The following is a 461,373-nucleotide window of genomic DNA, read 5'->3' on the forward strand; positions in this document are numbered from 1 at the left end:
CGTATTTTCCTGGAGGAGCAGTTTCCCCGGGAAAAGCAGATGGCGGAAGTGGGTGCGCCCGGCCGCATCTTTTTACTTGCGTATGTGGAGGGTGAGCCGGCGGGTTATGCATCGCTGCGGGTGTCGGAGCCGCCGCATGGATTGGAGGGCTTACATGCCATCGAGATCGTGCAGCTGTATTCTGAGCAGCGGATGATCGGCAAGGGTGTGGGGCCGGCGCTGATGCGGGCCTGTCTCGATGTGGCAAAGGAGCGCGGGTTCGATTGGGTATGGCTGGGTGTATGGGAGCATAATCACCGGGCGCAGGCCTTTTACTGTAAGTGGGGCTTCGAACGATTTGGTGAACATATCTTCTTTGTCGGGCTGGATGCCCAGACGGATTGGTGGATGCGAAGGAAACTGATGTGAAACGAATCAATGAGCGGGCGCCAGGGATTCTACCATCTGTTGCAATTTTATCTTCTTCTCAGGCCATTCATCGCCCAAAATGGAAAAAAAATGCGTGTCCGTGGGAGTGCCGTCGTTGCGGAGGGTGTACCGACGTAGGATACCTTCCGGCACGGCCCCTATTTTCATCACTGCTCGTTGGCTGCGGATATTCTGGCTGGCCACCTTGAAATCGACGCGCATCAATCCCAGGGTGTCGAAGAGATAGTGCAGGAGCAGCCATTTACATGCTTTATTGTGCACCTTTCCCCAAACAGCGGGTGTATACCAGGTGTGACCAATGGTCGCTTTTTTCACTTTATGATCGATGTCGTATACGCGTGTCATGCCGATGATCTCTCCGGTGATGGCGTCGTAAATGACATAGGCCTGACCGCCTGCCGCCGCGGTGGCCAGGGCTTCCCCGAAGTATTTGTCGAATTGCTGATCGTAGGTGGCCGTCAGCAGCAGGGTCTTGGTGAATTCCCAGATGCGCTCATCTTTTGGCCAACGGGGTGTTAACGCTTTAACAATTTGCTGTTGACGATCTTCTCCATGAACTCTTCTTTCTGGTACTTGCTGATGGGAACCTGGAATTGTGTGATGTGGAGAATGTTCCCCTCGATGGAGTTGATCTTGTCGATGGCGACGATATAGGATTTATGTGGCTGGACGAAGGCGGCGGCGGGCAGCTTTTCCTGCAGCATTTTGAGGGTGAGATGGGTGATGATCTTTTTCTCGCGGGTATAGATGGCCACATAGTTCTCCAATGCCTCCGCGAAGAGGATGTCGGCAAAGGCGATCTTTTCCAGGCGGCTGTCTGCTTTTACAAAGATATAGTCTTCGGCTGCCGTAGGATGGTGTTGCTGGCGGAAGTAGTCGAAGGCCTTGTTTGTCGCTTTCAGGAAGCGGTCGAAGGAAACGGGTTTTAGCAGGTAGTCCAGTACTTCCAGCTCGAAGCCCTGGAGGGCATATTTCTCATAGGCCGTTGTGAAGATGACGCGGGGCGGGGTAGCCAGCTGTTTCAGAAAATCGATGCCGGTGATGTAAGGCATTTCGATGTCCAGGAAGAGCAGGTCGACCGGTTCTTTCTTCAGCAGCGAATTCAATTCCAGGGCGTTCTCGCACATCCCTCTGAGATCGAGAAAATCGATCTGTGTGATGTAGCCTTGAAGGCCTTTACGGGCAAAGGGTTCGTCGTCGGTGATGATGCATTTTATCGGAGTGGACATAGCTTACGAATATTGAAGGGTGAGTGCGGCGGAAAAGCCGTTTTGCGTTTTCCCGGCGGTGAAGGTATGTTTGTTGGGGTAGAGGAGCTCCAGCCGGCGCCGGAGGTTCTCCAGGCCGATGCCTTTGTCAGAGCGGCTGTTTTCGGGTATAGGAGTCGGGATACTGTTGGTGACGCGGAATTCGATATTGCCGTTGTTGAGTTCGGCGGATATTCCTATGTGGTATTCGCCGCCCACATATTTGAAGGCGTTCTCCACCAGGGGCAGGAAGAGCAGCGGGTATACCTGTTGGGTGTCGAGGCGTGGGTCGAACTCGGTTTCAAGCAGGAGCTTTTCGGAGCTTCTGGTCTGTTGCAGGCGGATGAAATTGTCGAGATAGTGTATTTCCTGGCTGACGGGTACGGTCTGTTGCTGATCGTAGAGTTGGTAGCGGAGCAGTTCGGAGAATTTTTCTACACTTCGTTTCGCGGCGGCCACGTCTTCGTCCATCTGGAAATAGATGGTGTTGAGGGCGTTGAACAGGAAGTGCGGGTGGTATTGCGCTTTGAGGAATTTCAGTTCGGTCTGCAGCTTGTCGGTGGTGATCTGCTGCAGCTGGATCTTGCCTGCGATGTAGGCTTTTAGGAAAGTATTGCTGCGGACGATGCCATAGTATATGAGGGAATAGAGCAGCGGGATGGTGTTGACATCCACAAGGTCGTACCATTGCATGCCATCGTCGGTGAAGGCGGCGTAAGGGGTGAGGAAGGCATTCTGGAAGACCAGGTTGAGCAGCAGTACATAGAATAATTCCCGGAGGACGCGTTGGTAACTGAGGTCGTCGGCCGGCCATTTCCTGTCGAACCAGCGGAGCAGCCAGCGGAAGGCGGCGACGAACAGGTAGCTGAAGACAAAGCAGGCGGTGAGGTCTTCGATCGTCAGATGCAGGGGGCGACGCCAGAAGCGCATCCCCGTGACGGTGTCGAGCAGCAGCCGGATGGTGGCATAGACGACCAGCCCGTAGAGGGGCGGGAAGAGCCATTTCCAAAAGAGGCTGTTCTTTTTTTCCGGTGTAGTGGTGGTGAGTGGCATGGCGTGATGGTTTACAGGATGTTTTTCAGCAACGGGATGCGCCGGAAGATGGCAGCGGAAAGAGCATTGGTGACGGCGAAGGTGAGCAGGGTAGCGACGGCGAACTTTAGCAGCGCTTCTCCGTGCCAGCCGGCCATGGTGCGGCAGATGGCGATGAGGATGGGTGCGTGAAAGACATAGACGGCAAAGGCGTTGGCGGAGAAGAAGGCGGCGCGGCGGCCGTTAACACGGGGCCCCTGGGAGTTGAAGCTTTCACGGAAGAGGGTTAGGAGGCTCAGCGAGATGCCGACGCCGGCGAAGGCCTCCAGCGTTGACAGGGCGAGGCTTTGCCAGTGCCAGCCGCCGGGATAGGCGGCTGTCTGTCCGTTGAATGCGCCGCCGAGGATAAGCAGGGCGACCCAGAAAGCGAGGCCGCCAACGAGGGCGATGAGGCCCCAGCGTTTGCCGGTGGACGTTGTGATCGTGATCAGCCAGTTGAAGCGGTAGGCAAGTATTCCAGCTATGAAGAAGGCGACATATTGGGGAAAATAACAGAACTGCATATTATAGAAGTTTGTGCCAACCGGCCAGGAGAGGCGGATGAAGAAGGTGGCCAGGGCGATGATGCCGATGAAGCCAAGAATGGCGACGTTACGCGGGAAGGGTCGGGGTGTGGCGGGGCCTTGAGCCGACGGAGGAGGCTCGGAGGGAATGAGGATGCGCCAGGCGGCGTAGATGCAACAAAAGATGAGCAGGACCACGCAGAACCAGAGCGGACCGGTGCCGAGGATGAATTTGCCTCGGAGGATATATTGCGAGTATTCGTGCAGGAAGGTGCGGATGGGGTCACCTGCCGCCCGACGGTAGGCTCCAAGATAGCCCGTGATGGGTGCGAGAAAGAACATGTATAGCAATGTAGGCAGGCCCAGGCGATAGGCGCGGTCTTTCACGAAGCGCCGGGGGCCTTTCCGGTTGTAGGCGCCGGGGACGAAATACCCGGCGACAAAGAACAGAATGCCCATGAAGAAGGTCTGAAGGAAGACCTCGTAGGTGTAGAAGATGAACTCTTCGAGCCGGTTGAGGTGAGTGGGTTCGTTGTAGTACCATTTTCCCTGGTTGCTGTAGGTGACGGCGGCATGTTGGCTGATGACCAGGAGGATCATCACCCAGCGGAGGTTATCGATGAAGAGCAGGCGGGTGGTGGCAGCCTGGGCGCCTGCGCGGGCCCGGGTGGTGGGTGTCGTCGTTATGGAGGGGGCGAGCAGATCCATGGCTTCTCTTTACTTAATTACGAGGGTAAGGTACGATTTTACAAAATGTTTTTCAGCAGCGGGATGCGGCGGAAGACCCATGCGGAAAGGGCAAAGGTGACGATGATGCTGAGCACGGTGGCGACCAGAAATTTCAGCAGCGCTTCCCCGTGCCAGCCGGTGATGAGGCGGGTGATGACGATGAGGATGGGTGGGTGGAAGACGTAGACGGCAAAGGCGTTGGCGGAGAAGAAAGCGGCGCGTCCGCCGTTAACACGGGGCACCTGGCTGTTGAAGCTGGAGCGAAAGAGGGTCAGGAGGCTCAGCGAGATGCCGACACCGGCCAGGGATTCCAGGGTGGACATGCCGAGGCTTTGCCAATGCCAGCCGCCGTCATAGGGAGCCGTATTGCCCTTCAGGGCTCCCCCCAGCAAGATCAGTGCGAACCAGAGCACCAGCCCGCCCAGGCGCCCGATGCGGCCCCAGCGACGGCCTGTTGATGCCGGTAGCGTCGTCAGCCAGCTGTTGCGATAGGCGAGGGTTCCGGCGATGAAAAAGGCGACGTATTGGGAGAAATAGCAAAACTGCATGTTGTAAAAATTCGTGCCGTTTGGCCAGGTGATGCGTACCAGGAAAGTAGCAATGGCGATGAGCGCGATGAAACCGGCGATGACGGCGGTGCGTGGGAAAGGTCGGGGAGCAGCGGATGTTTTACGGGTGGTGGATGCGAGCGTGCGCCAGCCGGCATAGACGCAACAAAAGAAGAGCAGGGCAATGCAGAACCATAAGGGACCGTTGCCGGAGAGGAACCGGCCACGGGTGATGTAATGCGCGTATTCCCGCAGGAAGCTGCGGTGGGGGTCGTCTGCTGCCCAGTTGCCTGCCGCATAATAGCCTGTGATGGGTTGAAGGACAAATATCCAGAGGAGGGAAGGCAGACCCAGACGGTAGGCGCGGTCGCGCAGGAACCGGAGGCCACCCTTGCGGTCGTAGGCGCCGGGCACGAAATAGCCGGCAACAAAAAAGAGCAGGCCCATAAAGAAGGACTGGAGAAAGACCTGGTAGGTGACGAAGGTGAACTCTTCGCCAAGGCTGAGGTGGGTCTTTTCATTATAATACCAGCTTCCGTGGCCGCTATAGGTAACGGCGGCATGCATGCTTAGAACGAGCATGATCATGACCCAGCGGAGATTGTCTATGAAGGGGAGGCGGGCGGTGGCGGTTGCCGCAGGCGCCTTGATAGATGGAGCCGAAATGGCGGGGGTGAGCAGTTCCATACGTTTTATTATTATGTTGTAAAACTACTCCCCCCGCCTTCAAAGATGAATTTTCTTTGACGTATGGCCTTTAAATGATGAGGATCAGCAAAAGAATGATGATGATCAGGGCGCCGACAGAGATGTATACCCCACTGACCTGCCGGGACTCTTTACGCATGCCTTTCAATTCCGTGCGTAATTCCTTACGCTCGTCCTTTGTCAGCGCTGACTTGTCCATGCTCTTGATGTATTCTACCCTTTCGTTCATTTGCTCAACGAGGGCTTGTTTCTGCTCTTCTGTCATATTGGCAAGCGCCTCCCTGGAGGGCAGGGTAACCGGCGTACTGCGGTCGGATGGTCCCCTGCTATATCCGCGGAAGCTGAACAGGAAAAGCAGGACGGACAGAAAATAGATGATTTTACGTGTTTTCATGTTATATGCTTTTACCATATGTTTTCAAAAGCCATTCCTCTGCTATCTACTGGATTATCATTAAACAAACTGTAGAATAAATTCCACACTTTTTTAATCCCCGGCCATGTTCTTTTTACCACCCGGAGGGGATGGCTGGGGTTGATATTCATGCAACCAGAGTTTTACGATGGCATCGGTGATCTCCACCAATTCGGTGAAGGAGGCCGGTTTTCGAATGTAGCAGCTTGCACCCAATTCGTAAGAGGTCTTCCTGTCCTGGTGGAGGGTGGACGTAGTGAGTACGATGACGGGGATCTGGCTGAATAACCGGTTGCTTCTGATCTCCTTCAGGGCGTGGAGGCCCATCATTCCGGGCATGTTGAGGTCGAGCAGGATAAGTGCCGGGAGCTCAACCTCTGCCGCGTAGAGCGTTTCCAGAAGGGTTTCCGCATTTTCGATAAAAACATAATCGATCTGTGGACTTTTTTCCAAAAATGCGTCCAGGATAATCTGCCTGTCATCCGGGTCGTCGTCTACAATGTAGATAAGACGTAAATTACTTTTCATAATCAACAAATGTGGTTCTAGTCGATGGTAAGGCCAGGCTGTCGATCTTTCAAGGGTGTTCTTTACCTTACGCTATAATCTTGCCAAATATATGGCGCGGGTATTGTGGGGATATATTATCTAAAGTAAAATTCCAATATGGGACTATCCACTAAGGTGATCAAAAAGAAAGCCAAGCCCCTTGCTACAAATGGAACCGCCAGGACCGTTTCCCGTGCGAAGACATACGAATCTGATGCGCTTTTGGATGACAAGGAACTGCTTCGCATCCTTTTACAGGTGCGAAATGGGAATTTCACCGTTCGTATGCCCATTGGTGAGGTGGGGGTGAAGGGGCGCATTTGTGATACGTTGAACGAAATAATTTCCCTGAATGAGGAGATGATGCGGGAGTTTACCAAGGCCGGGAATACCATCGGTAAGCAGGGGAAGCTGACCCAGCGGATCGAGGTTCCCAATGCCAAGGGCAGCTGGGCGACCGGTGTCGATTCGCTGAATTCCCTTATTTCCGACCTGGTGCATCCGACCATCGAGATCGCGCATGTGATCAGCAGCGTGGCGAAGGGGAATCTGTCGCAGAATATGCCTTTGGAGATCGGCGGGCATACGTTGCAGGGAGAATTCTCCCGCATCGCCCGGGAGGTGAACGATATGGTGAAGCAGCTGAACCTTTTCTCCATGGAAGTAACGCGGGTGGCGCGGGAAGTGGGGTCGGAAGGAAAATTAGGCGGTCAGGCCAAGGTGAAGGGGGTTGGCGGGGTCTGGAAAGACCTTACCGACTCGGTGAACCTTATGGCGGGTAATCTGACGGCGCAGGTGCGCAATATTGCGGAGGTGACGACCGCGGTAGCCAAGGGTGACCTGTCAAAAAAGATCACGGTGGACGTTAAAGGGGAGATATTGGAATTAAAGAATACGATCAACACCCTGGTGGACCAGCTGAACTCCTTCTCTTCGGAAGTGACGCGGGTGGCGCTGGAAGTGGGCACGGAGGGCAAGCTCGGTGGCCAGGCCCATGTGCGGGGTGTCGGTGGAACGTGGAAAGACCTTACGGACTCGGTGAATGCGATGGCCTCGAACCTCACCGGACAGGTCCGTAATATTGCAGAGGTGACCACGGCGGTAGCCAAGGGTGATCTCTCGCGTAAGATCACGGTGGACGTGAAAGGAGAGATATCGGAATTGAAGAATACGATCAATACCATGGTCGACCAGTTGAACTCTTTCTCTTCGGAAGTGACGCGGGTGGCGCGGGAAGTGGGATCGGAGGGAAAACTGGGTGGTCAGGCCGATGTGCCCGGTGTTGGCGGGACCTGGAAGGATCTTACCGACTCGGTGAATATCATGGCGGGCAATCTGACGGCGCAGGTGCGTAACATTGCCGAGGTGACCACAGCGGTGGCGAAGGGCGACCTGTCGCGGAAGATCGATGTGGATGTGAAAGGGGAGATATTGGAGCTTAAAAATACGATCAATACGATGGTGGACCAGCTGCGCGGGTTTGCCTCGGAAGTGACGCGGGTGGCGCGGGAAGTAGGGTCGGAAGGGAAACTGGGTGGCCAGGCCGCGGTGGAAGGGGTTGGCGGGGTTTGGAAGGACCTTACCGACTCGGTGAACCTGATGGCGGGTAACCTGACGGCGCAGGTGCGTAACATTGCCGAGGTGACCACGGCGGTGGCGAAAGGTGACCTTTCCCGCAAGATCACTGTGGACGTGCGTGGTGAGATATTGCAGCTGAAGGAGACGATCAATACCATGGTGGACCAGCTCAACTCCTTCGGGTCGGAAGTGACGCGGGTGGCGCGGGAAGTGGGGTCGGAAGGGAAGTTGGGTGGTCAGGCCGATGTGCCGGGTGTTGGGGGAACGTGGAAAGACCTTACCGACTCCGTGAACAAGATGGCGGGCAACCTGACGGCGCAGGTGCGCAATATCGCGGAGGTGACCACGGCGGTGGCCAATGGCGACCTTTCGCGTAAGATCACGGTGGACGTACAGGGGGAAATATTGGAGCTGAAGAATACGATCAATACGATGGTGGACCAGCTGCGCGGGTTTGCCTCGGAAGTAACGCGCGTGGCGCGGGAAGTGGGTACGGAGGGTAAACTGGGCGGCCAGGCGGATGTGCCGGGGGTTGCCGGAACCTGGAAGGACCTTACCGACTCGGTGAACGGGATGGCTTCTAACCTCACCGGTCAGGTGCGGAATATCGCCGAAGTGGCTATCGCGGTGGCCAACGGGGATATGTCCAAGAAAATCACCGTGGACGTGCGGGGTGAGATATTACAATTGAAAGAGACGTTGAATACGATGGTGGACCAGTTGCGCGCCTTTGCCTCCGAAGTAACGCGTGTGGCGCGGGAAGTGGGTACCGATGGAAAACTGGGGGGGCAGGCCTTTGTGCCGGGGGTTGCCGGGACGTGGAAAGACCTTACCGACTCGGTGAACCATATGACGGGTAACCTGACGGCGCAGGTGCGCAATATCGCCGAGGTGACCAAGGCGGTGGCTTCGGGCGACCTGTCGAAGACGGTGGCCATCGACGTCAAGGGCGAGATCCTCGACCTGAAGAATACGATCAATGTGATGGTGGAGCAACTGAACTCTTTTGCCTTCGAGGTGACGCGTGTGGCGCGGGAAGTGGGTACGGAAGGTAAGTTGGGCGGTCAGGCGGAGGTGCGTGGGGTGGCCGGGACGTGGAAAGACCTTACCGACTCGGTGAACATGATGGCGTCCAACCTTACCAACCAGGTGCGGGGTATCGCCAAGGTCGTAACGGCGGTGGCTACGGGGAATCTGAAGCAGAAGCTATCCATCGTCTCCAGGGGCGAGGTGGCCCAGTTGACCGATACCATCAATGAAATGATCGATACGCTGGCGACGTTCGCCGACCAGGTGACGACGGTGGCCAGGGAAGTAGGGGTAGAAGGACGGCTGGGTGGCCAGGCCAGTGTGCCCGGTGCTTCGGGTATCTGGAAAAACCTGACGGAGAACGTAAACCAATTGGCGCAGAATCTTACGACGCAGGTGCGGTCGATATCTGAGGTTGCGTCCGCGGTAACGAAGGGTGACCTGACACGAACTATCCGCGTAGAGGCGAAGGGGGAGGTGGAAGCATTGAAGGATACGATCAACCAAATGATTGCAAACCTCAAAGAGACGACACTGCGCAACCAGGAGCAGGATTGGCTGAAGTCGAATCTTGCCAAATTTACGCAGATGTTGCAGGGTCAGAAAGACCTGAAAACGGTGACCCAGCGTATCCTCTCCGAACTGGCGCAAGTGGTGACCGCGCACTATGGCGCCTTCTTTATCCTCCAACAGGATGAGGATACCCGGGAGGACAAGCTGCGGCTGTTTGCGGCGTATGGCTATAAATCGGATAAGAATATCCCGACGGAATTTGCCATCGGCGAAGGGCTGGTGGGGCAGGTAGCTTTTGAGAAAGAGCGGATCATCCTGTCGAATGTCCCGGGCAACTATATCAAGATCAGCAGTGGTCTCGGTCGTGCGAAGCCGGCCAACCTCATCATCCTGCCGGTGTTGTTCGAGAACAAGGTGAAGGCGGTGATCGAACTCGCCTCGCTGGATATCTTTAGCGAGACCCACCTGGACTTCCTGAGTCAGTTGACCGAGAGTATCGGTATCGTGCTCAATACCATCGAAGCCAGTTCGCGGACGGAGGAACTGCTGGAGCAGTCCCAGTCGCTGGCCGGCGAATTGAAGATACAGCAGGAAGAGCTGCGGCGTACCAATGACGAGCTGCAGGACAAGGCCCTGCTGCTGGTGAAACAAAAGAACGAGGTGGAAAACAAGAACAAGGAAGTGGAGGAAGCGCGCCGGTCGCTGGAAGAAAAGGCCGAGCAGCTGACCCTGACGTCGAAATACAAGTCGGAATTCCTTGCCAATATGTCGCATGAGCTGCGGACGCCGTTGAACAGTCTGCTCATCCTTGCGCAACAGCTGTATGAGAATGTGGAGGGGAATCTGACGGACAAGCAGATACGGTATGCCAAGACCATCCACTCGTGCGGGGACGACCTGATTCAGCTTATTAACGATATTCTGGACCTGTCTAAGATAGAATCCGGATTTATCACAGCCAATATTTGCCCGGTGCGGTTTACGGAGATTGCGTCCTTTGTGGAAACGACCTTCAAACCTATCTCCGAGGCGCGGCATCTACGATTTACCATTGAAACAGATCCGCGTTTGCCGCAAGGTATGGAGACCGATCTGCAGCGGTTGAACCAGATATTAAAGAACCTGCTGTCCAACTCCTTCAAGTTTACGGAGAAGGGCGAGGTGAAGCTTAGGATCTACGAGGCCAACCGCAGCTGGAAGCAGGGCGCGCCTTTGCTGGATGAGGCGCGGCAGGTGGTGGCCTTTGCCATCAGTGATAGCGGCATCGGCATCCCGCACGAGAAACAGAACATCATCTTTGAGGCTTTCCAGCAGGCGGAGGGGTCTACCAGCCGTAAATATGGCGGTACGGGTCTTGGCCTTTCCATCAGCCGCGGGTTGGCCGAACTGCTGGGCGGGACGATAGAGCTGGAATCAGTGCCGGGCAGGGGCAGCACCTTTACGCTCTTTCTGCCGGTAGAAAATGTCTCCGCCGGGGTCATTTCCAAGGAAGCCTCGGAAAGCCTCAACGCGTATCAGCAGTTGCAATTGGATAATGATACCACTGAAATAGACACCCTGCTGAATTCCTTGCGGGTGACCAGTGAACCGATGGATTCCCCGAAGTTGACTATTGTCAGTGAGATGATCAATGACACGGGAGATGACAGGAGCAGCGTCCAGCAGGGAGACAAGATCGTGCTTATCGTGGAAGATGACCTGCGATTTGGCCGGATCATCATCGAAAAGGCGCATCAGTATGATATGAAAGCGGTGGTGGCGACCAATTACCTGGAGGTATTCGATTTTATCAACCGGTTTACTCCCGTTGCCGTCACGCTGGATGTTAAACTTCCGGATACCAGCGGGTGGAAGGTGCTCGACCTGCTACGCAACGACCTCAACTACCGGCATATCCCCATCCATCTCATCTCCGGGGAGGAGAACAAGGCGCTTGCGTTGAAGCGTGGCGCCCGCAGCTTCCTGCTGAAGCCGCTGGAGAACGAGGCGCTGAACGAGCTTTTCGAGGATATCCGGTCGTTTAGCAGGAAAGAGCACAAGCGGGTGCTTGTCGTCGAGGACAATGAGCTCGACTCCTCACAGATCAGCAAGATGCTGCAGAGCGACAATGTAGAGGTTACGATCGTGTGCAACGGCCGAAAGGCGCTGGAGGACACCGATATCAAGGCCTTCGATTGTATCATCCTCGACTATACGCTGCCGGATATTTCCGGGGTCGATCTTGTCACCAGGGTGAGCGAGTCGAAGAACAAGCTGACGCCTGTTATCGTCTATTCCGCCAAGGATTTCAATAAGAAAGAGCTTTACCACCTCAACCGGAGCAGTAATGCGGTGTTGCTGAAGGGGGTCAACAGCCTGGAACACCTGCTGGAAGAGACCGTGCTCCATCTGCACATCAACCACCGGGACCTGGCGCCGGAGAAAAGAAGGGTGATCGAGCAACTGCGGATGAAGGACGATATTCTCACCGGGAAGTCGGTGCTGGTGGTGGATGACGACGTGCGCAACCTGTTTGCGCTGACGACAGTGTTCGAGCGGTATAATATCAATGTCGTCACGGCGGAAAGCGGCCGGGAAGCCATCCAGATCATCAATGACGACAAACAGAAAGTAGATATGGTGCTGATGGATATCATGATGCCGGAGATGGACGGCTACGAGACCACCCAGAAGATCAGGCGGGAGCATAAGAACAATACCCTGCCCATCATTGCCGTGACGGCCAAGGCCATGAAGGGCGACCGGCAGAAGTGTATCGAGGCCGGGGCATCCGATTATATCACCAAACCCTTGAAGATCGATCAGTTGCTGTCGCTGATGCGTGTATGGTTTTACAAATAAGATTCATGCAACCAAAGATCATGTTAGTGGATGACCGGGAGGACAACCTGCTCTCCATGGAGAGCGTGCTGGAACCCGACGGCTATCGATTCGTAAAAGCAACCTCGGGGCGTCAGGTGCTGAAGACGCTGCTGACCGATTTTGACTTTGCGCTGATCCTGATGGATGTGCAGATGCCCAACCTCAATGGCTTTGAGACGGCGTCGCTTATCTATGAAAGAGAGCGGCTGCGGCATATCCCTATTATTTTTATAACGGCCAACAATTACGGCGAGGAAAACCTCTTCAAGGGGTATCGTGCGGGGGCGGTGGATTATATTTACAAGCCCGTCAATCCTGAGCTGCTGCGGATAAAGGTCTCGGTGTTTGTCGACCTGTACCGGAAGAATCAGCGGCTAATGGCGCAGGAGCAGAAATTGGTTGCTATCAACCGCAGCCTGGAGATGGAGATCAACGAGCGGAAGGCATCGGAGGAAAAGGTGACGGAGCTGAACAGGCAGCTGCTGGAAAATATTACCCGGCTGGAGGCGGCGAACAAGGACCTTGATCTCTTTGCCTTTATGGCCTCTCATGACCTGCAGGCGCCTTTGCGGAAGATCAGGATGTTCAGCGACCGGCTGCTTGCCGGCAGTGAGAACAACTTCAGCAAGGAAGAGCGGCTCTATCTAACGCGTATCCAGGAGGTGTCGAAGCGGATGCAGGAACTTATCAATGATATCCTGCGATTCTCCAAGATCTCTGTGGAGAAGGAATCCTTTGAGGAAGTGGACCTCAACGATGTCGTCGGGGAGGTGCTGTCGGAGATGGATGGGGTCATCCGGGAGAAGAATGCCAGTGTCAGCGTGGACCGGCTGCCGGTGTTACCGGCCAATACGGTGCTGATGGGGCCGCTTTTCTCCAACCTGATCAGCAATTCCTTAAAATACAGTAAGAAGAAGGAGCCGCCGCAGATCCGCATCCGGTATGAAGAAGGTCCTGCGATAGCGGCCGGGAACAGCCGGGAGCCGGAGATGCGCTATGGGCGCATTTATGTGGAGGACAATGGTATTGGGTTCGATCAGAAATATGCAGAGCAGATCTTCGATATGTTCCGCAGGCTGCATTCCAGTGCGGAATATGAGGGGACGGGTATCGGGCTTGCGCTGTGCAAAAAGATCGTGGAGATGCACAAGGGGTTTATTTCGGCCCTTGGAAAGCCGGGCGAAGGCGCCGTTTTTATCGTTTCCCTTCCACTGGGCGGGATGCAAAATGAATTGGTCGTAAAAAATGACGAAATTCGTGATCTAAATTAACCTCTAGTTACCATGGTGCCTTCCAACCTGCCTACCAGGATATTGATCGTAGAGGATGATGAGGACGACTTTTTGATCATAGACGCCTGCATAAAGGATATTCCCGAGAAGGAATTCATCATCGACTGGTGCTATGAATATAATGAGGTGCTGCGGCGGATGGGAGAGGGTCGTTATGATCTCTATTTCGTAGACTATCTTTTGGGGGAGAAGACGGGACTGGAGTTGCTGCAGGAGGCCATAGACATGGGGTGTGAGGAGCCGATCGTCCTGCTAACGGGGATAGGAAACCGCGATTTGGATATCCGCGCCATGACCTTCGGGGCGGCGGACTACCTGGTGAAGTCGGAGATCACCACTGAAAAACTGGAGCGCAGCATCCGGTATGCGCTGGAGAGAAGCGCCTATATCAAGGCCTTGAGGGTGAATGAGCGGAAATACAGGGCGGTGTTCGAGCGAAGCAAGGATGCCGTTTTTCTTACGAGTGACGACCTTGTCTTCCGGGATGTGAATGCCGCCACCTGCGACCTGTTCAAATATGGGAAGGACGAGCTGCTGCGGATGAGCCTCTACGATCTATTCGCCCGCAAAGAGGCGGCCGATGATTTGAGGGACCGCCTGTCCCTCACCGGGGAGGTGGAGGACCTCGAGGTAGAGCTGCTGACCCGCAATAAGGAGCGGAGAAACTGTATCCTGTCCATCTCCTGGCAGGTATATTCCAGTGGCGAGACCTATATCCAGGGCATTATCCATGACTTTACCAACCTCAAGCGGATCGAGCGGGCTACCTTTCAGATAGAGAAGCTGCGATCTACCGCGATGCTGTTGCGCACGCTGGCGCATGAGGTGAGGAACCCGCTGACCAATATCAACCTGTCTGTAGAGCAATTGAAGCCGGAGATGAACAGCGAGGATGCGAATATCTATCTCGACATCATTACCCGGAATTGCGGGCGTATCGACGGGCTGATCTCCGAGCTGCTGGACCTTTCCCGGCCGGCCGAGATCTCACTGCAGAAGACGAGATTACAGGAGATAATCGACAATACCTTAACAGCAGCGTCCGATCGCATTTCCCTGAAGAATATCCGGCTGGAGACGATGTACCCGGAAAAGCCGGCCTTTGTCATGGCCGACAAGGAAAAGCTCAGGATCGCCTTTCTCAATATCCTCATCAATGCCGTGGAGGCCGTCCCTGCGCAGTCGGGAGTGATCACCATAGCTATCCGCGAGGAGACTCCGCAATACTATAAGGTGAGCATCAACGATAATGGGGGTGGTATCCCGGAAGAGAACATCTCCCGCATTTTCGAACCGTATTTTACTTCCAAAACCAACGGGTTTGGGCTTGGGCTTGCTGCCACCTGGAATATCCTGCAATCCCATCGGGCGGGCATCGATGTGAGTTCGCAGGTGGGGGAGGGGACCAGCTTTATGCTGACTTTCGAGCAGGCGTGAATGCTGCCGGCGCGGCTGCGATTAGGGGTAAGCGATTGGTTCGAGGTCGAGAATCTGGTGGAGGTGGTGCAGCAGGTGGTTGCAATAATCCGCCGCTACCCATTCCAGGGGTTGGGGATGTCCGCCCATCGCGCATTTTCGTTGTGCGGCCTCGGGGGTCATATTGGCCAGGATCTTCACGATATGGTTATTTAGCAAAGTCCAGAGCATGACAAGGCTGCGCACCGGGTAATGCCGGTAGCCGCTGCGGGCCACCCACTCATCCTGGGCATAGAGGATGGTGGGGGTGTCCTCGTACTGTGCGACGATGAACCGCCGGATATTGTTCTGGGCCGAGTCGACGAGGTGTCCCAGGATCTCCTTTTTGCTCCATTTTTCGGGGGCTGATCTCCAGTCATAGATCTCGTCGGTGAGCGCTTCGAGGCGGCGGCTGTAGATACGGATGATCTTTTCGAGGTGTTCGATAGTAGGTTGCATGAAAGTAAATATATATAGATTTCTTATAAAGTAAATGGGTATAATGATTTGATAATCTCCATGACAACCAATAAATTTGCGGCTCCGCTGCAGCGGCGGCGGGTAATAAATACATACGAATGAGACAAATTGCTTTTCGGGAAGCTCTGCGTGAAGCTATGAGCGAGGAAATGCGGCGCGACGACCGGGTGTTTTTAATGGGTGAGGAAGTTGCGGAATACAATGGCGCTTATAAGGTGAGCCAGGGTATGCTGGATGAGTTCGGCCCCAAGCGGGTGATCGACACACCGATCTCTGAATTGGGATTTACTGCCGTCGGGGTAGGTGCCGCGCAGAACGGGCTTCGGCCGGTAGTCGAGTTCATGACCTGGAACTTTGCCGTCCTGGCGCTCGACCAGATATTGAATACCGCTTCCAAGATGCTGGCGATGAGCGGCGGTCAGGTGGGATGTCCTATCGTCTTTCGCGGACCCAACGGATCGGCGGGTCAGCTGGGCGCTCAGCACTCTACGGCCTTTGAAAGCTATTATGCCAATATACCCGGCATCAAGGTGGTAAGCCCCAGCAATGGGTATGATGCCAAGGGTCTGCTGAAACAGTCCATCCGCTATGAGGAAGACCCGGTGATCTTTATGGAGAGTGAAGTGATGTATGGCGACAAGGCGGATGTCCCGGCGGAGGAATATTATATCGAACTGGGGAAAGCAGATATCAAGAAGGCGGGCAAGGATGTGACGATCGTTTCCTATAATAAGATGATGAAGGTGGCCTTGGGTGCTGCTGCCGAACTGGAGAAGGAAGGGGTCAGTGCCGAGGTGATCGATCTGCGGACCATTCGTCCCCTGGACTGGATGACCATCCTGGACAGCGTCAAAAAGACCAACCGCCTGGTAATTGTGGAAGAACAATGGCCGTTTGCGTCTGTATCTTCCGAGATCACTTACCATATCCAGAAGGAAGGGTTTGATTATCTTGATGCGCCTATCCGCCGGATCACTTCTGCCGATGCGCCCCTGCACTATGCGCCCAATCTTGTGGCTTTGGCGTTGCCGGATGTGGCAAGGACGGTGAAGCTGGTGAAAGAGGTGATGTACTTACAGAAATAAAAAAAACCCGCCGGCCGGCGGGCCCCCGGTAAGCTTTGCTTACCGGACATAATGAAAAAAGAGGCCGTCTACTTTTGAGTTGAGAGACGGCCTCTTTTTTAGTTTCTTCTTCTTATTTGAGGGCGGCGAGGGCGGTGTTGAACAGCATGATGAAGCCGTAAACACAGCCAAGCAATACACAACCCAGAATAGTCAGTTTGAAAAGGATCTTACCAGTAGCGGGAGCCTGGAGCTCAAGATTCTGCTTCATAGGGAAATATTTTTTGGATTATAAAATGGTTTCGGTTTTTAAATAGTCATTGGATGGTTCTAAAATACTGCAAAAAGTGTTGAGATGCAAGGGGTTTTTCAGGTTTTTTAGATATGCACCGGCCACATACGTAACTGACTGATTGTGAATGTCCATTCGGGAGTTTCGATGAGGCCACGGGTTGGGTCAGCATCGTACCACGGGCTGAGAGTGGGGTTCAACGGGTTGATTACGATGTGGATAGTCTGGGCCGGCATGTAGCTTTGGGCTAACAGGTAGATGCGGTGGCGCAGAGCAGGAGGATGAGGGCGGTGTTTAGCAGGATTTCCATGCCGGGGAGAAGCCGGGGCGGGGGGATTCCATAAAAAAAGGAAATGTTAAACCGTGGCGAGGATGTCGGCGGGGCTCAGGTGGTGGAAATTGATGGCGGGTTCGGCCGATTCTTCGAAAGCAAGGTGTGCGGCATAGCCCGGGAAGAAGGCAAGGGGGCGGAGCTGCCAGGTGGCGCCGTCGAGGTTGATGGGGCCGGCTTCACTCACGTCCAGCTTCAACAGTGGGATCTGGAGGCCGCGGCCATCGGCTTTGATGAGACTTTCCTTTGCAGTCCAGAACCGGTAGAAGGCGGTGACGGGTTCGGGTGCGTTATGGATAGCTGCCCATTCTTTGGGCGTGAATTGTGTCTGGAAGTCACCAAAGGAGATGGGGTGGATGGATTCGATGTCGATGCCGACGCGGCCCTTTGTGCTGAGCAGACAAACTACCCGGTTACCCGAGTGGGAAATGTTAAAATGCGGCGACCCGGGGATATAGGGCTTGTCCTGTGGCGTATATTGTAGCTTGTCAAGACCTGCAGCAGCGGCTGCATTTTCAAGGGCCAGGCGGAGCAGGTGTTTGCCGAGAAGATTGGCATGGGCATCTTCCCAGCGCCGGTAGCGGAGGATCTTTGGCTGCAGCACGGCGGGCAGCAAACCGAGCAGGCGGTGAAAACCCTCGTCCGGCAAGGGCTGGAGAAATTCGGTGGAATAGAGTAAGAGCCCCATTTTGCTATTTGTAAAACCTAAGCTATTACTTTATTTTCGAATGCAGTTCGTATTTTTGAGCCTCAAAAAAGATAGAGGAACCTATGTCGAATATTCTGATCATTGACGACGAAAAGGCGATACGGAAGACACTCAGCGAAATTCTCTCTTATGAAGGGTATAAGATCGATGAAGCCGGTGACGGCGAAGAAGGTCTGAAGAAGGTGAAGGAAAAAGAGTATGATGTCATTCTATGCGATATTAAGATGCCGAAGCTTGATGGCATTGAGTTCCTGGAGAAAACCAAGGAGACCCATCCCGATATTCCCATCATTATGATCTCTGGGCATGGCACCATTGAAACGGCGGTGGAAGCCGTGAAGAAGGGAGCGTATGACTATATCTCCAAGCCTCCCGATCTCAACCGGTTGCTGATCACCATCCGTAATGCCATGGACAAGACCACGCTGGTGGCCGAGACCAAGGTTTTGAAGCGGAAAGTAAGCAAGGTGCAGGAGATGGTGGGCGCGTCGACGCCTATTCATAAGATAAAAGAGACGATAGAGAAAGTGGCGCCTACGGAGGCCCGTATCCTTGTAACGGGCGAGAACGGGGTAGGGAAAGAGTTGGTCGCCCGATGGGTGCATGAGAAGAGCAACCGCGCCAGCGGTGCGCTGGTGGAGGTAAACTGTGCGGCTATTCCCAGTGAGCTGATCGAGAGTGAACTCTTTGGCCATGAGAAAGGGTCGTTTACGTCGGCCGTCAAGCAGCGGATCGGCAAGTTCGAGCAGGCCAATGGTGGGACGCTGTTTCTCGATGAGATAGGGGATATGAGTCTGACGGCGCAGGCCAAGGTGCTGCGGGCCCTGCAGGAAGGAAAGATCACGCGGGTTGGCGGAGATAAGGATATCAATGTCGATGTGCGGGTGATCGCGGCAACGAATAAGGACCTGTTGAAGGAGGTGGAAGAGAAAAATTTCCGGCTTGACCTTTATCACCGGTTGAGCGTCATCATCATCCATGTGCCTTCGCTGAACGAGAGAAAAGATGATATTCCGTTGTTGGTAGAGAAATTCCTGGTCGATATCTGTGGCGACTATGGGATTGCGAGGAAGGCCATCGACGAAGATGCGATAAAGGCCTTGCAGCAGCACAACTGGACGGGGAATATCCGGGAGTTGCGTAACGTGGTCGAGCGCCTGATCATTTTGTCGGGGAAGACGATCACGCAGAGTGATGTGGAAAATTACGTGTTACCGAAAAAATAAGTTTTGTTGGACTGTTATTGTATCAGCGGCCTGGGAGCGGACCACCACATCTTTTCGCGGCTGGACGTACCTGGTGTCGAATTGAAGCCCCTGCCGTGGCTGATGCCGGCGCCTTATGAGCCGATTGGGGAATATGCCGGAATGTTCAGCCGACGCATGTTATCCCCGAGGCGGTCATTTGATGGTGCATAACCGGGCAGGCGAGGTGAGCCGGGTGCTGCGGGATATCTTGGGGTGAGAACTACCGGTTTTTCGCCTAAATTTGCCGGAATCTAAAAATAAATCCACCTAATGAGCTCTCATCAGCTGCTGGTTCTTGTGCTTATCCAGGTAATCCTACTCTTACTCCCCTCCATTGGCGCCGCGAAACTCTTTGAAAAAGCCGGTGTTCCGGGTTGGAAAGCCTATATCCCCTTTTACAATACCTGGGTGATGTTGGGGTTGGCCGAGCGGCCCAGGCATTGGGTCTTCTGGCAGGTGATCCCCATCCTGGGATGGTTTATCACGCTGGGCATCTATGTGGAGTTTGTAAAGGTTTTTGGGAAGTTCAAATTTTGGGAGCATGCGCTGGCGGCACTTTTGCCGCTGATCTATTTTCCCCTCATCGGTTATGACGCGAAAGTTGTCTATACAGGGGCTGCGCCGGTGAGAAAGCACCGGAAGGGGGTGGCGCGGGAATGGGTCGATGCGGGGGTCTTTGCCGTGGTGGCGGCAACGCTGATCAGAACCTTTGTGTTCGAGGCCTATACTATTCCCACGGGGTCGATGGAGAAGACGCTGCTGGTGAGTGATTTCCTTTTTGTAAGTAAATTCAGCTACGGTCCGCGGATCCCCAATACGCCGCTGTCCATTCCTTTTGTGCATAGCACCCTGCCGGTGACCAAGACCAATTCTTATGTGGAGTGGATCACCCTTCCCTATATCCGCTGGTTTGCCAGCCCGGTGAAAAGGAGGGATGTCGTCGTCTTCAATTTCCCGGCGGGGGATACGGTGATCAACCTGGATGACTATCAATCCCGCGTCCCTTACTATACCGCCTGCCGGACGCTTGGCGGGGGAAATATCGACAGCGGCAGGAAGATCGTGCTGGGTAACCCCGACCAGTATCCGCTTGTCCTCCGGCCCGTGGACAAGGAGGAGAACTATATCAAACGCTGTGTAGCCATTGCCGGCGATACGCTGCAGATAAAGAACCAGGTGGTGTATATCGACGGTAAGGCCCAGCCTTTCCCGCCCGAGTCCCAGACCTATTATACCGTCACGACGCAGGGGCAGCCGCTGGATGAGGCGGTGATGGTCGAAGAATACAATCTCGATATCAACTCCAATGAAGTAAGCTCCGTCCCCGGGACCAGCAACCAATATCACATGCTACTGACCTGGGTCGCCCATGAGAAGATGCTGAAGAGTGGATTGGCCAAAAGCATCGTCCCCGAACTGGCCGATGATGATCCGCAACAGCCCCTCTTCCCCTTTGTTCCCAATTCGACCTGGGCGCTGGACAACTACGGCCCGATCTGGATCCCAGCCAAGGGAGCAACGCTGACCCTGACACCGGAGAACTACCCCGTCTATGAACGTGCTATCCGGGTGTATGAGGGCAACACCTTTGAGATGAAGGATGGGAAGTTTTGGTTGAATGGCCAGCCGGTGACACAGTATACCTTCCGGATGAATTATTACTGGATGATGGGGGACAACCGGCATGAATCGCAGGACTCGCGGTACTGGGGTTTTGTACCGGAGGACCATATTGTGGGCGAGGCCTGGATTATCTGGATGAGCTGGAACCATGGGGTGCGGTGGAAGCGGCTGTTTAATAAGATAAAATAACGACCCTAAATTCCCTGACTATGAAAGGACTGATCTTTTTATCAACGGTACTGCTACCTTTCGGGGTATGGGCGCAAAAAACGGTGAGCCAGCCCGGACCCTACGCGCGGGTGGATGCGCTGGCGGCGCAGCTCCCGGATTCCGTCACAGGCAGCACCGGGAAGATGGCCGCCTGGCTGGGGGAGCATTTTCCCGACCCGATGGAGCGAACCAGGGCCATCTTTGTCTGGATGGCCGGCCATATCCAGTACGATATCGACAATATGTTTGCGACTAACTTCTTCGCGGATTCGACGGAGAAGATCAACAAGCCGCTGCTGACACGAAAAGGTATCTGCGAGAACTATGCCGCGCTGTTCAATTCCCTTTGCAACCGGACCGGCATCCGTTGTGTCGTTGTCACCGGCTATACCCGGCAGCAAGGGGCTGTCGACTATATACCGCATGCCTGGTGTGTGGCGAAGCCGGACGGCAGCTGGCTGATATTCGACCCCACCTGGGGGGCTGGTTTTGTAAAGGACGGGAAATACTTCCGGAAACTGAGTAACCAGTTTTTCAAGGCTGACCCGGAGCTCTATGTCAAAACGCATATGCCTTTCGACTATCTCTGGCAGTTGTTGTACTACCCGGTGACCAACCAGGAATTCTATGAGGGGAAGACGGCGCAGGATAAGACAAAGTCTTATTTTAATTACCCGGATTCCATCGAGGCATACGTGTCGTTGACGGGGATTGAACAGGAGAGGGCCCAGGTGGTGCGGGTGGAGAAGAACGGCGTGCGCAATTCGATGATCTTCGACTGGCTGGGGCATCTGAAGGTGGATCTGGAGAACTACCGGCGGCAGCAGGAGGTAGACCGTCAGAACAAAGCTATCGACCTGCAGAACAAAGCTATCGAGGAATACAATCTGGCGGGGGTGGAATATAACCAGGGGGCGAAGCAGTTCAATGTCTTTATCGACTATCGCAACAAGCAGTTTAAGCCATCGAAGCCGGACTCCGAGATCAGGGAGATGCTGGACAGCGCCGACCGGCTGGTGCAACGCTCGAAGTCGAGGCTGGGAGCAATCGTCACCACGGAAGAACGGGTATTGGCCTCGATGAAGACGGTGAAGGGCGGTTTGGACGACCTGGCGGCGCGTATCGCGGAGCAGCAGGCTTGGCTAAATAAGTATCTTTCCAAGGGGGCTTTGGGCAGAAAAATGATGTTCTTAAAATAATGAAAAAGGAATTCACGCTTTCTTATGAAGAGTATGCTTCGGCGCAGGAGTTGTCCGAAGCCGATGCGGCTTTGCTGGCAAAGGCCAGGGAGGTGACGAAGGATGCGTATGCGCCGTACAGTCATTTCCGGGTGGGCGCGGCTGCGCGACTGGTCAATGGGGAAGTGATCACCGGCACCAACCAGGAGAATGCGGCTTTTCCGGCGGGCATCTGTGCGGAGCGGACGTTGCTATCGGTGGCGGCGACCTTGTATCCCGGTGTATCGATCGATACGCTGGCGATCAGTTATCATAATGAGAACGGCATCAGTGACCGGCCCATTTCGCCCTGTGGCATCTGCCGGCAGTCGCTGCAGGAATTCGAGCAGCGGACGGGACGGCCTATGAGAGTTGTGCTTGGTGGAGAGACGGGGAAGGTGATCGTGCTGGCCGGGTCCGGGTTGTTGCTGCCCTTTGCGTTTACGAGCGATGAGTTGAAATAGTACCCGTTTACCGATCATACCTGCATATGGATGTTCATCCAATAAATGAGGCGGTTCGTCCGGGAAACAATCCTTCTTTTTATCTTTGCCACCTTTCAGGGGAAGCCATTCCCGCCTGAACATATAAAAAATTCACCGTTAATGGCTCGTTCCGCTTTGCTGACCTATCAGCCAGGTATCTCCTGTGTGCTGTTGCTATTTTCCTTTAGCCTGTTTTCCCTTTCATCGTGTAAGGAGCGTGCGGATGCCGCAAGTCCCGATAATAAGCCTAGGGGGGTGGAGCCGACCTTGGTGGATGTGCTTATCGCGGCACAACGTCCGATCAACAATGAGATCGAGGCGAATGGCAGCGTCGTGGCCAACGAGTATGTAGAACTGCATCCAGAGATCAGCGGACGGATCGTCTACCTGAATGTCCCGGAAGGAGTGCAGGTGGCCAAGGGGGCGGTGATCGCCCGGATAAACGATGCCGACCTGCAGGCTACCCTGGCGAAGTCGAAGGCGCAATTAGAGCTTTATCAAAAAACGGAGGAAAGGGAACGAAAGCTGCTGGAGATCAATGGGATCAACCAGGCTGACTACGATTTGGCCGTAAGTAATGTCAACACCACCAAGGCCGATATCGACTATACCCAGGCGCAGTTGGACAAGACCGTCATCCGGGCGCCTTTCGATGGGGTTGTGGGGTTGCGGCAGGTGAGTCCGGGTGCTTATGTAACTCCTGCAAATATTATTGCCACAGTGCAACAGATGGATAAAACGAAGGTGGATTTTACCATCCCTGAGCAATACAGCGCCGTTGTCCGAAAGGGCTCCCTGGTGGATGTTCAATTGGATGCGCAGGCAGGCGCTATACGTCGCCGTAAAGGTCTGATCGTGGCAACGGAACCGCAGATCAATCTCTCCAGCCGCAACCTAAAAGTACGGGCCCTGCTACAGGACGGCGTCGCACATCCGGGCTCCTTTGTGAAGGTGTTTGTCAGTGCCGGGGTGGACAAGCGGGCGATAATGGTCCCTACCAACTGTATCATCCCCGAGGACAGGAATAATCAGGTGATCCTGGTGAAGCAGGGCAAGGCGAAAGTGGTGAATGTCCAGACGGGTGTGCGCGAAGCCAGCAATATCGAGATCACCAGGGGCGTCGATGCCGGCGACACGGTTATTGTGACCGGTGTCCTTTTTGCCCGGCCTGATGCACCCGTCACCATCCGTAGCGTCAAAACAGGCGAAGAAACAATCCCAACGGCCGCCAACGCCAAATAAATTCCGCTATGAACATTTCCGAGTTATCCCTTAAGCGACCGGTGCTGGCGACGGTGATGAATTTACTGCTGATCCTGTTTGGGGTGGTAGGCTATCATTTTCTTGCCGTGCGGGATTACCCCGCCATCGATCCGCCGATCATCACTGTCCAGACCAATTATACGGGGGCTAACCCCGATCTGATAGAGAGTCAGATCACTGAACCATTGGAGAAGAATATCAACGGTATCCCCGGCATTCGCACCATCTCTTCGACGAGTACGCTGGGCACCAGCTATATCACTGTCGAGTTCAACCTGGGCGTCGACCTGGAAGCCGCGGCCAGCGACGTGCGGGATAAGGTGGGCCAGGCACAGCGATCGCTGCCGCTGGACATCGATGCGCCACCAGTGGTGACCAAGTCGGATGCCAACGCCGATTTTATCCTGATACTGGCCGTGCAGAGTCGCACCAAGAGCCTGATGGAGCTGAGCGATTATGCGGAGAACGTGTTGCAGCAGCAGTTGCAGACCATTGACCAGGTGAGTGCGGTGCAGGTGTTTGGTGACAAGACCTATTCCATGCGCATCTGGCTCGACCAGGATAAAATGAATGCTTATGGGATCGCCTATAATGATATCGCCACTGCAATGAACAATGAGAACGTGGAGCTGCCGCCGGGGAAGATCTATGGGAACAATACGGAGCTCACCATTAAAACATTGGGGCGGCTGACGACGGAGAAGGATTTCCGGGATGTGATCCTGCGGGAAGATAGTGCCGGCATCGTGCGGCTGAACGATGTTGCGCGGGTGGAGCTGGGGCCTCAAAATCCCGAGCAGAGCTGGAAATACAATGGGGTGAATGCCGTGGGGCTGGCCATCATCCCACAGCCAGGCGCCAATAACATCGCCATTGCCGATGAGTTCAACCGGCGGCTGGCCGAGATAGAGAAGGCCAATAAGTCTGACCTGGTGTTCAATGTGCTTATCGACAATACCCAGACCATTCGCCAGTCGCTTGCCGAAGTGAAGGAGACGCTGATCATTGCCTTTTCGCTGGTGGTACTGGTGATCTTCTTCTTCTTCCGCAACTGGATGATCGCGCTGCGGCCGCTGATCGATATCCCGATATCGCTTATTGCGACATTCTTTATCATGTACGTCGCCGGGTTCACTATCAATATCCTCACTTTATTGGGCATCGTCCTGGCAACAGGCCTGGTGGTGGACGATGGGATCGTTGTCACGGAAAATATTTTTAGAAAATTGGAGCAGGGGCTGCCGATCCGAAAGGCGGCGCTTGAGGGTAGCAGGGAGATATTCTTTGCGGTGATCTCGACGTCTTTAACGTTGGCGGTGGTGTTTATGCCCGTGGTGTTTTTGCAGGGGTTTGTGGGGCGGCTCTTCCGGGAGTTTGGGGTGGTGCTGGCTGCGGCCGTGCTGATCTCCGCCTTTGTCTCGCTGACCATTACCCCGGTGCTGAATGTTTACCTCACCAGCAAGCGGAGTGGCCATGGCCGGTTCTATGAGAAGACAGAACCCTTCTTTACGGGGATGGAAAATGGCTATCGGCGGATGCTCGAAGGTTTTATGAAGATACGTTGGGCGGCTTGGGTGCTGGTACTCCTGTGTGGCGTGATGATCTTGCTGATCCTGAGGAATATGCAGAGCGAGATCGCGCCGATGGAAGACCGCAGCAGCGTGCGTTTCCTGGTGACGCTGCCCGAGGGCGCCAGCTTTACCTATACGCAGGACGTCACCGACCAGATAGCCAATTACCTCTATGACTCCGTCCCTGAGCGGGATTTTGTCTTTGCGCGGATCCCTGCCGGTTCGAATCTCAATTCTTCGGCGCCGCGTCTTGGGCTGACCGAGCCGCTGCAGCGTCATCGGAGTCAGAGCCAGATCGCTGCAGATCTGCAGCGCAAGGTATCCCGCTTCAACGATGCCCGCATCTTTGCCATCCAGGAGCAGACCATCGCCGTAGGGTCTGGTTCGAAGACCAGTCTGCCGGTGCAATTCGTGCTGGAGAACCAGGACCTGGATAAGATGAAGCGGTTATTGCCGGCTTTCCTGGAAGCCTGCAGAAAGGACAAGACCTTCTCCAATGTCGACGTCAACCTGAAATTTAATAAGCCGGAGCTGCAGATCACCATCGACCGGATGAAGATCAAAGACCTGGGGTTGTCGACACATGATGTCATTTCCGCGATGCAGGCGGCCTTCAGCGGCGGGCGGCTGGCCTATTTTATCATGAACGGCTACCAGTACTATGTCATCGCGCAGGTGGAAAGAAGAGACCGTAATGATCCTACCGATATCAGCAAGATATATGTGCGCAACAAGACCGGTGATCCCATTCCGCTGGATGCCGTTGTCCATGTCGAGCAGAACAGCAGCCCTTCGACGCTTTACCACTTCAACCGGTATAAGGCGGCCACCATTTCCGCTTCGCTGGCTGAGGGTAAGACCATCGGGGACGGCATTGCGGCGATGCAGTCGATCGCCAACCGCCTGCTTGATCCCAGTTTCCAGACGGCTTTGTCCGGCGCTTCGCGGGATTATGCGGAAAGCTCTTCCAATATTGTATTTGCCTTTGTGCTGGCGCTGTTGCTGATCTACCTGGTATTGGCGGCGCAATTCGAAAGCTTTGTCGACCCATTTGTGATCATGCTTACCGTGCCGCTGGCGTTGGCTGGTGCGTTGCTCAGTCTCTGGGTCTTCCATCAGACGCTGAACATCTTCTCGGAGATTGGGATGATCATGCTCATCGGGCTGGTGACAAAGAACGGGATATTGATAGTCGAGTTCACGAATCAGAAACGCGAGCAGGGGATGGGCAAGCGGGAGGCAGTGATAGAAGCCGCGTCCCAGCGTCTTCGACCTATCCTGATGACCTCGCTGGCTACGTCGCTGGGGGCTTTGCCGATCGCGCTCAGCCTTGGGGCGGCGGCCACCAGCCGGATCCCGCTGGGGATCGTGGTGGTAGGCGGGATCATGTTCTCGCTTATTCTCACCTTGTTTGTGATACCGGCGGTGTATACTTATATATCCAGTAAGCGGCGTGTACATATAACGGAAGTAACGGATTAATCGACTATGAGAAAACTACATTTCATGTGGCTGGCGGTGGTGCTGCCGGCCGGTTTGCTGAGGGCCCAGCCTCTGACCCGTGATGAGGCGGTGCGGATAGCCCTTAAGAATAACCTGGGGATCGAGCTGGCGAAGAACAATGCGGAAGCTGCTGCTATTTACAACAGTTATGGTATAGCGGGTGGGCTGCCGGTGGTGACGGGCAGCATCTCCGACCAGGAGCAATCCACGAGCATCAAGCAGGAGTATGCCAACCCTGCCAACAATAAATCCAGCAACAATGCTTTTTCCAATAACCTGTCCGGACAGGTTAACGGGTATGTATTGTTATACAATGGCGAGAGGGTGGTGACGGCCAAGAAGCGGCTGGGAACCCAGGAGTCGCAGGCCCGGCAGCTGCTTAATTCGCGAGCGCTGATGCTGGTGAACAATGTCCTTTTGAAATACTATGATGTGGTGCGGCAGCAGAGCTATGCCCGCACGCTGCAGGCATCCATCGACGCCCAGAAGCAACAGCTGGCAATTGTCCAGGCGCAGCAAAGTGTCGGTCTTGCCAATAATGCCGATCTTTTCCAATCGCAGGTTGATCTCAATACGCAGATACAGAACCTGCAGGCGCAGCAGCTGGTCATCGACCAGGGTAAGACTGACCTGCTGACGCTGCTCACGCTGAATCCCGACAGCGTCATTGCGGTAGAAGACACGATCCTCATAGACAAGAGCATCCGGTTGCCGGATATTCTCGGCGCTGTACAGACGACCAACCCCGACATCATCGCGGCGAATGAACAGATATCCATCAATCAATACGTCGAGAAAGAGACGGGGGCGCAGCGCTATCCTTCCCTGGGCGCCAATGCCGGGTACAATTACAGCCGCACCCGGAATTCGGCGGGTTTTTCGCTGTTGAACCTCAACTATGGTCCCTATGCGGCAGTGACGCTGAATATCCCGATCTTCAACGGCAATATCTACCGCAAGCAGCAGCAGGTGGCTGGTCTCAATATCCGGAATGCGGCGCTGGTGCGGGATACGCTGTTGCTTAACTATACCGCCAATGCCGTGAAGAATTTCCAGGCCTATACGAACAACCTTCAGCAGGTGGAGACGGCAAAGGCCAACTATGAGCTGTCGCAGAAGCTGCTCGACCTGGTGATGAAACGTTTTCAGCTGCGGCAGGCCACGATCGTGGATGTGAAGAATGCGCAGCAGAGCTTTGAGAATGCGGGTTTCCTGCTGGTGAATGTGAGTTATGCGGCGAAGGCGGCGGAGATTGCGCTCAGGCGGTATGCGAATCAGCTGACGAATTAGGGCATGCTAGAACAGCGTCTGCACCCCGTACATGACCTTTGTCTCGTGGTCGAGTAACCATTTCTTACGCCAGAGGCCACCCGCATAGCCGACGAGATCGCGTTTGGAGCCGATGACGCGGTGGCAGGGGACGACGATGGCGATGTTGTTGCGGCCGTTGGCAGCAGCGGCGGCGCGGATGGCTTTTGTGTCACCGAGGCGGCGGGAGAGTTCGAGGTAGCTGAGGGTTTTGCCAAAGGGGATGGCCGTGAGCTCGTTCCACACCCGCTGCTGAAAGGGTGTCCCTTCCTGGTAGATGGGGAAGTCGAAGACGCGGCGCTGCCCCTGGAAATACTGGATCAGCTGTTCGATGCATTGGATGACGATGGGCGGGACGGGACCTTCCAGACCGGGGTTGTGGTAGTCCGATTCCTCGAGGTGGTCGACAAAGCTGATCTCACTGATATAGGTATCCGTGCCACCGATGCGGAGCAGGCCGAGCGGGGATTGGTAATAAGTAGAGCTGATGGCCAGCGTTGTTGACATTGTTGCTGATTTGGGGGCGGGTTCCCGGATCGGGGCTAGCCAATCTTCCAGCCATTGGTTACCTTTTTATCCGGTGTCAATAAAACTACTTCTTTTTTGTCAGTATACACACCCAGAACGAGGCATTCGCTGAAAAAATTAGCGATCTGTTTGGGGGGGAAGTTGACCACGGCGATGACCTGTTTACCCACAAGTTCTTGCTTTTCATAGCCGTCGGTTATTTGTGCGGAGGATTTCCGAATGCCCAGATCACCGAAATCAATGGTCAATTGCCAAGCAGGCTTTTTTGCTTTGGGGAAATCATTAACTTCGATTATCGTTCCGGCACGGAGGTCTATCTTCTCGAAATCCTGCCATTCTATGGTCGGCATAGTCCTAGTTCTTTTATCTTAATTAAATATACAATTTTATGAAACGTACAGCAACAGCTGCATGGAGCGGCTCCGGAAAAGAAGGTAATGGCCATTTGACGACTCAAAGCACGACCCTGAACAACACCCAGTATTCGTACAAGACACGTTTCGAGGATGGGGTAGGCACCAACCCTGAAGAACTGATCGCTGCGGCGCACGCTGGGTGCTATACGATGGCGCTGGCTTTCGCCCTGCAAGGCGCCGGGTTTACGCCAGAGAGCCTGGAAACGACGGCTACGGTGAACTTCGATGTGTCCGGGACGCCGACCATCACCCAATCTGCGCTAGTGCTGAAGGCGAAGATCCCCGGCATCACCAACGAGAAATTCCAGGAGCTGGCCAAGGGGGCCGAGAGTGGCTGCCCGGTGAGCCGGGTGCTCAAGGCGGAGATCACGCTACAGGCGACCTTGCTGTAGGAGCGCGGGCGCCGGGTGGCCGGTGATTGACCGACGATGGAATTTTGCAATTTTTAGCACCTTAGGGTGCTTTTTTTGTGTGTATATTACTCACTCATTTTTTCGACCTTAATAATTCACCAACATCATTATGTCACAGAAAAAAAATTTGATACCCGGCAAGCTGCAAGCCTCCCGCCGCGAGTTCCTGCGTGGTACCGCGATGGCAGCAACCGGTTTTTTCATCGTACCCCGGCATGTTCTCGGGAGGGGTTTCCTCGCACCCAGTGACCGGCTGACGGTTGCTGCTATTGGCGCCGGTGGCAAGGGCCACGACGACCTTAGAAATTTTTATGGCAGCGGGAAAGTAGATGTCGCCTATCTCTGCGATGTCGATGACCGCCAGGCCGCGAATTCCATCAAGGAATACCCAAAGGCGAAATACTACAAGGATTTCCGGGAGATGCTGGACAAGGAGCATAAGCACTTCGATGCGGTATCCGTGTCCACGCCCGATAATATCCATGCGGTGGCGGCGATTGCCGCCATGCAGCTGAACAAGCATGTGTATGTACAGAAGCCGATGACGCATGATATCTACGAGGCCCGGATGCTCACCGAGGCCGCCAAGCGGTACAAGGTGGTGGCCCAGATGGGAAACCAGGGATCGTCGGGCGACGGGGTGCGGCTGATGCAGGAGTGGTATAATGCGGGGCTCATCGGGGATGCCACGGCCATCCACGTGTGGACGAACCGGCCGGTGTGGCCGCAGGGGCTGGCGAAGCCAACGGGAACGGAAACGATACCTACTGAGCTGAATTGGGATCTGTGGCAGGGGCCGGCCCAGGCAGACGATTATCATAAGGCTTACCTGCCGTTCAACTGGCGGGGCTGGTGGGCGTACGGAACGGGCGCCCTTGGCGATATGGGTTGTCACCTGATCGATCCGCCCTTCAAAACGGTGGGGCTCGGCTATCCCAACGCGGTGGAGTGCAGTGTCGCTTCCACCTATGAGGTCATGTGGAACCCTGTGTTCCATCCCGAGAGCTGCCCGGTGTCCTCCTATGTGAAGATGAACTTCCCGGGTAAGCCAGGTAAGCCGGATGTGGCGTTGCACTGGATGGACGGTGGGATCCGGCCTGTACGGCCCGATGAGCTGGGCGCCGACGAGCCGATGGGCAATTCCGATGGAGGAGCGATCATCACCGGCACGAAGGGCAAGATCATGTGCAGTTGTTACGGCGCCGATCCTAAGTTATTGCCTACTTCGCGGATGTCAGAGGCAGCCAATGTACCGCAGACCCTTGCCCGGGTGCCGGAGGGGCACTATGTACAGTGGGTGAATGCCTGTATCGCGGGGTATGGCCAAAAGCAGCTGAGCTCACCTTTCGAATATGCAGGACCGTTGACGGAGACGATCCTGATGGGCAACCTGGCGCTGAGAAGTTATATGATCAAGGATGCGAACGGGCATTTCCCCGGCAGGAAGAAGCTGCTCTGGGATGCGGAGAATATGAAGATCACGAATTTCGACGAGGCCAACCAGTTTGTGAAGCGAGAGTACCGGCAGGGCTGGAAACTGGGAATGTAATTTCTCTAAGGCCTCACCTGACGGTGGGGCCTTTTAGTCTTAGTCTGAAAGAAGTTTTGCGAGATCGAGGAGCTCTTTTTGTTTGTATGCGTTGCGTTCGTTGTCGAAGCATTTGCTGAATTCCTCCAGAACATTTTGGATAATGCGGTTGTGTGAAAGGGGCTTGAAATAAGAAGCCACGGGCGGGACGGAGATGCGTTTGAAATAGCTTTCCACGTCCTTGTGAGAGAAGACCTGACCGCTGGTGGGGTCGATGAAAAATTCGATGCGCTGCAGAGGACTCAGCTTCTCCGGATTCTCATCGTAATAGGGTTTTATATAGGCCAGCACGAATTGGCGGGGAATATTGATCGCCTTTACCGGGATATCCAGCAATTCGCTGAGCAGGAGGTAGAGGACGCCGTTGGTGATGGAATTGCCGCGTTTGGTTTCGATGAGTTTGTTGATCAGGAATTCTTCGGGGTGCTGATAGGCTACTTCGGTCCCCTTCAATCCATAATAATTGTATAGGATGCTGGTGACGACGTGCACCTGTTCGAGCGGGGTGAGATAGCTATTGAGTTCGAGCCAGATGTTGCGGCGGAGCTTTTCTACTTCCTGCAGCACCGGGGTAGTCACCAGTTCGGGGTATTGGAATTTGGCCACCAGGAGGGAAGCAGTGAGCAGATCCTGGTAGCTGCTGCTTTTCCAGTGGGTGAAGTCTTCGGTAAGATCGTTGAAATGCAGTTTGTGGATCAGCAGTTCGATGCGTTCCTGCACGTCATTGCTGATGGTGTTCTCCCACAGATTCTCCAGGTTGGGGATGATGCCTCTTCCATAGCTGACGATGCGGCTACTGACGGAATCGAACACTTCCTGGTCGGGGTCGTCGATCAGATGGAATAGGGCTATTATTTCGTTGTTTTCCTGCATGGTTTTTCGCCTTCTCAAATCTACGATGGAATCCGGTTCCAAGATCGGAGAAGTTGATAAGAGTTTAGAGGACTTATTATCCACACTAACGCCCTAAATGTTCATTAAATTGTGTGCCAAGGCCCTGCAGGAAGCGATAGGGGCTGCGGATTAGCTGCTCTTTTTCTTGCGGGGCACCCTTTTGGGCGGGTTGGCCTTCACCTCTTCGATGATGGCCTTCACCTCTTCCAGGGTGAGGTCGGCTGCGGTTTCTTGTTTTTCTTTGGGAAGTTTGTAATTGCGCAACCCCTGCTTGATATACGGACCGTAGGGACCGCGCAGTAATTGTATCTTTTCTTTTTCAAAGACCTTGATGGTGCGCTGCTCTTTTGCCGCCCGCTTTTCGACGACGATGGGGGCAGCCTGGTCGTAAGTTATCGTATATGGGTCGAATTCCTTGCCCAGCGAGTAGAATTTGCCGTCGTGGGCGATGTAGGGGCCAAAGCGGCCGATGTTCACCGTCACATCTTTTTCTTCGAAGGCGCCAAGATTCCGGGGCAGGCGGAACAGCTCCATTGCCTCGTCGTAGCTGATGGTCTCGATACTTTGGGTATTCTTCAGTTTGGCAAAGCGCGGTTTCTCTTCGTCGTTGACATCGCCGATCTGCACCATGGGACCATAGCGACCCATGCGGGCGACGACCTTTTTGCCGCTGGCCGGGTCGATGCCCAATTCTCTTTCGCCTTTTATGCGTTCGGCATTCTCGATGGTATTCTCTACGTCTTTTTTGAAAGGGTTGTAGAAATCATCGATCATCTTGCTCCATTGCATCTTGCCCTGTGCGACCTCATCGAATTCCTCTTCGATGCGGGCCGTGAAATGGTAGTCCATGATGTCATCGAAGTACTGCTTGAGGAAGTCGGTGACCACCAGGCCTAAATCGGTGGGAAATAATTTTGCTTTTTCGGCGCCGGTGTTTTCCTGTTCGACGAGTTTTTCGATGTGGTCGTTCTTTAGCAGCAGGATGCGGAAATCTCTTTTTACGCCTTCCTTATCTCTTTTTTCGACATAGCCTCTTTTCAGGATGGTGGAAATAGTGGGGGCATAGGTGGAGGGACGGCCGATGCCGAGCTCTTCCAGTTTCTTTACGAGGGAGGCTTCGGTGTAGCGAGGCTGGGGGCGCGAAAAGCGTTCGACGGCCCGCATTTCCTTCAGCGGGAGCTTTTGTCCGACGGTGAGGGGCGGGAGCATGCCTTCCTGGCCTTCTTCGCCGTCTTCGACAATATCGTCGTCGTCGCGATCTTCCCGGTATACTTTCAGGAAGCCATCGAACTTCAGCACTTCCCCGCTGGCAGTGAGCTCTTCCTTATTGGTGCTGATCCGAACCTTTGCGGTGGTCTTTTCCAGTTCGGCGTCTGCCATCTGGCTGGCCATGGTCCTTTTCCAGATGAGTTCGTAGAGCCGGCGGACGTCAGCATCATCGACAGTGAGGGCATCCATATAGGTGGGTCGGATGGCTTCGTGGGCTTCTTGGGCGGATTCGTTTTTGTTCTTGAATTTCCGGGCCTGGTGATATTTATCCCCGTATTGGCTTTTGATCTGGTTGGCGGCGGCATCCATGGCGAGATCGCTCAGGTTGACGCTGTCGGTACGCATATAGGTGATCTTACCGCTTTCATAGAGCTTCTGGGCCAATAACATGGTGCGGCTGACCGAGTACCCCAGTTTGCGGCTGGCTTCCTGTTGGAGGGTGGAGGTCGTGAAGGGTGCTGCCGGGGTCTTTTTGCCGGGTTTTACCTGGATATCAGAGACCGTATAATCGGCCTTGAAACAGCTTTGAAGGAATTTTTCGGCGTTTTCGGCTGAGTTTTGCTTCTTACCTTCGGCGGAGAAGGTGACGGCCTTGCCGGTGACATCCTTTGCCGTGAAAAGCCCTTCTATTTTGAAGGAGCTGACGGCGGTGAAGGCGTTGATCTCTCTTTCGCGTTCGGCGATGATGCGGACGGCCACGCTTTGTACCCTGCCAGCGCTGAGGTTGTTCTTCATGCTCATCTTGCGCCAGAGGACGGGGCTGAGCTCGAAGCCTACGATGCGGTCGAGCACCCGGCGGGCTTGCTGGGCGTTGACCAGATTCATGTCTACCGTCCTGGGCCGGTTGACGGCCGACTGGATGGCGGGTTTTGTTATCTCATGGAAGACGATGCGTTTGGTAGTACCGGGGTCGAGGCCCAGGACCTCGCATAGATGCCAGGAAATGGCTTCTCCTTCGCGGTCCTCATCAGTCGCGAGCCAGACCTCGCCAGACTTCTTGGCGATGGATTTTAACTCCTTGACAACCTTTTCTTTATCTTGAGGGACGATATAGCGAGGGCGATAATTATTCTTTATGTCGATACCCATGTCATCTTTCTCGAGGTCGCGGATATGTCCATAACAGCTCTTTACTTCGAAATCCTCTCCCAGTATCTTCTCTATGGTCTTGGCTTTCGCCGGAGACTCCACAATTAATAGATTTTTGGCCATGTATTATAAATAGATCGGTGCAATTTTACAGTATAACCTTCATATTAAAAAATCAGCCGGAACGGGTGGAGGGTGTCCGGGTCACCGCGCCTTTTTCATTTGTGCTGATAATCAATTATTTATAGACGGGTAAGAATGGGAAGTTATAAGTTTATGAACACAATTGGGGGTGTGGTTGTTCAAAATGGCGTATTTTGTTCATCAAATCTGATGCCGTGACTCACCCACCACCTCTTTATTCCATATTTCCCCTGGGTGATTCGGCTATTACCATCGATCTTGGTAATTGCATTGATGAACAGCGTAATATAAAAGCATTAGCCCTTCATGACTGGTTGCAGGCCCATCGTTTTCCGGGAATCCAGGATATAATAATGGCGTATAGTTCGGTGTCGGTCTTTTATGATCCGGCATTGGTTGCGGCCAGTGGCGTAAATGGCCATCATAGGGTGTACAATTGGCTGGAAGGGTTGTTGCAACGCGCCTGGCAGGAGGTGGATGATGCGTACAAGGGGCCGGACGGGCAATTCTTTCGCATCCCTGTTTGCTATGAGGGGGAGTATGCGCCCGACCTGCAATGGGTGGCGGCGCAGCAAGGGCTAACGCCAAAGGAGGTTATCGATATTCATGTGGCGAGTACCTACCGGGTCTATATGGTCGGGTTTCTGCCGGGTTTTCCGTACCTGGGGACGGTTGACCGGCGGTTGCAGCTTCCGCGGAAGCCGCAACCGGTGACTGTCGTTGCCGGGGGTGTAGGAATTGCAGGCATGCAGACGGGGATCTACCCGCTAACCAGCCCGGGGGGATGGCAGATCATTGGCCGGACACCGGTGAAGCTCTTTGACGTGGAGGCAGACCCGCCGATTCGGTTGCAGGCAGGAGATAATGTTCAGTTTTACCCGGTTTCGGCCAAAGCTTTCAGAGATATGTCCGGGCGTCCCGGATAGTAAGCCTTTTAAATAATCGGTTATGGTTGGGGTTTCTTAATTTAGTAGCTTCGACGACTTGCTTCCTATGCGCCGCTTAATCCTTGCCTGCTGAAGCCTTTGTTGCGACCCCACCTCAAATTATAATGCGCTATGGCTTTTTCCATTATTAAGCCCGGTTTGCTCGATACGATTCAGGATCTGGGCAGACACGGTTTCGGTAATTGGGGCGTCAGCCCAGGCGGTGCGATGGATCCCTACGCAGCCCAGGTAGCCAACCTGCTGGTGGGCAATGACAAGCAGGAAGCAGTGATGGAGATTCATTTTCCTGGTCCGCAGATACTTTTCGAGCAGAATACGCTTATTGCGATAACCGGCGCCGATTTCTCCCCTACGATCAATGATGAAGCGATTCCCCGATGGCAGCCCGTTGTGGTGAGGAAGAATACAGTACTTCATTTTCCTTCCCTGATACAGGGGGGGAGATGCTATCTCAGCGTGCACGGGGGCTATTGCCTGAAAAAGTGGCTCAACAGCTATAGTACGAATCTAAAAGCGGGGAATGGCGGCTGGCATGGGCTGGCGTTGAAGAAGGGGGATGAGCTGCCCTTCAACGAGAACACCATCTATTTTGCGGGACTGTTGAAAGATGAGAGCAATTTCGAGACCCTGCCCTGGCGGGTCAACACCGATAAGGCCTATCAATACCCGCATGAGATCGGGTTTATTCCCGGGCATGAATGGGATTTGTTGTCTGCGGGTACCCGGTGTAATTTCCTGGAGAATAATTTCATGATCCATCCTTCGTCCGACCGGATGGGTTATCAGCTGAAGGGGGCGCCATTGGCGCTTGAACGGCCTGTCGAGCTGGTGACTTCCGCCGTGAGTTTTGGGACAGTGCAGCTGCTGCCCAACGGGCAGCTTATCGTGCTGATGGCCGATCATCAAACGACGGGAGGATATCCGCGCATCGCGCATGTCATCACGGCCCATCTGCCCAAATTAGCGCAGTTGCGGCCTTCCGATACGATACAATTCACATTGATGGACCTGGAGGCGGCCGAGCAGCTTCTCATCGCCCGCCAGAAAGAACTGCACATCCTGCAGCGTAGTTGCCTCGATCATTTAAATGAAATGGTGTGCGAGTAGATCTCAATTGCGACATGGGAGAGGGGATCGAGACGGATGCGGCTATTTTTCCTTTTATCAGTAGTGCCAATATTGCCTGTGGCGCCCATGCGGGTGATGCCGATATCATGCGCAGGACGGTGGAGCTTGCGTTGCGCCATGGGGTAGCCATTGGGGCGCATCCTTCCTATCCGGACAGGGCGCGGTTTGGCCGGGTGGATATCCTTGGAGAGGGATTGTCGATATCGCAGCTGGAAGACTCGCTGTATGAGCAGCTGCGGGTGCTCGATGAGGTGTGCAGGGGCCTGGGTGTGCATATGCACCATGTGAAGCCGCATGGCGCCTTGTATAACCGGGCGGCGAAGGATGCTGCGGTGAGTGAGCTGATCGCGCGGGCCGTGGCTGATTTCGACGGCTCGCTACTGTTATATGGGCTCAGTGGCAGCCTGATGGAGCCGGCGGCGGTTGCAGGGGGACTTGGTTTTGTGAGTGAGGTGTTTGCAGACCGGACCTACCGGTTCGATGGGAGCCTGACGCCGCGGACGGAGCCCGGTGCGCTCATTACAGATGGTGCCGCGGCGGTGGCGCAGGTGCTTCGGCTAGTGGGGGAAGGCCGCGTAGTTACCGCGGGTGGTGAGATCGCAATCAAGGCCGAAACTGTTTGCCTGCATGGTGATGGGGCGCATGCGGTGGAGTTTGCAGAGTTGATCCATGGGGCGTTGCTGCGAGAAGGTGTCAATATAGCTGCGCCGATTTAGCGTTTCCTTTGCAATTTCCGCGGATTTTTCCCGTTATTTGCCTGTCCCCACTCCAACACAACGTAGGACGTCCGGCCGATATCGCCGGGCGTAAATCAATCATTTAATTTATGGCAACGACAACGACCGATGAAGGCCGGATGGAAGGCGGCTATACCTATGATTCCTTTACCGGGGTAGGCAGCCAGGCGAGGAAGCCGACCGAAAGGCATTTTTTGTGGTGGTGCAGCGGCGCCTACCAGGGGTTGCTGAAGGATTGTCCTTCCGAGCAGACCAAGTATGCCGGGCTGGGCGGCGTGTTGCTGGCGACCTTTGTGTTGGCGGCCCTTTCGGCGGGCTATGCGATCTATAGTGTGTTTGCCGACCCGGTATGGGCGGTATTATTTGCGCTCATCTGGGGGCTGATCATCTTCAACTTCGACCGCTTCCTGGTCTCGACGATGCGGAAATACGGGGTCTCACAGCGAAAGCAGCTGTGGATGGCGGCGCCGCGGCTGGCCCTGGCGCTGCTCATCGGATTTACTATCGCCCGGCCGCTGGAATTGAAAATCTTCGAGAAAGAGATCGACGTACAGCTGGCAGCCAACCGGCACCAGAAGTTGCTCATGAATGACAGCCTGCTGCAGGCCGAGAACCGCACCACCCTGGCGGCAGCACAACAGGAGCGGGACAGGCTTAGCGCGCGCAAGGCGGCGTTGGAGGATACCCTTCATCAATTGCAACAGGATTATATCCGGGAAGCGGATGGGACGGGCGGATCGCAACGCCGGGGGATCGACAAGCTCACCCGGCTGAAGCAGCAGGCCTTTGAGTCGGCACTGCGACAATTTACGCCCGAGCTGCGTCAGCTGGAAGGGCAAATGCGTTACCAGGACAGCCTGATCGCGGGAGCGAATGCGGGGCGTGATCTCCGCAACCGCCAATATGAGGCGCAGGTGACGGCTGATGTAGGGTTCTTAGAACGGAACAAGGCTTTGTCCGACCTCTCAGCCCATGAGCCCAGCGTATTCTGGGCCAACCTGCTGCTGTCGCTGCTGATCATCCTGATCGAGACAGGGCCCATCCTGTCGAAGATGATCATGAATACCGGTCCGTACGATCTCGCTCTGGCTTCGATGGAACTGAAGCAGATGGCGGCGGCGGAGGATGGGATGCGCCGGGACAAGGAGTTGCGGCACGAAAAGCAGCAGGAAGTAAACGGCCGGCAGAAAGAAATGACGGCCGAGCTGCTGCAGCAGCTCTCGGCATTGCAGAAGAAGCACGTCAAAGAGGAGCTGGATCAGTGGGAGCGGGGAGAGGATACTGTTCCGAAGCGGATGCCGCTGGAGGAGGTGACGCGGCGCATCAAAGAGCGGTATAGCTACCGGGGAGGAGATATTTTGTAGAAAGGGTAAAAAAAAATTTGCACGCCGGTTGCCGATTCCTACACACTTATATTGTTTTATACACGCCTGTGAAATGGCCTGCCCCTGCATTGGATAACCGATAGCAATTCTCGGTGTAAAGCGCTATTTTTGATAGTAACACATCCTACCCTATAGATGGCCGTTCAAATTATGCGGCCCGTCGATGACGCCATAAACCATAAAACCTAATACCATGCTCCTGCTCGCCACACTTCCCGAGGACAGTTAAGTCTTTCTTTTCAGCAATTTTTTTTCGTGGATCACTGTTTTGCAGAGGGTATTACCGGTAGCCATCGGTGTGATGGGTATTGCCATTATCCTGAAATAAAATACAATGAAAAGAGTTTTACTTCTCATCCCTTTCTTGCTTTCTCTTTATCTCCACCTGGCGGCACAATCAGCACCCTCAACCGATTCCATCGGCAGAATATTGGCGCAATTCCAGGGCGGGAAATACCTGGACAGGGTGGATGCCCAGGTCTCGGCGCTCAACGGCCGGCTGACGGGCGAATCACAAAAATATCTCCGCAATATCGCTGCCGAAGAAGGCAGGCTGAAGACGCAGTTGGGAAAAACGGATCAGGCGGCTGCGAGCTCCTTGTTTGGCGATGTGGAAGCCAGGTATGGTCAGCTGCAGTCAGCTCTTGCAAAGGGCACGTCTATTGGCATCCCGGGGGCTGGGCCAGGAAGTCATCTGCCTTCGCTGGACTCGTTGAAGAATACGTTGCTTTTTCTGCAGGCGAACAAAGATCGATTGTCCGGGACTCAGGCTCAGCGGCTTACCGGTACTATCGCCAATGTGCAAGCGCTGGAGGGTAAGATACAGGTCGTCGACAACCTTAAGAACTGGCTGGGGCAGCGAAAGGCCTTCTTAAGCCAGCAGCTGGGCAAATATGGGATGGCCGGTCAGCTGGGCAATATGAATAAAAGCGTCTATTATTATAAGCAGCAGGTCAATGACTGGAAAGAGTCACTGAACGACCCGTCGAAGATGCAGCAGAAGGCTGTGGCGGTGTTGTCCCGGCTGCCTGCATACAAAAGTTTCCTCAGCCAGCATTCTTATCTGAGCCAACTTTTCGGCCAGCCGGAAAGCTATAATCTCACCGACAGCAGTATGAAGGGATTACAGACCAGGGCTGTCGTACAGAAGATGATCCAGGAGAAGGTGTCGGTTGGCGGGCCTGGTGCACAGCAGCAGGTGGAACAGCAGATGCAGCAGGCGGTGGGTGTGGTGAGCCAGCTGAAGACAAAGCTATCCCAGGGTGGGGGGGATGGTACCGACCCTGCGAATCCGGGTTTTACTCCCAATAGTCAAAAGACGAAATCTTTGTGGAAACGGCTGGAATATGGCGCCAACCTGCAATTCGAGCCGGCGACCACCTTATTGCCGACGCTTTGCGACGTGGCGCTTTCGCTTGGTTATAGGCTGAACGACCGGGCCACCGTCGGGGTGGGTGCAGCGTTTAAAGCGGGATTGGGCAATGGCCTTCAACATATTCAATTCTCCGGGCAGGGCCTGGGGCTTCGCAGCTATATCGACTGGAAGATAAAGAAGAACCTTTATCTCAGCGGCGGGTATGAAGAGAACTACCTGTCGGCTTTCCGGTCGCTGGCCCAACTGCGAAGTGTGTCCGGCTGGCAGAAGAGCGGACTGGTGGGGCTGAGCCGTCAGTACCAGATCTCGAAAAAGGTGAAGGGCAAGGCACAGCTGCTTTGTGATATTCTCAGTTTCAACCAGACCCCGAAGGCGCAGCCGATCGTTTTCCGGGTGGGGTATTCGTTCTAATCAACCAATGCTAACATGTCCGATATGAAAAAGGCTATTTGCTTAGGTTTATGTTTTCCCCTTGTTTTTTTTAGTGTAGAGGCGCAAGTGAATCCGCAGAATGGGGCGGCGGAGATCAATATACCATTGTATAGCTATAAGGATGCAGCCAACCGTTTGGAGTTAGACGCCAGTCTGGTGTATGTAGATGGCAATGGGTTGAAGGTATCTGAAATGGCATCCGCAGTGGGCACGGGCTGGGCCCTGAATTGTGGCGGGCTCATCCAGCGGATACAGCATGGGGAGCCGGATGACCAGAAGATGAATAACCCTCCCCCCTTTGTGCTGCCGCCCCCGGCCGATCAAAACATAGAAAATCCTCAATATGCATCCTCTTACTACCCGGATGGATATCTGTATACCACCTATTCCCCTTCAGATATGATCAACAACCAGGGGGCCTATAGTCCATACGAGGTGAATTTTTCGTCCGGTGTACATGGGTATAAAGAGCCGCCTGAAATCCTGGCCGATAGGGATCAGGATGTTTTTCAATTCTCCTTTAATGGCCGGACAGGTCAATTTGTTATTGGTAAGAATATGCAGGTAGTGACGTTGAACGACTCAAAGTTGCAGATCAGTTTTCAGACAACCGACATGAGCGCCAGTAACATTCGCACAAGGATCTCCCAGTTTACGATAACGGACGAGTCGGGTATCCAATATGTGTTTAAGGACATGGAACTCGGTTATGTCTCTTCTTATACCGATTTTCGGCAAACGCCAACAGATAATGCAGATATTGGAAGTTTACTACAATTAGGTTTTTCGATGACTGGAGCCCAGGGATCAAACAACGGTGGTTGGGTTAATTTTCTATTAGGTACCGCCAACGGGCAACTTGTCGGCAATAAATGGTATCTGTCCCAGATCATCAATCCGTTGACGGGGAAACAGATCACCCTGAATTATGATACGTATGAAGAAGACAAGAATACGGATAAGATGATAAGTTCGGGTACGGTGTCGGGTGGGGGTCTGGGCAATGCCATGGTGGTATGGAACCGCTATAAAGTTCGAGGCAAACGGCTTTCCAGTGTGATCCTGTCCAATAACGAAAGGCTGGACTTTTCCTATCCCACGCCCAGGATCGATCTCCCGAATCAGAGTGCGCTGAGTCAATTGACAGTGAGCTATAAAGGTAATACTGTTTACAGCTGGAATTTCGGCTATGGCTATATGGTTGGTATCGATGGAGCGATACAAAGCCCAACCTATCCGTATACCACTCAGGAAAAGCAATGGAGCCGCCTTTGCCTGCTGACCTTGCAAAAAACGGGGCAGAATAATATCAGTGAATCTCCGTACAAGTTTGCCTATAATATGGGTGGGGACAACAATACCTATATCGATGTTATTCCACCGATGTTCAGTATCTATCAGGATCATTATGGGTATTACAATGCGGGCCAGTTTATAACCAATGCTTCGCAGGATACGTATGGGTCTATCTATTCCATTTCCAGCCTGAATACCTGGATCAGGAATGGGTTGGGGGTATATAAGAATGTACAATCAACAATAGCCAAGAATGGCGTTATTAAATCAGTAACCTACCCTATGGGGGGTGTTTTGACATATAGCTATGAGAACAATGTTGGGGCGAGCGGAATTCTTGGAGGCGTCAGGGTTAATTCCACTACGAATTATGATGGTATCTCGCACAATAACGATATCATCAAGCAATATAAATATTTGAATGCTGACGAGAAAACCTCGTCGGGGTGGGGTAATGAATCTTTCACCTATAGTACCCCTGGAAGTGTAACAGCTTTTGGGTGTGCTCCAAAGCAAACCCCCGCCGGAATTATTAAAGAAGTGGCGGCCAGTTACGTTGAAAAAAGCATCGGCGGGATTGGATTATCGCAGAATCCTGTATCAATGGGTGCAGCAGTCGGTCTGGAGATGCTGGCGGAATATTTACCTGGTGTGGCCGAGGCGGTTGAGATAGCTTATGCCATATATGAGCTTTTGGGCGGCACATCGAATCCGCCAACGACTACCACCTCCTTTACCAATTATCAGAGTCTCAGCACGAATATCAACAACCGGCTTCCCTGGGGGTATGCCCGGACGGAAGAGATAAGCATCCTGGGAAGCGGGAACATAGGGGAAATTGTGTACGAATACACGAGTCCCGCCGACCATGCATTTGAAGTTGGCTCGGTGTCGGTGGCGTATTCCAACATACCGCGATATGCCTACTGGGTATATGGGTTGCCAAAAACAGTGACGGTATACGATCAGTCGATGACCCATCTGGTGAAACAGACCGTCAATCATTATCAACCTCCTGTTGTCAATCAGCTTACTGACCCCAATTTTATGTCCACTTCCTGGTCGACTACCGGCAGTGAATATGGTTGTACCATACGTGTGCCAGAAACGTCATCATCCTTTATCCAACAAGAGCCAAGGCCTTATTATCCCTATTACGGACATATGGTGCTTCTAAGCACGGATGAAACGGTCTATAACAGTGCCCAACCTCAACAATCGACGACGACGACTACGAATTTCGAGTACGATGCCAATTACCAGCTGAAGCACAAATACACCAACAACTCCAAGGGAGAGAAGGTGGAGACCTTTTATTACCATCCTTATGATTATCCACAGGCAACCGGGGGTATCGCGACTATGAATCTCAGCGCTTCGAACATCCTTTCGCCGGTGATCTCTACCGAGACTTATATCAATAAAAGCGATGGCAACCAGTATATGATCGGGGCCTCTGCGACGGATTATAGGCCTACTTTCAATGGAGATATAAAACCAGCCTTTACGTATACGTTTCAAAACCCCTTGCCTGTGGTAAGTACTGCGTTACAGCCTTTCAATACGGCAAGTGTCCTGCGGGACCCGAATTATTACCAGCAGGTGTCCATGTTCGGCTATGACAATTTTGGGAATGTTGCACAGACGATCACCGGAAGCAACAGAATACAGAGCAGCATATTTGACTATCTCGGACAGCTACAAGTTGCCGAAGTTGACAATGCGTCCTATAATGATATCTGGTATACTTCCTTTGAAGCAGATGGGGGAAAGCCTGGATCAAGCATGAATACGGCGGCTATCGTCTCATCAGACGCCCGCACGGGAAATCAATGCTTCAATCTCAGCCATCCTTCGAATGCAGGTGCTAATGGCTATTTCAGTTTTGCCGGACTCAACAATACTCTGAATTATATTGTGTCTTTCTGGTCGAAGAACGGCTCGGCCTGCGTCACCGGCAGCCAGAATGGAACAGCGATCTTCAACAGCTGCCAGGGAAGCAGCGGCTGGAAACAGGGAGAAACGGCGAATGGTTGGACCTATTATGAAGTTCAGGTGAACAATGTGGATAAGATCAGCGCGTCCGGGACGGGGTTGATCGATGAGTTCAGGATCTATCCGGTGGGTGCGAAAATGAGAACCACTACCTATGCCCCGCTTATCGGGAAGACCTCGGAATGCGGTGTCGATGGGAAAGTCACCTATTATCAATATGATAATATGAACCGATTGAGGTATGTGAAAGACGACCAGGGGAATATTATCAGGATGTACGATTATAATTATAAACAATAAGTCAAGACCCATCAGATCAATTAATTTATGGTCATGAAATACTTATCCAATATAAGCCTGTTGGCAAAAGTGATGGTGATGGTGTCAATAATATCGGCCACCAGGATCAGCGAGGTTAAAGGGCAATTCAGTGCGACAATATCCGGGCCGTTAGGGTCTACCTGCTCAAATCAGCCCCTTACGTTTACATGTTCTGTCAGTGGTGCCACCGATGTTACCTACCAATGGCTGAAACAAGATCAGGTTCCCATAAATGGAGGCACTCAGAGCACTTTAACTACAACTGCTTTAAGCGCAGGCGACGTAGTGCAGTGTTATGTCACCAGTAGTTCCCTGGGATCGGTCTATTCCAATCAGATCACCGTGCCAGCCTTAACTCAGCCGCAGGTATTCAATGTCTATATCTCAACCAATTTAACAGTGTGTTCGGGGGCGTCGCTAACTTTGACGGCCAGTACGAATTTTCCGACCGGCGCCCCCTTTGTGTGGCAGCAAACTACTACCGGCACTCAGGTGCAAGGCAATTCGTTTACAGTTCCGGCGACAAGTCTTTCCGACCTGCAGTCCATCACGGTGCAGGCAACCGCGGCATCGAGCGCCTGTGTGCAGAGCCCTACTGCAACGGCTAATACAAGTAACATTCCATTTAATATTGAGCCGCTGACGTACCCTTCTGTTTCCCTGAGTCAAAGCGTGACGCCGGTAGTCATAGGCAGTACCGTCACTTTTACTGCCACACCCGGCGGGTATGGTAGCGGCACACCTGTCTATACCTGGCAGTTAAATGGGACTACGGTGCCGAATGTGTCCGGGAATTCTTTTAGCCCCACCATCTCAACAGGCGCCGAAATACAGTCGATATCCGTATCCATGAACCCGACCTATACCTGTCCGCAGAATGCGGCAGTGGCCACGACTTCGTTCCAGGTAGTGTCATCGGACTGGGAAAACCAGAACTATATCCGGGTACAGGACATCCTGGTTGCCGGCATCTCAGATTTTATCACGATAGATCACCTGCCGATTGGACAAAAACGGGAAAGGACCACCTATCTTGATGGGCTCGGCCGGCCGATCCAGAAGCTGGACAAATCCGGGAGCCTGGTTGGAGGGACATCCACTGACCTGGTAGTGCCCGTCGCATATGATGCTGCAGGACGGAACGTGCAGCATTACCTGCCCTACACGACAACGGATAATCCGGGGATGTTCAAATCTTCTAACGTGCTAACGGAGCAAGCTACATTCGTAACCACGAAATTTGGCGAGCCCTCCGGCGCCCCCACTTATTCCCAGACGATCTATGAAAATAATCCTCTTGAAAGAATTACGAGATCATTAGCGCCTGGTTCAAGCTGGGGCGGCAATAATATTGGAACCAGCTATAGCTATGATTTCAATTCAGCACCGGAGATGGTCCATATCTGGACCCTGGCTTATTCGGCGACGGCCATTCCAGTGAGCTCGCCGACGGCTGTCTATGGCGCCGGCACCTTGTTTAAAAACACCACAACGGATGAAAAAGGTAACCAGGTGATCACTTATATAGACTATTCAGGGGATACGATCCTGAAAAAGGTGCAGCTGGCTGATGCCAGCAGTCTCTCCACCCAGCACGCCGGCTGGGCCTGCACCTATTACGTATATGACGACTTCAACCAGTTGAGGTATGTCATTACACCCAAATTGGTCGATTACCTGGACAACAATAGCTGGGCGCTTACCCAGCAGTTGGTGAATGATCTTTGTTTTGTATATGCTTATGATGGAAAGGGTAGATTGATATCGCGCAAACAGCCCGGTATCGGCGAGACGGATGTGGTATACGACCAGCGGGACCGGCCTATTTTTACACAAGATGCTCTTGGTCAGACCAATAATCAATGGAAAGTCCTCTTATACGATGCATTGGACCGGGTAACGACCAGCGGGGTATTGCAGGCCAGCTTTACACCTGCTGCTTTGCAGAGCAGCGTGAATGCCAGCACGGGTAACATAATCATTAATGAAGATGCTGGCACGAGCGCCAACCTCCTCGTCACCGGACAACAGAATGGTGCATCACAGTACGTTGCCGCCAACAGTATCATTTTTCAAAATTTTAAAAGCGATGCCAATGGTACATTCATTGCCTATATCAATCCTAACCTGGGACCGATCGTTCCTGAAGCAGTCGCCATTGCCGATAATCCTGTTCCTGCCAATACTTCGATAATATTGCTTGCCCAGACCTTTTACGATGACTATAGCCAGGGCACGAAGAGCTATACGACGGCTGATAATTCCCTTTTCGACCCTTCCACCAACCAACAGGCGCTTCCCTTGCCTTCCCAGTATGATCCGCATACCAGGGGAAGGATCACCGTGTCAAAGGTAAAGGTCATTACGAACCCTGCCGACCTGACCCAGGGCAACTGGCTGGAAACGGATAACTTTTATGATAATCAGGGACGTGTTGTGCAGACACAGAACGATAATTCCTTGGGAGGAACGGATATTGTTACCAACCGGTTTGATTTTGCTGGCAAATCATGGGGCAGCTGCGTCAAACACATGGCCGGCAGTTCGACACAATTCACGATTGTCAGCCGGAATGCTTACGATAATCTGGGAAGATTGACAGACCTGGCCAAAAATTTCAACAGCACCTTCTTCAAAGACCTGGCTTCGTACACGTATGATGAATATGGGAAGATGACCTCAAAAACATTGGCGCCAGGTTATACCGGATCGGGGAAAAATGCCATGGAAACCCTGAATTATAGCTATAACATCCAGGGCTGGCTCACCGGAATTAATAACGCCTACGCGCTGGACCAGAATACTTATGATCAATGGAATGATTTCTTTGGCTTATATGTCGGCTATGACAACAGAGATAACCAGTTCACTGCCGCCAAATATGACGGGAGCATTACGGGAGTTATCTGGAAATCGCAAGGCGATAATTCCATGCGTAGATATGACTATACGTATGACAATATGGGCAGGCTGACGGGGGCGACGTTCCTGCAACGGCAAGCGCCCGCCAACAGCTGGGACAACAGCGTGGTTGATCTGTCTGAGTCGATCTCGTATATAGATAAGAATGGGAATAATGACAAGAACGGGAATATTCAATCCATGGTGCGCAAGGGCCTAGTGCCAGGTGTTAACATTCCCGTAACGGTCGATAATCTGGCATACACCTATGGGACACCGAGTGACCAGAACAGCAACCAGCTTGCCCGGGTGGATGAAACCGCCAACTTTGCGGGGAACGGGAAATTATATGATTTCGCGGACGGCTCTAATGGACAGGGACCGACACCCGACTATAGCTATGATGCCAATGGCAACCTGACACAGGATCAGAATAAAGGCATCACGGATGTAGCGGGTATCAAGTATAATTATTTGAACAAACCGTATTCCGTGACGATTGCGGGAAAGACCCTCATTAGCTATACTTATGATGCCAACGGTGAGAAACTCAGCAAAACGGTGACTGACCTGACCGTTACACCAAATGTGGTTACTACGACTACCTATGATGATGAATTCGTTTACCAGAATAATGTGTTGCAGTTCGTGCTGCATGATGAAGGAAGGCTGAAGATCATTACCCCTGTCAATTCTGCGCAGCAACAGCTCAACGCGGGTACAACCGGCGCGAACAATGTACTTTCGGGCAAGCAGGGGGTCTTCGAATATTTTATCAAAGATCAACTGAGCAATGTCCGGCTGGTGCTGACGGAACAAAGCCAAACGGAGTTCTATATCGCCACAATGGAAACCTCCAGTTCGGCGGACCCCAATCTGGGTACGGATGAAGCCAAGCTCTTTGGTAAAGTAGACCCTACTACGGGTAATCCAACCCCCGACAACGAGGTGAACCTGACGAGGACGCTGACGACCCAGACCCCATGGACAGGAAATAGTACGGCCAATGTATGTCATCTTAGTGCGGCGCCAGGCTACCAGACCATTGGCCCCAATATGCTTCTGAAGGTATCAGCGGGGGATGTGATCAATACCAGCGTCAGCTATTTCTACTTCACCAACAGCCCGGCGGGGCCGACCTATACGGGCAGCGATGCCGTAACGGCATTAATAGGAGCCTTGTTGGGCGGGAATATGGCAGCTGTAGCGGAGGCAAACAGCGGGGCGATCAGTACCAATCTGGGTGCGGCATCCAGTAATTTCAGTTCCTTTATCAATAAGTATTATACGAATAATAGTGGTTCGGCGCCGAAAGCATTCCTGACCGTGTTATTCTTTGACGAGCAGTTCAACTTTATTCCCCAGGACAACAATGCGCCGAATGTAGGGACCAACCTGGCACAGGTGAACAGTGCCAACAACCAGAGTGCCTCTCCATTGATATTGGGGCAAAAGGCCCCGAAGAATGGCTATGTCTACATTTATCTCAGCAATGAGAGCAACCAGGACGTATATTTCGACAACCTGTCCGTATCACAGGTGCATGGCAATATCGAAGAAGAGAACCATTACTATGCCTATGGCGAGAAGATAGGCGGGCTCTCGACCACCGCTTTCGGGGGAATGGCCACCAAATACCGCTTCGAGGGGGACTACAGCGAAGAGGAGGAGAATACGCTATGGGATGAGTTCGAACTCCGCAATTACGATCCGCAGATCGGGCGGTGGACGGGAGTGGACCCTTACGATCAGTTTGCAAACCCATATGTGGGGATGGGGAGTGATCCTGTGAACAACATCGATCCGGACGGCGGGGATTTGCCCCAGCTTGGTGTTACATGGGGTGGAATTATCGGCGGCTCGCTTGGGACGTTGGCAGGAGCAAGCCTGTATCTTGTGGCTAAGAACAATAAATGGAACGGATTTTGGTCGGTCGTGGCCGGAGCCGGGGGGGCATTGGTGGGGTCGGGCTTAGGGTATGCGACTGGAGAATACCTCTTCCCCGGGGTAAGTTATGAAGGTAGCTGGGGAAACAACTTTGTAGCCTTCTACAAGGGTCTATTTGGTGATGTTTCAGGGAACACGTATTCGGGACCATCCAGAGGTCAGATGGGTGATCCTCATGACAATGCTGCAGTAATACCTAGTATCTGGGGTGGACTTTCAAAGATCACACTGCCTAACCTTTTTTCATTCCTTAAGATCAACGATGACGTATTTAGAGTAGGGGAGGAGGTCCTTCTCGATGTTACATTTGTAGCCGACCAATCACAAATCGACTTTAAACAAACAGACAAAAATCAATTGGATAAAACTATAAATAAAGTAATAAGGTCACTTAGGAAGGACAAACATGCAGAGCTGTCATTGAGCGGGGGGACAGATTTTAAGGATAATATCGATACAGACCTGAAGGACAGATCTACACCACATTCTTTTAGAGATTTGGTCCGTGAGAGGGTACAGGCCATACAGGATTACATCAAGAACTTTACAAAAAACAAAAAGATTTTAAGGCGGATTTATGACAATGGGAAAATTATTCGAACAGCCCCTAAAGTAATGGGAAAAATTGTAAATTGATGAATGAAGTTGGCTTTTGTCCTGGCTTTATTACTAAGTACACATGTTGATGCGCAGATAGGTTCATTCGATTTCTATGGCGATAAGTTTGAGTTGCCGGTATTGTCAACAGGAGAGAAGGATTCCTTGCTGGAATTTAAAGGTGTGCCGGCCCGAATAAAAACCTACATCACTGAAAGCAGAGCAATTGCCGAATTGGATGATTGGGGACTGGTATATTTTATTGATGCATTTGTTGATGCACAGTTCATAAACGCCAAGGACTCGGATAAGGTGAAGATCGTTAATATGCTCCTTACTGAACTTAGTATAAATAATGCTATAGGAAAAATATCGAAGGGGCTGTTGCTGTCCTTAGTTAGTATTGATAACAAATCAAGGCCAATTAATGATGCGCGCTATTTCGAAAAAGATGGATATAAGTATATGCCTGTAAAGCGACAGAGTAAGGTCACTAAGCTAAGGGACATAGAAATGTATTGCCGGGCAGAATATAAAGATATTCAGCTTGATTATGTGAAAACGCCCAATATCCGGAATGTAAACGCATCACGTAAGGAGCTTTCATTTTTTAATTATTGCTCTGGAAAGAAAGACTCCGTTGAATTCGACTTTTCGAAATCATATAATAGGTACTATAATGACCTGCCCAGGATAATCCCGGATCATCATTATTATATGGCGCCAGTAAGCCCCATTTTCCAAAATTCCTTTTTTTCAATGCTAGATGGTAAATTAGGACAGTGTCGGTATAGGCTCGATTCCATTAACTTTCTGATAAAATTTGTGCAGAGTGGTATTCAATTTGAGGAAGATAAGGTAGTCTATGGAAAAGAGGACTGGTGCTCTTTTCCCGAAAATACGTTTGCTCTTGGTAAAGGGGATTGTGAGGATAAGTGTGAAGCCTTTGCATTTTTGGTAAATCACTATTTCAAAAACACCGGAATTGTTTTTCTATTTTATACAAATCATGTTCGGATTGGATTACGTGACCCCAATTTATCGCTGACCGGAAAACCGTACCAGAAGTTAGAGGGGCAAACATATTTCGAAGTTGAATTGCAGGGCAACGATACCGTACTAGCAGACGATTCTTTTGCTCTTTTCCCTAGTACCCCCCTTTTCATAACGAATTAGGTATCTCAATTCCGCCAGACCTAGAGGGTGCATCCCAAATCGTATCCTTATCGGGAGGTGGCAGGAGGTGTGCCGAGGAATTGGCCCGGGTTTGGCGGGATATCCCTAAAAGGCATTTATGGAATGTCTGAAAATCGAACCGATGAGGATAGAGGGAGTCGAAGGGCCGGTGGAGTTTGTGTGCAAGGAAGAGGATCACGGGGATCTGGTCGTCTATGATATCTATCGTCAGGATCACTACCTGATGACACTTGCCAGGGACGGCAGCATCCTGTTCATGAACTTCGAAGCGGACGCCAACGATAAGCAACTCTTCAAGCTATCCCATCTGAACGACTTCATAGAGAAGATACAAAGGGTATTTTAAGGAGGAATCGCTCCCCAATGTAGAATTTCCCTCCCGGGAAGGGGGGATTTATTTCCCCAGTCTCATCAAAGTAACCCGAATTTTTAGGTCGTTAAGCCGCCGGATGGTCTCCTCATCGGGCTGGGTAGGGGGCGGAATACCACCGGGCAACCCCAGCCGAAGCAAGACCCCGGCGGGGTATTTTTTTTATAACAATATGCTAACCAAAAAACAGGCAGCGATATTGGAAAATTATTATTCTTATATTGGGGCGTTGATAATCAATAATGTCTCTATTCTGCTTGAGGAAGGAATTTCTGATACGATCTTTAGTAGCCATCGGATTTTGCTGGTGTTGCCTCACGACCCGTGGGCAGGACACGACGCTGCCGCGCCCGCAGCCGAAAGATACGGCGGCGCCCCGGGTGCAGCAGGATACCAGTAATCGCCGGTTCGAGAAGTGGAAGAACAACAATATCTTTCAATTTTTCCGCAACGCGCTCACTAAGGGCAGGCCGGATTCGGTGGTTTATGTCAATACCCTGACCCATTTGAATACCAAGAGTGAAAGCCCCTTCAAGCCCTATGAAGGCAAGATCATCCGGAACATCTTTATCCGGGGATATGGTTTCGAGCAGACTTTTACGGACACGTCCAAGCGGCTGGAATATTTCGGGACGAAGGTGCTGAACCAGCTGCACCGAAAGACGCGGGACTGGGTGATCAGGGACGCCCTTTTTATCAAGGAGAATACGGCGGTAGATGCCTATAAATTGGCGGACAACGAACGGTTGATCCGCAGTCTCAACTTTATCCAGGACGCACGGATCGTGGTGAGCTATCAGCCGGATAATCCCGACACGGTCGACCTGGTGGTGGTGGTAAAAGACCTGTTTAGTATTGGCGGGGCCATCGGGAGCCTGGGTTATCCGCCCCTCAGCATAAGGGGAAATATCAGCGAATCCAATTTCCTCGGGACAGGGCAGCGTATCCTTGGCGGTATGAACCTCGAACAGAACCGGAGCCCGGCTTTTGGTCCGCAGATATTGTATAGCAAGACCTTTATCGGTCATTCCTTTACCAATGTCACCGCTTCCTATACCCAGATAAATGGTAATATCTACGACAACACGCCGGATGAGACGGCCTGGTTCGTTCAGCTTGACCGGCCGCTGTATGCCCCCCAGGCCCATCTGGCGGGCGGACTGCGATTCGGGGATTTCCAGAATTTCAATGTCTACAACAAGCCGGACAGCATTTTTTACAAATATCATTACAATACCCGCGACGGCTGGATCGGATGGAACCTGGGTTCAAACCGGTTTCTCAGCAATACCGCGGTGCGGGACCGGAAGTTCATCGCTTTTCGCTACTTTAAGAACGATTTTGACAGCGTGCCCGGAAAAATAGGCAATACCTTCAATTTCCGGTTTAACAACCGGGAGGCCGCCCTTACTTCCTTTACCTTCTTCCGCCAGGATTTTTACAAGACGAACTATGTCTATGGCTTTGGTACCACGGAAGACCTGCCCATCGGGTATAATATTGCGCTTACCAGCGGATGGTACCGACAATTATACCTGGACCGGCTGTATGCGGGTATCGATGCCAACGGGTTTGTCATTACGAAGCGGGGTGGCTTTGCCCAGCTTTTTCTGCGCAGCGGGGTTTTTATGTACCGGGGGAATGGCCAGGACGGCAGTGTCCTTGTCGGAGCAAGCTATTATAGTCCCTTGTTTGTTTTTCCCAACGTGAAGATCAGGCAATACATCAATTTCAGCTTTACGCGGCAGATCAAGCGGATGGGCATCGATCCGCTGACGATAAACAATGTATTCGGGCTTCGCTATTTCACCGGGGATTCGACCTTTGGCGTGCAACGGATCACCCTGCATTCGGAGACGACTTTCTGGCTCAACTATAAATTCCTGGGTTTCAAGTTCGCGCCGTTCGCCTTTGGTGACCTTTCCTTTCTGACGCCGGAGAATGATAAGCTGCAGAAGTCCGCCTTGTACCATGGCATCGGCGCGGGGATCAGGACGCGTAACGAGAACCTGGTGTTTAATACGATCGAGCTTCGAATGGTGTATTTCCCGCGGAAGACGATGCAGAATACTTCGTTCAAGATATTCATCAATACCGGGATCCAGTTTCGGTACAACAGTACTTACGTGCGACAGCCGGATGTCATTTTTCTCAACACCGATGGTTTGAACAGTATTTATTGAGGGCCGCGCGTCCGGGCTATTCGTCCGGGAATAGCGGAGCGGGGATGGTGGCGGCGATGGCGCCGGCCACGAGTTGGGCCCAGTGGAGGTAGGTGGGGGCGGAGGGGTGCAGGCCGTCGGCGGTGAAGCTGTCGGGGGATGCCCCTTCGGTGCGGCTATGGGTGGTGATGTCGATGAAGGGCGTCTTTTGCCGGAGAGTGATCTCTTTTGCTACTTCGTTGAAAGCGTCGATCTCGCCCGAGATGAGCGTCTTGTTCCTGGAGGCGCCAAAGGGGGAGTAGCCCCAATCGGGGATGGAAAGGACAAAGACTTTTGAAGGGGCGCCGGCAAGGCCGGTTGCCCGTTGCAGGATGGGTTTGAATTCCCGGGCGTACTCACTGGTGTCGCGGCCGCGGTATTGATCGTTGACACCGATGAGCAGCGTGACGAAGTCGTAGTGCGGGAGCAGCCGGAGGGTGGAGAGGGTATGGGATAATTCATCGGTGGTCCAGCCCGTCCGGGCGATGATCTCGGGAGCGCAAAATTCATGGCCGGCGGTGCGGAGCAGCTGCACGGTCTGGTAGGGGTAGCCCAGGTATAAGGGGACTCCTTCACCGATGGTGTAGGAGTCCCCGAGACAGAGTAGTGTGTGCATGCCTGTAAAATACGGCTAATTTTGCTGGCGGTCGTCCTTTTTGTTATTGCTGGCTGCCGCCGCCCTGTATCCCTTCAATAGCATTTTGCTCGCCCTTTATATTCTTGCGTTTGAAGAGCGCCACATCGAATTTCCCGAAGCGGTAATTGAACTGTAGCCGGAAGAATTGCGGGTCCCGCCGGCGAACCGCATCCTGTTCGTAGTAGGATGCATAGGTGTAGACGCTGTTGACGCGAGTGCGGAAGATGTCGCTTACGCTGAGGGTGAGCGAGGCTACACGGTTTTTCAGGAATTCGTACCGCAGGGCCGCGTCGGCGCCACCGCTGGGCCGGGAATAGCCGTTGGCATTACCGCTGACCTGGCCACCAAAACCCCTGCCACCACCACCACCACCGTTGCTGGCGCTGCCACCGGGGGGCAGCACCGTTTTGGAAGTGTAGTCGCCGGACAACTGGAGCGTGAGGGCCTTTGTCAGTTTGAAGCTGTTGTTGATCTTTCCATACCAGCTCCAGGTCTCGCCCACCGGTTGAACGGCGAAGAGTCCGGTGTCGATGGTGTTGATCTTGGAGGTGAAGATGTTGATATTGCTGGTGATATCCCACCATTTGGTGATGGCGTTGCGCCCGATGAGCTCGAAGCCGCCGACGAAGCTGGACCTGGCATTGATAAAGCTGCTGATGAGCACGGGTTTATTGGAGACGGGGTTCGTTCCGAAGACAGGGTTGCGGGTGATGAGATCGGTAGTATACTTGTAATAGGTTGATGCCAGGAAAGTGTTGTTGCCCGGAAAGGTCTTCTGGTAGGCCAGTTCGAAGGAATTGGTGAACTGGGGTTTCAGGTCGGGATTACCCCTGCTGACGTTTAGGGAGTCGGAATAATCGGTGAAGGGAAACAGCTGGAAGAAATTAGGCCGGTCGATGCGGCGGGTATAGTTGAGCGAAAGGTCCTGGTTGCCGCCCAGCTTTTGGGTAAGGAAGACGCTGGGGAAGAGGCTTAGCGGGAACTGATTGGAAAAATTCCCGATTGCCCCCGTCTGATGACCGATGGAATCCAGGGCGGTGTAGTGTTCCGTTCCGCTGTAATTGGAGCTTTCCCCGCGTAGCCCTAACTGGTAGGTGAAGTCCTTGATCGCATTGCCATAGGTTACATAGCCGGCGAAGACGCGATCGGTGAAGGTATATTGCGAGGAGAGCAGGCCTTCCACATGGAATTGGTTATCGTTGCCCAGCGTATCGATGTCGTTGATGCTGCTGTTATGGCGGATCTGGGCACGCGCCCCGGCCTCGAGCTTGGATTTTTCACCCATCGGCAGGGTGTAGTCGGTCTGTGCGGTGAAAAATTTATTATTGCCATTGCCTACCTGCTGCTGTTCAAAGACACCGGACAAGGGGCCGCCTTTTACATTATAGATATTGGAGGTGATGAGGTTGAGGTTGTCATTGCTGCCCTGGCTGTAGTTGACGTCGGCGGTCCATTCCTCGCCACTCCTGGGGAAGGTGTGCTTGAAGCTCAGCATCGCCCCATGGTTGTTGAACTGGGCATTAGTCGTGGAGAGACGCTGGGTATAGGAATAGATGGTCGGCTGGCCTGGCGGGAAAACATCCGTATACAAATCGCTGTTGTTGTAAGGCTCGAATGTCCCGTGCACGATGTTTCCCGCAATAGTGAGGGTATTGCGGTTGTCGAGGAGAAGATCGAACCCGCCGCGGCCGAAGGCGAAATAGCCCTTATTGGGGTTGTAATCGTGCTCGATCAGACTATCGGGCGCATTGTTGGCGCCAGCGATATGGGTATAGCGATTATAGTCGGCAGTGGCGATGGATTTTCGCTGGTTGTAGTTGCCGCTGAGGAAGAAGTTGATCTTTCCCTGTTTGACATTGATGTCGCCGCCCGCGTTGAACTTGCCGCGCTGGTCGATACCGGCGCGAAGGTTGCCGTTGTAACCGGCCTTGCGGTTCTTCTTCAGGACGATGTTGAGTATCCCCGATGTACCACCGGAGGCGTCGTATTTGGCGCCGGGGTTGGTGATGATCTCCACGCTCTGGATGGCGTCGGCGGGTATCTGGTCGAGGGTGAGCGTGGTGGGCCGGCCGTCGACGAAGATAGTGGGCGGACTGTTGCGGAGGGTGACGTTGCCGTCGATGTCTACCTGTACGGAGGGAACATTCCGCATGACATCAGTGGCCGAGCCGCCCGCGGCAGAGATATCTTTTTCAACGTTGTAGATCTTACGATCGACTCCCATCTGGATGAGAGGTTTGGAAGCCGTCACCGTCACTTGTTCGAGGTTTTGGGCGTCTTCAGTGAGTTTGATATTGCCCAGGTCTTTATCGACTGCATTTAGCGCTTGCAGGCCGGCCATGTTGGGTTGGCCGTCGCCATTGCCTCCACCCGGGGCCCCGCCGCCTGCTGCGCCTCTTAATCCCTTGAGGTCGAAAGCTACTTTCTGCTCGTAGGCTGTATAGCCGATAGCCGTGATCCTGAGCCGGAAGTTGCCCAGGATGGGAAGATTCTCGAGGCTGAAGTCACCATGGCGGCCGGTGATCATGCCGCTGATGACGGTATCCTTCTGGCCATGCGTGGCCGGGTTGTATTTGGACTGGATCAGCTGCACGGAAGCGCCATCCATACCTTTTCCCGTCTTCGAGTCTACTACTTTGCCATAGAAGTGGCCGATAGACGGAATCTGTCCGCCCATACCTCTTCTACCGCCTCCCCCGGCGCCCATGGGTGGGCCCTGGGAAAAGCCAATCGCCGCCGACATTGCCATAGCAAGGAACAAAAGCCAAGTTTTTCTCATGAGTAATCGGTTATACATTATTGCCTGCAAAATTCAGGTCAAAAAATTTAGCTGGAAGCCGGTTTCTATACAAACGGTAGGAATCAGCGACGGAAGGGCTAATGAGGTTGCTTCAAAAAAAGCTTAGTTTATTTCATCAGTAAAGTGAGCAGGATCTGTAGCGCACCGATGAGAAAACCAAGGGCGGCGCCGATGATCTCCACGAAGCGGAATTCCTTCGTCAGGAACTCGTTAAGCATGTTTTCCAGTCTGTCTGCGGAGAAACTGGCGATCTTGTCTACGACGATGCGTTCGAGGTCGAGGTCATGGCGGAGGTTGGCAACATAATTCTTCATGATGACGGGGAAGAGCTCTTCCAGTTCGGTCATAAAGGCGGATTTCACCTGGTTGATCGTTTTGTCGCCGATGAACATCGAGATCATCGGCATCTGTTCTTTTAGTTTTGTCCGCAGGAAGTGGTCGATATGTTGATCTGCCAGGGGGAGGATGCGCCGGACATTATCGGGATGGGTGATAGTCTGTTCGATGTCACCGAAGGAAAGGAGCTCCTGGCCGACGATCCGGCCGAGGCTTTCGGCTATCTGTTGCTGGCGTTTGGGGAAGACGCCCTGGAGGGTGAAGCCCAGGATCTTTTTCGGGTGCCGGGGATGAAAGAGGAGTTTGAGGGCCATCCAGATCGTGAGCCAGTGGATAAAGGCGGAGATAAAGGGGATGGTATAGAACCAAGGCGATAATTTGGACATGCGAAATATGATTTATAAAAAGAGAGGTCGCGTTTGCGCGACCTCTCTGTCTTTGGAAGGGTGGATGATGGGGTTCGAACCCACGACCCTCAGAACCACAATCTGATGCTCTAACCAACTGAGCTACAACCACCATCTGAAGCGCGAAATTAAGACAAATCCGATTTCCCTCAAAACAATTCTTAAAATTGTGTTGAAAGGCATATGGGCCGACAACATACCATTTAATTTATCGTTATTTTTGAACAGCTATGTTAAAAGTGTTAAAGTATATGATCAACAAGAGAAATTTACCCATCGTTCTGCTGGTTTTGGCTGGGGGCGTCTTTGTGGCTTTCAGATCGCTGGGATTGGGTGGGCAGCCGCCTACCAAGTATGAAAGGATCCTGCACACAGTGGGAGAGTATCTCGAGAATGTACACTACAGCCCCAAGCCGATAGATGACAAATTCTCCGCAGAAGTATTTGACAAATACATCAAGGAAGTGGATGTGGAAAAGGACGTGTTCCTGCAGTCGGATATAGACGGACTGCGGAGCCGGTATGGGAACAAGATCGACGATGAGATACTGGGCACTTCGACCATCCAGTTTGTGCCGGCCGTGACGGATATCTACAAGAAGCGGATACTCGAGACGGAAGTCATCTACAAGGACATCCTTTCCAAGCCTTTCGACTTTACCAAGGACGAGTCGTTCAATCAGAACTATGACGAGCTGAAGTTTCCCGCGGGCGACGCCGACCGGAAGGAAGCCTGGCGCAAGCGGTTGAAATACCTCACACTTGAGCGTTATGCCGAACTGCTCGATCAGCAGGAGACCAATAAGAACAAGCCCGGGTTCGTGGCGCGCACCAATGAAGATATGGAAAAGGAGGCGCGCGACCGGAGTCTGAAGGTGATGAACCGCATCTACGAACGGTTGAAGGTGAAAGAGACCGATGACGACCGTTTCAACACTTTTGTACAGGCAATCGTCCAGTCGATGGACCCGCATACAGACTATTTCCCGCCGGTGGAGAAGCGGTATTTTGACGAGCAGATGAGTGGCCATTTCTTTGGCATCGGCGCCTCGCTTATCTATGAGGAGGGCAACATCAAGATCGGGTCGCTGATCACCGGCAGCCCGGCCTGGAAATCCGGGCAGGTAGGGGTTGGCGATATTATCCAGAAGGTGGCCCAGGGCAGCCAGGAGCCGGTGGATATGGCGGGTTATTTCACCGAAGACGCCATCAAGATCATCCGCGGCAACAAGGGCACGGAAGTCCGGCTTTGGCTGAAAAAGCCGGATGGAACGGTGAAGATCGTTTCCCTTATCCGGGATGAGATCGTCCAGGATGAACTGACCTTTGCCCGGAGCGCTATCGTCAATTCGCCCAAAGGAAAGATCGGCTATATCTATCTGCCGGAGTTCTATGCGGATTTTGATAATCCCAAGGGCAGCCGTTGCAGCATCGATGTAGCAAAAGAGATCCTCAAATTAAAGGAGCAGCATGTCGAGGGAATTGTGCTCGACCTGCGGGATAATGGCGGGGGCTCCTTATATGACGTGGTGCAGATGGCGGGTTATTTTGTCGAGCAGGGGCCCATTGTGCAAGTAAGAGACCGGGACGGCAAGCCTTCCATCATCCCCGACCACGATAAGACTGTTCTCTATGACGGACCTTTTGCCGTCATGGTCAACGAACTGAGTGCATCTGCCTCCGAGATCTTCGCGGCCGCCATCCAGGACTATCACCGCGGCATTATCATCGGCAGCACGTCGACCTATGGCAAGGGCACGGTGCAGCGGCCTTATGGTCTGGACAAGAGTCTGGGCTTTATGGATGCCAACGGCGAACTGGGCACTCTGAAGCTGACCCTGCAGAAGTTTTACCGCATCAACGGCGGGAGCACCCAATTGCGTGGGGTAGCTTCCGATATCGTATTGCCGGATATCTATCCCGACATCTATGAATACAGCAAGATCAGGGAGAAGGATAATCCGGATGCCCTGCCCTGGGATGAGATCCCCAAGGCCGATTATACGCCGTGGAAATATGCCTATGACGTCAATACCATCAAAGGGATGAGCGCCGAGCGGCTGAAGAGCAACAACTCCTTTGGGTTGATCCGCCAGGATGAGGAATGGCTTAGCAGCATCCAGGACAAGGTGTATCCCCTGAGCCTGAAGAAATACCAGGAAGAGCAGAAGCAGGTGAAGGCTACGGTGAAACAGCTGCAGACGCTTAGCAAGCTGCCGGCCGGAAATGAATTGAGTGTCCAGTCGCTGCCGCAGGACGCGCATAAATATGATGAGGATAAGAATAAGGCAGAGCGGTTTCAAAATTGGCTGAAGGATAAGAGATCAGATGTGTGGCTGGCGGAGACGGTTAATGTTGTAGATGATATGATCGCACAGAAGAATCTGGTATACAATAAATAATCGAACTTATCTCGAATAAAATGAGGGGCTCCAACGGAGCCCCTCTTATATTTTGGAGGCGAAGAGGGCGATGACGGAGCCGAGGATGGCGATGAGGCCGAGGGAGACGCGGAGGCTGGAGATGTGGGCGATGAAGCCGATGAAGGGTGGGCCGAAGAGGAATCCCAGGTAGCCCAAGGTGGAGACGGCGGCGAGGGCGACTCCCGGGGAAAGGATCTTTGAGCGGCCGGCGGCGCTGTAGACCAGGGGGACGACGGAGGAGACCCCTGCGCCGACCATGAGAAAGCCCAGCAAGGCGGGGAGCAGCCAGGGGAACAGGATGGAAAGAAGGAGACCGGTTGCCGTCAGGGAACCGCTGATCTGGAGGATGCGTTTGACGCCCAGGCGGGTGGTGACCCAGTCACCGAAGAAGCGGCCCGAGGCCATGGTTGACATGAAGGCGGTGAGGCCGGCGCCGGCGAGCAATGCCGGGGGGTGGATCACCTCATGAAAATAGACATTGCTCCAGTCGAACATCGTTCCTTCGCAGATCATGGAGCAGAAGGCGATGATGCCGAGGTTGATAAGCGAGCGATCGGGCCGGGCGAAGATGGGGCGGTTCTCATCGGCGGCGAGGTCGCGGGTGATGAGGTGGCCGGCCATGATGGCGACGATGATAAAGGCGAGAGCGGTGATGACAAGGAAATGCTGCCAGGGGCGCCAGCCCAGGCTGAGAAAGAGTCCGCCAATGGAGGCTCCGGAGAAGCCAGCGAGGCTCCACAGACCATGATAGGAAGCCATGACGCTGCGGCCATAGAGGGCTTCCGTTCCGATGGCCTGGGTGTTGATGGAAATGTTGAGCATGTTGCCGGCCATACCAAAGAAGAAGAGCCCGGTGACGAGTTGCCAGACAGCGCCGGCAAAGCCCAGCAGCGGCAGGATGGAGGCGTAGAGCAGGGCCGCGCCGATGGCGACCGGTCTGCTGCCGAAGCGGTGTACCAGCCAGCCGGCGAGGGGAAGAGAGACCATGAGTCCGCAGGGGAGGGCCAGGAGCACGCCGCCAAGCGCGATATTATTGAGGTGAAGCTTCTGCTGGATGCTCGGGATGCGGGAAGCCCAGGAGGAGAAGCAAAGCCCGGCCAGGAAGAAGAAGCAGCTGACGGCAATGCGGTTCACCCGCCGGGGCGGGAGAGAGAGAAGTAGGTTCATGGATGCTGATTCAGATGAGGGCTCAGAGATAACGGGCTTCCAGGATGTGCATATGATGGGTGACGTGGCCGGGTATGATGAAGCCGATGGTAAAAGCGTTTAGCGGTCGTTCGTTGACCGTACCGACGAAACGCAGCTGCTCGTCCGTAAGGGCATCATAGAGATATTCGGTGGCTTCGCGAACAACGCCGAATTCTTCGAGCAGGTCTTTCCACTTGCGGGTGGCACCGCCGTCGTTAGCGGCCCACTGATTCTCGTCGAATCCGGGCAGCGGCGTAGCGTCTTTTCGCGACAGGCGAAGGGCGCGATAGGAGAAAACCCTTTCGGCGTCGATGATATGCTGAAGCATCTGGCGGATAGTCCATTTGCCCTCGGCGTAGGCGTAGTCGAATTTCTTGCGCGGGATATTCTCGACTAATTTGCGAAACTGCTTTGAGTTCTTTTTTATGGCTTCGCGGAAATCACTTTCCTTAATGAGATCGATATACGACTGGTAGAATTCGGCGGGGATAATCTCCGATTTTGGGATCATTCGGTGGCGTTTGATTTAAATATAAGAAGAAAGCCGGGATAAACCCGGCTTCCCCCCGGCAATTTTGCCGGCCTCTTTTTTTTAATTCATTGCGTTGTGGAGGGTCGACCGCTCCGGTTTTTTCTGCTGAGGGGTGCTCAGCGTCGAGGCGAGTTTCAGCGCTTCGTAGGCGTTGATGATGCCACCGGACTTGCAGATAGCCGATAGGTTTACCATCACCGGATTGTCTTCCGTACCCGGGACCTTTACTTTTACGGGTGGGTCTATGGCTGACTTTTCGATGCAATATTTTACCTGTTGCGGGGTAAGGTTGGGATAATATTCCAGGAGGAGGGCGGCTACGCCGGTGACGACGGGGGCCGCCATGCTGGTGCCCTGGAGGTTACCATAGTTCTTGCCGCCGGGCAGGGTAGAGTAGATGCGGGTGCCGGGTGCGAAGACATCGACTTCCTTTTTGCCATAGTTGGAGAAGGAGGCCGTATAGCTTTGGAAACCGGGTTCGGCCAGGGGGTCGCTGCTGGCGCCTACGGTGATCCAGTTGGACGCGGTGTAGGTAGAATGCCGGAAGTTGGGGTTGGGGAAATTATCCGTCGTATCTACGTCGGCGTTGTCGTTGCCTGCGGCGTGAATGAGCAGGACGCCCTTGCTTTCGGCATATTTCACCGCAGAGTCGACCCAGGGTTTTTCCGGGGAGAGATTCTTGCCAAAGCTCATGTTGATGACGCGGGCGCCGTTATCGACGGCATAGCGGATGGCGAGGGCGATGTCCTTATCATGTTCGTCGCCGTTGGGGACGGCGCGGATCATCATGATGCGGACGTTGTCACAGATGCCTATCTGGTTCCTGCCATCGATCTTCTCCCCTGCAATAATGCCGGAGACGTGTGTCCCGTGCATAGGATCTCCGGCCATGACGTCGTTATTGCCGTAGTAGCGGTCGTTGATATTTGTTTCATCGTCCTTGACGATATCGTGCCGGTAATCATGGGGAGGGTTCTCTTTTGCAGCTGCCTTCTTTTCTTCCGCGTCCACTTGTTCGGAGAAGTCGGACAAGAAAGCTTTGTTCGTCATATCCATGATCTTGTTGGCCTTAAAGAGATAGAGGAAGACGGCCTTGGCGCTCTTGCTCTCCGAAGTACGGGTCTGGAAGGTGTCCAGGTCGTTGCCGGTGTATTCCATCTTACCCATGGCCTGCTGGAGGATGCTGTCGCTCTTGATGCAGGCGGTGAGCGCCTTGTGGAGGATAACGAGGTCGACGCCGCTTTCCGTGCCATCACCCATCACCGTGCGGCGGGCTTTTAACCACATGCGGTAGTTGCCCTTGTCATCGGGGCTGAGCGCGGCGGTGTCGAGACCGGGCGCTTCGAATTTTTCTTTGAAGGTGTAATAGACCCGGGCTTCTTCCTGCGAGTCATCCTTTACGTTTGTTCCATCCTTGCCACCGATGAAGTTCCAGCCATGGATATCGTCGACATAACCGTTGTGATCATCGTCGATGCCGTTGCCGGGTATTTCTTTGGGGTTGGTCCAGAGGATGCCTTTGAGGTCTTCGTGAAGCGTATCCACTCCTGAGTCGATGACCGCTACGAGGACGGTCTTACTTTTCAATTTCTTTAATCTGGCAAACTCGTAGGCTTTGCTGACGCTGATACCGTAATACCCGTCTTTTTCTTTATCCAATAAATGCCATCCTTTTGGGAGTTCGGCCTTTACACTGGTTCCCTGGGCAAACATCGAAAATGGTAAGCAAACTAATAGGAAGAGGCATAACCATCCATTCCGGCTACAATTCATTTTTTTCTTGTTTTTAGTTTTGAGTGTGTTCTCGTTGAAACCTGTAAAATAAAGAAAACTCTTGTGCTGCTCCTGAAAAAATTACAGGAACGGCCTTATTAACATGTTAAAATTCCAACTTTTCTATTTCTCTATACTCAGCTTTAGTTCTACCCGCCGGTTGGCAGCCTTGCCTTCGGCGGTGTGATTATCTGCAATGGGTTTTTCCTGGCCGAATCCGACAGAAGTGAGTCGGGTTTCGGCGATGCCTTTGCGGACGAGATAGACCTTTACCGCTGCAGCCCGTCTGCGGGAAAGCAGCAGGTTATGTGCCGGTGTGCCGGAGTTGTCGGTATATCCTTCGATGGTGAGATGCCATGCGGGGTGACCAAGCAGGAGACCTGCCAATTGATCGAGCGCCACCAACGAACTATCCAGGAGTCTGTCACTGGATGGCGTGAAGTTGACGTTGTGTGCGATGAAGTTGATCTGGTCGGTCTCTTCCTTCTTTATCACAGGCACTGTATCAACGGGACAACCATGGTTCTCTATGGTGCCGGGTGTGTCGGGGCATTTATCTTCCTCGTCATTTACGCCGTCGTGGTCGCGGTCGGGGATGGGGCAGCCATTATACCGGGCCAGGCCTGGGACGGTGGGGCATGAGTCGTGTTCGTCATCGATGCCGTCATGATCGGTATCAGGGACGGGGCAGCCGTTGTAGCGGGCTACGCCGGGAATGGTGCGGCAGGAGTCGTGGTCGTCGTCTATGCCGTCGTGGTCGGTGTCGGGAACAGGACAGCCGTGCCAGGCCGGCGGGCCGGGTTGCAGCGGACAAAGGTCAACCTCGTCAGGAACGCCATCCCGATCGGTATCCTTCTTGCGCTGGCTTTTGGCGGGACTTTGACTCGTGAGCCAGAAGCTCAGTGTAGCTCCTATCACCTCATGATGGAATGTTCCCGAATAAGTAGCCTGATAAAAATTGCCGAGGCCCCGGCTATAGTAGGCGCTCAGCATCACGTCGCCGATCTCGAAGCCGGCCCGGCCGTTGACGCCGTAGTCAAGTGTCTTGTAGGTATCCGGACCTTTCCCAACAGTGACGTTGTTGGTCTGGCTGTTGTAACGGTGAGTCGAGGACGTAAGGTTTTCCGTAACGGTATTACCACTGTAGATAAAGCTGACATAGGGACCGGCGCTGATGAAGAAGAAGTTGCGGCGGTTGGCGGTGAGCGGGAACTTATACGTGAGATTCAGCGGGATCTCCATATAAGAGAGGTTTAGCGTCTGCTTGTTATAGATGGTGTCGGTGATGCTGGCGGTGATTGAGTCGTTGTTCTTGTTATAGACGCGGCCCTTGGTGATGTAGCTGAAGGCCGGTTGGAAGAAGAGGCCCGAACGACCGATGGGTACCTCGACGATGATGCCGAGCTGAAAGCCCGAGCGGGAGCCGTTGAAGGGCTTCGTCGTGGTATCCCATCCAGGCAGGTGATTGGTTTCCAGCACTTTAGAAGAATGTAGGCCGCCGAATATACCCAGTTTTACCTGCGCTTGCAGGGAGCAGCGGGAGATGACAGCCAATAATAACAAAAGGAGTACCCATTTTTTCATAACAGCGGATAGCTGAATAAACGCGTAATCCGGCGGATTATTTTACAGCTATGGGTTGGGCAACTCCTTAGAGGTTGAATTTTATTCCTTGAGCCAGAGGTAATTGAGTTGAGTAGTTGATAGTATTGGTTTGGCGGCGCATATAGGCCTTCCAGGCATCGCTGCCGCTTTCACGGCCGCCGCCGGTCTCTTTTTCCCCGCCAAAGGCGCCACCGATCTCGGCGCCGCTGGTGCCGATGTTGACGTTGGCGATGCCGCAGTCGCTACCCGCGACGGAGAGGAATTGCTCTGCTTCGCGGAGGTTGAGGGTCATGATGGAGGAAGAGAGGCCTTGGGGGACTCCGTTCTGGATGGCGATGGCTTCATCGAGGGTTTTGTATCGCAGCAGATAGAGGATGGGGGCGAAGGTCTCCTGGGCGACGATGGGGTAGGCGGGGTCTGCTTCGGCGATGCAGGGCCGGACATAGCAACCGCTTTCGAAACCGTCGCCGGCGAGCACCTCTCCTTCGACGAGGAAGCGGCATCCCTGTTGTTTACCCGCGGCGATGGCCATCTGGTAGGCTTTTACGGCGTCGGTGTCGATGAGGGGGCCGACGTGGTTTTGCTCATTGAGGGGATCGCCGATGCTCAATTGTCCATAAGCCGCTGTGAGTTTGTCTTTTACGCTATCGTAGACGGCATCGTGGATGATGAGGCGGCGGGTGGTGGTGCAGCGTTGGCCGGCTGTCCCGACGGCGCCGAAAACGGCCCCGGGAATGGCGATGTTGAGGTCGGCGTCGGCTGATATGATGATAGCGTTGTTACCGCCTAATTCCAGAAGGGACTTGCCAAGACGGGATGCTACGGCCGTGCCTACGGCTTTGCCCATTCGGGTTGAGCCGGTGGCGGAAATGAGTGGGATACGGGTGTCCGCGGCCAGCCATTCGCCAATCTCACGGTCTCCCGTGACCAGGCCGCAAACGCCTTCGGGAACGTTATTAGCCTTGAAAACGGCGGCTACGATATGCTGGCAGGCCAGGGCGCAGAGCGGGGTCTTTTCGGAGGGTTTCCAGACGCAGGTGTTGCCGCAGACCCAGGCTATCATGCTGTTCCAGCTCCAGACGGCGACGGGGAAGTTGAAGGCGGAGATGATGCCTACAACCCCCAGGGGGTGCCATTGCTCGTACATGCGGTGGGCAGGGCGTTCGCTATGCATAGTGAGGCCGTTCAATTGCCGGGACAGGCCGACGGCCAGATCGCAGATATCGATCATTTCCTGTACTTCTCCAAGGCCTTCCTGGAGGCTTTTGCCCATTTCGTAGGAGACGAGGCGGCCCAGGGCCTGCTTGTTCTGGCGGAGGGCTTCGCCGATCTGCCGGACGACCTCTCCCCGGCGGGGAGAGGGCCAGGTGCGCCATTCGATGAAGGCCTGGCGGGCGGCAGTGATGACGGCCTCATATCCTGCTTTGTCGGTTGCTGTGACGGTGGCGATACGTTTGCCATCCACGGGAGAAAAGGAGGCGATGGCGGGGGCGCCGGATGGGAGCCATTTCCCGCCGGTGGAAGTGCCGGCATTTTCCGGACCGATATTCAGTTGTTGGAGGAATTCCATAGTCTTGATATAAAAAAAGATGCTTGCGACCTTGAGGATCGCAAGCAAACTTAGGAAAAACTAACCACTAACCAGTGGCCTCAACCTTAACTTAAAATCTACTATGAAAAAACTGGTCCTATGCCGGTATCTACCTTACCGGCACTATAGAATACGTAAAAGGCCTATCGAAGGTTGCGTGGCGCGGGATGGACGGGGCAACTATCGGTAAAATGGTGAAAATAAGGGGTAAACGGGCGTCTTGCCGCGCTCAGTTCAATTTGTTCTCCATGGCGGCAAAAAAGCTCTCGCTGTAACTAACGCCAATGGGTATCTCTTTATCGGCGATCTTGATCTTGCTTTTGCTGATGTGTTCGATCTTGCTGATGGGGACGATGTAAGAACGATGCGCGCGGATGAATTCCCTTGCCGGGAGTTTCTGCGCGATAGTTTTAAGGGTCATCAGCGTGAGGATGGATTTGCCGGGAAGGTAGATCTTAATATAATCGTCGAGGCCCTCGATGTACAGTATCTCCTTCAAGTTGATCTTTACCATCTGGTAATCCGACTTCACGAAGATATATCCTTCGTGCAGCTCCTGGCTGGTGAGGTAGTCGACGTACTCTTTTGATTTATAAACTGCCTTTAGGAAGCGATCGTATTCGATAGGTTTCAGGAGATAGTCGATGGCGTCGACATTGAATCCTTCCACGGCGTATTCGCTAAAGGCGGTGGTGAAGACGACGGCCGTATTTTTTTTGTTGATGATGCGGGAGAATTCGATGCCGTTGATATCGGGCATCTGGATGTCGAGGAAGAGGATGTCGACGGGCGATGCATCCATCAGCTTCTGTGCTTCGAAGGGGTCGGTGAAGACGCCTTTGAGGTCGAGGAAATATATCTTGGCGATGTATTTTTTCAGGACCTCGAGCGCCAGGGGCTCATCGTCGACGGCTATGCAGGTTAACATTATACCGGAATTTTTAGTTTGACGGAAAAGTCGTGGGTCTTGTCATCGATGTCGAGTGCGTAGCGGTCTTCATAGAAAAGATCGAGGCGGCGTTTGGTATTACTGATGCCGATGCCCGTATTGTCCGATACGCGCAGCATGGTGTTCGGATGCTTCTGGTTGCAGACGCTAAAATACAACGAATCCCGCTTTATTTCCAACAGGATGGTGATGGGAGAGCGTTCGCGTGTGCTGATGCCGTATTTGAAAGCGTTCTCCACGAAGGGTAGCAACAGCAGGGGCGCGATCTGTCTGCCCATTGGATCGCCGAGTACCGTGAAGTCGATGATAGTTTTGTCGGTGAGCCGCATTTTTTGCAACTCGATATAATGTGACGTAAACTGGATCTCTTTTTCCAGCGGGACAAGGTCGTTGCGAGCCTCCGTCAGCACGTAGCGCATGATGCTGGAGAGTTTCATTATTGCTGGCGCGGTTTGCTCAGACTGAGCGCTTGCCAATGCGTAAATGTTATTCAGGGTATTAAACAGAAAATGGGGATTTATCTGGGCCTTAAGGAAGGAAAGTTCGGCCTTTAGTTTTTCGTTGGCGATCTCCTTGGTGCGTTGCTCGGACCGGAGCCACTGATTGATGACCTTGACGCCCGTGCTGAAGACAAAGACCAGCAGGAAGAAGAGGATATTGCCGGCGCTGAGGATCGGTCTGTTGCGTGGGGGGCCGGGGGGCCGGTTGGGGGGTGGGGCAGCATTGGGCTGGATGCTGCCGAAGAGGGTGTGGTAGATGCGGGGCATGAGGCCATAGAAGATCATCAGCCCCAGGATGATGATGGTGTATACAATGAACTTCTTATTGTCGAACAACCGTGGGATGAAGAGGTACGTGTTGCAATAATAAAAGGCGATGATGAACAGGTTGTTGACGATGAAGAAATTTGTAAAGTAGCGTTCGGTGAAAAAGGAGACATCCATCTGGGCGGGACGCGGATAGAATATGAACGGCAGCATCAGGAAGCAGAGCCAGGCTGCGAGATGGATGACAATTTGAACGGTTAACTTCTTCACGCGGGTCCCTATTACCATTCAAATCTAGCAGGGAATCGTCTAAGCAGTGGAATTATTAGATGAATGGGGTAATTAGGTCGGTGAATGGACGATTAAATCAAGAGGCCGGGCTGATGCCCGGCCCCTCGAGGTTAGAAGCGGAATAAGAGCTTGCTGAACATCCGCATCCCGTTGAATCCCATTTGAACGGCATCGAAGGCGCCGCCCGATTCGCTGTCGCCCCAGGAAGACTGGCGGGCTCCGGCGGTAACGGCCAGATCGGGATGGACGTTGAAGAGATTATCGACACCGGTGGTCCAGGTGCAATGCGGTGTCAGCTTCAGGGACACATAGACATCCGTGGTTATTTTCCCGTGGAAGACGAAGTTTTCCGGGATGACAGATTTTCCGTCGTCTGTGACTACATAGGGGTCCCAGCCATTACCCTGGTCGGAGATGCCGGCTCCGCCGGGTCCGCCCGAAGCGGCGCCGGGCAGGGATGCATAGCCGAAGCCTTGCGTGACGACCTTACCGAAGTAGGTGAGGTGGGAGCCTGCGGTAAACTTGCCTACGCCGTATTCGAGGGCTAGGGAGAATTTAGCCCTTGGAGCGGAAGCTTTGAGGAAGGCCTGCTCGCGGCTGCTGAAGAAAGCCTGTCTGTCGGCATAATTGCTGTCAAGCGCCGACGGGATATTGATCTTATCGATATTGACATTCTGGATATTTCCCGCCAGCAGTGCACGCAGGCTTTGTTTGCCCCATCTTTTGGTATAATCGATGACGATGTCGAGGCCGGTATTGGTCGTGTTGACGGCGTTGACAAAAAAGTTGGCCGCATACAGCGGGGGATTGTTCGCCGCCAGTACGCTGGCCAGCGGACCGATGGCACTGCCGAAGTTGCCGGTGATGACGATGCGGTTCTTCATTTTGATCCAATACCCATCAGTGGTGATGGTGAGGTTATGTACCGGCGTCCAGGCGAAGCCGAGGCTTCCGTTGACAGACTCTTCCTGTTTCAGGGCCGGGATGCCTACCGCCCTTGCGATGGAACTGTAGTTGGGCACGAGCTTGATATATTCCAGCGTGGGAACTCCGTTCACCTTGATGATATTCGTGTTGGTATTGCTGAAATTGATCTGTTGCAGCGACGGCGCACGGAAGCCGGTGCTGATCGAACCACGTATGTTGAAGTTTTGCGTCAACTTGTATCGGGTGGCGAATTTGTAAGTGGTGACCGAACCGAAATCCGAATAATGTTCGAAACGGACGGCACCATCTACCAGCCAGGCTTTTGTAAGATCGATGGCGATGTCGCCGTAGACGCCGGTATTGGTGCGATGGGCAACGGTAGCATCACCCGGTGTAAAGCCCGGAAAACCTTCCGAGCCGGAGGCGGGTTTGCGGAGGGAGTCGGCGTTGCCGTCGCCGTATAAGTTGGGGTACAGCTTGTTGGCCACGTCGTAGCCATAGGAATCGGGTTCGCCGGCGTACAGTTTATAGTGCTCGTAGCGGAATTCAGCGCCAAAGGCGAGGGTCATGCCTTCGGCCACACCGGCGAACCGCTTGTTTATGTCGAGGTTGGCCGTGTTCTGCAGGAAGCTGAATCCGCCGTCGTTGAAGCGGGTCTTTACGGAAGAGGGAGGCAGACCGTTATCGAGGGCTGCGTTGAAGGTCTTGTTGCCGTAGTAGTGGAAGTCGTTGTAGCCGGTGACGTTGCTGATGTCCCAGTTCCAGCTGCTTTTTGTCGTCCCGCTGAATCCGGCTGCGATAGATTGGTCTGTGATATATACATCTTCCTGGGGGTTGTAGAAGACGTTGTTTGAATTTATGCTGCCGTCCGGGGCGCCGGCTACGTGCATGATGCCCGGTTCGTAGATGAGGCTGCCGTCGGGGTTGGTCGGGAATTTCTGGGGATTGGCGGAGAAGTTGCGGGTCCAGGCGTAGACGTTGGAATGTTTGTAATTCATGCCGCCGAAGGCATAGAATTTTGTTTGCGTCCCGGCGAATGGAATTTCCAGGTTGAACATGCCGCCGCCGGAGGTGACGGCGCCGTCGCCGCCAGCCCTTCTCCAGGTGTTGGTGCTAAGGGCGTTGGGATTGGTGGTCCAGTTGGTGTCCGGGTCCTGGCGGAAGGTCTTGCCCTGCGCCAGGAAATTACCGGCAATGTTGAGGAATCCGCCGCTTTTGCCGATGGGCAGGCCGTAATCGACGGCGGTGGTGAAGGTGTTGCCATCCACCCAGCTGCCGGTATAATACTGGCTGGGATCGACGCTGTTCAGGGAGTTGTATTTATGGTCATAATAGCCGCTCCACCCCGTATTGACGGTGAGGTGGTGGACGTCTTTTTTCAGGACGATGTTGATGACACCGGCGATGGCGTCCGAACCATATTGGGCGGAGGCGCCATCCCGCAGGATCTCGATGTGGTCGATAGCGGCCTCGGGGATGGAATTGAGGTCGGTGCCGGAATTACCTCTTCCGCGGGTGCCTACCTCGTTGACGAAGGCGGAGAGGTGGCGGCGTTTGCCGTTGATGAGCACCAGGGTCTGGTCGAAGCCCAGGCCGCGGATGCTGGCGAAGTCGATGGCGTCGGAGCCGTCGCCACCACTCTGTTTATTATAATTGAAGGAGGGCACGGTCATATTCAGCTGGGACATCAGGTCGGGTTTGGCCGTGGAAGAAGCGACATTGTTAACGTTAATGACATCGACAGGCACAGGCGACTCTGCTTTGCTGCGGGCGCTGCCGCGGGCGCCGACGAAGACCAGTTCGGTCATTTCGATGGAGGCCGGTTCGAGGGCGATCTGGAGGACGGACTGGTTGCCGGCGGCTATGACGATGGGTTTGTAGCCGACGCTGGTGATCTCGAGGGTCTGACCGGAGGCGGCCTGAATTTTAAAGACTCCTTCATTATCAGTGGAAGTACCTTTGCCACCTTTAATTTTAATCGAGACACCTGCCAATGGGGAGCCCGATCGTTGATCTGTTACTTTACCGGTGATGGTTTGTTGAGCGTAGAGCACATAGGAGGTAAGTACGAGGCAAAAGAGGGTCATGCATGACTTCATCATATATATTAGCTTTGGTATATAATGAATTTAGCTAAAAAATGCCATTTAATTTACACTTTGTATTACAAAGTGTAAATTATTTTCTTTTTTAATATAACTGCGCGCAGACAGCAGGGACCTGTCCAGGCAGGCGGGCATAGCTGGAAGCGCCATGGAACCGGGAGGCGCTGCGGGGTCGCTAAGGATGGGAGATCGATGGGTGGAGAGGTCTCAATATTGCTCCTGCTCGTTGGGGAAATCGCTTGATTTTACATCGTGGATATATTGGCGGATCGCTTCGGAGATCTCCTCGTGGAGGCGCAGATAGCGACGGAGGAAGCGGGGTTGGAATTCGGTGTTGATGCCCAGCAGATCGTGCATCACCAGCACCTGGCCATCGCAATACCGGCCGGCGCCGATACCGATGATGGGGATCTGGAGGGTTTGGGCGACGATTTTGGCCAGATTGGCGGGGATCTTTTCCAGGACGATGGCGGAGCAACCGGCTTCTTCGAGCAGGACGGCGTCGCGTTTTAGCTTCTCGGCTTCTGCTTCTTCGCGGGCGCGGACGGTATATGTTCCGAATTTATAAATAGATTGCGGGGTAAGGCCAAGGTGACCGATGACCGGGATGCCGGCGGCCAGGATGCGTTTGACGGATTCGAGTATCTCTTCGCCGCCCTCGCATTTGATAGCGTGAGCGCCTGTTTCTTTCATGATGCGGATGGCGGAGGCGAGGGCTTCCTTTGAGTTGGACTGGTAGGAGCCAAAGGGCAGGTCGACGACGACCAGGGCCCGGTTGACGCCCCGGACGACAGAGGAAGCGTGATAGATCATCTGGTCGAGAGTGATAGGGAGGGTCGTTTCATGACCGGCCATGACATTGGAGGCAGAGTCGCCGACGAGGATGACGTCGATGCCTGCCGCGTCGAAGATGCGGGCGAAGGAATAATCGTAGGCGGTGATCATGGAAATCTTTTCTCCCGCTGCCTTCATCCGTTGTAAAGTATGGGTCGTTACTTTTTTTATCTCAGTATGCACTGACATGGCTGAATTTTGCCGTCCAAGTTAGGCGCATTTTTTCACACTTCGACGCCTTTTCTTTTGAGGTCGGCATAGAGGTGTTGGACGAGCCCGTCGGCGAGTCCTATTTTGGGGACATAGATCTCTTCGGCGCCGGCCCAGCGCATCGCGTTGATATAGATGAGCAGGGCGGGGACGATGACATCGGCGCGGTCTTCCCGCAGCTTGTAGAGCCGCATCCGGTCTTCCAGGTTAAAACTGCTGAATTCCTTGTGATAATCCTTGAGCAGTTCGATATGGAGGGATTTGCCCTCTTTTCGTTTGGAGATGGAGAAGATCTTGTTGATATTACCGCCCGAGCCGATGGCGACGACCCTATCAGTATAGTTACGGGTCTCGCGGCGGATATAGTCCTTCATGCCGTCCCATTGGGCGACCGTTACCTGGTTTTTAAGCAGGCGGATGGTGCCAATATTAAAAGAGGAGGAAAAGAGCAGGGTATTGCCGGCAAAGAAGGTGAGTTCGGTGCTGCCGCCGCCTACGTCGATGTACAGATAGGCGTGTTCTTTGTCCAGGTTTTCGGCGATGTGGTTCTCGTAGATGAGGGTAGCTTCGTAGCCGCCGCTGATGACTTCGATCTCGATGCCGGTTTCTTCCTTTACCCGCCGGATGATCTCTTTGGCGTTGGTAGCGTCGCGCATGGCGGAGGTGGCGGCGGCCTTCGTGTAGTCTACTTCGTAAGCCTCGAGCAGGTGTTTGTATGCTTTCAGGGTGTGAAGCAACATGTCTACCTTTTCGGAGGAGATTTCTTTTTGCTCGTGATCGAACACATCGAACCCCAGCCGGAGAGGTACGCGTACGAGGTTGATCTTGTTGAACTCAGGTTTCCCGAAATTGTCGGTCACATCGGAGATAAGCAGCCGTGCCGCATTACTTCCTATATCAATGGCTGCGAGACGAAGTTTCATTTAGTGGTTTCTATTCCGTTGCTGCCGCGGGTTCGGGGGTGACTACGGCCCCTTCCTCCGCAAACGTAGCTTTTTGGTACAAATAATTATAGATCTCGATCTGGCTTCTGACCCTTGTTTCGGTGTGGTCGCGTTTGTATTTATTCAACAGCTCGTTATCCAGCCAGCGTGCTTTTACGTTGTCCGACAACTGGATGTTGAGGATATCTTTCAGCTCTTGCGCAATCCCTTCATCGAGGACGGGGCAGGTTGCTTCCACCCGGTGATCGAGGTTGCGGACCATCCAGTCGGCCGAAGATATGTAAGTTTTTTCGTTTCCGCCGTTGTGGAAGATAAAGACGCGGGCGTGTTCGAGGTATTCGTCGATGATGCTGATGGCTTTCACCGGGATGAGGAATTTGCTGTTCTCGGAGAACATGCAGAAGATGCCGCGGATGATGAGCTGGATCTTTACACCGGCTTTTGCCGCCTCGGATAATTTTTCGATGAGGTCTTCGTCGGACAGCGAGTTCATCTTGAGGGTGATGGCCGCGGGCTTCTTTTCCCGGGCCAGTTTCGTTTCCCGGGCGATCATGCGCACGAGCTCACGTCGCAGGTTGGTGGGACATGGGATCAGGGTCTTGCAGGCTTTCAGCGGGGCGGTGCCTTCTTTATAGTTCTCAAGATAGTTGAAGATGCGGTTGACGTCGGCCATGACATGCCGGTCGGAGGTGAGCAGGCAGTGGTCACCGTATACCCTGGCCGTCTTTTCATTCAGATTGCCGGTGCTGACGAAGCCGTAGTGGATGGTGAAGTTGTTGATCCTTTTCTTGATGAGGCAGATCTTCGCGTGCACTTTCACGTTGGGGATGCCGATGAGAACCTTTACCCCTTCGTCCTCAAGCCGCTCTTTCCATTCCAGGTTGGCTTCCTCGTCGAACCGGGCGCGCAGCTCGAGCATCACCGTGACGTGCTTGCCGTTGCGGACGGCATTGACGAGGGCGTTGATGATCTTGGAGTTGGAAGCCAGGCGGTAGCCGGTGATCTTTATCGTAGTGACATTGGGATCGATGGCGGCTTCCCGCAGCATGTCGATCAGGGGGTTGAAGGAATGATAGGGGAAATGCAACATCACATCCTGTTCGAGCACTACGTCGGTAACCCGGGGCGTCGTTTGCAGAAGGGGATGGGTGAAGGATTTCTTGCGTTGCCCCTGTTTGGGAAAAACATCGGGAAAATCCATAAAATGCCGGAAATTGTGGATGCGTCCGCCGGGGATGAGATTGCCGCTCTTTTTGGAGAGGTTGAGGCGTTTGAGCAGATAGTCCAGCAGGCCTTTATCCATTTGCTCGTCGTAAACGAAGCGCACCGGTTTGCCCTTGCGCCGGTTTTTCAGCCCTTTCTCAATCTTCTGGATCAGCGTGGTAGATACGTCGTTGTCGAGGTCGATCTCCGCGTCGCGGGTGACCTTGAAGACCCAGGAGTCGTAGGTGTCATAGCCGAAGTAGGCGAAGATGTTGCGCAGATTGAAGCGGATGATGTCCTCCAGCAAAATGATATGGTGTTCGTCGGAACTCGGTGTCGGCAGGATGACGAAGCGACCCAGTACGCGGCTGGGAATCTCGATAATTGCATATTTTCGCTTCATGCTGCTGTCCCGGCGGGAGAGCACGACACCGAGATAGAGGGATTTATCCCGCAGGAAGGGGAAGGTCGGGATGCTTTCGATCATCAGCGGGATCGTATTGGTGCGGACCTCCTCTTCAAAATAATTGTGTATGAATTGCGCCTGAGCGGGGTCGGCTTCCTTTTCCGTCACCAGGTAGATCTTCTCGCTCTCCATTTCCGTACGGATGCCGTCCCAGATGGCGTCGAATTCGTCGCCCTGCTTCAGGACGGCGGCCTGGATCTCATTGAGGATCTTTTCGGGTGAGGCTTCGAGGTGCATGTTGAGCCGCGATTTTCTGCCACTGTATTCGATCATGCGGCGCAGCGTGGCAACGCGGACCCGGAAGAACTCGTCCATGTTGTTGGAAAATATGCCGAGGAAACGTATGCGTTCGCGCAGGGGTACGGTGGGATCGGCGGCTTCCTGCAGAACCCGCCCGTTAAACGAAAGCCAACTGATGTCGCGTGGGATGGTTTTTCTTCTCATTGAATCATTTGTTACATTCATATCTCCCATTTTGCGCAATGTAACCAGGCAAACGGGAACAGAAAATTAAGGAATTATTAATTAAGATAGGGTATCGAGGTCCAGGAGAAACATTATTTGTGACCGCAGGTCACCAAAGACGGGATTTTGGTCAAAGGAATTCGGAGCGTCGGGGTAAACTAAATAGGTTTGAAAAAAAATATTTTATGCGATGTAGTTTGTTCTTCTTATCGCTTTTGGCGATGCTAAGCGCGGGGGCACAGGATGGTTCCTGGGCTTATTACGGGCAGGATGCGGGCGGACGCCGTTATTCTGCTCTGAAGCAGATAAACGATCACAACGTAGCGGGGTTGAAAGTCGCCTGGACGTACCGGACGGGAGAACTGGCGACCTATGAAGGGACGCATGCGCTGGCGAAGGCGGCTTTTGAGTCCACACCGATCCTCATCGGGCGAACGCTTTACCTGAGTACCCCCAGCGACAGGGTGATTGCCGTGGATGCTGCCACGGGGCAGCAGCGGTGGGTATATGATCCGAAGGTCAACCTGCATGATGATCATTCCGAGATCACCAGCCGGGGTGTGGCGTATTGGCCGGCAAAGGGCGGCGGACCGCTGTTTGGCAACGGTAGCGTCACGAATGGAGAGCCTGGGCGCATCTTTATCGGTACGCTTGACGGCAGGCTGATCGCATTGGATGCGACAACGGGCAAGCCGGCTGCGGATTTTGGCAAGGATGGGGCGGTTGACCTTCGCGCCGGAGTGGGGGATGACATCGCCGAGACCTCGCCACCGGTGGTAACAGGCGATCTTGTCATCGTTGGCAGCAGCCTTGGCGACAACTACCGGTTTGACTATCCACAGGGGGTAGTACGGGCCTATAATGTGCGGACGGGGAAGCTCGTCTGGAGCTGGAACCCCATCCCGACAGACCCGGCGGACAGTGCCTATGCCAGCTGGCAGGGGCCGAAGGCTCACCAGTCGGGGGCGGCCAATGCCTGGTCGATCCTTTCGGTGGATGCGGCGCGCGACCTGCTTTTTGTGCCGACCACCTCTCCCAGTCCTGATTATTATGGTGGAGAGCGAAAGGGCTCTAACCTATATGCCAATTCTATCGTTGCCCTGCGAGCTTCCACGGGCAAGCGGATCTGGTCGTTCCAGGTGGTGCACCATGATCTTTGGGATTTCGATATTGCCGCGCAGCCGATGCTGGTGGATATCGATCGTGGGGGAAAGAAGATAGGGGCGGTTGTCGTCGGCACCAAGATGGGGCACATTTTCGTCCTTGACCGGGAGACGGGGCAATCCTTGTTCCCGGTGGAAGAACGGCCGGTGCCTGCTTCTACGGTGAAAGGGGAGGAAGCCTGGCCCACTCAGCCCTTCCCGGTGCTACCTGCGCCGCTGGGTATCCAGGGGCTCAGCGTGGCGGATGCCTGGGGACCCACGGAGGAAGATGCCGCGGAGGCGCGCCGGCGGATTACCAGTTACCGTAGTCAGGGGCCTTTTACGCCACCCAGTCCCGAAGGTTCGATCATGGCCCCGGGGAATGTAGGGGGCATCAATTGGAGCGGGATGTGTTATGACCCGGTGAATGACTGGCTGATCACCAATATCAATCTTATCCCGGCCGTCATCCGGATGCTGCCGCGGGACAGTGTCGACATCGTTGAGCGGGCAGATGCATCGGTGATGCGGGCGGAGACCGGCCGGCAGCTGGGGACGCCCTATGTGATGAAACGGGACTATCTGATCAAGGTCGATATGCGGGGTATCGTCATGCAGGTGAAGCCGCCCTGGGGGACGCTGGTGGCCATCGACCTGCACGATGGATCAAAGAAATGGGAGGTGCCGCTGGGTCATATGATGGACCCGGCCCGGTATCCTGACGCAGACAAGTGGGGGTCGATCAATTTTGGCGGGGCCATTGTTACGGCGGGTGATCTTATCTTTGTGGCGGCCAGCATGGATGGACATTTCCGGGCCTTCGACCGGCGGACGGGGAAGGTGCTTTGGGACTATGCGCTGCCGGCCGCGGGCCAGGCGACGCCGATGACCTATTCCCTTGATGGTAAGCAATATGTGGTGATTGCGGCCGGGGGGCATGGGAAGCTCAGGACCAGGCAAGGGGATTATGTGATAGCGTTTGCAATAAAGTAATCCACTGATGTGAACAAGTCGTTGAAAAAAAAGGGATTTCTTTTTGATAATTACCTGAATTTACCGACCTTTGCACTCCTAATAAATTTTCAGTCATGGCTAGAGTTTGTCAGATAACGGGTAAGGTTCCGGTTTCCGGGCACAGCGTATCGCATTCTAACATAAAGACAAAGCGCAGGTTCTTACCCAATTTGCAGACCAAACGTTTTTTCCTGGCTGAGGAAGACAAGTGGATCACGCTGAAGGTCTCCTCGGAAGGATTGCGGACGATCAACAAAAATGGTCTGTACAGCGTTGTTAAGCAGTTAAGAGCGAACGGCGAAAAGATTTAAAGACTTTTTAAACCTCACCGAATTATGGCAAAGAAAGGCAGCAGGGTTCAAGTGATACTGGAATGCACAGAGCATAAGACCAGCGGACAGCCGGGCACCAGCCGGTATATCACTACCAAGAATAAGAAAAACACTCCTGAGCGTCTGGAGCTGAAGAAGTACAACCCCATTTTAAAGAAAGTAACTGTTCATAAAGAAATTAAATAATCATGGCAAAAGCAGCAAAAACCGCTATTAAAACCAAGGATGCCAAGGCTGCCGCGGAAGCCAAGAACTGGACAAAGGTGATCAAGGCTGTTCGCAGCCCCAAGACCGGTGCCTATACCTTTAAGGAGGCCATCGTCCACAAGGAGAAGATCAAGGAGTATCTGGCTCAAAAATAATTTCGGGTTTAGTAAGCTAATCAGAAAAGCTGTCTCGGTGAGGCAGCTTTTTGCATATGATATACTATGGGACTGTTTGATAAGCTTTTTGGAAAAAAGGAAAAGGAAAGCCTCAACCAGGGGTTGCAGAAGACCAAGGAGGGATTCCTTACCCGGCTGACGAAGGCCGTTGCGGGTAAGAGCACGGTGGATGAAGAAGTGCTGGACAACCTGGAGGATGCCCTTGTCAGTGCGGATGTCGGCATCGATACGACGGTGCAGATCATCAAGCAGATAGAGAAGCGGGTGGCGAAAGATAAATATATCAACACCAGCGAATTAAACAACTTACTTCAACAGGAAATAGAGAATATCCTGGTAGATGCGCCGGAGCAGTCTTACCGGGATTTCAGCACGCCGTCGGGGAATAAGCCTTACGTGATCCTTGTCGTTGGAGTGAATGGTGTGGGGAAGACCACCACTATCGGCAAATTAGCATACAATTTTAAGAAGGCGGGGAAATCGGTGCTGCTTGGGGCGGCGGATACGTTTCGGGCAGCGGCGGTTGATCAGCTCACCATTTGGAGCGAACGGGTGGGGGTGCCGATCGTCAAGCAGGGGATGGGCGCCGATCCGGGTGCGGTGGCGTTTGATACCGTTCAGAGCGGCGTAGCCAGAGGGGCCGATGTGGTGATCATCGACACGGCGGGGCGGCTACATAACAAGGCCTACCTGATGGAGGAGTTGAGCAAGATCAGCCGGGTGATCAAGAAGGTTATGCCCGATGCGCCGCATGAAGTGTTGCTGGTGCTGGATGGGTCGACGGGGCAGAACGCGGTGGAGCAGGCCCGGCAATTCACGGCGGCCACCGACGTGACGGCGCTGGCCATCACTAAACTTGATGGAACGGCCAAAGGTGGAGTGGTGCTGGCGATCGCCAACCAGTTTAAGATACCGGTGAAGTTTATCGGGGTGGGAGAGAAGATGGAGGACTTGCTTGTGTTCGACAAGCATGAATTTGTGGATAGCTTATTTAATTTAGAAGGGCCGGAGACCAAATAGACTCGCGGCCCTTCTTGTTTTTACCAGGTGTATTTGACTCCGAGTCCGCCAAAGACGTCGAAATAAGGGTGGTTGAATTCGATGTACGGATTGATATCCGCGCTGATCGCGATGGGTGCGCCATCAAATTTGTATTCGAGGCCCAGGATGCCATCAACCCCGATGGACAGAGCGCCGCTGTTGTAATAATATCCATGATAATAGTCACCGTTATACCAGCCGAGGTGCGCGCCGGGGCCGACATACCACTTGAGGCCGGGGGCTCCGTTGATATCGCCATGAAACTCATACAGGCCGGTGAGCCTGAAGCCGCCATCCCAAAAGCTGAGTATTCCTTCCAGGGCCCTGTCGTCTTGGATGAAGTGCTTGACAGTCAGGGCGCCAGGCCAAAATTTAAGACCCACGGCAGTCTCATAGCTGCTACCTTCGGCCTGTGCGAACGAACGGTTAGTAAAGAGGAAAGATACGATTCCGAGTACAAAAAGGGTTTTTCTCATAGTTTGTTGTACATTTTTTATGCAGGCAAATATATAAAAAACCATGCCACATTAGGGCTTTGAAAAAAGTCAGTACCTTTGCGACCTTTGTGCAGACATTATTATGAAGACAAGAACGTTACAGCGGGATAAAGTCAATATCATCACTTTGGGATGTAGCAAGAACATGGTCGACAGCGAAGTCCTGAGCGGTCAGTTACGAGCCAATAATATCGATGTAGTACATGAAAGTACGAAAAAAGATCATAATATCGTCGTCGTTAACACTTGTGGGTTTATCGACAAGGCGAAAGAAGAATCTGTCAACACTATCCTTGATCAGGTGGCGCTGAAGAAGAAAGGCCGGATCGACAAAGTTTATGTCACCGGTTGTCTGAGCCATCGTTACCGGGAAGACCTGGAAAAAGAGATACCCGAGGTGGATGCCTGGTTTGGGACGATGGAGCTGCCGCTGATGCTAAAGCGATTCGAGGCCGACTATAAGGCCGAGTTGCTGGGTGAACGCCTTCTTTCCACACCTCAACATTATGCCTACCTGAAAATATCGGAAGGGTGCAACCGCACCTGCGCTTTTTGCGCCATCCCCCTGATGCGAGGCGGTCATGTCAGCCGATCGATAGAAGACCTGGTGAAAGAGGCGGAGGGGCTTGTACGACGCGGGGTAAAGGAGATCTTGCTCATCGCCCAGGAGCTGACCTATTACGGTCTCGATCTTTATAAGAAGCGGATGTTGCCCGACCTCTTACACCGGCTGGCGGATATAAAGGGTCTTGAGTGGATCAGGTTGCATTATGCCTATCCGTCGAAATTCCCCTTGGAGATATTGGATGTCATGCGGGAAAGAAAGAATATTTGCAACTATCTCGATATGCCCCTGCAGCATGCCAGTGATAATATGTTAAAGGCCATGCGCCGGCAGATCACGAAGGCAGAGATGACCGATCTTATTCATACGATCAGGCATCGGGTACCGGGGATATGTCTGCGTACGACCCTCATCGCAGGATTCCCGGGGGAGACGGCGGAAGACGTGGAAGAGCTGAAAGGTTTCCTGCAAGAGCACCGGTTCGACAGGGTTGGGATATTCGCCTATTCGCATGAGGAAGGCACATCGGCGTATGGCCTGGAAGATTCCATCCCGGCCGATGAAAAGCAGCAGCGGGCCCAGGAGGTGATGGAAGTGCAGCAGGAGATCTCCTATGAGAAGAACCAGGAGAAGGTGGGGCAGGTATTCAGGACGCTTATCGACAAGAAAGAAGCGGGGCGTTATCTTGGCCGGACGGAGTTCGATTCGGTGGAGGTAGACAACGAGGTGATCATCCACAGCCAGGATAAGCTGCCTATCGGTGATTTTGTCGATGTGCGGATCACCAAGGCCTATGATTACGATATTGAAGGCGAAGTAGTGAGGGCAAGTTAAAATCTGCAAAGAACAAATCAATCGACGCTGCCTGGCGATGCCGTCAAACCGGTAGTTTTGCAATAAATAATAAAGATTACATGCGAATAGACTTCACTGGAGTTTTTCCTGCCCTGACGACCAAGTTCACCCCCCAGGATACCTTAGACCTCGCTATGTTTGGACTGAATCTGGAAGCGCAGATCGACGCCGGTGTCAATGGCGTCATCATCGGCGGCAGCCTTGGCGAGGCGAGCACGCTGACCCTGGCGGAAAAGGAGACGTTGATCAAGTATAGCGTGGAAAAGAGCGGTGGCCGTATTCCTGTGTTGTTGAATATTGCCGAAGGGTCGACGCGGGAGGCGGTGAAGCAGGCGCGGCTGGCGGAAGAGTGGGGTGCCGATGGGTTGATGTTGTTGCCGCCGATGCGGTATAAGAGCGATCACCGCGAGACGGTGACCTTCTTCAAGACGATTGCGGGCGCCACTCCGTTGCAGGTGATGATCTATAACAACCCTGTCGATTACAAGATAGAAGTGACGCTGGAGATGTTCGAAGAGCTGGTAGAATTGGCCAATATCGAGGCGGTGAAAGAGTCTACGCGTGATGTCTCCAATGTCACGCGGCTGATCAACCGCTTTGGGAGCCGGCTCAAGATCCTGTGTGGTGTCGATACCATCGCGCTGGAGGAATTGCTGATGGGAGCCAGTGGTTGGGTCGGCGGTCTTGTAGGCGCCTTCCCGGCGGAAACGGTAGCCATCTACAAATTGGCGAAAGCGGGCCGGATAGAAGAGGCGCTGGAGATACATCGCTGGTTCCTTCCCTTGCTGGAATTGGATATCCATCCCAAGCTGGTGCAGTATATCAAATTAGCGGAAGTGGTGGTTGGTCTGGGTACCGAGCATGTGCGGGCTCCGCGGCTGCCGCTGACGGGTAAGGAACGGGAAGATATCCTGGAGGTGATCAGGCAGGGGGTGGCCAGCCGGCCGGTGCTGACGGAATATGCGTATTAGCTAACGCTTAAAATTTTTATCCGATGACATTTCCCGACACTTCGCCTGCCGAAATAAACCGGCTTATGCAGGAAGCCTGGCAGGCTTTTCCCCTTTTTCGGAATACAACACTGAAGCAACGGGCCGATCTTATGCGGGCCATCGCCCATGCGCTGGAGGCGGCCGGTGACGAGCTTATTCATATCGCGATGCAGGAGACGAATCTGCCGGAGGCCCGGTTGCGGAACGAACGGGCGCGGACAATGTTCCAGCTGACGAGCTATGCAGAAGCCTGTGAGGCCGGGCACTGGCTGGAGGCGCGTATCGATACGGCCAACGCGGAAAAAGGAGATGTGGATGTGCGCAAGCTGCAGGTGGCTATCGGACCGGTGGTTGTTTTTGGCGCCAGTAATTTCCCCTTTGCCTATTCCACTGCCGGTGGCGATACGGCATCGGCGCTGGCCGCGGGGTGTCCCGTCATCGTAAAGGCTCATCCGGCCCATGCGGAGACATCGGAGCGCGTGGCGCAGGCGATTGTTTCCGCCGTCGCGGCGGCAGGGCTGCCTGCCGGGGTATTTGCCCATGTACACGGAGCGGGCTTCGAGACCGGCAAGGCGCTGGTAACGCATCCGTATACCCGCGCTGTCGGGTTTACGGGTTCTTATGGCGGCGGCAAGGCGCTTTTCGACTGGGCCAACCAGCGGAAGGTTCCGATTCCGGTGTTTGCCGAGATGGGAAGCATCAATCCTGTATTCCTGTTGCCGGATAAATTGGAGATCTCAGCCAAAGAGCTGGCTGCACAACTGGCAGGGTCGATTACCCTGGGTACGGGGCAGTTCTGCACCAACCCCGGGCTAATCCTTGGGATCGAAGGTGAGGGCCTCGATCTCTTCATAAAGGAGCTGGGGGCTGCCATTGAAAAAGCGGCTCCCGGAACAATGTTGCATCCGGGGATTGCCAAGGCGTATGGCGAGAAGCGCAGCGCGGCCCTTGGCCAATCCGATGTTGCGACCATAGCGGTCTCTGCCGCACGGCCGGGTGAGAACCAGGGTGTGCCGACGATCGCTTCGGCAACCGCGGAGGCCTTCTTCAACAATCCCCTGTTGCACCAGGAAGTATTCGGGCCTTATTCCCTCGTCATCCGGTGCCGTAATGCGGAAGAATTGGTCAAGGCGGCCATGCTTCTCGAGGGGCAGCTGACGACCTCGCTGATGGCTACCGAAGAGGATATCGCACAATTTCCTGCTCTTGTAGACGCGGTACAGGATATTTGCGGCCGGCTGATCCTGAACGGCGTCCCTACGGGTGTCCGGGTCAGTCTGGCGATGCAGCATGGCGGGCCTTTTCCGGCCACGACCGACAGCCGCTTTACCTCGGTAGGAGCGGATGGCATCAAGCGCTGGGTGCGTCCCCTGGCTTACCAGAGCTGGTTGGATGCGGCGCTGCCCGATGCGTTGAAGAACAGCAACCCGCTGGGCATCTGGCGGATGGTAAATAATCTATTAACCCGAGACGGTATCTAGGATGAAGAAGACCTTTTTTTGTATCGATGCGCATACCTGCGGCAATCCTGTGCGCCTGGTAGCCGGTGGCGGTCCCGTGCTGAATGGGGCGAACATGAGCGAGAAGCGCCAGCATTTTCTAAAAGAATACGATTGGATCCGTAAGGGGTTGATGTTCGAGCCCCGGGGACACGATATGATGAGCGGCAGCATCCTTTATCCGCCGCATGATCCGCAGAATGATGTGGCGGTGCTCTTCATCGAGACCAGCGGTTGTCTGCCGATGTGCGGGCATGGGACGATCGGGACGATCACCATCGCGCTGGAAGAAGGGCTTATCCAGCCAAAGACGCCCGGTCGTATCCGGATGGAAGCGCCCGCGGGTCTTGTGCTGATCGAATACAAGCAGGAAGGCAAAAAGGTGAAGTCGGTGAAGCTGACCAATGTGCCGGCCTATCTTGCCGCGGAAAATATTACGGTAGAGTGTCCCGATCTGGGGCCGTTGAAAGTGGATGTTTCCTATGGCGGGAATTTTTATGCCATTGTCGATGCGCAGGAGAATTTCCGGGGACTGGAAGATCATTCTGCCGACCAGCTGATCGCGTGGAGCCGGGTGATGCGGCAGCGGATCAACGCGGAGCATACTTTTGTCCATCCCGAGAACCCGACCATCCACACCTGCACGCATATTCTTTGGACGGGAAAGCCGCTCGACGCGGGGGCTACGGCGCGCAACGCCGTTTTTTATGGCGACAAGGCCATCGACCGGAGTCCCTGTGGCACCGGTACCTCGGCCCGGATGGCGCAATGGTTTGCCAAGGGGAAATTAAAGGAAGGGGATGTGTTTATTCATGAAAGCATTATAGGGTCGAGTTTTACCGGTCGCGTTGAGAAGGCAGTGACGGTCGCCGGCAAGCCGGCCATTGTCCCGAGCATCGAGGGCTGGGCGAAGATCTACGGATATAATACCATCACCATCGACCCGGAAGACGATCCGTATGCATACGGGTTCCAGGTGTTGTAGGTTCATCCCGAACAATCCCGCCTTTTTGCTGTTGTAAGCACCGTTCGGATAAATTACCACGCCGGGATTTTTTTTGTCGGCCGGAGGTGATAAATTCGCTGTCTTATGGACTGGAGATCGACGCATTTACCATACCGCCAGACTGGTTATTTTTCCCGCATTATATCAGACTACCTGGATGAGGCTGATGAGCTATCGCTTTTTTATGCGCATCCGGTGAGCCCGGAGGGTTTCCGTAGTGCCCTGGAAGCGCGCATGGCGGCGAAGCCTGTTGACCGGGCAACGCTGGTAGCGGCCCTTGAGGAGCAATATGCGGGGATGCTCACCAATGACTTATCCGGGGCGCCGCGGGTGAAGGAGAACATCGCCCGGCTGGCGCAACCTGCAACCTTTACTGTCTGTACAGCCCATCAGCCGGCCATCTTTACCGGTCACCTTTACTTTATCTATAAGATACTGCACACCATCCGGCTGGCCGAATGGCTGGCGGGGCAATACCCGGAGAAGTCTTTTGTTCCGGTGTTTTACATGGGCAGCGAGGATGCCGACCTTGAGGAGCTGGGGCAGATCTGGCTGGGGGGTGAGAAACTGGTCTGGGATACCAAACAAACGGGTGCAGTAGGCCGGATGACAACCAAGGGCCTGGATAAATTATACTATCGGATAGAAGGAGAACTGGCTGTTCAGCCTCATGGCAAGGAACTCATGTCGCTGTTGAAAACCGCCTATCTCGACAGTCCCGATATTCAAACGGCGACATTTCGTATCCTGCACAGCCTTTTCGCGGAATACGGACTGGTCGTGCTCATCGCCGACAAAGCCGCATTCAAGCGCCAGATGATCGCCGTCTTTGAAGATGACCTTTTCCGGCAGGAGCCTTCGCGGATTGTCAATTACAGCATCGAACGATTGAGCGAACACTTTGATATACAGGCTAATCCACGGGACATCAACCTTTTTTATTTAAAAGGCGACCTGCGTGGCCGCATCGAGCAGGTGGGGGATAGCTATAAGATACACGGCTCTTCTTTGACCTTTACGGCTGAGGCTTTGCGGGATGAGCTGCATAGTTATCCTGAGCGTTTTAGTCCCAATGTCATTTTGCGGGGTTTGTTCCAGGAGACGATCTTACCCAACCTGGCTTTTATCGGCGGGGGTGGAGAAACGGCTTACTGGCTGGAGTTGAAAGGGCTATTCGATCATTACCAAACCCCCTTTCCCGTCCTGATGCTACGCAACTCTTTCCTGCTGGTGCAACGGTCGTGGATGGAGAAGATGGAGAAGGCCGGTTTTGGCATCACCGATCTTTTCCGCGACGAACAGGATCTCCTGAACCAGCTTGTGAGACGGGATTCGCACAACTCGCTGAGCCTGGAAGAAGAGATCGCCGCGGCCAACCAGTATTATGAGACGTTGAAAGCGCTGGCGAGGCCGGTGGATCCGACGCTTGAACAGCATGTGACCGCGCTGCAGGTGAGGGCCGTGACACCGATCCGCTCTCTGGAGAAGAAGCTGTTGAAGGCCGAAAAGCGGAAATTCGCCGATCAGCAGCGGCAGATCCATGCAGTAAAGGACGCCTTATTCCCCCATAATGGCTTACAAGAGCGGGTGGAGAATATCCTGCCCTGGTATGCGGCGTATGGTCCTTCGCTTATCCGGGAGCTATATCATCATTCCCCAGTCTTTGACCAGGAGTTTATTGTCCTCACCCAACGTTAGGTTATACCGGCGGGGCCGGCCGGTGGGCAGGTCGACTTCCGGGATATCTGCTTCGCTGATATTTTCCAGGTACATCATCAAGGCGCGCAGGCTGTTGCCGTGTGCCACCACCAGGACGTTGCCGGCTTTTTGCAACACCGGTTCGATATTTTTTTGATAATAGGGGATGACGCGGCCCGCGGTGTCGGCGAGGCTTTCGCCGCCAGGCGGCCGGACCGAGAAGCTGCGTCGCCAGATGACCACCTGCTGGTTGCCATATTCCTTTGCCACATCCGATTTATTGAGGCCTTGGAGGCGGCCGTAGTTGCGTTCGTTGAGTGCGCGGTCGCGGGTTATTGGAAGTTGCTGCTGGTGCGCCGCTTCGAGGACGATGGTCATCGTATCGATGGCGCGTTGAAGGATGGACGTGAAGCCATGGGTAAAGGGGATGTCCGTGAGTTTTGCCCCGGCAGCTCTGGCTTCTTCGCGTCCGCGGGGTGTCAGGGGGACATCGGTCTCACCGGTGAAGAGATTTTCGAGGTTGTAAGTGGATTGGCCGTGACGGATAAGGACCAACAGGGGCATAGCGATGATTTATGGTAAAGATAAGAGGATAAAAAAATGCGGGCTTCCTAAATCTATTTTTAGTCGCTTGTCGTATATAAACTACAACCGTATCGTACAACAGAGAATATCGGGCACCCGGTGCCTTTCAATAGTGTTATAGTCTTCATAGGCAGTTAGGTTTGGTAATTCAGGGAGAGTCCTCTCCCTGATTCTTTTTTTAGGCCTTTATAGTCCAAAAACGACAAACAAATTCCCGTTTTGGGACAAAAAAGGGGAATTGGCACGGTTTACCGAATTGAGAAACAATCGATTGACTTCTGGTATGGCGGTTGGACCTTATATATCAAATCCGTGATTATGAAACAGTGCATCCCTAACCCCGCCAAACCAATCCTCGTGTTGGTTTTCTTCCTTCTCTCTTCCTCTCTGTTACACGCCGGTCCTCCGGTCTATGAAGCCATCAATGCTTCCAAGACCGCTAAGAATTATAAGACTTCTGCTACTTTGTTCCGCGAGAAGCGTGTGGCTTATGCAGCCGCGGCAAAAAGAGCCGAGATGCGGATGATCATCGCGACGGCCGCCAACATTTATGAAGAGATGGACCTTGAAGATTCCGGGTTGAGCCGGAAGGCCTTTCAGGCGGCGTGGACAGGTTATTACAAGCTGAAGAAAAGGGGCCTGTTGCGTAAGACGAATATTCTTTCGATCTGTGATTTCAGCCAGTCTTCGAGCAATCAGCGGATGTATGTGATCGATGTGCATAACCGCCGGCTCCTGTACAGAACGTATGTGGCGCATGGGATCAATTCCGGGGAGGAGTTTGCTACTTCCTTTTCGAACCGGATGGAATCCTGCAAGAGCAGCATGGGCTTCTATATTACGCGGGCCGTCTACACCGGTATCAATGGGCTTTCCCTGCGGATAGACGGGGTTGACAGAGGCTATAACGACAATGCCATGAGGCGCGCCATCGTCATCCATGGGGCGGGTTATGTCAGCCAGCGTATCCTGCGCAAATATGGAGTGATGGGAACTACGTTTGGCTGTCCGGCGATCCCGACGGAGATGACCACGCAGATAATCCCGGTGGTGAAGAATGGAAGTTGTTTCTTTATCTATTTCCCTTCGCAGAGATATCTGACCCAGTCCAGCGTATTGAACAGTTAACCTTTTTACCCCCTGAATAAACCGTCGCCGCCTCCGGCGGCTTTGGTAGACCGTAGTCGCCCTTTAGCAGGAGGGCGGCTTTTTTTTATTTATATTTACTTAAAGAAACCACCTCCTTATTATGTCTACGACCTTTCCCTCGCCACTGCCTGCTTCGCCTGTGGCGGTGAGACCCCGGGCGGATTCGGGCCGGGTTACGGTCCCCCTTTCGATCTATGCCGTCTCGCTTGCGTCGCTGCTGACGATGGTGGGGATCCTATGGGATATATCGTGGCATCGAAGCATCGGCCGGGATAAATTCCTTTCTCCGCCGCATATCCTGGTGTATCTCGGGGCCATTTTTGCCGGTTTGTTCTCGGGTATCCGGGTGCTGTATAATTCCTTTTTCCGCAAGGAAGCGGCGAAGGCGACGGATGTCCGGGTGTGGGGTGTTTTTTACAGTCCGCTGGGCGCCCTGTTCTGCATCTGGGGCTCCATCGCCATGCTTACCTCGGCGCCTTTTGACGACTGGTGGCACAATGCCTATGGATTGGATGTGACCATCCTTTCACCGCCGCATACCTTGCTGGCGATGGGGATGATCTGTTTGCAGTTGGGCGCGTGTGTGAGTATCTGTAAATACCTGAATGCCGATGACTCCGGCCGGGCGGGTGGAAGGCGGGGGGTATTACAGACCTTATTCGTGATCAGCGCACTGAGCTTATTGACCATGGTCTACACGCTGTTTACCGATTATCTGCATCTCCACGGGATGCGCAGCGGGTCTTTTTATATCATTGCGGCCATGGCGAGCCTGTTGCTGCTGCCTGCTTTTGGCCTCGCCTCACGGATGCGCTGGGGGATGACGGCGGTGACCGGCGGTTATTTCCTGCTGGTGCTCTTTTCCAACTGGATACTGGAGCTTTTTCCTGCCGAACCCAAATTGGGACCGATACTCTCTCATATCACCCATTTTCAGCCGGCCAATTTTCCCGCCCTGGTGATTGTCCCCGCGATGGCCATGGATCTGATACTGCAGCGGAGCAAGGCAGGGGACTGGCTCAAGGCGTTGTGGCTGAGTCTTGCTTTTGTCGGGTTGCTGGTGGCCGTGCAATATCCGCTGAGCGGCTTTTTGCTGGAGTCACCGAATGCCCGCAACTGGTTCTTCACCAGCAATTCTACCTATTTTGGGGTTTCCCCCAATTGGCCGTGGCGCTATAGATTCCGGCCGCAGGACGTTGCGCCGCTGCCCGAACTGTTACGGGCGTTGGTCATTGCCGTTGTAGTGGGGTGGCTTTGTGCCCGGCTTAGCCTTCGTTGGGGGAAATGGATGCAACATATTCAACGATAAATTGCTATGAAGAGATTATATTGGCTGTTGGCTTTGCTGGCGGGTGCTGTTGGCCCTTTATCTGCGCATGTAGGTAGTCCCGACGTATCCATGGAAGGAGTGGCGGGGCCCTACCGGCTGTTGGTCAGCGTAAAGCCACCGGATGTTATCCCCGGTACGGCGCAGGTGACGGTCTTTTTGCAAAATGGCGGAGGGGCGACCGTATCGACACAGCCTATCTTCTTTTATTCGGGCCGATCGGGTGCGCCCTCGCCCGACGTATTGCCGGCCGTGGCCGGCCAGCCGGGTCAGTACAAGGGCATCGTCTGGCTGATGAATGACGGGTCGAGCAGTATCCTGCTGCATGTCAGCGGCAGCCTGGGCAGCGGGGATCTTGTCGTGCCGATAGTGGCGGTGTCGACGGCGCAGAAGAAGCTGCCCGCGGCGACGGGTTATACGCTTGCAGGTCTTGGCATCCTGCTCTTTGTGCTCCTGCTGACCATCATCGGGTCGAGTGTGGCTGATGGCCTTACCCCGAAAGGCGAGGCTGTAGCGGTGGGGCGTCGCCGGTCGAAACGGATAGCGATCGTTGTGGCGGCTGTCTTTTCTTCACTTATCGTCTATGGCGGCAATGCCTGGTGGCAGAGCTGGGCCAACCGGTATCGCCATTTTATGTACCGGCCTATGCATGCGGAGTATACGCTGCAGTCGGACAGCGGAATCAATCAGCTGACCATCCGTATCGATACCGCCAACGCCCAGCGGAGGACTTCGCTGCGGTATATCATCCCCGACCATGGGAAGCTGATGCATCTTTTTGTCGTCCGGTTCCCGGCGATGGATGCCTTTGCACATCTGCATCCGGTGAGGCTGGACCCCACTACCTTCCGGACGGTGTTGCCGCCGTTGCCGAAGGGCCGTTATCTTGCCTTTGCGGACATCGTCAATCTCTCGGGTTTTGCCGAGACGTTGAAGGATACTTTTGATATCGGTCAGCCCCTCGTGGATAGTGTGCATCGTACCGATGCCGATGATGCTTATGCGTTTGCTTTGCCGAATGCGGCCGCCGGCCCGAACGCGGCCACTGACCAGGGTACGGTCGCGGGCTTGCCCGCGAATGAAGGGAAGGAGGCGATCGTGTGCGGGAAGCCGGGTAAGGGAGTCCGGATGAAAGACGGATCGATGATGGTGGCGGAGGGGCCTGGTGCCGAAGACCTGGAGGCCGGGCAGTTGTATGACCTGCATTTTGCGGTGGTGGATGCGAATGGGAAGCCGGCGGTGCTCGAACCCTATCTGGGGATGATGGCGCACGCGGCGATCATCAAAGACGATGGCAGCACCTATGTGCATTTGCATCCGGTGGGGACGTATTCGGTGGCCGCTCAGGAAGGGCTTGTACAGCGCATTGGCGAGCCCGAGAATGAGTACCGGATGCCCAACCCAAAGGCCTTTAGCGACAGCATCGACGGGCTTGTTGCGCGACTTCGCAGGATGAGCACGAATGACCGGGATGCGTGGCTGATGCGCCAGATGAAAATGCCGGTGGATAGCACGGCCGGTGTGATGGGTGGGATGAAGATGGGGAATGTGGTGAGTTTCCCTTATACTTTTCCGCAGCCCGGGATATATCGGATATGGGTACAGGTGAGAAGGAACGGCCAGGTGCTGACGGCGGCTTTTGACAGGGTGGTGAGGTGAGCTGTCGGGCGAGGGCGGGAGGGGCGGGGTCTCAGGAGAATTTTATTTTATCCCAAAGTTTACCCTCGACGACGCGTTGGATCACCTGCTCGCGGTAGTTACGGCTGATGGGGATGCGATGGGATTGGATAAAGATCTCGTTGCCTTCGATGCCTTCGATCTTGTCGATGGAGACGATATAGGATTTGTGGACGCGGATAAAGGCCTGGCTGTCGAGGTTTTCTTCCAGGTTCTTCAGGTATAAGAGCGTGACATATTTTCCTTTCTCTGTATATAGCGTGATATAGTTCTGCATCCCTTCGATGTAAAGGATGTGGCTGAAGTATATCTTTTCATATTTGCTGCCGCAGCGGATGAAGAAATAGTCGGCGGCTGCACCGGTTTTTGTGTCGGTACTTCGGGTGATGAGGTGATAATAGTCCCTGGCTTTGTTGACGGATTTGAAGAAGCGGTCGAAGGTGATCGGCTTGAGGAGGTAGTCGAGCACGTTGAGCTGAAAACCTTCCAGGGCATAGGTGGGGTAGGCGGTGGTGATGATGACGATGGGCGGGTTTTGCATCGTCTTTAGGAAATCCAGGCCATTCATCTTCGGCATCTGGATGTCGAGGAAGATGAGGTCGACGGGATGCTGATCGAGGAGTTTTGTCAGTTGCAGCGGGTTCTCGCAGGTTGCAGTGAGGTGTAGGAAATCGACCTCTCGGACATAGCTTGCCATTCCTTCCCGGGCAAGTGGTTCATCATCGATGATTATGCAATGGATCATTTTTGTTGGTTTTGTGCCAGCTGCAGCCGGAGCCTGACCTCGAAGCTGCCACCGTGGTTGGTTATCGACAGTTGATGCCGATCGGGATAGAGCAGGTCGAGTCTACGCTGGACATTTTTGAGACCGATGCCGCGATAATGCAGCACGTCGTTGGACTCAAAGGGAGAGCTGCTGTTGGCGATGAAAAAATCCAGTTGCCGGTGGTGTAATTGTCCTTTGACGGTTATCCAGTTGGGTTCGTCCGTGTGCCGGGAGACATGTTTAAACGCATTCTCGACAAAAGTCATCAGTAGGAAGGGAGCGATGGTTACCTGCCCGGTATCCTGCTGCTGGACATCAATGGTCAGTCCCAAGGTGTTGCTCTGGCGGAGCTGTTCGAGCCCGATAAAATTTTCCAGGTAGGTGATCTCGCTTGCCAGAGGGATCTGTTCGTCGTTGCATTCGTACAGCTGGTAGCGCAGCAGTTCGGAGAATTTGGCCAGGGAGGCAGAGGCCATGTCGGGGTTCTTGTGGATGAGGAAGAAGATGGAATTGATGGTGTTGAAAAGGAAATGCGGGTTGAACTGGTAGCGGAGGTAATTCAATTCCGTTTCCAGCTTCTCTTTTTCGAGCAGTTGCTGGCGGCGCCGGGACTCGAGCCAGTTTTTGGCGAGTTTGATGCTCATGGCCAGGGTCATGGCGGCCAGGGTCGAGAGGAAAGCGTTGCTGAAAAAGGTGAAGATGCATGCATCTTTGCCAAATAGCTTCTGAGGGGTGGAATGGGCGAGCCAGGCGCTGACGTAGTAGCCCGGGACGATGAGGCATGCGGCGCATACACAGGTGAGCAGGGTTAGCAGGGTGTATACCGCGAAGCGGCTTTTTTCCAGGTAGCGCGGGAACAGGAAATACAGGTTGAAAGACGCCGCCAGAGCATGTCCCATCACATAGAAGAGATATTTTACGGTATAGGGCAAGTACAGCAGGGCGTTAATGGCCTTCACCGGGTTACCGACAGTTATTACCCAGCAAAAATAATTATAGACACCCCAAAAGGGAATGTGATAGAGCTTATAATGGATAAGCCAGTTGCGGGTGTCATGACCGACCGTCATCCTGCTAAGATAGCCCGATCGCCCGGAACTTTTCCCGCTACTATATGAATGACCGCAAATAAATGACGAGTTGCATTCCGGCCTCCATAACCGGATGATGAGCGGATGTTTTTGCTGTCAGGAGGGCATTTTCGGGTGGTTTTTGCACTTTGTCAATTTGCCATCGCCGGTGGTCACACGCATTTTTTCCCGCCTTGTACTGCGCTTTATTTTGTTCTCCATGAAGCATTTCCTTTTAATCTTATCCCTACTGTCCGCCCTGTCCCGGAATGGCACCGGGCAGGTGCGCGGGCAGGCGGATACTGCTGGTCCATCCCGGGCGCGGCAACAGGATACTACAAGCCCGATGCGGGCGCGGCAGTTGCGGGAAGTGATCGTCCGCAGCGCGAAGCCATCTGTACAGCAAAGTATCGCCGGTATGGTAGTCAATGTACAGAGCAGCATCCTCAACAAGGGCAGCTCGGTGCTGGAAGTGTTGGAGCGGAGTCCCGGCGTTCAGCTTGACCATCGGAATAACACCATTAGCCTTAACGGCAAGGCCGGGATAACGGTGATGATCGATGGGAAGGTGATGCATATGCCGGAGGAGGAGGTGATGCAACTGTTGAACGGCATGTCTGCGGATAATATCGACAAGATCGAACTTCTCTCAGCGCCGCCTTCGCGGTATGACGCTTCGGGCAGTGCGGGAGTGATCAATATCGTGATGAAGAAGATCAAACGGCAGGGGACGACCGGCGCTTTTTCGCTGTACGGCGGCTATGGCTGGGGAGAGAAGGGGGGAGGGAGCTTCAGCCTGGATCATAATAACGGAAGGACGGATTGGTATGGTTCATATTCTTTTATGCATGACCATTCTCTTACAAGTTTTGTTGCTGGGGGAACGAATCTCAACCCCGCGTTGGGCGAGTCAAGTTTTGATTTTGGGAATGCCACCTCCTACATGAGCAATGTTCACAATGCATTGGCGGGTTTTGAGACCCGGTTGCGGCCGCGGCTTAGCCTTGGCGCCAGTCTCAGCTATAACAACAGTACGACCAGCACCATCACCAACAACCTGGGTAAGTATACCCTGCTGCCCGACAGCGTGCTCGTCTATAACGGGGATATCCACGGTAGGAGTCACTGGGACAACCTCATTGCATCGCTGACGGCCGAAAAGGAAATACGTAAGGGAGAAAAGCTGAGTATTGGCTTTGACTGGCTGGATTACACCAACAACCGGCCCAGCACGGTACTGGGAAGTTTTGTCGACAGCCATGGAGAGACCGTCGGGATCACCGGGGACAGTCTTTTTGCTTCCGCCAATAAGGGTTATTCGAGCACGGCGATCGGCGTTGGGGTAGCAAAGGTAGATTATAGCGTGTCATTTAGTGATAAGGTGAGATTCGAGGCCGGGGTGAAGGGGGATTATACCAGCAGCACGAGCCGGAGTGGGATAGAAAGCTGGATCAACGGGGCCTGGGTGACCAATGCGGCCAGTGCGAATGCCATCCGGATGCGGGAAGGTATTGCGGCGGGTTATGGGAGTTGGCATATTGCTGGCGGGGAGAAGACGACCCTGGACATCGGGGCGCGCTATGAGTATTCCCGGACGCGGTTGAACGATGCAGGCACCGGTGAAAGTATCGCCGATCGCCGGTTGGGGGAGTGGTTTCCCAATCTGCTGCTGACGCGAAAGGTGGGGGAGCATAGTGAATGGCAATTGTCTTTTACCCGGCGCATCACCCGGCCTTCGTACAGGGCGCTTTCTTCGTTTATCAGCTATAATGATCCGTTGTCGGTGATCACGGGAAACCCCTTGCTAAAGCCGACGCTTACCAATAACGGGAAGATCGGGTATCTCAGCCATGGTTATTCGTTCTCCTTACTGTTCAGCAGGGATGACGACCCTATTTTTGGCTGGGCGCTGACGCCCCAGGCCGGCAGCCAACTGGTATATATCCGGCCGGAGAACCTTGCCTTTCAGCATAACCTGACGCTGGAGGTGAACCTGCCTTTTACTGTTACTTCCTGGTGGGACATGAGCTATACGCTTTCCGGTGGCTGGCGGCAATATCGCGTTACCTATACGCAGGCTCCGGCGGAGAAGACCTGGTTTGGCTATTCGGTGAATTTTCATGAGAACCTGAAGCTGTCCACGCGGCTCAGCGCCGAGGTCTCGGGGTGGTATAACAGCACCAGCTATGAGGCGACTGTGAGGACAAAGGGCAATGGCGAATTGAATGTTGGCATCAAAAAAGAACTCAATAAGAACAGGGGGAGTCTGCAGTTTTCCGCCACCGATGTGTTACGGGGGATGAACTACAAAAGCTATATCGGGGTGGTGGGGAAGGATGCTTTTGATACCCGGTCGTATGTCAATTGGAATGAGGAATCGCGGCAGTTTCCTATCCTGAAGCTGACCTATACGCGGTCGTTTGGTTCGGATGGTAAGCCCAAGGCGGAAAGGGCGGGGGAGGAGAAGTCGCGGATTAAGTAGGGGGTTGGATGCATGGTTTATCTTACTCGCGGCATATCTGCATCCACAAGTGGTGCCATGGGGCAGGAGGGTGCGGGTAGTCTGGCGCCGGCCGTATGTGGTATTGACATGAAGCAGTATCTTTACCGCCTTTACACTGGACCTATGCCACAAAGACAAGTAATTGCCATGGGCGGCGGAGGCTTTTCGATGGAGCCGGATAATCCCTTATTGGACGCCTATGTAGTTGCCCAAGCCCGTAAGAAAAATCCTGCTGTTTGTTTCTTTCCGCATGCTACCGACGATGCGACCCGCTATGCGCTCAATTTTTTCAAAGCCTTTTCCCGGCTGGATGCGCGGCCGGCGTTTCTCTCTCTTTTTACGCCGCCGACAGCCGATCTCGAATCCTATCTGCTGGAACAGGATGTCATCTATGTAGGGGGCGGTAATACGCGGAACATGCTGGCTCTGTGGCGGGAATGGGGATTGGATAAGATACTGCAAAAAGCCTATGCGGAGGGCGTCGTGCTGGCTGGTATCAGCGCCGGCGCCAATTGCTGGTTTGAAGAATGCAGCACCGATTCAGTGCCGGGGAAGCTTAGCGTGCTTGCCTGTCTTGGTATTCTCAAGGGGAGTTTTTGTCCGCACTACGACGGTGAGGCGGAGCGACGGCCTACCTTGCACCAGTTTCATCTTACGGGCCAGATGAAGGCTGGCTATGCTGCGGATGATGGCGCTGCGGGCCATTTTATCGATGACGTGTTTAGCGGTGGAGTAAGTTCGCGGCCCTGGGCAAAGGTGTATGGCCTTCGGCTGGAAGACGGAAGTGTTGTGGAAGAGGTGCTCCCGACGCGTTTTCTGGGCGTCTGATAGCGGCTGCGGCTTTGGCGCTGATGTATGAAACCATGGTCATGAAAGATAATTTCTCTACAGGTTCGGATCAATACGCCCGGTTTCGGCCTGCCTATCCGCCGGAGCTTTTCGACTATTTGCTGTCGCTTGTTCCGCGCCGGGAGAATGCCTGGGATTGTGGTACGGGAAATGGGCAGGTGGCTTTTCAACTCGCTTTGGCGTTTGGGCGGGTGTACGCCACCGACATCAGTGCTGCGCAGCTGGACAATGCCATTGCGCACGAGCGCATCGTCTATTCGGTGCAGCCGGCGGAAAAGACCGATTTTCCTGCTGCTCATTTCGACCTGATCACGGTGGCTCAGGCCATCCATTGGTTTGACTTTGACGCTTTTTACCGGGAGGTAGACCGTACGATGAGGCCCGGGGGAGTGCTGGCCGTCATCGGTTATGATCTGATCCGGCTCTCGCCGGCCGTCGACGCCGTGTTAGATGGCTTTTACCGGGATGTCGTCGGGCCTTTGTGGGACAAGGAAAGGAAGTATGTCGACGAGCAGTACCGGACTATCCCCTTCCCGTATGCGGATGTCCCCGCGCCGGTGTTTACCAACGAAGTGGAATGGAGTTTCGAACATTTCATCGGGTATATCGGCACCTGGAGTGCGGTGAAGCATTATCAAAAGCAGCGGGGGCATGATCCGGTGGAGCTTGTTTATGACGCATTGAAAATGAATTGGGGCGCAGCGGTGACGAAGATGGGACATTTCCCTATTTTGTTGCGGGTGGCGCGGCCCGGGGGTGAGGCAAAATTATAAAAAAGAGAACGGAGCTATTTGTTTCCTGCCCGGAGTTTTGCATTTTTGTTTATGCATTACTCCCTGACCAGACCTATGCTTTGCCTGCTTTGGCTATCCCTTGTCCATTTCCCTTCCTTTGGACAAAACCGTGAACCCAAGATTGTATACATCATCGATTCCATACCTATTGTGGATGACCCCGAGGAGGGAGATGATCTTCTTCCGAACGATATTTCGGATATGACGGTGATTAAAAACAAGGATTCCCTGAAGTCGGTCGGTTATGAACGGTTCGATGGGGTGTTCTATATCTTTACCAAAGCCTACCGGGCCAGGCCGGATAGTATAAAAAGCATCCCTTCCACCAATCGGATGCCGAACAAGGATGGGGTCTTGTATTGGCAGGATCAGCCTTATAGCGGCGTCTTTATCAATTACTATCTCAACGGTAACAGGAAGGCAGAAGGCCGGCTTTTGAAGGGAGTGATCGGCGGGATGGTGGTCGACTACTATCCCAATGGTCAGATGAAGACGGCAAAAGAATATAAAGCGGGGAAGCCCGATGGACCATGCAAGGAGTTTTATCCGGATGGCTCCTTAAGAGGCGAGGGACGATATGTGGAGGGGCAAGAAGATGGAGTATGGCATACCTATTTCCCCAATGGAAAAATAAAATTGTATGACATTTACCAGCATGGGGTGCTGGTCGATTCGGCGATTCGATATTATTCCAACGGAACGCTGGAGGAAAAGGTAATGATCAAGGGCGGGAAGGCGATTCCAGACGAGGCGCATGCCCGCATCGATGCATTGTTGACCAAAAGCGCACAAAGCTATAAGGAAGACGATATAAAATCCGCGATCCGCCATGTGACAAAGGCGATAGAACTGGACAGCGGCTGCGCTAAATGTTATTTTTCAAGGGCGACGCTGAAATTAAACGATATGCAATTTGACGAAGCGATCTCCGACTTCGACAAGACATTGGCCATCGAACCGTATATGGAAACGGCACTCGCCAACAGGGCGTTTGCCCGGATACGGAAATATCAATTCGGCAACGACAGGACCATCTTGAAAAACAAGGATGTCACGGTGCTTGGCTCAGGGAAGAAAAGCGACATTTCCCAGGAAGACAAGGAGAAGATCTGCGGTGATCTGCAGCAGGCGGTATTTCTCGGTGACCGGGCAAAAATGGTGCTGGATGCACTGCAGGAGTATTGTCAAAAGAAATAAGAGCATAATTCTACGACCCTGGGTGTAGCGGCAGTTAGCGTGTTGCGCGCATAGCCCACTATGTGGATTGATAATTTGTTACTATCTTGCGCGCACACCTAACGACAACACCATGAAATCCCTTGTTCTATCCGCCCTTATTAGCGCGAGCTGCATCATTGCCCTGTTCTCCTGCAGCAAAAAAGATAACACCCCGACGCCACCGCCGCCCCCTGCAGACAGCACTATCCACGTAAATTATATTTATCTTGCCACGGCCGTCCAGATGCAGCTGGACAGTGTAAAACAGGTGGAGGTGATCCTTAATGAAGATAATGGAAAGGTATTACTGGATACCATAGCCGCCGTCAATACCAATATCATTGCCGATCTCAAGACGAAAGCGAAATCCTTCGACCTGACCGTCGTTCGGTACCGGCCCATTTCAAAGGCTTTCTATCTGATCACCGAAAAGGCGATCAGCCCTGCGGACTGGACGCTATTGCCGGGCAGCGATTCCCTGGTCAACCTTCCGCCGAATGTCATTCCGGCTTTTACTCCCAGTTCGGTGAACTATACCAATGTCCCCGTGGCTCAAGGTGAGCCGTATATGTTTTCTACCTACACTGCCAATACCAACAGCGGGCATTATTCCAATCCGGGTAATGGCAGTCTCTGGATCCCTTTCCAAAAACAGTCAGATGATGATGTTTACCTGGTGTTCCCCGGCCGGGCCTTGTATAATTTTCACCATATGACCAGCACTAGTGATGTCGTGGACCTAACGACCATGGACGCAGCAGTGAGGATCAGGCTCCCCCGGCCGGCTGAATATCCCAACCTGGACGCGTTTCTCAACGGGTTTGTGGATTCTTCCAACCTGACAAAGAATATGCATCTGTCCCATTATATTTCCGGTATTGACACGATCGCAGGAGCCGACCTTGTCTACCCTGCCAAACGCATATTCCAGAAATATTCCAATAACTTCTCCGTCAGGGATGCAACCAACACTTTCTGGAGCAATTATACGAATCCGTGGTCCGATACCGTCGACGTCAACCCGATCTTCATCGACGATAGCTACTATGTACTTTCCGCTGCTGCAAACAATAATTTTTCCGTCAGTTTTCCAAAGACCCGGCCGGGCTATTATAGTGTAGACTGGAACTCGCCCAAATTCTATTGGGCGCTGAATGCGCCTGCTGATTCGACCCCCCTTCATCCGCTGGATCTGCTGACCTCGCTGAAAAGCAAGATGCTTGCCGGCCAGGACCTGACCACGATGAAAATCATTCAGTTCTCTTTTTACTACCAGGTGGATCAGCATAAGCAGCTCGTGCCTGTGAAGCTCGCCCCGCTGAACGGCAAGTTCGTGCCACTGCCCGATGAGACGCCATCCGTGAGCTTTGATCGCATATGGCCTTAAGGATGCCGAGGGACCTTATTTTATCCGATACCTCACCTATCTGCGCAAGCCTATCGACACGCAGGGATCACTTCTGTCTGCTGCTGGGCGAAGAATTAGGGAAAAAAGTGGCTTTTCATGTTCCGGAGGGCGGGATGTAGGATTGGGGTTTGCTTCTTTGGATCTCGGCGAGCAGGAAAGGGCGGTGGCCATACTGAAAGGCGTGTTATAATTTTTCCCAAAATGAGCTAATTTAGTAGGGAACATTAGACCTTAACGACATGCTTGTAACAGTGCCCAAAACTATACTGCCTTTTATCCTATGTCTTCCTATCCTGACTGCCAACGCACAAGGTCTGCAATTCAAATCCGAGGACAGTCTGTTGACACAACGAACGTCGTATCGCGTTTTCCCCTCGGCCGCTCCGGTATTCCAAGACCATTTTTTTATCCGTTTCGATCTTTCGCTTTGGGACAACGCCAATCTGGGCTATGTATTCAACCTGGCCGACAAAGACCTTTCTTATAGTCTCAGCTATCTCTATAACAATGGCCAGGGAAATCTGAATTTCAATATCGACCGCAAAAGCAATAAGCTGTCCATTCCCCTGCCGGCATCCCTGCTCAAAAAAAGAAACTGGTTCACCGTAACGCTCGATCTCGATCTGAAGGGTGACAAGGCCGTTATCCGGATCGATAACCTCCTCTACCGGGTGGATAGCCTGGGATTCAAGCCCGGGATGGCTGCCAACCTGGTCTTTGGGAAGAACCAATATTACACGGAGGTTCCCAACATGGCCATTCGAAACCTGGAAGTGGGTGATGGCCACCAACATTATTTCTTCCCTTTGAATGAGTGGAGCGGTAATAGCGTTCACGACAGCAATGGAGAGGTTACCGGCTTTGTGGAAAATCCGCTTTGGCTGATCAATGAATCGTATTTCTGGAAACCTGTATATGTGCAATCCGATACAGCAGTAGCGGGATTGAATTTCAATCCGCTCGGTGAGAAACTCTTCATTTTCACCAGGGATTCCCTGATCACCTATGATCCCGCGGGGAAGCGGGCGAAGGCTGCGGCCTATGTCAATAAATTGCCCGTAGCTATGGTATTGGGAAAGAGTATTTTCAACACCCGTGAGAACAAATGTTATATCTATGAATTATTTGATATACCGAAGGGGGCGCCTACCATTGCGGCGCTTCACATGGACAGCGCGCATTTGAAATGGGATGTCGTCGGTAGAGATGCTTTGCCGTATCAGCTGCATCATCATAATATCTTTTACGATTGGCGGCACGATCGGTTCTACCTGTTTGGCGGGTATGGGCACTATAGTTATCACAACGGTTTCCTAAGCTATAATGATTCCATCGACAAATGGGAAAGGGTGACCTTCACCGGCGATACCATAACCCCGAGGTTTTTTGCCGCTACCGGTCCTTCGGATAAAGCGGATGAGCTTTTGCTATTTGGGGGCTATGGTAACGAATCCGGCAACCAGGTGGTAGGGGGAAAGCAGTATTACGATCTTTACCGCATCAACCTGCGGGATCATTCCGTCAAAAAGTGCTGGCAGATCGTTCCTGCGGGTGAGGTCTTTGTTCCGGCCAATAACCTCATCCTTTCCAAGGATAAGCGTTATTTCTATGCATTGTGTTATCCCCACGAACTGGCGAAGACGGAACTGAAATTGTATAAATTCTCCCTCAGGGACGGGTCCTATGAGGTAGTGAGCGCACCAATATCCATGGCTTCCATGCGGATAGAAACGGATGTGAACCTGTTCTACAGCCAGAAGACCGATGAATTCTTTTGTACGGTGCAGGAGTTTACGGACAGACACCATTCCGTTATAAAAGTGTATTCCCTGACGTCACCGCCGGTGAGCGCCGCTGTTTATTTTGCTTCCCTGCAGCCACGGAAAAAACCGGGGGTGGCGCTGCTGTTTTGGTTGCTGCCTGTGCTTATCGGCGTGGCCGGGGCGATATGGTTTTTCTTTGTGAGAAAAAGGAAGCAGCCGGAAAGCGCGCCGGAAGAGGAGCAGGAAGCGGCGCCGGTCAGCTTCGCCGGGGAAAACCGGAATGCGGTTTATCTGCTGGGGGAATTCCTCGTTTTTGACCGGAAGGGTAGCGATATCACGCATCTTTTCAGTCCGAAGATCAAGCAATTGTTCGTTTTGATACTGCTCAACAGCGTCGATGGGAAAGGCATTGGATCGCGAAAGATCTCCGCCAGGCTGTGGCCGGAAAAAGACCCTGCTAAAACAAAAAATATCAAAGGGGTTACCTTCAATCACCTGAGAAATATCATCAGTGATATAGACGGGATCGAGCTGATCTTTTTGAATGATAGTTATTCTTTTGCTTTCGGGGAGTCTTTTTTCTGCGATTACCGCCTCCTGTCAACGCTGATCCTCGGGGAGGGAACTATCCTCAACCATTTACCCCTTATGGCCAGGGGGCCTTTGCTGGAAGACATGCCGGATTCCCTGCTGGATGATTTCAAGTCCGCCTATGAGGACCGGCTTACCACCATTCTTCTCCCCGAACTCAAACGAGCGTACGAATCGCAGCATCTTAAAGAGGCATTGGAGATCGCGAAACTGATACTGGGGATGGACCCTTTTAATGAGGAAGTGCTAAAATACCAGTTAAAATGTTTTCGCAGGCTCAAAGGCATCGAATATTCGCGGCGGGCCTACGATCGGTTCTCCCAGGACTACGAACGATCGCTGGGTGTGGCCTATCACGTCAGCTTCGACAAGATCGTCCACTAACTCGCTATTTATCATAGGGTTAATTATTTTTTTCTTGCATTAACCGCGCTTTTAACCCCTTTTTTAAGACGGCCGGCTGTACCGTTGATGCGTTTTAAAACCACCAACGCTTATGATTAAATTTAAAGCAAGCCAAGGTCGGCTTGTCGCGATTGTTGTCAGTATGCTGCTGTTTTCCATGGTTGTCTTTGGCCAGGGGGGAAACCCGGTAACGGGTGCCGTCCTGGATGAAAAAGGCGTCCCGCTGCAAGGGGTATCCGTTACGGTGAAAGGGACCACTTACGGTACTGTCACCGACAGCAGCGGCCGGTTCACCATCCGGGTAGCTAAAGGGGGGACACTGGTCTTTAGCTATATCAGATACAGCACCCAGGAAGTCCTTATCACCAATGAAAGAACCCTCAGCCTCACCATGAGCCCAACCACTACCAGTATGAACGATGTGGTGGTAGTAGGTTACGGTACCCAGCGCAAGGCCACGTTGACGGGGTCTGTTGCCCAGATCAGCGGAGCGGAGATCGTCACCACCAAGAATGAGAATATTGAGAATATGCTCACCGGTAAGGTTCCCGGGCTGCAAATCCTGCAGAACACGGCCGAGCCGGGTGATTTTGCCAATAATATTTCCATCAGGGGTATGGGAAATCCGCTGATCGTCATCGACGGCGTGCAGATTCCGGATTTTTCCGTTACCGGCAACAATGGCGACAACAATGTGGGTAGCAGCAATATCCTGACGCGGCTGGATCCCAACGATATCGAAAGCATTTCGGTGCTGAAGGACGCCAGCGCTTCGGTGTATGGGGTGAAGGCTGCTAACGGCGTCATCCTGATCACCACCAAAAGGGGTAAATCGGGGGCCCTGCAACTAGCCTACACCGGAACGTATGGCTGGCAGGTGCCATCGGGTCTGCCCAAACCGGTGAACGCCGTCCAGTACATGACGCTGGTGAACCAGCAGGCGTTGCACAATGCCAATGGCGGAATTCTTACATATAACTCTGCCGATTTTGCGGCTTATGCCAACGGCACGAAGAAAAGCACCGACTGGTATGATGCCGTTTTCAGGAAACACGCGATGCAACAGCAGCACAACCTCACGGCGACGGGCGGGTCGGAGAATACCACCTACCTGCTGAGCGCGGGTTATACCGACCAGGATGGTCTGCTCACCACGAACGACCTGAATTATAAGCGTTATAATGTACGCAGCAACGTCACCAGCAGAATCGGCAAGCGGATAACGGTGAACCTGAACATCAGCGGCATCGTCGATCAGAAGAATGCGCCCGCGCAATCCTTCTGGTGGACCACCCGGGAAGCCTGGCGGGAGCTTCCAACTCAAACCATCTATGCCAACAGCACCTCGCCCTACTATACCAATGGCATTGTCGATGGCGGCAACCCTGTGGTCTTCGAGAACTCCGATATCGTTGGCTATAGCGTCCAGAACAACATCTTCCTCAACGGCGCGATCGGCATCGATTACAAGTTTCCCTTTATCGACGGTCTTACCCTCCGGGGATTCTTCAGTTACAACGACCAGCTGCAGGACAACAAGCTTTATCAGAAGACGTACAACCTCTATACTTATGACGCCGCGAGCAGCACCTATCGTTCGACCCTGAACGGATCGCCCAGTTATGTCCAGCGGCAGTATTACCATTATCCGCACAATACCGATCAATTCTCGATTAACTATGCCCATAACTTCGGTGGCATCCACAATGTAACCGCATTGCTGCTGATGGAAGGCAACGAGCAGAGCGGCGACAACTTTGCCGCCTACCGGCAATTAGCCATACCTGTCGACCAGATCATTGCCGGCAATACGGCCTTGCAGAACGCCACGCAGGACGGGGGCAATACGGCCTTGTATCAATATGCCACCAACAGCTTTGTGGGCAGAGTGACCTATGATTTTAACAGCCGCTATCTGGCGGAGTTCAGCTTCCGGGATGATAAATCATCCAAATTCGCGCCGGGACAGGGTTGGGGATTCTTTCCTTCGGCATCGGTGGGCTGGCGACTAAGCGAGGAAAATTTCTGGAAGAACAGCCGGACGTTATCGTTTGTAGACAACCTGAAGCTGCGCGGGAGCTACGGGGTATTGGGGGATGACGGTCAGTTGTATTACCAATTCCTTTCAGGATATAATTATCCGGCTAACGGTTCGTATAATCAGCTGCCGAGCGGTGCGGTCTTCGGCAGCAGCTTCGTGAATGCCGTACAGAGTACGGGGATACCCAATCCGAAGGTGACCTGGGCGACCTCGCATACCTTTGATCTGGGGATCGATGTCGATGCGTGGAAGGGATTGCTGGGTTTCACCGCCGACTATTTTGTCCGCAACCGTAAGGGCTTGCTGGCGACTTCTATCTTACAGGTCCCGGAAGTTTTGGGCGCTCCGCTGCCGGAAGAAAATCTCAATGGCGACAGGACCCGGGGCTTCGATCTTGAAGTGACACACCGCAACCGCATCGGAAAGCTTACCTACAACATAAAGGGCACCTTCTCCTACACCAATACCATGAATACGGTTTTTGCCGAGGCAAGGCAGGGTAATTCCTATCTCGACTGGCTGTATAACCAGGCCAACCGGAATCAAGGTATCCAGATGGGGTATGGTGCGGCCGGTCAATACCAAAACTATAGCCAGATAGTCAACAGCCCCATCTATGTCAGCCGCAATACGGTTGTAGGGGATTATATCTACGAGGACTGGAATGGCCAGGGGTTCATCGATGGTAATTCCATCCATCCCATCGCCTATGGCGGGAATCCCAATGGTACGCCTGTCTTCCCGAAGATAGTATACGGTCTTACCCTCGGGGCAGCTTATGATGGATTCGATGTCAGTATTCTTTTCCAGGGGACGAGCATCTACAATGTTTCCTATATCGAACAACTGAATATCCCGCTTTGGGGTGGCGGGAGCGCGCTAACGCAATTTTTGAATGACTGGCATCCGGCCAATCCAACGGCCAACCCATATAATCCGAATACCGTTTGGGTGCCGGGGCAATATGCCTATACCGGGACTACGGCTGGTGTGAACAGTTCGTTCAATTTTCAAAATGGCGCCTATCTGCGCTTGAAAAGCGCCGAGATCGGGTATTCCCTTTCCGACAAGCTGCTTCGGACGACCGGCATCAAGGGAGTGCGTTTCTTTACCAGCGGCTACAACCTGCTCACCTTCACCAAAGTGAAATACGTCGACCCTGAGCATCCGTCGGGAACATACGGTTATCTATATCCGCTGGACAAGTTGTTCAATCTCGGTCTCAACGTCAAATTCTAATTGTCAGCATCATGAAAAAATATTTTGTCTTCTTCCTTTTAACGGCAGGTCTCTTTGCCTGCCGAAAACTAAGCATACCGCCCAAGAACATCATCCAGGACGCCGATATCTTCACGTCGCCCCAGGGGGTGCAGGCCTATATGGCGCGCATCTATAGCGAGCTGCCTATTGAAGATTTCCGGTATTCGCCCGCCAGAGGATTGAATTTCTTCTGGATCATCAGTCCTACCCCGGCTACTACCGGTGAGGCCCTGAGCCGGGACCAGAACGGTTCGATGCAGGAGAATTTTGGTGGTTGGAACTGGGATATCTGGTCGGGTAGTTATACGACCATCCGCGATTGCGATTATTTTATCCAGACGCTGCCCTCGTATGCGAAGAACTTCACCCCGGCGCAGGTGAAAGCCTGGCTGGGGGAAGCCTATTTCGTACGGGGGATGACCTATTTTGCGCTGGTAAAGCGTTTTGGCGGGGTGCCCATCGTCAACCAGGTGTTGAATTACACACCCGGCACCTCTACCGACAGCCTGCAAATACCCCGTGCCGCCGAGAAGGCCGTCTGGGACCAGGTGGACAGTGACTTTACTTTGGCTATGAATAACCTGCCCGCGGTGAATGCCGATTACGCCGATGGCAGCCGCGCCAACAAATACGTTGCGGCGGCCTTTGAATCGAGGGCTATGTTGTATGCGGGAACCATCGCCAAATACAATACGATCACACTCTTCGACGGCGGTCAGCACCAGCTCTGCGGGATCCCGGCCTCCGCTGCGACAGGCTATTTCCAAAAGGCGTACAATGCGGCAAAAACGCTGGACGGCGTCTATAGCCTTTATCTGTCTGGCTGGTCGGCTACCGACCCGAATGCACAGTATCAGAATTTCGTCAACCTGTTCTCGGATGCGGCGAGCAAGGAGAATATTTTTGTAAGGGAATACCAATATCCCAACTCCGTTCATGGTTATGATGCATATAATGTTCCGCGACAATTGATCGGGCCTAATGGTTATTCCGCGGAAGTCAATCCTACCCTCGACTTTGTCGAGCTGTTCGATGGATTGCCCAGGAATCCCGACGGGACGCTGCAGACGCTGGATGCCACCGGGCACTATCTCTTATATGCCCATACGATGGACCTGTTCGCCAATGCCGAGCCGAGGCTGCGGGCGTCGGTGATCCTGCCGGGCGACGTTTTCAAGGGGCAAAGCATCGAGGTCCGCCGTGGCATCTATACCGGAGCTGCTTCCGGGGGCATTTCGCCCTTGCTGCCCGCGGGGTCGAAGGCGCAATATCCCACTACCAGCCTGGTGACCTCGTCTACGGCTTCGCAGACACCATATTCGCTGCCGGACGGCACGCTCATGAACCCGGCCGGGCTCAGCGGGGTATTCACGGGCGATCAAACCTGTGCGATCTCCGGCTTTTCTGTCCGCAAATGGCTGAACCCGAACCTGCCTACGGCGCAGGTGCTGGAGAACAACGAGACGCAAACCTGGATAGAGATGCGGTATGCCGAAGTGTTGTTGAATCGTGCCGAGGCCGCGTATGAGCTTTTTATTTCCGGCGCGGCGGGCGCCGGTTATCAGCAGGATGCCATGACCGTGATCAATCAGATCCGTTCGCGGGCGGGCGCTGCGTTGTGGACAACCACCGGGGCTGCTCCTATCGACACCATCCGACGCGAACGACGCAAAGAACTTGCCTTTGAGAACAAGACCTATTGGGATCTGAAAAGGTGGCGGATATTCGACAAAGAGCAGAACGGGACCATTTACCGGGTGCTTATGCCGTTTTATTCCGCACAGGCCGGCAAATATTTCTTCGACGCCCGTACCGACGTGCGGAATGCGGTTTACACCTACGACCCGAGATGGTATTACGAGCAGCTTCCATCGGGCGCCATTTCCAAGAGTACAAATGTCATTCAGAACCCAGGGTATTAATTTTTCCCAATTATGAAAAAGATATTATACAGTGCATTAATTTTCCTGCTGATGGCGGGTGTCGCCTGCAGCAAGACCGATAACTATCCGGCCCCATCCGACACCATCACCGGCAGCACCATCGATGAAGGGACTGGCAATACCGTCCAAACGGAGATCGGCGGGCGGGGAACCCGGGTGAAGCTGCTCGAAACGAGCTATGACAGCGCGCCTGTACCGATCTATTTCCAATCCATGCAGGATGGGACCTTCAACAATACCAAAGTCTTCGGGGCGACGTATAAGGTTTCGGTGGAGGGGCCGTTCGTGCCGCTGGTGACGACGGACAACCTGGGCCGGGTTGTCACGGATTCGAGCCAGACTATCGTATTGAAGAATACGGCGACGCTACATTTCAACGTTCAGCCTTTTTTGCGTATCCAGTGGGTGGGCAATCCGGTGATCAACCCGGACACGACAGTGAGCGTACAGGTGATCATCACCCGGGGGACGGCCAATCCGGCGTATCAGCAGGATATCACCGATATCAACCTGTATGTCAGTAATACAAAGTATGACGGCAACAACAACTACGATCCACGTTATTCGAAGCTGACGGCTTATTCCGGTGCGGCCGGCACCGGTTTGCTGGGCAAGACGATCACGCTTACCACCATCGGTGGCGCCTTGCCACAGCAGGATGTCTATTTCCGGGTAGGGGCTAGGATCAACGCCGGCCTGGATGAATATAATTACAGCACGCCTGTGTCCATAACTTATCCGTAACTTTTCCCCGATGAGAATATATCCTTTCTTCTGGTGCTTGTTATTGCTTTCGTTGGCTGTTGCCGGTCAGCCGGTCGGGCCCGGGGCGAGCCAGCCACGGCAAAAGACCGCTTTTCAGACCAGCAGCCCCTGGATCCCCGAGATCGATGTCCGCAGTGATGTGGCGATCGTTTATGGCGTGAGTGACCGCAGAGGGCTGACCTTCGAACAACGGGTACAGTCCTGGCGCGACCATGGGTATCAGGCTGCTTTTATGACGGGGATCGCGTGGGGCGGGTATTTCGATTATTTTCTTGGTTCATGGGATGGCAAGAACCATCTGGGTGTAGGACAGGTGACACAGCATGGCGATACCATCTGGCATGGAAAGAACATGCCCTATATTGTCCCGGTGCCGTCGTTCATAGAGTATATGAAGTCTGCGGTGGTAAAGCGGGTGATCGACGCCGGTATCACCACGATATTCCTGGAGGAGCCTGAGTTCTGGGCAAGGGCAGGCTATAGTGCGCCCTTTAAAGAGGAATGGCAGAAATTCTATGGTTTCCCGTGGCGGCCGCAGGACGCATCGCCGGAGAACACCTACCTGTCCAACAAGCTGAAGTACCATTTGTATTATAACGCCATCCGACAGGTTTCCGATTATGCCAAGGAGTATGCCAGGAGCAGGGGTTTGACGGTGAAGGCGTACATAGCCACCCATTCGCTGGTGAACTATTCGTCCTGGAAGATCATCAGTCCCGAGGCCAGCCTTGCTTCCCTGCCGGGGATCGATGGCTACATCGCACAGGTGTGGACGGGGACTGCCCGTGAGCCTACCTATTTTGACGGCAGGGAAAAAGAACGGGTTTTCGAGAATGCCTTTCTGGAATATGGGTCCATGTTGTCGATGACCGCGCCTACAGGCAGGAGGATGTACTTTCTCACCGATCCGATCGAGGACTGGCCGCGGGACTGGGCCGACTACAAAAAGAACTACCAGGCAACTTTTACGGCGGAGATACTTTATCCCACCGTCGATCACTACGAAGTGATGCCCTGGCCCGAGCGGATCTATACGCGGCCGTATAAACTGGCGAACAGCGATTCGGCGGTGCTGATCCCTTCTTATTACTCGACGCAGATGCAGGTGATGATCAATGTGCTCAATGCGATGCCGGTATCGGCCAACCGGGCGAGCGGGGTGGGCACCATCGGTGTGCTGATGAGCAATTCGCTGATGTTCCAGCGTTTCCCGACGCATAACGGCTATGATGACCCGCAGTTCTCCAATTTTTACGGGCAAACCCTGCCGCTTGTGAAGCGTGGTATACCGGTGCAAACCGTACATATGGAAAATCTTGCCTACCCGGCGACGCTGAGCCGCATGAGCGTGCTGGTGATGAGTTATGCCAACATGAAACCCCAGTCGCCATCGGTTCACCGGTACCTGGCTGACTGGGTGCGCCGGGGTGGGGTACTGATCTATTGCGGCCGGGACGACGATCCATATCAGTCGGTGATGGAATGGTGGAATACGGGAGGGAATGATTATAAGACCCCTTCGCAGCATCTGTTCAAGCTGTTAAGGATAGACCCTTCGAAGGGCGGGCAGCGATTTAGTGTCGGAAAGGGTTTTGTTTATGTTGTACGGCAGGATCCCAAGGAATTTGTATTACAGGCCGGCGGTGACAGCAGCTATTTCCGGTTGGTGCGACAGGGATATGAACAGGATGCCCGGGCGGGGACGTTGACGATAAAAAATAACTTTTATCTCCAGCGGGGCCCCTATGACATCATATCGGTGTTGGATGAGAATGCGGACAGCAGGCCCTATGTGGTTCACGGTGATGTTATAGACCTCTTCGATCCGCGACTCCCGGTGCTGGCCGAAAAGACGGTGGCACCGGGCGAACAGGCGCTGTTATATGACCTGGGCAGGGTGGGGGATAAGGGGCAACCCCGGGTGCTGGCTTCAGCGTCGAGAAACTATGCGGAGAGGGTGGGGATCCGAAGCTATTCCTTTGTCGCTAAGAGCCCGGTGAATACGGTGAACAGTGTCCGGGTGTTGTTGCCATCGCAGCCTGTTGCGATACTGCTGACGGATAGCAGGGGACAGGCGGTGGCGGATGTGGAGTCATCCTGGGATGAGGGGTCGCACACCGAATGGCTCGGATTTGCCAACAGCCCGGACGGGATCAGTGTGGAGCTGAAATGGTAATATTTTCGTATCTTCTCCTGACTATTTCATTCATCTTAAATTGCAGTTAACATGAATCAGAAACAGCCAACGCGAAATCAAAGCAGGAGAGATTTCGTAAAAAATTCCGCTGTCATCGCAGGCGGCATGCTTGCCAGCCCTCTTCTCTCCAGGGCCAATTTTTTCTCAGCATCGGATAATGTCATTACAGTCGCCTTGATCGGCTGCGGAGGGAGGGGAACCGCCGCTGCTGTTCAGGCATTGAGCACCAAACAGAATGTCCGGCTTGTAGCCATGGCCGATGCGTTCAGGGATCGTCTCGACAAGAGTCATGAGAATATCCTGAATGAGCTGAAAGACAAGAAGGACAGGGTCCAGGTGAAAGAAGAAAATAAGTTCGTCGGATTCGATGCCTACAAGAAGGCCATCGCGCTTGCGGAAGTGGTGATCCTGGCGACGCCGCCCGGATTCCGGCCCATTCATTTCGAAGAGGCCGTCGAAGGGGGCAAACATATCTTTATGGAAAAGCCCGTAGCCACCGACCCCGCCGGGGTACAACGTGTGCTGGCTGCGGCTGAAAAGGCAAAGGCAAAAAAATTAAATGTAGTTGTGGGCCTCCAGCGCCGCTATCAGAGCTCTTACAGAGAACTCATGAAACGAGTGCACGACGGAGCCATCGGAGACATCGTTTCCGCGCAGGCCTGGTGGAACAATGACGGGGTCTGGGTACATCCCCGCCAGCCGGGTTGGACGGAAATGGAGTACCAGATGCGTAACTGGTATTATTTCGTCTGGCTTTGCGGCGATCATATCACCGAACAGCATATCCACAACCTGGATGTCATTAATTGGGCCGTTGGCGGCTACCCGGTGAAGGCGCAGGGCATGGGCGGCAGGGAAGTGAGGATCGGCAAAGACTATGGTCAGATATTCGACCATCACTATGTGGAGTTCCAGTATGGCGACGGCTCCATCCTGAACAGCCAGTGCCGCCACCAGAAAGGGACCATGAAAAAAGTAGATGAGCTGTTGGTAGGCACCAAGGGAAAGGTCTATTGTGGCCAGGCCAGTATTACCGATCTCAAAGGTAATGTCGTTTACCAGTTCGACAAATCGCAGGATAATAAGCCTTACCAAAACGAGCATGACGAATTGTTCGACGCAATAGCCAGGGGCGAATATAAATTCCAGGATGCGGAGAACGGCGCCAAGAGCACGATGACCTCCATATTGGGACGGATGGCCACTTATTCGGGACAGCCCATTGAGTGGGACAAGGCCATCAATTCTGGTATCAACATCATGCCGGCCAATTATGATTTCAATGCTGCGCCGCCGGTGATGCCGGATGTTGCCGGTAATTATCCCGTCGCGATACCGGGGACGACCCGGTTTTTTTGATGTAACGATCAAAGCCTGTAATAGTACAGGCTTTGATCTAATTGCTAGGTTATAAATAAATATTGCATATATTTATTATGCCTATGTGGCCTTGCCTACCTTATACTCCCCTTACAGCTACCTGCTGAATCCAGCACTTTTTATTGTTTCAAACCCCCAAATCAAGAACATGAAAAAGATGGCTTTTTTTTCAGGTAGCTTAATGCTGACGATGACGTGCCTGACACTTGCCCAGTATGGGTGCAATCAGCCGACCCAGGAGAAAACACCGGACGACCCGGCTCCAAAAAAAATGTCGCATGCCGAACTGATCGACAAGGGAAAGTACCTTGTTTCCGCCTTCTGCCATGATTGCCATTCTCCTAAAAAATTCACGCCGGCAGGTCCCGTACTGGATTCTTCCAAATTGTTGTCCGGTCATCCTTCGGGAGGCCCCTTACCACCCATCGACAAAAAGACGCTGCAACCGGGGAATTGGATGCTCATCGGACCAGACCTGACCAGCTTTGCGGGACCCTGGGGTATTTCCTATACCGCCAATATCACTTCGGACTCCGCTACCGGCATCGGCGCCTGGAGCGTGGCTGAATTTATCGCCGCAATGAGGACAGGCAAGCACCTCGGACAAGCCGGCGGCCGCCCCATTCTGCCCCCGATGCCATGGCAAGGCATTGGTCAATACACCGATGATGACCTTAGGGCGATATATACTTACCTGCAGTCTACGTTGCCTGTCAGTAACAAAGTTCAGGCTCCAACTACACCCGATGAAGTAGCTAAAATGCCGTGATGAGTAGGGCGCCTGTCTTTTTTGGTAGGCTTGTATATAGATGCTTGTATAAAAAACTCCCTTTCAACATCCAAGTATTTCGATAGCTCCATTGTATCAATAAAAATAACTTGCGGCTCTAAATTTCCTTACCTAAGAAAAACACTAACAATGTACCGTACCCTAAGCCGCGTTATACTTTGCGTGCTGCTGATACTTGCATGTGCGTATACCTCAAAAGCCCAATGTCCGGCCGCCACACCGCCGGTTATTAATTCAGTTACTGCCACAGAAAGCCGCTGCCAGGCTTCCGGCACTGCTACCGTGTCGGTATCAGGCGGCTCAACGCCGTATACATACAGCATTATTGCAGGCCCCACTTTAGCGCCACCCCAAACGTCGAATATCTTGAAAGCGCTGGCTCCTGGCGCCTATACCGTACAGGTAACCGATAATTGCAATACGACTGTTACCCGTAATTTTACGGTTACCGGTACATATGCTGTTCCCTCATTGGCTATCACCACACAATCGCCTGGCTGTCCCAACAGCAGCGATGGCTCCATCACCATTAATGTAACCAATGGCCGGGCGCCGCTGACCTATTCGTTGATCAGCCCTTCGCCTGTTATCGCGGGTCCACAGGCAAACAATGTATTTACCGGCCTGCCCGCCGGAACCTATACCTGCCAGGTAACCGATTCCTGTGGTAATTTCCAGACCCGGACGGTCGGCCTCAGTGCCACCCCCAGTTCTGTGTCTTTTATCAACGCCAGCGTGCAATACGTGGCCTGCGACTCTTTTGCGGTTATCCTGACCTTCAATATATCCAACTACAAGCCTCCTTATACCATTACGGCGACGCTGCCAAATGGCTCGGTTGTAACGCATGTGCTCACCGCTCCTTCTCTTAGCTCCGGCTATCTTAAAGATACGTTCAACATTCGGTATCATCACACCACGGGCGCTAACGATCAGCTGCCAATAACCATCACCAACCAGTGCGGCGTTTCTGCAACAGGTAACCCTACCTTGTCGAGTGGCATGGACATGTCGCCCAATGGCAATCTCCCGTCGGGTTGCGCGAATCAATACACGTATACGTTTGATAATTACCCGCAATTGCACTGCGGCACTGTTACCTATACCCTGGTAAGCCCCACCGGCACCGTGTTGGCCACGCAAACTAATAATTCCACGTTTTCCGGTTACCCAACCGGTACCGGTTACAAAGTGATACGGCAGGATTGCTGCAAAAAGGATACACTGGTATTTGACTGGGCCGCAGGACCGCCATTTCAGATATCCTATACTCAAAATCTGGGGTATGCCCCCTGCAGGGAGGGAATGACAAGCCTCTATATAACGTACAACTACGGCGGCCGGCTGGCTGATATCGTGCTGGTGTCCGGCCCTCCTTCCGTGACATTCGCCGACGGCACGGTGCACACCTATACCTACCCGGATACCACCACAAATGTGTGGTCCGGATCGGGAATAGGCTATTTTGGACCTGGCACCTATAAGATCTACGCCGTCGACCATTGCGGGAATAAGGATAGTGTTACGAAGACGTTTGCGCTTACGGATGTGCGCCACACCGCTTTCTCGGCCTCGTTGGAAAAAGGATGTACGAACAACAATAAGATCCTGCTCAATGCCACGTCGAGCGGGTGGTATGACGCTGGCAATGTAACCGTCAATTCGATATATAGCCAACACTTCGGAACTTCGGCTCTTAGCATTAGCGATTCGATCGTGAGTCTTTCGGCCGGGACCTATTATGCGACCTATACGTATCAAGATAGCTATGGCCCGGCATGGGTGGGAATGGCCAATCCGGGCTGCGACGTTATTAAAGACACGATCGTCATCCCTGCCTATACACAACCGGCATTCAATCCCTCTGCTGCCGTCGCTCTTTGCGGGGCGACCAGGCAGGTGGCGCTGCTGCCCGATACCACCACCGGTGTTTCACCTTATCAATACCAGATCATCGCAGGACCTACGACTACTTCCGTCCAGTCGAGCCCCGAATTCCCCAATCTGTCAGCTGGTACCTACACCTTTCAAATGACAGATGCCTGTGCCAACAGCTACTCGCACAGCATTTCCATCAACAATCTGGCTGTACCCAATGTGGCCACCACCGGCAGTACCTGTATCGGCGGCGCTGCCACATTCACCCTCCCGGCCAGCCCTTTCTTCAATTATTCCTGGCAGCTCCCCAACGGCAGTACCAGGACAGGGAACATGCTTGCCATCAACCCTGTTACCTCTTCATCCATTGGAACATATACAGTATCACTCACCAGCACCATCGGCGGCTGCACCAACACTATCAGTAAAAGCTATGTACTAAACGCCTGCCAGGTACTGGCAGAAACCTTATTGCATTTCAGCGGTGATTGGAAGAATGGCAACATACAGCTGAGCTGGCAAATGGCAGATGAAACAGATATGAGTTATTATATCGTAGAGCGGAGCACCGACGGTTCTGTGTTTACGCCGGTGCAGCAGGCAGAGGCCACGGGAGGAACGCTGAAAACGTATACAGCGACCGACACGAATGTTCCTGCAGGAGTTGTTTACTACCGGTTACAGATGGTAGAAAACAGCGGCGCCATCCACTATAGCAGCATTATTTCTTTCAACAACGCCAATACGCAGTCCTTCAATGTATATCCCAGCCTGATCACCGGCAATACACCGGTTACAGTTATCTGTCCGGTGACCAGCCATACTTCCTTTATCCGGGTGATAAGCGTCGATGGAAAGGTATGGCAGACCGTTCCTATTGCGGCGGGCACAACCAAAACCCGCATCGATGTTACTAACCTGGCGAGAGGCAATTATTTTGTTGTTTTCACCGGTAATGACAATGTGATGGCTACGCAGGTTTGGAAGGAATAGCATCGCCGGCTTCCTGCGATTCAGGCTTGCTGCCGGTGCCACGAGCATTTACGGTGGCTGCATTTCTGTGACGACCACCCCAAAGATGCAGTTGAGCACAAATAGGCAACAGTTCCCGGCCGATGTCCGCCAGGGTGTATTCTACACGGGGTGGCACTTCGGGGTAAACGGTCCTGTGGACAATTCCATCCATCTCCATTTCTCTTAATTGGAGGGTAAGCATCCGTTCGGTGATGCCCGGCAGCACTTTTTTCAATTGACTGTAGCGTTTGGCCTCTTTGCCTAAGGCAGACAATATCAATATTTTCCACCGGCCTCCAATGATCTGGACGGCATAGGTCATGTCGCAGGAGGTGAAAAATCTGCGGTTCTGACTATTGGTTGAGTTCTCCTTTAATTTGGCCATACATACATTTTTGTGCGTACCATACAATTAGCATGCTGCCTGCAAAATTAAAGGCTTCCTTCTAATATTGTGGGAAATATTAAAGCAGCATTATATGGACAATCAAGAAACAGCAGCCCGCATCGTACGGTTCAGCAAGACAGGTGGGCCAGAAGTACTTCAGATCGAATTAGTGGAGATACAGGCTCCCGGGCCTCAGGAAGTCAGCATCCGGGTAAAGGCTATCGGCCTCAATCGTGCCGACACCATGTATCGCATGGGAGTGTATATGGAACAGCCAGTATTTCCGGCTAAATTAGGGTATGAGGCAGCCGGTGTAGTGGAGGCCGTCGGAACGGAAGTCAAGGGTATACAGGTGGGGGATAAAGTAAGCGTACTGCCTGCTTTCTCCTTGTTACAGTATGCCACGTACGGCGAACTGATCGTCGTACCGGCCTATACCATCCAAAAGCACCCGGCAGTATTGTCTTTTGAGGAGGCGGCGGCTGTATGGACTAGCTTTCTATCCGTATACGGGATGTTGATCGAAGCCGCTAAACTCCGGGCAGGTGAGTATGTAGTGATCACCGCCGCATCCAGCAGCGCGGGATTGGCGGCTATCCAGCTGACCAATTATGCAGGTGGCATTCCCATCGCGGTTACCAGCTCCGCCGGGAAACGGGAAGCCCTTCTAAAGGCCGGGGCTGCACATGTCATCCTTGCCGGGGAATTGTCGTTGACGCAGGAAATACTAAAGATCACGGCGGGTAAGGGTGCCGATGTGGCGCTTGATCCCGTGGGTGGCCCTCAGTTTGCACCGTTGGTACGGGCTATCAGGGAAAAAGGGCGCATATTCGTTTACGGTGCATTGAATATGACAGCCGCTGAATTCCCCACACTGGATGTATTATTGAAGACGCCGACTATTTCGGGTTACAATGCCATGGATGTATTAGGTAACCCACCGGTGCTGAGCGCCGCTATACAATATATCATAGGTGGCATAGCCGAGGGAAAATTGAAACCCATTGTGGGCAGGACATTTCCGTTTGAGCAGATCGTCGAAGCAACAAAATATCTGGAGTCTAATCAGCAGATGGGTAAGATCGTTGTGACTGTGTAACTAAAGCTCCACGCTACCGAAAAAACGAAACCCGCAGCGATGGCTGCGGGCTTCTTGTTCGTCGGGACGACTGGATTCGAACCAGCGACCCCTTGCACCCCATGCAAGTGCGCTACCGGGCTGCGCTACGTCCCGAAACCGGCGCCGGAGATGGAGGACCGTGCATAAGGCCGGGGGCCAAAACGCACTGGCTTTCAATTTCCGGTGGGGTGCAAAGGTAAGGAAAAAAGCGGCTCATCCGCCGGAAATTCCTTTAACTTTTTTTTGGCATTTCATTAGAAAATTTTTGGCTTAAAAATTGCGTTAAGGAAGGCAACTTCAAATCTCATCCGATCGTAAAAAACTTTACAGCCAGCAACCACTCCCAACCTTACCTTCTTCCTTCTCCCCCCGTAGTTTGAATCCGATGCACCCTGCGTTAAACCACAGCATTTACCTTTTTTGAACAAATTCTAAACTCGAATGAAGAAGATCCTTCTGGTGGGGGTGTTATTCCCGCTATTTTCCTATGCCCAATGGAATGTGAATCTATTTGGTGGCTTTTCCAATTACATCGGTGATCTGCAATCAAAAACCTACACAACTCAACAATCGAATGGCTCTTTCGGCGCCGGCCTCCAGTATGATTTGAACGGGCACATCTCCCTCCTTTCCAACCTGACTTACGGCCGCATCTCCGCGGCAGACGGTTATTCGCCAAAAGCCGATCTGCGGGCCCGCAACCTCAACTTCGAGAGCGTGATCGACGAATGGAACCTGCTGGCCGAATACAATTTTTTCGACCTGCAGGAGCACCGGCTTACACCTTATGTGTTTGCCGGGTTAGCGGTCTTTCATTTCAATCCTTATGCATACGATACGACGGGCAAGAAAGTGTACCTCCGGCAGCTGAGCACGGAAGGGGAGGGGCTCGCCCAATATCCCGGCAGAAAGCCCTATGCCCTGACACAGCTGTCTATCCCCTTTGGCGGAGGCATCAAATTCCGCATATCCGACAGGGTAGTGCTGGCGTATGAGATCGGGTTCCGCAAGACGTTCACCGACTACCTGGATGATGTCAGCTCTACGTATGTCGACAGGGCTATACTGCTGGCGGCAAGGGGACCGGAGGCCGTCGAGATGGCCTATCGCGGTAATGAATTAAAAGGCGGCGCAGGCTACCCGCCCGCGGGCACCGTACGGGGCAACCCCAAAGCCAAAGACTGGTATTATATGTCCGGGCTGCGGGTGACGATCGCCCTGAATTCCTCCAACGGGATGTCCGGGATGTCGATGCATCGCCACCACAAAGGGGTGATCGATTGCCCGAAGAAAGTATACTAATTTAATATCCAAGGCAGTGCAGGCGGCTGGCGGCGAAGAACCGTTTTGGCGGAGCTTGGTTTGTGTTTTACTTTTGCTGCATGGCATACAAAAACCAGGAGACCTTCATCCAGGCATTGGAAAAGGCGGGTGAGTTGGTGCGTATCCGCAGCTTCGTGGACCCAAGACTCGAGATCGCCGAGATCACAGACCGGATCAGCAAAAGCGGTAATGGCGGAAAGGCGCTTTTATTCGAGAATACCGGCACGGATTTCCCGGTATTGATGAATGCTTATGGCAGCGAACGACGGATGTGCATGGCCCTTGGTGTCGAACATCTCGACGACGTCACCCGGGAGATAGAACAATTGTTCAGGATGCTCTCCGGCCCCAAGGAAGGTCTGCTGGATAAGTTGAAGCTGCTTCCCAAACTGGGGCAATTTGCGAGCTGGATGCCGGGCATAAAGAGCGGCAGGGGAGAGTGCCAGGAAGTGGTAATGCCGAACCCCGATATCGGCAAGCTACCCGTAATTACCTGTTGGCCTAAGGATGGCGGCCCCTTTGTCACCCTACCCATTATCCATACCAAGGACCCCAATAGCGGCACGCGCAACGTGGGGATGTACAGGATGCAGGTGTTTGGCCCGACCCTGACGGGGATGCATTGGCATAAGCATAAGGTAAGCGCCCGGCATTTTGCCGAATATAAGAAGACGGGCCGGAAGATGCCCGTAGCGGTGGCCCTGGGCGGAGACCCGGTGTATGCTTACAGCGCCACGGCACCCCTGCCGGAGAATGTCGACGAATACATGTTGGCCGGGTTTCTCCGCAAGAAGAAGGTCGAACTGGTAAAATGTCTTACCCAGCCGGAGATCGAGGTTCCGGCCGACGCCGACTTTGTCATCGAAGGATATGTCGATCCCACCGAGGACCCCATCTGGGAGGGGCCTTTTGGCGATCATACCGGCTATTACTCGCTCCCCGACTGGTATCCCCGTTTTCATATCACGGCCATCACGCATCGGAAGAACCCGGTGTATCCCGCTACCATTGTGGGCATCCCGCCGCAGGAAGATGCCTGGCTGGGCAAGGCGACGGAAAGGATATTCCTGGCGCCGATAAAAATGACCCTTGTCCCCGAGATCGTAGATATGGATATGCCCGTCGAAGGGGTCTTCCATAACCTGGTGATCGCCCAGATAAAGAAAGAATATGCCGGGCAGGGCCAAAAGGTGATGAATGCGATGTGGGGTGCGGGGCAGATGATGTTCAACAAGATACTGGTGATCGCCGACGAACATACAGCCATCCAGGATTATGAGCGGCTGGCCCGTGATGTCTTCCGCAACCTGAACCCGGCGACGGATATCTATTTCTCCCAGGGCCCCATGGATGTGCTCGATCATAGCTGTAGCAAGCTCGGATTCGGAGGTAAGATGTGTATCGATGGCACGACAAAGTCGGAAGAGGAAACGGATAGCGAAAATTACCAGCTGCAGGCCGTGGCCTATGAAGGACTGACGGAAGAAGGACTGCGCAGTCACCGGCCGGAGATCACCAGGGTCAATACCGTGCTGCTGCGGCAACAGATGCCCTGTCTCATAGTGGCGGTGAAAAAAGAACGACCCGGCCAGGTCCGCGAACTGCATGAAGCCTTGTGCGCCCTTCCTGAGATGGAAGGCATTAAACTCATTCTTTATGTTGAACATACCGTCGACGCCACCGATCTGCCGGTAGCCCTCTGGCGATTCTGTAACAACCTCGACCCCCGGCGGGATCATATCCTCACCGAACGGACATCAGGCATCGATGCGCGTAAAAAATTTGCCTGTCTGGGGCTTGACGGTACGCGCAAGACAAAAGAATTGGATAATTTTCAGCGGGATTGGCCCAATATCATCGTTGCAGACGATGCGACGATCCAATCCGTGGACGCCAAATGGAAGGACCTGGGGCTCGGGGCTTTCCTGCCGTCCCCTTCACTAAAATTCAAAGACCAGTTATACGGCGAGGAGGCCGTGGTTTCATGAGAAAGACACTTTTACTCGCGGCAGGGATACTGACAGCGTCCCTGGCCTTTTCGCAGACACCCCACACCCTGCTTTGGCGCATCTCGGGGAAGAACATGTCCCGTCCTTCCTACCTGTTCGGCACGATGCATGTCCTCTGCTCCAAGGATGCCGCGTTGAGCGATAGCCTGAAGGCGGCGATCGCGGGTTGTGACGAGCTTTATTTTGAGATCAACCTGAGCGATATGGCGGGGATGCTCAATTCCATGAAGTATATGCGGATGAATGACAATCAGAAGCTGTCCGACCTGCTGAAGCCCGATGAATATGCCCGGGTAAAAGATTATTTTGCCCGGCATGCCTCCATGCTTCCCTTTAGCCTGCTCGAACGGTTCAAACCCATGCTCATCAGCGGGCTTGTCGAAGAACAGGCCCTGGATTGCGAGACGACAGATGGGATGGAACTGATGATCATGAAGGAGGCCAGACACAGCAAACCGATAAACGGCCTGGAGACGGCGGAATTCCAGGCGGGGCTTTTCGACAGCATCCCGTATGAAACACAGGCGAAAGAGCTGGTCAACTACATCGACAGCAGCGAAGAAAATAAACAGATGACGCGGCAACTGGTAGACCTCTATAATCACCAGGACCTGGATGGCATCGACGAGCTGAGCCGTAAAGAAGAGGGTGGGATGACGGGTTATATGGACCTCCTGCTCTATGGCCGCAACCGTAAATGGGCAAAAAACCTGGACGGGCTATTGGGGAAAAAATCGCTGTTAGTAGCGGTGGGGGCCGCACACCTACCGGGCTCCACCGGAGTCATCGAGCTGCTGCGCAAGGAAGGATATACGGTAGAGCCGGTGAAAAATTAGAGATGAATGGGCTTACCATCCATTCATCTCCGTGATTATGTTTTTATATCTGCTCGAATGCGTTGAAGAAGAAGCTTCCTTCGATGGCTGCATTCTCGTCGCTGTCGCTTCCATGAATGGCGTTTTCCCCTACTGAAGCAGCATACAGCTTACGGATGGTTCCTTCGTCGGCCTTGGCAGGATCGGTAGCGCCGATGAGCTTACGAAAATCGGCTACGGCATTGTCCTTTTCCAGGATGGCGGCGACGATGGGGCCGCTGCTCATGAAGTCGACCAATTCCCCGTAGAAAGGTCTTGCTTTGTGAACGGCATAGAATTCGCCGGCCTTTTCTTTGGACAGGCGAGTCAGTTTCATAGCTGCGATGCGAAAGCCACTTTTAAGGATCTTGTCGATGATGGCGCCGGAATGCCCTTTTTCAAAAGCGTCCGGTTTGATCATGGTAAAGGTTCTGTTGCTCATATGTTCCTCTCAATTATTTGCGGCGCAAGATAGATAATGTTTCGGGTTTTTAGGGCCAAAAGTTGCCTCCATAAGCAAAAGTTGGTATTTGGCATAGAAATGTGCACCTTTGCAACCATTTTGGAAGGACGGATGAAACCAATTGCAGAAATATACCCCTTATTGTCACGACCCCGCCGGGTAGTGATCATCATGCACCAGAAACCCGATGCGGATGCAATGGGTTCCTCCCTGGGTCTTTCCCTTTTCCTCCGGAAGCTGGGCCACCAGACGACCGTCATTTCCCCGACCAATTGGGCTGAATGGCTGAAATGGATGCCCGACTGCGCCGGGGTCATCGACTACGAATTCTCCACGGAGAAAGCCAATGCCGTACTCGACCAGGCGGAATGGATCTTTTGCCTGGATTTCAACACGCTTACCCGGACGCGTCACATGGCGCCACGGCTACGGAAGCTGCCGGTGGAGAAGGTGCTGATCGACCATCACCAGCAGCCGGATTCCATCTTTGCCTATGGCATCAGCGATACGGAAAAGAGTTCGACCAGTGAAATGGTATATGACCTCATCGTCGAGTCGGGGCATGCCGGCAAGATAGATATCGACATCGCCACCTGTCTTTATGCAGGGGTGATGACGGATACCGGTTCGTTCCGCTTTCCGGCGGCCTCGCCGGCCGTTCACCGGATGGTAGCCGCCCTGGAGGATACCGGGATGAACCACACGAAGGTGTTCGAAAATCTGTATGACAATTTCCTGGAGAACCGGCTTCGTTTTATGGGCTTTGTCCTGCAAAACCGGATGGAGATATTCTATGAGTACAATGCGGCATTGATCGCTGTCCCCTGGAAGGACCTTGTCCGGTATGAGATAAAGACCGGTGATACGGAAGGGCTGGTAAACTATCCCCTGTCCATTCAGGGAATCAAACTGGCGGCGCTGATCATTGACCGGGACGAGGAAATAAAATGTTCTTTCCGGAGCAAAGGAGATTTCGACGTCAACACCTTTGCGCGCACTTATTTCGAAGGCGGCGGGCATTTCAACGCCGCCGGGGGCCGAAGCGCCGATACCCTGGAGGTGACGGTGGAACGATTCTTGAAAGCTTTAATTGAGAATTCTTCACAATTACAATAATTTTTATACGAATGAAAATCATCCTCCCTAAGTTTTGGATTGTCAGCCTGGTGCTGCTGGGGGCAGTTTCCTGCACAAACTCAGAATTCAAGAAGACCAAGAGCGGCCTTCTTTATAAAATCTATTCCGATGGGAAAGGCGAAGTAGCCAAGAAAGGAGAGTTTTTGAAACTCCAGATCGTACAGAAGCTTCGGGACTCTGTCCTCTTTACTACTGTTGGCACTATGCCGATATACCTGCCGGTGGACAGCCCCCGCCCGGTATATAGCCCTGTCGAGATCTTCTCGTATCTGCGTAAAGGGGATAGCGCAGTGGCCGTGATGGCGGTAGACACCCTGATGCGCAAGTCGGGTGGTCAATTGCCCCCCTTCCTTAAAAAGAAGGATAAGATTACGTTTACTTTCAAGGTACTGGACCTCTTTGCCAGCGAAGACCTGACCAACAAGGACAAGGGGGCGGAAGCCGACAAACAAAAAGACCGTGAGATAAAGGCTGTAGAAGGCTATCTGAGCGCCAACCATATCCAGGCACAGAAGACGGATAAGGGAACCTATTATGTCATCCAGACTCCCGGCGATGGCCCCCAGGTTGATTCGGGCAAACAGGTATCCGTCCGTTATACCGGGAAGCTGATGCCTTCGGGCAAGGTCTTTGACGGGAACATGACGGGTCCCGGTAACAAACCCTACGACCTGGTCATCGGCCAGGGTGGCGTTATCCCCGGCTGGGACGATGGGCTGCGGAAGTTCAAGAAGGGTGGAAAGGGAACCCTGTATATCCCTGCTTTTCTCGCCTATGACCAGCAGATGGGTCCGGGCCGGACGACCTTTGAAAACCTGATGTTCGATGTAGAGATCGTCGATGTGAAGGATGCTCCGAAGCAGCCCGCAGGGATGCCCGGGATGCCGCCTCAGATGGACATGCCACAGCAGCAACCAAGGCAAGCGCAGCCACAACAACACAAATAAAATTCTACTGAGAGAGAGGCCCGACGGCCTCTTTCTTATTTTAGGGCCTCTAGCAGCAAGATCGCTTCCCTTGCTTCTTTTACATCATGAACGCGCAGGATGTCCGCGCCGTTGAGCAGGCCGATGGTGTGTAGTACTGTCGTCCCATTGAGCGCTTCCTCGGGGGTGATACCCAGGGTGCGGTAGATGGTGGATTTGCGGGAGACGCCCAGCAGGATGGGTTTCCCGGTGATGCGAAAAACGGAAAGGTGGCGTAGCAGCCGGAAATTATGAGTGGCGGTTTTGGCGAACCCGAATCCCGGGTCGAGGATGACATCATGGATGCCTGCCCGGCGGCAGTCCTCCATCCGGCGGATAAAGAAATCCAGCACTTCCCTTACCACGTCCTCGTATACGGCTTCGTTGTTCATTGTAGCAGGTGTCCCCTTCATGTGCATGCAGATGTAGGGAACCCGAAGGCTTCCTACGGTAGCCAGCATTTCGGGATCGAGCGTCCCGCCGCTGATGTCGTTGACCATCGAGGCGCCTGCGGCCACGGCTTCGCGCGCGACGCGGGAAAACCAGGTATCTACCGAGAGGGGGACATCCGGCCACTCACGGTGCAGCAACTGGATGGCGCCGACCACGCGACGCAGCTCTTCTTCTTCACCCAGCTGTTCGGCATGGGGACGGGTGCTCTGGCCGCCGATGTCGAGGATGTCGGCGCCTTCGCATATCATCTTATCCGCCTGTTGTATCAAATGGGTATCGTCTGCTACCCGGCTGCCCGAATAGAAGGAATCGGGCGTTCGGTTGAGGATACCCATTACAAGGGGGCGGTTGGCCGTCAATAACCGGCCTTTTCCATTCAAAGTGAACATATTTTGGCTATAATTGCATGAAATTATGGAGAAATCAGCCGTCATGAGCCGAACGAATGAACAATATGATGCAGCAGCACAGGCATGCCGAAGTATTTTTATACAGAAGACCCGCGATTATGGCACATCCTGGAGGGTATTACGGACGATATCCATTGCCGACCAGCTGTATATCAAAGCCCGGCGGATCAGAACCCTCCAGGAGACAACTATACAGAAGGTGGGGGAGGACAAGGCCGGGGAATTCCGGGCGATGGTGAACTATGGCATCATCGGCCTTATCCAGCTATCACTGGGTGCGGAAGCGGCGGAAGAACTTTCCGTGACCGAAGCCGGAGAACGTTATGACGGGAAGATGGCCCTGGCGCGAGCGACGATGATCGCCAAGAACCACGACTATGGCGAAGCATGGCGGGATATGAGCCAGGAAAGTTTTACCGACCTGATCCTGATGAAGCTGCTGCGTATCCGGCAGATCATTGCCAATGATGGCAAGACGCTGGTAAGTGAAGGCATCGATTCCAACTTTATCGATATCATCAACTATTCCCTGTTCGCCCTGATTCTGATCGCAGAGGGCAGGCATAGTGCCTGAACCGCATTCGCGCATAAAATTGTTATTCTAATGAAACTACTTATCTCCTTCACCCGTACCCTGGTAGGTGTCCTGTTCATCTTTTCCGGCCTGGTAAAAGCCAATGACCCGCTGGGTCTGAGCTATAAGATGCAGGAATTTTTCGAGGTGTGGAATTTTCACTGGCTCGATCATTTCACCCTGGCATTCTCCATCATTATGATCGTATTCGAGATCGTGGCCGGGGTGGCCATCCTGCTGGGCTGGCAGATGAGGCTGTTTAGCTGGTTGCTGCTGCTGCTGATCATCTTCTTTAGTTTCCTCACCGGTTATGCCTTCCTGTCGGGGAAGGTGCGGGAGTGCGGCTGCTTTGGAGATTGTATCCCGCTTACGGCCGGAGAATCTTTTACAAAAGACCTCGCGCTGCTGGTGCTGATCGTTTTTTTATTCGCCGTGAGGGACAGGATCAAACCCGTGGTGGCGCCGGCGGTGAGTGCGGCGGTGTTGCTGCTGGCCACGGTGATGACCATCGCTTTTCAATGGTATGTATTGATACATCTGCCCGTCAGGGATTGTCTGCCCTACCGGGTGCATAATAATATTTTAGAGAAGATGAAACCGCCGCCCGGCGCCGTTCCGGACAGCACGGTGATCACGATGGTATATGAGAAGAACGGGAAGAAGATAGAGTTTGGAGCAAGTCAGTTCCCTGCGGATTTCGATGACTCGTATCATTTCGTGAACCGTTATGATAAATTGATCCGGAAAGGCAATGCCGAGCCGGCTATCAAAGATTTCAATCTCATTACGGGTTCGGGAACGGATACGACCCAGGCCGTACTGGAGACGAAGGGGTATAAACTTTTTGTCTTTGTAAAGGATATGGATGGAGCGCATTTCGACGATGTCAATTTCCCGGTGGTTTTTACCTTTGCCGCCTCGAAAAAAATGCCCGTATTCTTTATCACCGGGGATTATGACAATCTTGTCTCATGGCTACGGCAACGCACCGTTGATAATGACAATTTTACGGTGTTGAAATGCGATGCCACGGCGATCAAAACCGCGGCAAGGGCCAATCCGACCCTGTATCTGCTGAAGGGGGCGACGATCCTGAACAAATGGAGCTATGCCGATCTCGAGAAGGTGATCCCCGCGGTGAATGAATTGCCAGGCCAATGATACGCTACTTCATACGGAGATCGATTTACGGCCTGCTGGTGCTGCTGGGGGTGGTGGTGACCGTCTTCTTCCTCTTCCAGGGATTCGGGGACCCTTCCCGGCTGGTAATGGGGCAGCGCGCGGACGCCGCTACGCAGGAGAATATCCGTAAGGAGCTGTATCTCGACCAGCCGCGGTGGAAGCAATTCCTCTTCTATCTCGACGATATTTCCCCGGTGGGTATTCATTCGCGGTCGGAGATCAAACAGAAAGGATTAAAAGGCCTGTTCATCGGCGGCAACACGGTGGTGGGATTGAAATGGCCCTATTTGCGCCGGAGCTATCAGTCCAAGCGGGAGGTGGGAACCATCCTGATGGAAGCCCTGCCGGGGACGCTGTTGCTGGCGCTGGCGGCAATGATCCTGGCGACAGTGCTGGGCATCGGCCTTGGGGTGCTCGCGGCGATAAAAAAGGACACGTGGCTGGACACTTCTTCCATTTTTGTAAGCGTCCTGGGGATCTCGGCGCCTTCTTTTTTTATGGGCATCGTCATCGCTTACCTGTTTGGTTTTGTCTTTAGCGATTGGACCGGACTGCATATGACCGGCAGCTTATTCGATACCGACCCCTTTGCGGGCCGGCAACTGCAATTACGCAACCTGGTGTTACCCGCGCTGACGCTGGGTATCCGGCCGATGGCCATCATCGCCCAGCTGACGAGGGGTTCGTTGCTGGATGTGCTGGACCAGGACTATATCCGCACCGCCTATGCGAAAGGGTTGACGGCCCGGGTAGTGGTGTGGAAGCATGGGCTGCGAAATGCGCTCAACCCGGTGATCACGGCGATAACGGGCTGGTTTGCCGAACTGCTGGCCGGCGCTTTTTTTGTCGAGACGATCTTTGGGTGGAAGGGCATCGGGAAGGTGACGGTCGACGCCCTGGAAAAGCTCGACTTCCCGGTGGTGATGGGGTCGGTGCTGGTGACTTCCTGCTTTTTTATCCTCATCGGTATTCTGTCCGATCTGCTATACGGACTGATCGACCCCAGAGTTCGGTTGTGACGTGCGGTTGACTACTTGATGATCACTTCCTTTATGACATTCTCCCCGAGCGCTTCGTTGACGCGCTGGATGATCTTGTCTTTCTGATAGAGTAATTCCTGCCGGAGGGGGGCAACGGAGGTATTGACATAGAGGGTATGACCATGGATCTGGATCTTGTCGGTGTAGCGCGCAACGGTCTTGCCCATGATCTGCTCCCAGACCTCTTCTATCTGGAGGGCCTGGATGGAACCTTTCAACTGACTTTTATTGAGAAAATTCCGTAATGCGTCCCCTAACGAATATTCACCCATAGGCGCAAATTAGGAAAAGCTTTTAGAGTAGCCAGCATAATCAATGCGCCGGTTATGCACATGAGGATAAGCAACAGCACGGGTTGTCGCCGGCGAGCGCTCGTTGTGTGGTGGGGCTTTACCGGCTGCAGTCCCGCGAGTATTTCTTTACAGGATTGATATTGAGGGAGGACGCCGGCGATGAGGTCGTAGCCGGTTTCGCTGAACATCCATTTCCGGGGGGCGAAGAACAAGGGTTGATCTGCCTCCTGTCCTTCTTCGAGCAATTGGGATTTTTTCAGGATCTCTGCTGCATACAGCCGCAGCCCTTCCTTATTGGCCTTTATAAGCCCAAATTCGCCAGTACTGTCTACCGTATAGGAAAAAAAGGCGGCGTCGGGGTCATTTGTCTCCTCCAGATAACGGATCGAAGATTCCAGCTCGGATGGCATAGCAATCAATTTTCAAGCAATTTTCAAGAATGTGCAAATCAGATCAGGCGTTAAATATACAAATTTTTAATCGTTTATCTGCAAGCTGCGGTAAAAAAAATTAAGTGAAATCCCTTGTGGATGCGTCTGTGGTTGCAGTGTCCGCGGGAAGGCTGATAAGCTGGTAGCCGACGCCCAATTCTTCCATCTCCTGGCGGATGCGTTCGGGGTGGGTATCGGTGATAAATAGTTGACCATCATCCTGGCGGCAGACCCTCTCGAGCAGGTTGCGCATCCTTTGGCGGTCGAGTTTTTCGAAGACATCGTCCAGCAGCAGGAGAGGAGCCCAGCCCTTTGCCTTTTTGAGCGTCTCATATTCAGCCAGTTTGAGCGCGAAGAGCAGGCTTTTGCGTTGGCCCTGGGAGGCTCTTGCGCGGAAGGGTTCGTCCGCATAGCGGATATCGATGTCATCCTTATGGATGCCGCTGCCGGTGCGCTGCAGATAGAGGTCTTTCTCCAATCCCTGCCGGAGCAGCTGCCGCAGCGGGGTATGCAGTAGCTGGCTTTCGTAGCCGAGGGAGAGGGGTTCTTCCGCGCCGGCGATGCCGGTATAATAACTACCGGCAAGGGGAAGCAGCTGTTGGAGGAAATCGCGGCGAAGCTGGAAAACCGTTGTTCCGGCGGCAACGAGCTGCTCGTCATAGACTTCCAGCAGGTGTTTGTCCGTCAACCGTGTTTCGGCGACAGATTTCAGGAAACTGTTGCGTTGTTGAAGGACTCTATTGTAATCGATGAGGTTTTGCAGGTAATCGGGATTCAGCTGGGAGAGCAGGGCATCGAGAAAACGACGCCGTTCTTCGCTTCCGCCGGTGATGATCTGGATGTCATCCGGAGCGATGATGACGCAGGGGAAGCGGCCGATGTGGCGGGATAACTTCTCATAGGGCTGACCGTCGGTGAGGAATTCCTTTTTACCGTTCTCCCGCAGGATGCAAACGACGGTTGTGTTCTGACCGGCATTATCGATGTGTCCTTCGATGCGAAAACCGGGTGCTCCGCGAAGAACGTTGGCCTGGTCGCCGCGAGCGAAATAACTCTTGGTGAAACATAGATAATACAGTGCGTCCAGCAGGTTGGTCTTACCAACGCCGTTGTTGCCGCAGATGCCAATGATCCTTTTGTCGAAGCGGAATGTGGCCTGCTCATAATTCTTGAAGCCGACGAGTGATATTTGTTTTATCCTCAGCAATACAAATGAAATTCGGGTGTAAAATATTACCTTTCCAGCAAAACTAAACAAGCCTGCTATGAATAAACTTTTCGCACTGCTTTTGACGACCGGGCTTTCGGCGCCGGTGATGCTCTACGCACAACAGGAAGCGATCGACACGGCAATGGTTAACCGCATCCGTGAGGAAGGCCTCAACCACAGCCAGATCCCGGTGATCGCCCATCACCTTACCGATGAGGCCGGCCCCCGGCTTACCAACAGTCCCGGTTTTCACCGTGCGGCTACCTATGTCGTACAGGCCCTGCAGGGGTGGGGACTCAGTGGCGCGCAGGCAGAACCCTGGGGAGAATTCGGTTACGGCTGGTCGGCGGAGAAGACCTCGCTTTCGATGCGGACGCCTTATTATAGCCCACTGATCGCCTATGCCACACCCTGGAGCGGCAGCACCCATGGACCGGTGTCCGCTTCCGTATACCTGGTAGAGAAGATGGATTCCGCCTGGATCACAAGCCATCTTGCTGAGATGAAAGGAAAGATACTCGTGATACAGCCACAGGATACCACGCTGCCGGCCAATTTCAAGCCGGACGCCACACGGTATACCGACAGCGCATTGGCGGCCATCGGGGACACCTATATGTTCACCAAGGAGATGCTGAAAATGTATTTGCCCTACATCCTCAAAAATATGATGCTCGGGAAGATGCTGTCTGCCAGCGGTGCGGTGGCTATCCTGCATGCGTCCGCGCACCGGGATGGAACGGTGCTTGCGCAGACCATGAGTGGCTGGCGGGTAAAGGATCAACCTGCGGCACCCGATCTGCAGGTCGCCAGGGAAGACCTGCTGCGGCTGATGCGGCTGGTGCATGGCGGCGTCCCTGTCACGCTCGAACTGCAGAGCGATACGAAGCTGTATGGCCAGCATCTGCAGGGAAGTAATGTCGTGGGCGAGATCCCCGGCACTGATCCAACATTAAAGTCGGAAGTGGTGATGCTGGGCGGCCATCTGGATTCCTGGACGGCCGGCACGGGCGCAACGGATAATGGCGCGGGGTGTATCGTCGCACTTGAGGCGATGCGCATCCTGAAGACCCTTGGGATACAGCCAAAGCGGACGATCAGGATCGCCCTGTGGGATGGGGAAGAGGAAGGGCTGTATGGCTCGTTCCATTATATCAGGAATCATTTTGGCGATCCGGCAGATATGAAGCTGAAACCCGAACAATCCAGGATATCCGCCTATTACAATCTCGACAATGGTTCGGGTAAGATACGGGGGATCTTCGCGCAGGGCAATGAACAGGCAGCGGCTATCTTCAAGCAATGGTTCGTGCCCTTTCACGACCTTGGCGCCGCCACGGTGACCCTGCGCAATACGGGATCGACCGATCACCTGAGTTTTGACGCCATTGGCATCCCGGGTTTCCAATTCATCCAGGACCAACTGGATTATGAGACGAGGACCCACCATACCAACGAGGATAATTATGACCACCTGCAAATGGACGACCTCCGGCAGGCCGCCACTATCCTGGCCAGTTTTGTGTATTTCACGGCCATGCGGCCGCAAATGATGCCCCGGAAGCCCCTGCCCAAGCCCGAAAAGTTCATTTTTGACGACATTTTCCCATAAAGGATTGAGGGGAAGGCGTATATTTGCGCCTCGGAATCCAAAATATATCAAAAAAGTGGCTACCAAATTCTCAAAAGAGACCTACCTGTACTGGTATGAATTAATGCAGCTGATCCGTCAATTCGAGCTGATGGCGGAAGAAAAATACAAAATGGAGGGTAAGATCCGCGGTTTTTTCCATGCCTATATAGGGCAGGAGGCTATCGCGGCCGGATGTATGACAGCAACCAAGCCGGATGATCCCTTTATCACCGCCTACCGGGACCATGGCCTGGCCCTGTCCAAAGGCGTGAGCGCCAATGCCTGTATGGCCGAGCTGTATGGCAAGGCGACGGGTGCGGCGAAAGGCAAGGGGGGAAGCATGCACTTCTTTGGGGTGGATGTCAAATTCTTTGGCGGTCATGGCATTGTAGGCGCGCAGATCGGTACTGGCGCCGGATTGGCCTTTGCAGAAAAGTACAAGGGTACGGATAATGCGGTGCTGACTTTCTTTGGAGATGGCGCTGCCCGGCAGGGGATGCTTCATGAGACCTTCAACCTGGCGATGTTGTGGAAACTGCCCGTGGTATTTATTTGCGAGAACAACAACTACGCCATGGGTACCAGCGTCGAACGTACCTCGAATGTCGTCGACATTTATAAATTGGCGGATGCTTATGAGATGCCGGCGGACTCCATCGATGGGATGAGCCCCGAGGCCGTTCATGAAGCGGTAGCCCGGGCCGTAAAGCGCGCCCGTCAGGGGGATGGCCCCACCTTGCTGGAGATAAAGACCTACCGGTATAAGGGCCACTCCATCTCCGACCCCCAGAAATACCGCACCAAGGAAGAAGTGGATGAATACAAGCAACGCGACCCGATCCAAACGGTATTGCAGACCATCCTCACCAAGAAATACGCGACCCAGGAAGAGATAGATGTGATCAACAAAAGGGTGAACGATACCGTGGCCGAATCGGTTAAGTTCGCCGAATCTTCTCCCTGGCCCGATGATTCGGAGGTGTTGAAGGACGTCTATATCGATGCCAACTATCCCTTCATCGTCGACTAATTATTTTTTTAATAGTAAAATCGCATCAAGTAAAGTAAGATATGTCAGAGATCAAACACCCTGCTCATTTAGAGGAAGAGAAGAATCCGGTTGCCGAACTTCAGCATGCCTGGGATAAATATGGCAAAATAGCTTCCTATGTCCTGTTGGCGGTCGTCGTCATCGTAGGAGGATATTTCGCCTATCGCAACCTGATCCTCGAGCCCAAGGAAAAGCAGGCAACCGAGGCTATGTTCAGGGCGGAAGAATATTACCGGGAAGATTCGACCCGGCTGGCCCTCAATGGAGATGCCATCAACGCCGGATTCCTGAAGGTTATTTCCCGGTATGGCGGGACAAAGGCGGCCAACCTGGCGGCCTTCTATGCCGGCAGCTGTTATATGAAACTGGGCGACTTCAACAACGCCGTAAAATACCTGAAGGATTTCTCCACACCGGTGAAGCAGGTGCAGGAAAGGGCTTATGGCCTTCTCGGGGATGCTTATTCGGAACAAGGTAAGAAGGAAGAAGCGGCCGACCAGTATAAGAAGGCGGGTACTTATTTTGAAAAGGATGAACTTTTATCGCCGGAATACCTCTTCCGCAGCGGATACCTGTACGAGAGCATGGGAAAAACCCAGGATGCGATCGCGATGTACAAGCTCATCAAAGACAAATATCCCAATACTCCGCGGGGGGCCGAGATCGACAAGTACCTGGCAAGGCTGGGCGTGATTCAATAAAATTTTATATGGCTGAAGTCAGTAACAGCAATTTATTATCCACCGACACAGGCATCCCAGGCATCGAGGGTGCCTGTGTTGTTATTGTGCGCACGGAATGGAATGCGACTACCGTGGGCGCGCTGGAAGCAGGATGCAAAGCGGTCTTGGAAAAGGCCGGCGTCAATTACCGGGTGATCACTGTCCCCGGCGCCTTTGAGATCCCTTATGGCATCCGGGCTTACTGGGACATCCACAAATACCGGGACGACCGGCCCCAGGCCTTTATCGCCCTTGGTTGTGTATTACGGGGAGATACGCCCCATTTTGAATATGTATGCCGGGCGGTGACCGACGGGGTGCTGCAGCTGAACCTCACCTTACCTATACCTACTATCTTTGGGGTGCTGACGGTCGATAATCAACAACAGGCCGATGAACGCATCGGTGGCAAACACGGCCATAAGGGAGAGGAAGCCGCTATAACGGCGTTGAAGATGATCGCCGTCAAAAAGACGTTTCAGTGACGGTACAATTGTTCATACCATGTTTTGTAGACCAGCTTTATCCGCAGACCGCCTTTAATATGGTGAAAGTGCTGGAAAAGGCCGGGGTGGAAGTGGCCTACAATACCGAACAAACCTGTTGCGGCCAGCCCGCTTTCAATGCCGGTTTCCGCGACGAGGCGAGGGAGGTGTGTACGAAATTCCTGCGGGATTTCGATGGCAGCGACTATGTCGTGGCGCCAAGCGCGAGCTGTGTCGGTTTTGTACGGAACTATTACTCCACCTTGTTCAACAATTCTTCGCTGCACAATGAGGTGCGCGGCCTTCAAAAACGGATCTACGAATTCTCTTCCTTTCTTGTAAATGTGCTTGGAGTAGAAGATGTCGGCGCCACCCTGCATGGGAAGGCCACCTATCACGACAGTTGTGCAGCATTGCGGGAATGCCGGATAAAAGAAGAGCCCAGGAAGCTTTTGTCGAGGGTGAAGGGGCTGGAATTGCTGGAGATGAATGATGTGGAGACCTGTTGCGGCTTTGGCGGCAGCTTTGCCGTGAAGTTCGAATCCATTTCCATCGCCATGGCCGATCAGAAAGTAAACAATGCGCTGCAGACGGGCGCCGACTATATCATCTCCACCGATATGTCCTGTCTGATGCACCTGGAAGGGTATATCCGGCATAAGGGACACCCTATCCGCACGATGCATATTGCAGATGTATTAGCCAATTGTTAGGCAGATCAACAACCATCCGGGTGATGTTGGGGTAGGGGCAAAAAAATAAGACCACCCATATTACCTCAGTAATCGGATGGTCTTGACCCTTAAAACAACCTGTCGCAAGCGTTAAATAGGGTTAAAACCAGGCCTCAGTACTACATACGAAGCCCAATAATTTTTAGATTTTAAAAACTGGATTTTTTTTAAAAAAAGCCATTGATTATTGACAATCAATTGATTATTTTTGGGCATGGCATATTGGCTCGTGAAATCAGAACCCTCGGTATATCCCTGGGAGCAACTGGAAAAAGATAAGGAAACCGTCTGGAGCGGGATCCGGAATTATGCGGCGCGACTTCATCTGCGGGGGATGAAGAAAGGGGAGGAGGTGTTGTATTACCATAGCAATGAAGGCATGGAGATCGTCGGGATTGCGAAGGTGGCCAGGGAGGCTTACCAGGATCCGACCACCGATGATGAGCGCTGGGTGGCGGTAGACCTGGAGCCTTTTAAGCGGTTGAAGAATTCCGTTAGTCTTGATCAGATAAAGCAGGACAAGAAGCTGAAGGATATGGCCCTGGTGCGTATTGGTCGGTTGTCGGTGCAGCCGGTGACGGATAAGGAGTGGGCGGAGGTGATGGGGCTGGCGGGCGAGAAGTAGAGTACGGGCCGCCTGGCGATGGAGGCGACGCTGTTTTAACAATTTATTGGGAACCTTTTTAATGGTCCCGGGAATCAATAGGTGATCCCGGGACCTTTTTCGTTTTTATACCAACACACCCAAAAATCAGTTAAAATGAATCGTATTGTATACGCAGTGCCTGCGGCATTGCTGCTATCCCTATGCCTTGGCTGTAATAATGGAAGTATGAGGCCCGCTGAGGAAAAAGCGGCAAGTGCAGATTCCACTAAGGCATCTGTGGCCGTTATAAACGGTGATGAACAACCGAACATTGATAATGACGCGCCCAAGCAAACCGGCAATAAGGCAGTGGCCCTACCGGCCGCCAACCCGGATTGGGACAAGAAGATCGTCAAGACGGCCGATCTCAACCTGGAAGTAAAGGATTTCGGGCTGTTTACCCACCGGCTGCACGAGGCGGTGAGGCTGTCGGGTGGATATATTGCGCAGGAAGAGCAGACGCAATCGGTGACGGAGATCAGCAATAGCGTGACGATCAAAGTCCCGGTGGCAAATTTCGACGATCTGCTGATGAAATTGCCGTCCGACAGCGAAAAGCTGGTAGATAAGAAGATCTCGTCGCAGGATGTGACGATGGAAGTGGTGGACACAAAATCCCGCCTGGAGACCAAGAAGGAGGTGAGAGAACGATACCTCGAACTGTTGCGGCAGGCGCATACCATGAAAGATATTCTGGCGGTGCAAAACGAGATCAACGATATCCAGGGGGAGATGGACCAGGCTTCGGGACGGATCGCCTGGCTGGGTCATTCGGCCGCCTACAGCACTATCAATCTCAAATTCTATCAAGTATTGGCGCCGGGCTTTCCCCAGGAGACTTCGCCTTCTTTTTTCCGTCAGCTGACTGATTCTTTTAGTGAAGGGTGGAAGGATCTTAGTTCGCTGTTGCTGGGCCTTATGCGGTTGTGGCCGTTGTGGATCGGCGTTGGGTTTGGAGCGTACTGGCTGAGAAAGACCATGCGCGCTGCGAAGGTGAAGTAGGAAGTTTTGAGTACCTTGCCATCTATGTCAAAGCAAAAGATCGTGGTGCTGACAGGGGCCGGTGTCAGCGCTGAAAGTGGGCTGAAGACCTTCCGTGATTCCGACGGTCTATGGGAGGGGTATGATGTCACGGAGGTGGCCACGCCGCGGGCCTGGCGGAAAGACCCTAAACTGGTGCTGGAGTTCTATAATATGCGGCGAAGGGATGTGCTGAAGGCGGAGCCGAATGCGGCGCATCTTGGGCTGGCGGCGCTGGAAAAGGATTTCGACGTGCATATCATCACCCAGAATATCGACGATCTGCACGAGCGGGCGGGCAGCACAAAGGTGATGCACCTGCATGGCGAGATATTTAAGATGCGCAGCGAGCGGAACGAGAGCCTGGTGTATGATATCCGCGAGGATATCCTGCTGGGCCATACCGCCGAAGACGGCGCCCAGTTGCGGCCGCATATCGTCTGGTTCGAAGAGCCGGTGCCGATGATCCAACAGGCGGTGCCCCTGGTGCACAGCGCGGATATCTTTGTGGTCGTGGGTACTTCCCTGGTGGTGTACCCGGCGGCGGGGCTGGTCGATTTTGCGCGGCGGGGGATACCGAAATTCATCGTGGATAAGAAGATACCTTATACGTCGGGGTTGAACGATATCGTGGCGATCGAGCAGCCGGCGTCTACCGGCGTCAGTGAATTGCAGAAAAAGCTGGCCGAGCTGGTGGGATGAGATAGAAATCCCTATTTTTGGTCAAACTACTGACCGTGGAAACATATTCCGTTGGAGGCGCCGGCGCGCTTCAGATCGTTCTTTTATTTCCATTCCTGATCCTTGGCGTGCTATTCCTCCTTACGCAGCAAAATACCCTGAAAAGTGTAAAGGCAGAGAACCGGCTGATGCATCCCGGCCTGGTATGGCTGCAGCTGATCCCGCTGTTCGGGCAGTTGTGGCAATTCTTTGTCGTCAGCAAGATCGCCGGTTCTATCGACAAGGAGATGAGGTCCTGGCATAGTGAATCCATTTTTGGGGCAGATGCGGTTGTGGCCGAAGGAGGGGGCAAGCGGCCTACCCGCCGGATGGGGTTAGCTTATTGTATCCTGTATCTTTCTATGCCACTACTGATAATTTTGACTAATCTTTTTGGTGATTTTGCGCCAAATGGAATAGTTTTCCTTCTCTTCATGTTTACGCTGGGGGTACTGATGTTGGGGACGGGGGTTTGCTGGATCATCTACTGGGTACAGCTGGCGCGTTATAAAAATAAGCTAAAGCGTGGCGGCGCTGCGATGGCGGGATAAAAAAGCACTACTTTGCGCCGAAATGACCGTATATAAGCGAATGCTGCTGATGGTTGGGCTGGCCCTGGCCGTCTCTGTCCTTAGAGTACATGCCCAGGAGGAGACCTCCGCCCCTGTCCTGCAGTTGCAAGATTACTGTAAACGAGATATCCCGACAGGGTACAGTCCCCGGCTCGGCGTGCTGACCCTGACACCCAAGGGCAATATCCATTACCTGTTTCCCCTCTATCACGGGTTGAAGGACGAGGAGAAGTTTCGCAAGCTTTATTCCGACAAGGGCTATTATGATGAGATGAGCCAGTATTTTGCGTTTGCCGGGGATTACCGGACAGCTTTGCAATACCTGGTGAAAGGCTATGACAGCATCGATGACGGCACCCGCCGGAAGATCTACCGGACGGCGGACAACCTCACTGGTATCGAACATGCCGATGCCCGACTCTATATCCATCTTGCGGCAAAGAACCGCCGGGTGGTGATGATCAACGAAGCATTTGCCAAGCCCCTGCACCGTGCCTTTACGCTTTCCCTGCTGGAGGATCTTTACCGGATGGGATTTCGTTATCTCGCGTTGGAAATGCTGAACAATTTCGCCAATCAGCGGCTGTCCAGCGTGGGGATGCATTCGGGATATTATGTCTGTGAGCCGGTGGCGGGTGAGCTGATGCGAAAGGCTATTGAACTGGGGTATACGTTGGTATCCTATGAGGACACGGCCGCTTCGGTACACTCGGCCAATCAGCGGGATTCGGTGCAGGCGGCGAATCTAAATGAAATTTTGAAAAAAGATTCCACGGCAAAGATCCTTGTCCATGCATCATTTGCGCATATCAGCAAGAAGAAGGACCCGGATGGCCATGTCCCGATGGCGCTGGCCTTTTGGCGGCTCTCGGGTATCGAGCCACTGACCATCGACCAGACCGATATGACCGAGGAGAGTAATTTCGGGTATGGCCGGGTCATCTACCAGGCGTATACGACAAAATTCAAGATCAGCGGGCCTTCCATCGCACTGCTGAATAATGCCCCCGTGAATGTCACCGATAAGGACCTCTACGATCTTTGTGTCATCCATCCTCCGACCCAGTACCTGGACGGGCGGCCTACCTGGCTCAATCTTAACGGGACGCGGCAGCCCACCTATATCAAATCCCCTTCCAGCGCCGTCTTTTTGGTACAGGCGTATTACCAGCAGGAGATCGAAAACAACGACAATACGCCCTGGCAGCTGGTTCCGGCCGATCAGACCTATACGCCGGGTGGGCGGGATGGCATGGGGCGGGTGCGCTATCTGCTTTATCTGCGCAAGGGGAAGTACAAGATCTTTTTCCGGGATATCAACTACCATATCCTGAGCACGCTGCCTATCGAGGTGAATTGAGGGGCGGGGACGGGAGCACGCTGCCTATCGAGGTCAGTTGAGGGGCGGGGATGGGAGCACGCTGCCTATCGAGGTGAATTGACGCGGTGGCGGGTCAGTTCTCCGTGTGTTCGAAGCGAATGCCCTGTTGTTCGAGCTGCTGCATCACCGGGTCGTAGATGGCGGGCAGGATGGGGATATGTAATCCCCGCAGCCCGATGCGTCCTTCCAGCACGAGGGTGGCTGCGATGCCCAGGGGCAGGCCTACGGTGCGGGCCATGGCGGTGTGCAAATGATCTTCTCCTTTTACAACGAGGGTGCTTTTCGCGGTGTGCGACCTGCCATCGCGGATGAATCCGATCTCATGGATCATGACGATCATATCCTTGTCGGCCGGCTGCATGACGAGCCGCGTTTCCAGTAAGTGTTGAAGAATATCGGCGGATGTATGGGCGGCCGGTGGGACGGGTTCCTGGTCGAAGCAGCCCAGGTATTCCAGCTGCGCCCGGTTGCTTGCATTGACAAAGGGTTGCAGGGACGCAGACCATTGATCGAAGGTGAGGCCGGTGGTATCCAGTGTGGTCTGACTATCCGTGAGACCGGCACGAACGATAGGCGCCCAGCCCCGGCAGAAAGCGGGATAGCGCAGGGTGGTGCGGATGAAGGTTTGCGTCGCTTCCAGCCCGTAGAGGGGAATATAAGACAGGCTATCGCGGTTGGGATACCAGGCCAGGATGCCGACGCCCGGCAGGATCACTTCTCCTGGCTGTTCGAAGAGATCGGGATAGGCTTTTGAGACGATATTCCCGTTGTCACGGTAGCGGGCTCCGGCGGCTCCGGCAAGCACGACATTGCGGGGGTTCCAGGAAATTTTATACCGCCAGGGGTTGTCATCGCTTTCGGGTGCGACGAGGCCGCCGGTATGGGAGTGAAAGCTGCGGATGGCGCCGCCCCGGGCTTCTATCTGGCGGATCAACTGCAGGGCACTCATATGGTCGATGCCGGGGTCGAGGCCCATTTCGCAGAGGAAGAGCAAGCCCCGGGCCTTTATCTCCGGCTCCAGCGCTTTAATGGCGTCGTCCAGGTAAGAAGCCGTGAGAAGGTGCTTATCATTTTTCAGACAGGATACTGCTACCGTATAGTGCAGGGCAGGAGGCAGCAGGGAGATGACAATATCGGCCGCAGCTACGAGGGTATCGACGGCTTCTGTACGGGTGACATCCAGGCAGACGGCCCGGGCGTGCGGGCTGCCGGCGATCTTGGATTCGGCAAGGGCAAGGTTGCTTTCGGCCACTACCAGCTGCCAGTCGCGTCCCGCGGAGACATCGATGAGATAACGGATGAGGCTGGTAGCCGACTTGCCGGCGCCGAACAGAAGTATTTGCTTCATATTGTAAGCTATTAAACTTTTCCGATATAATTAAGTCAGAGGGGATGACGTTAATCATTCCTATGGCCAATCCAGCTTCGGTGACCTCCGGCATCCGCCGTTATAAAGGCGATTGGACACCTGTCCAGGCAGCGCATCTTCTACGGCGAACGATGTTCGGCGCTCCCAGGGAAGATGTCGATCACTTCCTCAAAAAATCCCCGAAAAAGGCTGTACGCGAACTCCTGCAAAACGATCACCCGCTGCCGGCGCCGCCTGTCAACAATTACAATGATGATAAGTATACCGATGCGGAAATAGCGCCCGGCGCGGACTGGACGGTCTCGCTGAAATACGACGGCATGAACAATGGCCGCCGAAAAAATTCCTTTAAATCATGGTGGTTTGGGCTGATGGTAGGGCAGGACCGCAGCATCCGCGAGAAGATGGTGCTCTTCTGGCACAATCATTTTGTGACGGAGACCAATACGGTGGACAATGCCCTGTTCTGCTACCGCTACAATGTCCTGTTGCGGCAACATGCCCTTGGCAATTTCAAGACCCTGGTGCGCGCCATGACCGCGGAGCCGGCGATGCTGCGGTATCTCAACGGTTATGTCAGTACGAAAGCGCATCCCGATGAGAACTACGGCCGCGAATTACAGGAGCTGTTCACAGTAGGGAAGGGGCCCGGTTCGCATTATACGGAATCCGATGTAAAGGCGGCGGCGCGGGTGCTGACGGGTTATACTATCAATTATAAGACCTTTACCACTTCCTACGACCCCAACCGGCACGATGAGGGGGACAAGCAGTTCTCCGCGTTTTACGACAACCACATCATCCACGGGATGAAGGGGAAGGAAGCCGAAGGAGAGGTGGATCAATTGATCGATATGATCTTTTCGCGGGACGAAGTATCGAAATTCTTCTGCCGCAAACTATACCGCTTTTTTGTATATCATACGATAGACGAACCGACCGAGCAGAACGTCATCGAACCCCTGGCGAAGATGTTGCGCAAAAAGGACTACGAAGTGGTTCCCGTACTGGAAGCCTTGCTGACCAGCCAACATTTCTTCGATGCCGCCAACTACGGCGGGATGATCAAGCCGCCGGTGGACTTTACGGTGGGGCTTTGCCGCGAATTCAATGTTCCCTTTCCCGCGGCTTCGGAGTATGTGGATCAATATGGTTTCCTGGAGCAGGTGCGTAACCAGGCTGCCGGCTTGCAGCAGAACATCGGAGACCCGCCGAATGTGGCCGGCTGGCAGGCGTATTATCAGACCCCCGAATATGATAAGCTGTGGATCAGCAGTGATACGCTGCCCAAACGTAATCAGTTTAGCGACCGCATGGTCAACAACGGGTTTGCCCGCAATGGGAAGAAGATCGGCATCGACGTAGTGGCGTTTGCGGCCAGTCTTCCCAACCCTGAAGATCCGGACAAACTCATCGCCGGGTCGGTGCAGGCGTTATATGCGGTTGCGCTGTCCCCGGAGGAATTGCAATTTATCAAATCCAGTATCCTTTTATCGGGATTGGTTGGCATGAGTAGTGACCATTACTGGACGAATGCCTGGGTTGCCTATCAGGCAAAGCCGGATGACAAGGCGAACCGGAATACCGTGACCAATAAATTAAAAAACCTTTACCGGCATTTGTTGGACCTGCCGGAATACCAATTACTATGAGGCGCAGAGATTTTTTCAGGGCCACCCTTCCGGTGGTCATCCCATCGCTGATAAACGGAGTGTCGCTAAAGGCGCTTGCGGATTCCCCATTTCTGCGGACGGTAGCCAGGGGGGCCGGCGGCGACCGGGTGCTGGTGCTGATCCAGCTTAGCGGTGGTAATGATGGGTTGAATACGGTGATCCCGTTGGAATACTATAGCGCCTATCATAGCGCCAGGGCCAATATCGCGCTTCCTGAGGACAAGGTGTTGCGGCTGCAAGGATTTGACGGAACAGGACTGCATCCGGCCATGCCGGAGCTGCAACAGCTGTTCAACGCCGGAAAGCTAACGATCGTCCAGGGGGTTAGCTATCCCCAGCCCAATTTTTCGCATTTCAGGGCGACGGACATCTGGCTGACGGGCGCCGATGCGAGCCAGATCCTGCCGACGGGATGGGCGGGCCGTTATCTTGACCAGCAGTACCCGCATTTTCCCCAGGACTACCCCAACACCGTCATGCCCGACCCGTTGGCCATCCAGGTAGGCTCGCTGGTGTCGCCGGCTTTGCAGGGGCCTGCACTTCCGATGGGGATGGCCATCAGCAATCCCAACAGCTTTTATGACCTCATCGACGACAAGGTGGAGACGACGGCCGATACCCGGGCGGGAGACCAGCTAGCCTATATCCGGCAGATGGCAGTGAAGACAGACCAATATGCGGGGGTGATCAAAAAAGCAGCACAGAAGGTTACCAAACAATCCGATAAGTATCCCGCCGCAGGGAAGAACCCGCTGGCCGATCAGCTGAAGATCGTCGCCCGGCTGGTGGCAGGCGGATTGAAGACACGCATCTATCTCGTCAGCATGGGGGGATTCGATACCCATGCGCGGCAAACGGACGGCACCGATACGACGACGGGCGCCCATGCCCGATTACTCGCCAGGCTGTCCGAGGCGATCAATGCCTTCCAGGATGATCTTACCTATCTGCAGGTGGGAAACCGGGTGATGGGGATGACGTTCTCGGAATTCGGCAGAAGGATACAGTCCAATGCCAGCGGAGGAACCGACCATGGGGTAGCTGCGCCGGTGTTTGTATTCGGGGAAGGCGTACAGCCGGGGATCATCGGTGTTAATCCTGTCATTCCCGACCATTTGACTGTCAATGACAATCTGACAATGCAAACGGATTTCCGGGCCATTTACAGTTCGCTGCTGGAAAAATGGTTTGCCGCGGACCCTGCGGAAACGGCTGCCGTGTTATTGAAGAATTATCCCACAATACCACTGGTGGGAGAGAAAGTGTAATTACTTCTGAAGGCGAATCTCACCCAGATCGATATCCGTGCCGGGCTTGATGTCGTTGATGTCGAAACGTGCATTCCGGAAGGGTTCATTTGCTTCTACGGAAACCTGCCAGTGGCCGGGGTTTATCGAGCGAATGAAGTATTCTCCATTCACATTTATCATTTCCGTCGAATCTTTTCCCTGGATGGCCCAGACTCTGTCTGCTCCATCCGCGGGGTACATCCGAACGTGGAAGGAGGAAGTTTGTAGGAGCTTGACTGCATGAATACTAGAGATACCTATAATAACTAAACATAATTGCACCATTGCGTTTCTCATACCGGTCGAAGATTTTGTTATGACAGGCTTCTAATCAGGAGCATTAACAGGTGGCAGAGGGTTAATTGCACACAGTGTTTTCAACTACTGTGCCAAACGAGGGAAAATAGGAGAAATCCAGGTTTACCTTTTTGTTAATGAGAATATTAGAGCCCGGAGTAGGTGAGTCCTCCTTCTTTCGAGCTGATGGTAAGGATCCTGTATTGTACTTTGATGCCGCGTGAGCTTTTGGGCGCCTCCTGCATAAGAGCAGCGCCTGCGCCGATGCCGCGGAAATACAGGTTCTCTGTCTTGTAAACCTTTTTGTTTGCCTGGATATATTGGATTTCGACTACGACCAGGTCGAGAGGGTAGATAGACCGATTGGTAACCGTTAGTTGAAGATTGTTGATGCCGCCGAGAGTTCCTACGGTGTAGCCATTGGCGCCGACGGAGACCTGGTTGGCAAATGCCGCCCTGACAGCGTCTTTATCTGCAGCATTGTCAGATTTTGTTTCCTTGATGTCATTAGCGATGTCAGCCCGATGAATGGCTTCCCGATGTTGGGCGGGTTGTGTGACAATAGGAGAATCCTTTGTGACAGGCGGGATGAACAGTTTTTTCTTTGGAGCAGCCGGCTTTTCTTTTTGTGTCGTCACGGAGGGCGGCGTATTGGCAGGTGGTACTCTCGTGGAGGCCTGACCGACAGCCGTGGAGGCTCGACTGGCAATACCGGGAGTGGGATTGGTCACGGGTGGCAGTTGCTGTTGCGCAGGCTGAACGATGGGTTTGGATGGTTCGTTCACCTTTGCAGGGGCGTTCGTCACGAGCTTCTTTTGTTGTTGGAAACCCAGGTTTTCCTTGTTGAGGGAGAGACCGATGAAAATACCAGCGACCAGCAGGGCCAGGATGCAGGCGCCGATGGCCAGTAACCGGACGATGCGCGCGTTTCTGCGCCGGGTCGAGCGAGGCGAAAACTCTACAAGTTGTTCTTCCAACGAAGGCAGCTGAGAAGAATAATCCTCAACCACAGGACTGGCATACGTTGTTACGGGTCGAACGGTTTCTTTGGGGATCTCACGCAGCGGTTCACGGGGAGTCTCGCGAACGGGAGCCGGGGTCCGCCCCGCAGGCATGGTCACGTAGATGATGCGTTTCCCGGGAACCGTGGAGGGTTCGCCAGTATATTGCGGAGTGGTGGTAACAGGTGTTGCTACCGGGGTGACGGGGGAAATGGTCGTGGCCGGTGACGTTGAAGTTGGCGCGGCTTGTATGCTGGTGGTGACCGGCCGCTTATAGAAGCGATCGAAGGGTTGTTCTTCTACCGCCGGAGCAAATGCGCTGAGTTCTTCGATCTCACAAGGGTATCTCCAAGCCGCACTCCTGCCTTCCAACCAAACGAGGTCGTAGGCTTTTAGTCCCATGCTCTTCAATTCTTCTAAAGAGTATGGGCCACTTTGCTTGTTATTCCTTAGGAGCAAGTACATATCCATGCTTCAGTTAAAGAGGCAATTCGAATCGGGCTTTCAATGGATTTGAGGAAGAGGAGTGAGGCCGAAGTTGATGGCTGGTGACAAATGTACAATTTTCGTCAATAATAAAATAGTGTCCCGGAATCTTTCTGGCGAGATTTGTTATTTTTAACAAGATGCACGATCTTCGGAACCCTAAGCGAATCAACTAAATATTAAAGAAATATGGATGCTGCTATACAGGAAAAAGTGAATGCGTGGCTAACCGGGAACTACGACCAGGCGACGAAAGAAGAGATCACACGGTTGCAGAAAGAGAACCCGGGTGAACTGACGGAAAGTTTTTACCGTAACCTGGAATTTGGAACAGGGGGATTACGGGGCATCATGGGAGTGGGCACCAACCGGATGAATAAATATACCGTAGGGATGGCCACTCAGGGATACTCCAACTATCTGAAGGCCTCTTTTCCGGGCAAGGAAGTACGGGTAGCGATAGCCCACGATAGTCGGAACAACAGTCGTTTTTTTGCGGAAACAGCAGCTAATGTATTCGCAGCCAATGGGATAAAGGTATTTCTCTTCCAGTCTCTCCGGCCCACGCCGGAATTAAGCTTTGCCATCCGGCATCTTCACTGCCAGGGTGGACTGGTTTGTACGGCTTCGCATAACCCAAAAGAATACAACGGATATAAGGCTTACTGGGATGACGGGGGGCAGCTGGTGCCGCCGCACGACAAAAACGTGATAACCGAAGTGGAAAAGATAGCCAGCGCCGGACTTGATGCCGTGAAATGGGGCGGCGGAGAATCGAATATCACGATGATCGGCAGGGAAGTGGACGAGGCGTATATCGCCATGGTGCACAATTTGTCCGTCTATCCCGAAGTCATTGAACGTCAGCACAATCTAAGGATCGTTTACACTCCTATTCACGGTACGGGCATCAAACTGGTGCCGGAAGTTCTCCAGCGGTTTGGATTTACCAATGTGCATGTCGTGAACGAGCAGGCCACGCCGGATGGGAATTTCCCCACGGTGGTCTATCCCAACCCCGAGGAAAGCGAGGCGATGAGCATCGGGTTGCGGAAGGCACAGCAAATAGACGCCGATATTCTGCTGGGCACCGATCCGGACGCCGACCGGGTCGGCATCGGGGTGAAGGACAGGAAGGGGCAATGGGTGTTGTTGAACGGGAATCAAACGGCGGTGCTGGCTTTCAATTATATGATAGAAGCCCGGAAGGCCAAGGGTATCGCCACACCTGTCGACATGGTGGTGAAGACGATAGTGACGACCAACCTCATCGACGAGATCGCCGCGCGCAGCGGGGTCGAGTGTTACAATGTGCTCACCGGGTTCAAATACATTGCCGAGCTGATCAAGGAAAAAGAAGGAAAGAAGAACTACGTCATCGGCGGGGAGGAAAGTTATGGCCTGATGATCGGCAGCCAGATCAGGGATAAGGATGCGGTGAGCGCCGTGGCCCTGCTTTGCGAGATGGCGGCTTATGAAAAAGACAAGGGTCGCAGCCTGTATGAGAAGCTGATCGATCTGTATGTCGAATACGGGTTCTACAAGGAAAATCTCATCTCCATTACCAAGAAGGGGATGAACGGGCAGAAAGAGATAGCGGAGATGATGAGCGCATATCGCAATCATCCCCCGGCCACGATCAACGGATCGCCCGTGGTGCAGCTGCTCGACTATGAATTGCAGAAAGGCAGGAACCTGCAGACAGGTGAGTCCTGGACCATTCAACTACCCAATTCGAATGTGTTGCAGTTCATCCTTGCGGATGGCAGTAAGATCTCTGCCCGGCCTTCCGGCACGGAACCCAAGATCAAATTCTATTTCAGCGTACATACTACCCTTGCCACCGCGCGGGAATTCGACCAGGTGAATGGGGAGCTATCCGCACGGATAGACGGAATAATCAAGGATATGAAACTGGAATAGTTAGAAAGCCATTTGGATGATGGCAACGAGGATGAAAAAACTGGCGCTGATGAGGTTGGTGCGTGTAAACATAACGGTTTTTTTAGGGTTACAGATTATAGTAACCGCTAAAGTAGATAGAAAGAAGTTGAATTGCAATAGTAAAAACACTTAGGGGCCACAGAAAATATTCTATGGCCCCTTTTATTTTGTAATATGTTAAGCGCTGCAGGTGACGCAACCGTCCTGCATGCTGCAGGTGGCTCCGACCACGTCTTCGCCGGCATTGGCTTCGGCTACCTGTATGGCGGCGGGGTTGGCAAGGGGTTCGATCATCTTGCCGCCCTGGCGTTCGACGGTGAACTGAACGGCTTGTGAAGCGGCCTGGGTACGGAGATAGTACATGCCGGTTTTCAGGCCTTTTTTCCAGCCGTAGAAGTGCATGGAGGTGAGCTTGTTCGCCGAAGGCGAGTCGACGAATAGATTCAGTGATTGCGATTGGCAGATATAGGCGCCACGGTCGACTGCCATATCGATGATATTACGTTGCTTGATCTCCCACACCGTCTTATAAATGTCCTTTAGCTCTTGCGGGATCTCGTCGATGGCCTGTATGGAGCCGTTGTGGAAGATGATCTTATTTTTCATTTCGTCATTCCACAGGTTGAGATCGACGAGGTCTTTGAGCAGGTGTTTGTTGACGACCACGAATTCCCCGCTGAGTACTCTCCTGACATAAATGTTGGAAGTATAGGGTTCGAAGCACTCGTTGTTACCTAGTATTTGAGAGGTAGAGGCTGTAGGCATGGGAGCAACCAGGAGGGAGTTGCGGATGCCGTGTTTCATTACCTCGTCCTTCAGGCGGTACCAGTCCCAGCGGAGGGTGGGTTCGACGCCCCAGAGGTCGAACTGGAACTGGCCTTTTGAAGCCGGGGAACCAGCGAAAGATGCATAGGGTCCTTCCACTTTTGCCAGGTCTTTTGATGCCGTCATGGCGGCAAAGTAGATGGTCTCGAAGATCTCCTTGTTCAGCTGTTTGGCCTTATCGCTTTCGAAAGGCATGCGCAGCAGGATAAAGGTGTCCGCGAGGCCCTGGATGCCGAGACCAATGGGCCGGTGGCGCAGGTTGGAGTTGCGGGCTTCATCTACGGGATAGAAGTTGTGGTCGATTATCTTGTTGAGATTCTTTGTCACTTCATAGGTGACCTCGTATAACTTCTGATGGTCGAACACGCCGCCTGTGACAAAACGGGGCAGGGCCAGGGAGGCCAGGTTGCAGACTGCGATCTCGTCGGCCGAGGTGTATTCGATGATCTCGGTGCAGAGGTTCGAGCTCTTGATGGTGCCCAGGTTTTGCTGGTTGCTCTTACGATTGGCGGAGTCTTTATACAGTAAATAGGGTGTCCCCGTTTCTATCTGGGCATCCAGAATAGCGAACCAGAGGTCCTGGGCTTTCACGGTGCGGCGGGCACGGCCTTCTGCTTCATATTGTGTATACAACTGTTCGAATTCGGCGCCCCAGGTCTCATGGAGGCCTGGCGCTTCATGGGGGCAGAACAGGCTCCAGTCACCGCCGGATTCGACGCGTTGCATAAACAGATCGGGGATCCAAAGTGCGTAGAAGAGGTCGCGGGCGCGCATTTCGTCCTTACCGTGGTTTTTGCGGAGATCGAGGAATTCGAAGACATCCGCGTGCCAGGGTTCGAGATAGATGGCGAAGGCGCCTTTGCGTTTGCCGCCGCCCTGGTCTACATAGCGGGCCGTGTCGTTGAAGACGCGCAGCATGGGGATGATACCATTGCTGGTGCCGTTGGTGCCGCCGATGTAGGAGCCGGTGGCGCGGATGTTATGGATGGAAAGCCCGATGCCGCCGGCGCTTTGCGAGATCTTCGCCGTCTGTTTGAGGGTGTCGTAGATGCCGTCGATGCTGTCGTCCTTCATGGTCAGCAGGAAGCAGGAAGACATCTGCGGCTTCGGGGTGCCGGCGTTGAACAGGGTGGGGGTGGCATGGGTGAACCAGCGCTCGCTCATCAGGTGATAGGTTTTGATGGCGCTGTCGATATCGTTGTGATGAATGCCGATGGCCACGCGCATGTACATGTGCTGCGGGCGTTCGACCACTTTGCCATCCACTTTCAGGAGATAGGATTTTTCCAGGGTCTTGAAGCCGAAGTAATCGAAACCGTAGTCGCGGTCGTAGATGATGGTGGAGTCGAGCAGTTCGGCGTTGTCGCAAATGATCTGCCAGACCTCGTCGGAGAGCAGGGGCACCCATTTGCCGGTTTTGCTGTCCTTGCATTCGTAAAGGAGCTTCATCGTATCAGAGAAGCTCTTGGTCGTGTTCTTATGGAGGTTGCTAACAGCAATACGGCTTGCCAGCAAGGCGTAGTCGGGGTGCTTTACCGTAAGGGAGGCGGCTGTCTCGGCAGCGAGATTATCCAGTTCGGTGGTGGAGACACCGTCATAGAGCCCTTCGATGACTTTTTTGGCGACGTCGATGGAGTTGACGAAGCGACGGTCGAGGCCGTAGCACAATTTTTCGATGCGGGCCGTGATCTTGTCGAACTTCACGGATTCGGACTTGCCGTTTCTTTTAGCAACAAACATATATGTAGAATTTAATGGAGTTACGAATTTGACGCCGCGCCGGAGGCGCGGGGGTACCTTAAAAATCTTCTTCGAGACTGAAGGTCTGGGCTTCTTTTCCCGACATGACACCGGACTTCTGGTAGTCGCCGACACGTTTTTCGAAGAAATTGGTCTTGCCTTGCAGCGAGATCATTTCCATGAAGTCGAAGGGGTTGGTGGCGTTGAAGAGGCGGGGGTAGCCCAGCTCAGTTAGCCAGCGATCGGCCACGAACTCGATATATTGTTGCATCAACCGGGCGTTCATGCCGATGAGGTCGACGGGAAGAGCCTCGGTGATAAACTCTTTTTCGATGGTGACTGCGTCGCCGATGATGGCGAACACCTGCTCCTGTGACAGCTTGTTCTCCAGCATGCTGTAGAGCAGGCAGGCGAATTCGCAGTGCAGGCCTTCGTCGCGGCTGATGAGCTCGTTGCTGAAGGTGAGGCCGGGCATCAGCCCTCTTTTCTTCATCCAGAAAATGGAACAGAAGCTGCCGCTGAAGAAGATGCCTTCCACGGCGGCAAAAGCTACCAGCCGTTCGGCGAAGCTGCCGCCCGTGATCCAGCGAAGGGCCCACTGGGCTTTTTTCTGAACGGCGGGAACGGTATCGATGGCATGAAAGAGCCGGTGTTTTTCCTGCGGGTCTTTTATATACGTATCGATGAGCAGGGCATAGGTTTCGGAGTGGATGTTCTCCATCATGATCTGGAAGCCATAGAAGCAACGGGCTTCCGGCAACTGCACCTCGCTCATGAAGTTGACGGCCAGGTTCTCGTTGACGATGCCGTCGCTGGCGGCGAAAAATGCCAGCACATGCGAAATAAAATGGCGCTCGCCTTCGTTTAATTTTGCCCAGTCCTGCAAATCACCGCCCAGGTCGATCTCCTCAGCCGTCCAGAAGCTTGCTTCGTGCTTTTTGTACATCTCCCACACTTTGGGATAGTTGATCGGCAGGATGACAAACCGATCTTTATTTTCTTTCAATAAGATCTCGTTTCCGTTCTCCATTTTATTAACAGATTGCAGATTAATAAAGTAGTGACCACAATGGTTCTGGGGATGATTTCCGTAAACCTTGGCGGCAAGGCTCTATGCAATCGGCGATCGCAAAAGAGCTAACTCAAAAATAACATAGCCCCGGAACTTTCGGGGCTATGTTTTCGCACATGCAGTGGATAACCTTTTCGGCCTGTTTGGAAGGGCCCGTCAATTCAGGATCTTCTCCACGATCTTACCGGAAGTTTTCTCTTTTAATATCAGTTTTTTTGCGCCGTAGTGGGTCATTTCTTCTTTTACGAGGTAGTGATCAGCATCGTATTCGGTGAGAGGGCTGACCTTGCTGACGCCGATGCGACCACGCCAGATGTCGAGCTGCACGGGCTCCCACAATTTCGTTCTTGCCGAACGGTAAGCCGCATCCAATATGGCATTGACCACATAGCCATCATAGAAAGTTTCTTTTGGCGCCTTGCCTTTTTCGAAGGCATTGAAGACGTCGGTGAACATATGGTTATAGCCGAGATCGTTTACTTCGTCGCCCATGGGGAAGAGCCAGCCAGTGTTGCTTTCCGCTTTTTCGGCGACATAGTCGGCGCCTTTGCCGGTGGTGAACATCTCGAGACCGGTGCGGAGAAAGTTGTTGATCCAGATGGTTCCTTCTGTTCCCATCACCTCGTCACGGAGGTCCATACCACCACGGAATGTCCAGCTTACTTCGAACTGCCCGATGGCGCCGTTCTCATATTTGACGAGCCCGATTGCATGGTCTTCGGCTTCGATGGGTTTCACCTGCGTATCGGCCCAGCACATGACCTCGACGGGCCGGATATCCTTGCCGATGAAGCTGCGGGCAATCTCCACACAGTGACAACCCAGGTCGAGGATACAGCCGCCACCAGCCTGCTCCAGGTCCCAAAACCATTCACTATGCGGACCCGGATGCGTCTCGCGGGATTTGGCCCATAGGATGCGTCCAAGGGCACCGTTCTGTACGCTTGCGTGGGCCTTCAGGAATTTGGGGGTATATACGAGATCTTCCAGGTAAGCATTCAGGATGCCTGCGTCTTCCACGGCCTCGAGCATGCGGCGGGCCTCCGTGGCGTTGCGGCCAAGAGGCTTCGTGGTCATTACTGCTTTTTTATGTTTACAGCAGAGCAGGACGGCTATCTCGTGGAGGTTGTTTGGCAGGGAGATGCAGACCAGATCGACTTCGGGATGGGCAATAGCTTCCTCCATTTCGGTGGTCCAGTGCTTGCAGTGGTAGTCTTTGGCGAATTTTTCGGCACTTTCTTTCCGGCGGGAGTAGACACTGACGATGGAATCGCGGCTCCGCTGACCGAGGATGGAGTCTGCATAGAACCGGCCGATGAAGCCGGAGCCCAGCATGGCAATTTTTGGCATAAAAGAATTATTTATTGGTTAACAGTCAGTTGTTTCTTTTCACGAAAGAAGAGGACGAAATAGATGAGCACGGCGGCGGCGATATAGGCGGGTACGAGCCAGATGCCTTTCCAGTTGTGCGCGGGTTCTCCGCCGGAATAGGCGTCCACGATGTAACCAGAGAACCATGTGCCGATGAACATGCCCAGGCCGTAAGTGGCGAAGGTGAATAGCTGTTGGGCGGCGTTCTTGATCTTTTCACCGGCTTTTTTCTCGGTGTACATATAACCGGTGACGAAGAAGAAGTCATAGCAGACGCCGTGGAGGATGATGCCGGCATACAGCATCCAGGTGTTGGAGCCGAGGTTGCCGTAGGCAAAGCAGATATACCGCAGTATCCAGGCCGTCATGCCCATCAGGAGCATGTTCTTTACGCCGATGCGGTTAAAGAGGAAGGGGATGGCGAGGATGAAGAGGCCCTCGGAGACCTGTCCCATGATCATTTTGCCGGCGGCGTTGGTCATGCCCAGCTCGTTGAGGAAGGGGTTGGCGAATCCGTAGTAGAACGACAAGGGAATGCACACGAGGATAGCGGCAACGAAGAAGATGAGATAGGTTTTGTTCTTAAACAGCACAAACGATTCTGTACCCGGCGCCTTTGATTCGGCGCCTTTTGGCGGCGTATTGGGCAGGACAAAGCTGACGAGTCCGAGTAATCCGGAAGCTGCTGCCGCCAGTTGGAAAGTGGCCGTTGATCTTTCCCAGCCCAAATTGCCGATGAGCAGGCCTGCGACGATCCAGCCGAGGGTGCCAAAGACCCGGATCCAGGGGAATTGTCTGCCGGGATCGGTCATCTGGCCAAAGGCTACGCTGTTGGACAAGGCGATAGTCGGCATATAGAGCAGGGAATACAACAGGATGACCCAGTAGAAGGCTGTGTTGTCCTTTATCGTCGTGGCCAGGAAGAGCAAGGCTCCGCCCACGAGGTGCAGGACCCCCATGATGCGCTGGGCGGCAAAATAGCGGTCTGCGACCAAACCGACGAAAAAGGGCGAGATCATGGTGGCAATTGCCAACGCACTATAAGCTGCACCTACCTGCAACCCGGAAGAGTGTAGTTGGGTACCCATATACGTACCCATTGTAACATACCAGGCGCCCCAGATGAAGTATTCGACGAACATCATGAAAGCCAGCTGACTACCTGTTTTAAATTTCATTTTACTTATACATTAGGAGGTTCGAATATAGGCATTAAATTGCAGCCGTTTATGAGAACATTCGAAGACAGTTACCGCCATAAGGGCCTGCGAAGGCAGCTGGTGGATATTATCCGGAAGAAAGGTATAACGGACGAGCGGGTGCTGGAGGCCATCCTTCACACGCCCAGGCACTTCTTTATGGATTCGGCATTCGATAAAATTGCCTATGAAGACCGGGCTTTTCCTATTGGGGAAGGACAGACCATCTCCCAGCCTTACACGGTGGCCTATCAGTCGCAGCTGCTGGAGGTGAAGCCCTTTGACAAGGTGTTGGAGATAGGTACGGGCAGCGTCTACCAGGCTTGTGTACTCGCGGAAATGAAGGCGCAGGTCTATACGATCGAGCGGCAAAAGAAGCTATTCGACAGTAACAAGCAATTTCCCTACCCGAAGAAATATCCCGCATTGAAATTCTTCTATGGCGATGGCTATGAGGGGCTGCCCACCTTTGCGCCTTTTGACAAGGTGATCGTCACCGCAGCGGCGCCCTTTATCCCGCCGAAGCTGGTCGAGCAGTTGAAACCGGGCGGTTTGATGGTTATCCCGGTAGGGGAGGGGCAGGTTCAGCGGATGTTGCGACTGACGCGACAGGCCGATGGAAGCGCGACAACAGAGTTGTTCGACAATTTTTCTTTTGTTCCCATGGTGGAAGGGAAGAATAACTAGAGAAAGCCGACAATGCGGTGCATCACCGTCTCATCCTTATAGACCTTGCGGTGTCCCAGCCCTTTTGTAAAGATGAAGCGGATGTTGGAATGGCCATCCTTCTGTACCAGCAGGGCATCCTTAAAGGGAGTGACCCTGTCGGCTTCATCCTGGACATAAAGCGTGTCGGCGGAAATGTGGTGAAACGCCCGGCGAAGGGAATACCAGGCAAAATGATGGCCGCTTGTCTCCTGGACGTAGTCGTCCATTTCCCGCACCACTTCCGGTGAAAGCCGGAGCAGTCGTGCAAAGTTGTCCACGGCCAGTGTCGTTTCCACTGCGGGGGCGACGAGGACCAGCCTGGTGACTTTGTTATGCGGACTGTTCTCCAGGAAAAGCGCCAGTGCGAGTCCGCCAAGAGAATGCCCCAGGTAGGAATGAAAGGGGCCGTGGTTCTGTTCGATCGTACGCAGGACATTGACATAGTCGGGGAGCAGGATGCGGCTTCCACCGGAAGCGCCGTGTGCCGGGGCGTCAAAGGCGACTACCTCATATCCTTTTTGGACAAGGGCGGCGACGTATCCTTCGAAGTTGGGCGATGCCGATTCGAAGCCATGGGCGATAAGCACCTTTTTCTTTGACGGTTCGACGGAAGGCCAATGACGGCCGCGGACGGTGTGGTTGTTATAACGAAAAGACAGCGGTTGTCCCTGCTGAAAGAAGGCGGAGCCTTTTTTGGTAACCCGCTGCTGCGGTGTACAGAAAAGCCGGAAAGCTTTTATAGCCGCTTTGCGGGGAGAAGCCAGTGAAAGTATGTTTATCCGGGCGCGTGTATAAGGGAGTGCTAATTTTTGCGGTATCTTCATGATCATGCAAAGTTACAAAATGACTGTAGTAATCATCGGATCGGGAAATGTGGCCACGGTGATGGGTAACAGGATTGTCGCCGCGGGGCATACTATCCTTCAGGTGGCGGCGCGGCGGGAGGAAGCAGCGGCGCGGCTGGCAGGGGAATGGGGATGCGGGTATACGACCCGGTTGTCAGCCATCGCTGCCGGGGCGGACATCTATATTGTCGCACTCAGCGACCAGGCGACGTTGGAGTTGGAACAGGTGTTGTCATTGCCTGACAGGCTTGTCGTGCACACGGCGGGGGCGGTGCCCCGTGCAGCCCTGTTGGCAGTGAGTGAGCGTAGCGGGGTGTTGTATCCGCTGCAAAGCCTGCGGAAGGAGATCAGGCCTTTCCCGGAGTTTCCCCTGCTGATCGATGCGAACCGGGAGGCAGACCTGCCGGTGATCGAAGCTTTTGCCAGGACGATCTCGCGCCAGGTGCAGCGGGCGGACGATGGTATGCGGTTAAAACTGCATGTAGCGGCCGTCTTCGCCAATAACTTCACCAACTATCTTTATACGCTTGCCGCCGACTTTTGCCGTCAGGAGCAGATAGATTTCGCATTGCTGCTGCCGATCATCCGGGAGACGGCCGAACGGATCGGGCATTATCCGCCGCGGGAGGTGCAGACGGGGCCGGCCGTCAGGGGTGACCATGCCACCATGGAGCGCCATCTTCAACTGCTTAACAATTACAATAATATGAGCGAATTATACCGGTTGTTCTCCGCCCGGATAGAAGAGTATTACAAGGGAGTGGTCCGATGAAAGAATTGGGGTATTTTTGCTCGCGGTAAACAATTTCTCATGAGCGTATTGGAAAAGTTCAAATCGATAAGGACATTCGTATTCGACGTAGATGGGGTTATGACCGACGGAAGCGTACAGGTATTTGAAACCGGGGAGCAGGTGCGCCGGATGAGTACCCGGGACGGGTATTGCCTGCAACTGGCTGTTAAAAAAGGATACCGGGTGGTAGTCATCTCGGGTGGCAGTTCGGAAGGCGTACGGCAGCGGCTGCAATACCTTGGCATCCGGGATATTTTTTTGAACGTCCATGATAAAGTGGAGCTGCTTAACCGTTATGCGCAGGAGCATGGCCTGGACGAAAAGGATATGCTGTATATGGGCGATGACATCCCCGATTATGCGGCGATGAAACACGTCGGTCTGGCCTGTGCGCCTTCGGATGCGGCCCCGGAGATCAGGCATATTGCCGCCTATATCTCGTCGTTTGGGGGAGGGCAGGGTTGTGTGCGGGATGTCGTCGAGAAGGTGTTGAAATTAAATGGTCAATGGGAACTGGATCAATCCGTCGCCTCAAAATAAATTTGGTATGCCGCAATTGCTCCGAGCTTTTTTCCGCCTTATCCGCTGGCCCAATCTGGTGTTTATTTTTCTTACCCAGCTGCTGTTCTATTATTGTATCCTGTTGCCCTGCTTTGCGTATGGCAACCCCGGCGGGGAGTATCCGCATAAGCTGAGTCCCCTGCTTTTCTATCTGCTTGCGCTTTCTTCCATCCTGATCGCCGCCGCGGGTTATACCATCAACGATTATTTCGATCTGAATATCGACCGCGTCAACAAACCGAAAAGGATGGTGGTGGAAAAGGTGATCAAACGCCGTTGGACCATTCTCTGGCATTGGATCTTTTCGGGAATCGGGGTACTGCTGGGTTTTTACGTCAGTTGGGTGCTGCGGAATCCGCTTGTCGGCCTGGCCAACGTGGGCTGTGTCGGATTGCTTTGGTTTTACAGTACTACCTTTAAACGAAAGCTGCTCATCGGAAATGTCATCATTTCGCTGCTGACTGCCTGGGTCATTTTAGTGTTGTGGGTATGCGAGGTCAGGATCACCGGTGATGCCGTTTATCGGGAGATCATCTCCCGGCTGTTTAAGTTTGCGATCGTCTATGGGTCGTTTGCCTTTATCATTTCGCTGGTACGGGAAGTGGTGAAGGATATCGAGGATATGGAGGGGGATGCGAAATATGGCTGCCGCACCATGCCCATCGTATGGGGGGTGAATGTCGCGAAGGTCTTTGCCGGCACCTGGATGGCGGTGCTCATCGGCGCCCTGATCATCTTTCAATTCTATGTACTACAAAAGGCATGGTGGCCGCTTACACTATATAGTGCGGTGCTACTTGACATCCCCTCGGCCTGGGTGCTGCGCAAGCTGTATGAGGCGCAGACGAAGGCGCAATATCACCGTCTCAGCAATATGATCAAGGGGATCATGCTGGCGGGTATCCTGTCTATGTTGATGCTTAAACTGGTATAAGTAAAAATGGAAAGAATCGTATTGGCGTCGGGTTCCCCCCGGCGCAAACAGTTGTTGGAATGGGCGGAGGTGGATTTCGAAGTGATGGTAAAGGACACACCCGAGACCTGGCCGCCGGAGCTTGCGATAGCCGATGTCCCGGTGTACATCGCCCGCAACAAAGCGTTGGCCGTGAAGGCGGCAGTCGGACCCGGACGGGTAGTGATCGCCGCGGACACGGTTGTCGTGCTGGAGGATGAGATCATCGGCAAACCGCGCGATCGGGCCGATGCGGTGAATATACTTTCCAGGCTTGCCGGCCATCGTCATGAAGTGATCACTGGCGTGGTGCTGTTGCGGGATGGCGAGGAACAGGCCTTTGCCGACACGACGGCGGTGTGGTTTCACCCGTTGTCGACGGCGGAGATCGAAGGATATGTCGACCGGTATAAGCCTTATGACAAAGCCGGTGCTTATGCCATCCAGGAGTGGATTGGGGTGGTGGGAATAAAAGGGATAGAAGGAGATTTCTATAATGTGATGGGCCTGCCCGTGAGCAGGGTGGTGCAGGCGTTGCGGAAATGGAGGTAGTTTATGCGGGAAGAATTATTGCATTTCATCTGGCGTTGGCGCCATTTTAATCACCAGGGATTGGTGACCGAAGCAGGGGAGCCCCTGCAGGTGCTTTTTCCGGGTGAGCAGAATCCCCACCAGGGGCCCGATTTCCGGGATGCGCGTATCCGCATCGGCGGTGTGACATACACGGGTCCGGTGGAGTTGCATGTGCTGGCCTCGGACTGGATCCGGCATGCACATGATGACGATGTTCACTATGGGGCGGTGGTGCTGCATGTGGTGTGGGTGAACGACCGGCCGGAAAAGGTGACGGCGGGGGCTATTCCCATGTTGGTGTTATTGCCGCGGGTGTCGAAGCTGCTGCTCAACCGGTATGAGTATTGGATGCGGCGCCGTTCGTTTGTGCCTTGCGAGGGGCAGCTGTCATCCGTGGATGCGGTCCTATGGACGTCGTGGCTGCGGGAGCTGGGGTTGCAGCGGTTGACACGACGGGCGGCTGTCGTATGGCGTTGGCTGGAGCAGAACCGGCAGGATTGGGAGGAAACGACCTGGTGGCTGTTGGCGCGGAGTATGGGCCTGGCCGTTAATGGGGCTGTTTTTGAAGCGGTGGCCAGGAGCCTGCCGTTGCGGCTGCTGATGCGGCACCGTAGTCAGCCGGTGTTGCTGGAGGCCTTGCTCCTGGGGCAGGCAGGGTTGCTTCCGGCATCCGATGGGCGGGCGCGGGAGTACCGTTTTCTGCGAATTAAATATGGACTGCGGCCGGTGGATGCGCCGGTCGCTTTCTTACGGATGCGGCCGGGCAATTTCCCTGACGGGAGGCTGGTGCAGCTGGCGGCGTTGATGGCTACCGGCAGGGGTTGGTTTGCTTTTGTCCGGGATGCGGAGTCGCCGGGCACGGTTATGCGGGAGATGGCAGCAGTCAAAGGATTGGGGGTTGAGCGGCAGAAGGGGATGGTGATCAATGCCTTTATCCCGGTGCTGTTCGCGTATGGCCAGCGGGAGAAGGCGCTGGGCTGGCTACGGGAGGTGAAGGCTGAAAGCAACGCCATCCTGCGGGGTTGGGGTGGACTAGGGGTGGCGGCGAAAGATGCGGCCGGGTCGCAGGGATTGCTGGAATTGAAAAAGGAATATTGCAACGCCCGGCGATGCCTCGATTGTGCGATCGGCCGGGCGTTGCTGGCTGCCTAGACGCGTAGACCTAAGCGGGGACAACACTATTCCAGTTGAACTCGATCTTTACTTCGAGGTCCGGATGGATGCTGTACATAACGGGGCAGGTGTGGGCCGTCCGTTCGAGGATGGTCTTTTGTTTTTCATCGACGACCAGCTGTCCGGGGAAGTCGAAAACCACGTTGACGCCGGCGATGCGGCGCGGATCGGGCTTCATGATCTTCTGGATAGACAGTTTCATGCCGCGGAGGTCTACCTGAAGGTCGCGGGCCTTTATCCCCATGGTGGTGGCCATACAGGCGCCGAGGGCCGTGGCTACCAGGTCGGTGGGGGAAAAACGCTCGCCTTTTCCCTGGTTATCGGTGGGCGCATCGGTCTCTATTTCTGTCCCGGATTGCAGGTGTTGGGCAACCGTTCGTAAATCTCCTTCGTAAATAACTGTTGAAGTCATTGTGCAATAAATTTTGCCTAAATTTACGCCAGTTAGATCAAAATTTGGCCCGTCAAATCAAATCATTAGCAGTGAGTAAACCAAAGCCGCAAAAAGCGGCGCGTCCGAAGGACATCTATAAGATAATCCTGACCGTTCTCGCTTCGACCCTGGTGCTGCAGCTTTTTGCCCAATACAATACCGACAGTGTCAATATGGTGTCGAAACGTAACAAGCAGAACTCCAAGCGCGACCGGATGAACAATCTGCTGAGAATGGAAGAGGAAGGGGATCTGATCTTCAACAAGCACAATATATTCGGGATCAGGCTTGCTACCGATGGATATGGCATCAATTTCGAAAAGGGGAAGTTCAAGAGCCCGTCGCGGACCCTGCTTTTTCAGTTTGAGCTCAACGAGAAAAAAGATCCCAAAGAACATCATATCTCCGCCACTTCGGACGGGATCAACTACTCTTCGGTGGTGCCGTATAAGCTGAACAACCTCTATGAATTTAAAATGGCCATCGGTCAGGAGCATATGATCGGCCAGAAGGGTAACCGAAACGGGGTTTCGGTGGCGGCGCTTTACTCCGCCGGGGTTACCGTGGGGTTGCTCAAGCCTTACTACCTGGATGTCCAGAACTCGATAACGGGGGCAAGTTACCGGAAGACCTATAGCCAGATGGTAGCCGATACAACGGAAGGCGACCAGATCACCGGCGCCTCGGGTTTTACGGTAGGCTGGGACAACCTGACGATAAAGCCGGGTGTCAATGCCAAGCAGGCTATGCGGTTTGACTATGGCCGGCTGAACCAGACCGTTGCGGCCATCGAAGTAGGATTAACAGAGGAATATTACTTCGGCAAGATACCCCTTGTCTACCTGGTGAAGCAGCACCAGTTCTTCTTCAACGCGTATGTGGCCATCCTTTTCGGGAGTCGAAAATGATGTACATTTGTTAGATGGAAACGACAGAAAAGGATTATAAGATAAACAAACCCAATTGGTTACGCGTCAAGTTACCCATAGGCGAAAATTATAAGCATGTCCGTGGGCTGGTAGACACACATAAATTACACACCATTTGCGAAAGCGGCAATTGCCCCAATATGGGGGAATGCTGGGGAGAAGGAACGGCCACCTTTATGATCCTCGGAAATATCTGTACGCGCAGCTGTGGTTTTTGCGCCGTTGCCACGGGCCGGCCCGAGGCGGTAGACTGGGATGAGCCGCAGCGGGTAGCCGAGGCCATCCACCTGATGAAGGTGAAGCATGCGGTGATCACTTCGGTGGACAGGGACGAGCTGAAGGATGGCGGTAGCATCATCTGGCAGAATACGATCAGGGCGGTGAAGGCGCTTAATCCCGGCACTACCCTGGAGACGCTTATTCCCGATTTCAAGGCCGAAAAGGACAATATCGCCCGGGTGATCGAAGCGGCGCCCGAGGTAGTTTCCCATAATATCGAAACGGTTGAACGGCTGACGCGGCAGGTGCGCATCCAGGCTAAGTACTGGCGCAGCATGGAGACCCTGAATATCTTGAAGGAAGGGGGGATGCGGACCAAGAGCGGTATCATGCTTGGACTTGGGGAAACGAAAGAAGAGGTGGTACAGACGATGACCGACCTGTATAACAGCGGGGTCGATGTGATCACGCTTGGGCAATATCTGCAGCCGACGAAGAAGCACCTGCCGGTGATGCGATTCGTCCATCCCGATGAGTTTGCCGAGCTGCAGGAGATCGGCTACAATCTCGGATTCGATTATGTAGAAAGCGGCCCGCTCGTAAGGAGTTCTTACCATTCCGAACGTCATGTCATCCCCGGCTATGGTCGGGGAGAATGGCTGCGGAAGAAGGAAGCCGCATCCTAACTCAGCCATCCTCATGCCCAAACCGATTGCTCTCTGCCTGTTGTATCTGCTGACTGCCCGGTTTTGCCCGGCGCAGCTGCATTGGCAGCGGGTAGACACCGCGTATGGGCCGTTGCCTTCTTCGATGCACGTCTATCGCAGCACCGACAGCATGGATGGATTCCCTTCCGTCGCCTACTTTGTTTCTGCCCGGCTAAAGGACAAGGGCATCCTGTTTACGGCAACAACGGGACAGGGTAAGCGCTTTACTCCGGCACAATACTACCAGATAGAACAGTTTCCCTTACTGGTGGTGAATTGCACTTTCTTTTCCTTTACTACCAACCAGCCATTGAATCTTGTCGTTAAAGACGGGAAGCTGCAGGCATACAACATCACTTCCCTGCGGGGAATGGGCAATGATTCCCTTTTGTATTATTATCCCACCCGGGGCGCGATCGGCATCGACCGGAAGCGGCGTGCGGATGTCGCCTGGACCTTTACGGACAGTGCGAGACGCTGGCCTTATGCCTTCGAACAGATGCCGGTGATCGCCAAGGGCACGGATACGGTGCCTTCGATATATGATCTCAACGACATCGAGTGGAAATGGTGGAAGATGCGAACGGCCGTTGGCGGTGGTCCGGTACTGATCCATGACGGGAGGATCCATATCACCGACAGGGAAGAGCAGCTCTTTCCCGGCAGCAACCGGAATGGCGAGCACCACCCGCGGACGGCGATGGGGTATACGCGGGATGGCAGGCTGATCATCCTGGTGGTGCAGGGGCGGACGCCCGGGGTAGCCGCAGGCGCCACGTTGCAGCAGGAAGCGGATATCCTCTTACACCTTGGGTGTTACGAGGCGCTGAACCTCGATGGGGGCGGTAGCAGCTGTATGCTGGTGAATGGCAAGGAAACGATACACCCATCCGACAAGGAGGGGGAGCGGCCGGTGCCGGCGGTGTTTTTGATAAAGCGAACGAAACAGGAGTAATTACCCTTTCATATCCCATACAAGAGCGCTGGCGCCCAGGATGGCGGCGTCGGACTCCTTCAGGTGGCTGACGAGGATCTTGACCTTGTTCTGGAAGACCTGGATGAGGTTTTCTTCCATATTCTCCCGGGTCGGTTTGAGGATAAGATCGCCGGCCTTTGTCAGCCCGCCAAAGAGGATGACGGCTTCCGGACTGGAGAACATGACAAAGTTTGCCAGTGCCAGCCCCAGGACGGAACCCGTGAAATCGAAGACCTCTTTTGCTAATTTGTCGCCCTCGATGGCGGCGTCATAGACCGCACGGGAGTCGAGCCGCTCTTTTGGTACACTGCGCAGGAGGCTGAATTCATCGCTTTTTTCCAGCATCTCGATAGCGGTGAGCTTGACGCCGGTGGCGGAGGCATAGCTTTCCAGGGAGCCTTTCTTGCCTGTCCCTTCATGATACCGGCCGTTGGGGATGATGATGGTATGTCCCAGTTCGCCGGCAAAGCCGTCATGACCATAGATGAGTTTCCCGTTGGCGACGATGCCGCTGCCGACACCCGTGCCGAGGGTGATCATGATAAAATCCTTCATGCCTTTGGCGGCGCCGTACATCATTTCACCGATGGCCGCGGCGTTGGCGTCGTTGGTGAGGGTAGCGGGCAGCTGGAATTTATTCTGGATGAGTTTGGCCAGGGGGATGATGCCCCGCCAGGGGAGGTTGGGGGCGTATTCTACGGTACCACTATAATAGTTGCCGTTGGGTGCGCCTACGCCGATGCCCCGCATCCGGCCGATGCCCCCGGCTTTCTCGATGAGAACATGGAGGTGGTTGTACAATTCATCGATAAAGCCTTCTACTGCCGAATGTCCGCGGGTGGATATCTCGCTGGAGAAAAGAACATTGCCGTTGCGGTCTACGATGCCAAACTTTGTCCCGGTGCCCCCGATGTCGATGCCAATTGCCAGCGGATCATAAGGTGTAGTGGAGGTGGCTTTTGCCATGAAATAGTCGTTTTTTAGTATAGGGTTGCAAAGATAAAGGATAAAACCCAACAGACCGCCGGTCCGTTGGGTTTTATGACGCAGTGAGAGGGCTTCCTTAGTGTCCGCCACCAATCTGTTCGTCGAAGTTCAAACCCTGCGCTTTGAGGGTGCTTCTGAGCCGTAACGCAAGCCAGGCCAGAACGACATAGCAACCTACTGCTACGAAATAGCTATAGTGCATACCGGTGGTCGATCCCAGCACATCGCCGATAGCGCCCTGGAAAGGCGGAACAACCGCCCCGCCCAGGATCATCATGATCAGGAAGGCGGAACCCTGACTGGTAAATTTTCCGAGTCCCGCTACGCCGAGCGAGAATATACAGGGCCACATGATCGAATTACAAAGGCCAGCGGCCATAATGCAATAGACCGAGAAGATTCCGCTTGTCAGTACACCCGTAAGGATGAAAAAACCTGCCAGTATTGCCAGCGTCAACAGGGTCTTGACAGGCTTTTGCTGGCCGAAAAAGAAGGCGGCTATCGCTATTGCCACGAAACCGGCATAGGGATAAAGATCGCTGACATCGCCGCTGTAAAGATGGTTGACAAACAAAGCAACGCCAAATGCTATGAATGGAACGACGATGGTCGCGATGCGTTTCCCGGTCTCCGAAAGATTAAAGACCCCGATCGCCCCCGTCCACCGGCCGATCATCAGGCTGGCCCAATAGAGACTCACATATTTGGATATCTTGCTTTCGTCCAATCCGGAGAGAGTGAGATACCCCGGTTCCCGCAACAACGCGCCGAAATTATTGTCGATGGTGACCTCCACCCCTACATAGAGAAAAATACCCAACATGCCATAGATCAATTGCGGGTAGCGCATCGCACCCCACTTGTCATGGTTTTTGATAGCAGAGGAATTGGAGTAAGCAAGGATACCAACGACCACCAGGAGTGTCACGATCAGCAGAGGCAGCTTCTCGATCTTAGTGACCTGACCGACCAGGATCACCACCCCTATGAGGAGGGTCATCAGCACCAGCGATCTCGACGCCTTATAAGACCCTTCGAAGCGGTCGTCATCCTTGCCTGCGGGAAGGCGGGAGAAGGTGAAGAACAGGGCCACGGCGGCAAATACGCATGCCACGATGAGGAAGAGGTTGTTGATGTTCGTAACCGTTGCCTTACTGGCGTCGCCGCCTACCTGTCCGAAAAGGAAAACGCTGAAAATGATGGGCCCCAGGGTCGTCCCGAGTGAATTGACCCCACCGGCCAGGTTCAGCCGATGACTGCCCGTCGACGGATCACCAAGGATGATCGCAAAAGGTTGGGCAGCCGTCTGCTGGAGCGAGAAGCCGAGCGCCACGACAAAATACGCCCCCAACAATCCCGCAAATGAATGAGCATTGGCGGAAGGGATGATCAATAGCGCTCCCGCTACCGAGATCCAGATGCCGTAGATGATCCCCTTTTTATACCCGATACGGTTCAAAATATCGTATTTAAGGAGACTCGATATGAGATACAATGCCAACGACCCGATAAAATACGCCCCGTAGAATGCCGAACCCAGCAGTTGCGATTCAAATTGGGTCAGGCTGAAATTGTGTCTGCAGAACGGAATGAAGATGCTTTGTGAAGCTGCAATGAATCCCCAGAAAAAAAAGACGAGGACCAAGGTGGCGAGGGCTCCGGTGTTAGTGGCTTGCTTCGGAGCGGTTGCTTTTAATGCAGCCGTGGTGGCTTGGTTTGAATTGTTCATTAGCGACGCGGTTTGCGAATAAGGAACCAAAATACCACCTTTTTCCGAAGCGAAAAATTTTTTCATCATCTGTATGCAGTTTAATCGAAATCCTTACTAAATTGAACATGAATGGAAATTATTCATGTTTCAGCGGAATGTTATCCCGTGGCCAAGGCCGGGGGACTTGGTGACGTAGTTGGGGCATTGCCGAAATACCAGCACGATCTGGGGCACGTGGCAAAGGTGGTGATGCCGATGTACCGGACCAAATTTCTGGCTGCAAATGAATTCGATGTAGTGCACAAGGGGTATACGCATCTGCACAATTACTGGTTCAATTATACGATCATCAAGGAGCGGACGAATAAGCTGGGTTTCGACCTGTACCTGGTGGATATATTTGGATTGCTTGACAGGGAAAAGATCTATGGGTATGACGATGACGTAGAGCGGTTCACGGCTTTCCAGATAGCGGTGGTCGACTGGATGGTGTCCTGGGCGCATCAGCCCGATATCATCCATGTACACGATCATCATACGGCGCTGATCCCTTTCATGGTAAAATACTGTTTTGCCTACCAGAAGCTGCAGAACATCGCAACGGTGCTGACCATTCACAATGGGCAATATCAGGGGCAGACGGGGATGGATAAGACGGTGCTTATTCCCGCCTGGGACCCCTGGAAAAGGGGGCTGCTGGAATGGGCGGGTGCGTTGAACCCCCTGGCCTGCGGCATCCGCTGCGCCTGGAAGGTGACAACTGTGAGCCCAACCTACCTGGAAGAGATGCGGTACAGTTCTGCCGGGCTGGAACCGCTGCTGGAATATGAAAAGGGCAAGTGCAGCGGCATCCTGAACGGTATCGACACGGTGGTGTGGAACCCGGCGACAGACCGTTACCTGGTGGAGGACCATACTGATGTTCATTATGATATTACGACGGCGGAGGAAGGCAAGCAGAAGAACAAAGCCCGGCTCTGCCAGAAATACAATCTTGACCCGAAGAAACCGCTGATCACCTTTATCGGCCGGCTGGTCGGGGACAAAGGCGCCGATCTTTTGCCGCAGGTGATTGAAGAGTCCTTTTATTATATCGGCCGGAAGATGAATTTCTTTATCCTGGGCAGTGGTTTACCGGAGATCGAGGGAAGGCTGCAGGGGATCAGGGGGCTATCAAGGGGTGATTATAATACGTATATTGGCTACGACGAGGCGCTGAGTCATTTGATCTATGCCGGGGCTGATTTTATCCTGATGCCTTCGCGTGTAGAGCCCTGCGGGCTTAATCAAATGTATGCGCTGCGGTATGGCACGGTGCCGGTGGTGAGGAATACGGGCGGCCTGCATGATACGGTGATCGATTACGGGGATAAGGATGGCTACGGTATCCGGTTCAATCATGCAACGGTGGGGGATATGACCCATGGCATCTGGCGGTCGGTGGAACTCTTCCAGCAGCAGGAGATGCTGCGGGAGATAAGGCAACGGATGATGCAGCTCGACTTCAGCTGGGAGACCAGCGTCCGGGCTTATCTTGATCTTTACGACCGGGCCAGGCATGGAGGATAAGTAACAACAGACTAGCATTATAAATCAGATTGTTCATTAATTAAACGCTTGTATATGTCAAAAGAAATTCTGTCCGTCATATTGGGAGGTGGTGCAGGAACCCGGTTGTATCCTCTCACTGCCAGCCGTAGCAAACCAGCAGTGCCCATCGCAGGGAAATACCGGCTGGTGGACATCCCGATCTCCAATTGCCTGAACTCGGGCATATCCCGGATGTTCGTCCTGACGCAGTTCAATTCAGCATCGCTGAACCGGCATATCAAGAACACGTATCATTTCAGCGCTTTCAGTTCGGCCTTTGTGGACATCCTGGCGGCCGAGCAGACACCGGATAACCCCACCTGGTACCAGGGGACGGCCGATGCGGTGCGGCAATGTCTCCGCCACCTGGGACCTTTTGACAGCGAATATGTGCTCATCCTTTCCGGCGACCAGCTATACCAGATGGATTTCATGGAAATGCTGAACCATCATAAGAAAATGGGGGCGGATATCTCCATCGCCACCATCCCCGTGAACGCCAAGGATGCGTCGGATTTCGGGATCATGAAAATGGACGAGAGCGGTTTTATCAACTCTTTTACGGAAAAGCCGAAACAGGACATGCTGGGGCCATGGGTGAGTGATACCGGCCACGCGATGCAGGCCCAGGGCCGCAATTACCTGGCGTCGATGGGGATCTATATCTTCAACCGCCAGCTGCTTTCCGACCTGCTGCAGAACGAGTTTGCGGAGTCTACCGATTTCGGGAAAGAGATCATTCCGCAATCCCTCGAAAAATACAAGGTCGTAAGCTACCAGTATGAAGGGTATTGGACCGACATTGGAAATATTCCTTCCTTCTTCGAGGCGAATCTGGGTCTGACCAAGGATATCCCCGACTTCAACCTCTTCGACAACGAGAAAGCCATCTATACCCGCGCGCGGATGCTGCCGCCGGCCAAGATCAGCGGCACAACACTGGAGAAGACCATCATCGCGGAAGGCTGTATCATCAATGCGTCGCGTATCGAGAACAGCATCATCGGTATCCGTACCCGGATCGGCACGGGAACCACCATCGTCAGCAGCTACCTGATGGGGGTAGATTACTATGAGACTATCGAGGAGATCGAGCTGGCACGGCAACACGGGCTGCCGACGGTGGGCATCGGGCACCGCTGCTATATCCGGAATGCCATCGTGGACAAGAACTGCCGCATCGGTGACGATGTGCGGATCAATGGCGGGCATCACCTGGAAAATGCCGATCATTCGCTGTATACCGTAAAAGAAGGGGTGGTCGTGATCAAGAAGGGTGCGGTGCTGCCCAACGGATTTGTAATTTGATCTAACAATTGCTTGCTATATGGCCACCAAACCCCTGTTAAGAACCGGGCAGATCATTTCCATGAGCTTTGGCTTTTTGGGGATACAGTGTGGCTTTGCGCTTCAGAATACCAATACCAGCCGCATCCTGCGGTCTTTTGGCGCCGATGTAGACCAGCTTCCCGCTTTCTGGCTTGTAGCCCCCATCATGGGGATGATCATCCAGCCGCTGATCGGTCATTACAGCGATCGCACCTGGAACCGGCTTGGGCGAAGAAAGCCTTATTTCCTCACAGGTGCGCTGCTATCCTCCCTTGCGCTGATATTGCTGCCCAATTCCGGGGCGATGGCAGGGGTGATCCCGGCCTTGTGGATCGGCGCCGGTTTTGTCATGATAATGGACGCTTCCTTTAATGTTGCTATGGAGCCCTTCCGGGCGCTGGTGGCGGATAATCTGCCGGACAGCCAGCGGGCCAAGGGTTTTGCCATCCAGGCCTGTCTCATCGGCATCGGGGCGGTGGGGGGCTCCTATATGACCAGCATCCTGGCCTGGCTGGGTTTTAGCCAGGTTTCGGGCGCCAACGGTGTCGCGGACAATATCAAATATTCGTTTTACATCGGCGCTACTCTCTTTATTCTCGCCATCCTGGTGACGGTGTTCTTTTCGAAGGAATACCCGCCGAAGGAATATGAACAGTATCATGGTCATGTCGAGGAAAAACATGGGAAGGGCGGGCTGGCGGAAATTTTTCAGGATTTTGCCAGGATGCCGAAGACGATGCGGCAGCTGGGGCTGGTGCAGTTCTTCAGCTGGTTTGCGATGTTCAGCATGTGGGTATTCACCACCGACGCCGTGGCCACGCATGTCTATGGACTCACCGGGGACTACGTGCACACCAAGGCGGGGAACAATGCGGGCAATGTTGTGGGTAATGCCTTTGGGATATATAATGCTGTTGGGGCTTTGTATGCACTTTGCCTGACTCCAATGGCAAGAAGGATGGGCCGCAAGATGACCCACGCGATCTCGCTTCTTGCCGGCGGCATCGGGCTGATCTCTATTTTCTTTGTTCATGGCGCATGGGGGCTTTATTTTTCCATGATCGGGGTAGGACTGGCCTGGGCCAGTATTCTCGCCATGCCTTATGTGATCCTGAGCGGCTGTATCCCGGCGGGGAAGATGGGTATCTATATGGGCATCTTCAATTTCTTTATCACCTTACCACAGATCGTCAACGGTCTTTTTGGCGGGATGATCGTCAAGCATATCTATAACAACCAACCTATCTATTCTATCGTCCTGGCCGGGTTTTGCCTTATCGCCGCGGCCGTTTCGGTGCTTTTCGTCTACGATGGCGGTGCGATCCGCATGCAGCAGGAGAAAGCCGGTTTTTTTGCCGAACGCACCACTTCTTAAATTCATGGTTATGCAAAAGCTTTTTGTCCTTATCGCCGGGTGCTGCCTGGTGGGCGTTGCGGCCTTCGGCCAAGCCAACGATGGGATCAGGACCTATCCTTCCAATTGGTGGGTAGGGATGAAACATTCTACGATACAGGTGATCGTCCGGGGTGAAGGGGTGGGGAAGGCGAAAGGGGTACGAGTGAATTACCCCGGAGTGACCGTAGCCGACTGGCGACCGGCCCACAATTCCCATTATCTTTTTTTGCATCTGCGGATTGGCGCGGCGGCCCGGCCTGGGACGGTGCATATCATCATGGATGGCGCCGGGACTGTCGATTTCCCGCTGGCAGCGCGGCGAAGTGGTAACGGAACGGCCTATGCGCAGGGTATCACTTCTGCCGACTTTATTTATCTGCTGATGCCCGATCGCTGGAGCAATGGCGATCCGTCCAATGACCGGGTTCCCGGGCTGCGCGACCAGTCGCTGAACAGGGACTCCATTTTCCTGCGCCACGGCGGCGACTTCCAGGGTATCCTCAACCACCTGGATTATCTGCAACAGCTGGGGGTGACGGCCCTGTGGATGACGCCGGTGCTGGAGAACGATATGCCCGACCGGACTGAGCACGGATATGCTTTTACCGATCACTATACCATCGAGCCGCGCCTTGGTGGCGCGGAAGGGTACCGGCGGCTTTCGGACGCGCTGCACGCCCGAGGAATGAAACTGATACAGGACGCAGTATACAACCACGTAGGACTCTATCACTGGCTGGTACAAGACCCACCGGACACAAACTGGCTGCATAATTGGCCGACCTATACGCAAACGAACTATCGCAGCGAAACGGTGATGGACCCGTATGCCAGCGCCGCGGACCATAAGCTGTTAGTCGATGGCTGGTTCACCCAACAGATGCCCGATCTGAACCAGGACAACCCCGATCTCGCGGCGTTTTTGATACAGCACGCCATCTGGTGCGTAGAATCCTTTGGCGTTGACGGCTGGAGGATCGACACGTACCCGTATAACAGTTTACCCTTTATGAACCGGTGCAATGCCGCGCTGTTGGAAGAATACCCGAAGCTGACGATGTTCGGCGAATGCTGGAGCCCTGATGTGGCGCAGCAGGCGTATTTTGCACGCAACAGTTTCGATGCGGCCTTCAAGAGCAATCTGCCCGGGGTTCTGGATTTTCAGTGTCTCTTCAACGGGATCGCGGCGGCGGTGGGGGACAGTTCGGCCCAGGGTGGCGGGGTCAACCGGCTTACCCAGACCCTTGGCAGTGATTTCCTTTATCAAAACCCCGCGGCCAATGTGATCTTCCTCGACAACCATGATATGACAAGGTGGTTCTCGAGAATGCACGAGGAAGTGGCGGCGCAGAAGATGGGCATCGAATGGCTGCTGACAGCAAGGGGTATCCCGCAACTCTACTATGGGACGGAGGTGCTGATGGCCGGTGTGGATAACCCGGATGGCTGGGTGCGGCTTGATTTTCCGGGCGGATGGCCGGGCGACAAAAAGAATGCTTTCACCGGCGAGGCGTTGACGGAAGACGAGAAGAGCATCCAGGATGTGGTGAAAAAGCTTGGGCAATACCGGCTCCATTCCAGCGCATTGCATAGCGGGAGGATGATGCAATATGTGCCGAAGGGATCGCTCTATGTCTACTTCCGGTATGACGCCAGACAAACCGTGCTTTGCGCGATGAATACGGGCAACCTGCCAGTGAAGGTGGATTTTTCGCGATTCAGCGAACGGACGAAGGGATTTTCCCAGGGTGTCGATGTGCTGACGGATCAGCGCTATCCGCTGGCGCAAACGGCAGCCTTGCCCGGCCGCACCATGTGGGTACTGGAATTACAATGAGGCGCCGGCCGTTGGCCGTTACAGTAGCGCGGCTTCCATGAACTGCCGCCCCGTCTTTCCCCAATCTTTCAGGCTGCCCTGAATACTCTGCAGCAGGCCGGCATTGTCGACCTTTTTGCCTTTCACCGGCGGAGCGACCTGCACGTCGGTGACCTTTATGGCATCCACCTTTGTGGCAAACCAGGAGACGTGCTGATGGGGCAGGGAGACGCCCAGGATCATCCCGGGCAGACCGGTGAAGGATTCGGGTCCGCCGGTGGTGAGGATCTCGTCGGTATAAAAGGCGACGACATAGATGGAGTCCATGATGATGGCGTTGGCGCGACGGCAGTTAAAGCCCAGGATGTTGCGGGTTTCGTCGGTGATCTTCCATTTTATCTGACGGAGGCTGTCCTGGATGAGGAAGCCCTGTTCGAAGATATTCTTGTGGCTGATGCCCCGGTAATTTTCCAGGTCGGACCAGACGACATTATCCTGGGCCGGCGGCTGCCAGAAGAAGAGCGACGCCTTGTCATCGCTTTCCCGGCCGGGTTTGTAGAGGCACTTGCTGCGGGTGAAATAAAGATCGAAATAGGACGTCCGGAAATGGCTGGACGCTTTCTTGCGCAGTTCGGCCCACTGGTCATTGTCCTCTTCCTTGCTGATCTGGGCATAGACGTTGACGCTGCGCATGAATTCGATGCGGCCCTGGGAAAGGAATATCGTGTTGCTCTGTGCGCGGGTGGCGTACCCGGCGGCGAGCAGGAGGAATAAAAGGAGCAGGTGTGAGCGATGGCGTAACATAATGTAAATATATTATAGGTTAGGTCAATCCCGTTGCTGTGGCGCGGGGGTGCCTGGTTTTGTAAAATTCCATACTACGGTCAACATCCCATAGCGTTTGATCGTGCCATAGGTGTTCTGGCTGATAAAGTTGCTGTTGACGGTTCGGCTGAAACCTATATTCTGATTCAGGATGTCGTTGACGGACACTTTTATTAACAGGGCGTCGTTTTTCAGGAATTTCTTGCCAAACCAGCCGTTGAGCAGGACGACGTTGTTGTTGGTGGTGAAGACCGGGGTCTTCTGCCGGAGGTTGATGTCGGCGTCGGCATGGAGCTGGAATTTGAGGGGCAGGAAGAGGTTGCCCTCGGGCTGGATCTGATAGGTCCAGTAATCCGTGCTTACGCCGCTGTTGATAGAACTCCTGCTGGTGGTGTAGGTAGCAGAGAAACCGGTGCCGATGTCAAATTTCTTTTCCTTCGATTTGTTGATCCAGGCGCCCAGGGTGCCGATCTTGCTCAGGGTCTTGTTCGAGAGCCCGTTGACGATGCTGACGTTGCTGCTTTGGTTGCCGTTGCCGTAGAACCAGAAACGGATGTCCGGCTTACTCCATTTTAGCGAATAACCCAGGTTGACGGCAGCGGTGTAATTGCCGTTGACATTGACGTATTCCGTGACTTTCTTGCCCCCGGAGCTGACGTTGACGCTGTTGCTGATATCATTGAGGGTAAAAACATAGTTGAGGTTGATCCAGATGCCCCGGTCGGTCAACACCTTGTAATCATTGAACCGGAGGTTGAAGCGGTTGCCGAATTTCGGCTTTAGCGCCGGGTTACCGATGAAGATGTTGAGCGGATCTTCATTGGTGAGGATGGGTTGGATCTGGGTGACCGTGGGCTGGATGGTATAACCGTTGTAATTGAAGTTGATGCGCCGCTGGTTGGTGAAGTTATAGCCCAAACCGGCGGTGGGATACCAATTGATAAAATCCCGGTGGGCGGAGGTGTCGGCTATCCGGTCGTGCTGGTTGAACCGGGTATAGCCCAGGTCGGAACCCGCGGAAAAGCGCCACTTCTTTTTAATATACGTGTAGGCCAGTCCTCCCCGTTGCGTGAACACGTTGTATTGATAGTCGTTGCTGTACAGCGAGTCAAGCAGGTTGTATTTACCGCCTGAGGCTTTGTCATAAGAGTCCCGGTTCGAACGGCTGTCGTTGACCACCACCCCGTAGTTGCCGACGAGGAAAGAGTATTTGGACAGGGGTTGGGTGTAGGTGGCTTTGGAGTCGATGAGGGTGCTGGTGGTATGGTAATCTTTCAGCTGGTCGATGAGCGAGTCCGAGCTGATGACGCCGCCCTGGTAGTATTTTGTCGCTGAGTTGAGATAACCGGTAGACTTGTCATCGGTGTAATTCTCGCGAACGGCGATGGAGACCGTACGACCCATGCGGCCCAGTTTTTTACGCCAGATGAGATAGCTGTTCACCTGCCGTTTGTCACCCGATGTGGTCGTGGTCCGGTCGTTTTGGTTGACAAGGCTGCTGTCGATGGCCAGGTATTCGGAGTGATACTGGTTAAAGGTCGTCTTATGATCGGTGCCGCCATTGGCCAGGATCTTCAGCGAGGACGTGGAGTCGAATTTTATTTCGTAGGTGCCGTCGAGGGTATTGCGGATGATCTGGTTGTTAAAGGTCTGGCGCTGGTTGTTGTAAAAGAGGGTGTCGGGCAGGATGGTCTCGGTATTGGTGGTGCTGTTGCCGGTGACGTTCAACTGCATATACTTATAGTTGCCATTCAACGAGAATTTGTCATCGTCCCATTTGTTGTTGAAATGCAGGCCGCCGGTCTTTACGCTGGGGTAGCCCTGGCCTTCATAGCGGCCCGACCAGGTGTCCAGTTCATCCTGGTTGTTGCCTGTCCCGTCGAAGGAGATGGTCCCGGTGTTGTTATCGACCTCTATATTCCCGGCGAAGCTCTGGCCGTAGTTGTCGCGTTCGTTCCAGTTGAGGCCGGTCTTACCCGTGTTGGAGATGATGCCGAAGGCGGAGATCTTTGTCTTTTTCTTGAAGTAATTGGCCATCAGCTGTTCGTCATAGTAGCCATCGGTGCCGATGTCGGCGGTGGCCCGGCCGAAATACCCCAATTTCTTATCGTTCTTTAATTTCAGATTGATCGTTTTCTCCCGCTGGCCGTCGTCGATGCCGGTGAACGTAGCCTGGTCGCTTTTTTTGTCATACAACTGTACCTTGTCGACCATGTCTGCGCGCAGGTTTTGGGTGACAAGGGTGGGGTCGTCGCCAAAGAATTCCTCCCCGTCTACGAGCACCTTTTTCACCGTCTCGCCCTGGGCGGTGATCTTGCCGTTCTTGTCCACCTGGATACCGGGTAGTTTTTTCAGCAGGTCTTCCACCGAGGCGCCGGGCTGGGTGCGAAAGCTGTCGGCGTTGAATTCGGTGGTGTCGCCCTTGATGCGGACCGCCCCTTTACTGCCACTGACGACGACGGTCTCCAGCAATTTACTTTTCAGCACCATGCCGATGGGTGGCAGGACATAGGCGCCGGTGTCCTTTATGTCCAGTGTATCCACGTAGTCGGCGTAAGAAGGATAGGTCACCAGGAGAAGATAGTGACCGGGCGGAACGGTCAATTGGAAACCACCGGTGGCGTTGGTGCGGGTATAGCGGACGAGGATGCTATCGGCGGGGCGGAGCAGGAGGACGGAGCCATTACCAAGGGTCTTTTTTTCGAGGGTGTCGGCGATGCTGCCGGAGACGTGGGATGACTGGGCCGTTGCCGTCCCGAATAGGAACAGCAATACACATAGGAGAAGCGTTAGTCTAGGCATAAGGATCATTGTCAATTAGGAACCCGAAATTAAATTCAAAGTGAAGGATATACAAGGACGATAACCTAAATTTACGTTAAAGACAAAAAAATGAAATACGAAGAGGTCCATTTTGTTGATTCTACTAAGCCAGTGTGGAACTATTCGCTTTTTACGGATGAGGATATCCGTAATTTTCAGCAGGGTACGCATTATCGCTTGTATGAATTGTTTGGCAGCCATCGCGTGACCGTGCTGGGCAGGACGGGGTATTACTTCGCTGTCTGGGCCCCCAATGCAACGGCGGTGTCCGTCATCGGCAACTTCAACGACTGGTCCCCTGACAAGCATCCCTTGTACGTCCGGCTGGAGCGTTCGGGTATCTGGGAAGGGTTCATACCCGACATTGCCGTTGGGGAATCTTATAAATATCATATCCGGGGGTTCAACGGGGGGACGCTGGACAAAGGCGATCCCTATTGTAATTTCTGGGAGATGCGGCCAAAGACCGCTTCCATAACCTGGGAGCTGGATTTTTTTTGGCAGGATGGGGAATGGATGCAAAGCAGGAAGGTGCACAACGCCCTTGATGCTCCCTGGAGCATCTACGAAATACACCTGGCCTCCTGGATGCGGCCGGACCCCAATAATGAAGAGCGGTACAATTCTTATGATCAGCTGCGGGAATTACTAGTCCCCTATGTCAAGAAGATGGGTTTTACCCATGTGGAGCTGATGCCGGTGATGGAGCATCCTTTTGACGGAAGCTGGGGTTACCAGGGGACGGGGTATTACGCGCCTACCTCCCGATTTGGCGATCCGCAGGGATTTATGGCGCTGGTGGATGCTTTTCACCGGGAAGGCATTGGGGTTATCCTGGACTGGGTACCCTCGCATTTTCCATACGACTATCATGGGCTTTACCTCTTTGACGGCGCCAATACCTATGAATATGCGGATATGCGCAAGGGCTTTCACCCTGACTGGAACAGCTATATCTTCAATTACAGCAGGGGGGAGGTGAAGTCCTTCCTGATAAGCAATGCGCGCTTCTGGCTGGACAAATTCCACGCCGATGGGCTCAGGGTCGACGCGGTAAGCTCGATGCTGAAATTGAACTATTCAAGGCAAGCGGGCGGCTGGGAGCCCAACGAATATGGGGGAGATGGCAACCTGGAAGCGATAGCCTTTATCAAAGACCTGAACGCCACGGTCTTCCGGGATTTCCCCGATGTGCAGACCATTGCGGAGGAGGCGACGGACTGGCCGGGGGTGAGCCGGCCCACCTTTGCGGGCGGCCTTGGCTTCGGGATGAAATGGATGATGGGCTGGATGCACGATACCCTGGACTATTTCAAGCTGGACCCCGTACACCGGCGCCATCACCAGGACAAGTTCTCCTTTAGCATGATGTATTATTATGACGAGAACTTCGTGCTGCCGCTGAGTCATGATGAAGTGGTGCACGGCAAGTCGCCGATGATCTTTAAGATGCCGGGAGATGAATGGCAGAAACACGCTAACCTCCGGCTTTTGTATACCTATATGTTTACGCATCCGGGTGCGAAACTGTTATTCATGGGCGATGAATTCGGGGCGACGACGGAATGGAATTACAAGACCGAGCTGCCCTGGTTCCTGCTGCAGTATGATGCCCATCGCCTGTTAAAAGATTGCGTGCGCGATCTCAATGAGCTGTTACGTGGGGAGCCGGCCCTGTACGAAAACCAATTTAATATATATGGTTTCGAGTGGGTGGATCTGCGTCACCGGGATGAATGTGTTATCGTCTATCGCCGGAAGGGCAGGGATGCGGCCGGGGATGTGCTGGTGATCCTCAATATGACGCCCATAGTGCGCCGGGACTGGAAGGTCTATGCGCGGGGGAAGGACGCCTGGACGGAGGTCTTCAATAGCGACGACCGCAAGTACTGGGGGACGGGGGATACGAATAATCCTGCCATCCCGGTGAGGCTCGTAGATGAGACCGATGGGGTCTATGAGGTGACGGTTCATCTGCCGCCACTGGGGGCCATCGTATTAAAGTGAGCTACATCCTTTCGGGGACGCGGATGCCGAGAACGTTCATGGCGTTGCGCAAGGTGGTGGCCGTCATCTGGCAAAGCTGAAGGCGCAGGGTCTTCTTTTCGGGAGTTTCGGCGTTAGCGACGCTGTGTTCTGCATAAAAGGAATTATAGGTCTGGGCTAACTGGTAGGCATAGCCTGCGATGACCGAAGGGCTCATCTCCACGCAAGCCTGTTCGATGATGGCGGGGAATTTCTCCAGGGTGATCGCCAGCGATTTTTCGAGTGCCAGGAGAGGAGCATGGAAGGGGTGTTCTATCAGCGGCTCTTTGCGGAGAATGCTGCGGATCCGCGCATAGGCGTACTGGACGAACGTGGCGGTGTAGCCATGCAGGTCGATGGATTCCTCGGGGTTGAAGAGCATCTTTTTCTTTGGGTCGACGCGCAGGAGAAAGAATTTGAGCCCGCCCAGGCCGATGACGTCATAGAGGTCTTCTAATTCCTCAAGGGAGAAATCTTCGGTCTTTCCCAATTCCTTTGTTTTCCGTTCGGCTTCGCTGATCATCTCATCGAGGATCTCGTCGGCATCGACCACTGTTCCTTCCCGGGTCTTCATCCGGCCGGTGGGCAATTCGACCATCCCATAGCTGAGATGGAAGATGCCGTCGGCGGAGGGCAGCTTCAATTTCTGGCAGATGAGCTTTAGCACCTTAAAATGATAGTTCTGTTCGTCACCGACTACATAGATGCTCTGGTCGCAATGGAACTCCTCGTATTTTTTAACGGCAAGACCGATGTCCTGTGTGATATACACTGCGGTACCGTCCCTGCGCCGGACGATCTTGCGATCGAGACCATCGGCTGTCAGGTCGATCCAGACGCTGCCGTCGTCTTCCTGCTCGAAGACACCTTGTTGCAGTCCCTGTTCTACCAGTTCTTTACCAAGGAGGTAGGTATTGCTTTCGTAATAGGTTTTGTCGAAGTCGCTGCCGATGCGGCGATAGGTTTCGTCGAAGCCGGCGTAGACCCAACTGTTCATTTGTTTCCATAAGGCGATGACCTCCGGTTTCCCGGCTTCCCAGTCGACGAGCATCTGCTGAGCCGCCTTCATGATGGGCGCTTCTTTCTCGGCCTTTTCTTTATCCATGCCTTCGGCGATGAGCTCTGCCATTTGTTTTTTATGTTCTTCGCCGAAGAGAACATAATAGTCGCCAACGAGATGGTCGCCCTTGATGCCGGTGGATCCCGGTGTAGCCCCATTGGCAAAGAGCTGCCAGGCGATCATGCTTTTGCAGATATGGATACCGCGGTCGTTGGCGATGCAGGTCTTAACGGTATCGTAGCCGTTGGCCTTGTATATCTCGGCAATGCTCCAACCCAGGAAGTTATTGCGGAGGTGGCCGAGATGGAGGGGCTTATTGGTGTTCGGGGATGAATATTCGACCATCACCTTTTTGCCGATGCGCGCTTTGCGGCCGAAATCGGGGTTGTCGTGCTGCGCCTGTATGAAGGCAAGCCAGTAGCTATCGGCGATGGTGAGATTGAGGAAGCCCTTGATGACATTATAGGCGGAAAAGAGCGTGGGATGGGAGGTAAGAAGCGCCCGGCCCAATTCATTGCCGAGCTCTTCCGGTTTTTTTTTCAATTGTTTAACAAATGAGAACAACACCACCGTATAGTCGCCTTCGAATTCCGGTTTTGTCTCGTTGACCGCCACTTCCCCCGCGGGTAGATCATACTGATATTCCCGTTGCAGTGCCTGACTGGCGGCCATCCTGATCTGACTGATAAGTTCCATTTTCCGCTGATTGGCTGCAAAAGTAAGGCATGTTGGCCGTTTTTTTGGTGTTTTGTATCTATCTTTGCCCGAATGGCACAGCTTCTGAAAAAAAGAATTATTGACTTTATCGACTTCTTCTATCCGCCATTCAGCAAGCTGATGCCATTGCAGACCTTTCGCTATGCTGCCTGTGGCGGCGGCAATACCTTACTGGATATTGTGATGTATGCGATAAGCTATAATTTCATCCTGCACAAACATAATGTCGATATGGGGCTCGTGGTGATCAAGCCCCATATCATGTCCATCATTCTGGCCTGGTGTGTCAGTTTCCCGACGGGATTCTTCCTGATGCGCAATATCGTGTTTACGGAAAGTACGCTGCATGGAAGGGTGCAGCTGTTCCGATATTTTGTACTGGTGATCATTTGTCTTTTGCTCAACTATATCTTCATCAAACTTTTCGTGGAGCAATTCCATATCTATCCCACGGCGGCAAAGATCCTGACCACCATCATTGTCGTGACCTTCAGTTACCTTACGCAAAAGAATTTCACGTTTAAGGCGGAGCAGCCTAAGTAATCATGTTTTCGATCAGGGTTGTTTTGGCTGGGTCATGCTGAACCAGTTGCCGAGCCCATCGTAGAGGATGGCTTCCGTGCCGTAGAATTGTTCTTTCGGTTCGCCTTTGAAGCCGACGCCCTTGGCCTTTAATTCTTCATAGGTGGCGCGGCAGTCGGGGGTGTGAAGGACGCCGGCGCCCAGCGCTCCTTTTTCAAGCAGCACGCGGAAGGCATTCTTTGTCTCTTCGTCATAGCCCATTCCGCCGGTATGCGGGGTAATCAGGGCTATTTCCAGATCGGGTTGGTCGGGTGGGGTGATGGTGAGCCAGCGGAAGCCATTTTCCATTTTGGCGTCGGTATTGACCGCGAAACCTAGTTTGTTGACATAGAAGTCATAAGCTTTGTCCTGGTCGAGTACAAAGAAGGTGATGTGGGAAACTTTGGTGATCATAATATGTTATTTATATAGAGGGGTAAAATTAAGCCTGGGCGGCAGGGACGGCTTCTTGAATCTTGCCTTTTTAAGCCGACGAAGGCAGGCGCAAGCCTGCGAACGAGCTTTTGCCGGTGGCAAAGGCGAAGTTCTAGTCCGAGGGACAGACATTAGCGTTTGTGCAGGCTGTATCGACCATGCAGTTTTCGATGAAGCAATAGGGGATAAACCGGAGGGGCTGTTGCCGGGTTTGCTGGTGTTTTTGCCAGGCCCGGAGGCGGTAGTCGGTGGGTGCGTGGCCGCTCTCTTTCTTAAACAGGGTGCTGAAAGAGCCAATGCTTTCGAAGCCGACCTCGTTGCAAATCTCGGTTATAGTTAGATCGTTGCCCGCCAGACATTTCCGTGCCTGTTCGATCCTTTTTCGGGTGAGATACTGGTGCGGGGTGAGCTGGTAGATGCGGGTGAAGAGGCGGTGGAAATGATAGCGTGAAAGGCAGGCCTCCCGGGACAGGCGATCGAGATCGATGGCTTCGGGGAAGTTGCCGTCGATGTACAATTTAGCTGTAACGATCTTTTTATATACGTCGGGGGCAATGGGCATGGATCGGGTTACTGGCACAATTTTAGGAGTGCTCAGAAGCAAAAATAGTAACTTTGTGAGTTACACCCTAACCCGTAGGATGACTCACTCAAAATTAAAAGCCTATGGTTACAGTCATCATTCCTGCTCTTAATGAGGAAAAGACGATCCGCCAGGTGATCCGGCAGGCCAAGCGGAATGGGCTGGTGAATGAGATCATAGTGGTGGACGATATGTCATCGGACAATACAATTGCCGAGGCAAAGAAGGAGGAAGTAAAGGTCATTACAAGTACGCATGTGGGCAAGGGCGATTCGATGCGGGAGGGGATGCTGATGGCGAAGAACGAGATCATCGTCTTCCTTGAAGCGGACACCCCCAGCTATGCAACAGATATTGTGGGTAAGCTCACCGCCCCGTTGATAGCCGACCAGGCGGATTTCGTCAAATCTTATTTCGAACGGCAGAGCGGCCGGATGTTCGAGCTGCTGGCCAAGCCCTTGCTGGAGCTGTTCTTCCCGCAACTATTGAAGTTCAAGCAGCCCCTGAGCGGGGTGATCGCCGGGAAGAAAGCCATCTTTCAAAAGGTGGATTTCGATAATGATTATGGAGTCGACATCGGGTTGTTGATCGATATGCACCAGACAAGGGCGCGGATCGCGGAGGTCTGTGTCGGTGAAGTGGAGAACGACCGGCAACCACTGCACGTGCTGGGCCGCATGGCCAAGCAGATAGCCAATGCCATTTTCAAGCGGGTGAACATCTTTGACGGCGGACGCCGGGAAGAGGAGCAGCAGACCCCGCACCTGATGCGGGAACAAGTCGAATTTGCCCTGAAGGAGCTGGTTCGCCAGCCAAGGAAGATGATCGTCTTCGACATGGACAATACCCTGCTGCAGGGTAGTTTTATCCAGGCGGCGGCCGAGCGGTTTGGGTTTACGAAGGAGTTGAAGGACATCCTTGCCCAGCCCAAGAGCAATTACATCAAGACGCAGAAGATAGCCCGGCTGCTGGAGGGCAAGACCTTTGCCGAATTGATCAACGTGGTGGAATCCATTCCGATCATCGGGGATGCGGTGCAGGTGATAAGGGAATTGCAGGTGAGAGGGTATGTCTGCGGCATCATCTGCGACAGCTATTATGCTATTGCCAACCATATCAAGAACGTGCTCGGGCTTGACTTCACCCTGGGCAATGAGCTGGAATTCCAGAAAAGTGTGGTTACGGGAGAGGTTAAGATACCCTCGCAGTTGTTAAAGGACCGGTTTAGCCTGTGCGAACACGATCATTGCAAGTCGAATATGTTCCAATATATCCTCCACCGGTTTGGTATCAGTCTGGCAGATTCGGTGGCAGTCGGGGATGGGGAGAACGATATCTGTATGGTCAAAATGGCGGGTACGGGTATTTCCTTTAATTCTACGACCCCCATCCTGGACGAGGTGGCCGACTATGTGTTCAAGGGGGATTCACTGAAGCCTGTTTTAGAGGTTGTTAGGTAAATCCGGTCTGTCACTGTGGCAGCAGCGCATGCCATGGCATAATGATTGTCAATACATTCCGGATTTAAACTTGTAAAACCTTTAAAATCATACAAACAATATGGGAAAAATCATAGGAATTGACCTTGGCACGACCAATAGTTGCGTGGCCGTGATGGAAGGAAATGAGCCCGTAGTGATCGCCAACGATGAAGGTCGTCGTACGACCCCGTCGATTGTGGGTTTCCTGAAGAACGGAGAAAGAAAGGTCGGGGATCCCGCCAAGCGCCAGGCCATTACCAATCCGGTGAACACCATTATGTCGGTAAAACGGTTCATGGGCCGGCGTTATGACGAAGTGACTAATGAGATCACCCATTGGAGCTATAAAGTTGTCAAGGGTGACAATAATACCGTCCGCATCGACATCGACGGCCGGTTATATACGCCCCAGGAAATATCCGCTATGATCCTTCAGAAAATGAAGAAGACGGCGGAAGACTATCTGGGCCAGGAAGTAACGGAAGCAGTCATTACCGTGCCTGCCTATTTCAACGACGCGCAGCGCCAGGCTACGAAAGAAGCCGGGGAGATTGCGGGGTTGAATGTCCGGCGTATCGTCAACGAGCCTACGGCTGCCGCCCTGGCTTATGGCCTGGACAAGGCCGGTAAGGACGAGAAGATCGCCGTATTCGACCTTGGTGGCGGTACCTTCGATATCTCCATCCTCGAACTGGGGGACGGTGTTTTTGAAGTAAAGTCCACCAATGGCGACACCCATTTGGGTGGTGACGATTTCGACAAGGTGGTTATGGATTGGCTGGCCGATGAGTTCAAGAAAGAGGAGAATGTAGACCTCCGCAAGGACCCGATGGCCCTGCAACGGTTGAAGGAAGCCGCCGAAAAGGCCAAGATAGAGCTTTCTTCTTCCAGCGAGACGGAGATCAACCTGCCTTATATTACGGCTGTGGACGGTGTGCCCAAGCACCTGGTGAAGAAGTTGAACCGCTCGAAATTCGAGCAGTTGGCCGATGCCCTGTTCGAAAGGTGTCTGCGGCCCTGTGAACAGGCGCTGAAGGATGCCGGGCTTACGGCTTCGCAGATCGACGAAGTGATCCTGGTCGGTGGCAGCACCCGTATCCCCAAGGTCCAGGAGCTGGTAGAGAAGTTCTTTGGCAAGAAGCCGAACAAGGGTGTCAACCCGGATGAAGTAGTCGCCATCGGCGCCGCTATCCAGGGTGCAGTGCTCACCGGTGAAGTAAAGGATGTGTTGCTGCTCGACGTTACCCCGCTTTCCCTCGGCATCGAGACCATGGGCGGTGTGATGACGAGGCTCATCGATGCGAACACCACTATACCGTCCAAGAAATCGGAAACTTTTTCTACCGCGAGTGATAATCAGCCCGGCGTTCAGATCCATGTCCTGCAGGGTGAGCGTCCCATGGCTTCGCAGAACAAGAGCCTGGGTACCTTCAACCTCGATGGTATTCCTCCGGCCCCGCGCGGCGTACCGCAGATCGAAGTCATCTTCGACATTGACGCCAATGGTATCCTGCATGTAACGGCCAAGGATAAGGGCACCGGTAAGGAGCAGAAGATCCGCATCGAAGCCGGTAGCGGTCTCAGCAAAGACGAAGTGGAAAGAATGAAGGCGGAAGCCAGGGCCAACGAGTCGTCCGACAAGGTGGCAAGGGAAAAGGTAGATAAGATCAACCAGGCCGACAGCCTGATCTTCCAGACAGAAAAGCAATTGAAGGAATTCGGTGATAAGCTGCCCGGTGACAAGAAGGCGCCGATCGAAGAAGCCCTCAAAAAATTGAAAGATGCACACAAGTCACAGGATATTGCGGCCATCGATGCGGCATCAGCGGAGATGAACAATGCCTGGACGGCGGCTTCTGAAGAATTGTACAAGGCAACGCAGCAGGCGGGAGCACAGCAAGGCCCCGGAGCCAATAACGGCGGACAGCAGTCGAATGCCGGTGGCGAGAATGTAACGGATGCCGAATTCGAAGAAGTGAAATAATTGATAATCAATCAATAGCAAAAAGCCCTCAAAAATTGAGGGCTTTTTTATTTGTAGATGTGACGATTATTCGTAACTTTGCACCGCATTGAACAACCAAACGCGTATTACTAGCGAGTTTGCCTACTTCAAAAAGAGTACTCCAGTCTATCGACACTTCTTTCAACGATTCTCAAGTGTTACCAAACGGACCAAAGGTCCGTCGGCCGATGGCCAGACATTAAATTCTCCTTCGCGGTTGTTCTGAACTAAACTTAAAAATGAACATTTATGAAAAGTGATCTAGTGCACTCTATTGTGCAAATGGAGGCTAACATCCTTAAACAGTTAGTAACTGAGGTAAAGGAAACCGTTGCGACGGAAGTCGAATTGCCCAGGGCCCGTAAGAGCTCGTTCGGGGTGACAAATTTGTGGGCCATCAGGCGCAAGAGCCGTTATGCGGCTACAGCTCGCCGTAAGCCCCGCATCATCACAGGTTTCGGTTATTAATAAGGATAGATTAGCTAGCAGAACCCCGCTGACGCGGGGTTTTTTTATGCCTATATGATATCCATCTTTTTCATGAGGAAGGAGGCGTTGCGGTTACGGGCGATGCCGCGTTGAAGGAGATAGTTGAAATGCAGTTCGCCGTTGTCGATGACGCTTTCGAAACAATAGTTGGTAATGAGTCCCGGTTGTTCGAGCGTACCAAGGGAGAGATCGTGGGTTGCGAAGAGCGAGAGACAGCGGTATTGGAGCAGCTGCCGGATGAATTGCTCGGAGCCGCTGGTCTTATCTTCGGAGTTGGTGCCGCGCAGTATTTCGTCGATGAGGACGAGGGCGGGGGCGCCGGTGCGGAGATGGAGGATGATCTGCTGTAATTTTTTGAGTTCGGCCATGAAATAGGAGGTCTGTTCCTGCAGGGAGTCGCTGATGCGCAGGGAAGTGAGGATATCCATGGGCGTGAACGTGAACGTGGCGGCGCAGACGGGGAGGCCGCATTGGGCCATCAGCAGATTGATGCCGATGGTGCGCAGGAAGGTAGTCTTTCCCGACATGTTGGACCCGGTGACGAGGATGAGGCTTTCGTCGCGGCCGATGGTAAAGTCGTTGGCGACGCGTCGCACCGCGGGGATAAGAGGATGAGCTATGCTGGTGGATTCGATGAAAAGGGCAGGGGCTGGCGTCCCGTTGGTCGGGGCTGCGCCGGAAGCCATCGGTGAAGGGTAGACGTAATCCGGGTTATTAAAGGCAAAGGTGGCCAGGGAATTCAACTGTTCGATGGCGCCGACCGCCTCGATCCATCCGGGGAAGGACGACCGGTTGCGGTCTTTCCAGCTTTCGAGCGCGATGATACAGTGCAGGTCGTAGAGGAAAAAAGTGTTCAGCAGGACATTGACCACCAGGTTGAGCCGTTGATCGAAGAAGGACGTAAGCCGGGACAGGCGATGGATGGCCGTGTGCGCCATTTTGGTGACCGACTGCCAGTGCTGCAGCACGGGAGAACCGGTTGTATCGGCTTTGTTGAATTCGGCGAGGATACCGGCGTACTGATCGAACAGGTCTTGTTTATGGCTGATCAACCGGTGCTGTCCGCTGACATAACCGTGGTAGGCCCTGAGCAGCAACCGGGAGACGATGATCCCCGCGACGACAAGGGCAAAATTATTGCTGGTAAAATACAGGAGCAACCCGGCTATGTTGACAACCGGGAGTACGATGATGGCGGCGCGCAGCCAGCCATTCCGGTAGAAATGGGGTGAAGTATCGAGCCACTCTGCGAGACTGGCTTTGTCGAGATCGGCCTGTCTTTTATCGATGAGTAACCCATGGGCGGTAAGCAGCGGCCGGAGATGGGTCTGGGCGGCAAGGATGCGGACGGCCTGTTGTTCCTGTACGATCACGGCCGGGTCGAGCAGGGGTCTGCGCAACCGTGCAGCCAGGACATTCATTCCCCTTGCGGTGGTGGTCCGGTTGAGGACGTGAAAAAGGGAGTTTTTGCCAAAGATGTCCAGGTCGTCCAGGTAGGTGTCGGAAGTGAGAAAGGCCGCGCCATCAGGGAACCGGTTGGAGGCGCCCGTCAGCAGCCCCACTTCGTTCGTCAGGACAAAACGCAGCTTCTCCTGGAGGCTGCGCTGGTCTTTCCAGCGATAGTAGAGGTTGACACAGCCGATGAAAGCCGCAGTGAGCAGCATGGCCAGGATCAGTAAGGCGAGGGTGTATTGCTGGATGAGGGAATAGACGGTAAACGCTACACCGGCAAACAGGGCGACGCGTACGAGCGCCATGCCGTTCAATCTTGTCTGGATGCTCCGGATCTTCCCGTTGCAGGCGGCAATGTTTTCTTGATAATAGGCCTCGGTTGACAAGTTATTGGGCAGATGGCGATCACATGATATCCATCGCCTTGACAAAAGAAGTGGCGAAGAAAGGCAGGATCAGCGTCAGGTAGGAGAAATGGGAGGCGATAGCGGCGATAAGGGCGACGGTAGAAACGAGGAACAATAACCAATAGCCCAGGGTATTCTTCTTTTGTGCCATGAGAACAAAAATTTGTGCGAAGGTAAGCCAAAACCAGCATTGGACCAACTTCAAAAAAATCAATATCTTCGGGCTATTCTCACATATGAAACTCGATTTCTACTTACGCTTTCATACTAACCCCGGCCAGTCGATCCTCCTGGTTGGGAACATCGCTGAACTGGGCAACGGCCAGTTGGCTGCCGCCATGCCGCTCGACTATGTCAACGGAGAGTTCTGGCATGGAAGCGTCCTCCTGACAGAAGCACCAGCGGATACGATCTATTACCACTATGTCCTCCATAATCCGGATGGAACCCTGACGGAAGAATGGGGCGATGACAAGTATATCGATGCCCACGCCGTTACGGAGGCGGAGATACACGTGATCGACACCTGGAATTTTACCGGAGAATATGAGAATGTCTTTTTTACTTCGCCTTTCCGGGATGTGCTGCTGCCGCGGCACAAGGCAGGCAAGAAGAAAAAAGCAATAGAGCAGGTGACCCATCTTTTCCGGGTGAAGGCCCCGCTGCTGGCGGCTGAAGAAGTTGTCTGCCTGTTGGGGAGTGCGACCGCCCTGCAGGACTGGAAGGAAGACGATCCGCTGTTGCTGACGCCCGACGGGGACTGGTGGACCGTGGCACTGTCGCTGCCGCCGGAATCCTTTCCGCTGGAATACAAGTATGGGGTCTATCATAAGAAAGAGAAACGGTTCACCCACTGGGAATCGGGGCCCAACCGGTATGTTCCGGGTGATGCCCGGCCGAATAAGCTCAGCATCCTCCACGATGGGTTTGTCCACCTGCCCAATACTACCTTTCATGGCGCCGGGGTCGCTATCCCGGTGTTTAGCCTGCGGAGCAAGGAGTCTATGGGGGTGGGGGAGTTTACCGACCTGGAAGGGCTTGTCGACTGGGCCGTCAAATGTGGTCTGCGACTGATCCAACTGTTGCCGGTGCAGGACACGACGGCCAATCACAATTGGGCGGACTCTTATCCTTATGCCGCCATCTCCGCCTTTGCCCTGCACCCCATTTATCTCAACCTGGAGAAATGCGCGGGCCGCAAGAATGAAGAGCTCATCAAGCCGTTGAATAAAAAGAAAAAGGAGCTAAATGCCTTGCCAGAGCTGGATTACGAACAAGTAATGAAGCTCAAGTTGCTAGTTGTTAAAGAATTATACGAATTACAAAAAGAAGGATTCAAGGAAGACCCGGGTTTCCTGGAGTTTTTTGAGCGCAACAGGGACTGGCTGGTGCCCTATGCGGCTTTTTGTTATCTGCGGGACAAGCATGGAACCCCGGATTTCACCCGGTGGACGCTGCACAGCGAGTATGATAAAGAAGCCATCCGGGAGTATACCACGCCGGAAAAAAAACATTATGATTCCATTGCTCTTCAATATTTTATACAGTATCATCTCCATATTCAATTGAAGGACGCCCTGGATTATGCCCACGAGCATGGGATCGTGGTAAAGGGGGATATCCCCATTGGCATCTATCGCTATAGCTGTGATGCCTGGGTAGCGCCGCGGTTGTACCATATGGACATGCAGGCGGGAGCGCCCCCGGACAACTTTGCCGTCAAGGGCCAGAACTGGGGTTTTCCGACCTACAACTGGGAGGAGATGGAAAAGGATGGCTACGGCTGGTGGCGCCAGCGTTTTAGCCACATGCAAAACTATTTTGATGGGTTTCGCATCGACCATATCCTGGGTTTCTTCCGCATCTGGAGCATTCCTATGAACGTGGTGGAGGGTATTCTGGGGCATTTTGTGCCGGCCATCCCGGTTCACCGCGTGGAATTCCAGCAGCGCAATATCTGGTTCGACCGGGACCGGTACACGCGGCCTTTCATCAATGACGCGGTGCTGTGGGATATCTTTGGGGAGGATGCGGGGTTTGTAAAGGAGCATTACCTGCAGCCGGCCGACAATGCCCTTTTCGAACTGCGGGAATCCTATAACACGCAGCGGAAGATTGCCTCCGCCTTCAGGAAAGAAGCAGCCAATACTTTTAACGAGAAGATGCGCATCGGTCTGTACGACCTGGTTTCGAATGTCATTCTATTGGAAGTGGAGGGGTCAGAGGGATTGCAATTTCATTTCCGCATCTCGATGGAGCAGACGAGTTCTTTCCGCTTCCTGGAGTGGCATACCCAACAACAATTGAAGGACCTTTATGTCAATTATTTTTATAACCGGCAGGACGATTTCTGGCGGCGCGAGGCCATGCACAAATTGCCGGAGCTGAAGCGGGCCACCAATATGCTTGTTTTCGGTGAAGATCTCGGAATGGTGCCGCGCAGCGTACCCGAGGTCATGCGGCAGCTGGGCATTCTCAGCCTGGAAGTGCAGCGGATGCCAAAGGATTCTACCCGGGAGTTCTCCTATCCGGCGGAGGCGCCCTATCTGTCGGTGGTGACGCCTTCTACTCATGATATGAGCACTATCCGGGGCTGGTGGGAAGAGGACCGGGCCCAGACCCAGCGTTTCTTTAACCGGGATTTGGGCCAGTGGGGTGAGGCGCCGCGTTTCTGTGAGCCCTGGATCAACAAGGCGATAGTGTTGCAACACCTGCATTCCCCGGCCCAGTGGGCCATCTTCCAATTGCAGGATCTTATGGGGATGAGCGAGCAATTTCGCCGGGAGAACCCGAATGACGAACGGATCAATGTGCCGGCCAATCCTCATCACTACTGGCGCTACCGGATGCATCTAACCCTGGAAGAGCTGCTCCATGAGAAGGCCTTTAATAGCGAGCTGCGGCGGGAGGTAGAGGCCAGCGGGCGGTGAGCAGCCTCCGGCGGCAAAGGCAGGCGCTTATGGCCGTTTACTGCTTCAGCACTTCGCGAACGAAATGGTTTCCATCCGAGCTCTGTACTTCCACAAAATAGATGCCCCGGCCAAGGTTGCTGACGGGCATGTCCACGGTAGCAGGAGAAGTGGCGGTGACCACCCGCATCACCTGTCCCTGGCTGTTCAGCAACCGGATGGCGTTTTTTCCCGAAACATGGGTCAGTGACAGGTGCAAGTTGTCGACTACCGGGTTGGGATAAACGGTGAGGGTGATGCCTGCATCGCCGCCAGCGTCAAAAGAGAGGGCGCGAATAGTAGAATAGGCGACCTTCCCGTCCACATCTACCATGGCAAGCCGGTAGTAATTCTTTCCTGCCAGGGGATTCGCGTCCGTATAAGTATACCTAACCTCAGTATTGGTATTGGCCGCGGCGGCGACGGTGCCGATGGTGGAGAACTGACCGTCGTCACCTGCGCGTTGGATGTCGAACCGGCTGAATCCCGTCTGTTGCTCCGTGGTCCAATCCAGTTGAGCCGTGGCGCCTTGCGCAGTGGCGGTGAAGGAGCTGAGGGTCACCGGCAGGGTAATGGGAGATGCGCTGTAAAGAAGCGTATAGTACCCGGCGGCAAGATTGGATGCCACGGTCTTGAAAGAAACGGTACTGCCCGACACGGTGGAAGTCGACGTTATGATCTGGTTAGTGCCGGTGGCGAAAGTTCCGTCCGTGGCATTGTACAGCAGCGCATAGGTATTTGCCGGGGATGGGGCGGTGAGGCCGCTGTTATAATCCGAAAAATTAAAGCTGATAGTGACGTTGCCGGTGCTCTTGCCCCCCGTTGTCTGCAGGTACCAGCTGCGGTTCCATTTGGACATCGCGCTGCCGCTGGTGTAGCCGTGGACGGTTGCATGGGCGATGACCGTATTGGCCTGGCCGTTGTGGGCGGCGGCTATGTAACCGGTATTTTTCAGGAAATCGCTGCCCGAAGTGCCGCTGCTAAAGCCTAGTCCGTCGGTAGAGCCGGCGACGTCGGCCGTGAAGTAATCGACGCCGCTGTAACCGATGCCGACCAGGTTGGTAGTATAGGTCGTGGCCGTGGGCGGCGTGTAGATGCTTGTGGCGACCGTCTGGTTCCATTCCGCGGCCAGGTAATTCTCCAGGATCACCTGCTGGGTGGTGTTGACGGCGGTGTTATACAACAGTATCTCGGACATCGTACCATTGAAGTATTCGTCAGCGGCCCAATTGCTGCGGCCGATGTAATTGGACGTCCTGGCGACGGAGCCAGGCAACCAGGTCTGGCTGGAGCCAGCTGCCCCCGATGCCGCCTGGGCGGTGCCGGCAAGATATTGATTCACCGTCGTAAGCGTGCCGGCAGTACCACCCTGCTGGATGGCCTCGTAAAGGTTTTCGCTATTGTTGACAATGGGGCTTGTGGTAGTATAGGTCTGATCGCCGGAGCCACTCTTCCAACCCTCGTAGTAATTCTTAGCCGAATTTCCGTACCGGCCCATCATAAAATTATTGTTGGCCGTACCGTTGCCGAAGTCGAAGATCCGCTGCCAACCCCATCCCGCATGTGTCGGGCCGTAGCTCACCTGAGCGAAGGCGCTGATACCCGAAGTGAAAGACAGGGTGGCAGGAAGGCTGGCAATGCTGAGGTATTGCGAACTGGTGGCGGTGAAGCTGACACCGGGCCTCCCGGAGGGGTTTGCCGAAGCTCCGTAGACGGGCTCATTTGCGGTTGTGGCCTGGGTAAAATTGAACCCGTTGCCACTGAGGTCGGCCCACGTACTTACCTGGTTGGACCCGTTCATCGTAATCGAACTGGCTTTGTTGGCATTCAGCCAAAGGATGAGATTGCTGTTGCCGAGGCCGCCAGGATAATAGCTTTGAGCGGTAGCCTGCAGCACGCAGAACAAGGCGGATAAAAGTACTAATCTGGAGTAAAGAGCCTTCATAGAGATTGCATTGATGCCAAACAGTTTACAAATCGGATGCTAGTTTGCAACCGATTGAACGCTCAATACTTAGAAAACAATAAGTGGAAAACTCTATCCCTTTTCTGGAAAAATGGCTCTTTTTGGGAGGAGACTACTAAATGAAGAAACCGGCTCAAATTGGTGCAGCCGGCTCACCATTGTGAAAACCGGCTGCTGGGAAAGGGGTCTATTTTTTCAGGCTACAGTCTGCTATTACATCATTTTTACAAAGGGCTGCACCATCTGCAGGGAACCTTCCCGGTTGATCACCTTCAGGAAGTAGTTTCCGTTCTTCAGCCCGGAGAGCGCGATGGTCTGCTGGTTGATACCGATGCTCAGCTGTTGCTGGGTGGTGAAGAGGACCACACCGGCAAGGTTATAGACCTGCACGATCACCTCCTGGGGAGTAGTGCTTTCGACGCTGAAGTTGAGGGTAGTGGCGGCGGGGTTGGGGTAAAGGGACATCTTAGGGGCCACTGCCTCTGTGGTATTCTTATAGAGTGTAATTACTTTGGAATAGCGAACCACGCCTTCGAGGTCTACCTCCCGCAGGCGGTAGTAGTTGTTGCCGCTGAGCATATGTTCATCGGTGAAGGTGTAGCTGGTTGTGTTGGCGTTGTTGATGCCGTAGATGACGCTGATGGAATCATATCCACCCATTTCGCCGGCGCGTTCGATCACAAACCATTTACTGTTGGTCTCATTCTCCATCACCCAGTTGAGGCTGGCCGAGCCGTTGTTCACTTGGCCGTCAAAGCTGAGAAGGAGGGCCGGAGTGGCGCCAGTGCTTGCTTGAGCGGTCTGGGCGTTGACGTTGGCGCAGGCGCCCAACAGGAGGAGAGCAGCAAATGCCAGTCGAAATTTCAGGGAGGATGCGGTGTTACGATTCATTGGGATACGATTGCGTGTGTATCCTATGGCATGCAAAAAGGTGCCAAATTACAAGCGGTTGCTGATGAGGTCTTTACGAGCGTGCCAGATTCCACATCCTTCCCATGGCGGGAAAAACTTTCTCAATTCTGCAAAAAAAAGCGTAGAAACCCGGAAACGGCCGTATTTTCCGAAGGGCGGGCGGTATCGGCCTATTGCTTAATTTTGGCCCCCATGATCTGCAACTATTATTCTTACAGCCTTCCCTTCAGGCATCCCTTTACTATTTCAAGAGGTACCAAGACCCATCAGCCGACCCTGCTGGTAGAACTCGAACACAAGGGCCTGAAAGGCTACGGAGAGGCGCCTGCCATTGCTTATTATCATATCCCGGTGGAAAAGATGATCGCCGATCTGGAGGCCAACAAGGCGATGATCGAGCGATTTGCCCTCACCGATCCCAAACGTTACTGGCACTACCTGCATCACCTGTTGCCGCAGAATCCCTTTCTTGTCTGTGCGTTGGATATTGCCGCATGGGATCTTTTCGGTAAGCAGGTGGGCAAACCTCTTTTTAGCTTGTGGGGGCTCGATCCGGCGAAGGGGCCACAGACAGATTTTACTATCGGGATCGATAGTGTCGATAAAATGGTGGCGAAGATGAAGGAAAAGCCCTGGCCGATCTATAAGATAAAACTCGGCGTGGAAGAAGACATCGCTATTGTGGAGGCGTTGCGTCAGCATACCGATGCGCGGCTGCGTGTCGACGCCAATGCGGGCTGGACCGTGGATGAGGCGTTGCGGAAAATACCGCGGCTCGCGGAGCTTGGGGTCGAATTTGTCGAGCAGCCGCTTGCAAAAGACGATTGGGAGGGGATGAAGGTGCTCTACCGGCAGTCTGCCCTGCCGTTGTTCGCCGATGAGTCCTGCGTAAAAGAAGAGGATGTGGAAGCCTGTCACGAACATTTTCACGGCATCAATATAAAGCTCACTAAATGCAGCGGGCTGACGCCGGCGCGACGGATGATCGAAAAGGCAAGGAGTCTGGGTATGAAGGTGATGGTGGGCAGCATGAACGAAAGCACGGTGGGCAGTGCAGCCATAGCTCATCTGTTGCCGGAGCTCGACTTCGTGGATATGGATGGGCCGCTGTTATTGAGTGAGGACCTGGCGACGGGCCTGGTCTTTGATTTCGGAAAAGTGACGATTCCCAGGGGGCCGGGATTAGGTGTCAGTTTTACAGGTAAAAAAAATTCTCTGCCGATGTAAGGAAAATTCAGAAAAGGTCTTTAACTTACTCATAACACTACACTGCTTGAGGCAGGCTTGACCTTTTGGACCAAATTGCTGCTATATCTGAAATACAACTGCGCATCGCCTTATATGAGGACATGAAGGCGTACAAGCGATTGTATGAGCTGTTGTCCGAAGGTCTTTATCGTTTTACCTACTCCATGGTGCGGTCGGCTGAAGTGGCCGAAGAGATCGTTTCCGATGTATTTATAAAAGTATGGCAGATCAGGAGTAAGTTGTCGGAGATCGACAATCTGCGGGTTTATCTCTATACGATAGCCAGAAACTTCTCGCTGAATTATCTCGCCCGGAATGCGGATAGCCGGGTCATCGGACTGGACAGTCTTAGCAGCGGATTCCTCGTGGAAGGGAACAGTCCCGCTGAGATCGTCATCTCGGCCGATCTGGTCAACCAGATGAGGCGGATCATCCAGCAGTTGCCGCCACAATGCCGGCTTATCTTCCAGCTGGTGAGGGAGGAAGGCTTGAAATACAAAGAAGTGGCCGCCATCCTCGATATCTCTCCCTTTACCGTGCGTAACCAGATGGCCATCGCTATCCAGAAGATAGGCGCGGCTCCCCTTTTAAAAGATATTTTCTCTTCGCTTGGTACATATGATTGAGATTCCTTGTCTATAGCGTAATAGCTATGAGAGAAGAACAGTTTTGGCTACTGGTGAGTCTCAAATTATCCGGGGAGGCGACGGCCGAGGACCTGGCTGCCCTGGACCGTTTACTGGAGCAACATCCCGAGATGGGCGCCCGGCTGGAAACCCTACATGATTGGTGGGGCCACCGGAGTCCTTCCACGCCCCGGCTGAAGAAAGGCGCCTTCCAACGTCATCTCCGGAGACTGAACGAGAGCGAGCATCTCCCTTCGCGTGGCCCTTGGCGCCGGCGTCTATATCTTTTAACGGCCGGTGTCGCCGCTTGCATAACTGCTGTTCTTCTTTTTATTCATCCCAGGGCGCCTGGAACAAAGATCCCTCAGCCGGTGGCCCAGAGTACCGTGAGCACAAAGAAAGGGTCCAAGTCAAAGATCCAATTGCCCGATGGCTCGCAGGTATGGTTGAATGCCGACAGCCGGATCACCTACAACGAAAGTTTCCGCGGCGCCGCCAGAGAAGTACAGCTCTGTGGCGAAGCGTATTTTGACGTAGTAAAGGACCGCAACCATCCCTTTATCATCCATACTTCCACTATCGATGTGCTGGTGCTCGGCACCGTCCTGAATGTCAGGAGCTATTCCAATGAAACGAACACAGAGGCTGTTCTTATCCATGGGTCGGTGCAGGTGACGCTGCGGGGTCACCCGGAAAAGAAGATCATCCTGCAACCCAATGACAAACTGGTGGTGCAGAACGGCAAGGGGGTCGTGGTCTCCGGTGCTGGCAAGGCGGTGTCAAGGGAGGCGGATACCAGCAGGGTGATGCGGCTTGGCAAGGTGCATTTCCAGGAGAGGGACAGCGTGGCAACCGAGGTGCTTTGGGTAAAGAACAAATTGGCCTTCGACCAGGAAAGCCTGGAGAACGTTGCCTTGAAGATCGAACGCTGGTTCAATGTGAAGGTGGTGATCACCAATGCATCATTACAACATACCGAATACAGCGGGGTCTTCGAAGACGAGAGCCTGCCACAGGTGATGGAGGCGTTGCGGCTGACGGGAAATTTCCATTATACCATTCACCGGCGGGAAGTCACGATACGGCCTTGATTTACTAACCAAACGAATACTTGCATATGAAAAAAGTAACCTAAACACCAATGAGATTAAAAAAGAGAAGCGGAGAATGATTGCAGCATCCTCCGCTTTGAAAAGACAACTCCTGCCGTTAACCGGACAGGCATTATCATTATTTCAAACCTAAGTTATGAAAAAAACCGGAAGAGGACTATCTCCGGATCGGGTCCGTGTGTTCACCAAATACCTGCTGATGACGAAACTTGCCATTCTATGCATCTTTGCTTTATCCATCCAATCCTTTGCGAGGGGGTATGGGCAAGGCAATATCAATCTCCGGCTGGAAAAGACACAATTGAAAAAGGTGTTCAAAGCCATCGAGGATCAGGGGTTCTTCCGTTTTGTATACAAGGACGAGATCCTTCCTAAAGACCAGCGGATCAGCATCGTAGCAAAGGGAGCCTCCGTCGAGCAGGTGCTCGACAAGGTGCTCGAGCGGACAGGACTTTCTTATCACCGGCTCACTGACAATCTCATCGTTATCATCCGCACTGGGAATGGGGCCCCCGAAAAACCGCTCGCTGCCGTAAAGGTCAGCGGAAGGGTCACCAATGAGAAAGACGAGCCCCTGAAAGATGTCAGTGTCGTCGAAAAGGGCACCAATAACGGGACAATGACAAAGGAGGATGGGACCTACACGCTGGAAGTGACCAGTCCCAATGCCACCCTCCTGTTCAGTTTTGTGGGCTATGCCCCGCAGGAATATGCCATCAAAGGCAAACTCAGCGTCGATGTGCGATTGCTGGCGGGGGACAATCCGCTGAAGGATGTCGTTGTCGTGGGCTACGCCAGCCAGAAGAAGGTGACGGTGACGGGCGCCGTTGCCACCGTCAAGGGGACAGAACTGGAAAAGACCCCCACGGTGAACCTCTCCAATTCACTGGTAGGGAGGCTGCCCGGTGTCTATGCCGTTCAGGCCAGCGGAGAGCCGGGCTATGACGGGTCGACGATCCGTATCCGGGGCACCAATACATTAGGCAACACTTCTGCACTCATCGTTGTGGATGGCGTGCCGGATATTGCCGGTGGCCTCGAACGTTTGAATCCTGCCGACATCGAGAGTATGTCGGTGCTGAAAGATGCTTCCGCTGCCATCTATGGGGCGAGGGCGGCCAATGGAGTTATTCTGGTCACGACCAAGCATGGGAAGAGCGGGAAGCCGCAGCTGTCTTATACGTTCAACCATGGCTGGGCCCAGCCGGACAGGATACCCAAGATGGCGAATGCCGTAGAATATGCCGCCATCAACAACGAGACTACCATCTATGACCATGTGCCTGCAGCTGAATGGAGCGCGGCAGAGGCCGCTTTCAACCAGGCCGGTAAATATACCACCCTGGGCGGAAGCACGGTGACGGCGCCCTTCCAGCCGGGGGATGTCCAGAAATACGGCAATGGGTCGGACCCCTGGGGTCATCCGAATACCGATTGGTTCAAGACCACCTTAAAGACCTGGTCTCCCCAGGTGCAACATACCTTGCAGCTGAACGGCGGCAACGATGCCATCCGGTATCTTGCATCGGTGGGTTATGAGGACCAGGACGGTTATTACAAAAATTCGGCTACGGGGTATAAGCAATATGACATGCGGATCAATGTGGATGCCCGGGTGAACAAATGGATCATGACGGGAATCAACCTGACGGGGAGGGAAGAGTTTCGGTTCTATCCGACCCAATCGGCCGGTTCCATCTTCCGGATGCTGATGCGGGGCCGGCCAACGGACCCCGAAGTGTGGCCAAACGGCCTGCCCGGCCCCGACATCGAGAATGGCCAGAATCCTATTGTGATCACTACCAATCAGACCGGCTATGACAAGGATAAAAGGGATTATTTCCAGGCTAACGGCAAAGTAGAGGTGTCCATTCCCTGGGTGCCGGGCTTGAAGATCACCGGAACCGGAACTATCGACAAGGAGAATCGGGTCGAGAAGGGTTGGCAAACACCGTGGTACCTCTATTTCTGGGATCATGTCACCTATCAGGCAGATGGCAAGACGCCGGTGCTTACCAAGAGTCTGCGTTCGACCTTTACGACACCGCAACTGGCGGAGACCTACTACAATTACCTGAATGTTCTCCTGTCCGGTTTTATCAACTATGACAAGACCATCGGCGACCATACTATCAATCTCATGGCCGCCGTCACCCGCGAGACCGACAATGAGGATGACTTCAATGCTTATCGTACCAACTTCATCTCTTCGGCCGTGGACCAGTTGTTTGCGGGTGGAGCGAATGGGCAGGTGGTGGGAGGGTCGGCTTATGAACGGGCCCGGCTAAGCTATTTCGGTCGCGCTGCCTATAACTACAAGGAAAAATACCTGGCCGAATTCCTTTGGCGTTATGACGGTTCATACCTCTTTCCAGCGGCGCACCGATTTGGGTTCTTCCCTGGAGTGCTGGCAGGCTGGCGCATCTCGGAGGAGAATTTCTGGAAGGGCATGGCCCATACGGTGCCCTACCTGAAGCTGCGCGGGTCATGGGGACAATTGGGAAACGACCAGGTGTATTACGGCGGCGTCCTGAAGGAATACCAGTACCTGGGAACATACGGGTTTGGCTCCTACACGATCAATGGCCAGGCTGCCACCACCTTACATGAGACCGTGGTACCGAATCCAAACTTCACCTGGGAGGTGGCCAACAACTCCGATGTGGGCCTGGAAGGGCAGTTGCTGGACGGGATGTTCAACTTCGAGTTTGATTATTTCTACAACAAACGCAACCATATCCTTTGGCAACCACAAGGTTCAACGCCGGCATCCAGCGGTATTGCGTCGATACTTCCGCCGGAAAATATCGGCAGGACAGAGAACAAGGGATATGAGTTCACCGTGGGCTACAATGGTCATGCCGGTGGTTTTACCTATTCGGTGAGCGTCAATGGCGGCTATGCCAAGAACAAGATACTTTTCTATGATGAAGCCCCTGGCGCCCCTGCCTGGCAACGGGCGACGGGCCATCCTTTCAGCGCAAACGGCGGCGCCGCTTTCCTGGTATATCAATACGACGGAGTATTCAAGGATGCGAAAGATATTGCCGCTAATACGATCGACTACAGCGGCGTCACTCCTTCGCTCAGGCCCGGGGACATGAAATTCAAGGACATCAATCATCAGGGGAAAATAGACGGTAATAGCCAGGTACGGCTGAACAGCACGCCGGACCCTACCTTCACAGGGGGATTGAATATTCGCGTGGGGTATAAGAATTTCGACCTGTCTGTTTTGTTCCAGGGAGCCACGGGTGGTTTCCTGTTCTTCGGCACCGAATCGGGTGATATCGGCAACTACCTGCAATATTCCTACGACCATCAATGGACGATAGATCATCCAAGCAGCACCGATCCGCGTCTGGCCAACCGGGGTAACACGTATTATACCGGCGGCGGCGCCTGGAACAATACTTATTTCCTGAGAAGCAGCGATTATTTGCGTTTGAAAAATGTCGAGGTGGGCTATAATTTTTCTCCTGCACTCCTGAAACGGGCAAGCATCAGCAATTTACGGATATATGCCAACGGGCTTAACCTCATCACCTGGGACAAGATGAAGATATATGATCCGGAATCCACATCCGGCAGCGGTCAGTATTATCCCCAGTCCAGGATCATCAATGCAGGAGTAAGAGCAACCTTCTAAAAATGAAAAAGTATGACACCGAAAATAAAACTCTTTACCAGGATGCTGCCGTTCGTTGCGGCAGTGGTCCTGTTCACAGCCTGTAGCAAAGGCTTTCTGAACACGCAGCCCCTGAACCAGATATCCTCGACGGCTACCTGGGCGGATGGGGGGCTATCGGAAGCATTTGTAACGGACATCTACAATGGATTGCAGAATGGAGGATTTCCCGAGCAGCAGCTGTCTTCGCTGTCGGATGAAGCGGTCTTTGTGCATCCGGGCAGGGGAATCAATACCATTAACGAAGGAACGCTAAGCCCTTCCAACCTGGGGTGGGTGGACGGAACCTATGAATGGGGTAGCATGTACAGCAGGATAAGGGCAGCGAATGTCGCCCTGGAGAACCTCAAAACGGCCACCTTCAGCGACACTGTCCTGAACCACCGGTTGCAGGGGGAAGCCCATTTCCTGCGGGCCTATTTTTATCACCAGCTGCTTCGCTATTATGGCGGAGTCCCGCTGGTGGCCCATTCTTACGGGCTGAACCAGGACTATAGCATTGCCAGAAGCCCGTTTGCCGACTGTGTCAATTTTATAACGGCTGATTGTGACACGGCGGCTTCCCTGTTGACGGGGAAGACCCTGGCCAGGGGGCGCGCCACCGCCCTGGCTGCAAAGGCGCTGAAATCCCGCATCCTGCTGTATGCAGCCAGCGACCTGCACGATATCCCTACCGCCAAAGGCAATTCAAGCACCATTTCCTCCTTTTCCAATCCAGAGCTGCTGGGTTATACGAGCGGCGACAGGACTGCCCGCTGGCAGGCTGCCAAAGATGCCGCCTGGGCCGTTTTACAGGCAGGCAGCGGGTACCAGTTAGGGCTGACCGCACCGGCTGCACCGGCCGATGCCCAAAACTACTATACGTCAATCGCCATGGGCGGCGGAAGCAATGCGCCCGGCATGGACAAGGCCGCGGCTGTAGAATTGATCTTCGAAAGGGATTTCACGCCTCAGCTGTATACCGGTGGGCCCGGGACGGATGGAACCTCAGTGGGACTCGACAATGGTCCCAATGGCTACCACAACTGGGCGGGTAATGCCCCTATTCAGGAACTGGTAGATGATTATGAGATGATGGACGGGTCAAAATTCAGCTGGTCGAAGCCTGCCGAAGCGGCTGCGCCGTATACGAACCGGGACCCCCGTCTTTATGCTACCATCCTCTATGACGGTGCCGGCTGGAAGCCACGCAGCAAGATCACGTCGAACCCGGACCCGGCCAACCAGATACAAAGCGGGCAATACGAGATGGTACACGGAGGCGTGCTACAACCCGGGCTGGACACGCGGCAGAGCCCGGTCGAGAACTGGAATGGCAGCTGGACGGCGTATTATATGCACAAATTCATCGATCCCGATCCGAACGTGGTAGACAATAATACGAGACAATACATTCCGTGGCCTTTCCTGCGCTATACAGAGGCCGTGCTCAACTATGTGGAGGCGTGCATAGAATTGGGGGACAATAGTGATGCGCTGCTTTGGCTGAATAAGATCCGTTACCGGGCTGGGATGCCAGCCATTACGGTAACCGGGAATGCCCTGCTGCAGGAATACCGCAATGAACGAAGGGTGGAACTTGCCTATGAAGAACACCGCTATCACGATGCCCGGCGGTGGATGATCGCACCCACAACCCTTGGAAGATCGTGTGTATTCATCAATGTGGTCGGGACGCTTAAGCCGGGTGCGCTGGCGCCGTCCCCCTACCGCCATGATACGACGGATTACAATTACACGTATACGCCCGTTGTGGATAATTCTTTGGAGAACCGAACGTGGATCGACAAGATGTATTTCCGGCCGATAAGCCGCGACGAGGTGAATAAGAACGCCAAGCTAATTCAAAACCCTGGATATTAACCATGACGCTTATCCTCAAATGCCTGCTCTTCGGAGCAGGCTTTTTTCTTCTCGGCTGTGGCGGCAGGCCCGGCGGACAAGCTGGCGTGCAACCGCAGGCCGACTCCAATGAGCTGTTTGCGCTTGTCCCGGCGGAGAAGACGCATATTACGTTTAACAACCAGCTTACCGAGGGTCTCAACACCAATGTCCTGCTCTACGAATATTTTTATAACGGGGGTGGGGTAGCCATTGCCGATGTCAACGGGGACGGATGGGAGGACATCTATTTCTCCGGCAATATGACCGGCAATAAACTGTATCTCAACAAGGGCAACTGGCAGTTCGAGGATGTCACGGATGCCGCCGGGGTGGGGGGCAGGGAGGGGCCCTGGAAAACGGGCGTCTGCATCGCCGATGTCAATGGGGATGGCCGGCCCGACATCTATCTCTGTTATTCGGGCAAGGTTCCGGGCTACAAGCGGGTGAAGCAGCTTTTTATCAATGAGGGCAATGATGCCGCAGGGGTCCCACACTTCAGCGAGCAGGCGGCGAAGTATGGACTGGCTGATTCCAGCTATACTACACAGGCCTATTTCTTCGACTACGACCGGGATGGTGATCTCGATCTGTTGTTGCTGAATCACAACCCCAAATCCCTGCCGGTGCTGAACGAAGCAAGTACAGCAGCCATCCTAAAGCAGCCGAATCCAATGTGCGGGGTGCGACTCTTGCGCAATGACGGCGGCCATTTCCACGATGTAACGGAAGCCGCGGGCATCAGCAGCAGCGATCTTACGTATGGATTGGGGGCGGGTATTGCCGACATCGACGGGGATGGGTGGCCGGATATCTATATTTCGGATGACTATACCGTTCCGGATTACTTGTATATCAACCAGCACAACGGAACCTTTGTCAACCGGCTGTCTGAGTCTATCGGGCACACCTCGCAATTCTCGATGGGCAATGCGGTAGCGGATGTGAATAATGACGGCCGGCCGGATATCTTCACCCTCGACATGCTGCCGGAAGACAATCACCGGCAAAAATTATTGTTTGCGCCGGACAACTATGAGAAGTTCGAGCTGACGCTGAGAAGCGGGGGCTACTATCAATATATGCGGAACATGCTGCAGCTAAATAATGGGGATGGTAGTTTCTCGGAGATCGGTCAGTTGGCGGGGTTATCCAATACCGACTGGAGCTGGGCGCCGCTGTGGGCCGATCTCGACAACGACGGCTGGAAAGACCTTTTTGTCACCAACGGGTATGTCCGGGATTATACCAATATGGATTTTATCAAATTCATGGAGAACTATACCAGTGTCAAGGGCAGGTTAAAACGGGAAGACGTGCTCGACATCGTGGATCATATGCCCGCTTCCAATGTTACGAGCTATGTCTTCCGGAATGATGGGGGCGAGCCCGGCCTTGACGGGGGACTTCATTTTTCGAGTATGGGTCCGCGGTGGGGTATCCATTTGCCCGCCAACAGCAATGGTGCAGCCTGGGCCGACCTGGATAATGACGGCGACCTCGACCTCGTGGTCAACAACCTCAACAAGGAAGCCTTTATCTATGAGAACCGCGCCGGAAAGTTGAGCAGGAATCACTATCTGCAGGTGAAGCTGAAAGGCGCGGGGATGAATACCGCGGGCATCGGGGCGAAGCTGATCCTCTATAATAGGGGGAAGCTGCAATACCTCGAACAGCAGCCGGCGCAGGGGTATCAGTCCTGTGTCAGTCCCGTTTTGCATTTCGGGCTCGGCCAGGAGGCGACGGTGGATTCGCTGCGGGTAGTATGGCCGGACGGGCGGCAGCAGGTGTTGACGAATGTGGCGGGTGACAGGGTATTGACCCTGGAAGAGGCAGCCGCCTCGGGCCGGTGGCGGGCGCCGGCGGCTCCGCAACCGTTGTTCAGGGAGGTTCGTTCGCCGGTGGATGTTCGCTATTCGCCGGAGACGATCAATGATTTCAAGCGGCAGCCGCAGCTGGTGAATCCGTTGTCCTATGGGGCGCCGTGTATGGCGGTGGCCGATGTCAACGGGGATGGGGTGGACGACCTTTATACGGGAGCCGGCGGGGGCAAGCCGGGGGCATTGTTCCTGGGCCGTAAGGATGGTTCTTTTACCCCGGTGGCGGAACCCGCTTTTGCCGCGAGCAGCGGGTGCGAAGATGCGGATGCGCTGTTCTTTGACGCCAACGGGGATGGGCATGCGGACCTGTATGTCGTCAGTGGTGGCTATCATCATTACCAGCAGAGGGACAGTCTTTTACGCGACCGGCTTTACCTGGGAGATGGCAAGGGGCATTTTGTCCGGAGTGTCGATGCGCTGCCGGACATGCGCGTGGCCAAGAGTTGTGTACGGGTAGCCGATGTCAACGGGGATGGATATCCTGATCTCTTCGTAGGCGGGAGGGTCATTCCCGGGGAGTATCCGACCCCACCTTCCAGCTACCTATTGATCAATGATGGAAAAGGCCATTTCACCGATGAGACGGCGGTGTTGGCGCCCGGGCTGCAAAAGGCCGGCATGGTCACCGATGCGGCCTGGGCCGACCTCGATGGCGATGGCAAAAAAGAATTGATCGTGGTGGGGGAATGGATGCCGGTGATGGTGTTCAAGGACCAACAGGGAAAGCTGGTCGACCGCAGCCGGGATTTTTTCGACGCGGCATATAGCGGCTGGTGGAACCGGTTGCTGGTTGCCGATCTGGATAAGGATGGCAGACCCGATGTCATCATCGGCAACCTCGGAGAGAATGCGCAATGCAAGGCCGATGAGCAACATCCCGCCGAACTCTATTATAAGGATTTTGACGGCAATGGCACCATCGACCCCATGCTTTGTTTCTACTTCGGCGACACCAGCTATCCTTTTATGACGCGGGATGAACTCCTGCAGCAGGTGAGCAATATGAGCCAGCGATTCCCGGACTACAAGAGTTATGCGGAGGCGCGGCTGACGGATATTTTTCCGGCGGAGGCGCTCAAGGATGCGGGGCATTTGCGAGCTACCTGTCTGCGGACGGTATATTTCAAAGGCGGGACGGACAATCGGTTGCATGAACAGCCACTGCCGGTACAGGTGCAGTATTCACCTGTCTTTACGATCACCCCGCTGGATTATGACCAGGATGGGAAGGAAGACCTGCTGCTGTGTGGGAATATTACGCATTCCCGCCTGCGGTTTGGGAAATACGACGCCAATTATGGGGTGTTGCTGAAGGGCGATGGAAAGGGGCATTTCGAGTATATCGACCAGCCGCATTCCGGTTTTCATCTGCGGGGGGATGTCCGGTCGGTCGCCGGGTGGCAGGGAATGCTGCTTTTTGGGCTCAATGGGGAGGGGATCAAGGCGTACAGGACGGTTGCTACCAGGAAATAAATTTATTTTATTTTCCGTCAAAATAGATGTTATTTTGACATTTACAGCATCGCCATATTCCACTTATGATCGCAACTACACCAGTCTATTCGCTTGCCTCCCAGGTAGCCAAGAAATTCAAAGAAATATTTTCCGTCGATGACGCCCTGGTGGTCAGGTCGCCCGGCCGGGTCAACCTCATCGGGGAGCATACCGACTACAACAACGGGTTTGTCCTGCCCGCTGCCATCGACAAGGCCATCTTCATGGCGATAGATCGCCGGAGTGACGAGGAAGTGCATCTCTTTGCCATGGATTATGACCAGTCCTACCGGGGACCAGTCAAGCCGCTGACGCCATCCGCGCTGCACTGGCCCAATTACATCCTTGGGGTCGTAGAGCAGCTGCAACAGATGGGTCATTCCGTTGGGGGCTTTAACTGTGTATTTGCGGGTGATCTCCCGCTGGGGGCGGGATTGTCCTCCTCGGCGGCGTTGGAATCTGCGACGGCTTTTGCCCTGAACCAACTATTCGGGCTGGGGCTTGACACTATGACGATGGTCAGGATTGCCCAAAAAGCGGAGAACGAATTTGTAGGGTTGCAGTGCGGGATCATGGATATGTTTGCCAGCATGTTCGGCCGGAAGGACCAGGTGATCCGGCTGGACTGCCAGTCGCTTGACTATACCTATTTTCCTTTCCAAACCAATGGCCTGCGTATCCTGCTGCTGGACACAAAGGTGGAGCATTCCCTTGCCTCCAGCGAATATAATATCCGGCGGCAGCAGTGTGAGGCGGGGGTGAAGCTGGTACAAAAGCATCACCCGCATGTAAAAAGTCTGCGGGATGTCACTGCCGGGATGTTGGCGGATATCGTGGGTCCGGCGGATGAGCTGATCTACAAGCGTTGTAGTTTTGTCGTGGAAGAGAATGCACGTGTGCTTGCCGGCACGGAGGACCTGCAGCGTGGCGATGTAGCCGCCTTTGGTCAGAAGATGTATGCCTCGCACGAGGGGCTGAGCCGCAAATACGAGGTCAGCTGTCCCGAGTCGGACTGGCTGGTTGAACAGGTGAGCAGGGAGGAAGGTGTTCTCGGGGCTCGCCAGATGGGTGGCGGATTTGGCGGATGTACGATCAACCTGGTGAAAGCGGATGTTATCGATGGGCTGACGGCGAAGATCGCTCCCTTGTACCGGAAGGCGATGAACCGCGAGCTGAAATGGTATATCGGGCAGATAGAGAATGGCACCTCCGTCGTGTAAAAAATATCTTGCTATATGAATAAACTTCTTTTCACTTCCCTGGCCCTTGCGGCAGGCCTGATGGCTGGTTGTGGCGGTGGTAACACCCCGGCAGCCAGCGCCGACAGTACGACTATGATGAAAGCAACTCCCGCATCCCTTCCTGCCGTTGCCGCCTTCAACGATACAGTTGACGGTAAGCCTACGACACTATATTTGTTAAAGAACCATAGTAAGACACAGGTGGCCATTACCAATTATGGCGCAAGAGTGGTGAGCCTGCTGGTGCCGGATAAGAACGGCGTGCTGACGGATGTTGCGGTCGGCTATGACAGCATCGGACTGTACCTGCATCAGCCGGAGAGTTATTTCGGCGCGATAGTGGGCCGCTATGGGAACCGGATAGCGAAGGGTAAGTTCAAGCTCGACGGAAAGGAATATACTCTTGCTACCAATAACGGGGTCAACTCCCTCCATGGCGGGAAAAAGGGTTTTGGCGCGGTGGTTTGGACAGGGAAGCAGTTAAGTGATTCCTCCGTGGAGCTTTCCTACCTCAGTAAAGACGGGGAGGAAGGGTATCCGGGGAATCTTCAGGTGACGGTGACCTATACGCTCACCGGGGATAATGGGTTGAATATCCACTATGAGGCTTTCACAGACAAGGCTACGGTGACGAATATCACCAACCATACTTATTTCAACCTGAATGGACAGGGCAGTGGCACTATCAACAACCACCTGTTGTCTATCAACGCCAACCAATATACACCGGTCGACTCTACACTAATCCCTACAGGGAAGCTCGATCCCGTTGCCGGAACACCTTTTGATTTTCGCCAGCCGACGACTATCGGCTCGCGGATCGATGCGGACAACCAGCAGTTGAAGTACGGAAAGGGATACGATCACAATTTTGTGCTCGATATTCGGGACTCGGTAGCGGTTACTGTTACGGGTGATAAGAGCGGCATCGTGATGAAGGTATATACCGATCAGCCCGGTGTGCAGTTCTATAGCGGCAACTTCATGAAAGGCGCCAATCCCATCAAGGGAGGCAAGCGGGATGACTACCGCAGCGCTTTCTGCCTGGAGACCCAACATTTTCCCAACAGTCCGAATGAACCGTCCTTTCCTTCGACGGAGCTGAAGCCGGGGCAAGTCTGGCGCAGCACGACGGTGTATGCTTTCAGTGATCATTGAGGGGCAGACCGCGGCGCTGGAACTCCTTCCAATTGAGGTAGTCGGGTCCTACCCGCTTTTCGACCATCGTGATACAGCTATCGACGGGGCAAACCAGCTTGCAAAGATTGCAGCCTACGCATTCTTCTTCCTTTATCGTGTATTCATTGTACGGGTGGCCGGGCGTCAGCGAAATCGACTGATGTGAAGCATCCTCGCAAGCGATGTAGCAAAGTCCGCAGTGGATGCATTTATCCGGATTGATGCGGGCGACGATGTGGTAGTTGAGATCGAGGTCTTCCCAGGAAGTGAGGGTTTGAACCGACCGGCCGATGAAGTCGGTGGTTTTGGTAAAGCCCTTTTCATCCATCCAGTTGCTGAGTCCATCGCAGAGATCGTCGATGATACGAAAGCCGTGTTTCATGACGGCGGTGCACACCTGTACGGTGGTGGAGCCGAGGAGCATGAATTCCGCCGCGTCCTTCCAGGTGCTGATGCCGCCGATGCCGGAGACGGGGACACGGGAGGTGACGGGGTCCTGGGCGATGGTGGTCAGCATCTTCAGGGCGATGGGTTTTACGGCGGGGCCGCAATAGCCGCCAAAGGTGCTTTTGCCGCCGACGTTGGGGTTGGGGATGAAGGTGTCGAGATCGACGCCGGTGACGGATTGGATGGTGTTGATCAGCGAGAGGGCCTGGGAGCCTGCTTCGACGCTGGCGCGGCCGGTGGGTACTACGGAGTGGACGTTGGGCGTGAGTTTGGTGATGACGGGTATCGTAGCCACTTCCATTACCCATTCGACGACGAGCCGGGCGATCTCCGGATCCTGGCCAACTGCCGCTCCCATACCGCGTTCGGTCATGCCGTGGGGGCAGCCGAAGTTTAGTTCAAGGCCGTGTGCGCCGGTGTCTTCCACTTTTTTTATCAGTTCGTGCCAGCTTTGCCGGTCGTTGTCGGCCATCAGCGAGACGATCATGGCGCGATCGGGAAACAGGCGGACGCATTCTTTGATCTCGCTGAGGTTGAGGTCGAGGGGGCGGTCGCTGATCAGTTCGATATTATTCAGCCCCATGACGCGGCTGCCGTGATAGTCGACAGCGGAGTAACGCGAGGATACATTCTTTATCTGGCTGCCCAGGGTCTTCCAGACCACGCCGCCCCAGCCGGCTTCGAAGGCGCGGAGGACGTTGAACTGTTTGTCCGTGGGAGGCGCGCTGGCCAGCCAGAAGGGGTTTGGCGAGCGGATGCCGAGGAAATCGGTTTGGAGACTAGCCATAGTTAGTTATTTATGTATGATAGGATGGCCGCGGCGGCATCTTTGCCGGCCTGTACGGCGTCGACCACTTCCTTGCCGCCATTGACGTTATCCCCACCGGCAAAGACGCCTGGAATATTGGTTGCGCCGTTGCTGTCGATGCTGACGCGGCCTTTGTCATGTGCGATGGTTTCGTCGGCGACCAGCGTTTCATAAGGCATCTGTCCTGCTGCTTTGATGACCATATCCACGTCGAGAGTGATCGTCCTGCCCGTATCTACCGGCCTGCGGCGGCCGCTGGCGTCGGGCGGTCCCGGCTCCATGACGCTGCACAGCAGTTGGGTCACGCGGCCACCGGCGCCGAGGACGGATTTTGGCGCCGCCAGCCAGATGATGTTGCAACCGTCTAGTTTGGCAATATCCAGTTCTGTTTCGGTGCAAGGCATTTCGGCTTGCGTGCGGCGATAGACGAGGGTCACCTCTTTTGCTCCGAGGCGGCGGGCCTGGGTAGCGGCGTCGATGGCGGTCATTCCCATGCCGATGACGGCAACCCTATCGCCTACGGGTGTGGCGGGGTAGCCTTCGGCACGGATCGACCAGATGAAACGGATGGCGTCGACGACGCCTTCGAGGTCTTCGCCGGGGATATCCAGGCGGCGGGCGAGGCCCACGCCAAAGGCGAGGTAGACAGCGTCGTACTGTTGCCGGAGGTGGCTTAGCTGCAGGTTGCGGCCCAGCTGCTGTTCATAGCGGATGGCGATACCGCCGATGGAGAGGATATAGTCCAGCTCTTCCGCGCAGAACTCCGGGGTTATTTTATACGCGGCGACACCATAGGTCATGAGGCCGCCGCCTTTCTGTTCTTTCTCGTAGATGGTGACGTCGACACCCGCGCGGGCGAGGACATGCGCGGCGCTGAGACCCGATGGACCGGCGCCCACGATGGCCACCTTTTTGCCGGTGGGTTTGCTTCGTTGGAAGAGCGGCCATTTTTCGCGGATAGCCTTTTCCGTGGCATAGCGCTGGAGCCGGGCGATGGGGATGGGGGTTTCTTCCATGAGGTTGTAGACGCAGGCGCCTTCGCAGAGCTTCTCCACGGGACATACACGCGCGCAGCCGCCACCCATGATATTCGACTGAAAGATGGTGTGGGCGGAGCCTTTCACGTTGTCAGTGACTATCTGTTTGATGAACCTGGGCACATCGATGCCCGTAGGACAGCTTTTGGTACAGGGCGCGTCGTAGCAATACAAGCAGCGGTTGGCATCGACCAGTGCTGCATCCCGCGTTTCGAAGGGCGGGTGGATGTCGCTGAAGTTCTGCGCGTATTCGGCGTCGGAAAGGCGGTTGTCGCGGATCATAGTTCTGTCAATTTACCATAGGTTTCCGGCCGGCGGTCGCGGAAGAACTGCCAGACGCTGCGAACTTCGTCTATCTTGTCGAGATCGAATTCGGCGATGAGCAGCTCGTCCTTGTCTTCGGAGGCCTGGGCAAAGATCTGGCCGCGGGGGTCTACAAAATAGCTGCTGCCGTAGAAGCGGCCCAGATCCCAGGGGCGCTCTTCCCCGACACGGTTGATACAGCCCATAAAATAGCCGTTGGCGGCGGCGTGTGCGGGTTGCTCCAGCTTCCATAGATATTGAGACAGGCCGGCTACTGTAGCGGAGGGGTTATATACGATCTCGGCGCCGTTGAGGCCGAGGACGCGCGCCCCGTCGGGAAAGTGGCGGTCGTAGCAGATGTAGACGCCGACTTTGGCGTACCGGGTCTGGAAGACGGGATAGCCCAGGTTGCCGGGTTTGAAAAAGAATTTCTCCCAAAAACCAGAGGTGTGCGGGATGTGGTTCTTGCGGTATTTCCCGAGAAAGGTGCCATCGGCATCGATCACCGCAGCCGTGTTGTACAGTACACCCGCCTGCTCTTTTTCATAGACCGGGACGATCATGACCATGCTGTATTTTTTGGCATATTCCGTCATTCGCTGGATGGTGGGTCCCGGCACGGATTCGGCGGAGGCATACCAATCGCTGTTCTGACCGGGGCAGAAATACGGGGTATTGAATATCTCCTGCAGACAAAGGATCTGCACGCCTTTCTCGCCCGCCTCTTCGATGTAGGGGAGGTGTTTTTGCAGCATGGCTTCCTTGATCTCTTCGATGGTGCCTTCGCCTTCCGTCTTTGGAAGGCTCATTTGGATCAGACCTGATTTGATGATTCTTGCCATAATTAAACCTTGTTTCTTTTGATGAATTGGCCGTAGCCTTTTTCCACGAGACATGTATTGTTGTTGATGGCCACGCGGCCCCGAAGTAATACCGTCTTTACTTTTCCGGTGACTTCCCAGCCTTCATACGCCGAGTAATCGACATTCATGTGGTGGGTAGCCGCAGAGAGCGTGTGTTTTTCATTGGGATCGAAAAGAACGATATCCGCGTCGCTGCCGGGAGCGAGGGTTCCTTTTCGAGGCCACATGCCGAAAATTTTGGCGGCGTTGGTGGAGGCCACTTCGACGTATTTGTTGAGGCTGATGCGGCCTTTATGCACGCCTTCGCTGTAGAGCAGTTCCATGCGGTGCTCGATGGCGGGATGGCCGTTGGGGGTCTTCGAAAAATCCTTTTCGCCCATCAGCTTTTGCTTCCAGAGGAAGGGGCAGTGGTCGGTGGCAACCACGCGGACGAGTCCCTGGTTGATGCCGGCCCAGAGCGTTTCGCGATCTTTCGCCTTGCGCAGCGGCGGGCTCATGACCCATTTGGCGCCATCGAAATCCTTTTCATAGAGGCTGGCGTCGAGCAGGAGGTATTGGATGCAGGTTTCGACAAGAACGGTCTGGTTGCGCCGCGTTGCGTTGCGCACGGCATTTAAAGCCCCCTCACAGGTGAGATGAACAATATAACCCGGACAACCTGTATAATTGGCTATATCCGCGAAGCGGCCGCTGGCCTCGGCTTCCGTGACTTCCGGTTGTGAAAGATAATGATACAGCGGGGATAATTTTCCTTCGGCGCGGTGTTGGGCAATGAGGTAGTCGATCATGTCGCCGTTGGTGGCGTGGACGGTGACGAGGCCACCCTGGCGTTTTACTTCCTGCATGAGGGCGGTCATCTGGCGATCGTCGATCATCAGCGCGCCTTTATAGGCCATGAAGGTTTTGAAGGAGGTGATCCCTTCTTCTTCCACCATTTGCCTGATCTCCTTTTTTGTGTTGTCGTTGTAGTCGGTGACGGCCATATGGAAGCTATAGTCGCCGACGGCGGTGCCGCTTGCGCGTCCATTCCATTCCGCGAGGGCTTCATGCAGCGAATGCCCCTGTTTTTGCAGGACGAAGTCGATCACCGTCGTCGTCCCGCCAAATAGTGCGGCCCTTGTTCCTGTCTCGTGCGTATCGCTCGAGAACGTCCCCATGAAAGGCATATCCAGGTGCACGTGCGGGTCTATTCCGCCCGGCATGACCAGCAGCCCTTTTGCATCGATGGTGGTGTCGGCCTTTGCCGGCAGGTTGCGGCCGACGGCGGTGATGGTTTCGTCTTCGATGAGCAGGTCGCCGGTGAAGTCATCGGCGGCCGTTATGATCCTTCCGTTCTTAATCAGCAGTGACATAGATCTCCTCCTTGTTAAAATGGGTGGCGGTGATGGGTGTACGATAGGGGCGCATCAGCAGGGCATAGCTGCCGCCGGCAAGGGCAAACCCCACGAACCAGGCATAGCTGTATAACTGTATGATCCAGGCGGGAAAGGCATCGGGAGCCGCGGCGCCGATGGTGACCAGGAAGCCGGGGATATTGGGCAGGATGCCCAGCAGCAGGCTAACGATCGCATTGCGGTTGAAGCCATTGGTGTACCGATAGATGCCGTTGGGATCGTAGAGCGCTTTTACCGAGAGCTGTTGCCGCCGGATGAAATAATAATCGACGATGAGGATGCCGCCAACGGGTCCCAGCAGGCTGGAATAACCCACCAGCCAGGTGAAGATATAACCGCTGGGATCTGCCACCAGCCGCCAGGGGAAGATCAATATTCCGACGATGCCGGTGATGAACCCTCCGGTGCGGAAGCTGATCTTTGCCGGCGAGAGATGGGCAAAGTCGTTGGCCGGGCTGACGATATTGGCAGCGATGTTGGTAGCGAGGGTAGAGATGGCTACGGCGATCATGGCGATGCTCACAAGAAGCTTGTTATCGAATCGGCCGGCGAGCGCTACCGGGTCCCAAATAGTCGTGCCATAAATGATCGTCGTGGCGGAAGTAACGACAACGCCGATGAAGGCGAACAGCGTCATGGAGGGCGGCAGGCCCAGGGCCTGGCCTCTTATCTGCGCCTTTTGACTGACGGCATAACGCGTGAAGTCGGGGATGTTCAACGACAGGGTCGCCCAGAATCCGACCATACCCGTCAGCCCGGGGACGAAGAAGGCCCAGAAAGCCGCGCCGCTGTGAAATTTCGCGGGCTGGGTAAGGATGGGGCCAAGTCCGCCGTGTACGCTGGTGATCGCCCAGAAGAGCAGGGCCAGGGCCGCCAGCGGAAGGAAGAAGGCTTTAAAGACAAGGAGCTTGCGGATGCTGTCGACACCAAGCCAGACGATGTACATATTTAACGTCCAGAAGAGAAGGAAGCAGAGTGCGGGGCCGGAGGCGAGGCCGAGGGTTTTTGGGAGAGCAGGCAGGTGATCGAGGGCGGGGATCCACAGATGCAGCATTTGATAGAGGGCGAATCCGCCGATCCAGGTCTGGATGCCGAACCAGCCGCAGGCGACGATGGCGCGGAGCATGGCGGGGATATTGGCGCCTTTGGTCCCAAAAGAGGCCCGTGCGAAGACGGGGAAGGGTATCCCGTATTTTGCTCCGGCGCGCCCGTTGAGAATCATGGGGATCAGTACGATGGTATTGCCGAGGAAGATAGTAAAGATGGCCTGCCACCAGTTCATCCCGCCGCCGATGAGGCTGCTGGCCAGCATATAGGTGGGGATGCAGAGACTCATGCTGATCCAGAGAGCGGCATAGTTCCAGGTATTCCAGGTTCGTTGCTGCCGGCTCACGGGAGCGAGGTCTTCGCTGTAGAGCGAAGCGGAAGTATGGTCTGGTGCAAGGTTTTCGGCGGCCATAGGCGATCGATCTATTTTGTTGGGATGCGGTTGTATTGTCGGAGAATGCGGATGACGGCTGCTGTAGGCAGCCCATAGACGGTATTTCCGTTGATACCGGTTAGCGTCCTGCCCGCGAACAGGGCGTTGACGATGGCTTCTTCGGTGGCCTCGACGGTAGCAGTGAAGAGGGCATTGATATGATCGTTCGGCAGGGTGGTCACCGTCCGGTTTTCTGTATTGCTAAAGGCATGGGGGTTGGCCGTGGAGAAGACGATGAAGATATCACCCGAGCCGTTGCCGCCGATGCCGCCTGTCCGGGTGACGCCCAGGGGGATACGCTGGGCCAGGCGTTTGAGCTGACCCGGCAGGAGGGGAGCGTCCGTGGCGAGGACGACGATGATGGACCCCGTCTCTTCACGTGGTGGAGTAGAGGCAAGCCCGAGAGGTTGTTTGTCGATGGAATAGGGCAGGGTATCGCGCAGGGCTTTGCCTACGGGCACACCCGCAATGGTAAGTTGCTCCCGACTACCATGATTGCATTGCACGAGGACGCCGACAGTGTAGCCACCGGCACTTTTGTCCAACACCCGGGAGGCAGTGCCGATGCCCCCTTTGAACCCATAGCACATCATGCCTGTGCCGCCGCCGACACCGCCTTCTTCGACTGATCCGCCGTGGGCGCTGTCGAGCGCGTGGAAGACGTCTTCCTTGCGAACGTGCTGGCCGTTGATGTCGTTGAAGATGCCGTCATAGGTCTCGGCGACTACCGGGTAGGCATACCAGTAGTCATGATAGAAGGGAGTATAATAATGATGCTGATCCATCCATTGCCAGGCGGCGTCGCGGACGGTGCCGACGCTGCCGGTGTTGGTGATGAGGATGGGGGTTTCGAGGAAGCCGGATTCGGTGATCCAGTGCGTGCCCGTCATATCGCCGTTGCCGTTGAGGGTGTACCAGTTGGCATAGACGGGGTCGAAGGTGGTCCCGCGTGGCAGGATGGCGGTGACGCCGGTGCGGACGGGGCCTTTTCCTTTTACCAGCGGTCCGTTACCGCTGATAAGCGTGGTGTGGCCGACGGTGACACCCGGGACATCGGTGATGGCGTTGAAGGGGCCCGGGGCGCCGTCGAAGGGGATGCCGTAGTCGCGGGCGCGGTAGCCTGCGCTTTGGGCGGACGCCGTTGTGAAAAAAAACAGGAGCCACCCGCAGGAGAGCGGTAAGATGGTTTTTGTTATGTGCATGTTAGTTTTCAGTTACGTGTGCATCCGCAATCGTTAGAGCGTCACTGATCATAGCCAGCCCCTCATCCACCTGTTCGCGGGTGATGCACAAGGGCGGCGCGATGAAAACGTAGTTCCACCGGACAAAGGTGTACATGCCGAGCTGTTTCAGCCGGGCGGCCACCTGGTTCATAACGGTCATTTCCTCCGGCTTGGCATTGAAGGGAGCCATAGGTTCCTTTGTCTTACGGTTCTTCACGATCTCGAGGCAGCCAAGCAGGCCGGTATTGCGCCAATCGCCGATGCAGGGATGTTTCGCCTGAAGGAGAGCCACCTGTTCGTCGACATAGCGTCCCATGATGGCGGCATTTTCGATGAGGTTCTCGTCTTCATAGATCTTCAGCACTTCGAGGCCCGCGGCACAGGACACAGGATGAGCGGAATAGGTGAGGCCCAGCCAGAGGACGCGGTCGTTGAAATGCTCCGCAATTTTGTCCGTAACGATAAGGGCGCCCAGAGGTAAGTACCCCGCTGTTATCCCCTTTGCCGTCGCGATCATATCGGGGACGACGCCGTGCAGCTCGGAAGCAAACCATTTGCCTGTTCTGCCAAAGCCGCTCATTACCTCGTCGGCGATGAGCAGGATGCCGTATTTATCGCAGAGGGCTCGTACCTTCTTCAGATAGTCGGGTGGGTATTTGATACAGCCGGAGGAGCCGCTTTCGCCTTCCATGAGGATGGCGGCGATGTTTTCCGGTCCCTCGAATTCAATGACCCTTTCGATATGGGATACGCATTCCCGGTGGCAGGTCGTGATCTCCTGGTTCCAGGGGCAGCGATAGCAATAAGGGTCTTCGACGTGGATGATATTGGGCGCCTGCTGGGCGTCGGCGGGTAGTTTGCGGGGGTCGCCGCCTGCGGTCATCGCTCCATAGGAACTGCCATGAAAGGCGCGGTAGCGGGCGATGATCTTGTGACGGCCGGTGTAGAGCCGGGCCAGCTTAATGGCGTTTTCAATGGCGGTGGCGCCGCAGACAGTGAAGAGGGTCTTTTGCAGGTTGCCGGGGGTGATCTCAGCCAGTTTTTTGCCTAGTTCGCCGCGTGCTTTTGTCACGCAGGAGGGAGTAACATAGCTTACTTCCTGCATCTGCCGGACGACGGCTTCTGTAACGCGCTGGTTGCCGTGACCGATGTTGACATTCATCAGGCCAGAGGAGAAGTCGAGATATCGCTTCCCATCGTAATCGTAAAGATATACGCCTTCGGCGCGTTGAACGGCGATGGGATTGATACCTTTCTGTTTACTCCAGGAGAAGAGGGTATAGTCGAGATTTTCTTGTACGATCTCCTGGGTTTCGGATAGCGTGGTGGGTTGCGGCATATGGGAAATTTTTTTTAGCTCATCCAGTTGATGCCCGCTTCGGGATTCCATTTCACGGTGCTCTTTTTGAGGCGGGTCCAGAATTCGATGGAAGACTTGCCGGTGATGTCGCCGACACCGAATTTGCTTTCGTTCCAGCCGCCAAAAGAGAAAGGCTCGCGGGGCACCGGTACGCCGACATTCACTCCGACCATCCCGGCGCTGGCGCGGTCGATAACGTATCTTGCGTAGCCACCATTCTGGGTGAAGACAGAGGCGGCATTGCCATATGGGCTGGCGTTCTCGATGGCCAGGGCCTCGTCGAGCGTTTTTACACGCGTGATACTGATTACGGGGCCGAAGATCTCTTCGGTGGCGACGGCCATATCGGGCCGGACATAATCAATGACGGTGGGACCAACATAAGTGCCCCCTTCCTTCCCTGCGACGACATAGTTGCGGCCGTCGACGAGGATCTTTGCTCCCTGTTGTTCGGCTTCGGTGATATAGCTTTCGATCCTTTCTTTTGCGGCGCGGTCGATAACGGCGCCGAGGTTTTCGCCGGGGATGATGCGACGGGCTTCGGCGCAGATGCGGTTGATGATGTCGTCAACCGGTCCGACAGCCACCATCGCCGATGCAGCCATACAGCGCTGGCCGGCGCAGCCGCTCATAGAAGCCGCGACGTTCTGGGCCGTCATCTCGGGTTGGGCGTCGGGCAACACCAGCAGGTGGTTCTTGGCGCCGCCAAGGGCGAGGCAGCGTTTCAGGTTTTGGGTGGCGCGCCTGTAGACCAGTTTAGCCACTTTCGTGGAGCCAACGAAGGAGACGGCATCGATGCCGGGGTGATCGCAGATGGCTTCCACGGTAGCGCTATCACCGTTGATGATATTGAAGACCCCATCCGGCAGACCGGCTTCCTTCAATAAGAGGGCGAGGCGGGCTACGCTGAGGGGAACTTTTTCGGATGGTTTGATGATCATGCAATTACCCAGGGCAAGGGCATTGGGGATGGTCCAGTTGGGCACCATCGCCGGGAAATTGAACGGGACGATGGAGGCTACGACGCCCAGGGGGACATGTTCCGCGCGGCATTCCACACCCTTGCTCACCTCCAACACTTCACCGCCCATTAGATTCGGAAGCGCCGTGGCGAACTCGGTGAGCTCTATACACTTCTCTATCTCGGCGACAGCCTCCCCACGGGTCTTACCATTTTCTTCACTGACAAGGGCCGCTAATTCCCCGAGGTGTTGTTCCAACAGGTATTTATAGCGGAAGAAGACCTGGACCCGCTCTTTTATGGGCGTTCTGCTCCAGCGGGGGAAGGCAGCTTTTGCGGCGGCAACGGCAGCGTCCAGCTCACCGGTGGTGGCGCAGGGCATTTCTGCCAGGAGGCTGCCGTCGATGGGGGAAAAAACAAGGAGGCTTCGGCCAGAAGAGCTGGCGGCGAAACCTCCGTTTATGTAGTTGTTCAGGCGACCGTATTTGCTTTCGGTGGAGACGGCGGGTTCCATTGTATTTCGGTTTATGCACGGATCAGCCACCGGCCGTCCGAAATACAATTTAACTTATTTCCGGGTGACCACCAACACCCCGAATGTCCCGGGGATCATCTTCGGCCTTCCGCCGCCGGGTTCAGCGCCTTCCAAGTCTGCCGCCGGCAGATAGACTGCATGCATTTTGCTGTCAACCGCCACTGTCCGGGCGCTGCGTTTGGTAGGTACATTGTCGATGACGCTAAAGGAGGAAGCAGATGTTTCTTTGATGACGGTGAGCTTTCCTTCCCCGCAGGAGGCAAAGACCAGGTCGAGGCCTTCGTCAAAGCCAACTCCGTCGCAGCCGTCGCCGATGGGCAGTTTGGTGACGACGTTGCCGTTGGTGGCGTCCATGACGACCAGCTGCTTGTCACAGCCCGCAAAGAGCCGTTTGGTCTTTCTGTCTATTTCCAGGCCGGTGGGGCCTTCGGCGCCGAGGGGCCAGTTGGCTACAACCGTCTTACTACCGAGATCGACCACCGAGATCTTGTTCTTGTCTTCGATGTTGACATAGATCTTGCCGGCATTGTCGGATACGGCTGTTTCCGGTTTACCGTCCAGCGGGATGGTGGCCGTTACCTGTCCGGTGGCGGCGTCTATGACGGTGAGGTCGTGGCTTCTGCCATTGCAGGTGATGATCGATTTGGAGAAGGGGTCATACATGATGGCATCGGGATTTTGTCCCGTAGCGATCTGGCCTTGAACGGCAAAAGTCTTCAGATCGAATACGGTGACATTGTTGATCCGGCCGTTGCTGGTATATCCTTTTCCATGCGCCTCGTCGAAGGCAATGCCGTGAACACCGGTGGTGTTGGGGATGACCCCGATGGAGTCACCGGTTTTCGGATCGAGGATATTCACCTGGGTGCCGTGAGAGACGTAGATCTTGCCACCGGGGCCAACGGCAATATAGTCCCAGCCGCCGGGGCTTCCGATCTTAAAAGTTTTGGTCAGGGAGTAACCGCTCGTCTGCGCGCTGGCGGCGGCAGTGGCCAGGCAGAGTACGAAGGCAGGCAAAAGGAATTTCATGTGCGTTGGTTTTGCCGTCAATGTAGCCCCGAATTCTGGTTGAAATCTGGATGTCGGGCCTTCGGCCAGCGGGCCCCTGCTGGATAATCAACTTACCCTTTTCCCTTCCAGCAGCATGTTGACGGCCTGGTCGAGGCTCCCAGCGCGGGTGATATCCCCGGAATTGACAAAAAAGATCTCGTCGGCGTTCTCGATGGTATTCAGGCGGTGGGCAATGATGACCCGGGTGGTAGTGGCCGGTAGCCGCCGCAGGATGTCTTCCAGCATTTTCTCCGTAACGGTGTCGATGTTGGCGGTAGCCTCGTCGAGGATGAGCAGTTCGGGGTTGCGGAGGACGGCGCGGATGAAGGCAATCAGCTGTTTCTGGCCGAGGCTGATGCTATCGCCTGCCGCGAGCACCTTTGTATCGAGGCCTTCGTCGAAGCGGGCGAGCAGGGTCTCCAGGCCGGCGCGGTGCAGGGCTTCTTCGAGCTGTTCGTTGGTATAGTCCTTATACTCTTCGTTGCCGTATAAGATGTTGTCGCGGACAGTGCCGGTGAAGAGGAAGGGTTCCTGGAGGATGAAGCCGATCTTTTGCGCGCGTTCGCGCGGCGTATAGGTGCGGATATCCCTGCCATTTAGCAGTACGACACCTTCCGTCGGATCGTAGAGCCGGGCGATGAGCGAGGCTGTTGTCGTTTTGCCGCCGCCTGTGGGTCCTACGAGGGCATAGGTCTTGCCTTTCTCCATGTGGAAGCTGTTGTGGCGCAGGACGTCCTTGCTACCGTCATAACGGAAAGAGACATCCTTGAACTCGAGCACGACAGTGCTGCCATTGCCGGAGATGCCGTTGCCCGATGCGGCGGCGGTGACAGGGAGGGTCACCAGGTCGGATTCGAGGGAGAGTATCTGCGAGATGCGGTCCCAACCGGCGATGGCTACCTGGAAACTGGCCCACAACGCCGCCAGCTGCCGCAAGGGGTCATAGAAGTAGGACACGTACAGGATAAAGCTGACCAGGAAACCAACCTCCAGGTGACCGGTGCTTACCAGGTAGACGCCGTACAGCAGGACGATCATCTGGCCCATGCTGGCCAGCAGGCCATAGACGGGGGTAAAGATATTGTTCGCGATGCCGGCCTTGATAGCGGAGGAATAGTTGTGTTTGTTGGCGGCATCGAAACGCTGGCGGAAGTAATCGCGGCGATTGAAAGCCACTACGACCTTAAAATTCCCCAGGCTTTCCTGGATCTCCGCGCTCATGGCGCCGGTGGCTTTGAGGGCGACGGCGTTCTTTTTCTTTACCCAGGGCGACAGCAATTTTGTATAGATCCACATCAGCGCTGCCGGGGCGAGGGTTGCCAGGCCGAGACGCCAATTGAGCCATACCAGGGCAATACCGGCGCCGGTGAGGATAAAGATGCTGGAGACGAATTGCATCAGCGACTGGGAGAAGAACTGGTTGAGCTTGTCGGTATCGTTGTTGATGCGGGAGATGAGGTCACCGGCCTTGTTACGGGCGAAGAAAGCGACCGGCAACTCCTGCAATTTGTTGAAGATGGCATTGCGCAGGGTGAAGAGCAGGTGCTGGCCAAAACCGCCCATGAAGATGGTACGCAGGTACACCGCGGCGAGGTTGACCAGGTAGATCACCAGCAGGCAGGCACAGACGGTAAGGACAAGTCCATACCCACTGCCCTGCAGGACATGCCAGCCGAAAATGTCAAGGGAAGTCGCAGCTGCCTTGTGCAACAGCACCTTGTTGATGGTAAAGCCGATGAGCACAGGCGGCACCATGCTCAGGATCGCATAGATGACCATCGTCACGAAAGCGAGGATCAGCTTTCCACGCTGCTCGGGCAGCAGGCCCACGAGTTTGCGCAGGGCCGGCAAGGTCTTGCTCTTGGGTTGTCCTCCGGTGAGGCTGTTAAGATTGTAATTCTGGCTGCTCATAGTGGCTGGTGCTTCTTTGTGATTGATAGATCTGTACATATTCCGGGCAAGTCGCCATTAATTGGGAATGAGTGCCGGTGGCGATCATTTCTCCTTCCATCAGTAAAACGATTTGGTCATAGTCTTCGATGGAAGCGATCTTCTGCGTGACCGACAGCAGGGTGATACCGGGATAGTTCTGCCGGACATTGGCCAGGATCTTCTGTTCGGTCTGGGTATCCACGCGGGCCGTGAAATCGTCCAGCAGGAGGATGCGGGGTTCGATGGCCAGGGCGCGCGCCAGCATGATCCGCTGCTTCTGGCCGCCGGAGAGGGTAGTACCCCGTTCGGAGACGACGGTATCCAGTTTTTCCGGCAAAGAGTCGATAAAGTCTTTCAGCTCTGCGGTGGCGATGGCTTTCTCCAGCGATTCGTCGGTGACGGCATCGCTGAAGGCGATATTCTCGCGGATGCTCATATTGAAGATGATGCTGTCCTGGAAGACGAAACCGACCTGCTGGTGGAAATCTTCTTTTTTATACTGCTCCAGTGGTTGTCCGTCGTACGTTACTGTCCCCTTGTTGGGTTGGTTGAGTCCGATGAGCAGGTAGAGCAACTGCGTTTTACCGGCTGCGGTAGGGCCGATGACAGCCGTCTTCGATGAACCCGCGACGCTGAAGGAGATGTCTTTCAGGGCATATTTTTCGCCAAAGGCGACCGACACGTCATTGAGCTCAATATTTCCTTCCAGGCCGCTGACCAGGGTGCCGGTCTCTACCGGGTCGGGGATATTGAGGACGCCGCTGATGCGCCCGTAGGAAGCCTGGGCCTGGGCGATGACATTGCTCATAAACCCGATGACCAGGATGGGGAAGATGAGCATCGTGAGGTAACTGTTGAAGGCCGAGAAATTACCCAGTGTCATCTGTCCCCCGATGACATAGTGACCGCCGAGGGCGAGGATGGTCAGGGTGGCGAGGTTAGCCGTGAAGATGATCACGGGGATAAGGGAGGCGAACAATTTCAGGATGCGCAAACCGAGATTTAGCGCTTTTGCATTTGCTTCGAGAAATTTCGCGTATTCCAGTTGCTGGGAATGGATCACCCGGATGAGGGCTGCGCCGAGAATACTTTCATTGATCACTTTATTAAGCCAGTCGATGACCTCCCGGCTGGCCTTGAACAGCACCCGTACTTTTTTTAGAATGATGTAGAAAGTAAAGCCGATGATGGGGATGATGGCGATGACACAGAGTGCCAGCTGCCATTGGATCCTCAACATGAGGATGCTGGCGCCGAGGATGATAAAGACGGAGGAGCAGATGGAGACGACGGCCTGCGAAACAAACATTTTGATGGAATCGACATCCGCCGTCAGGTTGGTCAGCAGCTTGGCGGGGTTGGTCTTTTGCAGAAAGCTGTAGTTCTGTCTCGAGATGCGGTTAGCCAGCTGCGTGCGAAGATCGCGCGCTACTTTTTCGGAAGCAAAGGTCTGGATAAAGCTCATCCCATAAGCGAAGAGAAACACGCCGATGGAGGCGGCGAGAAATTCCCATACGATGCCGTGTACGTCCCATTTATGACCGACGAAGGCATCGATGCCCTGGGCGATGATCTTTGGGATGGTCAGGCTGATGCTGTTCATGACGAGGGACAGCACCACCAGCAGCAGGATAAGCCGGCGATAGGGTTTTAGCAATGCAAAAAGACTGGGGCCCTTTGGTTTGCCGGTATGTTGGGATGGCTTTTCTTTACTCATAACGTCGGTAAAATTAGGAAAATAAGCAACGGGGTGAAGACGATTCCCGGAAGCCGCAGGAAAAGGACGGTGGATGGGGGGTAAATGTCGGTGGAAGGATTATATTTGCCCCTTCCCAGGCAAAATCAACATATGAGAAAAATACTATTGGGTCTTTTTCTGCTGCAGCAATCAGCCATTGGTCAATTACGGCAGATGCCCGCCTACCCGTTGATAACCCATTCCACTTATTTTAGTGTATGGTCTTTCACTGACACGCTAAGCAGCCAGGAGACCCGGCATTGGACGGGTAAGCCTCAGCCGCTGTTGGGTGTGCTTACCGTTGACGGCAGGCGCTATCGTTTTCTGGGCAAGCCGACACTGGAAGACAGCAGCCTTTCATCGACCATCCCCGCCGAGCAGCAATGGGTAAGCGTGAATGCCACACAGACCAAATACCAGTTCGCCTGCGGCGGCGTCGATCTGTCGCTGACGTTTACCTCTCCTTTATTTTTGAACGATCTGACGCTTTTATCCCGACCCATCACGTATATTTCTTTCCGCTTGCGAAGCAATGACGGCCAGACCCATAGCGCTCAACTATATTTCGGGGTCGCCGGTGTGCTGGCGGCGAATACTCCCGACCAGGAATTGAAAATAGATAAAGGAATGACGGGAGGGCTTGCCTATCTAAGGGCGGGGACAAAGGAGCAACCGGTGTTGAAGAAGAAAGGAGACGATCTGCGCATCGACTGGGGCTATGTCTATGTCGCCACACCTGCCGAGCAGGGTCTTGTGCAAACCATCGGATCGGGGTTTCTGCATACGGGTTTTCCCTCGGTGAAAGTGGGCGAAGACCCCGTAGAGAAATTGATCCTTATAGGTTATGACGAACGGTATTCGGTGGAGTTCTTCCATAGGAAGCTGGTACCGTGGTGGCGCAGCCATCCCGAGGCAGGCGTAAAAAAACCGACCATGGACGGGCTGCTGCAGACGGCTTATGCCGGTTATGACAAGATATTGTCGCGTTGTGATACCTTCAACAAAACGATGTATTCCACAGCGCTCACCGTGGGAGGAGAACACTATGCCGATGTTTGCGTGGCAGCTTACCGTCAAAGTATTGCCGCACATGCGCTGGTGAAGAGCCCGAAGGGAGAGTTGCTCTTCCTGTCCAAGGAGAATTTCAGCAATGGCAGCATCAATACGGTGGATGTCACCTATCCTTCCGCCCCGTTGTACCTGTTGTATAATCCGCACCTGCTGGAAGGGATGCTCAACGGCATCTTTTATTACAGCGAGAGTCACAAGTGGAAGAAACCATTTGCGGCGCACGACCTGGGGACCTATCCCATTGCCAATGGACAGACCTATGGTGAGGACATGCCGGTGGAAGAATGCGGCAATATGATCCTGCTCACCGCGGCCATCACCAGGGCCGAGAACAAGGCCGACTATGCCCGACGGCATTGGGCGACCCTTACTACCTGGGCGCATTATTTGGAAGTGAACGGCTTTGATCCGGTGAACCAATTGTGTACTGATGATTTTGCGGGACATCTGGCGCGCAATGCAAATCTCTCCATAAAGGCCATCGTCGCCCTGGGCGCCTATGGCTGGATGGCAGGACAGCTGGGAATGGAAGCGGAAGCCCAAAAGTACAAGGGGCTGGCGGCGGGGCTGGCGAAGAAATGGATGACCCTCGCCGATGCCGGCGATCACTATGCGCTGACCTTTGACCGCAAAGACAGCTGGAGCCAGAAATACAATTTGGTATGGGATAAGCTGCTGGGCCTGCAGCTGTTTCCTACGGAGGTGTATGAGAAAGAAGTAGCCTGGTATTTAACCCATCAGGAGCCCTTCGGTTTGCCGCTGGATAGCCGAAAGACGTATACCAAATCGGATTGGATTTGCTGGACGGCGAGTCTAACGTCCCGGCCGGAAGACTTTACCGCCGTGATCGACCCGATCTATCGCTATCTTACGGAGACCCCCAGCCGGGTACCGCTTAGCGACTGGCATGAGACGACCAATGGCCGGCAGGTGGGATTCCAGGCCCGGAGTGTAGTGGGAGGGTATTTTATCCGGTTACTCGACTATCAATGGAATAATAAATAATATGCGGCAATTCTTTTCAGTATGTATCCTGGCCCTGCCCGTGCTGGCCACGGCGCAGGACAACCTCCTGCAATATGTCCATCCGATGATCGGCACACAACGCATGGGGCATGTCTACCCCGGAGCCACTTCCCCTTTTGGCGCCGTTCAGCTGAGTCCCGACACCGACACCATCCCTTATGAGGTGAATGGTAAGTATAACCCTGATGTATATAAATACTGTGCCGGCTATCAATATGACGACAAAACGATCGTGGGGTTCAGCCATACACATTTCAGCGGTACGGGCCATTCCGATCTGGGGGATTTTTTGGTTATGCCAACGGTGGGTGAGCTGAAACTGAACCCTGGTGTTGCCAGCCAGCCGCGGAGCGGCTTTCGTTCGGCTTTTAGCCATGCGACAGAGACGGCAGAGGCCGACTATTATAAAGTAAGACTGGACGATTATAATATTCTCGCGGAGCTGACGACGACGACAAGAGTGGGTTTTCACCAGTATACATTCCCTGCTTCCGACCAGGCGCATATCATCCTCGACCTTGTGCATGGGATCTACAATTACGAGGATAAGAATGTATGGACCTACGTCCGTGTGGTAAATGATACCCTTGTAACAGGGTATCGACAAACAAGCGGCTGGGCCCGGACGCGGACAGTCTATTTTGCCATGACATTCTCCAAGCCTTTCTATCAGTACGGGGCCCGCAAGTACGACCGGAGACAGGCTTATCACGGTTTCTGGGGGCACTTCGATCAGAACCATAATTTCCCCGAACAGGCAGGGCGGCAGATGCGGCTTTATTTTGATTTCCGGACGCAGGAGGGAGAAAAGGTCAAGCTGAAATTCGCCCTGTCGCCGGTGAGTATGGAAGGAGCATTGCTGAATCTCCGGACGGAGATCCCGGGGTGGGACTTCGAGGCGGTAAAGCGCGAGGGGCAGGCGGCCTGGAATAAGGAGCTGAGCAAGGTGCAGATCGATGCGGACCAGGACGATAAGGAGAATTTCTATACATCGATGTACCATGCTTTTATCAATCCCACGGTATACATGGATGTGGATGGAAGCTATCGCGGGCTTGATCAGCAGGACCATAAAGCCGATGGATTTGTCAACTATACCACCTTTTCGCTATGGGATACTCATCGTGCCCTGCATCCTCTTTTCAACATTTTGGAGCCGGCGCGCAACGCCGATATGATCCGCAGCATGCTGGCGCACTACCAGCAGAGCGCTGAGCACATGCTGCCTGTCTGGGCACACTATGCCAATGAGAACTGGTGTATGTCGGGATATCACGCCGTATCTGTGATCGCAGACGCGATCGCTAAGGGAAATACGCCATCCAATGATTTTGCCAACCAGGCCCTGGATGCCTGTATCGCCACTTCCACGCGGCGCAGCTTTGAAGGATTGGGGGCGTATATTGATAAGGGGTATATTCCCTCGGAGCAGGACGGCGTATCCGTATCTTCCACGCTGGAATATGCCTATGACGACTGGTGTATCGCCCAGGCAGCGAAGAAGCTGGGCCGGATGGATGTCTATGCCGTCTACAGCAAAAGGGCGGAGAACTACAAAAATGTATGGGACCCTTCCGTGGGGTATATGCGACCGCGGCTCGGCGACGGGAGCTTCCGAAAAGACTTCGATGTGCTTACCACCAATGGCCAGGGTTTTATCGAGGGCAATGCCTGGAATTACAGCCTCTATGTACCTCATGATCCCAAGGCGTTGATAAGCCTCTACGGCGGCAATAAGCGCTTTGTACAGCATCTCGACTCTCTTTTCACCATGGAACTGCCAGATAAGTTCTTTGCGGAGACAGAGGATATCACCCGGGACGGCATCATTGGCAACTATGTACATGGGAACGAACCTTCTCACCATGTGGCCTATCTGTACGACTGGACGGATCAGCCCTGGAAGACGCAGGAGCGGGTGCGGATGATCCTGAAAAAACAATATGGTCCGAGGCCCGATGGGTTGGGTGGGAATGACGATTGCGGTCAGATGAGCGCCTGGTATATTTTTACGGCCCTCGGCTTTTATCCCGTGGCGCCGGGTTCAGACCAATACGCCCTTGGCAGTCCGGCGGTAACGCGGGCGTCGCTGCTGCTGGAAAATGGCAAGACATTTACAATAGAGACTGACAATCAGGGGGATAAAAACGTATATGTGCGGAAAGTGACGTTAAATGGCCAGCCGCTGACCCGGCATTATATCACCCATGCAGAGATTATGAATGGGGGAAAACTGGTGTTTTATATGAGTGCAAAACATTAGAGATGTCTTCCCGGGCTTGGAAATATCCGGTTTTTTTCATATATTAGATAGGTGTAATTGATTATTGTCAAATTAAATTTCCGTCATATGAAAAAAGCAACACATTCCATGCACGGCAGCGCAGCCGCTACAACGATACTGCTGGCCGTTGCGTTTATTGGTCTGGTTATGTTCTTATCATATTTGTTTATTTCCGGCAACAGCTAAGGGCCGATCTGACCCATACAAAAGGCCGACTTCCCCAAGTCGGCCTTTTTTTATTGAAATCATTTGCCACTCAGGGATTCACCGTATAGGTGATATTGAATTTACCATTGGTGATAACTACGCTGTCATTGACATTGGTGGTGTCGTGTGCAATGGCATTAAAGGTGCCGGTCATCTTATGGGCGAAGCTATCCAGGGAAGTGATGGTCGCCTGCACCTGCCTCTTTGAACCGAAGGCATCATACTCGATGCCTTTGTCGGAGTAGGTGAGGACCAGCGAATCCGACGTAAAGGTTTTGTTGACGGGCAGCGGGTAGGGCAGCGTCAATTGGAAAACGGAGGTGTCTTTGTTTTGCCGGGAATAGCTGTAGATGGCGTACAGGTTGAGGGAGCTGGAGAAGGCTGCAAGTGTGCTCGTGCTCTGATAGGTGCTGCTGCCAACCGTAGCGGACAAGGTGCCGGAACCGGAGGACGGATTGTTGTTCTTGCCGCATGCGGCGATGAGGAGGAGGGAGAGAAGAGTGAAGACCGTATATCGCATCAGTTTTTGGGGTAAAAGTATACAAAAAAGGCCGGCGTCAGCCGGCCCATATGAGAGATTTATAGAAGATTTAGGGCTGAACGATGTACGAAGTATTGAAATTACCGTTGGTAACCACGACGCTGTCATTGTTAGCTAACGTATTGTAAAGGGTGCCGGTGAAGTTTCCCGCGATCTTGTGGTTCGTGGAATCCAGTGAAGTGACGGTCAGGGATGCGTGGCCGGTACCGTAGCCGGCATAGTAATCCTTGCCGTTGAGGTGATAATAGTCGATGGCAACAGGGAAACCGGTGGCATTGCTGGAAATCGCCGTGTTGAGGGTGAACGGAGGTTGTATGATAATACTCATTACCACCGTATCATGGTTATTGATGGAATAGCCGCCAAGTTCAAAAATGGTACTGTCCGTGGAATACCAGGCGGTGGTAACGCTGGAACTGAAACCAACCCCGCCGACGTTGGCGGAAATGGCAGCGGAATTGGTGTTGCTTTTTTTACAGCTGGTGGTGAGAAGGAAAAGGGCGGTCACGGCAGAGATGGCGACAAGGGTAAATTTTTTAAACTGCATAGTCAGGAATTTTTTATAGGAAATTGTGTTACGCGCTAAAAACGCGGTTGCTACCGGTTTATTGCTATTCATGGATAGCCGATTTCCATTAATTTTGCCCAATGGTCTCGATCGGAAATATTGTCCTCACGGAGTCGCCGCTGTTGCTGGCGCCCATGGAAGACGTCAGCGATCCGCCCTTTAGGGCTGTTTGCAAAGCTTTTGGGGCTGATCTCACCTATACGGAATTTATTTCGAGCGAGAGCCTGGTCAAAGGGGCGATCCGCAGCCGCAGGAAACTGGACATCTTTGCGAACGAGCGGCCGGTGGGCATCCAACTGTATGGCGGCGACGAAGACAGCCTGGCGCTCGCATCTGCCATCGTAGAAGCTACGAACCCTTCCTTGTTGGACATCAATTTCGGCTGCCCGGTGAAAGGCGTTGTCGGCCGCGGCGCCGGGGCAGGGGTATTGCGCGACCCGGACAGGATGGTACGGTTGACGGAGGCCTGTGTGCGATCGACCCGGCTGCCAGTGACGGTGAAGACCCGGCTGGGGTGGGATGAGGGTTCCAAAAACATCCTGGATGTAGCCGAAAGATTGCAGGATGCCGGGATCCAGGCCTTGACCATCCACGGCAGGACACGGTGTCAATTATACAAGGGCGAAGCCGACTGGGACCTCATCGGGAAAGTAAAGAACAATCCCCGGATGCGAATCCCCATCTTTGGCAATGGGGATATCGACAGTCCGCAGAAAGCGCTGGAATATACCAACCGTTATGGAGTGGATGGCATCATGATCGGCAGGGCCGCGATTGGGTATCCCTTCATCTTCCGGGAAATAAAACACTACCGGTTGACGGGGGAAATGCCGCCGGCGCCTACCGTCGAAGAGCGAGTGGCTGTGTGTCGGATGCACCTTGAAGGAGCCTTATCCTGGAACGGTCCGGCACAGGGTTTGAACGAAATGCGCGGTCGCTACGCCCACTATCTCAAAGGGCTGCCGGGCATCCAGGAGTATGTCCGCCGGCTGGTGCGGTTGCCGGATGCGGACAGCGTTGCAGCGCTACTAAGTAAAATAGAAGCAAGCTATTGCGGCTATGTGACGGAGGCTCACCCGATAAAACTGGTGGATTATCATGCAAATTGCGCCTTGTAGGTTCATAAAAGGCCCTACCTTTAAGGCCCTTAAATTTCATACATGTTCAAAACTAAAAGCCTGCTGGTAATGGCAGCGACCCTGGCAGGGTCGCTGGCCATGGGACAGCAAAAAACGATCACTGTCTACACGACTGCCGCCAACACCTCTTTACGCTTAACCGAGAACGGGAAATTAGATTTCTCCCCTGGCCGGCAACCGCTGGAGACCGAACCCTTTGTTCTTGTCGACCCTTCTTCTCCCTTTCAGGCCATCATCGGCATCGGAGGCGCGCTGACAGACGCCTCGGCCGAGACCTTTGCCAAATTGCCAAAGGACAAGCAACAGCAGCTGATGACCGCTTATTACAGCACCAGTACCGGCATCGGGTATACGATGGCCAGGACCAACATGCAAAGCTGTGACTTCTCCAGCGGCAGCTATAGCTATGTTGCCGACAACGATGCCGTTTTAAAGACCTTTAGCGTAGCCCACGACGAACAATTCAAGATACCGCTGATCAAACAGGCGCTGGCCGCTTCCGGCGGGAAATTAAAATTATTTGTTTCCCCCTGGAGTCCGCCCGCCTGGATGAAGGACAACAATAGTGTTACCGGCGGGGGTAAGTTGAAACCCGATATGGACCAGGCCTGGGCCAATTTCTTTGTGAAATTCATCAAGACCTATGAGGCCATGGGTATCCCGGTGTGGGGGCTTACGGTGCAGAACGAGCCGATGGCAAAACAGAAATGGGAGTCCTGTATCTTCACCGCGGAAGACGAACGCGATTTTATCAAGAACTTCCTCGGACCCACGTTGCAAAAAGCGGGGCTTGGGGAGAAGAAGCTCATCGCCTGGGACCACAACCGGGACCTCATCTACCAGCGCGCCAGCACGATACTGGAAGACCCTGCAGCGGCAAAATATGTCTGGGGCATCGGCTTTCACTGGTACGAGACCTGGACGGGCGGCCCCATGCTGTTCAACAATGTCCAGCTTACCCATCAGGCTTTCCCGTCGAAGAACCTCATTTTTACCGAAGGCTGCAAAGAGAGTTTTGTGTTTGACAGCCTCCAGGCCTGGTGGCTGGGCGAAAAGTATGGCTATTCCATGATCAACGATTTCAATGACGGCGCAACGGCCTGGACGGACTGGAATATCCTGCTGGACGAACATGGCGGCCCCAACCATGTCGGCAATTTCTGCTTTGCCCCGGTGCATGCCGACACGCGGAACGGACAACTCATCTATACCAATGCCTTCTATTATATCGGGCATTTTTCAAAATTTGTCCGGCCGGGCGCCAGGCGCATCGCGGTATCCACCAACCGGGCCACGTTACAAACCACGGCGTTTGTGAACAATGATGGCAGCATCGTTGTCATTGTCATGAATACGACGGATGCGCCGATGTCTTATCATTTGATGTTGAAAGGACAGTCTGCCGCCGCCGAAAGTTTGCCACATTCTATCGTCACGTTAATTATCAAATAATGATATCTGTTCTTAGGACGGCCCTGACAGGGGCTGTGCTCAGCTGTACCTTGGGAACTGTTTACGCGCAAAAGGACAAACAGGTGACCATCTGGCTCACCGACGCTTCGCAGTCGGTGTTCTTTCAGCAACAAGCGGACGGGCAGCTGGAGAAAGGCAGCTCTTTCCCATCCGATCCGGTGATCGCCATCGATGAAAAAAAGACCTTTCAGCATGTCGATGGTTTTGGCTGGGCCCTGACGGGTGGTAGTGCACAGCATATCATGCAGATGAGCCCTGCGGCCCGGACGGCCCTGTTGAAGGAGCTTTTTACGACAGACAGCAATCACATCGGGGGAAGCTATCTGCGGGTGAGCATTGGCGCATCCGACCTCAGCGATCATGTTTTTTCCTATGACGACCTGCCGGCAGGGCAGACCGACACGGCGCTGACACATTTCGATCTGGGGCCGGACAAGAAGGATGTGATCCCCGTTCTGCAGCAGATTATCCAGGTGAATCCCGAGATCAAGATACTGGGCTCCCCCTGGTCGGCGCCTGCCTGGATGAAGAACAACCATGACACCCGCGGCGGCAGCCTGTTGCCGCAGTATTATTCCGTATATGCCAACTACCTGGTGAAATACATCCTTCAGATGCAGCAGCAGGGCATCGGCATCGATGCTTTGACGGTGCAGAACGAACCCTTGCATCCCGGAAACAATCCCAGCATGTATATGCCGGCGGCAGCGGAAGCGGCGTTTGTCAAACTCCTGGGACCCGCCATCGACAGAGAGCGGCTGGATACCAAGATCATCGTCTACGACCATAATGCAGACCGGCCGGATTACCCGGATTCCATATACCATGACCCCGGTGCGGCGAAATGGGTGGATGGAGCGGCTTTTCACTTATACGGCGGGAAGATCGAAGCCCTGACGCCGCTGCATGATTCTTTTCCTGACAAGAATCTCTATTTCACCGAGCAGTGGGTTGGCGCGCCCGGTGATTTTGCAAAGGACATTCCCGAGCATGTCGACAAGCTCATCGTCGGGGCGATGCGTAATTGGTGTAAGACGGTGATCGAATGGAATCTCGCAGCCAATTCCAAATGGGAGCCGCATACCGATCGCGGTGGTTGTGACCGGTGCCTGGGGGCCGTCACCATCGATGGGGATGTGGTAAAGCGTAACCCGGCCTATTATATCATCGCGCATGCCGCCAAATATGTCCGGCCGGGATCGTCGCGCATCGTTTCCAATTCAGATGAGACGCTGCCCAATGTGGCTTTCCGTACGCCGACGGGGCAGGCGGTGCTTGTCGTGCTGAACAACACGGCCGCGCAAAAAGGATTTACGATAGAGCTGCGAGGCAAGCGACTCCATACAACGCTGAACGGCGGCGCAGTCGCGACCTACGTCTTCCAACTCTAGCCTATTTTTTTATCCATACGATGGAGACTGGCGGCTTGTTGCCATTCTCAGGTGTCGGTGTCGGCGCTACCCGGTTCATGCGGGCGTAGTTAGGCACGGCCACCAGCGGCGATCCATCTGCCCATTTTCCTTTTATGACCATGACCCCATGCAACAGCTGCTGATCCCACTCGACCGTCAGCGGAAGAGGTCCGATGGACTGGTTGATGTCCTTGTTGTCGGCGGCCTCGACGTTATAGAGCAGGGGGCCATAGCGCAGGGCGACACGACCACGATCGGCTGCGATCTTATCATCAGCGGTCACCTGCTGGATGGCCATCGGTAATTCCAACATTATCTTATCGCCTTTCTTCCATGTGCGGCGAATGATGGCATACCCGTGTTCGATGGCGGGTTTCAGCGACTGGCCATTGACGGAAAGCGAGACCAGGCCGCTCACCTGTGGCTGTGGAGTGTAGAGCTCGCTTGTAGTGCGGTTGGGTACCCGGACATAGACCGTGAAGTTGGCCGCCTTTGCCGGGTTGACGGTGATGGCCACCTTGCCACTCCAGGGATAGTCGGTCTGCTGTACCATCTCGACATCCGTGCCGGCTACTTTTTCCACTTTGATCCTGCTGCCTATGAAGAGGTTGACGTAGAGTCCATCGTCTCCACGGACATAGGCCCACGTGGGCATCATCAGCAGGGTGCGGGGAATATTACCGACGCAGCAGGGACAGTCATGCCATCCATAGCGGGGCTGGGATGTCGACAAAGGATTGGTATAGGTGAAGTCCTTACCGTCCAGGGAAAGGGAGCCCAGCAGGGCATTGTAAAGCGTTTCTTCATAGAGGTCGGCATACTTCGCATCATGATAGGCCAGGTTCATTTTGTATTCGAAAAAGATGAGCCCGCAACTGGAGCAGGACTCGCAATAAGCGGAGTTGCGGAGGGAATAGTCGGGACCAAAGCCTTCGGAGGTCTCGCCACTGCCGATGCCGCCGGTGATATAATACTTCCGGTTGACCATATCATCCCATAGGGAAAGCACCGCGCTTTGATAATCCACGTCCTTCATTTCTGCGGCGACATCGGCCATCCCGGAATAGTTGTAGGTCGCACGTACAGCATGTCCTACGGCTTCGTACTGCTCCTGGACGGGGACGTGGCTCTGGTCGTATTCACTGCCGTTCTTCCGGTTGTCGAGCAGGAATTTGGCCAGGCGGATATAGTTGTCGCCATGGCCCTGGCCTTCCATATCGTTGACGAAACGGCCAAAGCGGACGAGGGCCTGTTCCATCTCCTGGTGACCGTCGTACCAGGCGATCTTCCCCGGGCCGATGTTGGCTACCCAGCAGTCGGCAAGGCGTTTGGCTGCGTTGTACAGCCGCTTGTCTTTCCCTTCCGTCAGGGTATAGTGGTTGATGGCCGATTCGATGAAATAGCCTGAGACATAGCCTTCATGGTTCCACCGGCCTTCGGGCGACCAGCGATGATGCCAGGTGCTGGTGTCGCGGAGGGTCCAGGCCGTCTGGAGGTAGCCGTCGGGTTCCTGTGCAGCGAGGATGATCGGGATCCATCTTTCCAGCGTAGCCTTCATCTTTTCCTGTGCGGCGATGATGGCGGTGTCGCCTTTTGGATCGACCATCAGGGCTTCGCACATCGCTTCCACTGTCTGATGCACCCAGGCATTGGCGAAAACATAGCCTTTATGCTTCCCATGAGGCTCGCCACGGAGGGCTTTTGCCGCTTCGATAAAGTTATCCAGACCACCTTCGCCGGTGGTGAGGTCGGTACGTTCGCACTGGGCGATGCACCAGGGGATCCAATGGGTGATAATGACCTTGGCCCGATCGTTCCAAAGCCGGCTGTCGATGCTGTAATGTTTTGTATAGACTACATCCAGTCTTTTGGCAGGTGGTGGGAGGGCGACCCTGACGTGGACATTCTCGCTGGCGGGAAGATCTCCCTGCCAGGCCGTGTAGGTGAGGGTATAGTCTCCGGGCGTGGAAAAGGTGGCGGTGACATCGGCGGCAGTGGTGCTGCTGAAGCTGACCGTGCCGGGGCCCGAAGCTTTTGTCCATTCCACCCGGGTGACGGGATGTACCGAGCGCGTATGGCCGGAAAGATATGTTTTGCCGTCGAGCATCACGTCGCGATCGGGGCCAGGCAACACCAGCGGGGCGATGGGGTGGGAGTGTTCCGACTCGGCGACTGTCCATTCGGCGAGGGTGGAGTTATAGCGATCGATGGAATCCATGACGAGGCGCAGCCGGGTGGTCGTCACTTCATCAAAGGTGGTGGAGTTGAATTTGCCGGGTTCGAGGCCGAGTCCGGCGGGGTTGTGGACGGGCTGAAAGACGGCGCCATCCCAGTATTCCACGTGATACACGCCGGGTAGTTTTGCCAGATGGGTATAGTCCCACCAGAAGACGGCTATCTGCCGGGTAGTGACGGGTTGTTTCCATTCGTACTGTACCCACTGGTTAGCCTGGCGGTGAGGCTGGGGATAGCGGGGGTCTCCCGGTGGAGTGGGGGTTTCTCCGTCATTGAGCGTGGTGAGAATAGTGGCCGGCCGGGCCGAGCCGGTAGCGGTGGCCACGACGGCAAGATTGGCTTCACTGGTTGTCCCCGTTGTCTGGGCTGAGGCGGGCAGGAGGGCGGCGGAGAGCAAGCATGTGCCGATGCAGAGGGACAGGAGGAGGTGGTTCATTTCCTTCTTAGGTATTAGGTATTAAATGTACGAAAGACATTTGATACCGGCTGACCAATAATTCACTGAAACCAACCTGATTTTAACTGCCGTGAGCAATGATGGCCCGATCTGTCGCCCAGCCGTCCTTGCGATGGTGGGCAGATGGAGCTATCTTTGAGGAATAATGCTGTTTCTATGGCCACTACCAGTAAAGTCGTCTTCTTTGTCCCGCCCGGTGTACATCTGCTGGATATGTCGGGTCCAAGCCAGGCTTTTCTTGCGGCCGGGCAGATGCTGGCCGGTTATCCCATCGAACATTGTTCTTTCCGGGAATCTATCATCGACTCCACCGGACTTCGCGTTTGCGGGCTTGCGCACTATAGTGCCGTCAAGCTGCAGGCAGGTGACTTTCTTTTTCTTCCGGGTTATAGCAGCCGGCTGCTGACGGCGGGCGAAGACCAAAAAGAATGGCAGGGAGTGTATGCCTGGCTGCAGCGGGAGGCGGAGAAGGGCGTGCGGCTTTGTTCTGTTTGTACGGGCGCCTTTATCCTGGCGCGGGCAGGGTTGCTCACCGGCAGGCCCTGCACCACCCACTGGAGTCTGATCCCCTTGCTGCGAAAGGAATTCCCGGCTATCGACGTTCGGGAGGATGTCCTGTTTACCGAGGATGAGAATATCTATACGAGCGCGGGTATCAGCTCAGGCATCGACCTGGCCTTGTATCTGCTGGAGGAAGACCAGGGACCATTGCTGGCGCATAAGGTAGCCCGTGAGCTGGTGGTCTATTTCCGGCGGAGCGACCGGCATTCCCAGGAAAGTGTCTATCTCAACTATCGCAACCACCTGCACCGGGGCATCCACGAGCTACAGGACTGGCTTATAGCGAATCTTGACACGCGGGCCACGATCGACCAGATGGCGGCGATGGTCAACATGAGCAGCCGTAATCTTACCCGCACGTTCAAAGTACAGACGGGGATCTCCATCAACCGGTATATTACCTTGTTACGGCTGGAGCTCGCGACCAGCCTCCGTTATTCGCCCGGCATCACGATGCGGGAAATCGCCAGCCGCTGTGGTTTTGCCAACGAACGGCAATTGCAACGGATAATGAAGAGTACGGTTGTGCGGCATTAGGCTGCGGCCGGACGGCGGGTTGTCCACCATTAGTGGGTATATTTGTGTAAAATACAACCCCATGCGAATCGGATTTATCGGAGTAGGCAGGATTTCCGCGGCCATCGTACAGGGCCTCTGCACTTCGGGAGTGGCAGGGTTGGAGATCTTTCTTTCTCCACGGAATACCGAGACCTCAAAGACTTTAGCAGCCAAGTTCGCCCCCGTCACCCGGCTGGAAAGTAACCAGGCGGTGCTCGACAGCAGCTGCATCGTGATCATTGCCGTAAGGCCGCCGCTGGCGGCCGAAGTGCTTTCTGCCTTGCATTTTCGGGAAGACCATACCGTCGTCTCGCTGGTGGCCTTGTTAAAATATGCCCGGCTGCAGCGAATGGTGAGGCCGGCTTCGGTCGTTTGCAGGGCAATACCCCTACCTACCGTGGTGCATCACAATTGTCCTCTCCCGATGTATGGCGCCAGCGAAGAGGTCAAGCGGCTTTTCAGGCATCTGGGTGAGCCCCTGGAAGTGGATGACGAAGACCAGTTGCATGCGCTATGGACGCTGACGGGGCTGATCACGCCCTACTATGAACTGTTGTCCCGGCTCAGCGAGTGGACGGCGGCGCATGGGGTAATGCCGGAGATGGCGGGTGCTTATGTTGCGCGGCTCTTTCAATCCATTTCCTTTCTGGCTGAACAGTCGAAGCCGGTTGATTTTAGCGCGCTGGCGCATCATGCGGCTACGCCGGGCGGCATCAATGAGCAGGCGGGAAAGGAGATCGCGGCAGCCGGAGCGCACGACGTGTGGTCGACTGCGGCGGACAGGGTGCTGCAACGTTTTCATTAAAACGAACGACTTTCCTGTAAAAACAGCAATATGCTCGCCAACTACTTCAAGACGGCCTGGCGCAACCTTTGGAAAAACAGGGTCTATTCGATCATCAACGTCGCGGGTCTGGCCATCGGCATGGCGGCCTGTATGGTGATCATGCTCTTTGTCTTTTATGAGAAGAGTTTTGACAACCAGCATACGAAGAATATCTACCGCCTCAACGAGGTGCAGAAATTCCCGGGCATGGTGGCTTCCCAGAAGGTGGCCCTGAGCATGTTCCCCATGGGGCAGACCATGAAGGCGGAGTTTCCCGGGATCGTCAACTATACCCACATTCGCTGGGAAGACAAATACCAGCTTACTTATGCCGAGCGGCGGCTCTTTTTACCGGAAGTGTTCGAGGTGGACACCGCCTTCTTCCGGATGTTCGACTTCCGGTTGCTGCAAGGCGACCGCGCAACGGCCTTGCAAAAGCCCAACAGCATGGTCCTTACGGCTTCGGCGGCGCGAAAGCTGTTTGGCAGTGAAGACGCCATAGGAAAAACGATCGTGCATTATGGCGGCGATACGGTACTTTTCCGGGTAACGGGTGTCCTCGAAGATGTCCCGGAGAATTCGCAATTCCGGTTCGATGCGCTCAGCTCTTTCAATACGTTTATCAGGGCTGACTGGTCGGACAACTGGGGCGGCAACTGGCTGAACACCTATTTCGAATTAGCTCCCAACACCGATGTAGCCGCCATGGAGAAAAGGTTCCCGGCCTACCTTCAACGGCACATGCAAGGCGATAACTGGAAGAATTATGAGCTCTTCCTACTGCCGCTGAAGGCCGTACATGCCCATGCCGCGGATATCGGGCTCGATTATGTCAACTACCAGAAATTCGACAACAACTATACGAACATCTTTACCGTCATCGCCTTCATCGTACTGGTTATAGCCTGTATCAACTTTATGAACCTGTCGACGGCCAGGTCGGCCGAGCGGGCAAAGGAAGTAGGCATCCGTAAATCCATCGGGGCGCTGCGAACACAGCTTAGCGTCCAGTTTCTCAGCGAGACGGTATTACTCGCGCTGCTGGCGATGGTACTGGCCCTGCTGCTGCTGTGGCCGGCCGTGTTGTATGTCGACACCCTGAGCGATCGGCATCTCGTACTGGTGTTTGATCAGCACCGGTGGATCCCGCTGGTGGTCGTCCTGGCGACGGTGATCGTCGGGCTGCTATCGGGACTTTATCCCGCGGCCTATCTGTCATCCTTCCAGCCGGTGAAGGTGCTGAAGGGGCTGCCGCAGATCGGAAAGAACAAAAGTCTGCTGCGGAATGTGCTTGTCGTCGCGCAATTCGCCAGCGCCGTCTTCCTTATCATCAGTACGGTGTTTGTCTACCGGCAACTAAGCTTTATGCAGGGAAAGGACCCGGGATTCGACCGCGACCAGGTGGTGAATATTACCCTCGATGATATTTCTTCGCAAAAATTCGATCTGCTGAAACAGCAGCTGAGCACCAATGCGGCCATCGCGGGGGTGACGGGCGCCATGGACATCCTGGGAAGCCATCTCGATCAATCCGGTGTGGAATTCAAAGGAGACGGGCCGATGCGGAATCTCACCGCCACGCGGCTCATCACAGACCCTGACTACCTGCGGCTTTACAAGATACCGCTGATAGCCGGTCGGGATTTCTCCCATGAGAAACAGGCCGACGGCCGGGAATACATCCTCAACGAAGCCCTTGCACAGGAATTGCTGAAGGATATGCCTGGCAAGCCGGTCTCCTACCTGATAGGAAGGCATTTCGGGTTCGACTCGGCAGGCGTCATCGTCGGCGTTGCGCGGAATTTCAATTTCAACTCCCTGCATCATACGATAGAGACCTTGTTCCTTTTCAACATGAAAAAATATGGCTTCTACAATTTGTCCGTGAAACTGAAAGGGGGAAAGACCGACCAGGCCATCGCCTATATCCAATCCACCTGGCGGAGTATCTTCCCCGACCGGCCGCTGGAATATCAATTCCTCGATGAACATTTTGCGGAGGTGTACCGGGCGGACAGGCAGGTGAGCAATATCGTGGGTATCCTTGCAGGGCTGGCGATCTTTATCTCCTGTCTCGGACTGTTCGGGCTGGCGTCCTATGCTGCCGAGAAACGGGTCAAGGAGATCGGCATCCGCAAAGTAATGGGCGCGGGCGTCAATACGATCGTGCTACTGTTATCCCGGCATTTTGTCCGGCTGGTGCTATTGGCCAACCTGTTGGCGTGGCCGCTGGCCTGGCTGGCGATGAACCGGTGGTTGCAGAACTATGCTTATCGCGTTCAGCTTAGCTGGTGGGTCTTTGCGGCCGCGGGTGTCGCGGCCTTGGGGATCGCGCTGGCGACGGTGAGCATCCTGGCTATCAAGGCGGCAATGGCCAGTCCTCTGAAGGCGCTGCGTAGCGAGTGAGCCGGGCTATGCGGGGCTCACGCTGCCATTCTCTTCGCGACTCGCTTTATTTTCCGCATGTGCCCGGGCGATATCATACTCCAATTCCGGATCGATCTTCTGTTCTTCGACGCGCCGCGCCTTTTCCATCAGCTCTTCGTGGTGTTCCTGCAGCCATTGCAATTGTTTTTTGCCATAGGACAACCGGGTGAACAGCACATAGAGCACCGGCACGATGAAGATGGCAAGGGTGGAGGAAGCGATCATCCCGCCCAGTACCACGAAACCGATGGTCTTACGCGCGACGGCGCCTGCTCCTGAGGCCAGCACCAGCGGCATGACCCCGAGGATAAAGGCCATGGACGTCATAATGATGGGCCGGAGGCGCAGTTTGACGGCTTCCAGGGTCGACCGGATCAGCGGTTCGCCGCGATCAACTCGTAATTTGGCGAATTCCACTATCAGGATAGCATTTTTGGCTGACAGGCCGATGAGCGTGATGAGCCCGATCTGCGCGTAGACATTGTTCGTCAGGGGTGGGATCATACTAAGGGTGGCGATGGCTCCGAAGGCGCTGATCGGCACGGCCAGCATCACCGCCAGGGGGACGGACCAGCTTTCGTATAAGGCTGCCAGGAAAAGAAAGACAAATACGATGGAGAAGATGAAGATATAGGTAGTGGTAGAACCCGCCCTGATCTCCTCGTAGCTGAGGCCGGAGAACTCATAAGTATACCCTTGCGGGAGGTATTTGGCGGCCGTCGCTTTGAGGGCCTCGATGCCCTGGCCCGAGCTGTAGCCCTGGGGTGTGGAACCGTCCACTTCCGCGGAGCGGAAGATGTTGAAGTGATTGATCAGCGGGGCTGTCTCGATAGGCCTATAGTGAATGAGTGTACTCAGCGGCAGCATCTGCCCGGCCTGGTTGCGGACGTAATATTTGTCCATATTGCCGATGAAAGCCCGGTAGGCGGTATCCGCCTGGACCACGACGTGGTAAGTGCGGTTGTACAGGGTGAAATTGTTGACGAAGAGGCTTCCCATATACGCCTGCATGGTGTTGAAGACATCCGAGATGCTGACGCCGAGCTTCTCGCATTTGTCGCGGTCGACGGTGAGATCAAAGCTTGGTGTATGTGCACCGTAGTAGCTGAAGGCGGTGGAGGTAGCCGGGTTCTTCCGCAATTCGGCGACGAATCGCTTGACCACCGTCTCGAACTGGTGGATATCATCATTGGTATTTCCCTGCTGTATCTGCATGGAGAAGCCCGCGGCCTGGCCGATTCCCCGGATGGGCGGGGGCGGGATGACGACGATGTTGGCGTTCTTCAGACCGGCGGCGGCGATCTTCTTTTGCAATACGCTGATGAGGCCTGGAACGCGCTGCTCCGGCGTTTTCCTTTCTTCCCAGGGTTTGAGCATGACGAACATGCTGCCGTTGTTGGAATTGGCGCCGCCATTGAGGATGTTGAAACCCGAGATGGCGGAAAAATGGCCGACGGCCGGATCTTTTTCGATGATGGCCATCAGTTTTTGCATTAATTCCACCGATTGGGCAACGGACGAGGCCTCGGGCAATTGATAGGCTACATAGAGGCGGCCTTCATCTTCGAACGGGATGAAGCTCGATGGTTTTTTCTTGAACAGGACGAAGGCCCCCACGCAGATGCAGGCCAGCAGGATAACGGTGTAGCGTGCCCCCTTTATCCAGCGATGAACGCCATGGGTATACCTTACGGTGAGCTTGTCGAAACCGCTGTTGAACGAGAGGAAGAACCGGTCGAAGATGTTCTTTTTCTGGAGGTGGGAAGGCCGCAGCAGCAGGGTACAAAGGGCTGGCGTCAGGGAGAGGGCGACAAAGGCCGAGATGATCACAGAGATGGCGATGGTGATGGCAAACTGCTGATAGAGCCGGCCCACGATGCCAGGAATGAAGCCCACGGGAACGAAGACGGCCGCCAGGATAAGAGCGATGGCTACCACGGGCGCCGAGATCTCCTTCATGGCGTGGTAGGTTGCTTCTTTTGGCGACATGTGCTTGTCGTCGATGTAGTGCTGCACCGCCTCCACCACGATGATAGCGTCATCCACCACAATACCGATGGCCAGCACGAAGCCGAACATCGTGAGGGTATTGATCGTAAATCCCAGGGGGATGAAGAAACAGAAGGTTCCCAGGATGGATACCGGGATGGCCAGTACGGGGATGAGGGTTGACCGCAGGTTCTGCAGGAAGAGGAAGACGACGACTGCCACGAGACCCAGCGCCTGCAGGAGCGTCATCAACACCTCGTGGATGGAGACCTTGATGATCGTTATCGATTCGAAGGGAACCCGGTAATCCACGTCCGGTGGGAAGTACTTCTTTAGCCGATCGAGCTCGGCATAGACATTGTTGGCCGTTTCGAGCGCATTGCTTCCCGGGGCCTGGTAGACCATGAGAATGGACGCGCGTTTACCGTCGACCCAGGCATGGCTGGAAAACGTGAATTTCCCCAATTCTACGCGACCAACGTCTTTGAGGTAGACCAGCTGTCCGGTGTTGCCGGCGGAATCCGGGACGTTCTTTACGACCACCTTTTCATAATCCTCCGGCTTGGAGAGCAAGCCGTTGGGCAGGACGGTCAGTTCATAGGCCTGGCTGTTTTGCTGGGGCGGGGCGCCGACAGAGCCGGCGGCCACGTATGCGCTCTGGGCGTTGAGCGCTGTGATGACGTCCTTTGGCATCAGACCATAAGCGGCCATCTTGTCGGGGTTGAGCCAGATGCGCATGGCGAAGGGGTCCGTGCGGGCCTGGACATCGCCGACCCCCGGCACCCGCAACAGGGCGTCCTCGATAAAGACATTGGTGTAGTTGTCCAGGAAAGTAATATTGTGCGAGCCCTTTGGGGCGAAGACCGCCACCATCATGAGCATGCTCGGGTTACGGGCGCGCACGGTGAGCCCCAGCTTACTGACAACAGAGGGCAGGAGGGGTGTTGCGATACCCACCCGATTCTGGACATTCAGTGCGGCGATATGCACATTGGTGCCGACGCCAAAGGTGACGTTGATGCTCATGCCGCCCGTATTCGTATTGGTGCTCTGCATGTATTCCATGCCGGGCGAACCGTTCACCTGCTCTTCGATGGGGATGGCCACGGTCTGTTCAACCGTCTGGGCGTCGGCGCCGGTGTAATTGCCGTTGATGCCCACTGAAGGCGGGGAGATATTCGGGTACTGGTCGACGGCCAGGTTGAAGATGCAGATGACCCCTGAGATGACCAGCACCGTCGATACGACGATGGCCGTTACCGGTCGTTTTATGAAGGTATTGGCAATCATAAGTTGTGCAGGTCGCGTGATTTTTGAATTTCAAATTCGAGCTCGGGGTCGATGCTCTGAGCCTCTACTTTTTTGGCTTTTTCCATCAGGTCGGCATGGTGTGCGCGAAGGTATTCGAGCTTTTTCTTTCCGTAAGTGGCGCGGGTGATGAGCACGAAAAGAACAGGCACCACAAAGATAGCGATTGTCGACGCAGCAAGCATGCCTCCTAAAACGGTATAACCGATGGTCCTACGGGCTACAGCCCCTGCGCCGCTGGCGAATACCAGGGGCAGCACCCCGAGGATGAAGGCCAGCGAGGTCATCACGATGGGGCGTAGCCGAAGGCTCACGGCGTCGAGCGTCGACTGGATCAGGTCTTCCCCTCGGTCGACGCGGACCTTGGCAAACTCCACGATGAGGATGGCGTTCTTGGCGGCCAGCCCGATGAGGGTAATAAGCCCGATCTGCGCATAGACGTTGTTCGTCAGGCTCGGGACGAGCACCAGGGTCAGAATAGCACCGAAAGCACCGATCGGTACGGCCAGCAGGACGGAGAAGGGCACGGACCAGCTCTCGTAAAGGGCCGCCAGGAAGAGGAAGACAAAGGTGATGGAGAACAGGAAGATATAGATCGTCGTCGACCCCGCCTTTTTTTCTTCGTAGCTGATGCCGGAGAACTCGAAAGTATAGCCATCCGGCAGCACGCGGGTGGCGATATCCTGGAGGGCCTGGAGGGCTTCCGAGCTGCTATGGCCGGGCGCCGGCGCGCCATCCACTTCGGCGCTGCGGAAGATGTTGAAGTGCGAGATCAGCGGCGCAGTCTCGGTGGGGCGATAGCTTATCAGCGTGCCGAGGGGCAGCATATTGCCCGCCTGGTTGCGTACATAATATTTGTCCATGTCGGAGATCATCGAGCGGAAAACGGTATCCGCCTGGACGACGACGTGGAAGGTTCGGTTATAAGCGGTGAAATCGTTGATGTACAGGCTGCCCATAAAGGCCTGGATGGTGGTGAACACGTCGGCGACGTTGACGCCAAGCTTTTCACACTTCTCGCGGTCGACGGTGAGGGAATACCCGGGTGTCTTGGCGGAGTAGAAGCTATAGACATTGGCGATGGCCGGGTTCTTGTTGGCCTCGGTGATGAATTTCTGAACGACATTTTCGAAACCATGCAGGTCGTCGTTGGTGCTGCGTTGTTCGATCTGGAGGCTAAAGCCCACACCGGCGCCGATGCCCGGGATGGGGGAGGGCTGGATCACCTCCACGTTGGCGTTGCGGATGCCCGCGTCGCCGATGCGCTGGCGAATCTCAGCGAGAATGCCGGGTACGCGTTCAGCATCCGCGTATCGCTCGTCCCAGGGTTTGAGCTGGCAATAGATGGTTCCGCAGTTGGAATTGCTGGCGTTGGTCATTACGTTAAGTCCGGAAAGCGCGGCATAATGCGCTACACCGGGGGTCTCCGACACTACCTTCATCAGGCGTTGCATCAGCGCTACGGACTGGCTGGTGGAGGATGCCGGCGGCAGCTGGAAGGTGACATAAATATTACCATCATCTTCGGAAGGAATAAAGCCCGAAGGTTTGTCCCGGAAAAGGAAAGTGGCGCCCACGCAGACGCATACCAGAAGGATGAGGATAAGAGGCGCCCCCTTTATCGATCTGTCGACACCCATCCGGTATCTCCCGGTGACGCGGTCGAACCATTCGTTGAATCGGATGAAGACCTTCCTCATGCCCCTTGCCTCTTCTTTTGGCTTGGAAGGTTTTAAAAGCAGCGTACAGAGCGCCGGGGTCAGCGAGAGTGCGATAAAGGCTGAGATGAGCACGGAGATAGCAATAGTGATCGCAAACTGCTGGTAGAGGCGGCCCACGATACCCGGGATGAAGCCCACAGGGACGAAAACGGCGGCCAGGATAAGGGCGATGGCTACCACGGGCGCCGAGATATCCTTCATGGCGTGATAGGTCGCTTCTTTGGGTGACATGTGCTTCTCGTCGATGTAGTGCTGCACGGCCTCGACCACGATGATGGCGTCATCCACCACGATGCCGATGGCCAGCACGAAGCCGAACATCGTAAGCGTATTGATCGTGAATCCGAGAGGTATAAAGAAGCAGAATGTTCCGAAGATGGATACGGGGATGGCCAGCACTGGAATAAGGGTCGAGCGGAAGTTTTGCAGAAAGAGATACACAACAAGCGCTACCAGTGCCAGGGTCCCCAGCAGGGTATACACGACGTCCGTCATGGAGACCTTCACGACGGTGACCGATTCGAACGGAACGGAGTATTCGACGTCGGCGGGGAAGAATTGCTTCAGCTGTGCCAGTTCTTTATAGACACCTTCGGCCGTCCGCAGCGCGTTGCTGCCCGGGGCCTGGTAGATCTGCAGATAAGAAGCGCGCTGGCCGTCGACGAAGGAGTTGCTGGCGAAGGTGAACTTACCCAATTCCACGCGGGCGACGTCCCTGAGGTAAACGAGCTCCCCGGTGGCGGGGATGGTCTTGACGATGATGTTCTCGAATTCCTTTGCTTTACTGAGGCGGCCGTTGACGAGGATGCCGATCTCGAAGGTCTGGGCCTTGTCCTGTGGAGGTACGCCGGCGGAGCCTGCCGCCACCTGGACGTTCTGCGCGTTGAGCGCATTGATCACATCCTGCGGGGTAAGGCTATAGGCCGCCATCTTCTGCGGGTTCATCCAGACCCGCATGGAGAAATCGTCGGTAAACCGCTGGATGGTGCCTACGCCGGGGACCCGAAGCAACGCGTCCTGGACGAAGATGTTGGCATAGTTGTCCAAAAAGGTGATGTTGTGCGTACCCTTGGGCGCATAGATGGCCACCATCATCAACATGCTGGGATTTACCGCACGTACGGTTATCCCCAGCCGGCTGGCGACGGCGGGCAGCAGGGGTGTCGCGATGCTGACCCGGTTCTGCACGTCGAGGGCAGCGACATCGATATTGGTGCCGATGTTAAAAGTGACGTTTATCGACATCAGGCCGTTGTTGGTGCTGTTGCTCTGCATGTATTCCATGCCGGGAGTACCGTTCACCTGTTGTTCGATGGGTGTGGCGACGGTTTGTTCTACTGTCTGGGCGTCGGCGCCGGTGAACTGGCCGTTCACCTGCACGATGGGTGGGGTGATGTCCGGGTATTGGTCGACGGGCAGGACGGCGATACAGATAGCGCCCGTGAGCACTAACACGATGGAAATAACGATGGCGGTGACGGGCCTTTTTATAAACGTATTCGCGATCATAAGAGCATTAATTTGTTAACGGCCACGACCTTGTGTCGCGGGTCCCATACGGTTGGCAGTAGTTATGGGCGAGCCGTCGTGAAGCGCTTGAACACCGTCCACAACGATGCGGTCTCCGTCCTTGAGTCCCGACTTGATGAGCACATTGGAGCCGATGGTCTGGCCTTCTTCTACCTTCACCTGGATGGCTCGCAGCTTGGATTGAACGGCTGCGGAATCGGAAGCCGGGTCGGCGGCGCCGGTCTGCTTGGTCGTATCTTTTGCGATGTAGACGAAGTATTCCCCCATCTGTTCGACGACGGCCCTGGCCGGGATCACTATCTGGGGTGTCCGCTCGAGGTTATGTACCCGCACGACACAGGACATCCCTGCACGCAGCTCGAGCTTTGGGTTGGGGAATTCGAGGCGGATACGGATGGTACCCGTCTGCGGATCGACGGCCCGGTCGATGACCGATATCTTCCCCGTAAAGGGATATACGGAGTGGTCGGGGAGGATGATGGTAAAGAGGGAGTCGAGTCCATGCTCTTTTTGCCGTTGCAGCTGTTCGTAATAGTTGAGCTGCGCCTCGTTGACGAGAAAATCGACGGCCATGGGGTTGTCGGTGGACACCGTATTCAGCAGGGTAGTGCTGGCCGTAACGAGGTTGCCTAGTTTCACCTGGCTGAATCCGATGGTACCGTCAAAGGGAGCGGAGATCATCGAATAGGCAAGATTGGTCGCAGCGGTCTTCAACGCCTCATCGGCCGCGGCCGTCTGGTTCTTTGCATTCTGGAGGGCGATGATTGCGTGGTCGAGAGTCTGTTTGGCCACGGCGTTGTGCTGGATGAGATACTGGTAGCGATCGGCATCCTGCTGTGCCTGCTCCTGGTTGCCCTGCGCCACTTTGAGGTTGGCGGCCGCCTGGTCATAGGCTGCCTTGAACAGTCTTTCGTCTATTGTGTATAGCTTCTGTCCTTTATGCACATGGGTACCTTCCGTAAATAAGATGGCCGTCACGTAACCGGTGACCTGGGCATGCAGGTCTACCTGGCTCAGCGCCTGGGTGGTAGCCGGGTAGTCGTCATAATACAGGACGGACTGCGACCGCACCGTGGCCAGGTTGACGGGTGTGGGAGGATTGGGGGCCGGCGGCTTCTGCTGGCAGGAGAAGAAAGCCAGGCTATTAATAAAAACCAGGATCGATGCCAGTCTGCTCATACAAGTGATTTATAGATTTACTGCTAATGATGATTTAGGGATTTAGTGAACGACGATGACGCCCATCGCCTTTTCGAGATCGATCTTGCTCGATAACAGCTGGAACAGGGCGCCATGATAGCTGATCTCAGATGTGATAAGGTTCGATTCGGCGGTGATGACATTCAGATAGGGCACGACCCCCTGGAGATATTGCAAAGACACGATGTCATAGGTTCTTTTCGCCAGGTTGACGTTGTCCTTCGAGATCGTGAGATTGTACAGATTGCTCTTATAGTTGGCCAGGGCGGTAGTATACTCCGAATAGATCTGCGACTTCAGGTTGGCCTCGCTCCAGTTGAGCAGATCGAGCTGCAGCCGGTTTTTTTTGACGTTCTGCACGCGGGCCAATCCGGTGAAGATGGGCATGGAGAGCGAGAGGCCCATATAGGAATAGGGATAGGCCTGGGAGAAGAGCTTGCCAAAGGAATTATTCTCAAACTCGTAATCATAGTTGAAGAAGGCGCCCAGTGTTGGCAGCCAGGCCTTTCGGTAATAGTCGATCTGCTGTCCCTGCAGCTGTTTCTCCGTCTGGAGCACCTGGAACTCGATGCGTTTTTCGAACTGCAGGGATTGGGTGGTGTCAAAGGCGATGTCGTTCATCATCCGTGCCGTATCGTATAGGACATTGAACTGGGACTGGGGCGGATAACCCATTATCTGTTTGAGCACTGCGTATTCGGGAGTCACGTTCTCGGTAGCCTGCTTCAGCTGGAATTTCGAATTATTGAGGGAGATGACCGCCTGGTCATAGTCGGTCTCATCGACGATGCCGCTGACATATTGATGGTAGGCATCGCTTACGTTCTTGCCGAGCCGGGCGGTATCTTCTTTCAGGACGTTGATCTGTTCGAGCGTCAGCAGCAGGCCGTAGAAGGTCTTGCTGACCCCTGCAACGATCTCGATCTTAGTGCTGTCCGTCACCTGTTGTGCCTCTCTGATGGTGAGCGGGGCGCTTCGGGCGGCATAGAGCAAGGCGGGGTTGAAGATGGTCTGCGTGACGGAGACGACCGGAATGGCCGTATTGACCACGCCGGTTTTCTGTTCGACAGTGGTACCGCTGCTGGCATTTTTTATAAAGGCCGTAGGCAGGGTATTATAATGGGTGAGGTTGGCCGAAACATTAACCTGGGGTAACCAGCCGGCCAGAGTGATCGAATTTGTCGCCCGGGCGATGGCCACATTGACGATGGCCTGGTTGACAAAAGGCTGGTGCTTCAGCGCATAGTCGACGCACTGATCAAGGGTAAGGGCGGTATCGGCTCCATTAACGGCCTGGGAAAAGCCGGGGATCGATATACAAAAAACGAGAGTACTACTGACAATCAGACGCTTTACAATGTCGACGAAAAATTTAAACATATCGATCGTGGAAAATTTATAATATGGGTGTTTTTCCCAGGGTAGCAATTGGGAGGTCCCGGCTCAGGATGGAGCATTACGCCGCAAAGATTCATTTTTTTTGGGCGTTTTTTAGTGTAGATAGAATTAAAATGATATTAAACCCCGGAGGTCAAAAAGCGGGCAACCAGTGTAGCAAATGCGGACAATCCTACTACCATGCGATTTTTCAACCCTTTAACAATCAAGTCCATATAATATGGCATTACTTATGACCGCAAAAGCCATAATCTTCCTCTCATGCTACCTAACTACTTTCTTGTCGCCTTACGCAACCTTTTTCGCAACAAGCTCTTCACCCTGGTAAATATTTCCGGGCTTTCACTAGGCATCAGTGCTGCACTGGTGATCTTCCTGGTGGTGCATTATGAAACTAGTTTCGACCAATTTCACCCGGAAGGAGACCATATCTTCAGGGTTGTGATAGACGAGTCTATAGCCGGAGATGAGCATCGTGGTCCGGGGACGCCCCTCCCGATGATCGGGGCGATGGAAAAAGAGGTGACAGGAATCCGGCGAATCGTGCCCATGATCCTTTACGATGGGCAAACACAGGCAAAGGATGATGGACAGGCCATCTTTACCAATTCTGCCTATTTTGAACTGACGCCTTATACCTGGCTGGCGGGATCGCCCGGGACAGCTCTCGCGGCTACCAACCAGGTGGTGCTGACGGCCAGCAGGGCCAGGCGCTATTTTCCCAACCTATCGCCGGAGGCGGTTATCGGCCGGACGGTGACCTACTATGATTCCATCCCGCTCACCGTCGCCGGGGTGGTGGCCGACCTGGACGAAAACACCGACTTCGTCTTCCAGGAATTCCTTTCCCTCCCAACCCTTAACGATGCCCGGCTGGCTGGTCATTTTCCTTTGCAGCAGTGGGGAACCCACAGCAACGATTACGAGCTGTTGCTGCGACTGGAACCGGGCTATCCCGCCGATGCCGTCACCCGGCAGATGCAGCAGCTGCTGGCGAAGTATGCACCCGATATGAACAAGGGTCACCGGAAGATGCAGTTTGCACTCGAGCCCCTGCCTGACATTCACCTCAATGACCAATTCGGTTCCTTCTATTCCGTACGGCACCCTCACAGAGAAGCCCTGGTCGGTCTGCAACTGCTGGGGGCCGTGTTGCTGGTGCTGGCCTGTATCAATTTCATCAACCTCACCACAGCCCAGGCATCGCAGCGTGCCAGGGAGATCGGCATCCGGAAGACCATGGGAGGCAGCCGTCCGCAACTGATAGGCCAATTCCTTTGTGAAACGCTGGTGATAACGGCTGTTTCGGCCGGGGTAGCCTTGCTGCTGGTGCCCTTGGTCCTGCAATTGTTCGCGCCATTCCTTCCGCCGGGCCTACATCTGGGTTTGAAGGACCAGCCCGTGTTGATCGTTTTCCTCATTGTGCTGGTGATCGCGGTAGGCCTGCTTGCCGGCTTTTACCCAGCCATTATCCTGTCGGCATTCGATCCTGTCAGGGTGTTGAAGGGCCAGTCGGCGGTAGCTTCCGGGCAAACACGAAAAGCGATCTTACGACGGATTCTTTCGATCACGCAATTTGTCGTCGCCCAATTGTTCCTGCTCATCACGCTTAGTGTCGCCTGGCAGATCAACCGGCTGCTGCATGAAAACCCCGGATTTCGCAAGGAGGCCATCCTGTCGATCACCCTTCCCGCGAAGAACGATTCGGTGAGACAGCAGCGTTATCTTTTTTCCGGCCGCATAAGCCGAATTCCTGGCGTGGAAGGGGTGAGCCTGTCGGCGGAGCCGCCCTGTTCCCATAATTTCTCCGCGGCTGCCGTCACATATACGGATGGCCGGAAGGAAGTGCAAGCCAGTGTGCAGCTGAAGTTCGCAGACACGAGCTACCTGCGGCTGTACAAGATACCCCTGCTGGCCGGCAGGAACGTCACCGAAAGCGATACCATGCGTGAATTCGTCATCAACGCCAGCTATGCCCAACTGTTGGGATTTGCCCGGCCCCAGGATGCTTTGAACAAAATGCTGTACCTGGGAACACCGGGTGCGCAGACGAGCCATGTGACCATCGTCGGTGTCATGCAGGATTTCCATACCAATTTCCTGATGCAAAAAGTGGGTCCGGTGGCCCTCACCGCGGCGGCAAAGCAATGTTATACGGAGCATGTGGCGCTCGAACCCCTGTCTGCGGATGGAAGTTCGTGGCGCACCAGCATCCGGCAGATAGAAAAGGCCTATCAGCAGCTATATCCTGGGGTCGATTTCCAATACGCCTTCCTCGACGAGTCCATCGCCGCTGCCTATAAGGGCCTGGAAGATCTTGCGCAACTTTTGAAATGGGTAACAGGCATCTGCATCTTCATCAGTTGCCTTGGCATGCTGGGACTGGTGATCTATACGACGGCGCAACGGACCAAGGAGATCGGAGTCCGGAAGGTGCTGGGGGCTTCGGTCGCACAAGTGGTGCTGTTGTTGTCGGGTGGGTTTGTCCGGATGGTGGTATTGGCCACGGTGATCGCCACCTCGGTAGCTGGGATCGTCATCCATGTCTGGTTGCAGCGTTTTTCCGACCGCGGTCTGCCGCCTATCTGGCTTTTCCTGGTTGCCGCGCTGGGGATGTTCGGGTTGACTTTCTTGATATTGAGTTTGCAGACCGTTCGCGCGGCGCGTGCTAATCCGGCCGATAGTTTGCGCACGGAATAGATCAGGATATGGACTGCGAAGTGCGATAGGCCGTGCCCTTGAACAATGCGACCAGTTCGCCCGCTTCGTTGGTGGTGCGGATCTCATAGAGCCCGGTCTTCTGACCCAGGTGGACCTCACGGGCTTCGACGTGCAACAGGTCGCCGCTGCGGGCGGGGCGGGTGAAGCTGATGGAGACATCGAGGGCGACCGTCAATCTACCATGCGAGTTGCAGGCGAAGGCAAAGGCGGAGTCGGCAGCCGAGAAAAGCACACCACCGTGGATGATTCCGAAACCATTCAGCATCTGGTCATTTACCCGGTAGTGTAGCCGGCAGTATCCCTCACCGGACGCTTCGACCTGCAATCCCATCCATTGGGAGAAATAGTCCTTTTCGAGCATCCGGGCGGTGATCTGTTCGGGTGTCATCGGTATACTTGTTGTTTGCGGCTGGACAGCAGGGAGAGGACATCGTCCTGTGTACCGGTGAAGGGTCCCGAGCCTTCGATCTTCAGGGTCGCCATGGCAGCGGCAAATTCTCCTGCGTGTTGGATGGATGCGCCTTTCACCCGTTGATAAAGATAACCGGCCATATAAGTATCGCCGCAGCCGGTGGCGTCTATCACCGCAATGTTCGGGATATAGGCGGGTATCGTGTAGAAGGTCTTTTGGCAATAGATGACGGAACCCATGCTGCCCAGGGTGATGATCACTTCCTTTACTCCCCAGGCGGCGAGCATCTTTGCGCCTTTCCGGACATCGCTTTGCCCCGTCAGAACGGCCATTTCGGACTCGTTGACCTTGAGCGTGTGGACATAGCAGAGGGCTTTGATCTTGTCGGTCCAGTCGATGGCCAGTACGTCCTGACCCTTTACTTTCCGCAGGTAGCCCTGGGCGTCGAGTGATACTTTTCCCTTGGCAGCGAGCGAGCGGATGACTTCGACCGGGATATCGCCGGCCAGCAGGGGGCCGAGGTGAAAGACGGCGGCGTCTATGTCCTGCACTTGTTGGGCGGTGAAGGGGTCGGCCTGCCCGATGACACGTTGCGTCCGGTGATCCTGGTTCTCAGAGTAGATATTTTCAAAGAATACCGTGTCGGCGCTGGGCAGTACGGTGACGTCGATGCCCCGGGCCCTGAGTTCCTCTACGGAAGCCATGTCTGCCGGCGCAAGCGCCGTGACCAGCTTATAATGCAGGGGGAGCCGGGATACGGCGTTGGAAAAATAAAAGGCGGTGCCGCCGGCCATGTGAACAACCGAGCGGGGAGTGACGACCTTGTCGTGGGTGATATGTCCGATGCAGATGATTTCTGTCCTGTCCATTTTATAAACCTTTCTAATGAGCAATTGGCAAAAATACGCCTTCCCTTGACAATATGGATTTTTATCATTTACTTTGTAATTCAAAGTACTTTTCAACTATGTTTCGATTCAACCCCGGTTATTTCCTCCTAAGCCTGCTCATCCTGGGAATAGAGTTCTGTATCGCGGAATATGCGCACGACGCGATCATCCGGCCTTATGGCGGAGACTACCTTTGTGTCATCTTTTTGTATTGCCTCATCCGGGCCTTTTGGAAACTGCCGGTATTGCCCCTTGCGCTTGCCGTCCTGCTGTTCGCCGATCTTGTGGAGGTGACGCAATACTTCCACCTGGCTGACCGGCTGGGATTTACAAAGCCATCCCTGATGCGGACGCTGATGGGCTATACTTTCACATGGGTGGATATCGGTTGTTATACGCTGGGTATCGGCACCGTATTGGGGATCGAAAAAATAAAGAAAAACTATGGCCGGTTTCACACATCCTGATTCCATTGTCCGCACCATCTGGGGTCGCGGCGATACTGTCCTGCTGATCTTTGCGGGGTCGGCGGCGGAGTTTGCGTTGAACAGATCGGTCGACTGGTTGTACTTCACCGGCCGGCTCCCCGCAGACCCGCTGGGGCGACTTTTTTCCACGGTAGCCTATGCACAGCGCATCGTCTTTGCAGAAGAGGACCGGGCGCTGGCCGCCATCGACAGTATCACCGCTATCCATAAAGGGGTAGAGGCGCAGCGGGGCGCCTCCATCCCTGCCACGGCCTACCTTGATGTATTGTTTATGTTGATCGGCTATTCGATAAGCAGCTTCGAGCTGTTGGAGCGGAAACTGCGGCCGGAAGAGAAGGCCGAGGTCTTTGCTGTTTTCGCGCGTGTGGGCCGGCGTATGGGTCTTGCCGGTATGCCGGGGGATTATGAGCAGTGGGAGCGCATGCGACACCAGTACCTGCAGGAAAATCTCGTAAGGAGCTCTTTTACACAGGATTTATATAAACGCTACCGGAAAAGCCTGGGGCCGGTGCGGTATTTTCTCCTGATACAGGCCCAGGTTTTGCTGACGCCCGGCCGGGTACGCCGGCTACTCGACCTGCCTTCGTTACATTTGTTCTATCCTGTCGTACAGGTGTACAAGCTCTTCCATTTTCTTCATCTGGACAAGGGCATAAAGACAATCTTACTTCCGCCCCGTTACCGGGAAGCCGTGTTTGGGCTGGATCAAAAAATGGGATAACTTAGGGGACTATTCAAAGATGCCACTGCCATGCAAACACGTCGCGATTTTCTCCAGAAGCTCACAAGTGGGGCCATTGCCCTTTCCCTGGTTGCACGATCTGCTTCCGCCCATGAGTCCGAAATAAAAGAAGAAAGATATGATGGCCCCGTGCTACGCGTAGCCATTATGGGTCTGGGCAGCTATGGGACCCGGGTGGCAGAAGCCATGAAAACCTGTACCAAGGCCAAACTCGTTGGAGTCATCAGCGGTCATCCGGCCAAGATAACGGCTTGGCAGGCAAAGTATGGTATCCCGGAGAAGAACTGTTATAATTACGAGAACTACGACCGGATAAAGGATAACCCGGATATCGACGCCGTCTATGTTATTACCCCCAACGCGCTGCATCACAATGCGGTGATCAGGGTGGCGATGGCTAAGAAACATGTCATCTGCGAGAAGCCAATGGCCGTCAATGCAAAGGAAGGGCAGGAGATGGTCGATGCCTGTCAAAATGCAGGAGTGCGGCTGCTGGTTGGCTATCGCATGCATTTCGAAACACACACGCTGGAGATCATCCGGATGCGGAAGGCGGGGGAATTTGGAAAGGTCCTTTTCTTCCAGGGCTTGTCGGGGTTTACGATCGGTGACCCGACGCAGTGGCGGCTTAACAAGGCCCTTTCGGGCGGTGGCTCGCTGATGGACATCGGTATCTATTCGATAAATGGTTCACGGTATATGATCGGGGAAGACCCCATCTGGGTCACGGCGCAGGAGACCAAGACCAATCCCGTAAAGTTTAAGGAAGGCGTGGATGAGACCATTCAATTCCAGCTGGGCTTCCCCGGCGGTGCTGTGGCGTCCTGTCTGTCCACCTATAGCATGAACAACCTCGACCGTTTCTTCCTCAACGGCACCCAGGGTTTTGCCGAACTGCAGCCTGCTACCGGGTATGGACCGATACAGGGTCGTACCAATAAGGGCGAACTCAATCAACCCATCGTAACCCATCAGACCGTCCAGATGGATGAGATGGCGGGTATCCTTTTGGAAGGGCATCAACCCATTGTTGCGGTGGATGGATTAGAGGCGGTGAAGGATCTGAAGATCATCGATGCCATCTACCAGGCCACGAAGTCGGGAGAGAGGGTGGAGCTTCATCTTTGAACCGGCGGCCAGCGGCCAGCGGCCGGTCAGCATTTGACCATTTTCTTCTTCTTGCCCAGCGAGCCGCGGGCTTCTATCTTACCGATATATTCCTTTGCATCGGGAACCTTGCAGCAGGTTCCGTTCATGTCCACTGTTACTTCGCCGATCTTACCCGCGGTGGCGATGGCCTCCTTTGTCAGCGGGGTCACGTAAGCGCCAACACTGATGATAAAGTTATTCATGACATAGCGCACACGGTTGGGGGCGGTGTGGATGGTTTTGGCCACCCGGGAAACAAGGTTTTTCAATGCAGGCAGATCAAGGTCTTTGTCCGCCTTCAACGAAACCCAGCATCCCAGTGTCCCCCAGCCCGCGGCGGCGATGTGTTCTTCCTTTGCATCGATCCATTCCAGTGCCAATGCATAACCATGCGGACTGCCGGCGGCCACCCAGGGAACGGTGTAGTCGCAGATATTATGCGAGAGCGCTTGTTCGACCCAGGTCTGCAGGTCTTTTTTGGTCATCTTCTCATCATCGGCGATGAGCCCTGCAAGGTACATGGCGTCGGCATTGCCCGTTGCATAAAGGTCTTTGGCTAACTGGTAATCCTTTTTTATCTTCTTCTGGATGGGCTTCATATCCGCGATCCGGACGCCGAAAAGCGGTTCCCGGACACCATGCTTTTGCAGGATGCTTTTTATTTTCGGGTCGCCGAGCGACTTCAACTCGGTCATGATAGCAGCAACTGTCATGTTATAAATATACTAAATTATCATGGCCAGACCTTGATGATCTTGCCGTTCACCGCTCCTTCAACGCTTAGCACGTAGCCGTTGACCACCCGCTGCATGGGTACTGCATTATAACCGGGGAACAGATGTCCATATCGTTCGAGGGAGTCTTCCACCAGGCCGGGGCTCACCGCGTTGATGCGTTTGTCCTTTTTCAATTCCTGCGCCGCCCCTAGCACAAAACTGTCGATCGCGCCGTTGATCATGGCCACACAGGTTCCGTTGCGGGCCGGTTGTTCGGATGCGATGCCGGAAGTAAGCGTAAAGGAGCCGCCTTCGGTGAGGTAGTCCTTTCCGATGAGCACGATGTTCACCTGTCCTAGCAGCTTCCCCCGGACACCATTGTTCATATGTTCTTCCGTCATCGTGTCGAAGTCGCCATAATAGCCAGTTCCAGCCGTGCAGATGCAGGCATCGACGGTCTGCAGCTTTTTGAACAGGCTTTCGATAGCCGTGGCGGAGGTGATATCTACCCGGGCTTCCCCGCTGTAGCGGCCGGCAATAATGATGTCATGCCGGGGGGACAGCGCCGCGGCTACTTTCTTTCCGATGGTGCCCTGACCACCGATGATCAAAATTCTCATTGCTTTTCTTTTCGACAAAGCTAGTTCTGCCGGCGGGAGTGGTGATAATGCAAAAAGCTCAATGCATTGCTTTTTCGGCTCGAAGCGATTGCGGGGTGGCGCCAAATGCTGCACGGAAGATGCGGATAAAATGGGAGACGCTTTCGAAACCGCAGGCGATGGCGATGTCCGATACCTTTTGATCGGTTTGTTCTAATAACAGTTGCGCATGCGCCAGCCGTTGCCGGTTGATCCATTGCCTGGGCGAGGCGCCATAATGACGCTGAAAATCCCGTTTGAAGGTAGCCAGGCTCCGGTTGGACAGGCTGGCCAGTTCGGCGAGGGTGATCGGTTGGAACAGGTAGTTGCGGACGATGAGTTCAAGATCAGCGGGCTCTTCGTCTATGGCCGACAGCAGAAAGCTACGGACAGCCTCCCGCTGGCTGGTGGCCAGCAATAACAGGAGTAGTTCGTGAAGCTTTCCGGTGAGCAACTGGTCCAGCCCCGGAAAAGATTTCCCGAAATAATGGAGATACTGTGTTTTAAAACTGTCCAGCAGCTCATTGGAAGGGATGACCACACAGGGGCAATTGGCTGCGGTGTCGGGCCGATGCCAGCGCTGCCCGAGAACGAATTGCCTGATCACTCCTGCCGGCAGGAAGACCATCATCGATTCAAACAACAATCCTTCTTCGATAAACTCCGCCATGGCATAGATGCCTCGCTTCAGCAGCACGACGCTACTGGGGGCTACGGTGACGGCCTGCCCGGGCAGGTGTAGGAATTTGGTGCCCTGCACGACAAACACCAGCAGATGTTCCGTCAGGAAAATGTTCTTTTTGGCCGGCTTGTTCTCCACTTTATGGCGGGCGAATATAGTGTTGCCCAGAACAAGCAGACCCGGGGCCGATGGATCAGCGGGTAGGGAAGAAAAACGGAGCAAAGTGTTCAATGCATTTGAATTTTATGTATATTCACCTTATGGTATATTCAACAGAGCTGCTCAAAGGTACGCTTAAAACCATCGTTCTAAAACTGCTTGCCGACAACAGAAGAATGTATGGTTATGAGATCACGCAGAAAGTGAAGGAGATAACCCAGGACAGGATCCAGATCACCGAAGGAGCGCTGTATCCGACGCTACATGCCCTGGAAGCGGATAAACTGGTGAAGACGGAAGTAGAATACATCGGCAAGCGGGTGCGGAAATATTATAGCCTGAGCCCGGCCGGTAAGGCCAAAACAAAGGAGAAGGTGAATGAGCTTGCTTCCTTTATCCAGACGATGACCCTTTTGCTGGACCTACAACCAAAACCGATGTAAATGGCAACCTTAACCGACGAACAGGTAAACTATATCGCGAACGATATTCGCGCGCACGGCATCCGGCTGGAGGGTTTGCAGGACAACCTCCTTGACCATATTTGTATCCTCGTCGAACAGGGGATGGGGGAGGGTGGGGAGTTCGCGCAATTGTATGCTGCCCTCATTCCCACCTTTTATAAAAAGGAGCTATACGAGCTGGAAGAAGAAGCCTTGTTCCTGGCTTCACTGAAGGGTCCGCGGTTGCTGCTTGGCCGGGGCAGGTTCTTTGCGGTGTTGATCGGGCTGTTTCTGTCGCCCTATCTTTTTTATGTGGTATTAGACCTGTTGCATGCGTTGCCCGTGGCTTATTATGCCCCGCCGAGGGTGCTGCTTCGGTGGACGTGCGTGGGTTGTGTCTGGCCCTTGCTAAGCCTGCTGGTGATCTGCTTTACGCCCGACCGTTTCGATCCGCTGGTGCCCCGTCATGCGAAGGTGCTGCTGGGTGGCGGGGCGCTGATCAGGGTTTGTCCCGGATGATCTCATCAGCGAAGAATGAAGGGCTTCATCGCCTCCCACACCGTCGAGGAATTCTCTCCAGCGTGCAGGTTCTGGCATGAGTTTGAGCCTGCGTGCAAAAAAGGCCGAGTCCGATCTCATCAGGTTTTCCGGAGTATAGTGGGAGTCTTTGGGGTGGTCTTCGCCATAATCACCTACCCCCATGGCGACCAGTCTTTTTACCAGTTCGGGATGAAGCGCAGCCAGTTCCAAACCTGCAAACCCGCCTTCGCTGAATCCCACGACCGTGACACTGTCTTTTGTGATGCTCCGAATCACTTTATAGGCATCTAAGGCCCGCCCGCGGTAGGAAAACGGCTCCGTGCCAATCTCGGATTTGCCATGACCCCGGGTGGCGATGCAGATCACCATGTAGTGTTCGGCCAGGCGGGGGATGAGGTATTCAAACTCATCGATATACCCATAGACGCCGCCATGGAGCATGACCAGCGGCTGTCCCTTGCCGTAGATCTGTTTTGTCACCAATTCGATACCAGTTATCTAATTATTTGATAACCATATTGTAAACAAATATCCCCACACAACGACCGTCCGCTTTTGTTACAGCTTTCGTCCGAAATTCTGCTTTTGCTGTGATTTTTTTCTTCTTCCGGCGTATCATTATCATGCACATGCACGAGGAAACCTATTTTTTAAACCAGATCGCCGCCAACAAGGGCATTATCCTGAAGATCAGCCATTCTTTTTGCCGGAACAAGGCCGACCGGGAAGACCTGGCCCAGGAGATCATATTCCGGCTGTGGAAAGGGCTGCCCCGGTATGATCCGGCCTGCTCTTTTTCCACCTGGATGTATAAGGTAGCCTTGAATGTGGCCATTTCCTACTACCGGAATGCGAAGAAGACCGTCACTACTATTCCTTTTACGCAGACGCTTGAGGACATGCAGGACCAGCTGGTTGCGGAAGCAGATTCCCCGATGTGGCTGCTGCAAAAACATGTCGCCGCCCTCAAAGAGCTGGACAAGGCGCTGATGCTGCTCTATTTCGAGGAAAAAAGCTACCGGGAGATAGCGGAGATCATGGGTATAACGGAAACGAACGTGGCCACCAAGGTGAGCCGGATAAAGGAAAAACTAAAACAAGCCATTTTAACCGATAAAAAAACAGCATATGGAAGATCTTGATATCAAACAATTGTGGAAGGAGTACGACCGGAAGCTGGAAGAAAGCCGGGTGCTCAATATGCAATCCTGGGCCTTGAACCTGCAAACTTTTGAATATTTTCAGCACCACCGGGTCAAGTCGAGACTGAGGCCGATGGCAGGTTTCAAAGGCAGGGCAGTATTCGCGGGCATCGTATGGGCGCTTTTCCTGGGCGCGCTGGCAGCCAGCAACCAGGGGAAAAATCTCTACTTCACCGTGTCCATAGTCATGATCCTGTCCTTTACGGTGCTCGCCATTGTGGTCTACCTGAAGCAGATGGCGCTGATCAGGCAGATCGACTATAGCGAAAATATCGTCGACACCCAGCAGAAGCTCACCGGGCTGCAGGCTTCGACCATCCGCGTCACCCGCATCTTATTCTTACAGACACCCTTTTATTCCACCTGGTTCTGGAGCAACCAGATGATCGCCGGTAACAGCCTGGACTTTTGGCTGATTGCCGTCCCCATTACGCTATTGCTGACCCTGCTGTCGGTATGGCTATACCGGAATATTTCCTTGCGGAATGCAGACAAAAAATGGTTACGGCTTTTATTTAACAGCGTGGAATGGACACCCATCATCAAGGCGATGGATTATCTCAAGGAAATTGAAGCATTCAGAGACCAGTAGACGATGCAGCCGGAACGGGGCCTAACCCCTCGCTCTTTTTAGCCTTGCCCAGAGCAACCTTGTAATTGTCCGGCGTGCCGGTGATCTTGAGGTTGATGAAATGCACCCGTTTGTCCTTATCCCGGTATTCGATGGCATCCACCTGGTCGGGGTTTACTTCTTCCCGCTTCTTGCCAAAAAGTTTGTGAAAACCTATCGATGTCACCAGTTTGAGGGGAACACGGATATAATACTCCATTTGCATGTTCAGGGACTGCCGGCCCGAGATCTCCATAAAGCCCAGGGAAGAGTTGATGTTCATATCGGGGATAAGGAGCGCGCCGTTTTTGAACGTGAGGGTATTACGAAGCGTGTCAAACCGTACTTTATTTAGATTCTTATCAATAAAATACGCGGACATGGCCTGCATGGGAGCAAAGTTCGCCAGGACGCCATTGAGAACCTCGATGTCCATCTGAGCCTGAGATTGATCGATCATCGGGGTGAAATCCGGGTGGACCAGGAAGGTGCTCTTGATCTGACCGCTGATGATACCTTTCACATTCTTGTTGATATACACGTCCTGTCCAAAATTATCCAGCTTCAACATCATCTTTTCGATGTCCATATCCTCTACACCAAGCGTGCTGTACAGGTAGATCTTTTTGGGGTCGGTGCCATCGATATGCGCCTGGGCAGTGAGTTTTCCGCCGGCCATCTCCGCGCTGAAGGCGTCCAGATAGACATCATTAGTGGCCGTGATACGCATCGTCGTGGAGATATTCTTTATTCCAAGGTTGTGGTAATTCAACGTGCCGATATTGACGCGGGCATTGAAGTCGACGAAGGGGATATTGAAGATATTAAAGGCATTCGCGTGGGCTGAGGTGGTGGTTGCTTTGGCTACGGCAGAGCCGGCTGAGGTGTCCGGTTGCATCATGGCTGCCGTTTCCTCTTCTTCCTGCTCGGCGGCAAGTGCATAATTGGTCAACTCGTCGACATCGAGCAGATCGGAGGAGAATCGCAGATAATTCTCTTTTGCCCGGCGGGCAGAGTCTTTCCCGGTGTACAGCCGCATGCTGATATTGAAATCGCTGTTTCCGATATTCCCATTCAGCGTATCGAGTTTTATATAATGATCCGCCCCGAATTTTATGTTGCCGTTGATGCTGTCCAGCCGGATGTTGTGGCTTTGCAGCGTACCGGAGATGTTGGCGATGCCGACGTTGGCAAACTGGAACACGGAATCATACCGCAGCTCCATCCTGCTCCGCAGCTTGATCCCGCGGCCGACTTCCTGCCGGAGGTCCTTTGGAAGATATCCAAGACCAGTCTTGCCCACCAGGTCACGCAAAGCCAGCCGCTGCGACCTCAGGTCGAAGGCTATAAGGGTCTTCCCTTTTTTCACTTTATTAAACCACAGCGGGTAATTGTTTATCTGCCCGTTGAAACGGATGTCGCTGCTGTCGATGTTGCCCGCAAAATTCCGCAGCGCCACGGTTGTGTCGTTGATGGTGAGATCGGCGCCGAAGTTCTTAAAGTCATGCGGATATTTGACAAACGATGCATAGAGATTGGCTATCGTGAGCTTTCCTTTGGGGATAGGTTTTGGGTGAAGGAGCTCCTGTACCGAAGTCTGCAACGCCAGGTCGATATTAAATCCATCGATCTGCTCTTCTTCCTCTGCTTTCCTGCTTTTGACCGTATCGAAAGACAACAGTTCTTTAAAGACGATCTTGTTGCTGTGGGCATTGAATGTCAGTTTCACCGGTTTTTCCTGGTGGTGGAAAAGCGCCGGCAGGTCGTCCAGCGATGCGCTGCAATGGAAATCCGAGCTACCTATCTTGCAGGCCAGGGAGTCCAGCTTTACAAAACCGTCCTTCATGTTGGCGTGGCAGTTGAGGTTTTCGACCGTATAGGCATAGGAAGGCGCCCGGAATGAAAGATTGCGAATCGTCAGTTCACTTTGAATGCCCTCTGTCAGCTCACTCATCTCCTTTTCAGGAAGGCTGAGATCGACCAGCTCTTTAAAATTCATTTTGAGGGTGATATGGCCGGAGAGGCGTTCGAGGTCCTTGATGCCGAGGAAGGCGCCGAAAAAGCCCAGCTCCAATTCGGAATTCACCTGCATGAGAATTTTTGGATCGGTAAAATCCCGCAGGACAAAATTGCCAGTGAATTTGCCCTTGTCCGGCTTTGCCGTCATATCGGTGAGCCGCAATTCGGACGTGCGCAGGGAGTGCTCGGCGCCGTTGGTATAAAAGCCTTTGAAGGATAAGGAGTCGAGTTTCTTATTCGCCTTGGTATTGTGCAGCCAGGCGTCCTTACAAGTGAAGGCAAGCGTGATCAGCGGTTGCTCACGGCCTTTTAGTTTCCCTTTTACCGCTCCGTCAAAGCTGAGAAGCCCGTCATAGCGAAAATGTTTCAATTCCTGCGCTACCGATGGAGGAGCAAAGGAGAACAATTGGTGGAAGTCCGGCTTGTCCCCGGTGATATGCAGATCGATGGTATTATCGTGGAGCATATCGACGGTACCCGTGAGGTTAAAGGCCGCATCCTCGAGTTTTATTTTGCCGACAGGCAGGCGCAGGAATTTTGCGTCCTGGTCATAGGACAGCTTGATATCAGCCTGCAGGTGTTTGTGCCGGAAGAGGGTGTCGCCGCCACGGTGCGTGTAGTCCGCCAGGAGCGCGCCTTTCAGGTCGGCATTGATCTTTCCGTCCTCATCCCTGAGGGCGGCCTGTATCCGATCGATATTCGCGGTCAGGTGCTTATCGCCGGATGAGTCGGACCAGGAGATGCGCATGTTCTTCAGCACGAACTTTTTTATATCGAGATCGAGCGCTTTTCCGGCAGTCGTTGTTTTTGTGGCGGTGTCGGGGGCGATCTTGACCGCTTCCACGATGTTGAGCTCACCGTTTTTTTCCTCTACGAGGTCGAGATGGCCGTTCTTCAGCAGGAGTGCCTTTACATGATATTGCTGTTTGAGGATATCGGGCAGGCTAAAACCGACATACATGCTTTCGGCTTCATAAATGGGTTTATCCGTCAGCACCTTGTCGGGCAGAAGTTTTACGTCCTGCAGACCGATGGAGATATAGGGAAAATTTTGAAAAACGGAGATATCGCTGCCGCCGACGACCAGTTCGCCCGGCAGCTTCTTGTTCAATTCGGTTACGGCCAGGTGTACGAGGCGTTGTTGCTGGGAAAGGAGGATGCCTACAGCAATACCGACCAGGACAATAAGGATGAGGATCGGCAACAGTAAAAACCGGAAAAGCCTTTTGCGTATTTTCGGAGTCATAGGAAAAATCTTGACGATCGAAGGGTATTCAATTTAACGATCGATCGCAAGATAAAGTATCCGTAACAAAGAGGGATTTTCCCTTAGCGGTATGGTCTATAATGTTATGGTAATTTTAATTTATCCGAGGAAGGGACGAGGCGGGCGGAAAGGTCCGGTTCCCTGTCGATGCGGTCGAGGGGGATCATGGGCCGCTGGATGCGCTTATAGGGTAGACGGGACAGGTCCTGGTCGACACCGCCCGGGGTCAGCGCCATCAGCCAGGCGGCGCGCATGGCACACAGTTCGGGCTCGAGGTAGCCGATCTTGACCACGACGATGGCGGCTTTCCGGGGTTCGAGGCCGAGGCGGGTAAAGTCGATCTCTTTGTGATAGGGTTTTCGTTTTTGCGTGACAATGACATGGACGCTGCCTATGCGAATGACGGTCTCTACCTCGGCGTCCTTATCGCCATAGACGATGGACTCTACTGTCCCGATGAGGTGTACCGGCGGAGCATAGCGATGATCTACGGCAGCACCGGCATAGCCGTCGACTTGTCCACCCACTCCAGCCTTTATGGCTGCTTTTACCAGTTCTGCACCGGGGATGGAAGCATAGATAAGCGTGGGCCCATTGGCGGAGGTGAATTCAGGCCGGGCGAGGATCTGTCCGATCGTCCAGGTGACATCACCGGCTCCGCCGGCGGTTGGATTGTCGCCGCAGTCGCTGATAAAGAAAGGATGTTTATCACTTTTCACGGCGCTGTCCAGGCACTCTTTTAATGTGCCTGTCGGAGCGACAAAGACAAATTGCGATCGAACCCGCCAAAAACCCTGGGCTAAAGATTCGGCGGTGTGGGCCACCTTTTCCCTATCGTCGCCGGTGACCATGACCACTGCGTGATTGCGGGGTTCGTCAGCCCAGGCATAGCCGACCCAGATGGCTGCGTCGATGATGCCGCTTTGGGCTGCTGCGGGTGCAACAGCCTTATAGACCGATTTGCCCGGTTCGATGCGGGTGCTTGTTTTTTCCCCGGGTAACAGGATGGGAATGGGTATCCAGGCTTTGTAGGCCGGTTTGCCTTTGCCGCTTTCGATCCTTGCCAGGAGATTCTCTACGGCCCGGCGTTTGGTATCCATGGCATCTTCATGTGGCGCCATGCGGTAGCAGGTGATGAGATCTGTGTTTTCAGCCAGACGCCACGAGACGTTGCCATGCAGGTCCATCGAAGTAGAGATGATGGTTCCCTTTCCCACTACTTTCCGGATGCGGATGATAAAATCCCCTTCCGGATCATCCAGCCCGACAACGCTCATGGCGCCATGAATGTCGAAGAAGAGTCCGTCATAGGGGAGGTGTTTGCGTAACGAATCGAGGGTTTTGTTCACCAGCGACTCATAGGCGGCGCGGGTCACAGCGCCACCCGGCAGGGCGTGACCGGTGATGGTGGGTATCCAGGTGGCACGGTGCCGCAGGGATGAGTCGGGTGCGAGGAAGGGGTAGGTGTCGAATACGGTTGTCCCATATTGCGCATGAAAAGCCGCCTCTTCGGTAAGCGCTGGGGAAAAGGTACTTGATTCGATGGCCAGGCCGGCGATGGCGATGCGGGGTAAAGACCGTTGGGTGAAAGCCGCAAGGGGCTGCAAGGCAATGAAAAGGAAGAGGATGTGCGATATGTTCATAATTTTATTTGACCCGATCAATATAGGAAGATTTTTTCATAAGCCGGGGACCTGGCAACTCGTGGTTTTATTATTGCGTTGGATGTTATAGGAAAACAATGATAACCATGAGATCAACCATGACTCTCACGGCATTGACCGTAACGATTGTTTGCCTGTTGTCCATCCGGACCGCAGCACAATATGATATGGGCATCGTGGGAAGCAATTATTCCGGGATCAGGGGAACCCTGATCAATCCCGCTGCCGGAGCGAACCTGAAATTCAAATGGGATGTGAATGTATTGTCGGGTGACGTTCTTTTTAACAATACGTTTCTCTATGTTCCGAAGGGCGCCGTGCCGGCCTTTGGTTTCAAATCGATCATCAAGGGGATCATCAACAACGACAAATTCGCGACCTATTATGATCCCACCCAACCGGGAAAATTGTATCACGTTACGCTTTCGGCGGAGATCCTGGGCCCTTCCTTTCAGCTGGCGCTGCCCCACCGGCAATCTATCGGGTTTACTTTTGCCGACCGGCTGTCCGCCAATGTCCGCAACATCCCCGGAGCCACGGCGCAGAACGCTTTTGTCTACCTGAAGAGTCCCCCCCTGTGGGATACAACTTTCACCGACGGCAGCACAAAGGTGAATGGGGTCAACTGGCTGGAGTATGGGGTCCATTATGCCAAGGTGCTTTTTGACAATGGTACCGACCAGTGGAATGCGGGGATAACGGTCAAATACCTACAAGGCATCGCCGGCGCCTATATAAGAAACACCCATCTCGGCTATCGTATCGTAGACAGCACGCATCTCCTCTTTTCGGGTGGAGTCGACTATGGACGCACCGACTATGACTCTTACCGGCATGTCGGGGGTTTTGGTGGTGTCCATGGACATGGTTTCGGGCTGGATATCGGGGTACAATACATCCACGCCGATGATACGCGAAAGGAAGACGATTACCACTACAAGATCGGGCTCTCTCTACTGGATATAGGTTCAATAAATTTTGACCGGGAGGCAGCGGCCTTTCATCTGCAGACCGCCGGGGCCGATTTTTCCCAATGGGGACAGGCGCATTTTCATAGCAATATCGCGGTGGATAGGGCGCTGAGCGCGGTGTTCTACCATGGTGATTCCAGCCGGTCGCAGGTGGACAACGGATTCCGGATGGCATTGCCGGCTGCACTTAGTCTGCAGGCCGATTGGAAGTACATGGATCATTATTTTGTCAATCTTTCCATCGTCAAGGGCTTTGGGCAGGGCCAAGGAGCGGTGCAGCCCGATATCTATTCGATCGCCCCGCGGTATGAGAGCAAATGGTGGGATGTGAGTGTTCCCTTATCCTTGTTGTACTATGGCGTCTGGCGGCCCAGGATCGGACTGGCCGTCAGGGCGGGTTATGTCTTTTTTGGCGGAGATGCGCCCTGGACTCTCCTGGCATTAAGCCAGATGAAGGCCGTGGACTTTTATGTGGGCGTGCGGTATTTTGTTTTTAATAAGAAAGAAAAATGATCGTATGAAGCAGGTATTGGTCGCGCTGTTGCCGGTGATTGTTGCGGTCACCTTTCTTGCAACCGAGTGGAAGGCCGATGCGGCAAAAGCAAAGGTGGAATTCAGCGTAAAGGGGCTGTTCGGCAGGGCCCATGGACATTTTTCGGGGTTAAAGAGCACCATCCGGTTTGACGAACACGATCTGGCGGGCAGCTCGATCACAGCCAGCATCGATGCCAGCACGGTTGGCACGGGCATCGGGTTGCGCGATCATCACCTCCGCGAGGAGGAACAATTCCTGAATGTGAAGAAATATCCGGAGATCAGTTTCCACAGCAGAAAGATCGAGAAGACAGCCCAAGGTTTCAGCGCGGATGGCGAACTGACGATAAAAGGCATTTCGAAGCCTGTACAGATACCCTTCACGTTCACGCCTAATGGAAGCAACGCCGGTGTTTTCAAGGGCGAATTCAGCATCCGGCGAGAGGATTTTTCCATAGGCCAGTCTGGCGGCTCGATTGGGGATATGGTTACGATTACCCTGGAAATACCTGTTACCAAATAGGCCCCTGCAAATATTTTGCAAAGCGTGTTGACTATTGAGGGAATTAAGTATATTTATTGCAAATTAATTGCAATTATGGAAAAGCAAAGAAGAAGCGCCCTTAAAAAATTATTGATGGCGGTCGGCGGAACGCTGGGTCTTGGATTTGTTGCCAAGGCAGAAAGTGCTGCAGCAGCAACCACACCTGCTCCTGCCGCTACACCCGCTGTTGGTGAAAAGGAAGTGTTCAATGTCATCAATGACCAGGAGGTACCGCTGTTCTCAGGTTCGACCAAACACAGGGGGCTGGTGTTCATTGCCGGCAAAGGGGCGCATGTGGAACCCTTCGAGATAAAGGCGCACACGGAGATAGTGCTGAAAGAACTGGAGAAGGAGCTGATCGCCGCCGGCTCTTCGATGGAAAAGGTATTAAAGGTTTCGGTATTTCTCAATGATATCGCCGATTACCAGGGGATGAACGAGGTCTACAAGGGCCGGTTTGGCAACAAACCCCCTGTTCGTACGACCGTCGCCGTTGCTAAGGGTGGCGTGCCGGGGAATTCGCTTGTTGAAATGGATTGCATTGCCTATGTATAAGTTTGGGACCCTGCTTCTTCTTTGCTGCGCCTTTTTTTCCCTGCGGGCGCAGGAATATGCTATTGTCATCAAGGGTGGGACAGTGATCGATGTAAAGAACAATATCCAGGAAGTGATGGATATTGGCATTAATGATGGCCATATCGTCAAGGTAGAAAAGAACATCGACACGCGGCAGGCGGTGCAGGTGGTGGATGCCCGCGGTTTCCTTGTCACGCCGGGGCTTATCGACCTGCATGTCCATGTATTTTTCGGTACGGATCCCGCCCGGGGGTACTGTGGCGGCAGTTCGGCCATTCCCCCGGATGTATTCAGTTTCCGGACGGGTGTGACGACAGTAGTGGACGCGGGCTGTTCGGGCTGGCGGGACTTCGCCATCTTCAAGCGGGAGGTGATAGACAATGCCCGTACGCGGGTGCTGGCCTTTCTGAACATCGTCGGGTCGGGGATGCGGGGAAGTCCCTACGAACAAGATACGAAAGACATGGATGGAAAGTTGGCTGCCATGACGGCCAGGCAATACAAGGACATTATCGTGGGTTTCAAGGTAGCCCATTACTCGGGCCCGGAATGGACCCCGGTGGATGAAGCGGTGAAAGCAGGGAAGCTGGCGAATCTGCCCGTGATGATCGACTTCGGGGGTACAACACCGCCGCTATCGATACAGGAATTGTTCTTCCAGCATTTGCGGCCGGGGGACATCTTTACACACTGCTTTGCGCAGCTGGGCAGCCGGGAATTCATCGTCGACACGCTCACTCACCAGGTGAAGCCATTTGTCCGGGAGGCGCAGCAGAAAGGCATCATCTTCGATGTCGGGTATGGGGAGATCAGCTTTACTTTTTCACAGGCCATACCGGCCCTTCGGAACGGTTTCTTCCCCAACTCCATCAGCACGGATATCCACGCGCATAGTATGAACACGTCGATGAAGGATATCCTCAATTGCATGTCGAAATTCCTGGCGATGGGAATGAATCTGCATGATGTGATACAGGCCGTCACCTGGAACCCTGCGCGGGAGATACATCACGAAGACCTGGGGCATCTTTCCGTCGGCGACGTAGCGGACATCGCCATACTTAACCTGCGTAAAGGCAAATTTGGATTTTACGATTACACCGGTCAGCGCATCGAAGGCGATCAGAAATTCGAGTGCGAGATGACGATCAGGGCCGGCAAGATCGTATACGATCTGAATGGTATCACCCGGCCGCTGGTGCTGCCCCGGGCGATACCGGCCAATGGTGCTACGCATTGACCAACACTTTCGCGGATTCCCTTATTGGGCGTCTTTGGGCGTGATGTGATTGACCGCCCATTGGGTGGAAGGCGTGGCGCTCAACCTGACGATCTGGTCAGGATTCTCGATGGTGATGTGATAAGCAACCTTACCATTGAGCTCAGATCTGTAGAGCCCGGTGATCCAATAGTTGCTATACTCCTTTTTGATCGATTTCTGCAGGCGGGCGGGCAATTTATCAGAGAGAATATTGTGAATAGCAGGAGAGCTTTTTTTCTCGGGCATCCCTCCTTTGGTTTTGCCGCCTTCACTGGCGTGGACATTTACAGTTGCAATGGCAAAGCAAAAAATAAGCGGAAGAATGGACTTTTTCATAAGGGTATGATTTACGTTTTTGCGCGCTTAAAACGGCTGCCGGGCGTTAAAAGTATGCAGCCGGGATCGTCATTTGCCGAAAACCCCATTTACCACTAGTTGCCTTTCCTGTTATTTTGCTGAACGCCAGTTCCTTAGTATTTTTATTATATGAAACACGTTTCGATACTTGTTCCCGAAGGGGAATGCAGTTTAACCACTATTGAAGGAACCTATCAAATCCTCACGCGGGTGAATGACTGGCTTATCGAAGCGGGCTGCGATGACCTGTTTGTCGTACAGCTCGTCGGCTTGGGGCGGGAAGTACAGATGAAGGAGGGCCGTTTTCGCGTATTTCCCGATGTGTTGATCGGGGAGGTGAGCCAAACCGATCTTATCATTATTCCTTCGGTGCATGGCGACAAGCAAAAAATTCTTTCCGACAATCAGCCAATGCTGGACTGGATCGTAGAGCGGCATCGACAGGGGGCGGCGGTAGCAGCGCTTTGCATCGGCGCCTTTTTGCTGGCGGGGACGGGTTTGCTCAACGGCCGATGCTGTACCACCCATTGGGACTTTGCCCATGCCTTCCGGGAGATGTATCCTGACGTCAATCTCGTGGAAGACAAGATCATCACCGACGAGAACAACATCTATACCAGCGGGGGCGCTTATTCCTGGCTCAACCTGATTGTCTACCTGGTAGAGAAATATTGCGGCCGGGAGATAGCGGTCACCTGCGCGAAGGGCTTCCAGGTGGATTACCAACGGGTGAGCCAGTCGCCGTTTATCATCTTCACCGGGCAAAAGAACCATGAGGACGCGGCGGTGCAGGCTGCGCAGGACTTTATCGAGAAGAACACGCATTGTAAGATCACCGTCGACGAGCTGGCGGAGAAGCTCATCGTGGGCCGCAGGAACCTGGAACGCCGCTTCAAGAAAGCCACAGGCAATACAGTAATGGAATATATCCAGCGGGTGAAGATGGAGGCGGTGAAGAAGAGCCTGGAGACCTCGCGCCTCGGGGTCAATGAAGTCATGGACAGGGTGGGCTATACCGATGCAAAGGCCTTCCGGACGATCTTCAAGAAGGTGACCGGTCTTTCTCCCCTGCAATACCGCAACCGGTATAACCGGGAATATGTATAATCGCGCATCTGAATAAAGGCCTCTTTCGTAGATGAGGAAAACCCTCGTCTTGAAAAAGCTACTCCTGGCCTTGCTCCTGCCTGTCGGGCTCGGCTCCTGCGGGCACAAAGAAAAGGCCCTTGTCGGCCGGTCGTTGGTCGACAGCCTGATCACTCACTATACACCTTCTGTCCTTGCTACGCAAAACCAGGCAGAATTGCGGTTCTGGCGTAGCAGGATCGATCCTGCTGTCGCCGGCTATCTCAATGAATCGCGGTATGCCGGTTGTCTCGCTTTATCTTTCCGGCTTTTTGGCGAGATCGACAGCCTGAGAAAGGCCGACAGCATTCTTCGTGCGGTAGACCGGAATTTCAACCACCGGGAAACATCCGCGGATATGGGACTGGTATCGCTTTGCATCACCGGTCATCGTTTCCGGGAGGCCGACAGTTTTTTGCAAAAAGCAAAGCAATTGGGGCTGCGCCCCTATGAGTCCCATGCTACCTCCTTTGATGTAGCTTTCGAGCTGGGCAATTATTTCCAGGCAAAGACCGAACTCAACGCCATCCAGTCGCCCAATGATTATGGCTATTACTTTCGCAAATCGCGGATAGATCACCTGGATGGCGAGCTGGACAGCGCGATCGGTGATATGAATAGGGCTGTCGCGTTGGCGGAGTCAAGCGATTACCTGAAGGATGTCGCGCAGGCGAATGTGGGCGATCTTTACCTGCATGCGGGGGCTCCGGCGGATGCCCGGGATGCTTATCTGGCTTGTATCGGTCGCAACAGTGCCGACTTCCACAGCTGGATGGGACTGGGATGGATCGCGTTGGTGCATGACGGGGACGACTCCCTTGCTTCAACCATCTTTCATTTTGTACAGGAGAAGAATGCATTACCGGATGCCTTGTTCAAATTACAGCAGATGGCCGAAGCAAGGGGTGACAGCGCACTTTGGTTGCATTATGCCCGGGAATTTGTTGCAAAGGCCACCTTGCCGGTATATGGAAGGATGTATAACAAATACCTCATCGGGTTGTACACCGGTATTCTGAAAAACCCTGCCGCCGCGGAAGCCCTTGCTGCCGATGAGCTGCATAACCGGGCAACACCACAGACGTATGCCTGGTATGCGTGGGCGCTTTTTGCCGATGGTAAGAAAGACCAGGCGTATGCCGTCTTTCAGCAACAGGTGTCGGGCAAGCCGCTGGAAGCGCTGGAACTTTACTGGATGGGCCACATTATGGAGGGGTTGGGGAAGATGTACAACGCAAGAGAATTCTATAAGGCGGCCGACAAGACGCGGTATGATCTCGATCCGGCCGACGCTGCCTATATCCGGAAAGCATTAGAAGAATAAGCGTTGGATCGTCCAGAAGGCGGCAATCCCGGCGATGAGGACCGAAAGCGGGATGACGACACGCTGCCGGTACCAGGGCTTCCCGCCAAACCATTTTCCCACCAGCAGGAAAGCCGCAACGATAACCGTCATCTGCCCCAATTCCACCCCGACATTGAACATCACAAGGGACAACAAATACGCGTTGGGCGGAAGCCCCAATTGGCCAAGCGCACCGGCGAATCCCATGCCGTGAACCAAGCCAAATAAGAAGACAATGCCTATGCGGGTTTTCTTTAACCGCGGTGAGAAGATGTTCTCCAGGGCAACATAAAGAATGGAGATGGCGATGAGGCTTTCCACGATGCGGGCAGGCGGCGTGATGACATGATACATGGCAAGGGCAAGCGTGACAGAATGCGCGATGGTGAAGGCGGTGGCCTGGCCTATCACGGGCTTTATGCGAGGGCTAAGGAGAAAAAGGCTGAGCACAAACAGGATGTGATCGAGGCCCAGGGGGAGAATGTGCTGATAACCTAATTTGAGATAGAGCAGGGCCGCGCTGCCGGCCGATAGCTTTTCGAGTTCGCCCACGATGACATGCGCCGACAGGGGTTGGCAGAAGAGGGAACCTGCCAGCGAAAGCAGGGCGAGCTTGCGATAGTTAAAAGAACCGCGCATATTTCAGTTTTAAAAAGAAGGGCGTGCCGGGTGTATAGCTTACTTCATTGACGGGCGCAGCTTCCGATCTCAGTCGGGAGGTGTACGCGAACTGGGATTCGTTCCAGGTGGTGTTGAGGAGGTTTTCGACGGCCAGGCCCAGTTCGTATCGCTTCCTGGTGTAATTCACCGTGAGGTCGCTGACCCAATATCCCAGGGCCGTCAGGGTATTGGTTTCATTAGCCGGCCGGTTGTGCATATAGCGATAGCTGATGCCGCCGTTGAGCCCGTTGGGCAGGTGGAAGTCCAGGCCGCCGGTGCTGGTAAAGGTGGGCGCCAGCGGCAGGTAGTCCTGCCCTTTGGGTGCGTCTTGTTGTCGAGGTTTGGCGAGATCGATATTCAGGGCGCCATACAGCCAGGGAGTGAGCTGATAGCGAAGGGCCAGGTCGAGGCCTTTACGCGTCGTCTTTCCGCCGGGTGACACGGCCTGGTCGCCCAGGTCGGCGCCATAGGTAAATTCCTGCTGGAGATAAAGATACCAAAGTGCGGCGTTGACAAACAGTCCCGGCAGCGGTTTCCAATTGATGCCAAGGTCGGCGCCGTAGGCGGCAGGAAGTATCTGATAGCCACGGTTGGCGATGACGATGCGGGCGTCATTGGAATGGAAGCCCTTGCCCGTCCGGGCGTAGAACTGTAATTGCGCGTTGGGAGTATATTGGACACTGATCTTTGGACAGAAGATGGTCTTTGCCGACCGGGGTGATCTGTCATGGTATATCGCTGCTGCCGTGTCGGCTGTCGGGGCTTCATTGCCATAGAAGAATTGCAGATGGTCGAGGCGCAGGCCGGCATTGAAAAGCCATTTACCCGACTCGAAACTTTCGTCGAGGTAAGCGTTGCCGTTTGTTTCCCGGATGTGCCCTGATTGGATGTAGCCGAGCAGCTGTTTACCATCGAGGGTATGGGCCAGCATGCTGGGGTTGATGGCGTCATAGCGGGTGCCGATGCCAATGACCGAGGTGAGGGTTCCGGCTGCGATCGTCGCCTGGTGCGAAAGGCGAGTGTTTGTCCCCGTTATGTTTCGCTCTTCGTGCTGCCGGAATTCGTCGCCGGCGGACGGGTAGAAATAATAGAACGTAAAATTGGAGATAAGGTTGAAGAAATAGTGCGAATAATACACCTGGTTCTCCAGGGTAAAATGATGGGAAAGATTGGAGAGAAGCCTGATGCTGGCATTGGTGCGGCTTGTATAGCCGCCCTGGGCGCTATCGATGACGCCAAAGCGGTCGTGGATCACTCCTTCGGCCACCGCCCGGTTGGGGATCTCCCCGGAAGCCCGCCAGCCCGAAGCGAAGGTGGACAGGGTGAGGGTCAGTTGGTTGCTGCTGTTGAGGGGGGTGATGAATTTGCCGAACAGGTTGACACGGTTGAATTGCTCCGGGTAATCGAAGGGCCCATCCGAATACAATCCTTCACCGGCGATGTAGGCGCTGCGTCCCTGGTCACGGGCCTTTTTCGGAAGCAAGTCGAGCAGTGCCACGATGCGGCCCGTATTGAACTGCCCGCCTTCTGCTTTGACCATGCTGTGTTCAGGCACGTTGATGGTTTGATATGCGATATAGCCGGCCGTTGTAAAATCGCCGCGGCCGGCATAGTAGGGGCCTTTGCCGAAGTCGTAAGATGCCACCGTCTCCGGGATAAGGAAATGCAGGTCAGCATATCCCTGGCCGTGAGCATGGGAGACCAGGTTGACGGGTATGCCGTCCACGGAGATATTGACATCGGTGCCGTGATCGGCGTCAAAGCCGCGGAGGAATATCTGTTCGGCCTTGCCACCGCCCTGGTGTTGGGCGATGAAGAGCCCGGGAACGAGTCGCAGGAGATCTTGTGCAGACCGGGCCGGTTGCAGGTTGAGATCGATGCGGCCGAGGGTATGGAAGGAATTGATCCCGGCTTTACCGGTGATAGTCACGGTCTTCAGGTCGAGAGGGCTCATTTCCAGTTCGATGAGGGCATGCCTGTTATGGGCGCTAAGCCCGAGCTGCCGCGACTGATAGCCGATGAAAGAAACGCTCACCCGGAGGGTATCCCCAGATGAGCGTGTGAGCGAAAAATGTCCCTGACCATCCGTGAATACGCTTTCACCGGTGGCCATATCCTGCACGACGGCCAGCTCCAGCGGTGCATGCGTGAACTTGTCCACCACCGAACCACTTGCGCCGGATTGCGCGTGACAGCCAATAGCGCCCAAAAGGATCAGGATGGTCAGGGGCCATTTCATCAATGAGGCTGGGCAAGGTATGGGAATTCAGGAAGAAAGGGAACGTCATTAGCGTCGACATGATCGCTGGTGAGCCCCGGGTTGGCTGATCCGTCGGGGCCGCCGAAGACCAGATGCAGTTCGACATCGATGACATCGTCGGCCAGGGCCCTTCCCGTCAGCACATGGGTGCCGTCGTAAAAGGTGGTGGGTCCGGTTGTGGCGGCATTGAGCACATCCGTGGACAAGACGCCGATGAATTGATCGGCATTCAATCCCAGCAGGTTAGTCGTATAGCCCGGGTTGAGACCAAGGAGGCTGGACTTCATTTCCGAACCAAAGGTTGCGGCCATTACGCTTGGGATGGTTACATTGAACTTGTCTTTATCGGGGGCTTTGATAAAGACCGTATTGATGGCCGGCCTTCCCATCTGATCGGCCTCATCATAGAAGACCTCTGGTGTGACAGGGTTATGCTTATGACAGGAGGCAAAACAGGCAAGCGCCGTCAGCCCAAACAGAGCGTTTTTTAGTACATTTTTCATCTTGATCTGTGTTAATTGTTACGATTGCTTTGGGGTGGTTTCTGCGGTGCTGGTGGTCAGCCAGACATTGATCTTTCCATTTTGCGGGTGCAACAGCGACTTGGGAACCTCAACGACGATGCTGAGGACATTGGTGCCCGCGAAGGTGTCATGTCCGGGATTGTTGAAGCTGGTGGCCATACCGCCGACGATCTTATGAAACTGGTCGAGATCGAAGAAGAAGGGATCGTCGCGGGGACCCGCAAAGAATTTGATCCCATCCTTTCCGGTGGCTACGATCGGCGTGCCGGCGCCATAGGGCGTTACGTCGACAGAACCCAGAAAATGACCCTCTTCGATCTTGGTACGCAAGCCGGTAAAAGAAGGATGCGTGAGCCCGAAGAAGTCGACCTTTCCATCCTTGTAGATGGCCTGGATCACGAGGTCTTCCGCGTTGTCGCCGTCGTTGTCGATCTTAAACTGGATAAGCGTGTTGGGGTTGAAGGACGCCGCGCCCGTAGCGGACGGCGCCAGCAATCCTTGTGAATTGCCTACAAAGACAAGGTTGTCGGTGTTCTTTCCCTGGAAAACATAGAGGTCAGTGATGTCTGTCGGCTGACCTTTTACAGCCGGTGCGTCCATATGGTCTGCGGCATAGAGGATACCACTTACAGTCAGGACAGCACAAGCTACCATGAGCACGATTTTTTTTCGTTTCATTGTAATGTTTGTTAATAATAAATAAATAGAGAGACTCCGCCGCAGCGTAGAGATAGAGAGGGTAGGAGAGAAACGTTTTCGAGAAATATATACGGCGCGCGGATTGGTGCGGATTTCGCGTCCGCATTATTTATTGAAATTTATTCTATGCCGCCTATTGATATTGGCGATACAGCGAGTAGAGAATCTTTTGATCGGGCGCGCCCCATGTCCGGGTAGTATCCTGTTCAAAATGCCGTTTGAAGGCCAAGGCTGCGGCGCTGCTGTCCTTTATATCATAACCGATGATGCGGAGGGCCATCAGGCTGCTGAATCCCGGGGGAACGATGACCCCGGTGGTGTCATTATACCATAACCCGAATCCTTTATCCGCCAGATTTTTCCAGGGGAAGAGATAGCTGGGGTCGTCCTTGCGGGTGGGGGCGATGTCGCCATGGCCGATGAAATTGGCGGTGGGAATATTGTATGCAGTTTTCAGTTTTGTCAGCAGATGAAGGAGGCTGCTGATCTGTTGATCGGAGAAAGGTTCGGCCCCATTGTTGTCCAGTTCGATGCCGATGGAGATGGAATTGACATCGGTGAGGTTGCCCCATTTGCTGACGCCGGCCTGCCAGGCCCGTAAATAATCGTTCAGCATGTGATAGACGGCGCCATCGCGGCAGATGACATAGTGTGCGCTCACCTGCGTGCGGGTTACGGTGAAAGTTTTCAGTGTCTGGGGACAGCTGTTTTGCGCTGTATGGTGAATGATCACAAAATTCGGTTTACGCAGGTTGAAATTGGTGGTGCCCACCCAGTAGGGCGCTTGTGGAATGGAGTCGGCGCCTGCGGAAAGTGGGTATGCACGAAGCGTATCTGCATATCGCCGGGCCTGCTGCTTGTACGATCGGTTCGTTTGTCGGTAAGGATTGACTGTACATGCATCGAGAACAAACAGCCACAGGGCTGCAAACAGGAGGGCGCGGAAGGAATAGTTATAAAGCATACGGGAAAATTAGCTAAGGGTACAAGTTAGCCAAAAATAGGGTATATTACTTCAAAACCTCGATGATGAAACACCTTACCATCCTGCTTATGCTATGGGTAACGACCGCGATGTTATCGCGGGTGCAGGCCCAGTCCCTTATCAATACGAATTGGAAGGCATACATTGCCGAGCCGGTGTACGACACGATTGTCTGGCATATCCGCACCGACTCTTCATTTGTCACCGGCAGTAATGGTACAGTCCTTGTCCGTTCGGTTTGTAAGATCTCGGGCGATACGGTTTTGCTCAACGATTATGATGGGCAATTTACCTGTCCCGATACCCCCGGGAGATACAAATTTGCCCGGGTGGAAGATATGCTCAATTTTACGCTGATCGATGATCTCTGTCAGGGACGGGCGACGTCGATCACTACCGCGAAATGGAAGAAGGTTCCTACACCCTGAATATCTTGTTCAGGATGTGGGCCGTCTGGCGGATGGAGGCCGTCAGCTCTTCGACCTGTTCTTTGCGTACCGGTGTACCGGGGTGGGCCGGGGGTGCCGGTACTTCTTCCCGGGCGCGGGGCTTCTTTCGCCATTCAAGCAAACCATAGATGCAGAAAATCGTCGTCTCTGTGAGCAGGCCCGCCGTCAGGGCTGTGTCACCAAATTCTTTTGTTTCGATCTTGGCCCAGGCGCCGAATATGACGATGGCCGCCCCCAGGGAAAAGGCTGTGTTGATGATCTTGTCAAAAAGCATATCGCTACCATTTTATGTAGAAAGAGGCCATGCTTGATTTTAGTGAAGAGGGTGTTTTTCCAAATATACATAAGATTTGGATGCATCCAAAATAAATATATTCGGGTCACCATTAATGCGATCGCACCGCCCGGAACCCCTGGTTGCTGAACGAAGCGTGGATATTTACCTGTCCGATGCTGTAGGAATTAAAAGACTCGCAGGTGCTCTTGCTGCACCACCAGGAGCCGCCACGCGCATGAGCGATGGTGGACTTTTCCGTGGGCAATACTTTGCCCGTGCAGAATTCAAAGACATTGCCATACATGTCATACAGTCCCCATGCGTTGGGTTTGAAACTGCCCACCGGGGCGGTATACATATAGCCATCCGAATGATCGGCCTTCAGGTGATCGTGACCATGCCAGATGTTGGCATATTCCCCGATGCGGCTGTCGTCGCTGCCAAAAAAATAATCCGTGGTCGATCCGGCGCGGCAGGCCACCTCCCATTCTTCCAGTGTGGGCAGCCGCACCCCGGCCCAGGCGCAGTAGGCCAGCACGTCGCGGTAGCTGATACAGGTGACGGGGTGGTCCATGCGGTTGTCAATGCCGCCCCTGGTGCGGCCGTTGGGCCAGCGCCAGAAGGCCGTGCTATCCTTTATCCATCGGAACTCCGCCAACCCCGGCTGGAATACCATGGCGTCATGCCGCTTCTCCGCGTCGGTAACATAGCCCGTGGCCTTGACAAAGGCGGCGAATTGCCGGTTGGTCGTTTCGTAGATGGCTATGCGAAAACTGTCCAGCTGTACGGTGCGCAGCGGGTTCTGCCGGCTGTCCTTCTTACCGACAGTATACCGGCCCTTGGGCACCAGGACAAAGCTATGTTCAGCCTGGGCCACCGCCGCAAATGAGGCGATCAGCAGCACCAGGGTGGCGAAAATGCTATTTCGCAGACAGGCCATTGTAAAAATTGGTGGCACGTTGGAAGATCAGGTCTTCGTTGGCCTGGTTGTAGACAAGATATTTGGAATATCCGCCGGTCTCATCTCCATACAGCTTCTTATAGGAGGTGGAGTTCATAAACTCGGGATATTTGTTCGATTCCATCAGGAGCATCAGTACGGTGAGGAGATAGTGATCTTTATACCCTCTTTTGTAGACGTCAATAATGGTAGGGATCATCTCTTTTCCATTCATCATGACGATGGCCGCCCGGAGATTGGCCCCGACATACCCATCCTTTGCGATCATCTCCTTCATCATAGTCTCCACCGAATCCCGGTTATCCTTGAAAAAGGCCGCCTGGCGGTCGCTCCAGTCATATTCCCCAAATACATTGGGCAGAAAACCGTAGATGCGCTTCCCTTCCTCTTTCCTTTCTGGCAGAATGTCGCACATCTGGCTGAATTCTTCCTGGTTCAACATATGATAGGTAAATTTTTCCCTTAGCGTAAGGGAAGCATAGGCTGTATCATTCAGCGCAGTTATCGAGGCATCCCCGCCGGCGGCGGTATCATCCACCGTCTTCATTTTAGTCATCAGCTCTGCTACTTTATCCACGCCATAGGGCGGTGTGGTCATTATGGTATCCATTGTCGCTGTTGAGAATACCTTCACGACATCGGCTGTTGCCGTTTTTTTACCTGGAGCCGCACAAGCGCAAAATCCAAGGACAAGCAGGAGGGCGGGAGTCAAGCGTTTCATGGCCGAAAAATATGGCTTTTGCCCGGAATCCAAAATGAAAATAATAGCCGGAAATTTTGGCAAACCGAATGGTTATATATATCTTTAGTAAACCATTTGGTTATATTTTATAAGATCGAGACATGAAAGCACGCAGGGATGTTTTCCAGGCCATCGCCGACCCCACCAGAAGAGCGATCATCGGGCTCCTGGCAGGGCAGACGCTAACGTTGAACACGGTGGCGGGGAATTTCAACATTAGCCAGCCAGCTATCTCCAAACACCTCCGCATCCTGACGGAATGCGGGCTCGTAACTGTCGTAAAGCAGGGGCGCGAACGGCATTGTACTGCCAGTCTTCAGGCGCTGCAGGAAGTGATACAATGGGCGGAGCAATACCGGGCATTCTGGAACAGCCGGCTGGATACCCTGGAGGATCTGCTGAACGAAGCGGAATAAACAACCACTTAAATAAACTATATGGACACAATGGGAAAGATGATAGCACCGGACACCCTTCGGTTCGAACGGTTGCTGCCCGGGCCCATCGAAAGAGTATGGGCCTATCTCACGGAATCGGACAAACGGGGAAAATGGTTCGCCAGCGGAGAAATGCAGCTCTTCGAAGGCGGGAAGGCGACCCTGTTCTTTCTGCACAAGGAATTGAGTCCGGTGCCCGGTCCCCCGCCTGAAAAGTTCAAGGATATGGAAGCAGGGACCAGCTCTACCGGTACGATATTAAAGGTAAATGCCCCCTATCTGCTGTCTTTTACCTTTGAGGGAGATTCGGAAGTCACCATCACGCTGGAGGAGAAACAGGACAAGGTATTGCTGGTGCTGACGCATACCAAACTCCCCAAGGATACCTATGCGCGGATCAGTATGTCCGGCGGATGGCATACCCATCTGGATGTTCTGCAAGACCATCTCGAAGGAAAGGTCCCCCCTAATTTCTGGCAGCGGTATATGGAGATGGAAGAGGAATACGCGCGCCGGTTTTAGCACGCTTAGCCTCGATGCTCCGTTGGCTTATTCGCGTACATATCTTTTTTTGAACGGGGGAGGACCGGGCGGGAATCCATAGTCGATCTCTATCTCGTTATTGCTGATCATCTTGAGATACCAGTGATAAGTGGTGGAATGTGCATATAATGCAGAAGTCAAGGATACGCTATCCTGGCCGGGAAGCTCCCCAAAATAATACTTCCCAATCGCAAGTTGCGACATCTGCAACTCAGCAACGGCGGTCCAGTCATAAAGGATCTGCCGGTTGTTTTCCATGTAGACCTGGATGGATTCCTTCACATTACTCGAATCGGTACTTTCTTTTTCGATCCAATTGCCCTGCAGGCAGGCAAAAGTGGGGAAATTGCAGTTATTACCGGGTTTGCTGCAGGCTGCTACAAACAGGGCAAATAGGATCATCCATAATCCGAATATTTTCATGTCAGGAGTCTTTTGTCACGATGACAGAAAAACTTGCCTCAGCGTTGTATGGGATGCTGGGGAAATAATAAATAAATTTCCCTTTCCAATAATTTGCGACCTTAGCTCCCAAAAGAAACAAGATGCGCGTTTTCCACATACTGGTGGGGGTGATGCTGGTCCTGGTATCGGCAAGGGGATTTGGGCAGAACCAGTCGATCCCCTCGTCCCTGGAAGTCCCCAAGGGTAATAAGCTGATCCTTCATACGTACGCCAAAGGAGTGCAGATCTATGTTTGTGCGCCTATGCCTACCGATACGAGCCGGTATGTCTGGACCTTGGCGGAGCCCCAGGCTACTTTATATTCCGGGGCAGATTACCAGCAGCAGATAGGAAAGCATTATTTCGATGATGCGAAACACCCGACCTGGGAAAGCACGGATGGGTCGAAAGTCGTAGGCGCCAAATTCCAACAGGCAGATGCACCCGACCCCGATGCCATCCCCTGGCTGCTGTTGCAGGCGACTTCCACCTCACAGGACGGCCAACTCGGAAAGATCACGTTTATTCAAAGGATCAATACCAAGGGAGGGAAAGCGCCTTCAACCGGCGCCAGCCGATCGCACAAAGGCCAATATCGCCGGGTAGAATATACCGCGGAATACCTCTTCTACGGCCGGGATTGATTGGTCTCATAGATGCATCATATATTTGTGCATGAGCACGCCAAATTCCTCCAACGGCCATTATGCACCAATCAACGGTTTGCAACTCTATTACGAGCTCCACGGCAACGGCAGACCGCTGGTATTGCTCCATGGCGGGGGGTCTACTATCGAGAGCACTTTTGGCCGCATCCTGCCGGTTCTTGCCCGAACACACCGGGTGATCGCCGTGGAGTTGCAAGCCCACGGTCATACGCTTGATATCGATCGTCCGCTTAGCTTCGAACAGGATGCCGATGACGTGGCCGCCCTGCTCGATCATCTTCAGATCGGGCAAGCGGATATTATGGGTTTCAGCAACGGAGGTACTACCTGCCTGCAGATCGCTATCCGCCACCCGCAACTGGTGCATAAGCTGGTTCCGGCCTCCGCCACGTTCAGACGGGATGGGATGCCCCCCGGTTTCTTTGAGGGTTTTTCCCATGTAAGCCTGGACGATATGCCCCCACTGCTAAAAGAAGCCTATCTGAAAGCCAATCCGGACCCTAAGGGATTACAGCGAATGTTTGACCGGGATGTCGCAAGAATGAAGGCTTTTAAAGACATCGGCGATGCGGCTATAAAAACCATCCAGGCGCCGGTGCTGGTTTTAAACGGTGATGCCGAAGTGGTGCTCGCGGAACATGCGCTGGCCCTATCGCGGACACTGCCACATGCCCGGCTGGCCATCCTGCCAGGCGGACACGGGGACTATATCGGCGAGATCTGTACGCCCTACGAGAACAATCCAACTCCGTCGCTGGTGACGGCTATGATAGATTCGTTCTTAAATACATAATACAGATGAAGGTTCTTTTTTGCTTTGCTCTCTTGTTGATTCCTTTTGCCGGGATACAAGCGCAGCCCGGCGATTCGGTGAGCCTGCCTTCGCTGCCCAGGAAGCTGTTTTGGGAAAACAGGCCCATCCGCTTTGAGACCGGTGGCGGCCATCTCCTGATAGTGGCGGGAGAAAAAACGGATATGTTCCGTGACCCGAATGTGGCCTATAACACGGACAATGCACCCAAGCTGCTGTTTGTTGCAGATAGTAATTTTATCCTTACGGCCGCTATCCATCATGACTTCGTGAACAAATGGGATGGGGGCGCCATCGTGCTAAAGGCAGACAGCCTCAACTGGATAAAATTTTGTTTTGAAAAAGACTATACTGGTCAGAAGAGGGTAGTAAGCGTGGTTACAAAAGGCATCTCGGATGATTGCAATTCGGCCGCAGCCGCCGCGTACACCATCTATTATAAAATAGCAAAGGCCGGCAACGTCATTACGCTTTATTATTCGATGGAAGGCCGAAGCTGGTTTTTAGTGCGACACCTTCAATTCGACAGCACCGCCCCGCTGAAGATCGGGTTCCTGGCGCAATCGCCGACAGGGCAGCACTGTACGGTTCTGTTCTCTCATATTCATTATTCTACGAAGAAGATTGGTGACCCCTATCTGGGGGAATAAAAGACAAAAAAGTGGAAACGCATAACACCCATCGACAATTCAGGTAGGCAGCCTAAACCGCTTTCGCCAGGGCAACGATATCCTTTACCTCCAGTATCCGTTTGGGATAGCCTTTGATAACGGTGTTGATCATGGCCTGGCCAACTTCCTGTAAGGTGCAGAAGCCTGCCGGGTAAAGCGCATGACCGATGGGATAAAGCCAGGCGAAGTATTTGTACCAGCCCTTCAGATTTTTTTGCCCGGGGCTGGCTTTCATAAAGGCAGGACGGAACATGTATGCCCGTTTGAATATTCCCATCAACGCATTTTCGGTAGCGCCTTTTACGCGGGCCCATGCCAACCTGCCTTTTTCACTGCTGTCTGTGCCCGCGCCCGACACGTAGCAAAAGGTCATCTCGGGGTTGGTCCTTGCCAGCACCTGGCCTACATGGAGAGTGAGGTCGAAGGTGATGTGCTTATATTCCTCCTTGCTTATCCCAACAGATGACACGCCAAGACAAAAAAAGCAGGCATTATAGCCGGTGAGTTGCTGTTCGATCGGCGCCAGGTTAAAAAAATCGGTATGAATGATCTCGCGCAGGCGAGGATGCGACACGCCTCCCGGCCGGCGGTTGATGACCAGCACCTGTTCGACATCAGGATGATTCAGGCACTCGAGCAGGACACCTTCCCCGACCATGCCCGTAGTTCCGGTGATGATGGCTTTGACTTTCATGGTATCGCCGAATTTGAATATATTGTTCTAATTCAAAATTACACCAAATATGAACCTTCAAAACAAAAATGCCATTATATACGGCGCTGGGGGCTCCCTGGGCAGCACAGTCGCAAAAGCATTTGCCAGCGCGGGCGCAAAGGTATTTCTTACCGGCCACCGGCTTCCCTCTATCCAAAAGGTAGCCAATGAAATTCTCGGCGCCGGGGAAGACGCGGAAGCGGAGGCAGTAGATGCGATGGATGAAAAGGCCGTCGTCGGTCACCTCGAAAGGGTGGTGCAAAAAGCCGGAACAGTAGATATATCCTTTAATGCCGTCGACATCCCGGTGATACAAAACATGCCGTTGACCGATATCGGAGTGGAGGATTTTGTACGATCGATATCTTTGACCATGCATACCCGGTTCCTCACCGCCGTTGCAGCCGCCAGGGTAATGATGAAGCAGCGGTCGGGGGTCATTTTGTCATTGACGGCCACGCCCGGCGGGATAGGGTATCCCTTTACCGGCAACTTTGCCCCGGCATGCTGCGCCGTAGAGAGCTTGTCGAGAAACCTTGCATCGGAGCTGGGTATTTATGGCATACGCGTGGTGAATATCCGGTCGGGCGGCTCCCCCGATTCAAGGGTATTTAAAGAGGCGATCGACCACGACCCAGCCGGCATGGAGCCCATTCTCCGGACAATGAAAGAAGATACGATGCTGAAAAAACTCCCGTTGATGGCCGATATCGCCAACGTTGCGGTATTCCTGGCATCCGACAGGGCCGGCCAGATAACCGGAGTAACCATCGATGTGACGGGCGGCACGACAGCGGGATTGAACTACCGGGTGCAATCATCAGAGGCGAGCTATCCAACGTTTGAGGGCAACAACGCTAACGGAGAGAAAAGTAGCATACCCAGGCAATGAAAAAGACCTGTAACGGAACGCGGAACCATAAATAATTCAGTCCTTTCCCGTCGGTTGTCCCCGTTTCATAATTGATGTGATGCATCGCGGCATAGATGTTGGCCGGCAGCAGTAAGATCAAAAAAGCGATAAGAATGATGCCAGAAAGATGGCGCTGGGAAGGGAAAAGCAGGGCTATACCGATGAGTATCTCAACGACGCCAGTCAAATAGACAAGCCCTTCCCTGAAAGGGATACGCTCCGGCAGCATCATGGTCATCCCTCTTGTAAATTTGAAATGTGCGAATGCCGTGAGAAAGAGCATTATGCACATGGCTACATTGCCGGCTGTCGCCAACTGCCAGTTGCCGGTCGTTATTTTAGAGATGCCTGCAGTCAAGGCGAATACTATAAGCAGGATGATTAGCGGTTTCATTTAATTATTTTTCACAAATATCCCCTGCGGCGCCTTCCTGTAAAATGATGTATGTTAGTTTCGGCTTTGCGCCTTTCGTATCCGGCTCAGGCTTTCCGGCTGAATGCCGAGATAGGAGGACAAGTGCTTGACAGACAGCGTGCTGATCAGTTGAGGGCTTTTGGCCAGGAGCTCCCCATACCGGGCTTCTGCGGTGAGCGAAAGGAAGTCCATTTCCCGCTTCAGTCTTTTCATATATTGATGTTCGGCCATCAACCTGCCGATCCTTTCTCCATTATGGTTATTACGGTAAAACTCCTGCAAGGAGGTATGGTCAATGGAGAGGGTTTCCGCGTCCGCCAATAATTCTATATATATCTGGCTGGGCTCCCGGGAGATGAAGGAATAGTAGGCTGTCACGAAATCCCCCTTGAAATGAAAGTCCACGGTGAACTCCTTGCCATCTTTGATAAAATAGTTGCGGGTAGCTCCCTCGTTGAGGAAATAGATATGGCTCTCCACCTGCCCCTCACGAATGAGAAAGTCGCCCTTGTCAAAATGCTTCAGCGTAAGCCGCCCGGCAAAATCCTGCCATTCGTCGTCCGGAAGGGGCATGATGCGGCTGTAGGTCTCCCGTATGGCTGAGAATTCATCCATCCTGCCTTAAAGATACAGGATTGACAATTAACAATTCCATAATGCCTGCAAACGAATAAGTTGTGCAGATGCCTCATTTTTGCCGGTAATCAGCTATCATATGAGACTTCGTATTCTTCTCTTCTCATCCCTTTATACTCTGCTCGTTTTTGGATGGCTGCCGGCAGCCGCGCAAAGAAAAGCCGCTCCCCGCCAAAAGGTCATCATTATCATGATGGATGGGTTTGGCGAAGAGTACTATCGCAACAGCGAAATGCCCACGTTGAATGCGATGGAGAAAAAGGGGCTCTATAAGGTAGTGCCCTCGTTGATGCCATCGGTCACCAATGTCAACAATGCCGCCATCATCACCGGAGAGACGGCGGAAAAGAACGGGATAACCGGAAATGTCTTCCTCGACCCGGCAACAGGGAAAGAAGAGTATACGGAAGACCCGAAGCAGCTGCTGGCTCCAACCATTTTTGAGCGAGCCCGGAAAGTGGGTATAAAGTCGATCCTTTTCTCGTGCAAGACAAAGACCGTTCAACTGCTTAGCGAGGGGGCAGGGGAGACGATGTGCTGGGAAACCGCTTCCCCGGAATGGATCAGGCGTATCGGCGAACGACCGGATATTTACAGCAGAGAGGTGAATTACTGGATCATGGAAGCTGCCCTCTACAGCATCAGACATGACCCTGATCTGGGTCTTATCTATATCCATACAACGGACTACCCCATGCATGCCTGGGCGCCTGAGAGCCAGGAGTCGAAAGAGCATCTCCATAAAATGGACGGCTACCTGGCGCAGCTGATACAGGCGGCCCCGGATGCGGCCATCCTGATAACCGCAGACCATACGGTGAAACATAAGACCCTGTGCTGGGACTTTGAAAAAGTATGCGCCGCCCGCGGCGCCGCCATCAAAGCAGCCGTCAGCCCCGAAAAGGACCGTTATTATAAACATCATCTCGGGATGGGTGGGTCGGCCTATATCTATCTGAATGAGCCGAAAGATTCTTCCAAAGTCAGGAACATCCTTCTGGGCTTAAAGGGGGTGGAAGCCGTCATTTCAAAGGCTGAGGCCGTAAAGCGGTACCACCTGATGCCAGACCGCATCGGCGACCTCATGGTGCTTGGGGACAGTACGACCGTATTCGGGCATCTGGAGAATAGCGAGTCCGAAATACTGCCGGACACCTATCGCAGCCATGGTTCAACTTACGAGGCCCATGTTCCATTATTCATCTACAACGCGCGCCATACGCCGTCGCCTGACTATTTTACGGACAATTATAAATTGGCAAGCTGGCTCTTTTGATGCGAGTAAACGCGAAAATATGGATATCAGCTAGTATTTTTGCATAAGAGCTTTATTCGCCTCAACAAGGCCGTAGAATAGGTGTTATTACTTATCCCCGGATAGAAGTACAACTATCCTGCTGCCCAAGGTGCTTACCCGTCTTAAATTCAGCACCCTTATGGTTAAATGGTCTCTGGGCTTTATTCTGCTTGCTGTACTATTTCAACAAACGCATGCACAGGATGCAAGAGGTTTTGTTCTCTCGACTGACAGGTCGGCGTATCATATTGTACAATACAATAGCGAGAATGGGCTGCCCCAAAACAGCGTAAACGATCTGCTATTGGATAAGAACCACTACTTGTGGATCGCCACACAATACGGCCTCGTCCGATTCGATGGTCAACGGTTCCGTATTTACAATACTGCCAATACACCGGTGTTGAAGAGCAATCGATTTTACATCGTCACCGAGACCAGGGACCACCGCATCCTTGTCCCCTCTAGTTTCGAGGGGTCGGTCATCTACCGGGTGACGGCGGACTATCACATCCAGGAAGATACTGTCTGCACAAAGCTGCGGAAAAAGCTGATCAACTTTTATTCCAACGGCCTCTTCGATTGCGACCGGCTGATAGCGGCCCTTAGCAAAAGGGGGGCGACCCCAGGTGAAATGGACCTGCTTGGCCAGCTCTTCCGGAGCAAGTGGCAATGGATATTCAATGGACACGAGGCGGTGATCGGCTTGCAACAAGGATATTATTATGTCAATAACCAAACCGGGGAGATCAGGCAACTGCCCGGAGTGGGGGCTGTTCGAACCGGGGGTAATCAGAACACGCGGATCTTGCCTGGAGGAATTTTGATCGGAGGTATTACACCGCAGCGGCGGGAATTCGTCATCGGTGATATCTTTTGTATTGCCTGTCATGACGGAAGCTTCCTGTTTTACAAAGGCGGCCGGCCAGTGAGCATACAAACGGATGCTGCCGACAGGGCCCTGTTTCAGGATATGGAGGACCCGGATCCTACGAAATTCTTTATCACCGTGAAAGGCGGGAGATCCATCTTACGACGCAACAACGATTTCTACGACCTGCGGTTCGAAGACAGGAGGCTGGTAGCAAAGCTTCTTTTCAAAGACCTCACGTTCTTGAAGAACGAGCCGGTATACACGTTGCAATATGATAGCGCGCACAACAGGCTTTTTGCCGGCACCCTGAATGCAGGACTCTGGGTGGTAACCCCGCAGCTTTTCCACCCTTATACCTTTACCACTACTGACTTCAACAATAATATTTTCATCGCTTTTCAATTCCTGCCCGGGGGAAGGCTATTGACCAGCAATGGCGTCCTTAGCCTGGGAGCGGAGGGGGAAAGCCGGCTGTTTGCAAGGGACAAAAAACTGGATGGACATTGCATCTACCGCACCCGATCGGGTGACATCTGGTATAGCAGGGCCGGGCAGCTATACCGCTGTGACAGCATGGGCACCCATGAGCAGGCAGTGGATGGCGGAAAACTGGATACCCCTATCACGGGGATGACAGAGGACGCCGCCAACATTTGTTGGATCAGCACCCCCAACAGCCTGTTGAAAATGAAGAATGGGAAACTGGATTATGTGCTCCGCGGGTATCCTGCTTTCATCGATCATCGTGTCGAATCCCTCACGGACATTTCGGCGCAGACATTATGGATAGCCACCCGCAATGGTTTGTTCCAATATGATAAGATCGCGGGCAGACTGGATCCCCGGCCTCTCCTGGCCGGTGTCTACATCCGAAACATCTATAAGGCCCGGGATGGAAGCCTTTGGATCGGAACATACGGCAACGGCTATTACAAATACCTCAACGGGGAGTTCAGAACCCTTCCCCTGGACCCCGATAAATACCTGGAAGCGGCGCATACCTTCCTGGAAGATGGGAAGGGCTTTTTCTGGATCAGCACCAACCATGGGCTCTTCCGAATAAAAAAAGCCGAATTGGACAATGCAGCCAGTGGGGGAGGAGGGCGGCCTTCGATGTATTATTTTGATAAGTCGTATGGGTTCCGGACTAATGAATTCAATGGCGGTTGTAGTCCCGCTGTAGTGAATGATGGGGCCGGCCATGCTTACTTTCCATCGATGGACGGGATCGTCGGCTTTGCACCGGACAGTTGCCAGGGCGAATTGCCGGATGGCCCGCTGATCCTGGATGGGCTTGCAGTCGATTCCGTTGACCTCGATTACCGCAGCAGCCAACACATCAGGGCGGACTTTACCCGCATCGTGGTACAGGTGTCCACTCCTTTTTATGGCGCGGCAGAGAACCTGCATATCGAATACAGCCTGGGAGGGGATACCTGGTTTCCGGTGAACCGGGACGGCCAGATCGTGATCAACCGGCTTCCGTACGGCAACTATACCCTGGAGATCAGGAAATGGAACGGGTCGGAAGGCAGGAAGTACGACGCCATCCAGGTGGCCATAAAAGTGCTGCCTCACTGGTACAACCTGCCACTGGTGTGGGTAGCGGGACTCTTGGTCCTCTTTGTGATCTTCATCTATATGCGGACAAGGTTCTGGCGATCGCAGAACCTCAAGCTCCAGATGAAGGTGGATGAACGAACCTTCGAGCTGGAAAAGAGCACGATGTTCAAGGAAAACCTGTTATCCATCATCATACACGATCTGCGTTCGCCCTTGCATGCCCAGGACCTGCTTGTCGAAACGCTATACCGGCGCCACCAGGACCTGGATAAAGATCAGTTGGGCTACTTCCTTGGGGAATTGCAGACCTCAAGCCGCAACATCGTCCAGTTTACATCGGATTTTCTCATCTGGTATGACAGCCAGCAGGATGGATTTGCACCCAAGATGGAACCACTGGCCCTGGCGCCTTTTATAGATTCCATCTTAAGTTTTTATGAACCTGCTGCCAGGCAAAAAAATATCCGGCTTACCCGGGAGGTCGACGATTCCCTTGTACTCAATACCGATGAGCATTTGCTGGCGATAGTGCTGCGAAACCTGGTGGATAACGGCATCAAATATACCAGCACAGGAAGTGTCAGGGTGGTGGCGCTTTCATCGAATGGCAGGATCCATCTCTGTGTACGGGATACGGGGAAAGGTATGTCACCACAGAAGTTGGACGAGCTGATGACTAGTGAACCCGACATCCGGGTCGGGGGTGGGCATTTCTTCGGCTACCGGTTCGTACGCGATTTTATCCGCCGCCTGGGTGGCGAGTTCCACATCGAAAGCGAAAAAGAAGTTGGCACCACCGTGACGATCATCTTTGGCTCAGCTTAGTTTTTGTGCGAAAAAATCAATGGTCCGTTTCCACGCAAGCTCTGCCGCGGCTTTGTCATAGCGGGGAGTGGTATCGTTGTGGAAACCATGGTTTACGCCGGGGTAGATATACGCGGTGTATTCCTTATGATTCTCTTTCAAGGCGCTTTCGTAGGCCGGCCACCCTTCGGTGATACGCGTATCGAGTCCGGCATAATGCAACAAAAGCGGCGCTTTTATCTGGGGTACGAGTTCTATCGGCGGCTGCGCGCCATAGAACGGGACAGCTGCGGCCAGATCGGGAAGCCTCACTGCCATCATATTGGCGATGCCACCGCCAAAACAAAAACCCACGACTCCAACCTTTCCGTTGCAATCGGGATGTTTCTTCAGGTATTCAAAGGCTGCGATAAAATCTTCCAGCATTTCATTTTTATCCCTTTTGCTCTGCATCTCGCGGCCTTTGTCATCATCACCCGGATAGCCGCCCAAAGGGGTCAAGGCATCGGGAGCGATGGATATGAATCCGGCCACGGCTACTCGCCTGCCGACATCCTCAATATAAGGATTTAGTCCGCGGTTCTCATGCACAACGACGACGCCACCCAGTTTCCCTTTCGCGTCAGCGGGTTTGGATAGAAGCGCCTTTATCGTTCCGCCACCCTTCCCGGATTTGTAATTGACATATTCAGAGATGATGCGGGGATCATCCTGCTTCACCTGGAGGGTATTTTTATAATTGGGCATCAGAAAGCTCATCAACGCAGTCACGGTAAGGCCGCCTATCGCGTAGACAGAGAGTCTTTCCATGAAATCCCGTCTGTTTAGCCGGTTGTGCGCATAATCATCATACAGGTCGAATACTTCCTGCTTTATATCTTCTTTTTTTATTTTGTCATCGCTCATATGGATGGAGGGTTTGGATTAAAATTAAATAATTTCTGCCATACCTGTTTCTGGTAGATGGCGCCGATGGGTATCTCCAGGTCGTCCATTTCTATCTTCGCTGCGGTAACCGCCGTTATTTTTTCGAGTGCTACGATATACGAACGGTGCACCCGGAGAAAATGTACGTCCGGGAGGGTCTCTTCAAAATGATTCATGGTTTGGTAGGTGATGATATCCTTGTCCGCAGTCCTGATCCGGACATAATCCTTTCTGCTTTCGATGAAAAAGATATTCTTTAAAAAAACCTTGACCATCTTTTTGTCTGCTTTTACATAAATGAAAGCCTCGGCATGTCCGGTGAAGGAATGCACCTGGGGAACGTTTGCTGCCGACATCCCATTGGATTCGTATTTGTCTATCGCCTTTAAGAATCGCTCAAAAGAAATGGGCTTTAACAAATAATCCAGCACATTCAATTCAAAACCTTCCATGGCAAAGTCCCGATAAGCCGTGGTAAGCACCACTTTTGGCGGATGTTGCAGCGATCGCAGGAGCTCGATGCCCGTCAGCTGCGGCATCTGGACGTCCAGGAAAAGCAGATCGACCGGCTGCTGTTTCAGGATGCTGAAGACTTCCAGCCCATTCTTACATTGTGTTATTAGCTGCAGCTTGTCCAACTGAGCGATGTAGGACTCCAATACCTCCCGGGATAGCGCTTCGTCATCCGCTATGACGCACCTGATCTTGTTCATGCAACTGCAATTTTAGATCTATAGAAAACACCTGGTCTTGTTGAACGATGTTCAGTTCGTGGCGACCGGGATAAACGAGCTCCAGCCGCCGCCGGACATTGGTTAGTCCAACACCCGTCGAGGAGACCGGCTTGCTGACCGCCGAATAGCTATTGGCTGTCTTGAAGTAGAGTTGCCCGCCGGCCACTTTCAGGTCGATGGTGATCCAGGCCTTATCCAGTTCGTTCACCAGGCCGTGCTTGAATGCATTTTCCACAAAGGGCAGGAGCAACAGCGGGGTGATGGTCTTGTTCTCGATATCCCCGGAATATTGAAAGGACAGGTCGAGCCGGTCGGCAAACCGGGTCTGTTCTATCCCGATATAATTGGTCAGGTGAAGGAGATCATCGGTAAGGAGTACGGAGGATGCATTGGCTTCATACAGGATATAGTGCATCAACTCTGACAACCGCAGGACAACACCGGGTGATCGCTCGGACTTCTTTAAGGACAGCGAATAGATGCTGTTCAAGGTATTGAAGAAAAAATGCGGATGAAGCTGGGCCTTGAGGGAGTGCAGCTCTGCATTGAACTTCTCATGCTCCACTTCGCGCAGTCTTTTCTCATTTTGAAAAGCATTGTTCCGCAGCTTGAAGAGCATGGTCAGCGCGACCACCGGGTAAAAATGCGTGGCTGCCTGAAGGATACAGATCGGCTGAAGAAAGACCAGGTCGTCCGTCGATACGCCGGGCACGTGGTGCGAAAGTTCCCAGGGAACCCAGATATGCACGTTGGTGAATGCGCAGATGAGCTCAGCCCCTATCATGAGGAGGATCAGCATACTGGCATAGACTATATAACGCTTGGTATAGAAAAACCGGGGCATCAACCCGTACAGGTTGATATAGACCATTGCAACGATGACGGGGAGCTCTGTGAAGAGCGGCAGGGCATTGCGCAGATCGAAACTGTTTCTCATGTCCCAGCTATAGTCCAGGATGGCATAACAGCAATACACCAGCCAGAACAGGAGGTGAATGCCCACTCGTTTCCTATCGATGCGTACGGTCATGGAATGGTATGATAAAAGTAGGGGATTATCCAGCAGGACGTCCGATTTTCGACGAAATTCCGGGCCCGCCCCCCGGAAAGGCAGTTGGCCACCGTGGGCAGGTACAGGAGCATACGGGGACTATCTACGGCGGAAGGTTTTGGTTTGGTCTAAAAGACAAATATGATAAGACTTTCCATCCGTCTTTTGCCGGGAAAGCCGGAGTCATGAAGAATCTATCCCTCTTCCTCATTGCCCTTTGTTTTGTTGGATCTGCCTTGGCGCAGCCTACTTTCCTTCCTCCCGCGGAAGACCGCCGGCTAAAGCTGCCGGCCATATACACGACTGAAAAAATAGTTCTCGACGGGCACCTGGACGAAAAAGCCTGGAAAGCCTCCTCGGTGACGAGCCCTTTTATTACGTGTTTCCCCGATCAGGGCAAGGCCCCAACGGCCGCCACCGAGGTACGGGTGCTCTATGACAGCGTCAATCTGTATATAGGGGCCATATGTCATTTTACCGGGGGGAAACGCCGGTTGCTTGTCCAGGATATGCGCCGGGATTTTAGCAATTTCGAGAACGAGGGATTCAATGTGATGCTGGAGCCTTTTGGGCAATTGAGCATGCCCGTGGCCGCTTTCTGCGTAACACCTTTTGGCACGCAGGCCGATATGATGTTCTACCAGGGAGGTATCATCGACTACGACTGGGATGGCTTATGGCGTGCACATTGCGTCATCGGGGACAGCACATGGACCGCAGAGATCGCTATTCCGTTCGCCACACTGCGTTATCCTGCGGGTTCGAGCGCCTGGCGCATTAATTTTTCCAGGAATATCCGTACGGTAGGAGAACTGAGCGGCTGGTCGCCCTGGCCGATAGCCTATGACGCCTCCCATATGGAATATGCCGGGCTGCTCACGGGGATCAAGCCACCCCAGCCCCAAACCAACATTCGTTTCGAACCCTATGCACTGTTGAAGACTACGGGCAGCGGGGGTTCGCAAACCGTCGGGCAGGCTGCAGGGGGAGAGCTCAAGTGGGCGGTGCGTACCAATACTTCGCTTGAAGCCACAATAAACACCGATTTTGCCCAGGTGGATGTTGACCAACAGGTGATCAACCTTACACGGAGTACCGTTTTCTTCCCGGAAAAGCGACAATTCTTCAAGGAGAACGCAAACCTGTTCGCGCTTGGTCAGGATGCCATGATCCAACCATTCTTCTCCCGGCAGATCGGGCTAAGCGATAGCGGGGCAGTCTTGCCGATAACCGGAGGGTTGCGGCTGGTGCACCAGGACGCTGCGACCTCTGCCGGTTTCCTGCTGATGCGCCAGGGTGGTGATACGACAAATGTTCCGGCCTGGTTTGGCATCGCTCGTTGGCGCCGGGATCTCGGTCATGGCGTTCAGCTTGGCGCCATGAGCGTCAACCGCTACAATGAAGCTGCGCCCGGACAGGCCTCTTCCTGGAACCCTGTTGGCGTACTGGATGGTTTCTGGCGGATGAAACAGACTATGTTCCTGCGCGGTATGGTCTCCGGTTCGGCTGACAATCATACGCGAGACAAAGGCAGCGCCGGGCTGATGGAATACAACTATGCGGACAACCGCTTCTACGCCGACCTGCTGGGCGCATATGCATCCAAGGGGTACAGCACACAGACAGGGTATCTGGAACGCACGGATTTCATCCATCTGCAACCCAATGTGGAAATGTTCCTGACGCCACATTGGCTCCCACACAACGCCACTTTTTTCTATCAGCAAGTCATCGGGAATTTGTTTAAAACCGCCTCTACCGGGCAATTCCAGGAGGCCTCGCTCGCTATCTCGCCGGTAGGTTTCCTGTTCAGGGACCTGTCCTCGATAAACGCCACGATCACCACCTCCTGGGAAAACCTGGACAGCATCTTTTCTCCCGTAACCGATCTGACAATAGGGCCTGGCCGATACCGATATACCCGGTACGAGCTCGATGGTTCTACCAACCAGGGCGCACACTATAGTCTACAGGCCAGGATAAGTACCGGCGGCTACTACAATGGCCGGCTGAACAGCTGGTTCGTGTCGTTGCGTGCAGCCCCCATTCCTCATATAGCCCTGGTGATGAATTATACCCGTAATGATTTCAAAGGGGTAGGGGAAACGAAGGGGCGCGTCACTGATTATCTATTGGCGCCAGAACTGCGGGTAGCGTGGAATCCCAGACTGCAGCTGAGTTCGTATTACCAGTATAACACCGCGGGCAATACGGGCAGCCTCCATCTCCGGTTCTCCTGGGAATACCGGCCGCTCTCCTTTGTGTATTTTGTGTGGAACGATGTCAGGGACATCCAGCCGGTGAAGCCTCCTTCCGCCCCGACCAATCAACAGGCAGGAATAATAAAGCTGTCGTATATACGACAGCTTTAAGATGTAATGAAAGTTATATTTATTTATCGATGGATGGAATAAGCAACGGACAACTCTTCCGTATTCGCCTCGACATAGAAGGATTCGTCCTGGACTACATCCACGTAGCAATGCTCCTTTATCTCTTCAAATCCCTTGTCATCCCGGAAAGCGATGAGCGCCTCTTTATTTATCTCATAGGAGGTGCGGACAAAGGCCGGGAAAGCTTTCTTTAAGAGCTCGGTTACGGCATCCCAGGTAAACTTCCTGTCTTTTGTCAATTTGGGGTTACCCGTCCGGAACCCGATCTTGCCATGAACGAGCGCCAGGCTTTTCCCCTTCCAGTTATCCTTGTATTGCTGGCCATATACCTGGAGCATTTTGACCTGTTCGTCCATGGAGTCCTTCAGCCGGGAGATATCGCCCAGGAATTTGTTGTCAACCTGTTGTTTTTCCTCTTCCATCCTGGACTCGATCAGCTTCAGCTGGGTGTTACACTGTGCAAAGACCGCCATCGCGTGTTCGGCTTCCTCATGGGAAACGCTCGTGATGAGTATCTTTTTTGCTCTCGTAGCCATAGTCTTATTTTTTTTAGGCAGTAGAGTAAAATTAAGACACAGGGGTGCGATATGCTTTCATTTTCCACAATTATTGCACAGCCTGCCGCAATTCTTTTGCAGCCTGCACCATTTCGATGAGCGCTGCCTTTGTCTCCGGCCAGGCACGGGTTTTCAGGCCACAGTCCGGGTTTACCCAAAGCTGGTCTGCTGGAATGACGTCCATGGCTTTTTGCATCAGCTCGGTCATTTCCGTTCTCGATGGAATGCGGGGCGAATGGATGTCATAGACACCCGGACCGATCTCATTGGGGTATTGAAAACCGGCAAAGGCATCGAGCAGTTCCATTTGCGACCGCGAACATTCTATCGTGATGACATCCGCATCCATATCTGCGATGGATTGGATGATATCATTGAATTCGGAGTAGCACATGTGCGTATGTATCTGCGTGGCGTCGTGCACACCGGCGGCGGAAATGCGAAAGGCGCGGACTGCCCACTCCAGGTACGATTGCCAGTTCTCCTTGCGTAAAGGCAGGCCCTCGCGGATGGCAGGCTCGTCGATCTGGATGATGCGGATACAGGCCTTTTCGAGATCGAGCACTTCATCACGGATGGCCAGGGCGATCTGGGTACAGGTCTCGCTTCGGGGCTGGTCATTGCGGACAAACGACCATTGCAGGATCGTCACCGGCCCGGTGAGCATGCCTTTTACCCATTTGTCCGTCAGGGATTGGGCATAAGATGACCAGCGGACCGTCATGGGTGCTGGCCTTGACACATCGCCGTAGATGATCGGGGGCTTGACGCAACGGCTGCCATAGCTTTGTACCCAGCCGTTGCTGGTAAAGACAAATCCTTCCAGCTGTTCGCCGAAATATTCGACCATGTCGTTGCGTTCGAATTCGCCATGTACCAGCACATCGATGCCGATGGACTCCTGCCACTGGATGGCGGTCGCAGTTTCCTTTCCGATGAGCGTGTCGTATTCAGCCGGAGTGATCTCGCCCTTTTTCAGCCGCAACCGGATATTCCGCACTTCGGCAGTCTGGGGAAAAGAGCCAATGGTCGTCGTGGGAAAAGCAGGCAGCCGGAGGGTTTCCCGCTGTGTGATCTTCCGCTGCCGGAAATCGTGCTGGCGCCGGGTATCGCCATCCGTAACAGCCGCCACTCTTTGTTTGACAGCGGGTTTATGAATAAGCGGGGAAGTCCGTCTGCTATTGATGGCTGCTATATTCGCTTTCCACTGCCGATCGGTGTCGGCCGAATATTCGCCTGTGGCAAGCTGCCTGAGCGTGACGACTTCCTGGATCTTTTGTTTGGCGAAAGACAGCCATTGTTTTATTTCCGGCGTCAGTACGGCGTTGTTCGTCTCCCCGTCGAGGTCGCAGGGACTGTGCAGCAGGGAACAGGAAGGGGCGATCAGGAGCCTGTCCCCGCCAATTTTTTCCGCCGCTTTTTTGATGAGATACAAGGACTGCTGGAAATCGTTCTTCCAGATATTACGGCCGTCTACGACTCCCAGGGAAAGCCGGGTCTTGCTATTGACGAAAGAAGTAGCCAGGATATCGTCGAGCTGCGATGGGCAGCGAACCAGATCGAGGTGGATGGTCTGCACGGGAAGGCTGAGGACGGTGGACAGGTTTTGCCCGTAGCATTCGAAATAGCTGGCCAGGATAATGTGCAGCCCGGGAAACCGGCTTTTTATCTCCTGGTAGGTCTTGACAAAGACCTGTTGTTCGGCGGCCGTAAGGTCAAGGGACAGGCAGGGTTCATCGAATTGGATGTAAAAGGCTTTGGCGTCATCCAATTTCTGGAGCAGCTGCAGGTAGACGGGCAACAGCCTGTTGATGAGTTCCAGCCTGTGGAAACCCGGCTGTTTTTCCTTGCCCAGCAGCAGATAGGAGACGGGGCCCAGCACTACGGGTTTGGCCTGGATGCCAGCTTCCCGTGCTTCCAGGTATTCGTTCAGCAATTTGTTGGTGAACAAAGAAAACCTTTGATCGGCGGTGAATTCCGGAACGATATAGTGGTAATTGGTATCAAACCATTTGGTCATTTCCATGGCCTTGACATCGTAGCCGTCTTGCTGATAGCCCCTGGCCATGGCAAATAGCAGATCGATGTCCGGTAGCTGTTGCCGTTGCATCAGGTCGTGATAACGTTCCGGGATGGCTCCTACCATGAGGCTGGTATCCAGCACCTGGTCGTAAAAGGAAAAATCGCCCACCGGGATCAGGTCGATGCCCGCTTCTTTTTGAAGCAGCCAATTTTGGAGGCGGATGCTTTTGCCGGTGGACATCAGCTGATCGGCCGTCAATTTGCCTGCCCAGTACTGTTCGGAAGCTTTTTTGAGTTCACGCCGGCTACCTATCCTCGGGTAGCCCAGGTTGTGTGTTTGCATGTTGTCGCTTTTTAAGTGATGTAATCAATTAAAAGCCCTAGCTATATCGCAGGATGCAAACGCGGGAAGGAACATATGGAAGATGCGGTGGCGAAGATGCAACGGCCCTCACCGGCACGGGTTAATACTCCGGCCCATGGGGTCGCCATCAACTGACCATCTGCTCCAGTCCACGGAAGCATAGTCAATACGGTGCAGGCAGGTCTCCTGGCTTGTAACATTTTTGCCGTCCTTCCCATCCCGGGGGACAGTGGACATCGATGGGCAAAAACCAAGGCGTTACTTACAGTTGCGGGACAGCTTGTGATTTACACACAATTCCCTATTAACCCCGACTTATTCGTGGACCTCCACCGCTTGATGAAGAAATATAGAAAGAACTACGGCGCGAAGATAGGGAACTAATGATTAATTTAAACCTAAATTACTTCCATTCAATGAATATTACACTCCTGGTTGTTGGCCTGCTCATTTTAGCAATCATCATCTTTGCGGTTTACCGGATACAAATTTTCAAATACCAGAACAAAAAAATGAATTCGCTGCGGTTTGAGCGGGTAAAAACGTTATATGGCAAACTGGAAAGGAGAGAGGCAATAACTGCCGAAGAGGTTTTGCCTTATGCGGAGAATCTGCTGACCAGGGAGTCCACCTTTCATCTCTTACGAAATGGCGACCAGCTTCACCTGTTTCCCCACGAATATCTTACGATCATAAAAGGCGCCGAAAGCAAACTTGCGAACTGGCTGGAGTTCCCGACGGAGCTTAATGCCTGTCCGGATGAGATCGAGCACCTAAAGCGCGTAACGATCGATTTTGACGGGCAAAATAATCTTGTTCATTATGAAGTATTCAAATACAGAGTGAACGAGCCTCACTGGGCGGCCAAGGGCGGCTGGATCCTGGGCGTAGTCGGTCCATACTTCGATGACAGCAACCCCTATGATGCTGCCCAGGCGACGTTCAGCAGGGTAGGTAGTACGCTGGATAAGGTTTCGCCAGAGGAAGAAGCGAAATGGGTTCATGAAAATATTTCGATGAGAAGATAAGGATATGCGGCAGCTGCGCTCAGGAATAAAAAAGCCCCTGGCAATGGCTAGGGGCTTGATTTGTTTTGCCGGCAAAACAGTTATCACTCAGGAAAACTGCTTTCTACAAATTCCCAGGTAGTCGCTTCAGTAGCTTTGACCATTATGGCCCCGTTGGAAGTTACTTCGACATTCTTAAGATCATAGAACCCTGACTTAAGATGACGAGGGACCCGTAATCCTTCAATTTTGGCATCCACCGGAATGCTACCACCATCTCCATCTCTTTGGATGTGTAGTACCTGGATCGTCTTCATGGGGCAAAAATACATTACTACCTCACCATGATCCATATCCAGCCTCACCGGCGACAGATTTGCCGTAACGGTGCCGCCATGGGTCATCTTTTCCTCTTCCATTCTTTTCTTAAGAACATTGGGCTGTGAAAATGAGGTAATGGTTACAGGTGAGGATTGCGATTGGCTTGTGGGCTCGTAGACCTTTCCCCCACCGAAAAGGTTTTCGAATGCCGCATACATTTTTTTCATACATTAAACATTTACGAGTTAACCTGAATCACCATGCATGAACAATAGAAATATTTCTATCTCTCCTTACAAAGGACATACAATTCCCGGGCCCGGCTGCATAGAGAAAGGGAATATTTAATTTTTTCTTTGGCTAAAATTTCGTAAATTCTTTCAAGGATGAGCGCAAGCGACGGGATAGTTACTTTTTGATCACCTTCCCTATGGCTACGGTTCCCCCTTGCACAACCCGCACGATGTAAATACCTTGCGCCAGGCCATTAAGATTTGTCAGCCTCAGCACGTTGTCGCCCTTGTTCGCGGTATATTTCCGGCGTATCAGTGTAGCACCCGCCACGTCCTGCAGCAGTACCTCCACGGAGCCGCTGTTGGGAACGGTACAGGTGATCTCCAGGTTATCCCCAAACGGGTTGGGAATGATCCTGCTTAGTTGTGGAGTGATCGCCCCGTTGTCATACGACTTTACCACCACTATGCCGGAGTAGGTATCCCGCCCGTCTTTATCCACCAGTCTCAATCGGTAATACAGGGTGTTTCCTGCAGGCAGGGATACAGGGTCGATATACTGATAAGACAAGGGTGTAGAGCTGTTACCGGCAGCCGCTACCTGGCCGACCTTCATCCAGGCGGAGCCATCGGCGCTTCGCTCGAGCTCAAATCTGTCAAGGTTGGATTCCGTCTCCGTTGTCCAGGAAAGCACCGTCGTTTCGTTCACCCGCCTGCCGGTGAAGGAGCCGAGATTGACGGGCAGCACTACCAACGAACTGGATACCATGTATATCCCTGTCCCACCGGAAAAGCTGGTGACCCCATCGAATTCTACATAGTTGATCCCGTCTGCTGTTGTTCCGTACACCGGAGTAAGGGTAAGATGCGAACCTGTTACATTCGCTGTTGGCGTTGCTGTCAGGTTGCTTGGGCTAAATGGACTGCCTACCGTTTTAAACCACTGGAGATTGCTCATCTTCGTTGCCCCGCTGCTGGTTTTGAAAGCCTGCGCCGCATTTCTTGCCGCTACCGTGTCGGCCGGGTTGTAAAAGAAACGGACGTTGACAGGGCTGGTCAGCGGGGTATGGGTGTATACATTCCAGTAGCGGCCCAGCGCAAAGATGCCCTCTGTTCCCGAGGTGGCGGAATAATATACCGTGCTGGGATTGGAGGTAACGGTCAGGTTGATGGAATCTGCCACAAATGTGGAGTTGGCGCCCGTGCCACCGGGGTCTTGCGCAATACCGAACAGCAGCTTTAATGGATGGGCCGGATCATAATAGTACGTCCAGGGGCTGCCTGGTATACAGGCATACAATGCTTTGGTGGTCGTGTTATTGGTAGAAAGACTGGTCACTGTACTGCTGCAGGCATCGAAACCCAGCGAATAGTACCAATTCTCGTTATAGTTCATCGCCTGCCGGTCGGCATCCGACAACACCGAATTAAATAAGATCGTTTCGGAAAAAGCGCCTGGACCAGCATTATTAAGGGCGTAATCAAACCGGACACCGATATACCCTGTCACCGATGAACTGAAGTTCATTATGCTCGTGGCCGTGGAGCCCACCAAAGTCGTGTTGACATAAGTCAGGCAATTCCCGTTGTTGCGAACCGAATTGATCGACATCAGGGAATTGTTATTGGTCACCGCTCCGCCGGCCGTGATATTGGTGGTTTCGAACTGGACCTGTACCTGGTTCGAAGTCAGCAGTTGCAGGTCCAGTTGGTAGGTGCCTAATCCTTCCGTAATACCAAAGCTAGTGGTTGTGCGGCTCCGGGCTACTTCTATCCGCGTGACTTGCGTGGTCCCGTTCAATGGAGTGAGGGGTCCATAGGACAGAAACGTTACGCTGGATGGGCCGTTGGGGGACGTGTAAATGGAAGGCTGCCCATTGTCCCTGTTGATCACTCCGAGGCTATCGATAGCCGGCTGATTGGCGGCCGTCGTTTGGGTTGCATTGTAGCCGTTACCGCTTTGGTCATACCAAATGGTCACATAGCCGGTACCGCCGCCCACAAAGGTCTTCAGCGTTGCCGTATCGAGGTCCCCCGCTGCCGTGAACCCAATGTCCTTGGTCGTATTGTCGCTGCTGCGCCGCACGTTGATGCACTTCCCTGCATAGGCCGAGCTCAATTGCCGCACGCTGAAGGCGACAAGGGCGGTGGCAGTGGGGTTGCCCGTCTTATCCAGGACATTTCCAGCCAGCAGGAAGTCAGGCGTCAGGAAAAGGCAGAGAACGATGATGGCAATGGCAATGATCCTATCCCGGTAATAGGCACGGTTTCTCAGGGGTTGATCGGTTTTCATCGGATGGGGGTTAAATTGATCACAAGGTAGGTGGATAAAGCAACCTGTGAAATAGTAATACTTTGATGTTACCTAGGCGCCTTTCTATAGATAGGAAATAAAAATACTTCTAATACCTTCCAAGTAGAGGGATTGCCGCTGGAATAAAAATAGTTGGCGCCGGTAGTTATCAAATGCTAACTTAAGGTCGCTAACTGATTGCGTCACATCTAAAACCAGGTAAAATGCCAAGACTACTCATTGCCAGGTATCCAGCAATCCTGCTACTGGCCCTCTCCGCCTTTTCATCCCGCAGCCAGAATATCACGACTCCCAGGATCCCCAGCCCCGGGGCTACGGTGTCACAAAAGATCGGGATCTCTACCGTCACCGTCAATTATTCGAGACCTTCTGTTAAGGGAAGGAAGATATGGGGAGAGTTGGTGCCATATGGCTGGAATAAACAGGGGTTTGGGGCAGGCAATGAAGCTCCCTGGCGGGCAGGCGCCAATGAGAATACGGTGATCCATTTGTCTCATCAGGCCACCATAGAAGGCCATTCGGTTCCCTCAGGTGACTACGGTCTCTTTTTTGTCATCAACCAGGATAATACCGGGGAGGTTATCCTGTCGAAAGACAGCAGATCGTGGGGTAGCTTCTGGTATGACCCGCAGCAAGATGAGATGAGGGCAAAAATAACGTTACGATCCGTCCCCATGACTGAGCTGCTGACGTATGATTTCCAGAATATTACTAAGAATTCCGCCGAGCTGGCGCTCAGCTGGGAAAAGATGCAGTTTCCTGTAAAGATCGAATTTGACGTTGATAATATCGTAATGGCCAATGCCGCCGAAGAGTTGAAAGGCCCCACCGGCTTTGGCTGGCAGGGATATGCCAGCGCGGCTGATTATGCCGTTCAGAACAAACTCAATTACGATAAGGCGCTCGTATGGATCGATCAGGCTATCGCCATAAATTCCAATTTTACTACTTTAAAGATCAAATCAGATCTGCTGAAAGCAACGGGTAAAACGACAGAGTCGGAGAGTCTGATGAAAGATGCTATCGCCGTCTCCACGGAAAACGAGCTCAACCTTTACGGGTATCAGCTGCTTGGCAACAACCAGCAAGATAAGGCGATAGAGATGTTTATCCTCAATACGCAGCGCCATCCGAAAAGCGCCAACGTGTTCGACAGTCTTGGCGAAGGCTATGCCATCAAGGGCGATAAGAAGAATGCGATCATCAATTTTAAGAAATCGCTAAGCATGAACCCTCCCGCCGCTACAAGGGCGAATTCTGAAAAATATCTAAAGCAGTTGGGAGAGATGTAGGGCCCGGTTTATTGGCTCACCAGCCGGTAATGATCCATCACGACCCAATGCTTTAGTGTGGTGATCTTGAATTGATCGCCTTTGGGAGTCACGTGCACCAGCTTCAGCTCCCGGAACTTCTTGTCATTATCCATGAACCCGATGACACAGGAATACTTTGTTTCTCCTTTCTGCAGCACAGGCTGCGGCTCCGTGCCAAGATCGGGAAGCTTGATGGTATCCGTGCCCGGCAACCCTTCGTATTCCACATCGGCGCGGTAGTACATCGTTTTGGATGTCTGATAAAGCCGGACCACAAAATCTCCGAGGATATGCCCGGTCTTTTCGCGATATTCTCCTACCGGATCTTTTTTCACCTGGGCCCGGAACTCCGGATTACTCTTTGGTGGCGGCAGCTTGGGGTTGGATGGATCGACGAGAAACGTGTCATTACCGGGAGTCCTTTGATCACCGGCGGAAGAATGGCAGGAAGCGAAGAATAGAACGGGGGACAGAACAAAGAGGAAGATAGGTCTTTTCATATCAGCTCGAAAGATAGGGCTTTTTTCCATATTTTTCCTGATATGTACGAGGTGTCATTGCTACATACCGCTTGAAGATCTTTCTGAAATAATCGACGTCCTCATATCCGCAGCGCGAGGCAACCTGTACGATCCCCTCCTTCCTGCTTTCCAGCATTTTTTTTGCCGCCTCTATCCGGACACGCTGCAGGTATTCCAATGGCGTATTGGTCGTAGCCTGCTCGAACCGCCGGATAAAATTGCGCACACTCATATTGCTGCGGCTTGCAAGGGTTTCCAGCGTGAGGGGCTGCCGGTAATTTTTTTCTATATACTGCTGCGCAATTGAAATGATCTCATCCGCATGGTTGTGCTGGAACTGGAATATGGAAAAACTGCTTTGCGGCTTGTCGTGTACGTTTATCATCAGCACCTTCGATGCAATTATGGCTTCCTGGTGTCCGCATAATTTCTCGATGAGGTATATCATAAAGCTGGTGAAGCTAAAGGCCCCGCCGCAGGAATACAATCTGCCCTGATCGACGATCACTTTCTCATCCTCCAGATCGACATAAGGGAAATGTTTACGGAATTCATTGGCGAAGAGCCAATTGGTAGTTGCTTTCTTCCCTGTCAGCAGCCCGGTGGAAGCCAGAAAGAATGTACCTATGCAAATGCTGGCCAGTTCGGCGCCTTGTGCATATTGACGCTGTAGCCATTTTATCAGTGTCTGTTCACGCTCCAGCACTACCTGCATCTTTTCAAAACGCATGGCCGGAATAATGATAAGATCATATACCTCTTTCGGGGCCAATTTCTTTTGTTTTCCCGCATCGATGGGTGTAGCATATAACGCTTTATCGGAAGAAGAAATAAAATCGACCTGGATAGGCATCTTCATTGGAGTTCCGGTGAGCAACGGGTACAGCCGATTCATTCCGTGCCAGATATCTGCCGGGCCATTTACGCAGGTTGGATTGGCATATTCATAATTCAAAACAGCTATACGCATAGGCAGGCTACAATTATACGTACAATTTACACCCAAACTTCGAGATGGCAAGATCGTCCTGCTTTATTGTCATTTTTGCCCAAATCAACCGGGAGGTATTCGATCTACCTTTGGTGTAGAAAAAAATAACACCATGAAGAAACTAGATTTTACCACAACCATCGTGGTAGACCAGACCCCGAAGGAAGCCTTCGAGGCTATAAACAATGTCCGTGGATGGTGGTCGGGAGAAATTGAAGGACTTACGGGCAAAGTGGGTGACGAATTTACCTACCGTTACAAAGATCTCCATTACAGCAAGCAGCGTTTGGCGGAGCTAATTCCGGGCAAAAGGGTCGTATGGCAGGTGATAGAAAGCTCCATCAATTTCGTGCAGGATAAAAATGAATGGATGGATACAAAGATCATCTTTGATATCGCTGTAAAGGATGACAAGACCCAGATCCGCTTCACCCATGAAGGGTTGATCCCGCAACAGGAGTGTTTTGAGGCCTGTTCCAATGCATGGACCGGTTATATAACCGATAGCCTGCGGAACTTCATTTCCGCCAGCCGTACGAAGGATCAGGATTTCAAAGCCGTCTTTCTGGTAGACCAAACGCCACAGGAAGCTTTTGATGCCATCAATAATGTCCGTGGCTGGTGGTCCGAGAATATAGAAGGAAGCACGGACAAGCCTGGCAGCGAATTCAAATACCATTATGAAGACGTCCATCGCTGCGAGATAAGGATCATTGTGCTTATTCCTGCACGAAAGGTGGTTTGGCTGGTTATGGACAATTATTTCAAGTTCGTTGAAGACCAAAGCGAGTGGAAAAACACGATGATCATTTTCGACATCGCTAAAAAGGATGGTCAGACTGAAGTTCGCTTCACTCATCAGGGGCTGGTTCCCCAATTCGAATGCTACAACGTCTGCAATGACGCATGGACCTATTTTGTTCGCACCAGCCTGCGCAGCCTCATCGCAACCGGCAAAGGAGGCCCTACGCGCAAGGACGAGAAGGAAACTCGCTCCTTATCGGTCTAAAAAAAGCACACTAAAAATTAAGTATATGAAAATCGAGAACAAGATTCTCCTTGTCACCGGGGCCAACCGTGGAATAGGGCGCGCCCTGGTCGAAGAGGCGCTGAAGAGAGGCGCGCAGCGGGTGTATGCCGGTACTCGCACACCTATGACACACCCTGATCCCCGGGTTGTACCCCTGATGCTGGATGTGACAAACGCGGAACAGATCGGGCAGGCCGTCGCGCAGGTCGGATCGCTTGACATCCTGATCAACAACGCCGGCGTGGCGCATTACGACGACCTGAGTGACCGCTCTATGCTCGACCGTCATTTCGCCGTCAACCTTTTCGGCCCTTACGACCTGACCCAGGCTTTTCTGCCTGCCCTCACCCGGTCTCAAGGTGCGATCGTCAACAACTTGTCGATAGTGGCCCTTGCTGCTTTGCCGATTATTTCTTCCTACTCGGTCTCGAAAGCGGCAGCCTTCTCGCTGACCCAATCGCTGCGTGCCTATCTGGCCGGCCGGGGTGTGAAGGTGCATGCGGTTCTTACCGGTCCCGTCGATACCGACATGAACCGGGGGCTCGAAATACCTAAAATCTCCCCGGAATCAGCCGCATCCGCCATTTATGATGGCGTAGAGAAGGAAGAGGAAGATATCTTCCCCGATCCCATCTCAGCGTCCATGGCCGAGAGCTGGCGTGGTAGTGCAATGAAGGCGATGGAGCGGCAGAATGCGGCGATCGTAGCCGGGCAGCCTGCCTAGGGAGGTTCAGACCTCAGTTATTGCGTTTGTTTTCGATGCCTTCCAATTTTTGCAGGAATAGCGTCCGGGCCGCATCGTCCAGGTAAATCTCTTTTGACAGGATATAGTTCGAACGGCTGAAGACATTTCCGCCGGAGCCGGATGCCGAGACGTCCACAGCCAGGAGTTTCCAGCCCTGTTGTTCCAACCAAAGAAGGATAACGTTGCCGTCCCGCATATGGAATTTTTTACGCGGATTGACCAGTAGGTTTGCCGTGATGCTGTCGGGCAGCAATTCCGCAAGATGACCATAATTGACACCGCCGTTGTCGATCCAGCAGTTGATAACGGTATTGGGGGTCTGAGAGTGGGAGGTTAAAGTTGCGCCAACCAGGACAAGGATAAGAAGGGTGTTTCTCATTTTTTGATTTTAAAGCTAATCAAGAAATGCGATTGGCCTAAATTAAAAGTCGATTAATTAACAGGTAGTTTACTGCGGCGTGCTCTTCAGCTGGATCGTAAGAACGCAGTATTTGATCATCTGGGTCGCCTGAGCATTGGTGTTTATGTCGGTGGCATGAATCACCTGGTTGATCAGGGTAGTTTGATTGTTGGTCACTGTCACCGGGAGTACAAGGCGCGACAATTGGCTTATCTGGGAGTTCATCGCCGTATTGGCCATATCCTGTATCTTTTTGATGCTGGTGGCCGTACCGGCGTCCATTCCACCGCCTCCGCCGGCAAATTGCTGCTTAATTGCCGCGGCCTGCTGCTTTAATTTGGCGATCATGTCCTGCATTTGCGCCGAATTGGCAGAGGCATTCGATTTAATGTTCTGCGCCTGTTTCATCACCGTATTGGGATCGATGAAATAGCCGTCGACGCCATTGATGCCGCTGGCAGGGGGTGGACCGCCGCAAGGGTCTACCCACGTACCGGCCTTCGCGGGCCTGGCACTGAACCGGGCCAGGGTTAGGGTATCTGCCGCGCCTTTGCATAAGTCAATATTCAGTACGGGCTGCGGGCTTATATAGGTATATGTGCCGGTATATTGTGGGCTGCACTTTTGGAGGCTCATCCGGTTTTCCTCGAGGTGCATGGAGATCACGTTCTCCCCTTCATCCAGGACGAACCGGATGCAGCTGATTGAGTCCATCTCTGCCACTATTCTGGCTTTCCCTATCAGGTGCGTGGTATACGTCCCATGCCCCTGGAAGTCCAGCCCAGCGTTAAGGTCGAGGCTTAGCGTGAAATGCGTAGCAGCATTTACCTGTTGCAACACATTGTCATTTGCGTCGCCGCCCAGCAACTGTATTTCTTTAGCAATCTCGTACAGCACGGGTATACTGGCGAGATAAGACCAATAATGTTTCGACAGCAGGTTGTCTGCCATTTTGCTAAATAGCTTCTGATCCAGGGCGCGGCACCGCTCAAAATTATTTTGCCCGGATACGCTCCCAAAACCCCCGATTTGCTCGCACTTGCGATAGGCCTCCAGGTTCACCAGGATGGCAGGGTAGATGGCATTATAATCGTTGCTTTTATCGACATCATCCAGCAACTGGTCTGCTTTATTGAGCATCCGTTGAACAAGAAAGACCACGTCTTCTACCATTACACTAAAGCTCAGGTATTCGCAGGGACCATTCTTACTGGGATCATTCCTATGATGTTGCCAGAGGCTGTCGATGGTTGGCTGAATATCGGGACCCTGGTCCGCCCAAGGGTTGTCCCTGCCGATCCGCTGTAGGTTTTTCATAATGGCCAGCGCCTTGGTAACCAGGTCCTGTTCGGGTACAAAGAAGGTGGGAACATAGGCCTGGCTGGCCGCCACGAATGTCTTTTGTGCGTCATGCTGGCAGCCCCAGCAATTGAAATAGTCGGCCTTGGGCGGGTCGGGATAATCAAAATGTTCATGTTTCATTCCCCGGTGGGCCTTGCAAAATTGGTCCACCGCATCATAATCCGACTTCACCGTCTCGCAATAATTCGCCAGGCTTCCGACAAACCGGGAAAGTGGGGTGGGGGAAGCGGAGTTGGATGAAGAGCCATCAGGCAGCTTCAGGCGTTGAAACCAGGCCTTGGCCGAATCGATTTGCTCCTTGGTAAACGTATATAGCCGATACTGGCCTAACCCTTCGCTGCTGATCTGCTGCTTGAGGTTGTTCAATGCGTCGTCCCCCGCGTTAAGCCCCTGGTCGATCTGCTGGTTAAACTTTTGTCCATCGGGTGACTGAATGGACGTGCTTCCATCCGGCTGGACGGTTACGGTGGCGCCTGCCGCTCCGCCGGTGATATAATTGCTGTCGGCTTTAAAGACGGTTTTGGATTGCCAGGTGCCGACGAACCACATCAGGGTATCTTTTTTTGCCAGTTGGTTTGGCTGTGAGAAGACACCCGTGCTCCAAAGCAGGAGGCAGACGAAAGGCGCATAGCGGTTGACACCGGTGGGTTTCATGCTCGATATTTTATTCAATTGGAAAGTGCTTGCGTGATCAGGCTCCAGTCTGCAGTATCCACCCAGTTGCGGATGAAGTCATTATCGCCGATGATCTCGATGTCGATATTCTCGATATAGGGCGTACCGACAGGATGCCTGAATTGGTAACGAGCGGTCTGCTCCTTTGCACATTGCGCCGGGTCCCAGGCGCCGAACAACAGGTGATAACTACCGACGACGACCCTATCCACATTGCCGTGATTGGACAGGCAGCTATACGTACATCCTTTCACGGATAAGGGAACATTCGGCTGCCGCCGATTCGTGGGTTGCAGGTTCACCGTTGCCATATTGAGGTTGGCATACAGTTCGAAGTGTGACAGGGCCTTGATCTTTGCGTCTAAGATTCTGGCACTGTCGTATTGCTGTGTTTTATAAAACTCCTGATCCTTGTCTACCAGCGGCCGGATGAGTTTTTCATAAGATGGCGTCCCCGCTTTGATCTCATAAACCCTTTCGAAATTATTGTTCAGGTTCATCGGGGCGCCGGCTTGCCAGTAGTTGACGATCGCTTTCGGGTCATAATAATCGCGCCGGAGTATCCAGTCCGAACTGTTGAGCTTGTTGAATATGGTCTTTACAGCGAACATGACCTTATCCAATGCCTGCTGCTGCGCGGCATTCGGCGGACCGGGAGCGGGAGTCTGTTGAGCGGGGGCCTCTGGCGCGCAGCTGAACAGGAGCACCGGCAACAGCAGGATGCGAATGATAGCATTACCCATGGCTATTCTATTTTAAAATGATCCGCTGCCGCTGACAGTGACATCGGTGGTCGTACTGCCCGGGGTATGGGTGGTGCAGGTAAAAGTAAAGCTGTTAGCTCCTGTCTTGGTCAGCGTGCCGCCTGCGTTGGTCACGCTCCAGTCTACGAGGTTGCTTCCGGTGATATGGATATATTCGCCGAGGATATAGCCCGTATAGGTCACCGTATTATTGTTGCCTATCCTGACGGCGGTGCTGTCACCATTGACGAAGCTAACGCTCCCGGAGGATTGAGTCGGCATGTTGAGAAAGTAGAAAGCCACCGAATCCGTCCCATTGATCGCGATGAGGGAGACGCCGGGCACGACCGCCAGGGGATTCCTGGAGACCGTGTCTGGAATTTGGGTGCAGGTGACATTGCTATATGCCGTTGAGTTGACGGTGAGGGTGCCTTTCCCGGTAGCCGGCGTGTTATTGCCGTTGTTTGATTTTTGACAGGCCAGCAAGAGGATGGTTACGCCCAGGGTCACAAAGGACATACAGTACATTTTAGTACGCATAGTGGTATAAATTATGGTGAGGGTTTAGTTGCAGGGCTTCGACGGGATCACATCCGAACGAACTCAACGCGCCGGTTGTTGGCTTTCCCTTCCAGCGTGCTGTTGTCGGACATGGGCTTGGTGTCCCCAAAGCCTTTGGAGGTTAGCCGGGAAGCGTCGATACCCATACTGATGAGCTGGGTCTTCACCGCATCCGCGCGTTGCTGGGATAGCGTCAGGTTATGGGCTGCCGTCCCGGAATTATCGGTGTGGCCGTCCACTTCGAATTTGAGGTCGGGGTTGTCCTGTAGAACATGCACGACCATATTAAGGGTGCCCATGCTCTCCGGTTTGATAGTTGCTTTGTCGACGTCGAAATTGATGCCGTGCGTAACGATCTTGGCATCGGTAAATTTCTGTCCCAGCATATACATCTGCACGCCGTCGGCTATTTTGAGATCCTTGAAGATGATGGGTTTGTTCTGATCGCCGATGCCGTCTATTTCAATAGTGGCCGGCTTTAACCCGCCGCAATGGGGTACTGTCAGCGCCCGGTATTTATCTACATATACCTTCATCTGGTCATTTTTATAGGCAATGGCCACATGATGCCACTTGCCGCCGAAATTCCGGCCGGCAATATCCGCCGGGAGGCTGGCGCTCAGCTTTTGGGTATTACCTCTTTGCCAAATCGCCTCGTCAGCAGTCACCTGCGCCGACAAATAATTTTGGCCGTCCGCAGCGACCATCTCTATAATGAGCCCAAAGGCATAGTTGCCATAGAGATCGTACTCTATAGAGAAATTATCCGTGAGATAGGATTTTGTCTTCATCAAGGGGAGCACCACACAATAGTTTCCGTCCGTCATGAAAAAAGCCTTATCGCTCCCCTGCATGTTGAGCGTGGCCTGGCCCTTCCTGAGATCCCAATGCGAGGGGAATTCGCCGGACTGGTCGTCTGCAAACTGGTCTTCGAAGAGGATAGTATTGCCCGGCACAAAATCATAGTTCTGGTAAGAGGTCAATGAGGCCTGGGCGCCGGCAGATGCGTCGGCCGCTGACGTTGTTGAAGACCCCGTGCCTGTGGCCCCGGTGGGTGTCGCGACAGTTTTTTGGGTGGTATCGGCCGCATTTTTCTTTTTCTTTTTGAATAGCCCTTTTAGTGAATTGTCGACCTTGTTCAGTCCATTGTTGATGGAATTATTCACGTCGTTGTTGGCATGGTTGGAGGCGTCCTGTTTGGCGACGTTGCCGGGGTTGTTCACCTGGCTCAGGGCTCTTTCGGTATGAATGATGAATAGGGGAGTGATAGCTATGACCAGCAAATGCTTAAGCATAACAATTAATTTTAACAAAGGAACAACGAAAGGCCTGACGGGTCAATGGGACAAATGTCCCATATTCAAGCTCCCTGTTTTCCTTTCTGGTCATGCAATATCTTGGCTACTGCCTGGGATTTGGAGTGAACGTGCAGCTTCTCATAAATGCTGGAGATATGTTTGCGAACAGTGTGGACGCTCAGGAAATATTTGTCGGCAATTTTTTTATAGCTGAGGCCGTCGACCAGGGAGAAAAGGATCTCTTTTTCGCGGGAGGTGAGTTGGAAATTGTCTTTTTTGGGCGCCTCTGACTGGAAGTACTGTATGACTTTACGAGCCACCGAGGGGCTCATGGGCGAGCCGCCGTTGTACAGTTCAAGTATGGCCTCGATGATCTCATTGGGGGGTGTTTTCTTCAGCAGGTAACCGTCCGCGCCTTCCCTGATCGCCTCGAATATCTTGTCGTCGTTCTCGAACACCGTCAGCATCATGATCTGTATGCTTTCGAAATTATTTTTTACGGTGCGTACACCTTCGATACCCGAAATATCCGGCAGCCCGATATCCATAATAATGATATCAGGCCTGGCCTTCCGCATCTCGTGCACCACGTTCTGGAGGCTGCCCAGGGAAGCCACGCAACGCATGGATTCCGTGTGCGCGAAGAGCTTTTCCAGGCTTTCCCGGAGGGTTTGATTGTCGTCGATGATGGCAATCCTGATCATTCCGCGAATTTAACTGTTGTCACCGGTGTTTCTTATGGTACATTTATTCTATTTCTACAGCCAGGGTGACCCGGGTGCCCTTTCCGGGAACGGAGGCGATAGAAAGCTCTCCATCAATGGCCCCGGCACGTTTTTCCATATTCAGCAGGCCGTTGCCCCGCCTGATACTTTCCCGGTGGAAGCCTTTACCGTCGTCGGCCACGGAGATCGTCAGCGTCCTGCCTGTACAGGCCGTGGAAATACATACAGACCTGCAACAGGAGTACTTTACCAGGTTGTTGATAGCCTCCTTGAGGATCAGGTAGATATGCTGCCTGCGCAGCATATCCAGCCGGACTGTCCTCACCTGTTCGGGTATCTTAACTTCATACTCTATCTCCTTTGCTTCCAGCAGGGTAGAGGCGAACTGCTGTATCCGTGACATCAGGTTTCCAACGGTATCGTTCTTTTGACTGATGCTCCAGACGATATCATCCATTTTTTCCATTAGCAGCAGGCTGCGTTCATTGATCTCCCGGATGATGTGCCTGGACTTTTGTTCGTCTTCTCTGCTGGCCACCTCGCTGAGGATCGAGATCGAGCTAAGGCTGGAGCCCATATCGTCGTGGAGGTCGGCAGATATTTTATTCCTGAGCTGTTCGAGCCGCAGGGCACTCTTCAACTGGTATCTGTAAATCGTATAAACGACCCAGGCGAGCGCTAAAGCCAGCAGCACGAAGAACCACCAGGTGAGCCAGAAAGGGGAATGGATATAAAAGGATACAGCAGCAGGGTGGGGGCTCCAGCCACCGGCCTCATTTAATGCCCGTACCCTGAACGTATAACGGCCTGGCTTGAGGTTATAATTTACATTATTGCGGGAAGTGGGTAGGCCCCATCCGGTATCCAGCCCCTCCAGCATATACTGGTATCGCAGTTGATCCGCATTCAGCAGGTTGATCCCCGTGAACTGGAAAGAGACCGTATGGTGCGCATAGTCGAGGTCGGCGTGTTTTTCAGCAACCGTATACGGCAGCCAGGTGCTGTCTTCCATGCCACCCAGCAGCAATTGGGTGAAGTAGACAGGCGGACAAAGGGTATCGGGAACGACCGCTTTCGGGTAGTATTTCATTATGCCTTTATTGGCAATATAGAAATAGGGGCCGCAGGCCAGCACACTACCCGATTCATTGCCGACAACAGCTTTGTCGAAATGCAATTGTTTTATCGAGGGGCTGGTACAATTCCCGGTGAGGCTGTATATCCCATTGTTGGTAGCAATGTATATGGTGTCGCCGGATTTAGACAGTTCTTTGATCCAACTGGCTTTTAACCCCTGCCGGTTATCGAGATGGCAGGGAATGGAATCGTTCTTTAAAGAAAAGATGTATATCCCGCTGGTGCGGGTACCCGCAAGCAGGTGCCCCCGGCCATCACCCAGGAAGCAGCGGATGCGCAAATTGGTAAAGCCGTCCGCAGGACCATAGGTTTTAATAGTGGTCAGGCTGTCGTGATCCCAATGAAACACTTTTATTCCGGAGTTTCTAAAACCTGCCCAAAGGTATTTTGCCGTATCAAAATAGAGGCTATAAATATCATCCTGGTGTGCGGCAGCATGGGAAACCTGTCTCATCGTGGCACCCTTCCACCACCAGATATTCCCGTCGATATCCGCAAGCCAGCTGCCCCCGTCTGCGCCTTTACATTGCGAGACGCTATGCAAGGAGGATACCCGGCTCACCGATCGGCCTGTGATCTTTAAAATTCCTGAACTGCTGCCGGTCCATAAGTCGCCGTTGGGGTCCTGGCAAAACCAGGAAATAAAGCCGATAGCCACATGAGCCACCTCGTAGATGCTATTAAATCCCCGGTTGTTCTTTTCCCTATACAGCAGTCCATTTTGCGTCCCAACCCATAGCGTGCTGTCCCGGCCGATTGCCAGCCGGGTCATGGAGTTATTGCCCGGCAGGTATTTTTCCATATCGTCAAACTGGTAATACACCTGGCCCAGCCTGCTGAGGCCATTGTTGGTGCAAAACCAGGAAATGCCCCGGCTATCGCAGTATATAAAGTTGACATAAGAAGCGGGCAGCCCATTCTCCTGGCCAAATCCGATGATGGTCTCTTTGTTGATCAGGTATAGCCTTTTCCCGAATACCCATATACTATCGTCACCGATGTGGGCCATACTGGTGATATACTCTTTGTCAAAAAGATAGAGGTCGGGCGTTTGCCTGTCCAGGCTGGCCAGGGAATTGAATTTGAAAAGACCGGTTTGGGTGCCCAGCCAGATAGCTTGTCGTGTAGTCGTTATCCTTGTTATTGAAAGTTGCCGGAATAGGCTTTTGGACAAACGCCATTTTCCTTTTTCAAGGGTATAATGGAACAATCCACTATTGGTGCCCAGCAGGAGGCTTCCGTCCCCGAGCGCTGCTATGGAATAGCAAGCCGTTTGAAGGGCAGTGTTGTCCGGGTCGAAAAGGGAAAAATGCTTCCCATCAAAGGCAAAGACATTCATGTCTGTCAGGCAGATATAGGAGCTGTCCTTTAATTGCAGGAAGTCGAACACATTATTGCAAATGGATTCAGGGTGTACACTGTCCGGTAAGAACCGGGTAAAGCGGTTGCCGGAAAACCGGTAGATGCCATCGTAAAAGGTCATCATCCAAATGTTGTTCCGCAGGTCCTTGTAGAGGTTGGTGATGTTTAAATATCCCGATGAGGCTGCAATGGGCGGCTCGTAGAAATTCTTCCCGTCGAACCAGTTGATGCCGTTGGGGGTGCCTACCCATAATAGTCCCCTTCCGTCTTCCATGGCAGCCGTGATATTTTGATAAGACAGGCCGTCCTTCTCCGAGAAATTCTTAAACGGGTATAGTTGCGCCCTGGCAGGTGCGGTGAAGAAGACCAGGAGGACAGCATACCAATAACGGGAAAGGGGCATGATTATGGATCTAAGATAAAATTCCGGGAGTAACCGCAAAAAGCTGCCTTTCCTGAATGGATGCAGGAGCTAAAGGCGACAGGAGTTTGTCAAAGACAACAGGTCAAAATCCTGCTTGAAGAAATGCCAGGACCCAAATAATTACAACAAGCATTCCTGCCTGATAATAAGCCCAGCCAGGACCCATGCCATTCTCCTTATCATATTGCACCAGACTGACAAACACCCCAACGATGGGTATCCAGTATATTAGTTTATTAGTCATAAACCAATCGTTAGTCAAAGTCAAAGTTACATCAATTGCCTGTTTTGGCAGTAATTTTGTGTATTTTGCAAGTGCGCTCAGGGGAAGTGAAACAAGCCTATTACTATGGAATCAATCAGGATCAGGTGTCCTAAATGTAATTGGGAACCGGATGGAAAGCCTTACTGGAGATGTACTTGTGGACATAGATGGAATACCTTTTCTACCGGCGGAAGGTGTCCTGCCTGTCAAAAAGTATGGGAAGATACGCAGTGTATTGACCACGCTGGTGGCTGTAATCAGTGGTCCCCGCATCTGGATTGGTACGAAAACCTTGATAATGTCGTCAAAGAGATCAACCAGCAAATCGCGGAACCTTTTGTATAGAGTGCTTTATCCGTTTTCGATGCGGGTGTCTTGTTGCACTTCGGGTCTTTTCCGCACTTTTGTACCGATGTTACTTTTGCCAAAGTGGTAAGTAAAGGTCAGGCTGGCCCTCGCGCTGTAAGTGATCCGTTGCCAATTCAGCAGGAGGGCATCGCTTTCCCGTAAAAAACTTGGTCGGCGGATATTGAAGATATCCCGGCCATTCAGTGCCAGGCTGGCTTTGTTATGCCAAAAATCATACCTGGCTCCTGCATCGATGCCATAAACCGGACGGTACCTGTCCTGTATAATGACATCGGCGGCCTTATAATCGGCCCGCAACTGAAGCGTTAGGTTTTGGGCGAGGGAAAAGTTATTGGTTATGTTTGCATTCCAGCTTAACCCATGCGTGGCGCCGATACCATACGCAGAATCAGCATCGTTGATCCGTTGGTACAGGTTTACGTTGACGGTGAAATCCCATGCCTTCACCGGGTGAAGATTGCCGATGAACTCAAGACCGGTAGTAATGGCCCGGGGTAGATTTTGGGCTATCGTAAAGGTCACATCATTCACCGGGGCAGTCTGAATGTGCTTGATGACATTATTTACCCGGGTGAAATATGCTCCCGACGTCAGCGAGACCTTAGGCCTGGTGTAGGTATATGTAAACTCTACCGAATGAATGTCTTCGGGTAATAGCCGGGGATTTCCAGCGTCATAGTTCACGGGATCGGAGACATCCAGGAAAGGGTTTAATTCTCGCGGCGTAGGTCTGTTCACCCGCCGGGAATAGCTCAACTGTACCTGGTGGCCGTCACCAAGCCGTTTTATCAATAACAAACTGGGATATAGCCCTTTGGTATTTACCGAAATAGGCAGCGCAACCAATTTGCCGGACGAATCAAAACTTTGCACATCGGCATTAAACCTGCCGAGCTCTGCTCTGACGCCCAATTGGATGCTAACCGAATGTATTTGTCGTCGGAAAGTGATATAAGCGGCATGCACCTGGCTCGTGCTCTTAAAGAAATTGATCAGGCTATAATCCGGTTCATAGTCACCGTTTGCCTTGGAGAGGTTGAAATCCCATTGTTAGTTGCCGGCTGTGCCGATCTGGCTCCGATAGCCCGTTTCCAGCCTACCGGCCTTACCAATGGGCGCCGTATAATCCAGCTGAACATTATAGTTGCTGCTGTGCCCTAGTTTGCTGTCCTTCAAGGTCGCGGTGGAGTCTGTTGTATAGCCGTTGATATTGGTAATGTAGGTAGTGTAAAGCTGAAGGTTATTGGTGACACCCCGCGAATAATCAAAATCGAAGGTCAGCTCTTTTTGCGGCTTACTGAATTTGTGCGTGTAATCGGCTGTCAGCTCATAGCTATTACCATCGCCCGTAGTACCGTTGTGCCGGGTGCTGAGCTCCACGGGCAAATGGGCGGCCGTCAGGTTATCTACTGTTAATGATTCATCGCGGTTGGTAGTAGAGGTATTATAGCCGCCGGAGAGGCTTAGCCCATCTTTGGCGCTGAATGCATAATCGATTCCGGCCTTGGCGGAATGCAGACTGGTGATGGTAACAGATGGGAATGTTTCGTTGGAATAATAGGCAGGGTCGGGAGACTGCAGGTAGATCATGTCCTGGAATCCATTGCTGTAGGTATTCCGGCGCTGGTAGCTGTAATTGCCGTACAGATTGATCTTGTTATGCTGATAGGTTATAGCCGCAGCGGCGTTATAGTTGTCCCTGGTACCCGCGGTTATTGCAACGGAGCCATTAAATCCTGAAACATTATTCTTCTTCAACACGATGTTGATAAGGGCCTGCCCCTCGGCGTCATAACGTGCCGAAGGGTTGGTGATGATCTCCACCCGGTCGATAGCACTCGCGGGAATGGATTGCAGAATTTGGGCGACCGTCCCTCCACCGATGAGGGAGCGCTTGCCATCAACGAGAACCTTCAGGTTGTCCGCTCCCCGCAAGCTCACATTGCCGTTTGCATCTACCTGCAGAGTAGGGATATTTTGCAGGAGATCGGCAGCCGATCCACCGAGACTAACGAGGCTTTGGTTAACGGAAAAGACCTTTTTATCCGGGCCGTTGCGGATCGTCGGAGCCCTGGCGGAGACCGTGACCTCGGTCAGCAGCCTGTCTGACGGGATCATGGTAAGATCGCCGAGACTTATTGTCGGGTTTTCCGGGGAGAAAACGAGGCTGTCTCTGATCAAGGGTTGGTATCCGGAAAAACTTATCTTACAGGTAAATATACCGTAAGGTATCTCATCGACATCAAACCTGCCTGATGAATCCGTTTGCGCAACCCGTACAGCAGAGAGCGTGTAAGGGTTAAGTATTGACACTGTCGCATGAGCAATGGGCTGGTCTTGTCTGTCTTTTAGCCTTCCCTCCAATCTGCCCATAACCTGTGCGGGCAGGTCGGCAGTTGCACTCATAAGGGAGGTGATCAAAAGCCATCTTTTCAAGAGAGGTGTTAAAGCAGAAATCATGATTTTTTGCTGCGAAAAAATGCCAGATATTTTTGGCTGAAAAATTTGTTCAACCCGCAGGTCAAAAGGCTAATCAATCTCCTGAATAGACCTTCATTGAGGAAAACAGGTGGTTTGTTGAAAGGAAGAGGCTGTCAATGGGAAATCGGGTATTTTGCAGCGGGAATGGATAAAATAAATTTATTTAAAGAAAAGGCAACGCTGATCAGGCTGCAATACCTGGTATGGGCTGCCATACTGCTGATCAGTTTTTTCGATATGGTATCCGACGATGGGGTCAAGCGATCGGCGGCTTATGCCATCAAGAATTCCTGCGTGTATGCCCTGATCATATATGGTAATATCCACTTCCTGTACCCGAGATTCTATCAAAAGAGACGCTATGTCCTGTATGCAGCAGGGTCCGTTCTGCTGCTACTGGTGGCCGGCGCCGGAAAGGTCTATCTTTCTTTGGCCATCAGTAATAAGTATTTTGCTGCGGCGCCCAGGCTGTTGGATGTCGGAACATATATCACTTTCGTTTTATCAGGCATCACGGTCTTTGTGCTGAGCTTTATCTTCCGGCTAGCCCTTGCTTATTTCATGATAAAACAAGCATCGGAGGAGGCCTTATTGCAACGGAGCCAGTTCGAGCTCAAACTATTAAGGGCGCAAGTGCAGCCGCATTTCCTCTTCAATACCTTGAACAATATGTATTATGAGGCATACCTGGACTCGCCCCGGACAGCGCTGCTGATCGAAAGGCTCTCGGACATCATGCGGTATTTTGTCGACCAAAGCATCCAGGAGACTGTTCCCCTGGGTACGGAAGTACAATTCCTGGACAACTATATCGCGCTGGAGAAGATCAGGATAAGGCCGGAGCCCGAGATCGAATTTGAAAAGCGGTTTTCTGCCGGAACACCTATTCCGCCCATGCTGTTGATGACCTTTGTGGAGAATATCTTCAAGCATGGCATTGATAAAATAAGCGGCTGCAATAAGATCACGATATCTCTGGTTCATCAAAATGGTTACCTTTATTTCAAAACAAAAAATACCATTAACAGGCATGCGGACCAGAATATGCCGGCCGGACTGGGTTTAAAAAATCTTCATAAGCGATTATCTATTTTGTATGACGCCGGTTTTGAGCTGGAGACTGTCAATGACGGCCAATATTTTACGGCTGCCTTAAAAATACCTCTGCATGAATCTACGGTGCATGATAGTTGATGATGAACCTAATGCGGTGAATTTGCTGGAAGTGCTTATAGGACAAAGCACGTCGTGGCAGCTTGTGACTAAATGCTACCATGCGCTGGAAGCCATTGCTTTTTTAAAGGAAAATGCGGTTGATCTTATTTTCCTGGATATCAATATGCCCCTGCTCACCGGCATGGAACTGGCTGGCCTGCTATCCAGCGAAACGGCTATTGTCTTTACGACCGCCTATTCGGAGCATGCTGCGGAAAGCTATTCTTTCAATACCATCGATTATCTCTTAAAGCCGATTACGCTAAAGCGATTTCTGACAGCCGTAAAAAAGGCCGAGACACACTTTCAGTCTCGTATGCCCGTAACAGGCAAAGAAGAAAAGGCTAATGAATACTTTTTTGTCAAATCGGGAACCGAACTGCGAAAGATCTTTTTACCCGAGATACTTTTCTTCGAAAGCCGGAAGGAATATGTGCGCGTCGTAACCCGGACTTTCGAAGTTTTGACCTACCGGCGTTTAAAAGATATTGAAGCCCAGCTTAGCATGCCATTTGCGCGGGTGCATAACTCCTATATCATCAATATCAGCCAAATGAATAAGATACAGGATAACCACATTCATATTGGGGATATACAGGTACCGATTGGCGAAAAGTTCAGGGACGGACTGATGGAGGTGATCCGTAAAAAGACATTTTAATATATACCGGGCCTTACGCCAAAAAACCCGCTGCGGGAGCGGGTTTCGTAAGACGAAGTGAATTATGGCCGGGAGGATGGCGGCGCCGCAGGCAAAGGAGCATCAAAATTGAGCATTTGCCGGAATATCCTCCAGCCCTGGTCCGTCTTTTTCCAGATGTTGATGACCTTTCCCTTAGCCAGAGAATGCCGATCGGCATCGAAAACCTCGAAAGCGCCCTGCTCGGTCACATACTCGCCGGTTTGTCCGTATAATCCCAGCGAAGTGAATACGGTGTTCCTTATCCCATTCTTGCGGGTATTCTTATAAAACTGGGTGAGCCCCCCCTGCCCGCAGAAAGCAGGCTGATTTGGCACCAGCATGCATCCATCCGGAGTAAAGGTCTTCAGGAAGAGGGCGGAGTCGCCATTGATAAAGGCTTCCTTGACTTGCATGGCAACCATTTGAAGCTCATCGACAAGGGTATCGGTACCGTTATGCGTGCGGCCGTCGGGCCTGTCGGGCAAGGAGCCAATGGAACGGCCGGTAAAGGAAAAGACTACAATGAGCGCTGGTAACAGGATCAGCGTTGACGGGTGAAATTTTACTTTTTTCATGGTTTTTAATATTGATAGTAAAGTACGGTCAGAATTTTTCTGAAGTACTTGCCATTTGACAAGAAATACATCTCGCTGCTCCGAATTCATTTCCACCGGATCACTACTTGCCAAATGGCAAGCTCAGTTAGAAATATTAGCACTTCCTTTGAGAAGAATTTCAAACATTCATTATTCAATTTCTAACAAAGTTTATTATGGAAAGCAATTCAATTACATTTAATGGATCTATCGCTAAAAATTATGATCACTATCTCGGTCCTTTTTTATTCGAGCCATATGCCGAAGATCTGGTCGGCCGGATAGAAACTGCCGCCGGCTCCAACATATTGGAACTGGCTTGCGGCACGGGAATAGTAACGCAGCGCCTTGCAAGCCATTTATCCGGCTCCGCTGAATTAACTGCTACCGACATCAACGCTGACATGCTTACTGTCGCGCAGGAGAAAATAGCAGCGCCCAATGTTTGTTGGGACACGGTCGATATGGCTGCAATTCCCTATGAACACGATCTGTTCGATACCGTTGTTTGTCAATTCGGGCTGATGTTTGTACCGGACAAACCCAAGGCGGTCGCTGAAATCCACCGGGTGCTCAAAAAGGGTGGAAAGTTGCTTTTCAATGTTTGGGCAAATATTGCAGATAACCCGGTATGGAGGATTTACAATACCCTCATATCCAAGTTTCTCCCAAGCACACCGCTAAACGCTGGGGTCGGCCCTTTTTCCATGGCTGATGAAAACTACGGATCATCCCTTCTGCAACAGGCCGGTTTTGCCCGTTATAAGGTTGAATCTGTAGCTAAAACAGGAATTTGCGATACAGCTCTTGATGCTGCCAATGGTTTTGTCCTCGGCTCTCCGCTGTACAATTTCATCAAAAACGACCCGTCCCTGGTCGAGCGGTTCCGCGATGCCCTGGAAGAAGCCATAGGTCTGGAATTAGGCGACAAGCCTGTTCGTTCTCCACTCCGGTCGCTGGTGTTCAGTGCGGAGAAATAATTTCACTATTTTTATCACTACTATGAATAAGGAGCCTGTTATTAATTTTATCCGGGATACGCTTTTGTCGTCGAATGTGTCGATCTCGAGAAAGTTGCTTGAAGAAATAGCGGGTCATTTTGAACCCACAAGCTTTGCAAGGAACGACTATTTTGTGACCGCGGGAAAAGTGAATACCCATCATTTCTTCATGACGGAAGGTTTCATGCGGGCATTTACGTACAACCCTGAAGGCGTAGAGGTGACCACAGACTTCTTCAAAAGTAATAGACCCGTTTTTGAGGCGACTTCCTTTATCACAAAGACAAGATCCATAGAGAACATTCAGGCCATTACCAATTGCGAAGGCTTTCTGCTTTCCTCCGAAAAGTCAAACGAGCTATTTCATGCCCTTCCTGAATTTCGGGAATTCGGTCGCCGGATGCTTCTAAATGAATTTGCGGCTTATAAAAAGAGAACCCTCTTACTGATCACTCAAACCGCTGAAGAAAGATATGCCGAGCTGATCAATACCAATAAGGAGATCTTTCAATATGCACACCTAAAGCATATAGCGTCTTACCTTGGGATCACGGACTCCTCGCTTAGCCGTATTCGAAAAGATTTTTCAAAAAAACAATGATCAACCATGACAACAATAAATAATTACCGTTCTGCTTCGAACATCGTTTCAGCAAAAGAATGGTTCGACACCGGTGTGCGGTTACCTTACGACCCGGTAGCAAAAACCATATTGGATACAAATCTGCCAGCTGCGGCAAAAAGTTTGTATGTTTTCAATAGATATATGACCCATCCAATGCACAACCGCAACAATATAATTTCTTTTCTACCCGGCTATCCATTCGGATCGTATGACTGGTCTAAAATTGATGCTTTGCTGGAAGCACAGGAGCCGCTTAACCGGCTGTTTGTTGAATATATCGGTCAGGGCGAATCGGATAAACCCGAAGACTATCCATACTCCACTTTTGAAAGGGCGAACCAAGTGGAAGCGATATGGAAGTATCATAATGTTACCTCTACATTTGCAGTGACTTTTGATTATTCCTCTTTAGTAGTCATGGAGCTGTTGCGAAGGCAGCAGGAAAAAATAGAAAAGGGAATACAACCATCCACTTTGATCACAAAAGTATTACTCATCAATGGGGGATATTTTACAGATGGGCACTCTCACCCCATCCTTACCACCCCGCTGCTCAAGACCAGATTTGGCAAAAGAAGCACCATGAAAGCCCAAACGTCAGACTATACTTTCAATAGAATGATAAAAGGTATGTGGTCCAGGAAGTATAAGGTGAGCGAAGCTGAATTAGCCGAAGCGCGGGATGCCATCAGAAGAAGGAATGGAGCGCTGTTTCTTCACTACGCCGCCGGTTTTGTGGATGAGCATAAGGCGAATGGAGAAAGACTGAATCTGCTTCCCATTGTTGAAAAGATGCACAAAGATGTTTCGTTTTATATTATTGGAAGTGATAAAGACCAGTTTGAGCCCAGACAGGTGAAATTGGCGAAAGAAAGACTGAATAAATACGGAGTGGGTATAGAGGTACTGTCCGGAGGTCATATGATACCGATGGAGCAGCCGAAATTATTGGCGGACAGGATATTAGAAATAACACGACAGCCATAAGATCAAATTTTGTACTATTCAGTACAATATTATACCTTTGTCTGGAAAACGATACCCATGGCAGGCCGCCCCCAAATATTCTCCGAAGATGAAGTGTTAGAAAAAGCCACCCAGCTTTTCTGGTGTAAAGGTTACGAAGCCACCTCTACCGACGAGCTGCTTTCCGCCATGAATATTGGTAAAAGCAGCTTCTATAACACCTTTAAAGGCAAAAGAGAACTATTTGAAAGGGTAATAGAAAACTTTGTCAATCAATCCGTAGCTGCATTACAAAAGGACATCGAAGCCGGGGTGGACCCTATCCGATCGATCAGAAATTTCTTCGGGAAGCTGGCCACCTCGCCACAGAGCACCCATCAGAAAGGGTGCTTTATGGGTAATACTATTGTAGAGCTATCGAATATCGATAAGCCACTCGAGAATATGGCCATCAGGCGATTGAAAAAAATGGAACAGCTCTTTCACGATCAAATAAAAAAAGGACAACAGACCGGACAACTAAAAACCAGGGAAGATCCTGCTGTCATTGCGCGTTACCTGATCACGATGTGGAATGGCCTCAATATCACCCGGCGCATGTATCCGGACCCTGATTGCCTGCTGCCGCTGATCGAAATGCAGCTATCTATTTTGAAGTAATTTTTTTTGCCCAATAATGTACCATTAAGTACAAAATACAAATACACGTATATGAAAGTCTCCTTCACACAAGTCGACACAGCCTGCATGGTTATCAACATCAACGGATTTGTCATCGTCACTGATCCTGCTTTCGACAAAGAGGGCAGCGAATACGAAGGCGCCAGAATTTTATATAAAACAGGCTCGCCAAAACTACAACCTGCGGCTATCGGACCAGTAGACCTGGTGCTGCTTAGCCATGACCAGCATAAAGACAACCTGGATAACGCCGGCCGCGAATTCATCAAAACGGTGAAGCAGGTTATCTCTACCCCGGGAGCAGTGGAACGACTGGCACAGGACAACATAACAGGACTCAGCGAATGGGAAAGTCTCGCCATCGCAACCGATAAAATACCCGGCCTCCGCATCACCGCCACCCCCTGCCAGCATGCACCTACACAGGAGCTGACAAAAGTATCCGGACACGTTATTGGATTCATGATCGAGTGGGAGGGCCAGCAAAAAGGCGCACTCTATGTATCCGGAGATACTATATACTTTGAAGGTATCGAAGAGATCGCAAAACGGTTCAATGTGCACACCGCAGTACTGCATGTGGGTAAGGCAGGCTTCCCGCAAATCAATTATATGCCCTTGACTTTTTCCACCGAAATGGCTATTCGGACAGCCCGGCTACTGAATGTGGAGAAATTTATCCCCACGCATTTCGAAGGTTGGAAGCATTTCAATGAACAACCTGAATATCTATATGATCAAATAACCCATTCAGATATTAAAGAAAGATTGCTTTGGTTGCAGCCAGGCTCACCAGCTTTAATTGAAATTTAAAGGGCCGGCACTACTGCCCTCTCGTTATTTGAAAATCAAAGAATCTTCCTTGCTTTCAAAAGAATATTCTTCGCAATACTATCTTTCTTTGTTTTGATCAAATAACCAAAAAAACAAAACAATGACTTATCTACAATCTGCCAGAGCGCACTGGGATGAAATCAAAGCCGCACTGAAGCAAAAATATCACCATCTTAAAGATGAGGATCTAAAGTATGAAGAAGGTAAGGAAGAGCAGTTTTATACCACGCTGGAAAAAAAGCTGGGTGTAGAGCGTGCTGAAATCGATAAGTTCATTAAAGAGCAGCATGAGTCGATTCAAAAGAAGGCAAAGGGGCATTAATTACGATATTATTTCTGCAAAAGACCGGGCTTCGATCAGGCCCGGTTTTTTTTTGCAAATGGAGGACCGCTTTGTGCTAACCGGCATCGGCCATTTCACGAACATTCTTTTGCGCATCAAATGACCGTTTGGTGGCAGTCAAGCTCTTTTTACCATGAGTGAGATAAAGCGCAAGAGCCGTGAAGATCACCCCGCCAACAAGGTTTCCAAGTGTGGCAGGTATCTGGTTTATCACCCACCAATCCTTGAAAGTCACTTTAGCACCAAGCAACATGCCAGCGGGTATAACGAACATATTCACTACAGCGTGTTCGAATCCCTGAGCGAAAAAAATAAAGACCGGGATCCAAGCCGCGACGATCTTACCCAATGTTGATGACGATGTCAGCGACATAACAACTCCCATTGTCACCATCCAGTTGCAGAGGATCCCTTTTGTAAAAGCCGTTGCAATGCCTGCCCCACCATATTGTGCGTAGCCAATTGTCTTTGTTTCGGCGATCTTGATGATTGCTGCCGCAATGGGAGAATTACCGGTATGCCCAAAGTTGGTAACGGATACCCAGAATAAAACGGCATATAGCAGCGCTCCCAACAGATTTCCTGTATAAACGATCAGAAGATTTTTGATCATCTGCTGCATTCTGATCTGCTTGTCAAAATAAGCAGCAGGCAAAACTGCGAAACTTCCGGTCACCAACTCAAATCCCATAACCACTACTATGACAAAACATGCAGGAAAAACCAAGGCTCCTACTATTCCCAGGCCGGTCTGCACAGTGGCGGTAATTGCCAGTGTTGTGCCGAAACCAAGAATAGCACCCGAAAGCGCGGCTAGTATCAGCAAGTTTATGGATGACAATTTTATTTTATCCTTTCCCGATTGGATCATGAGTTCGACTACTTCTCCAGGTTTCTTGTAATCCATAAGTGCTTTTTGGATGATTTATTTAGAACAAATTGTTTAAAATTATATGTAATAAAGGTATCTAAATTATTTGCATTTCACCGATATATTATATGATTCATATTATATATTTATTAATGTAATATATTTTTTGGCTAACGGATAAAATGACAACACACTTGGTTGACACCTAACCATTTGTAAGCTATATCTTCTACAATATCCAAGTATTTCTATAGTCCCATACTATCAGACAAAATACCTTGCACCCCCATAAAGAATACGCTAACTATGAAAATGAGAAATGTAACTTTTATCCTCGTGCTGGGTATCCTTATCCTTTTTTCTATGTGTAATAAGGTTAACCCACCCGCCGCCCCCGGAAACCCGCCCCCGCCTATAGGAGGAGGTGGCCGTGTTGATACTGGGGCCAATGGAAAAACCAACCCTCCCCAGTTGGTCAGTTTTTCTCCGGAGACAGGCGCTATTGGCGATACTATTAGTATTACAGGTACCGGTTATTTCAACGATATAACGGTGAGCTTTGGCAATACACTAGCACAGGTGATCAGTGTAATTAATACCACCAACAACAATGTAAAGACCGCAGTGATCACGGTATTGGTACCATCGATGCCTGATATAACCACAAAGATCAATGTGAAGGTAGATACCTTGTTATTGACATCTGACAAAAACTTTACCAGGACATCTATTACGCAATTTTCCGGATTTTCACCAGCTAGTGGATTTATCGGGGATACCATTACCATCACAGGAGTATTTTATAAAACTACGCCTGATGTCAAATTTGGAGATGTCCGTGCATGGGTATATGGGAAAGATAGTAAGACGCTGAAGGTAGTAGTTCCGAATGAAATAGATAATGCAAATCCTACGATCAGCGTGATTGACGGACAAACCATGACAAGTGCAACTCCCTTTCAGTTAAAAGCGCCGGTGATCGACTCTATATCCCCTAAGACAGCCTATTTAGGGCAGGTGATAAGAATAAAAGGAAAAGGATTCCGTAATTCCTACCTATTCAACCAGGTGTACATGGATAATTCAGCTGTAAGCACTTATCCTGAAAGCACTACGTCCATACCGGTTGATACTAAAAATGCGGGGCTCGGAACACACGGTTTTGCTGTAGAAGTTGCCGGTTTGAAAACCCTGGCAAAGGACTCCGTGAAGCTGATTGCGCTGACTGCGCCGGTGATCGATTCCATTACACCGGATACACTTATTGATCAGGATATCCTTACTATTTATGGGCATCACTTTCTTTCTCCTGATCCTAATGATCAGCCTACAACAGTCTCAACCCTTCTCAATGGCATTGTCACCAATTTTAACATATTGGACATTTCAGATGATAGGATCCAGGCGATGAATCCTTACTTATCTGATGGGAAATATAAGATAACGGTAACGGTATTGGCCTCCTCTGTTACGTATGGCACGCCGTTTACGTATATTGGCACGCCCTGATAATTTAATGCCTACTCAGATCTAAGCCCCTTCACCGGATTCATTATCGCCGTCTTCACCGCCTGGAAGCTGATCGTCGCCAGGGCGATCGCTTGAACGAGCAGCCCGGCCAGTGCGAAGACCGGCCAGTGCAGCTCGATACGGAAGACAAAGTTTTGCAACCAGTGCTGCATCCCCCACCAGGCGACGGGCGTGGCAATCAAAAACGCGATCAATACCAACATCACGAAATCCCTGGACATCATCGCCACCAACTGGGTAGCGGTGGCACCGAGCACTTTTCGTATGCTGACTTCCTTGGTGCGTTGTTCGGCCATAAAAGCAGAGAGAGCGAAAAGGCCGAGGCAGGCGATGATGATGGCCAGCACGGCAAAGCTGGTAAAGATGGAGCCTTGTCTTTGTACGTCGGCGTACATTGATTTGAAGCGTTCATCCAGGAAGGTATAGCGGATGGGCTGGTCGGGCGCGAACCTTTTCCAGAGAGTGGTTACCTCGGGTATGAGCGTCCCGACGTCGGCCGTATTCATTTTCACCGATATCACCGATGGGCTTACGCCCAGGGAAAGACAGACGCCTTCGATCTGCCACCGCATGGACTCGTAATTGAAGTCCTCGACCATCCCGATGATGTGCATCGGGGTGCCGAAGTGTTTGATGGTGTGTCCGACCGGGTGGGGGCCCAGGCCCATCTTTTTGGCAAAAGTCTGGCTGATGATGACTGCGGCGCTGTCGCTGGTCATGTCTTTGGAAAAATTCCGGCCTTCGATGAGGTGCATACCCATTGTGGGGATATAGTCGTAGTCGGTTGTCCAGTACTGGGCATAGTAGGGCGCATCCGAAGCATTGTCGGTAGTCGCGTTGCCGTCCTTGAAGTGATAAAAGGCGTTCCCGTTGCGCTTGCCGCCGGATATGGGAAGGAAATCGCTGATGGAGACACTTTTGACCTGGGCCAGTTTGGACAGTTCGTCCTTAAAGGTTTTGGAGTCGGACAGGGTATTCGTGCCCTGGATGAGGAGAACCTGGTCTTTGTCGAAGCCCACCTTCCGGTGCAGTATGTACTGCATCTGCCGGTAAATCACGAAGGTGCCGATGATCAGGATGATGGAGGTGGTGAACTGGAAGACCACGAGTACGCTCCGGAGCATATTGTTCCGGGAGCCCCTTGACACCTCTCCCTTAAGCACTTTGATGGGCTTGAAATTGGACAGGTAAAACGCGGGATATAACCCGGCGGCTATCCCTATGACAAAGGCGGATATAAGCATCACCGGAAACAGCCACCACTGGCCCCAGGGCATGGTCAGGCTTTTATCAGCCAGCCGGTTGAACCAGGGCAGTATGGCCCAGGCCAGGACCACGGCGAGAATGAAAGAGAACAGGCTGTACACGAGCGATTCCGCCAGGAATTGCTGTATGAGACTGCTCCGGTTGGAGCCGACGACCTTGCGCAGGCCTACCTCCTTTGCCCGGTTGGCCGATCGCGCCGTGGATAGGTTGATGAAGTTGATACAGGCTATGACCAGGATAAAGGCCGCTATGCCCCCGAACATCCAGACAAACCGGATGTCCCCATGCGAGGGGAGGTCGTCGCCGATATCGTATGACTTGAGGTAAATATCGCTTATGGGTTGGAGTTCCAGGTCGAGTTTTTTGGAATCCTCCACTGCGTTTTTGTTCCCGGCATCCAGCATATTCGGGATCATGTACTTGGTAACGATGTGGTCCCGCATGCGGTGTACAAAGGTTTGGGGATCGGCCCCCGGTTTGAGCAGAACGTAGGTCTCGTGGTTGTTGGCTCCCCAGTAGTCGCTTTCTCCGGGGAACAATACGACGTTCTTAAGCGTGAGGTAAAAGTCGAATTGGAGGGCCGATGACCTGGTGTCCGCTATAACGCCAGATATTTTATAGGGATGGGTCCTGTCGTTGTTCAGATAGAGCACTTTGCCAACCGGGTTTTGGCGCGGAAAATACTTATCCGCCTTGCGCCGGGTGATGACGATCGTATTGGGCTCGTCCAGAAGGTGGGTCGGGTTCCCATAAACGACGGGCGCCCCGATGGCGTCCATGAAACCCTGGTCGGCATATGTAAAGCCCTCTTCATAGGTATTCTCCACCTGGTTTTCGGCTTTGACCTCGTTACTGCCCGCTCCGTAAAACAAAGGGTTGGCCATAAGGTTTCCCGCCTTTTCCACCTGGGGGAAATCCGTCATCAGGACCTTGGAAAAAGGGGCGGGAAAATCTGTTCCCCTGCCTACGTCGTCGCCCTTGTAAACGTTGATAACCCTGTACAGCCGGTCGCTGTGGGGATATTGCCTGTCGTAGGACAGCTCGTCCTTTATATACAATGCGATCAGCAGACAGGCGGCGATGCTCAAGGCAAACCCGCCGATCTTGATCAACGAATACATTTGTTGTTTTTTCAGCTGTCGAAGGGCGATCGTGATGTAGCTTTTGAGCATATAACAGGTTTTATTCAGATGCTAGATTGTCGACGGGGTTGGCCACGGGGCTGCCCGGCCCATGGGTGTACAAAGCGGATGCCTTTTTGTTAAGACGCTGATTATGAGTAGTAAATGGTTTGGGGATCCGCAGGGTATTGTTCGAATTTGATGCACTTGAGTGTACGGTATCGGCCTTAGATTGCCAGTCATTTAAAGCCCGGATTGCTAAGTTGCTTCTGAAAACGACAAAGCCTCCGCTTATGACTGTAATATTTGTTACATTTTGACATGAAACAACAATAATAGCAAATGCACGAGGCTTTAATAAAAAACCTACGACGGCACATTGATCCAACCAGGGAAGAAACAGAAGTTTTTTTATCCCTTTCCGTTTCTAAAACTATTAAAAGGAAAGAACTTTTGTTGAAAGAAGGCGATATGGCAAGGCATCAGTTCTTTGTGATCAACGGTTGCCTGCGGACCTATACTATTGACTCAGGCGGCAAGGAACATGTTTTGATGTTCGCCCCCGAAGATTGGTGGTGCAGCGGTGATTTGAATAGCTTTTTGTCGGGACAAAAGAGTGTCAATCTGCTGGAGTCGTTGGAGCCCACAACCTTATTACAGATCAGCAAAGACAATTTGGACATTTTGTACCAGCGAGCGCCAAAATTCGAACGATTTTTCAGAGTATTATTTCAAAATGCCTTTGTCTTTCATCAAAACAGAATAAATGCCAACCTTTCGCAACCTGCAGAAGGGAGATATGATCTATTTACAAAAGCTTACCCTGATCTTGAAAACCGGATCCCGCAAAAATATATTGCCTCGTACATCGGTGTTACCCCAGAATTTTTTAGCCAGATGAAAGCAAATTTGTATCATAAAAAATCATAAGGTACATTATTTTTTGGCGCATGATAGGATTGTTGCTTTGTTGTATTAAATCACTAAAAACATGGAAAGCAAAGCAAACCTACCGGGTATTTTCAGCGAAAAGCCCTTTGCCGAAAAAAAGTTTATTGAGATAAAGAACCGTCGCATGGCTTATATTGATGAAGGTGAAGGCGACCCTATTGTATTTCAGCATGGCAATCCTACTTCTTCTTATCTCTGGCGGAATATAATGCCTTATTGCCGTGGTCTTGGGCGCCTTATTGCCTGTGATCTGATTGGCATGGGTGACTCGGAAAAGCTCCCTGATTCTGGACCCGAACGATATTCTTATTTAGAGCAGCGTAGTTTTCTTTTTGCACTTTGGGAAGAGTTGAAATTGGAAAAGAACGCGATACTTGTGCTTCATGACTGGGGCTCTGTATTGGGCTTCGATTGGGCAAATCAAAACCGTACCCGCGTACAGGGTATCGTCCACATGGAGGCATTAGCGATTCCTTTTAAATGGGATGAATTTGAACCTAATGTACGTGATCTATTTAAGGCTTTACGCTCTCCCGCCGGAGAAGAGTTGATTTTAAAGAACAATGTGTTTATTGAGAAAGTATTGCCAGGAGGAATTTTCCGGGAGCTCAGCGATACGGAAATGGCAGAGTACCGGCGGCCCTATCTTAACGAAGGTGAGGATCGCCGCCCAACATTATCATTTCCACGTCAAATTTCTTTGGATGGAGAACCAAAAGAAGTGGCTAAAGTAGTGGCTGAATATGGAGATTGGCTTAAACAAAGTCCAGTTCCTAAGCTTTGGATCCATGGTAACCCCGGCGCAGTGGAAAATGACAGCATGCGAAAATTTTGCCGTACATGGCCCAATCAAACAGAGCGATCAGTAAAGGGAAAACATTTTTTACAAGAAGACAGCCCGATGGAAATTGGGGAAGCAATTGCTGAATTTGTAAAAAGATTGCGCTAGTGAGAAATAAGAAAAGCCTCCGCTACTGCGGAGGCTTTTTAGCTTTAGACCATTGTCGCCCTGGCAGGACAATTCTCGAACCAATTCGTCGCTGACCTGAGACGATTAGCGAACCTAGCGATTTGAAAACCAGTGTTTTCAGTCGCTTTTTTTATTTTCACCCGCCAAGCCCCCAAAAGTTAAAGAAATGTTAGACGCTACCGGAAAAGGCTACGTCAAACGGCCAAAAAAGGGAGGTCGCCCGTTGGGGTTGCGCGTTGGGGGCTCCCTCCCCGGTTCTCCGGCTTTCCTCCCCCGCAAAAGGTCGAAGGCTACGCGGGTGAAAGGCATGTCCCAAATGAAATTTTTGAAAACCATAAATATTACAATCATGGCAGACCTGAAAAGAAGAACCCTGCAATTGAGCAGCGGTAAGCAAGTGAAGCTGTTTGGCAACAGCGTTGCCATTGGCAAGTCTTTGGAAATCGGAGAAGGTGGTCCCCCGAATATTTTGTCGCTCGTCGAAGAACAGCCGGACGATAAAATACCCGCTGGGCTATCGAATCCGCATCGATTGACGGTAGACGAACTGATGGATCTGGCGGATTTCAATATCCAATTATGGATGGATTTAAAAGCCGGACTACGGAAATACGGCCTGGTTGATCCGAAGATTTTCGGCCAGGACGCGGCAAAAGCGCCGTCCGCCAGCCAGGAGAAACCGGATGCCGGTCGCAGACGTAAAACTGCGGAGAAAGAAAGCCAATAAGGAGTAAGGGCTTTTAGAGTTTTTAGGGCGAGCGGTGTTGTTGTCGGACAGAAAGTCCTCCAACCACGCTCGCTTTTTGCTCCCGTTGGTCGCAAAAAGAGGCCGGCCTATCGGCCGGCAGAAAAACAGCCTAAAAAAGTGAGATATGGAATCAGTGCGGTTGAAAAAAAAGAAAGGTGGAAGACCCACCAAAAAACTCAAAAGAGAGCTTCGAATTACTGCCCGGTTTAGCAAACTGGAACATTATATCCTTCAACAAAAATCCGGGAGGGCCGGAATTAATATTTCGGAATTTCTCCGGCAGGCGGCCATTACTGCTAAGGTCACAGCCCGTGTAACAGAAGAAGAACTACATATTATCCGGCAATTAATCGGAATGGCGAATAACCTTAACCAGATGGCAAAGGTCGCCAATAGGGAAGGTATGGCCAGCATCCGCCTTCTTTTGGAAGCTTGCCTCCAGCTAATTCATGACCTTCTAAATAAGCTACAGCATGGTGAGTAATGTATTCCCCGGACATTCCTTTTACCATGCGGGTCGTTACGTTTCAAAGAAACCGGGGGCGGAACTGCTGGACTATGTGGGTGTAAGAGGATATGATTACAAGCTGATGGCAGAGGATTTTATCACCCAAAGTGAACTACGGCCCTCCAAACAAAAGGCTTGTTTTCATGCTGCCCTGAGTTTTTACCCCGGTGAGAAACCCACGGATGAAACCATGACGCAGATTGCCCGGGAATACCTGGAAGGGTTGGGCATCGTAAATACCCAATATGTCATCGTCAAACATACCGACAAGGCGCACTTACATTTGCATATCCTGGCTAACATGGTGGACAACGACGGCAAGGCTATCAAAGACGGCTGGATCGGGTTACGCGGAAAAAAGGTCGCTCAACAATTAACCCGGAAGTACAAACTCATCCCGGCGAAAGGCAAAAACCTCGATTTGACCCACCTGGAAGCAATGAGTCAATCGGAAGTAAACCGGTACAAGATCTACCAGGCCATCGTAGACAGCCTACCCAATTGCCGTTCCCTTCAAGACCTGGAATTACGCCTAATGGCCCAGGGTATCCACACCCTTTATAAGTATAAAGGGCAAACTCAGGAACTACAAGGGATCAGCTTCAGGATCGGGCAGGATCGTTTCAAAGGCAGTCAGATAGACCGCAAATTCTCACTGGGAAACCTGCAAAAAGCCTTGGCAGCTATGCGCCAAAACCGGGATATTACAGCGTGGCTTTCTCCGAAGGAGCGAAAAAAAGCGTTACTTATTAAATCCGCCACCCGGCAGTCAACGGCCCCCGAACCGACGCACCAAGTGCAACTATCGCCCTTAATACAGGCGTTATTAAAGCCCGTTGAATCAGAAGGCGGTGGGGTACCCTATGAGTTGACCGATGCTTACCGCCGCAAAAAGAAGAAAAAGAAAGGTCCAAGCCTGTAGCTATTTACAAGAGAAACAGGGCAGGCTCAGGCATGACCAGCCACATTGACGGAGCCAATGGTAGGGTTCTTCCGATTCGGGGCGCAGTGCGGCCTGAATCTCTCCACTTGCTTGGACGACCGTTTTTTTGTAAGTTTGCTATATGTACACTAAGGAGCAAATATTAGACTTACTCAGCCGGAAAAAGCCTGAATTGCAAGGGCGTTATCCTATTTCTGAATTGGGGTTATTTGGCTCGTACGCTCGCGGAGACTACAATGAAAAAAGCGATATTGATATACTGGTTGATTTTAATGATCGCATCGGTATTGGGTTTATCAAATTGGCGCATGAATTAGAGGACCTATTCAAACAAAAGATTGATCTTGTTTCCCGCCGGGCTATCAAGCCCCGTTATCTTCCTTTCGTGGAAAAAAGCCTGATTCATGTCTGAAAGAGATATCCCGTCATTGCTTCAGGATATTCTCGAAGCCATCGGCAACATAAAGGACTTTACAAGAGGTATAACTTTTGATATGTACTTGGGTGATCTTAAAACCAAGCACGCCGTAGAACGGAATTTTTCAATTATTGGAGAAGCAGTTGCAAGAATCGACAAGCCTTTCAGGGACAAATATCCTTCTGTTGACTGGCGCGAAGTGAAAGATTTCAGGAACATCATTGTCCACGATTATTTTGGTATTGATGATACGATAGTGTGGGATATAATACACTTAAATCTGGATCAGTTAGAAAAAGACATCGTTGTTATCCTGGCATCTGTTTCATAACGGATGCACTAACAAGCGGAAAAAGCAAGCCAGCGCACTTACATAAATGCCCTGGCTTGCCTAATTTTAATTCCGTGATGGCGGAAGCTATTTCAACGCCTTCAGTATGGCTTTCCCTACGCTCGCCGCCGATTGTGGATTTTGACCCGTGATCAACCGTCCGTCTACGGCCACATTGTCACTCCAATTAGGTGCATACTGGTACAAACCACCATGCGCCTTCAGGGCATCAGCCAATAGGAAGGGAACGATCTTGGTAGATTGCACCTCTTCCTCCTCGTCATTGGTAAATCCAGCCACTTTCTTCCCATCCACCAAAGGCGTTCCATCGCTTAAATGAACATTGACCAGCGCAGCAGGCCCGTGACAAACCGCGGAAACGATCTTGCCACTCTCGTAAAGTTCACGGATGACCTTTGCTACGATCGGCGCCACCGGAAAATCCCACATGACACCATGGCCGCCGGCGAAAAAAATCGCATCATACCGATCTACATCCACCTCCTCCAATTTGAGCGTGTTGGCGATCTGGTGCCGAAAACCTTCGTCTGCCCAAAACCGTGCATTCACCGCATCATTGAAGTCCTCCAACCCATCCAGCGGAGCAGCTCCCCCTAATATCGAGGCAATATCCACTTGAACGCCGGCATCCCTCAAAACAGCGAAGGGGTGCGTAACTTCGCTCAAATTATATCCCGTGGGGATCCCTGTGTCACCCTTTTGGCTACAGCTTGTAACAACGAATAAAACTTTTTTCATAAACTAAAATTGTTTGTCTAAAACAGTATAGTCAACTTTTTGAAAGTGTTTGAAAAGTGGTAAGCCCGACATCAATTGCTTAACCTTTTCCTGATCTATGCCCTGGAATATCAGCACGGCGCCGCTGGCAGCCTCTTTAATGAGGATGTGCTCAAGAACACCTTCCTCCTTCCATTTTGCAACAACTGCAAATTCATTGGGCAATAACTCCTGGATGTTTTCTACCGGCCCTAGCACGGTATTTACCATTACTCTGTTCATAGTTTGTATTTTATCTTTTGAATTCCGCAGCAATCTTTGCGACCCGCTGGCCTAAGTATGCTGCCGTTTTGAGATCACTTTCACCCGGCGTAACTTCCGGACTGGCATTATCCGATTGCGCCATGGCACCCAGCCAGCTACCTAATGAGTTAAGATCTTTAGTGGGCTCCTTGCTGGTTGGATTCGCGGGATGCAGATCGAGCCCAACCCATATCATACCATTCTGCGCTGCAAATAATGCGATAGACATAAGTGTATTCAGCTTATCGCCACTCTGGGCCCCTGAATTGGTGAACCCGGCGGCAATCTTGTTACGCCACTTCAAATCCCACCACACTGCCTTAGTAGAGTCCTCAAAAAACTGCTTAAATCTGGCACTAATGAGGCCATTGTAGGTGGGCGATCCGAATATAATGGCATCACTTTTCTCCAGGGTTTCCCAGGGTATGCCATTTTCCGCCACCGGAATAAGATTCACTTCCACTCCTTGAACTTGTCCTGCCCCTTTGGCTACAGCTTCCGCTTGCTTTGCTGTGTGACCGTAGCCACTGTCGTAAATAATTGAGACGATCATATATATATTCTTATTTTAATCAATACTCCTGCCTCGTCGGCCTGAATAATATTTCATTTATATCGACCTCCTCCGGCTGGCTGATAGCGAAGGCAACGACACGCGCAAACGAGTCGGAGGGGATGGCATTCATTTCGTAAAATTGCTGGTAGCCAGCCGCCATATCCGGCTCCGTAGTTCCCCCCGTAAGCTCCGTATCCACCGCACCTGGGGAAATAATGGTCGTACGAAGATTATAGGGCTTTACCTCAAGCCGCAATCCTTCGGATATCGCTCTTACCGCGTGCTTGGTTGCTGCATATACCACACCATTGGCCCCAACCTTATGACCAACAACCGATGACACGTTGATGATCTGACCAGATCTTTGTTCCTTCATATGTTGCAGTGCAGCGCCAATGCCATACAGAACCCCTTTTATGTTGATGTCGATCATCTTATCCCAATCGTCTATCTTTTGACGCTCCAACGGAGACTGTGCCATTAGACCGGCATTGTTAATCATGACGTCTATACGCCCATACGTTTTCACAGCCGTATCCACCAGATTTTTCACTTGCTCATACTTAGTGACGTCGGCAGCTATAGCAAGCGCCTGGCGTCCATTTTTGACGAACTCACCCACCAAAGCCCTAATGCGTTCAATACGCCGTGCGCCTAATACAACGATTGCACCCTGGCTGGAAAGTTCTCTCGCCGCCGCCTCCCCCAGACCACTACTGGCCCCGGTAATTGCAATTACTTTTCCTTCGATATTATTCTTCATATTGATTAATTTATTTGCTCAACCTCATTAACGATACAAAGGTATTTCGAGGGCTTCGCCTGCATGTAACCCCGATTACAGAATCTATTACCACTTTTACCGTTATCGGATCGGTATGCTGTCATTCCTGTAAGAATTGATACCTTTGTCACATGAAAAAAGTGGTAAACCTGAATGCCGTCGGCGACTACAACGCGATGGTCGGACACGAAACATTTCACCCATTGGTGAGCGTAATCGACTTCTCAAAAACAGATGCACTTTTGCGAGGAGGCCAACCATGGAACTATGGTTTTTACTGCGTTTACTTAAAAGCGGAAACGGAATGCGTTTTACGATATGGGAGAAGTAATTACGACTACCAGGCCGGCACCCTGGTATTCATTGCACCAGGTCAGGTATTGAGTATTATAGAAGAAGATATGGATTATCAGCCAAGCGGTTATGCCTTATTATTCCATCCCGACCTATTGCGAGGAACCGCTCTTGGCCAGCATATGAAGGACTACAGCTTCTTTTCTTACGACGTACACGAAGCCCTTCACCTTTCCGAGCAAGAAAAGCCTATCGTTCTGGAGAGCCTTCAAAAGATCGATTACGAAGTACGGCATGCCGTTGACAAGCACAGCAAAAAGCTGATCGTCTCCAACATTGAATTATTCCTAAATTACTGCGTTCGTTTTTACGACCGCCAGTTCATCACACGAGACCATGTGAGTAATGGGGTAGTTGAAAATTTTGAACGACTGTTAAATGACTATTTCACGTCCAACAAACTGGAATCAGACGGCATTCCCTCCGTTGCCCATTTTGCTGATGAGCTCCACCTGTCCGCAAATTATTTTGGGGATCTGATCAAAAAAGAAACCGGCAAAACGGCACTCGAAAACATACAAGCAAAACTGATTGATCTGGCCAAAGAAAAGATATTTGACCGCAACAAAAGAATAAGCGATGTTTCCTATGAACTGGGTTTTAAATACCCCCAGCATTTTATTCGCTTCTTTAAACAACGAGTAGGCCGCACACCAAATGAATACCGGATTTCATTGAACTAGGTTGCTGCGGCCCCAATACAACATCATTTAATTTTCATCTCCGGAACCAACGGGGTAACCGGAACCAATTCGAGATGCTTCACCATAGCAGAAGTCCCCGTCTTGTACTTTAAAAAATGCGGAGTTAGCAGATGCGCCTTATATGCCACTGAATCCGCGTATATCTCCAAAATGGTGATATGCGTCGGGTCAGATTTATCTGCAACAGCATACAACGTCAATACGCCCGGCTCCACACGAACAGACGTTTCGATCTCTTCCTTTAAAAAACGATTATAGCTATCCAATTGAGCGGAATCGACCACCAGGTTCGCCAACCGGGTCATCCGGCCACCTTGCTGAGCGGTGGCTCCCGTAGCCAAGCCCATCAGGACCAGAGACATGATAATACCCGCTGCCGTGGTTTTGCAACTCGTATGCATCGCTTTAGAATTGTTTGCGCTCTATTTAACCCTGACCGTTGCTGCCGTTGCCCGCTTGCTGATCATGGCATCCAGATATGGGCTTCCCTTGTATTTTTTCCGGTAGGCCTCATCAATCCGCTCGTTGATCTCCCCTGCAACCGGCTCGAAACTAACCTGGCGTGTCATGCCGGCAGCCACGATCTTTCCTGCTTTCTGTTCCATCGCCGCCCGGTGCCACCTTGATTTACTTCCATTATAAGCACGGACGTAAAGCTGATCGGCTACCTCCACCGACCAAATCCAGGTAGGTGTTCCGTAGGTAACGCCATCCTCCCGGTAGGGCGCAATATGGAAATCGTCCGCTGCCGCAATCTTGTGAATGTCTTCCTTCGACAAATGTTTTAATGTAGGTTCCATGATCTAAGCGTTTTTTATGGTATCCGGGCCATAGCCCGGTTTTTTATATAACGTATCCCAGTGAGGCAGGATGTCCGTCTTATAAACCGTATCCATCCAGTCCGCCTGCTGAATCTCTTCAATAGCCACCGACACCGCATCCTGGCCCAAATGGAAGACCTTCATGACATCCCTGGTTATATCTTCTGTGAGCCGGGTCTTCTCTTCCTCCGTCTTCCCGGCCGCTACTTTTACGATAATATGCGGCATAACTACCTATTTTTTGTACTGCTCCTCCGTCACCTTTTCCATCCAATCCACCACTTTGCCATTCAGGTTCTCCTGAATGGCGATATGGGTCATCGCAGTGGTGGGCGAAGCTCCATGCCAGTGCTTTTCGCCCGCCGCAAACCAAACCACATCGCCTGGGCGGATCTCTTCAATCGGCCCACCGTCCCGTTGTACCCAACCAAACCCCGCCGTCACGATCAACGTCTGCCCTAACGGGTGTGTATGCCAGGCCGTCCGTGCCCCAGGTTCAAAAGTTACCGCTGCTCCGGCTCCCCTGGCCGACTCATTGGCCTGAAATAAGGGATCTATACGTACGGTGCCCGTAAACCAATCTTCCGGACCCTTCGCCGAAGGCTGCGTACCCACTCTCTTTATATCCATGTTACTTCAATTTTATGGTTTATGATATTGCTCGTCACTTACCCTTGTTCCCCAGTTGGTCACCCCCTTTGATATATCCGGGTTGACCACGATCTGCACCAACCCACTATCCGGTTTCGCACCGTGCCAGTGCTCTACCCCCGCCGGTATCGTCACCACATCTCCCTTATGCAGCACACGAACCGGCTTGCCCTTTTCCTTCAAATAACCTACACCGTCCGTAATCACCAGCACCTGCGCTCCCGGGTGTTTATGCCAGTTACTGTGCGCCCCAGGAGCGAAAGTCACCTTAGCCGTCAGCCAGTGAGCCGCGGAATCTATGCCCAGCGGATAAACCCAAACATCCCCCGTGAAATAAGCCGCAGGCGCCTTATCCCCTTTCGGAATAGAACCCGGGGCACTTACTTCCTGAGCCTGGAGACGCCCTGCGCCTGCCAAGAGGAATACGACCACTAACGACATGCCATATCGAATCAGACACTTTTTCATATCCGTTTATAATTTCATTATAGTTACTGGTAGAGGATCTCTCCCCCTTAAAGCCTGTGCACCCCCGTCCATCTTACCTATGATTACCAGGCCCCTGGAATACCCAAATCCCTTGTAGAATATGGCCAGGTTACCCCATGGCGCATAATAGGTCAGATCACCCTCCGATGCAGCGCTACCTTCCGGGGCTCCATCCACCACCAAACGCTTCGGTAGGTCAGCGATCTTTTCCGTGCCGTTGTAATCGTTCAATACCAACTTCAATGGCAGCAGACTGGCAAAATCCTTAGCCGCTGCGCTGCTATTCAAGGTAGCCGTCCACTCACCATTCGCGGATGTTATCTTTATCCTCATATTTCAGCTTAAACAGGTTAGTTTAACTGTCTGTATTCATGTGGTGTATAACCAGTATATTTCTTAAACGACCGGGTAAAATGCTGAGGATACTTAAACCCTAACTCAAAGGCAACATCCCCGACCGACTTGGTCGTATCCAAGATCTTTTCCTTTGCTATATTCATCAGCTTAAGCTGTATGTATTCCTGGGCGGATTTACCCGTCTCCTTTTTTACCAAATCCCCGAAATAATTCGGAGATAAATTCAACTCCACTGCACAATAACTAACCGCAGGCAGTCCCACTAATTGAAGTTTGTCCGAATGAAAGTAGTCGTTCAGCAATGCCTCGAATCGCCCCAACGTTCCCTTATTCACATCATGTCGGGTAATGAATTGCCTGTCGTAAAACCGTACGCAATAATTCAGAAACAATTCAATATTAGCGCAGATCAACATCTTACTATGCTTATCCATACCCTGTTCCAATTCATATTTGATCTTGGAAAAACAATCCAGCACCATTTTCCTTTCCTTCTCCGACAAATGAAGCGCCTCCCGTATCTGATAGGAAAAAAATCCGTAGTTGTCCATATGCTTACCAAGCGACGTACCCCGGATCAGGTCAGGATGAAATAGTAATGCATAACCTTGCGGTTTATAGCTACTGTCGATGGCTACGTGAATAACCTGACCCGGCGCTACAAACAGCAGGGTTTTATCCTGATAGTCATAATCGGCGCGCCCATACTTAATATCCCCGCATCTCACGTCCTTCAGATATACTGCATAAAATCCAAAATTCATCCGGGATGCATATTCCTTTGGCGTGGTACCGGCAAAATCAATCACACTCACCAGGGGATGCAAATTCTCCTGACCGTAAAGGGCATCATACTGGCTCACTGTATCGACCTGTAAAATCTCATCCATACTGCCTGGGTAATTGGTTATGCAAATTTACCGTTTATCCGATCCCCTGTCACACCTGACGCAAGAATCAGTAAAAATGGTAGGTGAACCTGTAATGGTTATAAGAGCAGCGGATAAAATAGCTGGAATTTTGTCCACTTAAAATAAGCTGCATGAAACACCATCTATCCCGAAGAAAATTTATAACAAATACCGCTCTGGCGGGAACCAGCCTCCTGGTCCCCGGTCCGGCAAATCTATTGTCTAATTCAAATACTACATTTATGACTCCCAACATTAAAGCCAAAGGATACGCAGGCAAAGACACTTCAGGCAATTTAAGCCTATGGTCCTTCGACCGCCGACCCGTCGGTGACGACGACATCTTAATCGACATCAAATTCTGCGGCATTTGCCACTCGGACATCCACCAGATCAAAGGACATTGGGGAGATCAACCCTATCCGCAGATCCCAGGGCATGAGATCGCGGGAATCGTGTCCGCCGTGGGAAAAAATGTCACCGCTTTCAAAGTGGGCGACAAAGCAGGCATTGGCTGCATGGTCGACAGTTGTATGACCTGTGACAGTTGTAAAAGAGGGGAAGAGCATCATTGTGACAACCACGCCACGCTTTGGACCTATGGTTCCCCTGAGAAAAGCTCGCCCACCGGCATCACCCAGGGAGGCTATTCCGACAAAATCGTCGTCAAATCCCATTTTGCCATCAAAATACCCGACAGCATCGACCTTCAACATGCGGCCCCCCTCCTTTGCGCCGGCATCACCACCTACTCCCCCCTAATGAGATCACAATTCAAAGCCGGAGACAAAGTAGGCATAGCCGGTATCGGCGGGTTAGGCCATATCGCCATAAAACTAGCCGCTTCCAAGGGTGCCGAAGTTTACGCCTTCACCACCTCAGAGAGCAAGCGCCAGGATATTCTAGGGTTTGGCGCCAGAGAAGTCATTGTAGTAGACAGCGTCGACAAACTGCAGCCTTATGCCGGCAAACTGGATTATATGCTGTCCACCATCCCCTACGACTTCGATATTTCGGCCTACGCCAACGTCGTTAAGCCTTATGGCCATTTTACACAAGTCGGCGTGCCCATCGGCGGAAAGCTCACCATCAATAATTTTCAATTCATCTACAACCGCGTCAACTTTAACGGCTCCCTCATTGGCGGTATCCCCGAGACCCAGGAAGTAGTCAACTACTGTGCGCAAAACAACATCGCCCCCCAGATCAAGGTCATCAACGCTTCAGAAATCCATGACGCCTGGGAAAAAGTAGTCAACAAAGAAGCCCGCTACCGGTATGTGATAGATGCCGCCACCATTTAGACAATCAAAATTAGGCCATCTCTTTCTGAGGTGGCCTAATCAATGCCTCCCAACTTGACTATTCGGGAAAAACCAATGCTCGATAGCTTTTCCGTTGACATATCGCGTCACTTCCATTCCCTCGATCGCCGTTGCTGATCCAGGCGCAGTGTACCGAATCCAATCCGTCACATACTCTTCATCGGCCCATCGCCTTTTTACTTCCATTATCACGTTGGGCAAACGTGCGTGGAAACCACTCACCATTTCTTTCAGACTGTCGATCCCCTTACGATCACCCATCCCCGTGTGATTGACAAAGCCAGGGTCTACTATAGCATCCAACATACCGAGATCGCCAGTCTCGAACACATGCAGAAGTTCACTGTCCACGTATTTATTTTTTTGCACTGCTGGATTTAACGCAGCGCTTTTCTCTTGTCCGACGTGTTTCAGTGTAAAAGGCTCACCCGGCGCCAGCACCTGAATGCGTTCAGGATTTAGCGCCAGTCTTTTTAACCGCGCCGGGTCGCCGTTGAACGGGGCAAAATCAGGCGCGTCGACAAAGCCCCAATGACCAAGCAAGACCTGGGCATTTGGATAGGCATTTATCAGCTTTGCTGAACCGTCCAATCCGAAATGCCAGGCGCTGTCCTCTGAATAATCCAGTAAAATGAGGTCTGGCGCCGGCAAGTGTAACTGCTCTGGCATCAGCCGGGAATCCCCCGGCGCCCATATGGTCCCGTCCGGCGTTTCAAACCAGAATCCACAAGCATCGCCGGGTTCAAAGTGACGCTTGCTTACACCGGGATAGGCGTTTTGCCAGGCATGATCAGCAGGTGTTAATCTGACATATATGGGTCCAAAATGAAAAGTATCCCCAATGCGGTGACCGGATGACGGAAGGCCTTCATTTTTCATCAATGAATCAACGTAGATAGTAGAATGATATTCATTCGTTGCGGATGACAGATCCTTGAACGTTTCAACACTGTAGTGATCATTATCACTATGCGTGGCGAAGATAGCGTCCACATGAGGGACTTGTTTTGGTGTAATGGGAAAATTCATCAACAAGGGCATATCATACCCCTCCAGCAAAGGATCGATCATAAACGTCGTTCCCCGGCTGTTTATGAGGAATCCAGCCATTCCCAGCCATCTGATAGTTGTTCCATTAGAGGCTGCAAACGCATCCGCCCCAAAAGGCTGCGTCATAGGTGCCTTTGCCTGGTATTTTTTTGCAGGCCTCTTTATAGCGCCAGTTTGACTACTGTCAGCAGCCGACTGCCCCCGTACATCGACCGTGATAGCCGTTATCAAGAACAATACTATTATCCAACTTTTTGCCATATTCAAATGTCCTATTAATTATTCCGTCCATTGTATACCAACTACGGAATCACTTACCAGTTTTACTGATTATGGATGCAAGACCCACGACCTACGGATGCTATCCTTAACTTTGTCTTAGAAAATCTAAACATCGTGAACAAGGTCACCAAACTGGAAAGCGTTGCGCAGTTCAACACCCAAAGAGGCCAGGAAACCCTCCACCCATTGGTCAGTGTGCTGGATCAGTCAAAATCGAAGCCCATACGCCCCACGCGTTTTATTTCCGACCTCTACCTCGTTTTTTTAAAAGATACCAAGTGTGCAGAACTAAACTATGGCCGCAGCCACTACGACTACCAGGAAGAAACGATGATCTTCATTGCGCCGGGCCAGGTAGCAGGATTCGACGAAAATGGGGAACTGCTGCAACCCAACGGCTGGGCACTGGCCTTTCATCCTGATCTGATCCGCGGCACCGCTATCGGGCGGCATGTCAAGGACTATAGCTTTTTCGCTTACGAAGCAAATGAGGCACTTCATCTATCCGGACGGGAACGACAGATCATCATCGAATGTTTCAATAAAATACAGTATGAACTGGAACATGCTATCGACAAACATAGTAAGACCTTAATCGCCAGCAACATTGAGTTACTGTTGAATTATTGTGTCCGGTTCTATGACCGGCAATTTATCACCCGCACTAATATCAACAAGGATCTTTTAGCCAAATTTGAAACGCTAATGGATGATTATTTTCAGTCGGACAAGCCCCAAACCCTCGGTATACCCTCAGTCGGTTATTGTGCCGACCGGCTAAATCTATCCGCAAACTATTTTGGCGACCTGATAAAAAAGGAAACCGGGAGATCAGCGCATGAATACATACAGGATAAGCTGATCGCCGTTGCCAAAGACAGGATATTTGATGCCAGCAAGTCGATCACCGAGATCGCCTACGAAATGGGCTTCAAATACCCGCAGCACTTTACCCGGCTCTTCAAGCAACGGGTCGGGCAATCCCCCCAGGAATACAGGTTACTGAATTAAACCAATAGAAAGTTCAAAATCGTAATATATGCAAAAAAGAAAATTGGGAAGCAGCGGTCTCGAAGTGTCGGCCCTTGGGCTGGGTTGTATGGGCATGAGCTGGTCCTACGGGCCGCCCAAAGACAAGCAGGAGATGATCGCTCTGATCCGGTCCGCGGTGGAAAGAGGCGTAACCTTTTTTGATACGGCTGAAGTGTACGGTCCATATATCAATGAGGAACTTCTCGGAGAAGCACTCGCACCCTTTCGAAAAGACGTCGTCATTGCCACAAAATTTGGGCTCAAACCCGCTTCATCCGCCGAAGAAAATTCCCGTTGGTCTGCTATAGATAGCCACCCGGAACATATTAAAAAGGTTGTGGAGGGTTCGCTCAAAAGGCTTAGAACGGATGTTATTGACCTGTATTATCAGCACCGAGTCGACCCCAATGTGCCCATCGAAGAGGTGGCCGGCGCCGTAAAGGAACTTATCCGGGAAGGCAAGGTGAAGCATTTCGGCCTCTCCGAAGCCGGGGTACAAACGATCAGGCGCGCCCATGCCGTCCAACCAGTTAGTGCCCTTCAAAGCGAATACTCCCTGTGGTATAGGGAGCCCGAGAAGGAAGTCATACCCACCCTGGAGGAACTAGGTATCGGCTTCGTCCCCTTCAGCCCTCTTGGTAAAGGCTTCCTTACCGGCAAGATCGACGAAAAAACGACGTTTGACAAGACCGACTTCCGCAGCACGGTCCCCCGCTTCAACCCAGAAAACCTGAAAGCCAACCAGGCGCTGGTTGATCTCCTCAGTAACATGGGAGCCAAGAAGAACGCCACACCTGCTCAAATGGCCCTTGCCTGGCTGCTGGCACAGAAACCCTGGATCGCGCCGATACCCGGCACCACCAAACTCCCAAGACTGGAGGAAAACCTGGGCGCCGTCCATGTCGAGCTTACAGCCGAAGATCTCCGCCAAATTGGCGAGGCTGCCGCCCAAATAACCATACAGGGTGCCCGGTATCCGGAAGAACAGGCTAAACTGGTGGGCAGGTAGCGCTCCCGCCTCGTCAGTTGCTTTGCAGGTTTATCAATGAACTAGTAGGAATCTTTCATGTCTATCTCTGCCTTCAGGCCCCATTCGTTCATCGGTCCTTTTTTAATCTCCTGGCAACTTGAATTTCCTACAACTGAATTCGGGGCGTAGTGCGTCCCGAATTGAATTGTGGGCTTCGGTATAAGCAGCCGCAGCCGATCAGCGGGAGAATAAAACCGGGCACCCGTACCGGCTTTGGCCCCCCGGCGCCGATATACGATTGCCAATAGTTGGTCTAAAAGCTAGTTGAAAAGGGCAATCGTATATCACCACCGAGGATTCTTTTTCTTGTTTCATCCTCCTTTTTTCGGGCAGAGGGATAGAATAGATTTCCCTCCAAAACGAATAAGTAGGCCCAATTGTAAACATCCCTCTTGATATAACTAGTGGCCAAAAGCTAATAGGGGCCATTGTATATATCCGTCAGGATACTTAGTGAGTGCCTTGCATAGCCTCACCATGCGGCTGTACAAGCAGCCTCAGAAAAGCAAGATTTATTCCGTAATCAGCATAATACCCGCTTTATTTGCTTTATACTGAATCTTCTCTTTCAAAGCATAGTAGCTCCAATTACGGAAAACAAATTCCTCACCGGCCGCAGCAGCTTCCTTTTCTGTCTGGCCCACCAAAATAAGAGAGGCTGCCCGGTGCTTAACACACAGATCGATCAATTGGCGGCTATATACATGCAGCCTTTGCTGCACATAATCCCTTTCCCTATCTCGAAAATGCTCCAAGGCTTTCAGCTTCCGCCGTCGTCCGTGCTGTCCTCTGTTGTAAGAGGCGTCTTTTTGTGCCCGACTTCGGGCGGCCTGTATCGCCAGCCTCCTATACAGAAACTCTTCTTTGCTGCCAATTGTAGCCTGAAATTTCCCAATCCGCACGACAATTGGGTAATCAATAGAAAGATGTGCTTCGGCGACAATACTGGCATCCAATTCGTGTTTTTCCTTTCGAGTTTCAAAAGCCGCCAGTAAATATATTTTCCCATTGCACAGTTGCAGGGAGCTATTTTTCAGTTGGACCTCACCTTTTAATAGCCGATCAAAAAGAAGGCGTTTATCAAACTTATCCCGGCCTAAATAGGTATGGAAGGGAATTTTAAAAAGATTAAACTTATACTCTTTTGCGTTTTCCGCGAGCTGTAGCCGGGTAATATTTCTGCGCTGAAAAGGGATAGGTATATCCCTCTTGTAGTTTCGAACGGATTTCTCACCCTTCAAGTAGCCCTCCTTTTCATTGTTAAAATGCTTAGCCAGGGTCATGTTCAGGCTGCTTATAATATTCATAGGAATATCCCCCTTGAAATGCTTATTCAATACCCGGTAGGTCGTACCTAATTGTGAACAAGTCAGAATGCCATCAGGATTTTTGCAACAATCGGCTAACTTAACCTTCACCTCATCTTTCAGGTAAAACAATTCTTTTAATTGCTCCTGGATGAAAAGGTGGGTAAAAATGTAGTTCGCCGCCCTGAAACAAATATACTGCCACCGATATAGCGTTCTATACACTTCGCCGATAAAGGCTTTATCGTTGCTGTCAATAATCAACTGAACCTTCCGGGTTAATATCATTGTTTCGGCATTCACGGACGGCGGGAGATTTTAAGTTGTTGTAATTTGGCATGCGCTGCGGCATACTGTTGCTGTATATACGGCTGCGGTAGGTTCAGTTTGGCTGCGATCACATCAAAAGGGAGCTTGCTTTCATAACGCAGCTTGAAAAGCTGAAGCATTTCTCCGGTTAAATATTCCTCTGCCTGATATTTATCGTTTGTGACAGGGAAGGAAATCGGTTTGGTTAATTGTTTTTTTGAATGAATCACCTTTTTCAGATAAGCCAATGCTTCATGGAGATTCTTGCTAATAGTCTGGATATTTGCACCGTATCGTTTGGCAATCTGCTTATAGCTGAATCCGTACTTAAAATAAAGTTGCAAAATGGTCTGCTTGTTCATTGGCAGATAAGGCATGACATCGTATATAGATTTGAGTAGCGCTTCTTCGTTACATACCGGTCCCGCCTCTTCCGATCCCGGTAAAAAACTTACATCGGGGTACGTGTCGTGGTCCAGGTAAACTACCTGCCGGATTTCTGGTTGCCTATAATAGTCGTAGCAGGCCCATTTTACATTCATGCACATAAACCGGAAAGTATGCTGTAAGCAAGTCATCCTTTCCCTGAAATCCCACGCTTTTAGAAGGGCGTCCTGGACAATGGTCGTTACGGCAAATTCATTCGGCAAAATCCGCATTCCGTATCGGAGTAGTGAATTAAACATCATCCGGTATAGTTGCGTAAAGCCTTCTTCTTCCCCATTCTTATATCGGAGGAAATATGCCTGTTCGGTTGGTGTAGGTAGTTCGTAGCTCATATAAACCCTCAAATACTTACCTATGGGTGATTGTCAAGGACACAAGAATACCGCACCTTTATACTTGCCAATAGGTGATTAATGAAAACGAAAATCGACCTCTATGTTATTACCAGGGTAAAGGAGAAACGACTTGAGAAAAATATCTCTCAAGCTGAACTTGCTAACGAATTAGGCATGTCAGTGGGCTTTATCGGCAAAGTAGAAAGCCCAAAGTATCCTTCCCATTATAACATAAAGCATCTAAACCAACTGGCTAAGATTCTGGACTGTAGCCCGCAGGAGTTCCTGCCGAAAAAGCCGTTACCCTAAGACTTTGCCCTTCGTCCCAGCCATCGCAATCTAAAGTTAAGGAATTCTTGAGAATACTCACCTATGGGTGATTGTATTTTTTTATGCTTCTCCAAACCTTTGGACTTGCCAATAGGTGATTAATGAAATCGAAGATAGATATATACGTGATTGACAAGGTTCGGGAAATGCGAATAGCCCATAATATGAGCCAGGAAGAGCTTTCCATTAAGGCAGGGTTTCGGTCAAATGGGTTTGTAGGACAGGCGGAGAGCTTTAAGTACAATAAACGCTATAATGTTCACCACATAAATCGGTTTGCGCAAATCTTTAATTGTTCACCGCAGGATTTTTTGCCAGAAACTTATTTATACTGAATCTTATCATCATGTAAAACTAAAATAAACCCTAACAGGCTATGCCGTCATTGTCTACAACCAGCAATAAAATTCTTATTGCCGGAGAGAATCTAATAAACGAATGGATCGTTTCAAGCAATTTACATAAGCTCAGAACTCTTATTAAAAACTACCTTGAACTTGATAATGTAAGCTTTTTATTTGGAGCTGGTTCTTCGATAATGCTAGGCTCTATCTCTATCGCAACGATTCCCATGGCTTTCGAAGAGGCCATCAAAAATATTCCAAATCATTCGCCAGGATCAGTCGGGAATGAGGCGTATTCAGAATTCCTTGAAATCGTAAGTACCCTACAAAAAACAAGTGAAGTCAAAAGGCAGGAGTGGATGGAGAATGGAAATAAAGTAACTGGTAATATTGATTTCCCTTTAGAATCGCTATTGAATAATTTAACAGCAATAGATTTTATCCAAGACAATTCAACGGGTTTAATTTCCAAACACTATGTTAGCGAATTAATAGCCACATTAAAAGAAGAGCTATTCAAAACCTGCGATTTAGAGACTCTTTCCAACAACCCAAGAGGAATGCAAGAAGAGGACATTAAAAACCTAACTGCGAATAAATTCTTCTTTCATGAAAAGTTTGCGAAAAAGATTCTCCAACGACCGCTAAATCTAAAACGAGCAAATATTTTCACAACCAACTATGACTTGGCTTTTGATATGGCATTCGATCGCCTTGGCATTCACTATATTAATGGATTTTCCGGATTTCACAAGAGGACGTTTAAGCCAGAAACCTACGATTATGATCTCTTCTTTCCTGGATCTACCACTCAGGGGAAAGTAACAAGGATCGAAAAAGTGCTGAAATATTATAAAATCCACGGTTCCTTAACCTGGGTTCAAACAGAGCCAACAGGAAATAATGTTTATGGAATTGAGGAATGGCCCATTGAATTAGTGAAGGCAAAAAGGGAGTATAAAAGATTAATGATCTATCCTTCCGCTGTAAAAAAATCCTATACCCTCGACTTTCCATATTCAGAGCTATTTCGTCACTTGGCTAGCGCCATTACACAACCTCAGTCCGTGCTAATTACTTTCGGATATTCTTTTAGCGATGAACATATCAACGATATTATTTACCAAGCCCTTACAATTCCTTCATTCACCTTAATTATTGTTGACTTCAAAGGAACCGGTAATCCAGAAATTGCTCGATTAAGTTCATTTAAGGATCCGCGAATAATAATTCTTGAGGGAGATCAATTAGGAACTTTTCCTTTTTTTGTTGACCAAGTTCTACCTGATTTTATCGAAGAAAATATCCAAGGAAAAGTAGCCGAAACCCTGAAAAACGTCTATGACAACAAGGATAGAGATAACGGCAAATCAAACCCTCCTGCCGGCCCGCCAGGTGACCAAAACGCATCAGATAAGCCTAGGGAAGGTGGCACAGATTCTACAGAAAGCAATATCGATTTGCCATTTTAAAAAGTATAAATATGAGTGAGCGCCGTATTGGGAGAATAATTTCGGTTGATAGCTTCCGGGTGATAGTTCAATTAGATGACGATTTAAAAGGTCTCTTTAAGAGTGGATTTCATGACATATATGAAATCGCTAGGATAAACTCATATTTGATTATACCTGTTGGAGCAGATCGGATCGTGTCAATCGTTACCAGAGTCAAAATTCAAGATGAAACAGATATTGAAAAAAGTTCTGGATTTATAACATTACCTAAGGCTCAAAGATATTTGGTTGCAACAATGATAGGGACTATCGAAAATGGCGAATCTTACAATCAAGGAGTATATAACTACCCTATTTTGGATAACCCAGTGTGGTATGTAACTACTGAAGATTTAGACAAAATTTTCGACACAACAAATAGCAACAAGTTTAACCTGGATGACGATTATTATTTACCAATTGGCGCTTCTCCTGCATTTTCCGATTATCAAATTAAAATCAATCCTGACAAATTTTTCGCAAAACATGCTGCAATATTAGGAAATACCGGTTCTGGCAAGTCGTGTACCGTCGCCTCAATCATTCAAAGTTTGTTCAATTTCGAATTTGAAGATAAGCTAAAATTGCAGAGTGCGCACTTCATTATTTTTGACACAAATGGCGAATACAAAAAAGCCTTTATAGGTGATGAAGGTCAAAATAAGTACCAGCAAAAAGGCCTCGTAAATGCAATTCATATAAACAAGGATGGCCTTAAGATGCCATATTGGTTTATGAATTTTGACGATTTCGATTATCTCTTCGACCCGAGTGCCAATACCCAGACCCCTATTCTCAAACGAGCTATTGGAATATCAAAAAATACTCAGGTAATTGATGGACTTGACGTGCTTGACCGATTCAGCGAAAAAGGAATTATAGACCTGCAAGATTATAGTCCCGAAGAATTGAAAAAAAAGAAAAGCACCCAAGCCTACGGAAATTGGACGTATAATGCCAACAACGACATCCTGGGGTTAGGGAACGCGATCTCACCTGGAGAGTCTGCTATTATTTCCGAAATCAAGACTATTGTAACTCAAATTGGCGGCCAGATAGGCGTTCAACAAGAAGCAAATTTGATTAGTCAGTTAAAGGAAAAATATCAACAATATATATCTGAAAATACGAATACCCGTATTTCAGTTGAAAAAAATATTGACCTTCCAATATGGTTTAGCTATACTGACTTGATTACAACACATTTCGATGCAGCCATAAAGGAAACAGAAGGCTCAGGTTCCAAAATAAAGGAATTCGTATCTACTTTGAAGCTTCGACTACAATCATTTTATGATGATGAAAGGATCGCCGGTCCGCTTATTTTGAAGAATCCTAGTAATTTCAGTGATTCCCTTGCAAAATTTCTGGCATTTTGTCTTGGAGATTACAGTAAAATATATAATTCTGAGGACCTCGATATATTCACAACTTATTACAAATCCCAGGTCGTTGGCCAAAATAATGGGTACCTACCAGAGAATAAGAATAGCCAAATTACCATCATTGATATGTCTTTGCTGCCGTATGAGGTCCTTGAAACCATTACAGGACTAATTGGACGTTTGATTTTAGACTTTTTTGCACGATTTAAGCCTGAAGACCGCGGTACCATGCCTACAGCAATAATTCTGGAGGAAGCACAAAACTACATCCCTGAAAAAGACAAAACAGACAAACCCTCAATTACCAAAAAGGTATTTGAAAGAATCGCTAGGGAAGGGAGGAAGTATGGTTTATCACTAGTGGTCTCCAGTCAAAGACCTTCGGAGTTATCTAAGACAGTTTTATCTCAATGTAATTCGTTCATAATACACAGGCTTCAAAACCCAGAGGACCAAAAGTATATTAAACAGTTGGTGTCCGCGGCCAACGAAGATATTCTCCAACAATTACCGATTCTTCCCCAGCAACATGCTATTGTGATGGGTGATGGCGTGAGAACGCCAGTACAAGTCAAGATAAATAAAGCAGATCCGAAACCTAATAGCGACAATCCGAAGTTTGTCAAAAAATGGCTTACGGCTAATGACAACAATTTCCCTCCCTATAAAGTAATCGCTAAACTCTGGGAGGAAGGGGGAACTCCAACTTAAATTCGTTTATTTGCTATGCCAACTGAAAAAAAGCTAAATATTTTATACCTCAAACGAATTGGCAAACTTGCGTCAAAAAACCCAAATCGTTCTGTTCAACCATATGCTGCTGGTAAATCCTTGCAGCTAGAGGATTCAACAAGTACCAGTATCGAGGGAATTCTTAAGGAGAGGGGGTGGATAGAAGAATCAGCAACATTGGCTGGGACTATCAAAATTACCAATGAGGGAACCAAGGCCCTCAAAGACGAAATCTGGTGGATTAAGTATCCGCAAAAAGTGAAGAACACATTTCGAAAACTTCCTGCACTAGCTGATTTCAAAAAAAACTTATTTCATGCTCTCATCCTCTTTCTGATCTATGAAGTCTTTGAATCGTTCATAGATTCGCAACTCAACGAACTATGGGTGAACAAAATACTAGCAAGATTTCATCCTAATGCCTATTTCGATTTTGCCTTTCTTGTGTCTTCCATCATATTAATTTATAAAAATTGCAGGCGAAAAATTGGCACTTGGGATATGTTCCTTATCGCCATTTATGTAAGATATAGATCATTCACATCCTTTTGGCATTTCTGGCCACTACTCATGCGTCAAAAGTGGAATGATGGATATTTTCTTTATATCGATTTCATAGGTGTTTACTATATTTTTACAATATTCTTTTCTGTCAAATCATTTGTAGCAAGCAAGATCAGCCCCCAACAGGTCTATAAGGAAGGGTTTCTATACCCTGATCTTTCCTTAAGTAGAATTGCAATCCAGACTGATAAGAGCATTTTTGAATTAGATAGCACTGGGCTTAAGCGAAACAAGTTCGCAAGGCAAATTTCCGAAATAATAACTCAAACACAACCATTTCACGCGTTTGCCATCGGAATAAATGCACCATGGGGATCGGGGAAAACCTCATTAATTGAATTAATAGTTGCTAACCTGAAAACCCACGCTGAATCCAAAAAGTATCTCTATATAGATTTTTCTCCATGGTATTTTAGTAATCCCGAAATGCTCATAACAAGTTTCTTCTCCCTTTTGGAAGACAAATTTCGACACAATAAGCATCTCGTATCAGAATTGAAAGCTTATGGAAAGGAAATTACAATGGCAGAAAAATCGCTATTAAAAACAGAATTTACAAAGTTGCTGTTTGAATCATCACTAACTCTTAAAGAAAGGCGCGAAACAATAATTAAGCAAATACAGCAGGAAGGGAAAGTGTTAATCGTATCTATCGATGACTTAGATAGGCTTGACAAAAAGGAGATCGTTGACATATTTAGATTAATACGTCTGGTAGCTGATTTCCCGAATACTTTTTATATTGTTGGCTATGACAGGAACTATATCAATTCAGCTATTGAACAAGAACTTACAAAGTGTAGTCCTGAAAAGTATGCCGATAAAATTTTCAACGTCGAATTTAAAATACCGGAGCTATCTACCGACATCATTAAGGAGCGGACAAAAATGTACCTAGAAAAGCAAATCGAAATTCTTGGGGAGAAAGTCGGAAAAATCGACAAAGTGGAATTGTCAAAATGTTTTGATTATTCAGGGCTTGATAGATTTATAAAAAACGAAAGAAATATCAAGCAATTTACCAACAATCTCATCATGCGTTACCTCTCGATCAAAGATGAGGTTAATTTCTACTTTTTCTTTCTGCTTGAATTGATAAACTATAAAGATGCAAACCTGCTGAGCACCCTCTATTATAGTCGAGAATCAATTCTGAAGAAGTATAGGGATTTAGAAACAGGCAAATCCGAATCTGATCCGATTGATTTCCCCACCATTATAGGAAGGCCAATTCCATCGGAAATTAAAGATGTTCTTGATGAACTATTTCAAAAAAGCAGCTATTTGAAAAGATACTCAATTTCGAATGATCTCTATTTCGTCAGATACTTCAGTTTGAGCCTTCTTGAGAGCGATTTTTCAACTGCTGAATTTGAGGATGCTCTGAATCAACCACCCGATATTCTGAAGAGACGTCTAGTCGAGTATAACACTATAAACTCCCCTTTGCTTACTGAAAAATTACACTCAAAGTTCAACAGAGTGACCATTAGTGATAAACATGAGCTGTCCAAACTGATTGACTCCCTACTATTTCTTTACAATGAGGTATATCACTCAAAGAACTCAAAAGCATTACAGGAAGGGTTAAATGCTAATAATCTAGGGAAATTCATTTTCGATCTCATACTTTGGGCGAATCAAAGCTTATCTTTTTTGGAAGAGCGGATATTAGCATCAACTGTTACCGACTTCGCCGCCTTTAGCTATCTCTTTGGTATTGAGAATATTCGAGTATTTGAATCTTCAGGAGATATCGCTAGAAGAGGTGAGTTTTTTTACTTCTTCAGAGAAATGCAACTAAAATTTTTAAGATTGGAGATTGAACGATCGAACAACCAATCGAACGACAGAATTATAAATCAACTGCAAAGGTTAAGGAGTTTTGCATCCTTTGACAAAAATGATCCACGAGGTAATGAATATATAAAGTGGTTTTGGGATCATGTCCTAGTTGGCTATTCTAAATTTCTTGCGGCTAATGCAGATGCCATAATAGCTTATATCAAAGGGCTTGCCATCGAAAACGGCGCCTTTGATTTAAATCGATCCAAAGAGCTTGTCAACAGCATTTTTGTCGAAATAGAATCTTATCAAGACGTTTACATTCAAAATGGGTTGGAGAAGATGGTCGATTTTTATCTAGGATTTGATGTTATTAAAATCATTCCCTTTGATTTCACAGATCAGACACCTCCAGATGCCAATCACCCTGATTGTAACGACGCAACACTTCCCGACATTTTTGAGCTAAAGAAGGGCCTTTTTTTTCAGATTACTTTAGAACCAATTAACACGCCTTACTGGCGATTTGGCTTTCGATTGTCAAGAAATAGCGAATTCCCTCCTGTCATTCAATCCAGGCATATAGATGACTACCCTTATATTCACCTTACAAAGGGACAAATTGATATAGAAGGAAATGGGACAGATGATTCACCTCCAACACTAGATTTAGGTGTTTATTCCGGAACCACACAAGAATACGTTGATAGATTATTACACAATTATCAAAACAACAAGATAATTATATATTTCTACTATAACAACGAAACGATTTCAATAAAAGTCTCTGATGGATCTTCCCCTATGGCTTCAGCCAAGCCAATCACCTTATTTAATGACTACAAATACTTGAGAATCTCCGCGTGGTCTGACAGGCGGAAATTCATTATCTCAACACGAATAAAAGTTCTACAGCAAATTAATCCAGCCTTATCCTTTTAACCATTTTTCGACTTGCCCTAATATGCTAGATACGTCTTGATGAGGATAAAATCTCTTCATAAAATCTTGGAATCTATGCCTAGTTGAAGAATCCTCCCAATTCATAATAGTGAAGATTTTTAGGTTCGGCTTTAGTGGCGCTTCGAGGAATTGGTGCAATGGGTAATAGGGTGGCGCAAAGAGAAAAGAATGTTCTATCAGCCGTTGATATAGGTCTGGCTTCAACGCCCTTTTAAGGTCCAGTACCACATCGTACAAGGTAACTTCCTGGTAGCTGATGGCAAAGACATCACCCAGGTACGGCATTCCTTCATCATCAAAGAAGAGGCGTAAATAGTTCAAAAAACCTTCCTCCATCTCATCCAGCAGATCCCGGCCATAATAGTCATATTCCTTTTTGAACAACTCTAAAGAAAAGTCGTTCGGATGCCGGTCGATAACAAATTCAATCAGTTTTTCTTCCCGCTCGATAATCTTATCGATATGGGGCGGAAATATTTCCCCCGAAACCCGGATACCATATTTCGGTTTCATAAAGAGATCAAAGAGGTTGGAACGATACTCCGTTGTCCGCCGGTCAAAGGTTAATCTTAGATATAATGGAAAGACCAACTTGCCATGAAATGAGACTTTTTTCAGCCTTTCGTTATGGTAGACCTTGTATGTAACCTGGTATGTCCTTTTCTCATCCATTTTGATCTATTTTAGTCGATTTTGATATGGTTGCGCTCACAATTTCTTGCCAGTTTATAACTAAACAGCACAAATAAGTACAAAATCGTTCAATGGAGTAAAGTTACGCAGAAAACGCATAAGTTTGGTAAATATATTTGTTCTACCTAACAATATTTCCTATATTTGTATGGAATGCCCTTTCACCAGGGCGCAATTGTGTAAAAGATAAACTGTGAGAAATGGAAAAATTGCCACCGGAAAAGGCAGCGGAAATGCTCAGAAAAGGAGGGATGAATGTATCAGTGGCACAGGCAGCAATTGTCCTGGAATTCCTCCGGAAGTTAGCTGACATCGTAGTCGCTAATTACCTGGATCGTCACTGGTAACTGTGTGCAACGAGCATCATTCCGATCAAAACGGCCTGGGAATTCCCTACATTTTCAGGCCGTTTTCTTCAACTTTTAGTAAATTGAATATAAACCTTTGACATGAAAATAGCAGACTTATACATCCGGGTATCAACCGATGAACAGGCTGACAAGGGCTATTCTCAGCGTAGCCAAGAAGAATTACTTCGCCGTTATTGCAACATTAATAATGTATCCGTTCGTCAGGTGATCTTTGAAGATCATTCCGCCAAGACTTTTAACCGGCCTCAGTGGAAAAGATACTTATTAGACCTTAAAAGGCACAAGGGCAAAGCTGACCTTGTTCTGTTTATTAAGTGGGATCGTTTTAGCCGGAATGCCGGGGATGCCTACCAAATGATCAATACCCTCCGTAAGTTGGGGGTAGAACCCCAGGCCATCGAGCAGCCATTGGACTTATCGGTTCCGGAAAACAAAATGATGCTGGCCTTCTACCTTGCCGCCCCGGAGGTAGAGAACGACCGGCGGGCATTGAATGTAATAGCCGGGATGCGGCGGGCCAAAAAGGAAGGGCGGTATATGGGTCTGGCACCTGTCGGCTATGTCAACAAAACGGATGAATTAGGCAGGAAATATATTATCCCCGAGGAACCCCTAGCCGGTATTGTCCGGTGGTCTTTTGAACAGGTAGCCGAAGGCACTTATAATACAGAACAGGTCTATAAGATGGCAAGGGAAAAGGGATTTAAAGGAGCCAAAAGCCTCTTTTGGACTTGCATTACCAACCCCGTCTATTGCGGAAAGATTTTCCTTGAAAAGTACAAAGACGACGAGGCCCAATTTATAAAGGCCAAGCACGAACCCATTATTTCCGAGGAATTGTATTACAAGGTTCAGGACGTTCTTTATGGTAGAAAAAGAAATACCTATCGGTTGAAAGTGGTATCGAATGCCAGCTTGCCTTTACGTGGATTCCTCCTTTGCCCCGAATGCGGCAAGATTTTGACCGGCAGCGCCTCCAAAGGCCGGAACAAGTATTATTCCTATTATCACTGCTTCGATGGGTGTACCTGTCGGTTCAGCGCCGATGCCGTGAACGACTGTTTGATCTATGAGTTGAAGAAATATATTCCCCGCCCGGAGGCAATAGACGTTTATAAAGTCGTCCTCACCGAATCCTGGTACAGCCAAACCGCGCCCCTTCTGAATGATCGGAAGGAACTGTTAGCCCAGGTCGCTCAGGTGGAAGATAAGATTGCCTATATCGAGGAATTGGTATCCTCTAAACAGCTTGCACCTGCCGATTTTCGGGACATGAAATCGAAGTATGCAGAACAGTTAGAAAGGCTTAAAGCCCGGCTTGCGGCGCGGGAAGAGGACCAGGACATGCCCGGTCTGCTGGATGCGGGAATAGAAAATCTCCTGAAGCTGGACTATATCTACCAGGATGGAGGGATAGAAAAGAAACGAGAAGTGATTGGTTCGATGTATCCGGAAAAATTGACTTTTGACGGGGAGCGACTTCGAACCACCCGGATCAATGAGGCAGCTCAGATAATATACACGCTGGACAAGGCTTTTGGCGAAAATGAAAAAGGACAAAGCGAGATAATTCCTGCTTTGTCCTCTCAAGTCGGGAAGACAGGATTCGAACCTGCGACCCCTACGTCCCGAACGTAGTGCGCTACCGGGCTGCGCTACTTCCCGAGGGAAAGCTTGCGGTGGGCCGGACCACCGTCAAATGGGTTGCAAAAATACGGTGCTTCGGCAACCTGGCAAAATCCAATATTACCTCTTCTGAATGATTTGGAAGGCTTTACCGAGGTGGTCGGTGAGGTCGGACGGCAGCATACTCTCCTGGGAATGAGTGTCGGCGGCGAGGTCGCCTGCCAGGCCATGAAGGTAGACACCCAGGAGGGCGGCTTCGCCCGGCGAGTAGGATTGACCCAGCAGCGCCGTCAGGATGCCGGTGAGCACGTCGCCGCTACCCCCCTTGGCCATGCCAGGGTTGCCGGTGGAATTGAAGTAGCTCTTGCCGCCGGGCATCGCGATGAGCGAATAGTGCCCCTTCAAAACGATGATACACCCCAGCTTCCGGGCCTGTTCGCGGGCCTTTTCCACCCGCACATAATCGTCGGGCGAGGGGCCGAAAAGCCGCTCGAACTCCTTTGGATGGGGTGTAAGGATAGAGTAGGGGGGCAGCAGGGAGAGAAGGTGGGGATGCGAAGCCAGGATATTCAACGCGTCAGCATCCACAACAACGGGTTTCCGGGATTGCTGCAACAACGATCGGAGAAAGGCTACCGTCCGCTGATCCTGGCCGAGGCCGGGTCCCACGCCGATGACCGAATACTTGTCCAGCCCATCGGGCACGGCTGTGTGGATCTTTTCGTCGGGGTCCATTACCAGCATGGCTTCGGGCAAGGCCGTCTGCAGGATGGCATAGCCACAGCCAGGTATGGCACAGGTGAGCAAACCGCTTCCCGTCCTCAGGCAGGCCCGCGCAGCAAGTACGGCCGCACCCATCTTGCCATAGCTGCCCGCCACCAGTAAAGCATGACCGAAATTGCCTTTATGCGCAAAAGCCTGGCGCGGCCTGAAGATGGCCCCTATGATGTCCGGGTCGAGGATTTCGGCTTCACCGGCGATCTGCGAAAGAAATCCCGGATGCAGCCCGATATCCAGGATGTGCACCTCACCGACCCACACCTCGTTCTCCGGCATCAGGAAGGCGGGCTTATAGACCTGGAAACTCAGCGTATGGCTGGCGCGAATGACTGTATTTCCCTTTGCGCTTCGACTGACGAAAAGACCACTGGGGATATCAATGGCGATGATCTCATTGCCCGAAGCATTGAGATGCTCTACGAGTTGGGCGGTAACTCCCTCTAATGGCCGGTTGAGACCCGAACCCAGCAAGGCGTCGATGAGGATATCGTCCTGCGGCACCGGGTGAAAATGCTCCGGCCCCTGGACAAACCGCACTTCCACCGGCGTCTGATGAAGCCGGGCCAGGTTGCCCTGGAAATCCTCTGTCCCGATATTGCCGAACTCGAGGATATGTACGGTCACCGGACAGTCCAGCAAAGACAACATCCGGGCGAGGGCCAGGCCATCACCACCATTGTTGCCTTTACCGCAATAAATAGAGAAAGACCGATCGAGATACCCTTGTTTTTCCAGCCAGGCAAGACAACTCGCCGCGGCCCGCTCCATCAGGTCGATGGAAGCGATCGGTTCATGCTGTATGGTATATTCGTCCCAGGCCCGGATCTGTTCGGCTGAAAGGATTTCCATGCGGAAATTTAGGCATTTTCAACGAAGAAAGGCAAATTGAGGGCAAGCAGGCGGGGGGAGGAGGCGGGCACAGGCAAATTGAGGGCAAGCAGGCGGGGCGGCAGCAAGGTCTAAGCCGTCGCAGCCGGCTTTTTCTTATGCACCAGCCTCCGGCCTGAATGGCTGGCACCTCTCCTGGCTACATGATGGTGGAGATGGGTATGCGCCACGGTGGGGGCCACCGGCTTCTTTTCTTCGTGCGGCGGCTCACCTGCAACCCCACCCGTACTGTCGGCGGGATCGGGTTCACCTTCGTCGAAATTAGTATGACCCTGGCCCTGACGGTAGTCGCCAAAGAGATCGCAAAGCCGTTTGGCCGTATAGACGTTCTTATAATCGTTGTTGCTAAGGGCGATGATCGTGGCATCCTCATCCATCATCCGTACAAAGACGGTACGGTTGCCATGCCACCAGCCATTGTGGTAGATGAGCTTTTTCCCATTGGGGATCATCAGCATTCGCCAGCCGAGACCATAGTTGCGCTGACCGGGCTTTTCGAAGCTATACCCGGCATAAGCACTGTCCAACACACCCTTGGAAAACATTTGTCCAGACCTCAAAGCCTGATCCCATTTATACATATCCCGCACCGTACTGTAGACATTCTTGTCGCCATATACCTGGTCGAGAAACTCCAGCCGGAAGGGCCGGCCGGTCTGGTAGTAGGAGTCCATGCTCCGACCGGAGTCGGGCGCCGTATAGACATAAGTATCCTGCATCCCAAGCGGCTGGAAGAAAGTTTTAGCGAGATATTCCGGATAAGGCATCCCCGACACCTTCTCGATGATGAGGGCCAGCAGGGCATAGTTGGTGTTGGAATATTCAAAATGACGATCGGCCCTGCCGCTAAAGATCTCGCGGGCGCCGGGATGATCGATAATGTATTGCAACACATCGGCATTGTGGAGGAATATATGCTTGTTGACACCCGGCTTGTCCATGTAATGAACATAGTTGTGCAGACCGCTGCGATGATTGAGCAGAGTTTCGACGGTGACGTCATGGTAGGGGAAGCCGGCGAGGTATTTCGATACCGGATCGTGGATGTCCAATTTGCCTTCCTGCCAAAGCTTGAGCGTGGCCATGGCGGTAAAAGTCTTGGAAACGGAAGCCAGATGGAAGGCCGTATGCGCGGTGATGGAGTCCTGGTGACGCACCGGGTTGCGGAAGCCCTTGTATTTTTCAAAGAGGATGATCCCATCCTTTGCTACCAGGATGCTTCCGTTGAAGCGACCAGCCAGCATAGGATCAAAAAAATGTGTCGCCATCGCTGTGTAGCGTTCCTGTTCGGGCCCTGTCAGCGCTGGAGCTGTCACCGGCGCCGGCGCCATTGTATCTACCTTGGGAACATTCTTTGCCGTTTGAGCCTGACCACAGGATATTACCACCAAAGTCACGGACAGCACCAAATAACCAATACCTTTCATTGTCATCCGCTAAATATTGTCTTTAATTTTTTGACCAGGAAAAATGGCAAAATTAAAATAATCCGATGTTAATTTGCATTTCCATTTCGCAACTAACGCAAAAAGACGGGCAAAATTATGACGGAGAAGAAAACTACAAGTTATCCCAAAGAAAAGATTAACATTCTCTTTTTAGAAAATATCAGCGACGCCGCCGTCAAGCATTTTATAGAGTCAGGATATGCATCTGTACGAAAGCTAACAGGGGCCTTACCGGAAGAGCAACTCATCAAAGAGGTGAAGGATGTGCATCTGCTGGGCATCCGCTCGAAGACCCAGATTACCCCCAAAGTCCTGGAAGCTGCAAAAAAATTACAGGCTATCGGCTGTTTTTGCATAGGAGTCAACCAGGTAGACCTGAAAGCCGCCACCAATTCCGGGGTCGTGGTCTTCAATGCCCCCTATTCCAATACCCGGTCGGTGGCAGAGCTGGTCATCGGCCTGGCGATCATGCTGATCCGGCGGATTCCCGATAAAAGCAAGGCCGCCCATGACGGTATCTGGCTGAAAGAGGCAAAAGGGAGCTATGAATTAAGAGGTAAAACATTGGGAATCATTGGATATGGGAATATTGGCACCCAAGTGAGCATCCTGGCTGAAGCCCTGGGGATGAAGGTCATCTTTTACGATACGGTGACCAAACTGCCGCTTGGCAATGCCGAAGCCAAAAAGACGATCAAAGAGGTGGTGAGCCAGGCGGATATCATAACTCTCCATGTCCCGGACACGCTGCAGACGAAGAATATGATCAATAAGACCGTCCTCAAGCAGTTTAAGAAGGGGTCGATCCTGTTGAACTATGCCCGTGGGGAAGTGGTCGACCTGGAGGGGCTGGCCAAAGCCCTGCAGGAGGGGCAGCTTTCCGGTGCGGCCATTGACGTTTATCCCTGGGAGCCCGAGAAGAATGGCGACCGGTTCACGACACCGCTGCAAGGTCTGCCCAATGTGATCCTGACTCCCCACATCGGCGGGTCTACGGAAGAAGCCCAGGAGAATATCGGCGAGGATGTCAGCAACAAGCTGTTCCAATACCTGGAGACGGGGATGACCATCGGCAGCCATACTGTTCCACCGTTATCGCTGCCTCTCCAGGAAGGGACGCATCGCATCCTGCATATCCATCGGAATGTGCCGGGTGTGCTTTCGGAGATCAACAGTACGCTTTCCAGTCATAATATCAATATCCTGGGGCAGTATCTGAAGACCAATGACGAGATCGGATACGTCGTCCTGGATATCGACAAACGACTGTCCAACCAGGCGCTGCAATTATTGAAGGAGGTGAAGCAGACCATCAAAACAAGGCTGCTGTATTAATCCTGAGATGACTGTGGCAAGCTTTCCATCGCTTTTAGCACCTTCTTTGCCCGGCTGCGGAAGGCCGGTGTCGAATGTTCCCATTGTTCTTCGATGATGAGCTTTAGTTCGCCCCGGATGTCGGGATAGTCTGCGGCCAGATGGGACAAGATCGTCAGTGAAAAAGCCTTAACGGCGATGGGGGTCTCCGGTGACTGGATAAGATCAAAACAGATGCTCATCACCCGTCCCTGGTGTTTTTTGGGGATGGCCACATCCTGGAGCAGCCGAACGGTATTGCGGACCACGGCGATGTGAATATCCTTCCGCCCGAGATTGTCCAGCAGGGGTTTGAAATAGGGTTGTATCAATTCGGGATGCGCCCGGACGCAGTAACTCAGTGGCCAGGCGGCCCGTTGGGTGATGCGGTACTCGCCTTTAAAGAACAATTCGATGAGCATGGCGAAGCGTTTCTTGTCGGCGCCGATGTAGCGGACGATGCGGTCTGTTTGTTTTTTGCTGTGTTCTTTTTTTAGCCCTTCCAGGATATCCATAGTTGCCTAAATTTAACGCATATTCCTTCTAATATGAGCTATCGCCCCAGTCAATCCCGCTATGAATCCATGGAATACCGGCGTTGCGGCCGCAGCGGCCTTTTGTTGCCGGTGGTATCACTTGGGCTCTGGCATAATTTCGGTGATGTAGACGACCTGGAGAATGGGCGCCGTATCCTGCACCTGGCTTTTGATTCGGGGATCACGCATTTCGATCTGGCCAACAACTATGGTCCGCCACCGGGCTCTGCGGAACAGAATTTTGGCCGCATCCTGCAACAGGATTTTCACGGTTACCGCGATCAGCTGATCATTTCGTCCAAGGCGGGCTATACAATGTGGCCCGGTCCTTACGGCGATTGGGGTTCGAGGAAATACCTGGTGGCCAGCCTGGACCAAAGCCTGCAACGCATGGGGCTTGACTACGTCGATATCTTCTATCATCACCGGCCTGATCCTAACACCCCATTGGAGGAAACCATGATGGCATTGGATCACATCGTCCGGCAGGGGAAGGCATTGTATGTTGGTATCTCCAACTATCCGGCTGAGGAAGCCGCAAAGGCGATACAGATCTTACGGCAGCTCGGCACTCCCTGCCTGATCCACCAGCCGAAATATTCTATGTTCGAGCGGTGGGTGGAAGGCGGACTGCTCCATCTGCTCGAAAGGGAAGGAGTGGGTTGTATTCCTTTTTCCCCGCTGGCCCAGGGGCTGCTCACCGACAAATACCTGAAAGGCATCCCGGAAGATTCGCGGGCTGCTAGGCCTACAGGCTTCCTGAAAGCGGAACAGGTGACCCCGGAAAAGATAGCCAAGTTGCAACAACTGAATGAAATGGCGACAAAGAGAGGGCAGACCCTGGCGCAAATGGCCCTGGCGTGGGTTCTCCGCGACAAACGTATTACCTCCGTCCTCATCGGGGCAAGCCGGCCCGAGCAGTTGACCGACTCCCTTCAATGTTTCAGAAATACCTGGTTCTCAGAAGAAGAGCTGGCCCAAATTGAAGTTATCCTGCGGTAAGGTAAGGGCAATTCTGTATTCTGGAAAGGAGCTTCCCTTTATGGGAAAAACAGTAAACCACATACGCTTACAAATGGCTTACTATCAATTACATACAGATTGGCATCTGGGTTGATCTCTCTTATTCAAATTCGTACCTCTTTATGAAACAGATCACCCTCTACCTCGTCAGCCTGCTATTCTGGACAGCGGCGTACGCCAATCGGGGACCTGTGCCTACACCCGCTCCGGCCGGCAGCGCCGCCACCGCGAGCAAAGCTGTCGCCAAAGTTGGCGCCGTTCGTTTTCAATTCAAGAACGTCGTTTCCGACCAACAAGATTCCATCCTGGTTATTTTCGATCGCTATGACCACACGGGCGCGGGTGTCGTTTACCAGCTATTCGCCACCGATGCAGAACATGGCATTACCATCCCTGCCATCCCCGCCGGCAAATACTACGTCACTATCGAATGCCGGGGTGTGCACCGCGATCACATGGAGACGCTTGTCACCATCAAATCGAAGAAAAGTGAAAAGGTGCAGCTCAAACTGCGGGAGTCTGAAGTTTTTTCCAAGGACAACGTAGTGATCCCCGCTTATCATCCTTCTTTTGCCGACATGACCATCCTGAAGTCAGGCAAATAGTTCTTCCTCTCCCGATATCCTCCCTCCACTATCCAATTTTTACTACTTTACTTTCCCCGATTTTATCCTTATTTTAGGGGACTTTTAGTTCTTTTCCGGTGATCCTGCATCCTATGCACTCCTTTAAAACCCTACTGATATTCATCGTGGCAGCCGTCTGTGCTGTTGTCGGTCTGTTACCGGTGCTGGGTGCGGGCGGCGGGACAAAGCCCCGGGCCACCAAAAAGCCGGAAGGGCAGATGTTACTTTCTTTTCGCCACCACACCGGGCGAACCATCCATCACGATTCTGTATTGGTAATTTTTGACCGGAAAGATCGCTCCGGAGCGGGCATCATTCATGGCGCCTATGCGATGGACAGCAACCATTGCATTTTGATCAGCCGGGTGCCGGCTGGCCATTATTTCGTCATGGTGCAATGCCTGGGGTTCCATCACGATTATTGGGAAACGACGGTCTGGGTTCGGCCTCAAAGATGCGGGGTTTTGAGAATCGTGCTCGAGCACTGCGATGAATATATTCCCGGCCAGGCGTATATTCCGCCGTTTAAGCCGGCGAGTTTGACCATTACCAGTATACGGGCAACCGGTGGCGCAAGACACCGAAAGAGCTATCCACTGAATTGAGAATTTTTGTCCTATAATTAACATTATGTTAAATAGATTCTTTAGAGGTAATGCAGAAACAACTGACCTACGCTTCTATTAGAGCCGCTTCGCTCCCCTTTTATTTGGAGAGGTTGAGTATATTCGAGGATGGATGAAAATTGGAACCTTAACGCCTTAGACAGAATTCGTCAGAAGGGTCAAGCTGTATTAGCACTGGCAGCTCGGCTCCAATCCCACTAGGGGATTGCACCAACTTATTGAATTCTTTTCTTCTTATTACCAGGAGGTAGAAAATTTTCCGCTGATATGACTTTCTTACCTGTTTTTGCTTCAAGCGCCAGTCTCGCGTCCTTTGCTATTTTTCCGCCTTTTTTACCCGCAACCACGTTTTGAGGCAGGCCTTCTGCTCTATCGCTTTCAGCGATCTGTTTAGTAGACAACTCTGCAAGGGCAGTAAAAATCAATTCGGCATCCGTCATATGATCACGTAGGTTCTGAGTTTTTAGCCCTTTGACCTGTTTATGTTTTTGAACGGTGAAGCCTGTCCATTCCTGATGTATGACGTTGGTGAGAAGAGCAAATTCGTCTCCTTGTTGCACACCATGCTCTTTCCAGTAGTCGGTCAGTTTGTTGCGGATCTCTTGGCCAGTCATCCGCTGTTGTATCCATTTTTCGCTTCTTCCTAACTTTTGCCAGTTCTCCCTGGCACGTTCTAGGCCTTGGGCAGGGTCTGCTATTTCCTGCATTCGTTCATACCCAACTTTGGCAAGCCATAGTTTAAAAGGCTCGGCTTTAGGGGATGGAATGGATTGGATGATACGTAATAAAGCGCTTGTATCTGCGGCATCTGTTTCCCGCATTTTACCATCTGGCGCTTCCATTTTCAACTGTACGATTTTCTCGTACACTTCACTTCCTTCTGCCTGCAATTTCTTTTTAAGATCACTCCAATAACGCCTGGGAATGGTACTATCTGTTAATATTTCAATAACATCTATAATGGAAAAATACCACTTCTCCTCTTGTCCATTCCAAGCGGAACGTACTTTTTTGCTTTCAAATAATTTTATACTGCTCATAGCACGGGTTTATTTTTGGAAGTGCAATATAAAGTTTTTCTCAAAACGCTAAAAATATTAGTAATTCAAGGCCTAACAACAGGTCAATTTACCTTGCAATAATGACACTGTTATACAAGAGCCTTCAAATCCAACGACTTGAAGGCTCTTTTTGGTTCGAAATATTCATTACCTGAATCGGACGCAATCAGCTCTTACTGACAATAAATAGGTTGGTCCCATCTGAATAGACTTTAATACATTGATTATTGGTGAGAGAATAGCTCGCAGCACCATTTATTGTCCCCGAGGACGGAGTGATCGTAATAGTATTGGCCCCGGGTATTATTCCGAATAGTGACTGGTTTAAATTCTTAAATGCCGCAGGGTTAATAGTATACACAATGGAATTAGCAGTGGCATTCAGAAAAACGATCTTATTGGCATCCGCAGTTGCGGCAGTTACCGAACTTGCCGTATACGTCGTCGACTCAGTCCCATCATAGGACACGAACTCGGGAAGGGTTGCCATATTGGTAATACCACTCTTGGTACATTCCCAGTACACTATGTTCGGGTACAAGTCGGTGCGACTATTATATATCTTATCCCCTTTTTTATACCCTACGTTATAAGGATTGCCCAAATTGGGGAATCCCCCTGTTTCTTCCCCGATCCAGTTGGAAGAAAGGATGGCCACATTGTTCTCTGTTATTGTCGCGTTATTGGACAGGGTCAGCTGAGCGGTGCCTGAGCTATAGCTTACGATATACGTACCAAGGGGAAAATGGGGTATGTAAACAGGCACGTTGGCTGGAACGTTAGAAGTGCCGGTTTCGATCAATACATTGGATACGACATTGCTTCCGGAAGTAACATTACCCAGTATCAGTTGGGGAATTAAATATTGATTCCGGTAAATAAACAGTTGGTAAGCCGTAGTGGTGTTTAAATTCTTCGCGATACCTCCCAATGTAATGGTGCCGCTGCTGATGGCCGTCACCTGTCCGAAATAGGTCAGGGCGGTCGTATTGCCGAACTCATCCGTTGTATAGAACAGCAGGTTATCCCCTACCATCAGGTTCTTGTAATCCACCGAGGAAGTGGAAAGGCTGAACTGGGCGGTATTGCCTGACAATGTGGAATAGGTTACACTGGTCAAGGTCACGGTCGTGGAGAATACTGCTCCTATTACATCCCTTGGGGCTTTGCTACCATAGCCGGTTAATATTCCATCATAAATGGATGATATCTTTCTTCTTTCTTTATTAAAAGACGGTGCCCCAGGGGACCCATTGGAAAGCACGGCCTTCATGCCAGTGGTAAACAGCGGCTGGGATGTGGTGAGGTCGGCCGTGAAATTCCACCCGATGAAGTCGCTGTCGCCGAAGGATGAACTGCAAAAGCAATTCTTGAACGAAGTAATGCCAAATCCGTAATTATTAATGGGTATGAAGTCAAAAAATACATCTTCAAAGATGGCCTGCAGGCAATTCACGGAAAGGGGGGCTGCCACATCCGCACCATAATTGGTCAGGTAGGAGTTCGTTATTTTTAATGTACCACCATTGAAAATGCTGTAGGGCGGCGTAACACCTATTCTATGATTCGATCCGACGAGGTTGATCCAACTGTCTTCGACCCTCAGATTGCCATTCACATTGGTGAAATTTCCGCCCAGGCTCCACATCGACTCGATGTGTGCGTCCTTTACCACCAATCCGTTGCTGATCCAGCCGCTGAGTATACTGAGATACCGGACGGCGCCTGCTGCATTAAGACCTATTGAGGTCACCGGGCATCCTTCATTATTGCCATAAGTTCGTCCATCATATATTACCATGGTGGCAGCCCATACATGGTCGTTATTGCAAACGACGGACCTCGACTGGGCCTGACCGGTGGCCAATGAGACTTTATTGTAATCGGCCCAGCAATTGCCGAATTTCACGATCTCCCCATTCTGCAAGGTCCCATTTATGGACACGACCCGGCCCACCGTAAAATACCTGAAAACACAATCCTCGAAAGTTACCTCTGTCGATCCGGCGGAAGATGTCTCTACATAATATCCGGTAAAATCAGGGTACATGTTCGACGAGGGGGTGCTCGAAGATCCAAAAGGATCTATATTCATCCCGCAGTGAGGGGAATTAATATTATCCCTCGAACTATTGGTCAAAAAAGTGGATGAGGGATCCTCCATTACCTGGTAAGAAGTGTAATTGTTAAGGCCTGTATTCACCCCTGTACAATAAATACCCTTACAGGCAAACCCTTTCACTTTTTGCAGCCCGATGGCAAACGAATTGGCATTTGCGCAATTGATACTGGTCTGTCCCGATGCGCCATCGTAGGCGATGCCATCCCCGGTGAGGTTTATCCCGGATAAAAAGCCAGCGGTAGATATGGAGGAAGGCGTCAGTCCCTGGTATTGTCCTCCATTGTCCTTTCTGAACAAAAGCCCTTTAGTGATCCTGTAGGTTCCCGTGGGAAGATATAATTCTCTCAACCCATTATAGGTGCAGATGTTGATGTCGTTCTGCATCGCAGCCCAGTCGTCGGTGGCCCCATCCCCTATCGCCCCGCTCCATCTCAGGGAGTAATATTTGCCTGTCGTGCCCTGCGGCTTCACCAGCAGAGTGGTGTCCCATATTTTGGCATCGTACGGCGCATTGATGAAGCCGCCGTTGAGGGTACCGCTGCCCGTCAGGTAGCTGCCGTTTAAAAATTGCAGGACCTTCCCCGTTGCGGTTACCGAACCGTTGATGGTGACGGCGGCAGGAGGAGAGTAATCGAAAATGATACCTGCATAACTGGAATTGGAAAGTGCTGTGTTTAAAGCCGATGTCTGATCTGTCCCATTGGCCAGAATGCCCAGGGACGACGCCGTAGGAAAGGAGGTTGCCATATAAATGCATTTAAAAAGATAAGGAAAACAGTTAGAAACTAAATTTAGCGTATTTGGGCTTCCCCCTCTGTTAATTTTAGTTAAATCGTATATTGGTACTCTTATACCATCAGGTGCAATGGAATGGGCACTGCGACGAGACCGCAGTTGATCAATGTATCCTTAGTCATGTTTTGGGTATTTGACTACCCCAAACCAGAACTTTTCAATGCTTCTGGCTATCTCACTAAAGGATTCAAATCCAAACGGCTTGTTGACAAAAGAATTTGCATGCAATTTATAAGACATCAGGATGTCTTGTTCCGCATCTGAAGTGGTCAGTATAATGACGGGGATAACTTTTAACTGATCGTCGGCCTTGATCTCAATTAGTACCTCTATTCCGCTTTTTTTGGGGAGGTTCAGGTCGAGCAGTATCAGGTCTGGCGTAATGGCATCGGAAAATCTACCTTTTTTGGATAAAAAATCAATGGCCTCCATTCCATCGACAGCAAAATGCATATTGATAGGTGATCTGCTATTTTCAAATGCGACTTTTGCAAGAAGGGCGTCGCCAGGGTTGTCTTCTACGAGCAGGATCTCAATGGGTCTCATATATTCTCAGACTTGATAGTGAAGTAAAAGGTGGTCCCTTTCCCCGGCGCGGATTCAAACCATATTTTTCCGCCATGCCTTACCACTATTTTTTTCGCAATGGCGAGGCCTATTCCCGTCCCCTTGTTCTCTGCCTTTCCATGCAATTGCTGAAAAATTACAAATATCTTTTCGGAGTACTGGCTTTCAATACCTATTCCATTGTCTTTGATGGCAAAAAGCCAATGAGTCTCTTCTTTCCAGGCTTGTATATTTATTTCCGGCCTGGTCCCCTCCTTTCTATATCGGATGGCATTGCCGATAAGATTCTGGAACAACTGCAACATCTGCACCGGGTCGGCATTCAACACAGGCGCATTCGAAATAGTTATCAACGCGCCCGTTTCATTAATACTAGCGGAAAGATTCGACAATACTTCGTTTATAATGACAGACAGATCGACGGGCTTTATGGTCTGGTCTCTGTTTATACGGGAATAATTGAGCAGGTCGTCGATGAGGCACTTCATCCGAGCGGCGCCGTCTACAGCAAAGTATATATATTCGTTTGCTTCCTTGTCCAATTTCGCTTCATACTTCTGCTGAAGCAATTGAAGAAAGCTGCCTATCATCCGAAGCGGTTCCTGGAGATCGTGCGACGCTATATAGGCGAACTCTTCCAGTTCCTGGTTGGAACGTTCCAGCTCCCGCGCATAGTTTTCCAGCATTTTTGCCTGCTCCTTTTTTTCCCGGTACTCCGTGGCCTCTTTTAGCGCCCGTTTGATCTTTGTAACCACTGTAAACAGGTTCTCTTTTAATACATAGTCGGTAACACCCGCCTTTATCAGTTCTACCGCATTTTCTTCACCGATGGTACCGGAGACAATGATAAACGGCGTATCGGGGCAACTTTCCTTCTTGATATTAAATGCAGCCACCCCATCAAAACCAGGGATCGTATAATCGGCGAGTATAATATCAGGGTTGTAATCCTTGAGCTCCTTCTCAAATGTCCTGCTTTCATGCACAAGGGTCGAAACATACTCTAATCCTCCTTTTCTAAGCTCTCGTTGCAATAATTCGATATCATCCGGGTCATGCTCCAGGATCAATATCCTGACAGGCTTATTTGTCATCGGGGTCATGGTTATATGTTCGGTTTAGGTAATGAAAAGTAAAAGGTAGCTCCCCTATCGGGCTGCCCCTCCGCCCATACCCTGCCGCCATGCTTAGTTATGATCCGGTGCACGATGGCAAGGCCAACCCCGGTTCCTTCGAAATCGTGGTCATTGTGAAGCCGTTGAAATACGCCGAATAGCTTATGCGCATAGGCCATATCAAATCCTGTTCCGTTGTCCTTTACAAAGTAGATGTATTCTTCCTCATTCTCAGAAGAACCGATCTCGATCTCGGGCATCGCTCTTTTCCCGGAATATTTCACTGCATTGGAGATCAGGTTTACCATCACCTGGTGCAACAATGACGGATCTCCTTTTGTCGATGGCAAAGCGCCGATAGAGATGCGGGCCCTGGTCCTCTCCCCCTCATCCAGGTCATTCAGGGCCATACATGCCAATTCCGTGAGATCGACCGGGATCTTCGTTACCCTGCGGCGGCCTAATCTTGAAAATGCAAGCAGATCATCGATCAACATGCCCATTTTTTTTGCATTATTCTGAATATTCCCGAACAAGCGCTGCAATTCCTCATCTAATTGCGCCGGATGATCTTCGAGAATTATCCGGGCGTAGCCATTAATGCTTCTCAGGGGCGCCCGGAGGTCATGGGATACGGAATAGGAAAACGCTTCCAGGTCTTTATTCGTCCTTTCCAGTTCGGCAAGATTCGTCCTTAGATCGGCATTCAGCTGCCTGATATCCTGGTCAGCCTTCTTCTGTTGAGTGATCTCCCTTTCGGTGATGGCCACCGATCGCAGGTCACCCTTCAGATCGCTGATGACGGAAGCGGAAAATATAACATCGATCATCTGCCCGTATTTCGTGATCCGCCTCATTTCCTTTGACTCGATCTTTTTTCCCTCAACTATCTCATTTATCACCGCCTGCATTTCCGACAGCAGGTGTTCGGGGACGATATTCCATATCTTCATGTTAAGTGCTTCAGTCTCCGAAAAACCATATATTTTTTCGGCCCCTTCATTCCAGGAGATAATCTTTCCTTCACGGTCGTGAAGATAGATGGCATCATTCGACTGTTTCACCACGATCGCCAGGTAGTTCTTTATCTCTTCGACTTCCTTCATGCTGGTGATATCCCTTGCATTGGCAAACCATAGCCCATTTCTGTTGACTATATTCCAGTTAAGCCATTTTATCCCCCTGTCCTTGCCATATACCCTTGCCTCGAACGAGAATTTCTCCCTGTTTTCTTTGGATAATTCCTGCAAGGCAAGGCGATCTTCACCGGCAAGGTAGAACAATATGGAGCTCTCCTTCATCTCTTCGACGGTATATCCGAGCATAGCATTCACAGCATCATTCATCTCCTCGAATTTCAATGTCCTGGCATTGATGATGCAAATAATATCCGCAGAGTTATTGATCAACAGGGCGTGTTTTTCCAACGTGGCATTCTTCCTGATGAGTTCCCTTTTTTGAAGGTGCAACTGTAGCAACACCGACACTTTCGCCTCAGTTATGGAGGCATCAAGCGGCTTATACAGGTAATCGACCGCACCTTCCTCGAATCCTTTCATCATGAATTTATGCTCCTTCTTTTCAGCCGATGCAAATATGATGGGAATGTCCTTCGTCCTTTTATGTGATTTCATTATCTGGGCCACTTCGAATCCATCCATATCAGGCATTTGAACATCCAGGATGACAAGGTCTATGTCCTTGTTCAGGACGTTCTTCAACGCTTCCTTTCCGTTGATAGCCCTGATAAAATTCCGGTCGGGCCGGCTCAACACCTGTTCAAGGGCAAAGATGTTACTTACTTTGTCATCGACGATCAGAATGTTAGCCTTTTCGTTCTTTTGCATAACTGGTTCATTTTCCCCCAATATTCAGTAAAAGGTTTTTCAACTCCGTGGGTTTTAAAATATATTGCACGCATCCGGTTTCTATTGCGGCTCTTGGCATGTCCGGGAAGAAAGCATCTTCCGGGTCCTGCGCGACGGTAAGCCCTCCCCGTTGCCTCACCGCCCGTACCCCTTCGGCGCCATCCTTGCCGGCCCCCGTAAGAATCATCGCTATCAACCTGTCCCCATATACTTCCGAAGCAGCCATGAACAATACATCGACGGATGGCCTGCTGAAATTGACGGGCATGTCCCGGGATAGTGAAAAAGACCTGTCCTTTTCGATGAGCAGATGATAGTCCGCCGGTGCGAAGTAAACCACGCTCCTTTCTATCCTTTCCTTCTCATCAGCCTGTTTGATCCTGATACGGCACTTTGCCTGCATCACTTCTTCCAATAAGGTCCGCTCTTCCCTGGACCTGTGCTGAATGATGATGACAGGCAAGGCGAAATCAACCGGCAATTCCTTCAATATCCCGGATAAGGCAGCCAGTCCTCCTGCTGAAACTCCGATCACAACTGCTTCATATTGCATCTCCTGCCCCTTTAATCGGTCTTAATGAATATCTTTTCCTTTCGATCGAGCATTTCGAATTTCCCCTTTCGATCGGAAAAAAGAAGTGATTCCTTGTTGCCTAGTGCGAGGATCCCCAGGGGACATAGACTTTCATAAAAAAGATCGATGACCTTATTTTGCAGGTCCTGGTTAAAATAGATCAGCACGTTGCGGCATGATATCAGCTGAAATTCGTTGAACGATCTGTCGGCTGCCAGGTTGTGCGCCGCGAAAACGATGTTCTGCCTCAGCGACCTGTCGAGCAACACGGAATCATATTTGGCCACATAATAGTCGGATAAGGAATGCTGCCCTCCTGCCTTTATATAATTTTCCGTATAGGCCTTCATATTCCTTATGGGATAAATACCTTCTCTTGCCGTCTGCAATGCTTTCTGGTTTATATCGGTAGCGTAGATGACCGATCTTTCCAACAACCCTTTTTCCCTGAGGAAGATCGCCAGGGAATATACTTCTTCTCCCGTGGAGGCCCCCGCGATCCATATCTTGATAAAAGGGTAAGTGGCCAATCTCCCCATGATATTCTCCCGCAGGCTTTTGTAGAAAGGAGGATCACGGAACATTTCCGTCACATTTACCGTTATTTCCTGGATGAACTGCTCGAAAAAGCCGTCTTCTTTCAGCAACGTCTTACCCAGCGTCTTGAGGGAATTGAACTTATTGGTGATCATAAAATGATCAATGCGTCTCTTCACGGATGCCGCTGCATATTCCGTGAAATCATATCCATATACAAATCGGATAGATTCCAGCAATTCCTTTAATTCCAGTTCGTCTCCCATATCTTTAGGAAGGTTTAAGCATGGCCGCCATTTTTTCCAAAAGCTCCCGGAGATCAAGCGGCTTGGAGACATATTCCGATGCGCCTGCCTCCAGGCATTTTTCCCTGTCGCCTTTCATGGCCTTGGCGGTGACGGCGATGATGGGAATGCCGCCGGTCGACTTATCGCTCCTGATCCTGCCGATGGTCTCGTATCCATCCATCTCCGGCATCATCATATCCATCAGGATGATCTCGATGTCTCCGCCTTCCATTAACCTTATTGCCTGGTAACCATCCGCCGCCGTATAGATCTTCATCCCCACCTCTTCCAGGTAGCTTACCAACGCGAATGTATTGCGGGTGTCGTCATCCACAATAAGAACACGTCGCCCCTTCAATTTATCGTCAACAGTATTCATATGATCTCCTATTACCGGTATAACCATACCCGCATCAGCGATAATAATTGTTCGATATTAACAGGCTTTGCAACATAATCCGACATCCCTGCCTCCAGGCATTTTTCCCTGTCCCCTTTCATGGCTTTTGCCGTGAGGGCAATGATTGGTAGTTTCCCGAACTTCTTCATTTTCCTGATCTCGGAGGTGGCTTCATATCCATCCATTTCGGGCATCATCACGTCCATCAATACGATATCCGTATCCGGATGTTCCTTTAGCAGGCCGATCGCCGTCTTTCCATTCTCTGCCGTGATACATCGCAACCCTTCCTCTTCCAGTGCATTGGTCAAAGAATAAATATTTCTCATGTCGTCATCTACGATCAGCACTTTCCTGTTCTTCAACACTTCATCCGTCCTGTGGAGCTTCCTGATGATCTGCTGTTTCTCTTTGGGAAGGTTCGATTCCACCCGATGAAGAAAAAGGATCACCTCATCCAGCAGCCGTTCTTTCGAATTGGCCGTCTTCAGCACCACGGTATTAGCTAATTTGTTGAGGCGGGCGGCTTCATCTTTATTCAGGTCCTTACCGGTATACACGATCACAGGTATTTTATTGAGATCGTCACTGCCCTTGATCTTTTCCAGCAGATCGATGCCGCTCATATCGGGAAGCCCCAGGTCTATGATGATACAATCGAATTTCTCCTTTTTCATTATCTCAAAGGCATCGCCTCCTGCATAAGCGGAGAAGGCTTTGACGTCCCCATTCCCTATCAGTTCGCGGATGGCCTCGTTCTGTTGCCTGTTGTCTTCTACGATTAGCAGCTTTTTCAACTTTTTCCGGATGAAATCTTCCATCCTGTCGACAGCATCGTGCATATCCGTCTGTGTCACCGGCTTTTTGATAAAATCGAAAGCCCCCAGTTCAAGGCTTTCTTTTCTCCTGTCGTACCCGGAGAATATCTGCACGGGAATATGCCTGAGGTCAGGATCATTTTTAAGTTGCCTGAGTACTTCAGAGCCGTCCATAACAGGTAATTGCATATCGAGAACAATGGCGTCCGGCCGGTAATACCTTGCCAGGCTCAGGCCCGTATTGCCCTGGTGGGCCATTATCCCCTTGTAATTCCTCTCCCGAAAGAAATCCAGGAGGATCCTTGCAAAGCTCTCGTCATCTTCGATGATCAGGATGATCCTGTCGTTCTCCTGTATCAAATACCTGTCATCGACGGCAGCCTCGGTAAGATCACCGCTATTGGCCTGTTTCTTCAACCGTTTTGCATGCCCCTCAGCCGGCTTTTTTATCTCGATCACCTTTGCAGGCTTTGCAGGCTGGCCTGCCCCGGATGGATCGAATTTCACCGGGAAACTGAAGGTAAACCGGCTTCCTTTTCCCGCTTCACTTTGAAGGCTTATTTCGCCGCCCAATGCATGAGCCAGTTCCCGGCTGATGGAAAGCCCAAGACCGGTGCCGCCATATTTCCGTTTCGTTGAGCCGTCAGCCTGTTGGAAAGCCTGGAAAATGATCCCTTGCTTGCTTTCCGGTATCCCAATTCCGGTATCGATCACCGAAAACGCAACCACCTCTGCAGTAATATCGATATCCAACGTCACGCTGCCTCCCTTGCCGGTAAACTTAAAAGCATTCGAAAGAAGGTTCCTGAGTATCTGTTCCAGTCGTTGATGATCCGTATGGATGGGATGGGTGATCTTCTCTATTGGATAAACGATGGTAAAATCGATGGATTTGGCGTTAGCAATTTCATTGAACATAGATCGAAGGCTTTCCGCAATGTCGCTTAGATTCACTTCGGTGATCTCCAATTCGATCTTCCCCGACTCTACCTTTGAAAGGTCCAATATCTCATTGATAAGGTTAAGCAGGTCAGTTCCTGAACTGTGAATGTTCTTCGCATATCCTACTTCTTTATCCCCAAGCGACCGGCTCTTATTTTCCGTCAGCAACTGGGCCAGGATCAGGATACTATTGAGCGGCGTTCGTAATTCGTGCGACATATTGGCCAGGAATTCCGACTTGAATTTACTCGTCGTTTCCAGCTCCCTTGCCTTGGTCTCTACTTCCATCTTTGCCAGTTCGAGCCTTTCCTTCTGGTCTTCCAGGAGGTTGGCTTTTTCTTCCAGCTCTTCATTGGTCTGTTGCAGCTCTTCCTGCTGGGTCTTGAGCTCAGCTTCCGATTTCTCCAGCAACTCTGTTTTTTCGTGCAGCTCTTCGTTGGTTTGCTTCAATTCTTCCTGTTGGGCCTCCAGCTCTTCGGCCTGGCGCTGGGTTTCTTCCAGCAGCTCCCTCGTCCTTTCCCTGGCCAGCGAAGAGGTGATCGCAATGGCGATATTGTCCATTACGACCTGCAGGTACTGTTGTTGCAGCGCGGTGAAACCATGAATGCTGCCTAATTCAATTACGGCTACAAGCGCACCTTCAAAAATGACAGGAACCGCCAGGATGTGTTCCGGAAGCATTTCCCCAAAGCTGGTACTGATGATAAAATGGCCGGCAGGGATATCGGTTACCAGGATGGTCCTCCTTTCCGCCGCGGCTTGCCCGGCCAATCCTTCTCCTATCCGGATCATGGCGCGCTCCTTTTTCAATTTATCCAGGGCAAAAGCGCCGGCCAGCTTCAAATGCCCGTTATCTTCCTCCGCAATGTACAGCGCACCTGCCTGGGCGTCCAGCCAGCCTGCCAGGTAATTGATGATGGCCTGGGCCAATTCTCCCGGCGCTCTATTACCTTGCATCTCTTTGATCAGCTCGCCGCTTCCCGTTAAGGTCCAGTTCTTTTGGGCAGTTTCCATTTCTGCCTTTTTGAGCGCTCTCAGGTTGCCGGAAATAATAAAATAAACGACGACGAGCACCAGGACGATGATGGCCAATAAAATAATGAAGATCAGATTAAAGTTACGCGCGTCCTCTTCGCTTACCTGTTTTCTTTCGGCCAGCAGGGTTTGTTCCACCGCTTTGGCGTTATCGATCTTTCTCCGGATGTCGTCCAACAGGCTTTTCCCCCTTCCCGTTGCAACCATTTCCCGGGCTTTTTCAAAACCGGCTGTTTTTCTCGCCTGGATACATTCATCCAGGTGTCCGGTGAGAAGATCGACCTGCTGATGGATGTTGGCGATGTTTACCTGCTGGGTGGGATTGTCTGCCGTAAGCTCCTTTACTTTAGCCAGGAGATCGGCTATCCGGGATTTGCCACTATTATAAGGCTCGAGGTAATTTTCTTCTCCTGTAATAATATACCCTCTCTCTCCTGTTTCGGCGTCGACGCAGGCGACCAGAATCTGGTCCAGTTGATACAACACTTCATGGGTATGACTTACCCATTGATTGGAGATGATGACTTTTTCGCTGTTCTTAAAAGAAATAACGGCCACTGTGGCCAGGATGACGGAGCAGATGATGAACCCTGCCAATATCTTCTTTTCTAAGGTAAGCTTCATAATAATTACATTATGTGAGGAATACCGAAAAGCTTGGCAACAGGTAATAAGGGAAAGTGTTCCGGGGATGACCGGACACCTATATGCCTTCTAAATTACACTTTTTTACAATAAGAACAACAGATTATAACACACATTGTTGTGCATGTGTTAATTCGCAGGACTATTTCCCGGGACTCACAGGTGCATCGCAGGCATATTGAAAATTCAACGTGTTGTAGATATAGGGCGAGTAAAGGAGGAATACGCCCACATTGTTATAGTCGGGAGGTGTCGGTGTGTATGCGATTTCCCTGGGCAGGCCGAATGCATTGTAACCCGTTATATGATATAAGCCGGCGGGGTCCAGTCTATTGTTCCAACTATAATTCTTGTCGATTAGCTGCCAGGCCCTGTTTGTCTGTCTATAGTTCACCTTATCATCATATAGTGGATATGTAGTGTTGAGCGTGGGGAAAATTTCATCTATCACACTGGCCAGATTGCCGTTTGCGTTATAGTTATAATCCACGAGATCATCGAGGATGGCTGGGTTTCGACTGTAGAAACCCGAGTCCCTGATGACCCTTTCTTTTTCGTCCAGGACAAGCTTGTCGAAGGGAGGGATAATTGGGAAACCGGGCGATGGCAGGTTATAAACTGTGTCGACGATAAGCCGACCGTCCGGCGCATTATAATAGTGATGAATAAAAATGATGGTAGAGTCCGTGAGACTGCGGAAGTTATCAAGGCGGTAGACGGTCATTTTGCCTTTTTTGTCAAATGTGAACCGGGAGAGATAGCCGGTGGAAGTGCCCGCCTGTTTTATCTCGACCGGGTTGCCTTTTGCATCATAGAGTATATTGTATTCGACTGGTGCGCCGGGAAGGCCGGTGGTATGGTCATAATTGGTGAGAAAAAACTTTTCGATATTGCATAAATGTACATCCGCGCCGGGGTTATTGAATTTGCCGATCTTGGAGCAGGCGGAGAATAGCCCGATCACCAGGACGGTGACCAGGGTCAACAGGGAAGGTCTCATAGTAAAAGGTTTTGGTAACACTTCAAAGGTAGCGACTTTTCGAGGCAATGAGAACCGTTTAAACACCCTATTTTCGAAGCCACCTACCATGTGCTCTGCCCCGCTCACTCCGTCTTCAGGCTCGCGACCGGGTTTGCCACCGCGGCCTTCACGGCCTGGAAGCTGATCGTCGCAAGCGCGATCACGATCGTGATCAGTCCTGCAATGACAAATACCGTCCAGTTCAGATCGGTACGATAGGCAAAGCCTGTGAGCCACTGATGCATCGCATACCAGGCAACCGGCACGGCAATGAGGATGCCCAGCAGCACCAGCCGCACAAAATCTTTCGCCAGCAACGCGATGATCCCGGGCACGCTCGCTCCCAGCACCTTGCGGATGCCGATCTCCCGGAAGCGCAGATGCGTCGCATAGGCAGCCAGGGCAAACAGGCCGAGGCAGGAGATGATGATCGCCATCGCGGCGAAATAAAAGAACAGGGTCCCCTCCCGTTCTTCGGACTGGTATAGCTGGTTGAAGGACTCGTCCAGGAAGGCATAGCTGAAGGGATAGCCGGCATTATATTGTTTGAATAATTCCTCCGCGGCCCGGATGGTGGCGGCGGCGTTCTCGCCCGTAGTCCGGATATACATCCTGCTCAAAATGTCAGGCTGGCTGTAGAAGAGCGCCGGCGCTATCTTCTGTTTCATCGATCCGAAATGGAAATCCTTCACCACACCGACGATGGTTCCATTGATCTTCCAGGATCGGAACCGCTTCCCGATGGGATGCTGCAGGCCGATCTCCTTTATCGCCGTCTCGTTTAGCAGGAAATGCGTGGAGTCGGCCTTCGTGCCGGTGAAGCCCTCCCCTTCCGCCAACTGCATCTTGAAAAAGGAGAAAAAATCCTTATCCACCGCGATGGGATGGACAATAAAGGTTTGATTCGCCGCCTTCCCATCCCATTCGTTATCCCCGCTGATCCCACCCATGTCGATGATCGTGTTCGTAGATGCGGTCACTCCCTGGACCCCCGTCAGTCCAAGCAGTTTTCCCTTCGCCGTTTCATAAGCAGGACGCATATCCCGCATCCAGAAGGAAAAGACATGGCTTTTGTCATACCCGAGGTCCTTGTGGCGGATATAGTTTAGCTGCCGGTAGATCACCAGCGTCCCGATGATCAGGATCACCGAGGAAGCGAATTGTATCACCACCAGTGTTTTACGGAAGGCCGCATCTCCCCTGCTGATGGACAGCTTGCTCTTCAGTGCCTTCAGCGGGTCGAAGGAAGAAAGCAGCATTGCCGGGTAGATGCTCGATGCCACCAGCGTGGCCCCGATCGTACACAGGATCACCGTCCACATCCGGCCATTGGCGATGTCGAAGACCAGCTGTTTTCCGGATATTTGGTTGAACAAGGGCATCACCAGCCGCACCGACACCACTGCCAGCACTGCCGAGAAAAGGAATAACAACGCCGTCTCCACGACGAATTGCAGGAAGAGCTGCATCTTTGCCGCACCGACGATCTTGCGCAGACTCACTTCTTTGCTGCGTAACATCGCCCTGGCCGTCGACAGATTGACATAGTTGATGCAGGCAATGGTCAGTATCAGCAGGGCAACGATCATAAAAATGGTGACGGTCTGCGCCCCGGCGTCCGATCCATCGGCATTGTACAAATGCATCTTATTCAGCGGCAGGAGCAGGTAATCCGCATCCGTGTCTTCGGGCTTGTTCCGCAGATGAACCTGGTTCAGCCTGGGGCCAAGGCCGGCCGGCGATACCCCATGTTTCAGCTGCAGAAAGGTGAAATACATGTAGGAGTTGAAGTCGTGGTTGAGATCGATCTTGGCCTCCAGCCATTTTTGCATCATCAGCGTCATCGGCATCAGCATGTCGAATTGAATGGTCGAGTTGAGCGGGAGATCGTCGATGACCCCGCTGACGGTATAATTTTCGTTGGTTTCCGTGCTGATTACCTTGCCCAGCGCCGGCTCGTCCCCAAAGAACTTCTTTGCCGTCTTCCGCGTGATCACCACGGAATGGGCATCGGGAAATGGCTGCGCCGCACTGCCTTCCACCAGCGGAAAATCGAACATCGTGAACAAAGACGGGTCGGTGAACATGGCCCGCTCGTCCGCGAACGATTTGTCGCGGTATTTGTAGAGGGAGGCGTAATTATTATAGGTCATGCGCAACTGCTCGGCCACCTCGGGCAGCTCCTTTTTGGCGAGCGGCCCTATCGGCGCCACCGTCATACTCCATATCTGCTTGCTGGCCCCCGTGCCCCCGAAAAGCTCCAGCCGGTAGATATCCGCTGCCTTCTTATGAAAGCCGTCGAAGCTGCGCTCGTCCTGGACCCAAAGCAGGATCAGGATGCCGATGACCAGACCCGCCGTCAGCCCGGCCATATTGATCAGCGAATAGAATTTATTCTTTAGCAGGTTGCGCCATGCGGTCTTGAAATAGTTTCGGAACATGGGAAGAAGGTTGGTGTACAATAAATTTAAACTATTTTACGCAAACCTTTACCCGGACGACAGATAGCAGGGGCGGGCTATTCGCTTATATGCGCCACGGTGAGGGCTTCCCCGAATTGATGGCTGACGGCATACCCGTATAATTCCGGGAAGATGGAGTGCATATTGACTTCGGGAACGTCTTTCATGATCGAACGAAGTACGGTGGTGTCATAGGCATGCCATGGCGTATTGATGTATTCGGTGAACTGGGGACCGACAACTTTATAATACATCTTCTCGAGAATGTTTTGGTTCTCCGGTGTGGTATCCACGATCTCACACTTAAAACCTGCGTATTCGATCATATGATGAACAATATAATCCACCGGCAGCGAATTGGAATAAACAAGGTTCATTTCCCTGATGTGATCATCGTCAAAAACCCGGGTGATCGCCTTGGCAATGTAATCCACCGGCACTACATTCAACACCGAATGAGGATTGGCGACGATGCGCACCAATTCATCCCGGTTGTCCTCCCTGGCCACTCTAAGAAAGAACTTGCCAAAAAGGTAGAACACATTGAATTTTGGCGTATAATACAACGGCTGATACATAATGCGGCCACAGATGGTACTTGGGCGGAGTATCTGCCATTTTATATTGTGCTGATTGCAAAAACGGATGACAGCATAACCTGCATCCGTTTTTAGTTCTTCATACGGATTCCGCCAGTTGCGACGGGATATCTCTGCCCTTTCACCGGATGCAGTCAATTGCTTGTAGCTATCCGGGATAAGGCCATACCGGTGGCCGATGGAATACGCGCTGCCAATGAAGGTGAACTTTTCCAGCACGCCGGACGCCCATTGCAACAAATGAAGGGTACCTTTATAGTTATCATCGTACAAAATATCGTAGACATTGGGGTTGACCGATAAATTAGTATGCGCCGCGCTATGGATGATATGTACCCTGCCTGCTTTCTTCAGCCGGGCCAGGTGCGAGTCATCCAACTCGTTCAACCCGGCATCGATAATATCTATGAAGTGGAAAAGCTCTTCCGGAGTGAAAGAGTACAGCAGCGTTGGCCGGTATGGATTCGAGAGAACGCCGATGACCCGTTGCCGGGCGCTTTCTTTCTCCCTAGATCGTACCACCAAGGTGATCTTGACCCTTCTTTCACCTTTGAGGCAGGCAATCAGTAATTCATACAGGACGTGGCTGCCGAGAATGCCGGTGGCGCCAGTCAACAGGATATTCCGGGGAGAATTTTTCATAGTCTATGGCGATTGGTTCGTACGAAGCTACATCTGTCGCCTTCCCCGAAACATCGGAATTGTTGGAAAAAAATAAAAGGAAAACCTTACTGTGCTGCTTATGCCGGCGATCGCCTGGGCCCTGCGGGCAAATAATGATTCATCACGACCTCGAGCTCTTCGATGCGGAAGGGTTTAGAGATGAAGTCGTTCATCCCTACCTTGAGACATCGCTCCTTGTCTTCTTTCATGGCATCGGCCGTCAAGGCGATGACGGGAACATCGCAATAGGGTCGTGGTGATCTGCGGATCTCTTCGGTTGCCGTATATCCGTCCATCACCGGCATATTGAGGTCCATGAAAACGATGGCCGGGTCGTGTTCCATCAGTTTGGCCACCACCTCTTCTCCATTCCCGGCCCGGATCACATCCATTCCCATCCGGCCCAATATTTCTGCGATGAGCTCCATATTCAGCTCGTTATCTTCCGCCACGAGGATCTTATTCCGGTGGTCATACTTTCTGATCTTCGGCGCAACGGAGATCAATTCTTGTTCTTTTCCCGATCCTTCAAAAAGCCGGGATAACAGGCCCAGCAATTCGCTTAGCTTCACCGGTTTGGACAGGAATTTATGAATGCCGGCCTTCTCCGCTTCCGGCTGGAAATTGCTCTTTTCGAGCGACGACAACATCATGATAACGGGCTGGGCGGGTGAAGGCAGCATTGGCTTGAGACGCTGGATCAGTTGGATACCATCCATTCCGGGCATTTGATGATCGGTGAGGATTAGGTCGAACGGCTGGCCATTCCCGTTCGCCATGGCAATGGCCGATACCGCCTCTGCCCCGCTGTGACAGGCAATGGCCGGTATCGACAGGTAATGAAATACCCCAAGCAGGAACTGGCAGTTGGTCACATTATCATCCACCACCAGGACTTTGCGCAGCAGCCCTTTCTTGACAAGATCGGTTCGGGGTTGTTCATTGATCACCTCCAGGGAGAGGTGCAGGGTGAATACGCTTCCCTTACCCAATTGGCTCGTCACGCTGAGGTTTCCGCCCATCAATTCGGCCAGCCGCCTGGAGATGGTAAGACCGAGGCCCGTCCCGCCAAAGTGCCGGGTAGTGGAAGAATCCACCTGGGTAAAGCTTTCGAAGATCTTATCCAATTTACTGGCGCTGATGCCTATGCCGGTATCCTTCACCGATATTTCCACTCCCACATATTTTTTCCCGTCCTTTTCAACAGCAGGCGTCGTCATCAGGGCGGTGACACTGACTTCTCCCTCCGTGGTGAATTTGATGGCATTCCCGATGAGGTTGACCAATATCTGTCTGATCCGCATCTCATCTCCCGCAAATTGGGAAGGCAGCCCTATATCGGTATTGCAAACCAGCTCGAGGCCTTTTTCCTGGGCCTTTATCGAAAGAATATCAGCGGCCTCTTCGATGAGCTCTCCCAGCTTGAAGGTCGAATGATCGATCAGCAGCTTGCCGGCTTCCAGCTTGGAAAAATCGAGGATGTCATTGATGATGTTCAACAGGTTATAAGCGGACTTGCTGACGTTGAGCAGGTATTCCCGTTGCGTCCTGGCCAGTTGCGTCGTCAGCAGCAGATCGGTGAACCCGATGATCCCATTCATTGGGGTGCGTAATTCATGGCTTATGTTGGCCATGAACTCACTCTTGGCGACACTGGCAGCTTCCGCCGTATTCTTTTGCTGTTCCATTTCGATCCGGTCGATTGCCGCCCCGAGGGTACCCGAAAAAGATTCCAGGATAGACAGTTCAGCCTTCGTCCATTCTCGCCCGGTCTTGCCATCATGGATGCAAACGAAGCCCCACAATTCACCGGCAGCGATCACCGGTATCACCGTCAGGTCGGCGCTGGAAAAGACCTTGTTCTCCCTTAACGTTCTTTCAATTTCGGGGGTAAAAAAGGAATGGGTATGCCCGTCATCATCGGCATGGTATTTCACCTCCTTGGTAGCACTATCCCAGCATGCCAGTTGCCGTCTTTCCACCTTCCCATTCCTGGGGTCCGTATAATTACAATAGGTCTCTATACTATCCACCCGCATCTGTGAACCCAACATCCGGATAGCATTGCCGATAGAGCTCTCGAAATCGTTGTTGCTGATCAGTTCGTGCATGGCCGTCCCCACCGCCTGCAGGAGCTTATCCTTTTTGTTGAGGTCTTTTGTAATGGCCAATAGTCCTGCTTCGCTGGATTTCAGATTATCCCGCATGGAGATAAGCGCCTTTCCCAGCGTATCTTCTTCGCCCAGCGGCCGGAACGGAATGTCAAAATTCCGGATGCCTACTTCGTATGCAAAAGATGCCGTTCGTTGCAGGCTGGCGGAAAGATCATTGACAGAAAGCACCATGTCCCCGATCTCATCCTTGCGAGGTTCGCCCGGGATTGCCCGGATCACCCCTTTGCCAAGGTCGTTGACGATATGCCGGATCTTTGAAACCGGCCGGAGGATCATCCTGGCCATATAGAGGGAAAGCAATATTGCCGCCACGATGATGGAGATGGCCAGAATGATGATCATCACCCTCAGCAATATGGAAGACCGCTCTAATTTGACGTTTTCCGCCGCCCGGATGCCCTGCCCGAAGGAGATGATCCTGTCCAGATCATTGAGCAATGCCGCTGTACGGGGCAGCACTTCGTCTTCCAGTTCGCGTTCGGCCTCGAGCTTGATCACGGGATCGTCATAATCCTTAAATTCCTTTAGGGACAACATGATCACCTTTTCGATAACCAGCAACCGGTCGAAATCCGAATATATCTTATGAAGGCTGTCAACCCAATCCACGCTTTTCCATTGTCCGGCGCAGATATCGATCCTGGCTCTTAGCTGTGGATACTCTGTCGTCTGTAATCGCTTCAGGTGCTCTTTGTCGTCCTCGCTGTATCGCAGGAACACCCAATTGGTAGTATACATTTTGGATTCCAGCATCATCTTTTTGAAGTCATCCATGGCCTGCAAGGATGGGTCGATGACCCTGGAAAGCCTTTCCGCAGAACGCTTGTTGCTGTTGAGGGTAATAAAGGTGATGACCCCATTGATCACAAAGAGGGCTACGAATAGCGCAAAGCTCCCATAAATCTTCTTTTTAATACTAAAGGTCATCTTAGAATTTAAAATTAACTCCTCCATAGACCCTTATCGGGTCTTCATGTTGTCCATAAAAAAGCTCGGTATCCTTTTTACTGAGATCCATATTGAACGCCACACTACGGTAATGCTGATCGAGCGCATTGCTGACATTGGCAAACACCGACCATTTCCCGTCGACCTCATAGCGCATCGAAATATTTACCAGGGCATATCCGGCGATGGTCTGCCGTTGCAGTATCGAATGGGCAGTATCTCTGATGCCGGACAGATGCTGCCGGCCCATCCAGATGAGGCGGGGCGAACAGGTGAACTTCCCGGCCTTGATATCTGTTCCGGCTTTCAGCATAAAGGGGGAGATGAATTCCAGTTGCGCTTTGTCCTTCTCCCCGTTGTCCTGGTAGTCGACGTTTCCGCCTACATAGCTCACCGACAGGTAGGAGTTGAGGTGAAACCTGCCCAGGTATTGGGAATGGCTCAATTGGATGCTGGCGCCATAGGTTCGCTGGTCGTCCTGGTTGACGAATACTTCCACATAGCCCACTGGTATCCCGTTGAACATGTTATGATAAAGATGCGTAGTAGCGTTATCATTGGCAAACTCATGCAAGCCGAAAAGCAGGGTGTAATACCCGTCCAGGGTCACGCTGAAATTGCTCGTCAGGTAATGCCGGATACTGATCTCCGCATTGCGGGAAGTGATCGGCGTCAGATTCGGGTTGGGCAGGTGCATGAAACCCGCAGAATAGGTTCGGCCCGAATCCGATGTTACCAATCCGCCATAGTAGGTATAGCAGTCAAAGGTGGTGGGAGCCAGAAATGCCGTCCCGTACAAGACCTTCACTGTGGTTTTGTCGCTGGGGCGGTAAACCGCCCCTACCCTTGGGTTAAACGTATTGCCATACCGGGAATTGACATCGAACCGGGCCCCGGCGGTAAAGCTGACCTTATGGACAGGAGAATACTGTGCCTGGACATAGGTTCCGACATTATCATATTTCAAAACATAGAACTGGGCGGGCAGCCCATCCGGCCTGTAATAGCTTTTCGTGCCCAGGAATACCCCCTGCACCGCTCCATTGGGGTCTACGGGAGCGTCCAGGTCGGCGCTGGTGGGGATGGAATAAAAGCTCTCGTATGTCGCCCCGCCCGTGAGATTAAGCTTTGCCGATGCATTCCAGTCGACCTGTTCCTCGGCTTTTATAAGCGAGCCGACAGAGTATTTATACGCCGGCTCCATGTTGGAAAAGACATTGCGATAGTTGGATTGCGGGTTCATGGAATACTGACTGCCCATCAGGGTGGTGGTGGAATTGATGTGACCGAAGTTCTTCTTGTAACTGGCGCTGGCCATGGTGATGGCCTGGCCCATAAACACATTTTTGTTGTATACGGCGTTATTCGGGTTCTCCTCATAGGAGTCCGGGGTCTGGGCATAATTCCGGAATACCGAGAACGAAAATTCCCGCCCCTGCAGGGAGGCATACAGGTTATACGATTTTTGCGGCATTTCGATCTTCGAACTCACCGGCGCTTTGGGGGTCATCGGTCCGTAAATGGTATTGAAGGTGCCCGTTGTATAGCCGGAGGTATTGAACAACGGATCGCTCTTGTATAGCTGAGTATAGTTCGCCCCCTGGTTGTAACAATATTGCCCCCCGATGACAAGGTTGGTCTCGTCACTGATCTTTTGTGCGGTGAAAAGCGTATTGTTGGTGTACCCGTACATCCCGGCAGCCGAGGATGCATCAATTATAGTACTTTTTCGAGAAGTAGCTTTCCTCGTGATGATGTTGATCACCCCCGAAGCTGCATCCGCGCCATAAAGTGCCGAAGCGGGCCCAATAACTATCTCCACCTGTTCGGCCAGATAGACCGGGTAGTTCTCGATGATCGGCATCGTCTCGTTGGTAGGCGAGGATATCCTGACGCCGTCCAGCAAGATCACGAATTTCTCCTGGCCCGGGGTGCCCCGGAGGACGAAATTATTGTCGAGGTGCGATCTCACCTTATCGTCCACCTTCATGTCGGGCAGGTCGTAAAGCAGATCGAGCAGCGATTGATAGCCACGCGACCTGATCTGATCTTGCGAGATAACGATGACCGTTGCCGGGGCCATTTCCTGGTCCTGCGAGGTTTTGCTGGCCGTCGTTATTTTCACATTGAGCAGGTCTTTCAGGCTCAGGCTCTCCAGCCTTCCCGTATCCAGCTGGCTATAGCCATGAAGGCCTCCCGTCAACAGAAGAGATACAGCAAGCACCGCTTTAATGCTATACCGGCTTTGCAAGCAACACAGTAGGTGTTTCATAATCCACCGATTTTCTATTTTATAATAGTCGCCAATTCCAACAGTTCGGAAGCAACGCGCAGGTTTCTCTGGTCAATATTACTCTTGTTGATCTCCAGCTTTAAATGCTCTTCCACCGTAGTGAAGTTGATGCATGCGCCCCTGTGCGCCATTCCACCGGACTCCGAAACGATAAGGATGGGTTCGCCGGCCGTAAGCTGGGCAATGCGTTTTACACTGCCGCTCTCCTGTTCTGTGATAAAGAGCAGCTGGCAGGGGTACGCATTTGCCGAAGTACTCATTTTGCTGACGACGATCTTCTGGTTACCGACCGTCTTGTTAACTATAAAGCTCTTCAGGTCATCATACAGCGGAGAGTCGCCAACGATCCCAATGACAAAATCGCCTGTCTTTTTACTGCCTGGCCAATCGACGTATTTTGTGAACCTATAGATGATATTGGCATAGACAGTATAGTTCTTATCCTGTGCCCTCGAACCGAGGGACAGCAATAACGCCAGGCTCATCAAACAGGCTGATAGAATACCCCGGCCATTATTCATAGATTTAAATAAGGTATACATCAGCATAGGTGAAAATGCCTTCTAATAATAACTTTCCGGAAACGCGCGTAAGATTGTCTGAAGGGAATGATTTGAGAAAATGCAGAAGAATAACTGCCTATTAATAAAGTTACTACTTATTATTAATCTTTTCATCTGTTTCATTCACTATACGCTGAAAAAGAACGTAATTTAACGGTAGATGTTGTTTAACCATTAAACCAGCCGGAAAATTCCTGCCTTATAGCTTCATTCCACCTATTCCTGGTCCTTCCACCTCAAAACCCTAAAAATCATGAAACTGATTGCCCCTTTCCGGCTGGAAAGATGTATGTTAGTGTCATCGTATCAATTCATCTGGCTGGTGTCTTACCTCAACAGCTTCACCTGGCTTACGCCGGTTGAGGATCCACAACGGAGATCGAAAAACACTGTCGCCGTTATGAATAAGATCATACAAACCGCCCCGCCCCTTGCGGGAAACGCCATGGGGTTGACGAAAGGCGATTTTTGGGTTGCAGAATGGCAGGACCCCGGAGGCCCTCCCGGCCCGCCGCGGTATATCGCCCCGCTGCACATCCATCATAAGGATGACGAGGCGTGGTATGTCCTGGAGGGTTCACTTTGTGTCCAGTCGGGGGATGCGATCGTGGAAGCCCATGCCGGCGCCGGAGTATTTGTTCCCAAAGGCACTCCGCACACGTATTGGAACCCGTCGCAGCAAAAGACCCGGTATCTGCTGATCATGACGGCAAAAATTTACAGCCTGATCAGAGATATCCATGAGATGACGGATCGGTCTCCGGCCAGGCTGAAAGCATTGTTCGAAAAATATGATAGTGAGTTGCTAGGCTGAGTAATGATCACTTAACTCTTTCACAAACAATGAAATCATTCAGCAGATTCGCTTTTAAGAATTGTGACGGGGCCATGCCAAACACCTGGACCATCATTTTATGGTAGTGACTGCTGTCGGTGAACCCTCCTTCCATTGCGGCATCATTTACCGAGTCCCCGGCCATTATGCGGTTGGTAGCAAACCTTATCTTGTTCCATAGGATATACCGGTACAAAGGAATACCCGTAAAATGCCGAAATAAGGCCCGCAGCCTGCTTTCAGACAGGCAGACTTCTCCGGCAAGCGCTTTCATGGAGATTTCCGTGGGGGGTGTTGCAGCGATTGCCTGTTCGACCCGAACGACCCGCGGGTCCGATGGTATAAGGCCGATCTTCCGGGACAAATAGGTCAACACCCGGTACATAAGGGCTTCTACCAGGGATGGATCAGCGCGCAGCAATGCCTGTTGCAGCTGGTTGGAATTCGCAAAATGAAAAATATTCACCTGCGGCGCGTATACCTCACTCTCACACAGGTATTCGGACCGTATCAACCGGGCTATCTCCGTTGCCGTATCCAGGTAAATGATCAACTGCACACTATTATTTGTATCCAGCTGGTGAATGACATTCTCCTTAATGATCAGGCTCCTGAAGGTCTTCCATTCGCTGTTCTTAGTCCGAAACCTGAACTCCTGCTGTGTATCCAGTATCAACTGTATCGCGTTGTGCCGGTGGAAAGGGGTAAGACAGGAGGAGAAGAAAACAGCGGATGCCCCCTGCCAGGTGTAAAAGGCGGAAGTATAGGGGCTTCTCCCATGTTGCATACCAAAAGCATTTGACAAAAGGTAGTCATTATTTACAACTTTGAGAAACCGCTGGTCAAAGTCAGTCATTTCTTACAGGTTTTGTTATCCGGTCATGGATAACTTTATTCATCTAAAACCTGGTATATGAAGGTCTCCTTATTCCTCCTTTTCTTCTTTATCGGCTGTTCGGCCCTTGCGTATGGGCAGATGAGCATCTCCACCGGCTTTTCCCGGGAATTGACAACCGCCCGTGGCCATTACAAGACACTGGCCTCGTTGAGTCCCCAACCGGGCTATTCCAGCAAAGACCTGGACAACGTGAAATTTCCCTTTGACAAAGCAAAGGCCGATGAAGTGCTTAGCCAAAAGCCTTTTTATCTCCGGTCGGTGACACTGGATGATTTCCAGTTGCCCACACCGCCAGCCAACAGTTCGGAGCAGACCCGTGCCGAGTTGGACTACTTGCTGCAATTACAGCACAACCGAACGGCAGAAGATGTACGATCGAGCCTGTATATGTCGAATGTATTTGAGACGCCCAGCGACGTCGGCCGGTCCATCGGCTATTGGGCCGGCCCCGAGCAGCTTCCCATGACAGACACGCTGTTTGCCCATATATCCCGCGATGCCGACTTCTTCCTCTGGTCGATAAAATTCAAATACAACCGCCCCAGGCCGTACATGCTGGACCCCAGGATCCATGACCTGGAAGAATCACTCGCGGCCTCCTATCCCAGCGGACATGTCACCTATGCTTATATTTACGCCTATATATACCAGGAACTGGCTCCTGAGTTCACCGATCTCTTTGTCGGGAAAGCCTACGCCATGGCGCATGCCCGCGAGATCATCGGCGTCCACTATCCAAGTGATTCGGAAGGTTCAAGGATATTTGCAAGACAATTTGTCAACAAGCTTTTCCAGAATGCGCAATTTCTCCACGATTTTGAGAAAGCAAAGCAGGAATGGACGGTGCAGGCGGGGAAATAAGTCTGCCGGGGCCCTAGTACAACTTTTGCAGTAGGTTTTGTATGATGAACGAGATTTCCGTGGGCACTTCAGCGCAAACGACTATCCATGAAGATATTTCCCACGAGCACCACGATACCTTCCTGACAAAGTACATTTTCAGCCAGGACCATAAGATGATCAGCAAGCAATTCCTCATCACGGGAATGATCTGGGCTTTATTGGGCGGTGCGATGTCTGTCATATTCCGCCTGCAGTTGGGTTACCCGGATTCCACCTTCCCCTGGCTGCAGGATATCCTTGGCAAGTGGGCTCCGAATGGCCGGCTTATCCCCGAGACGTATTACGCATTGGTCACCATCCACGGTACCGTACTCATTTTCTTTGTGTTGACGGCGGGTCTCAGCGGAACTTTCGCCAACCTGCTCATCCCGCTGCAGGTGGGCGCCCGTGACATGGCTTCGCCTTTGCTCAATATGCTCAGCTATTGGTTCTTCTTTACGGCCAGCATAGTGATGCTTTCCTCCTTGTTCTCGGACACGGGACCCGCCGCCGGTGGCTGGACCTCCTACCCTCCCCTGAGCGCGCTGCGTGACGCCGACATTGGATCGCAGTCCGGGATGGATTTTTGGCTGACGAGCATGGCGCTGTTTGTTGTATCCTCCCTGCTGGGAAACCTAAACTATATCTCCACGATACTCAACCTGCGAACCAAGGGGATGAGCATGAGCAGGCTGCCACTCACCATTTGGGCGCTGCTGTTCACCGCCATCCTGGGTACCCTGTCTTTTCCTGTCCTGCTCTCCAGTTTTATCCTGCTGCTGCTTGACCGGCATGCCGGCACGAGTTTCTACCTATCCGACATCTTTATTGCCAATACCCAAAAAGCACTGCCGGAGGAAGGCGGCAGCGCCATCCTTTATCAACACCTTTTCTGGTTTCTTGGCCACCCTGAAGTCTATATCGTCATCCTGCCTGCCATGGGCATCGTGTCCGAAGTGATCAGCGTCAATGCGCGCAAACCCATTTTTGGCTATACCGCCATGGTAGGTTCACTCTTTGCGATTATGATCCTCTCCTTCACCGTATGGGCGCATCATATGTTTGTGACGGGATTGAATCCCTACCTCGGGTCGGTATTCGTATTGCTAACCCTGTTGATCGCCGTGCCCTCGGCCATCAAGGTATTCAACTGGCTGACGACCCTATGGCGGGGTAATCTCCGCTTCACTCCCGGCATGCTGTTTTCCATTGGTTTTGTCAGCGTATTTATTTCCGGCGGGCTGACGGGCATTTTTCTGGGCAATTCCACACTCGACATCCAGTTGCACGACACGTACTTCGTCATTGCACATTTCCACCTGGTGATGGGCGTGGCTTCGATGTTTGGGATGTTTGCGGGTATCTACCATTGGTATCCTAAGATGTTTGGCCGTTTCCTGAATCCCACTTTAGGCTACATCCATTTCTGGATAACCTTTGTGGGCGCCTATCTCATCTTCTGGCCCATGCACTATGAGGGTTTGGCCGGCATGCCCCGCCGCTATTTCGATTTCAGCAACTGGATAAGCTTCAACCAGTTTGCAGGCCTGAACAGATTCATCAGCACGGTGGCTATGATCGTATTTGCAGTGCAGCTGCTATTCCTGGTAAATTTCTTTTATTCCATCTGGAAAGGAAGGAGGCAGATCACCCGAAACCCCTGGGAAGCTAATACGCTGGAATGGACGACGCCCATCAGACCGGGTCACGGCAACTGGCCGGATGAAATTCCGGAGGTTCACCGCTGGGCATACGACTACAGTAAGAATGGAAAGGAGTTTATCCCGCAAACTACACCCCTGGAAGCAGAAGAAGTGCCGGTTTCGGTTTAATCTGTGATGCCGTTGATCGGCAGCGGGAAAATAAAATATTCCAGGATATTACGGTGGGCTCTGGAGACCTGATCTTTATATGCTCGCAGGCTGTCGGTAAGATAGGCCGCGTATTCAGTGTCGAGCTTCTTCAGGATGATGCCTAATTTGTACAATTCCCTTTTAATGGCCCATTCCCTCTCTACTCCTTCCTTTGGGAGCTGATCGCTTATCTCCGCGACGGCTGTTTCAAAATCGTTGTCTACTGCGGCGTAATAATCAGCCAGCAATGGATGGCATGCAAAGGTCTTGATATGCGTCAGTTTAACGACGGTATTCTTTTCTTTTCTATCCAATTTATAATCCTTGCTGGCGGCCAGCAGGGAAAGGTAAACCGGGAATCGGATCAATTGTTTTTGCTCCTGCCAGGGTAGGTCGTTGAAAACAGGTAACCGCTTCTGCTTCATAATCTTGCATTAACATTGTAATTTAAGCATTTTACCCTTTAAAAACATTGCAAAAACAATATTTTAACAACGAAGCCGGCCCAATCTTCGCATTGGGCCGGCCGCTTATTCCATTCTACAGCGCCCGGTGTTAATTAAATAAGAACCAGTGAAATCCGAGGTTGAAAGTAATACCGTTGCTGGGGCTGGTGAGCGTATAATTATTGGTCGTAGTAGTCGTATTGCCGTTGCCGGAATTCGTCGTCTGTGTCGAGTTGGCGTTGTCGCTTTGATTGTGCGTATACAAATAACCCAATGCGATGTCCATCCCAACGTGCTTGTTGAAGAAGTGCGTGACACCTAAGCTGCCACCGGCATTCCAGTTGAGGATATTCGACACGGAGCCTGTGGTGTTATAGGACGAAGAGGGGGAAGAACCATTTCCGCTGCTGGTGCCGCTGCCCGTCGCCAGGCTGCCGTGAATCTGCATGAAGAAAAGGTTGTTGGCGGGTTGATTGGCGAAGTAGATGCGCATAAAAGGCCCGAAGCCCACCGTGTAGTTGGTAGAAGTGGCGTAATTAGATCCCTGAACACCCGACGTAAGGGTAGTAGTATTTGTTCGGTTGTTGGTTGCAGTTACCGAGATCGTTCCACCAATGACAACATTGGGGCTGATGAAAACGCCCAGCTGAGGTCCTGCGGTGAGGCTCCACGCCTTGTTCGAGACCGAACGGGAGTTGCCGTTGTCGTAAGCATAGCTGTTGCTGCCATCCGTATAGGTGGTGGTTCCCAGCGTGCTGCCCAGCATAAGCGTACCGGGTTCGAATTGAGCGCTGGCATGGAAAGCAAAGGCCAATAAGCCCCCTGTCAAAAGGGTAAGTCCTTTTTTCATAGTTTTTAAGTTAATGTTTGTACTAAGAAAAAAAGAGGCGGCCGGAGTTTAAAATGCCGGCCGCCATTTTGCTTAATCAGATGTTAATGCTATTGCCCCTCTGCGCTGAGATCGGGACGGGGCTTTCCCTGGTGACAGGTGGCGCAGGTGATCACCAGACCGGGATCCCCCAACCCCGGTCGGTGCACCTGGAAATAGCGTGCGTTGAGTTTCAGCGTCATCCGCATCATGTTGCGGGCGATGGATTTTTCGGGCTTCGCATCGCTGGCGTAATCCAGTTTGTGCGAACCTTTTTGTTCAGCGTGACAAAAACTGCAGGCCACGCCCAATCCGTCTTCGAAATCATCGATCATGATGCTTTGCAGTGTTTTCGAAGATACATTCCGTGGCAGGACCCTCAGGTTCTTAAACTCACTTTGCGGGCCTGCAGGCGAACTGGTCACCGAACAAACAGCTAAAGCGGCAACCAGGGTAGAACTAACGATAGTGGTTTTAGTCAACGGCATCTTGTAATTATTTAGCAATGACATCCAGGGTAACATCCAGGTTGTCCGAGATGGTGCTGAATCCACCGACATCGAAATCCTTTCTGTTGATGGTAAAGGTTCCCTTGAACTGATATCCGCCATCGATCTCCGTCGCGGTGAAGGGAAAGCTGACGTCTTGTGAATGGTTTTTGATGGTAAGCCGGCCGGCAAACAGGTAAGCGCCTCTCTTGTACAGGGATATTTTTCCTGATATCAGGCTGATGCGCGGGTATTGCTTTACGTTGAAATAAGACTCCTTTCGAAGATGATCGTCGCGCATGTCGTTGTCCGTATTGATCGAATTGGCGTCGACCGAGACATCGAAGACAGCGTCCCCTGGCTGGGCCGGATCGAAACTGATCTTTCCCACCAGACCGGTGAGCGAGCCTGTTACGTTGAAGCCAAGGTTTTTTATCCTGAACTGTACGGAAGAGCCTTTGTCGAGCGGCTGGTATTGGGCTTTCACCGGTGTCGCAATGAAGAGTGCCAGCAGGAGGACGCTGTCCAGGAGTAATCCCGGGAGGATTTGCAGGGCGGCTGTTCTCATGACTGGCTGATTAGCGGAGTGTCGGTGATGGCAAGGCTGTGGGCATGTTCGATGTAGCTGACACTGGTGAGCCCAAGAAGGCCGCGCAATTTTTCGGCGGGAACTTTCATCGGTCCGGGCGCGGGCGCCGACCCGGGTTGGGGTTGAGGAAACGCCGTCGACGTAGCGGTGTGGAAGGTGATGTTGCCTTCTACTTTCAGCATCGTCTGGTGAATATGTCCGTTGAGAACGGATACCGATCCGAATCGTCTGAGCAGGGCAAGCGCCTGTTCGCTGTCCCGGGTGCCCCAGCCCCATTGGGGGTATACGGCCCAGAGCGGGATATGCGCGAATACGACGATCGGCGTACTGTTGGACAAACCTTTCAGGTCATCCGCCAGCCATTGCAGCTGGTCGGCGCCCAGTGAACCCAGGCCGCCTTCGGAGGTGTCGGTTACGTTGTTGAGGCCGACGAAGTGAACACCGCCGGTGTCAAAGCTGTACCAGCCCTGACCCTTCGTCCCTTTTCCATACCGTTCGAGAAAAGACTTCCCGCCGTCGTTGAGTACATCGTGCTCACCGGGAACGTAGAATATCTTGCCGGTCTTGACGCTTTTCAACGCCTGGTCGAGTGTGTCGAACTCGTCTTTTTGCGCCAGGTGGGAAAGATCGCCGGTATGCAGGACAAAGGATGGGGCCGTCGGAAGACCATTGATCTTATCGATCGCCGCCTGGAGAGTACCAACCACATCGGGATTGGCGGGTTTGTTGAAACCGATGTGGCTATCGCTTATCTGGACAAAGCTGAAATCGGAGGTGGGTAGTGCCAGCCCCGATTTGATCCGGCCCGTCCCTTTATCGATGAGCTGGCTCATCCCAAAGGATTTGAGAACGCCACCGCTCATCATCCAGAGTACGCCTGTGCCGGCCCAGGCCATACATTTGATAAAACCGGCCCTGTCGATGCCATCCTCACTTTCGATGGCGCTGATTAGATCGTCGTGTTTTGCTTTTTTCATACGCTGAAATTGTAAAGCAAAAAAAACGGATCAGACAGGGCGCCCCAAACATTTTACATGAAGCGGGCCGGATTCTTGATCAAACCTGCGGTTTAGCGGTTTTTCGCGCCGGCGATATAGGCCCGGGGAACGCGGGGTGCAACGACAACCGGCTTTTGAAACAGTCCGCCGACGGTTTGGATCCAGAGGGTGAAGGAAGCAAACCAGCTTGCTATCAGGGCATAGGCAACAAAGTACTGGCCGGCGACGTAGCATTTAGCGGCGAGAAAACAGAAGAGGAAGATAACGGGCAACGTGAGGAAAGCAAAGAACGTTTTCATTTTTGTGGTTTTGCGGTGTTAGCAATAAGAAGTTTTGGTTGTAGAAGCGCTCTGCTGTTGTAGATGCGCTCTGCTGTTGTTGGATCGGCTTTTGCAGGCTTATGCTTTAGCAACGGCTTTGGTCAGGTTGATGGATTTGACCCAAAATACAAAGGAAGCGATGGCGGAGAGCATCAGGGAATAAGCAAGCACCAGTTCGCCTTGAACATAAAAAGAAGAGCTGATGACGTAGACAAAAACAATGGCTGCGAGAACGAGGATGGTAAAAAGAGCTTTCATACTGGGTACGTTTTGGAATGATTAAAGACTATGATTAAATAAGAGTTACACTATTGGAGGTAGCTCATAGCCATTGGAGACCCGGTATTGCAAAGGATAATTGAAGAAGATCGAAAGGAGTAATTGAAAGCCAGGAATAATAAAAATAAAAAGAGGTGATTCGCGGGAGATTGGGTACGATAGCGGTTTGTCGGGGAGATTGGAATCGCTGTGTGAAGGTGATGTAAAAGTAGGGTGCGTTTTTCAACCTTGCAAGTTTTTCCCAAAAATTTTTAAAAAAAGGTGCCCCTTTGCGTGAGGCACCTTGTGCATTCCCTTCATTTGCTGCGCTATACAATTGCAAACCCGATGGAAAGGATTGTGTACGGCAGATCGAGATCATTACTATAGATCGTCCTTTCAAACGGTTGCAGGACCAGCACATAACCGCATTTGGCCATTTTTGATGTGTCCATGGTCCAGGGTTCGCCGGGGAAACCGCTGAAAACAAGGGAGGTGGTGTCCCTCTCGAGCGTTCCGCCTGGCGGAGTGGTGATACCGCCCGAACTAAGGATGGCGCCTGAATTTGCGGGCAGGACATAGAGCTGGGCTTCGGCAAAATAGGTGTGGACGGCCCTGAACAGACCGGCAAACGAAGTACCGGCGGTGACGCTGATGCACCCTCCTGCCCCATTAAAGATCATATCCACATCATATGCGGTATCCAGGGTGGCGCCGCCGCTCATATAGTTGTGGAAAGCGCTGTTCACCGAATACTGATGGTTGTTGACGATGATATTGACAGCGGCCGTCCGCACAAAGGTGGCATGTGTATGGTCGGTAGTATAGATCACCCGGATATAATAGCTGCCCTGGACGGGAACTGCCGCGGTGTGCCAGGTGGCCAGCATGGCGTAGTATTCATCGATGACGGTGCCGCCCGAAAAATCTTCGAGGTAATGGAACCAGCCGTCGGTGGTGTTTTGGGTCACCACGTTATCATAATAGCCGGTGCCGGGGTTATACAGATAAAAGATCTGCGAGAGCGTCACCGGCTGCCAGTCCGCGTCGTTGAGGCTGTCGAACGAACAGAATTCCACCCGGTAGTCGACTGTACCCGCAGGCCCCGAATTGTTGAACCTGCCGGCTATGCGGATATCCGCGCCCCAGGGCCGGTTGTTGAATGGCGTGATGACGGGGCTTGCAAAGCCATAACCATTGTTTATCTGGTTAAGGGGTACTGAGCCGATGTCGTGGTAATGGAAGCCGATGTTACCACCTATGGTTTCGAGTGCGCGGAGCAGCACCCGGACATCCAGCCGGTTGCCCCAGTAATTCAGTTCGTTTGAGTTGGTCGTAGACGGTGGGATATCCCAGGAGAGCACGGCCCTGATGCCAACCACATTCTGGGTCTGACAGGCTTTGAGATGACTGGCCAGGTCGAGGGGAAGGCTGACGCAATAATAGAGGCCATCGGCCGAAAGACCGGTGATATCGTGTACACCTACCTGCGCGGTGCCGAGATAGGAGTCGAAGCTGCCATTATTATTCCAATCGGCCCAGAAAGCCACATATTCTACAGAACCCGCCCAACAAAGACCACCGCTATACCCTGCCTGTTTTTTGACATGGATGACAGCCCCCAGCGTGTCCCTGTCGGCGTTGAGCCCGACGCAGGTCACCTCTTCAAAGTCCGTATTCCCCTGTGACTGGAGCAGGAAGGCGGCCAGCGACTCCCAGTTGAAATCCATCTTTTTGAAATAGTCGGCCTGGAAGCCGGGGACGGCAGCTGCCGGTGCTGCAAGGGGTTTCAGGGCCGGATAGACCACTTTATACAGCGACCGGTGGGCAGGGATCTTGAGTTCGGTATAGCTGGTCTGTAATTGTATGAAGTCGGCGGTCTTATCGGCTGCTTCCGGGATAGGCTGATGGAGATCGAATTGCTTTAGCAATGGCATATCGATGGCTATCTTCTGTGCCTGCAGGAAGTCGATGAACAACCAGGGGCGCGGATTCAGCTGGATCTGTGCCTCTTTTGCATTACCATAGACGATAGATTGGTTGGGATCGGTGTTGGGCACGCTGTTCCAGGAAAGGATGGCCTTCACCTTTGGCAGCACCGGGCTCAGACAGATGCGCCTGTGCTGGGCATCATCCAATAGGATATAGACCATATAGCTCAGGGGATGATGGATGCCGGGACCTGGCGGAGTCTCGGGGACATCGAAAACGCTAAAGCTGGTGAGACCGGCATCGACATATCCGCTGCCCCAATCGACAAAAAAACGGATATATTCGGTAGAGCCGAAAGTGCATTGGCCGCCGGAGTACCCTGTCGTTTGCTTGATCGACACAGTGGCCTCCAGTCTTGACTGGGCAGGGTTAAACCCGATGCAGTTCAATTCTTCCCAGAAGGTGTCTCCACTCTGCCCGGCGGGGATAGGAACCTCGGCTATCTTATTCAATAGGAAAAGTTGCCGTGCTTGTAAATGCACGGCTTCGCGTGACAAATCGGTGTTTGACATAACGTTTGGTTTTTTGTTTGAAGGCGATACAGTACAGGATGGTTCACGCGAATGAGTGAACAGGAAGAAAGGAGGTGTGGTGGTAAATGTGAGAGTAAATTTACCCTGGAAAAAGGACGGGTGCAATACCATTTTGTGGTGATTCTGCGTATATTGCTTTATGTCTTCTCCTGCCAAAAACGTTGCCACCTGGGGATTGCTCTTTATTGCGGGTGTCATCTTCTTCAGCGTTGGGGTTCTCGCGTTTATCAACCCGATGAGCAGCTATGTGAAGCTGACGAAATTCGCCGGTATAGGTCTTTTGCTGAATGGCGGGCTGCTGCTGGCCATGATCATTATCCGGCCGATGCGCCCGCGCGAACGCAACTGGCTGCAGGCCGAGAGCATCCTGCATCTCTTCTTTGGCATCCTTTTCCTGTTGAATCCTTTATTAGCTTTTATCGCCCTGCCCTATTTCATCGGCTCCTGGCTTTTCCTGGTGGGGTTGCTTAAGATGCTGGCGGCGCTTGCGCTACGCCACCGGCTTGGCAGATGGGGTTTCATCGTTTTTGTGGGGTTGATCTTCTTTGTATTTGGCTCGCTTCTCCTGTTCAGTCCCTTCGCCCGGGCTACGAGCATTACGCTGATCATCGGCTGCTTTGGCATCATTATGGGAGCATTTTATATGATCGATGCATTTCGCTACCGGAAGATGGAGGATACCCTGGATATGTTGTTGTAACTATTTTCCTATTTTTACGGCTAATTCATATTCTTACATATGAAATATTTTCTTTTTATAGCCATAAGCCTTTTGACTATCTGTGATCTTCACGCCCAGGATACGACAAGATCGCCGGCGAAGAAGGCGGCGAGGGAAGACTCGGCAAGAGGTGGGCGAAGAAAGAGCCAGATCTACCGGGAGGCTTTCAGACATGTCCGGCGCAAGTTCGACTCCACGCTATTTACTACTGCCCCGGTGCCCACCACCAGCGACTATGCAGAAGACCTGGAAAAGGTGTACGAGTTGCTGAGCAAGGTGCCGCTGATCACCGAATCTTTCGATCAATTGGGCGACATCGATAGCCAGCTGGACCAGGAAGATTCCGCACTTACCATTATTAAGGAAAGGATGGCGCAGGACGACCACACGCTGAACGTCCGCAATCTCCAGATGTTCAATACCCTGCTGGACGCCTTTGCTTCCAACGTAAAAGAGTATTCCAGGACCCTCAACCATTACGATACAGCCCTGGAAGGGATAAGGAAGGAGATCACCGGCCTGAGGAAGGATACGCTGATCTTGCATGTCTTCCGGGATACGGCCTTAAAAGATACATTCCAGTTCCAGTTGCAGCAGTTGAAGGGCAAGTGGCGGGAAGCGGATAGCCTCATCGCCCTCAACGGGAATTATATCAATACGCTAAAATCCGAGGCTTCCGCCAATACCATTACTATATCCGACCTCACCTACCGGGTGGATGAAGCCTTAGCGGATGTCGGTAGCAAGGCTTTTGGAAAGGAGCGAAGATATTTGTGGGAGCCGCGAACAGCCGCTGCAAAAGCCTATTCGGCGAATAGTTTGCAGAAATCTGTCGACAGCGAACGGCAACTGGCCCGCTTCTATTTTGCCAATAACCGCACCCACCGGCTGTGGCTGCTCATCACCGGGCTGGTGTTTTTCTTATGGGTCTGGTATAACTTTCGCACGCTGCGACGGATGAAGCGGCTACAGGTTACCAGGGACCTTCAATTTGCCTTTGTCAACCCCTACCCTGTCGCTGGCTCCTTCGTCTTTGTCCTCAGCCTGGCGCCCTTGTTCGATCTGCATGCGCCGGCCTTCTATATCGAGTCCGTCGAATTCCTGCTGATGATCGTGCTCACCTTCATCCTGAAGAAGCACTTGTCGCGCTATCTCTTCCTGGGCTGGTGTATTTTTCTTTTCCTCTTCCTGCTGTTGCCCATTATCCGCATCCTGGGGCTGCCGCTTTCTGCACAGCGCTGGGCCGAACTGTTTGTCGACCTGGCTTCATTGGCCTTTGGGTCGTATTATGTCTTCAGCAAGCGGCGGATGAGCGGGCAGTTGCGCTTTGTTTATGCGGCGGCTGGGCTCTACCTCACGCTGAACCTGCTGGCCGTCGTCTGTAATCTTTTCGGCAGGGTGACGCTCTCCCAGATCTTTGGCGCTACGGCAGTGTACACCTTTGCACAGACCGTCTCCCTGGCGGTTTTTGTAAAACTCATCATCGAAGCCTTTCTGTTACAGATCGTGGCCAGCCGTATCCGCAAGGGTTACCCCGAGACCTTCGATCTGGCTGCCGTCACCCGGTCGCTGAGGCGCTTTGCCCTCTTACTGGCCATCTTCCTTTGGCTGGTCGTTTTCTTCACTAATCTTAACCTGTTCGATTCTTTGAACGACCTGCTGACCGATTTCTTCACCAGCTCGCGGCAGATAGGCAATTTCTCCTTTACCATTGGGGGCCTTTTCCTCTTCCTTGCCATCATCTGGCTGGCCAATTTCCTGCAACGCTTCATTGCCTATTTCTTTGGCGACACCGGGGATGATGCTGCTATGGATGACCGCGGGCAGCGTTCGCGGTTGCTGATCACGCGGCTTATCCTGCTCATCGGGGGGTTCCTGCTGGCGGTGGCCGCCTCGGGGCTTTCCGTCGACCGGATAACGGTGATACTTGGCGCCCTTGGTGTCGGCGTCGGCCTGGGTCTGCAGAATATCGTCAATAATTTCGTCTCTGGTATCATCCTCATCTTCGACCGCCCCGTTCGTATAGGGGACACCGTTGAATTAGGCGACAAACGGGGCCGGGTGAAAGAGATCGGCATCCGCAGCAGCACCCTGCTCACCGATGAGGGTGCGGAAGTCATCATACCCAACGGGGATGTGCTGTCGAGCCGTGTCGTCAACTGGACCCTGAGCAATAACAATATCCGGCTGGCGCTGTCCTTCACCATCGAGAAGCCCGCCGATCGCGAATCGATAGAACTGGACACGATCAAAGACATTATCCGCCAAAATTCCAACGTATTGGAACGAAGGGAGCCGGAAGTAATTATCAATTCCCTCACCTCCAAGACCGAAGAGATAAAGGTCTATTTCTGGATAAAGGATATTTCCAAATCGCAGTTTACGACAAGCGAGATCCGAACGAGCATTTATCGTCACCTGGATGATAAGGGTATTGTCGTGGACTGAGGGGTAAAGAGCCAGCTTTCTTCGCCGCATTGGGCATTGTTACCATAGCCGCCGGCCAGCAGGATGTCTCCGCTGTGCAACAGGGTAGCCGTAGACAAGTAATAGGGATGATCAAAGGCGGCCACCACGGTGAAACGGCCATCGTGCAATTGTTCGATGTGCTGGTCACCGCCGAACACGAGGATGTCTCCGTTCTTCAGGGTAATTATGGAGTTGCCGAGCTTGAACCGCTCGAAATTCAGCTCCGGTCCACGGGTAAACCGGTTCGTCTTCGGGTCGAACACGTCGGTGCTGTTGTATTTTCCCCGCCAGTCGCGTCGGCTGATGGCCCTGGGTTCCCCCGGCGATGAGGATGCGGCCATCCGGCAACGCCAACGCGGTACCATTGAGGTCGAAGGGGGCCGGTTCGCCTGTTTCGAACTTCCGGGTGACGGGATTGAAGAATTCCACCGACGTCCGGAGATCGCCAGAGCCGCCGATGATCATGACTTTTCCGTTGGGCAACGAAGAGCTCAAGCCAGGCGCCGCCATAGCGTACGAGCAATATCGGTGTGATATCCTGGACAAACTGCGGGAAGGTTTCCCACTCGATATAGAGGTTGAAAGCCGTCATGGCGGCGGCCATCCCGATGACAGCCAACAGCACCCTCGACAGCAGCACTTTTAGCGGGAGCTCGAGCCAGTGAAAGCGTAACAGCAGCGAACGATAACCGGTGGTAAGCGCAACCCCGGCGATGATGAGGCCGGCGCAATACAGCAGGGCCTTATATGCGTTGTCGATATAACCGACGCTATTGATATAGAAATAGAAGCAGGAATAGACGCCCCAGCCCAACCACTGGCAGACCCAATATCGCTTCGATGGAGATAGCATAAAAAAACCCCGGCTGGTGGGGCCGGGGTTTCTAAATTAGGACATTTTTTAGTGATCTTTATCCACGTTGTTGAACTTATTCGTGTAGAAGTCGATCTTGTCCTTGATATTTTTCTCCTGGTAGATGTTGGTCAGGAGGTCGTAAGCATCTTTCAGGGCGTTTTTCTCATCCATCTTGAGTTTTCCTTTGGAGCCCAGGTCTTTGTCCACCTGCTCGAAATAAGGAATGGCTTCGTCGAATTTCTTGCCGGCGGCGATGCGCAGATCGGCTCTCTTCTTTATATCATCGGGGGTCTTGCCCTTGATCGTCTTTGTCGATGACTGCAGGTCTACGGCGGCATTGTAGGATATCTGACCAAGCACCAGCGCTGCCTGGGGATAGTCAGGCTCCAGTTCGAGGCATTTCTTCAGCATTTCCTGCGCCTTAGAGATAAGGGCATCGTAGTTGGCAGGACGATGACCCGAAGAAGTGTCGTTGGCATATTGATAAAGCTCGAGACCGTAGTTGAAGTGGAAGAGATGATTCTTCGGGAAGTGTGCCACAATCTGGTCGTATTCGGCCCAAAGGGAGTCCTTGTTACCTTTTTCGCGGAGGATATCCAGGCGGGTGCTTGGCCAGAAGAGGTCGTCGGGGTATTGGGTTTCTGCCAGGGCCAGGTATTTCTGGGTGTTGGCGTCATCCTTTTTTGTATTGTAATAATCCACCAGCCATTTGTAGATGTCGATCATGTTGGTACCGTTGATCATTGCGATCTTTGCATCGGCCAGCTTACCATAGTAAACAGCGGCGGTATCCTTCTTATTGGCCTTTTCGGCAGAGATACCGGCATAAAGGGTGGAGGTGGTATCGATGGGCAGCTTGGTCCAGCCTTTGGCATTCATATAGCCGGAAGCACCGATGGCGCCGGTGAAATTCTTCAGGGCGTCGTCATATTTCCCGGTGTTGTAGTCGTTGGCGCCTACCTGGAAGTACCCCTGGTATATCTCGTTTATCGGTTTGAAGCCATCCATCTGCAACAGCAGGAGTTTCTTGTCCTTTTCGTCGAGGTCTACATATTTCTTCAGGGCGTCGAATGCCTGATCGCGGGCGTCGGGGAATTGCGCACGCAACTGATCGTTTGCCGCAATCGCGTTATATACCTTTAACTTGGTATACCATGCTTCGGCGTTCTTTTGGGTCTTGTCGGAGGTCAAGGCGCCGTCGATCTGTGTTTTGGCGTCGGTGACCTTACCGGCCTTTAGCAGGTCTTTTGCCTTGTCGACGCTTTGTGCAAACAGGCCCATACCAATCATGGCAAGGAATCCACTCAGGAAGAGTCTTCTCATTTTATTGAATGTTTGTTTAGATATACAATGTGGCTCGTGGATTCTCGCCTTTGGGGTTTTGGCTAAAATAACCCCTCGGCGATAATCAGCTAATGTCGGCCCTTCGGGCAACGAGCCTGTGGCTCGTTAGGCTTCCGGGGCCGGCTCGGCGCCTGGATCCGCAGGAAGGGAACCATGACCATTACCGTTGCCGTTGGTCTCTTCTTCCAACTTATCCAGTTTGGTGATAGCGGCGATCTCATCGTTCTCATCCAGCCGGATGAGCTTGACGCCCTGGGTAGCCCGGCCTTGTTCGCTGATGCCGGCCACCGACATCCGGATGGTGACGCCGCTTTTACAGGTGATCATAAGGTCGTCTTCAGACTCGGTGACGTCCAGAATGCCCACTAATTTACCGGTTTTCTCGGTAACGCTAATGGTTTTTACGCCTTTCCCCCCGCGGTTGGTGATGCGGTATTCGTCGATGGGGGTGCGCTTGCCATATCCTTTCTCGCTGACCACCAGCACCGTCCGGGCCTTATCCTCCCTATTGACACAGATCATGCCAATCACCTCATCTGTTGCATCATCAACTTCGATGCCAGCCACGCCGATGGCGCCACGACCCGTCGACCGTACTTTTTCTTCCTCGAAGCGGATGGCCCGGCCACTTTTTACGGCCATGAGGATCTCGCAGTTGCCGTCGGTGAGCCGGGCTTCCAGCAGGATGTCGCCTTCGACGATGGTGATGGCGTTGACCCCGGTTTGCCGCGGGCGGCTAAAGTCCTCGAGCGAGGTCTTTTTGATAACACCCTGTTTGGTGCAGAGCACGATATGATGGCTGTTGACAAAGGCTTCGTCCTTCAGGTCTTTTACATCCACGACGGCGCGGATCTTGTCGTCGGGCGGCATCTGGATGAGATTCTGGATGGCGCGGCCCTTACTGTTCTTATCCCCTTCGGGAATTTCATAAACGTTCAGCCAGTAGCACCGGCCTTTCTCGGTAAAGAAAAGGATGGTATGGTGCGTGGAAGCTACAAAAAGGTGTTCGATATAGTCTTCTTCCCGGGTGCGTCCCCCAATGGCGCCACGGCCGCCGCGGCGCTGCTGGCGGTATTCGGTAGCCGATGTCCGCTTGATATAACCCAGATGGGAGATGGTGATGACGACATCCTCTTCCCGGATAAGGTCCTTTATGCTGACCTCGTTGTCCAGGTAGGTGATCTCCGTCTTGCGCTCGTCCCCGAATTTATCTTTTACCTCCAGCAGCTCTTTGCGGATGACCTCGAAGCGCTTGGCTTCGTCGGCGAGCAATTCTTTCAGGTAGGCGATCAGCTTCATCAGCTCGTCGTATTCTGCGCGGATCTTCTCTCTTTCCATACCGGTGAGGCGCTGGAGGCGTAGTTCGAGGATGGCTTTTGCCTGTATTTCGTCGAGGCCCCAGCCGGCGTTGATCAGTCCTTCCTTGGCCATTTCCGGTGTGGAGGAAGCCCGGATAAGGGCGATAACTTCGTCGAGATGGTCGAGCGCAATGAGATATCCCTGCAGTATATGGGCCTTCTTCTCGGCTTCCTTTAATTCGAACTTTGTCCGGCGGGTGACCACATCCATCCGGAATTCCACGAATTCCCCGATCATCTCCCGGATATTGAGGGTCCGGGGCCGGCCTTTCACCAGGGCTACGTTGTTGATGCCGTAGGAGGTCTGGAGTTCGCTATGTTTGTAGAGCTGGTTGATGACGACGTTGGCCACCGCATCCCTTTTCAGGTCGATGACAATGCGCGTACCTTCTCGCTTGTTTGACTCATTATTAAGATGCGCGATGCCTTCAATGATCTTCTCATTGACCAGTTGGCCTATACGATCGCAGAGGGCGTCGCGGTTCACCTGGTAGGGCACCTCGGTGACGATGATTTGTTCTCTTCCGCTGGCCTTGGTATCTACTTGCAGTTTGCCGCGGAGCACTACGCGACCACGTCCGAAGTGCATGGCGGCCTTGACGCCTTCCATCCCGTAGATGATGCCGCCGGTGGGGAAGTCGGGCGCTTTTATATAGTGCATCAGCTCTTCGACGGAGATGTCCCCGCGTTTGTCGATATAGGCTAAGCAGCCATCGATCACCTCCGACAGGTTATGGGGCATCATATTGGTGGCCATCCCGACGGCGATGCCGCTGGAGCCGTTCATCAGCAGTTGGGGGATCCGGGTGGGAAGGACGGTCGGTTCTTGTAGAGAGTCATCAAAGTTCAGCTGGAAGTCCACCGTTTCCTTTTCGATATCTTCCAACATATATTCAGCCTGCCTATGAAGCCTTGCTTCAATATACCGCATGGCCGCGGGACCGTCCCCGTCCTGGTTGCCGAAGTTACCCTGGCCATCTACGAGGAGGTAACGCATGCTCCATTCCTGGGCCATGCGGACCATGGCGTCGAATATCGACGCGTCGCCATGGGGATGGAATTTCCCCATCACTTCCCCGACGATACGGGCGGCTTTCTTATACGGTTTGTTGCTGTTGTTGCCGAGCTCATTCATGCCGAAGAGGATACGGCGATGTACGGGTTTGAGCCCATCCCGGACATCCGGCAGGGCGCGGCCAACGATGACCGACATCGAGTAATCGATGTAAGCCGTTTTCATTTGCTCTTCGATATTTACAGGGACAATGCGATTGTTATCCTGGGTCTCAAGCGGAGTGCTGTTATCTTCCATATTCAATGTTGCCACCACGTGGGTGGGGGGATGGCAAATTTACCTCTTTTGGCCCTGAAAACCCGCTCTCAGAGGCCTTTTTTTAACGTTTATTTTCCACTAATGTGGATACCTTTTCACCCCATGCCGGCGCTCGCTCCGGCATGCCAAGGCTACTCCAGCCAGGCCCCTTTTACCGTGTCTCCATCCACTTCGACATAGATGTGTTCCTGCAGGGTAGTGGACAGTGACAGGCCCATATAATCCGGTTGGACGGGAAAAGCCTTATGGCTTCTCTCCACCAGCACGAGGGACTCGATCTTGCGGGGATGGAAGTCCAGGAAGGGTTTCATCGCATAGAGCAGGGTCTTGCCGCTCATGGCCACATCATCGATGATGATGATCACCTGGTCGTCAAAAGGCAGGGATTCACTGAGCGTGACGGACCCTGGCCGCTTCTTGTCAAGACTGATGGAGATGAGGCGCGTGGAGAGGCGGTCGCCGGCTATTTCCTGCAGATGTTGCTGGATGGTGCGGGCGATGACGCTGCCGTTGTCGCGGATACCGGCGAGGATCAGTTGCTGCTCGCCGGCATTGTTCTCCAGTATCTCGTATGCCATGCGGCGCAGCTTCTTCTCGGCCACCTGTTGCGTAAGGATGTAATTTTTCATTCCGGCACCAAATTACTGCAATCCTCCAAATCACTTATCTTAGCCCAGCAATAATTTTTCGTTATGGTCCTTTTTCAGCAGATCGCTTTCGTCCTGGCCCTGGCCGTGGCCACCGGCTTGTTCGTGAAAAACATAAGGCAGATTCGCCGGAATATTCTCCTGGGAAAGGACGAACCCTGCAACGACCATCCGGGTCAGCGGTGGAAGAACCTGCTGCTGCTGGCCTTCGGACAAAAGAAGATGTTCCGCAACCCGCTGGTGGCCATGCTGCACCTGCTGATCTATGCCGGGTTTATCATCATCAATCTCGAAGTGCTGGAAATTGTCCTGGACGGCATCCTGGGGACGCATCGCCTTTTCCATGGGTTTGGCGGCCCGCTGTACAGTGCGCTGATCAATGCCTTTGAATTTCTTGCCGTGGGGGTCTTCTTCTCCTGTTTTATCTTTCTTTGCCGCCGGAATATCCTGAAGCTGCGCCGGTTTATCAGTCATGACCTCGATGGCTGGCCCCGCAGTGACGCCAACTATATCCTGCTTGCGGAGATCGCGCTGATGACGCTCTTCCTGACGATGAATGCCGCCGACACGCTGCTGCAGGCCCGCGGCTACAGCCATTATGCGACGCATGGGACGGGTGATTTCGCCTTCTCGCGATTGCTGCATCCCCTCCTGAATGGTCTTAGCAACGGGGCCCTGGTTACGCTGGAGAGAACCTGCTGGTGGCTGCATATCCTCGGTATCCTGGCCTTCCTCAATTACCTCCCCTACTCCAAACACTTGCATATCCTGCTGGCCTTTCCCAACGCATATTATGCGCGGCTGGAGCCGGAGGGGAAGTTGAGGAATATGCCCGCTATCCAGCAGGAAGTGCTCTATGCGATGCAGCCCGAAACGGCGCCCCCGACGCCTGCCGATGGTTCTGCACCTCCCCCACCCCCCGCAGCGGCTTCAGCCGCTGCCCCAACGGATCGATTCGGCGCCAAGGATGTCTTCGATCTCAGCTGGCGCAACCTGATGGACGCCTATTCCTGTACGGAATGCGGCCGCTGCTCCGCCGCCTGTCCCGCCAATACAACGGGTAAGCTGCTGTCCCCCCGCAAGATCATGATGAGCACCCGCGACCGCCTGGAAGAAGTAGGCCGGAATATCAATGCCAACGGGAGATTCACCGATGACGGCAAGAACCTGCTCAGCTATATTTCGGTGGAAGAATTAAGAGCCTGCACCACCTGCAACGCCTGTGTAACCGAATGCCCGGTCAGCATCAGCCCATTGGAGATCATCGTAGAGATGCGACGCGCCCTCATCATGGAAGACAGCAACGCTCCACAGGAATGGAATGCTCTTTTCGGCAACATCGAGAACAATTTCGCCCCATGGAAATTTAGCCCGGACGACCGGGACAAGTGGACGACCGAAGCATAAGCCGCACCGCCGGCTGTATCGCCGGGCGAGCCGCGCACCGGGTCACGAAACGGTAGAAGCCGGGATGCTTATTGCTTCTTCGCCAGGACGGTGAGGTTCACGATCAGGCTGTTGGAGATGGTGCTGGAACCACCCACCTCGAAATCCCGCCGGTTGATGGTAAAGCTGCCCTTGAACAGATAGTCATCCCCATCGGGGGTTGCATCGAAAGGAAAGGAGATGTCCTTTGTCTTATCCTTGATCGTTAGTTTACCATTGAAGGTATAGTGACCATTTCTGTCGGCACCGGAGACCGAGGTCGAGACGATCCGGATACGCGGATATTTCTCCACGTCGAAGTAGGATGCTGCCTTCAGGTGGCTGTCCCGCATGTCATTGTCCGTATTCACCGAAGCCGCGTTGATGCTGACGTCAAAGCTGTCCTTCTCCGCTTCCTTTGCATCGAACCTGATGCTGCCATCCAGCCCGCTGAAGCTGCCCTTTGTATTGAAGCCAAGATTTTTAATGACAAATTCCACTGACGAACCCTGATCAACAGGTTTATACACCTGGGCAAGGCCGGTGATGGAAATCAATACCGCGCCCAAAATTCCAAAGAAATACTTCATGCCTGAACGAGCTTTTGTAGTTTTTTAACATCCAGGAAGCATATCTCCTGGCGATTGTAAGTGAGGATACCTTCTGTTCCGAGTTCATTGATCATCGTCGTCACCGTCTGGCGGCTGCTGCCGATGAGGCTGGCGATATCTTCATGTGTAAGAAAGTTGGGAATGCAGAACCCTTCGGCCGTATTCTCACCCAGGTTTTGTTCCACCAGCTGCCAGAGGAAATGAATGAGGCGGGTCTTTACATCCTTGTTAAGAAGATTGACCAGCCGGTTCTCGATATTGCGGAGCTTGGCGCCCACCTGTTTGCTGTATTTCAGGGCCAGATCGGGCCGGTTCTTTAAGAGGCGTTCAAAGTCGTCGATATTAAAGGCGCAGATGCTGACATCGTTCTTATACGCCTGGGCGAATTCCCCGTGGAGGTTGTTGCGTTCGAGGCTGAACTGCCCGAAGAGCTCTCCCTTCTGGATGATCTCTTTTACCTTTTCGTTGCCCTCGTCATCGATGTAGCCGATCTTGATAGTCCCTTCCTTTACGAAATATATCTTATTATGATTGTATGCTTCAAAATAAATATATTCCCCCTTTGGGACTTCAAGGACCGAATGCTCCACCTTCAGCTCTTTATATTCTTCATCGGACAGCTGGCACCATAAATCATAATTGCGAATCCATAATAGGGTATCGTCCCCGGCCATATCTATAAGTCATTTAGCGATTAAAGTTACGGGTTTCAACCATTTTTTGAGGTAATGCTATAGATTTACGAAAAATTTATCGCTATGCAGGTACCTACGATGGCCGAATTGCTGGCAAAAGGGGAAAGTCCGGATATCTTGTTCTGGGTCGGCTGTTCGGGCAGCTATGATCAGCGCGCCCAGAAGATCACCAGGGCGTTTGCCACCATACTCGACAAGGTGGGCCTCCGCTATGCGATTTTGGGGAAGGAAGAGATGTGTACGGGCGATCCGGCCCGCAGGGCCGGCAACGAATTCATTTTCCAGATGATGGCTTATCAGAATATCCAGACCCTGAACAATTATGGCGTCAAAAAGATCGTCACCACCTGTCCCCACTGTTTTAACATCCTGCACAATGAATACCCCGAATTAGGGGGCCGGTACGAAGTCATCCATCATACTGTCTTCCTCCAACAGCTTATCGATGAAGGAAAGATCAGGTTAAAAGAAGACGGCCCTTACAAAGGCAAACGCATAACCTTCCACGACAGTTGTTACCTGGGCCGCGCCAATGATATCTATGAAGCGCCCCGCAAGGTGCTGGAAGCCCTCGAGGTCGAACTGGTGGAGATGAAACGTTGCCGCAGCAAGGGACTCTGTTGCGGCGCCGGCGGCGCCCAGATGTTCAAGGAAGAGGAAAAAGGACAGACCCGGGTGAATTTCGAACGCAGCGGCGAGGCCCTGGATACGGGCGCCGGCGTGGTTGCAGCCGCCTGTCCCTTTTGCAATACCATGCTGACCGATGGGGTCAAACACGCGGAAAAGGAAGATGCGGTAAAGGTGCTGGATGTAGCCGAACTCATCGCGGCTTCGATCGCCTAGCCGCCCCTGCTGCCACCGCCCTGCGCATCATGCCCCTGATTGCCCGCCTGAATCCTCCGCCAATTGCTTAATTTTGCATCATGAAAGCACATCATTCCGAACTGATACCCGACGATTTTGCGCCGGATTCGCGGGTCTGGATCTACCAGAGCCCCCGGTTGTTCTTCCTGTCCGAGGCCCTGGAGATCGAAAAAATGCTGGAAGCCTTCGTGGCAGACTGGAAGTCCCATGGTACCCCGGTGAAGGGCTACGCCAACCTGTTCTATGGGCAATTCCTTGTACTGATGGCCGATGAAACAGCCACGGGTGTCAGCGGGTGCAGCACCGACAGCAGCGTACGCCTTATCAAGGATATCGAACAACGCTTTGGCGTCCCGCTTTTCGACCGGCTGATGCTGGCCTTCCGGGTAAAGGATAAAGTGGAGATGGTACCCCTGGCGCAATTGCCCTATGCCCTCGAAAATGGGTTCATCACCCCCGACACCCTCTATTTCAACAATACGGTGCAGACTAAAGTGGAATTGGAGACTAAGTGGCTCATCCCGTTGAAAAATAGCTGGTTGGCAAGCCGCCACCTGAAACCGGCGGAAACCGGAAATTGAAAAATTATTTCATTGAAAGGCACCAACCCCTTACATTTGCCTCCCGAACAAAATTTGCGGAAGTAGCTCAGTTGGTAGAGCGACAGCTTCCCAAGCTGTAGGTCGCGGGTTCGAACCTCGTCTTCCGCTCAAAACGCCTCAAGCGAGGCGTTTTTTTATTCCGGACGATCATCGAATGACTATCACCGTCCCTTTCCTGAATACCGGCTGTTTGGTGACGGGATTGAAATACCGCGCCATCCACACGTAGGCGCCGGCTTGCACCCTGACGCCGCGGAATGTCCCGTCCCAGCCCTCGCCGGGGTTGACGCTGCGGAAGACGAGATCCCCGTAGCGGTCGTAAATATTCAGCTGGAAATTGCTCATTTCACAGGCATGCAGCGGACGGAAGGTATCGTTGTGCCCGTCGCCGTCAGGAGTAAAAGCATTGGGCAACAACAAATCACAGCCGCATTGGGTAAAGTTGATAGTTGCCGTCAGCGTATCGGTGCCGCAGCCGTTCGCCGCGACGACGGTATAGATGCCGGGCTGGATGGGATGGTAGACGTCGCTGTGTGTGCTGTCCTGCCAGGCATACGTATCGGCATTGCCTTTCACCTGCAGCAGAAAGTCTTCTCCATAACAAAGCGTGGTATCCTTTAGCATCGTGACGTCCAGGCTGTCGTCAAACCGCACGGTGACGGTGTCGGTATATATGCATTGCCCCACCTGTGCGAGCACGGCATATTTCCCCGGCTCATAGACGAAATAGGTGGATTGTCCCGTCTGGTTCTGGTCGTTGCGCTGGGGCGGGATGGCCGTCCAATTATACGTTCCCTGCCCGAAATCGGCTTTCAACACCAGGGTGCTGCCTTTACAGATGGCCGTGTCGTGGAAGTCGAGGGGTTTATCGTTTCGATAGGTAACGTTCACGCTGTCAGTGACCTGGCATTGGTTCTTATAGGTGACGAATACCCAATAGTCGCCAGAACTGGTGATCGTGATCAGGCTGTCGGTGGAGCCGGTATTCCAATCATAGGCCGTCGCGCCGGGAATGGAAGCATTGAGTGTGAACACCTGTTTTGGACAGAGCAGGGTATCTGGTCCCATGTCGAAAGGAGGCGCCAGTGGCTGGGAATAGGTGATGGACACGGTATCCCTGTAGACGGCACAACCGGGGACAGTGACAACGGCCACGTATACCCCACCGGGATAGTGCGTGATCAGCTGATCGCCGGTGAAAGGAAGTACGACGCCATTGAGCAGCCAGGTATACGTGCCGTTCTGCGCCGCGGCGGTGAGCTGCAGGTTGGCGCTGTCGCACATGACATGATCTTTGCCAAGGTCGATCTTTGGCGTATCGCTGGCGAAAACGCCGATGCTGTCGGTGACGCCGCAGCCATTGACGCTGACGGTATAGATGCCCGATCGGGTGATATGTACCGTATCGGCATGGGTTGTACTGTCATCATTCCAGGTGTAGGTAGCGCCGGGAATGACGGGGCCCCGCAATACCGTATCGGGGTTCTTGCCACAGACATAGATATCCGGACCAAAATTGAAATTCAGCGGTGTCACGATCGTGATCGTATCGCGGAGAATAATGGTGTCGCTGCCCTGGTACCACACGTCGAGCGAAACATAATATTTGCCGGGTGTGGTAAAAACATGCCGGGGATTTTTTGCCGATGAGCTGTCATTATAACCCGAGCCCGGGTCGCCAAAGTGCCATTCGGTGTAGTCGGGCTTGAAGAAGGTATCCAGCAAAGGGCTCCCGAAGAGAATGGTGCTGCCCGCACACGTAGAGGAATAGTTGATGGTATCCCTGCCCTTCTGAGCGGATGCCCGCGCCGGAAGCAGCGAGGCCACCGAGGCCAGAAAAAAACCAATGACAAATAAAAGGCGCCGCGACATAGTTATTGATTCACTTTTAACAGTGTCCGCACCTGTTGCAGGGACTGATTTTGCAGCCGGGCGTAATACACGCCGGCAGCCAGTCCGCCCGTATTGACGGTGACCGAATACGTTCCCTGGGTATAATCCTGGTCTACTGGCAGCATGATCAGTTTCCCGCCGGTGTCGAACAATTGCAGCAGCGTGTGGCCGCCGTTGGTCTTGAAGGTGAAAGTCGTGCTGTCGGTGAATGGATTGGGCGCGTTGGAGATAAGGCTGTTGCCCAGGTTGTTGAGATCGGTGTAATTGTTACCACAGGCGCTGTTCTTGACAAAGGGCAGATACTGATAATTCTTCAGCAGCATCGTCGTCACATCCGAAGGGGTGACGCAGAACCAGTCCCGAAGGAAGGAGGCATATACCGAGCGGAAATCGTATTGCATGGGAATATTGCTTTCCACATTGGTGCCTGTCAGATTGGGGTTCTGTCCGAGGACACCCGTCTGCGCGGAGTTGCCAAAGATGAATACGGGCTGGGCCGCGCCATGGTCGGTACCCATGCTCCCATTGGAGATGATGCGGCGGCCAAACTCGGAGAAGGTCATTCCCATCACCCGATTGCCGACCCCGAGATATTTCAGGTCGTTCATAAAAGCAGTGATGGCATCCGAAGTCTGTTTCAGCAGATTGGCGTGCGCCCCGTTGGCGGTATCGCCGGGATTCACCTGGCCGCCATGCGTGTCGAAGCCGCCGGTACTCACCATGTAGACCTTTGTCCTGAGACCGCCGCCGATGAGCCGGGCTACGGTCTTCAGCTGGGCGGCAAGATCGTTGTTATCCGGGTAAGGCTGTTGCTGGGTGACTTTTGCCGCTGCGGCTTCGATGACCCCGGCGTACTTGTTGGTTTGTCGCGCGATGGCCCGCAGATAGGTGAGTTCATTGCCCATCGGCGTATTGGGCTCCGGCTCGGTGATGCCGTTGATAAGATTATAAAACTCGGCATCCGTCGGTACGGCCATCGCCGTATTGCCGCTGCTGGCCATGAACACGGGTGAGATGACCGATCCGATCTGGATGGCAAGCGGATCAGGCATGTCGGCATTGGGATAGCCCACGGGGAAATTAGTATAGGTCTGGCCCAGGAAACGCCCGATCCAGCCGGTGTTGAGGTATTGATCCTCGTCCGAGCCCGAGAGCCAGACATCCATAGCCCGGAAATGAGAGCCATCGGCATCGGGATAACCCACCGCCTGCAGGACGGCTAACTGGTCGTTGTCATACAGTCCCTGAAAACCGGTCATGGCCGGATGGAGGCCGTTCTTGGTATCCTGCGACAGCCGCAACACCTTCCCTTCCGGGATGGCGATGTTGCTGCGCGCGGCAAAGTAGTCGCCGTAGTTCTGCAGGGGGATGAGGGTGTTGAGTCCGTCATTGCCGCCCACCAGCTGTACGAGCACGAGCACATGGTCATTGTCCGTTGCGCCTTGCAGCATATCGAAAAAGGGCAGCCGCGACAGGGCGGTTATTTTAAAGCCGCCCAGGAAGGTAACCGGCGCTACAGTGCGGATAAAGTCTCTTCTGCGCATAAGGATATAGATGGTTTACGACAAATGATATTCAGGCAAGTCCATGATATACTTGTACAAAGCCCGCAGTTTTGTATCCACAGTGGTAAACGCCGACATATCGGTGGGCGTAGCCACATAGTTGAGCCAGGCATTGGTCCAGTAAAGATCGTTGGTCAGCCCACCCAGCAGGATGGACTGTTTGATCAGGGTGATCGAGCTGTCCGACAATGGCGGCCGGAGCAGGACGGCAAGCGAGTCGGTGATAAGCTTGTTGGGATCCTGCGGAGCCGGTAACGTGCCCGCAAAACCGACGGCGTCGATGCGCAGGGTCGTCCCGTTCATCATATCCCCGGTGCCAATGAGCAGATCGGTATAGAAATTCCTTTCGGAATAGGTGACGGAATTGATCCATAGCTCGTGATACTGCGGCGCTTCGCGATAGGCATCCCAACCGGCTACCAGGTCGATGACCATCAGTTCTTGCTGAAGGCTCGCGCTGCGCGTGGAAAGCATGCTCCACACGTTGTACTGGCCTTTGGGGTCCGTAGGGACGGTTAGCTTGTATTCCCGGGCCAGACCTGCAAGCAGATCGAGCGGGCTCTTGATGATACAGGCCCCTGAATTCACGAGGTCGTAAAAATGCTGGCTCTTGAACAGGGTGGATAATACAGTAGTGATGTTATAATTACTCTGACGGAAGATATCGGCCAGCGGTGTAATGATATTGTTCTCGACGGTGTCGTCGATGACATAATAGACAAACCAGTTATACAGTTTGCGGCAGATGAACTTCGCAGACTCCTGGGTAGCGAAGAGCATGGCCAGCAACGTGTCCAGCTCACCGGCCCCTGGCGCACCGGAATAGCCCGTGATGACGGTGTTACCATAGAAGGCCGAAAAGGTCTTATTGGTCGTGTCGTGGTTACCTGCCTGGAAGGTATAATTGAAGTTGACATCGACCGTATGACCGGTGAGCACCCGCGCGGCAGTGTGTACGTCGTCCTGGATATAGGCCGAGCCCGAACCCTTGCCGATGGTGTAGAGCTCCTGCAACTCCCGGCCATAGTTCTCGTTGGGCGCCGTCATGGTATTGGTGTTGCCGTTGAGGAAAATGAGCATGGCCGGGTCGATGGTGATCGCCTTTACCATCTGGGTAAAATTGCCCAGGGCATATTGCCGCAGGGTCAGATACTGGTTGTACCAGAGTTCGCAGGGGATGTCGGAGACATGCGCCAGCGCATCCATCGCAAAATGGTTATGCCAGAATAGGGTCATCTTTTCGTGGATGGACCGGCCGCAGTTGAGCAGATTTCCTACCCACCAGGCCTGGAGACTCCGAAGGCGGTTGGTGTTCATCGTGTCATCCTGGTAAAGAAGGCCGGTGCCGATCCAGGTCTGATAGGACGCGACGCCGGTGGCATCGGAACCATAGTTATTCAGCGGCTTCGCAACCGGGGGTGCTGTAGGTTGCAGCAGCTGATCTACCGCTGCCGGCATGGTCAGGTTCTTGAAATAGCCGATGTCCTGTACAGTGGCGCCAAACAGCGTTCTTTTCAGCAGATGCGCGACCTGGGGAGTGTCCCAGACACCAGTATATTCAGTTAGTCCCAGCGGGCTGCCCGGAAGTTTGTTCATGGTATATTGAATTATAGCATTGGCCTGGTTGTGTCGTCCTTATTTCTGAAAAATGGCGATGATGCTGCCATTCGAGAATGTTACGCTGCCGGCGCCACCAGCCACCTTGAACGAAAAGCTGCCGACAATGACTCCATTGTATGATTTGGGATATTTGTCGACTTCAACATAGTTGGTGGAATCCTGCGTATTATAATAGACGTTACCCTGCCCGTCGGTGTAGGTAACGAGTAGATTGCCGCCGTTGAATCGTCCCGTCGTATCGCCGGGGAGCCGGATGGCAAGGCTTCCTTTCTTGCTGGAGGAATCCGGGTATTCACCGGAGATGAGCGTAGTATGCGTACTATCGACATCCTGGATATAGACGAGATCGATGGAATAATGGATGAGGGAATCGTTTGCGCTGAAAGTGATGGCGGATTGTGGCGCAACCTGAACCGCGGGCCCCTGGCTGCTCTTGCTACAGGCAACCAGGACGCAACATAGGAATAAGATAGACTTTAGCGGGAGTCCGTTCTTCATAGTGTTCTGTTTTGGCCGGTCAGATGAGCACGGTAGTGGCAATTTTCAGGCCAATCGGTCTGCTCGTCCAATTCTGTGGAGAAAGATAGTGGATGCATAGGCAATTACTCTTAGATTTTAATCCCCCGTTTGTGTAATTGTTGTTGAAGGTGCATCCAAAGAGGAAACGACCTGTATGAGAATCCGATGGCTAGTCCCCGCCCTGCTGCTGGTGTCTTTTCCGGCCAGCGCCCAGCACCCCCTTTCTACCAGCCCGCGCAAAAGCACTTTCGTCCATGCCTACCGGCTAACCGATGCACAGGCCGGGTATCTGTTCAAAACCGATCTGTATAACTGGGATAAGATCGCCCTGCCGCCGCCAACGGATTCTTTTCTTTCCACCCGGGAGGACGATCCCCGCCTGCCGCCCGGCAACTACCTGTTCATAAAGGCAGTAGAAAGCAACTTGCAGGTCTCTTTGCAGACGATCGGTCTCTTACGCCACCACCTGCTTCATAGCGGTGATAGGGCAGCGCTTGTCCTCCATACATCGAGTGGGAACCCGGTGACCGATGCCGCCGTCTTTGTCCGGCGGCATGCCATCCGGTATGATACCCTTGCCGCATGTTACCCTTTGGGCCGATGGGCAAGGAGCCGGATAGTAAAGGTGGAACACGAAGGAGCAGTATATTTTTTCCCGGTAGATCACGTCTCCCCTGTGGGGCATTCGCGATGGTGGCAGTTATGGCATCCGCAGTACTATCATTACCGGCCGGCGGCATCCAGGCGTTTTGAGAGCCGGTTTCGGAGTTTCTTTGCGCTGAGCAAACCCAAATACAAACCCGGCGACACGGTGTCGGGAAAAGCCTTTATCATGGACAGGAAAGGGCATCCCATCGACCACCCCCTGGCCCTGCGATTGAGCAGCCAGCGATCGTCCGGGACGGATACGATCCTCACCCGCGTAACCCCCTATCGCCCCGGCGGGTACTCGTTCGCCTTTGTGCTGACCGACAGCCTTCGCCTGTCCCTTGACGACACCTACGATCTTACCCTCGAACAGGTGAAAAAGAAAAGCCTTAGCCGCAGCAGGTTCACCTATGAGGAATACGACCTCACTTCTATCCGGCTGAATGCCCGCACCGACCGGGAAGAGCATTATTTGGGTGAGCCGCTGTCCGTTTATCTCCAGGCGTTGGATGAGAACGACCTGCCCGTACCCGATGCCCGGATAGAAATAGACGTATTGTCATCCAACGCTGTTGCCTTTCATGACCCAACCGTCTTCCTGAAAGACACCCTTTGGCATTGGACCCAGACACTGGACCCTGTCGGCGAGACCCGTATCCTCCTTCCGGATTCGATCTTCCCTTCCGCTTCCTTTCCTTATACCGTGGATTGCCGGCTGCTCAACAGCGATAACGAGACCGACAGAAAGCAGCTCGACGTCCGGTATTACACAGACACGGCTCATATCGACATCCATGCGCACACCGACAGCCTCGACATCAGGTATACTATTCGCGGGCGGCCAGCAGCTGCGCAGGCTACCGTAACCGCCTTCACCGCAAAGGAAGAGATCATCGCAAGCATTCCCTTGTCACTGCCGGCCTCACTCCGTGTCAATCCCCTGGCTACCCTCTATGGAGTAAGCGTCGGCGCCCCGGGTGACAGCCTGCGGGCCGATTTTGATCTCAGCACCGAACACCTGGACATCCCCGCTTTTACCAAACGTACGCGGGATACCGTTCTGATCTCGGTGAACAATCCTGCGCGCCTTCCCTTTTGGTATACGATCACCGCCGGCAGGAAGGTGATCCTCCGCGGCTATGGGGATCAATTGCATTATCTCGGGAAGCCGGTCGGTTCGGCTCCATACCATCTTCAGTTGCAATACCTGTGGCAGGGTGATCTGCAATCCCGGCAGATCGATCTGCCCTTTTTTGAAAAGAGGCTGACCATCGATATCCGGCAACCGGAATATGTCTATCCCGGCGAGAAGGTAAACATCGCCATTGCGGTCACCGATGCGGCCGGCCGGCCGGTTGCCGATGCCGACCTTACGGCTTATGCCATCACCGCCAAATTCAAAGAGCAGTCCTGGCCTCATGTCCCTTATTTCGGCAAAAGGTGGCGCAACTTCGTGCCGGGAGGCTATACCCTACCGGCGGTCGACCAGCAAAACCAGCTGTCCCTGCCGCTGGACTGGTCAAAATGGAGTAAGCCCTTTGGGCTGGACACCCTGGAATATTATAAATTCCTCCACCCCGCAACCATTTATACCCAACGGGAAAAAATGCCCGACGGCCTGACGCAGGTAGCGCCCTTTGTCAGCCGGAAAGGCCAGCCGGAGCCTGTGCATATGCTGTATATCGACGAGGAGCTGGTCTATTTCGACGGGGCAGAGCAACAAAGACGATACAGCTTCTCCGCCCGTCCAGGCTGGCACACGCTGCGGTTACGCCTGACCGATAAGGCGATCAGGATCGACAGCTTCCGCTTAGAAGAGGGAATGAAGACCATCATCGGCATCAATGATGACACGGCTAACCAGGCCATCAATATCTGGCCCATGCCGGATACACTCATCAGCTGGGAGAAAGAATCGTTGCAGCATTCGCTTATCCTGTTGCGAAACACCTTTTCGCCCAACTTCGCCACCATCGGGCAGGGTAACGACCGGCTTTACCTGCTTGCTCCTTCCGGCGCTGCCCGGAGAACCTGGCTGACGGGCCCGCTCACCGGCGCCGACGCATTTCTGCAAGTAGAAGACCGGTTTAAGCAATACTTTGAACCGGAGGGCGGATATGAGTTCATCATCAGCCCGGGGTTGATCAAGGAAAAGCAATCGCCCTATCCCTACCCTTTTGCCACGCGTTTATCCCCGGAAGGGGGGCTGCCCGGTCTCGGTGACAGGGTCCTCACCCCTGCTATTGCCGACAGCCTCTGGCAGGACTGGCTCGACGATCGCAGCGCCACCCAGGACCTTTTTCTCAACGAGTATGCCGCTGTTTCCAGCAGCGGGCGGTTGCAGATCGGGGTCCCCGCAGCCAACGACGGCAAAAAGCTCTTTGTTAAAAAAGTTTTTGTCTTCCGCTATGACGATGCCGACTACCTGCGGGTCTTCAAAGGCGAAGCCCGGCAGCTGGGTTCCTATGAGCCGGGAGTCTACCGCGTCATGCTGTTGCTGAAAGGAAATCGCTACCTGCTGCATGATAGCGTGGTCGTCCGGGCCGACGGCAAGAACTATTATGGGTTTGACCGGATACCAATAAAAGAGGCGGATACCTTCAGCATCCGGCTTTCCGGAATGCTCCGCCGGCTGGAGGATCAATGGGTCGACCCGCATAGCGCCGGAATGGACTCCATGCATTTTGTGTTCAACCATCGCTATATGAACGTTGCAGCCTTTGACCAGGAGGTCTCGGGCATCGTCACCGACGACAAAGGATCACCTATCTACGGAGTGTCTGTCCAATTAAAAGGAACCAGCCAGGCAACGGCTACGGATGATAAGGGATGGTTTCATCTCCGCACTCCGTCGCGCGGAACATTGGTGTTCTCCTATGTGGGCTATGAACGGATAGAACGCCCCTTCCTCCACCCCGACCATTACGAGATAAAGCTGCATCCGGTGACAAATGCGTTGAATGAGGTCGTGGTCGTCGGGTATGCCGTACAGCGGAAGCGGAGTCTGACCTATTCCGTTTCCACCGTCCTGGAAGGGAATGTTGCCGGTTTACAGGTATTTGGTTCGCGGGCCGCGGATGCAGATGCATTGGATAAGCTGTATGGCTTTCAGCCAGCGATAGTTAAGATACCGCCGATGCCCGGTCTTGACACCGTCCGAACTGTTCGCCGCCATTTCCGGGACGACGCCTTCTGGCAACCACGGCTGCGCACCGATGAAAAGGGCCTTGCCTCCTTTACCGTCACTTATCCCGATGACATCACCAGCTGGAACGAATTTGTCCTGGCGGCCGATGATCACCGCAGGACGGGTTTTGCGGCGGCGGCCGTCCGTAGTTTGAAACCGCTGAGCGCAAGACTAAGCAATCCCACCTTCCTGGTAGCAGGTGACTCGGCCTTTGTCATCGGAAAGCTGATGAATTACGGTGCGGACACGGTGACGGTCGATCGCCGGTTCAGCATCGATGATCAGCCTGTCGCCGACCGGAAGGTGAACCTGCGCAATGCGCGGATCGATACCTTCCTTGTACATCCTTCCCCAACCCGCGGGCGCTCGACCCAACCGGACTCTATCCGGCTTAGCTATACCCTGCAACGTACCGATGGCTATTTCGATGGAGAAGAACGGAGCATTCCGGTATTACCGGCAGGCGTGAAAGAAACACGCGGCCATTTTGTCCCGCTGGAAGGCGACACGAGTCTGCGGCTCAGCTTCGATACCACCCTGGGCACCGTTCATGTATTTGCCGAAGCTTCCCTGATGCCGGTGATGCTGGACGAGATAGAGCATATCCGGCAATACGAATACCTCTGCAATGAGCAGCTTGCCTCGAAGCTGATGGCGCTGCTTCAAAAAAAGCGCATCTGCCTGCTGCAACAGCTGGAGTTCAAAGAGGAGAAGAACATCAACCAGCTAATTGAGAAGCTGATGCAGGGCCGCCGGGGTAAGGCGCTTTGGGGCTGGTGGGTAGAGGGAGACGGCCTTCCCTGGATCTCGCTGCATGTCACGGAAGCGCTGCTGGCCGCGGAGAAAGCGGGTTACACCACCGGCCTCGACAAGCAATCGCTGATCTCCTTCCTCGTCTATAATTTCGAGAGCGGCACCATGTTCGACCGGCTCCTGGAAGTACGCATGCTGCAGGAACTTCAGGCGAAAGTAGACTATCAGCGGTACGCCGACACTATCGCCAGACATCTCGACCGGCGGAGCCTGTATCAGACCCTGCGCCTTGAAGAAGTCCGGCAGGCGGCCGGATTGCCCACCGGGCTGGACACGCTGGTTGGCCGGTGTCGCTATACCGCCCTTGGCAATTGCTACTGGGGAGAAGACAACCGCGTCTTATTTGACAACTCCATCCAGATCACGTTGCTGATGTACCGGCTGCTACGGCAGGCGGGTGGTTACACCAATATATTGAGGAAGACCCGTAATTGGCTGTTGGAGAAGCGGGGGACGGGTTATTGGCGCAACACCTATGAATCCAGCCTCATTCTCGAAACCCTTTTACCCGACCTGCTTACCGACGGCAGGCCGCCGCAAGCCCCCGTCCTTATCCTCAACGGCCAACGGGTCACCGCCTTTCCCTATCACACCCTGCTGCCCGCCGATGCAGGAGTGGACGTCAGTAAGTCGGGGTCCTTGCCTGTCTACTTCACCGCCTGGCAGCAATTCCAGAACTACGCGCCAGAGAAAGTCGAAGGAACCTTTGTTGTCCGAACCTGGTTCGAACAGGGCGGGACGACAGTCGAGCGCCTCAAGGCAGGCGAACCAGCTGTCCTGACGGTGGAAGTCCAGGCCAAAGGAGATGCCGGCTATGTATTGGTGGAAGCACCTATCCCGGCAGGGTGTACCTATGCTGAAAAAAGCCAATGGTTTGGTAATCAGGAGCTCCATAGTGAGTACTTTAAGAACAAATTGAGTATTTTCTGCCAGGCCATGAGCAAGGGTACGCACGTTTTCCACATCCGGTTACGACCCCGGTGGACAGGGATCTACCGGTTGAACCCTGCCCGGGCGGAATTGCTTTATTTCCCGGTGTTGTTTGGACGGGAGGAGATGAAGCGGACAGTGATCGACTGAGGCCTCGCGATCGAACCGGCTCATGACCCGGGTGGTTTGCCCCGTGCTGTCAACTTGTCACGGACAATCCTTTTTCTGCTTATCTTTGCCGTCTAAATCAAGAAAGAGTAATGCTTGAATCGTTGAGTAGCAAGGTTCATGACGAAGGGCGGCAGGGGGAAGCATATGCGCCTGTTGTTGCCGACGGACGGGAATTCCGGAAGAAATTCTATATCGAGAGCTATGGCTGCCAGATGAACTTTTCAGACAGCGAGATCGTGGCATCCATCCTGAATGACAATGGGTTTGGCGCCACGGGTAACTATGCCGAGGCCGATCTGGTGCTGCTGAATACCTGTTCCATCCGGGAAAAGGCGGAGCAGACGGTGCGCAATAGGCTGCAGGTGTTCCAACAGGTGAAGGATAACCGGCCGGGGATGCTCATCGGTGTCCTGGGCTGTATGGCCGAACGGTTGAAAGAGAAATTCCTGGAAGAAGAAAAGCTGGTGGATATCGTCGTCGGGCCGGATGCCTACCGGACCCTGCCGGGGCTTGTTGCCGAGGCTGAGACCGGCCAAAAGGCCGTCAATGTATTGTTGAGCCGCGATGAGACCTATGCGGATATTTCACCCGTTCGCCTCGACAGCAATGGCGTAACGGCTTTTGTTAGCATTATGCGCGGTTGTAACAACATGTGCAGCTTCTGTGTGGTGCCGTTCACCCGGGGTCGCGAACGCAGCCGGGACGCGATATCCATCGTTCGGGAATGCACCGACCTTTTTAATAAGGGTTTTAAGGAAGTGACCCTGCTGGGCCAGAATGTGGACAGCTATTACTGGCTGGACGAGACCAACGGCCGGGCGGTGACCTTTGCCCATTTGTTGGAGATGGTGGCGCTTGTCGACCCTTCCCTCCGGGTTCGTTTCTCTACTTCCCACCCCAAGGATATCACTGACGAAGTATTGCAGACCATGGCGCGGTATGAGAATATCTGCCGGTATATTCATTTACCGGTGCAGAGCGGTAGCACCCGGGTTTTGCAATTGATGAACCGAACGTACACCAGGGAATGGTACCAGGCCAAAGTTCAACGGATACTTTCTGTATTGCCCGACTGCGGACTGAGTACGGATATCATCGCCGGATTCTGCAGCGAGACGGAGGAAGATCACCAGGATACTCTAAGCCTGATGGAATATGCCCGTTATGACATGAGCTATATGTTCTTTTATAGTGAACGACCCGGTACGCTGGCGGCACGCCGTTATAAGGATGATGTGCCGGAGGAGGTGAAGAAGCGGCGGCTGGAGGAGATCGTACGGTTACAGAACCGGCTTTCGCTTGAAAAGAACAAGGAAGATATAGGTAAAATATTTACAGTTCTCATCGAAGGAGATTCGAAGAAGAGCGCTGCTGACTGGCGGGGACGCAACAGCCAGAACAAGGTAGTTGTATTCCCGAAGGGGGACGCTGGTCTGCAGAAAGGTGATTATGTGCAGGTGAGGATCGATGGATGTACCGGCGCGACACTGATCGGCCGGCCAGTAATATAAATTTTTCTATGGAAATTCAATCAATAAAGAACCGGTTTGGCATCATCGGCAATTCGCCGGGACTCAACTTCGCGTTGCAGGTAGCCGTGCAGGTAGCCGCGACCGATCTGACGGTGCTCATCGCCGGAGAGAGCGGAGTAGGAAAAGAGGCTTTCTCGATGATCATACATGCATTATCCGCACGCAAACATAATCCATTCATCGCCGTCAACTGCGGAGCCATCCCCGAAGGGACTATCGACTCCGAGCTGTTTGGGCATGAAAAGGGTTCCTTTACGGGCGCCGTGGACTCCAGGAAAGGATATTTTGAGACGGTGAATGGCGGCACTATCTTCCTCGACGAGATCGGGGAGATGCCGCTGGGGACCCAGGCCCGGCTGCTGCGGGTGCTCGAGGCGGGGGAATTCATTCGCGTAGGCTCGTCAAAGGTACAAAAGACGGATGTGCGCGTGATAGCGGCGACAAACAAGGACCTGCTGGAACTAACGGAGAAAAATAAATTCCGCGAAGATCTTTATTACCGGCTCAGCACGGTACCGATAAGGGTCCCTTCGCTCAGGGACAGAAAGGAGGATATTCCGCTGCTATTCCGTAAGTTCGCCGTAGACTTCGCCGAACGCTATAAGACGGGGCCGGTGCAACTGGACGAAGAGGCGAAAAATCTGTTAATTAATTACTTCTGGCCTGGTAATGTCCGGGAATTGAAAAATATTGCAGAGCAGGTCTCCGTTCTATCGGAAGATAAGCACGTGACGGCGGCGGCGCTCCGGAGGTTTCTCCCCGAGACGGGTTCCAGGTTACCGATGGTGATGCCTTCTCATGGAGTGACCTCCGGCAATGGCACCCCGGAGTTTGCCAACGAGCGGGAGATCTTGTACAAGCTGTTCTTCGACATGAAAAAGGATGTGACGGAATTGAAGAAGATGTTTCTGGAGATCGTACAGAATCCGTCCATGGTCTCGCCGCAGCATGCCGCCTTCCTCAACGACCTGAAGGAGCTGAAGCCGGTTGAAGCCTTTCCGCCGCCGGCCATTGCGACGGCACAGCCGATGGTGATCCATAATAGTGCCAATGGCCACGAGGACATCCACCATCATGAGGAAGTAGAGGAGTCGCTTAACATCATGGACAAGGAAAAAGAGCTTATCGTAAAAGCCCTGAAAAAACATAAGGGCAAGCGTAAGGACGCGGCTTCCGATCTCGGCATCAGTGAACGAACGCTATATCGTAAACTAAAGGAATACGACATCAATGAATAAAATAACCGGAATACTGGTGGGCGTTTGCCTGGTTCTGTCCTCCTGCAAGATCTATTCTTTCAAGGATGTGTCGATACCGGCCGAAGTGAAGAGCATTCATCTCGCCTATATCGAGAACCGGGCGCCGCTGGTAAATCCCCAGTTGGCGCCGCAACTGAACGCCGCCCTGCGTCAGAAGATCAATAACCAGGCGTCCAGGTTGTCCCAGATCCAGACTTCCGATGCCGACTATGATGTCAGCGGTTGGGTTTCCGGCTACAGCTATTCCACCTCCGGTGTGTCCAACCAGCAGGCATCCAGCAACCGGTTGACCGTGACGGTACACATCGTTTTTAAGAATCATCTCGATCCGACGGGAAAAAAGGTGGCGCCGGCGGATTTTGAAACGGATGTATCGCGGAATTTTGACTTTTCCGCTACCACCACCATCACCGATGCCGAACCGCAGTTATTGCCCACCATCGTGAGCAATCTGACCGATGAGATTTTTAACAAGCTTTTCTCCAACTGGTAGAATCGACACTATGCAGCAACCCATGGAGCCAATCATCCAGCATCTTTTCCAGGTGTCTTCCCTGGGAGACATCAGCCGGCAGCGTCTTGAAGCCTTTGTGGAGGAATATCCCTCCTTTGGCATTGGGCATTACCTGTTGTCACGCAAGTTAAAGGCGGAAGGGTCTGAGCGCTATGCAGCGGTGACGCAAACAACCAGCCTTTACTTTACCAACCCGTTCTGGCTCCAGTGGCAGTTGGAGAATGAGATCGGGGAGACCGCTTCGTTGCCGGCGGGCGATGACCTCGCCGAAGCGCTCAGTGGGGCCAGCGAAGAAGGATTCACCACTGAAGAAGAGGATCATATGACTGCCGGGGAAGGAGAAGCTATCGAAGGCGGGCCCGTGCACGTGGAGGCAGAAGAGAACAACGGACCATCAGCCGCCGAGCTGCTGCTTCTCAGTATAGAAGAAGCAAAGAATCTTAGAGAGACCCTGCATAAAATAAATCATGATTTTGACCCGGATACTGCCGTGGCCGGGGAAATCGTACCCGAAGCACCCGGAGAGGAGGATGCGGCGCCCGTGATAACGGAAGCGCCCATCCGGGACGAGGAGCCGCCGTTTGTGCTGGATGAATCGGAAGAGCCAGCGGCTACTGCCCCTGTCGCAGAAGCAAATGGTACCGCCGGCTTTTCGCAGGCCGAACCGGTGGCCGAGCCTGCTGCTGTCTTCGAACCTTATCACACCATCGACTACTTCGCCTCCCAGGGGATCAGGCTGACGCCGGATGAAAACCCCACCGATGTGCTGGGCAAACAAGTAAAGAGCTTTACGGACTGGCTGAAAAGCATGAGAAGGCTGCCGCAAAAGGACAGGGAGGTAGTGCCCGACAGGGTCGCAGAGCAGGCTGTGCAAACCATCGCCGCTCATTCCATCGAAGGAAAGGAGGTGGTGACGGAGACCATGGCGGAAGTGCTGGCCAAACAAGGCATGCGGGAGAAAGCAAGGGTCGTATACGAGAAATTAAGTTTGCTCAATCCCGATAAAAGGGCGTATTTTGCAGCCAAAATCGAACAATTAAACATTCCTTGATATGATTTTCTTTGTGATCCTGATCATTCTTGCCTGTGGTATACTCGGACTGATCATTCTGGTGCAAAACCCCAAGGGGGGTGGATTGGCAGGAAACGTGGGTGGTTTCAGCAACCAGCTGATGGGGGTGAAGCAGACCACGGATGTGTTGGAAAAAGGAACCTGGGCGCTCGCCATCGTTGTAGGTCTGCTCTGTCTTTTCTCCGCCATATTTGTTCCCAAGGCCACCAGCAGCCAGCGGGTCCTGGATAAAGTTAATGCTACGGCTCCTGCTCCTGTGACGAAGTAACAGCTATCATATTTTATCAGCGGCCATCCAGCTTTTTTGCCCTGGTGGCCGCTTTTGTTTATATTAGGCCACCAATCGAATATCTATGAAGAAGTTCATTTTAGGCTTTGTTCTTATCCTGTTGGTCGTCGGGGTCTTCGCCGGCTGGCGGTTGTTTGGCTCTGCTACGGCTTTTAGCGGTGAGAATTATTACTTATACATTCACAATGGGATGACCTATGAACAGGTGTTGGATACCCTCAAAGAAGAGAATGTACTAAAAAGCCCGGCCTTTTTTAATTTCCTGGCCGCCAGAATGGATTACCCCCAAAACGTACGTGCAGGGAAATATGAGATCAAGAGAGGGATGAGCCTGCTCGCCATCCTGCGGATGCTGCACAATGGCCGCCAGGTTCCGGTGAAGATCGTCATCACCAAATTCCGCACCCTGGAAGGCCTGGCCTCGGCCATCGGCAAAAAGCTGGAATGCGATTCGGCCGACCTTGGCAGTTACCTTCACAACAATGATTCGTTGCAGGCCTTTGGACTCGATTCCAATACGGTGATGGCAATGGTCGTGCCCAATACCTATACGTATTTCTGGAATACGGCTCCTTCGGGGGTGTTTAGGAAAATGTATACTGCCTATAAGGCCTGGTGGACACCCGACCGGATAGAGGCGGCAAAAGCCAGGGGTCTAACCCCGGTGACGGCGACCATTCTGGCCTCCATCGTGGAGGAAGAGACGACTGTCGAGGCGGACAAGGGCAAGATCGCCAGTGTCTATCTCAACCGGATGGCCAAGGGTATCCGCCTTTCTGCCGACCCAACCATCAAGTATGCCCTGCGGGATTTCGATCTTCGGCGCATCTATGATAAGTATTTACTGGTGGAGTCGCCCTATAACACGTATCAGCATGAAGGCCTGCCCCCCGGACCGATCTGTACGCCGTCTGAAGCTACGCTGAAAGATGTGCTTGCGTCACCGGCAACCGACTACCTGTATTTTGTAGCCAAGCCCGATTTTTCGGGTTATTCCAATTTTGCCGCCACCTATAAAGAGCACCTGGCTTACGCCAAAGCCTATCGGGATGCCCTGGACAAGCAGCAGGCCATCAAGGCCGGTGCGGACAGCCTGAAGAAGTGATACAGGAATCCATTCGCGCACATGTTATGATCAAACTAGAACGAAAGCTATACAACAGCGCCCCTTTCCGCTTCCTGGTAGCCAGGAGTAAAAAGATCGTTTTACCAGGTTTCCAAGGCAGCCCCCTCTACGATGTCATCACCTTTTTCCTCGGCCAGGTGAAGAAGGTAGGTTTTAATGACAGGGCCCGGTCGATCGCCTTTAGCTTTCTGACGGCCATTCCCGCCGCCACGATCTTTATCTGCACCCTTATTCCCTATCTGCCGGTGTCCAAACAGATAGAACGGCAGCTGTTGAATCTCACAAGGGATATCACTCCCAATCAGAATGCCTACGACGTAGTGAGTAAATTCCTGGAAGATTTCCTCGACAAGCCCCGCGTAGGCCTGCTGTCCTTTGGTTTTGTGCTGGCCCTCTTCTATTCTTCCAACGCGATGATCGGGATCATGCACTCTTTTAACAAATCGCTTATCTATAATACCCGGCGCAATGCCTTCCAGAGCCGATGGATGGCCATCAAGCTCACCAGCCTGGTGCTATTTATGGTCATCGCCTCCGTGTCAATCCTCGTCACCCAGGCCGAACTGTTGCGCGACATTCTCAAGGCCCTGCATTTCAGCACTAAGGACCACAGCGCCCGGTGGCTTTTCCGGACGCTGCGCTGGATCGTGATCATCCCGCTTTTCTATGTCACCATCGCCTGCATATACAAATATGGCCCGGCCGTGCGTGGCCGATGGTCCCTCTGGGCGCCGGGGACCTTTCTGGCCACCTTCCTGACCATCCTCACCACCATGGGTTTCTCCTACTGGGTGAACCACTTCGGAACCTACAATAAAGTCTACGGCAGCATCGGTACCATCATGATACTCATGCTATTGGTCTATTTCAATTCGCTGGTGCTGCTCATCGGCTACGAATTGAATGTAAGTATCCATCATGTGAAGGTCATGGCCGGGGAAGGTGATAGCCGGGGAAAAGCGGTAACTTTATCGGACAAAACCTTGTAGTATGAAGAAGCTGTTTTTTATGGGCCTTTTCCTGCCTGTCCTCGCTCTTCTTTCTTTTTATCCGGTTCGTTCGAGAAAGGGCAGTCTGCCGATCGGCGCCGCACTGCCAAAAGCGGAAGTCCTGGTCAAGGATGTTTCCGGTAAACATATCAGCCTTCGGGACGTAAAAAGGGACAACGGACTGCTGGTGATGTTCTCCTGCAATACCTGTCCCTATGTTATCCGCAATCAAAGCCGCACAAAGGAGGTCTGCACCTATGCCGGCGACCATCACATCGGCGTTATCCTCTTAAATGCGAATGAGGGTGACCGTAATGACGGCAACTCCTTCGAAGCGATGCAGGCCTATGCCAAATCGCAGGGGTACAACTGGTATTATGCGCTGGATGGCAACAGTGTCCTCGCCGATGCGTTTGGCGCCACCCGGACGCCGGAATGCTTTCTTTTCGACAAAAATGGGGTACTGGTCTATCATGGCGCCATCGATGACTCCCCCGGCGACGAGCAGCAGGTAAAACGGCATCACCTGCAGATGGCCATCGACGAGCTATTGTCAGGCAAGGCGGTGACAGTGAAGGAGACCCGGTCGGTCGGTTGCAGCATCAGCAGAGCGTAGCGTGCAACCCTAGGGCGCCGGCTTAAGCATTTCTTTTATCTCCAGGTCTACCTGGGGTTCTGTCAGCTGCCGGTCGAAAAACCGGCGGTAATGGGTTTTGTTGTTGATGAAGAGCGAGCAAGGGATACCGCCTGTCCATCGCGCATCCACTTTTGGACAGAAATAGTCGGCATCGGTTTCGTTGAGCCAGACGAGGCGCGCAGTATAGGCATGGCTTTGTGCAAAGGCGGCGATGCGCGCAGGGAAATAATCGGGCAGGTCGAGGCTAACGAGCACGAGCTCTACCCCACTCCCGGCATAACGGTCGACAGTCGTCTGAAAATAGGGTATCTCTTTGTTACAAGGAGCACAGAAAGTGGCCCAGAAGTTAATAATAAGCGGATGGTCGCTGCGGGCGATGAGGTCTTGAAGGTCGGTGATCTTCATTTTCTGGACGGCCGGGACGGACTGGACGGCCGGTGCTGGCGCAGGCAGGCTGTCATATCCGTTGGCACGGGCGGCGGCGAGTCCGGAAAGCAATATCAAAGTCAATAAGATTCGCATACACTATTCATTTTGCTTGGTCTTGAGGAGTAACAAGCTGCCCCCTACTCCATTCTTTCAATAATTGATCATAACGGGCAGGCGACAGGCCGGGCCGGTCGTATTGTCCCCCTGCCACCTTCTGGCGGAAGGCTTCATAAAGGGTAACCGCGCAGGCCACGGAAATATTCAGGGATTTGATGATGCCTACCTGCGGAATGATGAAATTACCATCTGCGAGCGCGCGGATCTCATCGCTGACACCCGAATGTTCGTTGCCAAAGATAAGGGCGATCCTCCCGGTAAGGTCCATCTCATATAAGGATACGGCGTCGCTGGAAAGATGGGTGGCGAAGATGCGATCTGCCCTTTTCCTCAAGTCAGCAAGACATTCCGCCGCGTCGGAATACTGATGGATAGTGAGCCATTGGGCGGCGCTGCTGCTGCTTTTGGCCCCCCATTTCTTATGCCGGGGAATACGGGTATTCAAGACGTAGAGATCCTGTACTCCTACCGCGTCGCAGGTGCGCATTACGGCCGAAATATTGTGCGGATCGAAGACGTTTTCCAGTACGATGGTGATGTTCTCCTGTCTTTTGTCGAGCACGCTGGTGATCCTTTCTTCTCTTTCCGGGGTCATAAGACACAAAATTACGTCAAAGGGGCCTTGTACGGGCAACCGAAATATGTAATTTTGCAGAAAGAAGCACGCCCTATGCCCAAATCTATATATACCGTGGATCTGGTGAATAACCCAAAGACCGTCGAATGGGAAGATGTTGATGTTCTGACGGCGACCGACGATCCTTTTAGCCTCATCGTCTGGAATGATGAAGTGAACACTTTTGAGTGGGTGATAGAGACATTGATGGAAGTATGCGGGCAAACACAGGAGCAGGCCGAGCAATGCGCCATGATCATCCACACCAAAGGAAAATATGCGGTGAAGCGTGGGTCTTATGATGAACTCAAGCCGCAATGTGATGCCATTACCGATCGGGGCATCGGCGCTACCATCGAAATACTTTCCGAGTCTTAAATCCGGGACAGCCCCATGTCCCTTTTCATCTTAAATAATGAGCTTCTCTTTCCCCCCGTCCATCTGGCCGAACCCGACGGGTTGTTGGCTATTGGCGGCGATCTGTCGATAGAAAGGCTGCTGCTGGCCTATCGCCACGGCATCTTCCCCTGGTATGAGGGCCAGCATATTCTATGGTGGTGTCCCGATCCGCGGTTTGTACTCTTTCCCAAAGAGCTGAAGGAAAGCAAGAGCATGAAACAGCTTCACAAACGAAATATCTTTGACTTCCGGACGGATACGGCCTTTAGCGAAGTGATCACCAACTGCAAGACCATCGCCCGGCGCGGCCAGGAAAGCACCTGGATCACCGATGAGGTGAAGGCGGCCTATACACGGCTGCATGAAGCGGGAATTGCCCACAGCGCGGAAGCCTGGTATGAAGGAGACCTCGTAGGCGGGTTATATGGTGTCCGGATGGGAAAGGTATTTTTTGGTGAAAGCATGTTCAGCAAGGTCAGCAACGCCAGTAAATATGCGTTTATCCGTTATGTACAACAATTGCAGGCAGAAGGCGTGATGCTCATCGACTGCCAGGTCTATACCGAGCATCTGGAAAGCCTTGGCGCAAGAATGATCGCCCGCGAAGATTTTATCACGCTGCTCGATCGGTTTATACCCTGACAAGGCATTTTCTTCCTACCTGTAAAAGAATCGATTCCCGCAACATTGCATATGCAATAAATTTCGAATATACTTGCCTCAAGTGAATCCACCTAGTATTGGGGATTCGCTTTTTTATCTAATAACCCGTAAAAACCATTAAGCATGAAAAAGATCCTTTTTGCAGGATTTGCTCTTCTCTTTTTTACTACCGTAGTCAACGCACAGCTCTTCAATCCCTTCAAAGTAGACATCTCCGCCGGTGCGGCCATTCCGGCGGGAACAGGCTCAAAGGCCGGTGTGCTATTCGCCCTGGAACCCAAGTTCTCGCCCATCAGCAAACTGGCTGTAGGCCTGCGGCTCGAAGCGGCCATCACGGGTCGCGGCTACGTATCCAGCAGCAGCCAGCAAGGCAGCTCCAGTGTAGTGGCCAGCGGCAATGTAGCGGCCAGTGCTTCCTATCTGGCAACATGCGACTATTATCTGCCCGGCATTATCTTCCGTCCCTTTGTCGGCGCCGGCACGGGTATTTATAGCCTCGCCAGCGAGTCTTTCAGTGTCAACGGGCAAAACACCTCTGTCAGCCAGACTGCGGGCACCAAATTCGGTGGTATGACCCGCGTGGGTTTTGAATTAAGGCACTTCCGGCTCGCCCTTGAGTACAATTTCATCGGCAAAACCACGATAACGGCCAGTGACGGTTACGGCAACACATTGGTAACGACTGGCAAGAACAGCTATGCCGGTATCAAGATCGGCTTCTTCCTTGGTGGTGGAAGGAAATAACTTCTTCGTCTGCGAGGGGTCCATCTTATCCGATGGGCCCCTTTATTATTTTAGAAGGCCATCGCTCTGCGTGAGCATAGATGAGACCCCGCATATAGTCATTCTCGGGATAGCGGGTGAGATAGGATTTGAGATCGGTGGTGTCATAGATCACTGTGTCCGCTGGCAGATAGCCCATGCCGTAAAGCCGCCCCTTTTCGATGAGGATGCAACTTTTTTCTTCGGCATGACGGCCACGATCCATCAACGTAAAACTGGGCAGGCTTTTCAGCAGGGCGGAGATGGCCTCTTCTACCCTCGCGTTATAGCTTTCCGGCGGCTCCTGGTGTTCGCAAGCCCCCTTACAGTAGCCCTCTCGGATGCCTTCACAGGTGTCGTCCCCTTTCTGGATAAAACACAGCCGGGGGCAGAGATTGTATTCACGGATCAATTTCCGCAGGAGGTTCTGGCCCTCCAGCAGCAGGGAGAAAGTATAGATGGGTTGCAACTGTTTCTTCCGCTTTTCAAGGATCAGCCGGGAATAGCCGTTACGGTCTTCGTAGACGTACAGGCCATAGGAGGGTTCAAACCGTTTCAGGCTTCGGTTATACACCGGCCAGAGACGCTTGATCTCGACGCATTCCAACAGGAAGGCCATCAGTTCTGTACCGGTGATCTCATGGGAGATGGAATAGATGTTGCGAAGAAACTCCTGCTTCTGTTTGCCCGTCTTATTATTGGAAAAATGGCTGCTGACCCGGTGGCGCAGGTTCTTGGCCTTGCCGACATAGATCACTTTCCCCTTCTGGTCGTGAAAATAATAAACGCCGGGTAGCTGGGGTAGCCCATCGAGCTGTTCGGCAGGCAGGTGTATCGGCAGGTATTGCTCCTTGTTCCTACCCTTTAACATTCCCCGGATGACCTCCAGGCCGCCGGCCTGCAATATCTTCTCGAAGAGCAGGACGGTGGCGTTGGCGTCGCCGCCCGCACGGTGCCGGTTGGGGATGGAGATGCCAAGATGCTGACAGATATTGCCCAGGCTATAGCTCGGGGCGCCGGGAAAGACCTTCCGGCTAAGCCTCACCGTACAAAGCTTCCGGCTGTCAAGGTGAAAGCCACAGTCCTTCAGCTGGCTATGGAGAAAGGAATAGTCGAAGTTTACATTGTGCGCAACAAAAACCGCATCCTTCAGCCATTCATAGATGATAGGCGCTAGCTCGTCAAAAGAAGGCGCCCCTGCCACCATTTCGTCGGAGATGCCGGTGAGCGCCTGGACATACCGGGGGATGGTCATACCGGGCCGGACCAGGGTCTCATAACGCTTAAGCTCCCGATTCCCATCATGTAACACAATAGCAACTTCTGTTATGGCGTTATTAGCCGCATAACCCCCGGTGGTCTCTATATCGACTATCGCATACATGCTTTCAACCCCCGGACCCTATTGCAAAGGTGGGTCTGTAAAGGTAAGATTTTTGTTCCGTACCCTTATGAATGGACCACAGGAATACACCTGTGGCGTTTTGATTATTTAACCTAAATCCAAATCTGTATGGAACAAATGGACACATTCAAGGCTGAAGAAGGCCAGGCAAAAGAAAGTACTGTAATGGTTTTTATCACCGCATTCCTTTATTTCGCCGCCATTCTGTCTTTTGCGTATTTATTTACAATGTCTTAGAAGGGGTAAAAAAGTATTTCCTGATCTCGAAAAATGTACTATTTTTGCGATAGTACTGCTTATTCTACGACCTTCAGACAGGCAACCTTCCACGCCAACTTCACTGAGAAACCGTTTTCTTCAAATTTCCGATTCCCTTTGAAACCCATTTATTTTAATCATTTGGTTTCACCCTAAAAAATTTGTTATGAAAAAGGTATTTCAATCCATCCATCTCGGAGAAACAGCGAAAACTGCATTACTGGCCATCGGTTTTATTGCGCTGGTGATGTTCCTGTCCTACCTGTATTGGTTTGCATAGGCTTACGATAGAACAGTTCTTACCCGCCCTTGTTTCTGCATGGCGGCCTATATACGCGTAAAAAAATTCAAACCATTCCCCAGTCATGGGGAATTTTTTTTTGCCTGATTCGTACCTTTGCAAACCATTTTGGGGCTAATAATTGAATGAACATGCAACTGAGCAAGAACTATATCCCGGCCGCGACAGAGGAAAAATGGTCCGAACACTGGCTGAGCAAACGTTATTTCAACAGCAAGCCCGATGGGCGTCCCGCCTATAGCGTGGTGATCCCACCACCCAACGTCACGGGGGTGCTTCATATGGGCCATACCCTCAATGAAACGGTGCAGGATATCCTGGTTCGCAAGGCGCGGATGAGCGGTTTCAACGCCTGCTGGGTACCCGGCAGCGACCATGCTTCCATCGCTACGGAGGCAAAGGTGGTCGGCATGCTAAAAGAACGAGGCATCGACAAGAACCAGCTTTCCCGCCCGGAGTTCATGAAATATGCCTATGAATGGAAGGATAAATATGGGGGCATCATCTACCAGCAGATTCGCAGATTGGGTTGCAGCGTGGACTGGGACCGTGTCGCCTTCACCATGGATGCGGACTATTATACTGCCGTCATCGATATCTTTATCGATCTCTATAACAAAGGTCTCATCTATCGCGGCGCCCGCATGATCAACTGGGACCCCCAGGCAAAGACGGCCCTCAGCGACGAAGAGGTCGAATATAAGGATGAACAGGGCAAACTATACTATGTCGATTATGCATTGACGGACGCCACGGGCAAATCGCTCGGCAGGAGCATCACCATCGCGACACAACGTCCGGAGACCATCATGGGCGATACGGCCATCTGTGTCAACCCCAATGACGAAAGATACAAGGGGCTTGCCGGCGCCTTTGCAGTAGTCCCCCTGGTTAACAGGCGGGTACCCATCATATTCGACGAGTACGTAGACCCGGCTTTCGGCACGGGTGCGCTGAAGGTGACACCGGCACACGATATCAACGATTATAACCTGGGCCTGAAACATTCCCTGCCGATCGTCGACACCCTGAACGATGATGGGACGCTAAGCCCTGCCGCGGAGGTGTTTGTCGGAATGGATCGTTTTGCCGCCCGTAAGGCCGTTATCCAACAGTTGAAGGAGGAAGGACTTATCCAAAAGGAGGAAGTTCACATGACGAGGCTGGGTTTTTCCCAGCGTACTCATGCCGTCGTCGAACCCCGCATCTCCACGCAATGGTTTGTAAAGATGAAGGAACTGGCCGAACCGGCGCTGAAGGCGGTGACGGAAGGGCATATCCGTATCCATCCCGGCGACAAGTTCATGGCTACCTATAAATACTGGCTGGAGAATGTCAAGGACTGGTGTATCTCCCGGCAATTGTGGTGGGGACAACAGATCCCCGCCTGGTATGCCCCCGACGGCAGTTTCCAGGTGGCGGCGACCCGGGAGCAGGCCTATGCGCTGTTCTCCGCTGCGGGCAAACCGGCCTTTACCGAGACCGAACTCCGGCAGGACGAAGACGTCCTGGACACCTGGTTCTCTTCCTGGCTCTGGCCCATCGAAGTCTTTAAGGGTATCACCAACCCCGGCAATGCCGATATCCGTTACTACTATCCTACTTCCGTACTGGTGACGGGACAGGATATCATCTTTTTCTGGGTTGCGCGGATGATCATGGCCGGCCTTTACTATTTCCCCGACAGCCTGCCCATGGAACAACGCATCCCCTTCCGGGACGTCTATTTCACTGGCATGGTTCGCGATAACCAGGGCCGCAAGATGAGCAAGAGCCTTGGCAACTCCCCAGATCTGCTGGCGCTGATCGACAAGTATGGCGCTGACGCCGTCCGCTTTGGCATCATGATCGCCTCCCCTGCCGGCAACGACCTGCTGTTCGACGAAGCCGCGCTCGAGCAAGGCCGGAATTTCAATAACAAGCTGTGGAATGTGCTGAAGCTGCTGAAGATGTGGGAAAGCAACGGCCTTTCCATGGACAACGCACCGGCCGAACACTTTGCGGTCCGCTGGTTTGACTACCGGTTAACGCAAACCAGGATAGACATTGACAAATTATTCAGCGAGTTCCGCTTGAGCGAGGCCCTGAAAACACTCTATTCCCTCATCTGGGACGACTTCTGCAGCTGGTACCTGGAATGGGTAAAACCGGGATTCGGACAACCCATCTCAAAAGACATTTACGACAGGACCATCCGGTTCTTTGAAGATTTAATGCAACTGTTGCATCCCTTCACACCCTTTATCACCGAAGAGCTCTATCATCTGCTCAGCGACCGGACAGACGACCTCTGTGTAAAGCTCTTCGCGCCGATAAATACGAACCTGGTGCAGGACGCCGAGATCAGGACTACCGAGATACTGAAGGAGCTGATCCCGAAGATCAGGGAGTTCAGGACCAAACTGGGCAAGAAGCGGGAAGAAACAACGACCATTTATACGGAAAACCCCGAACTCTTTTCCTCCGCTGTCTGTGATCCGATGCTGGCTATCGCCAGCGCGACTATCAGCAAGGCTTCTCTTGCCGACCTGGATAAGGGCACCGGCCGGCCGGTAAACCTGGAAATGGTCCTCATTGGTACGAACAAATTTTACCTCGATCCAGGCAAGCTGGACGAGGCCCACAGCGGCGCCATGAAAAGCCAACTTACGGCGGAACTGGCGCGGCTGAATGAATTCCTCAACAAGCTCAATAAACAACTGCAGAACGAGCGGTTCGTGCAAAATGCAAAGCCAGAAGTCATTGATAATGAAAGAAAAAAGAAAGCAGACACGGAATTAAAGATCAAGGCGATCGAAGAAAGCCTGGGAAAGATGCCGTGACCGGACTTGTCCTGGTGACATCGCACGAACTCAGACAAGCGGCTTTTGCACGCAGTTATGCTTATTTCGCGGCAGATATTCCTTATTCTTAAACATATCAAGGGTTCCTATTATTTTAGCACATCATTATCCAAACGAATACCCATGTTAAAATACCTTAGCTCCCTGCTAGTCGTAGTTATCGTTACCCCGCTGATCTTTATTTCCGTAGCCCCTTTCAGCGGCTGCCAAAAGAATAATTCCGATACGGTGACCGTGTATAAACACGATACGACGACTATCGTCAAAAACGATACGGTGGCGGTGAATGACACGCTTTATGACATCGCTAGCGGGCTGGTGGCTTATTACAACTTCAACGGCGGCAGCCTCCACGACAGCAGTGGGTATAAGAACGATATCATCTTCAATAATGCAACCCCGACTACTGACCGGTTTGGCCATGCGAATAACGCCTATCTATTTGATGGTTCCACCAGTTATATGCAGGTGCACAATAGCGCCAGCCTGAACCCGGATAATTTAACTATCTATGCGATAGTGAAAATAAATGGATTCTACCAGGGAGGATGTCATGGCAATGAGATCCTGGGCAAAGGATCCCCGGATAATGTGAATGGCTTCTATGTCATGCGCTATAGCGATACACTCAACAATTGTAGCTCGTCGGTTGTGGATACCCAGCACGAATTTGCAATCGGCAGTTTTGGCGATAATAACCCTCAGGGGAGCGGCGCCTGGGCAGGAGACCATTCCAGCCCTTTACAAACATCCACCTGGTATAAGTTTGCCTTTACATATGATGGGGCCACTGCGAGATTCTATGTCAATGGGGTATTAAAGGGGTCCTATACAAAGACTGTAGCCATGACCGATAACGCCTATGATCTCTTTATCGGCAAACACAATGACCCCTATGCTCCCTACTGGTTCAACGGCGTCATCGATGAGATCAGGATATACAACAGGGCCCTGCCGCAACAAGCCATCACCCAGCTGGTCAACCAGACCAAATAAACGATCCGCATAGCGCTCGCGCCGGAAAGCCGCGGCGCTCAGTCTATCGGCTTCACCGCATGGCCGCTATATCCCTGCGACAGGATGTTCAATGGCAGGATCAATTCCCATTGATCGGACCCGCGTCCTTCAAAATCGGGGTCGAGCAAATGGCTGTACCGGATGCCAAAGCTCAACGACAGCTGGTTCCACCATTTCGTATCGAAATATACCTCGGAGCCAAAAGAGCGGAACATCCCATTATAGGTGGCCCCGTTGATGTAGAAATCCATGGCATGGGTGTGGTCATAGAACAGGTTGGCGCGGATGCGCGTGAAGTACACCATATTCCCAAAACCCCAGTCGGGATAGAACAGCGGCAGCTGATAGTTGGCCGATACACGCCACATCCGGTAAAAATTTTCGGCTGAATAGCCCCGTGAGAAGGGGAAGTTGTTGGAGAACCGGGCATTGCCGAGCCTGTCCCGTTGTTGGAAGGCGGCAGCCAGCAGCAGGCTATGGGTATAGGCCAGGCCGGGCAGATAGAGAAAGCCCGAAGCCAGAAACTGGTGGGCTTCGAAAGCCGTCACGGCATTGCTATAGGACAGGTTGAGTATCTGGGCCATCCGGGGCGCCACCTGTTGTTGCGCCTGCTGGGATTGATGGACAAAACTGATATAGGGGTCGACATACGCAAACCCGCGGCTGTTGAAGGAGTCCTTGTACAGCCCCGTATAATGCCGTTGATTATAAATGATGTTGGACCCAAACTGCAGGCTGGTAAAGTGCAGGTGGCTGGCCCAGTTGAGCGGGACGCTGAAACCCGCCCGCGTCTCGCTCTCATTCCAAAACACTTTCTGGATGCGATAGAAGGCATTGCGGTCGAAGGTATAGTCCCACCCGGCGTCGAGGAAGGGATATAGTCCCCCATAGGTTGCTTCCACACCCACCTGTTTATATTGTTCGTTGCGATTGTAGACGCCATACACCTGGGTCTCGAGCGTATTGAGGATGTTGTCGCTCACCAGTGATAATTGATAGTCCGGATCGTTGATATAGGGCCGCCAGCTGTGGAAGTTGATCAAATGGGAAGCAAGCGGATAGGTCGTCGCCGGGTAGTGGCCCGGCGCGATATGGCCGAGCAGTCCGGCCGGCCCTTTTTCGAGCGAATCGATACGCTGCACCGGTGGCGCTTTTACCCAGTCCCCTTCTGCGATAGGCTGGAGCCGGAAGCTTCCACTGCCAGCGGTATCCGCCAGGAAGCCAACCGCGGTGAAAGTATTCCAGGTGGCCTGGCCGCCGGGTCCTTCCTGAAACTGGTATTGTCCCGTGCGGGGGTCGCCATGGGGCAGCCACACCCGGAAAAGCTGCCCGCCGGCAAGTCCATAGACCCTGTCCTGGTCGTTACGAGAGGCGGTGAACCAGATGGTATCCGCCCTCACCGATGGAAAACCGATGGTCTGATAACTAAAAGGCAGCAGGTAGCGGGTCCCGCCATCGTGGAGATCCACCAGTGCCAGAGACATCTCGCCGCTGCGGTTGCGGACAGCCGTTATGATGGCGTTATCACCGGTATAGAATTTCGGATAGGTGTAAAAAAGCCCATCGGGATTGGGTATAGGGCGCATCAGGCTGCCGTCGGTGGCATTCAGCAGGTGGAGCTGGCAGCTGCCGTCGGTGGCCTCCTGTACGGCCACTATCGTCCGGCCGTCCTCGCTGATGTCCGGCGCAAAATACCGGCTTCGGACGGTGAGCCTTTTATCCTCGCCCGTCGCCAGGTTCAGCAGGCGGATGACACCATAATCCCGCCAGCCCCAGCGCGGGTCGGTCTCATAGGCGGAATAGACGATACGGCCGTTGCGGTAGGAGAAATAGTTGTCCAGCGAGATCGACCGGGTGCGCAGGCGGGTCTCTGCACCGCTGCCCAGGTCGCGGATAACAAAAGCAGGTATCCGTTTATAACTACTCCGCATGTACAGGATGCTGTCGGTGCCAAGGAATTGCGGGAATTCCTCGTTGGCAAAGAAATGTTTCCGGGCACGGGCAAAAGCCTCCACGGTGGGGATGGCGGTCCCTGCCGGCGGCTGCAGCGGGAGGCAGAAATAATCGAAAGCATCCCGGCGAAACTGGTTAAAGGAGACTCCGGCATAGCGCCTGACGGCCCCCTGCAAGGGATAGAAAAGGCCATGAAAGGCGGCAGCGTCCCGCCCCACTTTTCGCCAGAAATCATCTCCATAGCGCTCACGGCCATAGGCGATGAGCATATAGCCCAGCGGGTAATGGTCGGGGACATAGTCCCGGAAAGACCCGTTGCGCAGCTTCATCCAGGAATAACGTTTGTCCCCGGCCCATAAAGCGCGATAGCTGTTGAAGAACCAGGGCTGGCGGCCCCTGCCCTGATCGCTCACCAGCGTTTCCTGGTAGACGGCGTCCCCCTCCCAGAACCAGTTAGGTACTGACAGACTGTTGGCGAAAGCCTGGCCGCCTTCGCCAAAGAGGTAGTAGAATCCGCCGGAGAGGCCTACACGGAAATTATTGTATTGCTGGACATGCCGGTATTCGTGAATGGCCAGCATCTTTGCCCAGGGCAGGCTGCCGAGCTCGAAGCTGTTCTGTTCGGGGGTGAGTTGAAATTCGCTGCGGAAAGGCGCCAGGCTGACATAGCCGTTAGCGATGGTGGTCTGGTTTTGGAGGACGACGTTTATCTTTCGCTGGTGGGGACCGATGGTACTCCGGGTGGTGCGGGCAAGACGGTGGACAATGCCGGCTACGAACTGCGCCTGCGAATCCAGCCCGGTGGGGAAAATGATCCGGGCCGTATCTGTGTTGAGCTGCTGCCATTTCAGGGAAGGGGGATTACCGCCAAATACCTGGGCGTATATACCTGTCGACAAGAAAAGGGCTCCGAGGAGCAAAGGCAGGCGGAATGCAGTCATGTACAAATATCCGGTTTTTTACCAAACGGAATCTCTTACTTTCGCATAGAATCTATGAAGCGCGACTTCCGATCCTCAGTACTATCCGGCAACTATGATGCTGTCCTGGCGGCTATTGCCGGATTCCTGATCATCCAGGCGTTGTGCGCATACGGCGGCATCGGGGTCTCGCCCGACTCGGTCGTCTATATCAGCACGGCTCAGAACATCCACGATCATGGAAAGATCAACGACTTTACCAACATGCCGGTGATGGACTTTCCGGCCTTCTACCCCATCTTCCTCTGCGGGCTTATTTTCCTCACCGGCGCCAAAATACTGGCTTTTGGTCCCTTCCTCAACGGGTTGCTCTTCGCCACGCTGATCTGGCTTTGCGGGTGGATCATGAACCGGTTCACCGGCGTGACAAGAGGCTATAAGCTGCTGCTTCTTATTTTCATCCTGCTGAGCCCCTGCCTGCTGGAAGTATATTCCATGATCTGGTCGGAAACCATCTTCCTGCTGTTGTCCGTACTCTTCTTTATCGTTGCTTACGGCTATTTTCAAACGCATTCCATCCGCTGGCTGCTGATTATGGCCTTTGTCGCCGCATTATCCTGTGTCACCCGTTATGCGGGTATCAGCCTGGCAGGACTTGGAGGACTGCTGATGCTTTGCGACGGCCGCCTGCGTTGGGGCGCCAGAAAGCTGGGGCATATCGCGCTCTATAGCCTTCTGTCCCTCTCGCTGCTCATACTGAACCTATACCGCAATTTGCAGCTTACCCAGACCCTCACCGGCTACCGGGAGAAAGGACTGACGCCCTTTTCCGTCAACCTCCACGACATGGGAAGTGTCTTCTGCGACTGGCTCCCCTTCCTCAACCTGGGCTACCGGGTGGCTACCGTGGTGGGCGTGCTATTCATATTGCTGATTACGGGCATCTTTCTTTACCGGTTGGTTCGCAGGAATAATTTTTTTTCCTATGAGACCATCGCCCTTAGCTATTTCGTGGTGTACACCGCCTTTATCCTGTTCTCGGCCACGGTCTCCCGTTTCCAGCCGCTGGACAGCAGGCTCCTGTCGCCTCTCTTCCTGCCCTGGCTCTGGGGCAGTACGCAATGGATACCGGCAGGCCTGAAGCGCTGTCCGCCCCGGTGGAAGAGCGTCGCTGTCGCCGCCAGCCTTGCCGCCGCCGTTTGTTTCATCTTCCGGGAAGTACAGATCTTCCGGGAGAACTGGAACGGTATCCACTACGCCGGGATACCTGGATACACTGAAGACGACTGGCGCAAGAATGAGACGATGACCTTTGTCCGGACCCATAAGGATTCTCTGGAAAAAGCAGGGCATATCTATTCGGACGCTTTCGAGGGACTATGGTTTCTTGCGGATGTGCGGTCTGATCTCATCCCCCATAAGGATAATGCGGCCGACATAAAATGGATGATGCACGAAGAGCATTTTACCGTCGTCTGGTTCGATGATGCCGTCAATGATGACCTTATCAACATCGATTATATCCGGAGCCAGAAACAGCTGGTGAATGAGCTGCGTTTCAGGGACGGAGCGGTTTATTTTTTCCATACCTCGCCTCCGGCGCCACCGAATTGATCATCTCCCGCATTTCAGCTATTTTTAGGCAATGTTTTTAATTGCATTGGCCGTAGCGCCGGGCATCGCCGTCTGTCTTTTCATCTATTCCCTCAACAAATACGGGAAAGAGTCGATGCGTCACCTGGTGATCGCATTTATACTGGGCATGGCGGCTACCCTGCCGGCCCTGCTGGTGCAGCTGATGGCCGAAGATGTGCGTACCGAGCCCTGGCGCCACTCCATTGTATCCTATATTTGGTATGCTTTTGCCGTTGTAGCGCTTAGCGAAGAAGGCAGTAAGTTCCTGGTCTTACGGCTTTATGCTTATCCCAAACGGGATTTCCGCGAGCCCTTTGACGGCGTGGTATATGGAGTGATGATCGGAATGGGGTTTGCCACCGTGGAGAACATCGAATATGTCCGCCAGTTTGGGCTGGAAACAGGGGTGTCCCGTTTCTTCCTCGCCATCCCGGCGCATGCCGCGTTTGCTGTGCTGATGGGTTATCTCGTCGGGCGCGCCAAGTTCGAACGTGGCCGGTCGTTTGGATTATTGGTAAAAGGATTGCTGGTAGCCGTATTGTTTCATGGCAGTTTTGATTTTTTCCTATTTGTACAGCAAAACCGGGAGATAACGCACTATTTGTCTACGGGAATGCTTTCCTTTGGGGCGTTTGCCACCTTCTATATCGCAGTGCGGCTGGCCATGCGGGCCTTGCGGATGCACCAGGCGATGAAGGAAGAGGCCGCGGAGGCTGACGCCGGAAGCACAGGAGAAGAAAGTAACCAACCAATAAATTATAAGCAATCTGAAAATGATGGATGACACTTTATCGATGAGACCCGCTGACCTGGATGATATCAATACGATCGGTTTTCTGGCCCAGCAGATCTGGCCGGACACCTATGGAAATATCGTGTCGCAGCAGCAGTTGCAGTACATGCTGAACCTGATCTACAGCCCCACCTCCCTGCGCCGCCAGATGCTGGACGACAAACAGCAATTTATGATCGTCGAACAGGGCGATGAGCCCATCGGTTTTGCTTCCTGGAGCGCTTTGGAAGAGCCAGGGGTAGTGAAGCTCCATAAGCTCTATGTGTTGCCCGGCCGCCAGGGAAAAGGATTGGGGCGAAGCATGATAGAGTTTATTTTCCAGGCCATCCGTCCCGAGGGGGCCATGACGCTGCGGCTCAATGTCAACCGCTATAACACCGCCCGTCAGTTTTATGAGCGCATGGGGTTTGTCGTAATAAAGGAAGAGGACATCCCTATCGGTAATGGCTATTTCATGAACGATTTTGTGATGGAAGTCGCGGTGCCCGCGCAGGACTAACCGGCTGTCGGAATCGCGCCTTCGCTTTCTGTTTGTCCCATGGCTGCAAGCTTCATTTGGCGGGCGGTTTCGTGCCCCACATATTTCTCGATCCTCCCCTCGATGAGATAGATCAGCGGTGTCAGCAGAATGGCGACGCTGCATTTGTAGATATAATTCATCATCCCGACGGCCAGTATCTGCTGCCAGGTGAAATACTGGCTGAAGGCGATGAACAACACGATATAGCTGTCCACCAGCTGTGACACGAGCGTAGACCCCGTAGCGCGGAGCCAGAGATGTTTGTGGCCTGTCCTTTTCTTTATATGATGAAACACTGTGACGTCCACGACCTGGCTCACCATGAAAGCAACAAGGCTACCCACTATGATCATCATCCCCTGTCCGAAAATAGCGCTGTATGCGTCCTGGATATTAGGAACTCCCTGCTTGGTGCTGCTTTGCAGCCAGACGTCGGCAGGCGGGATGTAGATGGTCAGAAAATACATCAGAAAAGCATAGGAGATGAGAATCACCGCCGTCCAGGATATTCTTCTCACCGCCTTTGGTCCATAGAACTCGTTGACGATATCGGTCATGACAAATTCCAGTGGCCACAGCAATACCCCGCAAGTGAGGGTGAAGGCAAGCCCGCTCTGGCCGAAGAGCGTAAAATTCGCCGGTTTTACGCCGAACAGCTTCTCCAGCGAGAACAATTTGGTGCCGATGGCTTCCGCGATCAGCGCGTTGCAACAGAAAAAGGCGGTGAAACCCAGGAACAGTTTGGTCGGACGGTCTTTTAGTATATTAGTAATCATCTGAGATTGCGATTGAGAATGAGAAGTGCGATTTGAATGCCAAAGAACAGGAAGTTGATTACGAGCAGCCACACCGGAACACCAGTCTTCCGCAGCCTGCCGATGAAAAAGAGCATCAGCAGTATCAGGTTGACGATGACGTTGAACACCAGCGACCCCATCCAGCCCAGAACGATCACGTCAGACGTCAATGCATTGTCCGGAAATTGCGGGAGCCATTGGGAAAAGGATACCACGAGAAAACAGATATTACAAATAAAAGCCACTCTTGCAAGGATGCGTAACACTCCCATATTTAGCCAAAAATTCGGTTTTGCGGGCAAAATACCACTAAAAGCACTATTTTGCGCGGAATAATTACGTAGCAAGGTATGAATTCTTCGATACTGAAAAAAGCGCTTCCCCATCTCATCGCCATTGTCGTTTTCCTCGTCGTCGCTGTCGTTTATTGCCGGCCGGCTTTAGAAGGAAAAGTAGTCTATCAATCGGACATGCTGCAATGGAAAGGCATGGCGCAACAATCCATGGAATACAAAGCAAAGTACGGCCACTATCCGTTGTGGTCGGAAAGCGCATTTAGCGGGATGCCGGCTTATACCATCGCGATGGAGGGCCGGTCGAAGTTCAGTTTTGAGTATCTCAGCTATATCCTGACGTTGGGTCTCCCCCAGCCTATCAATTTCTTCTTCCTGGCTTGTATCTGTTTTTATATCCTCCTGGCGGTGTTGCGGGTAAATCCATGGGTGGGCATCCTTGCCTCCCTCGCCTATGCTTATAGCAGCTATGACCCCGTGATCATCGCCACCGGTCATGTTACCAAGATGTGGGCGCTGGCATATGCGCCAGGGGTAGTCGCGGGTCTTTTGCTGCTCTTCCGCCGCCAATACCTGTCGGGGACAGCGCTGCTGACCCTTTTTCTTGCCTTTCAGATGGGCACCCAGCACCTGCAGGTGGTGTACTATACGCTTTTGTCCATGGGTCTGCTGACCCTATTCTATGCCGTTGACAGTATCCGGAAGGGCCAGGTGAAACAGCTGATGCTGTCGCTGGGTCTTGCGCTGGCAGCCGGGCTCATCGCCTTTGGCACCAGTACGGTAGGCACCCTGCCGGTGCAGGAATATTCCAAGGAAACGATGCGGGGCGGCCGTACCGAACTTACCAGCGGCACCAGCAAACTGGAAAGCCGCAACGGGTTGAGCAAGGACTATGCTTTTCAATGGAGCTATGGCATCGGTGAGACCCTGACCCTGGCGGTGCCGGACATCTACGGCGGCGGCAGCGGCGGAAAAGAGATCGGCGATAATTCCAAATTCGCCGACCAGTTAGCCCAGGAGTTTTCCGTACCAGAAGAACAGGGGTTGCAATACGCCAACGGTTCGGCTTACTGGGGCGCACAGCCTTTCACTTCCGGACCTGTATACCTGGGCGCCGTCATCTGCTTCCTTTTCATCTTTGGGCTCGTCTATGTGAAGGGCTGGCAAAAGTGGTGGCTGCTCAGCGTTGTCGTCGTGGGTATCCTGCTGTCCTGGGGCAAGAATTTTTCTTCGCTCAACTATTTCCTTTTCGATCACTTCCCCTATTACAATAAATTCCGTGCGCCGGCCATGGCCCTGGTGATGCCGCAGCTGGCAGTTCCCCTGTTAGCCGCCCTTGGGCTGAACGAGCTGCTGACACGGGGGGACTCACGCGAAGTGCTGTGGAAGAAATTCAAAACGGCCGCCATCGCTACGGGAGCCCTGCTGGCCGTTCTGGTGCTCTTTTATTTCTCGGCGGACTACAAGGGGGCACACGACGGCGACCTGAAAGAGCGGTTTGTACAAGGCAAGATGCAACAGCTGTCCCAGGGACGCCAGGCGGGCTCGGATGCACAACAGCAGGCGATAGCCACCGGCAACTCCCTGATAAAAGCCCTGCAGGCCGATCGCCAGAGCATCTATGGCAGCGACCTGTTACGTACCATCCTGCTGATAGCGGCTGCCGCGCTGTTGCTGGGTTTGTTCATCCGGAACAAGATAAAAAATCCGGTGATCCTTGTGGCCGGGCTCATTGTGCTCAGCACCTACGACCTGTTGGCCGTCAGTACCCGCTATCTCAACCAGGACAGTTATACGGACGAAGCGGATTTCGAGGCAAGCATGAGCCCTACACCCGCCGACCAGCAGATCAGTAGCGACCCCGACCAGAATTTCCGGGTCTTCGACCAGTCTTCCCAGAGCCCCTTTGAGGATGCCCGCGCTTCCTACTTCCACAATTCCCTGGGAGGGTATTCCCCCGCCAAATTAGGGCTATACCAGGATCTCATCGAAAATCAGCTGTCGAAGGGCAATATGCAGGTGTACAACATGCTCAACACAAAATATTTCATCGGCCGCGATCAACGCACCGGGCAACCCGTGGCGCAGCGGAACCCTGCAGCCTTTGGCCCATGCTGGCTGGTGAAAGCCATTCACTATGTAAAGGATGGCAATGAGGAGATGAAGGCGTTGGACAGCATCAATGTACGGGATACGGCCATCATCCAGCAACAATTTGAATCCCTGGTGAAAGCTCCGCCCGTGCCTGACAGTACGGCCAGCATCCGGCTGAAGGAAAACCTGAATGATAAGCTCACTTATCAGTTCTCCGGCAAAACCAACCAGTTCGCCGTTTTCAGTGAGATCTACTACGACAAGGGCTGGAATGCCTTTATCGATGGCAACAAGGCCGATTATTGCCGCGTAGACTACGTTTTACGGGGAATGGCCATCCCGGCGGGAGAGCATACTATTGAATTCCGCTTCGAACCGCACAGCTATGCTGTTGCCTCGACGCTTTCCGTATGGTCGAGCCTGCTGGTGTACGGGTTGCTCATTACCGCAGCGGTCGGGGAATGGAAGAGAAGGAGCCAACCAGCGAAAAAAGCCGCCTAAGCAAAGACATGAAGCCGCTCAGCGTTGTGATCATCACCTACAACCGGCCGGACGACGCGCTCGATCTTGCCAGGAATATCAGCCAGTTGGAAGGGCTGCACGAGCTCGTAAAAGACGTGATCATTGTCAACAACTGCAGTTCGGTCTCCTACCAGGCGCTCGAAGATTTCATCGCCGCCCATCCCGATATCCCCTTCCGTTATACGGTAGCCCCGGAGAATCTTGGCGTTTCCCGCGGGCGCAACTATGCGGTCAGCCTCACCAGGGCGCCCTACCTGGTCTTCCTTGACGACGATGCACTTTTCCGAGACCCGGGGGCATTGCGGCCTATCGTTCCCATTTTTGACGGACAGGATGCTGAGGACACAGACCGGCCTGTCGGCATCATCGCCTTTAAGGTCTACTATTATTCCACGGGGGAATTGCAAAAGAATGCCTTCCCTCACAAGCGGTTTAGCGAACGTAAGGACTGGCCGCATTTTGACACCGCCTACTTTTCAGGTTGCGCCCATGCTATCCGGCGCAGGGTCTTTGAGGAAGTGGGCCTTTACCCGGAGAACTTCTTTTACGGGATGGAGGAATATGATCTAAGCTATCGTGCCCTTGACGCGGGGTATACGATACGGTATGACGACCGGGTCGTTATCCTGCACAAGGAGTCGCCGGCGGGGAGGCTGACGCCAAGGGAAAAGCTTCGGGGGATGTGGGTCAACAAGAGCAAGGTAGCCTGGAAATACCTGCCGTGGCCATTTTTTTGTACGACGGCTCTCTTATGGAGCCTGGAATATCTGAAAAAGAGCGGCTGGCATGCCGGGGGTTTTTTCAAAGGCTGGAGCGAGATCGCCCGAATCCCGCGGACGGAAAAGCGCTCACCCGTCGGGCAGGCCGCCCGGGACTATCTGCGGCGGGTAAAAGCAAGATTAAGTTATTAACTAAAAAAAGCCCCTACTTTGTAGGGGCTTTTTTTAATATTGTTGCAGCGAGGTGTTACCATTTGTCGACTTCTTCCCCGGTGGGAGTATGCGTACCAGAGGTGGGAGTATGTCGTACTTCATCTTCGACGGTATCATCGACGGCAGTTTCCTGGTAGCCGCCTTCATTTTCCTGGACATTATCGTGGTTATAAGCATCGAAGTCGAAGTCCGGCATCAATTCCGTCTTGACATAATCCACAGCCTCCGTCAACGCCTTCAGGAACTTATTGAAATCCTCCTTGTACAGGAAGATCTTGTGTCTGTCGTAACCATCCTCATTAAATTTCTTACGGCTTTCGGTGATAGTAAGATAGTAATCGTTACTCCGGGTTGCCCTCACATCGAAGAAATACGTCCTGCGTTTGCCAGCCCTGATCCTTTTGCTGTAGACGCTTTCCATTCGTTTGTCGTTGTTTTCGTACGCCACAATAATTTTGTTTTAATTTCTAATTAAGCAGTCACAAATATAGTATTGTTTTCGAATTAGCAAAATTTGCCCACATAATTATAGCACCTAGTCAAGGCAAATTGTTTTGTCCGTAAACGTACACTAAGCCGGGCTGTTCTCAGCCTGTTGCTGCTCATAGAGATAGGTGTAATACCCATTGAGGGCTATTAACTCCTGATGGGTGCCGGTTTCTACGATCCTGCCTTCTTCCAGAACGACGATGCGATCGAAATCAAAGAGGGAAAAGATGCGATGGGTGATGATGATAGCGGTCTTGTGTTGCAGATATTGGTATAAATTGCCAAGTATTTCCTTTTCAGTCTTAGCATCGACAGCTGACAAACAGTCGTCAAATACAATGATCTCGGGGTCTTTGATAAGGCCCCGGGCGATGGAGATACGTTGTTTCTGTCCGCCGCTGAGCGTTACCCCCCTCTCTCCTATCATGGTCTCATAACGTTCGGCGAAGCCGTCGATCTCCTTGTCCACGCTGGCATAGCGGGCGGCGACACGGACCTTGTCCTCATCGGTGTGATCGAGGCCGAACTGGATATTGCCGGAAACGGTGTCGCTGAACAGAAAGACGTCCTGGGGCACATAGCTGATCTGGCGGCGCAGGTCCTGCAGGTTAAGCTCTCGCAGATCGGTGCCGTCTATCAGTACTCTACCCTTATCGGGGTCATACATGCGAAGCAGGAGTTGGGCGATGGTGGTCTTGCCGCTGCCGGTTCTGCCGATGATGACCACTTTCTCCCCTTTACGGATCTCCAGATTAAAGTCGGCCAATGCGTGGATACCCGTATTCGGATAGGTAAAATCCACTCCCTGGAAGCTGATATTTCCCTCTAGCGGCATCTTCCTGGCATCCGGCGCGTTGCGGATAGCTGGCACTGTTTCCAGAAACTCATTCAAACGCTTTTGAGAGGCGGATGCCCGTTGGACCATGCTGGCCACCCAGCCGATGGCGCTGACTGGGAAGGTGAGCATCGTGATATAGATGACGAATTCGGTGATGGTGCCGATATCGGTGTTATGACGGCCGTAGATGACATAGAGGCCGCCGATCATGATGGTTAGCAGGGTGCTGAGGCCGATCATCAGGCCCATGGCGGGGAAATAGATGGCTTCCACCTTTGCGAGGTTGACGGCATTTTTACGATATTCTTCGCTGTTGCGGCTGAAGAAGCGAAGCATCGCTTTCTCCTGGACGAAGGATTTGATGACCCGGATGCCGCTGTAGGACTCCTGGGCATTGGTGGTAAGGTTACTCAGCAGGGCCTGGATATGCTCGCTTCGCTTGTGAATGATCGTGTTGACATAATATATGGTGATGGCGAGAATGGGCAGCGGCGTCAGCACATAGAAGCTGAGCAGGGCATCCTTGCGGAGCATAAAGAAAAGGCTGAAGCCGATGGTCACGAGCAGGTTGGCTAGGTACATCACGGCGGGACCGGTAAACATCCGTACACGGCTAACGTCTTCCGCCATCCTGCTCATCAGGTCGCCCGTGCTGTGGGTCTTGTAGAAATTGGCATCGAGCTGCTGGTAGTGGGCATAGATCTCGTTCTTCTGGTCGTATTCGATATGCCTGCTCATGACGATGATGGTCTGCCGCATCAGGAAGAGAAAGCCGCCGCTGATGAGGGCAAGCACCAGCAGGGTGATACCGCAGATGACAATTTTCGTGCTGAAAGCAGCATTGTGGACGTCCATACTGCTGATAAACTTCCGGACAAGGATATCATAGTTGGCAGTGTCCTTTGCGTTGGTGGAGGCGGCGGAAGGGGCTTTCGCTTTGGCGGGGGGCATGGCAGCCCGGCCCGACGATGTTGCCGGCTGTCGGGCTGCGGCGGCAGAGTCCCGGTGGTTGAGGCTATCCCGCAGTTGGCTTTCGACGGAGTTGACGACATAGCCCGTCACCTGCGGAGTGAGGATGCGGAAATAGTTGGACAGGATGATGAACACAAGGCCCAATAAGAACCGCCACCGATACTTCCAGAAATACTTGTTTACCGCCTTTAAGTGCTTCAAACCAAAAATTTAAGCAAAGTTAAGAACTCGCACCGAAAAAATTTGGCCGTTCATGTAGAGACCCTAATTTTGCGCCCGGAGAGATGGCAGAGCGGTCGATTGCGGCGGTCTTGAAAACCGTTGAGGGTAACACCTCCGGGGGTTCGAATCCCTCTCTCTCCGCAAGACCAAACCAATGTCCCCGCCCCCGGCGGGGCATTTTTGTTTGAAGAAGACGCGCGAGCTTGCAGTCATCGTATCACCTCGACCGTGCCCTTATACGTCTGCCGGGATCCCGTGGCAAAGCGCATCACCACAACATACACGTACGTCCCCGGTGGAACAAACGACCCATTGATCCGGCCGTCCCAGCCTACGCTCGCATCCCCTGGCGCCACATTATGCGCCCGGAACACCGCCTGTCCCCAGCGGTTGAATACAGCAAACGTCTCGACTACACTATTCACGGGTCCGCCCAGGACGTAAAAGCGATCATTCCGTCCATCGCCATTGGGGGTGAAAGCATTTGGAAGAGCCAGCGGCGTAAACACATCAACCAGTACCGTCGCCGTATCGCCGCAGCCGCCGTTCGCTTGCACCATCAGCGTATAAGTGATCGTCGACGGTGGATCGGCCACCGGGTTGGCGATCGTACTGTCCGAAAGCCAACTGCCGGGCGACCACGCCCAGGTATCGACGGTACCGCTGATCACCGGATCGAGCGTGAGACTGCCGCCGTAGGGAATGGTAAAGATCTGACCCGGCTGGATCACAGGCGGAATGCTCACGGTCACCGGAATGCTGTTGGACTTCGCCAGCCCGCAGACATCGTCGCTGGTGATCAGACAGGTCACCACATCCTTATTGGAGAAATTGGATCGCGCAAAGGTGCTGCTGTCATCGCCGGTACTGTCGCCGTTCAGCAACCATTGAAAAACCGGATTGGCTGAGCCGTTCATCACGGTCGCGGTGAAGGTAACAGACTGGCCCTTGCAGATATTTGTCTTTGGCGCGGCGGCGATCGTCACGGAAGCCGAACCCCGCGGATCGATGCTCAACGTAATGATGTTGGAAGTGTCGGCTACCGGCCCGGCACAGCCGGCCTGGGCGGTCATGATGCAATACACCTGGTCTCCATTGGCAAACAGGTTGTTGGAATAAGTAGTGCTGTCTCCTCCCACGGCCACCCCGCTGACCTGCCATTGATAAACCGGAGCGGTCCCGGGATTGATCGGTGTGGCTGTAAAACGGATCGGTGTGCAGACCGGCGTACTGGTCGCCGTAGCCGCAATCGAGATCGAGGGCGGACCGGTACTGGGCGCATTGACATGGAAGGTGTCGGACGTCACGGTATAGCCCTGGATGTCGGTGACAACCGCATAGTAGGATCCGGTGTCGGTCGGAGTGAACGCCGAATCGATGGAGGTGGTGCGTTTGTATTCGTAGAGATTGGGGCCGGGGGTGCCGACTGAGGAATTGTTATACCCCAGGAAAATATTTCCGTGGCTATCCATGGTGATCGGGATGAGACCACTCGTATTTTTCTGCAAGGAGAAACTGAATAGTTGCTGACCGGCAGCGGCGCCAGGGGCCCATTTTTCTACGAAGGCGGTGTTGGTGTAATAGTTGAAACCACTCAGGTAGATCGTATCGTTGCCATCCAAATAGAACTCAGAGATCAGCCGGCTATAGTCCCATGTACATTTTCCCGGCACCGCGACAGTCGGAGCGGCTGCACCAGGGGCAAGCTCCATCACGGAGTTGCCCATCCTGAAAAATAGTTTTCCCGCCTGATCCATATGGATTGCGCCATATCCCCAGCCATACGCGCTACAATTCGCCCACGATCCGAAACCGTTCTCTATGATGGTGGCGGTTGCAGCACCGGGGGTATAACGGTACATCTCGCCCTTATTGGGATTGTAGAGATAGATATTCTTTTGACAGTCGACGAAAATGCTGGAGGCCGGAGTGGAATCATGGGGGATCGCCGAAACGGGCATCACCGAAGGGATATCCGGTGTCCGGAGGGAAACGGACCCGGCCGGTACTTTCCATACGAGGGTGGTGTCGCGCGAGAAGAGGGTATTCCAGGTTGCAATGAAGACATTGCCGGCCGCATCGACAGACATACCCGTGCTCGTCCCGTCGGATCGCGCAACCGTAATATCAGCTATTTCGCTGGACTTACCCAGCACCGTTGTTTTTAGCAGGAGGTGGAAATCATACAGGATATAGATATTATCGGAATCATCGGTTCCGAGGCGAAGATCACCCAGGTCGGAATGTATGCTATCTACCGCCAGGAAGATGGGGATCTGTACGGGTTTGGTTGAAAGGGACTGCGTGCCGGTGACCGTGCTGACGGGCCGGCCGTTCTGGTACCAGGTGATCTTCTGCAGGGCATGGGTGGATGTAACGATGAGCGCGCTGCCGACGCAATAGTCTTTATTGGTGCGGAGGGTGGCTTTGTACCCGCACTGACCCGAAACGGCGTGGGAAAAAAGGACACAACCGTGAAGAAAGATAAGGTAAAATAGCGTTTTGGTCATCCTTCCGAAGATACGATCCAGGCCCGCCTACGCGATTACTTACTTGTCTAATGAAAAGTTAAACATCTATTCCTGATCGAGCCCGGCATTAATATTTACCAACCTCTCCCTTTACGGAACTGAATATCTTTTGGGAATTGAAGCCCACGCCTTGTTTAAACACCCAGGTGACCTTCCTGATGTTTTCGATATGCTGAGAAATATCCCCATCGATGACCACCAGGTCGGCAGCCTTGCCGACCTCGATGGAGCCGATCTTATTTTCCAGTCCAAGCGCCTTCGCGCCATTGTACGTGGCGATGCGTATAGCTTCTATTGGGCTGAACCCCGCCTGTGTCAAGAGTTCGATGGACTGCTGTGAGCCGTATCCGGCGAGGGTAGCACCACTGCCGGTGGGGTCGGTGCCAACGGTCAACAGACCGCCGGCATCCGAAAACATCTTTTCCATCTTCATTTCCTCCAGCATGGCTTTGTTGCCTAAGGAGTTGCGCATTTTGTTGTAGACGTTAAGGAACATATTCCGGGTATCGGGCGACATCGCCTCCAGTACTTCGGGACGGATCGTTGTATCCAGGGTAGTCATGTTGTAGATGACGGCCAGGGTGGACGTCACGATCACCTTTTTGTCGACGAGGAATCGGATCAGGTCTTTTACTTTCGGCGAATCCGCGGATGCGATGGGTGCCGCAAAAAGTGGACAGGCATTCTCCTTTTTGTTAGGGACAAAATCTGTGGCCACAGAAAAGCCATGTTCCAACTGATCAATACCCATTTCCGCCGCCTCGCGGTAAGTAACAGCACATAAATGGCCCGTCACTTTTAGTCCTTTGGCGTGGGCCTCGTCTATTGCGGCCTTCAGCGTAGGCTTATCCACGAACATATATCCTTTGAATGAAGTGCAGCCCTGGCTGGCCCAGAAGTCGACAAAAGCTTTCGCCTCTGCGGGCCCGCTCAATTCATGCATCCCGGGGAAGATGCTGCCTTTCCCTTCCAGATAGGGCGCGGTCACATCCATTTCCGGTCCGAGGATCTTGCCCTGATCGATGTCCCGTTTGAGATTCAGGTCGGAATAGGGCTCAACGCTTCCGGCTGTGCGAACAGTCGTTGCGCCGCAGGCCAGGTATAGTTTTGGGAAAGTGAACGGCAATTGCTTGACATGTAGATAGGTGAAGTCGGCGGAGTAGTTTGCATAGTACATGTGTTCGTGCAAGAGGACAAATCCGGGCAAGAGGGATTTTCCGGTCAGGTCGATGACGGTGCTGCCGGAAGGGGGTGGAAGTTTTTTGCTATCTGCTACCGCAGTTATTATGCCGTTGCGGACGATCACCGTTTGGTCTTCCAGTACCTTCAGGTTTTTTACATCGGCAAGCCTGCAATGGGTGAAGGCAATGAAGGAGGAATCGTAATCGATGTATTTCTTTACCTGTGCTGAAAAGGAGGTTTGGGATATCGCCTGCAAACCGATGAGCAGGTAAGATCCGGCAAGGAGAAGTTTTTTCATGCGGTTGTCATTTGTTGGTGACCAGGGTGAGTAAACCATAAGAAGCCGATCGGTTGCAAATATACGTGCAGCCGATCGGTTTCGCAAATTTTTTTTGAAGAGGGTTGTTTACTCTCTGTAGATCAATTTGTTTTGAGATGATCCTTCAAGCCGATGTGGTGGTTACAATCATCAAAGGGTAAGCTTTCTTTCGAAACTCGCAGAGACCGTTTCTCCCCATTTGGAAAGTGCCACCAGTACTTCTTCCGGTCCATCGGAAGATTTAACCCGGAACGGGCTTGTATGGTATGCTACTGTACAAACTACTTTTTGAACATCAGAAATATTTAACACTTCAACAATCTCCCTTAAACCAGAAGGACGCGTTATTTTTTTCATCCACACTGGAAACAAATATTGCCATTGAAGCGTGGTATCAGGTAAGATGGCTACTTGTTCAGGTTCAAAACGGCTAAAACTAACTTTTATATCCTGCGGCAGCTCTTTTTCGTATAGACCGATAGATAAGGTACGGCTGCCTTTATCATAATCAATATTTCGAGGCCGCTTCAGCACATAATATATCAACGTCTTCGAACTATTCTTCAATGTAATGATGACCTGCACTTTGCCCTCAATGTACCTGCTACTTTTTTCTACCTGCAGGTTAACATCTTCAATGGTGATGTCCGAGCTGTTCAAATTTAATTTCATTTTGTAGAAACCAGCCTTCAATTTTCCAATTGATCTTCAAACCCGGACATTCTGCTGGATCCAATTTTATCCCTGACTATATGCGGCTGTCGCATTAGTAAGGCCGCCACCACATCCAGATTTTTGCATTGCATATAGACCCTGTCTAATATGGCGTATTCCTTGTCCGTCCAATATTCGAAAGCGCGGGGGTAGTTTTTTCTGATCGATAGTTCCTGCGTTGTATATATTTTGTCTGTCCTTACCGGCAGCATCTCTACATTCACGCTTTCTTCCTGCAGCAGCCGAGAGATGTCTTCCTGGCTCATAGCCGGCTTGTGGATGATCGTGGCCTGTTTCCCGGTATTAGCCGAATTGCCTGCCTTTTTTATCGAGGTATGGAAATGCCATTCATTTTCTCCTTTGTCATTTGTCGTGAAAGTACATTGTGGTATAAGTTGAGAAAGGACATTGGCGTCTTTAAGTTTTTTCAAGAACTGCCGGAAATGGTATCCATTGTGACGGTCTTTTTCAATCAACCCTTTTCTGGCAAGTATCTCATATACGTCTGTGCTTCTTGCGTCCTTCATGCCGGTCTGAAGGAGAAACTCCTGTATCGCCTCGCCTATGCGTTTTGCTTTTTGGAAGTCTTCGTGTGAAAGGTCCATGGTATAAGGTTTAATAAAGATAAAGATCGTCTTTTCAATTCTACTGGAACGAACTTGCTCGCCCTCTGGCCGGGATCATCCTGAAGATACCCGAAGAAAGATTGAGCGCTACCTGTAGAATACCAATTCGTCTTATTCTACTCACCATCATTAGGCTCCCAAAGTTCAACCTTGTTGCCTTCAACGTCAATAATATGTACAAATTTGCCGTATTCAAAAGCCTCAATGTTGTCTACAACCGTTACTCCTTCACTTTTAAGTAGCTCAACAAGAGCTTCTAAATTCTCGACTCTATAGTTGATCATATAGTCTTTTGTTGAAGGCTCGAAATATTTTGTTGTTTCAGCAAATGGACTCCATTGAGTAGAACCTTTTTTCGTTGGATCTGCCTCTTGTCGCCACTCAAAACTTACTCCCCACTGGGTTGTGTCAAAACCTAAATGAGTTTTGTACCATTCTTTCATTTTATTGGGGTCTTTGCATTTAAAAAAGATGCCGCCAATTCCTGTTACTTTTTTCATTTTTGTTGTGTTAGAATAATTATATATTATCGTATACACGAAAATAATTAAAAAAGGGCAAAGACCTTCTATGGGTAACAAAACAAACCATCGCCTGGTTTGAGGATTAATTTTTTAAGCCATCCTTTACGGAGATATACATTCTTTGCGCAATTTTGTATCGCTCAAAGGAGGAAAACCATATGAACACCTACGCAATTTGCCTTCAGGAGATCGATAGAACAAAACGCATGGCTGCAGGCGGCAAGGGCGCCAACCTTGGCGAACTGTCCAGTATCAAGGGGATATTGGTGCCCGATGGTTTTTGCGTCACCACCGAAGCGTATAAAAAAATAACCGAAAACGATCAGCAACTCAACAGCCTGCTGGATCAACTAACACGCCTCAAGCCAGACGAGAGAAAAAATATCAGCGAGATCAGCGCAAAGATCCGTATGGCCATCGAAAGAACGCCCATTTCTACGGATATAGCAGAAGAGATTGCGGGTACGCTCACAAAGTTTGGTGAAAAAGCTGCTTTTGCCGTGCGGTCGAGCGCTACGGCGGAAGACCTGCCAACGGCATCCTTTGCAGGCCAGCAGGATACCTATTTGAACATCATTGGCAAGGAGGCAATCCTAAAGCATATCAGCAAATGCTGGGCATCGCTATTCACCGAGAGGGCGGTAATCTACCGCCTTCAAAACGGCTTCGACCACCGCAAGGTTCTCCTTTCTGTGGTTGTTCAAAAGATGATCTTCCCGCAGGCGGCAGGAATTTTGTTTACTGCCGATCCAGTCACTTCTAATAGAAAGGTGCTGTCCATCGATGCCAGCTTCGGACTTGGCGAGGCGCTGGTCTCCGGACTGGTGAATGCAGACATCTATAAAGTGTGTGAAGGCAAGGTTATCGATAAGAAAATATCTGCCAAGAAGCTGGCTATTTATGCGGCAAAAGATGGCGGTACGAAAGAACAGGAGATCGAACCTTTGCAGCAGAACAGGCAAGCCCTGACGGATGAGCAGATCTTGCAGTTGGAGTGCATCGGCAGAAAGATCGAAGAACATTTCGACCACCCCCAGGACATCGAATGGTGTTTGGCCGATGATACGTTTTATATTGTCCAAAGCCGGCCGATCACTACTTTATTCCCCATCCCTGAAGCAAACGATCGGGAAAATCACGTTTATATATCCGTCGGCCATCAGCAAATGATGACCGACCCCATGAAACCATTGGGAATGTCTTTATGGCAATTAACAACCGCCCGACCCATGTTTAAAGCCGCGGGAAGGTTGTTTGTTGATGTCACAACTAATCTTTCTTCGGCTTCCGGCAGAGAAATGTTACTAGAGGTGATAGGACAACACGATCCGCTGATAAGCGACGCACTTATGACGATCATAGAGCGGGGAGATTTCATAAAATTGCTACCAGAAGACAAGAAAGTCCAGAATCCCTTTAAGGCACAAATCGAATATGAGCCGGCAATCGTCCCTGATCTTATAAAAAATAGTCAAACCTCGATAAACGAGCTAAAAAATAACATCCAAACCAGATCGGGAGCGGATCTATTTGATTTTATCCTGGAAGATATCCAGCAAACAAGGAAGATATTATTTGATCCACGAAGTTTTGGGGTGATTATCACCGGCATGAATGCTTCAGCATGGATCAATGAAAAAATGAAGGAGTGGCTTGGTGAAAAAAACGCAGCAGACACCCTTTCTCAATCTGTACCCCACAATATTACTGCGGAAATGGGTCTGGCCCTATTGGATGTCGCGGATGTGATTCGCCCTTATTCTCGGGTAATTGATTATTTACAACAGGCAAAAGATAATAACTTTTTCGACGGGCTCGCTAAGCTTGATGGTGGACAGGAGACCCTCGACGCTATCTATGCTTATCTGAACAAATATGGAATGCGATGCGTCGGCGAGATCGATGTTACGAAAACCCGCTGGAGCGAAAAACCAGCTACACTCGTCCCTATGATCCTCAGCAACATCAAAAACTTTGAGCCTGGTGCCGGCAAGCGGAAATTTGAACAAGGGCTAGAGGAAGCTTTGAAAAAGGAACAAGAGCTATTACGTCGATTGGCGCCCTTACCGGATGGTGAACAAAAAGCTAAAGAAACAAAACGAATGATCGATCTGATCCGGAATTTCAGCGGTTATCGGGAATATCCAAAATACGCCATCATCAGTCGCTACTTCGTTTATAAGCAGGCCTTACTAAAAGAAGCCGAACACCTGGTACAAGCCGGAGTCATCCATGAAAATGAAGATATATTCTATCTCACTTTTGAAGAACTGCGCGAGGTCGTACGCACAAATAAGCTGGATTACCCCATCATCAGCAAACGAAAGGACGAGTACAAATTATTCGAAAAGCTGACTCCCCCACGCGTTATCACCTCTGACGGTGAGATCATTGTGGGTAAGTACAAACGGGAATATCTCCCCGCCGAAGCCATTGTAGGTCTACCTGTTTCTTCCGGAGTCATAGAAGGACGGGCACGTGTCATCTTAAACATGGAAGACGCCGATCTGGATGATGGCGATATATTAGTCACCGCATTTACCGACCCAAGCTGGACACCCTTGTTTGTATCGGTAAAAGGCCTGGTCACCGAAGTCGGTGGGCTGATGACCCATGGAGCAGTTATCGCCCGTGAATATGGCTTACCCGCAGTTGTCGGCGTGGAGAATGCCACCAGGCTGATCAAAGATGGTCAGTGGATCCGGGTGAATGGAACGG

General features: G+C 52.6%; 379 protein-coding genes, 5 tRNA genes, 2 pseudogenes and 1 riboswitch (2 of these 387 cut by a window edge). Of the genes and pseudogenes, 198 read left to right on the forward strand and 188 right to left on the reverse strand.

Translation table 11 applies throughout. The annotated features are described in order from the left end of the window. Positions 1-408 carry the 3' portion of a GNAT family N-acetyltransferase gene (locus IEY39_RS01165; protein WP_188927675.1) on the forward strand. Its footprint begins 120 nt before the window's first position, so only the last 408 of its 528 coding nucleotides appear in the window; its start codon lies beyond the left edge, outside the window; it ends in the stop codon at positions 406-408. Between the two features lie 6 nt (positions 409-414). On the opposite strand, the gene IEY39_RS01170 is transcribed toward IEY39_RS01165, so the two are convergent. From IEY39_RS01170 to IEY39_RS01200, 7 genes are all read right to left on the reverse strand, one after another. Then, positions 415-1,023 carry a GNAT family N-acetyltransferase gene (locus IEY39_RS01170; protein ID WP_188930300.1) on the reverse strand — a complete coding sequence of 203 codons (609 nt, stop codon included), beginning with the start codon at positions 1,021-1,023 and terminating at the stop codon, positions 415-417. After that, on the reverse strand, positions 945-1,658 hold the full coding sequence (locus tag IEY39_RS01175; RefSeq protein ID WP_188927677.1) for a LytR/AlgR family response regulator transcription factor: 714 nt from the start codon (positions 1,656-1,658) through the stop codon (positions 945-947). Before IEY39_RS01175 ends, IEY39_RS01170 begins: the two co-directional genes overlap by 79 nt. 3 nt (positions 1,659-1,661) lie before the next feature. Then, positions 1,662-2,729 (reverse strand): sensor histidine kinase, encoded by a 1,068-nt coding sequence (locus IEY39_RS01180; protein WP_229688720.1) that lies wholly within the window; start codon positions 2,727-2,729, stop codon positions 1,662-1,664. A gap of 11 nt (positions 2,730-2,740) precedes the next feature. After that, positions 2,741-3,979 (reverse strand): acyltransferase family protein, encoded by a 1,239-nt coding sequence (locus tag IEY39_RS01185; protein WP_188927679.1) that lies wholly within the window; start codon positions 3,977-3,979, stop codon positions 2,741-2,743. Between the two features lie 38 nt (positions 3,980-4,017). After that, entirely contained in the window at positions 4,018-5,235 is a 1,218-nt protein-coding gene (locus IEY39_RS01190; RefSeq protein WP_188927680.1) for an acyltransferase family protein, read from the reverse strand. Positions 5,236-5,305: 70 nt separating this feature from the next. Continuing rightward, positions 5,306-5,650: a hypothetical protein gene (locus IEY39_RS01195; protein ID WP_188927682.1), complete on the reverse strand. Its 345-nt coding sequence runs from the start codon at positions 5,648-5,650 to the stop codon at positions 5,306-5,308. Positions 5,651-5,743: 93 nt separating this feature from the next. Next, positions 5,744-6,199 carry a response regulator gene (locus IEY39_RS01200; RefSeq protein WP_188927688.1) on the reverse strand — a complete coding sequence of 152 codons (456 nt, stop codon included), beginning with the start codon at positions 6,197-6,199 and terminating at the stop codon, positions 5,744-5,746. A 138-nt stretch (positions 6,200-6,337) separates the two neighbouring features. Between IEY39_RS01200 and IEY39_RS01205 the strand changes: the two genes are divergently transcribed. Genes IEY39_RS01205 through IEY39_RS01215 form a run of 3 tightly spaced genes read left to right on the forward strand, consistent with a single transcriptional unit; the run spans position 6,338 to position 14,931 of the window. Then, on the forward strand, positions 6,338-12,181 hold the full coding sequence (locus IEY39_RS01205; RefSeq protein WP_188927690.1) for a HAMP domain-containing protein: 5,844 nt from the start codon (positions 6,338-6,340) through the stop codon (positions 12,179-12,181). A gap of 5 nt (positions 12,182-12,186) precedes the next feature. Then, complete coding sequence (locus tag IEY39_RS01210) at positions 12,187-13,473, forward strand: response regulator (protein ID WP_188927692.1); 1,287 nt, start codon at positions 12,187-12,189, stop codon at positions 13,471-13,473. Between the two features lie 12 nt (positions 13,474-13,485). Next, complete coding sequence (locus tag IEY39_RS01215) at positions 13,486-14,931, forward strand: hybrid sensor histidine kinase/response regulator (protein ID WP_188927694.1); 1,446 nt, start codon at positions 13,486-13,488, stop codon at positions 14,929-14,931. Positions 14,932-14,952: 21 nt separating this feature from the next. Here the strand turns inward: IEY39_RS01215 and IEY39_RS01220 are convergent, their stop codons facing one another. Beyond that, on the reverse strand, positions 14,953-15,408 hold the full coding sequence (locus IEY39_RS01220; RefSeq protein ID WP_188927696.1) for a DinB family protein: 456 nt from the start codon (positions 15,406-15,408) through the stop codon (positions 14,953-14,955). Positions 15,409-15,527: 119 nt separating this feature from the next. Between IEY39_RS01220 and IEY39_RS01225 the strand changes: the two genes are divergently transcribed. Continuing rightward, the gene (locus tag IEY39_RS01225) at positions 15,528-16,514 is read left to right on the forward strand and encodes a pyruvate dehydrogenase complex E1 component subunit beta (RefSeq protein WP_188927698.1); all 987 of its coding nucleotides are present in this window, start codon (positions 15,528-15,530) and stop codon (positions 16,512-16,514) included. A gap of 112 nt (positions 16,515-16,626) precedes the next feature. Here IEY39_RS01225 and IEY39_RS01230 read toward each other — a convergent pair whose 3' ends face one another. The 3 genes from IEY39_RS01230 to IEY39_RS01240 all read right to left on the reverse strand — a co-directional run bounded on the left by IEY39_RS01230 (position 16,627) and on the right by IEY39_RS01240 (position 17,804). Continuing rightward, on the reverse strand, positions 16,627-16,764 hold the full coding sequence (locus tag IEY39_RS01230) for a hypothetical protein (protein WP_188927700.1): 138 nt from the start codon (positions 16,762-16,764) through the stop codon (positions 16,627-16,629). Positions 16,765-16,871: 107 nt separating this feature from the next. Beyond that, on the reverse strand, positions 16,872-17,057 hold the full coding sequence (locus IEY39_RS30155) for a DUF4846 domain-containing protein (protein WP_373285429.1): 186 nt from the start codon (positions 17,055-17,057) through the stop codon (positions 16,872-16,874). Between the two features lie 84 nt (positions 17,058-17,141). Further along, positions 17,142-17,804 carry a 4'-phosphopantetheinyl transferase family protein gene (locus tag IEY39_RS01240; protein ID WP_188927707.1) on the reverse strand — a complete coding sequence of 221 codons (663 nt, stop codon included), beginning with the start codon at positions 17,802-17,804 and terminating at the stop codon, positions 17,142-17,144. 83 nt (positions 17,805-17,887) lie between these two features. Between IEY39_RS01240 and IEY39_RS01245 the strand changes: the two genes are divergently transcribed. The 7 genes from IEY39_RS01245 (at position 17,888) to IEY39_RS01275 (ending at position 28,234) form a co-directional block, all read left to right on the forward strand. Beyond that, complete coding sequence (locus IEY39_RS01245) at positions 17,888-19,051, forward strand: sigma-54-dependent transcriptional regulator (protein WP_188927709.1); 1,164 nt, start codon at positions 17,888-17,890, stop codon at positions 19,049-19,051. A gap of 291 nt (positions 19,052-19,342) precedes the next feature. Continuing rightward, complete coding sequence (gene lepB, locus IEY39_RS01250; protein ID WP_188927711.1) at positions 19,343-20,884, forward strand: signal peptidase I; 1,542 nt, start codon at positions 19,343-19,345, stop codon at positions 20,882-20,884. A gap of 20 nt (positions 20,885-20,904) precedes the next feature. Next, entirely contained in the window at positions 20,905-22,104 is a 1,200-nt protein-coding gene (locus IEY39_RS01255) for a transglutaminase domain-containing protein (protein WP_188927713.1), read from the forward strand. Further along, positions 22,104-22,586 (forward strand): cytidine deaminase, encoded by a 483-nt coding sequence (locus IEY39_RS01260; RefSeq protein WP_188927715.1) that lies wholly within the window; start codon positions 22,104-22,106, stop codon positions 22,584-22,586. Before IEY39_RS01255 ends, IEY39_RS01260 begins: the two co-directional genes overlap by 1 nt. Positions 22,587-22,727: 141 nt before the next feature. After that, positions 22,728-23,849, forward strand: coding sequence for an efflux RND transporter periplasmic adaptor subunit (locus IEY39_RS01265; RefSeq protein ID WP_188927717.1), 1,122 nt, complete (start codon positions 22,728-22,730; stop codon positions 23,847-23,849). An 8-nt stretch (positions 23,850-23,857) separates the two neighbouring features. Then, positions 23,858-26,923, forward strand: a complete 3,066-nt coding sequence (locus tag IEY39_RS01270; protein WP_188927719.1) for an efflux RND transporter permease subunit — start codon at positions 23,858-23,860, stop codon at positions 26,921-26,923. A 6-nt stretch (positions 26,924-26,929) separates the two neighbouring features. Further along, positions 26,930-28,234, forward strand: a complete 1,305-nt coding sequence (locus IEY39_RS01275; RefSeq protein WP_188927721.1) for a TolC family protein — start codon at positions 26,930-26,932, stop codon at positions 28,232-28,234. A 6-nt stretch (positions 28,235-28,240) separates the two neighbouring features. On the opposite strand, the gene IEY39_RS01280 is transcribed toward IEY39_RS01275, so the two are convergent. Beyond that, positions 28,241-28,759 carry a methylated-DNA--[protein]-cysteine S-methyltransferase gene (locus tag IEY39_RS01280; protein WP_188927723.1) on the reverse strand — a complete coding sequence of 173 codons (519 nt, stop codon included), beginning with the start codon at positions 28,757-28,759 and terminating at the stop codon, positions 28,241-28,243. A gap of 35 nt (positions 28,760-28,794) precedes the next feature. Continuing rightward, entirely contained in the window at positions 28,795-29,130 is a 336-nt protein-coding gene (locus IEY39_RS01285) for a tRNA-binding protein (protein ID WP_188927725.1), read from the reverse strand. A gap of 38 nt (positions 29,131-29,168) precedes the next feature. Between IEY39_RS01285 and IEY39_RS01290 the strand changes: the two genes are divergently transcribed. Together IEY39_RS01290 and IEY39_RS01295 are read left to right on the forward strand one after the other, a co-directional pair. Beyond that, positions 29,169-29,588 (forward strand): OsmC family protein, encoded by a 420-nt coding sequence (locus IEY39_RS01290; RefSeq protein WP_188927727.1) that lies wholly within the window; start codon positions 29,169-29,171, stop codon positions 29,586-29,588. Between the two features lie 130 nt (positions 29,589-29,718). Continuing rightward, positions 29,719-31,158, forward strand: a complete 1,440-nt coding sequence (locus IEY39_RS01295; protein WP_188927729.1) for a Gfo/Idh/MocA family protein — start codon at positions 29,719-29,721, stop codon at positions 31,156-31,158. Between the two features lie 39 nt (positions 31,159-31,197). On the opposite strand, the gene IEY39_RS01300 is transcribed toward IEY39_RS01295, so the two are convergent. Together IEY39_RS01300 and topA are read right to left on the reverse strand one after the other, a co-directional pair. Next, positions 31,198-32,070, reverse strand: coding sequence for a transglutaminase family protein (locus tag IEY39_RS01300; RefSeq protein WP_188927731.1), 873 nt, complete (start codon positions 32,068-32,070; stop codon positions 31,198-31,200). 150 nt (positions 32,071-32,220) lie between these two features. Then, positions 32,221-34,572, reverse strand: coding sequence for a type I DNA topoisomerase (topA, locus tag IEY39_RS01305; RefSeq protein WP_188927733.1), 2,352 nt, complete (start codon positions 34,570-34,572; stop codon positions 32,221-32,223). A 194-nt stretch (positions 34,573-34,766) separates the two neighbouring features. Between topA and pxpB the strand changes: the two genes are divergently transcribed. The 10 genes from pxpB to IEY39_RS01355 all read left to right on the forward strand — a co-directional run bounded on the left by pxpB (position 34,767) and on the right by IEY39_RS01355 (position 53,404). Next, positions 34,767-35,519 (forward strand): 5-oxoprolinase subunit PxpB, encoded by a 753-nt coding sequence (pxpB, locus tag IEY39_RS01310; protein ID WP_188927738.1) that lies wholly within the window; start codon positions 34,767-34,769, stop codon positions 35,517-35,519. Between the two features lie 132 nt (positions 35,520-35,651). Next, a complete protein-coding gene (locus IEY39_RS01315; protein WP_188927740.1) occupies positions 35,652-36,647 on the forward strand; it encodes a 5-oxoprolinase subunit C family protein in 996 nt (331 codons plus the stop codon). Then, a complete protein-coding gene (gene pxpA, locus IEY39_RS01320) occupies positions 36,638-37,384 on the forward strand; it encodes a 5-oxoprolinase subunit PxpA (protein ID WP_188927742.1) in 747 nt (248 codons plus the stop codon). The genes IEY39_RS01315 and pxpA overlap by 10 nt, the downstream gene beginning before the upstream one ends. A 110-nt stretch (positions 37,385-37,494) precedes the next feature. Further along, on the forward strand, positions 37,495-38,769 hold the full coding sequence (locus tag IEY39_RS01325; RefSeq protein ID WP_188927744.1) for a DUF4407 domain-containing protein: 1,275 nt from the start codon (positions 37,495-37,497) through the stop codon (positions 38,767-38,769). Positions 38,770-39,124: 355 nt separating this feature from the next. Further along, complete coding sequence (locus IEY39_RS01330; RefSeq protein ID WP_188927746.1) at positions 39,125-40,576, forward strand: hypothetical protein; 1,452 nt, start codon at positions 39,125-39,127, stop codon at positions 40,574-40,576. A 24-nt stretch (positions 40,577-40,600) separates the two neighbouring features. Continuing rightward, a complete protein-coding gene (locus IEY39_RS01335; protein WP_188927748.1) occupies positions 40,601-44,188 on the forward strand; it encodes a hypothetical protein in 3,588 nt (1,195 codons plus the stop codon). Between the two features lie 33 nt (positions 44,189-44,221). Then, complete coding sequence (locus IEY39_RS01340; protein WP_188927750.1) at positions 44,222-49,693, forward strand: DUF6443 domain-containing protein; 5,472 nt, start codon at positions 44,222-44,224, stop codon at positions 49,691-49,693. A gap of 3 nt (positions 49,694-49,696) precedes the next feature. Beyond that, the gene (locus tag IEY39_RS01345) at positions 49,697-50,830 is read left to right on the forward strand and encodes a hypothetical protein (RefSeq protein WP_188927752.1); all 1,134 of its coding nucleotides are present in this window, start codon (positions 49,697-49,699) and stop codon (positions 50,828-50,830) included. A 118-nt stretch (positions 50,831-50,948) separates the two neighbouring features. Further along, positions 50,949-51,197 (forward strand): hypothetical protein, encoded by a 249-nt coding sequence (locus IEY39_RS01350; protein ID WP_188927754.1) that lies wholly within the window; start codon positions 50,949-50,951, stop codon positions 51,195-51,197. 281 nt (positions 51,198-51,478) lie between these two features. Beyond that, positions 51,479-53,404, forward strand: coding sequence for a hypothetical protein (locus tag IEY39_RS01355; protein WP_229688721.1), 1,926 nt, complete (start codon positions 51,479-51,481; stop codon positions 53,402-53,404). A 16-nt stretch (positions 53,405-53,420) separates the two neighbouring features. On the opposite strand, the gene IEY39_RS01360 is transcribed toward IEY39_RS01355, so the two are convergent. The 4 genes from IEY39_RS01360 to IEY39_RS01375 form a co-directional block, all read right to left on the reverse strand. Then, positions 53,421-54,038 (reverse strand): SGNH/GDSL hydrolase family protein, encoded by a 618-nt coding sequence (locus tag IEY39_RS01360; protein WP_188927756.1) that lies wholly within the window; start codon positions 54,036-54,038, stop codon positions 53,421-53,423. Between the two features lie 43 nt (positions 54,039-54,081). Beyond that, the gene (locus IEY39_RS01365) at positions 54,082-56,838 is read right to left on the reverse strand and encodes a TonB-dependent receptor (RefSeq protein ID WP_188927758.1); all 2,757 of its coding nucleotides are present in this window, start codon (positions 56,836-56,838) and stop codon (positions 54,082-54,084) included. Positions 56,839-56,966: 128 nt separating this feature from the next. Further along, positions 56,967-57,581, reverse strand: coding sequence for a DUF445 domain-containing protein (locus IEY39_RS01370; RefSeq protein ID WP_188927760.1), 615 nt, complete (start codon positions 57,579-57,581; stop codon positions 56,967-56,969). Positions 57,582-57,640: 59 nt separating this feature from the next. Beyond that, positions 57,641-57,714: transfer RNA gene (locus tag IEY39_RS01375), tRNA-His, on the reverse strand. Between the two features lie 139 nt (positions 57,715-57,853). On the opposite strand from IEY39_RS01375, the gene IEY39_RS01380 reads away from it, so the two are divergent. Further along, a complete protein-coding gene (locus IEY39_RS01380) occupies positions 57,854-60,004 on the forward strand; it encodes a carboxy terminal-processing peptidase (RefSeq protein WP_188927761.1) in 2,151 nt (716 codons plus the stop codon). Between the two features lie 45 nt (positions 60,005-60,049). On the opposite strand, the gene IEY39_RS01385 is transcribed toward IEY39_RS01380, so the two are convergent. The 11 genes from IEY39_RS01385 to ppk1 form a co-directional block, all read right to left on the reverse strand. Then, positions 60,050-61,192: an MFS transporter gene (locus IEY39_RS01385; RefSeq protein WP_188927762.1), complete on the reverse strand. Its 1,143-nt coding sequence runs from the start codon at positions 61,190-61,192 to the stop codon at positions 60,050-60,052. Between the two features lie 22 nt (positions 61,193-61,214). Then, the gene (locus IEY39_RS01390) at positions 61,215-61,724 is read right to left on the reverse strand and encodes a DinB family protein (RefSeq protein ID WP_188927763.1); all 510 of its coding nucleotides are present in this window, start codon (positions 61,722-61,724) and stop codon (positions 61,215-61,217) included. An 81-nt stretch (positions 61,725-61,805) separates the two neighbouring features. Further along, a complete protein-coding gene (locus tag IEY39_RS01395; RefSeq protein WP_229688722.1) occupies positions 61,806-63,458 on the reverse strand; it encodes a S8 family peptidase in 1,653 nt (550 codons plus the stop codon). Between the two features lie 183 nt (positions 63,459-63,641). Beyond that, a complete protein-coding gene (locus IEY39_RS01400) occupies positions 63,642-65,102 on the reverse strand; it encodes an OmpA family protein (protein ID WP_188927765.1) in 1,461 nt (486 codons plus the stop codon). A 67-nt stretch (positions 65,103-65,169) separates the two neighbouring features. Then, entirely contained in the window at positions 65,170-66,693 is a 1,524-nt protein-coding gene (gene amaB / locus IEY39_RS01405) for an L-piperidine-6-carboxylate dehydrogenase (protein WP_188927767.1), read from the reverse strand. 250 nt (positions 66,694-66,943) lie between these two features. Beyond that, the gene (locus IEY39_RS01410; protein ID WP_188927769.1) at positions 66,944-67,642 is read right to left on the reverse strand and encodes a LytR/AlgR family response regulator transcription factor; all 699 of its coding nucleotides are present in this window, start codon (positions 67,640-67,642) and stop codon (positions 66,944-66,946) included. Continuing rightward, positions 67,642-68,700: a sensor histidine kinase gene (locus IEY39_RS01415; protein ID WP_188927770.1), complete on the reverse strand. Its 1,059-nt coding sequence runs from the start codon at positions 68,698-68,700 to the stop codon at positions 67,642-67,644. The genes IEY39_RS01410 and IEY39_RS01415 overlap by 1 nt, the downstream gene beginning before the upstream one ends. Before the next feature lie 131 nt (positions 68,701-68,831). Further along, on the reverse strand, positions 68,832-71,750 hold the full coding sequence (locus IEY39_RS01420; protein ID WP_188927773.1) for a TonB-dependent receptor: 2,919 nt from the start codon (positions 71,748-71,750) through the stop codon (positions 68,832-68,834). Positions 71,751-71,960: 210 nt separating this feature from the next. Next, positions 71,961-72,776 carry a 3-methyl-2-oxobutanoate hydroxymethyltransferase gene (gene panB / locus IEY39_RS01425; protein WP_188927775.1) on the reverse strand — a complete coding sequence of 272 codons (816 nt, stop codon included), beginning with the start codon at positions 72,774-72,776 and terminating at the stop codon, positions 71,961-71,963. Positions 72,777-72,811: 35 nt separating this feature from the next. After that, positions 72,812-73,720 carry a Ppx/GppA phosphatase family protein gene (locus IEY39_RS01430; RefSeq protein WP_188927777.1) on the reverse strand — a complete coding sequence of 303 codons (909 nt, stop codon included), beginning with the start codon at positions 73,718-73,720 and terminating at the stop codon, positions 72,812-72,814. Positions 73,721-73,730: 10 nt separating this feature from the next. Continuing rightward, the gene (gene ppk1 / locus IEY39_RS01435) at positions 73,731-75,854 is read right to left on the reverse strand and encodes a polyphosphate kinase 1 (protein ID WP_188927779.1); all 2,124 of its coding nucleotides are present in this window, start codon (positions 75,852-75,854) and stop codon (positions 73,731-73,733) included. A gap of 206 nt (positions 75,855-76,060) precedes the next feature. Between ppk1 and IEY39_RS01440 the strand changes: the two genes are divergently transcribed. From IEY39_RS01440 to ftsY, 5 genes are all read left to right on the forward strand, one after another. Beyond that, positions 76,061-78,010 (forward strand): pyrroloquinoline quinone-dependent dehydrogenase, encoded by a 1,950-nt coding sequence (locus tag IEY39_RS01440; RefSeq protein WP_188927781.1) that lies wholly within the window; start codon positions 76,061-76,063, stop codon positions 78,008-78,010. A 95-nt stretch (positions 78,011-78,105) separates the two neighbouring features. Further along, positions 78,106-78,342 carry a 50S ribosomal protein L28 gene (gene rpmB, locus IEY39_RS01445; RefSeq protein WP_188927783.1) on the forward strand — a complete coding sequence of 79 codons (237 nt, stop codon included), beginning with the start codon at positions 78,106-78,108 and terminating at the stop codon, positions 78,340-78,342. A gap of 24 nt (positions 78,343-78,366) precedes the next feature. Then, positions 78,367-78,549, forward strand: coding sequence for a 50S ribosomal protein L33 (gene rpmG / locus IEY39_RS01450; protein WP_188927785.1), 183 nt, complete (start codon positions 78,367-78,369; stop codon positions 78,547-78,549). A 2-nt stretch (positions 78,550-78,551) separates the two neighbouring features. Continuing rightward, positions 78,552-78,725, forward strand: coding sequence for a DUF4295 family protein (locus tag IEY39_RS01455; RefSeq protein WP_188927787.1), 174 nt, complete (start codon positions 78,552-78,554; stop codon positions 78,723-78,725). A 66-nt stretch (positions 78,726-78,791) separates the two neighbouring features. Then, positions 78,792-79,766, forward strand: a complete 975-nt coding sequence (gene ftsY / locus IEY39_RS01460; protein WP_188927789.1) for a signal recognition particle-docking protein FtsY — start codon at positions 78,792-78,794, stop codon at positions 79,764-79,766. A gap of 20 nt (positions 79,767-79,786) precedes the next feature. Here the strand turns inward: ftsY and IEY39_RS01465 are convergent, their stop codons facing one another. Beyond that, the gene (locus IEY39_RS01465) at positions 79,787-80,263 is read right to left on the reverse strand and encodes a hypothetical protein (protein WP_188927791.1); all 477 of its coding nucleotides are present in this window, start codon (positions 80,261-80,263) and stop codon (positions 79,787-79,789) included. A 103-nt stretch (positions 80,264-80,366) separates the two neighbouring features. Between IEY39_RS01465 and rimO the strand changes: the two genes are divergently transcribed. From rimO to bshC, 5 genes are all read left to right on the forward strand, one after another. Further along, positions 80,367-81,683 carry a 30S ribosomal protein S12 methylthiotransferase RimO gene (gene rimO, locus IEY39_RS01470; RefSeq protein ID WP_188927797.1) on the forward strand — a complete coding sequence of 439 codons (1,317 nt, stop codon included), beginning with the start codon at positions 80,367-80,369 and terminating at the stop codon, positions 81,681-81,683. Between the two features lie 80 nt (positions 81,684-81,763). Next, positions 81,764-82,675, forward strand: coding sequence for a dihydrodipicolinate synthase family protein (locus IEY39_RS01475; RefSeq protein ID WP_188927799.1), 912 nt, complete (start codon positions 81,764-81,766; stop codon positions 82,673-82,675). A gap of 23 nt (positions 82,676-82,698) precedes the next feature. After that, a complete protein-coding gene (locus IEY39_RS01480) occupies positions 82,699-84,177 on the forward strand; it encodes an aldehyde dehydrogenase (NADP(+)) (protein ID WP_188927802.1) in 1,479 nt (492 codons plus the stop codon). 1 nt (position 84,178) lies between these two features. Next, positions 84,179-85,180: a 4-hydroxyproline epimerase gene (locus IEY39_RS01485; RefSeq protein ID WP_188927803.1), complete on the forward strand. Its 1,002-nt coding sequence runs from the start codon at positions 84,179-84,181 to the stop codon at positions 85,178-85,180. 105 nt (positions 85,181-85,285) lie between these two features. After that, positions 85,286-86,899 carry a bacillithiol biosynthesis cysteine-adding enzyme BshC gene (gene bshC, locus IEY39_RS01490; protein ID WP_188927805.1) on the forward strand — a complete coding sequence of 538 codons (1,614 nt, stop codon included), beginning with the start codon at positions 85,286-85,288 and terminating at the stop codon, positions 86,897-86,899. Here the strand turns inward: bshC and IEY39_RS01495 are convergent. Next, positions 86,843-87,463 carry a 2,3-bisphosphoglycerate-dependent phosphoglycerate mutase gene (locus IEY39_RS01495; RefSeq protein WP_188927807.1) on the reverse strand — a complete coding sequence of 207 codons (621 nt, stop codon included), beginning with the start codon at positions 87,461-87,463 and terminating at the stop codon, positions 86,843-86,845. The genes bshC and IEY39_RS01495 overlap by 57 nt on opposite strands. A gap of 339 nt (positions 87,464-87,802) precedes the next feature. Between IEY39_RS01495 and IEY39_RS01500 the strand changes: the two genes are divergently transcribed. The 3 genes from IEY39_RS01500 to IEY39_RS01510 all read left to right on the forward strand — a co-directional run bounded on the left by IEY39_RS01500 (position 87,803) and on the right by IEY39_RS01510 (position 91,619). Next, positions 87,803-88,612: a murein L,D-transpeptidase catalytic domain family protein gene (locus IEY39_RS01500; protein ID WP_188927808.1), complete on the forward strand. Its 810-nt coding sequence runs from the start codon at positions 87,803-87,805 to the stop codon at positions 88,610-88,612. A gap of 121 nt (positions 88,613-88,733) precedes the next feature. After that, positions 88,734-89,942: a hypothetical protein gene (locus IEY39_RS01505; RefSeq protein ID WP_188927810.1), complete on the forward strand. Its 1,209-nt coding sequence runs from the start codon at positions 88,734-88,736 to the stop codon at positions 89,940-89,942. 6 nt (positions 89,943-89,948) lie between these two features. Then, a complete protein-coding gene (locus IEY39_RS01510) occupies positions 89,949-91,619 on the forward strand; it encodes a DUF8832 domain-containing protein (protein WP_188927812.1) in 1,671 nt (556 codons plus the stop codon). Between the two features lie 31 nt (positions 91,620-91,650). On the opposite strand, the gene IEY39_RS01515 is transcribed toward IEY39_RS01510, so the two are convergent. Together IEY39_RS01515 and IEY39_RS01520 are read right to left on the reverse strand one after the other, a co-directional pair. Continuing rightward, positions 91,651-92,382 carry a LytR/AlgR family response regulator transcription factor gene (locus IEY39_RS01515; RefSeq protein WP_188927814.1) on the reverse strand — a complete coding sequence of 244 codons (732 nt, stop codon included), beginning with the start codon at positions 92,380-92,382 and terminating at the stop codon, positions 91,651-91,653. After that, positions 92,379-93,473, reverse strand: coding sequence for a sensor histidine kinase (locus IEY39_RS01520; protein WP_188927816.1), 1,095 nt, complete (start codon positions 93,471-93,473; stop codon positions 92,379-92,381). The genes IEY39_RS01515 and IEY39_RS01520 overlap by 4 nt, the downstream gene beginning before the upstream one ends. 220 nt (positions 93,474-93,693) lie before the next feature. On the opposite strand from IEY39_RS01520, the gene IEY39_RS01525 reads away from it, so the two are divergent. From IEY39_RS01525 to IEY39_RS01585, 13 genes are all read left to right on the forward strand, one after another. Then, positions 93,694-95,955: an outer membrane beta-barrel family protein gene (locus IEY39_RS01525; RefSeq protein ID WP_188927818.1), complete on the forward strand. Its 2,262-nt coding sequence runs from the start codon at positions 93,694-93,696 to the stop codon at positions 95,953-95,955. Between the two features lie 144 nt (positions 95,956-96,099). Next, on the forward strand, positions 96,100-96,804 hold the full coding sequence (locus IEY39_RS01530; RefSeq protein ID WP_188927820.1) for a Type 1 glutamine amidotransferase-like domain-containing protein: 705 nt from the start codon (positions 96,100-96,102) through the stop codon (positions 96,802-96,804). A gap of 41 nt (positions 96,805-96,845) precedes the next feature. Continuing rightward, positions 96,846-97,598, forward strand: a complete 753-nt coding sequence (locus tag IEY39_RS01535; RefSeq protein ID WP_188927822.1) for a class I SAM-dependent methyltransferase — start codon at positions 96,846-96,848, stop codon at positions 97,596-97,598. Between the two features lie 51 nt (positions 97,599-97,649). Continuing rightward, entirely contained in the window at positions 97,650-98,816 is a 1,167-nt protein-coding gene (locus tag IEY39_RS01540) for a toxin-antitoxin system YwqK family antitoxin (RefSeq protein ID WP_188927824.1), read from the forward strand. 112 nt (positions 98,817-98,928) lie between these two features. Beyond that, positions 98,929-100,224 carry a hypothetical protein gene (locus tag IEY39_RS01545; protein WP_188927826.1) on the forward strand — a complete coding sequence of 432 codons (1,296 nt, stop codon included), beginning with the start codon at positions 98,929-98,931 and terminating at the stop codon, positions 100,222-100,224. A 260-nt stretch (positions 100,225-100,484) separates the two neighbouring features. Then, the gene (locus tag IEY39_RS01550; protein ID WP_188927828.1) at positions 100,485-102,983 is read left to right on the forward strand and encodes an FBX42 beta-propeller domain-containing protein; all 2,499 of its coding nucleotides are present in this window, start codon (positions 100,485-100,487) and stop codon (positions 102,981-102,983) included. Positions 102,984-103,095: 112 nt separating this feature from the next. Continuing rightward, entirely contained in the window at positions 103,096-106,284 is a 3,189-nt protein-coding gene (locus IEY39_RS01555) for a SusC/RagA family TonB-linked outer membrane protein (protein ID WP_188927830.1), read from the forward strand. A gap of 11 nt (positions 106,285-106,295) precedes the next feature. Further along, complete coding sequence (locus IEY39_RS01560) at positions 106,296-108,227, forward strand: RagB/SusD family nutrient uptake outer membrane protein (RefSeq protein ID WP_188927832.1); 1,932 nt, start codon at positions 106,296-106,298, stop codon at positions 108,225-108,227. Positions 108,228-108,239: 12 nt separating this feature from the next. After that, complete coding sequence (locus IEY39_RS01565; protein WP_188927834.1) at positions 108,240-108,992, forward strand: DUF3823 domain-containing protein; 753 nt, start codon at positions 108,240-108,242, stop codon at positions 108,990-108,992. Between the two features lie 10 nt (positions 108,993-109,002). After that, complete coding sequence (locus IEY39_RS01570) at positions 109,003-111,189, forward strand: hypothetical protein (protein WP_188927836.1); 2,187 nt, start codon at positions 109,003-109,005, stop codon at positions 111,187-111,189. A gap of 51 nt (positions 111,190-111,240) precedes the next feature. Further along, positions 111,241-112,569 carry a Gfo/Idh/MocA family protein gene (locus IEY39_RS01575; RefSeq protein WP_188927837.1) on the forward strand — a complete coding sequence of 443 codons (1,329 nt, stop codon included), beginning with the start codon at positions 111,241-111,243 and terminating at the stop codon, positions 112,567-112,569. Between the two features lie 169 nt (positions 112,570-112,738). Then, positions 112,739-113,359, forward strand: coding sequence for a c-type cytochrome (locus IEY39_RS01580; RefSeq protein ID WP_188927838.1), 621 nt, complete (start codon positions 112,739-112,741; stop codon positions 113,357-113,359). 150 nt (positions 113,360-113,509) lie between these two features. Beyond that, a complete protein-coding gene (locus tag IEY39_RS01585; protein WP_188927839.1) occupies positions 113,510-116,251 on the forward strand; it encodes a T9SS type A sorting domain-containing protein in 2,742 nt (913 codons plus the stop codon). Here IEY39_RS01585 and IEY39_RS01590 read toward each other — a convergent pair. Then, on the reverse strand, positions 116,229-116,657 hold the full coding sequence (locus IEY39_RS01590; RefSeq protein ID WP_188927840.1) for a winged helix-turn-helix transcriptional regulator: 429 nt from the start codon (positions 116,655-116,657) through the stop codon (positions 116,229-116,231). The two genes, IEY39_RS01585 and IEY39_RS01590, sit on opposite strands and share 23 nt — an antisense overlap. Before the next feature lie 94 nt (positions 116,658-116,751). Between IEY39_RS01590 and IEY39_RS01595 the strand changes: the two genes are divergently transcribed. Next, positions 116,752-117,759 (forward strand): zinc-dependent alcohol dehydrogenase family protein, encoded by a 1,008-nt coding sequence (locus IEY39_RS01595; RefSeq protein WP_188927842.1) that lies wholly within the window; start codon positions 116,752-116,754, stop codon positions 117,757-117,759. 61 nt (positions 117,760-117,820) lie between these two features. On the opposite strand, the gene IEY39_RS01600 is transcribed toward IEY39_RS01595, so the two are convergent. Then, positions 117,821-117,894, reverse strand: a tRNA-Pro gene (locus IEY39_RS01600). Between the two features lie 327 nt (positions 117,895-118,221). On the opposite strand from IEY39_RS01600, the gene porG reads away from it, so the two are divergent. The 3 genes from porG (at position 118,222) to IEY39_RS01615 (ending at position 121,948) form a co-directional block, all read left to right on the forward strand. Then, a complete protein-coding gene (porG, locus tag IEY39_RS01605; protein ID WP_188927844.1) occupies positions 118,222-119,082 on the forward strand; it encodes a type IX secretion system protein PorG in 861 nt (286 codons plus the stop codon). A gap of 80 nt (positions 119,083-119,162) precedes the next feature. Beyond that, complete coding sequence (locus tag IEY39_RS01610; RefSeq protein ID WP_188927846.1) at positions 119,163-121,091, forward strand: menaquinone biosynthesis decarboxylase; 1,929 nt, start codon at positions 119,163-119,165, stop codon at positions 121,089-121,091. Next, complete coding sequence (locus IEY39_RS01615; RefSeq protein ID WP_188927847.1) at positions 121,088-121,948, forward strand: TraB/GumN family protein; 861 nt, start codon at positions 121,088-121,090, stop codon at positions 121,946-121,948. Before IEY39_RS01610 ends, IEY39_RS01615 begins: the two co-directional genes overlap by 4 nt. A 43-nt stretch (positions 121,949-121,991) precedes the next feature. Here IEY39_RS01615 and IEY39_RS01620 read toward each other — a convergent pair whose 3' ends face one another. Further along, positions 121,992-122,408, reverse strand: coding sequence for a nucleoside-diphosphate kinase (locus IEY39_RS01620; RefSeq protein ID WP_188927849.1), 417 nt, complete (start codon positions 122,406-122,408; stop codon positions 121,992-121,994). Between the two features lie 162 nt (positions 122,409-122,570). On the opposite strand from IEY39_RS01620, the gene IEY39_RS01625 reads away from it, so the two are divergent. Both IEY39_RS01625 and IEY39_RS01630 read left to right on the forward strand, forming a co-directional pair. Beyond that, positions 122,571-123,545: a DHH family phosphoesterase gene (locus IEY39_RS01625; RefSeq protein ID WP_229688723.1), complete on the forward strand. Its 975-nt coding sequence runs from the start codon at positions 122,571-122,573 to the stop codon at positions 123,543-123,545. Positions 123,546-123,556: 11 nt separating this feature from the next. Beyond that, positions 123,557-124,513: an FKBP-type peptidyl-prolyl cis-trans isomerase gene (locus IEY39_RS01630; protein WP_188927853.1), complete on the forward strand. Its 957-nt coding sequence runs from the start codon at positions 123,557-123,559 to the stop codon at positions 124,511-124,513. Between the two features lie 35 nt (positions 124,514-124,548). Here IEY39_RS01630 and folP read toward each other — a convergent pair whose 3' ends face one another. Continuing rightward, a complete protein-coding gene (gene folP / locus IEY39_RS01635; protein WP_188927855.1) occupies positions 124,549-125,373 on the reverse strand; it encodes a dihydropteroate synthase in 825 nt (274 codons plus the stop codon). 43 nt (positions 125,374-125,416) lie between these two features. Here folP and IEY39_RS01640 point away from each other — a divergent pair, with 43 nt between their 5' ends. From IEY39_RS01640 to IEY39_RS01650, 3 genes are read left to right on the forward strand one after another with little or no spacing between them, the layout of a single operon-like run. Next, on the forward strand, positions 125,417-125,968 hold the full coding sequence (locus IEY39_RS01640; protein WP_188930306.1) for a DUF1599 domain-containing protein: 552 nt from the start codon (positions 125,417-125,419) through the stop codon (positions 125,966-125,968). A gap of 30 nt (positions 125,969-125,998) precedes the next feature. Further along, on the forward strand, positions 125,999-127,129 hold the full coding sequence (locus IEY39_RS01645; protein ID WP_188927856.1) for a BT_3928 family protein: 1,131 nt from the start codon (positions 125,999-126,001) through the stop codon (positions 127,127-127,129). Continuing rightward, on the forward strand, positions 127,126-128,169 hold the full coding sequence (locus tag IEY39_RS01650) for an ABC transporter permease (protein ID WP_188927858.1): 1,044 nt from the start codon (positions 127,126-127,128) through the stop codon (positions 128,167-128,169). The genes IEY39_RS01645 and IEY39_RS01650 overlap by 4 nt, the downstream gene beginning before the upstream one ends. An 11-nt stretch (positions 128,170-128,180) precedes the next feature. Here the strand turns inward: IEY39_RS01650 and IEY39_RS01655 are convergent, their stop codons facing one another. The 3 genes from IEY39_RS01655 to recF form a co-directional block, all read right to left on the reverse strand. Continuing rightward, entirely contained in the window at positions 128,181-128,408 is a 228-nt protein-coding gene (locus tag IEY39_RS01655; RefSeq protein ID WP_229688724.1) for a DciA family protein, read from the reverse strand. A 35-nt stretch (positions 128,409-128,443) separates the two neighbouring features. Next, positions 128,444-128,893: a hypothetical protein gene (locus IEY39_RS01660; protein WP_188927862.1), complete on the reverse strand. Its 450-nt coding sequence runs from the start codon at positions 128,891-128,893 to the stop codon at positions 128,444-128,446. A gap of 100 nt (positions 128,894-128,993) precedes the next feature. After that, complete coding sequence (gene recF / locus IEY39_RS01665; protein ID WP_188927864.1) at positions 128,994-130,121, reverse strand: DNA replication/repair protein RecF; 1,128 nt, start codon at positions 130,119-130,121, stop codon at positions 128,994-128,996. A 58-nt stretch (positions 130,122-130,179) separates the two neighbouring features. Here recF and IEY39_RS01670 point away from each other — a divergent pair, with 58 nt between their 5' ends. The 10 genes from IEY39_RS01670 (at position 130,180) to IEY39_RS01715 (ending at position 139,067) form a co-directional block, all read left to right on the forward strand. Next, a complete protein-coding gene (locus IEY39_RS01670; protein WP_188927866.1) occupies positions 130,180-131,736 on the forward strand; it encodes a M20/M25/M40 family metallo-hydrolase in 1,557 nt (518 codons plus the stop codon). Positions 131,737-131,791: 55 nt separating this feature from the next. Further along, entirely contained in the window at positions 131,792-132,787 is a 996-nt protein-coding gene (pdhA, locus tag IEY39_RS01675; protein ID WP_188927868.1) for a pyruvate dehydrogenase (acetyl-transferring) E1 component subunit alpha, read from the forward strand. A gap of 41 nt (positions 132,788-132,828) precedes the next feature. Continuing rightward, on the forward strand, positions 132,829-133,509 hold the full coding sequence (locus tag IEY39_RS01680) for a tetratricopeptide repeat protein (protein ID WP_188927870.1): 681 nt from the start codon (positions 132,829-132,831) through the stop codon (positions 133,507-133,509). A gap of 8 nt (positions 133,510-133,517) precedes the next feature. Beyond that, positions 133,518-134,015 (forward strand): 6,7-dimethyl-8-ribityllumazine synthase, encoded by a 498-nt coding sequence (ribH, locus tag IEY39_RS01685; protein ID WP_188927871.1) that lies wholly within the window; start codon positions 133,518-133,520, stop codon positions 134,013-134,015. Next, positions 134,012-134,728 (forward strand): (Fe-S)-binding protein, encoded by a 717-nt coding sequence (locus IEY39_RS01690; RefSeq protein ID WP_188927872.1) that lies wholly within the window; start codon positions 134,012-134,014, stop codon positions 134,726-134,728. Before ribH ends, IEY39_RS01690 begins: the two co-directional genes overlap by 4 nt. A 235-nt stretch (positions 134,729-134,963) precedes the next feature. Continuing rightward, positions 134,964-135,374, forward strand: coding sequence for an EVE domain-containing protein (locus tag IEY39_RS01695; protein ID WP_188927873.1), 411 nt, complete (start codon positions 134,964-134,966; stop codon positions 135,372-135,374). 135 nt (positions 135,375-135,509) lie between these two features. Then, positions 135,510-136,397: a DUF4349 domain-containing protein gene (locus tag IEY39_RS01700; RefSeq protein WP_188927874.1), complete on the forward strand. Its 888-nt coding sequence runs from the start codon at positions 135,510-135,512 to the stop codon at positions 136,395-136,397. Positions 136,398-136,421: 24 nt separating this feature from the next. After that, positions 136,422-137,117: an SIR2 family NAD-dependent protein deacylase gene (locus tag IEY39_RS01705; RefSeq protein WP_188927876.1), complete on the forward strand. Its 696-nt coding sequence runs from the start codon at positions 136,422-136,424 to the stop codon at positions 137,115-137,117. A gap of 17 nt (positions 137,118-137,134) precedes the next feature. Beyond that, a complete protein-coding gene (locus IEY39_RS01710; RefSeq protein WP_188927878.1) occupies positions 137,135-137,686 on the forward strand; it encodes a hypothetical protein in 552 nt (183 codons plus the stop codon). 22 nt (positions 137,687-137,708) lie between these two features. Further along, a complete protein-coding gene (locus IEY39_RS01715; protein ID WP_188927880.1) occupies positions 137,709-139,067 on the forward strand; it encodes a hypothetical protein in 1,359 nt (452 codons plus the stop codon). A gap of 94 nt (positions 139,068-139,161) precedes the next feature. On the opposite strand, the gene IEY39_RS01720 is transcribed toward IEY39_RS01715, so the two are convergent. Further along, entirely contained in the window at positions 139,162-140,436 is a 1,275-nt protein-coding gene (locus IEY39_RS01720; protein ID WP_188927882.1) for a saccharopine dehydrogenase C-terminal domain-containing protein, read from the reverse strand. A gap of 62 nt (positions 140,437-140,498) precedes the next feature. On the opposite strand from IEY39_RS01720, the gene IEY39_RS01725 reads away from it, so the two are divergent. Further along, complete coding sequence (locus IEY39_RS01725) at positions 140,499-142,109, forward strand: DUF1800 domain-containing protein (protein WP_188927884.1); 1,611 nt, start codon at positions 140,499-140,501, stop codon at positions 142,107-142,109. Then, positions 142,106-143,398, forward strand: a complete 1,293-nt coding sequence (locus IEY39_RS01730) for a DUF1501 domain-containing protein (protein WP_188927886.1) — start codon at positions 142,106-142,108, stop codon at positions 143,396-143,398. Before IEY39_RS01725 ends, IEY39_RS01730 begins: the two co-directional genes overlap by 4 nt. On the opposite strand, the gene IEY39_RS01735 is transcribed toward IEY39_RS01730, so the two are convergent. Next, positions 143,399-143,716 (reverse strand): hypothetical protein, encoded by a 318-nt coding sequence (locus tag IEY39_RS01735; protein ID WP_188927888.1) that lies wholly within the window; start codon positions 143,714-143,716, stop codon positions 143,399-143,401. 146 nt (positions 143,717-143,862) lie between these two features. Continuing rightward, entirely contained in the window at positions 143,863-145,119 is a 1,257-nt protein-coding gene (locus IEY39_RS01740) for a hypothetical protein (protein WP_188927890.1), read from the reverse strand. 273 nt (positions 145,120-145,392) lie between these two features. On the opposite strand from IEY39_RS01740, the gene IEY39_RS01745 reads away from it, so the two are divergent. Then, positions 145,393-147,126 carry a phospho-sugar mutase gene (locus IEY39_RS01745; protein WP_188927892.1) on the forward strand — a complete coding sequence of 578 codons (1,734 nt, stop codon included), beginning with the start codon at positions 145,393-145,395 and terminating at the stop codon, positions 147,124-147,126. Positions 147,127-147,324: 198 nt separating this feature from the next. Here the strand turns inward: IEY39_RS01745 and IEY39_RS01750 are convergent, their stop codons facing one another. From IEY39_RS01750 to IEY39_RS01765, 4 genes are all read right to left on the reverse strand, one after another. Next, a complete protein-coding gene (locus IEY39_RS01750; protein WP_188927894.1) occupies positions 147,325-149,712 on the reverse strand; it encodes a ribonucleoside-diphosphate reductase subunit alpha in 2,388 nt (795 codons plus the stop codon). A 58-nt stretch (positions 149,713-149,770) separates the two neighbouring features. Continuing rightward, positions 149,771-150,742, reverse strand: coding sequence for a ribonucleoside-diphosphate reductase small subunit (locus IEY39_RS01755; protein ID WP_188927896.1), 972 nt, complete (start codon positions 150,740-150,742; stop codon positions 149,771-149,773). Positions 150,743-150,940: 198 nt separating this feature from the next. Then, the gene (locus IEY39_RS01760; protein WP_188927898.1) at positions 150,941-152,134 is read right to left on the reverse strand and encodes a Gfo/Idh/MocA family protein; all 1,194 of its coding nucleotides are present in this window, start codon (positions 152,132-152,134) and stop codon (positions 150,941-150,943) included. A gap of 11 nt (positions 152,135-152,145) precedes the next feature. Continuing rightward, the gene (locus tag IEY39_RS01765; RefSeq protein ID WP_188927900.1) at positions 152,146-153,333 is read right to left on the reverse strand and encodes a nucleoside permease; all 1,188 of its coding nucleotides are present in this window, start codon (positions 153,331-153,333) and stop codon (positions 152,146-152,148) included. Positions 153,334-153,384: 51 nt separating this feature from the next. On the opposite strand from IEY39_RS01765, the gene IEY39_RS01770 reads away from it, so the two are divergent. Next, positions 153,385-154,041 (forward strand): protein-L-isoaspartate(D-aspartate) O-methyltransferase, encoded by a 657-nt coding sequence (locus IEY39_RS01770; protein ID WP_188927902.1) that lies wholly within the window; start codon positions 153,385-153,387, stop codon positions 154,039-154,041. Here the strand turns inward: IEY39_RS01770 and IEY39_RS01775 are convergent. Further along, positions 154,038-154,886 (reverse strand): alpha/beta hydrolase, encoded by an 849-nt coding sequence (locus IEY39_RS01775; RefSeq protein WP_188927904.1) that lies wholly within the window; start codon positions 154,884-154,886, stop codon positions 154,038-154,040. The two genes, IEY39_RS01770 and IEY39_RS01775, sit on opposite strands and share 4 nt — an antisense overlap. 19 nt (positions 154,887-154,905) lie before the next feature. Between IEY39_RS01775 and IEY39_RS01780 the strand changes: the two genes are divergently transcribed. The 5 genes from IEY39_RS01780 to IEY39_RS01800 are packed head-to-tail and all read left to right on the forward strand — an operon-like array spanning position 154,906 to position 158,938. Further along, the gene (locus IEY39_RS01780; RefSeq protein WP_188927906.1) at positions 154,906-155,679 is read left to right on the forward strand and encodes a Rossmann-like and DUF2520 domain-containing protein; all 774 of its coding nucleotides are present in this window, start codon (positions 154,906-154,908) and stop codon (positions 155,677-155,679) included. Positions 155,680-155,718: 39 nt separating this feature from the next. Continuing rightward, the gene (locus tag IEY39_RS01785) at positions 155,719-156,240 is read left to right on the forward strand and encodes a KdsC family phosphatase (protein WP_188927907.1); all 522 of its coding nucleotides are present in this window, start codon (positions 155,719-155,721) and stop codon (positions 156,238-156,240) included. 7 nt (positions 156,241-156,247) lie between these two features. After that, positions 156,248-157,195: a geranylgeranylglycerol-phosphate geranylgeranyltransferase gene (locus tag IEY39_RS01790; RefSeq protein ID WP_188927909.1), complete on the forward strand. Its 948-nt coding sequence runs from the start codon at positions 156,248-156,250 to the stop codon at positions 157,193-157,195. 6 nt (positions 157,196-157,201) lie between these two features. Beyond that, positions 157,202-157,765, forward strand: coding sequence for a Maf family protein (locus tag IEY39_RS01795; RefSeq protein WP_188927911.1), 564 nt, complete (start codon positions 157,202-157,204; stop codon positions 157,763-157,765). Between the two features lie 3 nt (positions 157,766-157,768). Further along, positions 157,769-158,938, forward strand: a complete 1,170-nt coding sequence (locus IEY39_RS01800; RefSeq protein ID WP_188927913.1) for a DUF2851 family protein — start codon at positions 157,769-157,771, stop codon at positions 158,936-158,938. Positions 158,939-158,948: 10 nt separating this feature from the next. Here the strand turns inward: IEY39_RS01800 and IEY39_RS01805 are convergent, their stop codons facing one another. Beyond that, positions 158,949-159,371 (reverse strand): OsmC family protein, encoded by a 423-nt coding sequence (locus IEY39_RS01805; RefSeq protein ID WP_188927915.1) that lies wholly within the window; start codon positions 159,369-159,371, stop codon positions 158,949-158,951. 71 nt (positions 159,372-159,442) lie between these two features. Here IEY39_RS01805 and IEY39_RS01810 point away from each other — a divergent pair, with 71 nt between their 5' ends. The 3 genes from IEY39_RS01810 to IEY39_RS01820 are packed head-to-tail and all read left to right on the forward strand — an operon-like array spanning position 159,443 to position 162,202. Beyond that, positions 159,443-160,300 carry a hypothetical protein gene (locus tag IEY39_RS01810; protein WP_188927917.1) on the forward strand — a complete coding sequence of 286 codons (858 nt, stop codon included), beginning with the start codon at positions 159,443-159,445 and terminating at the stop codon, positions 160,298-160,300. Positions 160,301-160,314: 14 nt separating this feature from the next. After that, entirely contained in the window at positions 160,315-161,226 is a 912-nt protein-coding gene (gene lipA / locus IEY39_RS01815) for a lipoyl synthase (RefSeq protein WP_188927918.1), read from the forward strand. Positions 161,227-161,239: 13 nt separating this feature from the next. After that, on the forward strand, positions 161,240-162,202 hold the full coding sequence (locus tag IEY39_RS01820) for a phosphodiester glycosidase family protein (RefSeq protein WP_188927920.1): 963 nt from the start codon (positions 161,240-161,242) through the stop codon (positions 162,200-162,202). On the opposite strand, the gene IEY39_RS01825 is transcribed toward IEY39_RS01820, so the two are convergent. Then, positions 162,203-163,189, reverse strand: a complete 987-nt coding sequence (locus tag IEY39_RS01825; RefSeq protein ID WP_188927922.1) for an ROK family protein — start codon at positions 163,187-163,189, stop codon at positions 162,203-162,205. Positions 163,190-163,286: 97 nt separating this feature from the next. Then, entirely contained in the window at positions 163,287-164,939 is a 1,653-nt protein-coding gene (locus tag IEY39_RS01830) for an MFS transporter (RefSeq protein WP_229688725.1), read from the reverse strand. A gap of 111 nt (positions 164,940-165,050) precedes the next feature. Between IEY39_RS01830 and IEY39_RS01835 the strand changes: the two genes are divergently transcribed. From IEY39_RS01835 to IEY39_RS01850, 4 genes are read left to right on the forward strand one after another with little or no spacing between them, the layout of a single operon-like run. After that, positions 165,051-166,490, forward strand: a complete 1,440-nt coding sequence (locus tag IEY39_RS01835) for a glycogen synthase (RefSeq protein ID WP_188927924.1) — start codon at positions 165,051-165,053, stop codon at positions 166,488-166,490. A 54-nt stretch (positions 166,491-166,544) separates the two neighbouring features. Then, positions 166,545-167,819 (forward strand): glucose-1-phosphate adenylyltransferase, encoded by a 1,275-nt coding sequence (locus tag IEY39_RS01840; protein ID WP_188927926.1) that lies wholly within the window; start codon positions 166,545-166,547, stop codon positions 167,817-167,819. 19 nt (positions 167,820-167,838) lie between these two features. After that, positions 167,839-169,215 (forward strand): MFS transporter, encoded by a 1,377-nt coding sequence (locus tag IEY39_RS01845; protein WP_188927928.1) that lies wholly within the window; start codon positions 167,839-167,841, stop codon positions 169,213-169,215. Positions 169,216-169,225: 10 nt separating this feature from the next. After that, the gene (locus IEY39_RS01850) at positions 169,226-171,073 is read left to right on the forward strand and encodes an alpha-amylase family glycosyl hydrolase (protein WP_188927929.1); all 1,848 of its coding nucleotides are present in this window, start codon (positions 169,226-169,228) and stop codon (positions 171,071-171,073) included. An 18-nt stretch (positions 171,074-171,091) separates the two neighbouring features. Here the strand turns inward: IEY39_RS01850 and IEY39_RS01855 are convergent, their stop codons facing one another. After that, complete coding sequence (locus tag IEY39_RS01855; RefSeq protein ID WP_188927931.1) at positions 171,092-171,856, reverse strand: GLPGLI family protein; 765 nt, start codon at positions 171,854-171,856, stop codon at positions 171,092-171,094. A 24-nt stretch (positions 171,857-171,880) separates the two neighbouring features. After that, positions 171,881-174,679: a TonB-dependent receptor gene (locus IEY39_RS01860; RefSeq protein ID WP_188927933.1), complete on the reverse strand. Its 2,799-nt coding sequence runs from the start codon at positions 174,677-174,679 to the stop codon at positions 171,881-171,883. 90 nt (positions 174,680-174,769) lie between these two features. Between IEY39_RS01860 and glgB the strand changes: the two genes are divergently transcribed. Further along, on the forward strand, positions 174,770-176,707 hold the full coding sequence (gene glgB, locus IEY39_RS01865; protein WP_188927934.1) for a 1,4-alpha-glucan branching protein GlgB: 1,938 nt from the start codon (positions 174,770-174,772) through the stop codon (positions 176,705-176,707). 1 nt (position 176,708) lies between these two features. Here the strand turns inward: glgB and argS are convergent, their stop codons facing one another. Further along, positions 176,709-178,481, reverse strand: a complete 1,773-nt coding sequence (gene argS, locus IEY39_RS01870; protein WP_188927935.1) for an arginine--tRNA ligase — start codon at positions 178,479-178,481, stop codon at positions 176,709-176,711. 72 nt (positions 178,482-178,553) lie between these two features. Between argS and IEY39_RS01875 the strand changes: the two genes are divergently transcribed. Next, positions 178,554-179,045 (forward strand): GtrA family protein, encoded by a 492-nt coding sequence (locus IEY39_RS01875; RefSeq protein ID WP_229688726.1) that lies wholly within the window; start codon positions 178,554-178,556, stop codon positions 179,043-179,045. A 12-nt stretch (positions 179,046-179,057) separates the two neighbouring features. Here IEY39_RS01875 and IEY39_RS01880 read toward each other — a convergent pair whose 3' ends face one another. Further along, positions 179,058-179,477 carry a VOC family protein gene (locus IEY39_RS01880; protein ID WP_188927936.1) on the reverse strand — a complete coding sequence of 140 codons (420 nt, stop codon included), beginning with the start codon at positions 179,475-179,477 and terminating at the stop codon, positions 179,058-179,060. Between the two features lie 133 nt (positions 179,478-179,610). Beyond that, on the reverse strand, positions 179,611-180,060 hold the full coding sequence (locus tag IEY39_RS01885; protein WP_229688727.1) for a helix-turn-helix domain-containing protein: 450 nt from the start codon (positions 180,058-180,060) through the stop codon (positions 179,611-179,613). 104 nt (positions 180,061-180,164) lie between these two features. On the opposite strand from IEY39_RS01885, the gene IEY39_RS01890 reads away from it, so the two are divergent. From IEY39_RS01890 to IEY39_RS01900, 3 genes are all read left to right on the forward strand, one after another. Then, a complete protein-coding gene (locus tag IEY39_RS01890) occupies positions 180,165-181,541 on the forward strand; it encodes an HAD-IB family phosphatase (protein ID WP_188927937.1) in 1,377 nt (458 codons plus the stop codon). A gap of 100 nt (positions 181,542-181,641) precedes the next feature. Further along, complete coding sequence (dnaK, locus tag IEY39_RS01895) at positions 181,642-183,546, forward strand: molecular chaperone DnaK (RefSeq protein ID WP_188927944.1); 1,905 nt, start codon at positions 181,642-181,644, stop codon at positions 183,544-183,546. 270 nt (positions 183,547-183,816) lie between these two features. Further along, entirely contained in the window at positions 183,817-184,035 is a 219-nt protein-coding gene (locus IEY39_RS01900; RefSeq protein ID WP_188927945.1) for a hypothetical protein, read from the forward strand. A gap of 50 nt (positions 184,036-184,085) precedes the next feature. Here the strand turns inward: IEY39_RS01900 and IEY39_RS01905 are convergent, their stop codons facing one another. Together IEY39_RS01905 and IEY39_RS01910 are read right to left on the reverse strand one after the other, a co-directional pair. Then, entirely contained in the window at positions 184,086-185,894 is a 1,809-nt protein-coding gene (locus IEY39_RS01905; RefSeq protein WP_188927947.1) for a MutS-related protein, read from the reverse strand. Between the two features lie 19 nt (positions 185,895-185,913). Beyond that, complete coding sequence (locus IEY39_RS01910; RefSeq protein WP_188927949.1) at positions 185,914-186,066, reverse strand: hypothetical protein; 153 nt, start codon at positions 186,064-186,066, stop codon at positions 185,914-185,916. Between the two features lie 85 nt (positions 186,067-186,151). Between IEY39_RS01910 and IEY39_RS01915 the strand changes: the two genes are divergently transcribed. After that, positions 186,152-188,845 (forward strand): 4-alpha-glucanotransferase, encoded by a 2,694-nt coding sequence (locus IEY39_RS01915; protein ID WP_188927951.1) that lies wholly within the window; start codon positions 186,152-186,154, stop codon positions 188,843-188,845. 37 nt (positions 188,846-188,882) lie between these two features. On the opposite strand, the gene IEY39_RS01920 is transcribed toward IEY39_RS01915, so the two are convergent. Both IEY39_RS01920 and IEY39_RS01925 read right to left on the reverse strand, forming a co-directional pair. Beyond that, positions 188,883-190,808 carry a T9SS type A sorting domain-containing protein gene (locus tag IEY39_RS01920; RefSeq protein WP_188927957.1) on the reverse strand — a complete coding sequence of 642 codons (1,926 nt, stop codon included), beginning with the start codon at positions 190,806-190,808 and terminating at the stop codon, positions 188,883-188,885. Positions 190,809-191,042: 234 nt separating this feature from the next. Then, the gene (locus IEY39_RS01925) at positions 191,043-191,720 is read right to left on the reverse strand and encodes a T9SS type A sorting domain-containing protein (RefSeq protein ID WP_188927959.1); all 678 of its coding nucleotides are present in this window, start codon (positions 191,718-191,720) and stop codon (positions 191,043-191,045) included. 213 nt (positions 191,721-191,933) lie between these two features. On the opposite strand from IEY39_RS01925, the gene IEY39_RS01930 reads away from it, so the two are divergent. The 8 genes from IEY39_RS01930 (at position 191,934) to IEY39_RS01965 (ending at position 206,069) form a co-directional block, all read left to right on the forward strand. Further along, the gene (locus IEY39_RS01930) at positions 191,934-192,968 is read left to right on the forward strand and encodes a dipeptide epimerase (RefSeq protein ID WP_188927961.1); all 1,035 of its coding nucleotides are present in this window, start codon (positions 191,934-191,936) and stop codon (positions 192,966-192,968) included. 122 nt (positions 192,969-193,090) lie between these two features. Beyond that, positions 193,091-193,615, forward strand: coding sequence for an RNA polymerase sigma-70 factor (locus IEY39_RS01935; protein WP_188927962.1), 525 nt, complete (start codon positions 193,091-193,093; stop codon positions 193,613-193,615). Positions 193,616-193,641: 26 nt separating this feature from the next. Next, on the forward strand, positions 193,642-194,706 hold the full coding sequence (locus tag IEY39_RS01940; protein ID WP_188927964.1) for a FecR family protein: 1,065 nt from the start codon (positions 193,642-193,644) through the stop codon (positions 194,704-194,706). Between the two features lie 157 nt (positions 194,707-194,863). Then, positions 194,864-198,376, forward strand: coding sequence for a SusC/RagA family TonB-linked outer membrane protein (locus IEY39_RS01945; protein ID WP_229688728.1), 3,513 nt, complete (start codon positions 194,864-194,866; stop codon positions 198,374-198,376). 12 nt (positions 198,377-198,388) lie between these two features. Then, positions 198,389-200,278, forward strand: coding sequence for a RagB/SusD family nutrient uptake outer membrane protein (locus tag IEY39_RS01950; protein WP_229688729.1), 1,890 nt, complete (start codon positions 198,389-198,391; stop codon positions 200,276-200,278). A gap of 2 nt (positions 200,279-200,280) precedes the next feature. Further along, a complete protein-coding gene (locus IEY39_RS01955) occupies positions 200,281-203,649 on the forward strand; it encodes a VCBS repeat-containing protein (protein ID WP_188927966.1) in 3,369 nt (1,122 codons plus the stop codon). A 65-nt stretch (positions 203,650-203,714) separates the two neighbouring features. Beyond that, positions 203,715-204,890 (forward strand): galactokinase, encoded by a 1,176-nt coding sequence (gene galK / locus IEY39_RS01960; RefSeq protein WP_188927968.1) that lies wholly within the window; start codon positions 203,715-203,717, stop codon positions 204,888-204,890. 15 nt (positions 204,891-204,905) lie between these two features. Further along, positions 204,906-206,069, forward strand: coding sequence for an aldose epimerase family protein (locus IEY39_RS01965; RefSeq protein WP_188927970.1), 1,164 nt, complete (start codon positions 204,906-204,908; stop codon positions 206,067-206,069). Here the strand turns inward: IEY39_RS01965 and preA are convergent. The 11 genes from preA to IEY39_RS02020 all read right to left on the reverse strand — a co-directional run bounded on the left by preA (position 206,056) and on the right by IEY39_RS02020 (position 221,200). After that, positions 206,056-207,324: an NAD-dependent dihydropyrimidine dehydrogenase subunit PreA gene (preA, locus tag IEY39_RS01970; protein ID WP_188927972.1), complete on the reverse strand. Its 1,269-nt coding sequence runs from the start codon at positions 207,322-207,324 to the stop codon at positions 206,056-206,058. The genes IEY39_RS01965 and preA overlap by 14 nt on opposite strands. Before the next feature lie 2 nt (positions 207,325-207,326). Further along, on the reverse strand, positions 207,327-208,664 hold the full coding sequence (locus tag IEY39_RS01975; RefSeq protein ID WP_188927974.1) for an NAD(P)-dependent oxidoreductase: 1,338 nt from the start codon (positions 208,662-208,664) through the stop codon (positions 207,327-207,329). Continuing rightward, the gene (locus IEY39_RS01980) at positions 208,661-209,527 is read right to left on the reverse strand and encodes a nitrilase-related carbon-nitrogen hydrolase (protein ID WP_188927976.1); all 867 of its coding nucleotides are present in this window, start codon (positions 209,525-209,527) and stop codon (positions 208,661-208,663) included. Before IEY39_RS01980 ends, IEY39_RS01975 begins: the two co-directional genes overlap by 4 nt. Before the next feature lie 2 nt (positions 209,528-209,529). Further along, complete coding sequence (gene hydA, locus IEY39_RS01985; protein WP_188927978.1) at positions 209,530-210,900, reverse strand: dihydropyrimidinase; 1,371 nt, start codon at positions 210,898-210,900, stop codon at positions 209,530-209,532. Next, the gene (locus tag IEY39_RS01990) at positions 210,884-212,401 is read right to left on the reverse strand and encodes an NCS1 family nucleobase:cation symporter-1 (protein WP_188927980.1); all 1,518 of its coding nucleotides are present in this window, start codon (positions 212,399-212,401) and stop codon (positions 210,884-210,886) included. The genes hydA and IEY39_RS01990 overlap by 17 nt, the downstream gene beginning before the upstream one ends. 11 nt (positions 212,402-212,412) lie before the next feature. Next, positions 212,413-213,624, reverse strand: a complete 1,212-nt coding sequence (locus IEY39_RS01995; protein ID WP_188927982.1) for a DmpA family aminopeptidase — start codon at positions 213,622-213,624, stop codon at positions 212,413-212,415. Position 213,625: 1 nt separating this feature from the next. Beyond that, positions 213,626-214,984 (reverse strand): aminotransferase class III-fold pyridoxal phosphate-dependent enzyme, encoded by a 1,359-nt coding sequence (locus tag IEY39_RS02000; RefSeq protein ID WP_188927984.1) that lies wholly within the window; start codon positions 214,982-214,984, stop codon positions 213,626-213,628. A gap of 14 nt (positions 214,985-214,998) precedes the next feature. Continuing rightward, positions 214,999-216,480, reverse strand: coding sequence for a CoA-acylating methylmalonate-semialdehyde dehydrogenase (mmsA, locus tag IEY39_RS02005; protein WP_188927988.1), 1,482 nt, complete (start codon positions 216,478-216,480; stop codon positions 214,999-215,001). A gap of 54 nt (positions 216,481-216,534) precedes the next feature. Further along, complete coding sequence (locus tag IEY39_RS02010) at positions 216,535-217,530, reverse strand: YncE family protein (protein WP_188927990.1); 996 nt, start codon at positions 217,528-217,530, stop codon at positions 216,535-216,537. Between the two features lie 87 nt (positions 217,531-217,617). Next, positions 217,618-219,501, reverse strand: a complete 1,884-nt coding sequence (locus IEY39_RS02015) for an ABC transporter ATP-binding protein (protein WP_229688730.1) — start codon at positions 219,499-219,501, stop codon at positions 217,618-217,620. Next, entirely contained in the window at positions 219,437-221,200 is a 1,764-nt protein-coding gene (locus IEY39_RS02020; RefSeq protein ID WP_188927992.1) for an ABC transporter ATP-binding protein, read from the reverse strand. Before IEY39_RS02020 ends, IEY39_RS02015 begins: the two co-directional genes overlap by 65 nt. Before the next feature lie 132 nt (positions 221,201-221,332). Between IEY39_RS02020 and IEY39_RS02025 the strand changes: the two genes are divergently transcribed. Together IEY39_RS02025 and IEY39_RS02030 are read left to right on the forward strand one after the other, a co-directional pair. Beyond that, positions 221,333-223,297, forward strand: a complete 1,965-nt coding sequence (locus IEY39_RS02025) for a glutaminase family protein (protein ID WP_188927994.1) — start codon at positions 221,333-221,335, stop codon at positions 223,295-223,297. 1 nt (position 223,298) lies between these two features. After that, positions 223,299-225,581: a GH92 family glycosyl hydrolase gene (locus IEY39_RS02030; RefSeq protein ID WP_188927996.1), complete on the forward strand. Its 2,283-nt coding sequence runs from the start codon at positions 223,299-223,301 to the stop codon at positions 225,579-225,581. 277 nt (positions 225,582-225,858) lie between these two features. On the opposite strand, the gene IEY39_RS02035 is transcribed toward IEY39_RS02030, so the two are convergent. Both IEY39_RS02035 and IEY39_RS02040 read right to left on the reverse strand, forming a co-directional pair. Beyond that, positions 225,859-226,329, reverse strand: a complete 471-nt coding sequence (locus IEY39_RS02035) for a hypothetical protein (RefSeq protein WP_188927998.1) — start codon at positions 226,327-226,329, stop codon at positions 225,859-225,861. Between the two features lie 70 nt (positions 226,330-226,399). Next, positions 226,400-226,897 carry a hypothetical protein gene (locus IEY39_RS02040; protein ID WP_188928000.1) on the reverse strand — a complete coding sequence of 166 codons (498 nt, stop codon included), beginning with the start codon at positions 226,895-226,897 and terminating at the stop codon, positions 226,400-226,402. A 101-nt stretch (positions 226,898-226,998) separates the two neighbouring features. Between IEY39_RS02040 and dusB the strand changes: the two genes are divergently transcribed. From dusB to IEY39_RS02055, 3 genes are read left to right on the forward strand one after another with little or no spacing between them, the layout of a single operon-like run. Beyond that, positions 226,999-228,036, forward strand: coding sequence for a tRNA dihydrouridine synthase DusB (dusB, locus tag IEY39_RS02045; RefSeq protein ID WP_188928001.1), 1,038 nt, complete (start codon positions 226,999-227,001; stop codon positions 228,034-228,036). A gap of 42 nt (positions 228,037-228,078) precedes the next feature. Continuing rightward, the gene (locus IEY39_RS02050; RefSeq protein ID WP_188928002.1) at positions 228,079-229,509 is read left to right on the forward strand and encodes a glycoside hydrolase family 30 protein; all 1,431 of its coding nucleotides are present in this window, start codon (positions 228,079-228,081) and stop codon (positions 229,507-229,509) included. Continuing rightward, positions 229,509-230,921 carry a glycoside hydrolase family 30 protein gene (locus IEY39_RS02055; RefSeq protein ID WP_188928003.1) on the forward strand — a complete coding sequence of 471 codons (1,413 nt, stop codon included), beginning with the start codon at positions 229,509-229,511 and terminating at the stop codon, positions 230,919-230,921. Before IEY39_RS02050 ends, IEY39_RS02055 begins: the two co-directional genes overlap by 1 nt. Before the next feature lies 1 nt (position 230,922). Here IEY39_RS02055 and IEY39_RS02060 read toward each other — a convergent pair whose 3' ends face one another. Further along, positions 230,923-233,613: a glycoside hydrolase family 127 protein gene (locus IEY39_RS02060; RefSeq protein WP_188928004.1), complete on the reverse strand. Its 2,691-nt coding sequence runs from the start codon at positions 233,611-233,613 to the stop codon at positions 230,923-230,925. Between the two features lie 177 nt (positions 233,614-233,790). Between IEY39_RS02060 and IEY39_RS02065 the strand changes: the two genes are divergently transcribed. The 3 genes from IEY39_RS02065 (at position 233,791) to IEY39_RS02075 (ending at position 237,985) form a co-directional block, all read left to right on the forward strand. Continuing rightward, positions 233,791-234,732, forward strand: a complete 942-nt coding sequence (locus tag IEY39_RS02065; protein WP_188928006.1) for a GlxA family transcriptional regulator — start codon at positions 233,791-233,793, stop codon at positions 234,730-234,732. A gap of 61 nt (positions 234,733-234,793) precedes the next feature. Beyond that, positions 234,794-235,558: an NAD(P)-binding domain-containing protein gene (locus IEY39_RS02070; RefSeq protein ID WP_188928008.1), complete on the forward strand. Its 765-nt coding sequence runs from the start codon at positions 234,794-234,796 to the stop codon at positions 235,556-235,558. A gap of 30 nt (positions 235,559-235,588) precedes the next feature. After that, positions 235,589-237,985 (forward strand): ABC transporter permease, encoded by a 2,397-nt coding sequence (locus IEY39_RS02075; RefSeq protein ID WP_188928010.1) that lies wholly within the window; start codon positions 235,589-235,591, stop codon positions 237,983-237,985. A gap of 6 nt (positions 237,986-237,991) precedes the next feature. Here IEY39_RS02075 and IEY39_RS02080 read toward each other — a convergent pair whose 3' ends face one another. The 4 genes from IEY39_RS02080 to IEY39_RS02095 are packed head-to-tail and all read right to left on the reverse strand — an operon-like array spanning position 237,992 to position 247,134. Next, positions 237,992-241,285, reverse strand: coding sequence for an efflux RND transporter permease subunit (locus IEY39_RS02080; protein ID WP_188928012.1), 3,294 nt, complete (start codon positions 241,283-241,285; stop codon positions 237,992-237,994). Further along, positions 241,282-244,533 (reverse strand): efflux RND transporter permease subunit, encoded by a 3,252-nt coding sequence (locus IEY39_RS02085; RefSeq protein WP_188928014.1) that lies wholly within the window; start codon positions 244,531-244,533, stop codon positions 241,282-241,284. Before IEY39_RS02085 ends, IEY39_RS02080 begins: the two co-directional genes overlap by 4 nt. A 15-nt stretch (positions 244,534-244,548) precedes the next feature. Then, the gene (locus tag IEY39_RS02090) at positions 244,549-245,733 is read right to left on the reverse strand and encodes an efflux RND transporter periplasmic adaptor subunit (protein ID WP_188928016.1); all 1,185 of its coding nucleotides are present in this window, start codon (positions 245,731-245,733) and stop codon (positions 244,549-244,551) included. 42 nt (positions 245,734-245,775) lie between these two features. Beyond that, the gene (locus IEY39_RS02095) at positions 245,776-247,134 is read right to left on the reverse strand and encodes a TolC family protein (RefSeq protein WP_188928018.1); all 1,359 of its coding nucleotides are present in this window, start codon (positions 247,132-247,134) and stop codon (positions 245,776-245,778) included. 279 nt (positions 247,135-247,413) lie between these two features. On the opposite strand from IEY39_RS02095, the gene IEY39_RS02100 reads away from it, so the two are divergent. After that, the gene (locus tag IEY39_RS02100) at positions 247,414-249,852 is read left to right on the forward strand and encodes an ABC transporter permease (protein WP_188928020.1); all 2,439 of its coding nucleotides are present in this window, start codon (positions 247,414-247,416) and stop codon (positions 249,850-249,852) included. Position 249,853: 1 nt separating this feature from the next. On the opposite strand, the gene paaI is transcribed toward IEY39_RS02100, so the two are convergent. Further along, entirely contained in the window at positions 249,854-250,261 is a 408-nt protein-coding gene (paaI, locus tag IEY39_RS02105) for a hydroxyphenylacetyl-CoA thioesterase PaaI (RefSeq protein ID WP_188928022.1), read from the reverse strand. Further along, positions 250,258-251,154: a PfkB family carbohydrate kinase gene (locus IEY39_RS02110; RefSeq protein ID WP_188928024.1), complete on the reverse strand. Its 897-nt coding sequence runs from the start codon at positions 251,152-251,154 to the stop codon at positions 250,258-250,260. Before IEY39_RS02110 ends, paaI begins: the two co-directional genes overlap by 4 nt. A 98-nt stretch (positions 251,155-251,252) precedes the next feature. On the opposite strand from IEY39_RS02110, the gene IEY39_RS02115 reads away from it, so the two are divergent. The 3 genes from IEY39_RS02115 to IEY39_RS02125 are packed head-to-tail and all read left to right on the forward strand — an operon-like array spanning position 251,253 to position 253,533. Continuing rightward, complete coding sequence (locus IEY39_RS02115; RefSeq protein ID WP_188928026.1) at positions 251,253-251,642, forward strand: ribosomal maturation YjgA family protein; 390 nt, start codon at positions 251,253-251,255, stop codon at positions 251,640-251,642. Beyond that, positions 251,620-252,384, forward strand: coding sequence for an oxygenase MpaB family protein (locus IEY39_RS02120; RefSeq protein WP_188928028.1), 765 nt, complete (start codon positions 251,620-251,622; stop codon positions 252,382-252,384). Before IEY39_RS02115 ends, IEY39_RS02120 begins: the two co-directional genes overlap by 23 nt. Before the next feature lie 30 nt (positions 252,385-252,414). Beyond that, the gene (locus tag IEY39_RS02125) at positions 252,415-253,533 is read left to right on the forward strand and encodes a Gfo/Idh/MocA family protein (RefSeq protein ID WP_188928030.1); all 1,119 of its coding nucleotides are present in this window, start codon (positions 252,415-252,417) and stop codon (positions 253,531-253,533) included. A 26-nt stretch (positions 253,534-253,559) separates the two neighbouring features. Here IEY39_RS02125 and IEY39_RS02130 read toward each other — a convergent pair whose 3' ends face one another. Genes IEY39_RS02130 through IEY39_RS02140 form a run of 3 tightly spaced genes read right to left on the reverse strand, consistent with a single transcriptional unit; the run spans position 253,560 to position 255,821 of the window. Further along, a complete protein-coding gene (locus tag IEY39_RS02130; protein WP_188928032.1) occupies positions 253,560-254,267 on the reverse strand; it encodes a DNA alkylation repair protein in 708 nt (235 codons plus the stop codon). 20 nt (positions 254,268-254,287) lie between these two features. Then, a complete protein-coding gene (locus tag IEY39_RS02135; RefSeq protein ID WP_188928035.1) occupies positions 254,288-254,890 on the reverse strand; it encodes a short chain dehydrogenase in 603 nt (200 codons plus the stop codon). A 58-nt stretch (positions 254,891-254,948) separates the two neighbouring features. Beyond that, entirely contained in the window at positions 254,949-255,821 is an 873-nt protein-coding gene (locus tag IEY39_RS02140) for a helix-turn-helix transcriptional regulator (RefSeq protein WP_188928037.1), read from the reverse strand. 29 nt (positions 255,822-255,850) lie between these two features. Here IEY39_RS02140 and IEY39_RS02145 point away from each other — a divergent pair, with 29 nt between their 5' ends. After that, on the forward strand, positions 255,851-256,192 hold the full coding sequence (locus tag IEY39_RS02145) for a PadR family transcriptional regulator (protein WP_229688731.1): 342 nt from the start codon (positions 255,851-255,853) through the stop codon (positions 256,190-256,192). Continuing rightward, positions 256,193-256,711, forward strand: a complete 519-nt coding sequence (locus IEY39_RS02150) for a hypothetical protein (protein ID WP_188928041.1) — start codon at positions 256,193-256,195, stop codon at positions 256,709-256,711. Here the strand turns inward: IEY39_RS02150 and IEY39_RS02155 are convergent. Continuing rightward, complete coding sequence (locus IEY39_RS02155) at positions 256,601-257,212, reverse strand: alpha/beta fold hydrolase (protein WP_188928043.1); 612 nt, start codon at positions 257,210-257,212, stop codon at positions 256,601-256,603. The two genes, IEY39_RS02150 and IEY39_RS02155, sit on opposite strands and share 111 nt — an antisense overlap. A gap of 149 nt (positions 257,213-257,361) precedes the next feature. Here IEY39_RS02155 and IEY39_RS02160 point away from each other — a divergent pair, with 149 nt between their 5' ends. Both IEY39_RS02160 and IEY39_RS02165 read left to right on the forward strand, forming a co-directional pair. Continuing rightward, positions 257,362-257,874 carry an RNA polymerase sigma factor gene (locus IEY39_RS02160; protein ID WP_229688732.1) on the forward strand — a complete coding sequence of 171 codons (513 nt, stop codon included), beginning with the start codon at positions 257,362-257,364 and terminating at the stop codon, positions 257,872-257,874. After that, positions 257,861-258,526, forward strand: a complete 666-nt coding sequence (locus tag IEY39_RS02165; RefSeq protein WP_188928045.1) for a hypothetical protein — start codon at positions 257,861-257,863, stop codon at positions 258,524-258,526. Before IEY39_RS02160 ends, IEY39_RS02165 begins: the two co-directional genes overlap by 14 nt. Here IEY39_RS02165 and IEY39_RS02170 read toward each other — a convergent pair. Beyond that, positions 258,513-261,809: an AsmA family protein gene (locus tag IEY39_RS02170; RefSeq protein ID WP_188928047.1), complete on the reverse strand. Its 3,297-nt coding sequence runs from the start codon at positions 261,807-261,809 to the stop codon at positions 258,513-258,515. The genes IEY39_RS02165 and IEY39_RS02170 overlap by 14 nt on opposite strands. Positions 261,810-261,913: 104 nt before the next feature. Continuing rightward, positions 261,914-263,473, reverse strand: coding sequence for a M81 family metallopeptidase (locus IEY39_RS02175; RefSeq protein WP_188928049.1), 1,560 nt, complete (start codon positions 263,471-263,473; stop codon positions 261,914-261,916). 107 nt (positions 263,474-263,580) lie between these two features. Here IEY39_RS02175 and IEY39_RS02180 point away from each other — a divergent pair, with 107 nt between their 5' ends. From IEY39_RS02180 to IEY39_RS02195, 4 genes are all read left to right on the forward strand, one after another. Then, the gene (locus IEY39_RS02180; protein WP_188928051.1) at positions 263,581-264,978 is read left to right on the forward strand and encodes a DUF5723 family protein; all 1,398 of its coding nucleotides are present in this window, start codon (positions 263,581-263,583) and stop codon (positions 264,976-264,978) included. Positions 264,979-264,982: 4 nt separating this feature from the next. Then, on the forward strand, positions 264,983-265,522 hold the full coding sequence (locus IEY39_RS02185) for a YceI family protein (protein ID WP_188928053.1): 540 nt from the start codon (positions 264,983-264,985) through the stop codon (positions 265,520-265,522). Positions 265,523-265,597: 75 nt separating this feature from the next. Then, positions 265,598-266,098 carry a RidA family protein gene (locus IEY39_RS02190; RefSeq protein ID WP_188928055.1) on the forward strand — a complete coding sequence of 167 codons (501 nt, stop codon included), beginning with the start codon at positions 265,598-265,600 and terminating at the stop codon, positions 266,096-266,098. Further along, a complete protein-coding gene (locus IEY39_RS02195) occupies positions 266,091-267,359 on the forward strand; it encodes an amidohydrolase/deacetylase family metallohydrolase (protein WP_188928057.1) in 1,269 nt (422 codons plus the stop codon). The genes IEY39_RS02190 and IEY39_RS02195 overlap by 8 nt, the downstream gene beginning before the upstream one ends. 21 nt (positions 267,360-267,380) lie before the next feature. On the opposite strand, the gene IEY39_RS02200 is transcribed toward IEY39_RS02195, so the two are convergent. Continuing rightward, complete coding sequence (locus IEY39_RS02200) at positions 267,381-267,716, reverse strand: hypothetical protein (RefSeq protein WP_188928059.1); 336 nt, start codon at positions 267,714-267,716, stop codon at positions 267,381-267,383. Between the two features lie 150 nt (positions 267,717-267,866). On the opposite strand from IEY39_RS02200, the gene IEY39_RS02205 reads away from it, so the two are divergent. Beyond that, positions 267,867-268,844, forward strand: coding sequence for a GlxA family transcriptional regulator (locus IEY39_RS02205; protein ID WP_188928061.1), 978 nt, complete (start codon positions 267,867-267,869; stop codon positions 268,842-268,844). Positions 268,845-268,893: 49 nt separating this feature from the next. Next, complete coding sequence (locus tag IEY39_RS02210) at positions 268,894-270,186, forward strand: tetratricopeptide repeat protein (protein ID WP_188928063.1); 1,293 nt, start codon at positions 268,894-268,896, stop codon at positions 270,184-270,186. On the opposite strand, the gene IEY39_RS02215 is transcribed toward IEY39_RS02210, so the two are convergent. The 5 genes from IEY39_RS02215 to IEY39_RS02235 form a co-directional block, all read right to left on the reverse strand. After that, positions 270,175-270,846: a HupE/UreJ family protein gene (locus IEY39_RS02215; protein WP_188928065.1), complete on the reverse strand. Its 672-nt coding sequence runs from the start codon at positions 270,844-270,846 to the stop codon at positions 270,175-270,177. The genes IEY39_RS02210 and IEY39_RS02215 overlap by 12 nt on opposite strands. Then, complete coding sequence (locus IEY39_RS02220) at positions 270,830-273,106, reverse strand: TonB-dependent receptor (RefSeq protein ID WP_188928067.1); 2,277 nt, start codon at positions 273,104-273,106, stop codon at positions 270,830-270,832. The genes IEY39_RS02215 and IEY39_RS02220 overlap by 17 nt, the downstream gene beginning before the upstream one ends. Next, positions 273,106-273,630 carry a DUF4331 family protein gene (locus IEY39_RS30160; RefSeq protein WP_188928069.1) on the reverse strand — a complete coding sequence of 175 codons (525 nt, stop codon included), beginning with the start codon at positions 273,628-273,630 and terminating at the stop codon, positions 273,106-273,108. The genes IEY39_RS02220 and IEY39_RS30160 overlap by 1 nt, the downstream gene beginning before the upstream one ends. An 18-nt stretch (positions 273,631-273,648) precedes the next feature. Next, positions 273,649-274,329: a DUF4331 family protein gene (locus IEY39_RS30165; protein ID WP_188928072.1), complete on the reverse strand. Its 681-nt coding sequence runs from the start codon at positions 274,327-274,329 to the stop codon at positions 273,649-273,651. 154 nt (positions 274,330-274,483) lie between these two features. Further along, a complete protein-coding gene (locus IEY39_RS02235) occupies positions 274,484-275,314 on the reverse strand; it encodes an N-acetylmuramoyl-L-alanine amidase (protein ID WP_188928074.1) in 831 nt (276 codons plus the stop codon). Between the two features lie 65 nt (positions 275,315-275,379). Between IEY39_RS02235 and IEY39_RS02240 the strand changes: the two genes are divergently transcribed. Beyond that, on the forward strand, positions 275,380-275,763 hold the full coding sequence (locus IEY39_RS02240) for a hypothetical protein (protein ID WP_229688733.1): 384 nt from the start codon (positions 275,380-275,382) through the stop codon (positions 275,761-275,763). On the opposite strand, the gene IEY39_RS02245 is transcribed toward IEY39_RS02240, so the two are convergent. From IEY39_RS02245 to IEY39_RS02255, 3 genes are all read right to left on the reverse strand, one after another. Continuing rightward, positions 275,753-276,058, reverse strand: coding sequence for a GldL-related protein (locus IEY39_RS02245; protein ID WP_188928078.1), 306 nt, complete (start codon positions 276,056-276,058; stop codon positions 275,753-275,755). The genes IEY39_RS02240 and IEY39_RS02245 overlap by 11 nt on opposite strands. Before the next feature lie 112 nt (positions 276,059-276,170). Beyond that, on the reverse strand, positions 276,171-277,001 hold the full coding sequence (locus IEY39_RS02250; protein WP_188928083.1) for a formylglycine-generating enzyme family protein: 831 nt from the start codon (positions 276,999-277,001) through the stop codon (positions 276,171-276,173). Beyond that, positions 276,982-277,743, reverse strand: a complete 762-nt coding sequence (locus tag IEY39_RS02255) for a hypothetical protein (protein WP_188928085.1) — start codon at positions 277,741-277,743, stop codon at positions 276,982-276,984. Before IEY39_RS02255 ends, IEY39_RS02250 begins: the two co-directional genes overlap by 20 nt. A gap of 122 nt (positions 277,744-277,865) precedes the next feature. Here IEY39_RS02255 and IEY39_RS02260 point away from each other — a divergent pair, with 122 nt between their 5' ends. Together IEY39_RS02260 and IEY39_RS02265 are read left to right on the forward strand one after the other, a co-directional pair. After that, positions 277,866-278,180, forward strand: coding sequence for an ArsR/SmtB family transcription factor (locus IEY39_RS02260; protein WP_188928087.1), 315 nt, complete (start codon positions 277,866-277,868; stop codon positions 278,178-278,180). A 21-nt stretch (positions 278,181-278,201) separates the two neighbouring features. Continuing rightward, a complete protein-coding gene (locus IEY39_RS02265; RefSeq protein WP_188928089.1) occupies positions 278,202-278,723 on the forward strand; it encodes an SRPBCC family protein in 522 nt (173 codons plus the stop codon). A gap of 27 nt (positions 278,724-278,750) precedes the next feature. On the opposite strand, the gene IEY39_RS02270 is transcribed toward IEY39_RS02265, so the two are convergent. After that, on the reverse strand, positions 278,751-279,167 hold the full coding sequence (locus IEY39_RS02270; RefSeq protein ID WP_188928091.1) for a hypothetical protein: 417 nt from the start codon (positions 279,165-279,167) through the stop codon (positions 278,751-278,753). A gap of 122 nt (positions 279,168-279,289) precedes the next feature. Between IEY39_RS02270 and IEY39_RS02275 the strand changes: the two genes are divergently transcribed. The 3 genes from IEY39_RS02275 to IEY39_RS02285 are packed head-to-tail and all read left to right on the forward strand — an operon-like array spanning position 279,290 to position 281,317. Next, a complete protein-coding gene (locus tag IEY39_RS02275) occupies positions 279,290-279,832 on the forward strand; it encodes a DUF3455 domain-containing protein (RefSeq protein ID WP_188928093.1) in 543 nt (180 codons plus the stop codon). Between the two features lie 31 nt (positions 279,833-279,863). Beyond that, complete coding sequence (locus IEY39_RS02280; protein WP_188928095.1) at positions 279,864-280,649, forward strand: alpha/beta fold hydrolase; 786 nt, start codon at positions 279,864-279,866, stop codon at positions 280,647-280,649. A gap of 5 nt (positions 280,650-280,654) precedes the next feature. Continuing rightward, positions 280,655-281,317, forward strand: a complete 663-nt coding sequence (locus IEY39_RS02285; protein ID WP_188928097.1) for a DUF1349 domain-containing protein — start codon at positions 280,655-280,657, stop codon at positions 281,315-281,317. Between the two features lie 52 nt (positions 281,318-281,369). On the opposite strand, the gene IEY39_RS02290 is transcribed toward IEY39_RS02285, so the two are convergent. Next, the gene (locus IEY39_RS02290; protein WP_188928099.1) at positions 281,370-282,032 is read right to left on the reverse strand and encodes an NAD-dependent epimerase/dehydratase family protein; all 663 of its coding nucleotides are present in this window, start codon (positions 282,030-282,032) and stop codon (positions 281,370-281,372) included. Positions 282,033-282,081: 49 nt separating this feature from the next. Between IEY39_RS02290 and IEY39_RS02295 the strand changes: the two genes are divergently transcribed. Continuing rightward, positions 282,082-282,945, forward strand: a complete 864-nt coding sequence (locus IEY39_RS02295) for an SDR family NAD(P)-dependent oxidoreductase (protein ID WP_188928101.1) — start codon at positions 282,082-282,084, stop codon at positions 282,943-282,945. Here the strand turns inward: IEY39_RS02295 and IEY39_RS02300 are convergent. Further along, on the reverse strand, positions 282,911-283,360 hold the full coding sequence (locus tag IEY39_RS02300; protein ID WP_188928102.1) for a DoxX family protein: 450 nt from the start codon (positions 283,358-283,360) through the stop codon (positions 282,911-282,913). The two genes, IEY39_RS02295 and IEY39_RS02300, sit on opposite strands and share 35 nt — an antisense overlap. Positions 283,361-283,414: 54 nt before the next feature. After that, on the reverse strand, positions 283,415-283,996 hold the full coding sequence (locus IEY39_RS02305) for a Crp/Fnr family transcriptional regulator (RefSeq protein ID WP_188928109.1): 582 nt from the start codon (positions 283,994-283,996) through the stop codon (positions 283,415-283,417). Between the two features lie 100 nt (positions 283,997-284,096). On the opposite strand from IEY39_RS02305, the gene IEY39_RS02310 reads away from it, so the two are divergent. Then, positions 284,097-285,293, forward strand: a complete 1,197-nt coding sequence (locus tag IEY39_RS02310; protein WP_188928116.1) for an alkaline phosphatase family protein — start codon at positions 284,097-284,099, stop codon at positions 285,291-285,293. A 160-nt stretch (positions 285,294-285,453) separates the two neighbouring features. Further along, positions 285,454-288,576 carry a sensor histidine kinase gene (locus tag IEY39_RS02315; RefSeq protein ID WP_188928118.1) on the forward strand — a complete coding sequence of 1,041 codons (3,123 nt, stop codon included), beginning with the start codon at positions 285,454-285,456 and terminating at the stop codon, positions 288,574-288,576. On the opposite strand, the gene IEY39_RS02320 is transcribed toward IEY39_RS02315, so the two are convergent. The 3 genes from IEY39_RS02320 to IEY39_RS02330 are packed head-to-tail and all read right to left on the reverse strand — an operon-like array spanning position 288,568 to position 291,246. Then, complete coding sequence (locus tag IEY39_RS02320) at positions 288,568-289,461, reverse strand: dienelactone hydrolase family protein (protein WP_188928120.1); 894 nt, start codon at positions 289,459-289,461, stop codon at positions 288,568-288,570. The genes IEY39_RS02315 and IEY39_RS02320 overlap by 9 nt on opposite strands. After that, a complete protein-coding gene (locus IEY39_RS02325; RefSeq protein ID WP_188928122.1) occupies positions 289,458-290,195 on the reverse strand; it encodes a LytR/AlgR family response regulator transcription factor in 738 nt (245 codons plus the stop codon). The genes IEY39_RS02320 and IEY39_RS02325 overlap by 4 nt, the downstream gene beginning before the upstream one ends. Continuing rightward, a complete protein-coding gene (locus IEY39_RS02330; protein WP_188928124.1) occupies positions 290,164-291,246 on the reverse strand; it encodes a sensor histidine kinase in 1,083 nt (360 codons plus the stop codon). Before IEY39_RS02330 ends, IEY39_RS02325 begins: the two co-directional genes overlap by 32 nt. A 206-nt stretch (positions 291,247-291,452) precedes the next feature. Between IEY39_RS02330 and IEY39_RS02335 the strand changes: the two genes are divergently transcribed. Then, positions 291,453-293,639 carry a carbohydrate binding family 9 domain-containing protein gene (locus IEY39_RS02335; RefSeq protein ID WP_188928126.1) on the forward strand — a complete coding sequence of 729 codons (2,187 nt, stop codon included), beginning with the start codon at positions 291,453-291,455 and terminating at the stop codon, positions 293,637-293,639. A gap of 23 nt (positions 293,640-293,662) precedes the next feature. Here the strand turns inward: IEY39_RS02335 and IEY39_RS02340 are convergent, their stop codons facing one another. Beyond that, positions 293,663-294,196 carry a host-nuclease inhibitor Gam family protein gene (locus IEY39_RS02340; RefSeq protein ID WP_188928128.1) on the reverse strand — a complete coding sequence of 178 codons (534 nt, stop codon included), beginning with the start codon at positions 294,194-294,196 and terminating at the stop codon, positions 293,663-293,665. A 70-nt stretch (positions 294,197-294,266) separates the two neighbouring features. Continuing rightward, positions 294,267-296,582: a 5-methyltetrahydropteroyltriglutamate--homocysteine S-methyltransferase gene (metE, locus tag IEY39_RS02345; protein WP_188928130.1), complete on the reverse strand. Its 2,316-nt coding sequence runs from the start codon at positions 296,580-296,582 to the stop codon at positions 294,267-294,269. A gap of 180 nt (positions 296,583-296,762) precedes the next feature. Beyond that, positions 296,763-296,949: riboswitch (cobalamin riboswitch) on the reverse strand. A gap of 70 nt (positions 296,950-297,019) precedes the next feature. Here metE and IEY39_RS02350 point away from each other — a divergent pair. Continuing rightward, positions 297,020-297,631, forward strand: a complete 612-nt coding sequence (locus IEY39_RS02350; protein WP_188928132.1) for a hypothetical protein — start codon at positions 297,020-297,022, stop codon at positions 297,629-297,631. Between the two features lie 83 nt (positions 297,632-297,714). Here the strand turns inward: IEY39_RS02350 and IEY39_RS02355 are convergent, their stop codons facing one another. Both IEY39_RS02355 and IEY39_RS02360 read right to left on the reverse strand, forming a co-directional pair. Continuing rightward, entirely contained in the window at positions 297,715-298,158 is a 444-nt protein-coding gene (locus IEY39_RS02355) for a hypothetical protein (RefSeq protein WP_188928134.1), read from the reverse strand. Positions 298,159-298,339: 181 nt separating this feature from the next. Continuing rightward, entirely contained in the window at positions 298,340-300,457 is a 2,118-nt protein-coding gene (locus IEY39_RS02360) for a T9SS type A sorting domain-containing protein (RefSeq protein ID WP_188928136.1), read from the reverse strand. A gap of 224 nt (positions 300,458-300,681) precedes the next feature. On the opposite strand from IEY39_RS02360, the gene IEY39_RS02365 reads away from it, so the two are divergent. Next, positions 300,682-301,770 (forward strand): DUF2911 domain-containing protein, encoded by a 1,089-nt coding sequence (locus tag IEY39_RS02365; RefSeq protein ID WP_188928138.1) that lies wholly within the window; start codon positions 300,682-300,684, stop codon positions 301,768-301,770. A gap of 8 nt (positions 301,771-301,778) precedes the next feature. On the opposite strand, the gene IEY39_RS02370 is transcribed toward IEY39_RS02365, so the two are convergent. Together IEY39_RS02370 and IEY39_RS02375 are read right to left on the reverse strand one after the other, a co-directional pair. Continuing rightward, positions 301,779-302,291, reverse strand: a complete 513-nt coding sequence (locus IEY39_RS02370) for a hypothetical protein (protein WP_188928139.1) — start codon at positions 302,289-302,291, stop codon at positions 301,779-301,781. 1 nt (position 302,292) lies between these two features. Then, complete coding sequence (locus tag IEY39_RS02375) at positions 302,293-303,207, reverse strand: GlxA family transcriptional regulator (protein WP_188928141.1); 915 nt, start codon at positions 303,205-303,207, stop codon at positions 302,293-302,295. Between the two features lie 208 nt (positions 303,208-303,415). On the opposite strand from IEY39_RS02375, the gene IEY39_RS29690 reads away from it, so the two are divergent. Together IEY39_RS29690 and IEY39_RS02390 are read left to right on the forward strand one after the other, a co-directional pair. Then, the gene (locus IEY39_RS29690; protein ID WP_229688734.1) at positions 303,416-304,312 is read left to right on the forward strand and encodes an SRPBCC family protein; all 897 of its coding nucleotides are present in this window, start codon (positions 303,416-303,418) and stop codon (positions 304,310-304,312) included. Between the two features lie 25 nt (positions 304,313-304,337). Beyond that, a complete protein-coding gene (locus IEY39_RS02390) occupies positions 304,338-305,057 on the forward strand; it encodes an SDR family NAD(P)-dependent oxidoreductase (protein ID WP_188928143.1) in 720 nt (239 codons plus the stop codon). A 13-nt stretch (positions 305,058-305,070) separates the two neighbouring features. Here IEY39_RS02390 and IEY39_RS02395 read toward each other — a convergent pair whose 3' ends face one another. From IEY39_RS02395 to IEY39_RS29695, 8 genes and pseudogenes are all read right to left on the reverse strand, one after another. Next, positions 305,071-305,457 (reverse strand): hypothetical protein, encoded by a 387-nt coding sequence (locus IEY39_RS02395; RefSeq protein ID WP_188928145.1) that lies wholly within the window; start codon positions 305,455-305,457, stop codon positions 305,071-305,073. A 69-nt stretch (positions 305,458-305,526) separates the two neighbouring features. After that, entirely contained in the window at positions 305,527-307,494 is a 1,968-nt protein-coding gene (locus IEY39_RS02400; protein ID WP_188928147.1) for a hypothetical protein, read from the reverse strand. A gap of 14 nt (positions 307,495-307,508) precedes the next feature. Then, on the reverse strand, positions 307,509-308,258 hold the full coding sequence (locus IEY39_RS02405; RefSeq protein WP_188928149.1) for a hypothetical protein: 750 nt from the start codon (positions 308,256-308,258) through the stop codon (positions 307,509-307,511). A gap of 12 nt (positions 308,259-308,270) precedes the next feature. After that, entirely contained in the window at positions 308,271-308,777 is a 507-nt protein-coding gene (locus IEY39_RS02410) for a hypothetical protein (protein ID WP_188928151.1), read from the reverse strand. A gap of 68 nt (positions 308,778-308,845) precedes the next feature. Continuing rightward, the gene (locus IEY39_RS02415; protein ID WP_188928153.1) at positions 308,846-310,114 is read right to left on the reverse strand and encodes an OmpA family protein; all 1,269 of its coding nucleotides are present in this window, start codon (positions 310,112-310,114) and stop codon (positions 308,846-308,848) included. Positions 310,115-310,179: 65 nt separating this feature from the next. Beyond that, on the reverse strand, positions 310,180-310,821 hold the full coding sequence (locus IEY39_RS02420) for a response regulator transcription factor (protein ID WP_188928155.1): 642 nt from the start codon (positions 310,819-310,821) through the stop codon (positions 310,180-310,182). A gap of 43 nt (positions 310,822-310,864) precedes the next feature. Continuing rightward, positions 310,865-313,744 (reverse strand): sensor histidine kinase, encoded by a 2,880-nt coding sequence (locus IEY39_RS02425; protein ID WP_188928157.1) that lies wholly within the window; start codon positions 313,742-313,744, stop codon positions 310,865-310,867. A 637-nt stretch (positions 313,745-314,381) separates the two neighbouring features. Continuing rightward, positions 314,382-316,859 (reverse strand): annotated as a pseudogene (locus IEY39_RS29695) (TonB-dependent receptor domain-containing protein). A gap of 165 nt (positions 316,860-317,024) precedes the next feature. Between IEY39_RS29695 and IEY39_RS02440 the strand changes: the two are divergent. Next, entirely contained in the window at positions 317,025-318,074 is a 1,050-nt protein-coding gene (locus tag IEY39_RS02440) for a sensor histidine kinase (RefSeq protein ID WP_188928161.1), read from the forward strand. Beyond that, positions 318,064-318,756: a LytR/AlgR family response regulator transcription factor gene (locus tag IEY39_RS02445; RefSeq protein WP_188928163.1), complete on the forward strand. Its 693-nt coding sequence runs from the start codon at positions 318,064-318,066 to the stop codon at positions 318,754-318,756. Before IEY39_RS02440 ends, IEY39_RS02445 begins: the two co-directional genes overlap by 11 nt. A gap of 62 nt (positions 318,757-318,818) precedes the next feature. On the opposite strand, the gene IEY39_RS02450 is transcribed toward IEY39_RS02445, so the two are convergent. Further along, positions 318,819-319,352: a YybH family protein gene (locus tag IEY39_RS02450; protein ID WP_188928165.1), complete on the reverse strand. Its 534-nt coding sequence runs from the start codon at positions 319,350-319,352 to the stop codon at positions 318,819-318,821. Between the two features lie 197 nt (positions 319,353-319,549). Between IEY39_RS02450 and IEY39_RS02455 the strand changes: the two genes are divergently transcribed. The 6 genes from IEY39_RS02455 to IEY39_RS02480 all read left to right on the forward strand — a co-directional run bounded on the left by IEY39_RS02455 (position 319,550) and on the right by IEY39_RS02480 (position 323,802). After that, the gene (locus IEY39_RS02455) at positions 319,550-320,353 is read left to right on the forward strand and encodes a class I SAM-dependent methyltransferase (protein WP_188928167.1); all 804 of its coding nucleotides are present in this window, start codon (positions 319,550-319,552) and stop codon (positions 320,351-320,353) included. A 22-nt stretch (positions 320,354-320,375) separates the two neighbouring features. Next, positions 320,376-320,975: a Crp/Fnr family transcriptional regulator gene (locus tag IEY39_RS02460; RefSeq protein ID WP_188928169.1), complete on the forward strand. Its 600-nt coding sequence runs from the start codon at positions 320,376-320,378 to the stop codon at positions 320,973-320,975. Positions 320,976-320,981: 6 nt separating this feature from the next. Beyond that, a complete protein-coding gene (locus IEY39_RS02465; protein WP_188928171.1) occupies positions 320,982-321,986 on the forward strand; it encodes an alpha/beta fold hydrolase in 1,005 nt (334 codons plus the stop codon). A gap of 57 nt (positions 321,987-322,043) precedes the next feature. Further along, positions 322,044-322,625, forward strand: coding sequence for a TetR/AcrR family transcriptional regulator (locus IEY39_RS02470; protein WP_188928174.1), 582 nt, complete (start codon positions 322,044-322,046; stop codon positions 322,623-322,625). A gap of 51 nt (positions 322,626-322,676) precedes the next feature. Then, positions 322,677-323,459 carry an MBL fold metallo-hydrolase gene (locus IEY39_RS02475; protein WP_188928176.1) on the forward strand — a complete coding sequence of 261 codons (783 nt, stop codon included), beginning with the start codon at positions 322,677-322,679 and terminating at the stop codon, positions 323,457-323,459. 121 nt (positions 323,460-323,580) lie between these two features. After that, positions 323,581-323,802 (forward strand): general stress protein CsbD, encoded by a 222-nt coding sequence (locus IEY39_RS02480; protein ID WP_188928177.1) that lies wholly within the window; start codon positions 323,581-323,583, stop codon positions 323,800-323,802. A 76-nt stretch (positions 323,803-323,878) separates the two neighbouring features. Here the strand turns inward: IEY39_RS02480 and IEY39_RS02485 are convergent, their stop codons facing one another. Further along, the gene (locus tag IEY39_RS02485; RefSeq protein ID WP_188928179.1) at positions 323,879-324,730 is read right to left on the reverse strand and encodes a formate/nitrite transporter family protein; all 852 of its coding nucleotides are present in this window, start codon (positions 324,728-324,730) and stop codon (positions 323,879-323,881) included. 270 nt (positions 324,731-325,000) lie between these two features. On the opposite strand from IEY39_RS02485, the gene IEY39_RS02490 reads away from it, so the two are divergent. After that, the gene (locus tag IEY39_RS02490) at positions 325,001-326,203 is read left to right on the forward strand and encodes an IPT/TIG domain-containing protein (protein WP_229688735.1); all 1,203 of its coding nucleotides are present in this window, start codon (positions 325,001-325,003) and stop codon (positions 326,201-326,203) included. 11 nt (positions 326,204-326,214) lie between these two features. Here IEY39_RS02490 and IEY39_RS02495 read toward each other — a convergent pair whose 3' ends face one another. Beyond that, the gene (locus IEY39_RS02495) at positions 326,215-328,662 is read right to left on the reverse strand and encodes an ABC transporter permease (RefSeq protein ID WP_188928183.1); all 2,448 of its coding nucleotides are present in this window, start codon (positions 328,660-328,662) and stop codon (positions 326,215-326,217) included. A 291-nt stretch (positions 328,663-328,953) separates the two neighbouring features. Between IEY39_RS02495 and IEY39_RS02500 the strand changes: the two genes are divergently transcribed. The 7 genes from IEY39_RS02500 to IEY39_RS02530 all read left to right on the forward strand — a co-directional run bounded on the left by IEY39_RS02500 (position 328,954) and on the right by IEY39_RS02530 (position 333,480). Continuing rightward, positions 328,954-329,541, forward strand: a complete 588-nt coding sequence (locus tag IEY39_RS02500; RefSeq protein WP_188928185.1) for a Crp/Fnr family transcriptional regulator — start codon at positions 328,954-328,956, stop codon at positions 329,539-329,541. Between the two features lie 61 nt (positions 329,542-329,602). Beyond that, complete coding sequence (locus tag IEY39_RS02505) at positions 329,603-330,511, forward strand: haloalkane dehalogenase (protein WP_188928187.1); 909 nt, start codon at positions 329,603-329,605, stop codon at positions 330,509-330,511. 370 nt (positions 330,512-330,881) lie between these two features. Then, positions 330,882-331,259 (forward strand): hypothetical protein, encoded by a 378-nt coding sequence (locus tag IEY39_RS02510; RefSeq protein WP_188928188.1) that lies wholly within the window; start codon positions 330,882-330,884, stop codon positions 331,257-331,259. Between the two features lie 145 nt (positions 331,260-331,404). Further along, entirely contained in the window at positions 331,405-331,764 is a 360-nt protein-coding gene (locus tag IEY39_RS02515; RefSeq protein ID WP_188928190.1) for a plasmid mobilization protein, read from the forward strand. Continuing rightward, entirely contained in the window at positions 331,754-332,710 is a 957-nt protein-coding gene (locus tag IEY39_RS02520) for a relaxase/mobilization nuclease domain-containing protein (RefSeq protein ID WP_188928192.1), read from the forward strand. Before IEY39_RS02515 ends, IEY39_RS02520 begins: the two co-directional genes overlap by 11 nt. 142 nt (positions 332,711-332,852) lie before the next feature. Then, complete coding sequence (locus tag IEY39_RS02525; protein WP_188928194.1) at positions 332,853-333,143, forward strand: nucleotidyltransferase family protein; 291 nt, start codon at positions 332,853-332,855, stop codon at positions 333,141-333,143. After that, positions 333,136-333,480 carry a HepT-like ribonuclease domain-containing protein gene (locus IEY39_RS02530; RefSeq protein WP_188928197.1) on the forward strand — a complete coding sequence of 115 codons (345 nt, stop codon included), beginning with the start codon at positions 333,136-333,138 and terminating at the stop codon, positions 333,478-333,480. The genes IEY39_RS02525 and IEY39_RS02530 overlap by 8 nt, the downstream gene beginning before the upstream one ends. Positions 333,481-333,567: 87 nt before the next feature. Here IEY39_RS02530 and IEY39_RS02535 read toward each other — a convergent pair whose 3' ends face one another. The 4 genes from IEY39_RS02535 to IEY39_RS02550 form a co-directional block, all read right to left on the reverse strand. Continuing rightward, the gene (locus IEY39_RS02535) at positions 333,568-334,167 is read right to left on the reverse strand and encodes a type 1 glutamine amidotransferase domain-containing protein (RefSeq protein WP_229688736.1); all 600 of its coding nucleotides are present in this window, start codon (positions 334,165-334,167) and stop codon (positions 333,568-333,570) included. Between the two features lie 75 nt (positions 334,168-334,242). After that, positions 334,243-334,500: a hypothetical protein gene (locus tag IEY39_RS02540; protein ID WP_188928201.1), complete on the reverse strand. Its 258-nt coding sequence runs from the start codon at positions 334,498-334,500 to the stop codon at positions 334,243-334,245. A gap of 10 nt (positions 334,501-334,510) precedes the next feature. Then, positions 334,511-335,074, reverse strand: a complete 564-nt coding sequence (locus IEY39_RS02545; RefSeq protein WP_188928203.1) for a flavodoxin family protein — start codon at positions 335,072-335,074, stop codon at positions 334,511-334,513. A gap of 19 nt (positions 335,075-335,093) precedes the next feature. Next, on the reverse strand, positions 335,094-335,840 hold the full coding sequence (locus IEY39_RS02550) for an SDR family oxidoreductase (RefSeq protein ID WP_188928205.1): 747 nt from the start codon (positions 335,838-335,840) through the stop codon (positions 335,094-335,096). Positions 335,841-335,992: 152 nt separating this feature from the next. Between IEY39_RS02550 and IEY39_RS02555 the strand changes: the two genes are divergently transcribed. Beyond that, entirely contained in the window at positions 335,993-336,898 is a 906-nt protein-coding gene (locus IEY39_RS02555) for a helix-turn-helix domain-containing protein (protein WP_188928207.1), read from the forward strand. A 23-nt stretch (positions 336,899-336,921) separates the two neighbouring features. Here IEY39_RS02555 and IEY39_RS02560 read toward each other — a convergent pair whose 3' ends face one another. From IEY39_RS02560 to IEY39_RS02590, 7 genes are read right to left on the reverse strand one after another with little or no spacing between them, the layout of a single operon-like run. After that, positions 336,922-337,320: a putative quinol monooxygenase gene (locus tag IEY39_RS02560; RefSeq protein ID WP_188928209.1), complete on the reverse strand. Its 399-nt coding sequence runs from the start codon at positions 337,318-337,320 to the stop codon at positions 336,922-336,924. A gap of 21 nt (positions 337,321-337,341) precedes the next feature. Further along, positions 337,342-337,719: a DUF2255 family protein gene (locus tag IEY39_RS02565; protein WP_188928211.1), complete on the reverse strand. Its 378-nt coding sequence runs from the start codon at positions 337,717-337,719 to the stop codon at positions 337,342-337,344. Between the two features lie 3 nt (positions 337,720-337,722). Continuing rightward, positions 337,723-337,968 carry a tautomerase family protein gene (locus tag IEY39_RS02570; protein ID WP_188928213.1) on the reverse strand — a complete coding sequence of 82 codons (246 nt, stop codon included), beginning with the start codon at positions 337,966-337,968 and terminating at the stop codon, positions 337,723-337,725. Positions 337,969-337,974: 6 nt separating this feature from the next. Next, positions 337,975-338,370, reverse strand: coding sequence for a (R)-mandelonitrile lyase (locus IEY39_RS02575; protein WP_188928215.1), 396 nt, complete (start codon positions 338,368-338,370; stop codon positions 337,975-337,977). A gap of 12 nt (positions 338,371-338,382) precedes the next feature. Next, the gene (locus IEY39_RS02580) at positions 338,383-338,859 is read right to left on the reverse strand and encodes a cupin domain-containing protein (RefSeq protein WP_229688737.1); all 477 of its coding nucleotides are present in this window, start codon (positions 338,857-338,859) and stop codon (positions 338,383-338,385) included. 6 nt (positions 338,860-338,865) lie between these two features. Beyond that, complete coding sequence (locus IEY39_RS02585) at positions 338,866-339,213, reverse strand: cyclophilin-like fold protein (protein WP_188928217.1); 348 nt, start codon at positions 339,211-339,213, stop codon at positions 338,866-338,868. A gap of 17 nt (positions 339,214-339,230) precedes the next feature. Beyond that, the gene (locus IEY39_RS02590; protein WP_188928219.1) at positions 339,231-340,127 is read right to left on the reverse strand and encodes a helix-turn-helix domain-containing protein; all 897 of its coding nucleotides are present in this window, start codon (positions 340,125-340,127) and stop codon (positions 339,231-339,233) included. 263 nt (positions 340,128-340,390) lie between these two features. On the opposite strand from IEY39_RS02590, the gene IEY39_RS02595 reads away from it, so the two are divergent. Further along, on the forward strand, positions 340,391-341,452 hold the full coding sequence (locus IEY39_RS02595; protein ID WP_229688738.1) for an NAD(P)-dependent alcohol dehydrogenase: 1,062 nt from the start codon (positions 340,391-340,393) through the stop codon (positions 341,450-341,452). Positions 341,453-341,491: 39 nt separating this feature from the next. Here the strand turns inward: IEY39_RS02595 and IEY39_RS02600 are convergent, their stop codons facing one another. Continuing rightward, positions 341,492-342,784, reverse strand: coding sequence for an MBL fold metallo-hydrolase (locus IEY39_RS02600; RefSeq protein WP_188928222.1), 1,293 nt, complete (start codon positions 342,782-342,784; stop codon positions 341,492-341,494). A gap of 135 nt (positions 342,785-342,919) precedes the next feature. Between IEY39_RS02600 and IEY39_RS02605 the strand changes: the two genes are divergently transcribed. Together IEY39_RS02605 and IEY39_RS02610 are read left to right on the forward strand one after the other, a co-directional pair. After that, positions 342,920-343,816 (forward strand): helix-turn-helix domain-containing protein, encoded by an 897-nt coding sequence (locus IEY39_RS02605; RefSeq protein ID WP_188928224.1) that lies wholly within the window; start codon positions 342,920-342,922, stop codon positions 343,814-343,816. A 28-nt stretch (positions 343,817-343,844) separates the two neighbouring features. Next, positions 343,845-344,846 carry an aldo/keto reductase gene (locus IEY39_RS02610; RefSeq protein WP_188928226.1) on the forward strand — a complete coding sequence of 334 codons (1,002 nt, stop codon included), beginning with the start codon at positions 343,845-343,847 and terminating at the stop codon, positions 344,844-344,846. A 533-nt stretch (positions 344,847-345,379) separates the two neighbouring features. Here IEY39_RS02610 and IEY39_RS02615 read toward each other — a convergent pair. Together IEY39_RS02615 and IEY39_RS02620 are read right to left on the reverse strand one after the other, a co-directional pair. Continuing rightward, the gene (locus IEY39_RS02615) at positions 345,380-346,477 is read right to left on the reverse strand and encodes a hypothetical protein (RefSeq protein WP_188928228.1); all 1,098 of its coding nucleotides are present in this window, start codon (positions 346,475-346,477) and stop codon (positions 345,380-345,382) included. Next, a complete protein-coding gene (locus IEY39_RS02620; RefSeq protein WP_188928230.1) occupies positions 346,474-347,262 on the reverse strand; it encodes an RNA polymerase sigma factor in 789 nt (262 codons plus the stop codon). The genes IEY39_RS02615 and IEY39_RS02620 overlap by 4 nt, the downstream gene beginning before the upstream one ends. Positions 347,263-347,343: 81 nt before the next feature. On the opposite strand from IEY39_RS02620, the gene IEY39_RS02625 reads away from it, so the two are divergent. The 5 genes from IEY39_RS02625 to IEY39_RS02640 all read left to right on the forward strand — a co-directional run bounded on the left by IEY39_RS02625 (position 347,344) and on the right by IEY39_RS02640 (position 354,840). Then, positions 347,344-347,574: a helix-turn-helix domain-containing protein gene (locus IEY39_RS02625; RefSeq protein WP_188928232.1), complete on the forward strand. Its 231-nt coding sequence runs from the start codon at positions 347,344-347,346 to the stop codon at positions 347,572-347,574. Positions 347,575-347,741: 167 nt separating this feature from the next. Further along, a complete protein-coding gene (locus IEY39_RS30170; RefSeq protein ID WP_373285430.1) occupies positions 347,742-347,930 on the forward strand; it encodes a helix-turn-helix domain-containing protein in 189 nt (62 codons plus the stop codon). A gap of 41 nt (positions 347,931-347,971) precedes the next feature. After that, the gene (locus tag IEY39_RS02630) at positions 347,972-349,411 is read left to right on the forward strand and encodes an SIR2 family protein (RefSeq protein ID WP_188928234.1); all 1,440 of its coding nucleotides are present in this window, start codon (positions 347,972-347,974) and stop codon (positions 349,409-349,411) included. A gap of 11 nt (positions 349,412-349,422) precedes the next feature. After that, a complete protein-coding gene (locus IEY39_RS02635) occupies positions 349,423-351,528 on the forward strand; it encodes an ATP-binding protein (RefSeq protein WP_188928239.1) in 2,106 nt (701 codons plus the stop codon). Between the two features lie 15 nt (positions 351,529-351,543). Beyond that, a complete protein-coding gene (locus tag IEY39_RS02640) occupies positions 351,544-354,840 on the forward strand; it encodes a KAP family P-loop NTPase fold protein (RefSeq protein ID WP_188928241.1) in 3,297 nt (1,098 codons plus the stop codon). On the opposite strand, the gene IEY39_RS02645 is transcribed toward IEY39_RS02640, so the two are convergent. Then, entirely contained in the window at positions 354,829-355,533 is a 705-nt protein-coding gene (locus IEY39_RS02645; protein ID WP_188928243.1) for a hypothetical protein, read from the reverse strand. The genes IEY39_RS02640 and IEY39_RS02645 overlap by 12 nt on opposite strands. Positions 355,534-355,754: 221 nt before the next feature. Between IEY39_RS02645 and IEY39_RS02650 the strand changes: the two genes are divergently transcribed. Further along, positions 355,755-355,901, forward strand: a complete 147-nt coding sequence (locus tag IEY39_RS02650) for a hypothetical protein (protein WP_188928245.1) — start codon at positions 355,755-355,757, stop codon at positions 355,899-355,901. Between the two features lie 102 nt (positions 355,902-356,003). After that, a pseudogene (locus tag IEY39_RS30175) lies at positions 356,004-356,777 on the forward strand (recombinase family protein); the annotation flags it as partial. Between the two features lie 444 nt (positions 356,778-357,221). Here the strand turns inward: IEY39_RS30175 and IEY39_RS29700 are convergent. The 4 genes from IEY39_RS29700 to IEY39_RS02670 all read right to left on the reverse strand — a co-directional run bounded on the left by IEY39_RS29700 (position 357,222) and on the right by IEY39_RS02670 (position 360,652). Further along, positions 357,222-357,485: a hypothetical protein gene (locus IEY39_RS29700; protein ID WP_229688739.1), complete on the reverse strand. Its 264-nt coding sequence runs from the start codon at positions 357,483-357,485 to the stop codon at positions 357,222-357,224. Between the two features lie 31 nt (positions 357,486-357,516). After that, positions 357,517-357,590 (reverse strand) — tRNA-Pro (locus IEY39_RS02660). 81 nt (positions 357,591-357,671) lie between these two features. Further along, positions 357,672-359,180 carry an NAD(P)H-hydrate dehydratase gene (locus IEY39_RS02665; protein ID WP_188928247.1) on the reverse strand — a complete coding sequence of 503 codons (1,509 nt, stop codon included), beginning with the start codon at positions 359,178-359,180 and terminating at the stop codon, positions 357,672-357,674. A 110-nt stretch (positions 359,181-359,290) separates the two neighbouring features. Next, positions 359,291-360,652: a serine hydrolase domain-containing protein gene (locus IEY39_RS02670; protein WP_188928249.1), complete on the reverse strand. Its 1,362-nt coding sequence runs from the start codon at positions 360,650-360,652 to the stop codon at positions 359,291-359,293. A 111-nt stretch (positions 360,653-360,763) separates the two neighbouring features. Here IEY39_RS02670 and serA point away from each other — a divergent pair, with 111 nt between their 5' ends. Continuing rightward, complete coding sequence (gene serA, locus IEY39_RS02675; RefSeq protein WP_188928251.1) at positions 360,764-362,002, forward strand: phosphoglycerate dehydrogenase; 1,239 nt, start codon at positions 360,764-360,766, stop codon at positions 362,000-362,002. Here the strand turns inward: serA and IEY39_RS02680 are convergent. Beyond that, a complete protein-coding gene (locus IEY39_RS02680) occupies positions 361,999-362,535 on the reverse strand; it encodes a HEAT-like fold family protein (RefSeq protein WP_188928253.1) in 537 nt (178 codons plus the stop codon). The genes serA and IEY39_RS02680 overlap by 4 nt on opposite strands. Before the next feature lie 33 nt (positions 362,536-362,568). On the opposite strand from IEY39_RS02680, the gene mgrA reads away from it, so the two are divergent. The 3 genes from mgrA to IEY39_RS02695 all read left to right on the forward strand — a co-directional run bounded on the left by mgrA (position 362,569) and on the right by IEY39_RS02695 (position 364,810). Next, positions 362,569-363,558 carry an L-glyceraldehyde 3-phosphate reductase gene (gene mgrA, locus IEY39_RS02685; protein WP_188928255.1) on the forward strand — a complete coding sequence of 330 codons (990 nt, stop codon included), beginning with the start codon at positions 362,569-362,571 and terminating at the stop codon, positions 363,556-363,558. 143 nt (positions 363,559-363,701) lie between these two features. Then, positions 363,702-364,184: a hypothetical protein gene (locus IEY39_RS02690; protein WP_188928257.1), complete on the forward strand. Its 483-nt coding sequence runs from the start codon at positions 363,702-363,704 to the stop codon at positions 364,182-364,184. A gap of 113 nt (positions 364,185-364,297) precedes the next feature. Continuing rightward, entirely contained in the window at positions 364,298-364,810 is a 513-nt protein-coding gene (locus tag IEY39_RS02695; protein ID WP_188928259.1) for a hypothetical protein, read from the forward strand. A gap of 236 nt (positions 364,811-365,046) precedes the next feature. On the opposite strand, the gene IEY39_RS02700 is transcribed toward IEY39_RS02695, so the two are convergent. From IEY39_RS02700 to IEY39_RS02770, 15 genes are all read right to left on the reverse strand, one after another. Beyond that, entirely contained in the window at positions 365,047-365,871 is an 825-nt protein-coding gene (locus IEY39_RS02700; protein WP_188928261.1) for a BRO-N domain-containing protein, read from the reverse strand. A gap of 187 nt (positions 365,872-366,058) precedes the next feature. Next, entirely contained in the window at positions 366,059-368,761 is a 2,703-nt protein-coding gene (locus tag IEY39_RS02705) for a pectate lyase family protein (RefSeq protein ID WP_188928263.1), read from the reverse strand. A gap of 162 nt (positions 368,762-368,923) precedes the next feature. Then, entirely contained in the window at positions 368,924-369,355 is a 432-nt protein-coding gene (locus IEY39_RS02710) for a response regulator (RefSeq protein ID WP_188928265.1), read from the reverse strand. Continuing rightward, positions 369,352-370,470 carry a sensor histidine kinase gene (locus IEY39_RS02715; protein WP_188928267.1) on the reverse strand — a complete coding sequence of 373 codons (1,119 nt, stop codon included), beginning with the start codon at positions 370,468-370,470 and terminating at the stop codon, positions 369,352-369,354. Before IEY39_RS02715 ends, IEY39_RS02710 begins: the two co-directional genes overlap by 4 nt. Positions 370,471-370,481: 11 nt before the next feature. Next, on the reverse strand, positions 370,482-372,338 hold the full coding sequence (locus tag IEY39_RS02720; protein WP_188928268.1) for a PAS domain S-box protein: 1,857 nt from the start codon (positions 372,336-372,338) through the stop codon (positions 370,482-370,484). A gap of 7 nt (positions 372,339-372,345) precedes the next feature. Continuing rightward, positions 372,346-372,912: a chemotaxis protein CheB gene (locus IEY39_RS02725; protein WP_188928270.1), complete on the reverse strand. Its 567-nt coding sequence runs from the start codon at positions 372,910-372,912 to the stop codon at positions 372,346-372,348. Positions 372,913-372,923: 11 nt separating this feature from the next. After that, a complete protein-coding gene (locus tag IEY39_RS02730; protein WP_188928272.1) occupies positions 372,924-373,736 on the reverse strand; it encodes a CheR family methyltransferase in 813 nt (270 codons plus the stop codon). 4 nt (positions 373,737-373,740) lie between these two features. Continuing rightward, positions 373,741-374,136, reverse strand: a complete 396-nt coding sequence (locus IEY39_RS02735; RefSeq protein WP_229688740.1) for a response regulator — start codon at positions 374,134-374,136, stop codon at positions 373,741-373,743. An 11-nt stretch (positions 374,137-374,147) separates the two neighbouring features. Next, positions 374,148-377,576, reverse strand: a complete 3,429-nt coding sequence (locus IEY39_RS02740; RefSeq protein WP_188928276.1) for a response regulator — start codon at positions 377,574-377,576, stop codon at positions 374,148-374,150. A gap of 163 nt (positions 377,577-377,739) precedes the next feature. Further along, complete coding sequence (locus tag IEY39_RS02745; protein WP_188928278.1) at positions 377,740-378,597, reverse strand: hypothetical protein; 858 nt, start codon at positions 378,595-378,597, stop codon at positions 377,740-377,742. Positions 378,598-378,701: 104 nt separating this feature from the next. After that, a complete protein-coding gene (locus tag IEY39_RS02750) occupies positions 378,702-381,059 on the reverse strand; it encodes an ABC transporter permease (protein ID WP_188928280.1) in 2,358 nt (785 codons plus the stop codon). 77 nt (positions 381,060-381,136) lie between these two features. After that, positions 381,137-382,321: an SDR family oxidoreductase gene (locus tag IEY39_RS02755; RefSeq protein WP_188928287.1), complete on the reverse strand. Its 1,185-nt coding sequence runs from the start codon at positions 382,319-382,321 to the stop codon at positions 381,137-381,139. A gap of 98 nt (positions 382,322-382,419) precedes the next feature. Next, positions 382,420-385,443, reverse strand: a complete 3,024-nt coding sequence (locus IEY39_RS02760; protein WP_188928294.1) for a hybrid sensor histidine kinase/response regulator — start codon at positions 385,441-385,443, stop codon at positions 382,420-382,422. A 1-nt stretch (position 385,444) separates the two neighbouring features. Beyond that, positions 385,445-387,736: a TonB-dependent receptor plug domain-containing protein gene (locus IEY39_RS02765; protein ID WP_188928297.1), complete on the reverse strand. Its 2,292-nt coding sequence runs from the start codon at positions 387,734-387,736 to the stop codon at positions 385,445-385,447. 14 nt (positions 387,737-387,750) lie between these two features. Next, complete coding sequence (locus IEY39_RS02770; RefSeq protein WP_188928299.1) at positions 387,751-388,278, reverse strand: YfiR family protein; 528 nt, start codon at positions 388,276-388,278, stop codon at positions 387,751-387,753. 295 nt (positions 388,279-388,573) lie between these two features. Between IEY39_RS02770 and IEY39_RS02775 the strand changes: the two genes are divergently transcribed. After that, positions 388,574-389,134 (forward strand): cupin domain-containing protein, encoded by a 561-nt coding sequence (locus IEY39_RS02775; protein ID WP_229688741.1) that lies wholly within the window; start codon positions 388,574-388,576, stop codon positions 389,132-389,134. 7 nt (positions 389,135-389,141) lie between these two features. Here IEY39_RS02775 and IEY39_RS02780 read toward each other — a convergent pair whose 3' ends face one another. Then, a complete protein-coding gene (locus IEY39_RS02780; protein ID WP_188928301.1) occupies positions 389,142-390,011 on the reverse strand; it encodes a helix-turn-helix domain-containing protein in 870 nt (289 codons plus the stop codon). Positions 390,012-390,068: 57 nt separating this feature from the next. Here IEY39_RS02780 and IEY39_RS02785 point away from each other — a divergent pair, with 57 nt between their 5' ends. Continuing rightward, on the forward strand, positions 390,069-390,914 hold the full coding sequence (locus tag IEY39_RS02785; RefSeq protein WP_188928308.1) for a phosphatase PAP2 family protein: 846 nt from the start codon (positions 390,069-390,071) through the stop codon (positions 390,912-390,914). 41 nt (positions 390,915-390,955) lie between these two features. Next, entirely contained in the window at positions 390,956-392,767 is a 1,812-nt protein-coding gene (locus IEY39_RS02790; RefSeq protein WP_229688742.1) for a cytochrome c oxidase subunit I, read from the forward strand. Here the strand turns inward: IEY39_RS02790 and IEY39_RS02795 are convergent. The 8 genes from IEY39_RS02795 to IEY39_RS02830 form a co-directional block, all read right to left on the reverse strand. Further along, a complete protein-coding gene (locus IEY39_RS02795; protein WP_188928310.1) occupies positions 392,764-393,213 on the reverse strand; it encodes a hypothetical protein in 450 nt (149 codons plus the stop codon). The genes IEY39_RS02790 and IEY39_RS02795 overlap by 4 nt on opposite strands. A gap of 130 nt (positions 393,214-393,343) precedes the next feature. After that, a complete protein-coding gene (locus tag IEY39_RS02800; RefSeq protein WP_188928312.1) occupies positions 393,344-394,084 on the reverse strand; it encodes a hypothetical protein in 741 nt (246 codons plus the stop codon). 89 nt (positions 394,085-394,173) lie between these two features. After that, positions 394,174-394,590 (reverse strand): c-type cytochrome, encoded by a 417-nt coding sequence (locus IEY39_RS02805; RefSeq protein ID WP_188928314.1) that lies wholly within the window; start codon positions 394,588-394,590, stop codon positions 394,174-394,176. Between the two features lie 7 nt (positions 394,591-394,597). Beyond that, positions 394,598-395,158, reverse strand: a complete 561-nt coding sequence (locus IEY39_RS02810) for a YceI family protein (RefSeq protein ID WP_188928316.1) — start codon at positions 395,156-395,158, stop codon at positions 394,598-394,600. Further along, the gene (locus IEY39_RS02815) at positions 395,155-396,156 is read right to left on the reverse strand and encodes a metallophosphoesterase family protein (protein WP_188928318.1); all 1,002 of its coding nucleotides are present in this window, start codon (positions 396,154-396,156) and stop codon (positions 395,155-395,157) included. The genes IEY39_RS02810 and IEY39_RS02815 overlap by 4 nt, the downstream gene beginning before the upstream one ends. Positions 396,157-396,248: 92 nt before the next feature. Continuing rightward, the gene (locus IEY39_RS02820; protein WP_188928320.1) at positions 396,249-396,476 is read right to left on the reverse strand and encodes a hypothetical protein; all 228 of its coding nucleotides are present in this window, start codon (positions 396,474-396,476) and stop codon (positions 396,249-396,251) included. A gap of 99 nt (positions 396,477-396,575) precedes the next feature. Continuing rightward, entirely contained in the window at positions 396,576-396,755 is a 180-nt protein-coding gene (locus IEY39_RS02825) for a hypothetical protein (RefSeq protein ID WP_188928322.1), read from the reverse strand. Positions 396,756-397,084: 329 nt separating this feature from the next. Then, entirely contained in the window at positions 397,085-399,259 is a 2,175-nt protein-coding gene (locus IEY39_RS02830) for a hypothetical protein (protein WP_188928324.1), read from the reverse strand. A gap of 160 nt (positions 399,260-399,419) precedes the next feature. Here IEY39_RS02830 and IEY39_RS02835 point away from each other — a divergent pair, with 160 nt between their 5' ends. Together IEY39_RS02835 and IEY39_RS02840 are read left to right on the forward strand one after the other, a co-directional pair. After that, a complete protein-coding gene (locus IEY39_RS02835) occupies positions 399,420-399,980 on the forward strand; it encodes an HdeD family acid-resistance protein (protein ID WP_188928326.1) in 561 nt (186 codons plus the stop codon). Between the two features lie 39 nt (positions 399,981-400,019). Then, the gene (locus IEY39_RS02840; protein WP_188928328.1) at positions 400,020-402,449 is read left to right on the forward strand and encodes a mechanosensitive ion channel family protein; all 2,430 of its coding nucleotides are present in this window, start codon (positions 400,020-400,022) and stop codon (positions 402,447-402,449) included. Here the strand turns inward: IEY39_RS02840 and IEY39_RS02845 are convergent. The 5 genes from IEY39_RS02845 to IEY39_RS02865 form a co-directional block, all read right to left on the reverse strand. After that, entirely contained in the window at positions 402,416-402,733 is a 318-nt protein-coding gene (locus tag IEY39_RS02845) for a Kelch repeat-containing protein (protein ID WP_188930420.1), read from the reverse strand. The two genes, IEY39_RS02840 and IEY39_RS02845, sit on opposite strands and share 34 nt — an antisense overlap. After that, positions 402,688-403,323: a hypothetical protein gene (locus IEY39_RS30315; RefSeq protein ID WP_229688743.1), complete on the reverse strand. Its 636-nt coding sequence runs from the start codon at positions 403,321-403,323 to the stop codon at positions 402,688-402,690. Before IEY39_RS30315 ends, IEY39_RS02845 begins: the two co-directional genes overlap by 46 nt. 48 nt (positions 403,324-403,371) lie before the next feature. After that, positions 403,372-404,649, reverse strand: a complete 1,278-nt coding sequence (locus IEY39_RS02855; protein WP_188928333.1) for a tetratricopeptide repeat protein — start codon at positions 404,647-404,649, stop codon at positions 403,372-403,374. Between the two features lie 126 nt (positions 404,650-404,775). Beyond that, positions 404,776-407,340 (reverse strand): DNA gyrase subunit A, encoded by a 2,565-nt coding sequence (gene gyrA, locus IEY39_RS02860; RefSeq protein ID WP_188928335.1) that lies wholly within the window; start codon positions 407,338-407,340, stop codon positions 404,776-404,778. Positions 407,341-407,492: 152 nt separating this feature from the next. Further along, positions 407,493-407,990 carry a phosphoribosyltransferase family protein gene (locus IEY39_RS02865; RefSeq protein ID WP_188928336.1) on the reverse strand — a complete coding sequence of 166 codons (498 nt, stop codon included), beginning with the start codon at positions 407,988-407,990 and terminating at the stop codon, positions 407,493-407,495. A 63-nt stretch (positions 407,991-408,053) separates the two neighbouring features. Between IEY39_RS02865 and IEY39_RS02870 the strand changes: the two genes are divergently transcribed. Further along, on the forward strand, positions 408,054-409,415 hold the full coding sequence (locus IEY39_RS02870) for a 4Fe-4S dicluster domain-containing protein (RefSeq protein WP_188928338.1): 1,362 nt from the start codon (positions 408,054-408,056) through the stop codon (positions 409,413-409,415). Positions 409,416-409,483: 68 nt separating this feature from the next. Here IEY39_RS02870 and IEY39_RS02875 read toward each other — a convergent pair whose 3' ends face one another. Then, on the reverse strand, positions 409,484-410,023 hold the full coding sequence (locus IEY39_RS02875; protein WP_188928340.1) for a YceI family protein: 540 nt from the start codon (positions 410,021-410,023) through the stop codon (positions 409,484-409,486). Then, positions 410,020-410,718, reverse strand: coding sequence for a Crp/Fnr family transcriptional regulator (locus IEY39_RS02880; RefSeq protein WP_188928342.1), 699 nt, complete (start codon positions 410,716-410,718; stop codon positions 410,020-410,022). The genes IEY39_RS02875 and IEY39_RS02880 overlap by 4 nt, the downstream gene beginning before the upstream one ends. A gap of 84 nt (positions 410,719-410,802) precedes the next feature. Here IEY39_RS02880 and IEY39_RS02885 point away from each other — a divergent pair, with 84 nt between their 5' ends. The 3 genes from IEY39_RS02885 to IEY39_RS02895 all read left to right on the forward strand — a co-directional run bounded on the left by IEY39_RS02885 (position 410,803) and on the right by IEY39_RS02895 (position 412,313). Beyond that, positions 410,803-411,582: a (Fe-S)-binding protein gene (locus IEY39_RS02885; protein WP_188928344.1), complete on the forward strand. Its 780-nt coding sequence runs from the start codon at positions 410,803-410,805 to the stop codon at positions 411,580-411,582. Between the two features lie 80 nt (positions 411,583-411,662). Next, positions 411,663-412,184, forward strand: a complete 522-nt coding sequence (locus IEY39_RS02890; RefSeq protein ID WP_188928345.1) for a hypothetical protein — start codon at positions 411,663-411,665, stop codon at positions 412,182-412,184. Between the two features lie 56 nt (positions 412,185-412,240). After that, positions 412,241-412,313 (forward strand) — tRNA-Gly (locus IEY39_RS02895). Positions 412,314-412,352: 39 nt separating this feature from the next. Here IEY39_RS02895 and IEY39_RS02900 read toward each other — a convergent pair. From IEY39_RS02900 to IEY39_RS02915, 4 genes are read right to left on the reverse strand one after another with little or no spacing between them, the layout of a single operon-like run. After that, the gene (locus tag IEY39_RS02900) at positions 412,353-414,077 is read right to left on the reverse strand and encodes a T9SS type B sorting domain-containing protein (RefSeq protein ID WP_188928346.1); all 1,725 of its coding nucleotides are present in this window, start codon (positions 414,075-414,077) and stop codon (positions 412,353-412,355) included. 2 nt (positions 414,078-414,079) lie between these two features. Then, entirely contained in the window at positions 414,080-415,642 is a 1,563-nt protein-coding gene (locus IEY39_RS02905) for a DUF1501 domain-containing protein (RefSeq protein ID WP_188928347.1), read from the reverse strand. A 15-nt stretch (positions 415,643-415,657) separates the two neighbouring features. Further along, the gene (locus tag IEY39_RS02910) at positions 415,658-417,259 is read right to left on the reverse strand and encodes a DUF1800 domain-containing protein (RefSeq protein ID WP_188928348.1); all 1,602 of its coding nucleotides are present in this window, start codon (positions 417,257-417,259) and stop codon (positions 415,658-415,660) included. A 39-nt stretch (positions 417,260-417,298) separates the two neighbouring features. Next, entirely contained in the window at positions 417,299-417,781 is a 483-nt protein-coding gene (locus IEY39_RS02915) for a hypothetical protein (protein WP_188928349.1), read from the reverse strand. Between the two features lie 175 nt (positions 417,782-417,956). On the opposite strand from IEY39_RS02915, the gene IEY39_RS02920 reads away from it, so the two are divergent. The 9 genes from IEY39_RS02920 (at position 417,957) to IEY39_RS02960 (ending at position 430,948) form a co-directional block, all read left to right on the forward strand. Beyond that, the gene (locus tag IEY39_RS02920; RefSeq protein ID WP_188928353.1) at positions 417,957-423,530 is read left to right on the forward strand and encodes a carboxypeptidase-like regulatory domain-containing protein; all 5,574 of its coding nucleotides are present in this window, start codon (positions 417,957-417,959) and stop codon (positions 423,528-423,530) included. Between the two features lie 110 nt (positions 423,531-423,640). Continuing rightward, on the forward strand, positions 423,641-425,062 hold the full coding sequence (gene miaB, locus IEY39_RS02925) for a tRNA (N6-isopentenyl adenosine(37)-C2)-methylthiotransferase MiaB (protein ID WP_188928355.1): 1,422 nt from the start codon (positions 423,641-423,643) through the stop codon (positions 425,060-425,062). An 8-nt stretch (positions 425,063-425,070) separates the two neighbouring features. Then, positions 425,071-426,321 carry a sigma-54 interaction domain-containing protein gene (locus tag IEY39_RS02930; RefSeq protein WP_188928357.1) on the forward strand — a complete coding sequence of 417 codons (1,251 nt, stop codon included), beginning with the start codon at positions 425,071-425,073 and terminating at the stop codon, positions 426,319-426,321. Then, positions 426,314-426,835: an LPS assembly lipoprotein LptE gene (gene lptE, locus IEY39_RS02935; protein WP_229688744.1), complete on the forward strand. Its 522-nt coding sequence runs from the start codon at positions 426,314-426,316 to the stop codon at positions 426,833-426,835. Before IEY39_RS02930 ends, lptE begins: the two co-directional genes overlap by 8 nt. 22 nt (positions 426,836-426,857) lie before the next feature. Then, the gene (locus IEY39_RS02940; RefSeq protein WP_188928359.1) at positions 426,858-427,907 is read left to right on the forward strand and encodes a DUF8458 domain-containing protein; all 1,050 of its coding nucleotides are present in this window, start codon (positions 426,858-426,860) and stop codon (positions 427,905-427,907) included. A 1-nt stretch (position 427,908) separates the two neighbouring features. After that, a complete protein-coding gene (gene secG / locus IEY39_RS02945; protein ID WP_188928364.1) occupies positions 427,909-428,196 on the forward strand; it encodes a preprotein translocase subunit SecG in 288 nt (95 codons plus the stop codon). 85 nt (positions 428,197-428,281) lie between these two features. After that, positions 428,282-429,322 (forward strand): endolytic transglycosylase MltG, encoded by a 1,041-nt coding sequence (gene mltG / locus IEY39_RS02950; RefSeq protein ID WP_188928366.1) that lies wholly within the window; start codon positions 428,282-428,284, stop codon positions 429,320-429,322. Between the two features lie 26 nt (positions 429,323-429,348). Beyond that, positions 429,349-430,332 carry a YihY/virulence factor BrkB family protein gene (locus IEY39_RS02955; protein ID WP_188928368.1) on the forward strand — a complete coding sequence of 328 codons (984 nt, stop codon included), beginning with the start codon at positions 429,349-429,351 and terminating at the stop codon, positions 430,330-430,332. Between the two features lies 1 nt (position 430,333). After that, positions 430,334-430,948, forward strand: a complete 615-nt coding sequence (locus IEY39_RS02960; RefSeq protein WP_188928370.1) for a thioredoxin family protein — start codon at positions 430,334-430,336, stop codon at positions 430,946-430,948. A gap of 9 nt (positions 430,949-430,957) precedes the next feature. On the opposite strand, the gene IEY39_RS02965 is transcribed toward IEY39_RS02960, so the two are convergent. Next, positions 430,958-431,491 carry a TlpA disulfide reductase family protein gene (locus IEY39_RS02965; RefSeq protein ID WP_188928372.1) on the reverse strand — a complete coding sequence of 178 codons (534 nt, stop codon included), beginning with the start codon at positions 431,489-431,491 and terminating at the stop codon, positions 430,958-430,960. 7 nt (positions 431,492-431,498) lie between these two features. Then, a complete protein-coding gene (locus IEY39_RS02970) occupies positions 431,499-432,110 on the reverse strand; it encodes a TrmH family RNA methyltransferase (protein WP_188928374.1) in 612 nt (203 codons plus the stop codon). Between the two features lie 75 nt (positions 432,111-432,185). On the opposite strand from IEY39_RS02970, the gene IEY39_RS02975 reads away from it, so the two are divergent. The 3 genes from IEY39_RS02975 (at position 432,186) to IEY39_RS02985 (ending at position 433,937) form a co-directional block, all read left to right on the forward strand. After that, on the forward strand, positions 432,186-432,509 hold the full coding sequence (locus IEY39_RS02975; protein ID WP_188928376.1) for an ATP-dependent Clp protease adaptor ClpS: 324 nt from the start codon (positions 432,186-432,188) through the stop codon (positions 432,507-432,509). A 15-nt stretch (positions 432,510-432,524) separates the two neighbouring features. Continuing rightward, complete coding sequence (aat, locus tag IEY39_RS02980) at positions 432,525-433,172, forward strand: leucyl/phenylalanyl-tRNA--protein transferase (RefSeq protein ID WP_188928378.1); 648 nt, start codon at positions 432,525-432,527, stop codon at positions 433,170-433,172. A gap of 144 nt (positions 433,173-433,316) precedes the next feature. Beyond that, positions 433,317-433,937 (forward strand): hypothetical protein, encoded by a 621-nt coding sequence (locus IEY39_RS02985; RefSeq protein WP_188928380.1) that lies wholly within the window; start codon positions 433,317-433,319, stop codon positions 433,935-433,937. A 25-nt stretch (positions 433,938-433,962) separates the two neighbouring features. On the opposite strand, the gene IEY39_RS02990 is transcribed toward IEY39_RS02985, so the two are convergent. Further along, positions 433,963-435,339 (reverse strand): exonuclease domain-containing protein, encoded by a 1,377-nt coding sequence (locus IEY39_RS02990; RefSeq protein ID WP_188928382.1) that lies wholly within the window; start codon positions 435,337-435,339, stop codon positions 433,963-433,965. Positions 435,340-435,468: 129 nt separating this feature from the next. Here IEY39_RS02990 and IEY39_RS30040 point away from each other — a divergent pair, with 129 nt between their 5' ends. The 3 genes from IEY39_RS30040 (at position 435,469) to IEY39_RS03000 (ending at position 439,758) form a co-directional block, all read left to right on the forward strand. Continuing rightward, a complete protein-coding gene (locus tag IEY39_RS30040) occupies positions 435,469-435,597 on the forward strand; it encodes a hypothetical protein (protein WP_262892843.1) in 129 nt (42 codons plus the stop codon). A gap of 453 nt (positions 435,598-436,050) precedes the next feature. Further along, the gene (locus tag IEY39_RS02995) at positions 436,051-438,741 is read left to right on the forward strand and encodes a valine--tRNA ligase (RefSeq protein ID WP_188928388.1); all 2,691 of its coding nucleotides are present in this window, start codon (positions 436,051-436,053) and stop codon (positions 438,739-438,741) included. 144 nt (positions 438,742-438,885) lie between these two features. Further along, the gene (locus IEY39_RS03000) at positions 438,886-439,758 is read left to right on the forward strand and encodes a LamG domain-containing protein (RefSeq protein WP_188928390.1); all 873 of its coding nucleotides are present in this window, start codon (positions 438,886-438,888) and stop codon (positions 439,756-439,758) included. Positions 439,759-439,796: 38 nt separating this feature from the next. On the opposite strand, the gene IEY39_RS03005 is transcribed toward IEY39_RS03000, so the two are convergent. Beyond that, entirely contained in the window at positions 439,797-442,673 is a 2,877-nt protein-coding gene (locus IEY39_RS03005) for a hypothetical protein (protein WP_188928392.1), read from the reverse strand. A 54-nt stretch (positions 442,674-442,727) separates the two neighbouring features. Between IEY39_RS03005 and IEY39_RS03010 the strand changes: the two genes are divergently transcribed. From IEY39_RS03010 to IEY39_RS03020, 3 genes are read left to right on the forward strand one after another with little or no spacing between them, the layout of a single operon-like run. After that, on the forward strand, positions 442,728-444,266 hold the full coding sequence (locus IEY39_RS03010) for a hypothetical protein (protein ID WP_188928394.1): 1,539 nt from the start codon (positions 442,728-442,730) through the stop codon (positions 444,264-444,266). A gap of 31 nt (positions 444,267-444,297) precedes the next feature. Continuing rightward, positions 444,298-445,071, forward strand: coding sequence for a PrsW family intramembrane metalloprotease (locus tag IEY39_RS03015; protein WP_188928396.1), 774 nt, complete (start codon positions 444,298-444,300; stop codon positions 445,069-445,071). A gap of 10 nt (positions 445,072-445,081) precedes the next feature. Next, a complete protein-coding gene (locus IEY39_RS03020) occupies positions 445,082-445,579 on the forward strand; it encodes a GNAT family N-acetyltransferase (protein ID WP_229688745.1) in 498 nt (165 codons plus the stop codon). Here the strand turns inward: IEY39_RS03020 and IEY39_RS03025 are convergent. Next, complete coding sequence (locus IEY39_RS03025) at positions 445,576-446,376, reverse strand: queuosine precursor transporter (protein WP_188928400.1); 801 nt, start codon at positions 446,374-446,376, stop codon at positions 445,576-445,578. The two genes, IEY39_RS03020 and IEY39_RS03025, sit on opposite strands and share 4 nt — an antisense overlap. Next, entirely contained in the window at positions 446,373-446,663 is a 291-nt protein-coding gene (locus tag IEY39_RS03030; protein WP_188928402.1) for a hypothetical protein, read from the reverse strand. Before IEY39_RS03030 ends, IEY39_RS03025 begins: the two co-directional genes overlap by 4 nt. 84 nt (positions 446,664-446,747) lie before the next feature. Between IEY39_RS03030 and IEY39_RS03035 the strand changes: the two genes are divergently transcribed. Together IEY39_RS03035 and IEY39_RS03040 are read left to right on the forward strand one after the other, a co-directional pair. Beyond that, on the forward strand, positions 446,748-449,285 hold the full coding sequence (locus IEY39_RS03035; protein ID WP_188928404.1) for a YfhO family protein: 2,538 nt from the start codon (positions 446,748-446,750) through the stop codon (positions 449,283-449,285). Positions 449,286-449,293: 8 nt separating this feature from the next. Continuing rightward, positions 449,294-450,217, forward strand: coding sequence for a glycosyltransferase family 2 protein (locus IEY39_RS03040; protein WP_188928405.1), 924 nt, complete (start codon positions 449,294-449,296; stop codon positions 450,215-450,217). Positions 450,218-450,272: 55 nt separating this feature from the next. Here the strand turns inward: IEY39_RS03040 and IEY39_RS03045 are convergent, their stop codons facing one another. Then, positions 450,273-450,686: a DUF3276 family protein gene (locus IEY39_RS03045; RefSeq protein ID WP_188928406.1), complete on the reverse strand. Its 414-nt coding sequence runs from the start codon at positions 450,684-450,686 to the stop codon at positions 450,273-450,275. A gap of 123 nt (positions 450,687-450,809) precedes the next feature. Further along, complete coding sequence (locus IEY39_RS03050; RefSeq protein WP_229688746.1) at positions 450,810-452,738, reverse strand: ABC transporter ATP-binding protein; 1,929 nt, start codon at positions 452,736-452,738, stop codon at positions 450,810-450,812. A gap of 77 nt (positions 452,739-452,815) precedes the next feature. Between IEY39_RS03050 and IEY39_RS03055 the strand changes: the two genes are divergently transcribed. Continuing rightward, a tRNA-Ser gene (locus tag IEY39_RS03055) sits at positions 452,816-452,900 on the forward strand. Between the two features lie 68 nt (positions 452,901-452,968). On the opposite strand, the gene IEY39_RS03060 is transcribed toward IEY39_RS03055, so the two are convergent. From IEY39_RS03060 to IEY39_RS03080, 5 genes are all read right to left on the reverse strand, one after another. After that, positions 452,969-455,269 carry a T9SS type B sorting domain-containing protein gene (locus IEY39_RS03060; protein ID WP_188928407.1) on the reverse strand — a complete coding sequence of 767 codons (2,301 nt, stop codon included), beginning with the start codon at positions 455,267-455,269 and terminating at the stop codon, positions 452,969-452,971. A gap of 88 nt (positions 455,270-455,357) precedes the next feature. After that, positions 455,358-456,770, reverse strand: a complete 1,413-nt coding sequence (locus IEY39_RS03065) for an amidohydrolase family protein (protein WP_188928411.1) — start codon at positions 456,768-456,770, stop codon at positions 455,358-455,360. Positions 456,771-456,941: 171 nt separating this feature from the next. After that, positions 456,942-457,451 (reverse strand): hypothetical protein, encoded by a 510-nt coding sequence (locus IEY39_RS03070; RefSeq protein ID WP_188928412.1) that lies wholly within the window; start codon positions 457,449-457,451, stop codon positions 456,942-456,944. 29 nt (positions 457,452-457,480) lie between these two features. Next, complete coding sequence (locus IEY39_RS03075) at positions 457,481-458,110, reverse strand: hypothetical protein (protein WP_188928414.1); 630 nt, start codon at positions 458,108-458,110, stop codon at positions 457,481-457,483. Positions 458,111-458,247: 137 nt separating this feature from the next. After that, positions 458,248-458,631, reverse strand: a complete 384-nt coding sequence (locus IEY39_RS03080; protein WP_188928416.1) for a VOC family protein — start codon at positions 458,629-458,631, stop codon at positions 458,248-458,250. Between the two features lie 182 nt (positions 458,632-458,813). Between IEY39_RS03080 and ppsA the strand changes: the two genes are divergently transcribed. Continuing rightward, positions 458,814-461,373 carry the 5' portion of a phosphoenolpyruvate synthase gene (gene ppsA / locus IEY39_RS03085; RefSeq protein WP_188928418.1) on the forward strand. 32 nt of this gene lie beyond the right edge of the window, so only the first 2,560 of its 2,592 coding nucleotides appear in the window; it begins with the start codon at positions 458,814-458,816; the stop codon falls past the right edge of the window.

This window comes from Puia dinghuensis (assembly GCF_014642875.1).
GTDB classification, from domain to species: Bacteria; Bacteroidota; Bacteroidia; order Chitinophagales; family Chitinophagaceae; genus Puia; species Puia dinghuensis.

Bases quoted from the DNA above. Each gene is read 5' to 3' on its own strand.
- IEY39_RS02465 (WP_188928171.1), top strand. From the start codon at position 320,982: ATGACAACAATAAATAATTACCGTTCTGCTTCGAACATCGTTTCAGCA.
- IEY39_RS03025 (WP_188928400.1), bottom strand. From the start codon at position 446,376: ATGATTACTAATATACTAAAAGACCGTCCGACCAAACTGTTCCTGGGT.
- IEY39_RS01925 (WP_188927959.1), bottom strand. From the start codon at position 191,720: ATGAATCGTAACACCGCATCCTCCCTGAAATTTCGACTGGCATTTGCT.
- IEY39_RS01520 (WP_188927816.1), bottom strand. From the start codon at position 93,473: ATGACGGTCGGTCATGACACCCGCAACTGGCTTATCCATTATAAGCTC.
- IEY39_RS02755 (WP_188928287.1), bottom strand. From the start codon at position 382,321: ATGAAAAATTCTCCCCGGAATATCCTGTTGACTGGCGCCACCGGCATT.
- IEY39_RS02580 (WP_229688737.1), bottom strand. From the start codon at position 338,859: ATGAAAAAGTGTCTGATTCGATATGGCATGTCGTTAGTGGTCGTATTC.
- IEY39_RS02815 (WP_188928318.1), bottom strand. From the start codon at position 396,156: ATGAAAAAAGCAAAACACGACGATCTAATCAGCGCCATCGAAAGTGAG.
- IEY39_RS02565 (WP_188928211.1), bottom strand. From the start codon at position 337,719: ATGGAACCTACATTAAAACATTTGTCGAAGGAAGACATTCACAAGATT.
- IEY39_RS02090 (WP_188928016.1), bottom strand. From the start codon at position 245,733: ATGAGCAGACTGGCATCGATCCTGGTTTTTATTAATAGCCTGGCTTTC.
- IEY39_RS02300 (WP_188928102.1), bottom strand. From the start codon at position 283,360: ATGAAACCGCTAATCATCCTGCTTATAGTATTCGCCTTGACTGCAGGC.
- IEY39_RS02145 (WP_229688731.1), top strand. From the start codon at position 255,851: ATGGTATATTCAACAGAGCTGCTCAAAGGTACGCTTAAAACCATCGTT.
- lipA (WP_188927918.1), top strand. From the start codon at position 160,315: ATGGAAACGACAGAAAAGGATTATAAGATAAACAAACCCAATTGGTTA.
- IEY39_RS02255 (WP_188928085.1), bottom strand. From the start codon at position 277,743: ATGAAACGCTTGACTCCCGCCCTCCTGCTTGTCCTTGGATTTTGCGCT.
- IEY39_RS02795 (WP_188928310.1), bottom strand. From the start codon at position 393,213: ATGAAGCAGAAGCGGTTACCTGTTTTCAACGACCTACCCTGGCAGGAG.
- IEY39_RS02930 (WP_188928357.1), top strand. From the start codon at position 425,071: ATGGAAATTCAATCAATAAAGAACCGGTTTGGCATCATCGGCAATTCG.
- IEY39_RS02695 (WP_188928259.1), top strand. From the start codon at position 364,298: ATGCACTCCTTTAAAACCCTACTGATATTCATCGTGGCAGCCGTCTGT.
- IEY39_RS02505 (WP_188928187.1), top strand. From the start codon at position 329,603: ATGGAAAGCAAAGCAAACCTACCGGGTATTTTCAGCGAAAAGCCCTTT.
- IEY39_RS01565 (WP_188927834.1), top strand. From the start codon at position 108,240: ATGAAAAAGATATTATACAGTGCATTAATTTTCCTGCTGATGGCGGGT.
- IEY39_RS02590 (WP_188928219.1), bottom strand. From the start codon at position 340,127: ATGGATGAGATTTTACAGGTCGATACAGTGAGCCAGTATGATGCCCTT.
- porG (WP_188927844.1), top strand. From the start codon at position 118,222: ATGAAGAAGATCCTTCTGGTGGGGGTGTTATTCCCGCTATTTTCCTAT.
- IEY39_RS02270 (WP_188928091.1), bottom strand. From the start codon at position 279,167: ATGAAAATATTCGGATTATGGATGATCCTATTTGCCCTGTTTGTAGCA.
- IEY39_RS01325 (WP_188927744.1), top strand. From the start codon at position 37,495: ATGGCAACGACAACGACCGATGAAGGCCGGATGGAAGGCGGCTATACC.
- IEY39_RS03040 (WP_188928405.1), top strand. From the start codon at position 449,294: ATGAAGCCGCTCAGCGTTGTGATCATCACCTACAACCGGCCGGACGAC.
- IEY39_RS01345 (WP_188927752.1), top strand. From the start codon at position 49,697: ATGAAGTTGGCTTTTGTCCTGGCTTTATTACTAAGTACACATGTTGAT.
- lptE (WP_229688744.1), top strand. From the start codon at position 426,314: ATGAATAAAATAACCGGAATACTGGTGGGCGTTTGCCTGGTTCTGTCC.
- IEY39_RS01495 (WP_188927807.1), bottom strand. From the start codon at position 87,463: ATGCCCCTGTTGGTCCTTATCCGTCACGGCCAATCCACTTACAACCTC.
- IEY39_RS01275 (WP_188927721.1), top strand. From the start codon at position 26,930: ATGAGAAAACTACATTTCATGTGGCTGGCGGTGGTGCTGCCGGCCGGT.
- IEY39_RS02015 (WP_229688730.1), bottom strand. From the start codon at position 219,501: ATGTACAGATCTATCAATCACAAAGAAGCACCAGCCACTATGAGCAGC.
- IEY39_RS01560 (WP_188927832.1), top strand. From the start codon at position 106,296: ATGAAAAAATATTTTGTCTTCTTCCTTTTAACGGCAGGTCTCTTTGCC.
- IEY39_RS02525 (WP_188928194.1), top strand. From the start codon at position 332,853: ATGTACACTAAGGAGCAAATATTAGACTTACTCAGCCGGAAAAAGCCT.
- IEY39_RS30315 (WP_229688743.1), bottom strand. From the start codon at position 403,323: ATGCTATCTCCATCGAAGCGATATTGGGTCTGCCAGTGGTTGGGCTGG.
- IEY39_RS02625 (WP_188928232.1), top strand. From the start codon at position 347,344: ATGAAAACGAAAATCGACCTCTATGTTATTACCAGGGTAAAGGAGAAA.
- IEY39_RS01770 (WP_188927902.1), top strand. From the start codon at position 153,385: ATGAGAACATTCGAAGACAGTTACCGCCATAAGGGCCTGCGAAGGCAG.
- IEY39_RS02360 (WP_188928136.1), bottom strand. From the start codon at position 300,457: ATGAAAACCGATCAACCCCTGAGAAACCGTGCCTATTACCGGGATAGG.
- IEY39_RS01385 (WP_188927762.1), bottom strand. From the start codon at position 61,192: ATGAACCTACTTCTCTCTCTCCCGCCCCGGCGGGTGAACCGCATTGCC.
- IEY39_RS01215 (WP_188927694.1), top strand. From the start codon at position 13,486: ATGGTGCCTTCCAACCTGCCTACCAGGATATTGATCGTAGAGGATGAT.
- IEY39_RS02420 (WP_188928155.1), bottom strand. From the start codon at position 310,821: ATGATCAGGATTGCCATCATCGACGACAATCAAACCCTCCGGGAAAGC.
- IEY39_RS01390 (WP_188927763.1), bottom strand. From the start codon at position 61,724: ATGATCCCAAAATCGGAGATTATCCCCGCCGAATTCTACCAGTCGTAT.
- IEY39_RS02810 (WP_188928316.1), bottom strand. From the start codon at position 395,158: ATGAGAACAGCCGCCCTGCAAATCCTCCCGGGATTACTCCTGGACAGC.
- IEY39_RS01740 (WP_188927890.1), bottom strand. From the start codon at position 145,119: ATGGGACTAAAAGCCTACGACCTCGTTTGGTTGGAAGGCAGGAGTGCG.
- IEY39_RS01500 (WP_188927808.1), top strand. From the start codon at position 87,803: ATGAAACAGTGCATCCCTAACCCCGCCAAACCAATCCTCGTGTTGGTT.
- IEY39_RS02375 (WP_188928141.1), bottom strand. From the start codon at position 303,207: ATGAATCGGCTGTACCCGTTGCTCACCGGAACTCCAATGAAGATGCCT.
- IEY39_RS02025 (WP_188927994.1), top strand. From the start codon at position 221,333: ATGAGAAAAATACTATTGGGTCTTTTTCTGCTGCAGCAATCAGCCATT.
- IEY39_RS01800 (WP_188927913.1), top strand. From the start codon at position 157,769: ATGCGGGAAGAATTATTGCATTTCATCTGGCGTTGGCGCCATTTTAAT.
- IEY39_RS02870 (WP_188928338.1), top strand. From the start codon at position 408,054: ATGGTCCTTTTTCAGCAGATCGCTTTCGTCCTGGCCCTGGCCGTGGCC.
- IEY39_RS02990 (WP_188928382.1), bottom strand. From the start codon at position 435,339: ATGTATGCGATAGTCGATATAGAGACCACCGGGGGTTATGCGGCTAAT.
- IEY39_RS01850 (WP_188927929.1), top strand. From the start codon at position 169,226: ATGCAAAAGCTTTTTGTCCTTATCGCCGGGTGCTGCCTGGTGGGCGTT.
- IEY39_RS02835 (WP_188928326.1), top strand. From the start codon at position 399,420: ATGTCTTCTCCTGCCAAAAACGTTGCCACCTGGGGATTGCTCTTTATT.
- IEY39_RS02200 (WP_188928059.1), bottom strand. From the start codon at position 267,716: ATGAAAAAGTCCATTCTTCCGCTTATTTTTTGCTTTGCCATTGCAACT.
- IEY39_RS01360 (WP_188927756.1), bottom strand. From the start codon at position 54,038: ATGCACACACTACTCTGTCTCGGGGACTCCTACACCATCGGTGAAGGA.
- IEY39_RS02440 (WP_188928161.1), top strand. From the start codon at position 317,025: ATGGATAAAATAAATTTATTTAAAGAAAAGGCAACGCTGATCAGGCTG.
- IEY39_RS02160 (WP_229688732.1), top strand. From the start codon at position 257,362: ATGCACGAGGAAACCTATTTTTTAAACCAGATCGCCGCCAACAAGGGC.
- IEY39_RS02800 (WP_188928312.1), bottom strand. From the start codon at position 394,084: ATGAAAAAAGGACTTACCCTTTTGACAGGGGGCTTATTGGCCTTTGCT.
- IEY39_RS02610 (WP_188928226.1), top strand. From the start codon at position 343,845: ATGCAAAAAAGAAAATTGGGAAGCAGCGGTCTCGAAGTGTCGGCCCTT.
- IEY39_RS02620 (WP_188928230.1), bottom strand. From the start codon at position 347,262: ATGAGCTACGAACTACCTACACCAACCGAACAGGCATATTTCCTCCGA.
- IEY39_RS01610 (WP_188927846.1), top strand. From the start codon at position 119,163: ATGGCATACAAAAACCAGGAGACCTTCATCCAGGCATTGGAAAAGGCG.
- IEY39_RS01365 (WP_188927758.1), bottom strand. From the start codon at position 56,838: ATGAGAAAAACTTGGCTTTTGTTCCTTGCTATGGCAATGTCGGCGGCG.
- IEY39_RS01580 (WP_188927838.1), top strand. From the start codon at position 112,739: ATGAAAAAGATGGCTTTTTTTTCAGGTAGCTTAATGCTGACGATGACG.
- IEY39_RS02060 (WP_188928004.1), bottom strand. From the start codon at position 233,613: ATGAACCACCTCCTCCTGTCCCTCTGCATCGGCACATGCTTGCTCTCC.
- IEY39_RS01195 (WP_188927682.1), bottom strand. From the start codon at position 5,650: ATGAAAACACGTAAAATCATCTATTTTCTGTCCGTCCTGCTTTTCCTG.
- IEY39_RS02825 (WP_188928322.1), bottom strand. From the start codon at position 396,755: ATGAAAGCTCTTTTTACCATCCTCGTTCTCGCAGCCATTGTTTTTGTC.
- IEY39_RS01630 (WP_188927853.1), top strand. From the start codon at position 123,557: ATGAAAATCATCCTCCCTAAGTTTTGGATTGTCAGCCTGGTGCTGCTG.
- IEY39_RS02840 (WP_188928328.1), top strand. From the start codon at position 400,020: ATGAAATATTTTCTTTTTATAGCCATAAGCCTTTTGACTATCTGTGAT.
- IEY39_RS02390 (WP_188928143.1), top strand. From the start codon at position 304,338: ATGAAAATCGAGAACAAGATTCTCCTTGTCACCGGGGCCAACCGTGGA.
- IEY39_RS01570 (WP_188927836.1), top strand. From the start codon at position 109,003: ATGAGAATATATCCTTTCTTCTGGTGCTTGTTATTGCTTTCGTTGGCT.
- IEY39_RS01280 (WP_188927723.1), bottom strand. From the start codon at position 28,759: ATGTCAACAACGCTGGCCATCAGCTCTACTTATTACCAATCCCCGCTC.
- preA (WP_188927972.1), bottom strand. From the start codon at position 207,324: ATGGCTAGTCTCCAAACCGATTTCCTCGGCATCCGCTCGCCAAACCCC.
- IEY39_RS02265 (WP_188928089.1), top strand. From the start codon at position 278,202: ATGGACACAATGGGAAAGATGATAGCACCGGACACCCTTCGGTTCGAA.
- IEY39_RS01595 (WP_188927842.1), top strand. From the start codon at position 116,752: ATGGACAATCAAGAAACAGCAGCCCGCATCGTACGGTTCAGCAAGACA.
- IEY39_RS02330 (WP_188928124.1), bottom strand. From the start codon at position 291,246: ATGACCGTACGCATCGATAGGAAACGAGTGGGCATTCACCTCCTGTTC.
- IEY39_RS02720 (WP_188928268.1), bottom strand. From the start codon at position 372,338: ATGCAAAAGAACGAAAAGGCTAACATTCTGATCGTCGATGACAAAGTA.
- IEY39_RS01990 (WP_188927980.1), bottom strand. From the start codon at position 212,401: ATGGCCGCCGAAAACCTTGCACCAGACCATACTTCCGCTTCGCTCTAC.
- IEY39_RS01420 (WP_188927773.1), bottom strand. From the start codon at position 71,750: ATGATGAAGTCATGCATGACCCTCTTTTGCCTCGTACTTACCTCCTAT.
- IEY39_RS02690 (WP_188928257.1), top strand. From the start codon at position 363,702: ATGAAACAGATCACCCTCTACCTCGTCAGCCTGCTATTCTGGACAGCG.
- IEY39_RS03015 (WP_188928396.1), top strand. From the start codon at position 444,298: ATGTTTTTAATTGCATTGGCCGTAGCGCCGGGCATCGCCGTCTGTCTT.
- IEY39_RS02640 (WP_188928241.1), top strand. From the start codon at position 351,544: ATGCCAACTGAAAAAAAGCTAAATATTTTATACCTCAAACGAATTGGC.
- IEY39_RS02630 (WP_188928234.1), top strand. From the start codon at position 347,972: ATGCCGTCATTGTCTACAACCAGCAATAAAATTCTTATTGCCGGAGAG.
- IEY39_RS02550 (WP_188928205.1), bottom strand. From the start codon at position 335,840: ATGAAGAATAATATCGAAGGAAAAGTAATTGCAATTACCGGGGCCAGT.
- IEY39_RS02075 (WP_188928010.1), top strand. From the start codon at position 235,589: ATGCTCGCCAACTACTTCAAGACGGCCTGGCGCAACCTTTGGAAAAAC.
- IEY39_RS01860 (WP_188927933.1), bottom strand. From the start codon at position 174,679: ATGCCTAGACTAACGCTTCTCCTATGTGTATTGCTGTTCCTATTCGGG.
- IEY39_RS02585 (WP_188928217.1), bottom strand. From the start codon at position 339,213: ATGAGGATAAAGATAACATCCGCGAATGGTGAGTGGACGGCTACCTTG.
- IEY39_RS02450 (WP_188928165.1), bottom strand. From the start codon at position 319,352: ATGAAAAAAGTAAAATTTCACCCGTCAACGCTGATCCTGTTACCAGCG.
- IEY39_RS02730 (WP_188928272.1), bottom strand. From the start codon at position 373,736: ATGGGAGACGAACTGGAATTAAAGGAATTGCTGGAATCTATCCGATTT.
- IEY39_RS01260 (WP_188927715.1), top strand. From the start codon at position 22,104: ATGAAAAAGGAATTCACGCTTTCTTATGAAGAGTATGCTTCGGCGCAG.
- IEY39_RS02875 (WP_188928340.1), bottom strand. From the start codon at position 410,023: ATGAAGTATTTCTTTGGAATTTTGGGCGCGGTATTGATTTCCATCACC.
- IEY39_RS01590 (WP_188927840.1), bottom strand. From the start codon at position 116,657: ATGGCCAAATTAAAGGAGAACTCAACCAATAGTCAGAACCGCAGATTT.
- IEY39_RS02425 (WP_188928157.1), bottom strand. From the start codon at position 313,744: ATGCCCCTTTCCCGTTATTGGTATGCTGTCCTCCTGGTCTTCTTCACC.
- IEY39_RS01915 (WP_188927951.1), top strand. From the start codon at position 186,152: ATGAAACTCGATTTCTACTTACGCTTTCATACTAACCCCGGCCAGTCG.
- IEY39_RS02740 (WP_188928276.1), bottom strand. From the start codon at position 377,576: ATGAAGCTTACCTTAGAAAAGAAGATATTGGCAGGGTTCATCATCTGC.
- IEY39_RS01290 (WP_188927727.1), top strand. From the start codon at position 29,169: ATGAAACGTACAGCAACAGCTGCATGGAGCGGCTCCGGAAAAGAAGGT.
- IEY39_RS02725 (WP_188928270.1), bottom strand. From the start codon at position 372,912: ATGCAATATGAAGCAGTTGTGATCGGAGTTTCAGCAGGAGGACTGGCT.
- IEY39_RS01945 (WP_229688728.1), top strand. From the start codon at position 194,864: ATGAAAAAAACCGGAAGAGGACTATCTCCGGATCGGGTCCGTGTGTTC.
- IEY39_RS01735 (WP_188927888.1), bottom strand. From the start codon at position 143,716: ATGAGAAACGCAATGGTGCAATTATGTTTAGTTATTATAGGTATCTCT.
- IEY39_RS01190 (WP_188927680.1), bottom strand. From the start codon at position 5,235: ATGGAACTGCTCACCCCCGCCATTTCGGCTCCATCTATCAAGGCGCCT.
- gyrA (WP_188928335.1), bottom strand. From the start codon at position 407,340: ATGGAAGATAACAGCACTCCGCTTGAGACCCAGGATAACAATCGCATT.
- IEY39_RS02900 (WP_188928346.1), bottom strand. From the start codon at position 414,077: ATGTCGCGGCGCCTTTTATTTGTCATTGGTTTTTTTCTGGCCTCGGTG.
- IEY39_RS02770 (WP_188928299.1), bottom strand. From the start codon at position 388,278: ATGAATAATGGCCGGGGTATTCTATCAGCCTGTTTGATGAGCCTGGCG.
- IEY39_RS02670 (WP_188928249.1), bottom strand. From the start codon at position 360,652: ATGACAATGAAAGGTATTGGTTATTTGGTGCTGTCCGTGACTTTGGTG.
- IEY39_RS02335 (WP_188928126.1), top strand. From the start codon at position 291,453: ATGAAGAATCTATCCCTCTTCCTCATTGCCCTTTGTTTTGTTGGATCT.
- IEY39_RS01935 (WP_188927962.1), top strand. From the start codon at position 193,091: ATGAAGGCGTACAAGCGATTGTATGAGCTGTTGTCCGAAGGTCTTTAT.
- IEY39_RS01795 (WP_188927911.1), top strand. From the start codon at position 157,202: ATGGAAAGAATCGTATTGGCGTCGGGTTCCCCCCGGCGCAAACAGTTG.
- ppk1 (WP_188927779.1), bottom strand. From the start codon at position 75,854: ATGAGAAGAAAAACCATCCCACGCGACATCAGTTGGCTTTCGTTTAAC.
- IEY39_RS01515 (WP_188927814.1), bottom strand. From the start codon at position 92,382: ATGATCCATTGCATAATCATCGATGATGAACCACTTGCCCGGGAAGGA.
- IEY39_RS02175 (WP_188928049.1), bottom strand. From the start codon at position 263,473: ATGAACATATCGCACATCCTCTTCCTTTTCATTGCCTTGCAGCCCCTT.
- IEY39_RS01695 (WP_188927873.1), top strand. From the start codon at position 134,964: ATGGCATATTGGCTCGTGAAATCAGAACCCTCGGTATATCCCTGGGAG.
- IEY39_RS01645 (WP_188927856.1), top strand. From the start codon at position 125,999: ATGAAACTACTTATCTCCTTCACCCGTACCCTGGTAGGTGTCCTGTTC.
- IEY39_RS02705 (WP_188928263.1), bottom strand. From the start codon at position 368,761: ATGGCAACCTCCTTTCCTACGGCGTCGTCCCTGGGCATTCTGGCCAAT.
- IEY39_RS02120 (WP_188928028.1), top strand. From the start codon at position 251,620: ATGGCCGGTTTCACACATCCTGATTCCATTGTCCGCACCATCTGGGGT.
- IEY39_RS01975 (WP_188927974.1), bottom strand. From the start codon at position 208,664: ATGATCCGCGACAACCGCCTTTCCGACGCCGAATACGCGCAGAACTTC.
- paaI (WP_188928022.1), bottom strand. From the start codon at position 250,261: ATGACACCCGAACAGATCACCGCCCGGATGCTCGAAAAGGACTATTTC.
- IEY39_RS01730 (WP_188927886.1), top strand. From the start codon at position 142,106: ATGAGGCGCAGAGATTTTTTCAGGGCCACCCTTCCGGTGGTCATCCCA.
- IEY39_RS02305 (WP_188928109.1), bottom strand. From the start codon at position 283,996: ATGGATGAATTCTCAGCCATACGGGAGACCTACAGCCGCATCATGCCC.
- IEY39_RS02415 (WP_188928153.1), bottom strand. From the start codon at position 310,114: ATGCTTAAGCATTTGCTGGTCATAGCTATCACTCCCCTATTCATCATT.
- IEY39_RS01410 (WP_188927769.1), bottom strand. From the start codon at position 67,642: ATGTTAACCTGCATAGCCGTCGACGATGAGCCCCTGGCGCTCGAGGTC.
- IEY39_RS01220 (WP_188927696.1), bottom strand. From the start codon at position 15,408: ATGCAACCTACTATCGAACACCTCGAAAAGATCATCCGTATCTACAGC.
- IEY39_RS01780 (WP_188927906.1), top strand. From the start codon at position 154,906: ATGACTGTAGTAATCATCGGATCGGGAAATGTGGCCACGGTGATGGGT.
- IEY39_RS01340 (WP_188927750.1), top strand. From the start codon at position 44,222: ATGAAATACTTATCCAATATAAGCCTGTTGGCAAAAGTGATGGTGATG.
- IEY39_RS01335 (WP_188927748.1), top strand. From the start codon at position 40,601: ATGAAAAAGGCTATTTGCTTAGGTTTATGTTTTCCCCTTGTTTTTTTT.
- IEY39_RS01615 (WP_188927847.1), top strand. From the start codon at position 121,088: ATGAGAAAGACACTTTTACTCGCGGCAGGGATACTGACAGCGTCCCTG.
- IEY39_RS02765 (WP_188928297.1), bottom strand. From the start codon at position 387,736: ATGAAACACCTACTGTGTTGCTTGCAAAGCCGGTATAGCATTAAAGCG.
- IEY39_RS02315 (WP_188928118.1), top strand. From the start codon at position 285,454: ATGGTTAAATGGTCTCTGGGCTTTATTCTGCTTGCTGTACTATTTCAA.
- IEY39_RS02250 (WP_188928083.1), bottom strand. From the start codon at position 277,001: ATGGCCTGTCTGCGAAATAGCATTTTCGCCACCCTGGTGCTGCTGATC.
- mltG (WP_188928366.1), top strand. From the start codon at position 428,282: ATGAAGAAGTTCATTTTAGGCTTTGTTCTTATCCTGTTGGTCGTCGGG.
- IEY39_RS02500 (WP_188928185.1), top strand. From the start codon at position 328,954: ATGCACGAGGCTTTAATAAAAAACCTACGACGGCACATTGATCCAACC.
- topA (WP_188927733.1), bottom strand. From the start codon at position 34,572: ATGGCCAAAAATCTATTAATTGTGGAGTCTCCGGCGAAAGCCAAGACC.
- IEY39_RS02520 (WP_188928192.1), top strand. From the start codon at position 331,754: ATGGTGAGTAATGTATTCCCCGGACATTCCTTTTACCATGCGGGTCGT.
- IEY39_RS02185 (WP_188928053.1), top strand. From the start codon at position 264,983: ATGAAGCAGGTATTGGTCGCGCTGTTGCCGGTGATTGTTGCGGTCACC.
- IEY39_RS01785 (WP_188927907.1), top strand. From the start codon at position 155,719: ATGAGCGTATTGGAAAAGTTCAAATCGATAAGGACATTCGTATTCGAC.
- IEY39_RS02745 (WP_188928278.1), bottom strand. From the start codon at position 378,597: ATGAGACCTTCCCTGTTGACCCTGGTCACCGTCCTGGTGATCGGGCTA.
- IEY39_RS02515 (WP_188928190.1), top strand. From the start codon at position 331,405: ATGGAATCAGTGCGGTTGAAAAAAAAGAAAGGTGGAAGACCCACCAAA.
- IEY39_RS02325 (WP_188928122.1), bottom strand. From the start codon at position 290,195: ATGAACAAGATCAGGTGCGTCATAGCGGATGACGAAGCGCTATCCCGG.
- IEY39_RS02915 (WP_188928349.1), bottom strand. From the start codon at position 417,781: ATGAAGAACGGACTCCCGCTAAAGTCTATCTTATTCCTATGTTGCGTC.
- IEY39_RS30040 (WP_262892843.1), top strand. From the start codon at position 435,469: ATGGAACAAATGGACACATTCAAGGCTGAAGAAGGCCAGGCAAAAGAA.
- IEY39_RS02310 (WP_188928116.1), top strand. From the start codon at position 284,097: ATGAGACTTCGTATTCTTCTCTTCTCATCCCTTTATACTCTGCTCGTT.
- secG (WP_188928364.1), top strand. From the start codon at position 427,909: ATGATTTTCTTTGTGATCCTGATCATTCTTGCCTGTGGTATACTCGGA.
- IEY39_RS01180 (WP_229688720.1), bottom strand. From the start codon at position 2,729: ATGCCACTCACCACCACTACACCGGAAAAAAAGAACAGCCTCTTTTGG.
- IEY39_RS02650 (WP_188928245.1), top strand. From the start codon at position 355,755: ATGGAAAAATTGCCACCGGAAAAGGCAGCGGAAATGCTCAGAAAAGGA.
- IEY39_RS30165 (WP_188928072.1), bottom strand. From the start codon at position 274,329: ATGAAACGAAAAAAAATCGTGCTCATGGTAGCTTGTGCTGTCCTGACT.
- IEY39_RS02030 (WP_188927996.1), top strand. From the start codon at position 223,299: ATGCGGCAATTCTTTTCAGTATGTATCCTGGCCCTGCCCGTGCTGGCC.
- IEY39_RS02135 (WP_188928035.1), bottom strand. From the start codon at position 254,890: ATGAGAATTTTGATCATCGGTGGTCAGGGCACCATCGGAAAGAAAGTA.
- IEY39_RS02050 (WP_188928002.1), top strand. From the start codon at position 228,079: ATGTTCAAAACTAAAAGCCTGCTGGTAATGGCAGCGACCCTGGCAGGG.
- IEY39_RS02070 (WP_188928008.1), top strand. From the start codon at position 234,794: ATGCGAATCGGATTTATCGGAGTAGGCAGGATTTCCGCGGCCATCGTA.
- IEY39_RS02975 (WP_188928376.1), top strand. From the start codon at position 432,186: ATGCCCAAATCTATATATACCGTGGATCTGGTGAATAACCCAAAGACC.
- bshC (WP_188927805.1), top strand. From the start codon at position 85,286: ATGGACTGGAGATCGACGCATTTACCATACCGCCAGACTGGTTATTTT.
- IEY39_RS02960 (WP_188928370.1), top strand. From the start codon at position 430,334: ATGAAGAAGCTGTTTTTTATGGGCCTTTTCCTGCCTGTCCTCGCTCTT.
- dnaK (WP_188927944.1), top strand. From the start codon at position 181,642: ATGGGAAAAATCATAGGAATTGACCTTGGCACGACCAATAGTTGCGTG.
- IEY39_RS01765 (WP_188927900.1), bottom strand. From the start codon at position 153,333: ATGAAATTTAAAACAGGTAGTCAGCTGGCTTTCATGATGTTCGTCGAA.
- IEY39_RS01880 (WP_188927936.1), bottom strand. From the start codon at position 179,477: ATGATCACCAAAGTTTCCCACATCACCTTCTTTGTACTCGACCAGGAC.
- rpmG (WP_188927785.1), top strand. From the start codon at position 78,367: ATGGCAAAGAAAGGCAGCAGGGTTCAAGTGATACTGGAATGCACAGAG.
- IEY39_RS01745 (WP_188927892.1), top strand. From the start codon at position 145,393: ATGGATGCTGCTATACAGGAAAAAGTGAATGCGTGGCTAACCGGGAAC.
- IEY39_RS02890 (WP_188928345.1), top strand. From the start codon at position 411,663: ATGAAAGCACATCATTCCGAACTGATACCCGACGATTTTGCGCCGGAT.
- IEY39_RS01210 (WP_188927692.1), top strand. From the start codon at position 12,187: ATGCAACCAAAGATCATGTTAGTGGATGACCGGGAGGACAACCTGCTC.
- IEY39_RS02805 (WP_188928314.1), bottom strand. From the start codon at position 394,590: ATGCCGTTGACTAAAACCACTATCGTTAGTTCTACCCTGGTTGCCGCT.
- IEY39_RS03020 (WP_229688745.1), top strand. From the start codon at position 445,082: ATGAGACCCGCTGACCTGGATGATATCAATACGATCGGTTTTCTGGCC.
- dusB (WP_188928001.1), top strand. From the start codon at position 226,999: ATGGTCTCGATCGGAAATATTGTCCTCACGGAGTCGCCGCTGTTGCTG.
- mgrA (WP_188928255.1), top strand. From the start codon at position 362,569: ATGAGCTATCGCCCCAGTCAATCCCGCTATGAATCCATGGAATACCGG.
- IEY39_RS01670 (WP_188927866.1), top strand. From the start codon at position 130,180: ATGAATAAACTTTTCGCACTGCTTTTGACGACCGGGCTTTCGGCGCCG.
- IEY39_RS02400 (WP_188928147.1), bottom strand. From the start codon at position 307,494: ATGAAACCCACCGGTGTCAACCGCTATGCGCCTTTCGTCTGCCTCCTG.
- hydA (WP_188927978.1), bottom strand. From the start codon at position 210,900: ATGTCACTGCTGATTAAGAACGGAAGGATCATAACGGCCGCCGATGAC.
- IEY39_RS01825 (WP_188927922.1), bottom strand. From the start codon at position 163,189: ATGGCAAAAGCCACCTCCACTACACCTTATGATCCGCTGGCAATTGGC.
- IEY39_RS01370 (WP_188927760.1), bottom strand. From the start codon at position 57,581: ATGTCCAAATTATCGCCTTGGTTCTATACCATCCCCTTTATCTCCGCC.
- IEY39_RS01330 (WP_188927746.1), top strand. From the start codon at position 39,125: ATGAAAAGAGTTTTACTTCTCATCCCTTTCTTGCTTTCTCTTTATCTC.
- IEY39_RS01550 (WP_188927828.1), top strand. From the start codon at position 100,485: ATGCTTGTAACAGTGCCCAAAACTATACTGCCTTTTATCCTATGTCTT.
- IEY39_RS02020 (WP_188927992.1), bottom strand. From the start codon at position 221,200: ATGAGTAAAGAAAAGCCATCCCAACATACCGGCAAACCAAAGGGCCCC.
- IEY39_RS01755 (WP_188927896.1), bottom strand. From the start codon at position 150,742: ATGGAGAACGGAAACGAGATCTTATTGAAAGAAAATAAAGATCGGTTT.
- IEY39_RS03060 (WP_188928407.1), bottom strand. From the start codon at position 455,269: ATGACCAAAACGCTATTTTACCTTATCTTTCTTCACGGTTGTGTCCTT.
- IEY39_RS02035 (WP_188927998.1), bottom strand. From the start codon at position 226,329: ATGCGATATACGGTCTTCACTCTTCTCTCCCTCCTCCTCATCGCCGCA.
- IEY39_RS02780 (WP_188928301.1), bottom strand. From the start codon at position 390,011: ATGACTGACTTTGACCAGCGGTTTCTCAAAGTTGTAAATAATGACTAC.
- lepB (WP_188927711.1), top strand. From the start codon at position 19,343: ATGAGCTCTCATCAGCTGCTGGTTCTTGTGCTTATCCAGGTAATCCTA.
- IEY39_RS03080 (WP_188928416.1), bottom strand. From the start codon at position 458,631: ATGAAAAAAGTAACAGGAATTGGCGGCATCTTTTTTAAATGCAAAGAC.
- IEY39_RS02865 (WP_188928336.1), bottom strand. From the start codon at position 407,990: ATGAAAAATTACATCCTTACGCAACAGGTGGCCGAGAAGAAGCTGCGC.
- IEY39_RS01855 (WP_188927931.1), bottom strand. From the start codon at position 171,856: ATGTTACGCCATCGCTCACACCTGCTCCTTTTATTCCTCCTGCTCGCC.
- IEY39_RS29690 (WP_229688734.1), top strand. From the start codon at position 303,416: ATGAAGAAACTAGATTTTACCACAACCATCGTGGTAGACCAGACCCCG.
- IEY39_RS01885 (WP_229688727.1), bottom strand. From the start codon at position 180,060: ATGCCCATTGCCCCCGACGTATATAAAAAGATCGTTACAGCTAAATTG.
- IEY39_RS01295 (WP_188927729.1), top strand. From the start codon at position 29,719: ATGTCACAGAAAAAAAATTTGATACCCGGCAAGCTGCAAGCCTCCCGC.
- IEY39_RS01525 (WP_188927818.1), top strand. From the start codon at position 93,694: ATGAAGCATTTCCTTTTAATCTTATCCCTACTGTCCGCCCTGTCCCGG.
- mmsA (WP_188927988.1), bottom strand. From the start codon at position 216,480: ATGGAACCCGCCGTCTCCACCGAAAGCAAATACGGTCGCCTGAACAAC.
- IEY39_RS01205 (WP_188927690.1), top strand. From the start codon at position 6,338: ATGGGACTATCCACTAAGGTGATCAAAAAGAAAGCCAAGCCCCTTGCT.
- IEY39_RS02700 (WP_188928261.1), bottom strand. From the start codon at position 365,871: ATGAGCAGTATAAAATTATTTGAAAGCAAAAAAGTACGTTCCGCTTGG.
- IEY39_RS02855 (WP_188928333.1), bottom strand. From the start codon at position 404,649: ATGAGAAGACTCTTCCTGAGTGGATTCCTTGCCATGATTGGTATGGGC.
- IEY39_RS02790 (WP_229688742.1), top strand. From the start codon at position 390,956: ATGATGAACGAGATTTCCGTGGGCACTTCAGCGCAAACGACTATCCAT.
- IEY39_RS01455 (WP_188927787.1), top strand. From the start codon at position 78,552: ATGGCAAAAGCAGCAAAAACCGCTATTAAAACCAAGGATGCCAAGGCT.
- IEY39_RS02710 (WP_188928265.1), bottom strand. From the start codon at position 369,355: ATGAGACCCATTGAGATCCTGCTCGTAGAAGACAACCCTGGCGACGCC.
- IEY39_RS02285 (WP_188928097.1), top strand. From the start codon at position 280,655: ATGAAGGTTCTTTTTTGCTTTGCTCTCTTGTTGATTCCTTTTGCCGGG.
- IEY39_RS02055 (WP_188928003.1), top strand. From the start codon at position 229,509: ATGATATCTGTTCTTAGGACGGCCCTGACAGGGGCTGTGCTCAGCTGT.
- IEY39_RS02165 (WP_188928045.1), top strand. From the start codon at position 257,861: ATGGAAGATCTTGATATCAAACAATTGTGGAAGGAGTACGACCGGAAG.
- IEY39_RS01380 (WP_188927761.1), top strand. From the start codon at position 57,854: ATGATCAACAAGAGAAATTTACCCATCGTTCTGCTGGTTTTGGCTGGG.
- IEY39_RS02680 (WP_188928253.1), bottom strand. From the start codon at position 362,535: ATGGATATCCTGGAAGGGCTAAAAAAAGAACACAGCAAAAAACAAACA.
- IEY39_RS02540 (WP_188928201.1), bottom strand. From the start codon at position 334,500: ATGAACAGAGTAATGGTAAATACCGTGCTAGGGCCGGTAGAAAACATC.
- IEY39_RS02920 (WP_188928353.1), top strand. From the start codon at position 417,957: ATGAGAATCCGATGGCTAGTCCCCGCCCTGCTGCTGGTGTCTTTTCCG.
- IEY39_RS02480 (WP_188928177.1), top strand. From the start codon at position 323,581: ATGACTTATCTACAATCTGCCAGAGCGCACTGGGATGAAATCAAAGCC.
- IEY39_RS02340 (WP_188928128.1), bottom strand. From the start codon at position 294,196: ATGGCTACGAGAGCAAAAAAGATACTCATCACGAGCGTTTCCCATGAG.
- IEY39_RS01790 (WP_188927909.1), top strand. From the start codon at position 156,248: ATGCCGCAATTGCTCCGAGCTTTTTTCCGCCTTATCCGCTGGCCCAAT.
- IEY39_RS02235 (WP_188928074.1), bottom strand. From the start codon at position 275,314: ATGCTTTATAACTATTCCTTCCGCGCCCTCCTGTTTGCAGCCCTGTGG.
- rpmB (WP_188927783.1), top strand. From the start codon at position 78,106: ATGGCTAGAGTTTGTCAGATAACGGGTAAGGTTCCGGTTTCCGGGCAC.
- IEY39_RS01705 (WP_188927876.1), top strand. From the start codon at position 136,422: ATGTCAAAGCAAAAGATCGTGGTGCTGACAGGGGCCGGTGTCAGCGCT.
- IEY39_RS02220 (WP_188928067.1), bottom strand. From the start codon at position 273,106: ATGAAATGGCCCCTGACCATCCTGATCCTTTTGGGCGCTATTGGCTGT.
- aat (WP_188928378.1), top strand. From the start codon at position 432,525: ATGTCCCTTTTCATCTTAAATAATGAGCTTCTCTTTCCCCCCGTCCAT.
- IEY39_RS01700 (WP_188927874.1), top strand. From the start codon at position 135,510: ATGAATCGTATTGTATACGCAGTGCCTGCGGCATTGCTGCTATCCCTA.
- IEY39_RS01265 (WP_188927717.1), top strand. From the start codon at position 22,728: ATGGCTCGTTCCGCTTTGCTGACCTATCAGCCAGGTATCTCCTGTGTG.
- IEY39_RS02775 (WP_229688741.1), top strand. From the start codon at position 388,574: ATGAAACTGATTGCCCCTTTCCGGCTGGAAAGATGTATGTTAGTGTCA.
- IEY39_RS01680 (WP_188927870.1), top strand. From the start codon at position 132,829: ATGTCAGAGATCAAACACCCTGCTCATTTAGAGGAAGAGAAGAATCCG.
- IEY39_RS01400 (WP_188927765.1), bottom strand. From the start codon at position 65,102: ATGAAAAAATGGGTACTCCTTTTGTTATTATTGGCTGTCATCTCCCGC.
- IEY39_RS01760 (WP_188927898.1), bottom strand. From the start codon at position 152,134: ATGCCAAAAATTGCCATGCTGGGCTCCGGCTTCATCGGCCGGTTCTAT.
- IEY39_RS01465 (WP_188927791.1), bottom strand. From the start codon at position 80,263: ATGAGAAAAACCCTTTTTGTACTCGGAATCGTATCTTTCCTCTTTACT.
- IEY39_RS02880 (WP_188928342.1), bottom strand. From the start codon at position 410,718: ATGGCCGGGGACGATACCCTATTATGGATTCGCAATTATGATTTATGG.
- IEY39_RS01805 (WP_188927915.1), bottom strand. From the start codon at position 159,371: ATGACTTCAACAGTTATTTACGAAGGAGATTTACGAACGGTTGCCCAA.
- IEY39_RS02350 (WP_188928132.1), top strand. From the start codon at position 297,020: ATGAATATTACACTCCTGGTTGTTGGCCTGCTCATTTTAGCAATCATC.
- IEY39_RS02495 (WP_188928183.1), bottom strand. From the start codon at position 328,662: ATGCTCAAAAGCTACATCACGATCGCCCTTCGACAGCTGAAAAAACAA.
- IEY39_RS02040 (WP_188928000.1), bottom strand. From the start codon at position 226,897: ATGCAGTTTAAAAAATTTACCCTTGTCGCCATCTCTGCCGTGACCGCC.
- IEY39_RS02475 (WP_188928176.1), top strand. From the start codon at position 322,677: ATGAAAGTCTCCTTCACACAAGTCGACACAGCCTGCATGGTTATCAAC.
- IEY39_RS02150 (WP_188928041.1), top strand. From the start codon at position 256,193: ATGGCAACCTTAACCGACGAACAGGTAAACTATATCGCGAACGATATT.
- IEY39_RS01980 (WP_188927976.1), bottom strand. From the start codon at position 209,527: ATGGCAAGAATCATCAAATCAGGTCTGATCCAAATGAGCCTTCCAAAG.
- IEY39_RS01840 (WP_188927926.1), top strand. From the start codon at position 166,545: ATGTCAAAAGAAATTCTGTCCGTCATATTGGGAGGTGGTGCAGGAACC.
- IEY39_RS02830 (WP_188928324.1), bottom strand. From the start codon at position 399,259: ATGTCAAACACCGATTTGTCACGCGAAGCCGTGCATTTACAAGCACGG.
- amaB (WP_188927767.1), bottom strand. From the start codon at position 66,693: ATGGAATTCCTCCAACAACTGAATATCGGTCCGGAAAATGCCGGCACT.
- IEY39_RS01775 (WP_188927904.1), bottom strand. From the start codon at position 154,886: ATGAAGATACCGCAAAAATTAGCACTCCCTTATACACGCGCCCGGATA.
- IEY39_RS03005 (WP_188928392.1), bottom strand. From the start codon at position 442,673: ATGACTGCATTCCGCCTGCCTTTGCTCCTCGGAGCCCTTTTCTTGTCG.
- IEY39_RS02355 (WP_188928134.1), bottom strand. From the start codon at position 298,158: ATGAAAAAAATGTATGCGGCATTCGAAAACCTTTTCGGTGGGGGAAAG.
- IEY39_RS01545 (WP_188927826.1), top strand. From the start codon at position 98,929: ATGAAATCCCTTGTTCTATCCGCCCTTATTAGCGCGAGCTGCATCATT.
- IEY39_RS02370 (WP_188928139.1), bottom strand. From the start codon at position 302,291: ATGAAAAGACCTATCTTCCTCTTTGTTCTGTCCCCCGTTCTATTCTTC.
- IEY39_RS01930 (WP_188927961.1), top strand. From the start codon at position 191,934: ATGATCTGCAACTATTATTCTTACAGCCTTCCCTTCAGGCATCCCTTT.
- IEY39_RS02885 (WP_188928344.1), top strand. From the start codon at position 410,803: ATGCAGGTACCTACGATGGCCGAATTGCTGGCAAAAGGGGAAAGTCCG.
- IEY39_RS02110 (WP_188928024.1), bottom strand. From the start codon at position 251,154: ATGGACAGGACAGAAATCATCTGCATCGGACATATCACCCACGACAAG.
- IEY39_RS01240 (WP_188927707.1), bottom strand. From the start codon at position 17,804: ATGGGGCTCTTACTCTATTCCACCGAATTTCTCCAGCCCTTGCCGGAC.
- IEY39_RS02095 (WP_188928018.1), bottom strand. From the start codon at position 247,134: ATGTTTAAATTTTTCGTCGACATTGTAAAGCGTCTGATTGTCAGTAGT.
- IEY39_RS02115 (WP_188928026.1), top strand. From the start codon at position 251,253: ATGTTTCGATTCAACCCCGGTTATTTCCTCCTAAGCCTGCTCATCCTG.
- folP (WP_188927855.1), bottom strand. From the start codon at position 125,373: ATGTTCACTTTGAATGGAAAAGGCCGGTTATTGACGGCCAACCGCCCC.
- IEY39_RS02530 (WP_188928197.1), top strand. From the start codon at position 333,136: ATGTCTGAAAGAGATATCCCGTCATTGCTTCAGGATATTCTCGAAGCC.
- IEY39_RS01660 (WP_188927862.1), bottom strand. From the start codon at position 128,893: ATGCCATCCGAGCTGGAATCTTCGATCCGTTATCTGGAGGAGACAAAT.
- IEY39_RS02205 (WP_188928061.1), top strand. From the start codon at position 267,867: ATGAAACACGTTTCGATACTTGTTCCCGAAGGGGAATGCAGTTTAACC.
- IEY39_RS02010 (WP_188927990.1), bottom strand. From the start codon at position 217,530: ATGAAATTCCTTTTGCCTGCCTTCGTACTCTGCCTGGCCACTGCCGCC.
- IEY39_RS02750 (WP_188928280.1), bottom strand. From the start codon at position 381,059: ATGTTCCGAAACTATTTCAAGACCGCATGGCGCAACCTGCTAAAGAAT.
- IEY39_RS02215 (WP_188928065.1), bottom strand. From the start codon at position 270,846: ATGCGCGGTTCTTTTAACTATCGCAAGCTCGCCCTGCTTTCGCTGGCA.
- IEY39_RS01230 (WP_188927700.1), bottom strand. From the start codon at position 16,764: ATGAAGCAGAATCTTGAGCTCCAGGCTCCCGCTACTGGTAAGATCCTT.
- IEY39_RS01505 (WP_188927810.1), top strand. From the start codon at position 88,734: ATGTCTACGACCTTTCCCTCGCCACTGCCTGCTTCGCCTGTGGCGGTG.
- IEY39_RS01185 (WP_188927679.1), bottom strand. From the start codon at position 3,979: ATGGATCTGCTCGCCCCCTCCATAACGACGACACCCACCACCCGGGCC.
- IEY39_RS02735 (WP_229688740.1), bottom strand. From the start codon at position 374,136: ATGAATACTGTTGACGATAAATTGAAGGGGCGACGTGTTCTTATTGTG.
- IEY39_RS02910 (WP_188928348.1), bottom strand. From the start codon at position 417,259: ATGAACAAACTTCCGGGCAGCCCGCTGGGACTAACTGAATATACTGGT.
- IEY39_RS02595 (WP_229688738.1), top strand. From the start codon at position 340,391: ATGACTCCCAACATTAAAGCCAAAGGATACGCAGGCAAAGACACTTCA.
- IEY39_RS01430 (WP_188927777.1), bottom strand. From the start codon at position 73,720: ATGAAACTTCGTCTCGCAGCCATTGATATAGGAAGTAATGCGGCACGG.
- IEY39_RS01900 (WP_188927945.1), top strand. From the start codon at position 183,817: ATGAAAAGTGATCTAGTGCACTCTATTGTGCAAATGGAGGCTAACATC.
- IEY39_RS02275 (WP_188928093.1), top strand. From the start codon at position 279,290: ATGCGCGTTTTCCACATACTGGTGGGGGTGATGCTGGTCCTGGTATCG.
- IEY39_RS02905 (WP_188928347.1), bottom strand. From the start codon at position 415,642: ATGCGCAGAAGAGACTTTATCCGCACTGTAGCGCCGGTTACCTTCCTG.
- IEY39_RS02195 (WP_188928057.1), top strand. From the start codon at position 266,091: ATGTATAAGTTTGGGACCCTGCTTCTTCTTTGCTGCGCCTTTTTTTCC.
- IEY39_RS01530 (WP_188927820.1), top strand. From the start codon at position 96,100: ATGCCACAAAGACAAGTAATTGCCATGGGCGGCGGAGGCTTTTCGATG.
- IEY39_RS01845 (WP_188927928.1), top strand. From the start codon at position 167,839: ATGGCCACCAAACCCCTGTTAAGAACCGGGCAGATCATTTCCATGAGC.
- IEY39_RS01640 (WP_188930306.1), top strand. From the start codon at position 125,417: ATGAGCCGAACGAATGAACAATATGATGCAGCAGCACAGGCATGCCGA.
- IEY39_RS02405 (WP_188928149.1), bottom strand. From the start codon at position 308,258: ATGGGTAATGCTATCATTCGCATCCTGCTGTTGCCGGTGCTCCTGTTC.
- IEY39_RS02455 (WP_188928167.1), top strand. From the start codon at position 319,550: ATGGAAAGCAATTCAATTACATTTAATGGATCTATCGCTAAAAATTAT.
- IEY39_RS02460 (WP_188928169.1), top strand. From the start codon at position 320,376: ATGAATAAGGAGCCTGTTATTAATTTTATCCGGGATACGCTTTTGTCG.
- glgB (WP_188927934.1), top strand. From the start codon at position 174,770: ATGAAATACGAAGAGGTCCATTTTGTTGATTCTACTAAGCCAGTGTGG.
- IEY39_RS01440 (WP_188927781.1), top strand. From the start codon at position 76,061: ATGCGATGTAGTTTGTTCTTCTTATCGCTTTTGGCGATGCTAAGCGCG.
- IEY39_RS02180 (WP_188928051.1), top strand. From the start codon at position 263,581: ATGAGATCAACCATGACTCTCACGGCATTGACCGTAACGATTGTTTGC.
- IEY39_RS30170 (WP_373285430.1), top strand. From the start codon at position 347,742: ATGCGAATAGCCCATAATATGAGCCAGGAAGAGCTTTCCATTAAGGCA.
- IEY39_RS02955 (WP_188928368.1), top strand. From the start codon at position 429,349: ATGATCAAACTAGAACGAAAGCTATACAACAGCGCCCCTTTCCGCTTC.
- IEY39_RS02940 (WP_188928359.1), top strand. From the start codon at position 426,858: ATGGAGCCAATCATCCAGCATCTTTTCCAGGTGTCTTCCCTGGGAGAC.
- IEY39_RS01540 (WP_188927824.1), top strand. From the start codon at position 97,650: ATGCATTACTCCCTGACCAGACCTATGCTTTGCCTGCTTTGGCTATCC.
- IEY39_RS02970 (WP_188928374.1), bottom strand. From the start codon at position 432,110: ATGACCCCGGAAAGAGAAGAAAGGATCACCAGCGTGCTCGACAAAAGA.
- IEY39_RS02510 (WP_188928188.1), top strand. From the start codon at position 330,882: ATGGCAGACCTGAAAAGAAGAACCCTGCAATTGAGCAGCGGTAAGCAA.
- IEY39_RS02575 (WP_188928215.1), bottom strand. From the start codon at position 338,370: ATGGATATAAAGAGAGTGGGTACGCAGCCTTCGGCGAAGGGTCCGGAA.
- IEY39_RS03010 (WP_188928394.1), top strand. From the start codon at position 442,728: ATGAAGCGCGACTTCCGATCCTCAGTACTATCCGGCAACTATGATGCT.
- IEY39_RS02545 (WP_188928203.1), bottom strand. From the start codon at position 335,074: ATGATCGTCTCAATTATTTACGACAGTGGCTACGGTCACACAGCAAAG.
- IEY39_RS01725 (WP_188927884.1), top strand. From the start codon at position 140,499: ATGGCCAATCCAGCTTCGGTGACCTCCGGCATCCGCCGTTATAAAGGC.
- IEY39_RS02785 (WP_188928308.1), top strand. From the start codon at position 390,069: ATGAAGGTCTCCTTATTCCTCCTTTTCTTCTTTATCGGCTGTTCGGCC.
- IEY39_RS01395 (WP_229688722.1), bottom strand. From the start codon at position 63,458: ATGTTTGCCCAGGGAACCAGTGTAAAGGCCGAACTCCCAAAAGGATGG.
- IEY39_RS02080 (WP_188928012.1), bottom strand. From the start codon at position 241,285: ATGATTGCCAATACCTTCATAAAACGACCGGTAACGGCCATCGTCGTA.
- argS (WP_188927935.1), bottom strand. From the start codon at position 178,481: ATGGAACTTATCAGTCAGATCAGGATGGCCGCCAGTCAGGCACTGCAA.
- IEY39_RS02280 (WP_188928095.1), top strand. From the start codon at position 279,864: ATGAGCACGCCAAATTCCTCCAACGGCCATTATGCACCAATCAACGGT.
- IEY39_RS01270 (WP_188927719.1), top strand. From the start codon at position 23,858: ATGAACATTTCCGAGTTATCCCTTAAGCGACCGGTGCTGGCGACGGTG.
- IEY39_RS02100 (WP_188928020.1), top strand. From the start codon at position 247,414: ATGCTACCTAACTACTTTCTTGTCGCCTTACGCAACCTTTTTCGCAAC.
- IEY39_RS01830 (WP_229688725.1), bottom strand. From the start codon at position 164,939: ATGAACAATTCAAACCAAGCCACCACGGCTGCATTAAAAGCAACCGCT.
- IEY39_RS02170 (WP_188928047.1), bottom strand. From the start codon at position 261,809: ATGACTCCGAAAATACGCAAAAGGCTTTTCCGGTTTTTACTGTTGCCG.
- IEY39_RS01750 (WP_188927894.1), bottom strand. From the start codon at position 149,712: ATGTTTGTTGCTAAAAGAAACGGCAAGTCCGAATCCGTGAAGTTCGAC.
- IEY39_RS02245 (WP_188928078.1), bottom strand. From the start codon at position 276,058: ATGCTTTTTGACAAGATCATCAACACAGCCTTTTCCCTGGGGGCGGCC.
- IEY39_RS02760 (WP_188928294.1), bottom strand. From the start codon at position 385,443: ATGACCTTTAGTATTAAAAAGAAGATTTATGGGAGCTTTGCGCTATTC.
- IEY39_RS02190 (WP_188928055.1), top strand. From the start codon at position 265,598: ATGGAAAAGCAAAGAAGAAGCGCCCTTAAAAAATTATTGATGGCGGTC.
- IEY39_RS01475 (WP_188927799.1), top strand. From the start codon at position 81,764: ATGCGAATAGACTTCACTGGAGTTTTTCCTGCCCTGACGACCAAGTTC.
- IEY39_RS01835 (WP_188927924.1), top strand. From the start codon at position 165,051: ATGGAAATTATTCATGTTTCAGCGGAATGTTATCCCGTGGCCAAGGCC.
- IEY39_RS01995 (WP_188927982.1), bottom strand. From the start codon at position 213,624: ATGCACATAACAAAAACCATCTTACCGCTCTCCTGCGGGTGGCTCCTG.
- IEY39_RS02365 (WP_188928138.1), top strand. From the start codon at position 300,682: ATGCCAAGACTACTCATTGCCAGGTATCCAGCAATCCTGCTACTGGCC.
- IEY39_RS02665 (WP_188928247.1), bottom strand. From the start codon at position 359,180: ATGGAAATCCTTTCAGCCGAACAGATCCGGGCCTGGGACGAATATACC.
- IEY39_RS01480 (WP_188927802.1), top strand. From the start codon at position 82,699: ATGACATTTCCCGACACTTCGCCTGCCGAAATAAACCGGCTTATGCAG.
- panB (WP_188927775.1), bottom strand. From the start codon at position 72,776: ATGTCAGTGCATACTGAGATAAAAAAAGTAACGACCCATACTTTACAA.
- IEY39_RS02125 (WP_188928030.1), top strand. From the start codon at position 252,415: ATGCAAACACGTCGCGATTTTCTCCAGAAGCTCACAAGTGGGGCCATT.
- IEY39_RS01485 (WP_188927803.1), top strand. From the start codon at position 84,179: ATGAAGAAGACCTTTTTTTGTATCGATGCGCATACCTGCGGCAATCCT.
- IEY39_RS01910 (WP_188927949.1), bottom strand. From the start codon at position 186,066: ATGGCACAAAAGAAGAATACCCTGGGCTATTGGTTATTGTTCCTCGTT.
- IEY39_RS02635 (WP_188928239.1), top strand. From the start codon at position 349,423: ATGAGTGAGCGCCGTATTGGGAGAATAATTTCGGTTGATAGCTTCCGG.
- IEY39_RS01920 (WP_188927957.1), bottom strand. From the start codon at position 190,808: ATGAAGGCTCTTTACTCCAGATTAGTACTTTTATCCGCCTTGTTCTGC.
- IEY39_RS02410 (WP_188928151.1), bottom strand. From the start codon at position 308,777: ATGTCCTTTGTGACCCTGGGCGTAACCATCCTCTTGCTGGCCTGTCAA.
- IEY39_RS01300 (WP_188927731.1), bottom strand. From the start codon at position 32,070: ATGCAGGAAAACAACGAAATAATAGCCCTATTCCATCTGATCGACGAC.
- ribH (WP_188927871.1), top strand. From the start codon at position 133,518: ATGGCTGAAGTCAGTAACAGCAATTTATTATCCACCGACACAGGCATC.
- IEY39_RS01965 (WP_188927970.1), top strand. From the start codon at position 204,906: ATGAATAAACTTCTTTTCACTTCCCTGGCCCTTGCGGCAGGCCTGATG.
- serA (WP_188928251.1), top strand. From the start codon at position 360,764: ATGACGGAGAAGAAAACTACAAGTTATCCCAAAGAAAAGATTAACATT.
- IEY39_RS01585 (WP_188927839.1), top strand. From the start codon at position 113,510: ATGTACCGTACCCTAAGCCGCGTTATACTTTGCGTGCTGCTGATACTT.
- IEY39_RS01245 (WP_188927709.1), top strand. From the start codon at position 17,888: ATGTCGAATATTCTGATCATTGACGACGAAAAGGCGATACGGAAGACA.
- IEY39_RS02085 (WP_188928014.1), bottom strand. From the start codon at position 244,533: ATGATCGCGAATACGTTTATAAAAAGGCCCGTCACCGCCATCGTTATT.
- IEY39_RS02555 (WP_188928207.1), top strand. From the start codon at position 335,993: ATGAAAAAAGTGGTAAACCTGAATGCCGTCGGCGACTACAACGCGATG.
- IEY39_RS02715 (WP_188928267.1), bottom strand. From the start codon at position 370,470: ATGACAAATAAGCCTGTCAGGATATTGATCCTGGAGCATGACCCGGAT.
- IEY39_RS02600 (WP_188928222.1), bottom strand. From the start codon at position 342,784: ATGGCAAAAAGTTGGATAATAGTATTGTTCTTGATAACGGCTATCACG.
- IEY39_RS01510 (WP_188927812.1), top strand. From the start codon at position 89,949: ATGAAGAGATTATATTGGCTGTTGGCTTTGCTGGCGGGTGCTGTTGGC.
- IEY39_RS02985 (WP_188928380.1), top strand. From the start codon at position 433,317: ATGAAAAAGATCCTTTTTGCAGGATTTGCTCTTCTCTTTTTTACTACC.
- IEY39_RS01890 (WP_188927937.1), top strand. From the start codon at position 180,165: ATGGTTACAGTCATCATTCCTGCTCTTAATGAGGAAAAGACGATCCGC.
- IEY39_RS01285 (WP_188927725.1), bottom strand. From the start codon at position 29,130: ATGCCGACCATAGAATGGCAGGATTTCGAGAAGATAGACCTCCGTGCC.
- IEY39_RS01255 (WP_188927713.1), top strand. From the start codon at position 20,905: ATGAAAGGACTGATCTTTTTATCAACGGTACTGCTACCTTTCGGGGTA.
- IEY39_RS01650 (WP_188927858.1), top strand. From the start codon at position 127,126: ATGATACGCTACTTCATACGGAGATCGATTTACGGCCTGCTGGTGCTG.
- IEY39_RS01940 (WP_188927964.1), top strand. From the start codon at position 193,642: ATGAGAGAAGAACAGTTTTGGCTACTGGTGAGTCTCAAATTATCCGGG.
- IEY39_RS03075 (WP_188928414.1), bottom strand. From the start codon at position 458,110: ATGGACCTTTCACACGAAGACTTCCAAAAAGCAAAACGCATAGGCGAG.
- IEY39_RS02490 (WP_229688735.1), top strand. From the start codon at position 325,001: ATGAAAATGAGAAATGTAACTTTTATCCTCGTGCTGGGTATCCTTATC.
- IEY39_RS01820 (WP_188927920.1), top strand. From the start codon at position 161,240: ATGCCCAAACCGATTGCTCTCTGCCTGTTGTATCTGCTGACTGCCCGG.
- IEY39_RS01950 (WP_229688729.1), top strand. From the start codon at position 198,389: ATGACACCGAAAATAAAACTCTTTACCAGGATGCTGCCGTTCGTTGCG.
- IEY39_RS30160 (WP_188928069.1), bottom strand. From the start codon at position 273,630: ATGAAAAATGTACTAAAAAACGCTCTGTTTGGGCTGACGGCGCTTGCC.
- rimO (WP_188927797.1), top strand. From the start codon at position 80,367: ATGAAGACAAGAACGTTACAGCGGGATAAAGTCAATATCATCACTTTG.
- IEY39_RS02240 (WP_229688733.1), top strand. From the start codon at position 275,380: ATGAAACACCTTACCATCCTGCTTATGCTATGGGTAACGACCGCGATG.
- IEY39_RS01175 (WP_188927677.1), bottom strand. From the start codon at position 1,658: ATGTCCACTCCGATAAAATGCATCATCACCGACGACGAACCCTTTGCC.
- IEY39_RS02130 (WP_188928032.1), bottom strand. From the start codon at position 254,267: ATGACAGTTGCTGCTATCATGACCGAGTTGAAGTCGCTCGGCGACCCG.
- IEY39_RS03065 (WP_188928411.1), bottom strand. From the start codon at position 456,770: ATGAAAAAACTTCTCCTTGCCGGATCTTACCTGCTCATCGGTTTGCAG.
- IEY39_RS02820 (WP_188928320.1), bottom strand. From the start codon at position 396,476: ATGAAAACGTTCTTTGCTTTCCTCACGTTGCCCGTTATCTTCCTCTTC.
- metE (WP_188928130.1), bottom strand. From the start codon at position 296,582: ATGCAAACACACAACCTGGGCTACCCGAGGATAGGTAGCCGGCGTGAA.
- IEY39_RS02000 (WP_188927984.1), bottom strand. From the start codon at position 214,984: ATGCCGCAACCCACCACGCTATCCGAAACCCAGGAGATCGTACAAGAA.
- IEY39_RS01620 (WP_188927849.1), bottom strand. From the start codon at position 122,408: ATGAGCAACAGAACCTTTACCATGATCAAACCGGACGCTTTTGAAAAA.
- IEY39_RS02570 (WP_188928213.1), bottom strand. From the start codon at position 337,968: ATGCCGCATATTATCGTAAAAGTAGCGGCCGGGAAGACGGAGGAAGAG.
- IEY39_RS01200 (WP_188927688.1), bottom strand. From the start codon at position 6,199: ATGAAAAGTAATTTACGTCTTATCTACATTGTAGACGACGACCCGGAT.
- IEY39_RS01315 (WP_188927740.1), top strand. From the start codon at position 35,652: ATGGCTTTTTCCATTATTAAGCCCGGTTTGCTCGATACGATTCAGGAT.
- galK (WP_188927968.1), top strand. From the start codon at position 203,715: ATGATCGCAACTACACCAGTCTATTCGCTTGCCTCCCAGGTAGCCAAG.
- IEY39_RS02320 (WP_188928120.1), bottom strand. From the start codon at position 289,461: ATGAGCGATGACAAAATAAAAAAAGAAGATATAAAGCAGGAAGTATTC.
- IEY39_RS03035 (WP_188928404.1), top strand. From the start codon at position 446,748: ATGAATTCTTCGATACTGAAAAAAGCGCTTCCCCATCTCATCGCCATT.
- IEY39_RS02560 (WP_188928209.1), bottom strand. From the start codon at position 337,320: ATGCATACGAGTTGCAAAACCACGGCAGCGGGTATTATCATGTCTCTG.
- IEY39_RS01535 (WP_188927822.1), top strand. From the start codon at position 96,846: ATGAAAGATAATTTCTCTACAGGTTCGGATCAATACGCCCGGTTTCGG.
- ftsY (WP_188927789.1), top strand. From the start codon at position 78,792: ATGGGACTGTTTGATAAGCTTTTTGGAAAAAAGGAAAAGGAAAGCCTC.
- IEY39_RS01350 (WP_188927754.1), top strand. From the start codon at position 50,949: ATGGAATGTCTGAAAATCGAACCGATGAGGATAGAGGGAGTCGAAGGG.
- miaB (WP_188928355.1), top strand. From the start codon at position 423,641: ATGCTTGAATCGTTGAGTAGCAAGGTTCATGACGAAGGGCGGCAGGGG.
- IEY39_RS02485 (WP_188928179.1), bottom strand. From the start codon at position 324,730: ATGGATTACAAGAAACCTGGAGAAGTAGTCGAACTCATGATCCAATCG.
- IEY39_RS01225 (WP_188927698.1), top strand. From the start codon at position 15,528: ATGAGACAAATTGCTTTTCGGGAAGCTCTGCGTGAAGCTATGAGCGAG.
- IEY39_RS02295 (WP_188928101.1), top strand. From the start codon at position 282,082: ATGAACCTTCAAAACAAAAATGCCATTATATACGGCGCTGGGGGCTCC.
- IEY39_RS02260 (WP_188928087.1), top strand. From the start codon at position 277,866: ATGAAAGCACGCAGGGATGTTTTCCAGGCCATCGCCGACCCCACCAGA.
- IEY39_RS02065 (WP_188928006.1), top strand. From the start codon at position 233,791: ATGGCCACTACCAGTAAAGTCGTCTTCTTTGTCCCGCCCGGTGTACAT.
- IEY39_RS01875 (WP_229688726.1), top strand. From the start codon at position 178,554: ATGGCACAGCTTCTGAAAAAAAGAATTATTGACTTTATCGACTTCTTC.
- IEY39_RS02470 (WP_188928174.1), top strand. From the start codon at position 322,044: ATGGCAGGCCGCCCCCAAATATTCTCCGAAGATGAAGTGTTAGAAAAA.
- IEY39_RS01955 (WP_188927966.1), top strand. From the start codon at position 200,281: ATGACGCTTATCCTCAAATGCCTGCTCTTCGGAGCAGGCTTTTTTCTT.
- IEY39_RS02965 (WP_188928372.1), bottom strand. From the start codon at position 431,491: ATGCGAATCTTATTGACTTTGATATTGCTTTCCGGACTCGCCGCCGCC.
- IEY39_RS01720 (WP_188927882.1), bottom strand. From the start codon at position 140,436: ATGAAGCAAATACTTCTGTTCGGCGCCGGCAAGTCGGCTACCAGCCTC.
- IEY39_RS01575 (WP_188927837.1), top strand. From the start codon at position 111,241: ATGAATCAGAAACAGCCAACGCGAAATCAAAGCAGGAGAGATTTCGTA.
- IEY39_RS03000 (WP_188928390.1), top strand. From the start codon at position 438,886: ATGTTAAAATACCTTAGCTCCCTGCTAGTCGTAGTTATCGTTACCCCG.
- IEY39_RS02290 (WP_188928099.1), bottom strand. From the start codon at position 282,032: ATGAAAGTCAAAGCCATCATCACCGGAACTACGGGCATGGTCGGGGAA.
- IEY39_RS02995 (WP_188928388.1), top strand. From the start codon at position 436,051: ATGCAACTGAGCAAGAACTATATCCCGGCCGCGACAGAGGAAAAATGG.
- IEY39_RS02645 (WP_188928243.1), bottom strand. From the start codon at position 355,533: ATGGATGAGAAAAGGACATACCAGGTTACATACAAGGTCTACCATAAC.
- IEY39_RS01715 (WP_188927880.1), top strand. From the start codon at position 137,709: ATGACCGTATATAAGCGAATGCTGCTGATGGTTGGGCTGGCCCTGGCC.
- IEY39_RS02395 (WP_188928145.1), bottom strand. From the start codon at position 305,457: ATGAGAAACACCCTTCTTATCCTTGTCCTGGTTGGCGCAACTTTAACC.
- IEY39_RS01555 (WP_188927830.1), top strand. From the start codon at position 103,096: ATGATTAAATTTAAAGCAAGCCAAGGTCGGCTTGTCGCGATTGTTGTC.
- IEY39_RS02445 (WP_188928163.1), top strand. From the start codon at position 318,064: ATGATAGTTGATGATGAACCTAATGCGGTGAATTTGCTGGAAGTGCTT.